Source organism: Brevibacillus sp. FSL K6-6036 (assembly GCF_037964015.1).
Classification (GTDB): Bacteria; Bacillota; Bacilli; order Brevibacillales; family Brevibacillaceae; genus Brevibacillus; species Brevibacillus borstelensis.
In genome coordinates this window covers 665172-1060000 of record NZ_CP150173.1, presented here as the reverse complement: position 1 = coordinate 1060000, position 394829 = coordinate 665172, and the positions used below count along the sequence as shown (strand labels likewise).

Below are 394829 nucleotides of genomic sequence, written 5' to 3'. Positions count from 1 at the left end.
TTCCACAAGCGCGTATAGAATGGAACGCCCAGCAGCACCTTTTCCGCCGGCACTTCTTCCAAGACTCCCTTCAGTCCGTTTTCGGTCCACGGCAGTGAAGCGACGGAACCGGCCTTCGGACTCGATGCCCAGTGCTCGTCATAGGTCATCACAGCCATGTAGTCTACGACTTCGCCCAAAGCCTTCCGGTCATAAAAGCGAGACCACATGTCACTGGTCGATTTAATCGTGACATCCACAGAGACGACCAGCCCCTGCTGATGAAGGTATGGCGTCAGCTCCCGAACGAATTGGACAAGCTTGTCCTTTTCCTCGATATAGACATTTTCAAAATCGAGATTGATCCCATCCAAATCGTACAGATAAGCGTAGTGAAGGATTTGGGAGATGACCTTGTCACGTTTTTCATAACTGGACAAAACGGACCGCGTCCAATCCGGATTAAATCCGTTGGTTACAAGCCCCCACACCTGATAACCCCGCTTGTGGGCCCACTGGACGTACGCGGGATCAGCCTTGTTAATCAGTGTTCCTTCGGCATCGCTTAGCTCAAACCAGGTCGGGGATACGACATTCACGCCTGGCATGCTGCCGATCTCGGCCGTATTCGGATTTCGCTTGACGACTTGTTCCCAGGTGAGATTGACCTTTTTCCCTTTCGGTGTCCATAAAACAGGCAAGGATTCTGCCGGCTGTTCCAAATTGACCTTTCTTACATCCCCTTGCTCGACGACCTTCTTGGGCAAATAACCGGATATGCCGTCAGCGGACAAGACCTGGTACCACTCCTCTTCTTGTCCCAGCACGTCCACTACGGCTCCTCCCGGCAGTTCTGCCAAATAAGGGGAACGATGCGTCGGCTCTAAACGAAGCCGGACCTTCTCTTCATCCTTTAGTACATGTGCCTGCTGGATTTCGTACTCGTTTTTCTCTACGCGCAGCACCCCGCTTGTCTCATGCCGCGTAAAGGCATACGGATACAGCTTTTCCAGAGGGGCAAGCGGGATGTAGCGGTGGCCGCCAATGATGGAGACTGGCACCTGCAAATCCACCGGCTTCTTGTTCAAATAGGCCACCAATTGGCCGCTCTGCATGCGGAGAACCTTGTCCTTGGTTGTAATGATCAGCATCTTGGTCGGCTCTTCCCAATGAATGTGCGGGTCGAGGCGCTCCTGAATAAATTCAAACGGCAGCAAAATCTGATCGCCTTCCATTGCATACGGCTGCTTAAAAGGCTCGCCCTCGAAGACAATGGGACGTTCGTTTCCTAAATAGGGCAACACCTGTTCATTCGACGGCTTCAGTTCAAAATACCAATACCCAAACCCGGCAGCCAAAACCAGGAGCATCAAAAAAAGGAGCGGAGCCCTGCGCTTTCGTCTCTTGCGTCGTCTCGCTCGTCTATCCAAGGCTACTTCCAGACTCATCGACTACTCCCTCCGCTCAACCGCTTCTTGACTTGACCATATGTATAACATGCATTGACGGCTGTATTCCTCTTATCGTACCTTCTGTTCACTCTATTCACAACCTTCGAGAAACTGGAAATGGCTAAAACCTTCCTTCAAAGATGACGTGGCAATCGCCAAAAGGTTACATGTCTCGCCCTAATTTGCATAAACATCTCAGCGCAACAAAAAAACACCCTCTCTCCAACGAAAGCCTGTTGGAAGCAGAAGGTGTTCTTTGAGCGACACATTCCTCAATGCGTCTTCTTTTGACAATCTTCGCATACCCCGTATACCTCCATCCGGTGTCCGGTTACACGAAATCCAATGGTTTTTGCGGCCGAAGCCTCGGCATCTCGGAGATAAGGGTAGTGGAAATCCCGGATCGAACCGCATTCCGAACAGATCGCGTGGTAGTGATCTTCCTCCACATTGGCGTCAAAGCGGCTGGACGCATCTCCATAGGTAAGCTCGCGCACCAGACCCGCATCCTTAAAGACGCGCAGGTTATTGTAAATAGTCGCCACGCTCATATTGGGGAATTTCCCCTCCAGAGCCTTGTAAATCTCATCAGCTGTCGGATGGGTCATCGTCCCCAACAAATAGGATAGAATGGCATGACGCTGAGGTGTCATCCTTACCCCGGTGTTCTTTAGGATTTCAACAGCTTTTTCTACACGCTGTGACATTGTGCTACACCTCACAGTCTTTCGCACGATGAATGTACATGGTTTGTCAAACCCTTTGATTAGAATTACTTTAAATTAAGTGTACTTCTAATCAAGGAAAACTGTCAATATACATTCACCGGAAATCGGAATCGATGATTCAGACATTCATCAGCCCTGCGATGCTGCCGTTTTTTTCGCCGCCGGCTTCTTTGCCTTTTCCTTCGTGCCTGCTGTTCCCGCCGATTTTGACTTGGACGCCGTTTTTTTGGCGGTGGCAGCTGTTTTCGCCGTCTCTTTTGTCCGCGATGACTTCGCCTTCTTCTCTTCGGCCAGGGCGTACCTGCACATGTCCTTCAAAGGACAGATGCTGCACTGTGGAGTACGAGCGGCACAGATGCGTCGTCCATGCCAGATGAGCCAATGATGGGCATCCGACCACTTTTCCTTGGGGATCCGCTTCATGAGCTGACGCTCCACCTCGTCCACATTGTCGCTTTTGGCCAAGCCGAGGCGATTGGCAACCCGAAACACGTGTGTATCGACTGCGATGGCTGGAACTCCAAAGGCGTTGGACAAAACGACATTGGCGGTCTTTCTGCCTACGCCGGGAAGCGCCTCCAGCTCCGCATGGTTTTGCGGAACCTCCCCGTTGTACTTTTCGTAAAGGATCCGGCAGGTCTCCAGGATGTTTTTACTTTTATTTTTATACAATCCCAGCCCTTTTATATGCTCCTCCATTTCCTCTTGTGTCATGTGGAGAAAATCTTCCGGTTTATTGTGTTTTTGAAACAAGGGCGCAGTAATCTCATTTACCCGTTTATCTGTGCACTGGGCTGACAGGATCGTCGCAATCAACAGCTCAAAAGGCGAGGTATAGTTCAACTCACAGTGAGCATCTGGGTATGTTTGGTAAAGTATTTCCAAAATGTCATCTACGGGTACTTTGCGTTGAGCCAAAGCTTGGACCTCCTCTCTTTCTATTAGTATTATACGCTCTTTTGTCAATCCACCGGGAGAGCGCATCAGCAATGGAGCAAGCTGTCTATCTGGTGTACAATGGAACCTGGGAGTTTTTTACTTTAGGGGGGATATGGATGAAAGTGTTCCTGACGGGCGGTACCGGCTTTGTAGGGAAGGGTATTTTGGCAAAACTGGCAGAAGACGGACATGAGGTCGTTTGCCTGGTTCGTCCCGGTTCGGAGGAAAAATGGCGCAAGCAAAACCAGGCAAGCGAAAATGCTAGAGTCGCCGTCGGTGATCTGTTCGACCCCGACTCACTTTCCCGGGCGATGGCTGGCTGCGACGCCGTTATCCATCTGGTAGGCATTATCCGTGAACAAAAGCAAAAGGGCATTACATTTCCCCGGATTCATGTGGAGGGGACCCGAAATGTTTTGCAAGCCGCCAAGAAAGCAGGCATCCGGCGCTTTGTTCACATGAGTGCGCTTGGAGCGAGAGCCAATGCGACGAGCGGGTACCATCAGAGCAAATACGAAGCAGAACAGCTCGTGAAGGGCAGCGGCATCCCTTACGTCATTTTCCGTCCCTCCGTGATCTTCGGTCCGGGAGATGAATTCGTCAACATGCTGGCCGATCTTGTCCGTATGCCTGTGACCCCCGTGATTGGAGACGGCTCTTATCTCCTGCAGCCCATTGCCAGCCAGACAGTAGCAAATGTATTTGTCCAGGCTCTCTCCCGAGAATCTGCTGTCGGACGAATTTTCGAGACGGGCGGACCGGAACCAGTCTCCTATGGAGCGATTCTCGACGCTATTGGCGAAGCCATCGGCAAGCGCAAAGTACGGAAAGTGCATATTCCGCTGGGATTGATGAAGCCGGTCATTAATCTGATGGAAGGTTTCTCCTTCTTCCCGATCACCAATACCCAACTGACGATGCTGCTGGAAGGAAACGCATGCTCGGATACGGAATCGCTGTACGACATGTTTGACACAGAGAAAATTCCTTTTTTGCAAGGAATCAAAGCGTACTTGCGCTAAAATGTTAGCGGAAAAACAACAGAGATGTTCTAACCCCTTTCCCGCCCGAGAAGACATAAAATACGGCCGGCCACCCCGAACTAAACCGAGGGCAGGCTGGCCATCGTGCTCCTCTCCCCTTTTCAAGATCTCTAACCGCCTTTTGGTTCCTTTCATTACCTGGCCTTTTATACTCCATGAACCTTCCGGGTTTCAAGAATTTGCCCGATATGATGCAAAGCATGTCCCATGAGCGGCTCGATCCGCTGGCGAACGGATACGATGTGTCCCGATGACAGAGAGACCGTTCTGTCCATCGCGTCGGGCAGGTGCTTCAACAGGCCGCCGATATGAGAGCGGATCGCGCAAAACAGCTCGACCTCCGCTTGTATGCTGCGATGGGCATAATCCAATCCGGCCGCCCATACGTCAGGGTCGTAAGCATTCCCGTGAAATACCCTCCCTGGCTCCGCCAGAGCGAACTTCACCATCGCCAGCGAGGTTGCGTCCGAGTCTACCATATGTAAAACGATTTGGCGAATCGACCATTTTCCGGGAGCACGGGACAAGTCAAGCTGCTGATCGTTCAGTCCCTCCAGCGCTTTCTTCAGACGAGTCGGGGCTTCGTCGTAAAAGGCTATGATCTGCCCGTCACTCAGATTCCGCCCGCCCCAGAATGTGATCACATAGCCTTCCGGATCAGTCACACTGAGACGTTCCCAGCCCCATTCCGTTTCTACCCATTCCGCATTGTGCTGCTTTTGAGCCAGTACCCGATCGCGATATTCATAAAATGACGAAGGTGCGGAAAGATAGAAGCTCTGTCCAAGGATTGGCTGGTCAAACACTTCCGTCAAATACAAAGAAAGGTCTTTTTGCTCTGTTCCCGCCAGTAAAATCCGCTCACCGCCAGGGGCAATCAAAAATGTCAGCTGCTGCTCTCCCTCCACCTGCTCAACGTCAAATCCCATCAATCTGCGGTAAAATTCCAACTGTTCAGTAAATTTATTCGTCCGCAAGCACTTGTCCGCTTTCTGAAACATACGAATCCCTCCTTTTCAAAAATGGATTGCCTCGGGAAATGTCTGGTTCCCTTTCATGGCTTTAGAAAAGGGATGCAAGCTGCTCTGGATTAGAGAGCAGCCTCATCGGAATTTGCATCGGAATATACGTTACAAGCATGCTGCGACGTCCATCATTTTTGTATCGGACTAGAGCAGAACGCTGCCCGAAAAGCAAGCCGGAATCGGAACCCCGGCGCAAAAGCTTGGTTCAGAAGTCTGGATCGGGAACCTGGTTCAAAAGCTTCGGTCGAAGCCTACTTCGGAAACCCGGTCGAAAGTATAGTTGAAGTATGGTCAAAAGCATGGTTCGAAAACTGGTTCAGAAGCCCAGACTGGAAGCCCGCATTGAAAGCCTGGACAGGTACACGCCGCCCTTCTCTATTCGTGCAATTGAAGCTCTTCATGCCCTGTCTCGCGATTGACATACCTCGCCACGACAAATAAATAATCGGACAAGCGATTCAAATATTTCACGACAGCGGCGTTTACCTCTTCCTGGTTTGCGACCATTACTGCCTTGCGCTCAGCCCTGCGGACTACGGTGCGGGCTATGTGAAACGCGGCGGCAGCCGGATGCCCGCCCGGCAAAATAAAGTTGGTCAGTTGAGGCAAAGCAGCGTCAAGCTTGTCGATTTCCCCTTCCAAAAAGAGTACATCCTCTTCCTGGATCGGCCATCCCACCTGTTTTCCCACAGGGGTGGCAAGCTCCGCTCCAATGTGAAACAGCTTGGTTTGAATGACGTGAAAAACTTGACGAAGTTCCTTCCATTCGTCCCCGGCAGGCAGGAGAGAAAGTGCAAGGCCAATGCTTGAATTGGCTTCGTCACATGTTCCGTACGCTTCTACGCGATCCGCAAACTTCGGGACGCGAACGCCAAACACCAGTGACGTTTCGCCCTTGTCCCCTGACTTTGTATAAATTTTCACCGTCAGTCCCCCATTCTTCTTATTTCCCCGGAAATCGACACGGGGACATCCCGCTTGCGCTTTATCCATTCGCTCCCTTGAAAGCAGTTCCGTCGCTTGAAAGAAGTTCGCTCGCTTTAAAGCAGTTCGGCGACTACTATCAATTCGCTGCTGGAAGAATCGAACGGCTTTTTGTCAAAGGAGCCGTAACGCTGCGTCACCTTGAACCCATTGAGCCGAAGCAAATGGTGCAGCTCGGCGGGGAAGATGTAGCGCAGCGTAAATCGCCCGACAACTCTTTCGGTCACGACACCGTCCGGTGATGTCCTTTCATAAGTCCGAGTCACCTCGGATAGCTGCTGGAAATGGTCGTAGCGTGTGTAGTCCCACATTGCAACCTCTTCTCCCGTTTCCAATCGGAAAGTGCCGCGGAGCGACATCTTTTCTCTCTCCTCATACAAATGGCTGATTTTGGGCACAAACACATTAAAAACCAGCTTTCCTCCAGGTGCCATGTGCTTTCGGATGCAAGCCAGCGCCTTCATCTGTTCCTGGATATACAGCAGATGCAAAAAGGAGCGAAACGGGATCATAATCAGTGAAAACGTCTTTTGCAGATCAAAGGAGCGCATGTCTCCCTGGATCAGCCGAAGGCGATCCGCTACACCGTGTTTTTCCGCCTTTTCCTGCGCTCGCTTCAGCATCTCGGACGACAAATCCAGCCCGGTGACGGACAAACCCGCTTCTGCCATCGGTATGCTGGTACGGCCAGTCCCGCATGCCAGATCCAGCACCTCGCCACCTGCATGACGAGCCATATCGAGGTAAAACTCCACGTCACCTGCCATGCCGCGCTGTGTCAAGTCGTAGTAGTCGGCCCAGCGGTACATATCACTCATAGCAAAGTCCTCCTACGCTTGCAGCTCTTCGGACTGGATGTAGGCCAGGACCAGTTTTCCGGTATTCTCCAGCGCCTCTTTGTGTGTTCTTTCATGGGAGTGAGAAGCGTCCACGCCCGGACCGATCAGGCCGTGAACGATGTCGTATCCGGCTCTCAGCGCCGCGCTGGCGTCCGAGCCGTAATACGGATAAATATCGACCTGGTAGTTGAGACCCTGCTCCTCGGCCAGGCGCACCAAATGCTTGCGCAAGCCGTAATGGTAAGGGCCGGAGGAATCCTTGGCACAGATGGACACGCAGTATTCATCTGTCGTCTGTCCGTCTCCGATCGCCCCCATGTCGACAGCCAGATATTCGACCACTTGTGCCGGAACGCTGGAATTGCCGCCATAACCGATTTCCTCGTTGTTGCTGATCAGGAAATGCGTCGTATACGGAAGCTCGATGCCGCTTTCTCCGATATGCTTGAGCACCCCGAACAAAATCGCTACGCTCGCCTTGTCGTCGATATGGCGCGATTTGATAAAGCCGCTCTCGGTAACTGTTACACGCGGGTCAAAGGAGACAAAATTGCCTACGCTGATGCCAAGCGCAGCCACGTCTTCCTTTGTTTTTACTTTCTCGTCCAGCCTGACTTCCATGTTGCTTTCGTTGCGCTCCATTTTGCCAGCTTCCCGGCCATACACATGTACAGATGCCTTGGTCGACAAAATGGTGCCGGTAACAAGTCGGCCGCTGTCTGTCTCAATCGTGCAGTGCTCCCCCTCAATGGCATTGAATTCAAAGCCGCCGATCAAAGCGAGCTTCAGCCGGCCATTGCTCTTGATTTCCTTTACCATCGCGCCCAAGGTATCGACGTGAGCCGTCAGCAGACGATGCTTTTCCTTGTTTTTGCCCGGCAGCGTCGCCAGTACCGCTCCTTTGTTGGTTTTTACATAGTTGACGCCCAGTCGATCGAGCTCGTCTGCCACCCAGGACATCACCTTGCCCGTATTTCCCGATGGGCTTGGCGTGTTGGCCAGCTGGCAAAACGTTTCTACCATATATGCAGTGGACAAAGTCATTATTTGTTCCCCCATTGATTTATTGGTTGTCCCCCGTTCTCTCCATTGAGGAACGGATTACGGCCTGTGCAGCTCTTCCCGGATAAACGCGAGCACCTCCTGGACGTGCCCTTTTACCTTAACCTTGGGCCAGACCTTGGCGATGTTTCCTTCCGCATCGATGACAAAGGTCGTCCGCTCGATGCCCATGTACTCGCGCCCGTACATCTTTTTCAAGACCCATACGCCATATGCTTCCGCGATCTGATGGTCAGTGTCGGCAAGCAGCGGAAAAGGAAGTTCGTGCTTGGCGACGAACTTGTCATGGGATTTCACATCGTCGGGGCTAATGCCCAGTACGACCGTATTCAGCTTGGCAAAATCGGGATGATAATCCCGGAAATCGCATGCTTCTGTCGTACATCCCGGCGTCATGTCCTTTGGATAAAAATAGAGCACCACATTTTTTCCGCGAAAATCAGCCAGATAAAGCTCCTGACCGTTGCTCGCCTTGAGGGTAAAATCTGGTGCAGCTTGTCCTGCAGCGACCATTTTTGATCCCGTCCTTCCACTAAAAACTGCTTTTCATTTGGTCTCATTTTACCACAAGCTTACAGCTACTTCATCCGCTTGCACGTTGCGCTTTTGCACAGAAAACGATAATATGGATGGATAGTAATGATAAAGAAATATAAAATTTGCGTAGGTAGCTGGATGGTGAAGAATGGCGATGAAAGAATTTTTTAACGTAACAGACCCGGAAGCCCTCAAATCCCTTGCTATACCAGAACGTGTAAAGATTTTGGAATTGTTTGAGGATCTTGAGCCCCGTACAGCCAAGCAGATTGCAACCGAGCTCGGGGAAAACGCCGCCCGTCTTCACTATCATGTGAAAGAACTTGTGCGCGTAGGCTTGTTGCAGCAGGTAGACACGAGAGTAAAAGGCTCGATCGTGGAAAAGTACTACGAGCCTGTAGCCAAAGTCATTCAGGTGAAGCTGCGGCTGATGATCGAGGAAAACGCACAGCAGCTGAGCGATATCATGTTTACCCCTTTCCGCACGACGGAAAAGGATCTGGTGCGTACGCTCAACCGGTTTGTAGCCAGCGACGTGGATGTGCGCAAGGAGTACAAGGATACGTTCGCTTACAACCTGACTGAATTTTATTTAAGCCAAGAAGAAAGAAATGAATTGGTTGCCGAGATTAGCGACCTTCTCCAAAAGTACAAAGGACTGAAAAATGAAAACGGACGACGGAAGTTTAAGTTCTTTGATGTCTTGTTTCCCGTTACTCCTCCTGACCCGAGTGAAGACGACGAGGACGACGACTTTGAAGACAACGAGGCATGAAAGAACTCATCTTCGCATAAGACTGAACGAACAATCAGAAAACGCAGCAGTATGCTGAAGCTGACCAGTATGCAAAAACAACCATGAAAACCATCCGCTGTGATGGTTTTCTCCATTTTTGACCAAGGAGGCTTACGATGCGCACCATTCTATTCGATTTCGACGGGACCGTAGCCGATACGCTGCCGATGATCTTCAATTCCTTCCGTTCTACCTTTCAGCACTTTCTTCAGCGCCACTACACGGATCAGGAGATCGTCGCGATGTTTGGCCCGCCTGAGATGGGGATTCTGGAAAACATGATTGCCAGCGAGCAATTGGCGGATGCCGTGACCCATTTTTACGACTTCTACGCAGCCGAGCATCAGCGCGTGTCCAATCCGCCGGAAATGATCCGGCTGCTCGACCGCTTGCAGCAAGCCGGCATTTCGATGGGGATTGTCACAGGAAAGGGCAGACGAAGCGCAGATATCTCTCTGAAAGAGTGGGGGCTTGCCCCTTATTTTGATGTGGTGATCGCCGGGGATGAGGTGACAAATCCGAAGCCCGATCCGGAGGGGATTTTGCTTGCGATGGAGCAGCTTGGTGCAACGCCCGAACAGACCATCTACGTCGGCGACAGCAACGCGGATATTATAGCCGGGAAGGCTGCCGGACTGGTGACAGTAGGAGTCACCTGGCTTCCGGTCACGCAAAAAACGGGAGGCTTTCAGCCGGAACCGGATTACGAGTTTACGGATACGGATGCGTTTGCGGAATGGGTATTGGGGCGTCAAAAATAAGACGCCCCCTTTTTCATTTCGTATTTGTTGGTCTAGCTTGGCCGTAAGCGTTCTTTCGTCGGGTTTGATTTTGGCCTGATGGCCTTGCCTTAGTAAGCCCGGGCAAACCAGACCGTGTGCATCGCCTCTTTGCCGCAGCAGATGCATGCGGATTTTTGTGCAGGCGGCTCGAACGGGATGTTGCGGGAGGTGAACTTGGTCTCTTCCTTTACCTTTGCTTCGCAGCCATTGTCGCCGCACCAGCCCGCAAGCACCCAACCCGCGATGCCGTTTTCTTTCTCGGCGGTCTCCGCGTGCTGCTTCAATTCTTCGAGCGTGTTGATCTCCAGATGCGAATGGGCATTGCGGAATTCGACTGCCCGCTGGTACATGTTTTGCTGGATTTCCTCAAGCAGGTTTACGACCGCCTCTACTGCATCCGCAAGCGGAGCCGTGATCTTCTCCCCGGTATCGCGGCGGGCCAGAATGACCTGACCGTTCTCGACATCGCGCGGACCGATTTCCAGACGGATCGGAACGCCGCGCATCTCCCATTCGTTGAATTTCCAGCCGGGAGTCTCCTCGCGCAGGTCAGCCCGGACCCGTACGCCTGCCGCTTTCAACTGATCAAAGAGCGGATCGAATGCTGCCATCACCCTTTCACGCAGCTTTGGCGGTCCAACCGGAATCATCACGACCTGCGTAGGCGCTACACGAGGCGGCAGCGACAGCCCCCGGTCGTCCCCGTGCACCATGATCATCGAGCCGATCAGGCGGGTAGAGGTCCCCCAGGATGTCGTATGCACGTATTTGAATTGATTGTCGCGGTCCAAGTACTTGATCTCGAAGCCCCGCGCAAATTTTTCTCCCAAATAGTGCGAGGTGCCGGCCTGTACGGCCTTGCCGTCCTTCATCATCGCTTCGATGGAGTAGGTGTCGACAGCTCCAGCAAACCTCTCGCTCGGCGTCTTTTGCCCCTTCCAGACCGGGATCGCGAGCAGTTCCTCCACGACCTCGGCGTAAATGTCCAGCATCTGCATCGTTTCCTGACGGGCTTCCTCCTCTGTGGCATGGGCGGTGTGTCCCTCCTGCCACAAAAATTCGGAGGTCCGCAGGAACGGCATCGTCCGCTTTTCCCAGCGGAATACATTTGCCCACTGATTGATGAGTACCGGCAAATCTCTGTAGCTTTGAATCCATTGACTGTACATATGGCCGATCATCGTCTCCGAGGTCGGCCGCAGCGCAAGGCGCTCCTCCAACTGTTCCCCCGCAGCTTCCGTAACCCATGGCAGTTCCGGGTTGAAGCCTTCTACGTGCTCTTTTTCCTTCTGAAAAAAGGATTCGGGAATCAGCATCGGAAAATAGGCATTGCGGTGGCCGGTTTCCTTGAACCGCTTGTCCATCGCCTCCTGGATCCGCTCCCACAGCTCAAATCCGTCCGGCTTGAAAACGATACAGCCGCGCACAGGCGTATAATCCATCAGATCCGCTTTTTTGATCGTGTCGATGTACCAGCGCGAAAAGTCTTCAGACTGCGGCGTGATTTCTTTGACAAATGCTTTTCCTTCTTTCAATGCCCTTCACTCCTTCATGAGCTTCTTTTCAAAAACGCAAAAAACCCCCATCCCAAAAAGGGACGGGGGAAACTCTCCCGCGGTACCACCCTGATTGACCGCTGCTGCCACAAAAGCAACTGCGATCCGCTCTGACCCGTTAACGGAGGGAATCCGGCATGGCTCGTCGCCAGCAGCTCCAGGATGGGGAGCAGGTGCATTCGTGCATCGACCTTTCAGCCAAGGGTCGACTCTCTGTGCCACATTCGCTACCTGCGGGTCCTTTCACAGCCATTTTCGCCTGTTTCTTGGGCAATATGGTAGCAGACCCGCCGGGCAATGTCAATTTCTTGCATAAAGGCTGAGTCTCGGTGCCAGCTTCACGTAGAGCGGATAAGCGACTACGGAGACCATGATTCCTTTTATCAGGTTAAACGGCACGATGCCGTACAGGATCAAAGACCATACGCTCTCAGCCTGGAATTGCGCGACCAGCTGCTCCAGCGACACCTGATACAAAGCCGCATAGGCGGGCAGCAGGAAGTAGGCGTTGGCTACCGCCATGACAGCCGTCATCAGTACAGTACCGATAGCAAGACCGGCCATGAAGCTCATTTTCCCCTGTTTCATCCGCTGCAGCCAAACCGCTGCGACGATGAAGCTCGCACCCGCCACTACGTTGGCCAGCTCGCCGATCAAAAGGCCGTCCGTATTTTTAAACAGCATGTGCAGCGCATTCTTCATCACTTCGACGATAACGCCTGCCATTGGGCCGTAGAGCAAGGCGCCGATCAATCCGGGCAGCGTACTGAAATCGAGCTTCAAAAACGTAGGCATGAGCGGCACCTGAAATTCCAGGTACTGCAAGACAAATGCGACCGCCGCCAGCATGGGAATCGTCACCAGCCGCTGCGTCGCTTGCGATGTGGGAATCGCGGTTCCTTTCATCTGTACCATCTCCTCATTGGTTTCTTCCTTCTTGAGGAATGGCAACAGCATACACCCGGACGTGCCCGCGTTCGGTCCTTGCACAGCAAAAAGCCCTGAGAAACAACATCTCCTCAGGGCTTTGGCACACATGCAAAGACAACGAAACAGACCTGTGCTCTTAAAAAAGGGTACGTAAACAGAAGGGCCGAAAAGCGGCACCCAGCCCGTCGTGCAATACCCATGCACAAGCAAACAAGCACGCACAGCGTACGTACTGTCGTCATCCTTCTCCCATCCAGACTGTACTGTCGGCTCTGGATTTGCACCAGATCCTGCACTCCGGAAGCTTTCGCATCGCGGAGGCTCGCGGGCTTACGCGCTTTTGGCGCGATCACCGCCGGTCGGGAATTTCACCCTGCCCCGAAGGAATGTATGTGATTTTACATGGATATTATACAGTGCCGCACTCGGATTTGACAATGCTGGAAGTGTTCCCTGCTATGGTCGTTGCGAATCTCCTGCGTAGCTCCCATCGCTTTTGGGAAACCTGCCGCAAATTTCGGCTATCATTTGCGGAGCAAACATGAGCAGCCAGGGGAACATAGCGAGGTAGAAAGAAAGCAATTTTTCCCAATACGACAAAAGCATGCAAAAACCCTCCCCCAAGACGGCGGAGGGTCAGGCAGCAAGCCGATTACGACCCTGCTCCGCTGTATTTGCGCACACCCCAGTTCCAGACGACCAGTCCGATGCTGAAAAAGACGATTCCCACGACGGGAGTAAACGCCGCATACGCGTACCACGTTTCCTTGCGGAGAAAATACGCCGCCGGATACACGCCGACAAAGGCAAAGGGCAGCACGTACGTGAGCACAAACCGGATTACCTTGTTGTACACGTCGACCGGGTAACGCCCATACTGCTGAATATTCCAGATCATCGGCGAAATCCCTGTCCGGGAATCGGAGAAAAAGCTGATGGCCGCAATGGCCGTGTAGACCCCGCCATAGATCAGCATGCCGCTGACGACGAGACCGACAAACAGGAACGGGTCGTACCACGTAAAGGACAAATCCAACTGAATGGCCGCATAGCCCATAATGATCAAACCGGTGATGACGCCAAAAATCCGGTCCGGTGCGATCGACTCAAGACAGACCTGTGCGAGATTGTGCAGCGGCCTGGTCAGGACGCGGTCCATCTCTCCGCGAATAATGTACCGCTCGTTGAAATCCCAGAAGCCGAAAAACATCGAGAACAGCGCGTACGGGATGAGGAAAAAGCCGTAAATGAAAATAATCTCGTCGCGCGTCCAGTCATTGAGCAGCGGCACGTGCTGAAAGACGACGACGATAAACACGAGGTTGATCAGCTCATTGATCAGATTGGACACGAGCTCCCCGAAAAAATCAGTCCGGTACGCGAGACGCGTTTTGAAATACTGTCCCAAATAAGTGGCAAAAATGCCCAAGACATGCTTGATTTCACCCATTGCTTCCTATCCTCCCTGCACGACCAGCTTGGTCTGGGCTCTGCGCCACAAGACGAAGATCGGGATGAGAATGACCGCGACCCAAATCGCCTGGAATCCGATCATTTGCCACGCGCGGGACGCCGGTATAGCCCCGGTGAAGATGACGCTGGGATAATAGTTGATCGCCTGAAACGGCAGATATCCCATCAGCGTCTGGGCCCAGCCGGGGAAAAAGCTGATCGGCAGCACCAGGCCGGAAAGAAGGTCGACGACTACCCGCTTGGCCCGCATCATCCCGTCATTGCGGAAGAGGAAAAAGGTAACGAGACCGGTCAACAGATTCAACTGCGTGTTGATGACAAACGCGAACATCAGGCTGAGCAGATACATGCCCCACGCTTCGGGCGTGCTCGGGAATTGAAACGGAATGAACAGGCTGATCAGGAAAATGCCCGGCGCGGCGAAAAACAGCATGCGGAAAATCCCTTCGCCGAATGCCTGCGCCGTCTTGACCGAGAGATAGTTGTAGGGGCGGATCATCTCGATCGCCACTTTTCCCTCCCGGACCTCCTGCGCCATCTCCATGTCGATGTTATTGAAATAAAACGCCCGCGACATCCAGGCGATGGCGACATACGCCGTCATCTGCTCTACCGAAAGACCGCCGAGCTGCTGCTGTCCGCCGTAAATCGCCCCCCAGAGGAAGTAGTACGCCCCGATGTTGATCGCGTAGATGATGATGCCGCTGTAGTAGTTGACGCGATACGCCAGCAAGGTCAGAAAGCGGATGCGGATCAGTTCCAGGTAAAGCTTACCCATGGCTGACTACCTCGCTGTCTGTAGAGTAGATATTGCGGACGATGTCCTCCGTGCTCGCTTCCATAATTTTGACGTCGCTGATGTCAAACGAGGCCATCACGGTGGACAGGACGAACGGCAGCATTTCCTGGCTGCGCGACACTTTTACGCGCAAAGCAAAGTCGTTTTCCCGAATGATCTCACAGGGCAGCTCGCCGAGGACAGTCCGCAGCTCTTCGGCTGACGTCCGCTTTTTGAACTGAAAGGCCACTTCCGTCCCATTTCCCCATTTTTCCTTCAGGTTTTCGAGCAGCCCGTCAAAAATAAGCTTGCCTTTGTCCATGACCAGCACTCTTTTGCACAGCGCTTCGATGTCGGTCACATCATGTGTGGTCAACAGAATCGTCATATGCTCGGTATCGTTTAAATTTCGCAAAAACTCGCGAATCTTTTGCTTTACGAGTACGTCCAGACCGACCGTAGGTTCATCCAGAAACAGCAGGCGAGGCTTGTGGATCAGCGCCGCCGCCACCTCACAGCGCATCCGCTGGCCGAGGCTCAGCTTGCGTACAGGCTGGCTGACGAACGAACCGATGTCGAGCTCCTCGATCAAACGGTCGAGCCAGCGCTGTCCTTCATGCTCTTCGACCTTGTAGACGCTTTTCAGCAGACGGAAGGACTCCAGCGGGGACAGGTCCCACCAAAGCTGCGAGCGCTGGCCAAACACGACGCCGATGGAGCGCACGTAGTCCTCCCGCTGTTTTTGCGGGACAAAGCCGTTGATGACGATCTCCCCGCCGCTCGGGTTCAGGATGCCCGTCAGCATTTTGATCGTGGTCGACTTCCCTGCCCCATTTTCTCCGATCAGGGCGAACATTTCCCCTTCTTCTACGGAAAAGGACAGGTCGTCGACCGCTTTGACCGTCTTGTATTCCCTGCTGAACAGGTCGCGAAACGCGCCTCCCAGACCGGCGCGGGCTTGATGAATGCGAAACTCCTTTTGCAAATGGTTGACTTGAATCATGATTAACCGCCCTTTTGTCGCTTTTGAGTAGGATTCCACTGCTTAGTGTATATGAGCAGGCTGATTTCTGCAAAAATCAATGTGCTGCCAACTGCAACCTTCAATCTAAAGCCTTGGAAGACCATACGGCTCAGTCGCAGGCTCGTTCTCGGGAAGGCAAATGACGACACCGGTTTTGTCATCGGCAGGCTTGAACCGCGGGTAGGCGATGCACTCCGGATCGCTTTTCTCCAACTGGACCAGTTCATCTGTATACGCCTGCAGCCCTTTTTCCAGGATGGGACAGACCGTTTTCTCCCAACCGATGCTCCCTTCTCCGCGCGCGGCCGGCCAGAACAGTCCATCTGTCAGCAGGAGCACTGCCTTCAGGCCGATCCGGTTGATCCTCCCGTACTCCAGAAAGTCTCCGCTGAGCGGCTCGCCGTTCAGCACGCCGTATCCTCCCGGCGTATTTGCCTGATAGCGGTTGTGAACGAGGATGTCGCGAACGCTTTCAATCAGTTCAGCCCTTGTGCTTAAGCCTTGGCGAATGCCTTCTTCCCACTTTTCCATCGCGGCTGCTTCCAGGTGATTTACCTGCAGATGAGTCAGGACGCGGATCGAATCGTCGGCATACACGGCAAAGATCATGCAGTCTCCCGTCTGGGCATAGTGAAGGTGTGTCCCATCGAGCTTCACTACGGCGGCGGCTGCACCCCACAAAGCTTCCTTTTGGCTCAAATCGATTTCTTCGGAGATCATATAATCCCGAAGGCGCTCGTTGGCTGCGAGCAGTACAGACGGCAAGTCGGCGTCTTTTCCGACAGCCGCCAGATGATCGTGAACGATCCGGGCCGCCATTGCCCCTCCACTCTGCCCGGTCCTGGTGACAAACGGCACCAAAGACGAAACACCGTCAATCACGGCAAATATCTGCTGAGCCGTGTTTATCAAAAAACGATCCTCATTATTGCCGCTGTAACCGGGTATGGACAACGCTTCGACGTTCATTCGCCCTCTTCCCTTCCGCTCTTGTTTTTACAATCCGTCCAAGCCGGAACAAGTCGTTATCAAAGGCTGGCTTGGAAGCTGACAGGCTGAATTGTATCACTTTTCCAAATACGGTTCCAGCTGCAGCTCTGCCGATTACGCCAACCTTCAAGTGTGATAAGATGAGGATGGACTTATGGACGAAAAGAGGGAATGAACATGAACCGCGAAAAATCTGCCCGCCTGCATGAACAGGCGATGGACGTCATCCTCGGCGGGGTAAACAGCCCCTCCCGCTCTTTCAAAGCTGTCGGCGGCGGCGCTCCTGTCACGATGGAACGCGCGCAGGGAGCCTATTTTTGGGATGTCGACGGAAACCGCTACATAGATTACCTGGCTGCATACGGTCCGATCATCACGGGCCACGCCCACCCGCATATCACAAAAGCCATCTCGGAAGCGGCTGCAAACGGGACTCTGTACGGGACCCCTACTCCTTGGGAAATCAAATTTGCGACGATGATTCGCGAAGCCATCCCGTCGATGGAACGGATTCGCTTCAACAACTCCGGGACGGAAGCGGTGATGACCTGCATCCGCGTGGCTCGTGCCTATACAGGCAGAGTCAAGGTAATCAAGTTTGCCGGCTGCTATCACGGCCACTCCGATCTCGTGCTGGTCGCTGCGGGTTCCGGTCCATCCACACTGGGCATTCCCGACAGTGCGGGCATCCCGCAAAGCATCGCGAGCGAAGTGATTACCGTACCGTTCAACGACACGGAGGCGTTCAGAGAGGCGATCCGCGTCTGGGGAGCGGAGACGGCATGCGTGCTCGTCGAACCGATCGTCGGCAATTTCGGGATCGTCCCGCCGAAACCGGGCTTTTTGGAAAGCGTAAACGAGATCGCCCACGAGGCAGGTGCGCTCGTGGTTTACGATGAAGTGATCACGGCCTTCCGCTTCTGCTACGGCGGCGCGCAAAACCTGCTCGGCGTTGAGCCGGACTTGACGGCTCTGGGAAAAATCATCGGCGGCGGACTGCCTATCGGCGCTTACGGCGGGCGACGCGAGATCATGGAGCAGGTGGCACCGCTCGGCCCTGCTTACCAGGCCGGGACGATGGCCGGTAATCCTGCCTCGATACGCGCCGGCATCGCCTGCCTGGAGGTACTTAAGCAGCCAGGCGTATACGAGGAATTCGAACGCCTCGGAGCCTTGCTTGAGGCAGGAATTCGGAAATCGGCAGACGCCCACGGCATCAAGGTGCAGGTCAACCGCGTAAAAGGAGCGCTCGCCGTATACTTTACGAACCATCCGGTATATGACTACGATACGGCCCAGGCGGCAGATGGCGAACTGTTTGCCCGCTTCTTCCGGCTCATGCTGGATGAAGGCATCTGCCTGGCACCATCCAAGTACGAAGCGTGGTTTGTCACGACCGCCCATACAGAAGCGGATATTCGGGACACGATCGCGGCTGTGGATCGCTCGTTTGCCAAGCTCTAAGATCGTAGATGTTGCTGTCGCAGCATGCGGTTCAACCCCGTATCATACAACGCAGCGGTGCCAGCGGGAATAGGCTGGTGCCGGAGAGAATAGCCCGATGCTTGCGGGAATAGCCCGGTACTTGCGAAATAGCCCGATCTTGGTTGTATAGCCCGGCACATGATCCGGTCTCCTGCCGGGGAAGATTTTCCTGAACGAAAACCGCAGCTTCCTCCACATACTAAGCGGGACAGCATACCACCGCAGGAGGGATTTTACGTGTCCAAAGGGGAAAAAACCTACCCGCAAGCGCCGGAAAAAACGTTGGACCCCAAAATGAGCTCCAAGATGATGGAAGTCGTCGGCTTTCAAAATCCGCGAAAGACGGAGCACCACAAAACGCAAGACCACGACCGCTAGCATTTCATACCGCAACGCAAAAAGCATGCTCTGCCGCGGAGCATGCTTTTTTCCTTTTGAAAACGCTATATTCCATGAATAAAAATACATTTTTTATCGAGAAAAAACATTTTATTCTAATTAAAACGCTTACATTTACATGATTATCCAAACCCCGATTGTGTACTCCATTCATTCATGTTATTCTTAGCACTACTATTTTGAAGTTTCCGACTATTAGCAAAGGAGGTGGAGGGTCAGTTCGTCTGACCGCAACCATGAGAAACTACCTGCAAAGAGAAGCAATCGAAACGTTTCAAAACTATCACAGGATTGAGCACGATAGCTGCGGAATCATCTGTGTCATCGAAAAAGCGGGAGCCCCTACGCGAGCTAACGTGGATGAAACCATCCGGTCGCTGATTCAAATGGAGCATCGTTCCGGATTTATCGACGGGGAAGGAGACGGCTGCGGCATCCTGACGGACATCCCTCGTGCCCTCTGGTCCACATACCTCCATCAGGCAGGGCTGGACGGCGGTTTTGCCTACGACAAACGATTCGCAGTGGCCCATCTCTTCGTGCCTCAAGCCAGTCATGACCCTGAGGAGGTTCAAAGGCAGGTACGGCAGCTTTTCGCCGAGTATTCCATCGACATTATGCTTGAGCGGGTACAAGAGGTGGACTCTGCCGCTCTCGGGAAAAACGGCAAACGCGACGAACCGCTTTTCTGGCAATTGGCCTTGTCCTCCCAAGAGGAATTGACTGGCTACCCGTATGCCCAGCGGCTGTTTGAATTGCAGATCGCCATCGAGACGGCTCACCATGTTCATGTCGCTTCGCTCAGTCCGTACACTGCTGCGTACAAGGTAATGGGCGCCGCCTCCATCCTGCCCCGCTATTTCCGCGATCTGGCTGATGATCGCTTCGCGTCGTCCGTGACGATCGGACACAATCGCTACTCGACCAACACCCTGTCCAACTTCTTCCGTGTCCAGCCGTTTTCGCTGCTTGGCCACAACGGAGAGATCAACACCATCAGCAAGCTGGAGGAGGAGGCGCTCCTGCTCGGCGTTCCGCTCGTAGACGGTGGAAGCGATTCGCAAAATGTCAACCGGACAGTCGAAACCTTCATCCACCGTTATGAACTCAGCCTGTTTGAAGCGATGGAAATTGTCTTCCCTCCGATCCATCACGAAATGAAAAACCTGCCTGTCCATCTGCAGGACCTGTATGCCTATCTGCGCCAGGCCTGGGGACATTTTGCCCAAGGTCCGGCCGGCATCGTGTCGCGCTACGGAAATGAGTGCCTGTTCAGCGTCGACGCGCTTGGCCTGCGGCCGCTGTGGATGGTGGAAAGCGCAACCTCCTACTACTTCTCCTCGGAGCAGGGAGTCATCCCTGTCCACCAGATGACGGCCGAGCCGAAGTCCCTGGCCCCTGGCGAAAAGGTGGGCGTCCTTCTGCACCCGGATCGGGAAGCGGAAGTCGTGCCTCACCACAGCCTGCAGCAACTGGTCCATGACCGTTTCACGAGCAAGGTCAAAACGGATGGCTGGCGGCAGCATCTCTATTTCGCATATGAGGCAAATGCGCTCGTCTCCGAGCCGGATGCAGAACCCCCTGCCTCGTCGGTGTACAGCGCATTCGGCTGGGACCGGGAGCAAATCCAGTTGGTCGAGCAGATGTCTGCCAACGGCGTCGAGCCGATCCGTTCCCTCGGACATGACGGCCCCCTCGGAGCTCTGTCCAAGGAGCGGCAAAACCTGGCCGATTACCTCAAGGAGAGCGTTGCAGTCGTCACCAATCCGGCGATAGACCGCGACCGGGAAATGGAGCACTTCTCTACCCGCGTCGTCGTCGGCTCGCGCGTCCCGCTCTCGGCAAAGCCGGTTCCCGGATTGCGCCTGGAGCTGCCTTCTCCCGTACTGTTTGAAGGCCAGTCGCTGCAGGCCGCCGCTGCGCAGCAGGGCACCTTCTCCTTGGAGCAGGTCCTCCACTATTTGAATAACCACCCGTCCAGCATTTCGCTGGTGTCCACTTCTTTTTCCAAAGAGGAAGGGCTGGAAGGCGGTCTGAAGCGAATAAAGCAGACGGTTGTGCAAGCTGTGCAGGACGGTGCAGTGCTGGTCGTTCTGGACGATACGGAAACGCATCGCAGCGACAAGTTCTGGATCGATCCGCTGCTGGCGGTGGCAGCCTCTGACCAGGCGCTGAAAGCCGTTTTTCTCGAAGACGGAGACAATTTGCGCCGCCGCGCCTCTCTCGTGCTGCGCTCCGGCTCGATCCGCTCGCTGCACGATCTCGCTCTGGCAGTCGGCTTCGGTGCGGACGCGGTGTCGCCGTATTTGATGTTCGCCACAGCCTTTGCCAAGGATGGGGTGACATCGGCAACAAACTTGTACAGCGCGTTGAACAAAGGGCTGGAAAAAGTAATTTCCACCATCGGCATTCACGAGCTGCGCGGATACGGACGATTGTTTTCTTCTATCGGTCTGCGCCAGGAGCTTGCTTCCGCCCTGTCCATCATCAATTTCTGCGGATCGGCCGAGTCGGGGCTTTCCTTTGCCGACCTGGAAGCGGACAGTATCCAGCGCTCGCGCGATTACGCAAGCGAGACGGCCCGTGAAGCCAAGACCTTCCACATCTTCCCGCGCCTGTGGAAGCTGATCGGACAGGTCGCGGCGGGAGACATTCCCTACGCCGACTACGCGCAAAAGCTGGAGGAAAACGAGCGGGAGAATCCGATCGCTATTCGCCATACAACCGACTTCGCCTTTGACAAGAACGCTCGACAGGAGCAGGGCAGGGTCGAAGCGGAGCAGGTGGATCTCAGCGTAGGCAGCCATTCCCTGCCGTTCCTGATCTCCTCCATGTCCTTTGGTTCACAGAACGAGACGGCATTCCGCGCCTATGCCGAGGCAGCGGAACAACTGAATATGATCAGCATGAACGGGGAAGGCGGCGAGATCAAAGACATGCTCGGCCGCTACCGGAAAACACGCGGAATCCAGGTTGCTTCGGGCCGTTTCGGCATCAATATCGAGCTGGCAAATGCGGCAGACATCCTGGAGATCAAGATCGGCCAAGGCGCCAAGCCAGGCGAAGGGGGACACCTTCCCGGCTCCAAGGTAACAGCCAAAATCGCCGCTGCCCGCAATGCGACGATCGGCTCTGACTTGATCTCTCCGTCCAACAACCATGACATTTACTCCATCGAAGATTTGGCGCAGATGATCACCGAGCTGAAAACAGCCAATCACGAAGCAAAAGTATGCGTGAAAGTGCCAATCGTCCCCAATATCGGCACGATTGCCGTCGGGATCGCCAAAGCAGGTGCAGATTTCATCACGCTTTCCGGTTTTGACGGTGGTACGGGAGCGGCCCGCGTCCACGCCTTGCAGCACGTGGGACTCCCTGCGGAAATCGGCGTCAAAGCCGCTCACAACGCACTGCTGGAGGCGGGATTGCGCCACAAGGTGGAGCTGTGGGCGGACGGCGGCGTGAAAAGCGCCGCTGACGTCGTCAAGCTGATGCTGCTGGGGGCAAACCGCATCGGATTCGGCACACTGGCTATGATCGCAGTCGGCTGCACAACCTGCCGCGGCTGCCACCTCGATACATGCCATGTCGGGATCGCCACGCAGATTGACTCGCTCGAAGAAGCGCATGAAAAAGGTCTGCGCCGCTTTGTTCCCCGCCAGTTTGATATGGCGGTGGAGGGCCTGAAAAACTTCTTTACCCTGTTCGGCGAAGAGGTCCGGCGGATTACAGCCGCACTCGGCTTTAGCCGTACACAGGATCTGGTCGGACGCTCCGATCTATTGGTGCAAAGCCGTCTGCTGGAGAAGATCGACCTTTCGTCTTTGCTTGCGCTCCACCCGCAGTTTGGCACTGCCGAAAGCGTTGACGCGGAACAAGAGGAAAGCCGTGTGCTCGTAGCTGCCGGTGCCCACGCAGGAGAGGCGCAGGGGCGCTATTATCAGGCGGATAGGCCCATCCAGGAAACCTTCAGCAGCGTTCTCTCCGGGCAGCGGGTCCTCGGCAGCCGCTGGTCGGGGGCACGGGTGAAAGACCATCTGGACGGAAGCTATGCCTCCCTGCCGGAGGTGTCGCTTCACTTCACCCACGGCAGCGTTCCGGGCAACGGTCTGGCTGCCTACAATGCGCAGGGCGTCAACATCCGCGTCCAGGGCGGCGCACAGGACGGGGTAGGCAAAACCAGCTTTGGCGGCCGCGTCTCGATCCTTAAGGCAAAGGGATTGAACGGCGCTTACATCAACGGCTCAGTGGGCAAAAGCTTTTGCTACGGGGCACAAAAAGGGCTCTTTATCGTCCAGGGCAACGCCGACTCCCGCGCCTGCATCCGCCTTTCTGGCGCCGACGTGGTCTTTGGCGGCGAAATCACCCAGCCGATCAGCGACCAGCTTGGAGGCATCGGGGCTCGCGCCAACCTGAAAGGCTTTGCCTTTGAATACATGACAAACGGCCGTGCTGTGGTGCTCGGTGATCCAGGGCCGTGGATCTGCGCCGGGATGACCGGAGGCGTCGTCTACGTGCGGCTTCAGCCGGAGCTCGGCTTTGACCGCGACGCATTGGAGCGCCGAATCGCCAAAGGAGCCAAAGTGTTTTTGTATCAGCTCGACGACAAAGGGACGAGCGATGTTCAAGAGCTGCTTTCCGCTTACAAGGAAGAGCTGCTCGCTACCGAGCAATATGAAACAGCCAGCCGCATCCAAAAGCTGATCGAGAATCCGGCGGACAACTTCCTGATGATTTCGCCAAAGAAAGAGCAGGCCGATCCGTCTGTCTCGACCGAGTGACGCTCCGCCATACCCTTTATTCCCAACTCTTCCCCTGCCAGGGAGGAGTTTTTCTTTTTTGCACATATAAACGTCCATTTATATTGTCAAAGATAGTCAGAGATTGTACAATAAAAGGAAAGATGCGATCATGAACTGATCATGTCTTGCATGTTTCAAGGGTCAACAGCAATTTTCCGACAGTCAGGCAGCTAATGGCATTCGCCTCGGCCAGGGAAACACGCTCCCGGGAGAAGCAGGGATGTTTTGCACAGAAAAATGAAACTAGCGCCCGCCATAATCGTAGATGTAGGTAATGGGCACAATAGATGGATGCTTTTATTCATGGAAAAATTCATTATGAGAAAATGAGGAGTGATCACTTCATGCTGTTGTTTCACCCCATGGATTTCCTGATTTTCATTGCCTTTGGTCTTTCGCTGTGGGCCCAGTTCCGCGTGAAGGGGACCTTCAACCGCTTTGCGGATGTGCCCGCATCCTCTGGTCTGACTGGGGCCGAGGCTGCCCGCCGAATGCTGGACGAAAACGGCTTGACCAATGTCCCTGTCGAACACATTCCCGGTACGCTTACCGACCATTACGACCCGATTTCCCGTGTCGTTCGTCTGTCCGATCCGGTATATATGGGCAATTCGATTTCCGCTATCTCGGTCGCCTGCCACGAGGTAGGCCATGCGGTCCAACATAAGGTGTCCTATCCGATGCTGGTTGCCCGCCATCGCATTTTCCCTGTCGTCAACCTGGTATCCGGCGTTGCGCCTCTGCTGCTGTTGGCCGGCTTCTTTTTCAAGGCTGCCAATCTGCTGCTTCTGGGGATTTTGTTCTTCTCCGCAGCAGTAGCCTTCCAGCTGATCACACTGCCGGTGGAATTCAACGCCAGCAGCCGCGCGAAAACGATGATGGTGAAAATGGGCTTCATCCGAAACAACGAAGAAAGCGGCGTAAACAAGGTCCTCGGTGCCGCAGCCCTCACTTATGTGGCGGCAGCTCTGATCTCTGTGCTGGAACTGGTCAAGTACGTCATGATCTTTACCAACACGAGAGAGGAATAACCACTGCTTTGACTTGACGCCTATGACGCGTTAGGCTTTGACCGTTGCGATCATTCACTCAAGGTACAGCTCCCTTTTTCGGGACTGTACCTTTTTCATTCCCGATTTGTTAGGATAGGATTGGAAGGAAGGGAAGCAAAATGGTCATCGGAATTATCGGATTAGGAAACATTGGGCAAATGCTCGTCAAAGGTCTGTCCAAGAGCCGGGTTGTCTCCCCCAGCGATATGATCGTCTTTAACCGCAGCCGGGATAAGGCCGCGGAATTGCAGCGGCTTTATCCGTTTGAGCTCGCCGCTACCGCCCAGGAGACAGCAGACAAGGCAGACATGCTGTTCATTTGTACCAAGCCTCTCGATGTGCTGCCCGTCCTGCGGGAGCTGACTCTCCCTGCAAGGCTGCATCTCGTCTCCGTAGCTGCCGGCGTCAGCCTGCAAGACCTGGAGACGGTACATAGCGCCCCTGTCAGCAAGGTAATCCCGACTGTCACCTCGGAAGAGCTCCGCGGGGTGTCCCTGTTTGCAAGCAACCGCCTGGTGAACGATACGCAGCGAGATAGCCTGCGGCTCCTGCTCGACGCACTCGGCACGGCTGAAGAGGTTTCCGAGGAAAGCATCGAGACCGCGACAATCCTGACAAGCAGCGCTCCCGGGCTGATCGCGGGCATACTGGAAGCCTTCGCACAAGCCGCGGTGAGGACATCCCCTGAGCTTGGGATTGATACCGCACGGCGGATGCTGACAGAAACACTGGCCGGCACCTCTCTGTTGCTGAAAGGCCAGGAGCTTGGATTTGACCAGCTCATTGAGAGAGTCGCTACAAAAGGCGGCATTACCGAGGAAGGTCTCGCTGTTTTGGGGCGGACGCTGCCGCAAGCTTTTGACGACCTTTTTGCAATGACAAGCGAGAAGCACGCCTTGTTAAAACAGAAAGTACAGGCACAAATTATCGATCGCAAAGGAGAACAGTGATGAAAGTCGGATGGATTGGACTTGGCAACATGGGCATTCCGATGGCGAGCAATCTGCTGGCGGCCGGGTATGACGTTTGTGTATGGAACCGGACTCCCGCAAAGGCAGAGCGGCTTGTGAGCCTTGGGGCTGTCATCGCCGAGTCGATGGAGAAATTAGTAGAGAATTGCGACATCATTTTTACGATGGTAAGTGACGACGATGCCGTTCGATCCATTTATACAGGAGCTGGCGGATTGCTGTCTGCCGCTGTCCGGGGCAAGCTGGCTGTGGACATGAGCACCGTTTCGCCGGAGACCTCCCGTTTTCTCGCACAGAAATGCCGGGAAGCCGGTCTGCGTTTTCTCGATGCACCCGTTTCCGGCAGTGTGGGGCCAGCAAAGGAAGGAAAGCTCGTCATCATGGCAGGAGGAGAGCAGCAGGATTTTGAGCAAGCGAAGCCTATGCTGGACAAGCTGGGAAAAACGGCTCTTCACCTCGGACCGAACGGAGCCGGAACCTCGGCCAAGCTGGCGATCAATCTGCTGCTTGGCATTACTGTGCAGGGCGTGGCGGAAACGCTGCTGTTCGCACGTGGAATGGGCATCACTACCGAACAGATGCTGACGATCATCTCCGAGAGCGCTGTCGGAACGCCGCTCATACGCGGGAAGGCCGCTTCCATTTTGGCCGATGACTATCCGGCTGCTTTCGCTTTGAAGCACATGGCCAAAGATTTGCGCCTGGCACGCGAAGCGGGAGTCTCTTCCCCTCTGGCAGAGTCTGTAGCAGCCAGCTACCGGACCGCACTGGAGGAAGGTATGGGGGATCTCGATCTGATGGCGATCCTCCGTTTTCTCGATCCGGAGAAATAAGAAAAGGCCCTTTACAACAAGGGCCAATTAGCAATTGTTCAATCAAGTCAACACGCTGGAGACAAGTAGCAGGAGAACAAGGAGAAAGAATACAGCGATAAAGGAATAGCCAAAGAATCTCAGCCATCTCGGCATGGAGCGCATATCCACTGGCTTTGGCGGTCCCCCTCCTTCTGCTACCTGGGCCTGTTCCAGCAGCGGATTGACAGGCTGATCAGCTATAGGGGGATTGCCTGCAGGCTGACTCTCATGTATTTTGGTCTTTCCCGTCATCCAGACTCACTCCCTTAAAAAAAAGCTGGGGCAAACACCTCAGCTTTTTCTATTTTTCACTCCATTCGGCTTGAGCGGAAAATGCTCCATTTCTTCGCAGCTTTATTCCGACAACAGCCGATGTTCCGAGCAGGACAAAAGCGAGTATATATACGGAGCGGACACCGGCCAAATCGGCAAGTCCCCCCATGATCAGTACGGATAAACCAAACGTAACCGAGTCCAATGTTCCCTTGGCTGACAGTACGAGCGGCAGGGAAGCAGGCGGAGACGCTTCCTGCAGCATCGTTTGCTTGGCTACCTGCTGGAGCTGGTAAAAAGGGCCGAGGGCAAAGGACAAAAGAAGCGCACTCCACGCCCATGTGCCAAGACCGAACAAAAGCGTGATCAGCCCGGAGAACAGCGTGCCTGTCAGAACAGCAGCCAGGAGCCGCGTTCGCATGCGGTCAGCGACAGCCAGCACCACAGCTCCTCCTGCGACCGAGCCCAGCATGTAGGCTGCGTTGATGTATCCCCACCACTCTTCTCCTCTCCCAAGTATCGTGTGAACGTAAGGAAGCAGGATGGCTGCCATCCAGACCGCTCCAGCCAAGCCTTCCAGCACTTCCATCTGGACGAGCAGCCGCAGCGGGCGCTGAGTCCAGAGCAAACGCCAGCCAGTCGTCCAGGACTGAGCTTCGTTATCATGATCATGCCCGCCGTCTTGAAACACTATGCCGGCTTTGACGGTTTTGAAGGCTTTGTCGTCGGCTTTGTCGGTTTTCCCGTCTTGCCCAGGTTTGGCGGCCTTGCGGTTGCTTTGACTCACTGTACATTGCTGGAGATCAGCATCCTCACTCCGTTGGTCCATTCCATCTTGACTTTTCCCGCTTTTTCCAAGCGGCCAAACCGCGACTGTAGCCAGCACATAGGCAAAAAACGTTCCCCACAGCACATGCGCATATCCGAGCATAGCCACCAGCAATCCGCCAGCCGCCCAACCGGCAAACTGCAGCGTCTGGTCAGAGGTCGCCATCAGTCCATTCGCCCTTACCAGGCCGTCGCGCGGCACCAATGACGGAACCATGGCATTTCGCGCAGGGGAAGCCCAGCCGTCCAAAAAGGCGTTGGCAAAGACAAAGCCAAAAACAAGGAGCAATTTTCCCGTACCGAGCTGCTGGTCCGCCGCACTTGCATAACTGAGAAACAATGCGAGCAGGCCGAGCAGTATCGTTTTCAACCCTTGCGAAGCAAGCAAGGCCCCAGCCAGCGTGACCCGCCTGAAGAGCAGCGGCGCGAGCAATCCGCTGAGCGTTTGTGCCGCGACAAAGAGAATCGGGACAGCCCCCGTGTAAAGAGCCGATTGGGTCGAGACGTACACGGCTGATACGACTGCCACCACGTAAAATACATCGCCAAGATTGGCCAAAGACTGCCCGGAAAACAGCAGCCAATACCGTTTTGTGAACATGACAAATAAACCTCCTGTCGGTCTTCCAAACAAATTATGCTTTTGATAGCTTCTGTTTGGGTGAACAAGCCGACAAGAGGTTTACAATGGAGGAATACTCCTTTCACGAACAGTGTTATGTAAATCAATCTTACTTGATCAGGTCCCTTCCTGCAAGACTTCCTTTTTCCGGAAAAAGCTGAAGTATACCCAGCCTGCATTGATGAGCAAAAACGCACTGGTCATCCAGAAAACGCCGTTGATGCTCACGTAGCCCGCCATAAAGCCGCCGATCATCGGCCCCAGCATGCTTCCGATGCTGACAAAGCTGTTATTGTATCCGTAGACCCGGCTGACCATATGAGTCGGGGTGGCACGGCGGAGCAAGGCATTGACCGATGGGAGCAGTCCTCCGAGCGACAAGCCCAAAAGGAAGCGCAGCAGCACCAATTGCCATACGGCGGTGACAAAGCCTTGAGGGATGAACAACAGTCCGGCAACCAGCAAGCAGCCGAGAAGCACTTTTTGCGAGCCGAATCGGTCGCCAAAACGGCCCAAACGAGGAGCTGCCAGCACATTTGCCGTTCCCATCGCGGCTTGGACGATCCCCGCCCAGAGGGCTACGTTGCCCGCACTGCCCAAGAGAATACCGATGTAGACTGGCAGGATGGGGATGATGCTAAAGAGAGCAAACTGAATCATGACCGTCACAAAAAACAGAACAGGGAGCTTCTTGGATGAAAAAATCATGCGAAAATCATCGCGCAGACTGGTCCGCTCCTTTTCTTCCGGCGGAACGAACGTCTCTTTTACCGTAAAGGTGATCACGAGTGTAGCCAGTAAAAGCAGGGAGCCTGTAACGACAAATATCATCCGAAACCCGATACGTGGTTCCAAAAGCCCGCCAAACAGCGGACCCATGATGGACCCTGCTGTAATAAAGGATTGCAGAAGTCCCTGAGCCCAGCCAATCTGCTCCTTCGGCGTTGAAGAAGCGACGAGGGCGGTACTCGCCGGGATAATACCGCCAACCATCCCGTTCAACAGCCTGAGGCCAAGCAGCATCCACAGGGAGTTGGCAAAGCCAGTCGCTGCGATAATGATGGACATGAAATAGCCGGAGCGCAAAATCATGATTTTGCGCCCGTACTTGTCAGCCAGATTGCCCCAGATCGGAGAAACGAGACCAGCCGTCAAAAAGTTGGCGCCAAAAATGACTCCTGCCCAGGCAGTCACTTCATGAGGGTCTTCGACGCCAAAATCCTGTTGGATGTACAACGGCAAAAACGGCATGATCATGCTCATTCCCATCATCACGACAAAAAGAGCCCCGCACAGTACGTATAAGTTGCGTCGCCAAGATTCCATTGGCGCTTCCCCCCTCCTTCTTACAAGGCCGGCTGCTGCTCGCCGGGAGTGCCCAGATCCTGCACGTGCCACAGATTGTGATACACGCCTTTTTGCTCCAGCAGCTCTTCGTGGCGGCCCTGTTCCACAATTCGTCCTTCTTTCATCACGACGATCTTGTCCGCGTGGGTGATCGTCGACAATCTGTGCGCCACAATGATTGTCGTCCGTCCATTAGTCAGGCGGGCGAGCGACTCCTGGATCATATGCTCCGACTCCAGATCGAGCGCCGAAGTCGCTTCATCCAGGATGAGAATGCCCGGGTCCCGCAAAAAGACGCGGGCTATCGCGATCCGCTGCTTTTGCCCCCCGGACAGCTTTACACCACGCTCGCCAAGCTCCGTGTCATAGCCCTCCGGCAGGTCCATGATAAAGTCATGCGCATTGGCAGCCTTGGCCGCTTCGATCACGGCTTCCTCCGTTGCATCCGGATTGCCCATCATGATATTTATGCGTGCCGATTCGCTGAACAAAATATTGTCCTGCAGCACCATGCCGATATGGCTGCGCAGGTTTTGCTGCTTGACGTCCCGAATGTCGACGCCGTCAACGGTAATGCGCCCTTCCGTCACATCCCAGAAGCGGGGCAGCAGGCTGATCAAGGAAGACTTGCCTCCCCCCGACATCCCGACGATGGCTACTGTTTCGCCAGGCCGAATCGTCAGGTTTATCTTTTCCAGCACCAGCGGCCCTTCATCCCGATAGCGAAACGAAACGTCTTCAAAGCGAACCTCCCCGCGAATTCTGCCTGTCTCCGGATTGACGGGGAGCACACCAGCATCGGGTTTGTCCGTAATATCATAGGATTCATCAATAAATTCAAACATCCGGTCCATCGAAGCCACGGCTTGCGTCAATGTCGTCGAGGAGTTCACGAGACGGCGCAGCGGTGTATAGAGACGGTCCAGGTATGCGTAAAAAGCGACCAGCGTCCCGATCGACATCGTGCCGTTGATGACCTGATAGCCCGCATAAGAAATGACGAGCAGCGGGGCGATATCCGTAATCGTGTTGACAACGGCAAACGTATTCGCATTCCAGCGTGTCAGCGCCAGCGCCTTCTTCAGAAAATGATTGTTCTCTTTGGCAAACTGTTTGTTTTCATGCTCTTCGAGAGCAAAGCTCCGAATCATCGACATCCCGTTGATCCGCTCGTGCAGATGGCCTTGCAGATGAGCCAGCGCTGCCGATCTTTCCCGCGTCAACTGACGCAGCCTTTTGTAGAAATACTTGACGGAAAATCCGTACAGCGGGAAAACGAGGATGGACACTACCGTCAACTCCGCGTCCATGTAAATCATCACCCCGAGCGTCATCCCGATGGTGATCAGATCCAGCCACAGATTCATCAAGCCCGTATCGATAAAGCTCTTCGTCGACTCGACGTCGTTTATGACCCGCGAAATGACCTCGCCCGTCTTGTGATTGTTGTAATAGCGCATCGACAGTCGCTGCAGGTGATCAAACAGCTGGTTGCGGATGTCAAACAAAATGCGGCTGGACACCCATTGGGCAAAGTACTGACGATAGTATTCCACAGGGGCGCGGATTACAGTAAAAACGAGAAACGCTCCTGCCATCAGCCAAAACAGATGTGTCAGCTTTTCCGACTGGGGCATCGGACTGGGCAATAGATCATCGATTACATACTTGATGATCAGCGGCAGGAGCAACGGTATGGAAAACTTGATGATGCCGATAAAAATCGTCCCGATAATTTGCTTGGCATACGGCTTTACATACTTCATGTAGCGACGGATACTCAAAGCCCGTTCCTCCTTTTACATGCTCCGTCTAATCGAAAACCTGCCGGATTTTATTTTTGCCATTCATAGAAAACCCGAAAGCAGGCCGCCAAACAAGGAAATCCCTCCCCCGTCAATCGGGAAAGGGATTATTCCTCGTCCTCACGCACCAAAAGGTAGCGCTCATACCAGCGTTGGACAAATCCGTTTTGAAAAGGGCCTCGTCTCAGACGCACCCATTCCAGCACCTCCCGCAATGCGCTTTGTACGCGCTCAACGACTACAGGCGGATAATTCATCTGCTTGCCGTGCAAGAGAAACTCCTCTTCGTCGAGAATCGTGTACGTCATATCGGGAAACACCTTTACGTCCAGATCGTAATCGATGTAGCTCAAGAGATTCCCCTTCAGGCTAAACGGGGAACCGATGTTGCAATAGTAGTAAATCCCATCGTCCCGAATCATGGCGATGGTATTAAACCACTGCCCGCGACCAAACGTGCAGATTGCCGGCTCACGTGTACGCCACTCCCGGCCGTCAGACTCTGTCACTTTTACTCGATCGTTGCCGCCAATCACTACTGCATCACTGGTGTGGATTAGTGTCGTCTTATCCCAGATGCGATGCAGGGAGTGGTCGTGTTTATAGCTTTCAATGCGGATAATGGAGCCCGGAGCTGGCGACATGACCCTCCCCTTTCTTCTCTTCTCTATCTGAATGGGGACAGCCTCCCTTAGGAAGAGAGCTTTTTGGAAAGTGTAACATATTTTTGCATCTCATAGCCAAGTGAATGATAAAAAGGAAGTACTTCAGGATTGCCTTGATTCACCATAATCAGGACGCGATTGACCCCACGCTGTTTGAAGCGCTTCTCGATCGCCTCCACCAGTTTCCGGCCTATACCTGCACCCTGCAAGCGGGGGAGAACTGCCAAACGGTAAAAATAAGCCCGTGTCCCGTCAATGGTACCGACAACCACACCGACCACTTCACCCTCTTTTTCTGCTACCATTACCAGATCGCTGTCCCATGCAAGCTGCTTGGCCAGATCATTCAGCGACTCTGCTTCTTGTTCCTCCAAACCGGTTTCTTGCCAAATGCGAGTAATTGCGGAATAGTCACCGAGCCGAAACGGACGAATCAGCATAAGTTGCCTCCTTCGATGCCTTCTTTTTCTATTGTACACCAAAAAGGACAAGTTTGTCTCCGTATGAAGATGCAAAAGAGGGGTGGAGGCTTGCTTGCCTTCCGATCCCCTCTGGCTTTTTTTGAATTATGTCAGCAGAGAAATGCCTCCATCGACAATCAGGGTTTGTCCCCGAACCATCGATGCTTTGTCGGAAAGAAGGAACATGACCGCATTGGCCAGGTCCTCCGGTTCCACGATCCGTCCCGCAGGCGTGCGCTTTGCAGAATCCGCGAGAAGTTCCTCCCGGTTAGGGAAATGGCGCAGCGCGTCCGTATCAACCGCACCGCCCGACACTGCGTTTACGACAATGTTGTGCGGCGCCAATTCTACTGCGAGATAGCGGGTGAGCGCCTCGACAGCCGCTTTGGATACGCCCACCGAAGTATAGTTGTCCAGAACGCGGATCGAACCCAGGCTGGAAAGGCTGACGATCTTTCCGCCTTCGCCGGTCTTGATCATCAATTTCGCCGCTTCCTGGGCGCAGAACAGAAGCGCTTTGCTGTTGATATCCATCGTCCAGTCCCAGTGGCTCTCCTCCAGCTCCATCAAAGGACGCAGCACCCCGGAGGCTGCATTGTTCACAAATACATCGAGACGGCCAAATTCACGGTCGATTTCCGCAAACAGCTCTTTGATTTTTTCTACATCCCCGACATTGGCTTTGACCAAATGGACGCGAACCCCTTTTGCCTCCAGCTCTGCTGCCGCTTCCCGGGCGGCGGAACGGTTCCGCAAATAGTTCAAGACGAGATCATAGCCCTGTTCGGCGAGCTGCAATGCAATCGCTTTGCCGATCCCGCGCGTTCCCCCTGTCACCAGTGCCACCTTTTTTGTTGTATTCATAAGGTTACCCTCCTGCTACACCAACTATTAATATCAGGTACTAAATATTTCGTACTTATTATACATCTCCGCTTTGGCAATTGCCACCCGTCAAAAGACATAACGACAGAAGCCCGCTCCGTCCGGGATGGAAACGAGTCAGGTCAGCCATACTACGATAAGAACGGTTTGAGCGGAAAGGGGACTGTATTTCTATGTATATTGGCCGAGATTTGTCCGAATTAACGATGACATCGCTGGACGACTGGGAGTTGAATGAATTGCTTTACTACCACCACTCGATGTCGCAGTTGGCTGCCTATCTGAACGCAGAAGGAACCTCCATGCACGCCAAAATCATCAAAGAGCTGGAATCCCGAGGTCCTGTCGGCGGAGACGGCGGAGGCTGGGATCATTCTTCTGCCCCCATTTACGACTAAACGAAGGGAGGTCAGTTTCAGTGAAAACCAGGAACCGACAGCTCGGCGCCATTATTGCGATCGTCGCTTTCAGTCTCGCGGCAATGATCGGCTTGATTTTCATGTTTTGGGTCTAAACCTGGCGCCCGTGCAGCAGCTAAAGCTTTTCGGCTGGCAGCAAGCAGAAAAGGCCGAGGAATCCCCGGCCCTGCATCTTTTTTATGTCTGAAAGCGGGCGACCTGCTCCTGCAGATGAGCCGCCATTTTCTCCAGTTCCACCGCAGACGAGGCGATTTCCTCCATGGATGCGAGCTGTTCCTCCGCTGCTGCAGACACGCTTTGTGTACCCTCTGAGCTGAGTAGAGACAGCTCCGCTATACTGCGAATGGATTCGCTTACCTGACGGGTACGGGCGGACATGCGCTGGGTCGCTTCGGAAACCTCGCCGATTTGTTTTGCTACTTCCCCGACAGATATACGGATTTGGTCAAAGGACTGTCCAGCAATGGAAACCTTCTCGATCCCGGCAGTCACCTCTTCACGGCTTCGCTTCATCACTTCGACGGCTGTTTGCGTCTCTGACTGGATTGACTGGATCAGCATGGCGATTTGCTGGGCGGAATCCGACGACTGTTCCGCCAGTTTGCGGACCTCATCAGCCACGACGGAAAAACCGCGTCCAGACTCGCCTGCCCGTGCCGCCTCAATCGCAGCGTTCAAGGCGAGCAGGTTCGTTTGCTTGGCAATATTGGCGATCAGCTCCACGATGCTGCCGATTGCCTGGGAACGGCCGCCCAAGCTCTGTATCACTTCAGCCAAGTCCTGAATGCTTTGATTGGAGGCTTTCATCTGCAGAACAGCTTCCTGAACCGATTGATCGCCCTCGCTGGCAAGCCGGGCTGTTTGCCGGGCGGCAGAGGACACCTGGCTCGCATAGCTGGCAATTTGGTCGATCCCTTGTGCAAGCTGCTCCGAAGCTTCCGAGCTTTTCTGTGTGTGCTGCACCTGCTGGTCCCCTCCGACGGCCATCTCCTGGATCGTCGTGGCGATCTGCTCCGTTGCCTTGCTCGTCTGGTCTGCACTGGCTGACAGCTCCTCTGCAGACGAAGCCAATTGCTCTACCGAATGTTTGATCGTGGCAAGCAATGTTCGCAACGATTGCGCCATGTGGTTAAAACTGTGGCCAAGCTTGCCGAATTCGTCTTCGGCTTCAACGGTTACCTGCTGGGAAATGTCTCCCTGACCCATGCGTTCTGCTGCTGCAGTCAAGCGCTTGAGTGCGCCAAGCATCCTTCTTAAAATGACAAAGACGAGCACGCTCCCGAGAGCCAGCGCCATTGCCGTAATCCACAGCGTCTTCTGAAAAATCGGGCTGGCTACCCGATCGGCCTCTGCCTGATACATCAGCCCCATCAGCTTCCAGCCAGTTTGACGGTTCGTCACATAAACAGCACCTGCCGACTCCCCAGCGTCGGCAAGATCAAACCGCCCCGTCTCTTCCGCATACAAGGAGTCCATCCACGGCTCCTTGTTTTCCTCCTCTGGCTTGAGTGAAGGATGGACGAGAATGCGGCGGGCTTTGTCATAAATGGCGACGTATCCCGTCTCGCCGATCTTCGCTTGCTTGACAGTCTCCTCCAAAGTACCGAGGTGCAAATCCATCCCGATTACACCCGAGCGGTCTGTCAGAGCCTGTGCAATACCGACGACGATGCTGCCTGATGCCGCATCTACATACGGATCGATGATAATCGGCTCATTCGGATTTGCCATGGCCGCCTGATACCAGGGCCTCGTTCGCGGATCGTATCCATCCGGCAGCTTCGTATCCGATCCCATCAGCATAATGCCGGTCTTTGTCCCGATGTATATCTCGCCCACCTCCTTATGGGTGGAAAGAAAGCTTTTTAATCGTTGCTTCAGAGCGGCAAGCTGGCCGGGTGCCAGTTGACTTTCCCCTGTTGTCTCGGCAAAGAAATGAATCGACTGCTCTTGTGCCGTAAGCATTCGCTCAAGCAGCTCGTCAACCAGCCGCACGTTTTCGTGAGCTGCGCTCAGCAGCTGCTCTGCGAGCTGTTCCTTTGCGCTCTGATACGATAGCAGTCCCAGTACGAGTGTCGGGATCATCAGTATCGCTGCAAATGTCGCTATCAATTTCGTTCTGACCGATGTCTTCCTCTTCCGCAATGGCGAACGCCCCTTTGTCTCTTTTGTCCTCTTCTATCTACCCTTTTCGTTGAAATGAAAAACTGGATAAAAATACTAATCACCTCCATATATTTTGTAAGCATATATAAAAAATTTGATCTGACTGAAATTGCTGAATTTGTTGTCAGAATTTATTTTCTTTTATTTTTTTGGCAAAAAGTCCTTTACAATGAGAAAAATTTGCCATATTCTAAGAGTACGATTTTTATCAACCATTTTAAGGAAGGAGGCAAACAACATGATGATGGTAACTATCGCAGCACTCGATCTAGCATTGGTTTCCAAAACTTCATATGACAGCGCCTCCTGGACGAACGAATCGTAGCATTGTAAGAACTGCGTTTCTTACTCATATCCTATTCGTTGCATACCAGACCGCAGGCGTTGTAGCTTGTGGTCTTTTTGATTCCCGTTTTCTTCGTTACAAAGACCGTAGGCCCTGGCCCGCGGTCTTTTTATATCCATTTTCCCCTTGAGAGGAGGTGATTCGAGATGGTAGTCAACTTTTTGTTCTTCACGATCAAAATCGAGCGTAACAACGCTGCACAGCGCATGGCTGAGTACAACTGTGAACGCTACTTGCAAGAACGCGCAGACGCGCAAGCGATGCAAGCTGCCCAGTACCCTGATTTTGCGATTCGCGGGTAAGACTTTGAAAGGATAATCAAGGAGGGATGTCAGATGAGAAATAAAATTCGCCGTCAGAAAATGAGATTCACAGGAGTCAAATCGATAGAAGGCGGCTGACTGACTATATTCGTCCCTGTAGGAGGGGTAGCACCATGTATATTCCAATGATTTTCTTCAGCATTATCATCGAGAAGCGTGTATTGTCTCCAGAGGAAGTCGAGGCGCGTTACCAGCAGGAGCAATTCATCCGGGAATGGGAAGAGAAGCGCTTGCTTCAGGCGGCCCAGTTCCCTGAATACTGCCGCTGGTAAGCCATAAATAGCGAAAAAAAGCGACCATCAGCGGTCGCTTTTTAGCTTTTCCACAATTTTTTGATGGGCAACAGGGAGCGCGAGGGACGAGATCTCTTCCAGGGTAACAAAACGGGCATCGGAAGGGAGCTCCCCTCCGTCAATCCAGTCGCAAAGCCATACCTCCATGTTCCAATGCAGATGCGAGAACGTATGCTGCACCTCCATCAATGGCTCAAGCACCTCCGCATCCTGGCCAAAACGGCTGCTCAAGCCATCCAGCAGTGTTTGCTGCTTGACTGACGGCGCGTCTGCATCGGTTTCCACCATCGGAAACTGCCACATCCCGGCAAGCAGCCCCTGCTCCGGCCGCCTGTTCATCAATACGCGATCCCCGTGCCGGACAACGGCTACCTGCAGATTGACGGGGCGCGGCGGTTTCGCCTTGCCTTTTACCGGCAGTTCTTCCTGAACGCCTTCGCGACGGGCCAGACAGTAATCAAACACCGGGCACGTCAAGCACTGCGGAGTCCTCGGCACACACACAAGCGCGCCCAGCTCCATTAGCGCCTGATTGAAATCTCCCGCTCTGCCTTCGGGTATGACCTGTCTGACGAGATGCTCGACTTTTATCCGCGTTGCCGGTTTGGCAATGTCATCGGTCATGAGCAGCAGACGCGAAAAAACGCGCATGACATTGCCGTCCACGGCCGGCTCCGGTTTTTCGTAGGCGATACTGAGAATCGCGCCCGCCGTATACGGACCGATTCCTTTCAGTGTCGCGATTTCTTCGGGCTTGTCCGGCACGACGCCGCCGTAGCGGGTCTTGACCTCCCGGGCAGCGCTTTGCAAATTGCGGGCACGCGAGTAATACCCCAGCCCTTCCCATGCCTTCAGCACCTCTTCCTCAGGTGCGTCGGCCAAAGCCTCTACGGTCGGGAACTTTTCCATAAAGTTTTGGTAATACGGTTTTACCGTTTCGACTCTCGTTTGCTGCAGCATGATTTCCGAAACCCAGATCCGGTACGGGTCCCGATTGATTCGCCAGGGGAGATCACGCTTCTGGCCGTCGTACCAGGCCAACAGATCGCGTGAGAATCCAAAAACATGAAATTCCTCGGGTAGTGTATACGTCAATGCTTTTTTTTGCTTTCCTGCCATACTTGTCTGCACAAACTCCTTTTCTCACGCCAATTGGACAGGCTGAAACGCCCATACGTGCAATTTGGCTGCCCCTCCCGCTATACAGGCGCAGAAGTCCTGATCGGCAAGTCGCCATGCTTTTATCGCTTCGTATTGTTCGACACTCTCTACATGAAAGGCTTCGACGTACAATCCGGGCTGGTCATATCCTTCCCAGCAGCGGTATTCACGCGCTCCCTTCTCGCCGATTCTGTCCGGCATTTCTGCCAATAGGCGAAGATACTGGTCGCGCATGGATTCTTCGATTTTGTATTCGATGAAAACGATGAGCACGTTGTCCCTCTCCTTTCCGGTCCCTTTCATCATACCTGCCCATTTCCAAAGGAACAAGGATACTTTTTTTCAGCCGAAAAGGGAATTTTCCCATCTAACACGCTATAATAACTGATAAGAAACCTCAATGGAGGCACTCTCAAGATGCGCTACCGCGTTTGATGCGGCAACATATTTTTGCCCGAACGAAAAGGAGGGAGCATCCGCACCTCATGGATACTGCAACGCACTTTGCAATGGGCTTCGGCTTGGCCGGTCTCGCCCATCTTGATCCTGTCGTGGCTTCGACACCGGGATTGGCAGAGGCGGTCATGATCGGAACCGTCATCGGTTCACAAGCACCTGACTTGGATGGATTCACCCGTATTCGAGGAAGTGCCGCTTACATCCGCCACCACCGTGGAGTCTCTCACTCCATTCCGGCGCTGTCTATCTGGACAGCCGCGGTCTTCGCCCTCGTGCAGGCCATTTCCCCGCAAGTTCATTGGCTGCACCTGCTCGGCTGGATTTTTGTCGCTGTCTGTCTCCACGTATTCGTCGATCTGTTTAACGCCTACGGAACAAAAGGGTTGTATCCGTTTCACAACAAGTGGATCGCCTGGAATGTCATTTTTATTTTCGATCCGTTTATCTTCGCCGCCCATGTGACCGGCCTGATGCTGTGGGGCGCGGGGGCTGATCCGGGACATGTTTTCTTATGGGTGTATCTGTCGCTTATTCCGTATTACTTCTGGCGCTGGCAAGTGAACAAACGAACGACCGAAGCGGTTCGCGCATACATCGGCAAAGCGGGAACCTACACAGTCATTCCTACGCTCTCCTGGAATCAGTGGACGTTTGTCGTCCAGACAAATCAGCATTGGTACGTCGGGGAAGTCCACGGCGGCGAGGTCAGTATCCTGGATGTTTTCACCATCAAGCCGGAGAATGAACTGATTGCCGTCGCCAAGACTGACAAGAAGGTACAGGCGTTTCTTTCCTTTGTGCGTCATGCGCATGTCGAGACCAGAAAGCAGCCGTTTGGCTACGAAGTAAGATGGTTTGATCTGCGTTATCGGGCCAGGTATTCCGGAAAAAGCCATTATATGTTCGTAGCCGTGGTCTATTTGGATAACGATATGAATATCCGCGACTCGTTCGTGGGCTGGATTCACCGCGGGGAAGAGCAGCTTGCCAAAAAGCTCGATCCGGACAAAGAAATTCAAATGGGATAATCGTCAAGCAAAGCGCTTGCTCTCGGGCAGGCGCTTTTTATTTGCCCAATCTGACCCGATGCAAAAAGAATAAATTGACCCTTTCCGAAAGGTCAGAATCCTCCTATCATGGACGTACATCCTACATCGAACGGAGGAGATCCTTTGTTTCCCATCCGCTATTCCAAACGCACAGTTACTGATCAAGACCAAATCGATGCCTTTCTCACGCAAGCCAGGATCGGCCACCTCGGTCTGACTGACGGAGAAGAGCCTTATGTCGTTCCGCTGAATTTTAGCTGGCTAAACGGCAATATCTACTTTCACGGAGCAGATTCCGGCAGAAAAGTCGAGATGATCGCCAAAAACGCCCGCGTCTGTTTTAGCGTTTGCGACGAATACGGAACGATCGCTGATCCGGTGCCGGCTCTCACCGACACAGCCTACATGAGTGCCATGGTTTTCGGCAAGGTGGAGCGGGTCGAGGAGCCGGAAGAAATGCGCGATGCCCTGCAAGCCATGCTGGACAAATACGTTCCCGGCTACTACCCGGAGCCGCTTTCCTTGCAGCATGTAGTGAAGTACCGCTCTTCGATGGGAAGCGTCGCAGCCGTTTTTCGGATCAAACCCGATGCGATCACCGCGAAAGGAAATCCGCTGCCGGAGAAGAATGCCTTTTATCCCGGCCGTACCCGGCAGATGGATGTGTAAACAACACCTCTACATCAAAAAGACACGTCTGATCCCCGCGGGCCGCGACCTGTAAGCTCGGTCGCCGCACACTGCAGGACAGCGTGTCTTTTTTGTCATTCATAAACATCTATCGCGTAGGGCGATTCATCCATTACCGTACCGGCAAGTCAGCAGGGGCGCTCATTCCGGTAGCAATCGCCAACCGGTTCCAGGAGTTGATCGTGTTGATAGCCATCAGCAGGGAGACGGTTTCCTCCTCGCTGAAATGCTTCTGTACGTTCTGGAACACCGCTTCCGGAACGCCCTCTTTTGCGATCAGCGTAACGGCTTCCGTCAGAGCCAGTGCCGCCCGCTCTGCTTCGGTGTACACATCCGCTTCTCTCCAGGCATTGAGCAGATAGAGGCGCTGCTCAGTCTCGCCGTTTTCTCTCGCTTCACGAGTGTGCATGTCAAGGCAGTATGCGCAGCCGTTCAACTGGGACGCCCGCGTTTTCACCAGCTCCAGAAGCTTGTGGTCCAACCCGCTGCTGCGGACGAATTTCTCCATTTGCAGCATTGTTTGGAAAGCCTGGGGATTTGCCTTGCGATATTCCATTCTCGGTTTCATTGCCATCGATCCTCTCTCTTGTGATTTCTCGTTCGTACTTGAAACGAGAAACCCCTCGAGTTTGTGACCGGTTTTTCGAGATTTTTTTATTTCGCCCCAAATTTCCAGATGACATGGCTGAGGCTGCCATAGCGAAAGTTGATATGCTCCCTGGCTGCCGTTCGGTCTTCATCGGCAGCGCCCATCGCATAGAGCAGGGGAACGAAATGCTCGCTTCCGTGCAAAGGAACAGCCTGCCGGGCATACGGAGCAAGCGTATCGTAGCGGAACAAGGACTCCAGATCCCAAGCCTCGATCCTGTCCCGCAGCCATTCTTCAAACGCAACGGCCCACTCGTCTCCCTCCTCCGTATCGGAGCGCATACTCATGTAGGCAAAATTGTGTACCGTTCCTCCGCTGCCGATGATCAAGACACCGTCCTCGCGGAAAGCTTGCAGGGCTTTGCCAATCGCATACTGCTCTTCCGCTGAAAGCTGCGGATTGACCGAGAGCGAGACGACTGGAATATCTGCTTCCGGGTACATCATCCGCAAGACGACCCATGCCCCGTGGTCCAGCCCGCGGACCGGCTCTGCCGTTGCCGGAATGTTATTCTCTGCGAAAATGCGCAATGCCTCGGCAGCCAGAGCGGGATCGCCTTTGGCCGGGTACTGAATTTCATACAGCTCACGAGGAAAGCCGCCAAAATCGTGGATGGTAGCGTTGAGCTTTGTCGTCCCGACAGCCTGAACGCGGCTCTCCCAGTGGGCGGAAAAAATCAGGATGGCCCTCGGACGAGGCAGTTCCTCCCCCAGTTGCTTCAGTGCTTCCGTATATTGATTCCGCTCAATCGCAAGCAGCGGCGCTCCATGAGCGAGGAAAAGCGATGGCATTTTCATGGTGCAAGACACCTTCCTTTTGTACACTTAATTACCTTTAGTAAGTATTATATCTCATTCCTTCCATACTTTCTATCCTTTCCTTTGCAGGCCGCTTTCCGACAGAGACCAAGTGTCAAATCGATCAACTGTCCCGGCATGTTTGATTTGCTTTTCTATTCCACGATGACGATCATCCCTGCGGTCGCCTGTACGGGGTAGGATTCGGCGACAGGCCCGTCGAAAGAAACCTCCACCCTGGTTCCCTCCCGCAAGTCATCCAATGTCGCCGGCACGAGCGAATCCCCTTGCTTTTTCAGCAGCTCCGGCGACTTTCGGAGAGAGACAGAGGCTTTATCATAGGGCGTTTTGCCGCTTTGGGAATCCGCCTCAACCATGATCGCGACAATCCCGGTCGGCTGAGCCGGATCGATACCATTGGGAGTGTCCTTGCTCGATACAGACGCGCTCGGATCTGCTGATTGATCCGGCTGCCCCCCGATCGGTCCGGTGATGACAGCGGTGACGGTTCCTGCGATGTCGATTTGCTTTTCTGCCTGCGGCGACTCGCCTGGCAGCATTTTGCCCGCAGCAACCACTGAACCCACCACCACCAGCAATAGCCCCAGCGCAATCCCTACCTGCTTCAACATTTTATCCACGGTGATCAACCACCCTTTTCGCTTATTTTTTCTATTCCTATGGCTAAGACGATGGCAGTTGACGTTTCGTTGCGAAGGCGAGGAAACAAACAAAAAAGGCATGCCGGTTTGTCCGACATGCCTTTTGTTCGTAAGCAGTAATGCTATCGCGTTGATTTCCGCTTAGCGGGCAGCTTCAAAGCGCTTGCTGACTTCGTCCCAGTTTACAACGTTCCAGAATGCACCGATGTAGTCAGGGCGTTTGTTTTGATACTTCAGGTAGTAAGCATGCTCCCAAACGTCCAGACCGAGGATTGGCGTTTTGCCTTCCATGATCGGGCTGTCTTGGTTTGGAGTGGAGGTGATGGCCAATTTGCCGCCATCTACGATCAGCCATGCCCAACCGGAACCGAAACGGGTAGTTGCCGCTTTCGCGAATTCAGCTTTGAAGTTGTCAAAGCTGCCGAATGCTGCGTTGATCGCATCTGCCAGTGCTCCAGCAGGTGCTCCGCCGCCGTTCGGGCTCAGGATTTGCCAGAACAGAGCGTGGTTCGCATGACCGCCGCCGTTGTTGCGTACAGCAGTGCGGATCGCTTCTGGCAATGCATCCAGGTTGCTGATCAGCTCTTCTACAGATTTCGCTTGCAGGTCAGCGTGGCCTTCCAATGCAGCGTTCAGGTTGTTTACATAAGTAGCATGGTGGCGTCCGTGGTGGATCTCCATGGTTTGCGCGTCGATGTGAGGCTCCAACGCATTGTGTGCGTAAGGCAGTTCAGGAAGTTGATGTGCCATGATAACATTCCTCCTTAATGGTATGTAGTTCAAGCTCGCTTTTTATTATAATGCAAACCGCTCACTTTTACAACAAATCGGTATGCTAAGTATCGTAATCTTCAAAATCCCCCTATATCAGTAAATAGTATCTTGCAATGTACAAAAGCCGTGCTAGACTTGGATTATTCATGAACCCAATTCAACAAGCAAGGTGATCTTCTATGGACTTGGACTTATCAACGATTCTGTTTCTTGCCTTTTTTGGTTTTGTCGCTGCCTTTATCGACAGTACCGTGGGCGGTGGAGGCTTAATTTCGCTCCCTGCACTGCTTGGGCTTGGCATTCCGCCGTATTTGGCTTTGGGAACAAACAAGCTGGCAGGCACCATCTCCTCGGCCACCAGCTCCGTCACCTTTATTCGCATGGGTAAATTTGACAAGAAACTGATGGCGATCCTGTTCCCCGTTTCGCTTGTGGGCGCCTATTTCGGGGCGAAAACAGTACTGTTTGTCCCGCAAGAATTTCTCAAGGTGCTGGTCATCATCATGATGGCCGCAATTTTTGTCTATACCCTGCTGAACAAGCGGTTTGGCGAAAACACCACGTTTAAGGGATACACCAAGTTTACGCTCGGTCTGGGGATTCCGGTCACGTTTTTGATCGGCTTTTACGACGGCTTTTTCGGACCCGGCACCGGATCGTTTTTCGTCTTTCTGATGGTTCTTCTCTTTGGCTATGATTTTGTCATCGCCGCCGGCAATGGGCGCATCCTGAACCTGGCCAGCAACATCGCGGCTCTGCTGGTCTTTATGCTGGAGGGCAAAGTGATTTTCATTACCGGGCTGACCATGGGTGTGGCGATGCTCCTGGGGGCCACGCTGGGTGCCCGTGTTGCGATCAAAACAGGTGTGCGCTACGTTCGTCCCTTGTTTTTGCTGGTGTCCATCACCTTGATTACCAAGATGGTCTATGAGTTGTTCTTTACAAGCTGAAAAATGGATAGGGCAGCCGAGAAATCTCTGGCTGCTCTATCCATTTTTTGTACTGCGTATGCTCCTGTCAGCTCTTTTACGGCTACTCATTTTTCCCCTTGCGCTGCTTTAGGCGCAAGATGATGCCGTCAATCAACAAACCAAGCCCCGCTCCGTAAAAAGGAAAAGCAAAGCGAACTCCTTCACTGATCGGAAGCCCTTTTAAATAAACAACGACGACGCCGACAATGAAGCCGATCATCGTATAACGCAGACGGGTCGGACCCATGTCGACATCCCCTTTGCCAATTACTTGCCAAACTTTTTAGGCATCTTCATGTTTTTCATGTTGCGGCTCATTTGCTTCAGTTGTTTTTGATTCAGGTTAACGCCCATGGAACGAGCCATCGCTTGTAATTGTTTGTCATCCATCTGCATATTTTCCACCTGCTTGCGCAGATAGTACGTGCCGCCGAAAAATCCTCCGGCAAGGCCGATAATCAATGTCACGATCGGGATTACCCAGTTGTACCAAGCCATCAATACATTACCATCCTCTTTTGGGAATTAAATCTCTCCTATTGTACCACAACTGCGTGCTCTGTACATCGCCGCCCGGGGAAAATGAGCGAACTGTCCTTCGGCATGTTCGCACCTTTTCGCATATGCTGAAACAGGAGGTGACTTTATATGACCCCCATTTTGGTGATAGACCCGGGGCATGGCGGGATCGATCCGGGCGGCGGCTCCAATCAGCTCTTTACAGAAAAAGAGAAAAATTTGCAGATTTCCCTTTACCAATACTCGAGATTTCAGACCCTGAACATTCCTGTTGCCATCACCCGAACCGGCGATACCACCCTGACGAGCGATGATCGCGCCACTCTGGTCAGAAACAGCGGTGCCCGCTATTGTATCTCCAACCACGTCAATGCCGGTGGAGGACGGGGTGCGGAGGTTATTTACTCGATTTACTCCTCCCCTACATTTCCCCGTCTGATCCTCGATGACCTGGAAGCAGAAGGGATGCCGGGCCGCCGCATCTTTACCCGTACACTCCCCAACAACCCGAGCAAAGACTACTACTTCATGCACCGGGAGACCGGCAGTGTGGAGACAGTGATTATCGAATACGGCTTCGCCGACAATCCGCTGGATGCGGAAAAATTGGACCGGGATTGGCGAGAGCTCGCAGAGGGCGTGGTCCGTTCCTTTTGCGAATACACCAACCGTCCATACAAGCCGCCAACCCAGACAAATCCAGGAGACGGAGGAGGAGCAAACGTGCCTGAATGGAAGCAAGAAGCGATAGATTGGATGTTTAAAGAAGGCTTGCTTACAAACGAAGATTGGCGCCATGAGCCGGATAAACCGCTGCCTCTGTGGGCGGAAGCGGTCATCCTGAAACGGCTGTACGAAAAATTGCGCACACCTTGAGCAAGGAGGGATTCTGATGGGTTTTGACCTCGGTCTGATCATTGCGCTGGCTTTGGCCGCCGCTGCAAGCATGTCGGATTTTCTCCGCATACCAAAAAAGCTGCGCGGTTGGGTCGCCATGGTGCTCATCCTCGGTCTTTACATGGTCAATCAATGGATCTACAGCACGGGATTCGACTGGCGGATTGCCTTGCTGGAAGGCGGGACGGCTGCTCTGGCCGCTGTCGGCATCCACTCGACTGCCAAAAATACGATGCAGCAGGTCACCTTGCTCCGCAAGCGAAACGGTCAAAGCAGCCCCCCGGCAAAGGAGCAGGGGGAGACAGCCGCCTCACCCGGGTCAACTTCAGCCGATTGGAGAGTGTGACTCATCCAAACTCGGCCAAATAGCGTGTCAACGGCGTTTCTGCCAAGCCTGAGTAGTTTTCACGTGCTGGTACGCTCACAATCTCGTCCTCCGGGAAGCGATAGGCGGTAAGCATCCCTCCAAACACGCATCCCTGGTCGATATTGAGCGTGCCATTCTTTCTTTCCGGCTCGGGACGAGGATCATGTCCCCAGACGATAAGCGGCTCGGCTTTTACCCGTTCGGCTGCCCAATCCCTGCGGATCGGTCTCCCGTCGGCCCCTGTCCCGGCTACATCTCCGTACCGACAATAGCTTTGGATGGAAGGCGATTCTTTTCCGATGTAATCATCGCGTATCCCCGCGTGAACCGCTACGAGGACAAGCCGCCCCTGGTAGTGCACCATCATGTGCGAAGGGGAGGAAAACAGGAGTCTCCTGCTCTGCTCCTTTAATTGGTCGGCCCTCCTGGCCCCGTACTCCCGTTCGAATATTTGAAACTCGTCTGCTACCTTCTCGTCACCGTGCGCCAGCATGACAGGGCGTCCATCCAGCCAGCGGGCAATTTTCCACCCGTGGTTGCTGTCCACCATCTCCGCCAGGCCCGCTGCCACATGCCGGATGAAAAACTGCAGCATCTTGATCGATTGTGGCCCGCGGCTTGTAATGTCTCCGAGAGAAAGGAGCTTCCGGCCTTCAGGATGCCGGTGGGTCCCGTCGTGGCAACGTTCGTACCCCAAGCGCTGCAAGAGCTCTATAAACTCGTCGTAACAAGCATGGACATCGCCGACAATGTCGACACCCTGATCGGCAGCCATCACCCTGGAGCGTGTACGCGGTTTGTGCCTCATAGCCCGTTCTCCTTTCCGCATCATCTACATTCTATGATTGCCAAATTCAAGCAAAAAAACTCACCCAGAGGGTGAGTCCGAATTAGCGGAAAACGGGATAGCTATGGAAATGAGGAGCAGGGCAGCAGCTAGTCCAGATGATGCGTATGTACGTAGATGGCCGCCTGTGTACGGTCCTCGACGCCCAGCTTAGACAGGATGTTGCTGACGTGGGTCTTTACGGTCTTGATGCCGATGATCAGTTCGTCCGCAATCTCCTGGTTGGACTTGCCTTGGCCGATCAGCTTCAATACTTCCAGCTCGCGCGGCGTCAACTGTTCATGCGGCTGCGCTTCTTGTCCATGACGGAAGCGGGCCATGATTTTGCCGGCGACGCGAGACTCCAGGACCGGCTCGCCTGCGGCTGCCGCCCGGATCGCCCGGGCAATTTCGGCTGCACGCGAGGTTTTCAAGAGATAACTGAACGCTCCTGCCTCAATGACGGGATATACCTTTTCATCATCAATGAAGCTGGTCAAGACGATGACTTTGCTAGCGGGGCAGGTTTCACGTACCCGCCTGGTCGCTTCCACGCCGCCGATCCCCTCCATCACGAGGTCCATCAAAACCACGTCCGGCTGCAGCTCGACAGCCAGCTTCACTCCTTCTTCACCGCTGGATGCTTCGGCTACTACTTCAATGTCGTCTTCAGTAGACAGATAAGCAGCCAACCCCATTCGCACCATTTCATGATCGTCCACGAGCAATACGCGTATCATGTCAGCTCTCTCCCTTCCATTTCCGCTTGCAGCATGATCGGGATGCGCACCTCGATCTGCGTCCCTTTTCCGACTGCCGAGTAAATATCCAGCGAGCCGCCGAGCTCTGCCACCCGCTCCCGCATGCTTCTCAATCCGTACGAAGTCAGCTTCTCTCCCTCCGGATCAAAGCCGACGCCATCGTCTACGATGCGCAGCCTGACTTGCCCCTTCAGCGTAAACAGCTTGACCGCGATGTGGTTGGCACGGGCATGCCGGAGCGTGTTGGAGAGTGATTCCTGCAAAATGCGGAACAGATGGTCCTCGATTCCGCTCGGCAGGTTGTCCACTTCTTCGATCTCCCAGCTAATTTCCATCGCATTTTTGCGGGTCAGCTCTTCCAGCAGATCTTCAATGGCTTCCTTCAGTGCCTTGTTCTGCAAAGTCGCCGGGCGGAGGTGCAGCAGGAGCGCCCTCATCTCCGCCTGCGCAGCCGCGGCCATTTCTTCCACCAGCTCGATCTGCTGGGCAGCTCGCTGCGGATTTTTTTCGATCAGTCTTTTTAAGGCTGCAGTGGTCATCGCGATGGCAAACAACTGCTGGCTGACCGCGTCGTGCAGCTCGCGGGCCAGTCGCTGCCGCTCTTCGGTGACCGCTGTATGCTTCAATTGTTCCGCCAAAGCGGCGTTGTGATTGGACAGCCGTTGCAGGGAAGCGACCTGTTCTTCCCACTGGGCCGCCAGACGGTTCAGCTGCCAGCCCAGTTCACCGATCTCGTCCTCGCCCAGCTCAGGGACGCGCGAAGACAATATGCCGCGCCCCAGGCTGGTGGCTGCCTCCCAAAGCACCTGCAGTCTCTTTTTCAGCAAATTCCCGAAAATGTAGCCTCCGACCAACCCGACGACACTTGCTGTCAGGATCGCGAATGCAAACGAGGCCAGTTGTGTTTTCCAATCCAGCTTCTCCGGCAAATAGAGATGCAGGTAGGTCGCAAGCCATCTCGTGACGTCCGGGTCCCCGGCCACCACGAAATACAGAATCAAACTGCACAAAAAGGAGGCGGTAACCGCTCCTACGGCCAGCAGCAAACCGTAGCGCACGTACTGCCATTGGATACTTGCCAACCGCTGTCGTCGCATTTGTCAGTACCCCCTAGATGTACTTGACTTTAACATCGCCGACGAGCAGCGAAATCTGTACATGGATTTTTTGCGCTTCCTGTTCGTACTGTTCGGAGCGGATCATCACGCTGCGATTGATGCCCCCCTGCCTATGGCCAAACACTTCCAGATCGCCGATGCGCACCTCCGCAGATACGGCTACTGGCATATCTACCGGAACGTAAATAGTGACGTCCCCCACCCAACCGTCGACTATCAGAAACGCTTCATCATCCATCAGCATCGCCCGGGACAGATCTATGACAACATTCCCGACTCCGTGCCAGATATGCAACTGGCTTAGCTCAAAGCGGCCGGATGTCAAGTGAAAATCACCGATCAGCGAACTGCGGGAATCTTTGGGCGACAAAATGCTGCCAGGGCCCGCGGATGAAGCAGTCCATCTGCTTCTTTCCGTTCCAAATGGATTGCGGTATCCCGCTTTCTGTCTCCAATGCCCTGATTGTTTGCCTGTTGCCGTATCTTCCGCTGAAGCAAAATTCGGATCAGCATCGGCTGCTTCGGCAGCCTCCGGTATTGTCGGCCGGATTCCTTTGTCAGCCGAACGCCCACGGATCAGCCGAAATCCAAAGTAAATGAACAAAAGCGGGATTACAAGCTGGAACAGATCATCCATGCCGATATGAAGCCACATGTCCAAAGCAATCATGATGCCGAGCCCGGCCAGCAGGCCTCCCCGAACACGCTTGTGATTTCCCCACATCTGTACGCCGAAATACACGAGAACCATCGGCCACAAATCAAAGAGGCCAAACGTGATTATATGCAAGCTGTCAAGAAAAAGGCCAATTCCTGTCAAAATGATCAAGACACCGACCGTCATTTTTTGTAAGCGGGACAATTTCACAAAGGTCTCCTCTCTTACGCCCCATGTCGGCTAATTTCCTACACTTCCGTCACGGCAAGTATAAATAAACGCAGGCGGAATATTCAACGGCGTAAATGTGGTTTCTACCCGCTGAAAGCGCGTCTGCAGCTCAGCTTTCAGTTGGAGGGAGTATTGAAACGTGATGAACAGGCCACCCGGAGCAAGGGCAGACTGGACTTCATCCAAGATCCCCGTCCGCAATTCCGCGGGAAAGTTGGCAAACGGAAGTCCGGAGATAATGGCATCAGCCTTGCCAATCCCGGCCTTACTCATGTACTCTTGCAGCTTCAGTGCCTCATCCCACATCGTGATGCCGGGAAATCGGCGAGTCAGCATTTCCCGAAACAACGGATCTCTCTCCACCAAAATGTATTTGGTATCGAGCCTTTTTTTCTTTAGAATGCTTTCCGTAAAGGCGCCTGTTCCAGGCCCCAGTTCTATAATCACGTCAGACTGATTCCAGTCCACGCTGCACAGCATCTTTTCGCATAAAAAACGAGAGCTGGGAATGATGCTTCCTACACGTCCTGGCTCCGCAAAAAATCGACGTAAAAAGACCATAAAGTCTGCCAAGGATAGAACCTCCTAGGGGAAAAGCAGCCTGCTTGGACAGGCTGCCTGGTTGCCACTTCCTATTCTACACGAGATGCCTGATTCCTGTCGTTACTCCTGAACTTTCGCAGGCTCGGCATCCTTTTTGCTTTGCAAAGACGCTTTGATTTGGGCCAGCTCCTCATCCAGATCATTCTTTTCAAGGGACTCGAGAGATTGCTCCAAACCAGCGCTGGTCTGGCGCCACTGGCCGCTCAGATTGGCTTCCGCTTCCATCCGCAGCACTTTTTCTTCCATCCGGGAAAAGCCTTTGCCGGCAGATTGATTGCCCATGCCGACAATTGCATGGTTCACTTGCTTTTGCGTTTTCGCTACTTGCGCTCTTGCCATCAGAGTGAATTTTTTCGCTCTCATTTTATAAAATTCTTCTTTCAGCTCGGCCAGCTTCTCGCGCATTTGCTGAGCGGCTTCCGATGCTGTCAGATAAAGGGCTTCGTATTCCTGGGCACGCAGCTCGTATTGCTTCTTGTCGGCCAAAGCCCGGCGCGCGAGCAGGTCTTCTCCTTCGGTCAGCGCCAGCTTCACCTGACGATCGCGTTTTTCCGCAAGCGCCACTGCCTCTTCCCATTGCTGGTGGAATTTCTTCTCCAGGGCCACTTGCTTCGCTACTGCCACTTCCACTTGTCCGATCTCCACTTCCATGTCACGCATGTACTGATTGAGCATAACCACCGGATCTTCCATCGAATCCAAAGCGTCATTCACAGAAGCCACCGTCAAGTCACGCAGTCGTTTAAAAATACCCATTTTTTAGTCCTCCTTATCATATCACAAGAAATTTGATTGTCATGTACCTTGCACTTTTCAGGTTTGTTTCATCACTTGTCATCGATATCAAGGTTGTTGCTTCTTGGCCATTCTGTGCTCCCAGCCGTCCAGAGCATCCTCTTTCAATACCTGCCGTGCCCACTGCCGCTCCCATGCTGTCGGCATGGAATCATGCGTCTTGTCACTGCGGCGGATAAAGCGGTACCCGAGGTAAATCACTCCGATAGCCAGTACGACATTGAACAGTAAATGCAGCTTGCCGATCAACATTAACAGCCCGAACAGAAAGACCAGTATCCCCCAGAAGCGGGAACCGGAGCTGCCAATCACTTTACGGGCTCCGTATAACATGATCAGCCCGGGGATCAGCACACCGAGGAAATCGCCGCCATCGATACCGAGTTGGTCCAATAAGACAAACCCTCCGGTCAGCAGCAATGCGAGTCCAAGGAGCACCTTGCCAGACCGCTCACTCATGAAATGCTTCCCTCCAATCGACTATTTGTTGGTGTGTCAACCTTATGCCTTTATTCTAGACGGGGCGAGTGTTCGACATAACGGGCGAGCGGTTGGTTTTTGCCTCCGTCCCTGGACGGATAAAGTGTCGTCCCCCAATCGGACAAGGATCCCTCTTGATTGGATTCAGCCCTTTTCCGGCGCAGGGCGAGCCGTCATGGAGAAGAAAAGTCCGACACATGGTTTCCATTACATATAGAAGAAAAATGTCGTTTGCACGGTACTGACGAAACGTTACAGCTTATGACAAAATATTGTGACGAAATCGTGAACAAACAAGGGTAGAAAAAGGAAAAGTGGGACAAGTGTTGAATTGTGTGGAGGTGCGTGTAAAAAAATATCGAAAAATAGCCGAGTTCCGCTATGCGGAAACGGGGGACCCACTATCTTTGGGGTGAATGGCTGCGCTCTCGCAGTCTAGGGCATTCCTTTCGACCGAACCCTTCAGCTAACCTCGTAGGCTCAGGAGAGGAGCAGTATCTTTTGCGCAAGACAGTAGTTTCTTTGCTTATTGCCGGATTGCTTGCAATGGGTACCGGTGCGGCGCATGCTCAGGAGGGAACCCCCCTGATGACTGTCGTCAATGATCTGTACGGTGTCCCTTACAAGTCTTCCGGAACCACGAAAAAAGGCTTTGACTGCTCCGGTTTTACACGCTATGTGTTTGATGCGCTAGGTGTAGATTTGCCTCACAATTCTTCTTCTCAGTATCAAGTCGGCCAACCGGTTAGCCGCAAAGATTTGCAGCCCGGCGACCTCGTCTTCTTCAAGACGAATGGAAGAAGCATTTCCCACGTAGGAATCTACATCGGCAATGACACGTTTGTGCACTCGGAATCTGGCAGAGGCGTCGTCAATACCAAATTGAGCGACCCCTACTACTGGAGCAAACGCTATGTAGGAGCCAAGCGAATCGCTGCTCCGGCACTCCAGGCGAAAGCCACCGACACTCCTCCAGCCAAGAAAGCGGTACAAGCGGCTTCCTTGCCTGAAGCACAACCAGAACAACAAGCGAAAGCGCCCGAGGCAGCTCAACCAGAGCAACAGCCTGGGCAGCAGGCAGCAGCTGCAGCTGAGACACCAGTTGAGACACATACAGTGCCACAGCCGGAACAACAGCCGGAAGCGCAGCCTAGCAAGTAAGTGCAAGCACAAAAATGAAAGCCAGGGACGTTAGGTCTCTGGCTTTTTCTGACGAAATTTAGCACCTGGTGTCAATAGGAAGTAACACCCGCTATTCTTCATTATATGTCCTTTTTCCTGCCGGAACACGCTGGTAACGTTTGGTTTCTTTGTCCTTCACCAGTCAAACCGTGTTATGATAGGAGAGAATACAAATATTCAGGAGATTTGAGGTTACTGGGGGAGTACCTGTGAAAGACCATATTTTGCTTGTAGACGACAATCAGGAAATCATAGAGCTTCTTGAAGATATTTTGGAAAACGAAGGGTATGAGGTCACTTCTTCAGAGAGCGGGGAGCATGCCCTTACTTTGTTGAAGCAAGGCTTGAAGCCCAATTTGATTCTTTTGGACATCATGATGCCGAATATGAGCGGCTATGAGCTGTGCTCGCAAATTCGCCGCGAATCGGACCTGCCGATCCTGTTTCTCAGTGCGAAAGGAAAAGCGGTCGACAAAGTCGTCGGTTTTGAAATCGGCGCCGATGACTATATCACGAAGCCATTCGACACGGAAGAGCTGCTCGCCCGCATCCGGGCGCATCTGAGAAGGTACGAGCGGATTCGCAAGCATACCGAAGAGCACAGCGAAAAGGACCCATCCGGCTCCTCCATTACCGTTTTGAAATTTAAAGGACTGGAAATCCACAAGGAAACGTACTCGGTGTATGTAAATGAAGAAAAAATTGACCTTTCCACCAAAGAATTTCAGTTGCTCACCTTTCTGGCCGAAAATGCCGGCATTGTGTTTACCCGCGAACAAATTTACGACCGGGTATGGGGATACGGCTACGGCTCCCTCAATACTGTGACGGTTCATATCAAAAATTTGCGGGAAAAGCTGGAACGGGAGCGGCAGTACATCAAAACGCAGTGGGGGACGGGTTACGTTTTCATCGGGGAGAAGGTGTAGATGAGCATCCGCAACAAGCTGTTCCTCTCGTTCTTCGCACTGATTGCGCTGAACCTGTTCGTTTTCAAGTTTGTCTTCGAGGATATTATTGTCGTTCAACTGAAAACGGATCGCCACAATCAATATCGCTATGAAAAGGAAACGGCTGAAAAGGTTCGCGTCAATCAGCTGCTCAGCGCCAGCAATTTCAAGGACCCGACAGACCGCAGCGAGTTGGAAAAGCAGTTGCCGGAGGATTTGGTATACAAAATGTTAGTTAAGGACGCCAACGGCAACACGATCTTCATCAAGACATCCCAGGCATACAATTTGAAAAATCCGCCGAGGAAAATAAAAAAGGAAAATACCGATCTGAAGGTTGTGGCGGAATACCATTTTCAACACGAACCGCCGAAAAAAGGCGAAACCATCATCTACTTCTACACAGATGACTCCGATATTATGGCAACAAAAGGGGTCAGCATGATGCTCTGGTACATCTACGGGAGCATTGCCCTGGTCGGACTTGTCCTGCTCGGCTTCTTCGTCCGCTGGATTCACCGGCCGGTAAACGAGCTGTCCCGCGTAACGCAGGAAATTCGCGAAGGAAAACGGCTGGTTTCGTTTACGTACCATTCAGAAGACGAATTTGGCCGTCTGTTTCGCTACTTCTCCGACATGGTCGATCAGCTCCGGTTTTCCGAAGAGCGTCAATCCGAGCTGATTTCCGCGATCGCTCACGATTTCCGGACACCGCTGACAACGATCAAAGGATACGCCTCCTACATCGCCTCAGGGCGGGTAACCGATCTGGAACGGATCAAGAAGCAGATGAAAAAGATCGAACAGAAGACGGACGATCTCGACAAGCTGCTCGACGAACTGCAGGACTTTACCCAGCAAAGTACGGAGCTGAAGCTGAACCTGAGCCGCATCCACGTCAAGAGCTTTGCAAAAGGAATCATTGAGGACTACCTGGTCAAGATCAAGGAATCGGGACTAACACTCCAGTGGAAGCTGCGCATCTCCAATGATCTGTACATCGAGGCGGACGAGACCAAGCTCCGCCGCGTACTGGAAAATCTGTTAAACAACGCCATTTACTACAACAAGCCGAACGGATCGATCCTGCTCACCTGCGACCAGCGGGAGGGGCATGTGCTCTTTTCCGTGATCGACAAGGGTGAAGGCATCTCGCAGGAGGATTTGACCAAAATCTTCACCAAGTTTTACCGCGCGGAAAAATCGCGCAATCGCAACAATGGCGGAACCGGCCTGGGCCTGACGATCTGCCAAAGCATCGTCCAGCGTCACGGCGGTTCGATTTCCGTCAGCAGCGAGCTGGGGAGGGGGAGCTCTTTTTCCTTTACGATCCCCTTTTTCCAATCTTAATTTATATAGATTTATTCTCAGTTAATATATCCTTTATAATTGTCTGGTAGATTATCTTGTATAGCATGTTGCTTTCAGTGATAAATAACCCCAGTTCGGTATCTAACACCTTAGCGGAAATTGCAAAAATGGTGGGCAGATGCCTTTTTTTTATGCAAAAAGACACGAACCGTCAATGGTCCGTGTCTTTTTCTGTGCCCTTTCGTTATTGCGACCGCGCCTCCAGCCTCATCATCAGACCGCCTTTCGGGCGAAGGGTGACAAGCGGCTCCGCTTCCACGGGCTTGCCCGGGTCGGCGAGCTGAAAGCGATACTTCTGTGCGAACGTAGCGAGCAGCAGCGCGGCTTCCATCAGGGCAAAGTTGTTCCCGATACAGATGCGCGGACCTCCGCCAAACGGAAAGTAGGCGTATTGCGGGATACGCTTCAGCAAGTCCCCCTCAAACCGTTCCGGGATGAAATCCTCCGGCCTGTCGTAGTACTTCTCGCTTCTGTGCATGACGTACTGGCTCATCATGAGCGTATCTCCGGGCTTGTACGTATGCCCCCCGATCTCCACTTCTTCGGCGACTTCCCGGTTGATCGTCCAAGCCGCCGGGTACAAGCGCAGCGTTTCGCTGATAATCTGGTTTACATACTTCAGATTCGGAATATCCTCTACCGTGGGCAGCCGTCCTCCCAACACCGCGTCCAGCTCGGCCCAGAGCTTTTTTTCCGCCTCAGGGTTGGTCGCCAGCAGATACCAGATCCAGGACATCGTGTTGGCTGTCGTCTCATGGCCTGCGACAAAGATGGTCATGACTTCGTCTCTTACCTGCTCATCCGTCATTCCTTTGCCGTCATCCTCATCTCTTGCCGCCAGCAGCATCGCCAATAGGTCAGTGCGCCCCTGATCTCCTTCACGGCGGCGCTCTTCGATGATGTTGTAAATCGTCTTGTCGAGCAGCTCGGCTGACTCGCGGAACTGCCGGTTGCTTGAGGTCGGAACGGTGAGCGGAATGTCGATGAAGGACGACGCTTTCGTCGAGACGTATTTCAGGCCCACATCGATGGCCCTGGCGATCTGGTCGGCGCCTTCCTTGAGACCTTTGCCAAACATCGTCTCTGTGATAATCGCCAGCGTCACTTTCATCATGTCTTCATGCACATCGCGTACATCTCCTGCTTTCCAGTCATCCATCAAGCTTATCGCCTGCTGGACCATGGACTCGCCGTAGGTCGCGATCCGCTCGCGGTGGAATGCCGGCTGCATCAGCCTGCGCTGGCGTATGTGCTTCTGTCCTTCGCTGGTGAGGATGCCGTCACCGACGACCGCCCGGGCGACCTGCAAGCCTTTTCCTTTGCGAAAATGGGCCTGCTTGCTCACCAGAATTTCCTTGATCATGTCCGGATTGCTGATCAAATACACATGCCGCGAGGGGCCAAAGCGAAAGTGGGCCACATCGCCGTGTTCTTTCGCAGCTTCGCGCAGGAAGCGGAGCGGGTCCCGGCGAAAGGCGAGCAGGTTGCCCGAGATCGGCAGTCCTTTTGGGCCAGGTATGGTGGTTATATTCACGATCATTCCCCCATTCTCAGTCGTGTTTTTCCCAATACTGTTTGTAGTATCCAACCAGTCTGGCCGTTTATACCATGAGTGCCATGTCTGAGAGAAATGACTGTCGATGTTGCTGTCGGAGGAGGTCTCGCAACCACCGAGGACACGGACAATGGACTGAACTGCCGTAAACCATCAAAATGTGGATACAAGGATTCGGGCAATAAAAAAAATCGCCCGAACTCGGCGAGCGATTTGGATTGTTTCAGGATAGCGGTCTGCTGTGTGCCTGAAGCAGATTTGAGGATACGAGCCGCTCGCGCACCTTGATGCCGATCCAGGCAGCCAGGACGGCTTTGACGACACCTACCAGCAGGAATGGTACGGCTCCTCCGGCAAAAGCCTTGTCCCACGGAATGTCCAGAACGTACTTGAGCTGGACCGACCCGAAGATGAGCGTAATAATCATGCCGACAATATTGGCGACCAGAGCCCATGTAAAGGTAAAACGCGTTTTTTCGAGAATGAGACCAGTGGCAAAAGCCGTAAAAATAAAGCCAAAAATGTAACCGCCGGTTTTGTCCACCAATACCTGTGGTCCACCGCTAGCACCTGAGAATACAGGAAGGCCTACTGCACCCAGCAGGACGTAGATGAGAATCGCTACGGTCCCCCACCTGCTCCCCAGAATCGTCGCGGTAAAGCCGACAGCCAGCGTCTGACCCGTAATCGGAATAAGCGGCAGCGGAATCGTAATTTGCGAAAAGACAGCCGTTACAGCGGCAAAGATGGCAGAAAGCACCAGCCATTTCAATCGTTCGTTTCTCATGATAGCCTCCATTTTGTCAACTTAAAAATAAAGTGCGTTAACAAAATGATACTGCCTGTTTTTCTGCTTGTAAACAGTTACTTCACGATCTTTTCGCAAGGACGGCATGCAGTTGTGTGAGCGATGCGATTGTATGATCCACCAAGCCGCGGAGATCCTCGATGTTGCCCTCGTCGATTTTGCGATGAAAGTCGAGTGTGATCTGGTTTTCGTACTGTTTGGGCGGCCAGTGGAGCTGATACTCGTCCAGCTTGGCTTTAATGGTTTGCGTTATGTACGGCCGATTCCCCCAGATATCATTCAGCATCTGCGCCACGGCTTCTGTCTCCCGCTGCACATCGGTGACTGTCATGAAAAAATGGATGCAGATCGTACAGCCGATATGCTCTGTCAAAGGCTGCTCCAGCTGTTCGGCCGCAATATCGGCAAGCGACGTACGCAGCTGCATCTGGGCGAAGACACCCTTTGCCTCCCCGAATTCGTCTGCCAGCCGAAAATCGATCTGAAACTGCCTGTGGAACGTCGCCAGATCCATGGTGTCCGAACGCCCGATAATCGTGATGCTGCCTTCAAAGTCCCTGTCGTACACGGCTCCTTCCAGCACCACTTTGATATTGTCAAAAACAAGCGGGTGAAACATGTCCGCTCCTCCTTTTCCCTTGCACCTCTTTCTCCATAGAGTGCCCCTAAATTCTTTTCATTGCAAGCGAAGTCTCAAGTTCAAGAGCATGCCAGCTTTACGCTCTGTTATAATAAGCTCATTCATCACTGCGATCCCTGAAAAAGAGAATCCGTTGTTGTGAGGAGGTTTTTTCATGAATGCATTCGATACCATGCTGGACCGGTATGCGTCATTGGCGGTAAAAGTCGGCGTAAATGTGCAGCCTGGACAGACTCTGGTGATCACCGCTTCCCTTTCCTCCGCCGATCTGGTGCGAAAAATTGCACGAAAAGCGTACGAAGCAGGGGCAAAAGACGTACATATGGAATGGCGCGATGACGAGCTGACACGGATGAAGTACGATCTCGCACCGGACGAGGCCTTTCATGAGTATCCGCTGTGGAAAGCAAAAGGGATGGAAACGATGGCAGAAGAAGGGGCGGCCTTTCTCAGCATCATCGATTCCGATCCGAATCTGTTGAAGGGCGTTCACCCCGAGCGTCTGGCTGCCGCGAAAAAGTCAGCCGGTCAAGCGTTAAACAAATTCCGCAGCTATACGATGAGCGATCAGGTGAGCTGGTCCGTGATCGCCGCACCGAACCCTGCCTGGGCGGCGATGGTCTTCCCCGACCTTCCCGAGCAGCAGCGAATCGTGGCGCTCTGGCAGGCCATTTTCCGCGCTACCCGCGTCGATCAGGACGATCCGGTTCAGGCCTGGAGAGAACATCAGGAGAATCTGAACCAAAGAGTCGAATATCTCAATGCGAAGCAGTACCACGCCCTGCACTACAAGGCGCCGGGTACCGACCTGACGATCGAACTGCCGACATCTCACATCTGGATCGGCGGAGGCGGCGTAAACGCCAAAGGGGTCCCCTTCATGGCCAATATGCCGACAGAAGAGGTTTTCACCGCTCCGAAGAAGACGGGCGTTTCCGGTGTCGTACGCAGCACGAAGCCGCTCAGCTACAACGGAAATCTGATCGAGAATTTTTCGCTCACCTTTGAAAACGGTCGGATTGTCGATTTCTCTGCGGAAACGGGCTATGAAGTATTGCAGCAGCTGATCGAGATGGACGAAGGCTCCCATTATCTCGGGGAAGTCGCCTTGGTTCCGCATCAGTCTCCGATTTCCCAGTCAAATATGATCTTCTTCTCCACGCTCTTTGACGAAAACGCCTCCAACCACCTCGCGATCGGGAATGCCTACCCCGTCTGCATCGAGGGAGGAACCAGCCTGTCGCCTGAGGAGCTTGACAGGCGAGGCATCAACACCAGCCTGGCTCATGTCGATTTCATGATTGGATCAGATGAAATGGACATCGACGGTATTGCTGCCGACGGTACGAGAGAGCCTCTGTTCCGCGGCGGCAACTGGGCCTTCTAGCATGTTTTTAATCGGAATATTGGTCGTAGTCGCGATCGTGGCAGAAATTTTCCACCGGTTGAATCCGTGGAAAAAGCCGGAGCCGCCCTACGAAGAGCTTATCGAAAAGATCAAGCAGGCTGACTGGTACCAGGAGCTGTGGCAGGATGAAGCGTGCCGCCACGTGCTGGAAACTGATCCTCACGTACTCGCTTATTACTCGGGAACGTATGAAGCAAAACGGCTGCTCGAAAATCGCGGTTTTCAGCTCGGCTTGATCGATTACGTCAAGGAACAGGCAGAAAAAGTCGTTTTGAACAAAAGGTAGCGAAAACGAGAAGACTTGTCTTCCCCAAACCGATTTGAAAAAAAGATGGATAGAGTCGACAGAGACATTTCTCTGCTGCTCTATCCATTTCTTTGCAAGCGCTGAATTCTTTCTATATACATGGCAGTTGCTCCTCATATGCTATCGCGGGGCTGCCTATTTCTTTGTGTGATAATACAGGTATGCATCGTGTGTGGCCTTTTCCTGGCAAGCAAAGCACTCTGTCATATAAGACTCGGCCTGCTCGACCATCGTTTGGCCGCAAGCTGCGCAGCATTTCGATTCGAGATTGCGAAAGAACGTCGTGATTGGCGTCATGACCATAACCCCCCGATTTTGTTCGTTGAGGTTATTGTATTATAACAGCACTTGTTTTATAAAACTTTGTTATAAAACATTATGCTGTATTATCACAGACTTGCTCGCTCTCGCTTCTGTTTGCTCCTGTTTTCTCTGTATTAGCACTTTTTTGACTATTCCTTACTGTATTACAACAATTGTTTGTACCATAATTTCAGGCATCCCGGGCCTAGATCAGCAGATTAAACAGATACGGATCATGGGTAATTTCCACATAGCGGATGCCGTGCTTTTTCATCCGATCGATCAAGGGCTCGTAATCCTCCTGAGACTTCAGTTCGATCCCGACCAGTGCAGGGCCGTTGTCCTTGTTGTTCTTTTTTGTGTACTCAAACCGGGTGATATCGTCATGCGGCCCCAGTACCCCGTCGATGAACTCGCGCAAGGCTCCGGCACGCTGCGGGAAGTTGATGATGAAGTAGTGCTTCAGCCCCTCATACAACAGCGAGCGTTCCTTGATCTCCTGCATCCGGTCGATATCGTTGTTGCCGCCGCTGATGATGCAGACGACGTTTTTCCCTGCGATTTGCTCCCGGTACAGATCAAGAGCCGCAATCGGCAGGGCTCCGGCTGGTTCCACGACGATGGCATTTTCATTGTACATCTCCAAAATAGACGTGCAGACCTTCCCCTCCGGAACAAGCACGATGTCGTCCAGCACTTCCTTGCATATTTCCCGCGTAAGCTGTCCCACCTGCTTGACCGCCGCTCCATCCACGAACTTGTCGATTTCGTCAAGCGTAACCACATCATCGTGGGCCAGCGCTTCTGTCATGGAAGCCGCTCCCGCAGGCTCCACGCCGATGATCCGCGAGGACGGGCTGATTCCTTTTACATACGTTCCCACACCTGCGGCAAGCCCTCCGCCGCCGATGCTCATGAAGACATAATCGACAGGCTCGTCCATGTCGTTCATGATCTCTGCCCCTACCGTCCCCTGTCCGGCCACTACGTACGGATCGTCAAACGGGTGGACGAAGGTCATGTTTTCCTGCAGACAAAATGTCATGGCTTCCGCAAACGAGTCGTCAAACGTGTCTCCGCCCAAGACAACATCCACGTAGTCTCCGCCAAACAGCTTGACCTGTGTTACCTTCTGCCTGGGCGTCGTGGCCGGCATGAAAATCGTGCCGCGAATCTGCAATAGCTGGCAGGAATAGGCCACACCCTGCGCGTGGTTGCCTGCGCTGGCGCAAACGACACCCCTTTGGCGTTCTTCGTCGGACAAATTGCGGATGAGATTGTACGCCCCTCTGATTTTGAAGGAACGGACTACCTGCAAATCCTCTCGTTTCAGATACACATGACAGCCGTACCGTTCCGACAGCCGCTTGTTTAGCTGCAGCGGCGTTTTTGCGATCACATCCTTCAGTACGTGATTGGCAACGATGATATCTTCCATACTTACTGTTTTCATGGTCTTGCTCCTCTCCTGGTGCACACCCTGTTTCTTTTTCGAAAAGAAGAAAGCCCCCGCCGTCGGCCAGCTGTGCAAAAATTGCGCACGACTGGCTGAGGCGAGGGCATCGCGGTACCACTCAGCTTCTCTGTTTCCTTGCGAAAAACAGACTTTGAGAGTCTCCGGTGAAATCTAGAGACTCCGCCGGATAACGGTGGCGGCTTCCGTTGTCCTTTACTCGGATCGCATCCGCGAAACTTTCAAGAACACAGCTCCAAGGTGATTTTCACAGCAAGCTGACGTCCATCCTTTCAGCACAGGGGGATGGCTCTCTGCGCGTCGCCTTTGCTCCTACTCTTCCTTTTCTACGCTTCTTTTCGTCCTTACGTAATATTTTAAATTAGTTAAAAATTATAGATTTTTGTCTGCTCTTTGTCAATAGGATGTGCTTATTTCAAGGGAACAGGTCTATCATGAGTCCGAGCAAAAGGGAGCCACTCAAAAGGGCTCAACTTAAAAGGCTCAACTTAGAGGTCGCAACCAGCTTTTTATAAAAAGCGGAGAATGCTTGCCGCATCCTCCGCCTTCTTGTGCGCTCAGTTGCTTCCGGGGTTTCCCCTCGGTTTGCTTACACTGCCTTGCTATTTGCTTACACTGCTTTGCATCTTGCCTACACCGCTTCGCAATTTGCTTATGCGGCTTCACAATTTGCTTATACGGCTTCGTAAATCGTTTCGTAGCGCTTGCCGATTTCTTCGTCGGTCAGGCCTGCTTCACGCAGACGATTGATCAGAGCGGTCGCCCAGATTTCGCAGCGCTGTGCCATTTTGGCGTACTTCTTGGCTTCCTTGGTCTTGCGCTTGGAACGGTCTTCCCCGTTGGACTTCAGGTTGTCTAGGATGAACAGCATATGCATGGTGTCGTCCTCGCCCAGGCCGGTCCAGTTGTCGTTCAGGAACGCTGTCACCTTTTTATAGTAACCGTCAAACTCTTCAAAGGAAATTTCCGTGTCCATATTTAAGTATTCCTTCATTTTGTCAAACAGCTCTTGCATCCTCCGTCACAACTCCCTCAATTTTCTCTGCCCTATTATAGCAAAAAGAGAGAGCGCACGAAAGCTGGCATTACTTGTCAAGCTGGATGGGAACTTCCCAATTGAGGTCGCGGTACTGACGCTCCTGAATGCCGTAGGTGATGGTCAGCTCCTTCGGCTGCTTCTCGAGGCCGCTTATGAATAGAGCACTCTTGATTTGCACGCGTCCGTCTTTATCGCGGGTATACTCTCCGTCGCCGTTGTCCATGCTCATACGGTATACGTTGCCTTTGTCGTCTGTTGCCTTCCAATCGGTAATATATACGATGTCATTCGGCAGGGTTGCTTCAAACTCGATGATTCCGCCTTTGCCACGAGACTCGTGCCTTCCGAACCTCTCCTTTTCTTCCGTCGTCTTCAGGTGGAATTTGCTGAATGTAAAGGTGCTTCCGCTGTTTTTAACCGTCACCGGCTGTTTGCTTAATTCATCGAGAGAAATCTTGGCCTCAAAGGACGCCGGTTCATTCAGATAAATCGAGTGAAGCTTGAAGGTCAGCTTTTCATGGCCTGTAAACGGTGCAAAACCGTCCCACCACACCCTTCCTTGTCCTTCGCCTTTTCCTTTGCCTTTGCTGGTGTTGCGCACCTCATTTTTTCTAATGCCGTTCAAGGTTTCGAACATGGTATCATCCCGACCTGCGATCAGATTCCCCTTTTCGTCAAGAATTTCATAGGCCAGACCGTAATCAGTCAAGTAGTACTGCATCAGTTCTCCAGGAGTTAACCGCATTTCCTTCCTGGGCCCCTCAGGCGCATCATTCCAGCCTTTCTCCTCGATCAGCTTCCTATACTCCTTGTTTTTCTGTTCGTTCCAAGCCGTCTCTAGGGTAAGCAGACTGGCGCTGGGAACGGTCATGATGTTATCCAGCTTGATGACGACCCCCTGCGGCGAAGTATACTCCTGATTGATCACTACCGTTTTCGCCACTTCTTTAGCCTTTTTCATATCGATGGGAATATCGAGCTTCCACGAGCCTTCGGTGTCCATGATTTTATTGAACTCAACGCCGACCGTAAGCTCGTCTGGCACTTTCTCTACTGAGTCAAATATGTCATACAAATCCTGTCTGACAAGCATGTAATCCCCGTATTTCCCACGTGCCCAGCCATCTCCCTCGGGATTCAGGTCGTTGCCGGCCTTGTCTGTAAGCGTAAAGCTCTCTTCGTAATTGCCCGCCTTGAAATCCAGCTTCTTTCCATCCTTATCGACAATCTCAAAGATCAGGGCAATGCGCGTCGGATCGGCGAGCACTTCCTTGACGGTCACGGTGTAGCCTTTATCCGTTACCTGCTTGTTGATTTGCTGGGCGTAGCCCTCGACCGCTGCTTGTTTCAAGCCCCCGTCCACATCTTTAACAGTATTGAACAAACTGTTTACGTAATTGGCAAACGTCGGCGAAACCATCGTTCCGAATGTAACGGCAGCCGTAAGACCGGCTACGGCAATCGCTGTCTTCTTCATAATATCCATGCTCCTTTTTTTCCACGTTTTTCTTTTGTTCCTGCTTTTCTCTTGCCTGGCAATATCCTCCATGACCAGCTCTGTAAAACGAGGAGAGAGCAGCTCCTCTGCCAGCAGTTCTTCCGCTTCTGGCGTACCCTCCATGATGTGAGCCAATTCTTCCTGACAAGGGATGCATTGATCGACATGCTGCTCCAGCCTGGCTGATTCCAGCGGGGAGAGCTTCCCGTCGAAATACGGCTTCAACTGGTCAGATTTGTGACATTTCATACAAGGAAGTCCCCCCTTTCTCCAAGCTCTCCCGCAGCTTCTTCTTCGCCCGGTGAATCCGCATCTGGACAGTCGTCATCGGAAGCGCCAGCGCCTCGCTGATCTCCTTGTAGCTGAGCTGGTCGATGTAGCGCAGCACGAACACTGACCGGTATTCCTCTTCCAAGTCCATAATCCGGCGGAGAAGCACCTGTTTCTGCTCTTTTTGCAAGAAAGCTTCCTCCGGCGTCTCCATTTCGATCAGTTCCACTTCTTCGCCAGTGGTTTTAACGGTGCGCTTCCGCCGTCTGAGTTCATCCAGACAGTGGTTGGCAGCAACACGGTAGAGCCACGCTGAAAAATTGCGGTCCTGTTGAAACTTGCCTAGTTGGAAATACGCCTTCGTAAAAACCTCCTGGGCCAAATCCTGGGCATCCTGCTTCTGTCCAATCATCCGGTACAGGTAGGCAAATATTTTTCCTTTATACTTGTCGACAAGTCGTGCATAGGCTTGCTGGTTTCCCCCTAGCACCAGACGAACGAGCTCGTTATCGTCCTGCATGTTTTTCTTTTCCTCCTATGCAAAAGGCTTGCTGCGCAGCGATTGCCTTTTTGCCAAAACAGGTCTGCAAATTTTCCCTAACGGAAATGCCGCTGTTCCAGACGCCATTGTCCCGCTGGCTTCCGATAACAAATTGGCTGATCCCTTTTTGCATCCAGGTTATCGTCGCCGCTCCTCAGGCATGCGGCTGATACTGGCAGACTGTTTGGCTGTGTTCATGAAGTATAACGAACGTTTTCATCCTTTTCTTTCAAATCTTAGGGAAATTTTTAGGGAGGCTCTTGAACGAGTATGCTTTCTGATGTTTTAACGTTAGGGGGGAGTAGGAGGATTACAGCAGGTGGAGGCAGTTCGCGTGCCGGTGCGGAAAGACAATAACAAAAAAAGAGGGACATCACGCCCTCTTTTTCGTCGAAATTTGATATTCACGCGGGAGGGGAGAAATTTTACAACTCCCCCCGCAATTTCGCTGCCCTATTCTTGCAAAAAGAGAGCGAAAGCTTGCCTTACTTGTCAAGCTGGATGGGTACTTCCCAGTTGACGTCGCGGTACTGGTGTTCCTGAATTCCGTAGCTGATCGTCAACTCCTTCGGCTGCTTTTCCAAGCCGTCTATGAACAGAGCGCTTTTAAACTGCACGCGTCCGTCTTTGCCGCGGATGTACTCACCGTCGCTGTGGTCCATGCTCACACTGTATACGTTGCCTGCCTCGTCTTTTGCTTTCCAATCGGTGATGTAGACGATGTCCTTTGGCAGGGTTGCCTCAAACTCGATGATCCCGCCTTTCCCCTCCGACTTGTACCCTCCGATCTTTTCCTCTTCTTCCGTTGTCTTCAGGTGGAATTTGCTAAAGGTAAAGGTGCTTCCGCTGTTTTCAACCGTCACCGGCTGCTTGTTCAATTCATCGAGGGCAATCTTGGCCTCGAAGGAAGCCGGTTCATTCAGATAGATCGAATGGAGCTTGAAGGTCAGCTTTTCATAGCCTGTAAACGGTGTAAATCCGTGCCACCACTCCATTGTTTGGCTATCGCCCTCTCCTCTTCCTGAACTTATGCTGTGTACGCTATTTTTTTCAATACCGTTCAAAGTCTTGAAAAACGTATCATCCCGACCGGCGATCCGATTTCCCTTTTCGTCGAGAATTTCATACGCCAGATTATAGCTAGTCAAAAAGTCTTGCATAATCTCTCCAGGGGTTAACCGCATTTCCTTCCTTGGCTCCTCTGGCGCATCATTCCAGCCTTTCTCCTCGATCAGCTTCCAATACTCCTTGTTTCTCTGCTCGTTCCAATGCGTCTCCAGGCTGAGCAGACTGGCGCTGGGCACGGTCATGATGTTGTCCAGCCTGATGACGACTCCCTGCGGGGATGTGTACTCCTGATTGATCTCTATCGTTTTTGCCACTTCTTTTGCCTTCTTCATATCAATAGGGATATCCAGCTTCCATGATCCTTCGGTGCCCCGGATTTTATTGAACGCAAATCCAACCGTAAGCTCGTCAGGTACCTTCTCTGCACTGTCGAATACGTCACGCAGGTTTTTGCTAATAAGCATGTAATCCCCGTATTTTCCCCATCTCCAGCCATCTCCCTCGGGATTCAGGTCTTTCCCGGCATTGTCCGTAAGCGTAAATTCCCCACCGTATTCGCCTGCCTTAAAGTCAAGCTTCTTTCCATCTTTATCGACCATTTCAAAGATCAAAGCGATACGCGTCGGATCGGCGAGCACTTCCTTGACAGTTACAGTGATGCCTTTGTCTGTCACTTTCTTGCCTACTTCCTGTACGTAGCCTTCGGCCGCCGCATTTTTCATGCCGCCGTCCGCTTGATTTACGGTATTGAACAAACTGTTTACGTAATTGGCAAACGTCGGTGAAACCATCGTTCCGAATGTAACGGCAGCCGCAAGACCGGCTACGGTAATCGCTGTCTTCTTCATAATATCCATGCTCCTTTTCTTCCAATTGATTGGTTTATTCAAGGCAACCTGCATTCGTTCATCCTGCGCCTGAAAGGGAAATGGAAGATGCGCAAGCTTGTTTGCCACTTCCTCCGTGAACGCATCCGGCAACGGCGGGATGTCCCCCAAAACCCGGATCTCTCGCAGTTCTCCTCCGATCTTTTCCAACTCGCTTTGGCAGTAGCTGCATTCTTCAACATGACGTTCTACCAGCAGGCTCTCCGAGTGAGGCAGGTCGTCGCTCAGATATGCCTTCAGTTGATTAGACTTCACGCACCTCAACAGGACCACCACCTTTCACGGGAATCATATACTGTCGCAATTTTTTATGTGCCCGAAAAATCCGCATCTGCACCGTCGTTACCGGAATGGACAGGACTTCTGCAATTTCCTTGTAGCTTAGCTGCTCTACATAACGAAGGAGCAAAATGACCCGATGATCGTCCTCCAGTGCCAGCAGTTTCTCGTGCAGCACTTCATGTTGCTCTTTGGCCAGCAAAATTCGTTCAGGTGTATTCTCATGAACCAGTTCGCTTTCTTCCGCTGTTGTCGCAGGCAGGCGCTTTCGCTTTCGCAGCTCATCCAGACAATGATTGGCGGCAATCCGAAACAGCCAGGCAGAAAAGCGGAAGTCCGGCCGATAATCGCCAATTTTGCAATACGCCTTGATAAATACCTCCTGCGTCAAGTCCTGAGCATCCTGCGAGTGGCCGATCATTCTGTACAGAAATGCGTAGATTTTCCCTTTATAGCGCTCGACAATCTCTGTGTACGCCTGTTTGTTTCCCCTTCGAAGCTGTTCGATCAGCTCCCATTCCTCCTGCATGTGGTATCCTCCCATCCAAAAAGGTGACTGCGCAGTTTTTAGCCTTTTTGTCTGTTCATCAGCTATAACGGATAAACCGGAATTATCTTTCTCCCTATTTCCATCATTTTTTTCTGCAATGGATCAAATGAGTACGAAACAGCTTCCTCCCTCCCGAGGAAAAAGCCATTCTTGCCCTGCCTGCTTGCCAAGCTTGGGTCAGAGGGCTGAGACAAGGTATAATAGAATCATCACAAAGTAAGGAGAGCTGCACCCCATGAAGTCACCTGGCAAGCATCAGAATAACACTCGTCCCAGAAATGATAAACAACCGGACGCAAAACTCGCGGTCGGCCAGCAGATGACCCTGACGATCAAAAGTCTGGGTATCAACGGAGAAGGCATCGGCTATTTCAAGCGAAAAATTGTGTTCGTAGAAAAGGCGCTGCCAGGTGAGGTAGTCCATGCAGAGGTAACCGAGGTAAAGGAAAAATACGCAGTCGCCAAGCTGCTGCGTGTCGTAGAAAAATCGCCGGCTCGCGTCGAACCGCCCTGTCCCGTGTATGAACAGTGCGGCGGATGCAGCCTCCAGCATATGGACTATCAGGCACAGCTCGCCTCCAAACAGGAGCTGGTCATCGAATCGCTGCGAAAGTACGCCCGTCTGGAAAATCCCCCGGTAGCCCCGACAATCGGTATGGACAACCCTTGGGGCTACCGCAACAAGGCACAGTTTCAGGTCGGCAGACAGGACGGAAAGCTGGTGGCCGGACTGTATCAGACCGGGTCTCATCAGCTTGTGGACCTGGAGACCTGCCAGGTGCAGCACGAAGCTACTACGACCATTGTTCGCACGGCAAAAAAGGTCATCGAGGAACTGGGAATCCCCGTCTACGATGAACGGAAGCGGACGGGCGTGATCCGGACGGTGGTGGCACGTGTGGCGTTTGCCACCGGTGAAACGCAGCTGACGCTTGTGACGGCCACACCTGACATTCCGCGAGTCAAGGAGCTCATCCTCGAGCTGCGGACGCGCCTGCCTGAGCTGGTCAGCATCGTGCAGAACGTCAATCCGAAAAAGACTTCGGTCATCTTTGGCGATACGACCCGCGAGCTGTGGGGGCGGCCGTCCATCGCCGAAAAGCTGGGCGAGCTTTCGTTTGACCTGTCGGCCCGGGCCTTTTTTCAGCTGAATCCGGAGCAGACCCGCAAGCTGTACGACGAAGTAAAAAAAGCCGCCGGACTGACCGGCAGCGAGCTTTTGCTGGATTTATACTGCGGGACGGGAACGATCTCGCTTTGGCTGGCCCCGTATGCACGTGAGGTTCGGGGTATTGAGCTGATCCCCGAGGCGGTGGAGGATGCCCGGACAAACGCCGAGCGCAACCGGGCCCAGAACGTACAGTTTCATGTAGGCCGCGCCGAGGTGCTGATGCCCAAGTGGGCCAAGCAAGGGATAAAGCCGGACGTCGTCGTGGTGGACCCGCCTCGAACGGGGCTGGACGACGCTTTGATCCGTTCGCTGCTGGAGGTACAGCCGAAGAAGCTTGTTTATGTATCCTGCAATCCGTCTACACTGGCGAAGGATATTGCCAAGCTGTTGGCCGAGTATGAGCTGGTGCAGGTGCAGCCGGTGGATATGTTTCCGCATACGGCGCATGTGGAGTGTACAGTGTTACTTAAATTAAAAGGGGCTTCCGATTAAGCCCCCTGCAATAGTTCGCCCATTTCCTGAGGGTGGGCGATGTTGTAGTGAATCTTGATAGTGCCATCTTGATGGACTTCTATCTTTTCAATTAGTTGATGGAGCAATTGTTTTAGAACTTGCTTAGCATCAATGTCAAGCTGTGCAAACAACGCAATTTTCTTCTGAAAGGCACGGAACTGCTCTTCCGTGTCTTTTTGAGTTTCGAGAACATTCCTACGCCACGAAAAGGTGCATCAACTTGTGGGTAAAAGACAAAGTCCTGATGGCAAATCCCCAAGTGTTGTCTTCAGCTGACAAAATTTATATTTCCTCTAAAATGTGTATGATTCTCCGTCATTGGGCACTAAAACATTAGAAGAAATTCCTTTTTCGGTCGTAAAGCTTCTCAATTCTTCCCTTGATAATGTCCAATGATTTACTGCTTCCATATGGACAGAAATAATTTTTGCGTTAGGGGCGGCATTATAAACATTATAGATGTCCTCTTTCCCCATAACTAAAGAACCACCTTGAAGGAATTGATTATCTCCTCCATTTACAACAATGATTTCCGGTTTGTGTCTTTCGATTGCTTCCTGAACACCTTCATACCAAACTGTATCTCCAGCAATATACAATGTTTTCTCGCTTGGGTGCTTAAAGACAACACCGCACACATGTCCAGCAAGTTGTAATATTTCTCCTCTTCCGTGTTCGCCTTTTGTTTTAACTAATTGAATATCTCCAAAAGCTGAATTTTCTTGTAGCACTCCTACATTTTGGAAACCAGCGTTTCCGACTTCTGTTGCGTCTTCTTCATTTTGTACAAACATTTTAATATCCTTTGGTAAGACCTCTTTAGCCGTGTCGTCCCAATGGTCTAAATGCAGATGAGTGACAACCACAGCATCTAAGTTGCTTATAATATTGTCAACCGAGGTTGGTAAGCCAACCAAAGGATTGTTTTGATCTTGTCGTAACGAATTAGGGAAAGGTGGGTAAATACCTTTTTCCCCCAAAAAAGGGTCGATTAAAAACTTCTTCCCTGCATACTGGACAACAAGTGTCGCATTTCGAATCAGTTGTATTTTCATGTGCAATGGACTCCTTTTTTGATTCGGGTATAGTTTGCTCAACGGTGACTATCAAATACATGTTCCCTTTCTCAACTTTAAATAAGGGTTACTGTATAATAAAATGATAAATGATATCTTGAATGTAATCGATGCTTCGATGAAACACTTTTTCAATATATCCGTTCACGGTGAAAGGATTAATATATGCAACTTGATCAAACTGATTATCAGATCCTTCGGTTACTAACCGAAAATTCAAGGATTCAATGGAAAGACTTAGGTGGACAAATTCATATGACTGGACAAGCAGTAGGCAATCGTATCAAAAAACTTGAGGAAAGCGGTGTAATTACAGCCTACTCCCTCATAATCGATGAAATGAAACTAGGGCTTGTTTTTACAGCATTTGTAATTATTCATATGAAAACAGCAAATCATGATTCGTTTATTCGTTTTATAACCGATCAAAATGAGGTAGTGGAAGCACACCGAATCTCTGGTGAAGGCTGTTACCATTTAACGATAAAAGTTTCATCCCAAGATCAACTGAACCTTTTTCTTAATAAACTTCTCGATTATGGGAACTACAGTTTGAATCTGTCCATACAAAAAATCAAACAAAGCAGTACGTTGTCCGCCGCACTAAATAAATAACAAGCGCTTTGTTATTACTACAAACTCAGAGCAAACACTATTCCTTCGGACACAGACACATTTGTTGTCACTGTCTACTTGACACATGTGGAGGCGGTATCTCTGTTGGTGAAAAAAGAAAATGGGAGATGGATCGGCGGGAAAATGCAGAGGGGGAACCAGCGTCAAAATATCAAAGGAGGCAAAATATGATGAAAATCATTGTCACCAGCATATTCGTAGACGACCAAGACAAGGCACTCGAGTTTTATACTGAAAAGCTGGGCTTTGTAAAAAAGCATGACGTTCCCGCAGGAGAATTTAGATGGATAACGCTTGTTTCTGCCGAAAAACAAGACGGTACCGAGCTTGTACTCGAACCGAACAACCACCCTGCCGCCAAAGAGTATCAACAGAGGTTATTAGCCGATGGCATTCCAGCAACGATGTTTGGCGTTGCCGATATTCAAAAAGAGTACGAACGATTAATCGCCAAAGGCGTAACGTTTACAATGGAACCGACAAAAATGGGCGAAGTCACAATAGCTGTCTTCGACGATACATGCGGCAACCTGATTCAAATCTTGCAGCAGTAACTCCATGACGAAGTGACCTAGTTCTTAACAACTTTACGGGTAAGTTTGGTGAAGTGTTTTTTGCAACCGAAAGCAGTATGCAGAACCACTCTCAATAAAGCTGATGGCTCGGTGAACATTCATCATAAATTCACCCCTACCCTCTTCTTTCGGCTTCATTTACAGTGACCGACACTCAAGCCATGTAGAGGCATCTGTGAGGCTTGCCTGATTTGAGAGCTGAAAAATAGGAAAGCACTTCAGCCGTGTACGCTCTCGTGCTTTCCTATCAAACGTAAATATTATGAGGGGAAGTAGCCCTTTTTAAATATTTCGTACCATTCATTCAATTCATCGCCTTCTAATACACCCAATCTCTCCAGGATATGCCTTGAAAACTCCAATGCACCGCTCCCATTCGCAGTGATGAGATTCTCGTCACGGACAGACTGCGCATCTACATAATGCTGATCCCCTCTGTAGTTCGGAGCTCCTTGCTTCAAATAAGGCAACGTATTGCCTGTATGTTTATGATTATCCAAATATCCGTGGTTTCCCAAGAAAGTGGTCGCATCGCAGATCGCCGCGACAGGAATATCCTTGCTCACACAATAGTCAACGATTACTTTTGCTTGCTGATTCTTTGCTTCTCTCCATCCCGTTCCACCAGGGATGATCAACATTGCGATATCGAGATTCGGATTGAATTCGCCTACGCTGTAATCAGGAAGGACTGTTAATCCCCCCATCGAAACCTTGGGCTCCCGATCAATCGCGATCGTCTTTACACGATATCCTGTTTCTGGCTTGTTCAGCTCTGAACTGACGTAGCTTGCCTCCCAATCAGCAAAACCATCCGTTATAAAAATCAACACTTCCTTCAAAGTGATTCCCTCCTTGGTAAAGTTTTGTGCAACTTAATAGTAAACCAGCTTCACTGACAAGCATGGTCAGGCAAGATAAGTTTTCTTTGAGCCGATATCATTCCTCTTTTCTAACACGATACTCCCTGTAACCTCCATACATGTGGAGTGCTGTAGTTGTCACTTTTCAGCCGCTACAGCCCCCCGGTTTTGCTCCCCCCACTGCTTCATCTGGAGAATGATCGGCGTCAACGTTTGACCTAAGTCGGTTAAGGAATATTCCACCTTGGGAGGCACCTGCTGATAGACCTCCCGGTGAATGATGCCATCCTCTTCAAGCTCGCGAAGCTGCAGCGTAAGCATCCGCTGGGTGATATTCGGGCAGATTCGCCGAAACTCATTGAATCGTTTGGGCCCGTCAATCAAATGATATAACAGGATTCCTTTCCACTTGCCCCCAATGACGCTCAATGTAAATTCAACGGGACATCCTTGGCTGGAAGGACCTAATCCGATAGACATCTTCCCCATCCTGCTTCCTCCCTGGTATAAAAATTGATACTACCTATCAAAAATGTGCGTACTTACGTAGACCCAATATAACTCTTATAATCGACTGTGAAAAGATGGATATTCAACAGAAATGGAGTGGATGATCGCATGAATAAAGAACAGATTTTGGAGGCGTATCGCTTCCGGCACGCCTGCAAAGAGTTCGATCCCGGACGGAAAATTTCCGAGGAAGATTTCGCTTTTGTACTGGAAACAGGACGCTTGTCTCCGAGCTCTTTCGGTTTTGAGCCCTGGAAATTCGTCGTGCTGCAAAACCAAGACATACGTGAAAAGCTGCTGCCGGTCACCTGGGGAGCACAGCGGTCGCTTCCAACAGCGAGCCATTTTGTCATTATCCTGGGACGGACGAAGGAGGATCTGCTGGCGGATTCACCATACATCCAGCATATCATGAAGGACGTGCAGCAGCTGCCTCCGGAAGTTGTTCAGCGCAAAGGGGAGATTTATCACAATTTCCTGGAGCATGACTTCCATCTCCTCGATAATGAAAGGGCTATGTTCGAGTGGGCCTCCAGACAGTGCTACATCGCTCTCGGCAATATGATGACAGCCGCCGCTCAGATCGGCATCGACTCCTGCCCGATTGAAGGCTTCGATAAGGATAAGGTCGAGCAGGTTCTGCGTGAAATCGGCGTCATGGAAGACGGCCATTTTGGAATCGCATGCATGGTGGCTTTCGGCTACCGTGTCCAGGAACCACGCGAAAAAACACGCAGGCCCATCGAAGAAGTTGCGCAATGGGTACGCTAAACAGGGAATTGCACAAAATAAAAACGACCTTGGTCTATCATGGTCGTTTTTATTTTGGATTTCCGTAATCTCCTGTGAGCTGTTCGGTGAAAATAATGCCATGGGAACAGATTTTCTTTGCAACAAATGCAACAGATCAGCCGAAGCAGCCACGCACTTTATTTTCTGTGACAGCAAGTAACCATCTTATACAACACCGATTTATCCAGATTAGGGAAATCTGGCACGTTCTGCCGTTGACAAATATTTATGCCTGCACTATTATTTGATGCGTCAACTATTGACATGGTCAACGATTGGCTGCACGTGTTCACGGGGGAGGTGTTTTGTTGACGGATTCAAAAGAAACTTCCATTATTGATAAACTTCAAAATCTCTACCTCCTGCTAAGCGCCCAATTTGGAAATTGCACAGGTGTCAGCCCGTCCCGGTTTCGGCTGCTTCAACAGCTCTACCATGCCGATGAAATCAGCCAGGCTGCTCTGCAAAAGGAATTGCAGATCGACAGTGCGGCAATTACCCGGCATCTGAAGCAACTGGAAGCCGACGGCATTGTCGCTCGCCGGATGAACCCGAGCGACAACCGGGTCACTTTGGTCCGCCTCACGGATCATGGGCGGGAGGAAATCGTCCTTTACCGAAAGGAAATGGAGCGTTTCCTGGCGCAAATGCTCCAGGATTTCAGCATGGAAGAACAGCAGCAGCTTTCCCGGATGCTTGCGCGCATGCAATCCAACATACGAAACTACACAGAAGGGGAATGACAGATGAACACTTCAGTACTCAATAACGATTTTCAAGAAATCGTCACCGGACGCCGTTCCATTAAAAGATACGATCCCACCGTCAAAATCAGCCGCGAAGAAATGACGGAAATTCTCAGGAAAGCCAACATGGCTCCTTCCTCTGTCAATTTGCAGCCTTGGCGTTTCCTGGTGATTGACAGCCCTGAAGGGAAGGCGAAGCTTGCTCCCCTCGCCCGGTTCAACCAGACCCAGGTAGAAACATCATCTGCCGTGATTGCCGTCTTTGGAGATCTCGACAGCTTTGCCTATGCCGAGGAGATTTACGGAAAAGCCGTGGAGCTTGGCTACATGCCGGCTGATGTCAAAGAAAGACTGATGGAATCCATCACCCAGTATTACGCCAACATGACTCCCGAGGTCAATCTGCAGACCGTCCTGATTGACTGCGGCCTGGTATCCATGCAGCTGATGCTGGTCGCCCGTGCCCACGGATATGACACGAACCCGATCGGCGGATACGAAAAAGACAAGATTGCCGAAGCTTTCGGGCTCGATCCGAAGCGCTACTTCCCCGTCATGCTGATCTCCATCGGGAAAGCGGCCGATAGCGGTCACCCGTCCTACCGTTTGCCGGTGGACAAGGTCGCAACCTGGAAGTAACGAATAAACGACACGCTGAGAGGATGAACGCTCCATGATCATCATTCACGCCACCATGCAAGTAAATCCGGAGAAGACCGAGACATTTTTGCAGGAAATCCAGCCGCTGATCGAAGCCTCCCGAGCGGAAGCTGGAAACATCTCGTACAACCTTTATCAATCCGCGGAAAAAGAGAATACCTTCTTGATGGCCGAAGTCTGGAAGAGCCCTGACGCGGTCGCTTCCCACAATCAAAGCGATCACTTCAAAGCCTTCACAGCCAAAGCCCAGGAATTTCTCTCAGCCCCGTTGCAAGTCGACCTGTATCAGGGAGAGCCGTTACAGACTTCCCGCTAATCAGTTGAAAAGGTCCAGCCCGCTTGATGGCAAGCGAGTTGGACCTTTTTTCTAATTTACAAAGTGTTACAGTGCCTACGTTGGGGGATTTTTCTCCCTTCATCTCCATCCGCAAATCCACAGCTTTTGCCGCCGCAATCTCTTCATCCGTCAGGGTCGTCGGTACGCCATGTTGTCTCAGAAGATCGTAAGGGTCGCCCGTTCCCTCACCTCGCAGCACAGCCTTCAGACTATCCTCGGCCTTCTCACCACTGCTCTTCATCACAGCCTGCGACGTTTCCTGCCTGGTAGAATACGCTTTGTTTAGTCCTATCGATCCGCCGGTCACCAGCAGCGCCCCGATGGCCGCAGCAATCACGGCTTTGCGGTAATTCACCTTTTCCCCGCGCGCCCGGTCATCCATCACGCTAACCGCAAAGCCTTCGCCAGCCCCCGCCGTTTTGCTCCGCAGGACCGTCGTTGCCAAGCTCCGCGGAGATCGCACTGCCGATTTGCCGGAAGCCCTGGCTGATTTGCGTGCCTGCTTTTCGCGTGAACCCTGCGATTGCCCGGACGGGTGCCGTGTTTTTCACGGTCTGGACCGAGATAAAATAAGAAAAGTTAATATAACAAAACCAGGTCAATTATAGTGGTATCTGACCATAATCGACCTGGTTGATGTAACGATGTTAAGTTAAAAAGAGCGTGCCTTTTATTCCTAGTTGCACATTCAAAATTACACAAATTTCCTAAAGGTATAATAACAGAATGTTTTATTCGGTACAGCAAAGCACCAACTCATATTTTCAAGTACACATTTGTCTTTATTTATAGTTCATAAAAATTGATTTCTATTAGGTTTTCCTTCCTGATAAATTTTTCCCAACGAGCAAATATAAAGATAGTAAAATTGGAACTTAAGAATTTATTCAACTCATTCTTGGTGGATTATAACCCTCGAAGGCTATTTTTCGAGCTATGTTACGGGTTTCTTCATCAACTAAAAAACTATAGTAAAGACCATTTTTTTCAATAACGAAATATTTCCCAAACAACTTATCTTCTTGAACCAAAATTACAAGGTTTTTACACCATGGGTAATTTTCATTAAGGCTAAGAGGTTTGGAATACATACTTCTTCGATCCCATATATGCACTCTTTTATACTCCAATTTTAACCAATTAACAATATTAAGCAGGACACCTCTTAGCATATCACTGCCTATCTTCTCTTCTGCTGTTTCTAATAATGAGGATTTTTCACCATTTTTTAGGTAAAATAGCATACTCCGAACAAATTCATCCAATTTTTATCACCTACTCGTACGGATTATATGGTTTATTTTTATAATTAAGATATATGTGCATTAGCATGTCTTCAATTTTCTCAAACTCAACTTTCCCACCTGTTGCTTTCTGGAACTGACGTTCATAAAACCATGCACGTTTTTCCCATTGCCATTCTGTCTTCGTTCCTTCAAACCCATACATATTTCTGAAATCAAGAGCATGCGTTCCCTCATGTACTGTTTCACTTAACAAGCTACCCGAACTTTTCCGAAGATATATCTTATCACCTACTGCCAATGCCAATTCTTCCCCAAAATACCTGTCAAATAGCTCATCTCCAAGTATGCTAACTTTAATGTCTCCATTTTTAATAGCCTGAGCAATTTTAGTAGACTGAGTGGTGGTCCCCTCAAGCGCTTTAATGATATTATTCTTGTTTATATTGTCTCCCGTAGGAGCTTTCGCTCCAATCTTGGCAAGATCAACTTGCCGCTCGACCCGCAGCATCCCCTCCAAACTATCCTCGGCCTGCTCAGCACTGCTCTTCACCATAGCCTGCGCGGTTTCCTGCCCGGTAGAATACGCTTTGTTTAGTCCAATCGATCCGCCGGTCACCAGCAGCGCCCCGATGGCCGCGGCAATCGTCGCCTTGCGGTAATCTACCTTTTTCCCGCGCGCCCGGTCATCCATCACGCTGACGGCAAAGCCTTCGCCAGCCCCCGCCGTTTTGCTCCGCAGGACTGTCGTTGCCAAACTGCGGGAGATCGCACTGCCGATTTGCCGGAAGCTCTGGCTGATTTGCGTGCCTGCTTTTCGAGTGAACCCTGCGACAGCCCGGACAGGTGCCGTCTTTTTCACAGTCTGGACGATGGACTGCATTTTGCTGCCCGTCGTCTTCGCCACGGTACGCAAGCCGCTTCCCACGTTGCTTGCCAGCTTCCCGATGCCTTTCCCCGTATTTCGTCCGAGGCTGGCCACTGCCCGGTACACACTGCTGTTTTTCACAGCATTTCCTGCGCTGCTGACAGCACTTCTTACATTCTTCGCTACAGACGCTGCGCTCTGGGCCAGGCGCGTTTGCCCGATGCGTGCTGCAACAGCTCTCAGAGCGCCGCCTGCTTGCTTCGCTGTGCTTGCCAGAGCGCTGCGAAGAGCATTCCCCGCCTTGCCTGCCGCGCTCGTTGCCGACCGTACCGCATTTGCTGCTTGTGTTCCCAAGCGGGCTGCGGCACGGCCAACCGAGGTTTGCCGCACCCATCTGGCTGCCGCCCCTGCCGCTTGCGCTCCTTTGCCAACGGCGGTCCGGACAGCGCTGGTAGCCCGGCTCGTCAAAGCGGATGCTTTGCCAAGGGCATTTGCCACCGGTTTGAGGCGAGCGACTGCCGTAGCCGCCTTTCCAATTAAAGCGCCAGCACCAAAGCCCGCTGCCGACAGTACGCCGCCAAGCGCCATTTCCCGCAGCAGCTCATCGCCGCGCATGCCAAAGGCGTACCCGATCACACCGGATATCCCTTCGCCGACCAGGATCGAGACGCCAAACGGCAGCAGCGGCGGAAAGAACACGCCGCCCACGGTGAGGGCGACACCTGCTGTCGTGACCAACACGACCTCCCAGTGGTCCGCAACCCATTTTCCTGCATCGACGACCGCGTCTACGACGGTAGTTACGACGTCCTTCACAGTATCTACGACGGTGTCAATAGCGTCCCTCACTGTTTCCTTTACGCTGTCCACGGTGGACTCCCAAAGCTCCAAGCCTTTGTCGAGCGCTTCGGAGGCTCCGCCGATCAGCCAATCCCAAAAGCCTGGCTTGCCCTCTTTTGCTTTCAACTCATTGCCTTTCCCATCGGAGTCGCCGCTTTTTGGGTCATGATCGCTGGCTGTGGGGTCAAAAGGAGTGCGGGTGTTTTCATGGGTCGGAGTACCGTGCTCTGGGTCTCCCCCTTTCCCCAGGTTGTCTCCGTCTCCACCTAGGTCGTCTCCGCCTTTGCCTAGGTCGTCTCCGCCTCGGCCTAGATCGTCTCCACCCTTGCCCAGGTCGTCTCCACCCTTGCCTAGGTTGTTTCCGCCTTTGCCCAAGTTGTCCCCATCCCCGTGCAAATGGCCCGGTATCCGCCCGTCCCACATACTTTCCGCATATGTCGCGTACATGATCCTGAATCTCATCAGTTCGTCGGGAGGTGCCCCAGCTCTTGCTGTTCCGCCCGAAATCGCATCATTTCGCTCATCTGCTCGCAGCATGTTTGGCTTTGGCTTGTCTGCTGCATACGTGGCCAGCGGCAGGCAAAGAATCATTGCCAGAATCAATAACAAATAGTGCTTCCGAATCACCAGTGCCCCTCCTTTTCCCTGCCGGACATACCTCTTCCGCAATCGTCTCTTTTTCATATGGTAGTATTTGGATGGAGAGGCTACATCCAGCAAAAGTACGAAAAACTTGTAGGCACTATGGATTAGGGGGGACAACGGCTCCCTGCAAATTATCATATGTTTCCGCTCAACCCTCCTTGGTCATCTCCAGACAGCAAAAACGATAGTTCTCTCGCAAACCTATAGTTAATACCTATCGAATTAATAAAAGTTTAATATTTTATCTATACCACTCGCAGGGGTAGAATAAGTGGAAAAATCTGATTGGTCACGGAGGACTCCACATGGACACAAATACTGCTCGAAATCGTGCGGAATTGTCGGGAAAGCTGACCAATGTTTTAGATTCGCGGTCATTGGCAACATCCCACAGAAGGCTTGCACAAATCCTGACGGAAGGAATGACCGTTCTTGATGTTGGCTGCGGTACTGGAGCCATTACACGCGGAATCGCCGAAGCGGTAGGTCCGAGTGGACGTGTTGTCGGAATCGACAGCAATCCGGCCCTCATCGAAAAAGCCCGGAAAGCTCATGGCGATACCCCGGGGTTGACTTTTGAAACAGGTGACATTTACACGCTTGCCTGTGAGCAGGAATTTGATATTGTTGCCTCGGCTCGCGTTTTGATCTGGCTGTCTGATCCGCTAGAGGCTTTGAAATCAATGGTATCGGCTGCAAAAATAGGTGGAAGGATTGTGGCTGCCGATTATAATCATGAAAAAATACAATGGGAGCCGCAGCCGCCCGCGAGTATGCTCGCCTTTTACTCGGCATATTTGAAATGGCGTTCCGATGCAGGAATGGACAACGGAATTGCCGACCGCCTTTCAGATTTGTTCCAAGCAAGCGGCCTCAAAGAAATCACGATAACGCCCCAGCATGAAGTCATGAAGCGATCGGACCCGGATTTCCAAAATAGAATTGGCATTTGGGCGGATACCGCTTCAAGCAGAGGCGTCCAGATGGAAAGAGACGGATATATAACGGAAAAGGAATATGTAGCAGCGGAAAGCGAATACCGGGAATGGATAATCCGGGATGCCCAAGCTTTAACGATGTATATGTTGGCTGTTGAGGGAGTAAGGGATAAATAAGCTTCCGCGTTGAAGAAGGATTTTGATGCTGCCTTTCGAGATGTGGCTAAACACGTCGCAGAAGGTTCCCTCTGTGGCGTTGTTTTGTGGTAAAGATCGTTCATGAAACGAAGCCAGTCTCAAACTTTTTTCGTGTTTGGACTGGCTTTTTGTTTGGAAGGATGGAGCAGTCGACGGTGGATTGTCCACTAACCATCATGTTTGAGACTCACTTGAATGATTGCGCAAACGGGCAAATTCATTTAGCAAGACATCCATTCAAATTGAACAAAGTTCATGTTTCAAATCTTATAACTGATGCCTTTGCGATCAAGAAGTTCGGTTTGCCCCCGTTCCACCATGTATTCAATGCCGATCTCCTGCATGATCAGTACCGCGTCCAACAGCTTTCTCCCGCGTTCAGTAAGAAAGTACTCTACATGCAACGGATACCCTTCCGTTTTGATTTTATCGACGATCCCACAAGATTTGAGTTCTCTTAAATGCTGTAACAACATCTTTTGGGTTATCTGGTCGATTTCTCGCTCCAGTTGAGCCAAAGACATATTCCCGTCTTTCAATTGATAGATGATCATTGTTTTCCATTTCCCTTTTATAATGTCGTGAACAATTTCCAAAGGGCAGGTGCATACCTCTCGAATGATCATGGAACTCACCTCTGTGTAATCATATCAGACGCAAAAGATCCTTTCCCATACCCACAAAAAAGTGGGTAATTCACCATTCCATTTACTGAAATTACAATGCTGTTTAGAAACAACTTTAACCTGCGGAAGGGAGCCATGTACCATGAATACAGCGTTGGTATTGGTAGACATTCAAAATGATTATTTCAAAGGAGGGAGAAATGAATTATTCCAACCCGATAAAGCGGTAACTCACGCAGAAGAAGCATTGTCGCTGTTCCGCGAAAAGAATCTGCCTATTGTCCATATTCAGTGCATTCTTCTGGAGAAAGAGGCTGCCTTTTTTCTGCCCGATACCGACGGGATAAACATTCATGAACGCGTAAAGCCCCAATCTGACGAAAAAGTGATTGTGAAACATACGCCAGACAGCTTTTTTCAAACTGAATTGCAAAAACATCTTGAGTCGATGAAAGTAACGCGGTTAGTCATTTGCGGCATGATGAGCCACATATGTATTGACTCGACTGTGAGAACCGCGCATCGTTTGGGCTATGAAGTGATATTGCTCAGTGAAGCGTGTGCCACCAAGGATTTGGTATGGAACGATACAGTGATTCCTGCAAAAACCGTTCATGATACTTTTATGGCATCATTGCAGGATACCTTTGCCCGGGTAATTGACACTAGCAGCCTTTATGACATGGTTTAAGTTTTTCCATTATAATCATTCTGCCGCAAATTTGGCAGTCGGCATTCTGACAGCTTTCTTCCTTCTCACTCCGAAAAAAAGAAAATGGTAAAGCACAGCTGACAAAGCCCGCTCGGAACATACACAAAGAACGGCCAACTGTAAAAAGCTGCGAAGCTGGCCGTTCTTTTTTATGGATTCCCTATGCGCTTTTTTCAATTAACCTGCACAATGTTAACTGTGGTGACTTTCCGCGTATACCTGGAAGACCACGCCGAACTTGTCCGTGACGATCCCGTAGGCTGGACTGAAATGCGTTTCTTGCAGAGGCATGTTGACTTGACCGCCCTGCTGCAAGGCTTCATACAGTTGCTTTGCTTCCTCCGGGCTGTTGGTTGTAATGCAGATCGTCACTTGATTTCCAACGTTGTGCGGCTGACCCGGGAACGTATCGGAGAACATCAACTCGGATTCGCCAACTTTGATTGTTGCGTGCGCTACCCGGTCCTTTGCCTCTGCCGGCATCGGGAACTCCGGATTTTCCGGCATTTCACCGAAGGTCTGGCTGAAAAGCAACTGCGCTCCCAAAGCAGTTTGATAGAATTGAATCGCTTCCTTTGCATTTCCGTCCATCATCAAATAGGGGATCAGTCGTTTTGCCATCATCAAACAACTCCTCGTTATCCGAATTTTCCTTCTTTTATCTACTACTATATCCGAAGCTCCTTCATTTTAAACGCTCTTATCTTCTTACGTAGCAAAAAGATATTTACAGTCCGATAGTCGCTCGGCCGTATAGTGCAGGCAACTGGAAGCTATAGGGAAAAACATCTTTGCTAGTCTATCTGTTCGAACGTTCGACGAAAACCCCCCGACTTTCCTGCCTTAAAAAACAGGGGGACGAGCCCCCTGCGTCCATGCCTGTTAGCCACTATTCAAAGGAACGTTCCAGCTCGTCGATAAGCGATCCGATGTAAGCGACAGCTTTACGGATCGGCTCCGGGTTCGACATGTCCACACCGGCATGCCGCAACAGTTCCAGCGGCTTCATCGTTCCGCCTGCACGCAGGACGTCCAGCCATCTTTCCACGGCCGGCTGGCCTTCTTCCCGGATCATCTGGGCGACAGTCGTAGACGCTGTCAATCCGGCAGAGTACGTGTACGGATAAAGGCCCTTGTAGTAATGCGGCTGGCGCATCCAGGTCAAGCGGGCGCCTTCGTCCAAGTCGACAGCATCCCCCCAGAAATCGGAGAGAACCGATCCTTTTATTTCGGAAAGCGAAGCCGCCGTAAGTGCTCCACCCTTTTCTGCCAGGCGGTAGACGCGACGCTGATACTCCCCTTCGAGGGCGTGGGTAACAAAGTTGTGGTAGTACGTCGCGAGCAGTTGGAGCACAATCCAGCGGCGCATTTGGCTTTCATTCGTACCTGCCAGCATATGCTGTCCCAAGAGAAGCTCATTCAGTGTAGACGGCGCTTCGATAAAATAGAGCGACGGCCGGGTATTCATGATTCTTTGGCTCTTGTTCGCCAAGAAGAAATGACCCGCATGCCCCAGCTCATGCGCCAGCGTGAACGTATTGCGCATCGTGTTTTGCCAGGTTATGAGGATGTATGGATGGGCTCCGTACGGGCTCGAACAGAAGGCCCCCGTCGATTTGCCGATGTTATCAGAGCGGTCCACCCATCGCTCCGTCAATCCCCGTTCCATGATCTGAAGGTACTCCGGCCCCATTACCTGCAAAGCATCCAGGATCATTTTGCTCGCTTCCTCGTAGGAGACCGAGGGATGATAATGCGGGTCCAGCGGCGCTTTCAAGTCGCAGAAGCGCACGGTCTCGAGGCCGAGCACTCTTTTCTTGAGTCGGGCGTATCGGCGCATATGTGGAGCAAGCTCGCTGACAATGATATCGAGCTGATTGTTGTACATCTCCAGCGAAACCTTTTGCGGCTCCAGCAGCATTTCCGTGACCGATTCGTACCCTCTGAGACGGGAGAGGGCCACTTGTTTTTTCACTTCCGTCGCGTAGACGGCGGCAAATGTATTTTTGTACTGCTGCAGCGTATGGACAAAGGAGTCGTACGCTTTTTTGCGCAGCTCGGCGTCGGGCGAGAATTCATAACGGGTTTCAAACAAGGCAAACGATACGGGCAATTCATTCCCTTTCTCGTCTTCTACCGGGGAAAACTGCATATCCGTCAGTTTGCTCATGCTGAAGATGTGATACGGCGCTTCCAGAACTTCTCCGAGTGCAGCGAGGGCTTCTTCCGTTTCCGGGGAAAGCCTGTGCCTTTTCTGCTCCAGAAGCTCATGCAGGCTTCGGCGGAAAGGCTCAAGCCCTGCTTCTTGCTGGATGTAGGCTTCCACTGTTCCATCCGGCAGCCGAAGGATTTCGGAATCGATAAAAGACAAGGCGGCGCTTACCATTGTCCGAACTGCGGAAAGCTTGGACGAGTTCGCCTGATTGACAGGGTCTGTTCCATCCGCTGATTGCCGCAGGCTGGCAAAAGTCCAGGCCTTGATCAGCTTCATCGAAATCTGTTCCTGGGCTTGCAAGCATGCGAGCAAGACACTTGCCCCTTCTTTCAGCTTCCCTTTGTACGCTGCCATTTCCGCTGCGGCTTTTTCGATTTCTGCCAGCTCAGCCTCCCAGGCTTCGTCAGACGCGAATAAATCCCGGAGATCCCAAGTCAATTCGACAGGCACTTCGGAGCGGGTCGGACGCGTTTCTACCGTTTTTTCCATGTGAAATGTCTCCTTCCGTCAATTTAAACTGCCCATGCAAAAGCGTTAGATATTTTCCCTGATCCTGTCCAAAACAGCCTCCCAATGTTCTTTCATCGCTTCTCTGACCTTCTCGTCAGCGAGGTGCTCCTGATGAAAGCTGATTGTCGTCTTGTTTGCCTCCTTCGCTATTAGGCGAACCTGAACAGTAGAAGGCCGCTGCCACCCTTCTTTCTGCCAAGTAAGGCGGAGCTGCTGGAGCGGTTTGACAATCCGGAATTCACCTGTCCCTTCGTCAGAATAATATTTCTGCCCCGGCTGCAGCATGACACTGATGCCCGCTCCCAGCCAAGATTCCAGCCCTTCTGCCGAGGTGAGAAGCTCCCACGCTTTCTCCTGCGAGACGGGTAGCGTTCTCCTTACGCCAATTTGGAACCCCACCGATTTTGTCTTCCCGACGATTTTCTGGTTCATTTCGCCTTCTCCCGTCTTTTTTCGAATTTTCCCCCAATCATCTCCTCTTTCATTTCCATACAAGGCGTATCCTATCCTGTTTTCTTCCTGCATTTCGCACGATCATTTTCGATTGAACCTATGTTTGAGAGAAAAAGTGGGGTGGCTTACAAAAATGTAAGATTAACGCGGTGTTTTGTAAGAAAGTTCGATTTCACAAGCAAAGCTCCATCTGTAAATTATTAGGTAGGAAAACTGCTGAGCACGCGTTTTCCTAAAAGTTGCGTATTAAGCATGAGTTTAGGAGGAATCTAGTCATGTCCTTTGCGGAATTACATATCGAAGTGTTTCGATGGATCAATGATTTGGGGAAGCATTACGCCGCGCTGGATCCGATCGCCGTCTTTTTTGCGGAATATATGATGTACGTTTTGGCAGCGGGAATGCTCGTGTATTGGTTCACGAGATCGAATCAAAACCGCATGATGGTTATTCAGGCGGTCGCAGCCTTTGTTTTGGCTGAAATCCTCGGAAAGTTGGCAGGGCAGTTTTACTTCCATAACCAGCCGTTTGCTGTATTGTCGGACGTCCATACGCTGATTGAACACGACATCGACAATTCCTTTCCGAGCGACCATACGATCTTGTTTTTCTCCATTTGCATATCCTTCCTGCTCGTTCGCAAAAAGGAAGGATGGCTCTGGCTTGCAGTCGCTATCTGCGTGTCCCTCTCCCGGATTATGGTAGGCGTCCACTATCCGATTGACGTCGCAACAGGTGCGCTTTTCGGCTGGCTGGCCGCTCTGGTCAGCTATTGGGCTGTACCGAAGCTCACTTTTATCAAGCAATTGCTTTCGTTTTATGAAAAAGTGGAAGGCCGCATTCTGCCCGCAAAAAAGAAGTCGACGAACTTTTAGAAGCAGATGGGCATTTATGATTGGGCTCCAAAAGCGGGTTGCGTTATTGCAGTGCATCACATAGCATCGCAGCAGCTACTGGCTGCGATGCGCCATAGCCCGGGAGTGATTGAGGAAGGAATGCGGATCGGGGAAAAAACGGTTACGGGCCCTAATTGAATCGTATGTGTCACTGGTCGGTTCTAAACGTTTTTTCATGCTGAATCAGCCATTCCTTTCTCCATATTCCCCCCGCATATCCGGTCAGCTTTCTGTCCGAGCCAATCACGCGATGGCAGGGCACAACGATGCTGATCGTATTTTTGCTATTGGCATGTCCCACTGCCCGAATCGCCTTCTCATTTCCGATGTCGGCTGCAATGTCTTTATACGCAACCGTTTGGGCATAGGGAATTCTGGTCAAAGCCTCCCACACTGTTTTTTGGAAGCCAGTCCCGTCGAGCGTATAGGGAAACGTAAACTCCCGGCGTTTTCCTTGAAAATACTCCTCCATCTGCCGACAGCAGTCCTTCAACACCTGAGGGGTATCATCGCTGGCTGCATACCGCGGCTCGCCTCCCTCACGAAACATGATGGAAAGCACACTGTCATCCGAACTGATCAGCTCCAGCACACCAATCGGCGAATCGTAATCCAGTTTATACAGCTTGCTCATACAGAGACCTCCACAGATAAAAGGTAGCGTATGCTTGCCACCCTTCCCAATTTGCTCCCAAGTCCATGATTTCATCGACAGTAGGCTTGCGCTGCAACCCGAGCCGGGACTTCAATGCGTTTTGCAGTCCGACGTCCGCTACGGGAAAGGCTGCAGGATCAGCAAAGCATTTCATCATGACATAGTCCGCCGTCCACAACCCCACTCCGCGAATGCCCAGCAGCGTTTTCTGCACATGCTGGCGATCATTCATGTGCCGCAAGCTTTCTTTTGTTACTTGTCCCGTCGCCATCGCTTTCGCGACCTCAATGATGTATTCCGCCTTCCTGGTCGTAAATTGCAGGCTTCGCAGCTCATTGATGTCAATAGCTGCGATCTTGTCAAAGGCAGGATACAACCAAAAGACTGTCCCCTCGTAAACAAGCTTTTCTCCAAACTGCTCAACAAATCGCTTTTTCAACGTGTAGGCAAACGGCAGATTGATCTGCTGACCGATAATCGCCCACGAGAGCGCTTCAAATAAATCGGGGATGCGAATGATCCGCAATCCGTAATAGTTTTGGACAAGCTGATGCAATACCTTGTCCTGACGGGCCATTTCATAAAAGCCGCTCAAATTTTGCTCCAAATCAAACCATTCCCATACGTACGCCGCCACTTTTTCACGCACCTGCTCGGACGGGGTTCCCAAGGGAAAATCAACGCGAATCGTCTGACCCGCACACCCGATTTTCAAGAGAACAAGCTCTTGATCGACTTTCACCAGCTTGTACAAATACCCGTCTTTGATCTGATGCAGGACCTCCAGCTCTGATCTGCCCAAAAAAACGAGGCATTCGCCGAAATGGAACTCCCTGGGCGGAAAGAGTTCAATGGAAGATCCATGAAAGGTCCAATTCATAATCGTTCCCCCTCGCGAAGACGTTGACTATGCAAAGACATAAAAGTACGTGCTAACTCCCGAGCCTGCGATACTCGCTCGGAGAACACTGTTTGACATGGCGAAATGCCTTGTAGAAGTTGGACGGACTTTGAAAACCGACTTCGTAGCAAACTTCGAGGTTCGTAAGCCTTGTGTTGGCAAGGAGGTGTGCCGCTTTATCTACTCTGATTTTCTCCAAGTAGCTGCGGGGAGTTTCCGCCGTGACCTGTTTAAACAGTCTTTCCAAATAGTGCGGACTGACGCCGACGTGCCTGGCTATATCCTGCAAAATAAGCTTTTGCTTATAATGCTCCACGAAAAACGCCTTCACCGCGGTTACCAACTCGATCTGCGGAGAATGCTCGACATCGGGCTGGCATCTTTTGCACGAGCGAAAGCCTGCCTTTTCTACAGCATCGATGTTTTGGTAGAAGACGACGTTTTCTTTTTTCGGCTTCCTCGATCGACAGGATGGACGGCAATATATTTTCGTCGTTTTGACTGCGGTTTGACACTCCCCATGCCTAAAGGCAGGGGATTCTTGGGTAGTCACTCCTAACGGAGTGAAATTCACCAAGCTATCCCTGTGTGTCCCACAGTTCAGTTAGCTATGCCAACAGTCGAAGTCCTTCTTGCTCAATATTGATGGCTGCGTTTTCGTCACGATCATGCTTCGTACCACATTTCGGGCAAGTCCATTCTCGCAAGTTCAGGTTTTTCACGTCTTTGTTGCGGTATCCGCAATTTGGAGTGGAGCAAAGTTGGCTGGAAGGGTATTGCTTCCCGACGATGGAGATCGTTCTACCATACCATTCCGCCTTATACTCCAGCATCGTGCGAAACATAGACCATGAAGCATCCGCAATGGATTTTGCCAGCTTGTGGTTTTTGACCATATTTTCCACTTGCAAGTCTTCCAAACAGATCACTTGGTTTTCGTTAATCAGCTTGGTTGACAGCTTATGTAGGAAGTCATTGCGGGTATTTGCAATCTTCTCATGCAAACGAGCTACTTTGATGCGTGCTTTATTACGGTTTTTACCGCCTTTTTGTCTACGTGATTGAATTCGTTGCCACTTCGCCAGTTGTTTTTCATACTTACGATAGTACTTGGGATTTGCTACCTTCTCACCAGTAGACAGAATGGCGAAATCCTTGATACCAAGATCAACTCCTACAGTCTGTTCTATTTGCGGATGTGGTTGAATATCAGTCTCGCACAATACCGACACAAAATATTTTCCCGAAGGATTTCGTCTGATCGTAGCCGATCGGATACGTCCCTCGACTTCTCTTGATTTTGCAAACTCAACCCATCCAAGTTTAGGGAGTTTGATGCGATTTCCTTCCACTTTGATATTCATTTTGCATGTGTAGGATTGTTTCGGGTTCTTCTTGCTTTTGAATTTGGGATAGCCTTTTTTCTCTTTGAAAAACTTTTTGTAAGAAGAATCCAAATCTTTCAATGTGGATTGCAGGGCAGTCGAATCCACTTCCTTTAGCCATTCGATCTCTTTTTTTAGTTGTGTTAGCATGGCAGGGCATTCGTGGTAGTTGAGCGTTTTCTTTTCCTGTTCGTAAACATTTTTCCGTTTTGCAAGGAAGTGATTGAATACAAAGCGAGTACAGCCGATTGTTTTATTGATGAGCATCACTTGTTTTTTGTTTGGATATAGACGAAATTTGTACGCTCTGTGCATATTCAATCACTCCTTTCCTTTTGAGACTCAATGTATTTCTTGATCACATCCAGTTGAACAGTTCCAACGGTGGCAACAAAGTAGGAGTTTGTCCATAGCGAAGGGAGCCTGCTTTTGAGATGTTTAAATTCCATTCGCAACACTCTGGATGTATAGCCCTTCAAATGTTTTACGACTCGGTGAATTCCGAATTTTGGGTCACACTTGATGAGTAAATGAACGTGGTCAGGCATGATCTCCATTTCAACAATTTCGGTACGTAGCTCCATCGCCTTTTCAAGAAACAGCTCTTTTAATCGAATGTCTACAGGCTCTATCAAAACCTTTTTACGATACTTTGGACAAAAGACAACGTGATATTTACAGTCAAATATGATATTGCGGTTGCTTTCCACTGATCTACTCAAAACCATCACCTATGATTAATGATACCACATCTCGTTAGATATGTGGTACACATCTAACAACGATGCAAAAAAGAACTATTTGTTGTTTGCTCTTAGCATCCCCTAACGAGGATATAGAGCAAAGTTCCTTATATCCCCATAGCTAAAGCAAGGGGTTTTACGGCACGAATGATAAAATAACCCGTCATATGAGCGATCACAGGCCAAAATAATTTCCCACTTCTCGTCAAATGTGAGATTCACATGATTCGTCATCGTTCAGCTCCTGCCTTTTTGGGAAGTTTCATGCGACGTGGCACCCCGGCCTCAGCTCTTATGCAATGCCTCTCAAGGATGCAGCAGATATGAACAACTTTACCAAGGAAGATCATCACATTCATCCTTTTTCTTGCTCTTATGATCGAGCTTTCCTAGGGATTCCCGTTGCAGAAAGAGCTTGCGCTTGAAAAACGACATCAGTGTCGTTTATAATCACAAAAACGACACTAGTGTATATTTTGTTTGCACAAGCGTTTTTTCCCTTTTTACAAACATGATCCCCTACGAAAGGAGGAGTGCTTATGGCTCCAAGAGTAAGCGAGGACTATAAAAATCGAAAAAGACTGGAACTGCTCCGTGCCGCCAAGCAAGTCTTCATGAAAAAGGGCTACACCCGGACAACGATGCAAGACATCATGGATGAAGCCGGAGTTTCGCGAGGAGCCTTGTACGCCTACTTCGACAACATCGAGCATGTCTACCGCGAGCTGCTGCGGCACGAGGATGAACAGGAACTGCACTTCTTCGATCCGGACGATACGTCCACAGCCTGGCAGCAACTGACCAGCTGGATACAAAAACAGCAAAAAGAGATCGAAGCCATCGAACGCTCACTGCTGCTGGCCAATTCGGAGTTTTTTTTATCCATCCACAGCCAACCGGAAAATGAAAGCCGCCGCTATTTGACGGACCGCTACCAGCGTATGGCCGAAGCGATCGTCGATTTTGTCCAAAAGGGGACAGCCCGGATGGAGCTTCAGCCCCGCCTGCCTGCCGAATCGATTGCTCTGTATTTGATCTCGTTCATCGATGGCTTGATGCTGGACACTTTTCAGTTGGGCCCGGAAAAGACGCGGGTGAGCGCTCAAATCGATGTGCTTTTGTTTTCGCTGAAGGAAATGCTTTGCCCGGTCGAAGAAACAGCAAGCCCTTCATAAAACAGAGGAAAGGAAGAAAGCCTGATGCTATTTGAATCCGCAAGAGTTCGCCTGCGAAAAATGACCCCCGATGATGCAGCCGTCTATCATACATGGAGAAACGACCTTGCTGTCATGCAATCAACCAGTCCGACTCTCGATCTGTTTACATTCGAGGAGACAGCCTCGTTTGTAAACCAGGTGATCTTGGGGTCGCCTTCCGGAAAGAGCTATATCATCGTCGACAAGGAATCGGGAAAACCGGTCGGGATTACGTCGCTGATCAACCTGGATTACAAAAACCGCAACGCGGAATGCATCATCGATATTGGAGAAAAGGAATGTTGGGGCAAAGGCTATGGAAGGGAAGCCTTGCAGCTCCTCCTCGACTACGCCTTTTTGGAATTGAATTTGCACCGGGTATCCTTGCGTGTTTTTTCCTTTAACGAAAAAGCGATCAGACTGTACGAAAGGCTTGGTTTCAAGGACGAGGGCCGCTCACGTCAGAGTCTCTATCGAGATGGTCGCTGGCATGACATTTGCCATATGGGGATTCTTCAGGAGGAATACGTGACGAGCAAGCGATCCGTCCCGGGCAGTTGAAGGCTCCCTCTTTGTGCGTTCGGTTCGTAAGCTCGACTGTCAAGCTACAGTCATTTTCTGCTTGACAAGACACTCTCTGCTGCTGCAGCCTCATTTTATTGAGCAAGACGTTACTGACTACGGCCGCCCTTTTATGAAAGCAGCATCATTTGCGCCGAGAAGCTTTACCTGTTATCATACAATTTAGAAAACGCGAAAGGAGAGTGCCGCTGATGAAAAAAAGATCGCTTCTGTCGTTGTCCAAAGGCATCGGGTACTCGACTGCCGTTTTCTTTTCTGCAGCTAACCAAGGGAGAGGTCTGTCCAAAATTGGATATCCATGCGACTCGTCATCCTTTGATTAGCATTTTCTCAAAAGAAAACGCCACGGGTCGCTTTGGTCAAGACCCCATTTAGTGGACAGTAAGAAAAAACCCGACCGTTAGACCGACAGCTGACGTCTGAATTCAACAGGCGTCAGCCTTTTTAATTTTCGTTGTGGTCGACTTTGGTTGTAGAATTGAATATATTCCTCAATTCGCCTTTGTGCCTCATCCACACTTCGGATATCATAAGGGTAGAGCCCTTCCGTTTTGAGATGCGAGAAGAAGCTCTCCATCGAGGCATTATCATAACAGTTGCCTCTCCGAGACATGCTGATTTGGGCGCCAACCTTCGGCAACATGTCGTGGTAAGCGTAGGACGTGTACTGGAATCCCTGATCGCTGTGAACGATCAGTCCAGTCACGTCTTTCGTCTTTTTAAAGGCTTTCTCAAAGGTCCGTAGGACCAACTGATTGTCGTTGCGAACTCCAATGTGGTAAGCCACAATCTCATTATTAAACAAATCCTTAATAGCAGACAGGTAGAGCCACGTATCCGCGACACGATACTGTGTGACATCGGTTACCCATTTTCGATTAGGTGCATCCGCTTTGAAATTCCGCTGCATCACATTCTCAGCGACTCGTCCACCTTCGGTTGAAGCATAGTGACCTCGATATTTGCGGCGTATTCGAGAACGGAGCTTCATTTCTTGCATCAGACGTAGTACCTTCTTATGGTTGACCCATACCCCGTGATCTCGTAAGAGAAACAGCTGGGTTTGTCGATACCCATATTTACCATCATACTTCTTATAAACTACTTTGATGAGGTCTTTCACGGGCTTGTCCCGGTCCGCTTGTTGCCGTTTCAAGTATGCATAGTATCCACTTCTTGAGACTCCAAACAGCTTGCAAAGTTCACTAGTCGTATACTCACCAGCTACTTGCTTGATCGCCTCATACTTATGGGCTGCACCTCCCGCATCCAGATTTTCAAACACTTTTTTAGCATCGAGTTCTCTCGTTTTAGCTTTTTAACATATCGATCTTGATCAACATATTCTTCACGTCTACCTCGTTGATCCATCAACCCAAATTCGCCTAACTGTTTATATTTTTTCATCCATACTTTAAGCCGGTGGCGGTCCGGAATCCCCAGATGCTCCATGATTCGACGGTATGTCCATCCTTCTTCGATATGCAGTCGTATGGCTTCCACCTTTAATTCGTGAGAATAACTTCTAAACGTTTGCCCCTTTTTCACCATAAAAAATGCACCCCTTAAATTTCATCGGATTTACCAGGGGTTTAATCCAATGTCCATTCTAAGGGGTGCACTTCACTTCCCTGTGGTTTTCATCGTTTTGCTGTCCGGCATCACAGGGAGTACCTGTGGTGTTTTTTATTTCTTTGAAAAAGGGAGGCCGACCAAATGAAACGAAAAGGCAATCTGATTTTTGTACGACCGTTTGAAGCCGAAGATGCAGAAGCTCTGCTCGATCTGGAACTGCGGAATCGGGACTTTTTTCAAACCTACACAGCTCTGCGCGAACCGGAGTTTTACACGTTGGCAGGACAGCTTGACCGGATAAACAAAAACAATGAAAGGATGGCTCTCGATCAGTATTACTCCTTCGGCATTTTTTTGCTAAAATCAGGAGAATTGATCGGAAGCGTATTTCTGTCAGAGGTTGTACGCGGCCCTTTGCAAAGCTGCTGGATCGGCTATTATCTCGACCAGCAGTACAATGGGAAAGGGTATACGACAGAGGCCGTCCGTCTCGTAGTATCGTATGCTTTCGACGAGCTGAAGCTGCACCGGATTGAGGCCGGCGTCATGCCGCACAACCTCAGATCGATGAAGGTTTTGGAAAAGGCAGGATTCCACAAGGAGGGCATCGCCAAGGAAAACGTGAAGATAAACGGCAAATGGGAGGATCATCAGATCCTTGCGATTGTGAATAAGGATGACAGCAACTGAAGAAGCGCATAGCCGCTAATAGAAAGACAAGAGACATTACCGTGATTGCCTTCCAAAGCAACCCATACAAATAGCAGGACGTGAACCCTTGGTCGATACTAATGACCACCGGGCCGCGTCCCTTTTCTTTTTATACCATCAGTCCTAAGTAAGTAGAACCAATGAAAGGTACTAGGTTACGAAATTTTATGGTTAAAAAAACCACTTCTTTACAGTTATTTTGCCAAATAATGAAGGTTTTAGTATTATTTTAACGAACCATGTAATTTGAACTAGTTTTTTTATGATCAATAATTCCCTCTGCACTACAGGGATGTATTCAGGAGGAAGGAAATGGGTAATACGAAGTACATTTCAACAACCGCTCTTTCAAAATTAATAAACATTCCCACCAGTGAGCTTTTTTCTCTATTAATGAAAATGGGCTGGATTGAAAGAAAAAATGATACTTGGTGTTTGACGGAAAAAGGAAAAATGAAAGATGGACAATTGAGATCGGACTCTATACGAGGAACCTGGATTGTATGGCCAGAAAACATTCATGAAGACAAGGATTTTCTAGAGTCATTTCATAAACCGGAGACAAAATTTATAAACGCCACTGCATTGAGTCAAATTTTTAACATCTCCAAGTTTCGTATTAATCCGATTCTGTCGGAACTAGGATGGGTAGAAAGAGACAGGAAAGGATGGATATTAACGAATTTAGGCAAAAGCATTGGCGGAAAGCAGTTGGAGTACGAAAAAACCGGAATCCCCTATGTAACCTGGCCGGAGAGCATCCTAAAAAACAAGCGTCTTGTTGAAACCTTTCAGCAATTGATTGGTGAACCTATGGAAGAAAAAGACGAGGTGCAGGAACAAAACGATGTAAGTTTTCGGGAAAAATTTGAAGCGAAGCATCGAACCGCTGATGGCCATTTTGTGCGTTCGAAAGCGGAGATGATCATCGATAATTGGTTGTATATGTCGGAAATCGTCCATGCCTACGAACGAAAATTGCCGATCGAAGAGGATGTGTATTGTGATTTCTACCTCCCCATAGGAAAGGTTTATATCGAATATTGGGGGATGGAAAATGACCCAAAATACCTCGACAGAAAAAAAGCAAAGTTGGACATCTATCAAAAATATGGGTTTCATCTTATCGAACTGACGGATGCAGATATTCAAAATCTAGATGACGTTTTTCCAAAAAAATTACTGAAATTTGGTATACAAGCTTATTAATTTCCCGGGATAACAAACGTTGCTCCCATTGAAGCCTTGATTTTTTAGCAGCTTTCCATTGACGCAATGAAAGTTTGGAGGCACAAACATGGCGTTTACTTATACGCTTCTGATAATTCTGCTGATCATCGCCTTTATTTTGAAGCATCCGTCGGTAAAAGGATTTGTCGGAGAAAAAACTGTGCAACTTCTCCTAAAAAAACTCGATCCAAATGAATATTATCTCGTTAATGATCTACTCATTCCTGGTACAAAAGGAAAAACAACACAAATCGACCACGTTGTCATTTCAGCTTACGGTATTTTTGTGATTGAAACAAAAAACTATAAAGGTTGGATCACCGGTACGGAGAATTCCCAATATTGGACACAAACCATTTATAAAAAGAAAGCACGACTATTCAATCCAATCTGGCAAAACAAAGGACATGTGGAAGCACTTAAAGCTCTCTTATCGGAGTTTGAAAACATCCGTTACATCCCCATCGTAGTATTTAGCGGCAGAGCTACTCTGAAAGTGAGTGTTTCTTCAACAGTCATTTATACTAGTCAACTCGTTAAAAATATCCTTTCGTACAAAGATCCCGTCCTTTCGAAAGCAGATCGAGAAGCCATTGTTCGGAAGCTCGCCGTATATAATTTGCAGGATAAGGATGCGAGAACAAAACACGCCAAAACATTGCAAAAAGAAAATGAAATCCGTAATCAACGTATAAAAAATAATCTGTGTCCCTCTTGTGGCGGAGAATTAGTTGAACGGAATGGAAAATACGGAAAATTTATTGGATGTTCAAACTATCCAAGTTGCAAATTCACCCTCAAAAATCGTGCCTGACGACAGATGATTAACTTGTTCAGTAGCACCGGAAAGGCTGACATCTTATGTTGAAATGGTCAAAAAAAGAATTAACGAATATTGAAAACCTGATACGGGGGATACTCGTTATTTCCTCGGCATCAATTTGCTTTGCCTATAATCTTGGCTACCTATTTTTCTTCGGTTCTATTGGCGTTAGTCTCGTCTTGTCTGTAATCATTGGAAGTTGGTTAGCTAGGGTAAACAATCAAGGAAAAGCAAAGCAAAAAAAGAATGGGGCAAAGAAAGAACTAACCAAGAGAAATCACAAAACTGAAAAACAATCTCGTAAGCCACTTTCGGATCAAGAGTTGTTAACCGCAGATATTGATTCCCTTTCCGGACCGGACTTTGAAAGATTAATGGAAGCTTATTACCGAGACAAGGGGTATCAAGTAGAAAGGGTTGGAGGTTCAGGGGATAACGAGGTTGATTTGATTCTCCAAGATAAGAAAGGCTACAAGATCGCCGTACAGTGCAAACGCTGGAAAAAGAACGTAGGAAATGACATAGTGCTGCGATTAAAGGCTGGCAAGCAGGTGTACGGTTGCTATGACGCTTGGATTGTCACAACAAGCCATTTTACCAAGACAGCAATAGAAATCGCAGGTCCCCTAAATATTACATTAATTAATGGGGCTCAAGTCCATGATATGATTCGACGTTGGAGAAAGGAAAAAGCAAAAAATATGAGCTGACGTTCGTCACCCTTTCCTTATTGTGGAAAGGGCTTTTTTTTCACTTATACTAAGAACGTACATTCCCACCAAGCTGCTCTACTCATCGCAGATCACAGGAGGAACTTTTCATGCAGCCATATGATTTGCCATTGGACCAATTGCAGACATACCGTCCGGCGCTTACGCGAAAAGACGATTTTGCAGACTTTTGGGAAGCCACCAAAGCGCTTCTGGATCAGGAACCGCTCACCTATGAACTTGCGCCGCTGACACATCCCGCAGACGGTGTTCGCTTGTATCGGCTCAGCTACCGTGGATTTGGAGGTGCAAGGATTCAGGGGTATTTCGCCGTTCCGGACAAGGCGGGCGCACATCCGGGGCTGATTCTCTATCACGGCTATGACTGGTGCTTCGACGGCGGCATCCATGACGTGGTCAATTGGGCGTTGCACGGCTATGCTGCGTTCGGCATGCTCGTCAGGGGGCAGCACAGCAGCGAAGACAACAGCTGGCATTTTTCGTGATCATTTGAAAAAGTAACGTTTGTCTGCACGGGCCATTTTCACAATCCAGCCAAGCGGCAGGAGGTATTGGCTTTCCATGCAAAACGAGCAGATCGAGAATCCCAGCGTGTTCGCGGCTGTCCCGCAATAGAAGAGGCGAAAACCTGCTAATGAATACTCCAGGTTTCCGCCTCTTTATCCTTTATCCTTCTTCGTCCGCAACCAATTCCTTGGCAAGCGCCACCATCTGCTTCTGCACATTTTCGTCAAACTGATTCCCGTTCACCAAATAACCGATTTGATACATGACCCCGTTGTGGTAGAAATCGATTTCATTTGCCATGGTTTTCACCATTTGGACAGAGCGCTTCTGCTCATCCCAGTCATAGTAGGAGTACACGTAGCCGCCTCCTGTTTGCAGGATGTGATGGTACAGGCGTATATTGTCGTCGCCAATGGTCTCCACTTCAATCCTGTTTCCCATATCATCCGTCCCTGACTTGCGCCCGACGAACCCCACAAAAGGATCGGAAGCTGTTTCCGTCATGCGGACGATAACGAACTCGTTGCCATATCTGCCGTATTCGTCCTTGTCTTTTAAATAGGAGAACTGCACCTGATGCAAATGTCCGCTTTCTTGTCCACTTTGAAAGCTGACGAGATAAGCGTTTTGTTTTCCCATCGGAAAAGGAAGCTTGCCCGGGTCGATGAGCTTTGCATTTTGCTTCAGCTTTTCAGGCAGATACGGAAACACCTGATTGAATTCAACCGGCCGGTAGTACATTGCCTCCGTGTCGCCTCCGTATACATGGTAATGCTCGCTTTGCGCCAGATTGCCCTTTCCCGCTTTGGGCAGCGAGCTGTCCGATTCACACCCGGTAAGGCCAACTGCTAGATACATGCACAGGAATAGCCAAAAAATTTTCTTCACGTCTACTGCTCCCTTTCCTCCCGCTCTTGCAGCGTTTCCACTACCGCTCCCTTGCCCGCGGATTTGTCGATGATGCCTGCGACCCATGCATATTTGGCGTACTTTTTGATGACCTCTTTGGCCCGGAAATGCGGATCCAGCTTTTCCTGAAAAAAGAGCCGTCCCGTATCCAGGCATAGCTTGATGGCCGGATAGCGCACGAGCAAGCTTTCCAAAAAATCGGCCTCGTACACATACCGATTGAGCGCGTCGAACTCAAGCACCGGGACGAAGCCGTACTGTACGCTTTTCTCCGTGAGCCACTGAAACAGCTCCTCGCTTTTCGCCGCTGTCTCTTCAAAGCTGCAGGCACTTTCATACATGTATTCCGCCGAATCGTAAAATCGCCATTTTTCCCAATCTACCCTGTCGTCCAAGATAACCGGTTTGGGGTAATGAAACAGCACATATTCTGGCTGGACCGAAGCGGATAAATACGCCAGCTCGTTCTCGATATAGGCGTACGCGTTGGCTCGAATTTCATCATCAGAAGACAGGAAAAGCGCGTCTCTCAGCGGGGAGAAGCCGGAGCGAAACGGAAAGTGCACCCCGATCCGAAAGCCCCTGCGCTTTGACTCCCCGACCAGTTTGGCGATATCCTCCGGTGCGGAAAACAGACACGCTTCGATTCCGTAAAAGCCGTCCCGGAAATCACGCTTGTATTTTTTCTCGTCAAAACCTGCGTATTGGCCAATCAAAAAACGGTTCATCACGGTCACCTCATCGCGAGAGATAAGCAGCCTTCCCCTTCATCCCTCTTCTGTGCACACGTATGGATCGAACGGCTTGCCTATCACTTTGGGTGTTGATCACACTACCGTTATTCATCCCTCTCCCGTATTCGACAAGTTCCGACCTTTCCCTTTTTTTCCATAAAAGAAAGCCCCTGCACTTGTTCGTTTGAACAAATGACAGAGGCTTCAGCCTTCCTTGTTGCATCAATCGCTTTTATACTCGCAGCGCCGCCAGATCGAACTTCGGTACGAGTCCTTCCTCGGCAGCGCGGCCCAACAGCGCCGTCACCGCGGCATAGCCGTCTTCTCCCAAATTTGCCGTGAAGCTGTTCACATACAGATTGATGTGAGCTTTGGCTACCTCAGGGTCCATTTCTTGTGCGTGGCTCATCACGTAGTCTTGAGATGCCTCGGGATGCGCCCAGGCGTACTCGACAGACGCCCGCGTCCACTCCGCCAGCTTGTCCAGGTCGAGCGAACGGCGGGCAATGATCGCACCGAGCGGAATCGGCAGGCCGGTGTCCGACTCCCACCAGCTTCCCATATCAGCAAGCATTGTCAGCCCATACGTCTGATACGTAAAGCGGGCCTCGTGAATCACCAGTCCCGCATCGATCAATCCATCGCGGACGGCGGGCATGATTTCGTGAAACGGCATGACCACGATTTCGCCCACGCCTCCGGGTACATTCTGGGCTGCCCACAAGCGGAACAGCAGATACGCCGTGGAGCGTTCGCTAGGGACAGCCACGCGTTTGCCCGACAGCACGGACGGATCGTTCGTTCCAGCGAGACTGCCTTTCGTCAAAACAAGCGGGCCACAGCCCCGGCCAAGCGCCCCGCCGCATGGCAGAAGAGCATAGTCATCGAGCAGCCACGGAAGAGCCGCATAGGAAACCTTCAGCACTTCCGGCCCCTGTCCGCTTGCCGCAAGTCCGTTGGTAATGTCAATGTCTGCATACATCACATCCAGCTTTGGAGCGCCGGGAACCAGTCCGTGCACCCAGGCGTGAAAAACAAATGTGTCATTAGGGCAAGGAGAAAACGCAATCTTCATCATAGTACCTCCCGAATTACTTTGCATGCGGCTTCGAGCGCCTCAAAGGCCTCTTTCATACGCCATGCCGCCTTGTTTCGCGGACCGACCGCATTGGAGATTGAACGGATTTCCAGGACAGGCAGGCCGCTGTCCTTTGCAGCTATTGCGACGCCGTATCCCTCCATCGCTTCGGCGGCTGCTTCCGGGACTCTGGCCTTCAGCTCAGAGGCGGTAGCCGCTGTGCCCGTTACCGTCGACAACGTCAAGATCGGACCGTGACAGACGGGAAGTCCCGCTGCCCGCAAGGCCTCGGTCAGGCGGGATGCGAGCTTATCTTCGACCTGCACGCGGGCGGAGCCGAAGCCGAGCTCGTCCACGCTGCAAAAGCCATCCGGCGTCTCGGCTCCGAGATCGGCCGCGATAATCTCGGCAGCCACGACCAGAGAGCCTACCTCCGCCTGGCCGACAAATCCGCCGGCGATTCCTGCGCAGATGACCAGGCTGTAACCGGACTCTGCTGTTGCCAGTCTTCTGGCCGTCCTGGCAGCAGCCGCTACGGAACCGACGCCCCCTACCAGGACGTCAAACCGGCTGTCGCCGCCCAGTCCGCGCAAGACCGCTTCTTTTTCAGGCTGAACAGAGACAACCACGAGAATTCTCCCCGCTCCTGCCTCTCGATCGGGTGATGCCCAAGAGTTTTCCGTGTTCTTATCAACATTCATCTGTGTAGCTCCTTCGGGTTGATCCACAGGATCGATAATCGTTCGATATAAAACTCCCATCCTTTACGTTATCTTTATCTCCCTCTTGTGTAAAGGGATCGAGTGCATGGAAATAAGGCCTATTCCTGCCACTGTCTTCTGATGCGAATCCGGGCTTCCGCCGATATGGAAAAAATGGAAGCAGCCTTGCAATTCCATCCGCTTCCAGCTATACTATGAATAACTTTACTGAAATTAAGGGGATGTCTTGATGTCCGCGTTGGTTCTTAACTAATCAAATTTGATAGGGTGTTTTCCTGCTTTCCTTGCAAAAAACCCACATTTTTCGTGGTCTATTTGTGCTGGGAACATGAGGGGATACCCAATTAGTTAAGAACCGGCCATCCCATTCAATATCTTTGTTGACTGCAGACGACCGTGCTCTTATGCGCGGTTTTGTTTGTTTACACGCATGTCCCGGAGGAGCGTTTATTTGTCGTACCCTGCTCCCTGGAATCCGTGTATCGTCAACACATGCCCAAACAGGCAGAAGATGGACGCTGTGTTCATTTTCTGCCTGTTTGTTTTTTGAAAAATAACGATGAAAAGAGTGATCCGATTGAAAAATTATATAGAACTCGCAAGCAAACGCATAACCCTGCAGGAAGGTGTACAGGCGATCGAACAGCTCCTGCTGGAGTCTTTTGTCAATCCCGGCATCTCTACGAAAGAATTGGCTCGCAAGCTCCTGCTGCCTGTTCCCGTGACGGCTGCAATCAAAAAGGAGCTGATCAAATTGGGCGCGCTTCGCCAGGATCGCGGAGTTTGCTGCACCGAAGAAGGGGCAGAATACGTTCGGCAAAAGTGGGGCTTCGACGGTTTGGACATGGATTTGTACCGCAAGCTGCTGGAGGACTGCGATTGGAAGGCCGAGCTCGCCGACATCCTGTCTCGTCTCTACGAATGGTTCCCTGCTCGTCCGCAGGTAAATGTAGAGATTGACCAGTCCAAATGCACGCCGGAGACCAGCTTGAGGCGGGCGATTCTTTGCCTGAAACATCATGCGCTCATCGGCAGCAGGATTCTGTGCGTCGGCGATGATGATCTGGTGAGCGTATCTCTCGGACTGCTGCTCAAGCGTTTGTTCCCGGAAGCGGTCCAGCACAAGGCATGGATCACCGTCGTCGACATCGATGATCGGTTCCTTGCGTTCATCGCGGACATCGCTTGGCGCGAAGGCCTGCCGATCAGCGGTCACCGTGCAGACCTCCGCAAGCCTCTGTCCCAGAAGCAGCTCGGCACATTTGACTGTTTTTTCACCGACCCGCCCTATACGCTGCCAGGCATGAGCCTTTTCGTTTCACGGGGAATCAGTTTGCTCAAGCAAAAGACAGGACTGCCTATCTTCCTGTCCTTCGCCCATAAATCGCCTGGCTTTATGCTCGATATGCAGCGCGAGTTTATCCGGATGGGGCTGATGGTCAGCGAGATCATTCCGCATTTCAATGAATACGAGGGGGCGGAGATGATCGGGAACAGAGGCCAGATGATCGTACTGAAAACGACTGAGCAGACAACTCCCAAAATAAAAGGAGGCTTCGACGATGCGCTGTATACCGGCGAGGTGAAAAGGACGATGCGGACATACCGCTGCAGGGAATGCAATGGAAGCGTGCAGGTCGGCTTTCAGCAGCGCTTTTCTACGATTGAAATGCTAAAAATGCGCGGCTGCCCGCGCTGCCAGCATCATACGTTTGATCTCGTAAACAAGAAAAGCGTTTGACGGATTGCCTGACGAAAGATAAGAAAAGATAGCTCCACCTCTTCCAAGCATGTCTTTGCCGAAGGGGAAAGCTATCTTTTCTCGTTTTTTAGCCCGACTGCGCGGCGTTTTACGCTTACGCTCGCACAGCCGGGCGTTTTCTTTCTAGATGATCAGCTTTCTTTCTGTTCATCAGCGTTCCTTCTGCTTCTGTTCAGATGCCGCCGGGATTTCTCCCTTCTCGATGACGACAGCATGCCGGTTTCACTTTCTCCCGGAAAGCAGCAAGAACAAAGGGATTCTCATCCGCCGCTCATACGTCTCCTGATGAAGAAAGTTTTCCCTGAGCGGCCGGGATTCCCTTAGCTGTTCTACAGTAAAGCCGGCCTTCTGCAGCCCGAGGAAGTAGTCTTCGATCGTACGATGGTACTTGGAAACTGTTCCACCCATCCAGTGCTGCTGCCTCGGTCCGTTGACAAAATACTGATCGACCAGCCAATTCGTCCGTTGCCCTGCTGTCTGCAGCGTAGACGTAATGACGGGGTGTTCGACAGAAAAAAGAAGTCTCCCGCCCGGCTTCAAGGCTTGATGGATACGGCAATAAAGCGAATCGAGATCTTCGATGTAGTGAAGCACCAATCTGGAGAGCACAAGATCAAAGCGGCCTGCAGGAAATGGCCAATCCTCGATGGTGGAATGGACCACCTTTGCGGGATAGCCATGCAAATTTCCTGCTGCCGCTTCGACCATGTTGTGTGATCCTTCCACCCCCAGATAGTCCGCACATCCCTCTTCCAGCAGTTCGATGCCGAACCGGGCGTCGCCACAGCCAAGATCCAAAACCGACAAGCCGCTCACGTCACCCATCATTTCCCGTATCAGCGGTTTTTCCAAAGTATCGTTGGCATTCTCCTGTCCTTCGCGCCGCGCCATATAGTTTTGAAAAATGCAATCGTCGTCAAAAAAATCAGATCCTCGAAAGCCCACGGCAAGCCCCTCCCTTGTCCGCTCCGGTTTTTACCAACCGTGCATATGCCGGGTTGATTCCCAGTCTCTTCTACTTCCACAGCAGACGCCATCTCCCCTTTTCAAGCACCGCGAGACAGCGGCCGCTGGTCAGGAGATGTTTTTTCGGCAGGCTCCATGACTGCGTATGCAGACGCGAATGATTGTACATACACTATCAAGAGTTTTTTTGAAAGGAGGGCCGGTTTCATGAGCCAAATCACCGATGGCCATCCCGCTCCAGACGGTTTCTACCGAACGATGGGGGAATGGGTAGCCTACCATCTGGCGAGAGGCCGATCCATGGACGGGCTGTTTCAGGAATATTACGCCGACCATGAGAGCGACTTCGCGCTGCCCATTGGCCTGGATGAGCCTGCTCCCTGGGAATTTAGAGAAAAACCGTTTACCAGCCACCCCAGCCCCTTTGTAGGGATCATCCCGGACGGACGGCTCTGGGGGACAAAAGGGGCGGTGGTTACGCCGGAAAACAAGCTGGTGTGGGATGTGTCGGTCGAGCATTCGTCAGAGCCTCCGGAGCAGCATTCTGTTTTTCGCCAATCCTCTCTGCCTGCCCCGCAGCATTATGATGAGACCTGGGCAGTACTTACCTACACCGCCAGCGACAGCTATTTTCACTGGATGCTGGACGTGCTGCCCCGGCTTGATTTGATCCGGAAAAGCGGCCTGTCGATCGACAGGTACGTCTTTAACTATATGTCCATCCCGATCCTTCCCTTTCAGGATGAGACGCTGAACATGCTCGGCATTCCAGCCGGAAAAAGGTTCCAACCGCAAGCGGACAGCCATTGTCAGGTAAAGCAAGCAGTCATCCCGTCGCTGATCGGCTATACGTCCCATTATCCCAAATGGGCTGTCGATTTCTTGCGCAAGGAACTGCTGCCCTCTTCCATTGGACAGACAGCGCCGAGCAAGGAAGCGAGCGAGTCTTTCCGTCCAGGTCCATCGGGGGCCCTGAACCACAAGCGTATTTACGTCAGTCGGGCAGATGCATTTCACCGGCGCGTATCCAATGAACAGCAGATTGTCAGCCTGCTTGGGTCTCACGGTTTTGTCACCATTACTCCGAGCGAATACAGCGTGTCCGAACAAATACGTCTGTTTGCCTCCGCCGATGTCATCATTTCCCCTCACGGAGCCAATCTGACCAATATCGTCTTTTGCAAACCGGGGACACTCGTGATCGAGCTGTTTTCACCCGGATATGTGAATCCGATCTACTGGGCATTGAGCAATCACGCACAGCTACGCTATGCCTACCTGATCGGCAGCGGCAGACGATCTCCAGAATCGGTGCACGAGCTGCGGGGGAAGGAAGACTTGACGATCCCGCCGGATTCGCTGCAAAAGCTTTTGAGTTTGCTGGGCGTTGTATGACAGAACAATAAAGCGGGTCTGTAACAAATATGCAAGGAAATTTGAATAAACCGAAAAGGCAGCAAATTTCCGCTGAAGAGTCAAAAAGAAAGCAGGTGATACGTGTGAAAATCCTGTTTGCCACCTATGGCCAAATTCCGCAAGCTGGCAAGCTCCCATCGCCTTTTTCCTTGCTGCAAAAAGAGCTGGAGCAGCGCGGGCATCAAGTCGATGTCCTGGGCCACCATCCTGACATGCAGCGCGTCTATTTGATCTCCCAGACAAGATCGGGTCCATGGACGCTGAATTTGCAAGGCCAATCCGTCCCAAAAGCGCCAATCAAAGAGCGGGTGTACGATGAAGTATTTCGTTACTATCAAAAATATCTGCCCCATGTCCATCCATGGATTCGCTGGAGAGAAATCGAACGGTACACCTTTGAGCTGATCCTGTCCCTCTTTGATCTGGGGAAGTACGATCTGATCCATACCCATGACGCGCTGGCGACAAGGGCTGTTTGGCGGGTAAAGCCTTCTCATGTCCCGCTATTGTATCAGTGCGGCGGACTGCTTCGGCACGATCCGGCGGTGGCGGCGGAAGTCACATCCCCGGACAGTCTGAAAGCGCGGTATGTCGCCTGCGAGGAGTACATGGCTGCCACTTCCTGCGATCAGGCCATCGTTCCCAGCGCATGGCTGAAAAAAGTATGGCAGGAGGAGTTTTTTATACCGGACGGGCATTCAGCCGTGATCCATCGAGGAATGGAATTTACCCCTTTTCTTCAATGGCTCCAATATGAACCGTATCCTCCCGTCGAAAAAAAGAAAGGTGTGCAGATCATTGCCTGCCCGCCCGGACTGGATTTTCAAAGCGGATCTGCTACGCTGCTGGACGCTCTGGCAAGGCTCAAGCAGCAGCGGGACGATTTTTTGTGCTGGATGGTTGGAGACGGTCCGTGGAGAGGGGAGCTTGAAGCGTATTGCAGGGAAAAAGACCTGACTCGGCATGTGCTGCTTCTCGGCGAACGGACAGACTGGCCATCTCTCTTGGCGAAAACGGATATTGTCGTGTGGCCCGCACCTGCTGTCGACTTCCCTCTTCCGCTTATGGAGGCACAGGTCGCTGGAACAGCGATCGTAGCTTGTGACAGCAGCGTGATCCAGGAAATGGTTCGACACGGCGAAACGGGCTTGCTGTTTGAAGCCGGCAACAGTCTGGAGCTTTCAGAGAGGCTTCTGCAGCTCTTGGACACCCCGGAGCTGGCAAGTCATCTGCGAAACAGCTCCAAGACTTACGGGATGAACGAATGGTCGTCTGCCAAGTGGGCCGAGCAGGTCGAGCAGCTCTACCTCCAGATGAAGAGGAAACACCGGGTCGCTGCGCCTGCGGGGGAGAAGAAAAAAAGCCGGGATTCAGTTGCGCAGCTCTTCGCCTTCCGCCTCCGCCACCGCTTGGATGAGGGCGGATGGAATGAGTTTGCACACCGTCTCCCGGCTTCCTATCTCGTTCCTGATTTTGACTTTTTGCGCGTCTTGACCGAAACCAATCAGTTTGACGAGTGACTGGCGCCTTTGTCGGAAGCGCCTTGCCTTCTCATCTGTTCACAGCAGGTGTTGTTTTGGCCGGGGCTGTCGTGCTAGCCGGAGTTGTCGTACCGGCCGCTTTTGGCATGCTGGCCGCAGCACTTCTCGCAATCACGGCGTGGGCATGGGGCTCCAGGTCAAACCAGAAGATCAGGTCTCCCTGGTCCTTCTTTTGCGGAGGCTTTTTCCCGTTTACGTACACCTCCGCACCTCTTACAGCCATCGAAAGCCCGGATATTTTCGCGGGTCCGTCATTGTAAACCCGCACCGTACCGTTTGCATCGTACTCCATCCGCACCTGCTCCAGCGCCAGCCAGTACTTCATCAAATCCCGCACGGTAGTGAGATAGAGCTTTTGCTGATCGCGGAGAGAAGCCATCTTTTTCAGCAATTGATCAAAGCTTGGCTGGATGACCAGCGCTCCTTTTTGATCCCGTTTCAAAATTTTCCCCGCGGCCTTGCCTTGCGGGATTCTGGCGATATAGGCATGGCTGATAAAAACACCGCGATCATTGATTAATTGAAGTAAATTTTGTTCATTGTACCTATACATCGTATTTTCGGGAACGATCGCTGCCGCCCATGAGTAAAACGGGCCTGTCACTGTCGGATGGGCCCAATACAGGGGCGTTCTTCTGCTGTCTCCATTTCTCGTTTGCAACAGGTCAAATGCCTGGTTGACGTTGGTCACGTCCTCCGAGCTGTAGTGCCAGAAATACCGGGTGTCGTACTTTTGCCACAAATCGGCGATATAATAGGGAGTTTTGATGTCCAAGCCTTGAAAGCCAAAGCTGTATTTTACGTAGCCATGATCAATCCAGGTCACGCTATGAAACTCATTTTTCATAAAAGCCAGGATGTTCTCCGCCACATCCCGGTACAGGTGCAAATCGAACGGATAAGCCGTGTGCAGCCCGATTTCTATTCCGCGCTTGTGCAAATCCTTCAAGAACTGCAGGAATTCCTGGTTCTCATGGAGCGCTACATTCATCGGCTGCTGCAGACGGTAATACGGGTTCGAATAAAAGACGCTTTTGGTCACAGGTATCTTGTATTTGACAAAACCACCCACTGCTTTATCCGGGCTCGCAATCTTCTCCGAGCCGTAGTAAGCCGCCCTGTTGCTTGCCAGCGACTGTTCATCCGCATGCTCCGTCCAGACGTGCGTCGCGAGAAACCCATGAGGCTGGTTCATCAGCCGAGGCATCAGTGACGGTTGAAAACCGACTATGAGCGAAAATGTATTGATCCGCTGTTCCTGTGGCTTGTATTCGGAGGCGTGTCTCACCTTCCCGACCTGCTTGCCTACGGTCTCCTCTACGTATCGGTGATCTCCCATATGATCCAGATTGACGACCAGCTGATTTTGGACCGTGTTCAACTCCAGCGACGATACGTGCGGGGTGTGGTACAGAAAAGCCGACTGCTTTCCTTGCCCGAACCGGACGCCTTCCCGGTCCAGCCAGTATTGCTTTTGAAAAGAATGCGTATCTACCTTCCTGTTTTTCCGATAGACCTCTGACACCTTTGGCGCGAAGCTGAGTGTCAGCGCCTCGCGAAAAACCTTGATTTGACGCTTGTATGTAGTCTTCACTTCCACATCGACGACCGGGCTGTTTTGGCGCAGCAGGTAATTCGTTTCTACCTGGGCAGCCGGAGTATCTCCGATCACCTTGACGAGCAGGCCGTCGGGCTTTTGCTCGGTCAGCACCGCTGTCTTCTGATACTGGCGGACAATCGTATGCTCCCGCCGAATAAACATATTGGTATCTATCGGTTTTGACACCGGCGGCGAAAAGGCGAGTTCATTTCCCTGTACGCTTGTTACCTTGGCCTGATGAACGAGCGGCGCATTCAGCCTGCCCGCGAACGATTCCGAGCGAATTTGTATCATGCTTCCCACCGGAATGGCTGGCGGCGCGTCCAGTTTGATTTTGCTGGTCCCGGCGGGAAGCTGCGGAACGAGCAGATTGTAAATGTCCCCGTACTCAGCCACATACTGGACTGAACGAAGAATCTCCTTGCCTCCAGCGTCCGTAATCCTGAGTTGTCCCTTTGCGTCCCACGCAGCTTTGTAATACGGATTTTGAAAAGATGTCTGCCCCTCGCTGGAATGTGTCGTGAATGGACTGAACGCAAACAAAAGCACACATACCAGCCATGCTGTCATTACCTTCCGAATCATTGTTGTACCCTTTCTCCTTTTCTATGGTCTTGCTCCGCTCCATCCTCTCGTCGTTTGGCTAAAATGGCAAACCGGATTTCGAAGCCAAGGTAAGCTTATGCCGCGGGTTCTGTCCACTTTCTCTTTTAAAGCAGATGTTTCCACTAATTTTTGGAAGTTTCTTGCAGAACTTACGAAAATGTCCCTATAATACCAAAAGAATGATAACGTATATCGGGGGTACCTTGTGAAATTTACATTAAAAAAAGCCGCTCTGGAAGAAAAATCAATTATAAGCAATTTGCTTGAGCTGTACAATCACGACTTTAGTGAATATATGGACTTGGATGTGGACGAACAGGGACGATACGGATATCCTTATTTGGACAACTATTGGACGGAACCGGATCGCTTTCCGTTTCTCATCCAGGCCGAGGGCAAATGGGCCGGGTTTGTGCTTGTGAGAAAAATCGCAGACGAGAATCACTTGGGCAGCAGTTATTTTTCCATTGCAGAATTTTTCATTATGCGGAAATATCGCAGGTCCGGGATTGGCAAAGCCATTGCTCACCAGGTATTTCGCATGTTCCCTGGCCACTGGGAGGTTGTTCAGTTGGCTTCCAACGTGCCTGCCCAACTATTCTGGAGGAAAACAATAAGTGAGTATACCAATGGCGACTTTCAGGAATGGGAAGAGCCCGGAAAAGTGTATCAATCCTTCGTTTCACTGGAAAAAGCGGATTGCTCGTAAACGGTTTCACCTGTCAGCCATGCAACAGGTATCGGGTCCGCAATCTGTAGAAAGGGGGCCTGAACGATGAAACTGGACAGACTTCTTGCCATCACGATGATCCTCATCCAGAGGAGGCGTATACCTGCCAAAGAGCTTGCCGACATGTTTGAGGTATCTGTCCGAACGATTTACCGGGATATCGAAGCGATCAATCAGGCAGGCATCCCGATTGTCAGCTATCAGGGAGCCAATGGCGGCATCGGCATTATGGAAAACTACCGGCTCAACCAGCACATTTTGACCCAGGAGGAGCTGGCCTCAGTCACGATGGCTCTGAAAAGCGTTGCCTCGACCTACCGGGATGCACGGGCTGAGGTAGTACTCGGGAAGATTCGCGGCATAGTGGAAAGCACACAGTCCGAGGCGTTCAAGATGATGTCCGAGCAGATCTATATCGATTACAGCCCATGGGGAGGAGATGCTCCGCAAAAAGAAAAGATCACGCGGATCAAGCACGCAATCCAGACATCCAGCCTGCTCTCCTTTACCTATCACAACGTCTCCGGGACGATTTCCGAGCGAATCGTGGAGCCGCACACTCTCGTTTTAAAAGGACGCCAATGGTACCTTTACGCTTACTGTACAAACAAGTGCGAATTCCGTCTATTCAGGCTGTCACGGCTGAAGGAGCCCGTTCTGCTGGAAGACGCCTTTCAACGCAGACCGATCAATCTGGAGGAGCTGCCATGGGACAATGAATGGAGAAAACCGGGGCAAACCGTCCAGCTCGTCCTCCGGTTCGTTCCCCAGATCCGTTCCATCGTGGAAGAAATGTTTGGCGTCGATCACATCCGTATCGACGAACAAGGGTATTGCTGGGTCTCTGAAGCTTATCCCCTCGACGACTGGCTGTACGGGTTTGTCCTCAGCTTTGGTCCCAGGGTAGAAGTCGTAGAGCCGCTCTTTTTTCGGGAAAACATTCAGAAGCTGGCTCACGAGATCGGGAGCGTCTATTCGGGCAGTTCGTCACCGACATGTTCTTCCATCTCGGCAGAACAAAAAGCTGGAGGAAAAAAACGCGACGAAACATGACAGACAGTTGTCAGGTTTGCTTCATTATCATGGAGACATCCCCAATAAAAGGAGGCAGTTGTTCAATGACGAAAACCTTTTGCCAAAGCTGCAGTATGCCCATGGTGGATGCCCACATCCTCGGAACCGAAAAAGACGGCTCCAAAAACAGCGAGTATTGCCTCTACTGCTACGAAGAAGGAGCCTTCAAGCAGCCTGACATCACGATGGAGCAAATGATCGAGATTTGTGTTCCCTTTTTAAAGGAAGAAGGCATGGAAGAAAATGCGGCCCGCGCGATGCTGCAAAAACATCTTCCCGAGCTTGCCAGGTGGAAAACAGTCAGCTAATCCGGGTTTGGTAAAGCCAAGCTTGCAGGCAGGATATCCTCTTCTCAGGCGGAGGGTATACTGCCTGCAACAGTTTGAACATTCCGAACTTTACATGCAGCTAAAATGTTGCCTACAATAAATGGTATAATAAAGCGAAGAGAAAATCTGGACATCCGGGAGGAGTTGCCTTTGGAAGGTGTGCAAGGAAAGTCATCGCATCATCAAAAACTGTCTGTTGCCAAACTTATCAAGCGAATACTCTTTATCCTGATCGGATCCGCCTTATTTTCTGTTGGGCTGGAAATTTTTTTGGTCCCCAATCATATTATTGATGGCGGAATAGTCGGTATCTCCATTATTATCGCGCATCTGTCGGGACTGCCGTTGGGGATGTTTTTATTTCTGTTGAACCTGCCTTTTCTCGTAATTGGCTACAAACAGATCGGAAAAACCTTTGCGATTTCCACACTGCTCGGAGTCAGCACGATGTCGATTGTGAGCTCCCTGCTTCACGATGTGAAAGGAGTCACCGAAGATCCCCTGTTGGCTGCTGTCTTTGGCGGAATCATCCTGGGCATTGGTGTGGGGCTGGTGATTCGTTACGGCGGGTCTTTGGACGGAACAGAGATTGTGGCTATCTTGATCAACAAAAAGACTCCGTTCTCTGTCGGTGAAATTGTGATGTTTTTTAACCTGTTCATCCTGGGTAGCGCAGGACTCGTATTTGGCGTCGATCGCGCCATGTACTCCCTGATGGCTTATTACATCGCATTTAAAATGATCGACTTGACAATCGAAGGATTTCAAGGGTCGAAATCAGTCTGGATCATCAGCGACAACCACAAAGATATCGGTGACGCCATCGTCGCCCGCCTGGGCCGCAGCGTTACCTATTTGAAGGGCGAAGGCGGTTATTCCGGGGATGATAAAAATGTGGTGTTCTGCATTATTACCCGTCTGGAAGAAGCCAAGCTCAAGTTGATCGTTGAAGAAGTCGATCCATCGGCATTTTTGGCAGTTGGCAATATTCACGATGTACGGGGCGGACAGTTTAAAAAACGTGACATTCACTAAATGGCATAGTGTGAATGCAAAAAACGCGGAGGCAGTTCAAAGCTGCTTTCGCGTTTTTTCGTTTTATGCAAGCCTTGCAATTACATTGCTCCCCTTTTCAAGAGCTTGTGGAGTCAGCTTTAGTGTCCACGTTGGGTGCCCTGATCCCCCATATACTTCAGGGTAGTTGAACAGTTCTTCATCCAGAATGACCGGCAAACCGTGCCCGATGAGCGGAATACTGCCTGGCTCGTACCCGGTCAATCCCTTTACCTCATCCATCCGGGTCATTCTTATGCTTTGGTAGCCAAGTTGAGCGGCGAGGGACTGGAAACTTATGCGCCCACGCTTGCCCGACAAAATCAGGGCGACATGTGAATCATCAGCTATTGCGATCAATACCGGTGCAGTCTGCCCCATGTCAATGCCGAAAAGAGCTGCTCCCTCCTTGGCCGAACGAACCGGACGCTCGTGTTCAATCAGCTCATACTCCAATCCCAGCTCTTCGAGGATCGCTTTCACACGTTCCATCTTACACCTCACTATGGGAAATATTGTATACTTTCTGTATAGATGAAAATTGGAGGTCCTGCCATGATTATTCGTTCTCCCCGCCCGGAAGAAACACCTGCACTCAGCGACCTGGCATTTCGCTCAAAAGGATATTGGGGCTACGATGACGATTTTATGGAGGCATGTCGGCAGGAGTTGACGATTACCCCTGCGTTTCTTCAGACCTCCCATGTGTTTCTGGCCGAGGAGGCTGGAAACATTCTGGGATTTTACCGTTTATCCGTAGACGAAACCGGGGCAGAGCTTAGCGATCTGTTCGTAGACCCTGCTGCCATCGGCAAGCGGGTCGGAAAAGCGTTGTGGAACCACTTGATGGATACCGCCCGCTCCCTCAGCATTGACCATTTTCTCATCCACAGCGATCCGTACGCAGAAGGTTTTTATGAAAAGATGGGAGCTGTTCGGATTGGCGACATCCCTTCCACTGTTTTTCCGGACCGTCGACTCCCCTTGATGAAAAAACAAGTCGCCCCCTGACGCCTGCTGCTTTCGCCACATGAGACACGGCAACCAACATGCCCGTGTCTTTTTTGTTCCTACCAGTTTTGAAAGGCGCTTTTGAAATTCCACTCTGCTTTTGTCCTCTTTTCAGGCACCCGCTCAAGCAAAAATAATCTGCGGACATATAGTGTTACTGTTGAAAGGGGGGAGGAGAATGGGGCTCTTTAACGGATCTGACGACTTTACTCTCATCCTGGTACTGTTCATCTTGCTGGTCATCGTAGGCTGCGATTGTGATTGATGATGACCTTTGGAGCAGAAAGTGTGTGCAAAGGGAGAATGAACAGGCTTTCTCTCTTTGCATTTTTTCATTTGCGAATCGAGGTGAAAAGAAGATTTGGCTAGACGAACAAACCAAAAAAGCGACTCATTTTCACCGGAATTTATGGATTGGCTAAAGGGAAAGAAGGTTTCAAGGAGAAGGCTGCAAAGAAATCCCGAACTGTTCGATCAGTATTATCAAGAGTGGTCGAAAACGCAGCGGAAAAATAGGCCGCGAAGACGGTCGCTGTTTCAGCTTCCGAACCTAAACATTGATCTTGGAACCATTCTCAATGGCATGCAAATGGCAACCGAGGTCATGAGAACATTCCAAGGGACAAAACTGCTCAATCATTCGTCCAGAAGCGATGATTAGGCGGGAAAATACGGAGCAGCCATTACCGGCTCATGGAAAACAGGCCATGGCGATGGAAGCTCTGCATCGCTTCACTTTTCGGAACGCAGGTCTCATGGGATCTGCGTCCTTTACGTTTACTGGGCAACTACGGTCACTGCTTGCTTTTTTCACAACACGCTGCAATTTTTCCACACCGCCCTCCCTGTCATCCTTCCACGGCTGCTGACACCGAGCGTTAAGGAAATGGTAAGGCAGACATTCGGTGCTGATAAGGTTGCTCCTTTACACTGACGGTGAAAGGAGAGTGGAAACCATGTGGGCTATCTGCATTCACGAATTTATCCGACTGTTTCGAAGCGTCAAATCCCTGATCACCATCGCTTTTATTGCCGGCGTATCGTACTGGGTGTCCGATCTGGTCAACCAGGCCGCCGGATTCATCTCCCAGCATGAGCTGACAGAGGGCCATGCGCTCGGCGTTTTTGCCTTGGTCATGCTGTTTGGCCCTTTGTTTGTCTTTGGATTATCGCATGACATGATCAACCGGGAAGTATCCAGTTGGACCGTCCGTTTTTTAGTCACCCGCACTTCCCGCTTCCGCATTGTGCTGGGCAAATGTTTCGGCGTTCTGCTTTTCTGGCTGTGCTGCATGCTGGTCACCTTTGGAACAGTCTTGGCCTCTGTCCATACTTTTGATGTGAAGACCTTCCTGGAGTGCATGTCCATGCTGGTGTACAGCGTTTCGTTGTGCCTGTTGCTTTCTGTGCTGATCGCCCGTCCCAGCTACACCATGTTCGGGGGGATCATTCTCGGTTTATTCCTCCCGATTCTCGGCATCTGGACGCTTGCCTCCAGCCAGCCTGCCGCCAAGTGGATCGGCTATTTGCTGCCTTATGCGTATTTGGAAAAAGGCGAAGCGTACATCGGCGTGATCTGGCTCTATGCGCTTCTCTTTCTCGCCGCCTCTGCCTTGCTGTTTCAAAGGAGGGATTTTTAAATGCCGCTTATAGAGACTGTCCAGTTAACCAAGCGATTCGGGGAACGAACGATTGTCAATTCCGTGTCGCTCACCGTACAGCAAAATGAAATTTTCGGCTTTCTAGGAAAAAACGGAGCCGGAAAATCAACCTTTATCAACATGCTAACCGGTATTATCCGCCCCTCTTCGGGGAGCATTCGCCTGTTTGACGGAGACGGGAACACCGAGGAGTGGAAACGCAGGATCGGTGTACTGCCGGATTACTCCACCTTTTATGATTCACTGACGGCCAGAGATCATCTGTTGTACCTGAGCCGTGTGAAAGGAATACGCGTCACGAAGAAGGAGTGCGACCGCATCCTGGAAGAAGTGGGATTGGCCGAGCACGCCGGGAAGAGGGCCAAGGCGTTTTCCTTCGGTATGAAAAAGAAGCTCGGCATTGCGCAAGCTCTCGTAGGTGACCCGGAGCTGCTATTTTTGGACGAGCCTACCTCCGGAGTGGATGTGGAGTCCTCGCTTCAGATCCAGCAGTTGCTGCTGCGTTTGCGAAAAGAAGGACGGACGATCTTCATGACCTCGCACAATCTGCATGAGGTCGAAAAAATCTGCACCCGCATCGCGATCATGAAAGCCGGTACGATTGCTGCAGCGGGCAGTCTTTCCGAGCTGCAGGCCAAGCATCGCAGCTGGCGTACTGTCACTGTGCGCCATGCAGCGTTGGCCGACAAGCCGCATGAACTGGTTTCGTTTGTGGAAGGACTGGGCAAACACCTCGAATGGCGGGAGGAGGCTCTTTCCCTTGAGGTCGATGACAAACGAAAGGTGGCCGCGCTGATTCGCGCTTTCGTCCATGCGGGAGTCGATATTTACCACGTCTGCGGGGACGAGCCTTCGCTCGAGCGGATCTTCCTGGAGGAGTAGCTTCTTGGATGGAGTAGCTTCCTAGAGGAGTAGCCAGGGGGCACTGCCCCCTTTTTCGTGACATTTCAGGTGAGGATGTCCGCCAACTGTTCCAACCGCTCCACGACAGCGAGCGGCACGTGGCCGGTAGCCGGCTGAAGCTTGCCCGGATTGATCCAGACTGCGTCCATCCCTGCCTCAATCGCTCCGGCGACGTCAGCTTCCCAGTTGTCTCCGACAAACAGCGTCTCTTCCGGTTTGGCGTCGAAAAGCCGCAATGCCGCTGAAAAAATCCGCCAATCCGGTTTGTGATAGCCGACGACTTCGGAGATGACGATCGTTTCTTTCGGAAAGAGCCTGGACAGGCCGAGCCGCTCCAGCTTGGTATAGGCCATATCCTCCGGTCCGTTTGTCACGATGCCGAGCCGGCAACGTTCGGCAAGCTTGCTCAAGCATTCCTCCACAACCGGAACTGGCGCGATCACCTCAAAGCAAGCCGACATAAACATATTCTGAAAATCATCCATCTCCTCCGGCTTCGCAGCACGTCCAAAGTCGGCAGTGGCCTTCTCCATCCGTTGGTGGCGATACTCCCGCAGCGAAATCCGGTTCTCTGTGAAATCCGGCCACAGCTCGTCGCTGTATGTTTTCAGCTTGCAGTAAAAGTCGTCTTCATTCAGACCCGCAGTCAAAGGATGGCGGCGGATGGTCAGGCGCATCCCCGCCTCCCAGCTCTGCGAATAGTCAAACAGCGTATCGTCGAGGTCAAACAGGATCAGCTTGTATTCTTTTTTGCTCACAGAAATACGGCCCCCTTGCTTCCAGGTTTGCTTCTTTCATTCTACCATTTCGCCCGCACCGGATCGCCGTTTCCTTTTTCCTCCCAGAAAGCTTCTATCTCTCCTGCTCACCCTCCGCAGCCTTTGCCAATTCGCCCAGCCAATCTTCCGGCAACGCTACCGAGCGGCGCGTCTTCGCATCGATCATCACCATCGTCACATCGGCATCGGCTGCAAGCTCCCCCTTCTCCTTGTACAGCTCGTGCCGGATGACATAGCTTTTCTCGCCGATCCCCAGCACCCGCGTCCGCACCTGCACCTGCTCAAGCATGCGAAGCTCCCTGCGGTAGTTGATATTGATGTTCACCACTACCGGCATCAGTCCTCTTCGCTGCAGCTCGTCTAGTGTAAACCCCCTTTGGCAAATCCAGTCAAAGCGGGCCCACTCCATATATTCCAAGTACTTGGCGTTGTTTACGTGCCCGATAAAATCAATATCGGTAGAACGGACAACCAGATCAAACAAGTGCTCCTGCATACTCATCGCTCCCTTCTTTTCCCCTAGTATACTGAAACAAAACAACTGAGTGAACATTCACTCGGAATGTATTTCGGAATATTCCGAAGGATGCGGCTGTATTTTGTTTCAGTCTTCACTATAATAGAGCTAACACAAACGCTTACAGTACGGACACGGAAGGGAAGATGCCGATGTTTGAACAAATGCTGCTGCCTGCACTGCAGATGGCGCGCTCCCGCTACCAGGATGCTCTCGCCAATCTCACCGAGGGCGAGCTGGTCTGGAAGCTGGCTGACGGCTCCAATTCTGTCGGGTTCCTGATCCGGCACATCGCAGAAGTCGAGTATCGTTTTTGCCTGATGTTTTTTGGCCGCCCGCTGCCAAATACGGTAACCTTGGACACGATTGGACCGGTAAAGGATGAGGGTCAATTTACCGACCTTTCCGCTCTGCTTGCATTCCGCGAACAGTCGTATGCATACTTGCTGGAATCACTTCGTCAACTGCCCAGCGAAGCCTGGGACCACCCTGTGGAAGCTCCGATCGGAACATTATCCCCCCGGCAAGCGTTGGGCCGGCTGATCTACCATACAGGGTATCACGCTGGCCAGATCGGGCTGATCCGCAAATACGGAGGCAAACGGTGAGTCTTTTGCTTCAAGGAAAACATGTATGGCTTCGGGAGATGACCCCGGATGACCTGGGTGCTGTGCTGGAAGTGTACAACAGTCACCCCGCCTACAATCTTTGGCGAAACGGAACTGCCGCGCTTAGCCTGGCAGAGCTTGAGCAGGAGTACAAGGCGATGCTGGATATTCCTTCCGGCCATTGGATGATCGTAAAGACTGTAGAGACTGCTCAGACCGCAGAAACTGCACAGACCGCTCACGCCGCCAAGCCGGAACCGAAGATTATCGGGGTTGTTCACTTCTCCACAGCTCATCCTTCCCCGGGAAAAGGGTGGATTGGCCTGTTTCTCATTCACCGGGATTGCCAAGGCCAAGGCTTTGGTCGCGAGGCTTGCTCGCTTTTGGAGCAATACTGTGCAGAGCAAGGGTGCTCACAGCTCCATCTCGGCGTAATTGCCGAGGACGAGCAGACTCTCCGTTTTTGGGGAAAGCTCGGCTTTGAACAGTATCGCCAGGTCACGGCTCCCGTCGGACGCTTGACCCAGCCTGTCCTGCTCCTGGCCAAGCAAATTGCGGATTGACCGCGTTCCCCAGCACAGCTTTGTCCTTTAAAGGAGGTGAAACCATGCTCGCACGTCCGCGTTTTGAATGTGATGTACCCGTCGTTCTCCTCACCTAGTCGGAGAGGGAATGTGTGAAATCGTCCCCCCGGCTACGGAAAAGAAACAGTACCATTTTTCCGGGAGGGGCACGTTGATATGAATGCGATGTGGAAACAGCAGTTGTTTGGAGCACTTTGCCTGACTTTGGCAGCAGCCATTTGGGGCGGCGTCTATGTGGTAAGCAAGGTAGTGCTGGAAGAAATTCCGCCATTTACGCTCTTGATTATCCGTTTTGCCATTGCTTCCGTCGTGTTGGGGGTATTTGTAGTGGCACGGCGCGAGTTCATCGCCAAACAGGATTTTCCCATGATTATGGCGATCGCGTTTGTCGGAGTGACAATTTCGATTGGCGCGCAGTTTTTGGGGACCAAGCTTTCGACGGCGCACATGGGAGCGCTGATTACCGCCGCTTCCCCGGCCTTCATCGCGCTGTTTGCCGTCTGGCTGCTCAAGGAGCGCATCCACAAGCTGCAGCTCGCAGGCATCCTGCTGGCTACGATCGGCGTCCTGATTGTGATCGGCATTCCCGACGAGGCGGATGCCCAGTCTTCCCTGCTCGGCAACCTCATTCTTCTGGTCGCCGCGGTGAGCTGGGGGCTGTATACGGTCATGAGCAAAAAGGCGACTTTGCGCTACTCCTCTTTGGCGGTAACGACGTATGTCGCTCTGTTTGGTCTCATCTTTACCTGTCCGGTCATGGTGTGGGAGTTGTCCGTCACAGCGGTATCCTGGGATTTCAGCTGGAAAATCTGGGCCGGTGTCCTGTACATCGGGATTATCTCTACAGCAGGCGCCTTTTACCTGTGGAATAAAGGCTTTGAACTGCTCCAGGCGGGCAGCGGAGCCGGATTTTTCTTCGTTCAGCCGATCGTCGGCGCTGCACTGGGCTGGCTTCTTCTTGGGGAGCATCTCGGCATTGGATTTTTCGCCGGCGCAATCTTTATCTTTTTGGGCGTCGCGCTTTCCAATCTCCAACAATCTGCTGCCAAGCAAAAAGCAGGCACACCCGATTAGGGTGTGCCGTTTGTTTTTTCCTAGTAGATGGTTCTCTGTTTCGCACTTCCCTGGCGAAGGCTTCCCCAAAGGTAGCCAAGCATTCCTCCGACGATTGCGGGCAGAAGCCAACCGATCCCCTCCGCGTAAAGCGGCAGGTGTTTATACAGCGCAGTTATCGCGTCCATCGGAACGCCGAGCTGCTTCAGTCCATCCGTCAGGCTGACAGCTGCAGTAGTGACGATTGCCCCGATGTAAACCGAAGAATATCCTCTGAATACCCGGTGCAAAAAGGACAGCAGCATCAGCACGATTGCCAGCGGATAGATGGCAACAAGCACTGGTACGGACAAGGCAATAAGCTGGGTCAACCCTACATTGGCTACGGCTGTGCTGAACACGCACAAGACCGCGACCATTGTTTTGTAAGATACAACCGGAAAGCGATCCGAGAAAAATCGGCTGCAGGCAGTCACCAGACCGACCGATGTCGTGATGCAGGCGAGTGTAACAGCCAGGCCAAGCAGCAAAGATCCCATCGAGCCAAACAAGTGTTGGACGACAGCAGTCAGGATTTGCCCTCCGTTGTCCGAGGCACCCAATGTCTTGCTGGTAGCGCCAAGGTAGCCGAGCGCCAGATAAACCAGGGCCAGGCCGGTTGCCGCAATAATGCCGGCTTTGATCGTAGACAGAGACAATTTCGCGCGGTCAGTGATGCCAAGTTCCTTGATCGCAGTCGTGACGACGATCCCGAAGACCATTGCAGCCAGCGCATCAAGGGTCAAATACCCTTCCAAAAAGCCTTTGAAAAACGGTGTCGATTGATATGCTTCGGCAGGTGCTCCCACATCGCCGATCGGATGTGTCACTCCCTGGAAAAACATGACCGCAATAATCAGCAGAAGCGCCGGTGTCAGAATTTTCCCGATGCGATCCACCAATTTCGACGGATGCAGGGAAAGCCAGTAGGTCAGGGCAAAGAAGACCACGGTGCAGATAAACAGCGGTACCCAACTGCCTTTCACCGACTCGGGCAAAAACGGCAATACCCCCATTTCAAACGTAACCGTCCCTGTGCGGGGAAGCGCCAGAAACGGGCCGATCGCCAAGTAAACGACAACCGTAAACAGTACGCCAAATACCGGATGAACGCGGCCAGCCAGTGCGGACAGACTCCCTCCGCCGAGGCTGACAGCCACCACGCCCATCAGCGGCAGCCCCACTCCGGTTATGATAAAACCGAGCATGGCAATCCAGACATTTGTCCCGGCGGATTGCCCCAATGCCGGTGGAAAAATCATATTCCCCGCTCCGAAGAACAAGGCAAATAGCATGAGTCCTATCGATATGGTTTCTTTTTTGGATAATTCTTTCATATTTTCCTCTCCAATTGCCTTTCTTGTTTTTAAATTTTGCGAAAGTTTTTTATAATGTAACTGAACACAGATTATAGTACGTATTAAGATCTTTTTCAAATATATTTTTTTCCAACACACGGACAAACGCTGTCATATCAACAAAAAAGCCTGCATCCGATCAAGCGGCTGCAAGCTTTGCTTCACTGACCGATTTGATGATTACCAGGCTTCTTTCCGCTTCAGAGCCCCGACTGTTTCCCATACGTACAAGGAGACATAGCTGCGCCAGGGTGCCCAGCTCTCCCCGATCCTTCTCATTTCAGCTTCATCCGGTCTTGCCTCCAACTGGTAAACAAGCTGCATCCCGTTTTTCAGTCCGATATCTGCTACAGGAAGCAGATCGGGCCGCCCCATGCCGAACATCATCATGCACTCGACAGTCCACTTGCCAATCCCCCTAAGCGGGGTAAGCGTGGCCATAATTTCCTGCTCGTCCATTTTCCACAGTCCCTCCAGGTCTACACGGCCATTCACGACCGCTCGTGCCAGATCGATGATGTATTCCGCTTTTCTCTGGCTAAACTGCAGGGGGCGCAGTGCCTCCGGCTCCATGACTGCAATCCGGTCAGCGGCGGGAAAGGCATAGTGGAGAGTGCCCTCTGCATCCTGGACGCTTTCACCCGCAAGCTCCAAGAGCCTCTCGGTCAATGTCGCTGCAAAAGCGAGGTTGATCTGCTGCCCGATAATCGTCTTGACCATCGATTGAAACAGGTCGTCATCCAGTACAAAACGCAGTCCGCGAAACCGTTCTGCGAGCGGAGCCAGTTTGGCATCTGCCTGCATAAGCGCGTAGAGTGGAGCCAGATCCACATCTGCACTGAACATATGCCGGATGTGTTTCTCCAGCCCCGCTGCCTCGGCGGCACTCAATGCCGCGCTTGTCTCCCAGGAAAGGCTCGGATGGTCCAGCTCGCCTGTGAAACGGATGCTGGCCAAAATGGGACGGTTGTTTACACGAAATACCCGCTGAAGCGATTTTTGCTCGAAGACTACCTTTATTTGCGGGTCGGGATGGGTCTCAAGCCGCCTTAAAAGCCGCTCAAACGAATAGGGGGCCTTTAGTTGAATGATTTGGCTGCTCACGGGTAGATTACACCTCTCTTTTCAATCCATTGGAAAAATGAAACAGGAGCAACTGGGCATACTATGACAGGCATTTGCCGGACTACTGCCAGAAGGAGAGATTTTGCATGCGCCTTGCCTCTCATGAAGCAGCCGAATTAAACGAACTGCTGATGAGCTGCACCAACTCGATCCAAAGCATGGCCTTGTTCATCAACCAGGCTCAGGACCCGGAGCTGCGCTCGATGATTCAGCGCCATTACTCGGTTCATGTACAAGACTACAACATGAAGGTAGAATTTGTCACACAGCAGATGGGCTCCCGCGATCAATTGAATGTCCCGGCGATTACAGGACAAGCCTTCACACCTGCTCCCGGCCATCAATATCAGCCGATACAGCCCCAAGTAAAGCTTGCTCAACTGGATGACCGCGCGATTGCCACCTCGTATCTGCTGACGTTGAAGCGGGCAGGACGGGAATACGCCTGGTCAGCCTTTGAGACGACGACTCCGCAGCTGCGCATTTTCCTCGAGGATGCATTCCGGATGTGTTCCCATCAATCGTTTGAAGTGTGGCAGTACATGGTCAAAAAAGGCTGGTACGCCGTCACGATGGCACCTCCGCAGGCTGTCTCGACACTCGGGCTGGTGTACCAGCAGGTTCCGTATCATCAGCCGATGGAAGCCTATCAGCAACAGCCATAAACGGCAAAAAACGCACCCTTTGTCCCCTTTTTTGGAGACGGGTGCGTTTTTGCAAAGCAACGATAGCTGTCCGATTACTTCGTGAACATCCCTTTCAAGACAAAAGCAACGTTAGCCGGGCGTTCTGCCAGACGGCGCATGAAATAGCCGTACCAGTCGCTGCCGTATGGCACGTATACACGCATCTTGTAGCCTTCGCGCGCCAGATCGATCTGCGATTGCACACGGATGCCGTACAGCATCTGGAATTCAAATTGCGTGCGCGGAATGTTGTATTCCTTTTCCAGCTTTTTCACGTAGTCGATGATCGCGTCATCGTGAGTGGCTACAGCAGCATAGCAGCCATTCAGCAGGTGCTGCTTGATGATTTTTTTGTAGTTCTCATCCACATCGGCTTTGTTCGGGAACGCTACCTCAGGCGATTCCTTGTACGCCCCTTTTACGAGACGCAGGTTGACCTTTTTCTCTTTTACACCCTCGATGTCAGCAGCGGAATCGTACAGGTACGCCTGAATGACAGTTCCGACGTTGTCGTAATCCTGCAAAAGCTCGTGCAGGATTTCCAGGGTAATATTTTTATGGGCATAGTCCTCCATATCGATCCGGACAAAAATATTTCCGTGGTTCTTGGCATAATCGAGAATGCGGCGCATGTTGGTCATGCACAGCTCGCGGCTGATATCCAGACCGAGACTCGTCATTTTCAGAGAAAGGTTGCAATCGACACCGGACTTGTGAATCGCTTCCAATGTTTTGATGCAGTAGTCAGCCGACTCATTTGCCTCTTCCGTGCTGAATACGAACTCGCCCAAATGGTCCAGCGTGCAGACAAGCCCTTTCTGATTCAATTCGCGGACCTTCTTGATCGCCTCGTCAATCGTTTCACCCGAAACAAAACGGTTGGCTCCGAACCGCAACCCCCATTTTTTCGCAGCAGCATTCAACGCTTTGTTCTTGGAAAGGAACAGGAAAAAGTCCTTCATAAGTTGTTCCATCGTAAATCTGTCTCCTCCTCAACAATACATCTGCGAGATTTTATTAGCATAAACCGTGCCAACACCACAAATTCGAAAAAAAAACAACAATTTCTTTCCTGGTTGTTCACCATTTTTACACATATGTACAGAATGTGTTTATTGTTGTACACTTTTGCTTAGACAAGATCCGACATAAACGTACATGAGAAAATTGAAACCGTTTTCCTATCTCTTAGTGTGGATTGGAAGTGAGGATTTGAAACCGCTGTTTTCATTGGATGCCCCTATTTCCAGCCTGGCAAAGCCCATCGACCCTGCTCTGGTCAGTATACGCGAGGGAATCACGCCGGGTGTAGGTTTGCTGCGGATAAACGATCAGGAGTCGGCCGTGCTCCTCTTGCCGGAAGCGATGTCTATGGCTGATGCCGGAAAAAGACTGTTGGCTGAAGCCGACGACAGCGCCTTTGCGCCCGACATTGTCATCCTCAACAGCGAGGGCCATGTGAGCGGATTTGTGGAAGCCAGGCGCTTGCTTGGAGCCTTCGTCTCCATCGCCGGCAATCAGGCGATCCTGCTCAAAACCTTGCTCGATACGATGAGTGAAGCGATCACGATCGTGGATACCGATAACATCGTCCAGTATTGGAACCCCGCCGCCGAAAAAATTTATGATATCGACCGGAGCCAGGTGGTCGGCACCCGTCTGGACGTGCATTTTGCCAGCGAATCGATCCGTCTGCTGGATGCCCTGCAGCAAGGGGAGACCGTCTATCGCCTCTACCACGTTCCGAGGCCAGACCGCCATGTGCTGATCAATGCCGCTCCCATCCGCCGGGAAAACGAAATCATCGGCGCCATTTCGATCGAGCAGGACATTACCGAACTGGTCCGCTTAAATGAGGAGCTGGCCCATACGACTGCCCACCTGCACAACCTGCAGCAGGAGATGAGCCGTTTTCATCCTGCCGACGATCCGTTTTTTCCGATCAAAGGTCACTCCGCCTCTATCCAGACTGCGATACAGGCTGCCCGCAAAGTGGCGCAGACGGATGCAACGGTCCTGATAAACGGCGAAAGCGGTGTAGGGAAAGAACTGTTCGCCCAGGCGATTCACCAGGCCAGCCGCAGAAGAGACAAACCGTTTATTGCGATCAACTGCGGCGCGATCCCTGCAGCGCTGTTCGAAAGCGAGCTGTTCGGCTATCAGGGCGGCGCTTTTACAGGCGCGGAAAAGAAAGGAAAGCCCGGGAAGCTGGAGCTGGCCCATGGAGGGACGCTGTTCCTCGACGAAATTGGAGAGTTGCCGCTCGAGCTTCAGGTGAAGCTGCTGCGCGCCCTGCAGGAGCGTCAATTTTATCGCGTCGGCGGTACGGAACCGATCACGGTCAATACCCGTATCGTCGCCGCTACCAACCGGAAGCTGGAAAAAATGGTCGCAGACGGGCTTTTCCGCGAAGACCTTTACTACCGGTTAAACGTCTTTACACTGGAAATCCCATCCCTGCGCGAGCGGCGCGAGGACATTCCCGAGCTGGTGCAGATCTTTCTGCACGAGTATGCAATTGCTCACGAACATCCGGTGCCACGGGTCTCCCCCGAAGTGATGCAAGCCTTGTACGACTACAACTGGCCGGGAAATATCCGGCAGCTGCGCAATGTGATCGAGCGGCTGTCCATCCTGCAAGAAAACGGTTTGATCCTATACGATCAGCTCCCCTCCTCGATCAGGATGCAGCAGCTCGAACAGCCTGTCATTCCGCAGCCGAGGTTCTCTTCCGCAGACAATCATCCCATCGCTTCTGCGTCGTATGCTGCATCGCGCCCCGGCTTCGAGCATGGCGGGAGTGAAAAGGAGCGGATTCTGGCTGCATTGGAACGAACCTACGGGAACAAAAAAGCGGCCGCGGTTCTTTTGGGATTTTCCCGGGGAACGCTGTACAACAAAATGAAAAAATACGGAATTGACGAGGGATTCTGAAGTGGAGACGCTCCAATTTTACGATGAAGCTTATGAAGTGTGCCTAAATAGCGAGAGAATTGCCCTTTTGCCAAAGGAGTACGCGCTTTTGCGCTTTCTCTTTACCCGGCGCAATCAGGTCTTCCGCCGCAGCGATCTGCTCGATCTGGTATGGGGACAAGACGAGATGCCGACGGACCGGACAGTGGATGATCACGTTTATCGTCTGCGCAAAAAACTGCATGGGTGGCGGCATCTGTTGACCATCGAGACGGTGCGGGGGATGGGCTACCGGCTCACCTGGAAAGAGCCGAAAGGGCAAAATCTGCTCGAGAACAATCCTGAATTCGCGGGACATGTCAGGCACATGCTGGAGATGTATCACGGTCTCGGGATGGGGGCTGCGATGCAAACGCTGTCGGCAAACAAGGACGTGCTCGGGTTTGAGCTGGACCCGTTCTACGCTGTTTATTTGCGTTTTGTCTCAGGGGATTTCCGGTGGTTTTTGACCACATCGGACCTCCCCTTCAACGAGAAGCTGTTCTATTTGGCCCATCTCTACTTCATTGCAGAGGAAGACTCCGCAAAAGTATTGGACCTCTACAAGCGGATCGTTGACGGCAAGCAGCAGTTGCCAGGCTTGTGGGAAGAAGAGCTTCAGATCAACATGATCTCGCTCCTCGTTGAGGCCAAGCAATGGCAGCAAGCTGCCGACCAGATTCAAAAGGTTGAGAAGATTGTCGCCAGAATTCAGTCGCCTAGCTATACGTTGACCTTTCTGTTTCAGCACATCTGCTATCTGCTGGATCGGCAGGATGTAGCCGGGGCAGAGGAAGCCTTTACGCAAGCAAACGCTTTGCTCGCTGCAAAACCGATGCAGCGCGAGCAGGGAATGCTGGTCATTTTAGAAGGCATGTGGCAATATCTGCAGGGTCTTCCTGAACAGGGGCGGCTGTCTTTGGATAAAGGCATCGAGATTTTGCAGCGGACCCGCTTTATTCCCCACTACCTTTTTGCTGTCCGCAAAATTGACCGCTTCTTTCAAGCCTTCCCAGTCGACAGCGTCTGGCAGCAGAAGTACAAAAAAGAGTGGGCCCGGGTAAGCGAAGAGTACCAATTTCCACTTCTGCGGCGTCAATTAGTCGATGTCTTTGCCCGCCATCTCTGATATTGCTCTGACAATTCCCCCTTATTCTAACGTCAAGGAAAAGGGGGAATTGTTCATGATGCTTTTGAAAAACCGCGTATTTGCCAAAATGTTTGCCGCTTACGGGCTTTCTACGCTGGGCGATTGGTTCGATTTCATCGCCCTGTCCATGCTGCTCGGCTACGTCTGGAAAGCCGAACCGATGACACTCGCCTTGCTGCCTCTGGCGTACGCGCTGCCCAGCGTTTTTTTGAGCCAGTTCGCCGGGATTGCCGCAGATCGTTTCGGCAAGCTGAAGGTGATGATCATCACGGACTTGATTCGATTTGGTTTGACTCTTCTGTTGATCCTCGCGCCCAACCCCTGGTGGCTGCTCGGCATCGTGCTGATCCGCTCGACGGCTGAAATCTTTTATGCTCCAGCCCATCAGGCGCTTACCCGTCATGTCGTTTCTGAAGACCAGTTGCTCCAGGCGGCTTCGCTGAACGGGAGCGTGTTTCAGTCGGGAAAGCTGATCGGTCCGCTTTTGGGCGGGATCGCTGCCGCCTTTGTCTCGCCTGCTGTCTGCCTTCTGATCAACGCGCTCAGCTTTTTGGGCTCTGCTGCCTGCTTGCTTGGGATCGGGAGCATACGCGAGTCTGCGCAGGGGGAAACCAACACCGCAGAGACCCCGGAACATACAAGCTGGATCGCGACCTGGCTGGAGGGCTGGCGCATTCTTTTGCACAACCGTACGCTATTTTTTAGTACGCTCTTTTTTCTCCTCTCGCTCACGGCCATCCAGCTCGTTGACGCGCAGTTTGTCGTCATCCTGCGTGAAAAGGCACCGGGTCAGCCCGAGCTTTTGGGCTATATGATCAGTGCGATTGGAGTAGGAGCTTTGTTTGCCGTGATGTGGCTTTCCCGCTTAAAAGAGATTGTTTCGTACGGCTGGGTCCTCGGCGGAGGCGTGCTTTTGATCGGCGTCATGGTAACGTGGGCCGGCTTGTACCAGCCGGGAAGCGGGGTCTCGTGGCTCTTGCTCGCGGCTTTCCTCGGAGGGATTGGAACAGGTCTTGCCTCCGTCGGCTCCAATTACCTTCGGCAGAAAGAGACGCCAAAGGAAGCGATCGGCCGTGTCACCGGCATTCTCGACTCGCTCAGCAGCTCTATTTTTATCGTCGCGCCGCTGCTCGGCGGGGCCCTCATTCAAACATGGGGCGTAAGCCTGAGCTTTCAGTGGACGGGTATACTCATCGGAGGCATCGGCGCATCTGGCATCCTCCTGCAGAAAGTCATTTGGAAAAGAAAATCGGTGCAAAACGAAAGCCTGCAAGGCTGGGGCTGAGAAAGAGCCGGAATTAAAAAAATTGGTCCACCAGGAACCAATTCTGAAGTCTGCTTATTTTATTCCGGAAGGAAATGGCGTCGCTCTTCCAGTTGTCTCTGCAGGATATACTTGCGCAAAGCATGGAAGTAACGCGCTTGAATACGGACGATTTTACAGCCGTAAAAGTAAAAGCCCCCTTCCATTCTCTCGTGTATCACCTGCAGCTCGGCCAGGACCACGCCGTCTTCCCGATGGCGGCCGTACAGTTCTGTGGAAAAGGTGATCGTTTGTTCACGCGGGATTGGCCGGTCCACACGCAGGGCCAGTCCCCCCAGACTCAGGTTGATCAAGGCCACCCTCTGTGTATGGAGAGAAAATCTATGCTGTCCGGGGTCCGCTTTATACCTGATCCATCCACTCATATCGACGTCGAACCTGGGATACCGACGCCTTTGTTCGCGAAATTCGATCACAGTCGGGGAATGGAAAAGAAACAGGCGATTTTTCTCTTTCGCCACAACGACCGCCTCAAAATTACTGATTGTCTCGTAATTATCGGTCATTAAACATGGCAGCTGATCGCCCACCACTACCTCTGTAATCTCAGGGAAGACGGCTTCGATCAAATCACCTTCTTCATAGATGACACTGCCTTCGAACAATTGCTTTCCTTTTTTTATTTGTAAGAAGCTGTCCATCCGAGTCTCCACCACTTCACGTAAAGATTTGCTGCTTTCTTCCATGCTAACGGAATTCAATCATTTTCAAGGAAAATAAGGTATAATGGGAACATTGACAGATAGGAGGTTACGACCGATGAATCGATATCAATGGGTTACCTTAACGCTGGCTCTGGGCGTAGCAGCCTGCTTCATCGGGGTTGGTGTCGCTATCGGTGAACGCAGCCCGCTGGGTGTCATCGGAGGAATCCTCGGTGCCTGCGCCCTGATGGGGTATGGCTTTTCGTACAAGCGGAAGCACTTGCGTTAAAACCGAGACCCTACCGCCTGACGAGCAGACTATTCACGTAGAACAATACTGAAGGCAACCCCCTGGCCTGTTTCAACAGTTCTCTGGCAATGGTGTATATGCGCGGCTGGTTCCGGTTTACCTTGCGATCAACCAGGTAAAAGGCGACCAGTCCGTCTACGATCATACGGTGAAAATCCGGATTGGGCAAGCGGTCTACGCTTGCCTTTGCTTGCTTGATAAAATGCCGCAGCCGCTCGGTAGCTTCCCGCTCGGAAGTGTAGTAGCTGACAAAATTCAAATCTCCGCCGAGCCGATCCTCTTCCATATCAATCAAGTAATCAAGCAAAATATGTAAGCCGCTGATCCAGGGAAAGTACGCCCCGTTTATCGCAAGAATTTGCTCATCCGGGACATCCTCGTCCGTCGCCAAGCAGAACAGCGCAAAGATGTTGATCGTCGATCCCGTTACCGCAGCGAATTCCTGCCAGTACAGCTCGGAATTCTCTTCCTTGTGCTCATCCCACCAGGCGAGCAGCCGCGCTTCCCGCTGATCGTGAGCAATGTGCTTGTACACTTGCAAATCGCTGTATAGACGAGACAATCTCAGAACATGCGGCTTGATTTTCTCATAGCCGGACAGTTGTGCCGTATACCGCTGACAAGCCAAAACCAGCTCCGCGAGAAAACCGCTATCGTCCTTTTCGTCCCGGTATCGATAATAGTCCTGCAGCGGCGCTCCCGGCGTCAGCGCATCCTGCATGGATACGTGAAGCTGCCTAAAGTCCACGGGATCCAGCGACGTACTCCGGTCGCACAGGTTGTCCAGATAGTCGCTGATCGTCTGGTAGGCCACGATTAGCGGTACAATCACTTCGATGTGAGGTACTACCTGTGCCGCGTAAACACATCCTCCCTGACAGTGAAACTTCTTGCTTTCCATGCTAGCCATCGCCTGTTTGCGCAATTCCGGGTCCTCTATTTTTTGGGCCCGTCCATACCAAGCGCCAAACTCCCGCTCCAAAACCGGCTGCACATGGCGATACATCCGATACAGCAATTGCCACGGATGTCGTAGCTCCCTCACGCAATTCCCTCCTAACCGACAACGCTATTCCGCCGTGTCACATGCCATTGCAGCCTAATCGGCACGCGCCGGCTCTCTTTCTATTAATAGTGCTATCTTACCATAAATACCGCCATGATCAAAAAGATTGGACGCTTACGCCGCCTCGTTCTTCTATTGTTATCCCAACAAGCGCTTTGCTTCCAGATAAAGCACCAGCATAAACTTTTTTGTGTTGATTTTCGTCGACGACGGGCCGGGCTCGATCTGGTTTTCCAGCTCCCTCATCCGCTTGCGCACTTCGGTAAAATCAAAAAAAGTGGAGGCGTAGGTCTCGAATTTCGGATTCGCGTAGTCAGTCAGTCCAAGTGAGGCCAGATGGGAAAGCGCCTGGTAAATCGCCCGGCGTACCCGTTGCTCCGCCGCTTTTACTTCCTTTTGCAGTTCATAGCCGCTCGCCTGATCGCCCAGCTTTTTTTGCGCGACAGCCAAAAAGATTTCTTTTAATGCAGGGAATTTGTAAACGCCTGTTTGCATACCTTCTTGACGATGGAGATAATCGAGCATTTCCAGCAGGTCCTTGCTTCCGCTCTCTCCGATCATGCCCAGCTCGGTCAGCAAAAACTTGCCAGGTGTCTGGATTGTCTTCTCGGTAAACGGCTGTTCTCGCGGCTCTCTTGCCGCACCGCCCTGGAGCACGCTGAGCGAGCGTTGAATCCCTTCAATGGAACGCTGCAGCAAGATCCTCTCCTGCACTTTTTGCAAGACGCTCAAAACCTCCAGACGGTTGATCGGCTTTGTAATGTAGTATTCGATTCCAAGCGAATACGCCTCCGCGATCATTTCCTTCGACTCGATCTGGGAGATCATGACGATCCTCCCCTCGAAGCCGATCAACTGCCGGATCGTTTCAATCCCGTCGCGGTTCGGCATCAGAAGATCGATCAAGAGAATGTCGACCTGTTTCAATCGCAAAAAATCTCCGTCAATTTGCGAGCCGTCTTCTGCTTCTCCCGCTATTATTCCCAGATCGGCATCTTCGATAATGTGAGCGAGCATCGAACGCACCGCCTGATCGTCATCCGTGATGAAGTAACGCATGCTATCAACCTTTCTGGACCAGATTTGCAACCGGCAAACGGATCGTAAAAACCGTTGTGTACCCGTCCGTTCCTTCCAACAGCTCCACCTGTCCCCGCAAGTTATCCGCGACTTCCTTGACATAGCAAAGGCCGATTCCCGTAGAAGGATTTCCTGACACGTCGTATTTGGTCGTAAAACCGGGCACGAAGAGAAGCTCCCGATTCTTCGGAGTAATGCCGGGACCATCATCCTTTACTGTAAAAAGAAGAAACTGGCCTTCTTCCAGCGTCACAGTGATGGCGATCGCACCGCGCTCGCGGATCGCTTCCACTGCGTTTGCTGCCAGATTGTTTAAAAGGGACAATGTCGTAAATATATGGCAGGCGAGGAAAGGAACATCCACCCGATAGGTCAGCCTGATATCCTTTCCGAGCAGCCTGGCGTACTTTTCGTTTGCCCGCACAATCACTTTCAGCAGTTCGCCCAGAGGCATGTAATCCCGGTCGTTTTCGTCCGAGATGAGCTTGGAGAGGCCTGCATAGATCCGCTGGTTGTCCTTTTTCACTTCGTGCACCTGTCCGGCAATCCGGAGCGCCTGCTTGGCGTAGCCCTTTCCCTGTCCGTCCGTTTCCTTTAGTCCCCGATAGAGCTCATAGCAGTCTCTGGTGATCTCCTCCACATCCTGGAGCGTCTTTTTGAGATGAATGGACTCCTCGTACAGGCTGGAAACGAGCATGAGCATGTGCTCATTTCGAGTGCGCTGCTGCTCCTCCATCCACTTGGCCTGCCGAAGCTGAATCATATTGAAGAAGCTCAGCACGAAAAAGCTGCGGATCAGAGCGATTACGGCGACAGAGCTGATCACTTCCCACTGAAAAACGGCATCCCACTGCGGAGAGCGGAAAGCCAGCTCGACCAAATTGGCGGCGATTTCGGCAACAGTAGCGAGCAAACCGACTGCTAACGGAACATGATGAAGCTGATTGACGCGAAACAGCGCAAAAATAACCGAAAAAGTGACGTAAAAGAAAAAAGCAGGAAGATGCATCTGGAACGATGCGAGCAAGTCAAAAGGCTCATCGGCGATCCAATCGAGTCCCAGCCGAAACAGGATGACCATGCATCCCGTAAGCGGCCCACTTATATAGGAAGGGATTTTCCTCAGCCATAGCAAAAAAAAGAAAAAGGCCGTCGTTCCAAAGCTGATCCGAAAGTCATCCTGAAACGGGTGAAACTTCAGTTCTCCGGCAATAGGGACGGCTATCAGCATCAGCAGCAAAATGTATACGCTTTCTCTCATAATCGTTCGCTTTCTTTTGTCGAATGGTTTCGACATTTATTTTACTATATTTTCGTATAGTTTTTTGTAGTTTTTTATAGGTATGCGCTTACACTGCTTGATGGTAGTACCTTTGTCTTCGCATAAATATTGTATTCTTGCGAAAAAGAGGTACTATAGGAAATGAACAGATATTTTAAATAAGGGGGAATTTTCATGAAAAAACGCAGTCTCCTTCTTTCTCTGACACTGCTTCTGACCATGTCTTTGGTCACAGCCTGTGGCGGCGGTGGCGGAAACAGCGCCCAAGGCGGCAATGGTGGAAGCACCGGCGGAAGCGGTGGCGGAAGCAACGATCCTTCCCAGTTGATCATCGCAACCGGCGGAACCGGCGGAACTTACTATCCTCTGGGCGGCGGTATGGCTGACCTGATCGGCAAAAATGCCGGCGTAACCGCTACGGCGCAAGCAACTGGAGCTTCGGCTGAAAACATCCGCCTCATTCGCGACAAGAAAGCTGATATCGCTTTCACACAAAGTGACATCGCCGATTACGCCAGCAAAGGCGAAAATATGTTCCAGCAAGATGGCAAAATCGATGCATTCCAGGCGATGGGTGCTCTCTATAACGAGACGATCCAAATTGTTGTTTCCAGCGACAGCAACATCGCAAGTGTAGCTGACCTGAAAGGCAAACGCGTATCTGTAGGCGCACCTGGAAGCGGTACCGAGATGAACGCACAGCAAATTTTGGAAGCATATGACCTGAAGTTTGACGATCTGCAACTGCAGCGCCTCTCCTTCGCTGATTCTGCGAAAGCAATCCAGGACGGCAAACTGGATGCGGCATTCCAAACTGCTGGAACTCCAACCGCTGCGATTACCGAATTGGCTGCGACCAAGGGCGTAAAAATCATCCCGATTGACGCAGACAAGATCGATGCGCTGATCGCAAAATATCCGTTCTATGTAAAAACAACAATTCCGGCCAACACGTATCAAACGGTTCCGGAAGAGATCAACACTGTTTCTGTCAAAGCCATGCTCGTTATTCGCGCTGACCTGAGCGAAGATCTGGTGTACAAAGCGACCAAAGCGATCTTCGAAAACACTGACAAGCTCGGCCATGCCAAGGCAAAAGAAATCACCATTGAAGAAGGACTTGCCGGCGTGAGCTTGCCTGTACACCCTGGCGCGAAGAAGTTCTTTGAAGAAAAAGGCGTAAAGTAATTACCCTATGTTTCTGCAAAAACAAGTAGGAACCGGGAAAGGGCGGACGTCGTTCCGCCTTTTCTCCTTACTGTGTCTCATCGCTGTGCTTTCCCTGGTTGTCATCCCCTTCTTCCCGTCTCTGGTCATCCGCGACACGGAGACAAACCGGCCGATCTGGAGCGGCCGCATCGAAGAAAATGGCACATTTTCCATACGTTGGACTCATTCCATTCACCGCACGCCCGTGGTAGAGACCTACCTCATCCGAGACGGGCACATCCTTTTATCCGAAATGTCTTTTCAGGATTACGGCATTGGCATGGAAAGCGAACTTGCTCCCGGAGAAAAGCTGATCAGCCAAGACGGCCAGTTTCGCGTTGTCAATATGAATCGCGCCTTCCCTGCCTTGCACCTGTTCATCGGTCAGGTGAGGGCTAATCATACACTGCTTTTCGCTGGAAGGGAAATACCGCTCGCAAGCGTCGACAGGCCGGGAGCGGCCGTTACCATTCAGGTGGAGAAGCGTTCCATTTTGAATGAGATTGGAGGGTACTAGATTGAGCACACAAAATATGAGTCAGCAAGAGATGGACCAGCTAATTGCTCAGTACGACAAGGAATCGGCCGTACGGAATTACATCGGCCCGATGAAATGGATTACCTTTTGTCTGTTGGTTTTGTTTACGGTTTATCAGCTAGTCAGTACGATCTTTTATGCCCTGCCCCCGCAAATCCACCGTCCGATTCACTTGGCCTTCGGTCTGGGTTTGATCTTCTTGTTGTATCCGCTCAGCACGAAAAGAAATAACCATAAGATTGGCATTTTCGGAATACTGCTGGCAGTCATCGCCTTTGTCCTCCCTCTCTATTGGGTATACGATTACGAGGGACTGGTCGTACGTACGGGGAACTTTACCACGCTCGATCTGGTAATCGGCGGTATCGCCATCGTACTCGTACTGGAAGCGGCTCGCCGCGTTGTCGGACTTCCGATCGCCATCATCGCCTCTCTGTTTTTGCTGTACACATACTTCGGTCCGTATATGCCCGGTTTCCTTGAACACCGTGGAAACGATGTCGACCGGATCATCGGCCACTCGTTCTTTACGCTGGAAGGGATTCTGGGCACACCGCTTGGCGTATCATCTACGTTCATTTTTCTGTTCATCCTGTTTGGGGCTTTTCTTGAAAAGACTGGCGTAGGGCAATACTTCAACGATCTCGCCCTCGTCGTCGCTGGGCGCCGCATTGGCGGACCGGCAAAAGTGGCGGTCTTCTCCAGCGCTCTGCAAGGAACGATCAGCGGCAGCTCGGTCGCAAACGTAGTAACTTCGGGGTCCTTTACGATTCCCATGATGAAACGCCTCGGCTACCGCAGTGAATTCGCCGGTGCCGTCGAAGCCGCTTCATCTACTGGCGGACAGATCATGCCGCCAATCATGGGGGCGGCAGCCTTTCTGATGTCCGAGTTTTTGAACAAGCCTTACTTCGAAATTGCCAAAGCAGCTGCACTTCCAGCCATTCTCTACTTCACCGGAGTTTGGATCATGACCCACCTGGAAGCAAAACGCCTCGGCTTGCGCGGGCTGAAAAAAGAGGAATTGCCCGATAAAAAAGAAGTATTGAAACGGATTTACCTGCTTTTGCCGATTTTTGTGATCATCTTTACCTTGATGAGCGGTGTTTCACCTGAGATGTCCGCCATTATCGGGATTGCTTCTACGGTTGTCGTAGGCGCCTTCCGCAAAGAGACACGCATGTCTATTTCCGATATTCTGGAAGCCTTCGCTTCCGGCGCCCGGACGGCGTTGGGGGTAGTTGCCGCTACCGCTTGTGCGGGAATCATCGTAGGTACAGTCACCCTTACCGGTATCGGTCTCAAACTGGCAAACGGTCTGATTGATATGGCAGGCGGCATTCTCTTCCTGACCCTGTTCTTCACGATGATCGCTTCGCTGATTCTTGGTATGGGTACGCCAACGACAGCCAACTACATCATTACGTCGACGATCGCAGCACCTGCCTTGATCCAGATGGGTGTTCCCGATCTCGCCGCTCACATGTTTACGTTCTACTTCGGTATCGTTGCGGACATTACGCCGCCTGTCGCCTTAGCGGCCTTCGCCGCCGCCGGCTTAGCCAAATCAAAGCCGATGCAGACCGGGGTACAATCGACAAAGCTGGCGATCGCCGCCTTTATGGCTCCGTACATTTTCGTCGTCTCACCGCAATTGCTGTTGATTGATACCACCTTTATGGAATCGCTCTGGGTAATGATTACTTCTGTACTCGGCATGATTGGTGTCGGTGCCGGAATTATCGGTTTCTGGATGTCCAAATTGAATCCGTTGGAGCGCATCCTGGCAGCAGCCGGCGGCATTCTCGCTGTTATTCCTGGATTGACCACGGACATTGCCGGTCTCGCTCTTCTGGCAGCAGTCTTCGCTTATTCCATTTACAAAGGGCGTAAAGAAAAGCAGGTTACTGCATCTGCCTAAAAAGCGAATAAACCAACTGCATGTTTACGAAAAGCGGGCTCCTCTTTTAGAAAGGGGGCCCGTTTTTCGTATCAAGTTGAGCATAAATGATCAGGTCTGGCAAAGCTTGATCATCAGCAGCCGTTTTTTATCACCCCGGCATTCTCTCAGGGCTTCATTCTCTACGGCCTTCACTTTCTCATGCCTTGAAAAACGCCTTCATCATCGGCGGGGTTACCACCGTTGTTACTAACACAACGATCACGATGACCGGAAACAACTGCTCCGCCAATAGCCCGCTTTCCAGTCCGATTGCGGCAATGATCAATGCCACCTCGCCTCTGGAGACCATCGCCGAGCCTATGCCAAATGAGCTTCTCCAGTCAAATCCGGCAAAAAAGGCGCCGACAGCCGAGCCAAGCAGCTTTGTCAATATCGCCAAAAGGCTGAGCGCTGCAATGACCCCTATGTAGCTGCCAAGTCCTTCGAAGTCGACCGCGATCCCGATAGAGGTAAAGAAAACAGGCACGAATACCGAGTAACCAATCGTTTCCACCTTTTCGAACACTTCATGCTTGAAATCGGTCAGGCTGATCGCCACTCCCGCGATATAAGCTCCAATAATATCTGCAACACCTGCGTATTCGGCCATTGCGGCATAGAGAAAACAGATGATCAAGCCTGCAGAAATCACCGATTCTGTCACGCGGAGAGGGGCAAATCGTCTTAACAGCCAAGGAACGGCGATCCACCCCAACAAAATGGCGACCACAAAAAAACCTGCCTTTTTGGCAATCAGCATGCCCAGGTTCACTTCGCCTCCGGCCGCACTCATGAGAAACGCCAGGATGATAATCACCAGAACGTCATCGATTACAGCGGCACCCAGAATGGTCATGCCTTCCCTGGACTTTAATTTGTCCATCTCTTTAAGGGCTTGCACGGAAATGCTCACACTTGTCGCTGAGAGCAGCAGTCCGAGAAAGATCGCTTCAAAGGTCGACATATCCAGAAACAGTCCGGTTGCATACCCCAGCGAGAGGGGGACGATGATGCCGATAACGCCCACATAGGCGGATGCCTTGCCAGTCCGCTTGAACTCTTCGATATCCGTCTCTAGCCCAGCGAGGAACATAAGCAAAATAACGCCGATTTCGCTGAGCTCATCGATAATTTCCGTGCTTGTGATGATGCCCAAAACCGCAGGGCCGAGGATAATCCCGATCAGAAGCTTTCCGAGAACCGATGGCTGTCCGATTCTGGCAGCGAGATCACCGGCTATTTTCGATGCGAGCAAAATAATCGCCAGCTGAAAGATAATCATGCGTACGACCACCACTCCTCCATGCCTAGCTTTTGAAATCGGGACCATTATTATGTCCAGATTCAGCTATCGAGACTTGGAAAATACAGCAATAGGCAACGCCGCGATTCCAAAAGAAAAACGGGCTCCTTTTTTAGAAAGGGGGCCCGTATCGTGTGAGATATGTTTTTCAAGAATGAGGCGGTGTGGGGATGTCCACCAGTCTCGTCCATCCATTTGCCTGCTCTACTCTCCGCTCTTTCATCAATTTTCCCAGCGCTCGTTTGAAGGCGGATTTGCTCATGCCAAACTTCTCCTTGATGACATCGGCAGGCGTATCATCTGTGTACGGCATAGCGCCATCCCGATTGCTCAAATACTGAAGCAGCTTGTCGGCATCTTCTCCGTACTGCACTTCTTTGCGAACGCGCATCGATCCGTTGATCCGTCCGTCTTCGCGAACGTAGCTGACTCGGCAGCGGATGGACTGGCCCAAGCGGAGGGGTTCTGTCATTTCGTCCCTGTGAATGAACATGACGTGCTCTTCCTCGGTGAATAAAAACGCCCCGGCCGCAATTACTTTGTAGACTGTTCCCTCGACCCACTGATTGTGCATCTCGCTCGTCGCAGGTACCGAGATTTTGGTGATTTCTTCCTCTGTGACCGGCTTGGCCAAGAGGCGCCCCAGCTTGTCCTGCTTCAACGAGACCAACAGCCTGTCGCCGATCCGCGGCCACTCCGCCTTCAGCTTGGGCAGATCATCTGTGAACAGGAGCAAGTGCTTTTCGATGCCGTTGTCCAAAAATACGCCCATCCGCGGCATAATATCCACTACTTCCAGCCAGCCGTATTCATTCAAGCCTACATAGGGCATGTCCATGGTGGCCGCCAGCCGATTCTCGTGGTCATGATACAGAAAAACCTCTGCTGTGTCGCCTATGGAGAGCCTTCCTTCCGCTTCTCTGCGGTGGAGGAACACTTCATCTTCTCCGGCTCGCAGAAAGTAACCCGGCTCGATCTCCCTTTCCACGGTCATGGTCAAGAGCATCCCTGCCTGCAATCCGGCGGGAGGCGTGTAGGCCTTCTTTTTTGCCGCTGAGCTGATCAGCCTGCCGCTCAAATCGCGCAGCGGCCGTTTATTTCGTTGACTCCGCTGGTCTGGACGATTCCTTTGATTCCTTGGGTTTCGTTGGTTCATTTTCGTTTATCCTCGCTTCCGTGCATGTGCACCCTAACTATACCTATTTTCCTTTGGTAAATTCCACAACTTTTTACAACAGACAAGCACGATCCAGTGAAAAGAGGCAAGTCTCCCTTTTTCCCACATACATATGGTGTACAAGGGGGCAGTATTTTGTCCTTTTCCCCCTAACAACAATGTACATGTAAAGGATGGGAGCGAACAGACGATGTTGGTTTTGCTTGAGCATATTTTTCTCGGAATCGTACAGGGCTTAACCGAATTTTTGCCGATTTCCAGTACAGGCCACCTGGTTTTGTTCCGGATGCTGTTTGATATGCAGGAAGCCGGGCTGCTGTTTGATACCATGCTTCACTTTGGCACCCTCATCGCGGTGGTGATCGTCTTTTGGTCCGAGGTTCGACACGTTTTATTGAATCCGACCGGCAAGCTGGCACGATTGCTGTTCGTCGGAACGATTCCTACGGCCGCCATCGGTCTTCTTTTTGAGGACTTCTTTGAAGAAATATCACGGACTGGTTTGACGATCGGCTGGGAGTTCCTCGCTACTGGAGCGATCCTGTGGGCGGTAGAATCCATGCGCAGAGGAACCCGCACCTTTGAACAAATCACCTACGCCGACGCCCTGATAATCGGAACGCTGCAGGGTGCCGCCATTTTGCCTGCCATCTCCCGTTCCGGACTGACTATCGCAGGATCACTGATGCGCGGGATTGCCCGTGCGGATGCGGCCCGTTTTTCGTTTCTCCTGTCGCTCCCGGCTATTTTGGGGGCATCGGGTTTGCAAACGGTGAAGCTGATAAAAACTCCACTGGAAACAATCGATCTCATACCGATGATTGTAGGAACGGGATTTGCTGCAATTGCCGGCTATGTAGCCATTCGCTGGATGCTGAAAATTATCAGCAACGGTTCGATGAAGGGCTTCGCCGTCTACGTATGGATACTGGGAGCCGTCATCCTTGCCATGCAATTCATGGGACATTGATCGGACAGACAGGTGGCCGTGTAACAGGGTCCGACCTGTCTGTCCGACCGCCATGCAGCGCCGCCACACAGCCTTGCAACGGATCGAAACCGCATCAAGCGGCCTGAAAAACGGCATCAAAACGGCCTCGAAACGGCATGAAAAAAGCCGGCCCTAAGCCGACCGACTCCTTCATTTGCTTTCTTCCCTGTCGTCATAACGGCTGGCGACCAGTTTGGCTACAAGCAGGACAATCCCGTAAAACGCCGTGGCTAACAGCGAGGTAGCGAGCCAGGTCGCCGTTCCCAGAAACAGATACAGCAGTGCGTGAGCGGCAAAGATGCCGATCAACCAGACGAACACATTCATTCGGTTTATAAAGGACGCCAGGCTGTGCAAACTACGACACCTCCAACAAGAGCATCTCTTGTTGTTATTGCCGTTCCCGACTGAAGTTATCCCCGCCCATAATCACTTTCCTCATTTCCCCCAACCACCGAAAAGCCCGCCCGCTCGAGGATGTTTGCCAGCACGTCCAGCGGAGTGTGCGCCACCTGGGCGTAAAGTGCCTGGGTATGCAGGTGAGTGGCATTCGGAAAATCCTCCTGCAACTGGGAGCGCAATTTCTTGCCGCTGTCATCCTCGTCCGTAAAGATGTAGATCTCTTCTTCCTCTTCCAATTGCTCTTCCAGATGGGCGGCTTTTTCGGCGCTGTATGACCCGTACGTACAGACGATCAGGACCGGCTCCGCCAATACTTTTCGGAGCCTTTCCCTGTCTGTTTTTCCCTCGACGATAATAGCCCGTTCGTGATCCATCCCGGAGGCCTCCTTTCCCGGTTGTTCCACAAGTTATTTTATAGACTTAGTATACCTTACTTGTGTAAAGCGGGAGCGATATTGCGGCAAAAAGTGGCTGAGTAACGAGGTGATCGGGATGGAAACGTAACAGTGAGATGAACCCCGGAAAGGAATGAGTGCCACATGGCAAAGTGGAAAAGCGCGAAAAACCTGAACCAAAAAGGCTTGGCAGTCACGGGCTTGACGAGCAGCACAGTAGCTGACGACACGCATACAGAAGACAATCAGGGCCATTCCAAAGCGCATAATCAAGCGGATCGTACAAACGACAATCGTCCCATGTAGCAGGGACTGCTGGCTGAAGGAGCCTGACGGAACCTGAATAAACCGATCATAAGCAAAGAAGCCTGCTATCAAACAGGCTCCTTTGCTTTTTCATAAATTACCGCCGTATAGACGCGGCTTCACCCACCTATGCCCAGCAAGCGAACCGTGAATAAAAAGCGATGAGCAGCGTCTGCGGATATTCCTTTACTTTATCTAGGCTGCCTGCTATTCTGATCTGGTAAAAATATTTTGTCTGAATATTCGCAGGACGGAGAGATGGGTGTGGAATCGTCAGCATTGTGGAAAAACCGTTCGTTTCTGCTGCTGTGGCTGGCTCAGCTGACTGCCAATATCGGCGACCAGTGCTACAGCTTTGCCTTGCTGTGGTATCTCCTGCAAGCCACCCAATCAGGGACAGCGCTGAGTCTGCTGGCCATCCCTGAAATGACAGCGGGCTTGTTGTTCTATTTAATCGGAGGCGTACTGGCGGACAGATACAATCCTCGTTCGCTCATGGTCGGAGCTGACCTGGCCCGCATCAGTGTCGCTGTCCTCGTTGGAATCATGACAGCACTCGGCGTCAAGCAGTTCGCTTTTTTCCTGGCCGCCCAATTTTTGATCGGTGTTTTCTCCAGCCTGTTCCACCCAGCTCGTACGGTCGCATTGAAGGCAATCGTCCCTATTGAACAGTTAAGCCGTTCCAACGCCATCCTGGATACCACCTTCCGGACCGTGCGTATCGCCGCGCCAATGACGATCGGTGTAATTGCAGCGTGGGTGCCCTTGTCCACCCTGTTTTTTATCAATGCGTTTGCTTATCTGCTGTCAGCATGCTTCCTCTATGCCCTGGGGAAAATCCCGCGAAGCGGTCAGGAAACGGTGACGAGCCGTTTATCTGCGGGGCAGTACATTCGCGACATCGGATATGGCTTAAAAGAGCTTCAAACCAATCGCTTGTTGTTCGTTATCCTGCTATTCAGCAATATGGGCTTCCTCGTCTGGCAGGTGTGCTGGAACGTAGGGTTTCCTTTTCTCGCAAACGAGATGGGGCAAGGCGACAGCAGTATGCTCGCAGTCCTGATCGGCTTCTACGGGATAGGAAATCTGCTCGGCAGTCTCTTTATGGCCCGCCTCCAGTATCAGCGCCACCTGCTGGTCATCATCGCCGGTTGGCTTGTTCAGGCGGTCGGATTTCTTCTGCTGACGCAGGGGCTCGCCCTCCATTGGCTCGCTTTTTTGGCAGCCGCCATCGCGGGCGTTGGCGGACCTTTGATCGGAATCCCCACCGTTACCGCCATCCAAACAAAGGCGGCCGATTCCAACACCGGCAAAATCTATGCGCTGAATATGCTGATGTTCACCGGATTTTCCATGCTCTCCAGCAGCATGGGGGCCCTGTGGCTCGGAACATGGCCCGTCAAAGAGCTATTTTTCGCAAGCGGATTGTTCCTGGCCATTATGTGTGCGCTCGGATTGGCACTCGAGCGGAAGGCCAGACAGGACAAACACCAGTCATTCTCGGCATGAGCCGGGGGCTGGTGTTTTCTTTTTGCAGTTTTCAGAAAAGACGGATTGCATTCTTTTTTCTTATGTCATATAATCTGACACAAATATAAAATGTCAGATAAACTGACATAAAAGGAGTGGAAAGGATGGAACCGACATTCGCTTCTCTTGCCTCTGCGATTGATGCTACATGGGTCATGGTCGCAGCCATACTGGTTATCTTGATGCAAGCCGGCTTCGCCCTTTTGGAGGCAGGCTCGACCCGGATGAAAAATGCCGGCCACGTAGCAGGAAAAACCGTGCTCACCTTCGGACTTTGCACGCTTGCGTTTTGGGCCCTCGGTTTTGGACTTACCTTCGGAAACGGCAATGAATTTATCGGGCTTGGCGGATTTTTCTTCGATCCCTCCGGCGAAAACGCTGCTGATTCCTTCAGCAATGCCTTTGCCGCCGACATTCCCATCTCCCTCTTTTTTCTGTTCCAGCTCGCTTTCGCAGCCGTGTCGCTGGCCATCGCCTGGGGCGGCTTTGCCGAGCGGGCAAAGCTCTCCATTTACGTCATTTTCAGTTTTTTGTTTACCATTGTCATTTATCCGGTCATCGGCCACTGGGTATGGGGCGGCGGCTGGCTGGCAGAACTCGGCATGCAGGACTTTGCCGGGTCTACCGTTGTTCATCTCCAGGGTGCCGTTGCGGCTCTGGCGGCCACCATCCTGCTGAAACCGCGGATCGGCAAATACAACCGAGACGGCAGCTCCAACCCGATCCCCGGACACAACCAGGTGTACACCGTACTTGGCGTGATTCTCCTCTGGATCGGCTGGTTTGGATTCAACGCCGGCTCGACACTGGGCAGCACCTCGGGCTTTTTTGCGTATGTCGCATTGACGACCAATCTCGGGGCTGCCGCCGGGGCTGTTGCCGCCATGGCGATCGCCTGGTCCGTCACGGGCAAGGCGGATATTCCGACCATGCTGAACGGCGTCATCGCCGCACTCGTAGCGATTACTGCTTCCTGCGCATTTGTGGAGCCTTGGGCCGCCGTAGTCATCGGTTCTGTGTCAGGTATTCTGACATACTTTACTGCAATCTGGTTTGACAGAAAAGGAATTGACGATCCGGTTTACGCCTTTTCCGTCCATGGCGTGGCGGGTATCTGGGGGACATTGTCCACTGGATTCTTTGCCACTCCCGAATTAGTCGAACAGGCAGGCGTAGGCGCTCCCGGCCTGTTTTACGGCGGCGGTTGGCACCAGCTCGGCGTTCAGGCGCTTGGTCTGGTCGGGTCCCTCTTGTACGTCTTTATCGTTTCGTATGTCATTCTGGCAGCCTTAAAAGCGACTATCGGCCTGCGAGTAACCGAGGAAGAAGAGGTGATCGGTCTTGACCTTAGCGAACACGGGGGATACGGATATCCCGAGCTGCTTCCCGCAGAACATATCTCCTCCTTCAAACGAAACGGCTCTCATTCTCTCACCCGATGATGTCCACCGGATCAGCGAAGCCTCTACTTTTCGCGAGCTTGCCCTCCTGTGCGGGGAGCTGCTGGAAACGTCGCGGCTGGAGGGCATCCGGAGAGCTGCCGAGCTGGCTCCGTTTGCCGTACTCGTCAATCTCATCCACGAGCGTCTGATCCGGCAGGGTGTTCTCCTCGCCGTCCGACAGCTGGCAAAAATGGGCGTAGGTACCCCGCCCGTCCCCTTTGCCTATCTGCAATTCGGCAGCGGCGGCCGGTGTGAACAGGCAGTCGCAAGCGATCAGGACAATGGACTCGTTTATCAATTGCCGCATGGCTTATCGACAAAAGAACGGGAAAATATCGAAGGCTATTTTCATCTTCTGGGAGCCGTCATTGTACAGGGGCTGGAGCAGGTAGGCTATCCCCCCTGCCACGGGAATGTCACATGTGTCTCCGCCCGCTGGCGCGGAAGTACGGAGCAATGGATGGAGCGCCTGGAGCACTGGGCCTCTCACCCTACCTGGGAACATTCCCGCTATCTCCTTCTTTTCAGCGATGCGCGCGTCATTTGGGGGGAGCCTTCCGCCTTCGCCACCGTTGCCGGTTATTACCGGACCCTGCTTACCAACAATCCTCTTCTGATCGAAAGGCTGGTGAGCAATACGCTGTACCATCGCATCCCGCTCACCTGGCTTGGACGGCTGGCGCCTGATCAGAGCGGGCGGTATCAGGGGGCCGTCAATGTAAAGGAGGGCGTCTACCTGCCTTTCGTCAATTGCGTCCGCCATTTCTCCCTCGCCCATGGAATTTACGTCACCTCAACGCTGGAAAGACTGCTTGCGCTGCGTACGCGCAGGATTTGGCCAGAAGCGTTTTGCCGGGATGTCGAACAGCACTTCCGCTTGTTGATGGGACTTCGGCTGATCACCCCCTTGCATTGGAGAGACGGGCAATACGGCAGCAACAGCTATGTCAAATTGGGGGAGCTGTCCCAGGACACTTTGGCGATGCTGCGCCGGGCGATGAAGCTGGCCTTGAAGCTGCACGGGAAGACGAAGAATCTGCTCGATGTCTATCGTCAATAGGGGGGCACCTGCATGGCAAAATGGAATGGCCTCGGCCGCTTGTGGCACCTGAGCGGCCGAACCTGGGGAAAGGGAGTTGCTTCCTGGTGGGAAAACAGCGGAGATCTGGGGGCACATGCCTTTCTGCGTTTTTTGGAAAGAGAACAAGAGCACGCTCGCAAATGTATTGATCTGCCGCTTGCCAATCTGGAGGTCGTCGTGGTGGATCTGGAGACGACTGGCTATGATCCTGACCGCGGTGATGCGATCTTGTCTATCGGCGCCGTTGCCATGCGAGGTGACCGGCTTGTACTGGGCGATTCTTTTTACAGTCTGATCGACCCTTGCCGTCCTATCCCGCCGCACGTCTCCTCGCTTACCGGCATTCGCGAGGAGATGGTGCGTTCGGCACCCGATTTGGCTACCGTGCTGACTCGCTTCTTCCAATTCGTCGGCGACCGGCCGCTGGTCGCCCATCACTCTCGCCACGAACGCAATTTTTTGCGGGCGGCGCTCTGGAAGACGAGCAGGCGGAAGTTTACCCATCGCTTGCTGGACACGATGCTGCTCATCCGGCTGTCGGGCGAGGTGATTGGCAACGGATCGCTGGACGCTTTATGCGCCAGACACAATATTGTTATCTCCCGGCGGCATCATGCTTACTGCGATGCGTTCGCTGCAGCCTCGCTCTGGGGAATCTACTTGTCGCTAGCCCGCCAAAACGGATATACGGATTTGCGGCAGGTCTATGAAGCATTGCGCTAAAAAGAGGGACCGCTCTCGTCTCACACCCAGACACGAGAGAAGGTCCCTCTGCTTTTCAACGTCTTAAAACATACACTTGTTACTCGGCAGACTGAGCGTCAATGACCCGGGCTCCCGTCATCTCGACGAGAGCTTGAAAAGAGACCGGCAGCAGCGATTCCGCAATCCCGGCAGCCGTATAGACGACCGGAAACCGCTCCAGAGAGGAGTCGACGAACACCGGCACCTCTGTTTGCAATGCAAACGGGCAGACCGCCCCCACCTGAAAACCGGTTATCTCTGCTACTTCATCAGGCGAAGCCATCTTCGGCTGACCGCCTTCCAGACACTTTTTTACCCGCTTGGGGTGAATTCTCACGTCGCCTGCCGCCACAAACAATCCGTAGCGGTCACTGCAGCGGAACAGGATGGATTTGGCAATCTGGCCTGCCTCCACACCCAATGCCTGGGCTGCTTCCTCCGTTGTGTTCAGCTTCTCCTGAAAGATCAGAGGTTCGATAGCGGGATCATATTGTTTTACAAAACGGGACACGCGTTCCAATGGATTAGACATAAAATACAACATCCCCTTCGGTCACTTGCCCCGGTCGAACGACAGACGCATACACCCCGAAATGATTGTCATGCCGTTTTACGCAAGTTTTTAATACAGCCGGATTCATCTGGAGCGTATCCGGATCGATGTTGACATAATGGCAGCGCTCACAGTGCTTGTTTACCTGCAGGACAACATCGTTGATCTGCAAGTGCTTGCCGATCCATTCGTCCTCGGCAAACGGACGGTCTTCGTCCAATGCGACTACCAGATTGGCCCGGAACCGTCTCGGATCGATACTTTCCCAGCCGATCAGTCTGGCGATTTCCCTCAGGGAAGCGTCCGTCACCAGCAGGATATGGTCTTCCCAGTTCTTCCCGCCTTCTTGCGGCGTGCTCATCAACGGCGTGATCTGGCGATTGGCAGTACGCGCGACATCAGCGAACAGCGCTTCCTCCCAGCCGTACTCCGCCCCATTCGGCGTTTGAATCCGCACCTCGGGATAGGCTTCTTCACCAGACTCGCCCAGCAGACGTGCTGAATACCCGAGCAATCCGGGGATGATATCCGCACTCAAGTATTTTCCGTTGCGGGATTCGTCCAGAAAAGCATATCCTCTGTCACCGTACAAGCCGAATCTGTCCACCAGGCTGGTCTGAAGCTGCTCGCCTTTCATCGCCTTGACAGGATGACGGAAAATGTTCGTTACTGCCCCGACTCTCTTCATCCCCATACTCCTCCCCACAAGCGTTCTTTTTTATCCGGTGATAAACGATTTTCTCACCCGACTCCAGAAGGTGAGCTTCTTATACCTGGCAAACTTCACTTTCTCTCCCCCTACCCGACAAGTAATCGAGCGGACGTCTTTCCATACCCCTTGCTCCCTGTCCAGCCCAATCATGATCTCCGGGTTCATGACAATCAATTCTACTTCGTGATGATTGGGCAGGACGAGCGAGCTGTTTACCGTCCGATAAGCCTGATTGTTGATAGAAGCAATCTCCGATAACTGAATAGCCTCGATAGAAGGATGCACCAGCGCCCCGTTGACTGCTTTGTTGTAGGCGGTACTGCCTGACGGAGACGAGACGATCAGGCCGTCTCCGCGAAAGGTCTCAAACTCATCCCCGTTTATGTACACACAGGCAACCAACGTAGAGAGCGAGGCATTGCGGATCACCAATTCGTTCAGCGCCCATTTGTCATAGGTGATGCCCTGTTTGGTATGAATCCGGCATTGAACCGTCGGATATTCGACGATAACCGGCTCCGTACGCTGTGTCAGCACCTGTACGAATTCGTCCAGCTCATCGGGGTGCCAATCCGCGTAAAAGCCCAAATGACCGGTATGAATGCCGACATAGGCCGGTTCAAAGCCGTATTGGTGGACAGCCTCCAGAAGCGTTCCGTCACCCCCGATGGACAACACCATATCCGGTTTTTCTTCGGGACTTTCGACGAAACGAAATGGACAGTCCGGCTGCAGCAATTTTTCCCGCAATTGACGGCAAACTTCCCTTGTATAATCATCTTTCCGCAGTACGGTAGCTATTTTCATGGTGCAAACCCTCGCTTTACATAGAACAAAAAGCCTCTTCAAAAAGGCCCTTTGGATATCCTCATCTTGATTTGTCGTTACTAGCCTACGCTCGCTATCACTATATCACAGCTGATGCCGGGATGCATGTTCTTTCCAGCTTTACCATCGGTCTGTCGTGTATTGCTGTCGGCAAAATTCCTGAAGCCGCCGTTTTGTCGCCGGCGTCAGCTCCTCGGGAAGCCCATCCCACGTAAAAAAGCGCATTTCCTCTACCTCGGGGTCACTCGTGTCGCGTTCGTGCAAACGGTATTCCCCGACATGAAAAAGGGCAATGTAATCCCGTTTTCCTTCTCTTTCGCTGTAATACAAATGGCATAGCGACAGCGACTCTGCTTCTGCGCGGCACTCTTCCCACAGCTCGCGTCTCGCCGCATCGGCAAATGATTCCCCTCGCTCGACACCTCCCCCTGGCAAGTACCATCCCTGGACATAGGTGTGGCGAACCAGCAGTACACCCTTGTCCCTGTCTGTCACGATGATGCGCACTCCCAGTGTCAGAGGCTTTCTGAGACGCCAGTACCATCTAAGCAGCGAATGATACCATGCCACGGTCCTCCACACTCCCTGTCTTTGAAAACTTGCTTTCATCTGTCACCATTTTACATTACCTTTCTTCTCCCTGCTATGCGGACAGAAGCAACAAAAAACGTCGGGCCCTTGGAGAAATCGTCACATCGAACAAGAAAACGGGCCAATCGTGTCGATGGCCCGCCGCATGTCTGCGATTCACGCAAATCTTCTTTCCAATTCCCTTACCATGGCTTCCGCTTTTCGCATCCAGTGCTCATCGACTGCGGCATCCTTGTCTACCGGCTCCTGAAATTGATTCATGGCCGCAGACGCAACGGCAGAGTAGTAGCCGATGTCCGATTCAATCCCCTCTCGGTAGACGTGCTTCAGGACAAACGGCGTTCCGAGCTCCAGCCAGGCGTCTTCGCTGTCCAGCTCGCCCTCCTGCACCTGAACGGGAATCCGCAGAAAGACCATGCCCGCTTCGTCCAGCTTTTTATCCAAATAACCCGCATTGTAATCCCAGTTTGCCAAGGTAAAGCCGTCCGGCTCCAGAGCTTCCCGAAAAAAACCATACGTCCCTCTCGTTCCCGGCAAACTGCTTTGAATGGTTTGCATCCAATCCCTGCCTTTCCGACATTTTGCCGTTAGTGTGTGACAAATGGGGGAGAAGTAGTCATTGAAGGACGTTTGGAAAACCTGGCTTTGCCAGGCTTTATGGCGAAGCCTCAGTTGGACCAAAAAAAGCCTCAAGGCGGCTTTGCCTGGAGGCTTTTTGCACTTGGATGCTCACACCTGTACACTCGCCTAGATCAGCGCGATGGACAGCAGAGAGAACAGCGTCAAAGGAATGACTCTTTTCCGGCAGCGGCGACGTGGAATCGGTGCCACGCAGGATGATTCCAACGTTTTTACGACGGGCGGACATGGTACGGGTGGCGGCGGTGGCGGCGGAGCTGGTGCGATCGGTCTGTACGGCGGAAATGGCGGATACGGAGGAAATGGGTACGGAGGGTACGGTGGATATGGCGGGAAAGGACTGACACCCGGGCGGACATCCTCGGCCGGACTGACCCTTTGATCTTTCGGTTTTTCCGTTTCCGCCGGACTTACCCGTGTCGGTCTTTCTAATGGCGCCACCAAGGGAACGCACGGTATGCAATAAGGCTGTACAGGCGGCTGTATGAAAGACTGTACAAAGGACTGTACAAAAGGGAATGGTCTTGTGACACTTTCCGGAGAAACCGCTGTGTAGGGGCTGACCTCAGAATAAGGCATCATTCCGGGATACGGACGGGCGTTCGGTCCCGTCGCGAATGGACTGACTGCTGTATACGGACTTACGCCAGGATAAGGACGACTGTTGGGCCCTGTTTCATACGGGCTTACCGCCGTATACGGGCTAACCCCTGGATACGGTCGGGCGTTGGGCCCCGTTGCATATGGACTGACTGCTGTATATGGACTAACCCCCGGATGCGGTCGGGAATTGGGTCCCGTTGCATATGGACTGACTGCTGTATACGGGCTGACTCCGGGATACGGACGGGCGTTCGGCCCTCCGCTCGCAAATGGGCTGACCGCTGTAAAGGGCGGACGCATATTGGGATCGGCCGGGTCGTACGGGGAACTGTAGGACACTTGCTCTACATCCAACTCATAGCCATCCCAGTCTACTTCCTCCGCCTCGTCGTCATCCACCTCTTCTTCGACTTCCAGATAGACGTGGTCGTTGTCCCAGTCTACGATCTCTCCTTCGTATATCTGTCCATCCAGCGCTTCGATCCGAACCTTTTGCCGGGCATGCTCCTGGCAAACGTTTTGGACCGTATGGCGGATATCCTTGATCATGCTGACAGCGGCAGTGTCAACATGAAACAATTGCTTCTTAGACTCCTCCATCTATTTGACTCCTCCCCTCTGGTGTTTCTTTATTACCATATACGCCAGCCTATGGGGAGGTGTCTATTTTCCAGAGGGGACCAGCCCATTTTCCGATCAGGCCGTACCCATGAGCCTTATCTGTTTGTTGTCGACCCGAGGAACCGGGATGGCAAAAAGGGTTGCAGCGCATCTTCGCGTCCGCTCTCCACATAATCCGCCATCACCTTTGCTGTGACCGGAGAAAGCAAAATGCCGTTCCGAAAGTGGCCGCCCGCAATGGAAACGCCCTGCCATCCCGGTACGGGTCCAAGCAGCGGCATGCTGTCTGCTGTAGCGGGACGCAAGCCTGCCCACGCCTGCTGGAAGGCTGCTGAATGCAGAGCGGGCACATACGGCATCACACCGTCCAATACTTTCGCAAGACCGCTCAGCGTGACATGCCGCTGAAAGCCCGCTTCATCCTCGGTCGCTCCAAGGACGATCTTCCCATCCAGCTTGGGCGTGATGTACCCGGATGTGCCGAAGATGACGGTACGCAAAGGGATTCCGCTGGACGATACCGATGCCACCTGCCCGCGTACCGGTCTGACGGGCACAGCAAAATCGAGCCATTCGGCCATAATCCCGGCCCATGCGCCAGATGCGATCACGGTATGCCCGGCTCGCAGAGGCCCCGTGGTCGTTTCTACACCGACGATCCTGCCCCCTTCTTTTGCCATTCCGGTTACAACAGAGCCGGAAAGAAGCGTCGCTCCCATTTTTTTGCAAGCGGCTACCAGAGCATTCAGCAGCATGCGGTTGTTGATGTGCCCTTCTTCAGGCGAGTAGATCCCCGCGATCGCCTGCTCGGTCAAGAGCGGCTCGACTCTCCGCATCTCTTCCCCTGTCATCCACTCAACCGCATAGCCCGATGCCTTTTGCCACTTGTATTTTTCCAGCAACGCGCCCGACTCCGGCTCGGTAAGAGCTACTGTCAGCAGTCCGGATTTGCACGCCTGCACGTCAATGCCTGTCCTCGCTTCCAGCTCCTCTGCCCATTTCGGATAGAGCTCCAGCGACTTCATGCCCAGCTCCAGCATCGGCCCTGGCTGCGAAAATTCCTTCAGCGGCGCCAGCATTCCCGCTGCTGCCGATGAAGCCTGGCCTCCCCATTCTCCTTGCTCCACTACAGTCACGGCCATTCCTCTACAGGACAATTCATAGGCGAGACTGAGTCCGATGATGCCTCCGCCAACAAGTAAACAGTCGGTCATGCTGCTTCCTCTCCTTATCAAATGGAAAAGCCCACCCTCTCCGGCAGGAAAAGGTGGGCACAACACGCATCCAACGCATCAACGGGCGAAAAAATATCCGCCTGTAACCACTTCCCTGCGCCAGCATGATCTGGATCAGGTGCAAAGGGTCGACGGTCATCGCTTCCGTCCTCTCAGCCCAGCAAGATGGACTCCCCCAGTTACTTTTCATTCTATCAGTTGTCTTCTTCAGTATAGTCCTCTGGCCGCAAATCTGACAAGGGCTGAACTTAATCTTCGTCCTTCACGTCGTAGCTCTCCGGGATCGGCTCATGCTTCTGTTCATCCTCAAACTCCCGGAGCTTTCGGATCTGTTCCAGATGATGCTGAAACTGCTCCTTGTTGATCAGATACTCTTCCCCGTTGTGAACGGCACGGATTCGCCCTTCGCGGATTTTTTCCAGAATGAACGTCTCCGGCAATTCCAGATACTCGGATGTTTCGGCTACAGTCAGGTAGGTTTTAGTCGTCTCCACGAATTCTCGCTTCCAATTCTTCTTTCATTTTTTCAAAGCCGGGCCGCCCGAGCAATGCAAACATGTTGGCTTTGTAGGCCTCTACCCCGGGCTGGTCAAACGGATTGACCCCCAAGAGGTAGCCGCTGATCGCACAGGCTTTTTCAAAAAAATACACCAGCTCACCAAAATGATACGCTGTCAGCCGGGGAATTTCCACTACGAGATTCGGAACACCCCCATCTACGTGGGCCAGCATCGCTCCCTGCAGCACCTTTTGGCGGACGAAATCCATCCCTTTTCCAGAGAGATACTGCAAGCCGTCCAGATTGGCCGGGTCGTCTCCGATGGTGACGTCAACGTCAGATTTATGCACGGTCAAGACGGTTTCAAACAAGTGCCGTGTTCCGCTTTGCAGATATTGGCCGATGGAGTGGAGATCGGTTGAATACTCTGCGGATACAGGAAAAATCCCCTTGTTGTCCTTCCCTTCCGACTCGGCAAAGAGCTGCTTCCACCATTCCGCGAAAAAACGGAACCGGGGTTCGTAGCCGACCAGCACTTCAATCAGCTTGCCCCTTCGATACAGAATATTGCGGACAGCGGCATATTGGTAGCAAGGATTGTCTGCCAGCACCGGCGACAAAAACCGCTCTCTGGCATCTGCCGCTCCTTGCATCAGCTCATCCATATCGATTCCGCCGACAGCGATCGGCAAAAGACCGACGGGAGTAAGAATCGAAAAGCGTCCGCCCACATCCTCGGGAATGACAAAGGTCTCATACCCCTCGCTCTCGGCAAGCTGGCGGAGCGCTCCCTTCGCTCTGTCTGTCGTAGCGTAAATCCGGCTGCGGGCTTTTGGTCGTCCGTACTTTTTCTCCATCCAGCTGCGAAACAGGCGAAAAGCGATAGCCGGTTCCATTGTCGTTCCCGATTTGGAAATGACATTCAAAGAGACTTCTTTTCCCTCCAGCAGCTCCAGAAGATGAGCGAGGTAGACCGGACTGATGTTGTTGCCGACAAAATAAATCTCCGGTACCCGTCGTTTGCCCGCAGGCAGAAGATTGGTGAAGTGATGCCCGAGCATCTCCAGCGCTGCCTTGGCTCCAAGATACGACCCGCCAATGCCGATGACCAAGAGCACATCCGAATTCTCCTGGATTCTCGTCGCTGCCTGGACGATACGTTCCCGTTCACTTTTCTCGCATTTGATCGGCAAGTCCAGCCAGCCGCGAAGCTCGCTCCCTGCTCCCGTCCCCTGATGGAGCTGTATGTGCGAGCGCAATACTTCAGGAGCTAGCTGGTCTAAATCTGTCTGCTCGAAAAATTTGCACGCATGGGAGTAGTCAAAACGAAGCGTCTGGTTCATAGCTCCCTCCCTTGGAAATCCTGCTATGCTCCCTACATCTTATCGCTTCGGCCGGGCAAGGGTTCGACAAAGACAGCGCCCCATTTTTCCTTCACTTCTCCCTGCTCCCATGGTTTTGTGAAATTGTGAACATTCCATGAACAAAAAGGTTACCTTGTTACTTTTTTACTTGCCCCCCGTAAAACAGTTTCGTAAAGAAGGTATACATTATTTGGCAAGGGGATTAGAAGACATGAAAAAACGATGGTGGATGATCGGGTCCGTCGCCGCCGTACTGGTGATCGGAACCGTTAGCGTAAATCTTTTGAGTCCCGGTCAGGCGATGGGCATGCCTGTCCAGATCGGGACAGTAGCCACATCTGCGCTGGAAAGCCGCATCCTGACCTCCGGCAGTGTAGTCGTGGAGGATAAATACAGGGTGTACGCAAATGTGAACGGGACGCTGCGTGAATTCTCCGTCAAAGAAGGCGATCTCGTTAAAAAAGGGCAGGTTATCGGGAAGATTGACACCTCTGACGTAGAGAGCCGACTCCTGGAGCTGGACGCACAGATTGAACTGGCACGAGCGAATCTGTCCAAAGCGCAAGCAGGAAATGAACCGGAAGAGCTGGCACAGGAAAAAGAACGGGTCGCCCAAGCCCAGCGCGAGCACGATGCCGCTCAAAAGGAATACGATCGGCTGCAGCAGCTGTTCGCATCCGGGGCCACTACGCAGCAAGAGGTGGACAAGGCAAAAAGCCAGCTCGATTCTACGCTCTCGTCACTGAACGTCTCCAAGCAGCAGCTGGCATTGAAGCAAAAGGGACCGCGCAAAGAGGAGCTCGCTTCTCTGCAAGCGCAAATCAACAAGCTTCAGGTGGAGAAGGCGCAACTGGAGAAGGAGCGCACCCAAAGCGTGTTGGTCGCTCCCGAAAACGGCACCGTCATCAGCCTGGCTGCAGACAACGGCCAGTACGTAAACAAAGGAACGGAGATCTTTACACTCGCGAACCTGAACAACCTGCTCATCCAGGCCGATATCAGCGAGTCCGACGTAAGCAAAATAAAGCTCGGTCAATCGGCAGTCATCGAGGGCAGCTCTCTTGGAAAGCAGAAGCTGAATGCCAAAGTGGTGCGAATCTCCCCGATTGCCGTAACCACGCAAAACAGCTCCGGGCAAGGTGAAAAAACACGCGTCAAAGTCACTCTCCAGCCTGATGGCGACGTCTCGGCTCTCAAGCCCGGGTTTCACGTCGACATCAATATCCTGACGGAGAAAATCGACAATGCCATGCAGGTGCCGATCGAAGCGATTCAACAGGAGGCGGACGGCAGCACATTTGTTTGGGTAGCCGACAATGGCACGGCCAAGAAGGTAAACGTTGAGGTCGGCATGGAAAATGAGCTTTCCTCCCAGATCAAGTCGGGACTAACCGGCAATGAGCAAATCATCCTGAGTCCTCTGGATGCGATCCAGGAGAATGCGCCGGTCACCCCGTCCCCCATGGCAGGAATGTAACTACTTTGCAAAAAAGGAGGTCGGCCCATGCTTTACGTGGAAGGCCTGACGAAAACATATAGGACGGGCGATTCGGAACTGCCCATATTGCGAGGGGTAAACCTCTCCGTGGAAAAAGGGGAATTTGTCGCCATCATGGGACCGTCCGGCTCCGGAAAATCAACCTTCATGAACATGCTCGGATGTCTCGACCGGCCGGATTCGGGAACCTACGTGCTGGACGGCATCGAGGTCAGCAAGCAGAACGACCAGCAGCTTGCTCTCGTCCGCAACCAGAAAATCGGCTTTGTGTTTCAATCGTTCAATCTGCTGCCTCGCTCCACTTCCTTGCATAATGTCGAACTGCCGATGATGTACGCGGGCATCAGCCGCTCCGAACGAAGAAAGCGGGCGATGGAAGCATTGAAGCGAGTCGGGTTGGGCGAGCGGATGAACCACAGGCCGACACAGCTCTCCGGCGGACAGAAGCAGCGGGTGGCAATTGCCCGTGCACTCGTAAACCGGCCAGCCATTTTGCTTGCAGACGAACCTACGGGAAATCTGGACAGCCGCTCCGGTACGGAGATCATGGCCATGTTTCAGGAGCTGCATGAGCAGGGTGTAACGATCATTCTCGTTACGCACGAGCTGGATATCGCCCAGCATGCAGAGCGCATCGTCACCTTCAAGGACGGTGTCATTATGAAGGACGAGCGCGTGGAAGAGCGCCTGACCGCCGTCCCGTCCGATGAGGTGATTCTGACATGAATTTTTGGGAAGCACTGCGCACCGCCATCGATGGCATCTGGGCCAACAAAATGCGCTCCGGACTGACCATGCTCGGCATCATTATCGGGATCACATCCGTCATCGCCGTTAACACGCTTGGCGAAGGCGGACAGAGGGCCATCACCAGCGAGATGGAGAAATTCGGGCAAAACAGCTTTAATATCTATACCGATTATGAGAGCAAGGAAGAGCACTCCAATGACGACCTGACGGTGGAAGACGCCGAAACCTTGAGCCGTATCAGTCCCTACATCGAGCGGCTCGTCCCGTACAATCAATCCAACTCGATCGTGAAGGGTCCGAAAAAGGAAGAGCGGGTGAATGTTTATTCGACAACCGCTCACTACCTGGAGATTCAACCAACGGTAAAAATAAGCAAGGGACGCTTCTTCAGTGAAGCTGACGACAAGGAGCTGCGAGCCGTCATCGTGCTTGAGGATGAATTGGCAAAGAAGCTGTTCGGACAAATGAACCCGCTTGGCCAGCGGGTACGGATGGGAGACAACTCGCTTGTCGTAATCGGCACCTACAAGGAAGAAAAGTTCCGCTTTGACATGAGTCAAACGTACGGCGCCTATATCCCGATCCGCTACGACCTGAGTTTTCAAGAGGAGCCTTTTGTCAGCACGCTGATCGGAAAGGCAAAAGACAAGGAGTCGGTCGAAGCCGCGATGAAGCAGGCTACCCAATATTTGTCCCGCAAGCATCAAAAGGAGAATCATTACCGCTCCTTTAGCATGCAGGAGCAGGTCAATCAGTTCAATCAACTGACCGGAACGCTGACGATTATTTTCAGCGTCATCGCCGGCATTTCCCTGGTCGTAGGGGGAGTCGGCGTCATGAACATCATGCTCGTCTCCGTTACAGAACGAACGCGGGAAATCGGCATTCGCAAAGCACTGGGGGCCCGCCGCCGGGATATCCTGATGCAGTTTTTGATCGAATCGCTGATCGTCTGTCTGATCGGCGGCCTGATCGGGGTACTGCTCGGGCTCGGAGCCGCAGCGCTGGTTTCTTACTTCGCCCAGCTCCCGCCGCTGTTGTCCTGGAACAGCATCTTCATCGCATTTGGCTTTTCCAGCGCCATCGGGATCTTTTTCGGATTGTACCCCGCAAACAAAGCGGCCAAGCTTGATCCGATCGAGGCGCTGCGCTACGAGTAAACTTTAACTTTACTTGCAAACATGAAAAGCAGCTGATCAATCACCTCACGATTGAGCAGCTGCTTTTTTACGTCTGCCAACCTGTATCATCGTTCAACCGGCACAAAGACTGGATCGGCCATCAAAGCTTTCTCATGACAAGGTCGGGGTATCCGCCACGAGCTTCAGGACAAAGAACAGCGTAATGCCGAAGCTGGCTACCGCCCACCACAACACTTTTCCACCGGGTCTGCCCGCTTTGTAGATGCGAAGCAACCGCCAGGTACCCACCGTCACACAGATGACACTGACAAAGAGCAGGATGGTCCCCACGGTCATTCCCCCTTTCCCCTTCTACTAGCTATATGGGAAAAGAGGAGTAAAAATCCCTGTTTATGTTTTCTTCTTCCCCAGACGGGAGAGGATTGCTCTGCCCCGCTCCTTGACGGCATCGTCCTTGACGTGAAGCTCCCGGCGCTTCAGCATGCCGTTTTTTGACGTGTCGGGCCGGCCTTCACGCTGATTTTTTTCCTCGGTCATCAGCTGTACTTGCCTCCGCCTTTTTTCTCATACTCTTCCAGGAGCTCGCCAAAGCTTTTGTTTCGCTCCCGCTCCTCTTGCTCACGCCGCTTCCGTTCGGCGGCTGCCTGCTCCGCTTTTTCCAGTTCTTCCTTCATCTGGCGCTCCAACTGCTTCAATTTTCCAAGCGCGTCGTCACTCAACATTTCCTTTACGTTCACACCGTTTTTTTCAGGGGTTTCCGCCTTGGCGAATTTCGGCGCCTGGCGTTCTTGCTTGCGCTGTTTCTTTGCCATACATACGTGCTCCTTTCACAATGCTATGATCGAATCTGCCCGATTGGGCCATACTAAGCCCATGTGACAATAGAGGAGGGCAGACAATGGTACGAAACAAAGCTAAGGATTTCGGGAAAACTGCCGAGATTCGCGGTCCCAAAGCCCAGTCGGAGGCCGTTCGTTCTGATGGCTCCATCAATAGTGAACCACAAGAGAGACTAAAAGAAAACCGGTAACTCCACCAAGGAGGGCACCTGCATGGCTGATCATACTTCCAAAGAGGTAAAAGACGTGTCCCTTGACGGCACGCTCCCCCATCAAATCAGCTCCCCCGACTACAAGGACTCTTCCCGCACCATGCAAAAGCCATTTGTAAACGAGCACGGTGTGGTCATCGGGGACAGCTACTACAACTCCGAGGATTCTCCGCTCAACCAGTGGAGCACAGACACGGACCCATCCGTCATGGCTGGGGACGGCTGGGTCCATCCGACCAACGACATCGGGTGGAACACGACGGAGAACAGGGAGCTGCTTGAGGACGTTCCGCCCAATAGGGCCCGATTCATGCACCCGACACTGGATGTAAGCAAAGGAAAAGATTAGGAATTCGTTTGAAGCTGTCCAAACGTGGACCAAAGAAAACGCCGCCACCACCAGCGGCGTTTTTCCCTTTTTCCAGGCGGAAATTGGCGGAACCGCGTTTTCTAATGGTAAACTAGACGGATAGACAGATGTTTGAGAGGAGTCGCGTCATGAGTATTCACCTGCAAATTCAACCGGCATTCGCCCTCGCCTATCAGCAATACGCCGACTTTCGTCCCGGAGACACGCTTCGGCTGTACGTACGCACCGGAGGCCCGGGAACAGGAGGCCTGTTTTTCGCGATTGAAAAGGACGAGGTCGAGCCAGGCGACGCTGTTTTCGAAGTAGAAGGGATGCGGTTCGTCATTCGCCCGAACGATTTTTGGTATTTTGACGGCGGCGAGCTGCGCTACGACAGAAGATACGGGGAGTACGGCTTCTCCTTTGTCAACCCTCGTCTGCTGGACGAATAGGAAACTTTCCGCTGCTCTGTACGTATGAAAAGGATGATCGGCACTTTGCTTATCCTCCTTTTTGCACATGCACGTTTTTCCCGGAGGGCAGCTTTGAAAACCGTACAGGAGGAAATGGCATGAATAAAACCAGGTCGGCGCTGCTGGCCATCGGCGCTTTTCTCTTGACCAACCTCAAGTGGGTATTGGGTTTGTTGAAATTCTCCAAATTTGGAACCACGCTTTTGTCGATGGCTCTCAGCCTCGGCGCTTATGCGATGTTTTACGGCTGGAAGTTTGCCGCTGCGCTGGTCTACCTCATCTTTGTCCATGAGATGGGCCATGTGATTGCCGCGAGACAAAAAGGAATTGCTACCTCACCGGCCGTCTTTATTCCGTTTGCCGGTGCCTTTATTGCGATGAAGGATCATCCGCGGGACGCGAGCACCGAAGCGTATCTGGCCTACGGCGGGCCGTTGGCAGGCATGCTAGCCTTTCTTCCCGCTCTGCCGCTGTACTGGTGGACACAGGATCCGTTTTGGGCATTGGTGATTTATTTGGGGGCGCTGTTGAACCTGTTCAACCTGCTTCCGGTCTCCCCGCTGGACGGCGGACGCATCGTCTCCGTCTTGTCGACAAAAATCTGGCTGATCGGACTGATCGGACTGGGAGCCATGCTGTTTGCAAGACCGGGACCGATCATGGTCTTTATCTTTATCCTCGGCCTGGTTACCTGGTGGAACCGCGCCCGGGAAGGGTATAAAAAACAGGTGCTGGCATACGAAAAAGAGAAGCTCCACACCCTGCTGGAGACGATGGCCGGCTGGCCGCAGCTTGAATCGACATGGGAAACGCGGGAAAGCCTGAACGCCAAACATCTGGAGGCTGCTAAAAAGAAAGCACCGGAAGGCTTTGCCATTCCCTTTTTGCAGGACGAAAAACGGTTTGCCAAGGATCGGGTACGCCTGGACAAATTGTTCGCGGAACAAACCTGGGAGCTGTTCCGCAAATGGGAACGGGAACCGATGGAATTCTACGACTACGAACGGACGCAGCCTGTTCCCTCCCGCCTGCTGACCGAGGCCGAAAAACAGGCCCGGGAACGGATTGCCCAGATCGATGAGCTCCTGCACCGTCTGACGACCTATTACGAGGCGCCCGCTTCTACCAAGTGGAAGGTACTGGCCGCCTATCTCGGATTGGCAGCCGTTCTGTCGGTCTTTTTCGTTTACGCGCAGCAGCTGCTTCAAATTCGATGAGGCTAAAGAACTCTGTTTTGACCTCTCTGGCCACCCCAGCGCTCAAAAACGTGTGAGCCGGACACCCTACTGCCGTTTTTCGGTCGGAATGGGGGTGAATTGCTCACAATGGACGGAAATCGCCTTTGAGCAAAAAGGGAAAAGGCTGTACCATAGTAGTATACATTCAAAATAATTCCAGAGAGGATGACTTCTTGCTTGGACAGTATTCCGATAGTGCTTAACCTGCTGCTTGTATTGTTTCTGGTTGTGTTGAATGGCTTTTTCGTAGCCGCCGAATTCGCACTCGTCAAAGTACGGCAGACACGCTTGACTCAGCTCGTAAACGAGGGGAACAAGCGAGCCGCTTTTGCCCAGAAGGTTACACAAAAGTTGGACGCGTACTTGTCTGCCTGTCAGGTAGGGATTACGCTCGCATCGCTTGGTCTCGGATGGGTGGGTGAACCCGCGATCGCTCACATGATCGTGGAGCCGCTGCTCGGTTCGTACCAGCTGCCTTCCTACCTTGTGTCGACGATTTCCTTCGGCGTGGCGTTTGCGATCATCACCTTCCTGCACATCGTGCTCGGTGAGCTCGCTCCGAAATCACTCGCTATTCAAAAAGCAGAAACAACTTCGCTGTGGGTTGCTGCACCATTGATGCTTTTCTATAAATTGCTTTACCCGGCTATTTGGGTGCTGAACGGAACCGCCAACAGACTGCTCAAATGGGTAGGCCTGGAACCGGTATCCGAACATGAAGCGGCCCATACGGAAGAAGAGATTCGCTTGCTGGTCAACCAGAGCCACCAAAGCGGCCATATCGATCAGACAGAATTGTCGCTCGTGGAGCACGTATTTGATTTTTCGGAAACCCTCGCACGGGAGATCATGATCCCCCGGATCGATATGGTGTGTCTATATACGACGAATACGTTTGAAGAAAACCTGGAGATTATCAGCACGGAGCGTCACACCCGCTTCCCTGTGGCCGCAGAGGACAAGGACAATCTGATCGGTTTCGTGCATGCGACCGACTTTTACTTGTCTGCCCTGCAGGATGAAACCGCTCGTCTGGAGGATATGCTTCGTCCCTTGCTGACTGTTCCCGAATCGATGGAAATCAGCCATGTGCTCCGTCTGATGCAGAAAAAACGTTCGCAGATGGCGATCGTCATCGATGAATACGGTGGCACTGCCGGCCTGTTGACGATGGAGGACATTTTGGAGGAAATCGTCGGCGACATTCAAGACGAATTCGATACCGACGAACGCCCTGAGCTTGAGAAGCTGGAAAACGGCCTGTCTGTCGCAGGCAAAATGCTCCTGAGCGAACTCAATGACCACTTGCCGTTTGAGCTCGTTTCCGAAGACGTCGATACTGTCGGAGGATGGCTCTACAGCCAGTTGGAAGAGGATATCGCCGTCGGAGCGTCCGTCGAGCTTGAGGATCACGTGTTCACAGTCGCTCAAATGGATAACCACCGCGTCACCCGGATCACGATCAAACAACTGGTCCGCCCGCAGGCCGAAAAACAGGAAGAACCGGAAATGAGCGCTGTGTAACAGCGACCACGATATGGTTCAATCGCGTTACCATATAAAATAAGTGCCAATCATTCAACATTGCTGAAAAAGCCGACGCCCTCCTCTGGGGCTGTCGGCTTTTTCTCTGTCTTTCCGTATATTCTGTCTCTCTTTTTCCGGGACCACGCAATGACCGTGCACCCGCGATGGATTCATGCCTTTCAGCCAACAAAAAACGAGGGGAGCTCCTTCGTCCTCAGCCGAAAGTCGGTTCGTCAAAGTTGATTCTCCGCGTCGCTACAATCCGTACGCCTTCCGCTGATTTCAATACGCTCGGTCCCTCCGGAAACACTTCGTCCAGCAGGGTCTCCGCCTCCTGGGCGTACTGCTCGCGAGCGACTTCGGCGATCTCTACTGTTTTCTTGCGCTTCCATGTCACATCCGTCTCGTCTGGACCAAACGGGTGTCCTGTCAATGTCAATCGCATGGTTTTACCTCTTTTGCGTGGATGGTTGTTGGCTAGCATACAATTCCACCCCCCTCTCCAGAAATACATTGAATGTATCAAGAAGTGGCTTATTCACTGTCGTAAACTGTTCGAGAAAGTGATCGTACTCGGACTCGGCTATCTGCGTGTGTGTTACGAGATGGAACGTGATCACATATGTTTTCGCAATGGGGATGGAGATGATGTACTCGTATTCGCCAAGCAGACCAAACTGTCCCTTGCAGCCCATCACTGACTCATTGGACAAAAATGCGGCTACCATCCAGTTCTGGTTCTGCGGGAAGAGTTCATTGTGATCCAGGCGAAAGCGGTGGTCTTCATCGACGTCCCGGGCATGACCGATCTGAACAAGCTCACGGTCGACCAGAGAAAACAGCGTGGCTGCCGAAGGACTGAACGTCTCCGGGATGTGACAGGAGCCGAGCATTTTATCCAGAATCCGGTTGACATGATTTCTCGTCTCCACGGTATGCTTGCTGTACTTAATCAGTGAATACAAAAAGTGCAATTGTGCCTCTAGTCTCTCTTTTCTTTCAATAATATCACGAATCTCTTGCCTGCGTCCCCATTTTTTGATAATCCGGGCCAGCTCGCCCGTGAAAACGCCCAGCGCGGCAGAAAGATTCCCGTCATCCCGGTCGGCCTCGTAGTCTCCTGCCTGGATGCCGAACAGATCGGTGGGAATGCGGAACATCGTTCCCCCGCGAGGCTTTACAAAAAAGGCCCGGTTCGGTCCCAGCTTGCCCATGGACAGCCCGAGCTCAAACAATACATTATCGCGAGCCGTTGTCCACTCCTCTCCGCGCAGACGAACCTGATCGTCGGGGGAAAAGACAAACACGGCAAAATCGGTTGATTCCAAATGTTCCAGCAGACTGGCAAGCGCCGTTTGATTCAGGGCAAATACGCCCTGTGACCAGAGTGTAACCTGTGCAACGTATGAGAGATTGGCCTGGATCGCTTGCGCCAGAGGTAACCCCTCGACCGAGGAGCCGACAAATACCCGCGGTTTTGCACTAGGGCTCATGGTTTTGTACCCCCATCATTTGATTCCATGTCCGTACGCCTATGTTTGCCGTCTCTCTATGTATATTAGCAGACCATCCAGATTCATCCAACAAATTTTCCGGTCCGAGCATATTTTGTTGGCGGAGACAAAACAGACGTTTCAACTTGCTGATTTGGAGGATAACTCCTGTTGGGAGCTGTGCGTGCCGGACGGCGGCCTCGATCACCCCTTTCGTTTTTGTTGAAATGAAAAGAAGCGCATGATATGATACATGTAATTTACTGATATGGAGTTGAAAAGAATGTAATTTTTCTTGCTTATGAAATGAAAACAATAAAGCGAATCATGTTTCGCATGTTTTATTTCGTATGTGCAAGAAAGTTACGATATCTTTTCACTCAAATCATATATCCTCATCCGACTCCGAAGCGGGTTGGATTTGCTGTATGTTTTTTGAGCTGCAAGAAGGTAACTTTCTTGCGGCTTTTCTATTTTCCATACAGGGGGATATGTCCATGTCATTGATCAAAGTGGCAAACCTGACGTTTGCCCATGACGGCAGCTTCGATCACATATTTGAAAACGTAAGCTTCCAGATCGATACCGATTGGAAATTGGGATTTACGGGAAGAAACGGCAGAGGCAAGACGACCTTTCTCAACTTGCTGCTCGGAAAATATGAATACAGCGGAACCATTTCCGCCGCTGTCAGCTTTGAATACTTTCCTTTCCACGTCGACAACAAGGAACATCATACGCTCGATGTCATCAACGAGATGATTCCCGACTATCAGAACTGGCAGCTCATGCGCGAGCTTTCACTTTTGCAGGTTTCAGAGGATGTATTGTACCGGCCCTTTGCCACATTGTCCAACGGGGAACAGACGAAGGTGCTATTGGCTGCTCTGTTTCTCAAGGAAAACAGCTTTTTGCTGATTGATGAACCAACCAACCATCTGGACATGGCTGCAAGAAAACTGGTCAGCGACTATTTGGGTACAAAGAGCGGTTTTATTCTGGTGTCCCACGACCGGGCATTTCTCGATAACTGCGTGGATCACATCCTTTCCATCAACAAGACTAACATCGATATTCAAAAAGGCAACTTCTCCGATTGGTGGGAAAATAAAAAGAGACAGGATCACTTTGAGCTTGCAGAAAACGAAAAGCTGAAAAAAGACATCAAGCGCTTGTCCGACGCCGCCAGACGAACGAGCATCTGGTCCCATGAAGTGGAAAAGACGAAAAACGGCACTAGGAATTCCGGTTCAAAGGTGGATAAAGGGTATATCGGCCACAAGGCAGCCAAAATGATGAAACGCTCAAAAGCAATTGAGCAGAGGCAGCAAGCTGCGATCGAGGAAAGGAGCAGGCTCCTGAAAAATATCGAGACCGCAGACAGCTTGAAAATAACGCAGCTGCCCTATCATAAAAACCAGCTTGCCGAGCTCAAAGACGTTTCGATATACTATGGCAAAAAGCTGGTGTGCAGCGATGTCAGCTTTACGATTGAGCAAGGGGAGCGAATTGCCCTGTCAGGCAAGAACGGCTCCGGCAAAACAAGCATTCTCAAACTGCTTTGCGGCGAGAACATCGACTATACGGGGACGTTCAACAAGGGAAGCCAGTTGAAAATCTCCTATGTTTCCCAGGATACCTCGCATTTGCAGGGCAATTTAAAGGACTATGCCCGAATGAACGGGATAGACGAAAGCTTGTTTAAATCCCTGCTGCGAAAGCTTGATTTTTCCCGGGATCAATTTGAAAAGGATATGGCAGCCTTCAGCGGCGGCCAAAAGAAGAAAGTGCTGATCGCCAAAAGCCTTTCCGAGAACGTCCATTTGCACATTTGGGATGAGCCGCTTAATTTTATCGACGTCATCTCCCGCATGCAAATCGAGGAGCTGCTGCTTGAATACGCGCCTACCATTCTGTTTGTGGAGCACGACAGTGAATTTTGCAAAACAATAGCGACGAAGACGATTGAACTTTGACCAAATAGACGGCTTGTCTTCAAAAAACAGGCGGCGGAAACGAGCATCGCTCAGCTTCCAGCCGCCTGCGGCATTTTTCTTTCAAACGTTGATACTAGAATAGCAAAAATCCGAGGCTGATGATGGCTCCTGTGACGAAGAGCATCATCAGACAATAACCCATAATATCCCTTGCCCCGAGTCCTGCCAGAGCGAGGACGGGCAGCGCCCAGAACGGCTGGATCAGGTTGGTCCATGCATCGCCCCAGGCGATGGCCATGGCTACCTTGGCATGCGATACGCCCAGCTCCGTCGCTACGGGCATCATGATCGGCCCTTGTACAGCCCACTGGCCGCCGCCCGAAGGAATAAACACGTTCAGTAGACCGGCGCTCCAGAAGGTAAAGAGCGGGAACGTGGTCGGAGTCGAAATGCTGATGAACCATTGGGAAATGCTTGCAGCCAGTCCCGAAGCGGTCATCATCCCGATAATGCCGGCGTAAAACGGAAACTGCACGACAATCCCGGTCGTGGTCTTGATCGCCTCTCCCATCGCATCGAGGAATTTGCGCGGCGTCCCGTGCAGGAAAATTCCCAGGAACAAAAAGGCGAGGCTGACGATGTCGAGATTGAGCTTGAAGCCCTTTTCCACAAAATAAGAGATCAGATACACAAAGCCGATGGCCGAAATCAGATAGGAAATGATGCGGCTGTTCTCCATCTTTACTGCCGGGCTGTTTTCATCCGCTGCCGGAGCGGCAGTGGCAGCCGTTTCCTCACGCCCCAGGTCTGCGCCCTTGAAGACGATTCTGTCCTTCTCGGCTGGCAGCATCAGTCGGTTGACCAGCGGCAAAATCACCATGATCGCGATTACAATGGTCAGGTTCATCGCGGAAAACATCGTTTCGGACGTAGGAATGACGCCGATCACATCCTGAAGGCTGTGCTTTTCCGTCGCTACCGTGAGCGGAACCGAGCCGGCAAGGCCGCCATGCCAGACGACAAATCCGCCGTATGCGCTGGCTACCAGCAGGCGGTAGTCGACTTTCTCCACACGCTTGGCGATCTCGCGGGCCAACAGAGCGCTGACGACAAGTCCGAAGCCCCAGTTGATCCAGTTGGCGATACAGGAAACCAGCGTGACGAGAACAATCGCCCGTCCCGGAGTCTGGGCCATGGAAGCGACTGCCCGCAGGCCCTTTTTGCAAATGTCTGTCTCGGCCAGTGTATGTCCGGTGACCAGAATCAGCACCATCTGCATGGTGAAGCTGAGCAGTCCCCAGAAGCCGTCTCCCCAGAAGCTGACCATTTCCAGAGGCGATTTCCCGTTGACGACAATACCTGCCACAAAAACGAGAAAAGTAAGAATGACCGCGAATAAAAAGGCGTCAGGCAAATAACGCTGCACCATCCGGACGGAGGCGTTGGTCAACGCTTGAAACACAAGGCATTCTCCTCTCCAAAAAAGATTGATGACTTCTTTGTCAGGAGAATGCAACTGGCGTGCCAGTCTTTTCAGAGAGCCAACCCCACGCCATGTATGCGCTTTCATAAAGCATCTGACAACGAACTGGCTACTTTTTGCGCACTTCGCCTCCATTTTGCACACCGTCTGTCCCGTTCAATCCGTACATCTCCAGCTTGTACAACAGCGCCCGTCTGGAAATCCCCAGCCGTTTCGCCGTTTGCAGCTTGTTTCCCCCCTCCTTTTGCAGCGCTCTGACAATCGCCTCCCGCTCTACCTCCTGGATAATTTCCCGCATCGTCCGATCCTCCCAACGGAGCATGCTCCCCATCCTGCCCGTCTCTGCCGTTTCTGTTTCCTGCAAAGGACCCTCGACGTGCTCAGGCAAAATAGCGGAGCCGCCCGCGATGACCAATGCCCGCTCAATCGTATTCTCCAATTGGCGGACATTGCCCGGCCAATGATAGGACAGCAGCGACTCCATCGCAGCCTTTGACAGATAGCACGGCCCCTTGCCCATCTCCCGCCCGTATTTGGCTAAAAAGTGCTCAGCAAGCAGCGGTATATCTTCTTTTCGCTCCCGCAGCGGAGGCATGTGGATCGGAACGACATTCAGCCGGTAGTACAAATCCTCACGAAACAGCCCCTGGCGGATACGCTCCTGCAAATCGCGATTGGTCGCAGCAATAATTCTCACATCTACGGATACCGGCTCTATGCCGCCCAGCCTGACGAAGGTGCGCTCCTGGAGCACTCTGAGCAGTTTTACCTGCAGGCTTGGACTGAGCTCGCCGACCTCATCCAGAAACAGCGTCCCTCCATCCGCCAGCTCGACCATGCCCGGCTTCTGCCCCGTCGCTCCTGTAAAAGCGCCGCGCTCGTACCCAAACAGCTCGCTCTCCAGCAAATTTTCCGGAATCGCGCCGCAATTGACGGCGATCAGCGGCTTTCCTGCCCGGGGACTGTTGCTGTGAATCGCTCGGGCAATCAGCTCTTTTCCTGTGCCGCTCTCGCCCTGGATCAGGACCGTCGACTTTGTCATACTCACCCGTCCGACCAGTTTGTATACCTCTTGCATGGCCGGGCTGAGACCGACCAGACCGGGGCCCTCCCACGGCTCGTCGAGAGATGCCTCGCTCAGCCGGTTGGCCTGGTCGCTTTCCCGCTGGCGGAGCGCCTGTGCCACTACTTGTTTGACCCGTCCAAGATCGAACGGCTTTTGCACGTAGTCGAATGCGCCCAGCTTGATCGCTTCCATCACGTCCTTGGCCGAGCCGTAGGCCGTCATCATCACTACGCTGGGACAAGCGTCTTCCATCTGCTGCATGTCTCTGAGCCGCCGCAAAGTCTCCATTCCGTCCTGCTCCGGCATGCGCAAATCGAGCAGCATGACTTCAGGGCGGAAGTCTTTCAAAAGCTCCAGCGCTTCTCTTCCGCTGGATGCTTCTTTCGTCTCATATCCCACCTTCCGAAGCGCCGTGGTCAGCGCTTTTCGGACATTGATTTCGTCATCGACCAGCAGCACTCGTTTTTTCATCGCTATGCCTCCTCCTTTTTGGCGGGCAGCACCACAGTGAACTGCACGCCCATGTCCACATTGCGGGCGAAAATTTGCCCGCCGTACGCCTGCACGATCCGTTGCGATATGGCAAGGCCGAGCCCGGTTCCCGACTTTTTGGTCGTAAAAAACGGCTCAAACACGGTCAACAGATGCTCTTCCGCGATAGGCGGTCCTTCGTTGGTGATCTGAATGCAAACATGTCCATCCACTGCCTCTGTCTCCACCAGCAGCAGTCCCCCGTCCCTCAATGCTTGCAGGGCATTGATCAAAATATTGAGAAATACCTGCTTGAGCAGCTCGGGTGAAGCCAGAACAGTTGCAGGCGCATCCCGATACACCTTTTGCAAGAAGACTCCTTGGCTGACGGCGCGGCGCTCGATGAGCAGCAGCGTCTGATCGAGCACCTCTCCGACACGCGAGGGCACATGATGCTCTTCATTGGGCCGGGAAAAGAGCAGCAGCTCATCGGCAAACCGATTCAGCCGTTCCACCTCGTCGACGATGATCCCCGTGTATTCCCGACTGTCATGCCCGGCAGGCAGCTCCTCCTCGATGATTTGCGCAAAAGCCTTGATCGAGGTGAGCGGGTTGCGGACTTCATGGGCAATGCTGGCCGCCAGCTCCCCGATCACCGCCAGCCTTTTGGCCTGAGCCAGACTCGACTCCATCCGTTTCCATTCGGTTCGGTCATCCATCACAATGATCGCGCCAAGCACCTGCTCCATCGGACTCTTCCAGATAAACGTGCCGATTTTTACGAACAGTCTGGCTCTGCCCGCGCCCCGAGGGCTCCATTCCGCATCCCGTGTCGTTTTTCCCTCGCCAAGCGCATCGGACAGCGCTTTCAAAATCTCCTCTTCTCCGCGAAACACATCCTCGTAGTCCCGGCCCATCGCCTGTTCCAGACTGACCCCTGTAATGCGGGTCGCCGCTTCATTCCATGCCGTGACGCGGCCGCGGTGGTCCAGTGCGATGACACCGCTCTCCATGCTGTGAATGATCGTTTCTGTATGGCTGCGGCTCGCCTGCAGGTCGCCTGCCATTTTGTTGATCGCCTCGAATATCTCGCCCGGTTCGCCCTTCGCCGGTTTCATCCGAAAGGAAAGGTCGAGACTGAGCCGCCGCAAGCCTTCTTTGATTTCCTGCAAAATGATCTCGCCTCTGTGTATCATCAGTCCGCTGGCTACGGCTGCAATCACACAGCCAATCCCTACGATGGAGTAGATGCCTTGGCGCATTCCGGCGAGCTGTATATCAATGCTTTGCATCAGTTCATTTGCCCATGCGTAGCCGATCACCTCTCCGTTCCGTTCGATCGGATACATCGCATTCATAATTTCGCCGCGCACCTGCGGACCGACGACAACATCGGCTGACCGCCGGCTCATCACCTGTCTTCCCGGATGATCCGGCGCGATGGGCATGCCCACATGCTGGCCCATTTCCCGGCTGGGGCCGTATGTAATGATCGCGTCCAGCCGCCTCGCATAATAGCCGACACCGATGCCCGGATGAGCGGTTGCGATCTGATCGGTTAGCTGCTCAAGCTTCCGGTTCAGCGCTGCGATCTGCTGCTCGCGCGAGGCGTTCTGCAGCCCCTCTTCACGCAATACGTTTTCAAAATCTTGCGACAGGGCAAAATCAAGCTGCTCTGTGATCGCCAGCAGCTTTTTCTCCTTCTCCTGCAAGAGCGCCTGCTCCGCCGCTTTCAACAGCACAACTCCTGTCACGATGATGGGCAGAACGGTAACGGCGATGACGGACACGATAAAGCGGATGCGGTACACATATGACTTCACAATAACCTTCCCGTCCCTCTCTTTTTGTCCCTCTCTATGGTATTCTATCATACAGAAGTTTCGAGAACGTTTTGCAAGGAAAGGAGCAACAGCCATGACACATGTCCTATTTGTTTGCCTGGGCAACATCTGCCGCTCTCCGATGGCCGAAGCCGTTTTTCGCCATATGGTCGCGTCGGAAGGGATGAGCGGCCAGATCTCCATCGACTCGGCGGGTATCGGGGGCTGGCACGCCGGTGAGCCACCCCACAGCGGTACGCGCAAGGTTCTGTCCGGGAAAGGAATCGCCCACGAAAGCTTGAAAGCTCGTCAGATCACCCAAGACGACTTTTCCACCTTTGACTACATCGTCTGCATGGATGAAGAAAATCTGGCCGCTCTAAAGCGGATGGCCCCTCCAGGAGTGCATGTCCACCGCTTGATGGACTTTGCCGCACATTTGCCGGAGAGAGACGTCGAGGACCCGTATTATACCGGACGGTTTGAGTATGTATATCAGCTAGTGGAAGCTGGATGCCGGGGGTTATTGGAGGAAATCAAAAAGAGCGAAACCCCGGCTAAGTGAGAGATTTCACTTGGCATAGGTATCGCTTCTTGTCTATAATCATGTGGTAAATCCTGTAGCTTCAAGGCTGTTTTTCGGGAGTGGAGTGTTACAGATGAAAAGAGTCTTTTTGGAAGCTGCTTTTTTTCTGCCGCTGCCTCTCCTCGTGTGGTCTTACGGCAGGCCTGTCCTCGGGGACTACAGTGCGATTCTCTTGTCAGGGCTGCAGGCTTTTGCTATGGCCTTTACGTGCTGTTCAAAGACCGGCGCTTCACGTTTACGGGTGTCTTTTTGCTCGCGACACTGCTTATCCCCCGTTTCCTCGACCTACTTTCCGATTCCCCTGAATGGCTGCTGCGGAACAATATATACACCGATGCAGCACTCGGCCTGTTCTTTTTTCTGTCGATTGCAGTAAAAAGAACCCGCCGCTATGCTCTTTTCTGTTGATGTCGCTGCTTCCATGGGCTATCCCGTTCAGAGCAGCCTGCGGTTATTTCGACACCCGGAGGCATATCGCTGGTTTTTGTTGCTTACCTTCCTTATGGGACTACGGGTCTTTGTCAAAGCCGGGATCCGGGCGCTGCTCATCAGCCGGTTCGGCATCGAGGGCTACGGCGTGTACCTATCGGCGCTATCCCTCGGAAGCTGGCTGACCTACGGCATCATCTTGGCCGCTTACGGATACATTTTCCGCAAGCATATCTATCCATTGGCTGAACGGCTGGAGAAGGAGGACTACTTCCATTCGATCGGTCCCCATCCATAAACGGAACCGCTCCCTTTTCCATCCATTGTAAAGCGCACGAAAAACAAGTATAATGAATGAATCTTACAGGAACGGAGGGTTACGTGTGTTAGACCATTATTCCCGCTTGCGAACTTTGCGCCACTAAACATTCATAGTGCTCAAAGGCTCTGCCTGTGTGCAGGGTAATCGGGATTGGTCTGCCCATTTTTACGTAACCTATTGCAACAAAGACAACAGCGTAAAGGCTCCGTCAGTCTATCCGTTGTGGTCGCAGCTTTTCTACCAATAACATTGAATAGATGAACACCGCCAGGCTTTGGTTATGATCGTCCGTTTGTGTCCCTGCCGCTTTCTGCACGTTATCATGCAAAAGGCTGGTACTCGGGAGCAGTGATTGCCATTGCAATTGTACCCTGTCTGTCGCCGGTTTTGTTCATTTTATTCAATCTCGGCCAATCTTTCAGCCGCAAGGGGCGTTTTTCGCTTTGCGTAAAAAAGCGACTTCTGCGGGCAGCTATCCACGCTTTCCGATTATCCCAAACACAGGCAGCAGCAGCCTGTGTTTTTTCGTTTTGGCGCAGTTCTCGGGCAGCCAAGAGAGCAAGTTTTACTCCAGACAAGAGCAAAATAAAAGGAGGACTCGCCCTTATGAACCCCATTCAACCAACAAATCATGAAACAGTTGTCGCTGATATGCTGCGTATCGCCAAAAACAACGGTCTTCGGATTGATCCGAGTCGCGTAGAGATCAATGAGTCCGGCATGGACTTTCAAGTCGCATTCGTAACCGATGAAGACGGCAAGCCTTGGGTTTTACGCAAGCCAAGACGGCCCGACGTAATGGACAGAGCGGATAATGAATACAAGGTTCTGCAGCTACTCCAACGTCATCTGGCTGTTGCCGTTCCGAACTGGCGTGTATACACGTCTGAGCTGATCGCCTATCCGTTGCTGGAGGGAACTCCCGCTGCAACGGTAGATCCGGTGTCCAATGGATACGCTTGGAAAATGGAGCACGACCCGCTGCCCGCCGCTTTTGTCAGCTCTCTGGCCCAGGCACTCGCCACCCTGCATGGGGTTGACCATGATCTGGCGGCTTCTGCCGGTATCCGCGTGAAGAGTCCAGCCGAAGCACGAGAGACCTTCGCTAAAAATATGGATGACATCAAGCGCAAGATCGGAGTGTCTGATACGCTGTGGGACAGGTGGCAAAGATGGATAGCTGACGATAGCTACTGGCCTCAGCATTCCGCGCTGGTTCATGGCGACCTGCACCCGCCGCACATTCTGATAAACGAGGGTAATCAGGTGACGGGACTTCTGGATTGGACAGAAGCAGAAGTAACGAACCCCGGAACGGATTTCACCATTTATTACGCGCTGTTTGGAGAAAGCGGACTTGATGTCTTGTTGAACCAGTACCAGGCTTTTGGCGGCCGAGTGTGGCCCCGCATGCGCGAGCATATCGCCGAGCAATGGGCCGCCTATCCGGTACTGATCGGCATGTTCGCCTTGCACACGGGCAAAGAAGAACACATGGAGATGGCTCAGGGAGCGCTTGGTCTGCTCGAACAAAAACAAGAGTAACCTCACTCGAGAGAGAAGCTCTTTCCAGATTGGTACTGAAGACAAAGAGGATTATAAACAAAGAGACAAAGACCGTTCCCTGCGATCTTTGTCTCTTTCTCTTTTGTGTCAACCTCTTTTGTACCAAAATCTTTTGTGCCAAGGCAGAATCTCTTCAGCCAAACCCCTGGCCCTTTGCTTATATCGCCACGGTTTCGCTTCCGGCAAATACGCTCAGCCAGCTGCTCGTTCTCCCGACCAGCCGCTGGTAGGCGTCTTGCGCCGAAAAAGTATGATCCCCCCGTACGATAATCTCCGTCTCGCAGTGTCCGCTCTTGCGGAGACGAAATTCGCGTTCATAGTGAAAGAGAGAGTCCAGCGGGATGACTTCGTCCCTGTTTCCGTGAAGCAGCAGGACATCACCGTCAAATTGACCCGCTTGCTGCAACGGGTCGTAGGCATGGAGCGACTGGAAGAATGTCTCCTGCAAGGAGTACCCCCGGTGATCGGTCCGGCCGTATTGCACAGCCTCCTCGTACCCTTGCTCGCCCACAATCCGCACAATATCCTCAAACGGACGCGGGACAGGGGCCCAGAGGATCAAGCCGTCGATGTTCTGCTCCAATGAAGCCGTAATGACAGAAACGGCTCCGCCCAAACTGTGTCCCAGCAGAATAACTCTGCGGGCAGCACGGCCCTGCTCACGGCAGCGTACATAAGCAAGCACCTCACGAGTCTGTCTGACCAAAAGCTCCAGTCCTCCGGCACCGTAATCTCCTTCGCTTTCCCCGCATCCGCCGTAGTCAAATCGGACCACTGTCAGACCAGACACTGCCAGATCGCGGGCCGCTTTGACGAAGAGCCGGTCCACCCCAATCCGGTTGCCCACAAATCCGTGACATATCAACAATGTTGTATCAGCAAGGCTGTCGTCTTTCCGTACCAGCTCAGGCTCATGAATAGTGGCAGCCAGCTCATATTGGTCAAAAGGAATCCGAACCGACCGTTCTACATATCTCACCTGAACTCCCCCTCTTTATTAAAAGTATTCCGATTAATTTACTTTGTTATACATCTGTATTATTCCTTTTTCCTCTTTGATTGTCAAGGCTTCCTGCCTGGTCAGCCAAGCCCTTCAAGAAAAAAGAACAGCGGCGAAAAACCGCTGTCCTTTAGCCAGTTGGTCTTTTGTTTTCATCTACTCGGTCGCCGGCGGAGGGCTGCTCTTTGGCGGCGATGCCAGATCACGCAGGATCGCCACCTCAACACGCCTGTTTTTCGCTCTTCCCTCCGGTGTCGCATTGGATGCCACCGGATGGTACTCGCCCATCCCCGTCGCGCTGAACTTGGACGGGTCCAAATTGCTGTTTTCGAGCAGGACCTTCAAAAAGTTGACGGAGCGCTTCACGCTGAGATCCCAGTTGGACGGAAATTCGGCACGATGGATCGGAACGTTGTCCGTATGGCCGGTAACCGTCACCTTTTTCGGATGCGGCACCAGCATGGAAGCCATCTCTGCGGCCAATTTGCGGGCCTCCGGCTTGAGGTCTGCTTTTCCGGAATCGAACAGGGCATTGTCCAAAATCGTAATCAGCAGGCCTTCGTCCGTCAGCTGAGTCTGCAGCTTGTCTCCCAGATTGTTTGCCTTGATGTAGTCTTCCATGCGCTGCTGAAGCTTCTTCAGATCCTCCGTCTCTTTGCGGATGGCCTCTTCCATCTTCTTTTCTTCCTCGGTCTTTTCCTTGTCGTCCGTCTCCTTGCCCATATGCAAGGTCTGCTGGGGCAGCGACGGGTCGAGCGGCACGGGGCTCGGCTGGTTAAACACGCCGATCCCGCCATTCAGCGCCACATCAAAGGAACGAACCATTTGGTCGAATTTTTTCGCGTCCATCTTGCTGGAGGCAAACAATACGATAAACAGGGCCAGCAGCAAGGTCAGCAGGTCCGCGTAAGGAATCAGCCAGGATTCATCCATGTGCTCTTCATGATTGCCGTGACGTTTGGAATGCTTAGCCATTTACTGCGGCCTCCTCCTCCTTCTTCTCCTCCTTCACTGCTGCACGTTCCTGCAAAGGAATGTAGACAAGGAGCTTCTGCTCGATAGCCGCAGGGGAAACACCCGCTTGAATGGAAAGGAGTCCTTCCACCATAATTTTTTTGATCTCGATCTCGCGCTTGGATTTGCGCTTCAGCTTGGTCGCGAACGGGTGCCACAAAACGTACCCGGTGAAAATCCCCAGCAGCGTCGCCACGAATGCCGCCGCAATCGACACGCCGAGAGCATCGATATCGCTCAGGTTCCCCAGGGCGGCGATCAAGCCGACTACCGCACCCAATACCCCGAGCGTCGGCGCGTAGCTTCCCGCCTGGCTGAAGATCAGTGCGCCGGACTGGTGCCGCTCTTCGATGGCGTAAATCTCTTCATTCAAGACGTCCCGGACAAACTCCGGCTCTCCGCCGTCGATGATCATTTTCATGCCGTTTTTCAGAAACGGGTCCTCGATCTCGTCCGAGGTGTTTTCCAGCGCCAGCAGGCCTTCGCGGCGAGCGATGGAAGCCCAGTTCATAAACTGGTCGATCAGCTCCCGCTTGGACGGCAGCTTCTGTTCGGTGAACAAAATTTTGAAGAGTGCAGGAATCCGTTTGATTTCCGAAAGGGGAAACGCGTTCATCAGAGCCGCAACCGTACCGACGATAATAATCATGAAGGCTGCCGGATTCAGCAAGGCACTCGGACTCGCGTGTTTCAAGATCATCCCGACGACAACTGCAATAATCCCTAATACAATACCGAGCAAGGTCGATTTTTCCATTGTGACACTCCCTAACTACCGTGTTCGAAAAATATCTCTATATATGGTTTCGGTAATTCTGCCGTCGGTTGTGAGAGAAAGTTGCGGAAAATCGGGACAGTTTTGTGAAAAACCTCATCCAAACCATCTGATCAGGCAAATCATCACGAGCAGTCCGACGATAAAAGAAAAGGTAGCGGAGCGCTCATGGCCGTCTCCGTGGCTTTCGGGAATCAGTTCCTTGTACACGATAAACAGCATCGCTCCGGCCGCAAACGCCAGTCCGTAAGACACCAATCCCTCTACGAAGGACGTCAGGTAATACCCGGCAAACGAAGACACAATCTCGACTGATCCCGTCAGAGTCGCGAGCAAAAAGGCTTTAAAGCGGCTGACCCGCTGATTGATCAAAAACAAGGCTACGAGGAAGCCCTCCGGCGCATTCTGGACGCCGATGGCAAAGGCGATCAGGCCGCCCAAGCCGCTCTGTTCGGATGAATAACTGACGCCGACGGAGAGTCCCTCCGGAATGTTATGCAGCGTAATGGCCGACAAAATGAGCAATGACTGCGAGTCCATCGAGATATTCGCCCGCGTGTGTTCGAGATCGATGTGCGGAATGACGCTCTCAAGCAGCGTCAAGAGGATGGTTCCCGTCAACACCCCGAGACAGACGACGATCAAGCGTTCATTTGCCAATGCCTGCGGGATCAGGCTGAACGTAGAAGCAGCCATCATGATTCCGGCTGTAAACGCCAATAAAATATCCCGCCAGCGATGGGTAACCTGTTTAAAGAAAAGAATGGGAAGAGCGCCTGCTCCCGTTGCCAATGCAGATAATAAACTGCCCACTACCAGTTGTTCCATGAATATACCCCCAGGGCCGAGTACGATGATTCCAACATCATATCACGGATGCACAAGTCCGTGGAAAAACTTGCGAATATGCCAAAGTCCTGCACTGCCATCCCTGTACTTATACGACGAAATCCCGATTTTATACATGTCGGGGACCTATCAGTGAACAAAACTAAAAACAGTGCCGTCATCAGACAGCACTGTTTATGATCGTAGTGGCAATGCTTAGTGGCCGAGCGCGAGAATCTGCTCGACGCGCTGGGTTTCATTGAGGTGCGGACATGTATAGCAGCATCGCCCGCCCTCCAGCCGGTATTGGAAGCAGCATTGGTGCCGGATCTGGATCGGCTCTCCCTTGCCCGACGGATGGGGAATCATCGTATAGGAAGTGTCGAGGGGCTGGCCTTTTTTCAGGCCAAACACGGACGGATCGGCTGCTTTGGTCAGGTAGTGATAGTCGTCGGCAATCTGCCTCTTGAGCTCTGCAGACTCCGCCGCATCCTGCCAGCGCTTGTAGTAAAAATGCACAAGGTACGAAGCGTGGGCCCACAGAACATGGGCTTTAACAGAAGTAGCTGCACAAAGCGCCGCAATCAATGGCTGGATCGTACCCGCAAACAGTTCGCGGACGACCTGCTCCCGCCACTGTGCGCGGCTTCCGTCTTCCGGTCTGCTGACGGATTGATCAAGCAGGACAAATCGCGGAATGCTCCAGCTTTTTTCTCCTGTTAACACAACATTGGCAAGAGAAAGCTGCAAGCCCACCGAATCATGGGACATGGCATGCAGAGCGCCGGTCATCAGAGCGAGGAACCGTTTAAAGAAGAGGGATGCCGTCACAACGCTGCCGGGAGATCCGATCTGTTCTCCTACCTGCCGCAGAAACATCATGCTTGTCTCTTTTCGAAGCAGACCTTCGGCTGAAAAGACAAGCGGAGCATTGATCTCATCGGCAAACGAGATGCGGTATTTCTGCTCAAGTACGGCTGTATTCCAATCGGTTCCCATCGGTTCCATCCTTCCACTGTGTTGATTCATGCCGTTATCAATGATTTTCATTATCAGTTACAACTTATTATATGCCTCCGTCTTCTCGGTTACAAGTGTTTGCGAAAAAAACTTGAAGTTCTTGCCGATTGTACCTGTCTGCAAGAGCTCCGCCTTCTGTTGTTTTTTGAAACAAGCTGTTATCATCCGGATTTACATGAAAAAGGCCGTAGAGACTTACCGCCCTACAGCCCTACAGCCTTACACCAAACTATTCACCAAACTATTCGCGTTCTATGCAGCAATCTGCATCCATCCAGCTCTTCAACCAACGACTGGCGCTATATTTTAAATGCGGAGACAGTATCCTGCAGCTCCTCCGCCAGCTTGGACAGCGATGTCGCCGAAGCGGCTATCTCCTCCATGGAAGCCAGTTGCTCTTCCGTAGCGGCCGAGACATTTTGCGTGCCGTCTGCCGTGACGTCGGATCCTTCGGCGATCAAGCTGATCACTTCGACTACCTGATCGGTATGGGCTGACACCTGCTGAACTGCGGCGGAGACATCCTGGATCTGCTCGGTGACGTCCTGGATCGAGTACTGGATTTGTCCGAAGGTTTCTCCTGCCTGATGAACGGCCGCGATGCCGGACTGCACTTCCCGATTCCCCGCCTGCATGGAATCGACTGCCCGCACGGTCTCCTCCTGAATCGTATTGATCAACTTGGCAATCTGTGCGGCCGACTGGGAAGACTGCTCGGCGAGCTTGCGGACCTCGTCCGCTACGACGGCAAAGCCTCTTCCGTGCTCACCGGCCCGGGCCGCCTCAATCGCCGCATTCAATGCCAATAGATTGGTCTGTTCTGCAATTCCCGTAATCACTTCGATAATGTGGCCGATCTCTTGGGAATGTTTGCCCAGTCCTTCTACAGCCCCCGCTAGATTGCGTATGGAATCGTGAATGGCGCTCATTTGCTGTACCGCGGCTTGAATAGCCTGATTTCCTTCGCCTGCCAGCTCCGCCACCTGAACAGCTGTAGAAGACGCACTCTGCGCATTGGCCGCGATATGCTGGATGCTGGCTGTCATTTCACGAACCACTCTGGAGCCTTCATCGACGCTCCTGACCTGCCTGTCCGTTCCTGCTGCTACCTCCTGAACGGTCACGGCAATTTGTTCTGTCGCCTTGCTCGTTTGTTCCGCGCTTGCCGTCAACTCCTCGGCAGATGCCGCCACCTGCTCTGATGACGTGCTCACCTGACGGATCAAGGTTTGCAAGCTGGCTGTCATTTCATTAAAGGACTGCGTCAGGCTGGCAAACTCGTCCCGATTCTTGATGATCAACGGTTCCACGCGCAAATTTCCAGACGCCACCTCTTTTACGTTTGCCACCAGCTTAACGAGCGGATTGCGGATATTTCTGGTCAAACCAACCGCCAGAAGAATCCCGCCAGCGAGCGAGATGACAAGCAGGAGCAGTGTATCCCGCATGCCGTCCCGATAAAGCTGATAGCTTTCCGCGACCGCTTGATTGGCCCCCTCGCTGTTTCGTTTCTTTAATTCATCCACGTATTGCTGCCGTTCCTTGAACAGCATGTCGGCTTGCAGGCGTAGCTCTTCCAACCGCTTCAAATCCTCCGGCGTAGCCACGGTGGACACGTCTATTTCCTTCCCGGACTCGACAATGCGATTATTGAACGTCTTATAAACCTCAAGGGTTCTTTGCAGGTTCCCAAAAATTTCAGCATCTTCACTGGTTTGAACCGTCTTTTCGTAATCCTTGGTTTTTTCCTCCACATAGAGAAACTGCTCTTCGATTTGTTTGACGATTTTCTCTTTGTCGGCCGCATTTACTGTGGCATACAGGCTTTGATCGTAGGCGTAGATCGTCTGGAGTGCGGCATTTATTTCCAGCACCGCCTGCAGACCGGGCATCCAGCCGTTGGTAAACTCCGAAACCTTCGCGTTCAGCTTGTGCATTTTGTATACGGCCAAAAAACCGGAAAGGATCATGATGACTAGCAAGATCGAAAAAGCCCCGCTTAATTTTTTCCCTATGGTCATTTTCATGCAACCACCCGCTTCGTTCGGTTAAATTTTTTGGTTTAGCTTGCTATGTATTTCCCGATTTTTTTACAAATGAAACCAGAGGGAGAAAACTTTCTGAAAGTACCAACAATGCCGCCTCGACCTCGCGATGCATCTGTAGGATAATAGTTTGAAAAACAGTATGAGTCAGCACTGTGGGAAGAGGAGGAAGCCACTGTGAAACACTATGATGTCATTATTGTCGGGGCCGGTTCCATGGGAATGGCAGCCGGCTACTACCTGGCCAGGCAAGGGGTCCATACCTTGCTGATCGACGCCGGCGACCCGCCGCACCAGATGGGAAGCCACCACGGCGACACGCGCATCATCCGTCATGCATACGGAGAAGGCGAGCTGTATGTGCCATTGACGATTCGGGCCATGGAGCTGTGGAAGGAGCTGGAGGAGGCATCAGGAAAGCGCCTGTTTGTACAGACAGGCGTACTAAGCGGCGGTCCTCGCGACTCTCGCTTCGTGCAAAATGTGCAAAAGAGTGCAGAGCGCTATTCGCTTCCGCTGGAGGTTCTCAGCGCGAAAGAGGCAGCTAAGCGTTGGCCGGGGATACACATGCCGGACGATTTCACCGGGTGCTACGAGCCTACCTCCGGTGTCCTTTACAGCGAAGACTGTATCCGGGCCTATCGACAGCAAGCGCTTCTCCACGGTGCAGAGCTTCTGGTCAACGAACGGGTAAAAGAAATTTCTGCGGCGCCGGATGGTGCGGTGGTCGCAACCGAACATGGCACCTACGCCTGCGACAGGCTGCTGATCAGCGCCGGAGCATGGAACCCGGATGTACTGACTTCTCTCGGCCTTTCCCTGCCACTGACGCCTACGCGAAAAACGGTCTCCTGGTTTGAAGCAGACGAGAGCCTGTACCGTTCCGACCGGTTTCCCGCATTTATTTTTGATTTGCCGGACTCGATCTTTTACGGCTTCCCCAGCTTTGACGGGGCTGGTGTCAAAATCGGGCGCCATGACGGCGGCCAACCGGTGCACCCCGATCAACTCGACCGCACGTTTGGGACGTATCCTTCCGACGAAGCGGATACCCGCTCGTTTCTGGAAAGATTCATGCCGCAGGCAGCCGGGCCGTTGCGTCAAGGCAAGGTATGCTTGTACACCTTTACTCCGGACGAGGATTTCATCATCGACAAGCATCCAGAGTACCCGCACATCGTCATTGCCGCCGGTTTTTCCGGACATGGCTTCAAGTTTGCAAGCGCGGTCGGAGAGGCTGCCAGTCAGCTGTTGACCAGCGGAACTGCGGTCCATGACCTGTCCCGTTTTGCCATCGGCCGCTGGTAGGCGCCCCATAACAACAACAGGCCGGGAAGAGTAGAAACCTCTACCGGCCTGCTTTCATAACGGCTTTCATAACGGCTTTCATCACAGCTCCCATACTGCCGACCCGATCTCCGCCCTGATTTTCCCGGCTTCTGTCTCCGTGCTTCCAGACATGAAGCGGATTCCCCCGGTATCCTCAAAAGCAGCCAGGTATGCAAAACCAGGCCGCGTCGCCTGGCTCAGCAGTTGGGCGCGTCTCGTCGCTCCGGGTCTGCGCTTGCCGTTCAGATGATGGAGGATCCCCTCCGCGGTTTCGACACCGATCCCATGCCCAAAATATCTGCCATTGCCCAAGTCGACGGCATTTTCCCCCTGCCACTCCGGCTCATCCAGCCGGTACTCGGGATTTTCAAAGTAGAGAATATCCCCTGGCAAAAAGGTGCGCGTTTGCTCTGTAGTCAGCCGAAGATCCTGATCATACCTCCAGTCATAAAGCAAAATGCCTCTGAACAATTGGTCAAAATCTGCCCTGCGAATCGTCTGCAAAACTGCGTGATACAAAATAATGACCATTGCGGTCGCGCATTCAAACGCATAGGCATGGCCGTTTCGGAAAATGTCTTCGATAGCGATGGACGGAGGCACCTCGGGCCGGAGCATGCACCCTCCGTAATCCGTCCGCACCCAAAACCTTTCGTTGCATCTCGTCTCCTCAAAGGTGGCAAAAGCCAGGCCGCTCCGGAACAGCTGCAGGGAGGAAACGACAATTTGATTGCGCAGTCTGAGCTCGTAGCGGAGCAATTCGGCATTTGGATAGTCAAACACTTCCCCCGCCCGAGCCATTCTGTCGACAGTCTCGCGCTGGACGCTGTTCAAACGCCATTCGCTGGCCAATGCCGCCGGGTCGACTGGCATTCCTGCGATACTGATCACGCCTGATATTCCCCCTTCCTGACGCATTGCTACACTGTATGCAGGCTGGGCGGGATTATCACTGTTCTGTGAACAGCGGTTGGTGTCTTTCGCGTTTATGACTGCCGATTGATCCACTTTCCCATGAAAAATACGTCATCGCGGGTGAAGCCTAGCTTTTGATAGAACGCTCCGACTCGCACGTTATCTTGCGCCACCAATAAATTCATCTTATCGCAGCCGACTGCCCTCATCCGCTCCTCCAGCTCGTTCATAAGCAGGCGTCCGATTTGTTTGCCCTGGGATTCTGGATCGACGGCCAGGTGGTAGACCCATCCCCGGCGACCGTCGAAAGCGCCCATGACGGCACCGATTAACTGGTCTTGCTCGGTGGCTACCAGGAACAGCTCCGGGTCCCGCTGCAGTTTTTTTTCGATCGCTTCCCGGCTGTCGGAGGGCGACGGGGTCAGCCCTGCACGCATCCATAGCTCTACTACCGCCTCATAGTCTGTCATCTGGAAAGAACGAATGTCCATCGTCTCATCACCTTGGTGGAAGATTTGAAATATTGAATGATTATACTACAAATTTTGGCGGCTTATCGGCCAAGGTTTGGAATAGAAGGGACTTTAGACTTTATTCCGCTCAATTGGTTAATCGTAGATGCGGCATAATAAGGCTCGGGTGATCACAATGGTACGGTTTATGAAGGGAAGCTTGACGGAGATGAGATCATCATCGGTTCTTTTGTGGCAACCACCTCATTCCATACAACCTTGTACAGAATGGAAGACGGACATCTGCTTTTTACTGACCTGAATAAACAACTTCATGGGGCAGATAGTGTTCGCGTAACCGATGACCTTTTCTTTGAAGTGCGTCAAGAGACAGACTCGAGTCCTGACATGTACAAATACAGGAATAAGAAGCTGATTCCTATTTTTTAGCGTGATTTTCTGAGCTATGGGAACTTGATTCTGAAGAGGCAGAAGTCACGGAAAGAGAAATCTAATCCGGTAAACTGGAAGATCGAGATAATGACTGCTCCCCAGCTTTTGAATTTCTCCCCCCATATTGTCGAACATATTGAACAATGTAGTTATCAAGTTCTTGACTTAATTCAATTACAGAATGATGGGAGATGCCTTTTTCCTTTGCAAGGTTGCATAATTGCATTCGTAACTGTTCTATTTGGAATATTAGTTTATTCTGTTCCAATTTCAATTCCCCCAAAATTGGAGTCTTCTCATAGGTTCTAGGACATACCTAGTTTTTTATTATAAATTCTGTCGCAAAATTTATTTAACAATCGGATAATTATAGACGTTTTACAAAATTCAACAAAATTCGTCTAATTGATAAAAAAATACCCCATCTCCTAATCGAGAGGGGTATCCATTTTTTATAGGGAAACACTATGCTTACATTATTAATTTCAGGGCACCGATCTTCTCAAAGTAATAGATGCTTTGCATATAGGCTTCCATCCCTTCATCAATAAGTCCATTCGTCATGAAATAATTACCTTTTAGCTTGTAAAATCTCCCTAACTCAGAATATTGATAGGGGTCGTTATCGAAAATCTGAATTTTTTTCTCCTCTTCCTCAAGAAAACTTTTAATCGAATTAAGGTCACTCACTTTGCACAGTGCATCAAATAACTCGGTGAGTCTAAATATCCGGTTAACTTCTGTGGTCTCAACCAGACATTCCCTTAACAAGGGAATAGCTTCCTCATATTTGCCTGTTCTTGAATAAACAGTCCCGCGAAAAAATTTAATCCGTTCAATGATAAATCGGTAATCTAGCTTTTCAAATAAATCAAGGTGTTGTTCTAAAGCCCTATAATCTCCCAGGAACATATATGAATTGCAGATTGCCAAGGCTACTCGCTCTTTTAGCTCATTGTGTGTAAGATCTGCGGCGTGTCCCATCTTTCCGAACTCAATACATTTTTCATACTTTTTCATAGCATGAGCATGAAAAGCCATTTTGTAATAAATGGTTACCTTTTCCTCATTACTCAAAAAATCAACATAGTGCAAGATTTCTTCTCCGGTGTTATAGGTCTCTTCTAATCGATTGAAATCATCTCTTTCTATCAGGTATTTGTTCAATAGTCCTTTTGCCAGAAACCGCTGCATTCCACGTTCTCTGGCATACTTTATAATTACGTGGTATAGCGGCAGCTGAAATCTTAGATCTGATGAAGAGGAAACAAAGTTGTACAGTCGTTCCATTAAGGAATAGCTTTCCTCATAAGGTGTCTCAAGAATCCGCTGAGCAACTCTTGCGGCCAGTGGAACATTGAACAACCGAATTGCCTCATTAAGCAGTCCAAATAGCACCTCAGGACGTTTATCGATTTCAATATAGAGTTCAACAATCTTATCAGTCGGAATATTCAATACCTTAGCTAAGGGCATTGTTATTTTTAATCCCGGACGCCTGGTACTTCCGTTTTCAATCTTTGCAATGACTCCTTTGCGAACACCCGTCAATCTAGCTAGTTGTGAAATACTTAAGTTAGACTGTTTTCTATATTTTTTTAGGACATCTCCGATGGTTGCAAATTCAAGTGTATGTACACTTTCCTTCACGACTGCCACCTTCCAATAAACTGTTCCCATTTCTCTAACAGTCAGTTTTCACCCAAATATTAACATTGGTGCATTTGTTTTGTAAATTGAAGGTTTCTTTTATTACCCAAGTTCAGTAAAGCAGAAGTATAGAAATGAAAACTATCATTCCAATCCTAAAAAATAAAAAGATAGAGCAGCAAGAACTTTCCCCTTGCCTCTCTATCCTTAACTACTCTTATCTTTTTCCATCCCTCACAACAACCACGACTGCACTACCGGAAAAAACACATAAGCCCAAACAACCGTGATCATCGCCCCGGCGATGACCGCCAGCGTAGCGCTGCTTCCCTCGACATCACCGCGCTCGAACGCTTTTGCCATGCCGAGCGCATGGGCGCCCATCCCGTACATCAGCCCGACGGCGAGCGGATGCTGGAGCCGCATGCGCTTGATGATTTTCGGTCCGAGAAAGACACCCGCAAAGCTGGTCAGCATGACAAATGCTGCGGTCAGCTCAGGCTCTCCGCCCAACGCCTTCGATAGATTGACCGCTACCGGCATGGTAATTGAGCGAGGAATGACGCTGACGGCCGCTTCACTCCCCAATCCGAGGAAGAAGGTGCTCACCACCCCGGCCAATACAGCCGACAGAGAGCCGAGCGCCAGGCTGCCGACGATCATCCGCCAATTTGCCGCAAGTATCGGCCAGTTCCGATAGAGCGGGATGGCGAAGGCGACCGTCACCACGTCGAGCATGTCTGCAAAGAACGACGTCGCTTCTTTGTATCTTGCAAAGGGGAGATCGAACAGCAAAACGAGCAAGACGATTCCCAGCGGTGCCAGGATGGCCGGAGAAAAGAGCAGACCCGCCTTTTTGGCGCTGATGCGCTTGGCTCCCCAATACAAGGCGAGGGTAACAGCAACGCTACAGGTTTTCCACAGAATCACGCTGCTCGCTCACCCCGCTCCATCGGAACAGCCGCTGGGCCAGAACTCCTGTGGAGATCATCACCAAGGCCGTTCCGCTGACGACCACGGCCAAAACGAGAAGCCCTTTTACACCCAGCATCCACGGGTATTGGACAATGCCCGCAATCGAGGGGATAAAGAACAGAATCATTTCGGACAGCAGCAAAGCCGCTCCCGCTTCCACCCATTTCAGGCGGATCAGGCCCGATTGCAGGGCCGCGAACAGCAGGCCAAGGCCGATCAGGCTGCCAGGTATATGCAGCTGGAAAAACGCTGCTGCCGCTTTTCCCAGCCAGGCAAACACAAATAAAATCAATATCTGCGGCAATGCCGTCAGCCATTTTTTCATCGAGACCACCCCCGGTGCCAGCTAACTGATAGCACCATTGTAAGGGGCCCTCTTGCTATTCGTACAATATATAAACATCATCAAATCTATGCAAAAAAGTTATACATAGGCGTGCTCGCGGACAAATCCGATAAACGCCCGGGCGGCGTGGGACAAATAACGATCTTTGCGGCAGATCAGCGCATACGTCCAATCGATGGGCGGCCAGGAAAGGGCGACGACGTGAAGGCGGCCTTTGTTCAGGCGCTCGGCCACGGACCGCGGTACGAGGGATATGCCCATCTGCGCGGCGACCATCTCCCCGACAAAATCCCACAGCGAGCTCATGTAGGCGACCTTCGGCTCAAAGCCGGCCCGCAAGCACGCTTGCCGGACCACGTCATGCATCGCGTACTCCTCTGTAAACAAGACGAATGACTCGTCTTCGAGCTCCTTCAGATCGACGCTCTCTCTCCCGTACAGCCAGTGCTCCTGGTGCACGATGGCGACCATCTCCTCGGACCGCAGCGGGATTGCCTCGAAGCGTCCCTCGTCCACGGGCAGCACGGTCAAGCCGATGTCGATATGGCCTTGCTCGACCTGTACTTCCAATGGCCTCGCGCTGTACTCCCTCATTTCAAGCTCGATATGCGGGTAGCGCTTTTTGAAGCCGGCAATAGCCGCCGGCAGCAGAAACGCACCTACCGTCGGCAGCAAGCCAAGCTTGACGAATCCCCGCTCCACCTGGCGCAGCTCTTCGATGGAAGCCGTCAAGTCGCCCATGATCTGCAGGACTCGCTGGGCGTACTCAAAGACGAGCTGTCCGGCATCGGTCAATTCGATTTTCCGCTCGGTCCGGTCGAGCAGGATAACATCCAGTTCCGTCTCCAGGCTCTTGAGCATTTTGCTGATGGACGGCTGCGAGACATGGAGCACCTCTGCCGCCCGGGTAAAGCTTTTCTGCTTCGCCACCTCGGCGAAGTACTGAAGCTGCTTGATGTCCATGACAATAGCTCCGATCAGGAGATGGTGAACACTTCATGCTTGCCGGACAGCTCGACAAAGAGGTTCATGCCCGCGATCTGTCCCGCTTTCAGCTTGTCCGCCACCCCGTAATGCTCCACGCAGGTCTTGCATCCGTACACGGGGACTCCCTGCTCCTCCAGCTCCTTTAAATGAAGATGGGCGAGCGATTGCTCTGTCAGGTTGAAGACGCCGCGGTTCATGCAGAAGATGGCGGCCGGTTTTTGCTCTGCCTGTTTGACGTGTACGAGAAAGGTCTCCATCACGATTTCTCCGAGCTCGGGCTCTCCTTTTCCGAATTGGTCGGAAGCGAGCAGGATGACCTTGTTATGCATGGTTTGTTCCTCCTTTTGCAGGTATCGTTGTTACCAGCTTACCATACATGAGCGGTGGATCAGAAATGCTTTGGCTGGTTTTGACCAGTTGATGAAAACGAACATGACAAATTTAACATGTTTGTAAAAAAGACCGCTCCGAAATAGAAAATTTCTACTCGCGGAACAGTCTCTCATTTTACGGATAGATAGTCGCATCACATGCAATTCTTAAAAAAGTTGCAGCAAGTTGACTATAACAATAAAAATTTCAATTTGGTAGTTATCGTTTCAATATGGTAGTAAGGTTTCAATATTCACTACCTTACCTATTCCCTCTCAACTTACAAATCCTCGTTAGCCAACTCATACATTGCCCGCGCATACATCGCGGCGGACTTGAAGAGATCGTCCAGCCCGATAAACTCATCCGGCTGGTGGGCAAGCGACACTTTGCCCGGGAACAGCGGTCCGAAAGCGACGCCGTTCGGAATGTGGGCGGCATATGTGCCTCCCCCGGTGGAGAGCAGCTTGGGCTCTTCGCCCGTGGCGTAACGATAGACGCGCTGCAGCACCTGGATGACCGGATGCAAGCGGTCTACGTGGTGCGGCTTTTTGATGATCGGCGGCTCAACGATGAAGCCGTACTTGCCGACGCTCTTTTCGATCTGCGGCAGGATGCGGCTGTCATCGTCGCAGACGGGGAAGCGGAGGTTGATATGGAAGAAAGACTCGCCCTCCGGCTCGTACTGGATGATCCCCGAGTTGATCGTCAGCGGACCGGTAATCTCGTCCTCGCTGGCGATTCCCAGCGCCCGGCCCCGCCAATCCTCGAACAGATAGGCATCCGTGCAGGCCAAAAAGCGCTGCGCATCCTCCTGGAACGAATAGTCCTTGAGAAAATGAATCAGCAGAAGGCCCGCGTTGATCCCTTGGTCAGGCTCCATCCCGTGGGCTGATTTGCCCTCCAAATGAAAGCTCGCTTCTCCGTCTTCCAGCAGCACCTGTCCGGGGCGGCCGCAAGCAGCCAGATAGGAGCGAAACTCCTCTGCCAGCGCCTCCAGCCTCTCCTCTGGACCTGCTACCCTGGCCCGGGCCGCTTCCGGCACCATATTGGGAACGCCGCCTGCAAAAAACGATGCCAGGAAAAGCCCGGATCGGTCGTTTTCATTTGCCGAGGCGCTTGCCCCTATTTGCCGCAATACCACTCTCGTGTTGATCTGCCCTTTCTCCGCATGGACGATCGGGAAGTCCGCATCGGGCGCAAAGCCGGTCAGCGGCTTCTTCTCCATCACCTTGTAGTGCTCGATGCAGCGGCACTGATTTTCTTCATTGGTCCCGAAAATGAGGCGGATGTTCCGCTTGAGGGCAAGCCCGGACTCCTTGACGATTTTCAACGCGTAAAAAGCAGCCAGCGTCGGTCCCTTGTCGTCGATAGCGCCGCGCGCATACAGCTTTCCGTCGCGGATGGACGGCTCATACGGCGGGCTTGTCCATTCTCCGGTCGCCGGTACGACATCCAGATGGCAGAGGACGGCGATATAGTCGTCATCTGGCGCTCCCGGGCCGTACTCGGCGTAGCCGTAGTAGCCCGCCTCATTTTTTACGCGAAAGCCCTCACGGCTGGACAGCTCGAGCATATAGCTCAGCGCCCGCGCCACCTCGGCCCCCATCGGCTGATCCGGTCCTGCCGTCGACAGGTCGTACGTGCTCGGGATGCGCAAAAGGCCGCCCAAATCCTCCAGCAGCTCCTCTTTTCGCCGTTGTACCTCATCCATCCAGTCCATGCTCTTCACCCTTTTCCGTCTCGTTCCCTTTATCTGTCAGGTCAAGCTTCGTTCTCTCCAGCCGACCGTGTCATCCATTTTCGGCGCCCGCTCATCCAAAAGCCAGCAAGCCGCCTGATGCGTATCCGAGCAGCGCATGTGCTCCGGCTGATACGACAGGCAGATCTCCAGCGCGTACGGACAGCGCGAGGCGAATCCGCAGCCCTTCGGCGGGTCCAAGAGGTCCGGCGGCGTACCCGGAATCGCCATCAACTGCTCCTCTTGCATGTGCAGCTTGGGCATGGAGGCCAAGAGTCCCATCGTATACGGGTGCTTTGGCTGGTAAAAGATTTCGTCCACCGTGCCGACCTCGACGATTTTTCCCGCGTACATCACCGCCACGCGCGAGGCCATGTTGGCGACGACCCCCAGATCATGGGTAATCAGGATGATGGCCGTCCCCGTCTTTTCCTGCAAATCTCTCATCAGGTCGAGAATTTGCGCCTGGATGGTAACGTCGAGTGCGGTCGTCGGCTCGTCCGCGATCAGAATTTTCGGGTTGCAGGCCAGCGCCATGGCGATCACCACACGCTGCCGCATGCCCCCGGACATCTGGTGGGGATACTGCTTGTACCGCGTCTCCGGCTGCGGGATGCCGACCAGCGCCAGCAGCTCGACCGACCTTTTTGCCGCCTCTGCCTTGCTTACCTTTTGGTGCTTCAAAATGACTTCGTCGATCTGCTTCCCGACGGTCATCGTCGGATTGAGCGAGGTCATCGGGTCCTGGAAAATCATCGAGATTTCCGCGCCGCGAATGTCCTGCATCTCCTTTTCCGACAGCTTGGCCACATCCCTGCCCTCGAACAGGATTTCTCCGTTCTTGATCCGTGCCATCGGGCTGGGCAAAAGACGCATCAGGCTTTTGGAGGTGACGGACTTGCCTGAGCCGGATTCGCCCACGATGGCGAGCGTCTCTCCCTTGTCAAGCTCCAGGCTGACGCCGCGCACCGCCTTCACTTCCCCGACATACGTCGAGAAGGACACTTCCAAATCCCTGACTTCCAGTAGTTTGTTCATGTCGCTTCGCTCCTCGTCATGATGCTATTTGCGCATTCTCGGGTCAAGCGCGTCCCGCAAACCGTCGCCCAGGATGTTAAAGGTAACCATGATGGCGATGATCACGATAGCCGGATACAGGAGCAAATGGTACTGCGTATTGATCGCCTGATATCCGTCGTGAATCAGCACGCCCAGTGAAGCCATCGGCTCTTGCAGGCCAAGGCCGATAAAGCTCAAAAACGCCTCGGTAAAGATCGCCGACGGAATCGTAAACATCGTATTGATCACGATAATCCCGATCGTGTTGGGAATCAAATGCTTCAAAATAATTTGCGTATTGGATGCTCCCAGGGAGCGAGCCGCGAGCACATATTCCTGCTCCTTCAGCTTGAGGATTTGCGCACGCACCAGACGGGCCATGTTTACCCATCCGGTAATGACCATCGCCAGCATGATCGTCATGATCCCCGGCTCCATCACCATCATCAGCAAAATGATGATGATCAGGCTCGGAATCCCGATGATGATCTCGACGATCCGCTGCATGACATTGTCCACTCTGCCGCCGACCAGGGCGGAGATGGCTCCGTACGCGACACCGATCACCAGATCAAGCACCGCTGCCAGCACAGCGATCAACAGCGAAATGCGGGTGCCTTCCCAGATGCGGGCCCATTGATCGCGGCCGAACTTGTCCGTCCCCAGCCAGTGATCGGCGTTCGGCGCCTTGTACACTGCACTGTAGTCGGTATCGTAATACGTATAGGACGTCATCCACGGCCCGATGATGGCCAGCACCCCCAAAAGGATCAGGATGATCAGACTGACGATGGCCGCCCGGTTTTTCCGCAGCCTCCGAAAGCTGTCCTGAAAGGCTGTGAGAGGGGGCCGTGAAATTTTTTCCGGTTCTTTCGCGCTGACGCTGGCGGGTCGAAATAAATGGTCCAGACTCGCTTTTTCTTGCTGCTGCATGTTCTCACTCCCCTCCCGAAGCCAGACGGATTCGCGGATCGATCACGCTGTACAACATATCGACGATCAGCATGATGAACACGTAAAACGCGCTATAGAAAATGGTGATACCCATGATCGTGGAATAGTCGTTCATTTTGATTGAATCCACAAACAGGCTTCCGATGCCGGGTACCCCAAAAATGTTTTCGATAACTAGTGATCCGGTCAACAGATTGACGACGATCGGACCTAAAATGGTGACGACAGGAATCAGCGAGTTGCGAACGGCGTGCCGCATGACTACTGCCATATTGGTCAATCCCTTCGCCTTTGCCGTCGTAATGTAGTCCTGCTGCAGTACCTCCAGCATTTCATTGCGGGCAAATCTGGCAATGATCGCGACTACGCCCACGGAGAGTGCGACGGACGGCAGGATCGAGTTTTCGTAGCTGTCCCAGAAAGCGACAGGCAACAGCCCCCACTTGAGACCGACGTAGTATTGCAAGAGTGCTGCCAGAACGAAGTTGGGGACCGAGACCCCCAGCACGGCGATAAACATCGTGAAGTAATCCCAGGCGGAATTATGCCGGTAGGCTGCGATAATTCCCAAGATCAGGCCGATCGACAAACCGAGTACGACCGCCTGCAGACCGATCAGGGCGGATGGCCCGATCCGGTTTGCGATAATGTCTTTGACGGGCATGTTTTTATAGGTAAAAGAAGTACCAAAATCGCCTTGAACGACGTTCGCCAGGTAGCGCACATATTGAACGTACACCGGCTGATCCAAACCGTAGCTGGCGTACAAGAGCTGCCGCTCCTCTACGGGCAGTCTGTTCAGTTTTTCCTCGTCAAACGGCGTACCGGGAAGCTGTTTCATCAGAAAAAATGTAGCCGTCGTGATGACAAACAGGGTGATGAGGAGATACACCAGCCGCATGCCGATATATCGTTTCATGCGTACACCTCCTGTAGCAGAAAGATAAGGAAGAAGAGAAGGGGCTTCTCTTCTTCCCGCAAGTCAAGCTGTTATTCCACAGTTGCGTACTTGTATTCCACCGGGGAACCGTACGGATGGAAAATCAGGTTTTTCACGTGCGGCTTTTGCAGGAAGGAGTTTCCTCTGTAGAACAGCGGAGAAACTACCGCGTCTTCGGCCAGGAGGATTTTTTCTGCTTCCAGCAGCATGTTGATCCGTTTTGTTTCATCGACTTCTTTTTTCGCGGATGCGATCAGCTCATCGTACTTCGGATTTTCGTAGTTGCCGCGGTAAGGCGTATGGTTCGCCCACAGGTCGAGGTACGTCATCGCATCGTCGTAGTCCGCTCCCCATCCGGTTACGCCGAACTGGTAGTTGCCTTCGTCCATTTGCTGGTTGCGTGCTTTTACGGTTTTCGTTTCAACCGTTACGTCAATCCCGAGGTTTTTCTTGTATTCGCTTTGCAGGAAGGTACCCAGGTCCTTGGAAAGGGAATCATCCGGTACCAGAAGCTTCAATTGCGGCGCTTTGCCCAATTCCTTCACGCCTTGCTCCCAGTACTCTTTCGCTTTCGCCGCATCGGCCTTAATCAGATCGCCCTGCAGGTCGCGGAACGATTTGTGGTCGACACCGCTCATCTGGACCGGAATCATGCCGGTTGCCGCTTTGGAGCCGTTGTTTAAGATCACTTGCTCCAAAATGGTCGCATCATAGGCAAGCTGCAGAGCCTTGCGGATGTTCAGGTTAGACGTGCCTTCCCCTTTGGTGTTGAACTGGATGTAGTTGGTACGGAACTCGATGTCTGTCGTATACTCAGGGTCGTTTTTGAAGGTGTCAACGTCTGCAGAAGAGAGCATTACGCGGTCGAGCTCGCCTGCCTTGTAAGCGTTAAGCGCTGTGCTTTGCTCCTTGATGACCTTCAGGTTGATTTTTTCCACTTTTACATTGGCATTGTCCCAGTAGTTTTCGTTTTTCACGAGCGTCGCTCCGGAAGCCGGGTCAAACGAGGTCAGCTTGTACGGACCTGCATACAGCATGTTTTCCGGTTTCAGTGCGTAATCCGCGCCCTTCTCTGTTACAAACTTCTCGTTGAGCGGGAAGTACAGGATGAAGGTAGTCAGACGCAGGAAGTACGGTGTCGGCTGGTTCAGCGTAACCACCAGTGTCTTGTCGTCTTTCGCATCGATTGCGACAGCATCCGCGCTGCCTTTTCCGGATGCGTATTCAGCGCCGCCCTTTATGTAGTCGGACAGGATGAAAGCATAGCCGCCTTTGGAGGTTTGCGGGTTCATCGCTCCGAGCCAGGCGAATTTGAAGTCGGCTGCGGTGATCGGATCGCCGTTGCTCCACTTGATCCCGTCACGCAGGGTAAATGTATAGGTCAAGCCGTCTGGAGAGACTTCCACGCCTTTTGCCAATGCAGGCTGCGGCTCGTGCTTCTCATCGAGGCGGTACAGACCTTCACTGACGTTGTTCAGCACGGAGAACGAAATGTTGTCCGAGGTAGAGAACTGGTTCAGGTCTTTAATCTCGTTTTCAAAGGAAAGGTTGATAACGCTTTCTTTTTTCGCTTGCTGACCGTCTGCCGCAGGTGCTGTTCCTCCGGGAGCACTGCTCGATCCCTTATCGCCGCTGAAGTTGCATCCCGTGGCGACGAGGCTGACCAGCATCAGTAGACATAGCAAGGATGTGGACCACTTCTTCTTCATTGATCTGTCCCCCTATTTTTGGTGTCAGAAGTATATTTGCATAAAGACGGCGCTTTCACTTTCATGACGAAGCGCTGTCTCATACACGAGTAACAGCATCGCACGGCTCTTTTCTCAAGCGGAGAAAGCCAGACGATCAGCAGGAGAGAAACAGGCCGACTGCCTCATGTAGCCAACTGCCTTAGGGAACCGACTGCCCTAGGCAAAATCGGCTCCGGCCAGCGGGGCGAAGTGCTGCAGCGCCAGAGCGCCCGCGCCGATCACGATGGCTTCTGCCTTCAGCTCCGAAGCGATGATGCGGAAGGTTCCCTTGAACGGCTCCCAGATCACTTGCTCGCAGTGCTCGTGAACCAAATCCACGATTTCGGTGTAGTTCTCGATCAAGTCTCCGCTGAGAATCACCGTATCCGGGTTGTACATGCAGACGATATTGTTGATCGTAATCCCGATGTACAGGGCTGTGCGAGAGACGATCTCCTTGGCCCAGCGCTCGTCGGCACGCGCCGCTTCGAACACTTGGCCGATGTCAGTGATCTCCTTGACGCGCCGCGCTTCGGTGATGAGGGCGTTTTCGTCTACATAGGTCTGCAGGCAGCCGCGCTTGCCGCATTCACACAAATTGCCGTTGGGGTCCAGGGTCGTATGCCCAAGCTCCCCGGCACTGTTCGATCCTCCTCGGAAGATCTCCCCGTCGATAATCAGTGCCGAACCGATACCGGTACCGATCCCGATCAAGGTCGTCTTCGTCGACCCCTTGGCCGAACCGTACAAGTATTCAGAAAGGATTTTCACTTTCAGGTCGTTGTCGATCACCGTCTTGATCCCGAGGATTTGTTCCACCAGAGCTGCAAACGGCACGTTTTTCCAACCGAGCGTACTGGAAAACTGGACAATCCCTTTTTCGTAATCGATCACGCCAGGGACACCGATTCCGATGCCTACGACTTTCTCGGGTGAAATCTTGCATTTCTTGATCAGGCCGGAAATCTCTCGGCCAATCAATGCTGCCGTTTCCTCAGGCGAGGACTCCAATGCCGTGTGAGCGACGCGGTGATGCTCTACCACCGTTTCGCTGAAATCCATCATCCCGAATTTGATGCGCTTTTTTTCGATTTCGACTCCCACGGTATAAACGGCGTCCGCTATGATGTCCAGCTGGACCGCCTTGCGTCCGACACCCGAGGATGTCAAATCCGTCTCCTGCACCAAGCCCTCCTCGCACAGCTCGCTCACAAAGCGGCCGACGGAGGTGGCGCTCATTTTGGTGATCTTGGCCAGTTCGGCCCGGGAAATCGGACGCTGCTTTTTAATGATGTCCAGGATCATCTGCTTGTTGTGCTGCTTGATGACGTCCTGGTCCTGCTTTACGATTTTTTTCATCACGGACATGCTCCTCTTCCACATATTCGCGTTTCAAGGTTTATTTATCCAACAGTGTTATAAATTGTGTGATAAAAGATGGATAATACTCCGATCAAACACGAGGAGCAGACGATTTTTGCTTTATTTCGGTCGGATAGCTTTTTTAATTTCTCCATTGGTGTTAATAATGAGTTTATCTGGCATCCTGTATGAAGTCAACTGTTATTTCCAAATGGTGCGACGCTTTTTATTTTTTTGAAAATGCCTCTCACGCCATCCCTCCCCATACTTGATTTTGAGCCGACCGACCGCGTCTTTTCCTCTCTTGACCGCAGAAAAAACCACCCGGCAAATGCGGATGGTTGGCAAGCCTTATTTGATCGAATTCCAATCGTAGGGCGTTTCCTGATACACATAGTAGTTGAGCCAATTGGAAAACAGCAGGTTGGAATGAGCGCGCCACCTGACCACTGGCGGTAGGCTCGGGTCATCCCCCGGGAAATAGTTTCTGGGAATGGCAATCTCGAGGCCTTTGCTCACATCACGTTCATACTCTTCCCGCAGCGTGCACGGATCGTACTCGGAATGTCCGGTGACGAAAATTTGCCTGCCGTCTTTCGTCGCAACGATGTACACACCCGCCTCCTCCGATTCGGACAATATCTCCAGCTCCGGCACTTTCTCGATGTCCTCCCGCCGATTCTCCGTGTGACGGGAGTGCGGAATGTAGAATACGTTGTCAAACCCGCGGAACAGCTTCACATTCTGCTTGTTCAAGGTGTGCGGAAAAACGCCGAACAGCTTCTCGGGAAGCGGATGCTTCGGAACGCCGAAATGATGGTACAGCCCTGCCTGTGCGCCCCAGCAAATATGCAGTGTCGACGTCACGTTGGCCATCTTCCAGTCGAGAATTTGCTGCAGCTCCTCCCAGTAGTTCACCTCGCAAAAATCCATCTGCTCCACGGGCGCTCCGGTAATAACCATTCCGTCAAACTTCTCGTGCCTGATTTCCTCAAAGGTCTTGTAGAAGGTGGCCAGATGCTCTTCCGGCGTGTTCTTGGAGGTATGGCTGGACGGGTGCAGCAAAACGACCTCCACTTGCAGCGGGGTATTCCCCAAAAGGCGGAGCAGTTGGGTCTCCGTAGTCTGTTTCACTGGCATCAGGTTGAGAATGACGATGCGCAGCGGGCGAATGTCTTGGGTAAACGCCCTGCTCTCCTTCATCACAAAGATGTTTTCATTCTCCAATATCTCTGTCGCCGGCAACTCATCAGGCAATTTGATTGGCATGTTTCTCCCCCTTTCAGTCCGTCACAACGCTGTCGCCAGACAATAATCCGACTAATTCGCCATGACTACTTAAGATTCCTGCTTCACTTTTCCCTGCATTCAAAATGTTCTGTCTCTACTATAGCAGGAAAACGGACCACAGGGGGTACTGCCTTAGGCAGGCATTCGCTTTGGCTTGCATTTTTTCCGCGTACGTCCCTATCGCTTTCATTTCTCCGCCGTCCGCTTTTCATCAGACTCAGACATCCGCAGCCGTCAGTGCACAGATACTCGCTTCCCGCCTGGCTCTTTTTCCGGTGCGGCTGCCCGTCTGAGAAACAGCGAGCAAGCCCAAGCGACGGCAATCAGCGCGAATGCCAGCAGGAACGCGCTTTTCATCCCGGCAAGCATAGCCAGGATTTTTCCCGTAGCATCATTTTGCGCGCCTGACGGACTTTCCAGAAACCGCTTGGAGCCATTCGTCATGACCGTTACGAGAAGCGCTGTCCCGACCGCACCCGATACCTGCTGGAGCGTGCCGATAATCGCTGTGCCGTGGGGGTATAGCGGCGGCGGCAGTTCATTTAGGGCATTGGTCATCACGGGCATCATCAGCATGGAGATGCCCAGCATGAGCAGCGTGTTCAACAGCATGATCATCCCGTAAGAGGTAGACAGCGTAATGATGGCAAATTGCCAGAGCGTATTTCCGATCAGCGCCAAGCCGATGACCGCCAGCCACCTCGCGCCGAATTTATCAAACAACCGTCCGGTGATCGGAGACATGATCCCCATCACCACTCCGCCGGGCAGCATGACCAGACCCGCTTCCAGCGGACTGTATCCCAGCGCGTTTTGCAGAAAAATCGGCAGCAGCATCATCGCCGAGAACATCGCCATCATGACGATCATCATGATCAGCGTCGAGATGCGGAATACCTTGTATCCAAACGCCCTCAGATCCAGCAGCGGCTGCGGAATGACGAGCTGTCTCCATACGAACAGCCCCAAAGAAACGGCCCCGGTGACGATCGGAATGAGGACGCCATTGCCCGTCCATCCCCCGTGACTTTCGCCAGCGCTGCTAAAACCGTACACAATCCCTCCGAATCCGAAGGTCGAGAGAAGAAGAGAGATGACGTCAATTTTGGGATTCGTCGTCTCTGTCACATTCTTGAGCTTGGCATAGGCAAAGCCAATTACAAACAAAGCGATAGGCAGCACACCGTAAAAAAGCACCCTCCAACTGAAATGCTCGACGATGATGCCGGACAGCGTAGGTCCGATCGCAGGGGCAAAGGTGATTACAATCCCGATGGTCCCCATCGCTGAGCCTCTTTTTTCAATAGAGACGATGGCAAATACTACATTGGTCAGCAAAGGAAACAACAGTCCAGTCCCGGCAGCCTGCAGCACCCTGCCGGTTACCAGCAAGGCGAACCCTGGCGAGATCGCCGCGATGAATGTTCCCACTGTGAACAAGCCCATCGCCGACAGGAACAGGCTCCTTGTCGTGAACCGCTGGAGCAAATAGGCGGTAATCGGTATGAGGACTCCGATCACGAGCAAGTACCCGGTCGTCAGCCATTGCGCTTTGCTTGGTGAAATGCCGATGTCGGCCATGATTTTGGACAAGGCAACGTTGAGCAGGGTCTCGTTCAAGATGGCTACGAACACGCCCAGAATCATGACCATGACCACGACAAAATTGCCTCTGCTCCCGAAAGTCCCTCCTGTATGCTGCACTTCGCGTTTTTCCACAATCGCTCTCCTCTCCTTGGCAAATGCGCCCTGTTTCATGGACTCTCTTGAACCGTTGCCGCCCTCCCGCTTCGTTTTTAGAACCTTATTCTAGCCTGAAATGCCTGCACAGATTTCTTACCGATTGCTATGTTGCTGACGGCGGTATGCATGCCCGAAAGCTCTGAAAATACGCTCCACCGAAAGCATGCGGGAAAGAGTCCTGCCAAATGAGGCCAGCGTGGCTCCAATCTGGAAATCACCCTTTTTTTTGCGTATGATAGAGGGTAATGATCTTTTGCTAGAAGGGAGACAAAATGGCCCCCCGCTCAAAATGGTTGATATATAAATGGATTCTCGCGATAATCATCGCTTGCTTGTGCATGTTCCCGGCGACCCCCTCGCCAGCCGATACATTTGCTTCCGATGCAACGGCCAAGTACACGTCCGTAAAAAGCGAAGCCGTCCAGATTGTCAGCTACCGGCCTCATTTTACGGTCAAGTTTTTGAAGCAAAAGCTGCAAGGCTCCCTGTTCATGGACCAGTTGCGGAATTTGCAGCAAACGTACGCCGCCCCGCTCGTGACATTCCTGTTTGTGATCCAGACGCTGCTAAAATGGACCTTGCTAATGCCGATCCGATACGGGTCGATCTTCGTGGGCAGCTCCCCTTTTGGAACGCATTACATTCCAGAGAGGGGAAAAGCGGAACATGAAACATACAAAACAAGATGCCGAAATGATTCGGAGAACCGTAAAAGATTTGAAAATATTTGTCATCTTCATCGGGTTCGTGGTGGCAGGTTTGCTGGCCGCCAAATATTACTTGGGCTAACATGCAAATCCTCCCCTTGTTTTTGGGGGAGGATTCATTCATTGTCACGACGAGCCTATCATCAGAGCAAAAAGGAGTCTGTTCCGTGGAAAAATCACTTTATTTCGTCGTTAGCTGGGCGGACGCCAAGCAGTATTCGGACGCACTGAAAAAGCTTGGTATCGAACATATCATTGAAACGCCTGAAGAGATTCCTTCTCTCGTGCCGGGAGAGCTGGCTTTTGTATTTCCGAGCTTGCCCGTGCGCGTTTACGCCAAAGTCAGGACGCTTTTTTCACATAACGGCAAAAGATATTAATGCTGTGCCTGCCATGTAGAGCGTATTCGTCCTCCTGTTTGCGTCCCTCACACGCCATTCCTCCGCAATCAAAACCAGATTGTCAAACATCCCAAGCCGGTCCCGGCAATGTCTCCCATGATCGCAAATTTGGAACAGAAATCATTTTCCTCCCCCTCTATAATCAAGCCGGGAGGGAAAGAAATGAAGCCATTGCAAACAAGAGATCCATTTCACGTATACATCTATACGTGTTTCCTGTCACAGCTATTTTTCACCTTTGTATTTACGGTGAATCTGCTCTATCAAGTACAAGTCGTGAAGCTCGATCCGTTTCAGCTCGTTCTCGTTGGAACGGTATTGGAACTATCCGTTTTTCTTTTTGAGATTCCAACGGGAGTTGTTTCAGATTTAAAAAGCCGGAAGCTTTCTATCATCATTGGCTATGCGTTGATCGGCATTGGCTTTCTGGTAGAGGGGCTCTTTCCGCATTTTATACCCGTGCTGTTGAGCCAAGTCCTTTGGGGGCTCGGCTATACATGTACAAGCGGCTCGCAACAAGCCTGGATTGCCGATGAAATAGGGGAGGATCGCGCTTCACTTGCCTTTATGAAAGGGGCTAAAGCGAACAGGCTTGGGGAAATCATCGCGATCCCTTTTAGTATGGCCACAGGTTTTTTTATGGTTAATCTGCCGATCGTTATCGGCGGGAGTTGTATGATTGGGCTTGCTGTATTTTTGAGTTTTGCCATGAGAGAAGAAAATTTCAAACCTGCGACTCGCGAGGAACGAATATCGAGTTGGCAGAGCATCAAGGGGAATATGAATACGATCATTCATTTTACGAAAACAAGCGCGATCATCCGCATCCTATTTCTCATTGCCTTGTTTGTCGGATTTTATAGTGAAGGATTCGACCGGCTGTGGATATCCCAGTTTTTGAGCGTATCCCATTTATCGGACGTAATGGATGGTAGTTTCGTGGCGGTAGTTGGCAGCATTCAGCTCATCATCGTGCTCATTTCCTACGTGATCCTTCACTTTGTAAGTCGAAGCCCGATCCATCAGCATCTGCGCCTGATTTATGTATCGCTGTTTATCGGGAGCAGCGTGATTATCGCCTCATTGCTCGGTTTTGCGTTCTCTTCGCTTGGCGCTGTTTTAATCGCATTCTACGTCATCATCCAGGTGACGCGATCTGTGATGCATCCTTTGGAGGACATCTGGTTAAATAAAATCATTCCCGACTCGTCCACGCGTGCGACCTTCTTTTCCGTCAAAGGGCAAGTCGACGCCATCGGGCAAATCAGCGGCGGACCCGTAATCGGCTATATCGCTTCGAGCTTTACCATCAGGACGGCTATTGTGGCAAGCGCCATTCTGTTGACCCCTGTTCTAGTTTTCTACCATAAGCTCTTGAAAAAACGGAAAGGGTGAATCGATCACCCTCTTTCTTTTTCGATAATGGGAATATGGATTTCCATATAGATTTTTTCGTAATCCCAGTAATGGCAGTGTTCATCGTAGTATTCGAAATCAAAGCCGGCTTCATCTATTTCGTAAGACGATTGCGGCAGCCAATCTTCAAGGATGTATTGCCACGTTCCTTTAATGGAGGGGACGAACTGTGCGGGTTCCACGAGCGGCGTCCGAAAGATTGCGTACGTGGTTTCCGGGATGAGAAAGGCCGTCAGTTCCTTTGGAAGAGGGCGATCGTTATCGTAGTGTACGGCAAATAAATACGTAAATCGGTCCTTGTCCTGCTCGTTGCTTATATTGATGCAGTACTCGCCATGCTTTTCAGGGGATAATAATTGATAGAGAAACCGTTCTATCGAGCCATCGGTTAACCCTCGTTGCTGCCAAAATGCCGGGGCGTCCCTCGTATAACGGACATTTTCAAAAGCGCCTTCGAACGCTTTACCCGCTACATAAAACGCGCTCCGCTTCGCGATCTTCGGCTGCATAATGATTCCGCCTGTATTTTTTTCATGGAGGCTTAAGAGATTTAATTTTTGCGGCAGCGATAGCGGACAATGCAGCTTGTATAAGCTTGGAGGGCTGCCAAAGCATTTCTTGAATGCCTTCGTAAAGCCGGAATGGGTCTCGAAGCCATAATCCATCGCGATTTGAATGATCTTTTCGCCGTTCGCCAATTCATACATCGCGTATTGCAGCTTTCTTTTGACAACGTAGTCCATGATCGTGAAACCGGTATGCTTGTGAAAAATCCGATAAAAATGGTAGGGCGAATATCCAGCCATCGCCGCCAGCTTTTCCGGATCGATTTCATCTTTAATATGATCTTCGATATAATCGATTGCTTTTTGAAGCAAGAGTAATTGGTGGATACAAGCACCCCCTTGTAGACATACGATGGGCCCTATTCAGATACCGGGCAATCCGTTCATTGTCTAGAGTATCAACAGCATCGGCAGACGTCCGCGTCCAGGCCGGCTTTCAAAGCGAACTAAAATAAAAATAACAGATAAGCGGCTTGATCGCATCAGGCTGCTTATCTGTCGTAGAACATGTTTCTCTGGCGCAAAAGCAAACTGCTTTTCCTATTTTTTAAACGTCACGATTTCACTCGTATCTCCAAACCGGAGAACAGGCTGGCTCGGCTCCGTCTCGGCGATGATCTTCCCGTGCCGAATCGAGTAACGGACGGTAGCCTGGCGGCGAATCGCATCGTATTCGTCCTGTGCGTTGAGAATGATCAGATTGCCCGGCTTTCCTTCCTCGATGCCGTACTCCGCTTCGATATGCAGCGTCTTCGCGCTGTTGACGGTAATCAGATCAATCGAGTCGACGATTTGCTCGTAGCCCATCAGCTGGCAGGCGTGAATGCCCATGAACAGCACCTGCAGCATATTCCCGGTACCGAGCGGATACCACGGATCGAAAATGTCGTCATGGCCGAAGCAGACGTTGATGCCCTCCTGCACCATCTCTTTCACGCGCGTGATGCCGCGGCGTTTTGGATAGCTGTCAAACCGCCCCTGCAGGTGGATGTTGACCAGCGGGTTGGCCACGAAGTTGATGCCGGACAGCTTGAGCAGACGGAACAGCTTCGACGCATAGGCATCATTGTACGAATGCATGGCCGTCGTATGCGAAGCCGTCACCTTTTCCCCGATCCCCAGACGGAGTGCCTCGGCGGCTACCACCTCGACGAAGCGGGACTGCTCATCGTCGATTTCGTCGCAGTGAATGTCTACGAGACGGTCGTATTTCTCAGCCAGGCCAAAAGCGAGCCGCATGGATTCGACGCCGTATTCGCGGGTAAATTCGTAATGCGGGATTCCTCCGACAACGTCAGCGCCGAGACGAAGCGACTCTTCCAGCAGCTCCGCTCCGTTGGCGTAGGAAAGAATGCCTTCCTGCGGGAAAGCGACGAGCTGGAGATTGACGTACGGAGCCATCTCCTCCTTAACCTCCAGCATGGCGTGCAGCGCGGTCAGGCTGGGGTCTGTGACGTCCACATGCGTGCGAACATGCTGAATCCCCTGCGCCACCTGCCATTTGAGCGCTGTCTTGGCCCGCTGCTTGACGTCTTCCTTGGTCAGCGTCTGCTTGCGCTCCGACCAGCGCTGGATGCCTTCAAACAGCGTTCCGCTCACATTCCAGCTAGGCTCTCCCGCTGTCAAAGTGGTATCCAGATGGATGTGCGGCTCGATGAATGGCGGCAGGACAAGCGCCCCACCCGCATCCAGCACTTCTCCTTCGAAACCTGTGATCTCCGTAGCGATTTTGACGATCTTGCCGTCACGGATGGCGATTTGCCACAGCCCTTCGCGTCCGCGAAGCTTTGCGTTGGTAATAAGCACAATCTTTCACCTCTTCATGTTTGTCGCTTGCTTCTGTGTCTGCTTTATTTTACCTGTTTTCCGTAAGATTCGCCGAACGGTTCGCCCCCATGACTCTCATAACGACGACATAGATCAGCGCCGAGCCGATGATTGCATTGAGCGGCGGAATCCCCGGCACGAATGTCGCGAGCAGGACACCGGCTACCCAGGCAATGATCGCAACTACATTGACGCTGGCGAATTTTGCTGTCTCAAAATGCTTGTACTTCTCCCGGTTGACAAAGAAGTAATCCGCCAGAATAATGGCCCCGATCGGCGGCAGCGTGGAGCCGAGGAAGGTCAGGAAGTCGACGAAGTTGTTGTAGAGCCACCAAGCCAAGGCGGTCCCGACCACGCCGTTGAAAATGACCACTTTTTTGATTTTCACTTTGGTAATGTTGGACAGGCCAAGGCCTGAAGCGTAGAGCGCATTGTCGTTGGTCGTCCAGATATTCAAACCGAGAATGATAATGGCCGGCAGAATCATTCCCTGCAAGAACATCACTTCAGAAACATCGGACTGTCCCGTCGCGATGGCCCCGATCGCCCCGAAGAAGAACATCAGCGAGTTGCCGATGAAAAAGGCGATCACAGTCGCGATCACGCTGTTTCGCTTGGAGTTGGCAAAGCGGGTAAAGTCCGGCGTCAGCGTCCCGCCGCTGATGAAGGACCCGACGCAGATCGTCAGGGCTGTCGCCATGGAAATCGCTTGCGCCGGTTGATATTGCAAAAGTCCCTGCAGTCCCCCCACAGAGTTCGCTGCATCAGTAACCGAAATCATGCCCAGTACGGCAATGGACGGACACGCGATAAAGCTCAGTATGGCCAATGCCTTGATGCCGAAATAGACAGTAGCCGTCATCACAATACCGAACACCACGATCAGCAAAAGCGTATCGATCCCCGTCACCTTGTTGACTGGCAAAGCAAACATCGCTACCCCTACGCCGAACCAGCCGATCTGCGTCGCCGCCAGCATGAACGAAGCGAGGTACGAGCCCTTTTCCCCGAAGGCAAAGCGGGCCAAAAGATGCGTGGACAGGCCCGTATCAGCGGCCATATACGCCAATGCCCCGGTGTAGATGCCAAGAATCAGATTTCCTGCAAGTACGGCCAGTACGAACTGGGTAAAGGTAAGCCCCGTCCCGAGCTGACCGCCCGACCACATGCTGGCCGAGAAAAACGTAAAGCCGAGCATCACGACGAGAATGTGCCAAAAACTGCTGCGCTGCGATTTCGGAACCGCTTCGAGTGAATATTCCTTATCGACGGATGAAGTGCTCATCTGTACCACCCCTGTTGTTATTTTGTAGACCGGCACCCAACCAAAAAGAGGCCTCCTGCCGTATTTCCTGACAAGAGGCCTCTTTCACCCACAACGACAGAAAGGGACACAAAGATTCCCAGCCTGCCATCAGCGGATTTCCGACTTACCTTGTCAGCCTCACGGGACTGATTTAAAGGTACCGTATCTAGTTCATTGGAATTATCTGCGATTCTTGTCCATCTGTCAATGAAAACCTGCCGACGAGACCCCGCTAGTTTTTTCACAAGTGTATGCGGACCCTTTCATCGCTATGACAAGAACTTATTTTCCTTTGTCGATATAGCGCTGCATCAGGCTCGCTCTGGTCAGCCAGACCTGGTCGCTCAGATGAATCCGGTAATGCTCGGGATTCATCATCCGCAAGTACTCCGGCCAGAACATCTGCAGCTGCTCCTTGTGATGACGGCGGATTTCTGCCAGATCAGGCAATTGATACACACGCTTGCCTTCCACAAAGACAGGGACGAGCAGCGGCTCGGCCACGTAGTTTTCCACCAGCTTGCTCAAGTACGTGTGGCTCGGGTGAAACAGCTTGATCGGCGCCTGCTCCTGGATGTCCGTCTCTGACGGATAACAGAGATAGTCCGCGATCGCTTTTCCGGTGCTTCTGTCGATCAGCCGGTAAATGTCTTTCGCTCCCGGAGTCGTCACTTTCTCCGGGTTGGCCGATATTTTGATCGTCGGGATGTACTCGCCGTCGTCACCTTCTCGGGCGACCAGCTTGTACACACCGCCCAAGGTAGGCTGATCTGCTGCCGTAATCAGCTGCGTCCCCACTCCCCAGGAGTCGACCCTCGCCCCCTGCACCTTCAGGCTCAAGATCGTATGCTCGTCCAGATCATTGGACGCGACGATTTTCACGTCGGAAAGCCCTGCCTGATCGAGCATCTCCCGCGTTTTGATTGAAAGAAAGGCAATATCGCCGCTGTCGAGACGAACAGCCCGCAGCCGTTTGCCCTGCCGCTGCATCTCCAGGCCGATATTGATCGCATGCGGCACCCCGCTCCCCAGCGTATCGTACGTGTCCACCAGCAATGTCACTTGGTCAGGCAGAGCGGCTGCATAACGGCGGAACGCCTCCTCCTCGTTTTCGTGCGACTGGACCCAGGAATGGGCATGCGTCCCTGCCGTCGGGATGCCAAACAGCTTTCCTGCCAGCATGTTTGACGTAGAGTCAAACCCGGCGAGATAGACAGCCCTCGTTCCCCAGAGCGCAGCGTCCGCTTCCTGGGCGCGCCGGATGCCGAATTCCATCAGCAAATCGTCTTTGGCTACCTGACGGATCCGCGACGCCTTTGTGGCAATGAGCGTTTGGTAGTTCATAAAATTAAGCAGCGCTGTCTCCATGAGCTGCGCTTCAAAAATTCTGCTTTCCACGCGAACCAACGGCTCGTTTGGAAACACCAGCGAACCTTCCTTGACAGAATGGAGCGTCCCCGTGAAGCGAAAATTGCGGAGCTCCTCGAGAAAGCCGGGATCGTAATTTTCCTCCTGCTCGCGCAAATAATCCAGATCGCTTTCTTCAAAGCGAAGATCCTCCACGTATTTGACGATCCGCTCCAAGCCCGCAAATACGGCGTAACCGTTTCCAAACGGAAGCTTCCGAAAAAACGCCTCGAAAACCGCTTTGCGATTGTGGGTGCCATTGATCCAATGCGCATACATCATGTTTATTTGATACTTGTCTGTATGTAAAGCCAATCCTGGTGAAAGCAAGCTGCTTCGCCTCCTGTTGTTGCAGCGCCTGTGCGGAAAACCGGCGGACACCGCGGCGCTGGACGCCCTCCTCGAATCTGGCGTATACGAAAAACGCATGAATACTTCTCTCTATTTTAGCCTTTGTCGATGACAAGGTATAGCTTTGAAATGCAAAAGAAGGCCTGCCGGACGACAATGCGCCATCGCATCCGTTCGCCAGCAGGCTTTCGCTTTGATCTAGTTTTGATCCGTCAGCACGATTGGTCCGTCGCTCGTGATCGCAATCGTATGCTCGTACTGGGCTGACAGCTTGCCATCCAGCGTCCGGGCTGTCCAACCGTCCGCGTCAATCTTCATCCGATGGGTTCCTGCATTCAGCATCGGCTCGATGGTTAGCACCATTCCCTCTTTCAGCCGGAATCCTTTGCCTGGCACTCCGACGTGATTGTAGTTGGGCTCCTCATGCAGCTCCCGGCCTACTCCATGCGCCAGCAGATCACGCACGACAGAATACCCGTTTTCCTCGGCATGACTCTGAACCGCGTGCATCACGTCTCCGATCCGGTTTCCCGGCACAGCTTGCGCGATCCCTTTGTACAGGCATTCCTTGGTCACCCGCATCAATCTTTTCGCTTCGTCGGAAACCTCGCCCACCGCATAGCACCAGCAAGAATCTCCTACCCAGCCGTTGTACGTGGCGACGATGTCGATTTTGACGATATCCCCGTTTTTAAGCGGCTTTCTGCTCGGGAAGCCGTGTGCAATGACGTCGTTGACCGATGCGCAGATCGCTGCCGGGAATCCGTTGTAACCGTCCGTGTACGTCCCTCCACCTTGCTGCCTGATCAGCTTTTCGACAAAATCGTTGATCTCCTGCGTAGTGACGCCCGGCTTGATTCTTTTGGCGATTTCCTTGTGGCATGTCGCCACGATCCGGCCTGCCGGTCTCATCTGCTCGATCTCTTCGCGAGACTTCAAGTAAATCACGCCCGGCTCCTCCCTTTGCTCTCTCCGCTCTCTGAGAGGCGGCGCTCACTTACGCTCTTTCGGATCATCAGCAGCACTCCCTCCGGTGAAAAGTCTGCATCCTTGTGGTACATGGAGATGCCGAAGCATCCGACCAGGGTGCCGATGATAAAATTGGCGATTCGGCCGGGATCGGTCCCCGTCGCGAGCGCTTCCGACTGAACCTGCATCTGCGTGATACACTCCAGCAGAGGCTGATACAGGGTATCGTCGAATCTCTGTTTGGCTGTGCGGCGAAGCTGCTCTTCCATTCCCACGAAGTTTTCCGCGGCCCATTTGTAGACGATAAACGCTGCGGGTGCCTCCAGCCACAGCCGCAAAAGCCCGGCACAGAACTCATCCAGCAGTTCCGCCGACTTTTCTTGCCGAGAAAAGAAAGCGCTTATCAAAGCTTCCGACAGTTCAAAGCCTCTATCCAGCAAATCACTGACGAGACTGTTCTTGTTGCTGTAATAATGGTAGACAGTGCCATAACCGAGTCCCGCTTTTTTGGCGACGTCGCGAATATCAAAGAGAAGGCCTTTCTCAAAATAGATCTGTCCTGCAGCCTCCATGATCTGTTGAATGCGCTTTTCCCGCAACTCTTCACATTGTTCCTTTGTTCGCGGAGACATGGATATCCTCCTTATTTTTAGACCTACAAGTATGTCGATAATAAAATACCACTTTTTGGACTGAGCTGCAAGCGATTTGGCCAGCCATAGTGCGCCCTTTTGAAAAAACGCAATAAAAATCCCCCTGGATTCATGAAAACCGCGTGAGTTTTCGATGAATAGCAGGGGGAAGGAAGTTCTTTTATTTACGACGCCGCAACATCCTTCGCAGCGGCAGCCTCTTTTTGTCCCTCGAGATACTCCGTTGGACCGATAATACCTTTTTCACGATCCTGTTTCTCCAGCTCCAGCGCTTTTGGCACGGACAGCCAGTAGGCCAGACCGATAGCGATCACGCCGGCACCGAATTTCCCGATAATCAGAGGCAGGATGATCGTAGGCTGGAAGTTGGCGGAGAACGACAGGTGGTCGCCCAGCAAGAACGCCGCACATACCCCAAACGCGATATTGATCACCTTGTCTTTTGGCGGCATGGAGCGAACGAGTCGGAACATCGCCAGGATGTTGGCGATCGTCGCGAGCAAACCGGCGCTTCCCGTCGGGCTCAGGCCCATCCGGTTGCCCATCGCCTGCAGAGGCTTCGCCGCGTATTTCCGCAGCATGTACACCATCGGGAAAGCACCCGCCAGCATGATACCGATATAACCGGCCGTTTCCAGGGCGCGGAACTGATCGGTCGGATCGGCAATGATCGGATCGAAGCCCCAGGAGCCAAATACCTTGGAAAAGACGCCTGTGAAGTATTCCACGATCGAGAATACGAGGACGAGCTTGATGCCTGCATCCATCGTCTTCCCGAAAATCATGAATGCCTTGATCATCAGGTCGGGCAGGAAGCGCAGACCGAGCGCAATGGCGACCACAAACACCAGGATCGGCGACAGATTGATCAGAATTTTTCCGTATCCGATGGCAAAGGCGTAGGTGGATTCCGCATCAGTCGAGATTGTTTCGCGCACCTTGGTATTCGTCATTACGAGGATAGCACTGGTGATAAAGGCGCCGATAGGAACCGTCAAAATCCCGGACATCACGCCAAGCGCCATGTATTTGTGATCCCGTTTGTCGAGCATCGCCAGGCCCATCGGAATGGAAAACACGATGGTAGCTCCCGCCATGAATCCGACGATCATCGCCATGATCCAGCCCTCATAGGAGCTTTTCAGCACGTTGGCCAACTGGTAGCCGCCCATATCGCTGGCCAAAATAGCGGTGGCCGCAAGCGCCGGATCGGCTCCGATCTTGTTGAAAATCGGCCCGCAGACCTTGTCGATAAACCAGGAAATATACGGAATTGAGGCCATGATACCTGCTGCCGGTACGAAGATATAACCGGTGGAATGAAGACCTTCCATAAATTCTTTGCCGAGCCCTTCATCACTGTTGCGGATCGCTGCGATTGCGCCGATCACCGCACAAATCATGATAAAGTAAATGACGTAACTGCCGATTTGGTCCATGTATCAACCCCACCTTTTCTCGCGCGTTCTATCGTCTGTCAGGCATAAAACGATCCTAAACCAGCGTGACACCCCATTTGCCTGCGGGCTTCCCCGGCTGTCGGGGGCTTCCGTCGGCAAGCCGCACGGACTTGGACAGCGGCTGCTTGCTTTCTCCCTCATGGTTCTCCTCCTTCGCAAAGGCATGGAAAAAATTAACAATAAAGGCGCCTAGTAATCTGGTAGCAGATTACCCAAGCGCCTTTGCTTTTTCGTATACACTTGTGAATTGTGAACAAGCGGGACAAAACTGGAACCGCTTACAATCAGGCAAAAAAATAAAAGCGGTACGCATAATTTATACTTCTTCATATACTCTGAAAATTCATCAGTAAAGCTCCATTGCTTTACTCCCATCGTAACCCAATTATATGGGCGGTAAGTCACGATGTCAACACTCGTTTTTTGCCTGACTCACAAACCTCGCCCCCACCATGCCGCCTCGAAAATGATGGGAAAAGCACCCCTGCCAGCTTTTGAAGTGCACCCCTTAGAATGGACATTGGATTAAACCCCTGGTAAATCCGATGAAATTTAAGGGGTGCATTTTTTATGGTGAAAAAGGGGCAAACGTTTAGAAGTTATTCTCACGAATTAAAGGTGGAAGCCATACGACTGCATATCGAAGAAGGATGGACATACCGTCGAATCATGGAGCATCTGGGGATTCCGGACCGCCACCGGCTTAAAGTATGGATGAAAAAATATAAACAGTTAGGCGAATTTGGGTTGATGGATCAACGAGGTAGACGTGAAGAATATGTTGATCAAGATCGATATGTTAAAAAGCTAAAACGAGAGAACTCGATGCTAAAAAAGTGTTTGAAAATCTGGATGCGGGAGGTGCAGCCCATAAGTATGAGGCGATCAAGCAAGTAGCTGGTGAGTATACGACTAGTGAACTTTGCAAGCTGTTTGGAGTCTCAAGAAGTGGATACTATGCATACTTGAAACGGCAACAAGCGGACCGGGACAAGCCCGTGAAAGACCTCATCAAAGTAGTTTATAAGAAGTATGATGGTAAATATGGGTATCGACAAACCCAGCTGTTTCTCTTACGAGATCACGGGGTATGGGTCAACCATAAGAAGGTACTACGTCTGATGCAAGAAATGAAGCTCCGTTCTCGAATACGCCGCAAATATCGAGGTCACTATGCTTCAACCGAAGGTGGACGAGTCGCTGAGAATGTGATGCAGCGGAATTTCAAAGCGGATGCACCTAATCGAAAATGGGTAACCGATGTCACACAGTATCGTGTCGCGGATACGTGGCTCTACCTGTCTGCTATTAAGGATTTGTTTAATAATGAGATTGTGGCTTACCACATTGGAGTTCGCAACGACAATCAGTTGGTCCTACGGACCTTTGAGAAAGCCTTTAAAAAGACGAAAGACGTGACTGGACTGATCGTTCACAGCGATCAGGGATTCCAGTACACGTCCTACGCTTACCACGACATGTTGCCGAAGGTTGGCGCCCAAATCAGCATGTCTCGGAGAGGCAACTGTTATGATAATGCCTCGATGGAGAGCTTCTTCTCGCATCTCAAAACGGAAGGGCTCTACCCTTATGATATCCGAAGTGTGGATGAGGCACAAAGGCGAATTGAGGAATATATTCAATTCTACAACCAAAGTCGACCACAACGAAAATTAAAAAGGCTGACGCCTGTTGAATTCAGACGTCAGCTGTCGGTCTAACGGTCGGGTTTTTTCTTACTGTCCACTAAATGGGGTCTTGACCACTTTGTAACAGGGGTGCTTTTCCTGCCGAGAACGAACTAGTCCGCCTTCTTCAGCAGGTCGATGATTTTCGCTTGTCTGTCCCGCAATACATCAGGCGTCCACTTTGCATGCTGCTCGATAAATACCTTGTTGGCGTGGAAAGCGTCGATCCTCTTTTGCAAATACAGCTTCTTCTTGTCCTCGAAATCGTGATTGCCAAGCGCGCTGTTTTTCTTCTGGCTGATGAGTACGAGATTGGCCAGGCGATTGGTCCAATATTCTCTCTCTTCATCCGTGAAATCCCGTTTCCACTGACTCGAATCAGCCGGGTTTTGCGGCAGCACGTGCTCCACTGTTATGTAGCTGTGTCCGGAGAGATGCACGGTGTTGTCACTCAAAAGGTATTCGAGCTTCAGCAGCAGATGACGGGCGAACTGCTTTTTGTACACATGTCCTTCAATGTTCCGGACAAATTCATCCTCATCAATCTCGAAGAGCTCTTTTTTCTTGAACAACTCTTCCACCTGATTCGCAGGGGTGCTGTCAATGGCCTTCAAAATGCTGTTCATTGCTTCCAGACGCAGCGTCGGTGTGATTCCGCACACCCAGTCGCCCGTAAATTTATGCTCCAGCTTTTTCAGGAATCGTTCCAGATCGGCGGCACCGAATTTGGAATAGTAGTGCATGAGCGGCGGTATCCAATCCTCCGAGCGAAGGCCGATCCGCATGACAGTGATGAGGTTCTTGTAGCCATTGCTCAGGTTTGAGCCTTGCAGCTCGATGATCTCTTCGTAAATCGCATTGTATCGCTCAATCAGTTCAAACGTGTCTTTCCCCATCCTCAGGCTTGGCTGCTTCGGCGCTTTTGGGTGATAAATGTGGTCGTGGAACTCTTCCAGCAGATTCGCGCGCGCTTTTTCCTGCACCAGAATCGTCCGGATGAACTGGAGAAAGCGGTCAAAATTTTCTCCGTGCTTTCCTTCGATCTCTTCCCAGACCTTGGCGTATTTGTTTACTTCCTTTTCCGATGCGAGAGCCCCGATGTTTTGCGATTTGAGAATGTCCGCGTTGGTCAGGGGAATGCCCCGGTTGTTCAGGATTGTAAACATCCGAAACGCATCTTCCGTATTGTCCGTGGAGACGTAGATAAACAACGCCTTGTTAAAAATGAAGCGTACGAACTGGGGCAAGTCCCCCGCCGCAATTTTGTCCTGCAGTTCGGCACGAAGCACGAGCGTGGCATTCGCCATGTTTTCCAAAGAGACGTTTTCGCTCTCCCGCAAGGCCTGCAGCTCTTCTTCCTTCGCTGTTCCGCCGTGGGCGATCAGATGCGATTGAATGAAGTCTTCTACCTTGTCGCGGATTTTGTATGTAATTCTCATCCTGGCCGGAACGTTCTCCAGCAGGTTCTCTTCCTGATAAATCTTCTTTTGCAGCGTCTGCTTGAATTGATCACTCCCGATCAAATCGCGCAGTACGGCCATCATGATAAAGAAAGTGGTCAGCCGCTGCTGCCCGTCCAGCACCTCGTACTCCGGATAGGAACTCGCCTTGATCCGCTTCAGTACGAGCGACCCCAGGAAGTAATCATTGTCCGGTTTGTTTTCAAACGCAAACACGAGGTCATCGACCAGTTCGGTCAGATTGTCTGTTTGCCATACGTAAGACCGTTGGTACTCGGGAATGACAAACCAAAAATCCTCTGAAAAGATTTTCTGCAGAATCTCTTTATTTGCATCAATCGTCCCTGCCGTCATTTCTGCCGCTCCCTTTTCTATTATTTTCACATACTGCCAGTAGTACTATATTCCTATCATATACGAGCGGACAGCTTTGCTCCAGGTGCAATTCGGCAGGATGCCAAGAAGGGGGCCGCCATTTGCAGCTAAGCTTGAGACCGCGCTTCCCCGAGCAGCTTCTCGACCGCGGGCACTGTGAAGCAAGCCAGGTTTTCCGGCAGCTCGTCCAGTGCAAACCAGCCGATCGCCCCGATGGCTCCGCCCTCTTCCCTGTTCCGCGCCTCTCCTGATACGATGCGGGTCACATAGATAGCGGAAATCCAATGCTCGCCTCGCTCCGGTCGAATCGTTTCCGCCATGCAGAGCAGCCTCTCTACCTGCACGTCCAAATCTACTTCCTCTCTGATTTCCCGCACCACTGTCTGCTCCAACGGTTCGTAGGGATCTACCTTCCCTCCCGGAATGCTCCAGGTCCCTTTTTCCGGTTCGCGGTTTCTGTAGACGAGCAAAAGCCTGTTGTCTGAATCGAGGATGACGGCGCCGACGCCGATCCGGGGTGCTTGTTGGGTCATATCCAATCTCCTGTCCATTTTTTCGAGAACGACTACAGCGGTTCGTTCACTGTCCTTATCAGCCTTATGTATCTTAACTATCTTATCTATACGATATTGTACACTTCACACACGAGCTTTGTCTTTCTTGGGAATCCTCACGTTTATATGAACAAAAATCCTCCAACCATATTTTGGGCAAAAGCTGCTTGACAAAAAATATAACCATCGGTTACATTATAACCATCGGTTAGTAACCGTTGGTTATGAATTTTGTCTTTCTCTTATGAAATGGACTTCGAAAGGGATTGTGATCATATGACAAACAAACAGGAGCAGCGTTCGGAGGAGACCAAGCGATCGATACTGACAGCGGCGGGCAGGCTTTTCGCGGAGCGGGGCTACGACGCGGTGACCATGCGGGAAATCGCCAAAGCGGCGGGATGCTCACATACGACGATCTATATTTACTTCAAGGATAAAGAAGCACTGCTCCACCACCTCGCTATGGAGCCTCTGCAAGCCTTGTTTGCGGAAATGGAGGCGGGCGTGCAAAATCACTTGCTTTCAGCAGACGAAAGACTTTTGGCTGTCAGTACCAGCTTCGTTCGTTTTTGTTTGCTGAATCGAAGCATGTATCCGCTTTTTTTCATGGCGAAGTCCTCCCGCGTGGACGAAAAAGAGCCTTCGCTTGAACTCCAGCATTTGCGAAACCAATTGTTTGGACTGCTGAAAGACGCCGTGATCGCTTGCCTTCCGCCCCACCTTACAGAAGAGCAGTCATGGGCCTATGCCCGCGTCTATTTTTTCACGCTGCACGGCGTGATCGGCACGTATTCCCAGTCGGACGAAACGTTTGACATGCTGATGGAAAGACTCGCTCCCACCTTTGAGCTGGCTCTGCGGGTCGCTCTGGCTGGCTGCAAGCAAATTGCACATGAGGAGGCTGCTGCGAAATGAAAGTGGAGAGAATCTCGGAGCACATCTGGAGCATCCGTTCCTGGATGCTGATTCCCGTACACGTATGGGCCGTAGCGGATGAAGAAGGGGTAACGCTGGTGGATGCGGGGATGCCGTTTATGGCAAAAGGGATTGAAAACGTCGTGGATCAGTTGGGGGCGGGACCTCTCCGGCGAATTCTCCTGACTCACGGTCATTCCGACCATACCGGTTCCGTCAAGGCACTCGTGGAGCGCCGATCCATTCCTGTCTACGCTCACCGTACGGAGATTCCGTACATGGAAGGCCAGCTTCCGTATCCGCGCCGCAAGAAAGCGGAGAAAAATGTAACCCCCGGCCTCGCGCAAGCGCTCGGCGAGAACGAGCATGGACAGTTAATGACCGTAGCCGGTCTGCGGCCGTATCTCACCCCGGGGCATTCGCCCGGACACGTCGTCTACTTTCACGAAGAAGACCAGGTGCTGTTGGCTGGCGATTTGTTTACCTCGAAGAAAGGAAAGCTTCACAGACCAATGCCGATGTTCACGGCTGATATGGGCGAGGCCATTCAAAGCAGCGCGATCGTCAGGGAATTGGCCCCTCGCCGTCTGGAAGTATGCCACGGTGGGCCCGTCATGAATGCAGTTGAACAATTGGATGCGTATATGGAGAAGACGGCGCGGGCCTACTCGGTTGATTTGCGGACTTCTTAAAAAGGGGGAGTGTGAAAAACACTCCTCCTTTTGCTGTCTGGTTGTTCAGGTCTTTCAGACAAGAAGCAGGACTGGGCTCCTCTATCTGCACGCACTCTCGTCGCGTCTAGTCGCGTCTACCCTAGCTGTTTGAGCAGCCAGTCTCTCCGATCGGCCTCGGCCTCCCCGCAGCCTGTGAAAAGATGGTCGCTCTCATACCATTTGACCTCTCGGGGAGTGCTGGCGGCAGCGATATACTGATCCGCCTGCTCCTTGTCGATAAATTCATCATTGTGCACAAATTGAAACAAGACAGAAGCTGGTGCCGCATTCTTTATGTAATGGACCGCATCCAGCGCTTCCAGCTCGGCAAAAACCTGCTCAAACCGCTCCTTGGGCAAAATTTGCCGGACCAGATCGGCTACCGGGTGCCCGCTCGTCCTGTGCCAGACTGTGGACCGGGAGTAGCCAGCCATGAGAACAAAGGCCTTGACCCGCTTTTCCACACCTGCAAAGACACCGCCCCAGGTCGCTCCATAGCTGTGGCCGACATAGCCGATCCGATCCGCATCGACGATGTCCAGGCTGGTCAAAAGGTCTACCGCTCGCTGCAAATCGACCACGGTTTGGATATACAACTCTTTTTTTACCATCATCTCGACGAGCTGCACAGCTCTTTCCGCCTGAGACAGCTCCGAGGAAAGCTCCTGCCGTAAAAACGGAGCGTCAATCAACAAAGAAACGATCCCTTGGGCCGCAAGTCTTTCCGCTTCCGGCAAAAACGAAGAGCGGTTCCCTTGTCCCGGATGCAGAAACAGTACAGCCGGGAGCGGTGTTTGCCCTCTTCCGTCCGGTGTCACCAAATATGCAGGAACCTTCCCTCCGTGGGGGCTGTCGTAGGAAATATCCCGTACGCTGTACCCTTCTTTTTCCGCAACAGAATGTTCTTCCCAACTGAGCGGCAATGTTTTGTCATAGAAAAACATCATTCTTTCCTCCCTTTACTCAATGAAAGCCCCGGGGCATTTTCGGCGCAGCTCCGTCAAAAACGCATCCCGGTCCTTCGGCGAAATCAGGACTATGCTGCCGTTCCCGTATGAGATTTCCAGCCGTTTCAGGGACAAAGCCGGACTTGAAGCGGGATTGGAGGTTTTTCGCACTGTTATTATGCTGTCCAGCGGAACTGCTCGGCGAAACGGGCCATAGCGGATGAGCAGCTCCTTGTCCCCGATGACGTAGTACGTGGAGGAGAACAGCCACAGGATAAAGCAGGGAACGGCAAAATGAACGATGAAGAGCACTGCTCTTTCACCCGTGCTCATCAAGCCTCCTGCAAACATGGTCCGCAGTCCCTCTAAAATGACTAACAGCATCGTTCCCACGATCAGTACAGCCAGCCACATATCTACCTTGGAAGGAAATTTCACGTTTTTGCTTTGCCTCCGTTTTTTCATGATGAGGACGATGAGCCTCGCAAGCGCAGTCTTCCACTTATTGTAACATATCGCTCATCCGTTTTTTACCTGATGGCCCATCTCCTGGGTTTGCTGGACTTGACCCTTTGACGTATAGTAATTGATAAGACAGAGTTGTAGATATATTCCGAAAAGAGGTGGAGAGAGCCCTGCTGCGTCTGGTCAGGGATCTCGCAACAAATGAAACTGGTATGCGTGAATTGTAGCCGGGAAGTGGCTTTGGATGCGTTCGATTATCAGTGCGGATGCGGCGGTTTGTTCGACATCGTCCACGATATGAAAGACTTGGATGCCGACCGACTGAAGCGCGTTTTTGACGAACGCCTTTCAGAACGCATGACCCCTTACGCAAGCGGAGTATGGCGCTACAAGGAGCTGATTTTCCCCGAGCTTCCCGAAGAGTTTATCACGACGAAATACGAGGGAAATACCGGGCTGTATTCCTCCGAGCTGCTGCAAGCCTATACAGGGATTCGCAAAATTTGGCTGAAGGCCCAGAGCGAGAATCCAAGCGGCTCCTTTAAAGACAACGGCATGACCGTGGCTGTCTCGCACGGGCGCTCGCTCGGCTATAAGCGCTTTACTTGCACTTCGACAGGCAACACGTCTTCCTCTCTGGCGATGTACGCCGCGCTTGCGCAGGGCTCATCCTACGTGTTTGTTCCGAACAAGAACATCTCGCTGAACAAAGTGCTGCAGACACTGGCCTATGGGGCAAAGGTGATCAGCTTTAGCGGCACCTACGACGACGGCATCCGCTTTTATGAACAGTACAGCAAGGAGCTGGAGCTGTACATTTGCAACTCGATCAACCCGTTCCGCATCGAGGGGCAAAAGAGCATCATTTACGAAATCTCGCAATATCTGAAGTGGAGCCTGCCCGACTGGGTCGTTATCCCCGGCGGTGCGCTGAGCAATGTAACGGCACTCGGCAAAGGGCTGCACGATCTGAAAACGCTCGGCTTGATCGACAAGGTGCCAAGAGTAGCCCTGATCCAGGCTGAGGGGGCAAGCCCGTTCCACAAGATGGCGGCTGCCGGAAAGCAGGAGCTGACTCCCGAGCCAAGCCCGTATACACGCGCTTCCGCCCTCAACATCGGAAATCCGCCAAGCTGGAAAAAAGCGCTCCGCACGCTGGAGCAAACAAACGGCGTGACCTGCTCCGTGACCGACGCGGAAATCCTCGACGCCAAAGCGAAGGTAGACCAGAGCGGAATCGGCTGTGAGCCGGCCTCTGCTGCGACTGTAGCCGGACTGCGCAAGCTGGTCGCACAGCAAATCATCGACAAGGACGAGACAGCAGTATGCATCCTGACCGGCAACATGCTCAAGGATACCGATGCTCTGCACGAATATCATCTCGGCGAAGCCTCGGCGGGCAACTACCGGAACGGCATCTTGTCGGCTGACCTTGCCCTGGAGGACATTCAGCGCCTTCTGTGATTGTCAGCTTGCGATTTACCCTTTGTTGATTGACCCCCGGGTATCGGCTCTCAGGTATTGGCTCACATTTTCCGGGCAATATTGCTCCCGGCTGGCGATCCTTCTTACAAACAGGCAACAAAAAACAGGCGTGCGCGAAATTGCATGCCTGTTTTTCTTTACCTGCGGGCAATGCAGACAAGTACATCTTGAGCTGTAACGCAGCCACGAAGAGTGGTACGCCGACCACTTCGCCGCCTATTTTAGCGGCATGCTCATCGTGACGCTTCTCTCCGTGAAGCCCAGCTTCCGATAAAGCCCGACAGCGTGGTTTTCCACAAAAACGCTCAAGCGAACCTCCGGCAACCCCGCCTCTTTCAACTGCTCGATCGCCCGCTCCATCAACTGCTTGGAGATTCCCCTTCCCCGGTACTCCTCGATCACATACAGCTCGTAGATAAATCCGAACGGAATGTCGGTGAACTGATCCCTGCTCGTCCCGAGCAAAACCCAGCCCATCAGCCGATCTTCCTCTGTCGCGATGAGGTAGTAGCCTCCTTTGGCCAGCAGCGGCTCAACCAGCTGTCTGACCTTCTCTTCTGTCGGTCTCGCTCTCCCGATGGTTCCATCGAACAGCGCTTGCACAGATAACTCCAGAATCGCTGCAAGCTCGTTCCCGGTTGGCTTTCGAATGTCCATTACTCTTCTTTCCTTCCTTTTTGCTTCAGCAAAACTAAGTTAAAAACAATAGATAAACAGCCATAATGCCGCCATCGGCCAGAATATGGCTGACGATCCCTCCTGCCACAGCATCGCTTCTCGCCCGCATGTATCCCCAGATCAAGCCCGCCACAAATACCGGAACGACCATAAACACGTTATACGGCCAGGCAAACAAAGGAATGACGGACAGGAAGTGATACAAGGTGTAAAACGATGCCGTAAAGAAAATCGCTGTATGCTGTTTGTATGTATTTGCTAATCTATGAAATATGTACCCTCTCCAGTACAGCTCTTCCAGAAAGGGATTCACCGATAAAAGAATCAAAATGAGCCATATGAGATGATCGCCTGAAAAATTCCACTCGATCAGCAGGCTTTGCAGCTTCTCCCAATGGAAAACATGCGAGTGAAAGAAATAACCTCCCAAAAGAATAGCCAAAAAAAAGAAGATTCCCGTACTCATTCCACTATACATATTTTTCCGTCTAAACACGAGCCCGCAGTCTCTCATCGCTTGCGAAAGCTTCTTTTCCTTCCTCAGCAGCATGTCCACGAGAGGAACCAGCAGGAGCCAGCTATAGAAAAGGACAAACGTAACCGGCACGCTCCCCACTCCCTGCAGTCCAATCAAGATCATGACAGCAGGTCCGCACAACAGCAGCAACAGCTTCATCCCAGCACCACCCATTTCCGCATCAGATGTATCTTCACAAATTTTATCTCCTCAAACAAAAATAAAGCAGTACCAAATTCTTGTGGTACCAGCGCAACCGGTGGAATCAACTTCCGACACTCGACAAACAATAGACGATTTAGTAAAATGTTTATATTAATACAAACGAAAAATAGGATGTGTTTATTTAATGACTGTTTCCGAACGCTTTTGGAATGCGTCACTGGATGAGCTGAAGCGCGGATATGTTCAAGAGGAGGATCGCTTTGTTTGCCTGCTCTGCGGAAAGGCTTTTGAGAAGGGAATTATTTATCCGGAAGATGGTGTCTTGTATGAAACAGAAAGATACGTGCGCCATCATATTGGGAAAACGCATCAATCGGTGTTTGACTACCTGATCAAGCTCGATAAAAAGCTGACCGGTCTGACCGAGCACCAAAACAGCCTGCTTCACCTGTTTTACCAGGGTAAAAGCGACGCCGAGGTGCAAAAGGAGCTGGGCATCGGCAGCGCCTCCACAATCCGCAACCACCGTTTTGTCCTGAAGGAGAAAGAGCGGCAGGCCAAGGTATTCCTCGCATTGATGGAGCTGCTGAAGGAAAAGGACAAGCACGCTCCCGCTTTTATCGACGTTCACCAGACCGCCACCATGGTGGATAATCGGTACAACGTAACCGCGGAAGAAAGCCAGGCCATTTTGAAAAAATACTTTCCCGAAGGCACGGACGGACCTCTCAAGACGTTCAGACTGAGGGAAAAGCAGCGGGCAGTCGTTCTCCGGCAAATCGCCACCAGATTTGAGGAGGATCGCACCTACACCGAGAAGGAAGTCAATGAAATTTTGAAGGTTGTCTATGACGATTATGTAACCGTCCGACGTTATTTGGTTGATTACGGTTTTTTGGACCGCAAAGCAGATGGCAGCCAGTATTGGCTGAAGAAATGACGATCTCCCTGTGCACGTTGTGGCGCTGCATGGCAGTAGTCGACAGAAAGAAAGGAAGGTATTTCCCATGAACCGCAAAGAGGAATTGAAGCAGCAATTTAAAGAAATCAAGACGGAAGCAGGCGTTTATCAGATCAAGAACATTAAAAACAACAAAATTTTGATCGAGAGCACGAAAAACTTAAAAACGATAAACGGCAAAAAGTTTCAACTGAAGGCGGGCAGCCATTTTAACAAACAGCTCCAGAAGGATTGGAATGAGTACGGCGAGGACGCCTTTGTCTTTGAAGTGCTGGAAGTGTTGAAAAAGAAAGAAACGGGCTATTTTGATGAAGCCGACGAGTTGAAAAAGCTGGAGCAGAAATGGCTGGAAGAGCTTCAGCCGTACGGTGAGCGCGGCTACAATTGATGGGGCTTTACGTGGAGAGATGGGCATGATGGCTTGATTATCATGCCCATCTCCATGTAAAGTCGGCACCATAGTTGAATGATGCGGTTCGTGCGTTCCACTTGCAATGTCCAAAATCGGCGGCTTGGGATACTTTATCAAAACTTCCTCTTGAACTCTTTCACTACCCATTTTTCTTGTTCTTTTGCTAAAATAATTTGTCCGTAGCTTATTCTTTCCATGCCAACATCATTGATCGATAGCTGACTCTTTTGTTGTTTTGTATAAAGCATTGCTCCTACTATAAAACTGTGGTCGCTGCCTTCACCATTATCCGAAATACTCAAGACGATTTGATTGTCTTTCACAACCTCACCGTTTTTTCGCAGCCATTCTTTTGCTAGATTCACTTGTTCAGCATTCTTTTTATCGGCAAGCTTGACTGCTGGCAACACGTCGTGGATTTCAGCGAATATGGAATCCACTTCATCAATATGTCTCAGGATTACTCTTTGCGTTATTTCATCACTTACATCGTCGGAAACTGCGGCTTTGACTGAAGCAGGAGTGGCAACAGCAGTATTTGTCCTTTGATCCACATAAAAAGCAGCAACAACAAGTACAAACAAGATTAATACCCCGTACACTTTTTTCACAGTCTCATCTCTCCTTGTGGTTGCCGTATTTGGTATCCATCCAAAACAAGAAACCTCCTAACGGAAACGCAACAACATATATTGAAGGGAAGCGAGAGAAGAACGGCAGTCAAACAGTCAAAAGTCGACTACTAGCGGATCGAACCACCGCCCTGGCCCCTCAATCCGTTCACTCCACTTTCTTTACAACCTGCGTAAAGAAGCGCTCCACATAGCTTGCATCTGCCAAAGGATCTCGTACGATTTGGTTCCACTTTTCCTTCTCCTGCAGATCGGCAAAGGAAACTCCGTACCATTTTTCAACGGCCGCTCGGGAAAGGGCATAGGCCTCAGGAAAAAGCTGAAAGGTCTTGGGAATGTCGGAAAGCGGAAGATGGTAGTTCAAGTTGCCCAGATTGCCCGCGTCCCCCATATATTTATGTTTATAGGGCAGGACATTTTCAAAATCATGGGTCAGGGGGTTCCGCTGCTCCATTCTGTACTGCTCTTCCTTTGCTTCTGCTTCAGGCTTCAGGTAGCCTTCCACCATTGTCAGCGAAATGGCCCCTACGAGGAAAAGCATCACAATCCATATGTTTTTGCTTTTCATTTCACTCTTTCACCTCGCATTTCTCCGCCAGATTGGCTGCCTTCCAAAACATCAGAGGCACGATCATCAGGAGGATGGGAGGCGCGTAATCCGCGACGAGAAGCCCAAACTGATACGGCCCGTCGATACTGATCGGGCGGCCAAACCAGAGGTGGCTGCCAAATTTGATCGCCGTCGTATACAGGATCATGATTGCTGCATACAGCCCCCATACAATCCATGCCGCTTTCTTCGTTTTTTCCAATCTGGCAACGTTCATGACAGCGACATTTGATGCGAAATCAGGGGTGCAATATCGATTCCCTCTTGTTGATGGAGAACAAACTCCTTGTCGCCAACGATCATCGTTGCTGTGCCTGACAGGACAAAGAAAAATTGGCGGGACTTTTCATGATAATGCTTCACTTCGGAAGTATTTGCCGGCATCCGTTCGTGGATAACGCTTAGATCCTGGCCTTTCACCAAATGCCAGCCATCGCAATTGTCGCCCCAAATATAGTGTTCGGCACTGTGTTTGCTTATTTTCATTTAAGCAGCTCCCCCTCATCCGCTTTTCTTGTTAACGTGATTTAACAACGTACCCTTTCTTATATAGAAAAATGCTTCTTGGCGCAGCGGTACGATTCGCTGTTTGCGGCCAAGAAGCATTTATTCTGCATTTTTCCGTATGACCGGCCTGGATTACGGCATCCTAGCCCGAATGGTTATTGATTCTCTGCCGAATAGTATTGCTTCAGGCTGGAGCGGATTCCGACGGTATCCTTCATCAGCGTTTTTGCACTGAAGAAAATGCTGCCCTGCACTTGCGGGAAGGCTTTGTTGAACTGGAGCTGCTGGATGATGGCGTTGCTCGACGCCCAATCTGTCGTGTTGGTGCCGACCTTGTACGCGCCTTGTCCGATGTAGAGCTTGACCGGCGTACCGTTCGTCTCCATAGACCACCATTGAACCAGCTTGTCATAGGCTGCCGGCTTGTAGCCGATGCTCCAATAGAGCTGCGGAGCCACGTAATCAAGCCAGCCGCTGCGAATCCATGTACGGACGTCGGCATACAGGTTGTCGTAGGAGCTTTGACCGTTTGTATCCGAGCCGGTTGGATCATCTTTTGCATTGCGCCAAATACCAAACGGACTGATTCCGAACTCCACCTGCGGCTTCACGCTTTTGATCGACGCATACAGGTCTCTGACAAAAGCGTTGACGTTATCGCGGCGCCAATCTCCTTTGGTGGCAAAGCGCCCCTGGTTGTAGGCGGCAAAGGTGGCGGCGTCCTTGAAATCTTCTTTTCCGTACGGATAGAAATAATCGTCCAGATGCACGCCGTCAATATTATAGTTGTTTACGACCTCCATAATGGTGTCGATGATATGCTGCCGAACCTCCGGCATGCCCGGGTTGTAAATCAGCAAGTTGTTGTGAGCGACGACCCAGTTCGGATGGAGCCTGGCTGGATGCTGCGGCGCAAGGGTTTCCTTTGCTACCGTAGTGCTGGCCCGAAACGGGTTGAACCAGGCGTGGAACTTCATGCCGCGCTTGTGCGTTTCTTCGATCATGAACGCGAGCGGATCGTAGCCGGGGTCTTTCCCCTGTGTGCCAGTCAGCCACTTGGACCATGGAACGAGCTTGGACGGGTAGATCGCGTCTGACTCCGGTCTTACCTGGACGATAATGGCGTTCATACCGGTCGCCTTCAGCTCGTCCAGCATGCGGATGTACTCCGCTTTTTGCTGCTCTACAGGGAGGCCGGCTTTTGACGGCCAATCGATGTTGAACACCGTGCTTACCCATGCTGCACGCATTTCTTGCTGCTGACCTACTGCGTTGATTGGTGCGGTGTTTGTTCCGTTCGCCGAAGCGCCAGAACCAGCATTGATCGCAGGAGCCGGAGCTACTACAGAACCATTGCTCACGATGTCAGGCGGTGCTGCAGACAGACCCAGCTGTACATTGCCCGCTGCAGACGCGGCGATGGAAGCGCCTGCCGCCGTTTGCGGCTGAGCTGCTGCAACGACTGGCGTAAGCCCTAACAGCAGTACGAACAAACCCATGAGAAAGCCTTGTTTCTTCAATTTCTAATCCTCCTAACAGCCAAAAAAATTCCCCGATATGTACTATACGAGCTTGTCTGTTTTATCTATCAATCTAGTAGACGCACCAAGGAAGATTTTGTTGCTTGAAATGGCTGAAAAAAATGGATAGAAAACGCGAAGGGTGTCAACATGGAACCAAACATGCTACTTATTTCCCAATTTTCATCAGATTCAGGAAAAAATTGATGATTTTCGCTGGAAGAAACCCGTATACTTCATGGTAATGCGGGCTGCAGGCTCCTATCATGAACTTCCGATTTTTTTTCGCAAGTCGTCACAAAGAGGTGATTTCCTTGATCGAAATGCAGCGAAAAACAAACCGCCTGTTTACCAATGAACTTCCGAAATGGGCCCTCATCGTACATAAGGTGATGATTTCCCTTCTCTTTCTTATTGCCGTCCCCCTCTGCGTACTCAGCCTGATCGCCTTGTTTACCGAGGACGACCTGTCTATTTTTCTGTTCTTGGGCATTATCGGCGGGGGGGTTTTCTGGTTCGGGCGTTTTTGCTACAAAAATTTGCTTCAATATACGCAGCAGCGGTTGATCGTGGAGCTGCGGGAGGACGGGTACTTTACGTCTTTTTCCAACCAAAAAACGAACGAGAAGCAGACCATCTTTCTCCCGTTTGCCGGAATGGAGTACGTTTTGCTGGGGATGGATTATCAGTATGCGGTAAAGGCAACCCCCCGCTCTACTGGCCCCGGCGGCAAAGTTGTTTTTTACCGGGTCGTCAAACTCATGATAAGCGGCATCAGTTCAGATAGGAAGCATGAAGTGGTCAGCTTTCCCATCGGTGATCAGCCTACGCTTGACGAATGGGTGAACGTGTTTCAAGCCAATCAAGTCCCGGTCCTTGTTACAGATAAAGCATTGAGCGCTGTTCCTTATACAAAAGAAGGGATCGATGCGGTACCGAAAGCTCCATACCAGGGTACCCTCCCGTTTCGGATCGGCTCGGAAGCAAAAGAGCTCGACAACGTGTTCCTGACAGAAGAGCAGCAGAAACAGCAGGCGGAGAAAAAGAAAAAAAACCGGAAGAGAATGCGCGGCTTTCTCATCGGCTTGGGGATTTTGCAAATGTTGATGGTCCGTTATTGGTTTATCGATTGGCGCGTTGTAGACGAATCTGTCTTTAGCGATAAAGCGGATGATACCCTGGTCTTGTTTCTCACTTTGATCGGATTGCTTGTGATCAGGTTCTTCACGCAGTCGAGCCGGTGGTTCGACCCGTTAGTTGACATGCTGGTGCTCTTTGGCGGTTTGACTGTCGGCCTTCTCTGGACTCTCGTCAGTGTGTCAGTGCCGGATGGTTTTTCGTTCGCTGTCTACTCGCATTGGCTTTTGAACTGCTTTCTCTACTCGCCGTTTGCCATTTTCATGATCGTTCGGCAGCTCTTGCGCGATCGAAAAGAAAAAAAGCAGCAGCGCGAGCAAGCTGTGTAATGCACAAAGGAAAAAAAGGCCTGTTTGACGTGATCATGCAAGGTATGCCTGCACAAGCAAAGAAAGCTTGCAGAATCACAAAATGCCTTCGGAATTACAGAATAATGCCTGCAGAATCACAGAATACTCGCCTCTTTTATGGGCAGCCGGTAGCTTTTTACCAAGGTCGGACCGCTTTGAATATCCTTTTCGGGAGCGCGCTCAAAACCGAGGCGTTCATACAGGCTGATGGCAGATGCCATGATGTCTGTCGTGTGCAGATGCAGAGCGGATGCACCCAGCTTGCGCGAACGCCTGACGCTCTCCTTGATCAATTCAGTGGCTACCCCTTTTCCTCTCGCTTTTGGCAGAACCGATAAATAGCGAATAATCGGGGTGTCGATCTGCAGCTCCGGCAAGCCATATGCCTCTTTGGCTGACATGTACAACTGCACGGCGCCAACGATCTCTCCATCGTATTCGGCTACGATGCGCGCGAGCGGACGGTCATCTGCCGCCGACTCGCGCAGCTCTTCCCGATACTCCTCCCATCTTCCTTCCGGCAACAGGTGCTCATACTCTTCATACGCTTCCACCAAGAGCTTCTGAATTGCTTCCCGGTCCCCGGGAGCGGCGACGCGAACACGAATTTGACTTGAACCGCCCATCTGTCACACCCACCCTTCCTCTTTTCGTCCATGCTTTGCCTGAGACCCGCGAAAAAGGAGTCTTCCCTTGGAAGCTGTCGCAATTATAACCATAAATTCGTATAGGTTATACAGGAATTATGATTGTAACTATACATGCGCCATTTTTCGGCGTCAATGCGCATTCTAATAAAGTTTTTCCATCATAAAATAGAAAGAATTTATAACGAGGCTGACTCAAGCAAATACTTGGGGGAGAGAGTCTCACACTATTTTTCCTGCCAGGAGGTTTACGTAATGGGGGGCCTGCACGTTTATTTGCGCGATCGTGCCGAGCGAACGCCTGATGCGGAGGCAGTCGTTTCCGGCGACAAACGTTTTACTTATCAAGCTTTTTTTGAGCGTGTAAACCAGCTTTCGATGTATTTGCAATCGATTGGAGTGCAAAAAGGAGACCGTGTCGGAATCCTGTGCAAAAACAATCACCCCTTCCCGACGATTCTGTTCGCCGTCTTGCAGGCAGGAGCGGTGGCGATGCCGATCAACTGGCGACTTACCGCCTACGAAATGGAAGGAATCATTCAGACAGGAGCTCCCAAGGTTTTATTTTACGACGAGGAATTTGCCCATTCTCTGTCTCATGTCAAAGGAATGATCGAGTTTGCGATCGCTGTCGAGGCAGGCGGCGAGCTGACCGATGCTTTCGCTTCTATTTTTGAAAATTCTCCTCCTCCCGAGCCCCCTGCCGTTCCCGTTTCGGATGAAGATCTCGCTTTGATTCTGTTCACCTCGGGAACGACCGGGATTTCCAAGGGCTGCATGATTTCCCACGGATGCTACGACGCTTATTTGCGGTGCATTGATCCCGATCTGCGTTCCGGCTTCCGCTTTCTGGCCGTTCATCCGCTCTTTCACATGAGCAGTACGTCCATGATCCTGTTCAACGTCTACCTGGGAAATACGATGGTGTTTCTCGACGACGACGCTCCGGTTTCGATCCTGAAGACAATCGAAAAGGAAAAGATCAATGCGATGTTTGCCTTTCCTTCCGTATACACCTATCTGCTGGAGGAGATCAGGCAAAATACGTGGGACCTCTCCTCTCTTGTCCACGTGGCATCGGGAGGCACGCGTGTTCCTGCCTCCCTCATCCGGAGCTATGCCGAACTGGGGATCCCGATGGGGCAAGGATACGGAAGCACGGAGGCATCCTTCGTCAGTCACTGGAATTTGCAAATGGGGCTGGATACGGCAGAATCCGTGGGCAAGCTCTTTCCCGGCGTCCAGCTGAAGATCGTCCATCCCGACACAGGCGAAGAGCTGCCGCCGGGACAAACAGGAGAACTGATGGTGAAAAGCCCCTATATTTTCAAGGGCTATCTCAACAATCCGGAAGCTACACAAAAGGTTTTAATCGACGGCTGGGTACGTATGGGCGATGCCGGCAGACTCGACGAAAACGGGTTTTTGTACATCTCCGGACGGTACAAGGAGATGATTCTCTACGGGGGAGACAATGTATACCCGGCTGAAATCGAAGAAGTGATTCACCAGATCGAGGGCGTGATGGAAGTGGCCGTCATCGGAGTCCCGCATGAGACGATGGGCGAGGCGCCCCGGGCGTACGTAATCAAAAGCGGAAACAGTCCGCTGACGGAGTCGGACATCGTTCGCGCTTGCAAGGAAAAGCTGGCGGAATACAAAATCCCCGAGGTGGTGTTTGTCGCTGACCTCCCTAAAAACGGATTGGGAAAAGTCATGAAGCATGTGTTGCGGGAGCAAGCCCTGTCCGAAATGCCAGTACGTTCCACCTGACGAAAAAACCGTCCCAGACTTTAGAGTGGGACGGTTTTTCACTATGGCAAGCAAACCATATTGGACGTGTGCCTCTCCCGGCCCGCATTGCAGCGCTCCATGGCGGCAGTCGGGCCAAATGGAGCGGTCTCTTCCGGCCTTGCCTGTATATTAATCAGGTATCGGAAAATGGACATAAAACGTACTGCCTTCTTTGCTTGTCTCCACATCAATTCGCGCCTGATGCCGGTTTGCGATGCTGTAGCAAACAGCCAGCCCCAAGCCGGTGCCTTCCGCCTTTGTCGTAAAGAACGGAGTCCAGATTTTGTCCAAAAGGTCTTTCGTGATTCCAGGTCCTTGATCCGCGACTTCCAAAACAGCTTCTCTGCCCTGCACATATGTCTTGATGGTCAAGGTGCCGCCACGCTCCATCGCTTCGAGCCCGTTCAATGCCAGATTGAGGAAAAGCTGGCGAATTTCTTTGCCATCCAAATAAAGCTCGGGACAATCCTCCAGCATCGTCTGCATGTTTTTTCCGCTCAGAGCCGCTTCCGCCTGAACGAGCGGCAGCAGCGGTTCAATCGTATGGAACAAATGCTGCTTTTTCAGATCGCTTGTCTTGTTTTTGGCGAGAGTAAGAAATTCGGTAATGATCGTATTGGCACGATCCAGCTCGGTAATCATAATATCGACGTATTGGAGCGACCCTTTCTCCTGATTTCCTTTTTCCAACTGCAAAAATCCCCGGACAGTCGTCATCGGATTGCGGATCTCGTGGGCAATCCCGGCTGCCATCTCGCCGATCAGATGCAAGCGATCCAGGCGAGCGATCTCTTTTTCCAAATAGACTCTCTCGGTAATATCGGTGACCACGCTAAGGATGCACCGTTCACCCTGAATTTTGATCGTCTCGGTAGACAACAATCCTTCCCGGATGTCACCCGTTCTTGTCATGTACGTAATTTTTTCGTTTCGGATCGCGTCCTCCAGATCGATGGCCCGCTCCCGTTTGCGCAAGTCCCCCGCCAAAACGAGCCGGTCTTCAGAGACATTCTTTACTTCCTGATAATCATAGCCGGTGTAAGCCAGCCAGCTCTTGTTGACATCGATATATCTGCGGTCCTCGCATGACCGGATCGCGATCAGACAGGGGCTCGACTGGAAAATCTTCTGAAACAGCTCCTGCGAGAGCACCAGTTCCTGTGTCCGTTCGCTCACCAGTGCCTCCAGGTGCTGGTAATGCTGTTTCCGCTCAATCTCCAGCTGCTTTCTCTCCGTAATATCCCGAATCGAACAAACGTAGACGTGCTTCTGCTGAATCGTCGCCTTCCTGATCTGCACATCAACCGGAAAGACACTTTTATCCTTCCTGCCGGCAACAGTTTCCACGATATTGTCTACCGGAATCTCATCGGCCCCTCCGAGAGCGGATAGCAAAAGGCCGATCGGCTTTCCGACAACCTCCTCCACCCGATAGCCAAACATGCTCTCGATGATCGGGTTTGCAGATAAAACAATCCTCTCCTGATCAAAGGTAAGAATGGTGTCGGCAGACGTTTCGACGATCGTCCGGGAAAGCGCTTCGCTTTTTTGCAGCTCCAGCATGGTGTGCTGGTGGCTCTTGTTCGCTTCCTGCAGCTCCAGCGTGCGAATGCGGAGCATTTCCCGCTGGTACTCGATCTGCTTCTGCTTCCGGTACAATTGGATAAATCCTTCTACCTTCATGCGCAAAGTGTCCGGGTGAAACGGCTTGAAAATGTAGTCAATCGCTCCTGCTTCGTATCCTTGGACGACGTGCTCGGTCGCCTTGCTGATCGCCGTGATGAACAAGATGGGAATATGCCTCGACAGCTCCCGCTGCTTGATCAGCTTCGCTGTCTCAAAGCCGTTTATCCCCGGCATCTGCACATCGAGAAGGATGCAGGCAAAGTCCTCCTTCAGTACCCAGCGAAGCGCCTCTTCTCCGGACTGGACAGAGATGAGATGATACCTGGGAGAATCAAGCACGGCCTCCAGCGACAGCAAGTTCTCTCTCCGATCATCCACGAGCAGGATATTCACCTTGTCTTCCGGCTCCCCCGCTCCCTCACTTTGCTTGACAAGCATGCTTGCAAAAGGGTCATGGCAATTTGCGATAAAGCTTTTCCGTTCCGAAAACTTCCTCGTAGCAGTTCGCATGGGTTGTAAATACAACTCCTTCCTTATCCCCAAGACCGAGAAAACCATTGGCGCAAAGGCTTTCATAAAATAACTTGTGAACGTGGTTCTGAAGAGTCTCATTGAAATAGATCATGACATTGCGGCAAATAATGACGTGGAACTCATTGAAGGAACGGTCCGTAACCAAATTGTGCTGGGCAAATACCATGTTATCCATCAAAAAGGGCTTAAACTGGACGGAACCATTGATCACGTTGTAGTATTCGGAAAAAGCCCGCTTCCCCCCGGCACGCATATAGTTTTTTGTGTACTGCTGCATTTTTTGTATCGGAAAGATGCCTTTTTTCGCTTTTTGCAGCACCTTTTCATTGATGTCGGTTCCATACAGCCTCGTTTTCGGCAACAGTCCTTCTTCATGCAGCAGAATGGCCATCGAAAAAACCTCTTGTCCGGTAGAGCAGCCAGCATGCCATATTCGAATAAACGGAAGTCTCCGCAGCTCAGGCACAATTTTTTGCCGAAATGCGAGAAAAAAGAGCGGATCGCGAAACATCTCCGTGACGTTAATCGAAAAGTCCGATAACAGCTTATCCATCATCTTCGGGTCATGCAGCACCTTTTCTTGCAGGGCTGAGATCGTGGGGACTTGTTCGATCCGTATCCGGTGCCAAATCCGGCGCCGGATCGATGAGTAGTTGTAATTTCGGAAATCGTATCCATACTGACGGTATATTCCCTCCAGCAGCAGGTTGATCTCGATCTTCTCCAATTCTTCAAATTCGTCTGGTTTCAGATCCGGATGACTTTCGCCAAGAATGGATACTCACTCCTTTCCTTCCATTGGACTGTACAGCCATACTCGCATAAGCGAGATCAGCTGTTCCATTTCAACTGGCTTGCTGATGTAGTCGGAAGCCCCTGCTTCGATGCATCTTTCCCTGTCGTGCTTCATCGCCTTGGCTGTCAGGGCGATGATCGGGAGCTTCTCCATCGAAGGCATTCTGCGGATCGCTTCGATAGCTTCATACCCGTCCATTTCCGGCATCATGATATCCATCAGCACGATGTCGACGTCGGGATTGTCCTCCAGAGCCTGGATGCCTTCCCTTCCATTTTCCGCATAGATGACCGTCATTTTGCGCTCTTCCAAAGCGGCGGTCAACGCAAATATATTTCGCATGTCATCGTCGACCACCAGTGCCTTTTTCCCGATCAGCCCTTCGCCATCAACACTGACAGGCGGCTGATCCTCCGCCGCGGTCATCCCCGCCGCGACTGGCGGCAGGGAATAGGGGTCGGAGCCGGTACTGATTTGCTCCTCAATCGGCAGATACAGGGTAAACGTGCTTCCCATCCCTTCGACGCTCTCCACCTGGATGAAGCCGCCCAACAGCTTGGCCATCTCCCGGCTGATCGAAAGTCCCAACCCCGTCCCTCCATACTTGCGGCTGGTGGTACCGTCAGCTTGTTGAAACGCTTCAAAAATAATTTCCTGTTTTTCCGCAGGTATGCCGATTCCCGTGTCTTGTACCGCGATGGAGACGTACGCAATGTCGTCGATTTCCTCCCGCGATAGCTTGAGGCGAATCTCGCCTTGAGACGTAAATTTAAACGCATTGGACAGCAGGTTGGTGATGATTTGCTGCAGGCGCTGCTCATCGGCCCATAGTTTGTCTGGCACATCGTCAGCAATCTCTACGGAAAACCCGAGTCCTTTTTGAATGGCGAGCGGCCGAAAACCGCGTTCGGCATAAATGGCAATCGACTTGATCGACACCTCGCCTCTGTTGATCTCCATTTTTCCCGATTCGACCTTGGTCAGGTCCAGAATTTCGTTGATCAAGGTAAGCAGGTTTTTCCCTGAGGTAAAAATGGTGGTGGCATATTCCACCTGCTTGTCTGTCAAGTTTTTCTCCTTGTTCTCGGACAGGATTTGCGACAGGATCAGCAGGCTGTTTAAAGGCGTTCGCAGCTCATGGGACATGTTGGCGAGGAATTCGGACTTGTACCGTGATGCCTTTTGTACCTGCTCGGCCTGCTTCTCCAGCTCTTCCTTCACCTTCTCCAGCTCTCTGGCTTTCAACTCGGAATTTTTGTACTGTTCCTCCAGCTTTTCGTTGATGCTGCGCAGCTCTTCCTGCTGCAGCTGCAGCTCCTCGGACTGGCTTTGCAACTCTTCTGTCAACGTCTGTGACTCCTTCAGCAGCTTGCGGACCTGCATGTGAACAAAAATACTGTTGATGGCGGTTCCCATCGTACCGGCGACTTCCTCCAGCAGATTTCTTTGCAGCTCCGTAAACGGGAGAAACGAAGCGAGCTCGAGAACAGCCAGCACTTGTCCTTCGTGTGAGACCGGCACCAGGATGAGCGAACTGGGGGCCGAGCTGCCCAGTCCGGATGAAATCTTCACGTAATGCTCCGGCAGCTTGGAGATCTGGATGACCTTATTCTCCACTGCGCACTGCCCTACCAGCCCTTCGCCTTCCTCAAAAGCAAGGCTCCCGATTTCTTGTGAATCCCTCGCGAAAGTGCCCGCCTTTACAAAACGCCAATGATCGGACTGTCCTTCCCTGATGTAAAATACGCCGTAACTCGCTCCGACCAAGGGGGTAAGCTTCCGAATCAACAGCTCCGCCAGCTTATTGATGTCGTGCACGCCTTGATAGGTGGCTGTGATATCGGCGAGCTGTGTCTTCAGCCAGCTGTGCTCCTGCATGGCCAACGTGAATTCTTTTTCCTGCTCGGCATGCTCTTCCAGCGTCTGGGCCATTTCATTAAAAGCTCTGGCTATGTCTCCGATCTCATCCCGACTCGTGACGGGAATGCGCGGGAACTTGTCCGTTGACCTGTACCCGACTGACGAAATAATGGAAGTGATTCCCGTCAGATTTTTGCTGATCCCTCGTATGACCCAGGCCGTTACAGCGCTCCCCGACAGCAGTCCGAAGATCATCAGGTAAAAGGATAGCTTTTTGATAAACTCGTACTGTTCCATGGAGCGGTCGTAAGCGTCGTCCAGGAGCGATTCCTGCAGGGCCTTTACGTTGTCGATCATATGGAATAGCTCGTCCTTCTGACCTTTCATATCAGCGTTGATCAGGGCGATCGCCTCTGTTTTCTGTCCGGCTTCTGCCAGTTCGCTGATCCTTCTGGACAATTGCGTATAGATTTGATATTCGGATGCAATTTGGCTCAGCAATACCTTTGTACGGTCATGTTCCGTTTTTTGCGTGAGGACATCGAATGCGGCGGACGCTTTGCTAATCGATTCTTCCAAAGCCCGCTTGTCTTTATTAATGCTCTGCGGCGTTTCATCGATGACGATCCCGGCTACCAGTCTGCTCATGTTGTTGACATGATTTTGCATATTATTGGCCGCTTTCAGCTTCATGTACCTGTCATCGACTATCTCATTGATGTTTTGAGTCAGGTGTGTCAGCGCATTGGAAATGGTGCCCAAAAGCACCAGCATGAGCACTAGCAAGAAGCCAAAGCCAATCAGCAGCTTCGTTTTATATTTCATGGAAGGTTCCTCTCTTCCTCGAAATGTGTAAAGGTTTTGACAATTTTCTATTCTTCTCTATCACATTAGTGAATCCTTCCAGTCCTTTCAATTCTTCTCGTTTTTTTGTTTCGCAATCCGAAATTGTGCATAAAAAAAGCCAGTTGGTTTCCCAACTGACCTTGTCAAACTTTATTTTGTTCCTTATACGCCCATTTTTCTGCGCTGATTGCTGATTTTCTTTGTTTGCTGGCTCTTCATCATTTGATTGCCCGCCGCTTGATGCTTCTGTTGGCCTTTCGCACCTTGCTGCGCTTGCTTCTTCTGCTCCAGCATGCGCTTTGCGGCTTCGGCCAGACTTACCTTTTTCACTTCTTCTCCTGCTCCGGCAACGCTCGATTTGTCGTTTTGCTCCATCTACTTTTCACCTCAAGGTTCTTGTGCCATATGTCTGAAATTTTACCATCTCCGGGGTAAAAGTTCCAGCCATGTTGCCCTGAGATTGAGCGGATTTTACAATAGCCGCTACTTTAATGACCGGTGCAGGAACGATTTTGTCCGCTCGTGTTTGGCATTGTGGAACAGCTCGTCCGGCGAGCCCGATTCGACGATCTCGCCGTTGTCCATGAAGACGATTTTGTCCGCCACCTCTTTGGCAAAGCCCATTTCGTGCGTGACCACGACCATCGTCATATGTTCCTCGGCCAACTGCTTGATCACCTGCAGCACCTCGCCTGTCAGCTCGGGATCGAGGGCGGAAGTCGGCTCATCAAACAACATGATGGCCGGATTCATCATCAGCGCCCGGGCGATCGCCACCCGCTGCTTTTGGCCGCCTGACAGCTTGGCCGGATACGCCTCTTTCTTGTCGGTCAGGCCTACCTTCCGCAGGAGCTCATCCCTTTTGCGGCGACTCTCTTCTGCCGGCTCTCCCCTCACAAGCCGGGGAGCCAGCTCAAGATTCTCCTGTACCGTCAGATGGGGAAAGAGGTGAAAGTGCTGAAATACCATCCCCATTTTCGATGTGATGCGCTTGATCCCCTGAGGATTTGCATAAACGCCGTCCTTTACGAGGTACTCGCCTTCCACAGCGATGCTCCCGCCGTTCACCTGCTCCAGGTTCACAAGGCTTCTGAGCATGGTGCTCTTGCCCGAGCCGGACGGACCGATCACAGCGACGACCTCGCCTTTGCCGACCTCAAAGGTAACATCCTTCAGCACATCCAGCGTACCGAATGATTTTTTCAAATTGGTTACTTCGATGATCCCCATTCGTCTCCAGTCCCTTACTCAAATTTGAACCGTCGCTCCAGCGATTTGAAAAACAGTGTCAATACGAAAGCCATGAGCAAATAGATAATGCCGGCTATGAAAAAGGGAGCGATGGTAAAGTCGCGGTTGACGGCGGTCTGCGCGAAATAGAGCAGCTCGGGCACAGCCACGGCATACAAAAGCGCCGTATCCTTGACCAGCGTAATCGACTCGTTGGCGATCGCCGGCAGTGCGACGCGAACCATCTGCGGAACAATAATCTTGGTAGTGGTTTGCCATCTGTTCAAGCCGAGCACCTGGGCAGCCTCATACTGCCCCTTGTCAATCGCCAGCAGCCCGCCTCTGAAAATCTCGGCAAAATAGGCCGCGTAGTTCAGGATGAAGCCGAGACAAGCGGCGACGAAGCGATCCATGACGAGGTAGTCGCCGATGACGGGAATGATCGGCAGCCCGAAGCAGATGAACAGCAGTTGCAACAGCAGCGGCGTTCCTCTGACCACGTATATATACGTGTGGGCAAACCAGGCAAGCGGCTTGCTCTTGCTGTTTGCCATGAGCGTCAGTACAAAGCCGAGCGGCAAAGACGCGATGATCGCGATGAAGAACAGCAAAACCGTCATCTGTGCCCCTTCCAGCATCGGCACCGTAATATTGATTAGATAATCGATGTTCATCTTTGATTGGCTCCTTGCGATACGCAGCCCGCCTTCTTTTTCCCTTCAAGAAACATGACTGCGCGAAATCTTCCGTTCGTACAAATGGCAAAACCGGATTTGAAAAACAATCCGGTTTCCCTATTATTTTAAAACCTTGTCCTCGCCAAACCACTTCTCGGAAATCTTTGCCGCCGTACCGTCCTGGTTCATGGCATCGAGCGCTTTTTGAAGCTGCTCCAGCAGCTGTTCGTTTCCTTTTTTCACGCCGACTCCGTACTCTTCAGGCGCCAGGCTTTCATCCAGCAGTTTGAAGGTGTCTTTTTCCTTGGCCATGTAATAGCGCGCCACCACTTCGTCGATGACGACCGCATCGACGCGGCCGATCTTCAAATCGCTCAGCGCCAGTACATTGTCTTTGAATTCCGTGACGCTGTTCAGCTTGTCCTTAATCGCGCTTGCATTCAGCGCATCGGCGGCAGAAGACTGGGCCTGCAGGCCGACCTTTTTCCCTGTCAGGTCGTCCAGCTTGCTGATATCGGATTTCGCCAGAACCGCTACCACCTGCGCATTTTTCAGATAAGGCTTGGTGAACAGCACCTTTTGTTTTCGCTCGTCCGTAATTGTATATCCATTCCAGATCAGATCAATGCGTCCGCTGTTCAACTCTGATTCCTTCGCATTCCAATCAATCGGCTGGAAGGTCGCCTTGTAGCCCATCTTTTCTGCTGCCGCCCGCGCGTAATCAATATCAAAGCCGACAATCTCGTTTTTCTCATCGCGGAAACCCATCGGCGCAAACTTGTCGTCAATCCCGATCACCAACGTCTTGTCGTCCCCATTGGCGGAATTGGCGCCGGAACATCCGGTGATCAGCGAGAGGATGATCCCGCATGCCAGCCACAGTGCTCCTATTTTCTTCATCTTGTATACCCCCTGAATAATGGACCGTGTTTAGTAGTTATAAACATTTTTAAGTGCTTCACGTTTAAGAGTGTATACTTTATTACGGTAAATTGCTAATTCGATAATATACTAAAATATCTTCTTTTTGCTGTTTTAGTTCTATCATTCTCGTGATTTCTTCCGTTTTCTTTTGTTTTCACCTTTATTGAACTCCTTAAAGGAAAAACTCCCCCATTGATTTACAAGGGAGGAGATGCATTTGCTATTTGTGATTGTGGTTCGACTATCGCCATGCAGCACCGGCCGACAGCTTCTTGCCGGAAAAAAGCAAACAGGCCCGTTACCCGGAAACCTCCTTGGCAAAAGCCAAAGCGCTGCTTGAGGAAGCGGAGCGAGCACGGATCATCGACCGAATCGAGCAGCTGATCCGGGATGAAAACTGGCTCCTGTACGGCTTTCACAAGCAGAAAGAAGCACGCTATCACCCTGCACTGAAAGGATTGTCCATTGAGTCGTTCAGCTGGGTAGACTTTTCGAAATTGTGGATCAAGCGTTGAGGGAGTTGTGGCTTTGCATAGGATAAAAGAACTTTATAAAATTTTACAAATTATGAGAAATGTGCTATTTTCATAAATGGGAAAAATCAGGAAATCAAAAGGTATAATCGGAAGGTGAAAGTATCATGGGGGACAGTGTAGGCGTACTTCACTATACGACCATCGGTGATATGATAAAGAGATACCGTGAACGGGAACAACTGACTATCACACAACTTGCCAATCTATCCGGAGTTCACAAAGGTGTAATTTCAAAAATAGAATTGGGCGACACGAAACGCCCTGAACTCAGAACGATCAAACCCATTGCAAATGTTCTGGGAATCCCCTTTCCGGAAATAGTCGAGCAATACATCGAAGTAGAGCGGCGGGTCGATGTGCTACGTGAGCTTTTATTGGAGGTCATTCGTTTTTCGAACCAGACATTGATTTCAAAGGTGGCTCTGAAACTCCTCGAATCGCCTCTAGAAGATACTAATACTGCAATTGAGCAACTGTACGATCTAGCTGATACCCTTACCGATACTGACTCGAAATTAGCGCTGTTTAAATTGATTGTGAGATACTCTCGCGAACGAGGAATCCCTCTATTTATTGCAAAGGGATTGCTGCAAACCTATATGATCGAGCGCCTTGATCTGAAGCGCATGGACGAATCCTATAAAGATGGAGAAGAGATATTACATTATATTGAGTTTCTTTCCAAAGAACAAAAAATTAATTATTACTTCAGAATGGCGCTCCAAGCCTTTGCAATCAAAAAATACAAGCAATGTATCAAATTATGCGAATCGGGTCTTGCACTGGAAACGAATGATACTGAGCTCAAAGCTAGAGCTTATCTGGCTATGATCAACTCCTACTACTTCCTGGATCAATTTGATGCCGTAGAAAAACATCTGGATGTATTTGAAAAATTTGAGTACGACTTTGTTAGCGACTCGACCAAGATCAATCGTGCCGCTACCAAGGTAAGAAAGAAAGAGTATGACGAAGCGATCCCAATGTTGAAAACGTACTTGTGGGAGCTGGCACAAGAAAACAGAATCCATATGGCGAACGAGTTGCTTGATATTTATTTAGAGACCGGAAACTTGGATAAAATCACCGAGTTAATAAAAAAAGAGAAGGACCTACTGCCAAGAAAAGTAGAGACACCCTACAAGCATTTGTCACTAGGGATATATTACCAGAGAAAAGGCTCCTACCAGGTACAAACCGGATTGATTCCCGAAGGAATGGAAAGCTTCATCAAAAGCCTACGAGCATACGGAGAGATTCATGCGCTTGAGGAGATCATGAAATGCATAAATGACATCTTCTCCTTTTTCTCGAAAAATTCCATATCTATTGACATTCAATATGTCACGGAACTAAGCAATGTGTATAATAGTATTACAGGTAAAATTAGGAAGTAGGGAGGAAAGTGAAATGAAAAAAGCACTGATGACTATGTTCTTATCTCTAGCCCTGATGGTAACGGTAGGCTCGTTCACCGCGGGGAAAATTGTCGTTTCCCCTCCTGCCAATTCTGCACCGATTGTTAAAAATGTAGCAGACCCAGGTTATTAATGCGAAACAGTTTTTAGACGAAACGATTGTCGAATGTTCCGTAGAATGTAGGTAAAACTCCCTCGGTGTACCAATAACTGAGGGAGTTTTACTTTATTTTTATATATAGGGTAGAAACCGGGAAAGTAGACGAGAATTGTTGTCCCTCTTCCTGCTAATGTAGTACCGATTGTTGGGCGGCACCTAGGTTATTCATTCAACTATCTTTTTACGGAACGCTTGTCAATGCGTTCCTTTTTGATTTACTCCCTTGTAGATTCTCGTCGAATATTGTAAACAATCACCCATCTCCAATTTTTGTAAATAAATGTGCGACGGCTTGTATACTGGCAAAGAAGATGCATTTATTTCTGTAAAGGGGATGATCCTATGACCGCTCGATGTATCAATGAAAAAATGAAAGAGACATTCCTCATTTCGCCACGCAGAAAAGAAACGTCTCATTTTGTTGCAAGTTTAACCAAATTAGCGAGATGAAAACAGGCAAAACCTCCAAATCTAAAACTGTAAAGAGTGACGATATGGATACAACAGATGAAGTAAAGATTAGTAAAATCATTGAGGACTTAAAAAAACAACTGCTTCATTTGGTCAAAAACAAGGGACTTCAGGATGAAGCCGTCATTGAACTGAGTCAGAAGTTGGACAAATACATCGTGCTGGCTCAACGCAACATGAAAAAGTACAGCCGTCGCTGAAAACTCCCAACCTGCTCCATCACCGGATTGAAAACAGACTGGGAGTTTTTCATCCATTCTTCTGATTAACTTATGAGTTTATATTCCATTGGCCGGGATGTTTTTTCCGTAAAAAATCTCATCCATCTCGATTGTCAAACGATTGGTTATTTCCTCCTGTTGCCGCTCGCTCAACTGCTCCTTTGTCCGTCCGAACAGGTAGTTGTTCAGGTCAAAATTTTTCAGCTTGCATTTTGTATGAAAAATATTCTCCTGGTACACGTTGACGTCGATCATGTGGTACAAGCTTTTTACTTCATCCGGTATGTAATTTTGGATCGAGCTGATGTCGTGATCAATAAACAGCTTGTGGCCGCAAATATCTCTCGTAAAGCCTCTTACGCGGTAATCAATCGTCATGATGTCCGTATCAAACGAGTGGATCAGATAGTTGAGCGCCTTCAACGGCGAGATTTCCCCACAGGTAGATACGTCAATATCGGCGCGAAATGTGCTGATCCCCTCATCCGGGTGGTACTCCGGGTACGTATGAACGGTAATATGGCTCTTGTCCAGCGACATGACGACAGATTCAGGGAGGGGGCCCGGCGATTCCTCGAATGACTCCTCAGGGACTTCTACGACAGGGCCTTCCGATACAAGAAAAGTCACACTCGCTCCCTGGGGAACATAATCCTGTTTTGCGATATTCAAAACGTGGGCCCCGATAATCTCTGCTACGTTGTTCAAAATCGTCGTTAGCCGGTCGGCATTGTACTGCTCATCGATATACGCCAGATAGGCTTCGCGCTCTTCTTTCGTTTCTGTATAGCAAATATCGTACATGTTGAAGCTCAACGACTTGGTGAGATTGTTGAAGCCATGCAAAGTAACGCGCTGCTCAGGTGTCAGATTCATGTTTTTGCTCCTTTGACTGATCTGATGGCTGCGGTTGATATTCCGTCCAGATTGTGGCCATTGCTGTCTGCCGAAAAAACACATTATTTGGTAGGATACCCCGCCTTACCATGAAAATACCACGATCAGCATGTATGGAGAAAAACCGTACCGGTCTGGTGTCTTTAATGCCTGCTTTATCGGAATCTCCTGCGCCTGACAAGAAACGCCGTAAATGTCATCAGGGAAGGGACAGCCAAAGCAAAGCACAGTGTCGCCAGAACGAGAAACACATTTGACAACAGTGTAATCCCCTGCGCTTCGACAATCTGACGGTAGATCAGGTGGAAAACGATACTGAAAATGACGAAAACCGCAGCGAGCATCCTCCAGACACCGATTACCCGATTGTACTTTTCATACATCGTGTTTTTATCCGAGTAAATCGGCACTGTTCCGGGAGGCGCTGAAAAGATATGAAGTTTCCCTTGCGTGCAAACGTGGGACCAGCCGCCCGCTTCGAACAGCTCAAAGTACTCGTTCTGTTCTGACGGCTTGAGTTCATGGACGTCCAGGCTGTATTGCAGTTTTTGCGCTTCACCCTTCCGGAGCCTGTACCCCAAGAAGGCAAATGATTCAAGCAGCCACCCCTGCTCAGCCATTTCGCCAAGCTTTTTCATTTCCTTTTCCTCGGCAAATGCGAGGCCCATCGAACTCATGTAGCGCGTTTTGCCTGTCCTATTCATGATTGATCCCCTCCGTCGCTGATTTCCATGCTGCTTTCCCGTGATCCACCATCCTGGAACGCCGGTTGATCTCGCCTTCGATGATGGTCCTTCCCTTTTCTGTGGCAGTGTAGGTTTTTCGCCGTTCGTCCTCGCCTTCGCCGAGAACGATGTAGCCTGCTTCCTGCATTTTTTTTATCAGCGTATACAGGGTCGCCGGTCCGATCGTAACCTCTCCCTCTGTCAGCTCCTCCACGTATTTCATAATGCCGTAACCATGCCTGGGAGTGAGCAGGGACAACAGGATATAGTAAGCAGAGTCGGTAAGCTGCTCTGTGGCAAACGTATTATTCCGGGACAAGAAAGCACCTCCTATCGTATATCCATTTTCAATGCATCCATTCAGGATATATCCATTAACGATATAGTAAACCACCGTTTTTTCTTTGTCAATGGACGCCTTGCCAAAAAAAGAAGACACCGGCTCCCGCTCCGGTGTCTGGTCCATACCGTATTCATGAAATATCCGCTTTGGCCGGTTATTTAAACCAGCCCTTCTCCTTGAAATGCATAATCGCTTCGATCCGGTTGCTGACCCCCAGCTTATCCAGGATGACGGAGATGTAATTGCGGACCGTCCCTGTTGTCAGGTACAACTGGCTCGCGATTTGCTTCGTATTTTTGCCGTCGGCGATCAGCAGCAGGACTTCCTTTTCACGCTCGGTCAACGGATTTTCCTGACCGTACGCCTCATCCATCAGCTCCGGCGCGTAGATGCGTCTGCCCGCCATGATGCTGCGGATCGAGCTGGCCAGCTCCTCGCTGGGACTGTCTTTCAGCAGATAGCCGTCCGCTCCCGCTTTTAATGCACGCTCAAAATATCCGGCTCTGGCAAACGTGGTGAGGATCATGACCTTGCAGCCGGATGTCTTCAGCTCCTCCGCCGCATCCAGCCCGCTCTTCACCGGCATCTCAATATCCATGATGCAAATATCCGGCTGATGCTGATGGACGAGCTTCACAGCGTCCTCGCCATTGCTGGCTCTGCCAACGACCTTCATATCCTCTTCCAAATCGAGCAGGGACGCAAGAGCACCCAACAGCATCCGCTGGTCCTCGGCAATGACGATCCGAATCATATCCCCGCCTCCTTTTCCGGTTGTTTGAAGACGTTTGGCACACGCAGGACGATCGTCGTCCCGCCGTCTGAAACAATTTCCATGCTCCCGTTTACGAATTCGAGCCGCTCCCGCATGCCCCGCAGACCGTTTCCGCGGTAGCAAGCCGACTCGTCGGCGATGCCGATCCCGTCGTCCTTCACTTTGACCACAAGATCGGTCCGCGATGGCTCGATTACGACCGAACAGGCTGACGCACTGCTGTGCTTTACCACATTCGTCGCTGCCTCCTTTATGCACATCGAGAGCACCGTCTCGGTCATCAGGGAGGTTTTCGTCAAGTTGGGGTCGCCCTCTAGCTGAAAATCAATTTGGGCCGCTTCGAGAATCTGCTTGATGCGAAACATCTCTTCCTCAAGCCGCGTACCGCGCATCTGGGTTACCATTTCCCTGACTTCCTTCAATGCGATCCGCGCCGTCTGGCGAACTTCATTGATTTCAACTTTCGCCCGGTCCGGGTCCTTGCTGATCAGCTTGCCCGCCAGATCGCATTTCAACCCGATCAAAGAGAGCTTCTGTCCAAGCGTATCGTGCAGATCGCGTGCGATCCTCTGGCGTTCCTCCAGCTTGACCAGCTCCGATATCCGCTTATTGGCGTCCTCCAGCTGTCCCTCCAGCTTTTCCCGCTTGTTCCGGTTGTAGGTGGTGACGGGAAGGAGGATCACGGCGATCATGCTGACAAGCACAAACGGCAACTGGTTGATCATCTGCGCGTTTTTCATGATAAACCCGAGATTGATCGTGACCACGGTACTGACGAGATGAATCGAGTACAGCGTATAAAAACCGACCTTGTTCTGAATATTCCCGATAAAAAACGCCAGGAACAGCGAGAAATATACATAGCCAAACAGCAGCGTCATCGTGATGGAAATGATGATTTGCACACTCGTCCAGAAGTAGATCAGCCATCCCTTGGAGAGAAACGAAAACACGTAGCAGACAAAGAACACGAGAATCATCACAATTCCGCTCACAACCTCAAGTGTAGAGGAGGAGCGGAAGATGAAATAGAACGGAAGGATATAAAAGACGACCCACACATAAGGGCTAAGACCGGTGTTTTTGTGAAGAATTTGATACCACTTCTGCATGATCGCCCACCTTTTCCACTACACTGTCTACATTAAGTGTATATGAAGAGAAAGGTTTTCGCAGGTTTATTTTCCTTCCAGACTGGGACTTCTTCTTGGCAACGGCTCTGGAGCAGATCCTGTTTTATCCAGCAAGTCCTTGATCTCCTTAAAGCTGACAAACGCCTTGTTGCGCTCATCCCACAGCCGGAACTGAAGCGATTTCAAGCTGGTGGCAAGTGTAATCGTTGTGGCCTTTTGCAGCGGAGGCGTGGCATTATGCGCCTTCTCCAGATTGTAGTTCGGAACTTTCGGACTTAAATGATGGACGTGGTGAAACCCGATGTTTCCCGTGATCCATTGCAATGGCTTGGGCAGCTTGTAATAGGAGCTCCCCTCCACGGCCGCTTTCACGTAGCTCCACTCTTCCTCGTTTTCAAAGTAGGAATCCTCGAATTGATGCTGCACGTAAAACAGCCAGATGCCGAGCAGGCCGGAGATGAAGAAGATCGGGCCTTGGATGAGCAGAAACGCTTGCCAGCCCACCGCCCAAATCATCAGTGCATACAGCGCGATGATGGCAACATTGGTCAAATACGTGTTCATCCGTTCCTTGGCTCTCGCTCCTTTGCGGTTAAAACGGTACTGGAGCACGAAGACGTAGATCGGACCGAGCCCAAACATGACAAACGGATTGCGGTAGATCCGATAAGCGATCCGGAGCCACAGCGGGGACGATAGGTATTCTTCGACGGTGAGAATCCAGATGTCGCCGACACCCCGTTTGTCGAGGTTGCTGCTCGTCGCATGGTGGATCGAATGACTATGCTTCCACTGCTCATACGGACAGAGCGTGATCACACCTGTAATGGTGCCAAGTATATCGTTCGCCAGGCGATTCTTGAAGAACGACTGGTGACAACAGTCATGAAAGATAATGAACGTCCGAATTACAAATCCGGCAGCGATAATCAAAAGAGGAAGCGTCAGCCAATACGAAACGGCCAGGCTTTGATACGCTGCGAACCATAACAACAAAAAAGGAACCAGGGTGTTGAAAAGCTGTCTGATACTCGACTTCGTATCGTTCTTCTCATAGGGGGCGACATTCTTTTTCAGAGTAGCTATGTTGGATTCGTGCATTGCGTATTGCCTCCTCGATTTGACGCTTAGAAAACGTTCAGGAACGTAGGGCGCAAATTTTTCTTACTTTCATTATAGAAAGCGCATCCTGTTCACTGTAGTCATAAACGTCAACTTGAGGATATGACATTTGTCATGGTTTTTCAGATTTTATTTCCTGTTGTGGAATTAATTGCTGGTTTGCGGTTTTGAGCAGAGCCGTTCCTTTTTATTTTTGAGCGAGAAAGCATGCATGACGAAGAGACGCTTGTCTATTTCAGCCTTGTCTGTTCAATGGAGAAGGTATCTGCGCCATGGCTGACGGCGAAAGTCTGCAAAGCGTTCAATACCTGTTTTTTCAGTGGTCCGGTGAATTTTACATGAGGTTCGATTTGCAGCAATTGAACCGTCAAATGGCGGCTTTTTTTATCCAGCCGGGGGTCCATGCGGCCGATCAGCCTGTCCCCCGCCAGTATCGGCATCGCGTAATAACCGTACTTTCGCTTTGCGGCCGGCGTATAAATTTCCCAGCGGTACTCAAATGCAAACAGGTCTTCCAACCGCTTGCGGCTCCATAACAAATTGTCCAACGGCGGCAGGAAGTAAACGGAAATGTCTTTGTCGTCATCGGCAATCCCGTCCTGCTCTGCTTCGATGTGAGAACAGAGGCGGCCGCTGTCAGAAGCGAGGATAAAATACGGCTTGGCAAGTCCCTCCACCTCTACTCGCACCACTTCACCCGCTTGAATTCGCCGATCAATCGCCTCCCGCCGTTCTCCCGCACTCAGCCGCTGCCAGCCCAGCCGCGGATCGCTCGGTTCGAATACCCGGTACGCCCGGAAATACTTGTCCAGGAGCGCGCTTAGGGCCTCTCCTTTTTCCATCTTCCGGCCCTGAAGCTCGCCAGGAACGATCCGGCTGGACAGATTAAACAGGCGCTGGTTCCCTTCTCTTCCCACGACCGCTATATGCGCCGCATCCAAAAGCAGATTCAGGACATGGGACGTCGCCTTTGTTTTGGCGCTCACATTGTCCCAATAGCCATGAACTCGCAGATCGGATTCAAATGCTTTGGACGGCAGCGGGCCTTCCTCGCCCAGCTTTTGCAGGACGCCGTCCGCAATCGCTTTGAACTGGTCGAGCTGAGGCTGCACGCGCTCGCGCAGCCGCTGGCGAGTCGGTTCAAAGATCGGGTAATCCTCCATCGGAATGATGCAGGCGGCATTCGCCAGGTATTCGAAAAAAGCTCCGGCCCGAAGCAGCTCATCCAGAACCTCTGGCCGGTAGCCGGGAATCCGCGCTGCCAAGACCAGATGTTGATTAGGGCGGACGGCATTCACCGGATCGATCTGTACACATTCGAGACGCCAGATTGTGTCCCGTACGCGGTCTTGCAGGACTTGTGGCGAGTCAATGGGGGTGCCCTTTTCCGTTTCCGGGCTGCCGAGCAGCATTTGCGTCTCCAGCAGAAAACGCCGGAGCGCTCGTTTGGTTGATTTGATCGTTTTCATTAAAGGAACCTCCGAGGCTGGTCATTTCGTTATCCTAGCTCTTTTACCTTCGGGTTTGACAGCTTCTTTTTCTCCGCCACTTCATCCAAAAATTGCGTAAAGGTTGAATGGCCACTGTAAGTTAAAAATAACCATTCCAAAGCTCGGGTCATGGCTATATAAAGCAGTGATACCTCTCGTTCTTCTATTTCTTCCAGCGGGAATGGCATATTTTCGACTGACACGATAAAAACCGCTCGGAAATCGAGACCTTTTGCACTATCTATGGTAGATATTTTCACTTTGTTTTCTTCACGCGAGAAATTTCTTTTCGTTTCGGCGTTTTCTGTAACCCATGTGTACGGCAGCCCGTGTTGTTCCAGACTGTTTTTGATCTCATCAATATAGGAGACTCGATGGGTATTTTTCACTCGGTATAATATGGCAATTTCACTATACGGTATATTTTTCTCTCGTGTTAGAAAGTTAATGGACTTGGAAACAAAGTTCATCTCTTCTTGAATGTTTTGAAATCGTTGAATGAACGGTTCTGGACCTTTCCTTTTGGTTGACTGCGGAGGAATGATCTCCACACCTTCTGTCGTCCCGCTTTTTACTTTGTTCTGCAGATGGGAGTGTGCCTGAAAAAAGTTCCAAGCAAATTGCACGATTTGAGCCGTATTTCGATAATTAATCGTCAGTATTTTTGACCGCCCACGAAAATCAAGGCCAACATCTTGAGCCAAACTCGTTTTTCTCCTGAAAATAGATTGGGCGCGATCCTCTACCAGCAACAAAGACTGCGTGGTCGGGTTCAAACATTGGCACAACAATTTCAGCCAATCAGGCTCAAAATCTTGCCCCTCGTCGATTAATATTGCGTCGTACATCGGAAGGACCGCTTCTTTACGCTGCGCCTTTTCCAAAAGGATGGGAATATCAGTGTCGCTCATCTTCAGATGCTGGGTGAGCCATTCATGAAAATTGTAAACCTCTATATTGGCAGCGGAAGGAGTTCCTGGGGCATTCATCATCTCATACAGATCTTCCGGTTCATTCAGCATTTTTTCAATCATTTGCTTTAAACTTTTTGACAATGTAATCCCGTAGCAGAGAACGAGAATTCGCCAATCAGGATGTGCTTTCGCAAGCAGCCTGGCTCGACTAGCCAGTACAAGTGTCTTGCCGCTGCCAGCGACCCCGCGGATTAAACGATGCTTATCTCCCAACTGCTTTGCTAGGTTCTCTTGATGCAAATCCATTGTTTTGATATTGTGCAGAGATAAAAGAAGTTGGTCCTGATGGCGAACCGGTGATGTAAACTCGGCACCAATTCGAACCTCGGGAAACAGGTGGAAACGAATTGCCTGAATGTCTTCATTGGTCAATATATATCTCTTCGTGTTGCGAACAGTGAACATCCCGCGTATTTTCTCCAATAGTATTTCAGGAGAAAATCCGTCCTCATCAGGGTCAACCTCGTCTTGGCAAAGAACAAACTGTGGTTCAATCACATGATAAAGATTATGCTTCAAAAAATACTCCTGTTTTAAGCGGGTAAAAACCGTACCATAGCCGTAGGAAAATTTTAAATATGAGCTGTTGTCCTGTAGCAAATTCCGATCTTTTTTCAAGTGATCAGTAAGCAAACGGGCATTGTCCCTCGCTTGCTTTAAGGGACTTTTCGTTGTGACCATCCCACCGCCCTCTTTGTGCAGTATCCAGTCATCGTTATTTATTTGATAGATGGTGTTGCTCTTGTAATCTTTCACTTCTAAAACTACAAGACCAAGGTCAGGCCCTATTATGACAAAATCCGGCCTTCTTCCCCGTATCTCCGGTTCGTAGTAAACGATATAATCACTTGGTAAATGGTTTTTCAGGCACTCAAATAACATTCTCTCTCCAGCCGTCGCTCCCCTTGGGATTGTTTCCGGTACCATATAAGCCACGATCTGTCTCTCCTAGTACATTATTCCTAATTTCATTTTATTATAGTATAAGTGACAGCAAAGAAGCAGACGAAAATACAGATGAGCCGGAACGGGCCACTGGCTAGTCGCAGAAAAAAACAAAAAACACGAGCCCGCCCAAACCAGCGCAAACTCGTGTCCATTCCGCTTCGCCGCAGCAGGCAAAGCGCTTACTCTTTCACCACAAAATCAATACCGCCCAGTCCGTCCCAGTGTGCGGATACGACGTCACCTGCAAACAGCTGATGTGCGCCTGTAATGCCGCCGGATAAAATGACCTGCCCCGCCCGGAGCTTCTCCCCTTTTCTTGCCAGCATATTGGCCAGCATCGCGACAGAGTGGGCCGGGTGCCCAAGTACAGCGGCTCCCGCCCCCAAGTCCTTCATCTGTCCATTAATCGAGAGAGTCACTCCGACGAGGTCCAGCTCCAGTTCGTCCGGCCTTTTCAGGCGGGAGCCAAAAAAGACCCGGGATGACGACGTGTTGTCAGCGATGACATCGGGAAGCGTGAACTCGAAGTTTTTGTACCGGCTGTCGATGATCTCCAGCGCCGGCAGCACATACTCCGTCGCGGCCAGCACCTGCGCTCCGGTGACGCCCGGTCCCGCGATGTCTTTGCCCAGAACAAACGCGATTTCCGCCTCCACCTTTGGATGAATCAGCTCGCCCAATGGGAGAATGCCGTTGTCGATCGCCATATAATCGAAAATGACGCCGCAGATCGGCTCATGCACGTTCATCTGCTTCATTTTGGCCTGGCTGGTCAGGCCCATTTTCAGCGCCAGTACACTGTGTCCCTGCTCGTTCTTGAGCTTGATCAGCTCTTCCTGAATCAGGTAGCCGTCCTCAACGGACAGCTCGGGATACTCTGCCGTCAATTTCACGATCTCCTGCTTGCCAAGCTCGGCGTCGACCAGCTTTTGCGCGAGCGCTCTGCATACTTGTTCCGCGAGCATGCCGCTTCCCTCCTATCTGCTTTCAACCGCTGCCTGTCGCTTCGCGATCTCGGCGGCGACATCGATGATCATATCTTCCTGCCCGCCGACAGCCTTTCGCGCTCCAAGCTCGATCAAAATGTCGCGGGAATCGATCCCGAAGCGCTTTGCCGCCCGTTCCGCATGCAGGCGGAAGCTGGAGTAGACGCCGGCATAGCCGAGCACGAGCGAGTTTCTCGTAATCTCCTGGGGCACCTGGATCAGAGGCGCCACGATGTCTTCCGCCAGGTCCATCATTTTGTACAGATCGATTCCGGTATGGATGCCCATCCGCTCCATCACGGCAACGAACACCTCTGTCTGCGTGTTGCCTGCCCCGGCCCCGAGGCAGCGGACACTGCCGTCGATGCGGGTAGCGCCTTCCTTGATCGCGGCCAGCGTATTGGCCATCGCCAGAGACAGGTTGTTGTGCGCGTGAAAGCCGACCGGGACTTCCAGGCTTTCCTTGAGCGCCCGGACTCGCTCCGCGACCTGGTCGGGGAGCAGCGCTCCTGCGGAATCGACGATATAGACGACATCTGCTCCGTAGCTTTCCATCAATTTTGCCTGTTCCGCCAGCTTGGCGGGCGGGGCCATATGGGCCATCATCAGAAAGCCGACCGTTAAAAGCCCCAGCTCCTTGGAACGGGCGATGTGCTGTGCCGAAATGTCCGCTTCGGTGGAATGGGTGGCAATCCGTGCCATGCCTACACCAAGCTTCGCGGCGGCATTCAAATCCTTGATCGTGCCGATCCCCGGCAGCAGCAAAACGCCGATGGTCGCCTGCTTGCAGACGGAGACGGCCGCTTCGATCAATTCCATCTCATTTGTACGCGACAAGCCGTATTGCAGAGAAGAACCGGCCAGCCCGTCTCCGTGAGAGACCTCGATAAAGGGCACGTTTGCTTCGTCGAGCGCACGAGCCACACGGACGACCTGCTCGACGGTAAACTGGTGGTTGATCGCGTGACTTCCGTCGCGAAGCGCTACTTCGGTGACGAGAATCTCCCGTTTATCAGTCATTTCTCTTCCCTCCCTTTCAGACAGACGCCGCCCCGACGTGAGGCTTGGCGAATTCCTCCGCCACTTTGACCGCAGTCGCAGTCATGATGTCCAGATTCCCTGCGTATTTGGGCAGGTAATCTCCCGCGCCTTCCAGCTCCAGTACCACCGTTACGCGGTTGCCGTCAAACAGCGGCTCTGTACGGAGGCGATAGCCGGGCACGTATGACTGAATAAAGGCAACGGTCTGCTCGATGGAAGCGGTTATTGCCTGTTCGTCCACCTCGCCCTCCACCAGCGCGTACACCGTGTCCCGCATCATGATCGGCGGCTCGGCCGGATTGAGAATGATGATCGCCTTGCCCTGCTTGGCCCCGCCAATCACTTCCAGACCGCGGGCGGTCGTTTCGGTAAATTCGTCGATATTGGCACGGGTGCCCGGACCTGCGCTTTTGCTGGAGATGGCTGCGACGATCTCCGCATAGCTGACAGGGCAAACCCGGTGGATCGCATGGACGATCGGGATCGTGGCCTGCCCGCCGCAGGTGATCAGATTGATATTGCATTCATGCAGATGTTCTCCCAGATTGACGCTTGGAACGACATACGGGCCGACTGCTGCCGGAGTCAGGTCGATGGCAAGCTTTCCGGCCTCCTTGAGCGCCTTGGCGTGACGGATATGCGCTTTCGCCGAAGTCGCGTCAAAAACGATGTCCGCAAGCTCCGGGGCATTGTCCAAAAACTGCTTCAGCCCTCCGTCAAACACCTCGTACCCCGCTTTTTTCGCGCGCAACAGTCCGTCTGAGTCGGGATCGATCCCGATCATCGCCGTAACCTCCAAATATTTGGAACGCTCCAGCTTCATCAGCAAATCCGTGCCGATGTTCCCCGATCCAAGGATCGCAACCTTTTTCCTGGACATGGCTCTCCCTCCCTTGACACTTAGCTTGTAAACCGGACACCGACTTCCCCCAGATGGGCAATCCTGGCGCGGAACGAATCGCCCGGCTCCGCCGCGATGGCCGCAGACAAAGCACCGGATAGAATCACTTCCCCCGCTTTGAGCGGAATATCGAATTCGGCCAGTTTGTTGGCGAGCCAGGCGACGCATACAGCCGGATTGCCCAATGCCGCCGCGCCCACACCCGTATTCATAACCTCGCCGTTTTTGTACAGCACCATGCCGGCCATGACGAGGTCGATCTGGTCTGGCTTCACCGGACGCCCGCCCAATACGTAGAAGCCGGAGGACGCATTGTCCGCAACGGTGTCCTCCAGCTTGATCTTCCAGTCGGCGATGCGGCTGTCCACGACTTCGAGTGCTGGGACCACATATTCGGTCGCCAGCATGACATCGAGAGCCGTCACGCGCGGGCCTTTCAAGTCGCGCTTCAGAAAGAAGGCGATTTCCGCCTCTACCTTCGGCTGCAGCACTTTTTTGCAGGAGATGTGACCGTGATTTTCCACAGCCATGCTGTCAAGCAGATGGCCGTAGTCCGGCTGGTCTACCCCGAGCAGGGTTTGCATCGCCAGCGAGGTTAGACCGATTTTTTTACCCGTAATCACATCGCCCGCATTCACTTTCCGCCCGACGGTCAAAAGCTGCACGCGATACGCGTCTTCGACCGAAATCTCCGGCTCTATTTTCGTAATCGGCTCGACAGCCAGGCCGCTTCTCTCCGCCTCCGCCAGATGGTCGGCGAGCCGCTTGATTTTTTCCTCGTCCATTGCCGTATCCCTCCCGCACGTTGTTTCCGACCGCTATCTTTTCATCGTGATCGTCTTGGCTTCCGTATAAAATTCGAAGCTGTGCCGTCCGCCTTCCCGGCCGATTCCGCTCGCTTTTGCTCCACCAAAAGGCGTTCGCAAATCGCGCACATACCAGCAGTTGATCCACAGCAGCCCGGACTGCACCTGATCCGCCACGCGGTGAGCGCGTCTGAGGTCGTTCGTCCAGACGACGCCGGCCAGCCCGTAGATGGAGTCATTGGCGATCTGGGTGGCTTCTTCTTCTGTTTCAAACGGAATGATGACGATGACCGGACCGAAAATCTCCTCTTGGGCTACCCTCATTTTGTTGTCCACATCGTAGAGCACGGTCGGCTCGTAAAAATTGCCGTCCCCCAGACTGGTGATGCGCTTGCCGCCAAAAGCGAGCTTGGCTCCCTCTGACAGTCCGATCCGGACGTATTCATCCACCGTGGCCAGGTGGCTGCGGGAGACAAGCGCCCCCATGTCGGTATCCGGGTCGAGCGGATTGCCAACCTTGATTTTTTTCACCGCCTGCACAAATTTGTCCAGGAATTGATCGTAGATGCTCTTTTGGACCAAGAGGCGCGATCCGGCCAGGCAAATTTCGCCCTGGTTGCGGAAAATCGCCTCGATCGACCCTTTCACCGCCTCATCCAGATCTGCGTCCGCAAAGACGATGTTGGCTGATTTGCCGCCCAATTCGAGCGAAACGGGAATGAGCTGGCTAGCAGCGTTCCGCATTACGGTTTTGCCTGTCGTGGTCTCCCCGACGAACGATATCCGGCGGACATGCGGGTGTGTGGTCATCGCGGTGCCGACTGTTCCGCCCGGCCCCGTCAGGATGTTCAAAACGCCCGGCGGCAAGCCTGCCTCGTTGGCGATTTCGCCCATCATGACCGCGCTCAGCGGCGTATAGGAGGCGGGCTTGACGATGACCGTATTGCCCGCCGCCAGTGCAGCCGACGCTTTCCACGTCATCTGCATGAACGGCAGATTCCACGGAATGATCAGGCTGGTCACGCCTGCGGGAGCGTATTTGGCGTAGGACATGAAGCCGTTCATTTCGTAATGTTCATGTACGAGATACTTGGCCATTTCGGCGAAAAAGCGCAAATTCCAGGCGGCTCTGGGGATGTCAAAGCCGCGGCTCTCCTTGATCGGCTTGCCGACGTCAAGCGTCTCCACCAGCGCCAATTCCTCCACCCGCTCCATGACGAGATCGGACATTTTGCAGAGAATCTTCGCTCTTTCTTCGACGGGCATCCTGCTCCAGACGCCGCTTTCAAACGTGCGCTGGGCTACCTCGATCGCCTTTCTCACATCCTCTTCGCCCGCATTTGCCACCGAGGCCAGCTTGAGATTGGTCGCGGGATCGAGCGTGTCAAATGTCTCCCCGGAGATCGCGTCCACGTATGCTCCGTCGATAAACAGCTTTGCGTCCTTCAACTTTCGCTGATTTGCCTGTGTAGTCTGACTCATGTGAAAGCCTCCTACTCTTCGATTTCCAGAATCATTTCGACTTCCACCGCATTATTGTGCGGAAGCTGGGCCATCCCGACGGCGGAACGCCCGTGCCTCCCCTTCTCCCCGAAAATCTGCACCAGCAGATCGGACGCTCCGTTCATGACCTTGGGCTGATCCGTAAAATCGGGGGCGCTGTTGACAAACCCGAGGATTTTCACCACCCGCTTTACGCGGCTCAGCTCGCCGATCTCCGCCTTGACGACAGCCAGCAGGTTGAGCATGCATTGCCTGGCTGCCAGGTAGCCTGTTTCCACCGACACATCATCGCCGAGCTTGCCGCGGTATTCATCTGTCCCTTGTCCGGCGGTAAACAACAGGCTGCCTGCGCGGACACAGCCTACGTAGTTTCCTGCTGCCTGCCGTGGGGCCGGAAGCGATAGCCCCAATTCCTGCAATCTTTGTTCCGGTGTAGCCGCATGTGTAGTCATCTCCCTCTCACCTGCCCTCGCTCATATTCAGGAAGCGCAGCGCGTTTTCGCCCAGCATCGCCCGCTTCTGCTCCTCGGTGAGCGAAAGCGCATTGTCTATGACCTCGCCCGGAGGAATTTCCCGCAGCAAGAACGGGTAGTCCGACCCCATTAAAATGCGGTCGGCGCCAAAGCGGTCCACCATGTATTGAATGTTCAGCGGATCGTAGTTCAGCGAATCGAAATAAAAGCTCTTGGCGTAGTGGCTTGGCGGCTGCTCGGTCAGCCTCAGATGCGGCCATACCTTCCAGCCCTGGTCCAGGCGGGGAAGAATGTAAGGAAATGACCCTCCGCCGTGGGCAAAGCAAATCTTCAGCCGAGGGAATTTTTCCATCACGCCGCCGAGAATCAGGCTGGCAGCAGCCAAGGCCGTCTCGCTCGGCATCCCCACCGTATACATCAGGTTGTGCCGCGGCATCCGCTCTCGGCCGAGTGTCTCCCACGGGTGGATAAACAGCGGCACCTCCCACTTCTCGCACATTTCAAAGAAGGGAATCAGAGACGGATCGTCCAGGTTGTTGCCATTCACATTCGTACCGATCTCGATCCCCTTGAGGCCGAGCTCATGCATGCAGCGGTCCATTTCACGAATCGCAATCTCCGCATTTTGCAGGGGCACGGTCCCAAGCCCGAGAAAGCGCTCGGGATGCTGCCTGACCGTGTCCGCGATAAAATCGTTTTGGATGCGGGCCATCAGCTCCGCTTCTTCAGCAGGGGCCCAGTAGGAGAACGTGACCGGAATCGGCGAGATGACCTGCATGTCGACCTTTTCCCGCTCCATGTCAGAAATCCGCTTGGCAGGGTCCCACACCTGATCGGTCACTTCCCGGAACACTTTGCCCGCGACCATGATGTTGGCGCCGCACGCGCAGGTCCGCTGCAGGACGGGCCAGCGCTCGCCTTGAAATTTCTCAGCCAGATTGGGGAGGTCTTCCGGAATGATGTGCGTGTGGAAGTCTACTCGCATTTCCACTCACTCGCTTCCGGAGGCATGACGTGCCCGCAATTTTTGCATGTCCGCAGCTCCAGATTGCTGTTGAAGCCGTGAATCGCTTCTTTCACCTGAACCTCGATATTGGTCAGCTGCACGGTGGCGCGATGCATTTCGCTGTCGCACTCGTCGCAGAACCAGACGAAGTCCTCCAGCTCTCCTTCCGCCCGGTTTCGCTCGATGACCAGCCCGATCGTATCGGCTACCCGGTGCGGCGAATGCGGAACGTTGGGAGGAAGCAGGAACATCTCTCCCTCCTTGACCGTAATTACTTCGCGTTTTCCCTCGTAGTTGATGATCTCCACATAGCAGTCGCCCTTGATCTGATAGAAAATCTCCTCCGAGGGGTCCACGTGGAAGTCGCGCCGTTTGTTGGGGCCGCCGAGCAGCATGACCATCAGCTCGGCGTCTTTCCAGATCACCTTGTTGTTGACCGGCGGCTTGAGCTGGTCTTTGTTCTCCTCAATGAACTTCGCCAAATTTATCGGTGCCAGGATGCTCATGCAAATCACTCCCGTTCGCTTTTGATGGTTGCTTTTCAGCGGATTACCGCTGCGCTGACAGATCGGCCGCGCCCTTCAGCGCTTTTTGCAGCAGTACGACTTCTTTTGCCAGATGGCTGATGCGGCTCAGAACATCCTCGTCCACAATCTCGTTTTGCTGATTGAAATGGTCCGGGTGGGCGTAGACGAAGCCCGGGGCCACATAGGCCCGGAAATATCCTGCGATAGGCTTCAGTTGGTTCTCCACCACCAGGTAATGCTGGTACGTCCCGCCATTGGCGACAAATCCCATCACCTTGTTGCGCAGCGCCTGCGGCGGAATGTGGTCAAACAAGTTTTTCAGGGCGCCGGTCAGCGACCCTTGGAAAATCGGCGTTCCAATGATGTAGCAATCAGCCGACGTTACGAGATCAATTACCTTTTTCGTGTCATCGGGATAGGTGGACGGATCTCGCCCATCACACAGCGACATTTTGAAGTCCCTCAGGTCCAGCAGCTCTGTCTCAAGCTCAGGGGCTTCCTTTTTCACTTCTTCCAAGACTTTATGCACGAGGATGCTCGTCTTTGCTCCGATAATGGTTCCGGATATACCCAGCACTTTCACCGGAAACCCTCCCTTCAGGCAGATTCTTTCGGTAGACTTACACTACGTTTGCGGCTTTTGCGGCTTTTGCGGTTTTTGCCGCTTTTACCGCTTTTACCGCTTTCGCCGCTTTCGCCGCTTTCGCCGCTTTTACCGCTTTCGCCGCTTAGTCAGCTCCGCTTGCCCGCTTGACCGGAAGCACCGACTCCGCTGTCTTTTTCCCCTCAAACACACTGAGAGCGTCATCCACAAGGGAAAAAGAACGTTCGCGTTTGTAGTTGTTGTAGAAAATCGCCCTTTTTCGGATCGGGTCGCCCGTGTAATAGCGCTCGTACTGGAGCAGCCGCTGCCCGAACGCTTCGCCGCACAAATCCCAGGCCAGCTTGAACAGTCGGACGCGCTCCGATCCGGAGATGCCCGCCCGTCCGGCGTAGTACTTCTCCATGTCCTCGGCCAGTTCCGGGTGAACCATATCGGCATCCGTCGGAGACATGAGCAATCCGCCTGCGCCGATGATTTGCAGCACTTCGATCGCCCGCGGGTACATTTTCGGGAGCAGTCCGCGAATCGTCTCGAGCGGCACCCAGCCTGGCATCATTTCACCCGAAGGCAGCACATCGCACTCCCGCTCGGCAGTCCGCAGCAGCGCCCGGATGCACTCGACGGACTGAATCAGCTCTCCCAGGTCATTTTGGACGTTCAGATACACGTCTACCCCGATGGAGTCAGCCAGGCGGACCGCCACCTCCGTGGCAAACTGCAGCTTGATCAGCCCTCTCACTCCGGTCTGGTGCGCCGGCTGCTGGGCGATTCCCGTTTTTGGATAGAGCCCGTTCGCCGCTTCCACGTTGTTGTACAAAAAGACGCGATCCCATGGAACCAGCACATCGTGGAAGACGAGCACCGCATCGCTTTCCTCGAACCGCGACGCCAGCGGATGGTCGTAGACGGAGCGCTTTCCGTCCTGCATCGGCTCGCGGCACAGGATGCGCAGTCCCGGCGTATCGATCGGGATGGCAAACGCAAGCGCGTAACGCTCGTCGCCAGGCTTGAAGCCGGGGAACGAATAGATGATCACTTCATCCGTGATCGGCGCCAGCGTGGCCAGCATTTTCGCCCCTCTGACGATCAGCCCTTCCGGAGTCTCTCTGACCGCTCCCAAATGCGTAAACATGTCCTGCTGTTCATGCGAGGTCTTGCTCCGGTCATTTTGCGGGTTGATGATCGCATGTGTAAGGAACAGGTCATTGTCGCGAATGTACCGGTAGTAGCTCTTTACATTTTCCGCCCATTGTGGGTTGTACTTTTCCAGAAACGAAGCATTGCTGTACAAGGAAGTCAGAACGATATTGAGAAAATCCGGCGTTCTCCCCATCAGGCCGAACGTTGCCTTGGCGTACGCCTCATACAGATTTCTCCTTGCTTCCAGATCCTCCGCGCTTTTTACCGGGAGGAAGGCGTTGTTTACTCTCTCACCGGTTTCCTCGCAAATGTGCGTGATCTTGTCCTGATACTCCGGGTCATGCTGCATGTCGTACAGCTTGGCGATTTCGAGTATAGGCTGCTTGAAAACCGCCTCATCGTACACACTTGTCACTCTGCGCCCCTGCAGCCAAATCTCCGGCTGCCGGGATTGCAAACCTTTGATGTATTCAGCACCTGAACGAATTCCCATAAACAATCCTCCCCTGGCAATGTTGTTTTTTCACCTTGAAACGGATTATAATATCCAATTTTTTCGAAAATTGTAGCGCATTTAACGTTTTTCACCGTTTTTTGGCGAGCAGATGAAAATCTTGGCATCAGCCTGACAAAGGGGGGGTTATTGGGACAAGCCCAATATTTTCGGCACGAACAGGACGGCATCTTCCCAATAGGTGATCACAAACAAAATGGCAATCGCCATCACCAAAAACGGCATTGTCGCTTTTACAAGCCGCTCAAATTTGACCTCCGCAATGGAGGAGACGATAAAGAGTCCCGTACCCACCGGCGGTGTCAACAGACCGATCGTCAGGTTGATGCAGATGATCACGCCAAAATGGATCGGATCGATCTGAAATGCAGTGACGAGCGGCATCAGCACCGGCACCAAAATAATCAGCGCGGCAATGCCGTCCAGGATCATCCCGAGCAAGAGCAGCAGCAGATTGACCAGCAGCAGAAACACAAACGGACTGTCGGACACGGAAAGCATCGTACCCGCGATCAATTGAGGGATTTGCTCAAAAGCGATCATCCAGCCAAAAATGTTGGCCATCGCGATCAAAAAGGTGACCGTAGCCGTGCTGATGACGGTATTGATCAAAATTTGCGGCAGCTTTTTTACGTGCAGCTCCTTGTACAAAAACGTGCCGACAAGGAATGCGACGACACAGGCAATCGCCGCCGATTCAGTCGCCGTGAACGCCCCGCTCAAAATCCCGAAGATGATGATAAAGGGCACCAGCAGCGCTGGCAAAACTTGAACCGTACTTCTCAGCATCTCTTTTCCCGACGCGCGTTTGCTCTTCGGAAAATTGTTCTTATACCCCAAATAGGCGATCAGAGCCGTGAAGCCGATCCCGTAAATAATGCCGGGAACAATCCCCGCCATAAACAGCCCGCCAATCGAGGTCCCTGACAGCGTCCCGTAAATAATAAAGATCATGCTCGGCGGGATAATCGGCGCGACGATGGACGACGCCAGCGTCAAGGCCGAGGAGAATTCCCGGTCATAGCCCTCCTTTTCCATTTCCGGAACCATCACCTTGCTCATCATCGCAGCCTGCGCATTGGCCGATCCGAGAATCGAAGCCAGAAACATGTTCGACACCACCGTCACATAAGCCAGCCCGCCGCGAACATGCCCCACGAACACCTTGGCGAACTGGACCAGCCTGGTCGTGATGCCGCCTCCGTTCATCAGCTCCCCGGCAAGCATAAACAGCGGGATCGCCAGCAAGCCGAAATTCTCCAGACCGGAGTAAAGCCGCATCGGCGTAGATGTGAGCAGCGTGGTGTTCCCCATGAGTAAGAAATAGACGATCGTGATCATGCCCAGGACAAGGGAAATCGGGATGCCCATCAATAAAAAGAGCAGAAACAGCAGGATTACCAATGTGGTCAACGGACTTCCTCCTCTCGGATCAGATCGATCAGATTGGACAACAGATGGATGGCGGAAAACGTCAAGCCGACCGGCACCGCGCTGAACGGAATCCACATCGGGAGGAGGATGGCTGTCGACTTTTGAAAAGCAACGCCTGGCGACAGCACCCATGTATAGCTGTAATAGAGCATCACCGCGAGAAATACGAGCATCAGGATATGCCCGGCAATGCCTGCCATTTTCTTTACCTTCGCCGTCGCGTACTCAAGGACAATGGTAACAGCGGCCTGAGACTTGTACTTCAGTCCCAGGCTGCCGCCGATAAAACTGCTCCAGATCAATAAAAAGATCGACACCTCCCCCGCCCATGACAGGGGGGCATTCAGCACGTAGCGAAACACGACTGCGAGTGCAACAATGACAGCCATCGCAAACATGAGGACAATGGCTAAATACTTTTCCACCGTAGAAATGAGGTCGCTCAATGCTTTCATGGTCTGTTCCCCTTTGGCTGCCTATTTGCGGAATGTATCGATAAACTCTTGGATGAGCGGGTTGGTCGGTCCGTATTTTTGGTCAAACTCCTTCATGATGGGACCAAACAGAGCCGGATCGATCTCATAGATTTTCATTCCTTTGTCACTGAGCGTTTTTTTGAACTCTTCTTCCTGCCCCGCTCTGGTCGTTGCGGAAAAATCAGCCGCCGCGGCAATGGCGTCGCGAACAATCTGCTTGTCCTCATCCGGCATCTTGTCGAACGTCCCTTTGCTGACCATCGCGACCGCAGGCCACACCATATGATTGGTCACAGCCCCGTACTTCACGACTTCGTAGTATTTGTTGGTGATGGTCGCATCGAGGTCCATATCCATTCCGTCGATCACGCCGGTTTGAACGGCCGAATACACCTCGGGCAGCGGCAGTCCTTCCGTCGATGCGCCTGCAAACTTGTAAAAATCCTGCAGCGGAGGGCTCGGGGTGACCCGCAGCTTCAGTCCCGCCATGTCTTCCGGCTTCAGTACCTCTTTGTCTTTAAACAGCATCACGCGCTGCCCGGCGAATAAATAATCAAGGCCCACCAATCCCTGCTGCTCCAGTGTCGCGAGAATTTTTTTGGCTACGTCCGTATGCCTGGCTTCATTTGCCGCCTTCAGATCAGGAAATGCATAAGGCGTAAACCAGGCAGAAAATGAAGGAGACCTGGAGCTGAGATAGGCCGCTGTAATCAAGCCGAAATCGACCGAACCGGCACCGATTTGCTGAACCATGTCAGCTTCCGTTCCCAACTGGCTGGACGGATATATCTCCAGCTTCATCCGGCCTCCGGAACGCTTGTCCAACTCTTCTTTAAACTTTTCCGCCGCCAAATGCCATGTGTGTGTAGGCGGCGTAATATGGGCCAGCTTGAAGTTGTAGCTCGGCTTGGAGTCGCCGCCTGCTGCCGCAGGCTGATTGGAAGTACCGCTTGGCGCCGCATTTCCGCCGCAGCCTGCAGTCATGACAATCATCAGACAAGCCGTCAAAAGGGATGCCCCCCATTTTTTTACCTTTTTCATTGACTACCCCTCCATTTTTTCATGTACGAACCCATTCATGAATCATTGAACAAGCTGCTTTCGTCTAACCTGCCGGATCGTTTCGCCGGATAGTTCCCTTACCCCCTATTCAATATCGGAATGTTTCGATAATTTTGTGCCCGCTTTCCGTTTCAGGCAAAAAGGACGGTGCTATGATTTTACTAAATGGGAAGCTGGAGTATTGTAAAGCGCTTAACGTTTCAACCACATTTTTTGACAAAAAACGGCTTGATATCGCATCTGAATGTAAACCATTTAACATGATTTCTGTTTTTTTGTTTTGTCCATGCTCCATAGATTGAAAATACTATTTTTCTTCATCTATAATATTCGTGGAAGGTTCTGAAAATTTAGAATTGGTGTGGCAAAACGATACGGAAAACGTTTTTGGTGAAGGGGTTTGAAGGCAATGAGCCTGTTGGAAAATGTCGTCCGCGTTTCTTCTCTCATGCATAAAATGGTCTTATGCTTTGAAGAAGACTTTACGCTGGGAGTAACGGATCGGGAAAAATTTTTAACCTATATTCCTGGAAAAACCCTGCAGTTTGGCTTGTCTCCTCACGCTCCGATCAAGGAGGGCAGTCTTGCCAAGCACATCCTGGAGCAAGGGATGCCCGTCAGCAAAGTCATGGATTCCTCCGTATACGGGATTGCCTATCTGGCCGGCGGACTTCCCATCAAGGAAAATGGAATCATTGCCGGTGTCCTTGTCTTTGGAGTCGGCCTGGATCGACAAAATACGCTGACACAGATCGCCGGGCATTTGTCGTCGATCGTCGAAGAGGTTTCTGCACAATCCATCGAAATGCAGAAAGGCTCTGAAGTCTTATCCTTGCACAGCGAAAAACTGCATACCGTCACGACCGGGATGCTGGAGCAGTTGAAAACGACTTTTACCGTATTGAAATCGATCTCGCAGATTGCCAAGCAGTCCGAAATTCTCAGCCTGAATGCCTCGATTGAGGCCGCACGGGCTGGCGAACACGGCAGAGGCTTCAACATCGTCGCCGGAGAAATGCGCCGTTTGGCAACGATGTCCGGAGATTTTGCCAAAGAGATTTCTCAGAACCTCTCTTCACTCCAAGCAGAAATGGCCTCGATCTCGGAAATGGTCCTGGACTCGAAGAATCTGACCCAGGGACAGACAGAAGGCATAAGAGAGCTGGCTTCGGCCATACAGGAAGTAAACCAGGAAGCCACCCTGCTCCAGCAGATGTCAAAAATTCACTCAAGCTCCCCGACCGGGTAGTCGAAACCGCCAACCGAGCCCGTTTTTCGAGCATCCACAATTCCAATTGTAAGGAGTGTTCGATATGGTATCTCCGTTTGAAACCGATGTGAAATGGGAATCGTTCCTGAAGTACGGGACCCGGCAATTTTGTAAAGGAAAAACGATCATATACAAGCAAGGCACGATGGGAGAAGGTTTTTACTACCTCCATAAAGGTCTCGTAAAAATCATTTCCACAACGGCAAAAGGGAATGACCGTCTGTTAAACATCGTCGTTCCCGGCCAGATCATGGGCGTCCAATCCATGGATCGTCATACGCACTTCACCACAGCCGTTGCCGTAAAGAACTCGGTCGTCTACCACTTCTCCTGTGCCCAATTTCAAGAAATGCTCAAGGCTCAACCTGAATTGCTCTCGCTGTTCACACAAACTGTCAGCCAGAAACTGCGTATTCTCCTTTTTGCCATCAACATGAAAGCGCTTACTTCGGAAGAACAGATCGCCTCCCTTCTTTTGAATCTTTGCGATGATTTTAAGAACTACGAGGTTCCGCTCACCCAGCAAGACCTGGCCGACTGTGCCGGTCTGACGCGGATCACCGTCTACAAGATTCTGAAGCAGTGGAAAGAAAGCGGAATTATCGAGATCAAAAACCGGACCTTTGTCATCCAGAAACCGGAATTGCTCCGCTATCCGTATCGATACACCCAGACGGCGTTGACTGTCTAGCTTCCGCTGTCCAAGGCAGATCACGAGAAAAGGAGATCGCCATGACCAATCTGCGCTACAAATGGGCCCCGTTTTTGATGTATGGCCAAAAGCTGGAGTATAAAAAGAACGCCACCGTCTATCGCCAGGGCGAACAGGGAAACGGTTTTTACTACCTGGATCGCGGCGGTTTAAAAATCATCCTCTTATCCGCGAACGGACACGAGCGCACCATCGACTACGTGCCAACCGGCGGATTGTCTGGCGAGCACGGGGCCTTTAAAGGGCCCTACGTGACTTCCGCCATCACCACCTCCCCTTCCGTTTTGTACTTCTTCTCCGATGAAGCGCTGTCCAATATATGCAAAGATCACCCCCAGGCCGCCGTCCTTTTTACCAATTCGCAAATATACAAGGTTCGGCTGCTGGCTGAAATCATCGCATTCCAGGACTGTCCGGTCGAACAGCAGATGGCCCATTATTTGATCAGACTATACACCGTTCATGAAAATGAAAACGTCCCGATCGATCAAACGTCATTTGCCCGCTACATCGACACCTCCCGCATTACCGTAAACAAGATTTTGCAAAAATGGCGGCAGCAAGGGCTGATCGAGCTTTCCAACCGCGGTGCGATTCGCATTGCAGATGTCGAAAAGATCAGGGAAATTGCTTATAAAACCGGGGAGTTGGAGGGAATGAGCCTTTGGCAGTAGGCCGCTTCCCTCCATAAAAAAACCCCCGGGAAATCGGGGGATTTTCGCTTATGCTTCTTTCGGCAGGACAATTCCTTTGTAAAGCTGTACCGTAATCCAATAGTAAAATGTGTAGATGACCAGGAAAATGCTGATCGGTACCCAAATGCCCACATACGGTTCTTCCAGGATAAACGAGAACATGTTCATCCCTACGAGAACGTGAACCAGACCGATCAGGGCAGGAAACACGAAGACGACGAACAGCTCCTTGTAAATCGAACCGACAAGCCATTCCTGGCGAACTCCGATTTTGCGAAGCATGCTGTAGCGGTCTTTGTCCCGGGTAGCCCCGGACAGGATTTTAAACATCAGGCAGCTAGCCATCATCGCCAAAAAGGCAATTCCGAGGAAGAAGCCCATGAACATCGTCCCGCTCGTAAAGGCATAGAGGCTGGCATATGTGGTGTATTTCGAATAAAGCTGGGGACCCTCGGCTCCAGTCTCATCAGCATACAACCGGGTTTGCCGCTCATCGATTTCTTTCAGCTCCTGCTTGTACTTTAAAAAGTCATCCACCTTGGCGAGCACGACCGAGCGCTCTTCTCCCTGGATACCGCTATACTTCGTTTGATCGACGATGCGGACTGCCTTGCCGTTGATCATCTCGTAGCTGTTGATAAATTCGCCCGTGACCGCTTCCTGCCAGTCAGGGGGCATCGACTCGATGTCCGGCCCCAGGTTTTCCTCAGGATGATCATACACGCTGTACACCTTGGACGGGAGAGACGTTGACACGCGCTTGACCCGGTTGTCCGGATCGTAGTCCTCCAATCCGATCGTGTTGATTAGCGGCGGATCCGCCAGCAAATCGTCCTTCAGGTAGTAAATCCCCGCATCATCCACCTTGTATCGGTACGTGTTTTGTTCCTCGACCGTCATTGCTTTCAAGGCTTCATAGTCTGCAGGCACAGGCTTGTGAATAATGACGTCATAGACTTTTCCCATTTCCGCCATCAGGCTCACGTTTTTCTGAAAAGCCATGCCCCCAGCCATTGCCCCAACGCCGAGCGCGATCAGCATCGCTACCGTTCCGAGCACCTTTGTCAGGTTGTTTACGCGAAAGCGAAGCTGCGCGAATGTGAAAGCATTTAGTTTACGCTCATTCCACACCCGATTCTTTTTCAACGCATTTACAAACACCGGCAGCAGGGTGATGAAAATCAAATAGGTTCCAATGGTGGTAGCTGATGCCGCGATGAAGAGTCCGATTTCCCTGAGCTCTTCCATATGGACAAGCGCATAATAACCTGCTGCGAGTCCGGCAAGGCCGATCAGTGCAAGCAGAACCGTAGCGAAGCCCTTTCGCTGTACCCTGTCATTTTGCTGTTCGGCCCGGATGAGGTCCAGCTCTGTCGTACGGGCCAGCTTGATTGCATTGACCGATGACGTCAGCAGAAAGAGCACCAAAAAGAACCCGCACGTCATCATGATCGAAGGGAGATAGAAGGGCTGGTAGCCTTCAAGCGAGATATCGAGCTGCTTCATCAGCAGGCTCCCTACCCCGCTCGCCAGCCCTGCTCCCGCGATGGTGCCGATGACCAGGGAAATGATCCCGAGCACAAGCGTTTCCAAAAACAGGATTTGGCTGATCTTCCTCTTCTTCGCGCCCAATATCATATACATCCCGAGTTCTTTGCGTCTGAGCGACAGCAAGAACGAGTTGGCGTAAAAGATATAGAAGAAGGTAATGAACGCCAGCAAAACAGAGCCTACATTAAAAACGAGCTGGATCGAACTGATCACCGAATTTTGTTTCGTAAAGTCACCATTCAGCGCCAGCGTCTGGAACATGTAAAAGATCGTAATCGAGATGACCAGACCGATCAGGAGAACCAGATAGTCCTTCATCATTTTTCGCATACTTGAAAGCGAAAGCTTCAACAGCATGTGCATTCCCTCCTAGCGCACATCATGCGATGCACCCAGCTCGGCAAGTACATCCAGGATTTGCTTGAAGAATTGCTGACGGTCTTGTGTCCGGTGAATTTCCGTATACAATTTTCCGTCCTGAATAAAGAGAATGCGCCTGCAATAGCTTGCACTGAAAGCGTCGTGCGTGACCATCATGATCGACACGCCGTGGTTCTCGTTCAGATCGGTCATCGTCTCCAGCAAGCTTTTCGCGTTTTTGGAGTCAAGCGAACCGGTCGGCTCATCAGCCAGCAGAATGGCCGGATCATGCACCAGCGCACGTGCGGCCGCAGCCCGCTGCTTCTGCCCGCCGGAAATCTGGACCGGGTACTTCTGCAATATCTCCTGAATCCCCAGCGTTTGCGCCACCTTGTGCACCTTGGGGGCAATCTCGCTCGAAGAGACGCCTTGCAGCGACAGGGGCAGGGCGATATTTTCATACACCGTCAAGTTTTCCAGCAGGTTGAAGTCCTGAAAAATGAAGCCTAGCTTTTGCGAACGGAAGTCCGCAAGCTGATTCTGTTTCATCTGGGTGATGTCCGTTCCGGCGATCTGAATGAATCCGTCCGTGGGGCGATCCAGTGTGGAAATGACATTCAGCAGCGTCGTTTTTCCGGAGCCGGAAGGACCCATGATTCCGACAAATTCGCCTTCCTGGATAGTCAGCGATACTCCTTTCAACGCATGCGACTGACTTTCTCCTCGATTTCCGTATATTTTTTGAACGTCTCTGACTTCAAGTACAGATGCTTTCACATTTATTCCTCCCAAGCTTATTCCCGAAACTCAAATGGCAGTCGGTTTGCTTCTCGTTGTATTAACTGTAACCAGTTTCCAGACAAGTAGCTATTGATCTACCTTACATTTTGCTTTCGGTTTTGTAAGGAAAACTTTGTTCGAGCTTGGGTGGAGAGATGAAAAAGGAGAAAACCGCTTAAAGTACGGTGGGACACCTGCTCGAGGGTTGTACTGGCCGGCTGCATTCCAAAAGCGGAACCGCGTCCAAAAGCAGCCGGTTCCCGGTGCTTTTCAAAGGTTGGACTCTTAAAAGAGTGTTCCGCTTTTTCCATTTCGCCTAGGTAGGTGTCCCAAAGACTTTCGCGTTTTTCTCCTTTTTCATCTCTATCGCTTTTCGTGTTTTTCTTGCTTTGTTTTAAAGATTATTTCTTTTGTTTTGGGTTTTTTAGCATCCTTGGCTTTGATATCTTTGGCATTTTTGGCTTTGGCATCTTTGGCGCCTTCGCCCTCGGAATCTTCGGCATCTTCTTCTTTGGCACCTTCGGCCATCGGCTTGGGTCAACATACCGGAGCATCGAGTGAAAGAGCTCCCCCCACTGTTGCTCATTTAGAGAAGACACCGCTTGATTCCGCTCCAGTCTCAACGCTTTTACCACATGCTTGATTTGGGAAGGGGTAAAAATTCCCTGTAAGGCCGCAAAGACAGGCGCTTGCGGCTGCTGGAGGATATAAGTGGCCAACGCCATAAACCTTGCATGAGCTTGCAGTGGAACCAATGGACTTTGCTTTCTGAAGATCGTTACTATTGCTGACTCGACCTTTGGGGGCGGTGAGAAATGGTCTGGCGATACTGTCCGGACGAGCCTGAGATCAAACCACATCCGCCATTTCAGGATTCGTGGATTCGTAATCCGCACACTGGTAAACCGTTTGGCCGCCCCTTTTTCCATGATGAGCACGGCTCTCTGCAACGGAACAGCAGGGTCGTCCAGAAGCTTCCCGAGTATCGGCGTGGTGATGGAGAATGGAATATTGGCCACGACACTGAACGGACTTTTGGGAAGGTTGAACTGTAAAAAATCTTGCCTGTTCATCCGAATATTCGCTACTCCTTGCATCTTATCGAGCAGCTTCTCGGCAAAAACCGGATCGTTCTCCACAGCGATGACTCTTGCCGCTCTTTTTGCCAACGGGAATGTTATCGCCCCTTTGCCGGCGCCGATGTCTATTACCGTATCATTCGGCGTTATCTTCGCCATGTCGATCATGTCTTTGCTCAATTGTTTATTAATCAACAAATGTTGTGCAGAGAAGTTTGAGGAGATCCGGGATTTTCCCCTGGATGTCCGTCTATTTTTGGGCATAAAAAGCACCTCATTCATTCGTAGTAGGGAATGAAAAAGGCACAGCACAAATAAACCTGGACCATTTCTAAAAAAATGGACAGGTTATACATGTTCTGTACCTTACATTACCTTGTACGCATGAATGCGATGCAACACATAAAATCGGGTCCTCCCTAATGGGAATTCATAAAGGATGTACATCTATCGGTTAGCAACATCGTTCTACATGAGTGCAGTTTTTTCGGGGCGCACTCAAGTTATAGAGTAACTTACGGGAAAGAACAAGTCTATTCTTTCCTTTGAATTCCCGATTTATTTTCTATGCTGCTTCCGCGGGCCAGCAATCTTGCATATCACTGTGCAAAAAAGGGTGCGTGTAGAAATCTTCAGGGTTTCACTGATCCGCTGCTGCTGTTGGCTCCTGATCGGACCGCCCGTTTTGGTGAAGCGGCAAAAAGCTCAAGTATGTCAGGCTTGAGCTTTTTGTCATGCTGTTTGGAGCTTGTTGTTCAGACTTTTCCCGGCCGCTTACACATGGGCCCTTCGATTTCTGATCTCTTCCCTCGCACGGTCATTCATTCGGGCCGGACTCCATCTTGGCTCAAAAACGAGGTTGACATGAACGTTCCCTACCCCTGGAATGCTTTTGGCTTTGGCTTCCACATTGCTGACGATCATATCGCGAAGCGGGCATTCGGGAATGGTCAACGTCATAGTGACAGTCACATTGTTTTCCTCATCGACCGCAATGTCGTATACCAGGCCCAGATCGACAATGTTCACACCTACTTCCGGATCGATCACTTCTTCGAGCTCTGCCCAGAGCTTTTCTGTTACATCCATCATTCCATCCCCCTTCATGAGGATAGGTTTTCCTTTGTCGCCCTGTTTATTGCATTGGCCGCGCGATTCCATATCCATATGCTTCAAGCCGTAGCATTCCCGCAAATAAAAAGAGGCTGCCCCGCCAGCAGTACAACTACTTGCGAGACAGCCCCAAGCAGGCTTATGGTTTATTGATGTCCGTTTGAATGTGCGTAATTCCGTTACATGTTGCGCATGGAACGGGTTCTTCTGTAGAGCCACGCTCCAAGAACAATGAGGCCGGCTCCCGCCAACTGAAGCGGGAGGTGGCTCTCTTCTCCAGTCTTCGGCAGGACCTTTTTGGCTGCCTTGTCCGGATGGATGCCGCCAGTTGGAACATCTCCATCTACCTCATACAGCATTTCCTCTTCATTGCCGTCTTTATCTTTGACAATAATCGAGAACGAATCTTTTTGTTTTTTACCGCCGTTAGGCGTGTATACCCATTTGCCGCTCGGATCGACTGTGACAGTACCATGCTTAGGCTGTTTGCCGATGGTTGCCGTTCCGCCTTCTGGCACTTTCACCGAGCCGACAGGCTTGTCTACTTTCTCAACGGGCTTCGTTGGACTCGTAGGCACGCTCGGGCTTGGGGTAGTTGGCTCCGGATCTACCGGTGTCACCGGCGCTGGATCTACAGGTTTTTCCGGTGTTGGTTCTACCGGAGTTGGCGTGACAGGCACTTCCGGCATGGAAGGCTCGCCAGGCTTGGACGGCTTGGACGGAACGCCCGGTATTTCTGGTTTCTCTTCAGGCTCGTCCCGATCCGGTCTGTCCGGCTTGTCCTTGCCTGGTTTCTCAGGCTTTTCCGGTTTCTCCGGGTCTACCGGCGGATTCGGCGGATCAACCGGTGGGTTTGGCGGGTCTACCGGTGGATTCGGTGGATCTACCGGAGGATTTGGCGGGTCTACTGGTGGATTGGGTGGGTCTACCGGTGGCGTTCCACCGCCGCCTCCGCCAGAGTAGCGGACGTTCCCGATCGTTACGGTTGTAATCTCATTCTTTTTAATCTCGAATTCAGTTAGTCTGTCTTTGATGACATAACCGCTGGGTGCTCGTGTTTCCTCGAAATAATAAAGGCCAGGTCTGAGATCTGGAACGTGCAATTCACCGTTTTTGTCCGTGGACAGTCCGCTCAGGATCGGCTTCTTGTTCTCGTCCAACACTCTGAACTGCGCACCTTCCAGCTTGACGTCTGGTCGATTGGAATCGACTTTGGTCAGTGTTGCAGAACCCGGGATCAGCTTGTTCGTAAAGATTTTCTGTACGACTTCGCCTTCATTTACGATCTCGAACTCCAATGTTTCCTGACTGACCAGATAATCAGTTGGAGCTGTAATTTCGACAAATTGATACTTTCCTGCCTTCAGGTCTGGTATCACCAGTTTGCCATTTTCATCTGTTGAAAGGTTCGACTGCAGCGTTTTGCCGTCTGCATCGCGGAGCTCAAATACCGCTCCTGCCAGCGTAATGTTATGGTCAAACTCGTCTACCTTCACGAGTTCTACTGAACCGCGATTCGCAACATTCTTCATCGTCCATGGAATCACGGCAGTCTGATTTGGCCGAATCGTGAAAGGAATCGGTGTTTCATCCAGCTTGTACCCTTTCGGCGCACTTGTTTCGATTAACTGATAATCTCCAGGCTCCAATTTCGCGAGATAGAGCTCTCCGTTTGCGTCAGTTACAAGCGAAGTGTGGTCAGCAACGTCTTCAAACTTATCGCCGTTTTTCCGCTGGAGTTTGAAGACAGCGCCTTCGAGCTTCTTCTCGCCATCCTCCGAATCGACTTTCGTCAATTTAAAGCTCCAGTCGCCTTTTTGGTTTGTAACCGAAATTTCTTTGTCTTCTTTGAAAGCAATCAATTTGCCGCTTGCGTACGCTTCATCGACGAGATACCCAGATGGGGCCGATTTTTCTTTGAGTACATACTCTTTAAAGCTGTATTTTTTCTTTGTTACTGCTACTCCCTGTTCATCGGTTACAAGCGTTTCAAGCAGCATTTTGCCTGTCTTGTCATACAGTTCGAATGTGGCTCCTGCCAATAATTCACCTGATGCGGCATCCGTTTTCACGATTTTGATGAATGCTTTCCCAGCAGGGAACGCCCCTCCGCCAGCTCCTGACAAGCTGACTTTGATTCCACCTTGTCCACTGCCATCGTCAGCCAGGGACGTTCTTCCGGCAAAAGCGGCGCTGTTCTTGATGTATTCTCCATTTTCCGCGATGATGAACGACTTGTATTCCAAAATATAGGCGCTCTCAATCGGCTTTTTGAAGATCAATTCAAAGCTATGCTCCCCATCCGCTGGCGTAAGAACTTTCAGTTCGTAGTCCGCGGGATCGGCTGGTTCGCCTTTGCTCACTACCCCGTTGGCATCCACCACCGTCTGATAGAGCTGGAAGGATTCCGGAAGGAGCACTTGATTGTCAGACAGCTTGTCCGTTACTTTCGCACCGGCATCGATCCAGGACTGATTTCGATTCAGGTAAATGGTCCAGAACGCATTTTCTGCATCTGCCCCTGTTCCCTGCTTGCCTTGTTTAAGGATATACTCCCCACCATGCTTTGGCTTCACCGAAGCGGATTGGGCAAACAACGCCGGCCCGCCGCCATCGCTCATGGTTGCATCGTTCATGTATTCTGCCAAGACCTCATGGCCTTTCAGGCTCGTCTGGTACGTGATGCGATATGCAGAGTCGATGGGATCTTTAAACGTCAGTGCAAAGCCTTCGTGACCTTCACTGTTCTTCAGCCCGCCTTCAAACGAATACGCACTGCTCGGCAGCTCTTCTTTAACCTCTACCTGGTCGGCTCCACCCTGGAGGTTCAAACGATTCACCTTCAGGGATTCCTTGACAAATGTTTGCTCTCCCTGATAGAAATCCTTGATCACCGCCTGGTTAATCTCTTGCAGATTGTAGTTTACATCGATGATCCAGGTGATGGTTTTCGTTTTAGGGTTATACGTCCCCGTTTTATTCCCGTTGTTCTTGGTGTAACGGTCCGAGGAAACCGTTGCCGAATCTTCCCTCTCGTATGACACTCCGTTTTCAAGCCATGTCAGCTTTCCATGGTTGGTAATGTCATGGGCATTGAAGTAGTTCGGGTCAAACTTTGTCTTGTACTCGATGTCCACTTTCGTGCTGATCGGATGATTGAACTTGATCGTAAACCCTTCGCGATAATTGTTGATGGGCTCGATCGTGTAATCTGTCCCCTCTGTCAATCCGGAAATTTTCAGGCTATCTTTGTCAAGCTCAATCCCTTGGCCCTTGTAGTGGTCGGTGATGACAACTTCGTCCATTTGATAGTTGTCATAGTTCAGATACATCTTCCAGAGAATGGTCTTGGTGCTGTAGTTGATGTCCTCGTTTTTGGCGTCCTTCCAAAAGATGACCTGGTACATCCCTTTCGTTGCCTGTTTAGTCGTGCCATCGTACATCTCTGCCTTGTTCGTCACATTGACACTCTTGCGAACACGGTCCTTCGCTTTTGTGTCGTAAATGATTTCATAGGCAGACTGAACGCCGTTCGGAAAGTCCAGTTTAAAGCCGTTTGGAAGTGTATCGTCTATGATGTATTCATTAGAAGCCACTTGGTTTCCCCGGGTCGCCTTACCGTTTTCGTCGATGGTAACCTCGTAGACTTTCAGTGTGTCCTTGAGGAATTCCTGAGTCTGCTCAGTTTCAAAGGTATCGACAATCCAGGCACTTCCCGGTGCAATCACTTGCTCATTGTAATTGTACTCAATGGACCAAGTGAGGGTTTGTGTAGAAGACTTGTAATCAAGAGACTTTTTCGCGAGCGGTTCGCTGAATGCCACACTGACGGATGCTGAATCGTCCTTTGCGTACGAACCGCCCGTAACCGACACATTGTTGGTGTATGTCGTATTTTTGGCCTCAAGGATATTTGTTTTGTACTTGACGCGATACGCTTTATCGATATCTCCAAAGACCAGCTGGAACTGATTGCCGGAGACTGTTGGCTGTATCGTCACAGCACTTCCCTGCCTTACACTTCCGTCCAGCATGACCTCCAGCTCATATACCTCGACAGAAGAAGAAACGAGTTCAAGTCCGGCAGGTATGCTATCCTGGAAGGTCGCGCCTGTAATCTTTTGCTCGCCCTTGTTAAAATCGACAACCCAGTCGATCTCGCTTGGGTTCATTTTCTTGGCTGTTCCTTGCTTGTCCATTTCTTCCCGGATATTGGCTTTGAAATGAACGTTGATCGTTTCTCCGAACGGAAATTCGATCTGCTGCTTCGTTCCCCCGGAAAATTTGCTTTCGTCAAAGGTTCGCCAAACCTCAAACGTACCGACGAATTCGTCATTCTCCACATCTTCGCTAAAAGTGAAGGTAACGGTGCCTTCCGGTGTTACTTCAAATGTCCCTACGTCCCCCGTGAGAGGTCCATCCAAAAGTCGGTCTACCTTAAATTTGTCCGGCAGATCGAAGGTAAAAGTGTCGCCACCCTTATAGGTGTGCCCCTCCGGAAGATGCCAGTCGAAGATGATCTTTACCATTGATCCCTGATCAGGACGAATCTCGGTAATGTTATTACCTTCCTCATCCTTCATCACCACTTTTGTTATGATGTTCTCTGGTGATTTTTCGGGCTCTACAGGTGGTGCTGGGGGCGGTGGTGGCGGTGGCGGGTCTGGCACCGGATTCGTTCCGGTTCCTGGATTTTCCGTGCCTGGCTGCGGATTCTCCGTGCCTGGCTGCGGATTCTCCGTACCTGGCTGCGGATTCTCCGTGCCCGGCTGCGGATTCTCCGTGCCCGGCACTGGATTCTCCGCACCCGGCTCTGGATTCTCCGCACCCGGCTCCGGATTCTCCCCACCCGGCACTGGATTCTCCGCACCCGGCTCTGGATTCTCCGCACCCGGCTCTGGATTCTCCCCACCCGGCTCTGGATTCTCCCCACCCGGCTCTGGATTCTCCGCACCTGGCTCTGGATTCTCCGCGCCTGGTTCTTGATCCGTTCCCGGCTCGGACACCTCGCCACTTGTTGGGGCACCTTCTTCACTGGTGATTCCTGCGTTCATCGGTACTTCATTGGCACTGACAAACGCGGATGGCAAGAAGAGATTCACCAGCAAAGCGAATACTAAGTAAACAGATAAAAGCTTCTTTCGCTGCCACATCTTAACTACGTTCACCTCGCATGTTTAAATTGGCAAGGTCGTACGACTCTAGCAGCGATTACCCATATGAAGTTTTGATAATGCTGCCAGTCCCCTTTTCGCCGGGGAAGAAGAATATGACACCTTGCACAATCCTGAGAGCATGTTTTTTTCGTTGCTTCCTCCTCTCCATTGTTCTTTATTTGTAAGTGTCTAAAGCTGTTCTTTCTTGGTGGCGACTTACATCAAAATTTGTATGGTTTTGGCTGTTAAGCCACAAAACACACTATAAAAGATCACTCTGAATTTATTCTGAATAGGAGAAAACGAAAAGCCGCCCGCCTCTTTTATGAGAGGGAGCGGCTTCTGAGCAGTTCCTGCATCGTGTCCTAATACTGCTTTTCTATGACATATTCACTTTTATTCTTGATCATGGCCGGCTTTTTCGTTCCCTTTACCATAATCGAATCATATGTTGTATCGACCGTAATCCATTCGTTCGTCTCTTTCAAGTAAATCTCATTCCAGGCATGGTATTGCGGGATGTCGTTTTTCCGTCCCATCACCAGCTTGGCAGGAATCCCCTGGCTGCGCAGCATGGCGGCAAACAGCGATGCGTAATCGTAACAGATGCCTTGCCCTGCAGTCAATGTCGCATCTACCGAAGGGATGTATTCACTCGTAACTTGATTGGCTTTTGGGTAATCGTACTGGACGTTTTGGATCACATAATTGTAGATAGCTTGTACCTTTTCCTTGTCGGTCTTCAAGCCCTTGGTCAGCTCTCTGGCTTTTGCGGTCGCATTCGTCTTGTCGTTCCAGTAGATCATCTGGATCGGTTGCAGGAAAACGGCCTGCGGGCTTGATGCCGTCAGGTTCACTTCCTTGCTTTCTATCGAACGGTATTTATTGTTCGCAACGTGTTGCAGGAGTGTAATCGTATATTTGCCATCTCCTAGCTGTAGTGGGAAACGGTTGTTGTCTTTTACGCTATAATAGAAGTTCTGGTTGTCTTTCGTGATTTTTACTTTTTCATTGACTGGCTGTGCCGAATGATGGTGTTGAACTTTGACGATTCCATTATTGAGCTCGCTTACATCAATAAAGGAAGGAGCGGAGCTCGCCCACGCAGTCGCTGGAGCCGCCAGCAAACACATGCCTACCACTGTCATCGAAAGTCGTCGAAAAAACACAAAAAAACTCCCCTTTCGGTAGCTGGCTGCCATCTTGCATACACAAGGAAGGCCCTATAGCTTTGCGTCTCTAATTTTCATTAGATTTGCCATTATCGTTTGAAAGTTTTAAAATCAAATATACTAAAAAAATAATAGCATAACTTTACTAGAAAAGGGAGCCTCATCCTATCTTTTCTTGAAAAATATCAATCACTCTGTCATTTTTCCCCTAATAATCAGTCGGTGTGTCGGATTGTGCATCGGATGGCAGGTGATGAGCGTAATCTCCTTATCTTTTCCGTTCCCTTCCAAAACCCACACCTCTTCGGGCTTTACATACAATTTTTCTGTAACGGTATAGGAAAATTTGCTCTTGCCGTTGTCAACCTCGATCTTGTCTCCTGCAGCCATCTCATCCAATCGATTGAAATTTCGACCGTATGTAAAGTTTCTGTGTCCAGCGATGGCATAATTGCCGACTTCCCCGGCCCTCCCGGTGTTTTCGATGCTCGCAACCGTCGTTTTCATATTGTTATCTGATGCACCGTGCAAAATGGGCAGCATTAGACCAATCTTTTCAATCGTCAAAATACCTTCCATATTCTTATAGCTGCCAAAGTCCGGTGCCGGCTTTTTCCCGTTCTCCTTCTCGGTCGCAGCATCGGCACTTTCTATCGCTGTCTCGCTATCTTCTGTTGAGGAAGGAATTGCCGGTGCAGGATTTGATCCAGCGGCCTCTTCCCCATTGGAAATATTCTGCAAACTGTTTTGCCATTCCTCGACAAGCTTTTGCTGCCGGTAGTCCTGATACTCTTCAGCCAGTGTTGGATAGCTCAGCACAACGATTCCGGCCACGATCAGAAGCATTGATAACAGTCTCATTTTCATGGTTTGCCCGTCCCTGTCCGTTTTAGGTTTGATCCCCTTTTTTCCATTGTTCATACCACTCCGTCAGTTCCTTGCTGGGAGCAACATCGAATTCCTCTCTCAGCTTGGTCGAGATCAGCTTGAACTGCTTGCTCACCTCGCCTTGGTGGTTCAACATGGCGTATATCTTCATTAAATAGAAGTAGCCCTCTTCCATTACTGGAAACTTTTCACGTATCTTTTGATAAATCAAAATCGCCTCGGTATATTGTTCAACCGATACGTAATATTCAGCAATTTGCTTGACATGGTTCAACCAGAGCAACCGCAAGCGCTCCTGCTCGTACTCTGCCCACAAATACGGATGCTCCTCCAGAAAATCGCCTGTGTACTTGGCCATGATAGACAAGTGCTGTTCCAATGTCTCTTCTGTAACTTTGGGAGCATCTCGCACCAAGGCTTCCCATTCCTCAACATCCAGCTTCACATCTCCCCACACCAGTCGATACCCTTCATCCTTGTATTTAATCTCCAAATCGAAGCCAATGCTCTTAATCATTTTCCGAATCTGATAAATGGCCGTATGCAGCTGTGTCCTCGACCGGACTGAATCGTAATCAGGCCAGAGCAAATCTATCAAAACCTGCTTGCTCACTGTCTTATCCCGATAGTGTACCAGATACGCAAACAGCTCCTGCCCCTTCAGTGTTTTCCAGGGAAGATATTGTTCGTTGCCTTGTTGATCGAGATAATGCAAGCTTTGCAAGCAGCAGAGTGTCATATGTTTTTGGCTGCTGTAGCTGACCGAGGTCTTCCCGGCGGATTCTGCCACCCGTTGCAGGGTCACAGCCAATCTGCCCTGATGGACAGGCTTCAACAAATAGTCGAGTGCGTTCATTTCAAAGGCTTTCACGGCATACTCTTGAAAGGCGGTAACGAAAACAATGTGAAGTTGCGGCTGAATGTTCAACAAGTGCTCAGCCAATTCAAATCCATCCATATCGATCATCTGAATATCCAGGAACGCTACATCCAGTTTTTCTTGCTTCGCGGCCTCCAATGCGGCATGCGGATCTTGAAAAGACCCCATCAAGTGAATGGGAGTGTTCGCGTTCTGTTCCTTCAGGAGCTTTTCCATTCTTCTCAATGCAAGCCTCTCATCGTCTACGATAATCGCTTTCAAGCATATCTCTCCTATTTTGCTTCAGCTGTAACTATTTTTGGGACAACAGCCGCTAACAACTCTCCCATATTATTGTAGCAATAGGTCAATGAGATGTCCAAGCTGTATAAACCATTTTGGCGGTTGCTGGCTAAGGGGGATAAATGCTGCCGATCAAAACCAAGACACAAAAAAGCTACCGACCATGCAACAAGTCAGTAGCTTTTCCCGTCATTCGTCCCATTCAACGTAAATGCCTGAGATATCGCCGATATGTAAATCATGAATGATAACCCTGATAACCGGCTTCCCTTCGCTGGTCAACACATAGCCTCCCCAATCTTTGCCGCCATCCGCCTTGTACCCGGCGATATCGATTCCAAATATGCTTGCAATCAGCGGCTTAGTCACTGAGATCGCTTCTTCTTTCGAGTTTATTTTATATCGGTCCGTTACGTGGTCAACCTTGTATATTCGGGAGGATTTCGCACCGATCCGGACAGTATACCGCTCATTTTCATTCTTGAGTGTCCACACTTCTTCTACTTTACCCGAACGTTTATTGGCATGCGAAAATGAGAAGCTCTGCTTGCCCGTTAGGAGCATGAGCGCTTTTTGGGCCTGATACACATACTTTTTATCCACATCATCCAGCTTGTAATCCAGGGAGTAATTGGTCACTCTGTTTGTATTCACATCGACGCTGACGTATTGTTGATTTTCTAAATAAAATGACAGGTCTGTTCCTTCATCGCTTTTAAAGAAACGGGCTTGTTGAAAAACGACTTGTTGATTGGCCTCTTTGAATGCCTTTTGGGCGGTATCGACATATTTTTGATAACTCGTCGGCAACTCATTGACCGCACACTCTACCAAGATGGTACGAACTTTTGTCGTATTCGGGTAAAATGTCACAATGGCCTCTCGATCCGCTTTCCGGATAATATCGTAATCTCCATCTTTCTCAAACTCATCAAAGAGAATTTCCTTGTTGATTCCTGCCGATTTAATTGCCTTTTGGGCAGCCTCAACATAGGCCGGGTCGATAGAAGCATGACTCGCCGATGTTTCTACCGGAGTAGAGAATGGTTTCATCCAGATAACGAAAAACACCGCTGCGCATGCGACAAGCCCGTTCGCCACCCATACGTATTTTGCTCGCTTTTGCTGCTTGCTGATCTTTCTTCGCTCTTCGCGAATGTTCTCCAACATCACTTGTTTTCGCTCCCAAGAAAGTTTTTGATCAGGAAAACTCCTTAAATCCTCCCAGATTCTCTGTTCATCTCGTGACGGCATTTTTCATCGCCTCCATAACAGAAACTTGCCTGCTGCTCTGAACAGCTTTCATCGCCCGATGCATAGTGAGATTCACTTTGGCTTCGCTCCATCCCAATATCTCCGCAGTCTCCTTGCTGGACAATCCCTTGATCCCGCGCAATATCAACACATCTCTGTAAGAGGGTTTCAACTGATTGATGATGTCGTAGAGCATGCGCTTGTTCTCGCTCAACTCTAAAGACTCTTCGGGTGTCTTGTCCCGGGAAATAAGATGCTGCAGGAATGTTTCCGGCAGCAAGCTGATCAGTTTTTTTCTGCGCCTCTCATCAATGGCCGCATTTCTGGCAATGGCAAACAGCCATGTTTTCGGGTTTGCAATCTCTGTTTGCTGAGGTGATTTCAGGGCGCGAATAAAGGTCTCTTGTACAAGATCGTCTATATCCGTGCGTCCGGTATAGTAAACGAGAAAGCGATAAATATCGCTGCTGTATGCCAGAAACCATTGCTCGATACGTGCGCCGACATTATCATCCAACTGGGTTCCACCTCCTTGTCACTGTATAGACGGAGGGCCTTCCGACTATCTTTCACTTTTATCGTAAATTTTTTTGGCTTTTCCTATTGCTGAGTTTTTCTTAGCTTCTTTTCAACAGCTTCCTGTTTATATGGCAATAGCAATGACACTGACAGACGATAAAGCTATTGCAACAAAAAAGACACCTGCCCGAATCATAAGCCCCCCAATCGCAAGACCTGTGTTCAACAATTGGAGACCTGTTCATTCGAGTGGTATCTTCTGGATTTTGGTATACGATAAGATCGATGTGAACCGCGTCTATAGATATTTTATCCGTAGAATGCACTGCTGGGTGTACGGGACCGTACGCTTGCCTTCAATTCGGCCAACCCGACTTTTTGGACCTCGTACCGAATGTCCGCTCCTTCCTCTCGCTCTACCGCTGCCGAAACCATATACCCTTCCAAAGGTGCACATGTATAATAGGAAAACGGCTGCTCGTCGACTCTGCCCCGGGCAAGCGGCACGGAAAAAGACAGAGGCGGCAGCGAGAAGCCTTTCCCAAGCGCCTTCATCACTGCTTCCTTTCTCGTCCAAACCTGATAAAATGCCTCTCGCTTCATGGAAGGTGTCTCTTGCTGCTCGACGTAGGCTATTTCCTCTGGCACGAAAACAGTCCGCATTACTTCAAAACAGCAATCCTTTTTGACCGCTTCGACGTCGATCCCCGTCTTCTCGATCTCGGAAAAGGCGCATACCAGCATTCTACCTGAATGGGACAAATTAAAAAACAACGGTCGCTTGATGCTACCCGCCACGTGGCGGCTGTCCAGGAACAACTTCCCGTACTCATTTTTGATAAACCTGACTTCTTCCGGGAGGACTCCCCTTTTTTGTCCGATCATGCTCTTGAGCAGCATCCGTCCAAGCAAAAACTCTACTTTTTTGAAATCGACGAGATATCTCTCATACACCGTTCTTTCTTCTTGGTCCAGTACTTCCAAACAGCTCTTCAGATGTGCAGGCTGCATTTCTTCATCGACATGAAGCCAATAGATTTCAACCCTCTTTTCCATTGGTTCCCGACTTCCTTCACGATAGTTTGCATGTAGAAACGTTCTTTATCTGAAACGGCTTTGCCTCCTTAACCCGGCAATTATCCGCATCCATGAAAAAAAGGGGGAGGCCCCCCTTCTTTCTGCGATCATTTTGACAATTGTGCGCCCTTTTGCTTTTCAATAAAGGCCACAATGCTGTTAATCGTTTTAAACGTGTCTGTATTGACAGCACCAATGTCCAGATCATATTCCTTTTTGATCAGATTGATGAACATCAGAACATCCATGGAATCAAGGCCATAGGGCGAGTCGGGACCAAACAATGGCTGATCATCCTTCACTTCTTCCAAAGAAACGTTCAATTTATATGTTTCCAAAAATTTTTCTCTTACCGTTTGTTTAATCATAACCCATTCTCCTTTACTCGTTTTTTGTATATTGCAAACATAGTGAACCCCATAAAAATCCGGCGCCAATGGCGGATATCACCAGATAATCCCCTGGTTTAATGGCTTTTTCCTCCAAAGATTTATGCAGAGCGGAAAAAATGGAAGCAGCCCCCGTATTTCCATAGTCCTGAATGGTTACGGTCGTTTTCTCCATCGGCACGTCCAATGCCGCCATCGTTTTCTTGATGATATTCAGGTTGGCTTGATGCAGAATAAAGTGATCAATATCCGATACTTGCAATCCGGCCTTATGCACGGCATTTTTAATCGAAAGGGGCAAGTTTCGGGTGGCCGTCTTCCAGACCTCTCTGCCGTTCATCCTGATAAAATGGCTGGTTTTGAGGTCTGCTCCCTCTGGCATCCGTGCAGTACCTCCGCCGTGCAGGGTGACTGCCAGATTTAAATAGGAATCTAGATCCCATGCCAGCAATCCGCTGCCTTCACCTGTTTTTTGAAGGAGGATCGCTCCGGCAGCGTCCCCAAAAAACGTCTTGGTAATCCGGTCCGTCGGATCGATGTATCGCGACAGGACTTCTGCCCCGATAACCAGCACATTGTTGATGAACTGATTCTGCAAAAGATGGGAAGCAAAGAGGATGGAGTAAATGCCTCCTGCACAAGCTCCCTGCGTTAAATCAAAGGGAATCGCGTTTTTTGCACCTATTTTTTCCTTGACGATCAGCGCGGTAGAAGGAATCTGTTGATCCGGAGTCGTGGTACACAGGACAATCGCATCGATATCCTCACTAGTAATGCCTGCATCACTTATCGCATCTAAGCTGGCATGGACGCACATATCAGATGTGGCCATATCGCTTTGCAAGTACCTGCGCTCGCGAATCCCGGTTTTATCCTGAATCCATTCGTCAGTCGTGTCCAAGGTTCGCGTGAGCATTTCGTTTGTCACAATGTCTTCTGGTACGTAAAAGCCTGATCCTTGAATGCTAAAGGAAGTAGCCAGCCCACTTTGGTTGACAGTGGATGGCTTCGTTAACGTTCCCGTCTTCATTCACACCAGCTCCTTTGCGGGAAAATCCCCATGTAGTCTTTTTATGGGATCGGGTACGTCATCAAGCGACACAATCGCTTCGATCACGACGATTTGATTTTTCTCATACGCTTCCAGAGCTTGCACAACAACATGTGTGATCTCTTCGCTTTTTTGCAGCGGTATCACTGTCAAATGTGGATGAAGAGTGTCGATCATCTGCAAGGTCTGGTTTAAAAATCGGGGGTTCCCCTGTCTTCCCGTATTGATATGCTGGAATTCAAGCCACCCGTACCCGCCGTTTTTCAACACGACATAGATGAGTGGAATCTGGTACGTTAACGCTGTTGGCAGATCGCTTCGGAACAGGTTGAATGCGCCATCTCCTACGAATGCAACGACAGTCTGCCGCGGCTTGGCCTTGGCTACCCCGATGGCGGCAGATGCCCCAAAGCCCAGGCTTGTCTGTTCACTCGGGACAAAAGCATTTTGCTCTTTGCCAAGCCCGAGATACGGAAAGAAATAAGACCACATGTCCTGCAACCCGTTTTCATGCACATAGATGCTGTTGGAAGGAAGGCGGGCTTGCAGTTCATCGAGAATATCCGCGATTCTCAACCGGGAGGAATCTCGCTGCCTTTCCGCCTTTTCCAAAAACATGTCTCGCTTGCAGCCCTCTATCTCCGCTCGCCATTGGCGATTAGCCGGCTGCTCCCGAACTTGCGCGAGGAGCTCATTTGCGACTGCTTCCACATCACCAACCATGTACATGCTGCTGTAGTCCAGATGAAAATGCTCTTCGTTTAGATTCACTTGAATGCTGTCTATGGCCTGGAGCTTCTCCTCCCAGCCAAACAGAGCCGTTTCCTCCAGCTTGCTGCCCATGGCAATCACCAGATCCGCCTCGTGCAATAGCGTTTTGACACGCCGGTGCAGATACAGCCCCGCCAGCCCGCAAAAGAGCGGATGTTCTTCATCAAAACTGCCTCTGCCTGAAGCAGTGACAAGAACCAGAGCTCCCAATCGTTCGGCGAGTGCTTCCAGGACGCCGCGGGTTTTGATCCGTTTGCATCCTCCGCCCAGCAATAACACCGGCTTTTTGGCAAGCATGATCTTTTCGCAAGCCCGCTTGATGCCAGATGGTTCTGGCAACGGCCTTAAGACAGAAAGAGGAAAAAAGTTCAGCTTTGCCTCATCAAGCAGCTGGCTGCCAATATCTTCGGGAATCTCGACGTATACCGGACCGGGTGTTCCTTGTTCAGCCATAAATATCGCTTTTCGCAAGACCCATCCGATCGCGTCTTTGTTCTCCAAGCGATAACTCCATTTCACCAGTGGGGAAACGAACGCCATTTGGTCTGCTTCTTGAAATGCTTTTTGGTTTCCATAGGAGCGCGTTGGAGTGCCTGATGAAATGATCAACAGCGGGCAGCTTTGGGAGTTTGCCTCCAACAAGCCTGTGATCGCGTTGGAAACGGCAGGGCCTTTTCCCACGATGCAAACGCCCGTTTTTTGCGAGGCTAATGCGTAGCCTGTCGCCATAAACACGGCGTTGCGCTGATCCTTGGCAACCAAAAATTCAATCCCGCAATCCTCGATGGCATTCATCATGTAAAGCTCGTCATTGGGAAGCCCAAACACCAATTCCACTCCATACGCTCGCAGTCCCTGCGCTATTGCGTCGTATACACTGATTTGGTTCATTGGTCACCTCGTTGCCAATATTCATGCAAGATTTGCGAAATCAAAATGGGTTTAATGATCAATTCCCCCTGGTAGTACACAAAGTTGGCCATGGGACCGTAGCCTCCGAAGGGAGCGTTGCCATTTTCAATATCAAACAGTGTTTCATTGACGGAAACGGTATGTTTTTTCCGAAGAAGCTCAATGATCGGGCTGTCTGATCGGCCGTAGAAGGTAGCCCCCAATGCTCTTTCCACAAAATACTCCTGGGTTACGATCCGTTTTACATCCTCTTCCTCGCTATAGATGACTACATTAAATACCGGCGAAAAAAACTCGAGGATTTTCAATTTCTCTGCAATTGTGCTTACGAGAACTGTCGGCTGAATGATCCTATCCCGGTAATCGATCCTCCCCCCGTACACAATATTTTCGCTGTATTGGGTCAGATGCTGACCTACCATTTCCAGCGTTCCGGTATAGTGTATGGGACCGTATGCCGCGTCCTTGTCCACATTGCTGCCGTATTTGAGCGCGTCCAGCTTCTCTGTCAATAAAGACAGAAACGAATCCTTTATGGTTTCCGGAACATAAATGACATCCGGTCCCATGCAGTCTTGTCCTGTGTTGTACAAACGGGCTTGGATGAGATCGTGAACCGCTTTTTCCAATTCAGCCGTTTCGGATATGATAAAAGGATTGATTCCCTGACCAAAAAAGATAAACATTTGCGTTTTGGCCAATTGGAATTTGATGCTTTCCGCATTTTGATACGTACCGGTAAACACGACGACATCTGCATGCAAGACGGACGCTTTCATATATTCTCTGTGGGAGAGTTCCAATAGTTTCAATGGCAACTGGTGTATGTTTTGCAGCAAATGATGAAGTTTCCTTACTTGGGGAAGCACCGAAGCAGAACTCCGAAATTCAATACTCTCGGTATACAGCGAGGGAATCAGCAAATACAAAACGTAAGAATACAGAATAACATTTGAAGGCATAAATACGGACATTCGATTGATGAGGGGAGGCCGATTGTTGTGCACCTCGTTGAAGGCATTTTTCAAAGCCCCCAATGATGCTTGAATCTCCAGTTCCGCCGTCTGGTACGTCGAGATTTCCGTCAGGATCTCTCTGATCATTTCCGGATTGGACTCGATGAAATGAATGCAGCGGATGATCGCTTCTCTGCGCTGGCCAAGCGGGATAGACAGCTCCAGGTCTACTGTTGTACCATGCACTTCCCTTCCTCCTCTCTAGCGTTCTTCCATTGAATTGCCTGATTTTGCAATGCCACAAAATCAACCTTTCCGTTTGGACGATAGGGAAAAGCGGGCAAAAACATGATTTTGTCCGGTTTTAAAATAGATCCGAGTGCCTCATTGATCGCATTCTCGATCTGCTGCGTAAATGGTTGCCGGGTTTCAACGAAAAGGATCATGTATGCGCCCTTTTTCTCATCCTGAAGAGATACAACTCTCGCCCGCAGCTTCAGTTCATTCTCCAGCCTGGTCTCGATATGCGCCGGGTAGATGACATAGCCTTTGCGGACAATTTCATTTCCCTTTCTCCCCAAAACATGCAGATTTCCGCGTTCATCCAGGTATCCCAAATCGTTGGTTTTGAACCAACCATCGGCCAACACTTCTTCCGTCTTTTCAGACAAATGAAGATACTCTTTCATGACGCCTGGACTATTGACATAGATTTCGCCTGTTTCCCCTGATGGAAGCTCATTTCCCCTGTTGTCCACTACTTTGATCTTCACGCTGGGCAGCGGTTTTCCGCAGCCATCCCGATAATCTCCCGTGTTTAGAGCGACATTGCCGACTTCGGACAAACCATATCCGTCCAGCAACGGCTGTTTTATCAAGTCGTAAAAGCTTACAGCCAATTCCTCGGATAGCGGCGCCCCGCCCACACACCACATGCGAACCGCGGAATCCCTTACTTTTGCACACAGCTTTTCCCGCTTTTTGCACATTTGGGTCAGCATATAATAGGTCGAAGGAATGCCGTCTACAACGGTAACTCCTCTTTCCGTTACTGCTTTCAGAACGGTGCGGATGTTTTTGTAATTGCATAAAATCAAGTCGCATCCCGCAAACCACCAGATGAAAACGATCGACAATCCGTAAAAATGCGTAAACGGGATAAGGGGCAGCAGCACGTCCTCGCTTTTGTATTTCATGACTTCCATGCTTTCCTCCAGGTTGGAAAGAAAAGAATGGCCGGACTTTACAATCCCCTTTGGCTTGCCGGTCGAACCGGACGTATAAAGGATGAGGGCATCTTCTCTTGTTGACCAAGTCGAAAATGACAGTTCGCTGGCTGGATTCCCTCCCCCGTCTCTCACGATTTCCGAAAGCAGAAACGTCCTGATCGGATCCGATAGCAGCAAAGGACGGTCGGAAATGCATATTCGACTCTCTGAATCCAGGGCAATTTCATTGATTTCCCGCGCATCTGCCATACAATCAACCAAAGCAATGGAGCAGCCTATTTCAACCAGGGCGAAAAAGGCGACTAAAAATTCATAGGAGTTCTCGGCTGTGACGATTACCCTGTCCTCATCAGTGATATGACTGCCTCTCAATTGGGCGACACAGCTTTGTACATCCCCCAAAAACCTTTCCTTTGAGCAGCTTGTCTCATCCGACTTTATAATATGAGCCATGGATTGCACCTCATGAAATTCCCACCTGATGCATGACGGTGTCAGGCGATATTCCAATCGTTTCAAATTCGTATTTCAACAACTGTGTAAACAAATTCCGTGGACCAACCACATACGCGGTCTCGATATGCTCTTGCTTCATGGATTTGCTGACGAGATCCCACCTGACGGGATGGTCGTAGCCATCCAGAAGCATTTGCTTCAGCTCTTCGGATTGTTTGTAAATATGTCCGTCAACATCGGAAATAATAGGGACTTGCAGCGGCTTGAAGACAACCTGGCTATAGAATTTGTCCCGCAGCTGGTGCTTGAGCTCCGTCAGCAATCGGCTGTGAATGGGCTGTTTCATCGTATGTAACGAAAAGCACTTGCTTCTTTGATTGATGACTTCCTTTAGAGATTGGACAACGCTTTTCTCGCCACATAAGCAAACGACTTTTTCCAGATGCCCGACCAACTCCAGCTCCATTCCCTTTGCTTGGAAGTCGTTTATTAACTCCTCCGTCTCCTCAAGGGACAAATTGAAAATAAAATGAGTGTGATACTCCGCATCCATTTGCTGGAAGTAGGTTTTTGAATGTTTTGCGCTTTCGTGTGTCAGCCACAAACATTCCCCAAAGGTCAAGCCGCCTGACTGAACGGCAACGGACATGCCGCCAAAACTTGCTCCAATCGAATAATCCGGGTGCAAACCGTATCGTTCGTAAAAATAATCGAGCAAAGCAATCGAGTTCGCCAAAAAGGCGGATTCAATCACTTCGTGCTGGTCTTCTGTCGCCTCTCGAAACGCCTCGGCCAAGGAGTACCCGATGATGTCGCTTGCTTCTTGGAAACGCTTTTTCGCAAACGGGTTTGTTTCAATAAAATCCTTCACTTCTTCATAGCTTGAAGGAGCTAGACCGGGCAATACCAATCCAATCATGTACGGGCCTCCTTACTTCTGCTTTGCTGTCAGGGCTGCTTCAACATCATGACTGTCCAGCAGCTTCTGAACGGCAAATGGTATATCCGTGAATCCCAAAGATTTGTGAATAAAGTTTCCGGGACCGAGCATGATTACTTTTTCCACACCCTTACTCCACAATTGCTGCAGGCATTTATACCAGCAGACACTGTTGGTATATTGCTCTGTCAGTTCGGTTGCCAGGCCGGCAGCATCGGAAATTTCCTCGGCATTCACATTGCTGATCAAGGGAACGTCGGGAGAGCGGAAGGTAATATGCGGCAGCACCTCTTTTTCCATACGCATCCTGACGTTTTGAAGAAGTGAGCAATGTCCAGGCGGGCCATACGGAATCGTGACACCCAGACCACCGTAAGGACTTATTTTTTGGTGAAGCAGCTCCAAGCTCTCCTGATCACCGTTCACGATCATTTGCGTGGCGTTTACCGTCACACAGGGCTCGACAAATCTGCCCATCGCTGTAAGCTCTTGGATCGATTGCTCCAGAATAGCGATATCAATGTTGTAGAAGAAGTAGACGCCGTATCGCTTGTCAGGAAACTCCTCTTCCTCCATTTCACACATCCTTTTCAGCATGCGAAGCGTTTCCGGGAAGGGCAATCCCCCTGCGCAATGAATAGCCGTTACTTGACCCAGGCTTGGACCGAGGAAGTACGCCGGCTGCCCGATCTCCTCCCGCAGCAATTCAAACAGAGCCGTGCTGATTGTGACGATGCTGGGCCTGGCAATCACGCCGAAATTCGTCATCGCTTCACTCTCAAAAAAGAATTTGGCGGCAAGATCGACTCCCATAATTTCGCTTGCCTCTTCAAACTTGGCCCTTACGCTGGGAAAGCTCTCGTAAAGGTCCAAAAAGCTCCCCTGCTTCAATTTCACCAAAGGCGGAAAGATCAGTGCCGTTTTCATTGTTTCTCACGCTCCTTCTTTACATAAAGCCTCCATCGACGACTAGCGTTTGCCCAGTTATATAGCTGGCCTTGTCCGATGCTAGAAAGGAAACCGCCTCTGCTACTTCTTTGGCAGTTCCCAGCCTTCCCATGGCAATGCGCTTCCTGAAATTGTTCATCTGGTCTTCAGGAATGCGATCCACCATGCCTGTATCTTCCGTATAGCCGGGAGCAACCGCATTCACTCTCACGTTGTACGGGGCGTACTCTTTCCCCAATGAACGCGTCAGCCCGACAACCCCTGCTTTACTCGCGCTATACGCGCTTAAACGATCCACCCCGATCAAGCCAGCGACCGATGCGATGTTGACGATTGCTCCTTTTTGTTCCAGCAGCATGTGAAAAGAAACGGCGTGGATGCAATTGATGGTCCCCATGACATTGATCTGGACGATTTCCTCCCATTTTTCGAGAGGATTGCTCGGAATCAGCGCCCCTCCGTAGCTGACTCCCGCGTTGTTTACAAGAACGTCTATTCTTCCAAATTGCCCAATGATTTCTTTCACGGCATCCTGTACTTGCTGTCTGTCAATTACGTCGAGTTTGACGAATGAAACTGCCTCATTGCCGGTTTTCGCCTTAATCTCTTCAACTGCTTGGGCAGCTTCCTCCAATGAACTCCTGTATCCCAAGATGACCTGATCTCCGGACTCGGCGAAATGCTCTGCAATCGCCTTGCCAAGACTCTTCGAAGCGCCGGTTACAAGCACGACATTTTTTTTAGCTTCCAACCTTCTCACCTTGCCTCAACAAATTTGGCAAACACACTTCCTTCCAATACCCTTGAAGATACTCGTACAGCTCCTCCCGGATTTGCTGCTTTTCGCTTTTCGGAATCATATCTTCTGGTTGCGGCTCACCGTAACTGTAGTATTCCTCGCGCAAAATGGATGAAATAACCGCGTCATGGTATTCTCCATCCAAAAAGAAGTAATCGCGCAGGATCCCTTCAATCACCACTTTGTTCTTGATCAAAAAGCGGATGGATCTCATGTTGAATAAACCGTTAATGAATTGAATCTTATGCGCATTTTTAAAGTGGAACAGGTAGTCCATGAGCAATACCGAAGCTTCCGCACCGTAGCCCATGTCCCATAATTCCGGATCTCCTATCACGCCGCCTAGCATGTAGCTCCCCTCGTATCTCAGCGTTTGCCAAGATACGAACCCGATTTTTTTCCCGTCGTGGGTTACCACTGTGGCGTAGCGTGTATTTCCGTTTGCGATATCTCTTCTGACCTCTTCCTCAGTCACAAAGTCTTGCCCCCCTCTTGCCAACGCACTGACTTTGGATGGGCAAACCCATTGAGAGAAGAGCTTGTAATCTTCTTCTTCGAGAGCTTGCAATCTAACGAAATTACCCCTCATCGATTCTTCTCCTCCGCTTTAGAGTCGTATCTTCATCATAAACAAGCAACCCGGAGAGTGCCCCCGTAATTCCCGCAAAGTATGAACAGCTCTGCCATTTTTCATGACAGAGCTGTTCATCGTCGGCACCGCTACTTTGCGAAACCTGTTAAAGTATTCGTTTATTCAATATTTGTCTAAACAAATTGGCTTTTGTCATTTTCACAGCTAACCCTACCCTGCTTTTTACCCCTAATTTTTGCATGCATGCAGCAATATGGTACTCCACCGTTCTTTTGCTGAGATAGAGCGTGTCTGCTATTTGCTGATTGGTTCTGTCATTCGCCAATTCCTCAGCCACACGAAGTTCCATTTCTGTCAACGTTTCCGGCAAATGGAGATCCATCTCGATATCATCTTCGATCCCTTCTCTTCCCCAGCTAGAAAAGAGAGATTCCATGAACTCACTGGAAAAATAGCAGCTTCCTCTTTCCACAGCATTGATCGCGATCATTAGTTCACTGGGGCAGTCCTTCATCAAGATGGCTTGTGCGCCTTGTATATATTTTACGTAGTGCTTATATTTATTGCTCAGCAGGATAATCGTCCGAGTGTGCTTATTTTTTAAATGGAACGAGAGATTATCCTTCGTGAGACTCAAAATGACCAAATCGAATTTTTCCAAAAAAACGGGATCCGAGAGCAAATATTCATTGTTCAAAAAATGGCAGTCATATCTATTTTCGGACAGTAAATTTGAATAAAATGGCTGTTTTCCTTCTCTCTCATCTACGATTAAGATGTTTCGGACACCCATTCTTTATTCACCTCTACTTGATTGTAGCTAGTAATCTGATGTCGGTTCCGCAAACAGGTGTTTGCTGAAACAACGGGAATAATTGAAGCGAATTTACTAGTATTTTTTTCCTACCCATCTTATTCCTCCCATTTTTGAAAAATTATACTTCAAATATACGGGAGAATTCTGTTAAAATGTATATGCAAACATGCAATATTTGGTAAAAGAGGATATACAAGGGAGACTGGTCATGAAAACGCTTGGGGATAAAATTCAGTATTTTCGAGAGAAACGAGGCTATTCCAGAAAGTATGTCGCCGAAGACATTTGTGACGAGTCCACTCTGTTTCGGATTGAAAAGGGGAGCCATATACCACGTTTGGACATTTTGCAGAGCATATGCCGGAAACTAAAGATTCCCGTGGATTATCTGCTTTCTTATGAAAACGAGACGCTCATTCATTTTGTTGCAAAGATTCATCGGTTGTGCCGGGAAAGTCTATATTTTCATGATTACACCACTCTCCAGTACCTCGTCGAGGAAGCTACCGCTTTTATCAAAAAGAACCAAAACTTTCGAGACAGCAGCTTCCTGAGATTTATCGAATGGCAAAAGGGCATTCTGTATTACCGGATTGACCGCCATCCGCGAAAAGCGGAGCAAACCTTTCGAAAGTTGATTTCCAACAACAAAATCGTCAATGAGCTGGATATCAATATTGCCAACACGCTCGCGCTGTTACTGATCGAAATGGATCAAAAAGCGGAGGCATACCAACTGTTAACAAGCAGCATGCATGTATTGGAGAACCTCCCATTTGTTGAGGACAAAACCCTTTTCCCCAGATTGGGCTACAACTTGGCCTACATGCACTACCACCAAAACCGATTTGATCTCTGCCTGGAGCTGGGCTATCGATTGCTCAACTACTTATATTCTCATCACTTGCATTATTCGGCAGGAGAAATCTATCATATGCTGGGCATTGTTTATGGCCATACGGGCAACCTTGAACATGCCAGAGAATATCTGGAGCATGCTGTTTCCATCTTCAAATATGAGCTTCGCGAGCGATTGTACGCCCGAGCAGGAAGAAGTCTTGCAGAAATCCATTTCCAGCTTGGAGAAAAAGAAGAAGGCCGCATCATTTTGCAAAAAACCCAGAAAATATGCAAGCGTCTTGCGGATCGAAACCACTTGGATGAAGGGGAACAAAAAATAGAGCATACCGAGAATCAGTATGCTATGACGGGCCTTTCTTCATCATCTCTTCTACTAATTGAACCGCTCTATTAATATCATCACTCGTTATATGCCTGTGAACAACTGCTCTAATCCTCCCATAGCCCATCTCTGAAAAAATCACGCCATGAGACTTGGCCATCTGCAAAAATGAATTCCATGTATAACGAGGATCTGTTACGCGAAAGATGACGATATTTGTTTGCACTTCTTGGGCATTCAATTCGATTCCGTTTATCTTTGCCAATCCATCGGCCAATTGTTTCGCATGCCTGTGGTCCTGATCCAACCTCGTAATCATTGTTTGCAAAGCTACAATACCAGGCGCTGCGGCGATTCCCGCTTGCCTCATTCCTCCGCCCAACATCTTTCTTACTTTTCTCGCTTTGTTTATATGGGACTGAGTTCCCGCTACAATCGAACCAATTGGGGCAGACAATCCTTTTGATAAACAAAATTGAACCGAATCGGCATATTGTGTGATTTCCCTGACATCCACATCAAGGGCAACTGCCGCATTAAAAATGCGGGCACCATCCATGTGGACAGGAACATTGCGTTCTGTTGCAAATTCCTTTACCTCTTGCAAATAAGCGATCGGCAAAACTTTTCCACCACAGCGATTGTGGGTATTTTCCAGACAAATTAAAGCAGGCAAAGCAAACTGAGGGTCCTCTTCATCAACGGGGAACGCTCTTTCAAGATCCTCCAGCAACAAGCGTCCATCCGCTTGAGTCGGTATGGGCTCATAAACAATCCCGCCGCATACGGAAGCGCCGCCTGCTTCATAAATGTAGATGTCTGATTCATTGCCTACCAAAACCTTTGATCCACGAGGGCAATGGGCCATGATCGATGATAGATTCGCCATTGTGCCGCTGGGCATAAAGCAAGCAGCTTCCATCCCCAGCATGCTGGCGGCTAATCGCTCCAATTCATTTACGGTTTGATCCTGTCCGTACACGTCATCTCCCAGCATGGCATGTTGAATGGCATCCATCATTTCCTGCGTCGGCAAGGTAACTGTGTCACTCAGAAAGTTTAGCAACAGACACACGCTCCTTCATCTTTAGTTCGACTTTTTCAATTAGGTTCAGCAGCTGATGAAGCTTGCTTGCGTCTGCTTCCACTGCGATTATGTAACCCAAGCGTCCGTATGCATTTACGATTCTATCCACCAGCTTTCCCGGCTCTGCCCTGCATACGACTTCCTTCACACCTGGCATTTGCTGAAGCTGTTCGATACCGGTCACTTCCTCAATTTCGCCTGTTTCTTGCGGGATCAGAAAGCGAATCCCTGCATATTGAATAGGCGGACGGCCAAGCTCGGGGGACAAGCCAACCGCTGCTTTGAGCTGATCCTTCAACACGTCCATACCGGTCGCATGCCGGATCAGTTCCGGAATCATCCCCCCGGCCAATCGTCCATTGCACTCAACCAGGAAAACCTTTTGATTGACGATTTTTATTTCCAGATGACACGGGCCAAAACGCCAATCCAGCTTTTCCAGCAGGGACAGCACACCCGTTTCCACGATTGTTTTGATCTGGTCGGTAGACAAGGATGGGAAAATATGGCCTGTTTCTATGAAGTAAGGCTCTCCCCCAATGCTTTTATCTGTAATTCCGATGATCGAATGTCGGCCTTCATAAGAGAAAACTTCGACACTGTACTCAGGTCCTTCCACGTATTCTTCGATCAAAGCAACCCCAGCCGCCGGTTGCCTACGGACATTCTCTTTCACAGCCAATATGTCCGTCACCCGCTGATACAGCTCTTCGTAGGAGAGACACTTTACCACCTGATTGGAGCCACTGTCATCCACTGGCTTCACGATGCACGGGAATTGTATCTGCTGCTTGATCTCCTCTAGTTTCTGCACGTTGTCGACTGTAAAAAACCAGGGCTGATAAAGCTCGGGAGTGTCCCTCAGCAATGCGCGAACAGCAGCTTTGCTCCTGCACGTTTTCACCGTATCGGGAGAATTGCCACGCCAACCGAATCGCTTAGCCAGAAGCGCAACGGTATAAATATAATATTCGCTTGTCGTCGTAATTCCTGCGATATCCTCCAGGGTAAAACGGAGCTGAATTGTATCAGCCAGCTTTTCCGTATCGTTTGTATCGCAGATGACGATTTCGCAGCTTTGGTCAGACAAGCCCTCATAGCGGCTCGGCTTATTGGTCAACAGCACGGGATCATATCCCAATTCCTTTGTTTTGTCCAAAGCAAGCATGCCTGTGCCAGTCGTATTTGACTCAATAAACAGCAGTTTTCTCTTCATGCCGAAATTTCCCCTTGTTAAAGTGAAAGTAGGTCCAATCGGAGACATCCTTTAATTCTTCCATGCGATTGGGTGAAAGACGCAGGTTGTCCTTATTCAGATGATGGACATTGAAAAAATCATCGTTGTAAATCGAGTGAATATATCGGTCCCCCCTGTCCGGGAAGATGCACGCGATCACTGAATGTTCGGATACCTGGCTGCTGAGCCACCTTGATACGGCGTACACGCTGCCTGAGCTGTTCCCCGCAAAGATTTTTTCCTGTTTGGCGAGCTCACGTGTCCATGTGAAGGCTTCTTCATCGTTTAACCAGTGAACTTCGTCGATTACGGAAAAATCAACATTGGGTGAGCGCAAACTGTTGCCTAGGCCGCTTTGCAAACGCTTCGGATTGTCTGTTTGGTAGAAGATAACGCTGCCTACGGCATCTACAGCTATGACCGTCAAGTCTGGATTTCTTTCCCGCAACGCTTTGGCAGTCCCGCATAAGGAGCCTCCACTTCCAACCGATCCGACAAGATAATCGACGCGTCCCAGCTCTTTAACCAGGTCATCGGCCAGTTGTTGATAGGCCAGCGGATTTTGCGGATTTTCGTACTGTTTTGGCCAATAGGCATTTGGATATTTGTCCAGCAAACCTTGCAAGTAGTTCAGCCTTGCTTTTTGCCAGCCGCCATCCTGCTCCATTTTCTCTACAATATGGACCTGCGCTCCCAATGCTCTGAGTTTTGCCAACGTTAGTTCATCGATGCGCGGGTCGGTGACAATGTGGACTTCATGTCCCAAATAAGTGCCGATCATGGTTATGCCCAAAGCCAGCGTTCCTGACGAGCTTTCCACAATCGGTGCATTTTCTTGCAGCTGCCCGGTTCTCTTGGCATCCATAATCATTTCTTTCGCTACCCTGTCTTTCATGCCGTAGGGATTAAGCAGCTCTAGTTTCGCATAGACAGGGGCTTTGCTGTTCTCGTCCAACCGCAGCCGAATTAACGGCGTTGTTCCAATCAGTTCGATCAGACTCTTGTCCATTACACCAGAACCTTCTTTCTTTCGATAGTGGACATGGAATGGAATATTTCTGTCGGGCAGCCAAGCTGTTTCAACAAAGACAGTCCTTCTTTTACTTTTTCAGAATACGCACTGTCGTTTTCAGAAAGGAGGATCCCGATAAATGTTCCGCTATGAGCCGTTACAATCCCCGTTCCTTCAATTGAACGGCATATTCTTTTCACCTCGGCAAACATCTTTTTCGGATGCAGCTTCTGGTTTAATTCCGCGCTTCTGGTAGCGACCTCGCCAATTGCCTCTGCATCTTGAGCACGTATGGCAGCTGTTATCTTCTCAAGCAGCATGCCATATTCTTGCTTCTCTTCATCAGTGAATGGTTTGGGCTTGCAATTGAAATCGACTGTATTTACTTCTCCTCCCTCATCCAAAGCAATCACAGTCAACGGTGGGCATTCTCCTATCCATTCTCTCAGTTTCACTTCTTTGTGATAATAAGAGACGATGCCCGGGTACATGATGCCGTCGGATGGTTCGATATCGCGAAGGATCTCCTCGATCACCTCGGTAGGAACGTTTATGTCATAGCAGGATTCAATTGCTTTCACAGTCGCCATCATATCTGCTGTAGAACTCGCCAATCCCTTTCCTTGTTGAAGCTGGCTTTCCAGATACAATGTGCCTTTGATGGGCAAGTGGTAATAATCAAGAATTCTCTGGCCAAAATACAGAGATTTCCTCTTCCAGGAAGGATGTACACACAGATCTTCGTCCTGAGCGGAATAGACAAACTGGCATGTCGAGTACCTGTCAACAGGAAACGTTACCAAAAAGTCCTGACCGCTTGGCAAAACGCCTTGCAACAACTCACCAAATGTGCCATGAGCTTCCCCTTTGCCTACTTTCAGTCTCATCGGCTATACTCCTTACCTTCAGACATCATCCATCTATCCAATTCTTCCAATCTCCGTTTGACCTCGGTGGAAATCCCATTGAATACCTGCTTGCATTGGGCTGCCTCCTGCATTTGCAAGGCAATCATGTCTTTTACGGCATCCGGATTTGTGGACCCTGTTGATCGCTTCATGGTTAAGGCAGAATGGACCGCAAAGAGCGCTTGCAACTCTTGCTGTGTAATTTGGTTTTCAAAGCCGTACTCATGACAAATCTCTTGCAAGGTCTCAACCGAAACATGCTGAGGGGAGTGTCCGGCTTGGATCGACTGTGTGATAAATCGTCCTGCTATCACCTGCGCTTGGCGATACGGTATCCCGCTTTTTTCAGTGATTCGATTTGCCAGTGAAAAACCTCCGTAGTAATCCTTTGTGCAGCATTGCTGCATCTTTTCTTTCTGAAAAGAAATGTTTTCAAACACCAGCATCAGTAAATCAAACAATACGTGCGTCTCATTGAAAAGGGAGAGGAGATTTTTGCTTGATTCTTTGGAAACTTCGACCAGATTGCTATAGGCCGTATTTCGTTGTCCCAGCAAAAAATCCACATGGTAGGTGATGAGATGGCTCGTTTTTCCTCTCGCTCTTTCCAAGATAGGAAAATTGCGTTTTTGTGGCATCGATGATGAAATGCCAGCGAGTTCATCAGGAAAATCAATAAATTGGTACTCGCTGCTCCCCCAGTTCATCAGGTCAGTCAAGAAGCGGCTCATATTGTTCGCAAAGAAAGTCAGGCAGCTTCCAATGTCCAATAACCAGTCCCGCGAAGCAACCCCGCTCAAGGCGTGACCTATGTATGATGAAAATCCCAAAGCATTTGCCAATTGCAGGTTGTCCACTGGATACTCCTGACCAGACATAGCCCCGGAACCGAGTGGGCAGTACCTGTTCATTGATTCTAATGCGCCCAGCATCCTCTTTTCTGTTTCAAGAAGGTGTTTGCTGACTGCCGTAAGATAAAAGGCAACACTAATAATTTGAGCTGACTGAAAATGTGTGTACCCGGGCATGATTACGGAATCATATGTCTTGGCTTTGTCCAGGATGACATCCCGCAGTATTTCAACTCTTTCAATCAGATGCATCCATTGCTCCCGGGCAAACATCAGTTGGGCACATGCCTGAAAATCGTTACGGCTTCGATCAATATGCCATTTCACCACGGGTTGTTCCAACTGTTTCTCTATCGCTCTTTCCAACGTCAAGGCGATGTCCGTTAGATTTTCTTTCGAGTTTTGCAACAAAGCATCTCGCTCAATCCTGTCTATTGCTTGCAAGAGGGAACGGACCTCATCCTTTGAGAGAATGTTCGCTTTCTCGTAAGACTGCAAGAGAGCCTTTTCTATGTGGATATAATGCTCTGTGTAGTTTTCCAGTTCATATTCAAACTGCGGGTAAAGAACAGCTGCTGTATACGTGTCATGCGGTGCTTTTTTCACGCGCCCGGTCACCTGTGTTTTCATGAGCTTATCCCCGTTTCAAAGTTTCTGAGATTTTCTGTCCGAGATACTCGACTTGAGGAGACGACATGAGATTATTGTGATGCCCCATTATCGGGTAGGTGTACACTTTCCCTGTTGTTCTTCCCCTCCATTTATCAACATCCACCAGCTCATGGAGTTTTCTGGGATCGACTTCCTGACAAGTGAAGGCATGTAAATCTGTTTTAATCGGAGCAGAAAATGTATAGTGATCGCTTGCCATGTTATTTGCTGCCATTACCGTAATAATTCGAAATACGTCTTCCAATTCAGCCGTTCGAGGCAATAGCTTTTTTTGTTTGGCAGCTTCCAAAATAATCTGGCATTTTTCCAATTTCGGTTTGCTGCTAAACTGCTCGATTTCTATGGACAAGCTGTCTGCCCACACGCTTAACGGATCCAAGCGGTGCTTTTTTTTCGCTACTTGATCAAACGGGTAGGCATCCAGCAATCCCAGGAACGACACCTTTTCCCCTTTTGATTCAAAAATTCTCGCCATCTCAACCGCGATTGTTCCTCCAAAAGACCACCCTGCCAACTGATAAGGGCCCTTCGGTTGAATCTTTTGTACCTCATGGACATACAGCTTTGCCATCTCCCGTATATCTTGCAGAGGTTCAACATTTTTTTCATACCCTAGTGATTGAATGCCGTAAATGTTGATATCCCGAGCTATATTTCTTGCAAGAGGAACGTAGCAGATTGCTCCCCCTCCCCCTGGATGAACAAGAAACAGTGGGGGATCACCGGAACGGCCTTCTTTTAATTTGAGAATCAGTCCGCTGCCAGCTTGAGATTGATCACTCTGTATAAACTCGCTTAACGTTTCGATTGTTCGATAAAGAAATAATTGAGAAGGGGACAGCTGAATGTTCATTCTTTTTCTCGTTAGACCCACGATCTCGATGACCTTGATGCTATGCCCACCCAAATCAAAAAAGTCTTCGTTTATTCCAATGTCGTCGATAGCCAGAACTTCCCTCCAAATATCAGCTAATTGTTGCTCAATCTGATTGCGAGGCGGTATTTTCTCGCCACTTGCCAAGTCGCTGACGTCAAATGACAACCGCTTTTTATCCAGCTTTCCATTAATGGAAACCGGCAATTCCGTGAGCCACCTGATTACATGCGGAACCATATAATAAGGCAGCTTTTTGGCCAGGCGTTTTTTCAATTCATTCGCAGAAATCTCCACGCCGGGCTCCTTCACGGCAAAAGCAAAGATCTTTTTATCCCCTTTTACCTCTTCAACAAGAACAGCGGCCTCTTCAATCTCAGGCTGTTGCTGCAATACATGACGAATTTCATCTAGCTCGATACGGAAACCCCGAACCTTAACCTGCGTGTCCTTCCTTGAAATGAAGAGGTAATCTCCTGTATCCAGCTGTTTAACCAAATCTCCCGTGCGATAATATCGACGTGTCACACCTGCCACGTCTAATAGGGGGAAGGCCTCAGCCGTCAACTCTGGATTGTTCTCATACCCCTTGGCAACACTATGCCCGCCAATAAACAACTCCCCGACGACACCTTGTGGGACTGCCTGCAAGTTTTCATCCAACACAACGAGATGATAATTCGGGAAGGGGATGCCGATTGGAGCGGTAGGGTATTGTTGCTCAGGATGACATCTCCAATAGGTTGCGGCCACACACGCTTCTGTTGGTCCATATAAATTGACGAATGCAACCTCCCCTTTCATATTTTCATAAAATTTCCGAACAAGCTGATTAGGCAATGCTTCGCCCCCGGTAAATATATACTTGAGGGTTTTATTTTGCCTGAAGGAAGGAAGATCCAACAGCTTTTCTATCAAGCTATGGAACAAATGTGTTACCGTAATTGCTTCATGCGCTATCACATCTGCTAAATAATCAATGTCAAATTGCTTGTCGGGATGAGTAATTACCAATGTTCCCCCACTTACCAGCGAGCAAAAAATCTCACTCATGGATGGATCGAAGCTGGAGCTGATGTTTTGCAGAAACATCTCGCCTTCCCCGATCTGGAACTCCTGAATAAATCCTTGAACGTGGTTGATTAAGGCCGCATGCGTAACGCTGACACCCTTGGGTTTGCCTGTTGTTCCCGAAGTATAGATGACGTAGGCAACTGCCTCTTCCGGCGGCAGAGAAAGTTCCACTGCATCTTTGGCAGTCTGATTGTTAAAAACCACATCGGGTTCCAGGATTGTTTTCTCTTTCCATTCATTGAATGAAAGATCGTCTGTAATAATTACGGCCGCTTTGGAATCCTCTACCATCATTTCAACCCGTTCAACCGGCAAGGAAGGATCAATCGGCATATACACGCAGCCGCTTTTCAAAACACCCAATATACAAGCAATTTGGTCGGGGGAGCGTTTCAACCGGATTCCCACGATGCTCCCCGGCTGAATATCGCGTCGAATCAGCTCATGGGCTATTTGGTTCGACTTTTTATACAATTCCTCGTACGTAAACGAATGATCATGTCCCTTTACTGCAATCTTGCTTGCGTGTTTGAGGGCTTGTTTATCTACTAGATGGTGTATGAGATCTGTTCCCATTTCGGCAAGAATGACGTTATTTTCAATAACATGGTTTTTCTCTTCCTCTGTCAAAATGTTCAATTTGCAAATGGGCTTGTCAGGATTTTTCAAGATTTCTCGGATCAACGTAATATAGTGTTGAGCGAAACGCTCCATTGTTTTTCGATTGAACAAATCCGTGCTGTATTCGATCTCACCCGACATCGTTTGTTTGCTGCATGACATGTACAGCACGAGATCAAATTTCGAAGTATTTGTGCTGATTTTTTCATATTCCATCGTAAACGGAACTTCTACTTCCTTTTTCTGATAGTCTTGGAGAGTGAACAGCGCTTGAAAAATGGGATGGTAGCTGCTGTCCCGATCAGGTTTTAACTCCTGAACTAATTTTTCAAAGGGAACCTCGCTATTTTCATAGGTCTGCAGAAATGATTTGATCGTGGTTTTCAAGATATTCAAAAAGCTGCTATACGGTCTGATAAACGTCCGCACCGGTAGTGTATTTACAAAAAAACCGATTAAATCTTGAATCATCTGATTAGGCCGATTGGTGATCGGTGTCCCGATCACAATATCTTTTTGTCCCGTATACCGGTAAAGCAACACATTAAACGTGGCAAGAAAGAATGTATAATGGGTAGCTTGATGGGTCCGGCAAAAAGTCGTTATGGGCTCAATTACATCCAATGGCAAGTCAAATTTGACAATGTCTCCTGCGTAAGTTATTTCTTTAGGCCTCGGCCGATCCGTTGGAAGCTCCAGCAAGGAGGGGATATTATCCAAATGCTGTTGCCAAAAATTCAACTTTTTTTGCAGCGTTTCTCCCTCGAACATTTCCTTTTGCCAGTTTGCGTAGTCTGCGTACTGGAGGGGAAGTTCCCCGCATTCAGCTTCTCGGCCTTGTTCAACCATCGTATAGATGGTAACAATTTCCTTCTGCAATACTTCCAAGGACCAAGCATCAAAAATAATGTGGTGAATATTCACTAGCAAATAATATTGGTCAGCGCTTAGCTGGACAAGCTGGAATTTGATTAACGGACCTTTTTCCAAATCAAATGGCTCAAGAGCAAATTCCTTGAGATGCTCCGTCAAAGGCTTCTCTTCTTCCAGCTCCTCTTTTGTCTTCACGTCTAATCGAAAAGAAGGGAAGTGAAGGGAAACCTTTTGTTTCAGTTCCCCTTCGACTTCTAAAAAAGTAGTGCGAAGAACTTCATGTCGTTCTATTATTTTTTGAATCGTTTTCTCTAATACGGCTGGCTGTAGATCTCCTGTTATTTTCAGGAGAATCGGTATATGGTAGGTAGGACTATTTGGAAGCATTTGTTCAAAAAACCAAATTCGGTTTTGACCATAGGAAGACGGAAGCAGATAGACTTCATTTTCTACGGATAGCGAACCCATGTTATCCCTGCCTTCATTCATAATGAAGTTTATAACTTTTGCTTAATCCGTGTGACTTTTCGAATAGATAGATCCTTTTTCTTTCTCTCTGGCATGAGGGCAGCTAAGCCTCTGATCGTGGGATATTCGAAGACATCCATTAAGCTGATCTCATAACCGAGGCTGTCTATGCGTGATATCATTTTTACAATGAGCAGAGAATGCCCCCCGCATTCAAAGAAATTGCTGTTGGGCCCTACGGATGACACAGGCAACAACTTTGTCCAAATTTTTCCCAGCTCCATTTCCAAAGGAGTTTGGAAAACGTCATCTGATTCTGCCTCTTCAAAAACTTCAAGAGCCGCCAGTTTTTTTCGATCGATTTTGCCTATGGAGGTTACAGGCACCTCATCAATCTGGATAAATCGGTTCGGAATCATAACCAGTGGCAATTCATTGCGCAAAACTTTCCGCAGCTGATCCGGATAGAGCTTGTGGCCGTCCTCCATTACGATATAGGCATTCAACTGGATCTCATCTGCTTGTTTTGCATCTAAAATGATGCACTGTTTCGTGTATGGCTGTCTCAGAATAGCTGCGACAATCTCGTTTTTATCAATACGGACGCCCCTTATTTTGATTTGATCGTCTGCTCGACCTATGATTTCCAAGCTTCCATCCGGTCGATAGCGTCCCATGTCACCGCTGCGATACAAGTAAATATCATCTTCTGGATCAAAAAAGTTGGGGATAAACGCCTCTAGTTCCTTATTCAAATATCCTTTCGTCCGATAAGGAGTGCGAACCATTATCTCTCCAGGTTCCCCAATCCCGCATAGCTGTTTTTCCTGATTGACAATCAGCAATTGCGTGTCTGGCATTGGATTGCCTAGCGGCTGGACCTCTTCGGCAAGCTCCTTTGGAACTACATAGAAGCACTTGATCAGAGTCGTCTCTGTCTGGCCATAGAAATTATTCATTTGGGCATCCGTGATTTCACGCCAAGCATGAACGAGACTGGCAAGCAAAGGTTCTCCTGAAAAAAATACATGTCGCAATGACGGCAATGACTTTGTCTTTGCTGATTGCTTGAGCCAATGGCCCGCGAGCGATGGGACCGTATGGAGCATCGTAATCTCTTTTTTCGCCAGCCAATCGAGCATATCTGTTTCTTGCTTCGAAGGAATGAAGAGAGACGCTCCACTTGTCAATGGCAAAAAGACATCTCGCAGGTACGCATCAAATGTAATGTGAATGAGCTGCGCGTTGCGATCCTTAGTCGTGACACCGAATTCTTGCCGCTGCCAGTTCAAGAAGTGAGAGATACTGTTGTGCGTACCCAGGATTCCTTTCGGCTCTCCCGTTGTTCCTGATGTAAAGAAAATATAGGCATCCGGACAAGTATATGCTGGAGGCAGATCAGTGCCCGTCTCCGCTTCTTCTTTTAGCAGGTCGCTCACTTCAAATGATTGGACTCCACTTGCTGCCAGTGCGTCTTTGTATGTTTGGCCCAGTGTCTCGCTCGTTACGATCACGCGTGCGTTTGCAATCTGTAGCATGGACTCGAATCTTTTTTCCGGTACTTGCGTGTCCATGTTCATAAAAATGGCATCTGCCAAATGTACGCCCATCATCGAGATAATCATTTCATAGCTTCTATCTCCATATAGAGCTACTACATCTCCGGAATGTACATTTCGGCGGCGCAAACCTTTTGCAATCCGCAGGGAATCTTGGAACAATTCCCGATAGGTATACGATTTTTCGTTATCTTCTACGGCAACCTGATGGGGAGCCTGCTCACTCCAGTACTTCACTTGTTCAATAATACGTGGATAATCGATCTGTTGAAGTCTCGCCGTTGGGTCAGGCAAAATGCGTTTGGCTTGTTCAGTGACCAATGAGTAGGATTGGATGGATTGATCTGCCAGTTTCATCGCCTGCTGCAACAAGTGGATATACTGATTCAGAAACTCAGCCATCCGCTCTTTTTCAAACAATTGATTTTGATAGGCGAGCGTTAGATGGAATCCGTCTGCGGCTTCCTCAATATAGAGCGTCATGAAGAACTTCGATTCAATTTCATCCACTTCGATCTCTTCCACGACCACATTATCGGCTGCGTATGTCTTAGGTTCATCGAAGCTGCGATAGTTAATGGACACATCAAATAACGGATTGCGGTTAAGGTTCCGCTTCGGATTCACTTCTTCCACAATTTTTTCAAAAGGAATATCCTGATTGGCAAACGCCTCCAGCACCGTCTGTTTTGCCTGATCCAACACATCTCTGTATGTCGCATTTGCATCAAGTTCCATCCGCAATGGCAATGTATTCAAATAGAGACCTACGGACTTCTCCAATTCTGAGGTATTCCGATTGACTACGGGAGTGCCGATGATCAAATCGGTTTGCTGGGACAGTCTGGACAGCAGTACGCCGAATACGGATAGCAGCGTCATAAAAGGTGTGACTCTCTGTTCCTGACTGAAAGCTTTTATGTCGCTTGATACTTGCATGGACAAAGATTTTCTCAGCGTTTCATTTCCCGTCTTGCCCTCCCTTTGCCGGCTTCTGCTAATGGGAAGCTGAAGCAAGGGAATCTCTCCGTCAAACTTTTTCTTCCAATAGGAAAGCTGCTCCTGATATTCCGCCTGATTGATAAAATCGTTGTGTCTTAACAGGTAGTCCACATATTGCACAGGCTTTTCCTCTAAAAATGTCCGTTCACCCGCATACAGCTTCAGAAGCTCTTCTTTCACAACCTTTAGAGACCAGCCATCACTGATAATATGATGGAAGGTAAGCACCAGGACATCCGCCGACTTCCCTTTCACCAGAGTGCCTCTGACCAAGGGTGCCGCAGCAAGATCAAACGGACTGGACATTTCTCGTCGCACGATCTGTTGCAATTCCCGATCTCCCCACTCTTCCACCTGCAAAGATATTGTGGCGTGGGGCAAGATGCGTTGGATTGGCTCGCCGTTTTTATTGAGAAAAGCGGTGCGCAATGATTCATGCCTGTCAATCAGTTGGTTCAGGCAATCCTGCAATCTCTCTGAATCGACAGATCCATGGAATTTTAAAACGAGCGGCATATTATGTTTTGTGTCTTGGTAGAGCTGGTCTAAAAACCAAATCCGCTTTTGGGCATCCGAAAGAGGGAACGGTTGATTGCGATCAGCCAATTCCATAACCGGGCTGCTCGCATCACTGTTCTTGCGCTTTTCCAAAACGCCAGCCAATGTTTCAATCGTTGGATTTTCGAACAGGTCTTTCACGTAAAGCCTTGACTCAAACTTTTTATTTACTTCCGAGATAATCTGAACCGCTAATAAGGAATGTCCGCCTAACTCGAAGAAGTTATCTTGGACTCCTATTTTTTGTACGCCCAATTTCTCAAGCCAAATGGACAAAATAGCTTGTTCCTTGTCGTTCTTGGGGGCAACGTAAGCGCCAACAGCAGCAAGATTTTGCTCGGATGGTTTTGGCAGTTGGTGCCGATCGATTTTCCCATTCGCGTTTAACGGGAACGCCTGCAGTTGAACGTAATAGCTGGGAACCATATAATCAGGCAGCACCTTTTTCAGCTCATGCTTTAATACGCCGGGTTGAATGTCGCCTTCTGCGGACGTATAGTAGGCAGCCAAATATTGAATGTCAGACTCGGTTTTATGGACGATGACGACAGCTTCGGAAACCCCCGCGATAGCCCTCAGCGTGGTTTCGATCTCACCGAGTTCGACACGCATTCCTCTTAGCTTGATTTGATTGTCCTGGCGGCCGAGGAACATAATGTTTCCATCTGGTTTCAAGTACCCTCTATCACCGGTTCGGTACATGAACTCCCCCGGATAAAACGGATCGGGAATAAAGGACTGAGCCGTTCTTTCCGGATTGTTGATATACCCTCTGGCCAGGCCGATGCCAGCAATGTATAAATCACCAGGGACGCCAGGCGGAACCGGTTCTAAAAACTTGTCCAGTACATAAATGCGGTTATTGTCGATCGGACGTCCGACGGAAACAATTTCAGAGCTGTTCTCCACATCCGGCTCGCAATCAAAACATGTGGAATCAATCGAGACCTCCGTAGCTCCCCATGTGTTAAACAGCTTGCCTGGCATCTTTTCATAGAACGAGCGGACCACGTCGGCATGCAATGCTTCCCCGCTGGATACGACAATGCGCAGGTTCGTCAACTGCTGTCTTTGAACCGGTGTGATTTGCTCCAGCACCATTTTCAGCATGCTCGGAACAAACTGAAGCAAGGAAACGTTGTGCTTGATTGCATATTCGATAATACTGACCGGGTCCCGGTGCGCTCCTTTGGGCAGAAACGCGATCTTCGCTCCGACTGTCAACGGCCAGAAAATCTCGACGGCGGAATCATCAAACGTCAGGATTGTTTTCTGCAATGCGACTTCGTGTGCCTGTAGACGATGCTTGTTCTGCATCCAGTTCATCCGGTTAACCCAGCCTTTATGCGTGTTGCTGACGCCTTTGGGTTTTCCCGTTGAGCCTGATGTGTAATAGATCGAAACGAGATGGTCAGGGGTGACTTGAACATCCGGTTTCGTGACTGGATATCCTTCCAAAAGGCTCTCCTGCATCAGATAGGAAAGCAGCTCGATATCTTTTGTTTCCTGCAGCCTTGTCCCTGGCTGCGTTATGCAAATCGAAGCCCCCGCATCCCGCAAAATGGCGTAAGCCCGTTCCCAAGGGACTTCCGTATCAATCGGCAGAAAAGCACCGCCCGCTTTCAGGATTCCCATCATGGACACGACCAGTTCCAAAGACCGTTCCATGCATAAGCCTACCGGCGTGTCGGGAGCTACGCCCTTTTCACGGAGCAAGTGAGCCAGTTGATTCGCCTTCTCATCAAGCTCCCTGTAGGTCAGGCACTCCCCTTCATACTCGGCGGCGATGTTGTCCGGCGTTTTCATCGCCTGGGCTTCAAACCATTCATGCAAGGCAACATCCGGAAATTCGCATGCTGTCTCATTTAACGTGTGAATCATGAACGCCTTTTCTCTCTCGCTCAGCACGGGAAGCTGTTCAACAGCAGTAAATGGCTGTGCCAATACTCGCTCACATAGCTGCAGGAAATGCGAACTAAATCGTTTGATCGTCTCTTCCTCAAACAGGTCTGTCCGATATTCCCATTTTCCGATATATTCTTCGCCACTCCGTTCCATGAACAGCGTCAGATCAAACTTGGCGGTGTCGTTATGGAGCGAAATCGGTTCGCTGACCGCCAGTTGATTTCCCTGCGCCGGGTCAAACGCGAAATCCTGGAAGGTGAACATATATTGAAACAGAGGCTGCTGGTTGACTGAACGATGCGGTTGAAGCTCCTCCACCACTTTGTCAAAAGGAACGTCTCCATGGGAGAACGCTTTTACCGCCGTATCGCTTACTTGCTGGACAAGTTCAACAAAGCTGGTGCCTTCGCGAATTTCATTTCGAATCACCAATGTGTTTACAAAAAATCCGAGCAACCCTTCCAGTTTGGCGTGATTTCGCCCTGCAGCCGTTGTCCCAATCGCAATGTCCTTTTCCTGTGACAAGCGATAAATCAACAATTTAAAGAGCGAAAGCATCGCCATGAAAAGGGTCGTATTGTTCTGTTTGCAAAACGCTTTCAGTTGCTCTAACACCTGGTTCGGAATCTGGAACGTGCTGACGGCCCCATTATGACCATCCGGATGCGTCTTCTTCTGATTCGCCATCAACTTGATAGAAGGAGCCTCGGTGCCCAGTTGTGTTTTCCAAAAGTCCATCTGCTCCCGGTAAACCGGGGAATCAATAAAAGCATTCTGCCAGGTCACGTAGTCACTATATTGGACCTGCCCTTCCATAGCTTCCTGTACTTCACAGTCTGTGCCGCCTACTATTTCGTTGTATTTCTTGAGAAGGTCTGATTGGAAAACATAGTTCGACCAGCCATCCCAGACGATATGATGAACATTGTAATAAAAGAGATGCTGGTTATCAGACAGCTTATACAGCTTAAACCGATACAGCGGGTCGGATGTCAGTTCGAATGGAATCTTCGCGTCTTCTTCCATCGCTTGCAGCGCTGTTTGTTTCGCTAACTCATACGGCTGATCAGATAAAGAGATCCGTTCCAAATTGCTTTTCTTCGAATCATCAATCACTTGGAAAGGACGACCGTCCTCTTCGATAAAGTTGACCCTTAATACTTCATGCCGCGCAAGCAAATGCTCCAGACTGGCAAGAAAAGCATCGTACTGCAAGGGTCCTGTTATTTCGAAATAGGTAGGCAAGTTGTACAAGGAGCTGGTTCCCTGCCATTCATTAATAAACCAGAGCCGCTTTTGCGCAAACGACAACTCTCTTTTCTTCTCGTCGTTCTTCGCCGGCAGCAAAGTCTGCTCTTCCGAGATAAAAGATTGTGAATCGATAAATGCACTCAATTGACGAATGGTAGGATGCTGAAAAACATCTTTCAACGTAAGATGGATTGGCAGCCGCTGCTTTAAGCGAGTCACAAAACGGGCAGCAAAAAGCGAGTTGCCCCCCACATGGAGAAACGGTGTATCAATACCTACATCGTCTAAAAACAGAAGCTCTTTCCAAAATGAAGCCACTATTTTTTCGGTCTCCGTTTGTGGTTGACGCTCTGCAGGAACAATCCTGTTTTTCTGGGGAGCAGGCAGACTTTTTCGATCAACCTTTCCATTGGACGATAAGGGGAACCCATCCAAGCGGACAAAAAATGAAGGAATCATATAATCAGGCAGCTGCTCCTCCATTTGTTTACGAACGCTATTTTCTTCCCATTTCTCGTCGTCCAGGACGGTCACATAAGCAACAAGGAAGGTGTGGTCGCCTTCGCGAACGGCAGTAACGACACACTGCTTGATATTGGGCAAGCGCTCCATGGCTGCTTCAATTTCACCCAGTTCAATCCGGTATCCGCGTATTTTTACTTGGAAATCGATCCTGCCGATATATTCGATGGCACCGTCTTCGCGGTATCTGCACAAATCGCCCGTTTTGTACAGACGCTCGCCTTCGTGGAAGGGATCAGCAATAAATTTTTCCTCGGTCAGCTCCGGTTTGTTATGGTAGCCTCTTGCAAGTCCGATTCCGCCAATATGCAGTTCGCCTGCGACCCCTGGCTCCGTTATCAGGTTTTCCCCATCGATAATATGCAAGCGAATATTGCTGATCGGAAACCCGATGGGCACTGCCTTTTCACGTTTATCGCCTGTGCACTTCCAGTAGGTGACATCGATAGCCGCTTCTGTGGGACCGTATAAGTTGTACAGCTCAACCTTGTCAAATTTTGAGAAAAAGGCGAGTTCCATCGACTTCGTCAGTGCTTCCCCGCTGCAAATAATCCGCTTGAGAGACGGGAGCGGCGTTTCTGTTTGATACGTATCGAGAAAAATTTGCAGCATGGACGGTACGAAGTGCATGGTCGTAATGTTCATCGCTTGAACGGTTTGGATCAGATATTCGGGATCTTTATGCGCTTCTGGTCTGGCCATGACAAGGGTTGCCCCGGCAAGCAACGGCCAAAAAAATTCCCAGACTGACACATCGAAGCTGAACGGCGTTTTTTGCAGGATGCGATCAGAACTGTTTAATTGAAACTCTTTTTGCATCCACTGCAGACGGTTGTTTAAAGCCCGGTGTGTATTCATGACCCCTTTGGGATTTCCAGTGGAGCCCGACGTATAAATCATGTAGATGAGGTTGTCGCCTGTCATTGGTATGTCAAGATTACGGGAGGGCTGCTTGCTCCATTCCTCCCCTTTGTCGACAACAACAAGCTTTGCATCTCCCAATTGCTGATCCGCAAAGATCATTTCTCTGCTCTGCGTCGTAACAATGATGGGGGCCTTCGCATCCGTCAACATATATTCCAAACGTTTTTTCGGATAGTTCGGGTCAATGGGAACGTAGGCGCCTCCGGCCTTTAGCACTCCCAGCAATACAATGACCATCTCCAGAGAGCGGTCCATGCAAACAGCGACAGGCTCTTCAATTTGCAGCCCGCATTGTACCAGGTAATGAGCAAACTGATTGGCTTTTTCATTCAACTGCTGATAACTGAGCTCACTTGCTTCATAAATGACTGCTGTCTGATTGGGTGTCATCGCCGCCTGCTGTTCGATCAAATGATGAATGCATGCGTCCATGTTGGAAAACTGCTCTAGCTTCATGCGATTTTCTTGTATATGAATCACGCTCATAGCTCTCCCTCCCACAACTTACCCTTGCCATTCCTTAACAACGATACAAGCATTGTACCCGCCAAAACCAAACGAGTTGTTCAAAACGGCCCGTACTCGATGCGCCTGCGCCTCATTTGGCACATAGTTGAGATCGAATCCTTCATCGGGCTCGTGGAGGTTAATCGTTGGCGGCACGATTTGATGCTGCAGAGTCAGGATGCAGGCAATCAGCTCGACTGCACTGGCCCCTGCCAGCAAATGCCCTGTCATCGACTTTATGGAGCTGACGGGAATGGACCTGGCCTTTTCACCAAACAGCTTCTTTATCGCCAGCGTTTCGATTTGGTCGTTCAATCGCGTACTGGAACCGTGGGCATTGATGTAGTCGATGTCAGCAGGTGCAAGATTGGCATCCGCAATTGCATTTTTCATCGCCATAATCGCGCTTTTCGCTTCCGGATCAGGTGCCGTGACGTGATAGGCATCTGTAGTGGAGCCGTATCCGGCTACTTCCGCGAGGATCGTGGCTCCTCTTTTCTTGGCAGACTCCTCCGACTCCAGCACAACAATTCCCGATCCCGCACCAATCACGAAGCCGTCCCGGTCCTTGTCAAAAGGGCGGCTGGCCGCTTGCGGATTGTCGTTCCGAGTGGATAAAGCCTTTATTTTACAAAAAGAGGCCAAGTCAATAGGCGTGAATTGGCCTTCCGTTCCGCCGGCAATCATAACATCCGCTTCTCCGTATTGAATCGCTCGGCAGCCTTCGCCAATACAGTTGTTTCCTGTTGCACATGCGGAACCCCAGGCCCCGCTTTTGCCTTTTGCCCCTACCATGATCGAAACTTCGCTTGTCGGGGCATCCACCAGCGAGGCAAATGCCAAGTAAGAGCTGACTTTTCGATACCCGTGCTGAAGCAGGTCCTGATAGTTTTCCAGTATGAGCCTCGTTCCACCCATGCCTGTTCCGACAATCACTCCCACGCGGTAGGGGTCTAGTTGACGCATGTCCAATTTTGCCTGGGAGATAGCTTGCCTGGCAGCCACGATCGCATACTGTGTAAAAGTTTCCATCCGGTTTTTTTCTTTTGGGGTAAACCATTCATCGAGGTCAAGGCCTTTTACTTCTGCACCGATAGTCGTCGGAAACCCTTCGGCATCAAAAGCTTGAATGTAGTCAACCCCGCTCACGCCCCGTACAACGTTTTCCCAAAAAGTTTTGACACCTACTCCTATTGGCGTAACGACACCCATCCCGGTAACAACTACACGTTTTTTCATGATGAGTCCCCTTTATTCCAACAATTTACACCTATCATACAAAGGGAGGTTTTCTCAGACATCCGTAAATCCCGCAACAATTCACAACCCAACGATTGCAAGGGAAGTAATTCATTCATCCCATAGCTGGGAGCATACAAAGTATCTAAATCCCTATTTTTACATTATTTTCTTGATAAAAGCACCATGTGGTGTATACTCTCAGTATATAAATCGTGAGCAACAGCCAATGATTACTGCAAAAAGCCCGGCCACATACAATTCAGTAGGGAATGGCGAAAGGATTGCTCCATTCCTTGAAAAAAGGAACAGTGCCTTCCTGGCAAGTTCATCTATGTTCAGGGAAAAAAGGATGGGAGGGATTGTTTACCTGGTTATATCAGCATGTTGAATAAACACAGCATGTACTCGCACACTTTTTTTAAAAGGAGGCAGCAAATGGATTATATTTTAACGCATAAATGGGCTTTCCTTATTGTCGCGGAAGTCATCTTTTGGGTTTCCATCATCACGTTCTTGATCGCCAGATATTGGTTCGGCAAAAAAACTCTCAGCTTTGTTTTTTTTCTGCTGTTTATCGTCAATGACCTATGGATCGCTTCTTTAGGTTTTTTTGACTACTTGCATACAGGGCAGTTTTCCAGTTATCAAATCGTTGTGCTGGTTGTTTTTGTATATGCCATCACGTATGGAAAAAGCGACTTCAAAAAGCTTGATTACTATATCCAAATCTATGTTGCCAAGTGGAAGGGACTGCCTGCTCCCAATATCGAACCGCCGAAGAAGCTGGTGGGAAGGGAACACGCCCAAAAAGAACGGAAACATTTTTACATTCACTTCTCTGTCTATGCAATAGCCCACCTGGTTTTCTATTTTTTGTTCGGGCTGTCCTCACGGTTCTACGAAATAACAAGTATGGGCGATTTTTTCCGTGAATTTTTCTCAGCCAAGGAAGGCCTCCTGCCTTTTGCCAATCCGACAGTCAATAACCTCAGCAGGATTTGGACCTTGATTTTTGTCATCGACAGCATATTCGCTCTGTCGTATACCGTATTTCCGAAAAGCGAGAAGTCTCGTGGCCTGTTATGAACACACATTCCATACTCCAAACAGAAACAACCGCCAAGAAATGTCCTCTATGCTTCTTGGCGGTCGCTTTTTTTCATGCAACTATCTCAAGAAGCAAGAGTTTCCACTCTATTTCAAGAACACTCCAGTGGCCAGAAGTCTAACGGTTTTTTAAAGAATTTTTTAAAAGTTTTTATATTTTCAAATAAATTGTTGTTCTTACCGGAATTGCAATGTAATATATATACATATTTGTGATGTTGTTACAAAATAAAAAGGAGTGTTTTCTATTCATGTCAAAGAAAAAGAAGTTGTTGCCACTGGCAGTCAGCGCCTTGTTGGTAGGTGTACTCACCACTCACTCTTTTCTTTTGCCATCGCATGCATCTGCACAAACACCTAATCCTGATTCTCAGATCGGACAAGACCTCGACCAAGAGGATGATCGTGTCGGAGATTCTGATACCGCAGAAGATAGTCTCGGAGATTCCATTACTGAAGAAGACAGCCTGGAAGATTCCGTTACCGAAGAAGATGGCGTCGGAGATTCCGTTACCGAAGAAGATGGCGTCGGAGATTCCGTTACCGAAGAAGATGGCGTCGGAGATTCCGTTACCGAGGACGGCAGCCTCGACGATTCTGTTACCGAAGAGGGCAATCTCGAAGATTCTGTTATCGAAGAGGATAACGAGTCTTCCGTTCGTTCCAAGTATGATCACACCAAATTTTTAACACTTTTTGACAAAGATAAAATCATTAAAAACTTCCGATCCATGAATAAAATTTTTCCCAGCCACAAGATCAAAAACGATAAGAAGAACACCTTTACGTTCAAAAAGAAGCTCCGCGATTTGCCCAATTTCACCTATACCTACAACAAGCAGCAGCACAAATTTGAAGATCTGCTGAAGCGAACGGTAACAACCGGCCTGCTTGTCATCAAAGACGATAAAATCGTTACCGAGCGATATTACCACGGAAATAGCCAGAAAACATTGAATACATCCTGGTCCATGTCCAAGTCGTTTACCTCTGCGCTGGTCGGCATCGCCATTGACGAAGGCTACATAAACAGCGTCGATGATCCCATCACGGATTATCTTCCGGAGCTGAAGGATTCCGGTTATGACGGCGTATCGATCAAGGATATTCTCAACATGGCTTCCGGCGTCAAATATCCGGTCTATGAAGAGCCTTTTATCACCGAATGGTACAATCGACTATTTGTGGAGAAGGAATCCTTCAATGAGATGATGACGACCCTGCCTTCGGACGCATCCCCCGGCACCTTTACCTACAAAGGGTCCGATACGCAAGTGCTTGGCATGCTCATCAAGAAAACAACAGGCAAGCAGCCATCCAAATATCTGGAGGAAAAAATCTGGAAGCCGCTCGGCATGGAACACTCCGCATACTGGAACACCGACCTGCACGGCGATGACATGACGTTTGCCTATCTGAATGCCTCCCTGCGGGATTACGCCAAGTTTGGCCGGCTGTACTTGAATAACGGCAACTGGAACGGAAAACAGATCATCTCCGAGGATTGGGTAAAAGAAACGTATATCGGCAGTGAAGGTTTCCCATTCTACAAGTATCAATGGTGGATTCCGCCAAGCCCCGACCCGGACAATAAGGAAATTTTGGCCAACGGCATTTATGGACAAAATATTTACGTCAACCAGAATGAAAATATGATTATCGTGAAGACTAGCGTGAATTCTTCCGAAGAGGATTTGGGAGAAGAGATTACGGTCTTCCGGGAGATTGTTGAATTGTTCAAAGACGAGTAGGATTATCTTTTCGTATAACAGTTCAAGCATTTTGAGACAAACAATCTGAACGTTGGATTTATGCCGCTTCGCTACTCGCAAGATGTGCAATGTGAAGGAAATACGATGGCAGGAAAAAAGGATTCAGCCTCTTCTCGTTTGAAGAGGCTGATTTGTTTGTCAGCATATTATGGGAGGGTGAAATTGCCGGCTGCCAAGAAAAAGATCATGAAAGATTGGTAGATATTTGGTATCGGGCTGTAGTTCCACCCACACTTTCCTGACAGAAGAAGATATTCAGTTTTACAAAAACATCGTTCAAAACGAAGCAATGAAAGAACTTGAGGTCTGGGTGGCAGTAAACGAGCTTCAAGAACCAACCGGATTTATTGGACTGAATGGGCCGAAATTCGAGATGCTGTTCGTCGACCCTGATCAGCACGGGAAGGGAATTGGTACGCGCCCTTTTTTCCCCGCTTTCCGTTTTTTTGTGTCAAATACATATCAAACCCTTTTGTTTTATTCATTTTTATACTCATTTTTTAGAATGCTGTAGATCTCCAGGTCAACTACGCCCTTCCCCGACCATACGGTTGCTTGTCGCAGTGTGCCTTCTTTGACAAACCCATTCTTTATCAATACCTTCTTTGAAATTTCGTTTGGAGGCATGACTTCGGCCTGTATTCGGTTTACGTTCACTTCATGAAACAGAAATCGTACCAATGCTTTCACAGCCTCTGTAGCAATCCCTTTCCCCCAGTGCGCTTCCGCCAAAAAGTACCCGATCGTCACCATATTCACCTTCTGGTTAAAATCGAATGCTTCGATGATGCCAACCAGTTTGTCGCTTTCAACATGAGTGAATATGCCCCATTTTACTCGGGACTTTTTATTGAAGTCCCTCTCAAAATGCCCGATCATCGACTTCACCGTCTCTTTATTGTGCTTCGGGATGATTCCGCAATATTCAAACACCTTGTCATTGCTGTAAATCTCAAATACATCCTCCAGATGATTGGCATCAATCTTTTTCAGGATGAAACGGTCGGATTTTATGATCGGAAACTCATCGAAAACGGCATTCGTATCCATACGTGATCCTTCCCTTTCGGCGTCGTTGGTATCGTGCTACAAGTATTGTAACAGCAGGCTTTTCGCAATTGCCTAAGATCATCCCGAGAATTACGGTGAAATGGCTGATTGGGATAATGTTACTTTCGCTCACTCTCCACTTTTACCCTTTTCCTTTTTGCTGCAACACGCTATATTCCACGCAAGTAATCGTCAATCTTCATAAGCCGGCGAGGTGTGACAGTGGTAAGCTAGGAGAGAAGCTTGCTCGAACTGCCTGTTTATCCTCAACTTTTTAATTCAGGGGGCAACTGAAATGCGTGAACTTGCATTTATGAAGGATTATAAAACCAACGAGGCACTTCGAAGGAGTTTATCCGAACTTGCTGCCAGCACTTTTGGCATCCAATTTGAAACGTGGTATCAAAAAGGGTTTTGGAATGAACGGTACATACCCTTTTCATTTGTTGAGGGAGAAACCGTTGTCGCAAATGTTTCTGTTAACCTGCTTTCGCTCATTATGGATGGCGAGAAGAAAAAAGCGATACAAATCGGAACGGTCATGACTCATCCGGAATATCGAAAACAGGGACTGTCTGCAAGGTTGATGAACAAGGTTTTAGAGGAATATGAAAATCAGTATGATTTCATGTACCTTTTTGCGAACAAAACGGTTCTCGATTTTTATCCCCGGTTTGGATTCAAACCGGCAGAAGAGCATCTCTTTTCGATGGATTTTACGCCAAGTCCGAGCCCTAGTGCGGATACAGGCATTCGAAAGCTTACTGTAAATGATGAAGCTGATCTTCGTTTCATTTACAGGCTTGCTTCAGAAAGGCTGCCTGTTTCTCAGCGTTTTGGAACGGATGGCGCTCAAGGAATCTTCATGTTTTATTGCCTGAACGTATTTGGCGACGATCTGTATTACTTGGAAAACGAGGACGTTCTTGCGATCTATAAAAAGGAAAACAATCACCTCGATCTTTTCGATGTCATTAGCACGAAGGAAGTCAACATTCACGATATTTTGACCAAGATTGCAGGCAGCGATACGGAAAAAGTAACGTTCCATTTCACTCCTGACTATGAGGGGATCGAAGTAAAAAGCGAGATCTATGATGGCGGTTTATTTGTAAGAGCAAATGAGGGGAACATCTACCCCCCATACGTTAAACATCCGATCACATCCATTGCTTGATGTCAAAACTGCCCGCTTTTGGTCGGGCAGTTTTTTTGAAGCATAATTTCTTTCGAGGGACTTTCGGCTGCCTTTCAGACCAGCAGTTCCCCCGCTTTCTCCCCTGCTGTAGTGTAAACCTCTCAGTTGTTCCATTTGTCGACCCGATCATTCAGCAATACACTCTGGCGGGAGGGCTCCGTGTACTAGAATTGTAGCTTCTCCATAGCTTCGTCTAGTATTTGTTCTTTCACATTCCTGGACAGCTCATATGTGTCATGCTTCAAAGCGTAAGGGTTTACTTCTACCTTTTTTCCTGCCTCTGCCTCTTTTTGAACGAAGAGAGCTAATGAATCCACTGGATTCGATGATTCTTTCAGCAGTTGAGTCTTCAAGGTCTCCAGCAAGTGATGGTGGCTCATATCCTGGAACTGCAACAGCCCGTCTGTACACCTGCATTGCGATTCGTAATCTCCATAATGATTGACAACCTCCCAATCAGACCATTTCTCTTGAAGTTGTTGGGAGATGTTTGGGATTACATTTGCATGCCAAAATTCCAATCTTCTCCGTTCCATATCAATATGGAAGCCTCCGATCGGAAAATCATGGGACCATTCACTTAAAGATATACGTGGATACCCATAGGCTTTATCTATTCGATTTACCAAATCAGGTCCATATGGCAAATAATTATCGATCCCTCCCCATAATGGAAACAGTAGCATTTCGTTTGGAGAAAACTTTACGCTTGCCACTGTATCAACCCAGTCTTTCTCCTCCGGAGGAGCTAAGCTCGTATGAGCGCAATCGTTTTTACGATCCGTTAGCACTTTTTCCTTTGGGTAACCTACGTAGGCTGCCAGGTCTACAATACCTTCGTAAGCCCATTTGATTTCCCACCCCTCCCAAATGTATCCCATAAGTTTTACATAGAGATCTCTTAGCGGAATGTTGTAGCGTATATCTTCGCCCCCATAGAACATTACCTTTTTTTTATCTGCAACAAGAATGGCTCCGCCTTCAGCCCAAGCATCATTCAACCATCCAGACTCATCTACCTTCGTCTGCATTTCGATAAATTTGATAGCGTATTGTTCTCCCCAAAATATATTTTTTGGCAAGGTGTTTGCACACCAGTGGCTGTAATACAACTCGTATGAATGATTTCTCACAATGATCAGATTCGCTCGGTGTCCCATTGTACTCCTCCGTTCAATCGGCTTGACTTGGACTATTATTCCATTTTAAAGACAAAAACCCTTCCAATGGTTGGAAGGGGCTCGCACCGGTAGAACTTGTTATGAATCATTCCTGATGAGCAGTGAGCACATTATTACATTGAATACTTCTGTAGTGTCTCTATCAAGTCTTCTGCCGATTTTCTGTTCGTATTTATCCGAAAAATTTTTCGTTGGTTCCTATCGTTAATCCCTTCTTCTACTGTAAAGAACAACTCATAACCTAATTCCGCAGCAACCTGGATTACTGTTTCGTTGTAGGCTCCATATGGATAAGCCAGGAGACGGGAGTGTTCACCTAATTCTTCGAACAGTCTCTTTTCAGCCAATTCAAGATCGGCTTTTATCCGCATTTTATACTCTTCCTGCGATTCAATGCGTTTTTCACTTTCCAAGTAGATTCTATTGGCTAACATGGGCTTACTGTTTCCGTCCTGAGTTGTTTTCATTTTACGATGATGATCATAGGTATGGCTGTAAAAACTCATACCATTCGCTTTCATCTCCTGTATTTGGTTCCACGTGAGATGCGGAATTGCCGCCGGGTCGAAAACGTCTGTCGATTTCATAACCAGAAAATTGGCAGCAGAAATACCTCGCTTTTTCAGCTCAGGATAAGCATAGGTATAAAAACTTTCATATCCGTCATCAAATGTCAAAACAACAGCATTTGGAGGTATCTTTTCACCTGTACGAATAAATTTTACGAAGGTTTCCATGCTGATAATGTTATATTGTTTTTGGATAAGAGTGTCTAAATGCTGTGCAAATGTAGATGGAGACAGCGTAGCATCATTTTCAACAAAATCAAGATGGTGATACGTCAGTACGATAGCTTTGTCCTGATAATAGACAGGTTGTTTTGAATAGCTGACAATCAGGAAATATATTCCAAACGCGAGTAAGACCAGACAAAAACGATACATAGTATTCCCCTCTACCTTTATTGTGTTTATCTATTAGATCCAGCCCGGTAATTTTTGTGACACAATAAGGCGGGGTTTACTCTTGACTCCATGACATTCTTGAATAGTTGCAAACGAACATACTATTCTTAAAGTGAACATATGATGAACGGTGACAACAAGGCACATAAAAACGGTATAAAGCAAAATGCTTCATACCGTTTTTTCGGATCTGTCAAGAATTTCGTGTAAACTAAGCCAACCTCAATATATGAAAAGGTTTCCTCCCCCTAATAGGTTTCATCCCCCTAATTAGGACATCTTTTTCGGAGCCAATAGGGTCAAGGGCGTAAGGCGAAGCGAACCCTTGACGTGTTGGTGTAGAAAAAGACAATTCCTTCGGGGATGAAGCCTTTCTTTTCTTTGTTATCGGATGTGTGGTCGTACGCGATCCTCAAAGAAAACAGATAGCTGCATGAGAATATGGCCCCAATTGTGGACTCGTCCCGTCCATTTACGTAGGACATCCATGGTTATGAGGTATAACATTTTGAGAAGAGCATCGTCTGTGGGAAAGACGGCTTTTCCCTTCATGACTATACGAGAAGCTATTGTTCTTATGAACACACGAAAAAAGAACAATTCCTGAGTCTGTAAAATATTTTGTGTAAACTCTCAACCTCTAAACTACAATTAGGAGTAGAAAGGTTGGGAGATTTTTATGATGTCAAAAGAGCAGATCAAGCAGTGGATCAAAGAGAAAAACATGAAGTCAGTGGACGACGTACAGTCAGCGTTAAAGGATCTATTCGCAGACACAATCCAAGAAATGCTGGAAGCTGAAATCGAGTCCTCTCTTGGATACGCCAAGCATGACATGAAAAACAAGCGGACAACCAACAGTCGCAATGGGTATAGCAAGAAAACCGTCCGTTCTGAGTACGGGGATGTCGACATCCAAGTCCCTCGAGATCGAGAGGGTGATTTTGAACCAAACATTGTAAAGAAACATCAATCCAATGTTACAGGGATCGAAGATCAAATTCTTGCTCTCTATGCCAAAGGCGTATCCACACGCGATATCCAAGACCATCTGCAGCAGCTCTATGGCATCGAAGTCTCACCAACGCTCATATCAAATGTAACGAATAAGATTGTACCGATGATCAAAGAGTGGCAAAATCGCCCCTTGCAAGCGGTTTATGCTGTTGTTTTCCTTGACGCCATTCACTTTAAGGTAAAACAGGACGGAGCTATCGTCAATAAAGCCGCCTATATGGTCATTGGTATTGACCTTGACGGTCATAAAGATGTGCTTGGGATCTGGATTGGGGAGAATGAATCGGCAAAATTCTGGCTGCATGTCCTCAACGAACTGAAAAATCGTGGAGTCCAGGATATTCTCATTACAAGCGTCGATAATCTTCGTGGCTTTACAGAAGCCATCTCTGCATGTTATCCGAAGACGGAGATTCAGAAATGTGTTATCCATCAAATCCGAAATTCCATCAAGTATGTTTCCTATAAGGATCTCAAAAAGATCACGTCCGAGCTAAAACCTATCTACAAGGCTCCAACGGAGCAAGCCGCGTTGGAAGAACTCGATCAGTTTGAACAAACCTGGGGCAGTAGATATCCCTTGATGGTTCGTTCCTGGCGGAATAACTGGGACGAGATTGCCACTTTCTTTAAATATCCTCCAGAGATTCGAAAGCTGATTTATACAACTAACGTGATCGAGAGTTATCATCGACAGCTTCGAAAGGTGACAAAAGGAAAAGCCATGTTTCCCACAGATGATGCCCTTTTGAAGATGTTATATCTCGTAACCATGGATGTTCTACGAAAGTGGACGGGACGAGTTCAGAACTGGGGCCAGATTCTCTTACAGCTATCCGTTTTCTTTGAAGATCGGGTACAGCCGTACATCCGTTAACAAATGAAAGGCTTCATCCCCGAAGGGATTATCTTTCTCTCCACCAACGCGTCAAGGGTTCGCTTCGCCTCACGCCCTTGACTCTATTGGCTCCGAAAAAGATGTCCCAATTAGGGGGATGAAACCTGTTCATATATTGGTTGATTGAGTTTACACAAAAATCTTGACAGACCCTTGACAGACCCCAATTCCTTTTTACTTGGTTGTCCTTATGATTTCTATAACACCTGCAGGATAAGTCCAACCCATTTGGAAATCGGTTAAGCTCGGTAAATTATCGAGCCTTTGTCCACATTATTATTCAAGGATATTATTTACTTATGCTAATACGTACTCTTGAGGAAGTTCTTTACAACTTGTCAGGTTTCTTTTTTGTTGCAATTTCCTTAGAATAACATTCAATTTTGCAGCTTGTGGACTTCCATCTAATTTTTTACATAGCCCGTTCATATTCATAAGCAAAAAATCCAATCTCCTAGATTGATATCCTAATTTTAACTTTTCATAAAATTGATTTATGAAATCATCGTGTTTATATTTTTCAGAGATTTGGATATAGTAATGGTCATCCCTAAAGAATACATTTTTTATATGTTCTAAATCAGGATTTAAAGTATCAATGTATCCTTCTTTAATCAAAAGACTACCTTTTGATCTGTTACAGTCATAACATGCTAATACTAAATTTTCTATTCTTCCGGCAATTTCTTTTGAATCAAATGATGACTCACATATGTAATGATCTACTTCAAATAGAGTCGAGCTTATATTATCTATTGAGTTTCCACAATAGCTACATTTATAATTATAAATCTCCATAAACTTCACTTTATAACATTTATCGTTTTCTTTGACTTTATTATAGATAATTCTTACTGTTGGATGATTTTTGCGTATTTCATCATTCAATGCTTTCTTTTTAGAATCCAAGTCTTGTAATATACTGCAGTACTCAGTATTTCTATAGTCATTTCCCATCTATATCCCTCTTCAGTTCCCTAAATGCAGAAATTATATCATCTATATCTTTAGTTGTTAACTCATCATATTGAGAGGTTCCATCTAACGAACTCATTATTTTTTCAATAAGAACCTTATCAATACCCTCGTTTTCTTTGAGTTTATTAGCTATATTTCGGTAAATAATGATATTTTGAATCGCATCATCCAGTACTTTTTTCAATATCATAGCATAATATTGTTGAGGAGTCTCTTTCACGTCTCTTCTATATTTTTGAATTGTTCCATAATCTTCTCCAAGATCATTCTGGGTTATAACTAAAACTTCAATAAAAGGAAACATTTTTTTGAGAATCATTTTAAATTCTTCACCAGAAAACTTTCCAGTAACGGCACTATCGTTTTCGAAGAGTTTTGAGTCAATTAAAATTATATTTGCCCCTTTAATCAAAGGATTATTTATAAGACTATCATATCCCTCTTCACTTTTAAAACAAACTTCATCATATTCTATTATAAACTGATCATGATCGTACTCTTTATTTAGATATTTAGAAATGTTTATGTCTGGCTCATCATCTACATAAACTATATTTATCTTATCCATTGAAATTACCTCCAAGTGTAAATAGAATACTAAAGCCTCCAGTTCCTTTGATTTCTGATATTTGCCCCCCAGACATCACAACTGTATTATTGACTATCCACATTCCTAATCCATGACCTTGTTTTCTAGAGGTTTCATGAACTTCAAGTATCTTCATAGGATTATCGATATATTTCTGATCCAATCCTTTGCCGTCATCTTTATATAGAAATTCTAACCCCCCATTACTAGAAACAACATGAATATATATTGATAAATGATTTCTATCTTCATTATGCTGGATACTATTTAAAATTAAATTATCAAAAATAACTTTTAAAACGTCTTCTGGCAAAACATAATGAATTGTTGAGGATAAATCTAATTCTATCTTGACCCATGCGTAGTCCCGTTCCCAAACCAACTTTACATCATTTAACAATTCAAGTATGTTGTGTTCTTCTGCAAAAAATTTACTTTTTTCTACTTCTTCCAACATAGTGTCCATAAAAGAAACTAACTTTGAATTTACCCTTTTATTTTTGTCTAGTAATTCTGGAATATTTGAATAAGCATACTTAGTTCGTTCTTTATCATTAACAAAATCCCATATTCCAAATTCTTTCATAGCTTCAATAATACTATCACAATTCTGTGCAATACTGTTTCTATCATTATGCATTTCATGAGCAATTGCGGTAGCTTTCAACCCGGAAGTTGCCAAAACGTTTAATATTCTAATGTCATACTTATATCGCTCTTCAGTACTATGAATTTCTTTTTTGTAATCCGAATTCTCTTTCTTATACTCTTTTATTTCTGCAATAAACTTATCAACTTCCTCTTTTGACAAGTTTTTCATTTCATTTGGATTTTTGAGTACCTTATCCACTACTTTTTTATCTTTCTTAACATTTCGATTTTTTACATCTATTTTTCGAATAATTGATTGGCGATATCTCTCAAATTCAGCAATACCCTTGTCTAAGATTTTAAGAAAAATTTGATAGTATATATTTTCATCGAGACCTTGTCTATTAGATAAATCCTTTAACATCTCGTTAGTCTTTTTGTCAATTTCTACTTTCCCAGCTAATTGGTTTTCTCTCACTCGCCATGAACCTGTCGGGTGAGTGGCTGCGGCAGGTGATAATCTAGATCTTTTTCCTAAACCGAGCCAATCCTTAGTTCCGTCATATGAAGTAATACTAAATGAATTTCTATAAAGAATTATCCCACTTTCATACCTTTCAGGAAGGATACTATATTTATATAAAAACTTCTCAACATCTTTCGTTGCAGATTCTTTAAGGCTAAAGTAAAATTCAGCCGAAAAGTCGCCGAGGTTTCTTAAGACTTGTTCTAATTCAAATTTTGACAGTAATATTTCTTTATCATTTAATAATTCATTAAAACAATTTACAGTATTTTCGTAGTTACACAAATCAATATTGCCACAATATTTCTTTGCCTCATTCTTGAATTCATCTGAATGAACACTACATACTAAAGAGCATTTTTCGGACAAAAACTTTATACTTATTTTACTTGTGCAATTATAACCTAGTTTAGGCTCGACAAAGTATTTCTGAACCGACTTTGTAATATTTTCAAAAGTTATATTAATCTCCATAAGGTTATCATTATATGTCCTAGATAAATACTTAATTAATTTCTCTATACGTACTTTGTTCCATTTTTCTCGTAGCCCATTAATAATTATCTTTGTTCCGCACTCATCCAAAGGATCCTTTTCTTGCAACGTGCTCCGATTCCAATTGGTAATCCATAACACAGACTTATCGTCAGGATTATTTGTTTGAGAGTAGAGTGTTATATTTGATCCGAGGCGTGACAAAGCAAATCTTCCGATCCCCTTTGATCCAGCAAGAACCCTTTTTTTCTTATTTTTATCTATGATCTCATAGTTCTTATTACTTTTTCCAATATGCATCCAATGTTGTTTAATATCTTTGTAATTCATACCTATTCCATTATCTTTAATAATAAGCTCATTATCCTTAAATATGATATCTAACTTCGTAGCTTGTGCATCGAATGCATTCTTAACTAATTCAAGAATGGCAGATTCTTCATTTGTAAAGTTTTGAACACCTAGCAACTCGGCAATCGTACTATCTTCGATCACATATTTAAGTTCTTCCACACAACATCCTCCTCTTAATTGATTCCAAATCAATATTCTTATAGAGGCTTATTCAAAATCCATTTTAATATCAAATTAAACGATAAAAAGTTTTACTTAAAACTCATAATTGTTAATATCAGCAGCAGTAATTCGAAGGGAGCTGCCACTTGCATTAACTCCAATTTCCTGAACATATTCGTAAAATGCTTTACTTTCCAAAATTTCTTTTGCTTTAGCTAAAGATACGTTTTTTTTAGCTACTATATAGATCCCCGAATAGGGAATGCTTTCTTTTGATAACTCATATACTTTTACTTCTTTTGTCACTACAGTAGAAAGTAGAAGCTTAGGTTGATTCAAATGTGACAACGCTTGAGTACGACCATATTCAAACCACTCGATGCTCTTATCTGATTTTCGTTTACTTAACTCTTTTGCAAAAGATTTAAGATACTTAGTGGCTTCCGGGAATTTTTTCTCGAATTCATCTCTTCTATATCTTACTAAAATATCTTCGTGATACCTATATGGAAATAGAATCAGTACTGATTTATTGAAGTTTAAAGATTTAGGACTTACTCCTTCTCTTACTAAATTACGCTCTATTTTAAAGTTATCAACAACAATATACTCTCCTTCTTCTTTAAACTTCGATAAAATATATGCTTTATTGTACAACGTTGCAATACTGGAAGCTGCTGAGAAATAGTCCCCGAATCTTCTTTTGGATTTACTGTCTGGCTTGCAGTCAGAAAATTTCCATTTCCCAACTAGTTTAATCTTTGGTATCGTAAGTATTGTACCGTTTGCTACATCGTGATATTCAATAATTTCGGTAGTTACACCTTTATCACAAACCAATATGGCCGAGGAAATAAGAGCTTCTTCAAATAATTTTTGAGTAGTAAAATCTATGATTTTTACAACGCTCGGTAAAATCATATCTCTTAACTTTTGCCCAAAGACATTTTTAAAAATACTACTTGGAATCAAATATGCTAACTTACCAGAGGAGTTTAAACAAGAAAGGCTTGCCTCAATAAAAGCATAGCAATAATCAAATTTGCCATGTGTACAAGAAATAAAATGTTCTTTTAAATAACTTCTAGTTTCATCATCCAAGTCTCGATAAGTGATATACGGAGGATTTCCAATTACATAATCAAACTCATTTTTTTTATATTGTTTTAAAAAATCGATATTTAAAATGTTCCATTTTACATTATTAATGCCATAAGATGTAGCTATTTCGTCAAGATTGCTTAAGCACCTAGCAAAGTGTACAACGTCAATCTCTATACCATACACATCACGCTCTAAACCTTTTTTAATTTCATCAATACTCTTCTTGTTGCATAGTGAATCCTCAATATATCTTCTAACTATTTCCTTCAGAATGTTTCCATCACCACATGCATTTTCAAGCACTTTTTTCCCATACAGATCTTTTTTGTACCCTACAGCATTTAAGAGATCTTTTACATTTTGAGCAGGAGTAAAAACCTGACACTTTTTTATCATTATTTTTTACTCCTGCCTTTCTTAAGTTTTTTAAAAAAATCTAATATCATGCCAACACCTCTACCTAAAGCTGATATATTTTTAAACTTATAACAAAGATGATATTTTATCATATATTGTTATCTTTTCTTATTTTGTTATTTTAGTGACTCTACGGAACAATTATATTTTCAAATAGTCCTAACGGTAAATATAAAAAAATCAAAGACTCATTTGAGAATAAGGAGTTAAAAAAGTTTTATTATATTAAATTGAATACCCCCATACAACTAAATCATCTTTATATCTTGGTAAGGAAAATTGTTATAATCATACTTTTTCACTACCATAAAACGAAAGCGGAAGGACTATGTCCTTCCGCTCCGTCTTGTCCTAACATTTCTAACTGTAAACATTATATCTGAATGACTCGAAAATGCAACAATCTGTCACTTTGATATGCAGTCTATTTCCGATCTTATGATAGTCATTGTAGTGATAACATTTTGTAGGCCCTCCTATCTTCTAATTTCTCATCTTTTCCCTCCAAATCTTCTGAGTTTGCCGTTAAAACCGAGTAAACTCATGCGAAAGAATATAGAAAAAATAAGAGAAAACACCAGTTTGGTTTTCGTAAAAGAAGGGGCTGAAGAGCGAATAAGAGCAAAAAAAAAGCTGAGCGTAAATCAGGGAAAATACCTGAAGTTCGGTCAGCTTACCAGTAAAATTTTATGCTCAGTGGTAGACTTTGTAGGAAAGGAAGTTCTAATTTTATTTTCTGCACAAATGGAAATGTATCCGGCAATCTCCAGTCACGACTTGAATGATAATGAAAAGCAGGTCTTCATTACGTCCTGTCGTCAAAACCTATATAAATTAGAGAACAAACCGACTCCACATGTGTGGAAGCAACAGTACGTTTAAACTTGGTTGCTCAAGATGATCTTTCGTCAAGATGTGTTGAGTAGTACAATAGTCCTCGTTTGAAATACTGAAGTTTCTCATCATTTGTGGTCTCCAGCAAATTAGTCAAAACGATTTCCATTGCTTCCTTGTAACGTTCCGTATTGTACAGAACCATCGCGTACAAAACCTGGATCGCCCGGTTATGCGGAAACTCTTTCACACCTCGTCGCAGTACCTCCTCCGCTTGCTGGTAGTTTCCCAAATAGCGGCAGGTGCTGCCCAGACCGAGCAAGCATCTCTCCAGGTCCGGTCCCGAGAGGCCCAATTCAAGGGCACGTATATAGTACGGCACGGCCTGTGCCCCCAACCCGGAGTTGTCATGCGCCACTCCGGTCTGAAAGAGTATCTCCGCGTCATCGGGGTATGCTGCCGCCAACTCTAAAAGAAGTGTTCTGGCTTCCTGCAGAATCACCTGGTCTTGCTTGGCCCGCCCTTCTTCCCGCAGGCGAATGGCTTCTGCTAAACGATCTCTTGTCATCGTTTACCTCCTGTTCTGCTCAGCCCATAATGTCTCTTTTCTATAGTGGGGAATATATATTTTTTAGTTTACAGCAATATCCCTCCGCACTAACAGCGAGCAACACTCCACATGACTAGAGTACGCAATAAGGACACAAGAGACGTACTACCAACTAAAAGAACATTACTTTTCAGGGTACTGAAATTTTCAGCTTGTTAAAAGTCGAAAAGACCCGCCGTAGCAGGTCTTTTCTGTGTGAATGTTTAGTAAAACAAATTTCATTTCTTACGTATGATTTGCTGTATATTACGATACCACATTTAAGTGATACTGTCAACAATTTGGGGAAAGACCTTCCGTAGTCGGTCTTTCCTGTATGCAACAATTGTATCTGTATGATTTGCAGATACGTAATGTAGTTTTTCAAAAAACACTACACATTATTATATTCGGGTACTCATTAAAGTTGCTTTATTAGTTTTAAATAGTTACTTGTGCACTTTCTCCATTAGTAACGAAAGCCTTAAGTGCCATAAGTTTACTTAATTTCTCATCTAATATTTTTAACTGCTCATCAGTTAACCTTTTTTTACCTTCTGGGATACCGTGAATACGTTTTATCCTTCTAATATGGATAAACTGCATTTTTGCAAATGCAAGATGGCTTTTATCATAACCACCTGGCAGCGCTAAACCTTCAAAGAAAATTTCTAAGTCTGGATCGTTTAATCTTTGAGGCTGACTTGTTAACGGCAAAATATGGAACATAAATCCTTTTTGCCCAAGCACTATAGCGTAGTGTCCGTCTATAATCTTGTAATTTCCATCAAGGTCAGAAAGTTCATCGCCTAAATTGACACCAAATTTGACATGAACTATATCTCCTTTTGTAATATTTTTGGGGTGATCTTTGTGTTTTACTTTCTGCAATTCCCTTGTTAATTGATCTCTATCTTGTTGAGTCAAATTTTTTCTATTCAGCTTTCTTCTTATTGTCTGCTCCTTTTGATGAGCTTTATTTGTTCGTAGTTTTTCAATACACCAAGTAAGGTATGACTCTGCATAGTTCTCATCAGTCTCTTGAAGTTCATTCCATAGCTGGACTGATAGGGCTTGAATATCCTTTTTATTAGGACTATCCTTTAACAACACGATGATCCCCTCTCTATTATGACAGTTTCTACAAAATTTTACCACATAACGATTGGTTATAGGTCGAATTGTGACGTTAGTACTAAAAAATTGCGTATTGGTGCGGATTTTAATACATGAAAAATGCCTAGAAACCGCACCACGCACCGATTTCTAGGCATTATAGAGAAAGTGAAGCTAGGACAAATTCAAGAAACTGAGATCAAGCGGGGGTAGCTCTTTATCTGAAAAGAAGGGAGTTATCCCTACTTTTTTCAAATCATCCATCCTTCTCGTCAATGTTGACGATGTGTAATTCTTTCTGACAAACTCCTGTCCGTACAGATCATTCAACAAAATGAACCCCATCAATTGCTCAGCTTTTACTATTCCATAGGCATCAATAAGCTGTTTTGCCTGTTCAAATTTATTGGAGGTTTGGAATGCTTTGTCTACTCCTATCCTTTGTAAATAGGTTGCTAGTATCTGTTTAGCTACCTGCTCACGGAATAGCTCCCCCGCCCACCTATTCTCACTGTATTGCTTGAGTTGCTTGCTATTCCTGATATTACACTCAAACCGTAACATTCCTCTAGCAGATTCAATCGCCTCTGAAGTGTCCTTCCTTGCTAATAACTCCCGTTCCTTATCGTAAAAGCTCATTCTTATACTTTTGTTCATCCATTCCACGGTTTCCCTATCCCCGTAAACTCTAGTCGTATACTTGGGGATGTGTATTTGTCCCAATACATCAATGTACTCCCTGACCGCCCCGCCCACTTGGAAATTCCAGCATACGTCCATGCGTGTCACTGTCCAATACACCGAGTCATGGCGGGGGTAAAGATAAAATTCATTCCAGAGTTGATTGTTCAGCTTACGGAAGAATATCGGTATGTCACTATCCTTAATCATCCGTACGTTGTTCCCGAATAAATACTTGGGAATGGAGACTTCAACACCCAGACGCCGAGTATCAACATTGTACTTTATGTAGAGCAAGGAGCCTTTCTTTTTATACTCACGCACTTCTCCCAGCATCCCAGTATCATCAAGATGCTCATAAGTATAGGTGTGAGTCCATGGCAGGGAATCTATTTTGTTGTAATCAATATGATAGTCTCCATACATTCTGACTGTATCAATCATGGCTAATCAGTTGATTTCTTCAAATCTGAAGTAGTTGTTGATGGTGTTACAGCATCTTTTTTCTCCCCGCCAATAGAACCGTTTTTCCGTTTCTCTATATTCCAACAAGATTGGATGGCAGATTCCATCAATTCTTGAATGCTCCCCGTGTCACTAAATACTCTCGTTACTTGACTCAACACTTTTCCTCCTCCATTGCACATCAAAGATGGTCGAATTTTTCCTGTCGGTATCACAACGCCCCCGCATCTGATGTCTTGGCAATACTAAATCCTAGGTACTGGGGGAGGTGCTAGTAAGGAAAAACAAAAAATACTCTCGATTGCTCTATACGACTTCCAGATCGAGGAGTTAAGCGCTATAATCCCTTAACAGTTGGTAGTGCGTCTCGTATAGATCAAAGCAGGAGGAGATTTATATGAGATGTGCGGTTTATGCTCGAGTAAGTACGGGCTTGGATAGTCAAAAAGACAGCTTGGAAAATCAAGTATCGTTCTTTGAAAACTTCATAAGAGAAAAAGGGTGGGAACTCGTTCGCATTTATGCCGACGAGGGCAAAAGCGGAACAAGCACTGTGAAGCGGAAAGAACTGCAAAAGCTTATGAAGGATGCTGAGCAGGGAGGGTTTGACGTTGTCCTGATTAAATCAATCTCTCGTTGGGCTAGAGATACCGTTGACTCTCTAACCCTTGTCAGGAAACTTAAAAGCCATGGAGTAACCGTAATCTCAGCAAAAGATGGATACAATTCATCCGAAGATGACGGGGAGTTAAGGCTAACTATCTTCTCTATGCTGGCACAAAGCCAGAGTGAAGATATTTCATCTAATGTTAGCTTTGGAATAGCTGAGAAGTCACGAAAAGGTGTATTTCATGGCACCCCGCCATATGGGTACGACAAGATTAGGGGAAAGCTCGTTCCTAACCCAATACACGCTCCTACTGTGAAGCTTATATTTCGTCTGTATCTCGAAGAAGGATGGGGAATGCAAAAGATCGCAAACTATCTAAACGCTCTCAACATTCCCACCCCTCGCTCCGTACTGGGTGCTAAAAATGCAGGAGACAAATGGCATGATACATCAGTAAAGATCATTCTGAAGAATCCGAATTACACGGGAGACCTTGTTCAAGGGCGGTCAAAGGTGGACTTCAAAGACAAGGTATACAATCAACAGAGAGGCTACAAGAAGCGGATAGTGCTTGGGGAAGATCAATGGATAATTGTTCCTAATGCCCATGAAGCTCTTGTGACCAAGGAAGAATTTGAAGCCGTCCAAGAGAAGATTAACAAGAAAGCGGAGAAAGTCTTTAGAGGTCGTGGCACCAAATCCCTATTTGCTCGCCTTGCTTTCTGTCCAGATTGTGGTGCAGGGTTAAACTACATGCATGACAGAAAAGGCTATATCTGTGCAACGTACAAGAAGAACGGAAGCAAGAAGTGCTCGAAGCATTACATCAAGCATGAACTTCTAAAGGAGCGAGTCCTCATGGATATTCGCGAACTAGCGTCCAACTCCCTTAATATGAAGTCACTTGTACAGCTTGCATTAAAAAGGGCAGGGAATAAAATGGCTAGCGCAACTGATGAGTTACAGCGAATTTTACGCGAGCTTGAATCTTTAAGGCGGGAGAAGAACGAGCTATTGCGACTCCTCACCCGCCAAGTTATCGACCAAGCTACATATGAAGATCAATTCCAGTTCATTGATAAAGACTATAAATCACTACTCCAAAGAAAAATGGAACTGGAAGACCTGCTCTCCAAGGAAAAAGACACCGAGACGAGTCTCAGTGCCTTTCAGAGGGAAATACAGCAATTTGCTCAGTTGGAGATTCCTGATGAAGAAACTCTCCGACAGTTGCTCCACAAGCTCATAGACAAGGTATTCGTCTATGAGGATGGGCGCATTGAAATTCATTACAACTTCAGAAATCCGATGTTAAAAGGGGCTTAACTCGAAGCTCCCTTTAACGTCATCAATATTACACACTCCACATGCCCCGTATGCGGGAACATATCCACCGGCTGCACTTCCTTCACCTCATACAACTCCGCCAGCACCTTCAAATCCCTCGCCAGCGTCGACGGATTGCAGGAGACATACACTACACGCTCCGGCTTCATCTCCAGGATCGTCGTCAGCAGCGCCTCGTCACAGCCCTTGCGCGGCGGGTCGACCACGATCACATCCGGGCGGATGCCCTGCTCCTTCCAGGCCGGGATGACAGCCTCGGCTGGTCCGGTCTCAAACGTCACATTTTCAATCCCGTTCAGCTCGGCATTGCGATTCGCGTCGGCAATCGCCTCTGGCACGATCTCCACCCCGTACACATGGCGGGATTTCTGCGCCAGAAAGAGCGATATCGTCCCGATCCCGCAGTAGGCGTCGATCACGGTCTCTGTTCCCGTAGCCCCGGCGTACTCCAGCGTCTTGTTGTACAAAACCTCGGTCTGCACCGGATTCACCTGATAAAACGAGCGGGCAGAGATAGCGAACTTGATCGGTCCGATATAGTCGTAGATGACGTCGCTTCCCCACAGCGTAACCGTCTTGTCCCCGAAAATGACATTGGTCCTGGCCGGGTTGATGTTTTGCACGATGCTTTTCACATCGGAAAGCTGCTCACGGATGGACGCGACCAGCTTTTCCTTTTGCGGGATAAATTCCTCCGTCGTCACCAGGACGACCATGACCTCGCCTGTGCGAGCGCCGACCTTGACGACCACGTGTCGCAAAAGTCCGGTATGGTTCACTTCGTCGTATGGCTTGATCTGCAGCCTTGCTGCGAGCTTCTTGACGGCCGCTACCGCTTCGTCGTTGGCGGGATGCTGGATCATGCACTCGTCCATATCGATGATCTCATGGGAGCGCTCTGCGTAAAAGCCGCCGACCAAAGCCCCGTTCTGCTCGCCGATCGGGACCTGTGCCTTGTTGCGGTATCTCCACGGATCGCTCATCCCCAGTGTCGGATGAACCGTCACAGCACCCTCCCCTTCTACGGAGAAGCCGCCGATACGGCGCAGGTTGTCCTTGACGATCTGCTGCTTGTGGACGAGCTGCTCCTCGTAGGCGAGATGCTGCAGCGAGCACCCCCCGCAGCGGTCGTACACCGGACAGGGCGGGAGAGCCCGGTTCGGACTCTTCTCCACCACTTCCAGCAGCTCGGCAAAACCGAAATTCTTTTTGACGTGATTGACCTGGACGCGAGCCCGTTCTCCCGCCAGTGCTCCCGGCACAAACAAGGTGTACCCTTCCACCCGTCCGACACCGGCTCCTTCGTGGCTCAATCCGGTAATGTCCACGTCTACGATTTGCCCCAATTGCACGGGCAATCCCACTAGCTGCTTGGGTTGCTTTGGCCGCGCTGGCTGTTTTGCCTGATTTCGTTGCTCTGCAGGATTGTGCTGGTTCCTCTGGTTTTGCTGCTTCGCATCGCTTTGCTGTTTCGGCTGCTTTAGTCTCCCCTGCTCTATTTGCCTTGGCTGCTTCGGCTGTTTCGCCTTGGCTGCCGCCTGTTTTCCACGCTGATCCTTTGCTGTCTTAGCCACAAATCTTTTCTCCTTTTAGAAAACGGAAGCGGCGCCATTTCGCTGCATGACGCCCCGTCATTTTTGCACGTTTGACCCACATGCCTGTTACTGCTTCATTATTGCTAGTTCACTGTTCATTTTTCTCTGTTCACTATTCACTTTTCCTTGTTCACTGTTCATATTCTCTTCTTCCCTGACATTTCCGCTACGGCACAAACAACTCCAAATGCCCCGGCAGCGCCTTGATCTCGCAAGGAAGCTGTCCTCCGAGCTCGCCGTCCATGTTGAGCTGCACCGTTTGTCCTCCCGGCGTGGTCGCTTTCAGGTAGTCGGTCTGAAAATACAGGATGGACGGGTCTTTCAGGTGTTCCCCTCGCATAGCCTGCGTCGCCAGACGGATAAACTCGGCGATGTTCGTTTTCTTCACGACGATGAGGTCGAGCTTGCCGTCGCTGAGATTGGCGTTTGGCGCCAGGCGGTCGAAGCCGCCGAACGAATGGCTGTTGGCGATCAAAAAGACCATGATCTCTTCGTCGATGAGGACTTCATTTTTCGTCTCCAGCCGCACGTGAATCGGGTGCAGAAAAGGCAGTTTTTCCAGCCCTTTGACGTAATAGGCGAGCTGGCCCATGACGGTTTTCAGCTTGCTCGGCACTTCATACGTCAGGTTGGTCAATGATCCCCCGCCGGCAATATTGATAAAATAACGGTTATTGATCCGTCCGATGTCGACTTTTTTCTTTTTTCCAGAAGCGATGATGCGGCATGCTCTGCCAACAGAGCGGGGGATGCCGAGGGCTCGGGCGAGATCGTTGCTGGTGCCGCACGGGATGATCCCGAGGGCAGGGCGAGTCTTTTTCTCGGCCATGCCGTTGACGACCTCGTAAATGGTACCGTCTCCGCCTGCAGCGATGATGACGTCAAAACCGCGGGAAACGGCACGAGCAGCTTCCTCGGTGGCATCGCCTTCTCCTTTTGTCGCGTGGCACGACGTCTCATATCCAGCCGATTCCAGCAGATCCAGTATCTCCGGAAGACGGCGGCGAATGATTTCCCGCCCGGAGCTGGGATTGTATATCAATCTGGCTCGTTTCAACGCATTCCCTTCTTCCTGTCACGCTCTTGGTATTCTCTCTACTCATCATATCCTGTATAGCCATTTTTGGGAATCGCTATGCTGCTGGCGGCATGATAAGATAGGAAAAGATAACCTTCGGGTATGAATGGAGGAGCTTGATGTGAATACGGTCATCGTAGGCGTCGACATCGGTGGCACTGCAATCAAAATGGCTTTGCTGAACATGGACGGGATTATGCTGGTCAAAACACAGGAGCCTACGCCGGTAGCAGAAGGCGAAGACGGAATCGTCCAAAAAGTAGCCGATATGATGGATCATTTGCTGCAAGGCCAAGGGTTGCATAGAGAGCACGTGGCAGGAATTGGCGTCGGGGTGCCTGGCACTGTAGACGGAAAAAACGGAATCGTCCGGGAAGCGGTCAACCTGAACTGGCGCAGCCCTGTTCGACTGCGCGACAAATTGGCCGCCTGTACAGGACTGCTGGTAGCTGTAGAGAACGATGCCAACACCGCCACTTTGGGCGAAATGTGGCAAGGCTCCGGCCAAGGCGCTCAAGACCTGGTGATGATTACGCTCGGAACAGGTGTGGGCGGCGGCGTCATTTGCAATGGCCAGATCGTCGAAGGCATCAACGGCATTGCCGGAGAGATCGGCCACATCTCGATGGCACCGGAGGGCGGTCCGCTCTGCAACTGCGGAAAAACGGGCTGTCTGGAGACCTACACGTCAGCTACTGCTTTCATACGCGCTGGACGAGAAGCGGCTGAAAACGGAACAAGCCCTTATCTGGCCGAGCTGCTTTCCCGCAACGGAGAGGTCAAGGCTAAAGATGTTCTGGATGCCGCCAGGGCAGGAGACAAAGGGGCGCTTGCCATCGTTGACCGGGCGGGACTTTATCTCGGGCTGGCATTGTCCCATTTGGCGATTCTGCTGAACCCGGCCAAGCTGATTATTGGCGGAGGGGTTGCGGCTGCGGGCGACTTTCTCTTTGCCCGCGTTCGCGAGTCGTTCTGCCGCTTTGTGCCGTTCCCATATGTCGTGGAGGCGACGGAGATTCTTCCCGCGACCTTGGGCAATGACGCCGGTGTGATTGGCGCGGCTTGGCTGATCCGCTCCCGTACGTAACTGTTCCCGGGAACGAAAAAAGGACGCTTCGAGGGCTTCTGTTCTCCCGGCGTCCTTTGCATATATAGGAAGCTAGTCCTTCCCTTTACGACTGTCTTCTTTCTTGCCTCCGTCGTTGTTTGGCCCGCGATACTTGGCACTTAACAATGAATAATGAACAATGAATGATGAATAGAAAAAAAGGAGAGTTCTCCCATGCCGATCCGTTCAAAAGCAAAAACAAAAACGCCAAAATTGCCGCTGACCGAGGCAGAACGAACCCAACTGCGCCGCGCCAAGCTGCTGCTGACAGAGATCGGTTCACAGCATCCCGAGCACTTGTCGGCTCAGCTCGGCACTTCTTTTGAACGAGCAAGGGAGCTGATCGCTCTCGCCGCCTTCCAGTCCGTTCCCTCCATTGGCCCGAAACTGGCCGAGGATTTGGTGCTGCTCGGCTACTACAGCCTAAGCGAACTGCGCGGTCTAAAAGGCGCCGACCTCATCGACGCCTTGGAGGGCAAATACGGATGCCAGATCGATCCGTGCGTCGAGGACCAGCTCCGCTGTGTCATCCACCATGCGGAAAATCCGGGAAGCGATAAACAGTGGTGGGATTTTACCGGGGAGCGAAAGGCCTATCGGGAGCAGCACGGCTATCCGCCGAACCGTCCCCAGTCCCGGTAGACGCGGACAAACGGACCTGGCCCGCCCCTGGCTTTGGCAAAGACCGAAAAACTGAACTAGTCAGCTTCTAGCCTCGGCAAACACCTATATACCGAACTGGTCCGCACCTACCCGGCAAACACAGATAAACGGACCATACCACGCCTTAAAGAGTTAGGAAAATCCATTAACCAAAATTCGTATCCCGCCTTTTCTCCAGCTAACCAATATCCCCCAGCCAATCACGTAATCTGTTTTGCATCTGCTTCCTCCGTCTGCTGGCCTGCCTGCCTGTTTTGGCTGCGCACGATCAGAACGGCTCCGAGGAGAACCGCAAACCCGCCCAGCATCTGAAACCACCCCAGTCTCTCCCCGAACAGCAGTGCCGAAAAACCGATTGTCACCACGGGCTCAAGCGTGCTGAGCACGGACGCCCGCGTAGAGCCGATGAGCTGAATTCCGCGAAACAGGCAGCCCATCGCGAGGATCGTGGAAAAGAGAACGATGCCCCCCAATGCGAGCCACCCCTGACCGCTGAAATCCAATGCCGGCTCCCCGTCCTTGAGCGCCAGCCCAAAGGTAGAGATGGCCGCAAACAACGACACATAGGCGCTCGTTACATATGGAGAAAGACCTGTCACGACGCGGTTGCCGACGATGAAGTAGACGGAGTACAGTACTGCCGCAGCCAGAGCCAGTCCGACTCCGAGCGGCTGAATGCCGTCAAATGAAAGGCCGAGAACCAGAACAAGTCCCGCAAGCGATAAAGCCATGGCACCGATCGTCTGCTTTCGCAGCGCTTCTTTATTGACGAAATAGTTCAAGACCGCCACATAGACGGGAAAGGTGTACAAAAGCAGGGCCGCCATAGAGGCCGGAATGTACTGCACTGACGAGAAAAAACTCAGTGACTGCAGCGTGTACAAGACTCCTCCCAGGCAAAACAGGGCCAATCCCTGCTGCCTGCTAATCCTGAGCGGCTCCCGCTTTACCGCCATCCAGACAAAAAACAGCAGCGCCGCCAGCAAAAAGCGCAGGAACAACAGGGTAGACACCGACGCCCCTGCCTCGTAGGCGTAGATCGCAAAGATGGACATGACGCCAAATCCTGCTGCGGACGCAAATACGTAGAGCACTCCTGCATAGAGCGCGTTCATTTTCTGTCACCAGCTTTCTGCGTATTGATCCAGCTTGTGAAAAATATCCGAGCGATGTCGCCCGTCATTTGGCCTTTCTGAGCGTTTCACCTCTCCCGGCCTACGCTGGGGCACTGCATAGCGGCGTAGGCCGAACAGCCTGCCTATCCTTTAATCACTGCACCCTCGCGGCGGAAGAGGCGGGCGGACAAGGCCAGAATGCCAGCCACATACAACAGCGAGGTCCCTAATCCGACGATCACGTGCCAAGGGTCAATCGCTCCGTAAAAGACCTCTTTGCACAACGCAACACCGCTGAAAACGGGAAGTACGTAATACCACTCGGGGATGTCCACGGGATTGAGCGGCATCATCATGTAGGAGGGGATCATGGCCAGAACGACCACACCAGTCATATAGGTCTGTCCTTCTTTAAACGATTTGGCTATCGTGCTCAAAGTCAGCTCCAGACCGGCAAACATCGCCGCCAGCAAGAGAATGGTTCCCGCCAAAACCACGAGCGAGCCAGGCTCCAAAAAGCTGAAGGAAAACGCCGCTTCCGCTTTGGTCAGCGGGCCCATCCGAAACACAAACGAGAGGGAAAGCAGCGATGCTGTCGCGCTGATACAGCTCATGACCATGACCGCGAGAAGCTTCGCTGTCAGCAGTTGATTCGCCGCGATGGGAGCAGTCAACAGCGCCTCGAGTGTCCCGCGTTCCTTTTCTCCCGCCACCAGGTCTGTAGCAGCAGCGATTCCGCCAGAGGCCAGCGACAGCACCAGCATCAAGGGGATGATCCCGGCCAGCATGCCGCCCGCCTGACGGTCCTTGGACGCCGTATTGTCATATACGGTCTCGATCGGCTTGATCGCCTGCTCGGACAAGCCCGCCTGGCGCAACCGCTTGGCCACAATCTCGGAGCTGTATTTTTTTACCGCTTCTTCAATGATGGAACGGGCGTACACTGATTTTTGGTTGGTGGAATCGTAAGCGACCGCCAGCTTTACGGGCTTCCCCGCTTTTACCTGCTGATCGAAGCCGTCCGGGATGGAGATGATGGCCCGCAGCTTGCCCTGCTGCAAGTCCGCTTCCGGATTCGGCGAGTTCAACAGTTTCACACCAGGAGTCTGTTTCAGGTAGTCGACAAGCACAGACTGACCGCTGATCGAAATCGGTACGTAGGAGCGTGCTTCCTTTTCAACGTTGTTGTAAGACGTGCCCAATAAAAAAAAGACAAAAGGAATAACTACCATGGGTATGACAAATGTGCCAATCAAGGTTTTGCGGTCGCGAAGAAGATCGGTCAGCTCTTTGCGGAAAACGGTCCAGACGATGTTCGTTCCCACTACCGCCCCCCTCCTTCTACCATGGTCATGAAGATATCGTCCAGATCATTCATCTTCACCTGGTCACGGAGGGCGTCAATCGTCCCCGCATAGCTCAGCCTGCCCTTATGCATAATGGCGATCCGATTGCACAGCCTCTCGATTTCCCCCATGTTGTGACTGGAAAACAGAATGGTCTTGCCCTCCTCCTGCAAATGGGCCACCATCCGGCGAAACATGTTGGCGGCAGTCACATCAAGGCCGGTCGTCGGCTCATCCAGCAAAATGACATCCGGATCGTGCACCAGCGTGCGGGCAATGGCTACCTTTTGCCTCATCCCGCGTGAAAAGCCGCCCACCCGGCGATCCATAAACTCGCTCATATGCAGCATTTCGCCCAGCTGTTCGACCCGCTTTTCGAGGGCATCGTCGGCCAAGCCGTACAGCTTGCCAAAATAAGCAATGTTTTCCCGAGCCGTAAGCCTGCTGTAAAGGCCCACATCTCCGCCAAACAATATCCCGATGCGGCGGCGTACCTCCACCGGCTCGCTCAGAACTGAGTAACCGCGAATCCGGATATCACCTGACGTCGGTCGGAGGATGGTAGCCATCATCCTCATCGTCGTCGTTTTGCCCGCTCCGTTTTCTCCGAGCAGCCCGTACACTTCTCCCTTTTCCACGAAAAAGGAGACGTCATCGACCGCTGTCAGGTGTCCAAACCGCTTGCTTACCCGGTCTACTTCGATCACCTGTATTCCTCCCGCCCTTTTTGGTCAAGGTTCAAAAAGAAAGATCTCGCTCCCGAAAGAGGAGATCCTGCTCTTATAGTCTACCCATATCCAAACAAAATCAGAATCTTGCAAACACTTTCATTTCTCCTCCCTAAGCGAGGGAGAGAACCGGGTATTTCTCCTTCCATTTGCTTAGCGAGAAGCCGGAGAACAGCTTCAAAAACGCTTCTGTATCATTGATGTAATGGCGGTTTTCCCTGGCCTCGCCGTGGTGCTCCAGATAGAGGATGGCCACCAGTCGGTTGACCGGCACCCCTTCGGCTTCCTGGTCGTAGATGCCTTTTTCCGCCAACACTTTTTCAAAATAACGCACATACGTGACTGTTATGCTTTTTTGCTGGCCGTCTTTTTCATAGCTGGCCATCGAACGCTCAAAGGTATCGGCAGGCGATCCGCCCTTGCTCGGCGGCACGCTTTCTCCCGCCACAGACAGGATTTTCATGCTTTAGAAACCTCCTCCACGCAATCTACTTTCCATTATAGGGGAGCACTTCCATTCTTACAAACGAAACAATCTCACCCGTACAGTCTCTTGGCCGGGTCTGTTTCGTCGCCGTTCAGGCGCTTTTGAAAGGTCTTGCGCCAGTTTTCGGACAGCTCCGCCACTGCCAGGATTCGTTCGGCCGCTTCCCGGTTATTCTTGTCCCGATGCATGATATGGTTTGCCTCCGCCACGGTGATGCCCGCCGGATGGCGTTCGATCAACGTGATCTCGCTGGCCGGAGATACGTTTCCTTCTTGCAGTACACGAAAATAAAAGCCGGTATATCCCGTCTCCTGGACCCACAAGGCCAGCTGTGGCAAATCGTAGCGCTTTGCCAGCTTGTGACAGGGCTGTCGCGGCTGGGTTACTTGCACAATCGCTTCGCCAAGCTGGTAGGTATCTCCGATGCACACGTTCGTTTCCAGCATGCCTGCAACCGTCAAATTTTCTCCGAAAGCGGCGTATGGCAGCTTGCGGTTCAAGCGTTCCTCCCAGTATGCATAATGCTCATGAGCGTATACACAGACCGCCTTTTCCGGTCCGCCGTGGTGGACGAGATCAGCCTGTCCGTCTCCCGTCAGGTTTACAGCCGAGAGGAAGAGTGTCTCCGCTGCCGGCTGTTTAAACATTCCCGTCAAAACCTCTTTGCCTTGGTAAAAAAAGCGCTCCGGCTTTCCTACATTGAGCGAAACAAGCTTGATTGGACCATGACTCATCGAGCCATACCTCCCTGTTTCATCCTGTGATGAATTCCTATACAATCATGTCAGAACTGAAAGTTTCTGTAAATGACAAAACACGCACGATTTTGTTCATTATTTTTGATAGAACGCAGTCATTTTGTCAGAAACTCTTCTTTCGAGGAGTCTATGTCGTAGGTCAACTTACTTGCGAGGTGTTTGTTTTGCAAAAGGAGCTTTTCCAATCCGAAATGATTGAGGCGCGGGAGGAACAGGAAGATTCGGCTTTGGTCGAAAAAGCCCGCAATGGGGACAGGGAAGCCTTCGGTGAGCTTGTCAGAAGGCATCGGGCCAAGGTGTACGGGTATGCCCGCTCGTTTACAAAGGAGCCGTTTTTGGCGGAGGACATCGTCCAGGATGCGCTCATCCGGGCGTTCCTCCATCTCGGCACACTGGTCGACAGCCGCCGGTTTTTGCCCTGGCTGCACCGGATCGTCCGCAATCAGGCATACACCCGTCTGAAGGCGGCGCCTCAAGCCAAGGAGCAGGTATTTTCTTCCTGGCATTCACCTGCTGAGGAGGAGGGAGAAACGGACTGGCAAAGCCTCGACAGCATCCTTTACCGGTTGGGCCGGCAGCATGCCCAGTCGCTCCGCGAGCAAACGGCTGCTCCAGAGGAGACCTTGATGCGTCGGGAGCTGCTGGAGACGATCATGCACATGCTCCGGTGCTTGAATCCAAAGGAGCGGCGAATCTTCGAGTCCCATTTCTTCGACCATCTCTCCCCACAGGAGATTGCCGGAGTATTTGGCATGTCGCAGGCCAATGTCTACCAGATTCTGTCCCGCTCACGGAAAAAGCTCTTGCGGGAAAAAATTCGTCTCGCTGTTGACCAATACGTACTCAATCGAAAGGATGAGGGACTCATGAATAAGGTCACGTTGAAAAAGCCCGAAGCATTCTCGCAGCGCGTATGGACGACTGCTGCAGCAGCGATGTATGGACTGACGGAATACACGGAAAAACGCCTTTCCCTGCCCATGGTGATGGGACTTACCGGGCACGCTTTTCGGATCAATGTCGTTCCCGGCGAGATTCACATTGCCGGACCAACCATGTTCGACTTTGACAATGTGCTGTCGGAAGGAATGCGGAATCTCGGCTTTGAGGTAAAAGTCGTTCAACAGCATACGCAAATGGCCCCCGGTCCTAATGCCAATCAGGCGGACCCATCCTTGTTGACGGCGGCGGCGCGTGAAAAAAGAAAGCTTCCCGAGGTATTGCCTGTAGCTCTTTCGCTCATCCACGACGCCATCGACCGGGGACATGCCGTGCTTTCCTGGGATTTGTTCATACCCGAATTCGGCCTGATCTACGGCTATGACACCGAGACCCGCCAATTTCAGGCGGGAGACAACTGCGGGCATGATAAGCCCATTGCCTACGACCATCTCGGACGCGGTCTGGTTGAAGAACTGTTTGTGCTGGCCATCGACAAGCAGCTGGACATCGACCAAAAGACGATGCTGGCAAACGCACTCAGAACGATCCTGCATCACTATCGTCAAGAGACGAGCGGGCCTGCCTGCGCTCACGGATTGGCCGCCTACGATGCTTGGCGGGAAGCGTACCTGCAAAAAGGCATCGAGCCAAACGGCAACGCCTACACGACCGCTGTGGTCGGAGACGCTCGCCGTCACGCTTCGCTCTTCTGGAAGGAAATCGCGGAAACCTGGACCGACGCCCAGTTTGACAAGATTCGCCCGCTAGTAAAGGACGCCGGTGAGCTTTACACCCAAATCGCGGATGAATACGCCACTCTTGCCCATAGGTTCCCGTTTCCAACCGGAGGCAACCCCAATGATCCCGATGAGTCCCGGGAAGCCGTACAGGTGCTGGATAGGATCAAAAAGCTGGAGGAACAGGCTGTCGCTGTGCTAGAGCAAATGCAAGAGAAGCTTTCGGTGTAAGGCGAACGCCAGATAGCCACGCAGCAAGTCATACGCATATGCAAAAAAATTTGCACAGCAGATCAAATACGAAATGGCTTTAGCCGCAAGTCAAAAGCTTTGGCCGTTGGCCCAAATGAAAGAAGGCCCGCATTGCCGTATCTTTGGCAAAGCGGGCTTTCGTGTTGCGATTTTTTGCTTCTGCTACATATTTTTCAGTGCTTCTACAAGCAGCTTGTTCACCATGGGCGGGTTGGCTTTTCCGCGGGTTTGCTTCATCACCTGTCCGACGAAGAAAGCGACTGCTTTGTCGTTTCCTGCCTTGTAGTCGGCCACGGCTTGCGGGTTGTTGTTCACCACTTCTTGTACGATGGCGAGCAGAGCGCCCTCGTCGCTGATCTGGACGAGCCCCTTTTCCTCGACGATTTGCTTTGGCTCTTTGCCTGTCTCGACCATTTCCTTGAAAACGGTTTTGGCAATCTTGGAGGAGATCGTGCCGTTTTCGATCAGCTTGATCATTTCGCCCAAGCCGTGCGGTGTGATTTTTACATCAGCCAACGTCAGGTTGCCAGCATTCAAATAACCGAGCAGCTCGACCATCAGCCAGTTGGCTGCCGCTTTAGGATCAGCCCCTGTCTTGACGGTTTCGTCGAAGAAGTCGGCCGTATCCTTGGACATCGTAATCACGCCGGCATCGCTTTGCGGCAAGCCGTACTCGTTGACATAGCGGGCCTGGCGGGCGTCAGGAAGCTCGGGAATCGTAGCCCGGACCGCCTCGATCCACTCCTCGGAGATTTGCATCCGCACCAGATCCGGGTCCGGAAAATAGCGGTAGTCGTGCGCTTCTTCCTTGGACCGCATGCTTATCGTTTTTTTGTTGGCCTCGTCCCAGCGGCGTGTCTCCTGCACGATTTTTCCGCCGGAGGTCACCACCTCTTTTTGCCGCTCGACTTCATATTCCAATGCCACCTGTACGTTGCGGAACGAGTTCATGTTCTTCAGCTCGGTTTTGGTACCGAACTCCGCTTGGCCTGCCGGACGGATCGATACGTTGGCATCGCAGCGCAGCGAGCCTTGCTCCATTCGGACATCGGATACCTCGGTGTACTGGATGATCGCTTTCAGCTTTTCCAGGTACGCGCGAGCCTCTTCAGGCGAGCGGAGGTCCGGCTCGGAAACGATCTCGATCAGCGGCACGCCCACACGGTTGAAATCGACCAGGGATTCGCCGCCGAAATCGCTGTGCGTCAGCTTGCCCGCATCTTCCTCAAGATGGAGGCGGGTAATGCCGATCCGCTTTGTCACCCCGTTGACCTCAATATCAATCCAGCCGTTATAGCCGATCGGCTGGTCGTACTGCGAGATCTGGTACGCTTTTGGCGAGTCCGGATAAAAGTAGTTTTTCCGGTCAAATTTTGTCTCTCTGGAGATTTCGCAGTTGAGCGCAAGCGCCGCCTTCATCGCGAACTCCACCGCCTGCCTGTTGGTCACAGGCAAAACGCCCGGATGTCCGAGGCAGATCGGGCATACATGTGTATTTGGCGGCGCGCCGAACTCGGTCGGGCAGCCGCAAAAGATTTTGCTATTCGTCGAAAGCTCGGCGTGAACCTCAAGGCCGATGACGGTTTCAAACTGGCTCATGACTCTTACCCCCTCACCCATTCCGGCTTGCGCTGGTAAAATCCAGCCGTTTGCTCATAGGCATGAGCGACGCGCAATACCGTGGATTCGTCAAACGCCTTCCCGACGATCTGCATGCCGATCGGCATTCCGTTTTGCGCAAATCCGCACGGAACGCTGATGGCTGGCAAGCCCGCCAGGTTGACCGGAACGGTGCAAATATCCTCCAGGTACATCTTCACCGGATCGTCGACGTTTTGGCCGATCTTGAAAGCCGTGGTCGGCGTGGTCGGATGCAAAATGACGTCGTAATGGGCAAAGACATCGTTGAAATCCTGGATGATCAGCGTACGTACCTGCTGTGCCTTTTTGTAGTACGCATCGTAGTAGCCGGACGACAGCGCGTACGTGCCGAGCATGATGCGGCGTTTTACTTCCGGTCCGAAGCCTTGGCTGCGGGATTCCTTGTACATTTCAATCAGGTTCTCGGCGTTGTCCGCACGTACGCCGTAGCGCACCCCGTCAAAACGGGCCAGGTTGGAGGATGCCTCCGAGGACGAGAGCAGGTAGTAAGCCGGTACCGCGTATTCCGTATGTGGCATCGACACCTCGCTCCAGGTGGCGCCCATGCTCTCCAGCTGCTTCAAAGCGGCCAGCACGGCATCGCGCACCTCGCTGTCGATTCCTTCGCCGATCAGCTCTTTCGGAACGCCGATCCGCAGCCCTTTGACATCGCCGGTCAAAGCAGACAGGTAGTCGGGAACGTCTACCTTGGCGGACGTGGAGTCGTACTCGTCGTGTCCGGCAATCGCCTGCAATACGTAAGCGGAATCCTCCACGTTTTTCGTGATCGGACCGATCTGGTCAAGCGACGAGGCAAACGCCACCAGACCAAAACGGGAGACGCGGCCGTATGTCGGCTTCAATCCGACGACTCCGCAAAAAGCTGCCGGCTGGCGGATCGAGCCACCCGTGTCGGAGCCGAGCGTAAAGAAGAAGTGGCGGGAAGCCATCGCAGCTGCAGAGCCGCCGCTGGAGCCACCTGGCACGTATTCGGTATTCCACGGGTTTTTGGTCGGGTAAAACCCGGAGTTTTCATTGGAGCCGCCCATGGCAAACTCGTCCATGTTCAGCTTGGCGACGATCAGCGCATCGGCGTCCTTCAGCTTCTTGGAGACGGTCGCATCGTAGATCGGATCGTAATTGCTCAAAAATTTGCTGGCGCAGGTCGTACGCAGACCGCGGGTTACGATGTTGTCTTTCAAACCGACAGGCAAACCGTACAGCAGCCCCATCTCTTCGCCTGATCCTGCCAGACGCTCGTCCAATGCCTTTGCTTGGGAAAGAGCGCCTTCCTCGTCCACATGCAGGACCGATTTGATTTCGCCGTCGTGCTCCTTGATGCTGGCGATGGACGCTTGCACCAGTTCAGCAACGGACAGCTCCTTTGAGCGCAGTGCGCTATGTATTTCCGACAATCGCTTGTCAAACAGCGACACGTGGGTGTCCTCCCTTCAGGTGATAACCGTTTCGTCTATTCAAACACAGCCGGTACTTTAAACTGGCCTTCCTCATGCTCTGGGGCGTTTTTCAACGCTTCTTCATTGGAAATGCTTGGACGATTGACATCTTCGCGCATGACGTTTTTCACGTCTGTTGCATGACTGGTCGGGACGACGTTTGACGTGTCCAGCTCATTCAGCTTGGCTGCGAATTGCAGAATCGAGTTCAAATCCTTGGTATACCGCTCCGCTTCTTCTTCTGTAAGGTTCAGGCGGGCGAGATTGGCTACGTGCTCTACTTCCTTGCGGCTGATCGCACTCATGGTTCCACCTCCGAATCTATCACATAATTTTGATCTTACTTGAAAAGAGCGGGTGCAGTCAATTTTCGGGGGGATTTCTTCCTTTGGTGATATGTGGGTCGGGCTTCTCGTGTGAAGCTGGTTCAGTTTTACGTTTCACGTGACCGGTTCTTTGGGCGATGTTGTCGGGCTTCTGTTTTGACGTTGGTCGGGCTGTAGTGCAGGAGATGAAACAGGGAGAAAACGCTCAAGGTTCGGTGGGACACTGCGGGGGCTGGACTGGCCGGCTTCATTCCAAAAGCGGAGCCGCGTCCAAAAGCAGATCTTTCAGGAGGCGTCTCAGAGTTGGACGCTGAAAACGTGTTCCGCTTTTTCCATTACGCCTGGGGAGTGTCCCAAAGACCTTCGCTGTTTTTCTCCCTGTTTCATCTCTACACTGGTTGGTTTTATTCGATCTCGATGAAAGAAAGCATAGTCAAAGCGGATACAATCTCTAAAAAGCCTTTAGTAGCCGAACAACGTTACATTAAGATTTGCGTGCCGATACTCCTTGTTAAGGATCACCGGCCTGGCCAGTAGCCGAAGATATTAAAATTTTTGACACGTGACAGCAGGATAGTTGAGGCTCGTACGGAATGTAAAGGAAAACAGTTTGCTTACAACCCGTTTGCCGCTTCGCAGTACGCTGATATTCAATCAGACAACGCAAGCAAAGCTGCCTGCGGATCGTTCAGTGTCCCTGCCTTCTTACGGGCTGATTTTCAGAATAGCAATCGAAAAGAAATCTCGTTTGCGGCTTTCGGTTATAGTAGGTGTAGGCAGATTGTTCTTCATCTATTACGGAAGGCATTATTACACTTTCCATATAAAGGAGGCTTTTTTCATGGCAAATGTGAATCCGGCAACGATAACAGTAGAAGCGGTCGTTCATTCCCCCGTGGAATTGGTGTGGGAGTATTGGACAGACCCGAAGCATATCACGCAATGGAATTCGGCTTCGGATGACTGGCACACGCCATATGCCGAGAATGATCTAAAGGCCGGCGGCAAGTTTGTTTCGAGAATGGAAGCGAAAGACGGCAGTATTGGATTTGATTTCAGCGGGGTATACGACGAAGTGAGCGTAAACGAGCGTATAGCCTATACGATGCCCGACGGCAGAAAAGTGCAGATCTCTTTTGTTCGCCAAGGTAACGACACGCTAATCATCGAATCGTTCGATGCGGAAGAAACCCACACAATCGAGATGCAGCAAGCCGGCTGGCAAGCGATTTTAGACAATTTCAAAAAGTATGCAGAGTCGGTCAAAAAGTAAATAGAGACGTTTTAGTCATAGAAGCGCGCATGCCATCATTGGCATGCGCTTTGCATTGCATATTTTGTAGAACCAAAAAGGCCTTTGCAAACGCAAATTGCTTGCTTGGGCCCTCTGGTTGTCGGTTAACGTTTACGCCTGGTTATTCGCTTGGTTTCAGTTGTGCCAGCTTTTGACCCATGAGAACCGGGCTGCCGATTTTTACGTCGTCGGCCCATTCCAGTTGTCTGGATTCAAACAACAGGATGACGGTGGAGCCGAATTCGAACCAGCCGAGCTCGTCTCCCTTTTGGTAGTGTGGGGTTCCGGGGATGTCCTCGCTGGTTTTGCAGCCGCGTTTGACGTTGGTCGTCGCTTTGTTGTACATGACCTTGACGCTGCCGACAAAAAGGGCGCCGACCTTGACGACGGCTACTCGCCCCAGCTCGCTTGTTTGGACGTGAGTGACGAGGCGCTCGTTGCGGGCGAACAGCTTGTCGACGTGCTCAATGCCGAGCTGATTGACCGGGTAGAGTCGGCCCGGCACGTACGTGTAACGGATGAGGTCTCCTTCCACCGGCATGTGAATCCGATGGTAATCGCGCGGGCTTAAATAAATGGTAATAAACTTGCCGCCGTAAAAGCGCTTGGCCGCCTCCGGCGTATCTCCGAGCAGATCAGCCAGACTGTACTGTTTTCCTTTTGCCTGGATCAAGGTACCTTCGTGAATATCTCCCATCTGTGAAACCGTACCGTCGACGGGACTGGCTACTACGTCGTCGCCAGGAGCAATCGTCCGGACTCCGGGCTTCAGCCTGCGCGCAAAAAATTCTTTTAACGATCTGTATTCACGTATCGGCTTTTCAACGATCGAGGGGTCGATATTGTAATGTCGTATATAGTGGCGGATCGCCAACCGGCTGAAACGCGAAGCGGTAATTTTGCCCATGGTCCGCGACATGACGTTCTGCGGCAGCCGATGAATGAGTCCGGGAAGGATTTTCTTGTTCATAAGCATCCCCTTGTTCTTTCCGTTCAAAATCTATCCATACTGTACCATCTCGAGGTACCGCCAGTAAAGCCCACTCCGACTATGGCCTCATCATTTTCTTGTCCTTCATTTGCTATACTAAGATGGAAATACAGCATGACTTACAGGAGAGACAATCATGACAAAGCGCGATATTGAGAACCTCATCCATCAATACGGCGATGTATTATCCTGCTTTTTTCAATATATGTCCGATATGGTTTTTCTTATGTCGGTAGAAGAGGGAACCCGTTTTCGCTACGTCCTGATGAACCCTCCTGCCATGCAGGCCGCCCGGCTGACAGAAGAAGCCTACGGCAGGCTGATCGAAGAAGTGTATTCCGACGAAAAAGCAGCCAATTTGAACAGCATGTATCGGGAGGCAGTGGCAAGCGGCAAACCGACACATTATACGACTTACGACGAAATCATTGGCGAGTCCGTTCTCACCCCGATCTATAACAGTGAGGGTGTCTGTACCCATGTGTTTGCTGTGACCCGGGATATTACAGAGCGCAAGCAGTTGGAGACCCAGCTTGAATTCATGGCGTACCATGATGTTTTGACTGGCCTTCCCAATCGCCGCCTTTTGCTGGATCGGATGCAGCAGGCGATGTCTCAGGCGACCCGAAAAGGCAATCAGCTCGCCGTCCTCTACCTGGACTGCGACTACTTTAAAGAAATCAACGATACCTGGGGACATGACGTGGGAGATGAGTTTCTTCGCGTACTCGCCAAACGGCTCACCTCGTGTGTACGGGATGTGGATACTGTTGCCAGGCTGGGCGGGGATGAATTCGTCCTTTTGCTCACCTCTTTGGATACGGCCGAGGAGGCAGCCAAAGTGGCCAGCCGCGTACTGGAGGCGTTGAAAAAGCCTTTTCTGATTCAGCAGCATCGTTTTCACTTGACGATGAGCATCGGCATTGCCCTTTTTCCAAATGACGGCCCAGATTCCTCCCAGCTCCTCCGCCACGCAGACAAAGCCCTTTACCGAGCCAAGGAAGCCGGACGCAACCAATTTTGTTTTTACTCTGCTCCTACGGAATAATCCAGAAGAACAACAGCAGCGAAAGCGCAGAAAAGATAAAGCTCACCACATACAGGACGACAACCGTTTGTTTGGCGGACAAGCCAAGCGACATCAAACGATGGTGCACATGCCGACGGTCGGCCTGGTACATCGGCGACCCTGCCAATGCTCGGCTGATCATCACTTGGACGGTATCAACGACCGGCAGTCCCAATGCGAGGACCGTCACGACCAGTGTGATCAGAGTCGCTCCCTTCATCGCACCCTCCAGAGAAATCAGAGCCAGGGCATATCCGAGAAACATCGAGCCCATATCCCCCATGAACATTTGTGCAGGAAAAAAGTTGAATCGCAAAAAGGCAAGCGCGGCACCTGCCAGAACGACGGCAATCAAAGCTGTAAGGCCCTGTCCTTTAACATATGCGAGAAAAAACAGCGTGATCGCGGAAAAGACCGTCGCTCCGGAAGCCAGACCGTCAACGCCATCCAGGAAGTTGACCATGTTGATCAAGCCCGTAATCCAGATCACTGTTGCCAGACAGGAGAGCCAGACGGGAAACAGATAATAGTCACCCGTGTCACCGCCCAGCCACGGAAAGGATATGCCGCGAAAACGGATATCGCAGACGAAAGCCAGCAAACCTACCAATACCTGTACCAACAGCTTGGGCAGAGCAGGGAATTCCTTTCTACGCGCCTTATACGCGTCATCGGCCCAGCCGACAGCCATCAGGAGCAAGCTGCCAATGATCAAAACTGCCACCAATTTTTGCAGTCCTGCAAAAAAAATGGTCACCACTGCGACTCCGACGAACATCGCCAGTCCCCCGGACAACGGCATTGGCCGGGTATGACCTTTCCGTCCCTGGGGAATATCGAGCAGCTTTGTCTTCCATGCTATGGCTCTGGCTGCAGGCATCAGCAGCCAAACCAGAAAAAACACCGCTACCCCCGGGACCAAATAAGATAGCATGCCTTTCACCCACCTAGACCATTTTTGCTTAGTGTGAACAAAAACGGGATGAAATAGCGATGCAAATCGCGATTGGGTCACAGGCTCAACATAAAAAAGCTGCCCGTAAAACAGGCAGCTTTTTGTAAAGCAGAACGAACTACAGTTTTTCGGAAACAAGCTTTGCTTGCGTGAACAGCAGCAGGTAATCCGGGCCGCCAGCTTTGGAATCCGTACCGGACATGTTGAAACCGCCGAACGGATGCACGCCCACCAGTGCGCCTGTACATTTGCGGTTGAAGTACAGGTTCCCTACGTGGAATTCGCTGCGTGCCTTCTCCAGATGTGCACGGTTGCGGCTGAACACGGAGCCGGTCAGGCCGTATTCGGTGTTGTTGCCGATTTCCAGCGCATGATCAAAGTCTTTTGCTTTGCAGAAGGCCACGACTGGTCCGAAGATCTCTTCTTGCATGATGCGGGCTTGCGGCTCTACATCAGCAAATACGGTCGGCATGATATAGTAGCCGTTTTCTGGCCCTTTCTCTCCGCCTGCCATCAGCTTGCCTTCTTTTTTCCCGATCTCGATGTACTCGAGAATTTTGTTGTACGCCTTTTCATCCACAACCGGACCGGTGTAGAAATCAGGGTTTACCACATCGCCGACAGTCAGCTGCTTGGTCAGCTCAACCACCCGGTTCAGGACCTTGTCGTACACGTCCTGGTGAACGATGGCACGGGAGCAAGCAGAGCATTTTTGGCCGGAGAAACCGAATGCGGAAGCAACGATTGCTTGAGCAGCCGCTTCCAGATCGCAGTCATTGTCTACGATGATGGAGTCTTTTCCGCCCATTTCCGCTACGAGACGCTTCATCCATTTTTGACCCGGACGGTGTTTCGCAGCCAGTTCATTGATGCGCAGACCGACGTCACGGGAGCCTGTGAAGCTGATAAAGCGGGTTTGCGTATGTTCAACCAAATAGTCGCCGATTTCGCCGCCGGAGCCTGGTACGAAGTTGACAACCCCTGCAGGTACGCCTGCGTCTTCCAGGATTTCCATGAATTTCGCAGCAATTACCGGAGTGGTGGACGCCGGCTTCAGCACGACAGTATTTCCCGCTACCAGAGCTGCAGTCGTCATCCCTACCATGATCGCGAGCGGGAAGTTCCAAGGCGGAATGACAATCCCTACGCCAAGCGGTACGTAATACAGCTCGTTGTCTTCATCCGGGATGCGGGTCAGCGGATGGCGCTCGGCGAGCTTATCCATTTGACGGCCGTAGTACTCCATAAAGTCGATTGCTTCAGCCGTGTCGGCATCTGCTTCCGCCCAGCTTTTGCCTGCCTCTTTTACCAGCCAAGCAGAGAATTCATGCTTGCGGCGACGAAGGATGGCAGCCGCTTTGTACAGATAGCGGGAACGCGCTTGCGGCGGTACAGCCTTCCAGGTTTCAAATGTCTGAGCGGCAGTCTGGATTGCTTTTTCAGCCAGGGCTTGGTCAGCCTGGGATACTACGCCGATTACTTGCTCTTTATTGGAAGGGTTGATGGAGCGGGATTTCTTTTCGGTTTTGATGCGCTCTCCGCCGATGATGATGTCGTATTCACGGCCCAGCTCGCTCTCTACCTTTGCGAGCGCCTCTTGAAATGCCTTTTTATTTTCCGGCAAGCTAAAATTGGTAAACGGTTCATTTTTGAATTCGACTTGCATCTGGAAAACCTCCTTATCATTCTTCCATTCTTGTCATCCAAATTTATATGCAAGGATCATACCAATTTGGCTGGATTCTTTTCGCCGTGTTAGTGTTTGCATTTTTCTCGAAAAACAACAGGGTTTCTTATGTATCGGGTTATGAACATTCGTGTCCAAATCACTGAACACTTCTAAACAAATGTGTTCATATCATCTGTCATTCTACGCGAAAAAACGCCCTCTCCGTTCCGAATGAAAAGGAAAGGGCGTTTTTGCTCTTTGTTATTTTCTGTAAATATGCATGTATGGTTCCCCGCTGGTTGGCCGAACATACAAGGCCAGCGGCTGATTAATCGTCTGAACATACAGATTGACGTGGACGTTCTTGTCAAAGGTCTGTTCAATTGCGGAAGCTGCAAATTGCGTAAATTGCAGGACTTGCGTCCGGGAATCGTACTCAGCCGTAGCCGTAATCGTCAACTCGGTGAGTCTGCCGCCCATAAAACGGCCGATTCCGGTCATTCCGATATACTCTTTGAAGTAAGACTGCGTTTGACGCTTCAGCTTGTCGTACTGCAGGGCTTGCTGGGGATATGCTTTTTCGGCGTCGCTGCTCGGGAACAGGTAGAATTCTTCGTCAATGGGCTGCCATTTTCCGATTGAAGACTCACCTGCATTCACCGTACCGGACATGATGAACTTGCCCGGAATCAGCGTGGAATTTGGCTCTGGCACCTGGAACAAAGCGATTACAATCGGGACTTCTGTAGAGTTGGCTCGAACACTCTGTACGATTTTTGACGCCAACTGCTGTCCCTTTGCCCGCAGTTCGTCCGTCGTATAGGTTTTCTCCTGCCCCGTCGCATCCTGGTAAACCGGGGACAGGGAGAGTCCGAGTACCATTCCGGCCAGTTGCTGCTTGTCCTTGCTCAGATAATCGTGCTCAAGCACGTGAACAAGGCTGCTGGTTTTCCCCTTGCCGTTGGGACCCCCGGCCTTTTCTTGCGCGATCCAGTCCCTTACCTGATCTTTTGTGATGAACTGGCCTTCCTGGAACAAATAATCGGACGTAGGGAAGGTATCGCGCGCAATCTCCATCAGTCCGAGCTCCAGGTGGCTGAAGTCGATCCGATAAATCGTGCTGGCCAGTATTCCGCGCGTTTGGTTTGGTTGGTAGGGCGGAATGCTGCCGTAATAATCCTCCGAAACTTCCACAACAGGGGAAAGCGAAGGGCTTGCGGGCTGCGATTCCTCTTGACCTTTTCCTCCTGGCAGAAGCGAGCAGCCTGCAGCCGTCATGGCCAAAATCAACGTCAGCGGCAACATGTACATCCATCGTTTTGCTTTCATCCATCCAAACTCCTTACACAACGAAAGAGGCCGAAGCCTCTTGATGTTTTATCAATTCCATTTCTTCCATTTGCCGTTCGACAATGTATAGACAAAGGCCGACTCACCGATCCCGACCCACCTGTAATCACCGGCGCCGGGAGAGATCACGATCAGCGTCTCAGGAGACTTGGCATCCAGCTGCTGCCAGCTGCCATCTATTTTTTCCATAATCCCCTGATCTGTTGCGACAGCGAGGATTCCGCTCGTTCTGTCCACCGTGAGCGAATATACCTGCTGGGCATTCGGGACGACTTCTGTTTTCCACTGCCCATCTTCATGATAGAGAAGGTTGAATTGGGCAGCCACATACAGGCGGTTTTCCATCGGATCGTAATCCATCGCATACACTTCCTGATCAAGCGGCAGCCATAGGCTCCACTCGTTGCCCCCGTTCGACGACTGGTAAATCCCCTCACCCGTTACAAATGCGAACAGGCGGATCTGATCGCCTTCCCGAATGCCTGCAAAGCTGCGGATTTCGGCAGGCTCAGGCAAGCCTTTCCCCAATTTGGCCCACTTCTTCCCGCCGTCAGTCGAGCGCAGCACACCGTTGTTTCCAGCGGCAAAAATGTGCTGGGGATTATTCGGATCGACAAACCAGCCTGTCACGTCCTTCTGCTCAAGCTCGGGAGACAATAGTCCCCAGACTCCTCCGCCTGCCGAATGATAAAGTCCGGCATGTGTTCCTACCCAGATGTGCTGGGCATCCGGAGTCATGGATAAGTTGTGTACGACCTCGCCCTTTTGCAGAACATCCTGATAGGTCAAATCTCCGGGCAGAGCCGCGGCAGTTACGGGCGGCTGTATCGGCTTGCTCCGCCCGCTTTCGCCGCAACCTGCCAAAAGTGCCCCTGCCATCAAGATCATTCCCCATCGCAGCAAGCCTTTCATGCCGACTACACCCCTTCCCGTTCTCTCCCACTAGCCAGGTCTTATCCTTGACTCTCCAGCAATTCTCTAAAGCCTGCTTCATCCATGACAGACACTCCCAGCTTTTCCGCTTTCTCCAGCTTGGAGCCTGCCTTTTCACCGGCGATGACCAGGTCCGTTTTCTTGCTCACGCTGCCCGTCACCTTTCCGCCCAAACGGGCAATCGCTTCTTCGGCTTCCTGCCGCGTCATCGTCGCAAGCGTACCAGTCAATACGACAGTCTTGCCGGAAAGCGGCAAATCCGCTCCAGCCTCGACACGAATGCCTTTGTAGCTCATATTGACACCGGCAGCCTTCAGCCGCTCGATTACCGCCTGGGCCTGCGGCTGGCGGAAGTAGCCTACGATGCTGGACGCCATTTTCGGTCCGATCTCATCAATCACGGTCAAATCTTCTTCGTTTGCGGCCATGATGCCGTCCATCTCGCCAAAGTGCTCGGCAAGTACGCGCGCCGCCTTGGCACCCACGAGGCGAATGCCCAGTCCGAAGAGCAGCCGCTCCAGGGAATTTTCCTTGCTGGTCTCGATGGCGGTAAGCAGGTTGTCAACCGACTTTTCCCCCATCCGCTCCAGCCCGAGCAAAACGTCGCGCTGCTGGTGCAGATAGTACAGGTCGGCTACGCTGCGGATGATGTCCTTTTCAAAAAGGGAAGCGACGACCTTTTCTCCCAAGCCCTCGATGTTCATCGCCTGACGGGAGACAAAATGAATGATGCCTTCGCGGATTTGCGCCGGACACATCGGATTGATGCAGCGGAGCGCCACCTCTTCTTCCAGGCGCACCAGCTCGCTGCCGCACTCAGGGCAGTGCGTGGGCATTGCAAAAGGCGTCTCGCTTCCGTCGCGTCTCTCTGGCAGGACAGCGATAATTTCCGGGATGATGTCGCCTGCTTTTTTGACCATGACATGGTCGCCGATCAACAGTCCCTTTTCCCGGATGATGTCCTCGTTGTGCAGCGAGGCCCGCTTTACCGTGGTGCCAGCCAGACTGACCGGCTCCAAAATCGCGGTAGGAGTAACCGTGCCAGTGCGTCCGACAGATACTTCGATCCCTTTCAATACGGTAATCGCTTCCTCTGCCGGGAATTTGTACGCCACCGCCCAGCGCGGGCTTTTCGCCGTAAAGCCAAGCTCCTGCTGCTGAACGTAGCTGTCTACTTTAATGACCATACCGTCGATATCGTATGCGAGCTGCGGTCGTTTTTCCACCCAGCTGTTCACAAAATCAATCACGTCATCAATGTTGTCAAATGTGCGCCGTTCTTTATTTACTTTGAAGCCGAGCGACTCCAACAGATCCAGCCCTTCGCTGTGGGACTCGACATCGACTCCCTGCAAATCGCCGATGGCATAGATGAAGGTGTCCAACTGGCGGGAAGCCGCAATCCTCGGATCGAGCTGACGAAGCGATCCGGCTGCGGAGTTGCGCGGGTTGGCAAACAGGGCTTCTCCGCGTTCCTCCCGTTCCTTGTTCAGCTTCTCAAAGGCTGCACGCGGCATAAACGCTTCACCGCGCACCTCGATAGTCACTGGGCGGGTCAGCCGGAGCGGAATCGAACGGATCGTCCGCAGATTTTGCGTAATATCCTCGCCTGTCGTCCCATCGCCGCGAGTCGCTCCCTTGACAAATACTCCGTCCTCATAGTGCAAGGAAATCGCCAAGCCGTCAATCTTTAATTCGCAGACATAGCGGACGTTTTGATTGCCTACCGCCTGGCGCACACGGCGGTCGAAATCGCGCAAATCCTCCTCGCCAAAGGCATTGCCCAGGCTGAGCATCGGCGTTTTGTGAACCACTTTTTCAAAAGCGGCCAGCGGTGCGCTGCCCACCCGCTGCGTCGGAGAATCGGGCGTGACCATGTCGGGAAAAAGGTCTTCCAAGCCTTGCAGTTCCCTTACCAGATTATCGTATTCCTGGTCGGTAATTTCCGGGCGGTCTTCTGTATGATACAGACGGTTGTGATGCTCAATTTGTTTCCGCAATTCAAGAATTCGTGCTTCCGCCGTCAATCGATCCATTTCGTTCATCCTTTGCTATTCCGTATCAAGCCCGAGCGCTTCCCGGGCAAATCGCTTTCGTGATTCAGCTTGCTTGCAAAAGATTCTGTACCGTATAGAATACTATCCCCGCTCGATCGGAGCAAATTTTGCCAGCAGCTTTTTGATTCCGGTCGGACTCGGGAAAGCGATATCCAGCTCCGTATCGTCTCCGCTTCCTTTCACCTTGACGACCGTACCGGTGCCCCACTTGCCGTGCTTTACCTTGTCGCCTACCTTCCAATCGATGCCGGAGCCGCCGCCATGGCCTTGCAATTTGGTCGGAGCGGCCATGGCCGGACGGGAAAAGGCAGAGGTGCCTGTAGTGCCGGTGCGTTGTCCAAAAGCGGACTTTGTCCCCGCATCCGCCTGACCCGCTCCATAGCGGCCAAACCCGTCTCGCTGGCCGTAACCGCGCTGTCCAAAGGAGCCTCCCTGCATCCCGCCTGATTCTTGAACAGGGCTTCCTTCCAACAGCTCGGCAGGAATCTCCTTGAAAAAGCGCGAGGGCGCATTCACATTGGTACGGCCAAACAAGGTCCGCATCCGCGCCGATGTCAAATACAGCCGCTCCTCGGCCCGGGTAATCCCTACATAGGCGAGGCGTCTTTCTTCCTCCATCTCCGCGTCGTCGAACAGCGAACGGCTATGAGGGAATACGCCTTCCTCCATTCCCGCCAGAAAGACGACCGGAAACTCCAGACCCTTGGCGCTGTGCAGCGTCATCAGGACGACCTGGCCTTCAGCGGATACCTCCTCCTCGGTCTGGCCGTCATCCGACAAAGTGTCAATGTCGGCTACCAAAGCGAGGTCGGTCAGGAAGGCAAGCAGGCTCTTGTCCTCGTTCTTCCGCTCAAACTCCTGGGTAACGGACAAAAGCTCCTCGATGTTCTCCAGCCGCGCCGCGGACTCCAGCGTTTTTTCTTCCTTCAGCATCTCGCGGTATCCGGTGCGCTTCAGCACTTCCTCCACCAGCTCGGTCACGGACAGGTAGTCGGTCATCTGCATCAGGTTGGTGATCAGGTCATTAAATGAAAGGATCGCATTGGTCGTGCGTGCCGGCAATCCCATATAGCCCGCCTCCTGGATCGCGCCGTACAGGGATTGACCGTGGGCATTCGCGTAAGCCTGCAGCTTTTCCACTGTCGTATCGCCGATATTTCGCTTCGGCACGTTGATAATCCGCGTCAGGCTGATGTCGTCATCCGGATTGGAGATCACCCGCAAATAAGCCAAAATGTCTTTAATCTCTTTGCGGTCGTAGAACTTCGTGCCGCCAACGATCGTGTAAGGGATATTCGATTTGATGAACACTTCCTCGACCACGCGGGACTGGGCGTTGGTCCGGTACAGGACGGCGAATTTGTCGTACCGCTTGTAAATGGGCATCTGCTTGCGGATCGTATCTACGATGAAATACGCTTCGTCGTGCTCGGAATCCCCCTGGAAGCAAGTGATTTTTTCCCCTGCCTCGTTTTCCGTCCAGAGCTTTTTCTCCTTGCGCATGACGTTGTTTGCGATCACCTGGTTGGCCGCCTGCAAAATCGTTTTGGTCGAGCGGTAGTTTTGCTCCAGTTTGATCAATTTCGCTTCCGGATAATCCTTTTCAAAGTTCAAAATGATGGATATATCCGCCCCGCGCCACTTGTAAATGCTCTGGTCGGCATCCCCGACGCAGCAGACGTTGCGGAATTTGTCCGCGAGCATGGAGATGAGCATGTACTGGGCCCGGTTCGTATCCTGATACTCATCGACATGGATGTAGCGGAATTTCTTTTGGTAGTATTCGAGAACCTCCGGCACTTCCTTAAACAGCCGGACAGTTGTCATGATGAGGTCGTCAAAGTCCAGGGACTGGTTGTTTTTCAGTTTCTTTTGGTACAGCTCGTATACCTTCGCGACGACCATCGAGTAGGCATCTCCGGCAAGATTCGAGTAACGGATTGGATCTGTCAGCTCGTTTTTGGCCCCGCTGATCGCCGCCAGGAGGCCGCGCGGCTCGTACTGCTTCGGATCTATGTTCAATTCTTTCAGACATTGCTTGATAACGGACAGTTGATCGCCGGCGTCGAGTATCGAGAAGCTCCGGTTTATGCCCAGACGGTCAATATCTTTTCGCAGGATGCGGACGCAGAGCGAGTGGAATGTAGAAATCCAGGTGTCCTCCGCTTCGCGGCCGATGATGGCGGCCACGCGGTTTTGCATCTCCCTGGCCGCCTTGTTGGTAAAGGTAATCGCCAGAATGCTCCAGGGGGCCACGCGCTTTTCCTGGATCAGATAGGCAATCCGTTGGGTCAGCACCTTGGTCTTGCCGCTGCCTGCACCTGCGAGTATAAGAACCGGCCCTTCTGTTGTGAGGACCGCTTCCCGCTGCTGCGGATTTAGTCCGGCGATAATTCGGTCAACTGTAGACATATGTATAACTTCCACCTTTCCTGCCTCTCAAAACGCTCCCGAACGAAAGCATATGTTCCTATTTTCTCACAGATCGAGGGAGAGTTCCAGTCAAACCAGAGGAGGGATTGCTGGCAAACAGAGTAAACATTTGAAGTCTTACCCTGCAGGCTCGCGGCCGGGCAAAAGCGGCTCATACATCATATACGCGCGGTTTTCCGCAATAAACTCGTCTCCAATCAGTTCGCCCTCCAGGTCATACACGCGCCGGTACAGAAGGTTGCGGCGTTCGTAGCCGCCCCAGAGCCCTGGAGTGATCGCGTGTTTCTTTTCATATACTTCGTATCGCCGCGTCGGCGGGTACTCGCCCAGCCACTCTCCGACGAGGCAGCCACCCCCAAGCGAAAGACGCAACTGAAAGGCCTGGTTCGTCTGATTGGCAATTTGAAGATCGAGGTAGTTGTAAAAACACGTCGCTCCGCTGCCAAATGGCTGCGTGCGGCTCGCGTCAGGAAAGACGTCGTAGCTGTGCCGGTGGCGCTCTGTCACAGTAAGCGGTGTAAACAGCGTCATCCAGTAGATCAGGTTGGACAGCTGGCACAAGCCTCCCCCCACACCAGCCAGCACCTGCCCATGCGACAGCAGCATCCCTTCCAGATACCCTTTGCGCCGCGTCGGCTTTCCGATCAGCTTCCAGTACGAGAACGTCTCTCCCGGACGGACGACGATTCCATCCAATCGCTCCGACGCAATGCGGAGGTTCGTTACTTTGTTGTGCTGTATCCACATCTCGACGTTTTGCAGTTGCCTTAGCAAAGGGGTCTGATGATGTTTATGCAGGCAAGGAAGTCTCTCCGGTTTTCTCAGTCTGGCATACTTTTTTCGGCCAAAGAGCCATTCTCTATAACGTTTGATGCGGTAATAGCAGATACCCGCTGCCAATCTCCAGCGGCTGCGCTTGATCGGTCTCATGGAGCCCCCTCCTTTTTTGTTGATGAACAGGTTCAAAAGACCTGCATCCCCCCTATCTTCCGTCATGCCAGCAGCATGAGAGTTTAGGCTATAAGGATGATTTTTCCAAACCGTGTAGATTTGAGGGAAGACTTCGTGTAAACTGGAACTCAGCAGAATATTTTGAATATTGTGATGGAGAACAGGAGATTCACAGTATTCCATTCAGCTTACACGCTGGGGGGAATCTGTGATTTTTTGTTTTTGGGGCCCCGAAAACACCATCGCATATTCCAGCCTGCAGACCATGCTCCCTCTTTTCTTTGTCATCGCCTGTGGGAGCCAAAAAACGTCGAGGAGGAGATTTACATGATTCGCTTGGGAAAAACGTTGATGGCCGCAGTACTTGTTGCCGGATTGCTCCAGCCGCTGGCAGCTATGGCAGCACCCAATGAACATGCCCACCGCGTAGACACCGTCGCCCACCGTGGCGCTTCCGGCTATGCACCCGAGAACACCATGGCGGCGTTTCGCAAGGCAGTGAAAATGAAGGCTGACTACATCGAAATCGACGTGCAAGTGACAAAGGACGGGCAAATGGTCGTCATACACGACAATACCGTGGACCGCACTACCGACGGCACCGGAAAAGTGAAGGATTTGACCTTTGAAGAAATCCGCGAGCTGGATGCTGGCAGTTACTTCGATCCGGAATTTGCGGGCGAACAAATCCCCACTTTTGAAGAGGTGCTCGATGAATTCCGCGGCAAAACCGGCATCTTGATCGAATTAAAATCTCCTGAGCTGTATCCGGGCGTAGAAGAGATGGTAGCGGATGCCTTGCGCGAGCGAAACATGGACAAGCCCGCAAATAACAAGATCATCGTGCAATCGTTTAACTTCGACTCGATGAAAACATTCCACGAGCTTTTGCCGGACATTCCTGTCGGCGTTTTGACCAACAAGCCAGAGCAGTTGACCGATGAGATGCTCGACGAATTTGCCACTTATGTAGATTATGTGAATCCCAGCCTGAAAATGTTTTCCCCGGAATTGCTGGAACGGGTGCGCGAACGCGGAATGAAAATGTCGGTCTGGACCGTGCGGAAGCCGGAAGAAGCGGAACCGCTGCTGGACGCCGGCGTTGACGGCATTATCACGGATTACCCGGATTACGTGCCGCGCAACAAGCACAAGTAAAACCTGTTCAAAAGATCGTTCATTTGTCTGAACGCGCCTGTTTGTCACGGAAGGCAGATTGAACCGAGCGCGTCAGCCGATTATAGTTGGCGGCCTTCGTCCTTGTACACATGGACGCAAGGCCGTTTTTTGCATGGGAGCGAAACATGTACGCTTCCAATTTCAAACACATGCTCCCCAACAAAACAGGAGAGACCCGTTTCTGAGTCTCTCCTGCTGAACACACTATGCCTGTTTCCAACTACAGCCCTTCCGCCTACCTTTTCACAGCGCGAACGGTAGACAAAGCCGCCTGCAAGTCTTCGTAAATCACATTGCCCACGACAATCGTATCAGCCAAGGCCGCCATTTCCGCTGCCTGCTCCGCCGTCCGGATGCCGCCGCCGTAAAACAGATGCGCTTCCCCGGCGCCGCTTTTGCATGCCCGGACTACAGCCGGATCTCCATAGGCCCCGCTGTACTCCAGATAGACAATTGGCAGGCGGCAAATTTTTGCGGCTGTCTGCGCATACGCCTTGGCTTCCGCAGCGCCTTCTATCGGGCGGGCTTTTGTCAGTCTGGCAACACCCGAATCAGGGTTGGCTACCAGATAGCCTTCGGCAATGATCTCGTCCCAATGTATGTACTGGCCGAAAGCCTTGAGGCCGCTGACGTGCGGGGCAAACAGCCAATCTGCATCCCCCGCGTTGATCACCAGCGGAATAAAATACGAATCGAAGCCGGGTACAACCGCATCCAGCGAAGAGATTTCCAGGACTGCTGGTACCGCATAACGCCGAATCCGAGACATCAGCTCAAGCGTGTTGTCATATGTCACGCCATAGGTGCCGCCGACAATAATGGCATCCGTACCGGATTCGCATAAAGCCTCCAGCTCATCGTCTCCGATGGTTTTATCCGGGTCCAGTTTAAAGGTATGGCGCCAACTGCGATAATCAATCAACGGTGCTGCCTCCTGCCTATTTTCCGATCCGCTCAAGCGCCAGCTGATAACCGTCGTTGCCGTAGTTCAAGCAGCGCTTGACGCGTGAGATGGTCGCCGTGCTCGCTCCCGTCTCCGCTTCGATCTGATTGTAGGTGTAGCCCTTGCGCAGCATGCGTGCCACTTCCAGACGCTGTGCGAGCGACTGCATTTCATTGATGGTGCAGAGATCATCAAAAAACTGATAGCACTCTTCCATCGTCTCCAAGGAAAGAACGGCCTCAAACAGCTGCTCGATCCCTTTTCCTTTTAGTTTTTCCAATTGCATCAGGATCACCCCGTCATAGGGAAGTTTTTTCACTGTAAAATTTTTAAGCGTTAAAGCTTACAAGATTATCTTAGAAGAAACAGGGCCACCCTGCAAGCCCCTATTCTCCGAAACCTATTCAAACTTGAGGTAGCTCGTCATCGCCGGGGCATTCGGCACGATCGAAACCCATGTATTGCCGCGCAAAAGCGGCACTTCCTTGGTCATGGAAGCGTCCTCGTAAGCCCGGATGACGCCGCCAGCCCGCTTCCATTTGATTTTTTTCGCCTTGCCCTGCTGGAACAGATATCCATCTCCCGGACCGACGACGTCCACCTGACGGCGGCCTTCACTATCCAGCACGCGATGCTTTGCGGCAATGACCAGCAGATTGGTCGTCGAGAGCTGCTCGTCTGTCGTCAGATCAAGATGCGGTTTGCCCTCTGTAAGCCGCATGTACTTTTTCTTTTCTGCATCGTAAACAAAGCCTGCTTTGTTGAGCGAATGAAAGACGAGATCGACCTTTGTCGCCGGCTCCCCTTCCGTGATCTCGGCATCTTCCGGCAAAAACGGAAAGTACGGCAGCTCGCCTGTCATGCGAATGCCTTTGTCCAGCATCGCCTGCTCAATCAGCTCCGGTTTGGTATACAGATTATGCGGGGCGTGGCGAAACTTCTCCCGCCAAAAATAGCGGCCGTTGGGAATTTCGTCGAGGTGGCTGTAATCGGAACGAGCCAGCGTGTTGAGCGCATCCGGACTGCCGCCGGCATGAACCAGCATGGCATCGATCCCAACTCCAAGCTGAATAAAATAGGGACGGATGCTGCGGACCGGTCCGATCACTTCCGGCCTTTGACTGTGGAAAACGGCGAGAAGGCGGGTCATTTCCCCTTCTGCCAGCACTTCGTATACCAGATCCGCCTTGTTAATCCCTGATTGCGGGCGGGCCTGCGGTGCATTGTTGATCATGACCATAATCGGCCGCTGGTCCAGCCTTGTCTGGCTGCCCAGGCCGGTAAACGGCGCAGTGTAAGGAAGCTTTGGCGGTTCCGCCGAGGGCGGCTGCACAATCGGAGCGGGCGGCTGCTCGGGCTGCGGCGTCGTGTCAGCCGGTTTGTTCGAACACGCTGCAAGCAGCGCCAGAGAAAGCAACATGAGAGTTCGTGTGATGCGTCTTTGCATGAAAGCGCTCCTTTCCGGTTTTCTCTCGCACCCTCTTTTTTTCTCTGAAAGGAAAACAGAATCCTGCTTCCACACGTTTTCCACGATTCTCATACGCCGCTCCCACACATCCGGCCCGCGACTGTGCTACAATTTATGCAAACTCAGATGAAAAGCGAGGAAGAAGCCATGCAAACTCCCTACCTCGTCTATCTGGTAGATGACGAAACCAGCCTCTTGGAGCTATTGCAATCGTATCTGCAAAACGCCGGTTTTCAGGTTCGCGCGTTTCAAAGCGGCGCCGAGGTTCTCCCCGTCCTGGAAGAACCGGAGCAGCCCCATATATGGATTCTCGACATCATGCTCCCTGACATCGATGGCTATGAGCTGCTGCGCCTGATCCGGGGCAAATCCGACGTGCCCATCGTCTTTATTTCCGCCCGTGATCAGGACATGGACAAAATCATCGGGCTTGAGCTGGGCAGCGACGATTATCTCGCCAAGCCGTTTCTGCCGCGTGAACTCGTCATTCGCGTGCAAAAGCTGCTGCAGCGCACCTATGAAAAAGGAGGGGCCGCAGTCCCTGCTCCCATTCAGGCTTCCTACGAGGACTGGGTGACGATCGGGCCGTACCAGATCTCCGAAAAGGGACGGCAGGTAAAAGAAAACGGGAACCAGATCGAGCTGACAACTAAAGAATTTGAGCTGATCGTCTACCTCCTCCACAATCAGGGCCTGGCGCTCAATCGCGAGCAAATCCTGACAGCAATCTGGGGAGAGGACTACATCGGTTCCGATCGGGCTGTGGACGATCTGGTCAAGCGCATCCGCAAGAAAATGCCCAAGTTTCCGCTGGAGACTGTCTATGGCTTCGGCTACCGGATGACCCGCACATGAGCAAATTCCGACTGAAAAACCTGCCGCTCTCCCGGCAAATCCTCATCCTGTTCATGCTCTTGACCAGCGTGCTGGGGATCGGAGTCGGGATTGTTTTTCCTTTTGCCGTCAAGCAGTACCTGGTCAACAATACGTATTCGCTTCTGGAGCAGGAGTTTTACACCCTGTCCGACCACATCTCCTTTAACGAGCACAACGAGCTGTTACCGGTACCGGCAGCCGCCCCTTACTTTTTGCAGGTGCTGCTGTCTCGTTATGAATACTCGTTTGACATGATCGTCTTTTCGACCGACGGCGTAGAGCTGGGCAGCCGCATTACGGAGAGGGAACGGTTTTCCTATAACGACGCGGCCGCACTCTACAAGAAAGCGGCCTCCTATCCCGGCAACAAGCTCCAGCACGGGACCCTGGAGCGCGGGGGAGAAGACTATCTGTTCGTCAGCAGGCTGATGGACTACCACGGCTTTCCCTACTATATGGTGCTGTTCTCCAAAGAACGCGAGCTGAATCAAATCAACTCGCTGCTGACCAGGCAGTTTCTCATGATCTTTGTCGTGCTGCTCCTGATCAGCTGGCTGCTGGCCGTCTGGTTCAGCCGCTACCTGAGCAAACCGCTCCGATCGCTGGACGAATCCTGCCAGAAAATCGCCCGGCGACAGTTTGATACGCCGCTCACGCTGGATCGCGGGGACGAGATCGGCCAATTGGCGCGCTCCTTTGAAACGATGAAGGATCAGTTGAAGGAACACGACGAATCTCAGCGCCATTTTGTGCAAAATATTTCCCACGAGCTGAAAACACCGATCATGGCGATACAAGGCTATACGCAGGGCTTGCTGGAGGGAGTCTTCCAGGGCCCGCAGGCGGAAAAAGGATTGCAAACGATCATGCAGGAAAGCAAGCGACTGGAAAAGGTCGTGGGACAGCTCTTGTACTTGACCAAAATCGAATCCGTCTCGCAAATGATGCAGATGGGCAGAGTCGATGTGACGGAGATGTTTAAATTGCTGGAGCAGCGGCTCTCCGTGCTGAACCCGGACATTTCCTGGCAGCTTGATCTGCCGCCCGCCCTCATCCTCGAAGGCGATGGCGAGCAGTTGAGCACTGCCTTTGTCAATATCCTGGAAAACCAGCTGCGCTACGCAAAAAGCCAGTTGGTCGTGACCGGCCGGCAAGCGGACGACAGGGTCGTCATCACCATCGCAAATGACGGTCCGCCGATCGAAGAAGCTCTGCTCCCGCAACTGTTCCAGCGGTTCCGCAAGGGGAAATCGGGCAAGCACGGACTCGGTCTGGCCATCGCCCGCGCTGTCTTTGAAGCCCACAAAGGCAGCATCGCTGTCCGCAATGAAGCGGAAGGCCCCTGCTTTACGATCACGCTGCCCGTAAAGAGATAGCAAACCAGCAGAAAAGCTCCGGACCTCCCGGAGCTTTTTGGCCTTTCATTTATTTTAGGTCTTACATTTATGTAACCGGGGGCGGCCGAGTTGTTTTTGCATGGAATAATTCTATTTTATCGTTTTGTATTTTTTTATTATTTCAACTAGAAAGAATATTCGTTGACGCGGCCACTATCAGTTGATATGTTTATAAAAAATATATATTATTCACAAATTACTTGGGGGTCTCATTGTGAAAAAGAAAACGATGCTCTTACTCTCCGCTCTACTGACCAGTTCGCTCGTTGCCGGATGTGGTACGGGCGGCGGCGGGAATACCGCTTCGTCACCTTCCACCGCTCCATCTTCTGCTCCATCAGCTCCGTCTTCCGAAGGAGGGGCCGGAGGCGGAAGCTCGAACGTGATCAAGATTGCCACCCAAAGTCCGCTGTCCGGAGCCCAGTCGCTCGAAGGCGACGGCATCAAGCTCGGGGCGCAAATGGCCGTGCAAGAGCGTGCCGAAGCGTTTAAAAAGCTTGGTTTTGAGATCCAGCTCTTCCCTCAGGACGACCAGGCAGACCCGAAAATCGGCGTATCCAACGCGGAAATGCTGATTTCCGACCCGGACGTGTACGCGGTGGTCGGCCACTACAATACAGGCGTCGCCATCCCGTCCTCTGTCAAGTATGAAGAAGGCAAGCTCGCAATGATCTCCCCTGCAAATACCGGGGTCGAGCTGACGGAAGCGAACAGAAAGAGCGTAAACCGGCTCGTCGCTCGCAACGACCAGATCGCTCCTGCCGCAGCCAAATACGCAAAAGAGAAGTTGGGAGCCGCAACGGTCTACCTCGCTCACGACAAAACGGCCTATGGCCAAGGCTTGACCGACGAGGTCCGCAAAGCATTCAAGGACCTGGGTGTAACCGAAGTCGGCTACGAAGGGGTCACCGCAGGCGAAAAGGATTACAGCGCAATCGTCAACCAATTGGTGGCGAAAAAGCCCGATCTTGTCTTCTACGGCGGCATGTACGCGGAGATGGGCATCATCGCCAAGCAAGCCCGCGAAAAGGGCTTCACCGGCAAATTCATGGGCGGCGAGGGATTGGAGTCGGCGGATATGTATAAAATCGCCGGACCCGCTGCGGAAGGGATCGTTTATGCGACTGTCGTAAGCGACATCCGTTCGCAGGAGCAAGGCAAGCAATGGGTAGAAAAATTCAAGGCAGCCTTCAACAAAGAGCCAGGCGCGTTCTCTCCTTTTGCTTATGACGCTACACTGGTCGCCTTGAACGGAATGGAAAAGGCGATTCAAGAAAACGGGGGCAAAAAGCCTACCCGCGAGCAGGTCATGAATGCAATCCGCGCCACGAACGAGTTCAGCGGTCTGTTTACAAAGGTCACCTTTGACGAAAAAGGCGACAACAAGCACTCCCAGGTTTACATCTATCAATACGGAAAAGAAAAAGCCGAATTTTTGGGCGAAGCAGGAAATTAAGGGGACACATGAAAAAGCACCTGTCTTGAAAAAAAAGACATGGTGCTTTTCTTTTTTTATGGAACGAAACGGCCCTCTGCCGCCAAAACTAAACCCCTCATCCTTGTCGCCAGGATGAGGGGTTCGTCTGTCATCATCTTTCAGCCAATCTTACCAGAAGCGCCGACCGGACTGTTATCAGCATCTTTCGATCAATCTCGCCAAGAGAGCCGACCGGACTGGGATCTGGTCGATCTCGATGAACTCGTCCGGGGAATGGGCATAGCCCCCTTTGGCCCCCAGCCCGTCAAGCGTTGGGACACCGCAGGCGGCAGCAAAGTTGCCGTCGCTGACACCGCCCGTACCGGACTCCTCCAGCTCGATCCCGATTTCTTGCTCGGCAATGCTTTTTGCCAAAGCGAACAGCCTGCCGATCTCGTCTGTCCTCTCCATCGGCGGTCGTCGCATGCCTCCGGTCACGGTCAGGCGGGTACCGGGAAGACTCGGCTGCAAGGAGTGGAAAAGCTGTTCCATCTGCCTTGCCGCCTCCAGCGTCATCACCCGTACATCCACCTCTGCCTCGGCAAAGTCCGCCACGACATTCGAGCCGATTCCTCCTTTGACAAGCCCGACATTCACCGTCGTGCCCACCTCGTAATCGGTAAAGGTATGCAAGTATTGAATGATCCGGGACATCTCCTCGATAGCCGATACCCCTTTGGCGTGATCGACACCGGCATGCGAGGAGACCCCGTGCACGCGAAGCTGGAAGTGGGCGCTCCCCTTCCGCCATGTTTTGAGAGCGCCATGCGGTTCTGTTGGCGGCTCCAGAACAAAGCTGGCTACCGCCCCTTCCGCCTCCCGTTCTACCAACCGTCGCGAGGTCGGACTGCCGATTTCTTCGTCGCTGTTCAGAAGGAGAACGACCTGCTTGTCAGCGGGGAATTGCCCCAGCTCCTGCAGGGCCCGCAAAGCGTAGAACGCCTGCAGTACGCCTGCCTTCATGTCGTACACGCCGGGGCCGTACGCTCTGCCATTTTTTATCGCAAATGGCCTGCGGTCCGCCTCTCCCTCCGGCCAAACGGTATCGTAATGTCCAATGACGAGCACCCGCTTCTCGCCGTTTCCGAGCACACAGCGCAGCTGATCTCCATACTGTTCATTGGCGATACGCTCCGCTTGCCCGCCTGTCAGCTCGACAAACCTTTTGCCAAACCAGTCTGCCATCCGGTCCCCCAGCGCTTTGCTGCGCGAAGGCGAATCCATATTGACACACTGCCTGAGATCCTCGATCAATTGCTGTTGATACTGTTGCAATAATAAGTGAATGTCCATTGTGCCTCTTCCTTAGTGGGATTGAGAATTGAGTCCAAACAGCCGTTCCAGTCCGTACACCTTTTCCAGGATGACGATAAACAAAAGACTGAGCAGGATGACCACTGAAGAGATGGACGCAACCAAAGGATCGAGCGTCTCCTGCATGTAGGTGAAAATAGCCAGCGGCAGCGTTGTCGTTTCAGGCGCCACTAAGAACAGGGATACCGTCACGTTGTCAAAAGAGGTCAAAAAGGAAAAAATCATCCCTGACACAATAGCCGGACGCAGCAGAGGCAGGGTAATGTCCCAGAACACCCGCAGCGGACGCGCTCCCAGCATGTAGCCCGCCTTCTCCAGCGTATAGTCAAACGTGCTTAATCCGGTCAACACGAGACGAACGACATACGGAATGGAAATCAGTATGTGCGCAAGCAGCAGCCCGGTAAACGTACCGGCTATCCCGATACGCGTAAAGAACAGCAGCGCGGCAATCCCGATAATGAGCGATGGAACGGTCAAAGGAGACAGCAGCAGGCCGTTGATGATTCCTTTTCCGCGAAACTTGTATCTGTGCAGGGCCATCGCTGCCAGCGTGCCGATCAGGGTTGCCAGCACAGCGGTGATGGCCGCGAGCTTGATGCTGAACCAGAACGATTCGATAAATTCCGGCCGTTCGAGAATCATCGTGTACCACTGCCAGGAAAAGCCTTCGGGAGGAAAAGAGAGATATCCCGCCGCGGTAAATGAACTCGGTATGATAACCAGAAACGGCAGGTTTACCAGGATGAGTACAAAAAAGGTGATAAGGCCAAGCGGTTTCAGTTTTGTCATGACGAAAACACCTCTTTGTATCGCTTGGTCTCAATCAGCCTGGTGTAGAGAGTCACAAGCAAAATCGTACTGCCCAAAAGCAGAAATGCCAGCGCCGCTCCCAGCGGCCAGTTCAGCGTAGCCATTATCTGTTCATAAGCAATTACCGGCATGACTTTCACCGACGTTCCCCCCATCAGTGCAGGTGTGACGAATGCGCTCATGGACAGGCTGAAAACGAGTGTCGTCCCGGCGACAAGCCCCGGCAGACTGAGCGGCAGTGTCACGGTAAAAAAGGTCCGCACCCGGGATGCCCCGAGGATCGAGGCGGCCTTGGACAAGGACGGATCAATCGCATACAGGCTGGTCGCAATCGCCAGTACCATATAGGCGATAAAGGAGTCCGTCAGACCGATTACGACGCCTAGCTCGTTGTACAGCAACCGGAGCGGCTCTTTGATCAGTCCGAGCGCAAGCAAAACCTCGTTGATCCAGCCCTTTTCCCCGAGCACGACCACCCAGCCGAAATTGCGGATGACGACACTGATCAGGTGGGGAGCGAGGATCAGCATGGTCACGATGCCCCGCATCTTTCCCGTCGCCTGAGCCATAAACATCGCCACCGGAAAGCCGAGGACCAGCGAACAGAGTACGGTCCAAAGGCTGACCCGTGTCGTCCTCCACATGATCTCCGCATAATACGGGTCCTTTGCAAACAACAAGTAGTTTTCCACGCTGAAGGCTTGCTCGTCATTTTGAAAGCTGAGCAGCAGCATGAGCAGCATCGGGAGAAGAAAGACGCCGAGCAGAACGACCATGCTCGGTGCCGTCAAAAGAAGAATCGACAGCCTTTTGTTCATCGTCATCCCCTCTCCGCCGGCATGACCAGCACATCTTCCGCATCCCAGCTGCAAGAGACAGCCTTGCCGGGGACGAGCTCCACGCCTTTATCGACCGTTTGCAGCTTGACAGATATGCTGTGCCCGTTTGCCTGCACCTCGCATTCCGTATAGGAACCGAGGAACGAGCTGAGCTTCAACTGACCGTTGACCCGATTTCTTCCTTCCGGCGCCGTATCGGCAGACAGTCTGATTTTTTCCGGACGGATAAAAACGGTTGCTTTTTGCCCGGGGAGAAGCATCAGGTTTGCAGACTTCGCCTCTACGAGAAGACCGCCGATTGTCTGGATGATCAAGGAGTCTCCTTCATGCCCGGCGACCTCCCCCTCGAGACGGTTGGTCTTGCCAATAAACGTATGGACAAATTCGGAAGCAGGCCGGTTGTAAATATCCTTCGGTGTGCCGATCTGCTCGATGAAGCCGTGGTTCATCACGACGATCCGGTCTGACAGGGAGAGCGCCTCTTCCTGATCATGTGTCACAAAAATGGTCGTAACGCCGATTTCCTGGTGCAGCCGTTTCAACTCATCGCGCAGCTCTTCTCTCAGCTTCGCGTCGAGATTGCTGAGCGGCTCGTCCAGCAAGAGCAGGGACGGCTCGATGACCAGCGCACGGGCGATGGCGATGCGCTGCCGCTGCCCTCCGGACAATTGCTTCGGGTAGCGGTCTGCGACATGCGGCAGCTTGACCAGATCAAGCACGCGTCCCACCCGCTCCTGGATCTGCGATTTGCTGATTTTTCGCAGCTTCAGCCCGTAGGCGATATTCTCCGCTACGGTCATGTGCGGAAAGAGCGAGTAGGTCTGGAACACCATTCCCAGCTCACGCTTGTAGGGAGGGACACCGTTCATCCGCTGTCCCTTGATCAGCAGATCGCCGCCATCCGGGTCAAGGAAACCGGCGATCATATTCAGCGTGGTCGTTTTGCCGCAACCCGACGGCCCTAAAAACGAGACGAACTCTCCCTGCTCCACTTGCAGGTTGAAGTCCTGAACCACGATATTGTTCTGAAACTTCTTCATGAGGCTGCGCAGTTCGACATCAATCACCTTGCTCAAACAGACACCTACTTTCCTGTAATGGGTGCGATTTCTTTATTGAAGCGGTCCAGCCAACTGGCCGTTTCCTTCCCGATGACATCGTAGTCGAAGTTTACGACCTTGCTGCGGTCAAACTCCAATTGCTTCGCCACATCCTCCGGAAGCTTCACAGCAGTGGCAGGATTGTAGTACAGCTCCGTCGCGTACATGGTCTGTACCTCGTCACTCAGCAAAAAGTCGATAAATGCCTTTGCCGCATTCGGATGCTTGGCCCCTTTTACCAATGTCGCTACGTTCGGAACGATGTTTCCGCCCTCTTGCGGGAAGACGAATTCCAGCGGAAGTCCGGCGTCTTTTTGGGTCAGGCTGCGAGCCATCGTCCAGGTAGTGTACGCCGCGCTCTTGTTTTGCAGGTTTTGCTGCAGCTGGGCCGCGCTCTTCGCAAAGGTAGGCATATATCCCGCAATCGTTTTCATTTTTTCAAAGCCGGGCTCGATGTTTTTCTCGGAGCCTCCGTTTGCATAGGCCATCATGATCATCGCGGAGCGGCCGAAGTTGCTTGCTACATCAGTCATCGTAATATAGCCTTTTACTTCCGGCTTGGCGAGGTCATTCCAGGAAGCCGGTACCGGCAGATTTTTTTCTTTGACCAATTCGCTGTTGTAGGAAATGCCCATCGGGGTAAAGTTGACGGTTACGCCGCTGTTTTCCGCGATCTTCAAGTCATCCGGGACATTTTTCATATTCGGAATGTCCGCTTCGGAGATCGCTTCCCAAAGCCCCTCCTGGCGGCCTTTTTCCTGCTCGCCGCCCTCGATGACGGTCATGTCAATTTGAGGCGAGTTTTTCTGCGCCTTCACCTTGGCGACAATTTCCGTGGAAACGCCGGATACGTACGTCAGCTTGACATTCGGATATTTCTCGTTGAACTTTTTGAAGATCACGTCTTTCATCAGCTTTTCGACAGTGGCCCCGTTGCCCGCGATGACCAGCGTGTCCTCCAATTGAGCCTCGGCTTGTCCGGCACTCTTGTTGTCTGCCGGTTGGCCCTGTGGCGCAGATGATTGCGGTGCAGAAGTGGACGAACCACAGCCTGCGAGTAGTGAACCTGTCAATGCAAGAACAGAGAGCAGCGATAATGTCTTTTTCTTCACTTGTCTTCATCCCCCGTATCTCCAATTGTTGTTCACGAATAGAGAACGATGTTTGCTATTCAAGAACATTGGTGTTATACTACCATAAGTATACTGACAATTCAAGATAGTCTGAGTAGAGGGAGGATTCTCCCCTTTCCTTTTGAAAGCTTTTCGATTATGCTTGACTACTATCAATGCCTGTTACGGAGGAATGACCTATGGATCAGGTTTTGTCTTCAGTACGAAATGGCTGCAAGCTATTGAAAATGTTCCTGGACGGTCCCCCGGAGATGGGAGTGACAGAGCTCAGCAAAAGGCTGCAGCTTTCCAAGGGGGCTGTGCACAAGCTGCTCACCACATTGGAGTCGGAGGGATTTATCCGGAAAAACGAAAAAACCAAGCAGTACACGCTTGGCTATACATTGCTGGAATTAGGGGACAAAGTGATCAAAAACCATGACATCGTCGCATTTTCAACGCCGTATATTCAACGGTTGCTGGCCCGCACCCAGGAGCTCGTTGTCCTTTGCATACAGGATGGAAAAGACGCCATCTATGTGAGCAAAGCGGATTCGCCCCATCCGATCCGGTTTACGCTCGAGACCTACCGGCGCTTTCCCATGTATTCGACTTCCGCCTCCCGCGTGCTTTTGGCATACCGGACGCCAGAATTTCAGGATGAAATTTTGCGGGAGGAGATCAAGGGCTACACGCCGCATTCTTTTACCTCCGTCGAAGAAATCAAACAAAATTTGCAGGACATCCGGGAGCGCGGCTATGAATTCAGCTCTAACCGGCGAAACGTCGGAGTAACCGGCATGGCCGCGCCGATCTTCGATTCGACTGGCGAGGTGGTTGCCTCGATCAGCGTAATTGGACCTTCAGATCGCGTGCTTCCTCAGCAAGATGTGATTCGCAATGAGTTGCTTACAACCGTACAGGAGATGTCTGCCGAGTTGGGATACAGGTATCAACTGACAAGACCAGTCTTATGATTGGTCTTCTTTTTTTTAGGAAAACTAGGAAAAGTACACGTTTCATAACCTTTCCCATAGTTTTACGTTTACGTCAACGTTAATGTCTGTTAAGATAGGAGATGTCATTTTTTATTTGTGATAGGAGGAACCTTTCATGTATCAAATCGAGGAGGTCGCCAAAAAAACCAATCTCACCAAACGGGCCCTCCGCTACTATGAAGAATTGGGCCTGGTCAGTCCGTCCGGCCGAACGGAAAGCGGGTACCGCCTGTACACGGACGAAGACGTCACCCATATTCTGCACGTCAAAAACACCCGTGATCTCCTCGGCGCTTCCCTGCAGGAAATCAAGGAAATCATGGATCTTGGCAAACGCTACGAGCTTTTGAAGCAGGACTACTTTTCCGATAAGCATGCGAATAACCAGCATGTGGGCGAAAAGCTGCGCTTGCTGACAGAGCTGGAGGTAACGCTGAGAGCACAGCGGGACGTTCTGCAGGAAAAGCTGAACAAGCTGACGGAGATGCTGCAGGGATACGATGAAAAGCTGACTCGCATTACGAATAAGAAGCGGGAATTGGAAAAAGAGATCAAGGAGTGAACATCAGTGAGCAGTCATGGAGCTTCTTTCCAAACCTTGTTTAAACAGCCCAAATCGGCCTGGGCTGTCGCTTTTGCTTGTATCGTCGCCTTTATGGGCATCGGTCTGGTCGACCCGATCCTGCCGGCGATTGCCGAAAAGCTGAACGCCACCCCCAGCCAGGTATCCCTGCTGTTTACCAGCTACATGGTGATGACCGGGATTACGATGCTCGTAACCGGGTGGGTATCCAGCCGGATCGGTCCAAAGCCTACGCTGTTGTTCGGTCTTTTGGCGATTATCGTCTTTGCCTTTATGGGCGGAATGTCGAATTCCGTTACGGAAATCGTTTGGTACCGCGCCGGGTGGGGATTGGGAAATGCCTTTTTCATTTCCACCGCACTCGCCGTTATCGTCAGTGTAGCCAGCGGCGGTACGGCCGGAGCGATCGTTCTGTACGAAGCGGCGATCGGACTGGGCATGTCCGTCGGGCCGCTGCTCGGAGGATTGCTTGGCGGCATTAGCTGGCGGGGACCGTTCTTTGGCGTTTCCGTACTGATGGCCATCGCTTTTCTCGCAGTTTTTGTCCTGTTGAACGAAGTGCCCGCTCCAAAACGGCGCAGCTCGATTTCCGATCCGTTGCGGGCCCTGACCCACCGGGGACTGTTTACCCTGGCCGCCACTGCCCTTTTGTACAATTACGGATTTTTTACGCTGCTGGCCTTCTCTCCCTTTGTTCTGCACATGGATGAACACAGCCTCGGCTTCGTCTTTTTCTTCTGGGGCGTAATGCTCGCGATTACCTCGGTGATCATAGCGCCGCTGCTGCAAAGGAAATACGGATCGATCCCGACGCTGAACATGATGCTGTTCTTGCTGGCCATCGTCCTTGCTGTTATGGGATTCGGCGTAGAATCGCAAACGACTCTGGTCGTCGCCATCGTCATCGCCGGCGCCATACTCGGCATCATCAATACGGTTTTGACTACCGCGGTGATGGATGTAGCCCCGGTCGAACGGGCAGTCGCTTCCTCAGCGTACAGCTTCGTCCGCTTTTCCGGCGGAGCACTCGCACCGTGGCTGGCAGGGAAGCTGGCCGAATGGTATTCGCCGCATGTGCCTTTCTATGCGGGGGCGGTTGCGGTGATTGTCAGCATTCTGGTGCTCGCCGTGGGGAAAAAGGTTTTGGCGCATGTCAATTGATCCCTTTTGCTGAGGATTTGCGAGTGTTGCTTACGCCCATGAAATAAGATATTAACCGGGCAGCTGCATTTGAACAAACACTGGGGCATTTTTCTCACTTCCACTCCGAAAGCTGCTGCGGTGAAGAGAAGCCTGTTTCCATTCTCTGCTCCGGTCTACGTCCCACAAGGATGCGGAAACTGTCCGCTCCGCAATGATCCCGAGGGAATCGCAAAACGGCGCGCAGCTACGCAGTGGATTCATGGGTTGCGATTCTGTTTCCCCGGGACCACTGCTCCGCTGGGCTGGACTTCGCTAGTCGCTTCGACTGGAAACAGGCTTCTCTTGCGAACCAGTGGTGACTCATCGAGCTTTAAAAAGCATGCAGGATATTTCAAGGTTGTCCAAGGTTCATGGCAGCCTCTCCCAAACCGTTCGGGCTCATGTCCGAACGGTTTTTTGATGGAAACCAGCAGCTGTTGAGATGAAAAAGGAGAAAACCGCGAAGGTCTTTGGGACACCTCCCAGGCTCCATTCCAAAAGCAAAACACGCCTTTAGCGTCCAACTCTGAGATGCTTCCTTGAGCAGGCTGCTTTTGGACGCGGTTTTGCTTTTGGAATGGAGCCGGACAGTCAATCCCCCTCGCAGTGTCCCACCGAACCTGGAGCGGTTTTCTCCTTTTTCATCTCCTCCCCCAAAGCCTGTCCAACCGCCAAAAAAAAGCTGCTGCGGTGAAGAGAAGCCTGTTTCCATTCTCTGCTCCGGTCTACGTCCCACAAGGATGCGGAAACTGTCCGCTCCGCAATGATCCCGAGGGAATCGCAAAACGGCGCGCAGCTACGCAGTGGATTCATGGGTTGCGATTCTGTTTCCTCGGGATCACTGCTCCGCTGGGCTGGACTTCGCTAGTCGCTTCGACTGGAAACAGGCTTCTCTGTCGAGCGGAATTGCTTCTTCCAGCTTTAAAAAGCATGTGGGATATTTCAAGGCTGGCCAAGGTTCATGGCAGCCTCTCTCAAAACCGTTCGGGCCGAACGGTTTTTTGATTTAAACCAGCAGCTGTTGAGATGAAAAAGGAGAAAAACGCGAAGGTCTTTGGGACACCTCCCAGGCTCCATTCCAAAAGCAAAACACGCCTTTAGCGTCCAACTCTGAGATGCTTCCTTGAGCAGGCTGCTTTTGGACGCGGTTTTGCTTTTGGAATGGAGCCGGACAGTCAATCCCCCTCGCAGTGTCCCACCGAACCTGGAGCGGTTTTCTCCTTTTTCATCTCCTCCCCTAAAGCCTGTCCAACAACACAAAAACCAAAAAAAGTGGCTGCGAAAGAAAGAAGCCTATTCCCTGAAAAACGAAAAACCCCGCTAGCACGCAGGGCTTTCCAAACAATCTGAATCATAGGGAAACACTCAAGCTCCCAAGCCGTCTCTGCCGCTTGGCTCGCTAAACCAGAATCGTCCCGTTCTCCACAACCAACCGATTGTCAATCCACATAGTTGGCTTCAGAATCATCCCGTCAGTATGGAAAGGCGCATCGACATTCCCACCGATGTTCAAGCTTTTGCCAATCCCGACATGGAAGGCCCCGAGAATCCGCTCGTCCTCGATCAGCTTTCCGCTCAGTACAGCCTTGTCATTGGTACCGATACCGATCTCGGCAATGTTGTAAACATTCGGGTTGTTGAAGGAACGCAAGAGAGCCTCGAATTCCACCGCTGTGTTGCCGCCCTCAATTTCCGTGATCATGCCGTCGGCCACTTTCAGCACGACCGGCTTGTCGACAATGCCGAACGGCGCCAGGCTGCCGTCAAACACCATGGTTCCGTTGGTGGCTCCTTCAAGCGGCGCAGTCGCAGTCGTTCCGGCCGGGGCGAAATTCCATTGGCCTGCTTCCTCGCAGATGCCGTCTACCGCCATCGTGGAGCGTCCTTTGATCGGGAAGGTGATGTCCGTCCCGTTGGGGCAGGTCACGCGAACGGTCTCGGCGGATTCGAGCATAGCGACGAATTGGCTGGTCAATTCGCTCATTTTTTCGTAATCGGCGTTGACTGCTCCCGTCATCATCCGTTCATCCAGACCGCTGCAGACGAGCACGCGTGTCCCTTGCTTGCGCGCCTGGCGAATGGCCTCGACGTGCGTAATCGAGACAACGGGCAGCACCACGGCCGCATCGGCGCTTTTCAGACTCTCTGCTACGATTCCCATCGGTTCCTCGTTTTGCGTAGAGACAACCGGATAGATCACCTTGCCCGTTTTCGCTCCCAATAGCGCTCCCGCTGTGGTGAATGCGTCGACGAGCTGCTCGTTTTGCTTGTCATCCGCGACAATGACGACCTCTTCGCCCGGCTTCACCTTCAGCCCGTTTTTCATCACATTGAAAGCAGATTGAATGATGAATTTATTCATTGCTGCCCCTCCTTCTGCAAAAGGTCCAGAATCAACTGCACCGTTTTGTCAATCTCTTCTTCGGTGTTGAAATAATGGAGCGATACGCGGGCCATTTTATTGATGCCGTACTGCTGCAGCATCGTGTTGGCCATAAAGGTGCCGGATTCGATGATGATGCCGTTCTCTTCCAGATACTGTGTAATCCGGTCGGGCGACAAGCCCTTTACGTTGAACGGGATCAGCGCCAGTCTGTCTTCCAGCCGCTCGGGTCCGTAGATGACCATGCCCGGAATCTTTTCCATTTGTCCCACCGCGTACGCCGTCAGCTTGCGAACCCGCTCGTAAATCGCTTCGACGCCGATCGCTGAAGCGTATTCCAGAGCCGCTCCCAGACCGAGAATGGAAGGAACGATCGGGCAGCCGGCTTCGACCCGCTTGGCGATGGGCAGGAAGCTGTACTCGTTGGTGTCAAAATCCCAGCTCGTTCCGCCCCATCCGATCAAGGCGGGCGTGATGGACTCGATCCATTCGCTTCTGATAAAGAGAATCCCTGAGCCTTCCGGGCCGCGCAGTCCTTTGCGGCCACATGCGGCGAGGAAATCGCATTTCACCTTTTTCACATCGATGGGGACCATCCCCAGGCTTTGCGAGGCGTTTACGAGCGTCAGCACGCCGTGCCTCTTGGCCATTTCGCAGATCGCTTCGATCGGCTGGAGGGCGCCTGAAGCATTGGGCAGGTGAGAAACAGAAATCAATTTCGTCCGGGGAGTGATCAGCTCTTCCAGGGCGGCTGGGGAGATAACCCCGCTTCTGTCCGTCTTGAGAACCTTCAGCTTGATCTTGCCCTCGCGCTCCAGCCGCAGCCACGGTACAAAATTGCTGTGGAATTCCAGATCGGCGATGATCACTTCATCTCCTTCCGACCAAGTCAGGCCGCTGGCGACGAAATTGATCGCTTCCGTTCCGTTTTTGACAAAGGCAATTTCATTGGCCCCCGCTCCGATGTAGCGGGCAGCCGCCTCCCGGATGGCATCCACCCGGGCATAGGTCTCCCTGCGAAAAGAGGGCAGATAGGGGCCCAGCTCTGTTGTTTTGCGCAAATAGTCGGTCATGGCTTCAATCACTTGGCGTGGAGGTGCAGATGCTGCCGCAGTGTCCAGGTATGCATAGCGTTCATGCAGAGGCGTATCCTGTCTGATCTGTTGGATATTCATGATTCCACTCCCTCTTTATTGGGCGTTTACAGTGTGATCAGTTCCTTGGAGGAGGTCATGAGATTGAGATAACCGTCCTTGGTGACGATGATGTTGTCTTCGATCCGTACGCCGCCTTTGTCAGGCAAGTAGATTCCCGGTTCGACCGTAAACGCCATGCCCGGCTCAAGCACGAGCTGGTTGTTCTGCATCATGTACGGCGCCTCATGCGCTCCCAGTCCGATTCCGTGGCCGGTACGATGAGTAAAGTAGGTGCCGAAGCCCTTGCTCTTGATAATGCTCCGCGCCTTGTCGTCTACCTCGTGAGCGGTAATGCCCGGCTTGATAATGTCAATGGCAGCCTGCTGTGCTTCCCGGACCGTCTCGTAGATCAGCTTCAGTTCGTCCGAGATCTCTCCTACGGCGACCGTGCGTGTAATATCCGCCACATATCCTCCGTAGATGGCGCCGAAATCAAGAACGACCAGCTCGCCGGTTTCGATCTTCTTGGAGGCGGCGCGTCCGTGCGGCAGTGCTCCGCGATAACCGGAGGCGACGATGGTTCCGAACGGCGTGCCCTCGGAGCCGCGTTTGCGCATTTCGTATTCCAGCCGCGCAGCGATCTCCAGCTCGATTGCCCCAGGCTTGATGTACGGCAGTGTCGCTTCCAGACTTTCTTCCACGATTGCTACCGCTTTTCGCAAATACTCGATTTCCGCTTCGTCCTTGCACATGCGGAAGGAGTCGAACAGCTTGCTGACATCCTGAGTGTCCGTGCTGCCCAGTTGCTCTACCGCTTTCAGCTCGGCAACCCGCATCGTACCGAACTCGACGCCGACCTTGCCCAGCTTGCCCTTGGCATCGACCAGCTCCTGCAGCGCCTTGGCGGAGCCTTGTTCATCGGTGTACCAGAAAATATCTCCTTTTACCGTGGACTGGACCTTGCTCAGCTCCACCTGCGGAGTCACGAACAGCCATTTTCCCTCCGCCGTCACAATGGCGAGTGTAAGCCGCTCGCTCTGCTTCAGCTGCAGGCCGGTAAAGTAGTAGAGGTTGGGACCGGGAACCAGTACGGCTGCGTCCACCCCTGCTTCCCGAATCTTTCCTGCCAGAGCTTGCTGTCTTTTATCGAACATCTTTCCTCATCCTCCTGTTCGTTGTTGCAGGGACTTGCCGCCCCCGCCTACAGTTTTTTCAGTTTAAATACGGAGCTAAAGAAGCTGTACAGCGCATCTCCGGCGATAAACCCTGCCGCGAGAATGCTCATGGTCGTCTCAGCCTGCTTGCCTCTCACCTTCAGCACGACAGCGCGGATGACGATGCCCGCCAGCACGGCCCAGCCTGCCGGCACGTTGAGCAGCAGCAATCCGGTCGCGAACAGGACGCCCATCTGACGCTTGGAACCGCCGACGATTTGCAGGATCGCGCCAGGAATCGCCCACAGGAACAATTGACGGGCAATGTCGCCGGAGACGCCTGCCTCAATCGTCGCCGCATATACCTTGTCGACCGGCGGCACAAGGTTTTGGGCAAAGTAGCCTTTGTATGCGATCAGTACAGCGATCGCCGCTACGCCAAATGCGATCATCCCGGCGATAAATTGCTGTTTGCGTCCATCCAGCTCATACGCCATATCCTCTCCGTTGCCGCGAAGAATGTAGCCTGTCTTCAGGTCGTAGCCCATGTCGGCAAATGCCGGACCCGTAGCGGCGCTAAAGCCGACCAGAAGGCCCAAAGCAAGCGGCGGGAAGCCGATCAAAATCCCGATGATCAAGGTGATCAGCGCGACTGCGAAAGCCGGAAACCAGCCGGAGTGCATGGCGGCAATGCCGACGATGACTTCATGGACAAATGCGGCAAAGGCAGCAAACAAGAGAAACAAAAGAAGCATGCCAAAGGACATTTTTGTAATCACGCCGCCGATGATCGCGATGATGAGGGCGATCACCAGATAAGCGATAAATCCAAATCCGAGCGCTCGCGAGGTATCTTTCTCTGTACGCGTATACGGCTCTTCTTTTTCCACTGCAGAAGCTGCGTCTGTTTTCTTTTTCTTTAAAATGATCGTCGTTACTTGAATCAGTGCAACAACACCGGCACCAATCATAAAGCCGTGGGGAATGTAGAGTTTGTTTACGTCTACGCCGAACAGCGGAACGGAGTAGCCGCGAAGCAGAAGACCGACCCCAAACATGAGCAGAGCCCAGATGTTTCCGATGAAGGCTACGCCAAACGCTGACATCGGGATGCCCATTGCCGAACCGGCGATTCCCCCGAGGGCGCCCAGCCCGAGCCAGCCAGCGCGCTTGCCTCCCTGATCGCCTGCTTTGATCGATTCAGCCGTGGCAATGCCCGGAGGCCATGCTCCGCTGGCGGGAAATACTTTGGAGTCAAAGAGGCGATACAAAATGGCGGCGTCTACAAACATCGCCAGGACCGCGCCGATCAGCATCGGGATGATCAGCTCGTGATGGCCCATCATAAACGGGATGCCGATCGGAATCATCAGGCTGTTCCCGGCCCCGAAAGTCGCCGAGGAGATCGCCGTCTGGATCAGGTTTTGTCGATGGACAGAGCGGTATTTGCGAAAGAGAGTTACCGGGATGCGAGAGATAACCATGGCGATCAGTGCCCCGATAATGGCCGTGTTCGCTGATATGCCGAGTGTCACGATCAGCTGCATGCCGATAATGGCCCCGATTACGGACAAACCGATGGTAAGGAGAAGCGTAAACGGTTCCAGAGCTCTTGGATGCTTTTTGTTTTCCGGCTGCTTTTCCATATTTTTTACCCCCAAAATTGATTAAGTGTTGTACGGAACCATTTTTATCTGGGTTGATGCAGCTGCTTACAAGTAACGGAAAGAGTAATCATTCAGCAGTTGTTGAATCTCGTCTCGTGCTTTCATCAGATGGTCCAATAACTCGGGCACTTTTTCTTCAGCCAGCCGGTGATCCGGGCCGGCGATTCCCAGGGAGCCGAGGATTTTGCCATTTTTGTCAAACAGAGGCATATGCAGCCCCGCAACCCCTTCGTTGTACTCCCCTGCCGAATAGGCCCAGCCGTTTTTGCGAATCATCTGCAACTGTTGCCGCAAGACTTCGGGATTTACGATCGTCCTGGATGTAAGCGGATTTAATCCTCTGGAGATAATCTCTTCCCGCTTGTCTTCGGGGAGATGCGCCATCATAACCCGGCCAATCGAACCGGCGTACAGCGGAAATCTTCTGCCCACGGTTACGGAATACTTCAAAACATGAGAGCTTTCCACGATTTCTACATAGACCCCTTCGAGGCCATCCAGCCAGCTCAGGAAGACGGATTCCCCCGTCTGTTCTGAAAGCCCTTTCATAACCGGAACCAAAACATCCCCGGGCTGAATGCGTGCCTTGACTTTCTGGGCGATCTGCAAAAACTCCAGTCCCAGCTCGTACTTCTTGTTCTCCGGATTTTGCCTCAGGTAGCCAAACTGTTCAAAGGTCGCCAAAATGCGGTGGACAATCGTATGGCTCATGTCGAGCTCTTTTGCGATTTCCCTGACTCCCCAGGCTGGTTTTTCCTCAGAAAAGCATCTGAGCAGTTCCAAAGATTTTTCCAACGTTTTCAGAGACAACGACTTCATACCCCCTTCGCACACTGTACCGATAATCGAACCATTGTACCTTTTTATAAATTTATTATATTGAATGACTTTGCCGATTTCAATCATTATTCTCAACATTCAGGCTGGAAACGATCCCCTTTTGCAAAAGGCAACGAAAAAAGCAGGAATCGCAAAGGTTTTTCCTCTGCAACACCTGCTTATGCTACTTTCCCTCTACAATCCCAAAAAAAGCCGCCAGCCAATCAGCACCGCTACTCCCGCGAGCAGCGCCCAGACGATGTGTTTCCTCCACAATCCCACCGCCAAGGCAATGACTCCGGCTGCCAGATACTCGGGACTCCACTGCCCGTCTCTCAGATGAAACAGGATCGGCGGTACCGTCAGCGAGCTGAACACCCCGACCGGCACCATCGCGAGCCCTCTTTTCAACCAATCGGGTACAGACCAGCGGGTACTGATCAGCAGCATCGGGAAACGTGTCAAATACGTAACGAGAGCCATCAACAAAATATACAGAATGACGTTATCCATCCCGCTTCACCGCCCCTATAGCTACAGCCGTCAGCGTACCCGCGATCACCGCAGCCACCCCTCCTCCCAGCCAGTAAGCCAGACAAGCCACCAATGAAGCGGATACAGCTACCTTCACGTGAAAGGATGAGATCAAGTTAACGGCAAGAAACCCTAAAAACGTCGCGATAAAGGCAAAGTCGAGACCAAACGCCTCGGTCTCTGTAAATACTGTCCCGAACCAGGCACCAGCAAGGGTACTGGCATTCCAGATGACGTAATCCGCGATGCTCGCTCCGGCAAAATACGGAAGGCTCGGCTTGTTTCCCGCTGTCAGGTACGTAATTTTCAAGGCATAGGTCTCGTCATTTAATGTACTTGCCATCAAGGAAAGCTTCCACGGAGGGGTTTCGCGAAAATAGGGACCGAGAGACAAACCGTATAACAGATGCCTTGCATTTAATAGTGCGGTTGAAACCAAAATCGGCCACCCTACGATTCCCTGAGAGATCAGGCCTACTGCCGCAAACTGGGACGAGCCCGCATTCACGAGCAACGAAAAAAGCATGGCCTCTGTAATTCCCAGCCCTGCTTGTCTGGCCAAGATCCCGAATACCAACCCGTCAATGATACCTGCAGACGCAACGGGCAGGATTTGTTTCATCCCTTGTACGAACAAATTTCTCGATGAATGCAAGCAGTCCACCCTCCTGACACACCCACTCTATTATTGTCTGTACACTCTGTCAATTACTGTGCAAAGGCGCTTCTGCTTGTTCCTGTACCTGTATGCCGATCGGGTTCGGGTCGGATGGATCTCGGCTTCGTACCGAATCGTCCACAAGTACGGAATCGTCCATGAGTACGAGTAGCTCATTTGTCACCTTCGTCCGGGATACCGGGCAGACTCAATCAGCGTAAGTGCGTCAATCTCTTTCATGGCTGGTCAAATACGGCTTCCACACTTCTTCAAGCAGGCATATCCCCTGCTCGATAGCTTCGGCGGACATGCCGCCAAAGCCAAATTGAAAGGCAGGCAAGCTGTCCTTTGGCTGATGCAGCCATTTTCGGGTCGTAGGATAGACGCGGATTCCCACTGATAACGCGTGCTGCGCCAGCTCCTCTGCCGAGAGGTCTGATACTGCTTCCACCGTCACGGATAATCCGGCATTCTGTCCGGTCACATGAATCCGCTCCCCGAAATACGTATGCAAGCTTTTGAGCATGGCCTCATGTTTTTTGCTGTATAAAGTCCGCATTTTGCGTATATGCCGCTCCCATTCCCCGCTTTTCATGAAGAGAGCCAGCGTCTCCTGATGGATGCGGGATGCGGTTTGATCGTATTCATACAGCTGACTTCCGTAGATCTGCAGCAGCGCCGGGGGCAAAACCATATAGCTCATGCGAATCGACGGCAACAGTGATTTGGAAAACGTGCCGAGATAAATGACTCGTTCATGCGTGTCCAGTCCCTGAAGCGAGGGAATCGGTTTCGTCTGATAGCGAAATTCTCCGTCGTAATCGTCCTCAATGATGTACGCGCCCGATCTGGCCGCCCACTGCAGCAGTCTGATTCGCCTTGCGTAAGGCATAACGGCACCGGTAGGCTCCTGATGGGAGGGCGTGATGTAAATCAGCGTCGCTCCGCTTGCCTCCAGCACCTCTACATCGATGCCGTCTTCGTCCAATGGAATCGGGGCTATTTTATATCCGAGATGCTGGAAAACAGTCCGCACCCCGTCGTATCCCGGCTCCTCCATTGCGACCACGCGTTCCTCCAGGGTGAGCAAAAAGCAAAGCACCTGGACCAGCACCTGCGTTCCTGCCCCGATGACAATCTGATCTGGCGTGCAAGCAACCCCGCGGGCCCGCTGCAAATAACGGGCAATCTCCTCCCGCAAGGCGCGCTCCCCTTGGCGGTTCCCGTAATTGAGAATATTCCTGTTTTCCGGCCGCATGCACTGATTGCTGTACTTGCGCCACAATCCGTACGGAAAATGCTCGGCATCGACCCGGGCCTGATGAAAGTCGTAGAGAATATTCGGGTTCTTCCCCGCTGGCAGACCGGCCGTATCACTTTTGGCGATCGCTTTTTCGGGAAGTGGAGTCGTGCCTGTACCAGGTAACGTATGTGCAGCCGCATGCTTGGCCCCGGCTGTATGCCCGACTCCAGCCGTATATCCGGCTCCGGCTGTATCCTCAGCCCCAACTCTATATCCGACTCCTGCTGGCTCCGCTTCGGCTGCTTGTCCGGCCGTATTCCCAATCTCGTTCATAGCGCCGTTCGCGGCCGCTTTTCCTCCGTGCTTCCCGGATGGAACGGCTACCTCGTCCTCTTCCCACTCCACCACGTAAAAACCGCTTCTTTCCCTGCTCTCGATGTATCCTTCCGCCAGCAACTGATGGTAGGCCGTTTCTACCGTTGTTTTGCTCAGTTGAAGATTGCGGCTGATCGATCGAACCGAGGGCAGCCGGGTTCCCGGCAATATCCGTCTAGTCTGGATTTCCTCGCGAAAGTATGCGTAGAGCTGCAGGTAGAGCTTTCCTGATCCGGCCTTCGTCCAATTCGGGTGAATCTCCATCAATAACCTCCAGGCTGACCCGCTTTCTATTTTGGAATCTGACCATTCGTAGAAGGTCAGCTACTTCTTATGATGATAGTAGCAAAAACATAAAGATATGGGGAGAGCGCATTCTTGTTGCACATTCGTTTTCCTCCAAAAGCCGTCGGTCAGTATGCCGGAAGCGACTCCCTTTAGAAAAAACAAGACCCGACGGAAGTCCATACACTCCATCGGGTTTTCTTCGTTTCCATCAAGCAAGATACGCTTCCCGCACCTGAGGATTGGTCAGCAGATTTTGCGCTTCATCCTGCAGAATGATTTCGCCTGTCTGAATGACGTAGCCGCGATTCGCTACAGAAAGGGCCTGGTTGGCGTTTTGCTCAACCAACAGGATCGTCATGCCTTCGCGGTTCAGCTCTGTCACGATGTCAAAAATTTGTTCCACCAGAATCGGGGCAAGACCCATAGACGGTTCATCCAGCATCAGGATTTTCGGCTTCATCATCAGACCGCGAGCAATCGCGAGCATCTGCTGCTCACCGCCGGACATCGTTCCGCCCTTTTGATCGATCCGTTCCTTCAAACGGGGAAAATAGCGAAATGCACGCTCGATGCCTTCTTCAATGATCTGTTTGTCCTTTACGGAAAATGCACCCATCTCCAGGTTTTCCCGAACCGTCAGCTTGGGAAAAATCCGCCGTCCCTCCGGCACATGGGCGATCCCCATCGCTGCGACATCGTGCGTCCTCATCTGCGTAATGTCCTTGCCGTCAAACACGATCCGGCCTTCCCGGGCACGGGTCTGTCCGCAGATCGTTTTCAGGGTGGTCGACTTCCCGGCGCCATTGGAGCCGATCAGCGTCACGACCTCCCCCTCGTTTACTTCAATACTTAATCCTTTCAACGCGTGGATACCGCCGTAATAGGTGTGAACGTTTTGCAATTCAAGCAACGGCATTGTTTCTCCTCCCCCTCTTACGACACTTCCGTCGCGCTTTTGCCCAGGTAAGCCTCGATGACGTTCGGATTGTTTCGAATCTGTTCCGGCGTACCCTCGGCAATCTTGCGTCCGTAGTCCAGGACGTGAATATACTCGCTCAATCCCATGACGAGCTTCATATCGTGCTCGATCAAAATAATCGTCAGGCCCAGCTCATGCTTCAGCTTGCGGATAAATTCAGTCATTTCTACCGTCTCGCGCGGGTTCATCCCGGCTGCCGGCTCGTCGAGCAAAATGATTTGCGGATTGGTCGCAAGCGCCCGGGCGATCTCCAGACGGCGCTGCAGTCCGTACGGCAGGCTGCCTGCCGCTTCGTTCGCCACATGGGCAATGCCGACGTATTCCATCAGCTGGTAGGCTTCAACCTTGGCCCGCTCTTCTTCCTCGCGAACGCGTTTTGTATTGAACATAATGCCCAGGATCCCTGCCGACAGGCGGCTGTGCGTGCCCACCATGACGTTCTCCAGGGCTGTCATCTCCTTGAACAGGCGAATATTTTGAAAGGTCCGCGTAATCCCGCGCTCCGCGATTTGATCGGGGCGCAGCCCCTTGATGCTTTTTCCGTTCAGCAAAACATCTCCCTCGTCCGGCTCGTAAAAACCCGTCACCATATTGAAGAAGGTCGTCTTGCCCGCACCGTTAGGGCCAATGACGGCGGTAATCGTTCCTTGTTCGATTTTTACGGTCACATCCTGATTGGCAACCAGACCGCCGAAACGCTTGGTCAACCCATTGGCTTCCAATAATGCCATCGTGCTCCCTCCTTCTTCGCTACGACTGTTTCCCCTGGGTAAGCTTGCTCAAGATGCCAAGCTTGCCTCCAGCGTATTTGCTTCCTTTGATGGCCTCCAGATCGTTCTTCTTGCGCCTGGCCGGGATCAACCCGTTTGGCCTGTAAAGCGCCACCAGGATCAGCATAATCCCGAAAATCAAACGCTGGAATTTGGACGGGTCAAGCTGGTTGGGCAGATTGATGACTCCCGATTGCTGCAGCGAATGCAGGAAGTTGGAGAACTCTTTCAAGAGCTGTACCTGAAGCACTGTGACAAAGGCGGCCCCGAGAATAACCCCAGGGATGCTGCCGCTGCCCCCGAGAATGACCATCACGAGAATCCCGATCGACTCCATCAGGGTAAAGGACGTCGGATCGATAAACGTCTGTTTGGCAGCAAAGATGACTCCCACGACACCGGCAAAAGAGGCGCCTGTCGCAAACGCAGCCAGCTTGGTGTTCAACAGGGAAATACCCATCGACTGCGCGGCCAGCTCGTCCTCCCGCACCGCCACCCACGCGCGGCCCAGACGGGAGTGCTCAAAGCGGATGTTGGCGATAACGATGAAAATGATCACGAACAGGACGATAAAGTAGAAGTAAAACGGCGTCCCCATCTTGACCCCGAACAGCTCCGGAGACGGAATCGGCGTAATCCCTTGGGGACCGTTCGTAATATTGATCGGCTTATCCAGGTTGTTAAAAATAATCCGAATAATTTCACCAAAGCCCAGTGTAACGATGGCGAGGTAATCGCCTTTTACCCGCAGTACCGGCAAACCGAGCAAAATCCCGAATATAGCCGCCACGATCAGGCCGACGATGAGAAATGGCCAGAACCAGTCTCCTGACAACGGAAACAATCCGCCAGGAATAAACTCGTTTGCCTGAGAGGTGGAGAAAATTGCATACGCGTAAGCACCCGCTGCAAAAAAGGCGACATACCCCAGGTCAAGCAGACCGGCAAAACCGACTACGATGTTGAGGCCGAGCGCCATCGCCACATAGATGCCCACCTGCGAAGCCACTTCCATATAGTAGCGGTTGTCCCCCGCCACCAGCGGAATGATCAGAAGCAAAACGGCGGCACCCAGGATCAGGCGAACCCGCTTGTCCGTGTTTGTATAGTAGATCAGAATAATCGAGAACAAAATTCCCAGAAACGCGATGACGGACTTTTCCATGAAGTGCAGGGCTGCTGCAGAGACAGCGATCCAGATCAGTGTAACGACCAGCGGGATTCCTTTCATCGACTTCCATCCGATGTTTGCCATGATTCTCACCTACACTTTCTCTTTCACTGCTTCGCCAAACAGACCTTCCGGCTTGAACAGAAGCACGAGAATTAAAATACTGAACGCAAATACATCCTTGTATTCGGCACCGAAGGCTCCGTTGGTCAACGGTCCCATATACGCGCCGGACAGTGATTCCAGAAGGCCCAGCAGCACGCCGCCCACCATCGCTCCGCGGAGGTTTCCGATACCCCCGAGAACCGCAGCGGTAAAGGCTTTCAGGCCGAGGATAAAGCCGATGTATGGGTCAATCGTACCGTAGTTTTGCGAAAACAGAACACCCGTTGCTCCGCCAAGGCTCGAACCGATCAGGAAGGTAAGCATGATGACTTTGTCCACGTTGATTGTCATCAGCGATGCCGTCGACTGATCCTGCGCGACCGCCCGCATTGCGATGCCCCACTTCGTCTTGTTGATGAACAGCGTCAAAGCAATCATCATGACAATGGCAAGAACGATAACGATAAAGCCTTTTGTCGGAATCGAAGCGATCCCGAGAGAAATGCTGCCCGAGAAAAGTGCGGGAGTATTCAGATAAAATTCGTTGCGGGCAATCGCCTCGGTAAAGCGAACCAGGTCTTGCAGCAAAAAGGAAACGCCAATCGCCGAAATCAGAGGAACCAGACGCGGCGCACCCCGAAGCGGCCTGTAAGCGACCCGTTCTATGAGCACACCGAGTCCCCCTGTCAGCGCCATCGCGATGACGAGCGTCAGGAAGAAAGCCACGTACGGGTTCATTCCTTCAAGAGCGCCCAAGGAGTCGGAGATCAACAAAACCTCTGTCCCTACGAAGGCACCCACCATGAAAATTTCCCCGTGGGCAAAGTTGATAAATTCCAGAATACCGTAAACCATGGTGTAGCCGAGAGCGACGACGGCGTACATGAATCCCAGTGTCAACCCGTCAACCAACACCTGAGGCAAAATGTTGAGCAGCATGCTTCCCATCCCTCATTCCTTCGTAAACTTGTGGTGAATTTCAATTTTTTGCATGCGACAACGCCAATAAAGAGGGACCGCACGGAATGTGCCGCCCCTTTTGCTGAATGAGGCTCGTCAGATGCGTCTATGATGCTGTTTCCTCGCGCCCTATGAACCAATACAGTCCGAAAGCGAATCTTGTCCATTTGCGCAACAGTCGCCTTTCTTTTCGCCTATTACGAATGGCCTGCTTCTATCCGCAAAATAGTGTGATTTGACTGAAAAATCAGCTACCACTATCATATCAAAAGATTCAGTAAGCTCGCTACCTGGAATTACCGGTATCTCCCTTCATGCCAATTGAATCCCCCTTTTATTTCTCTTTATGTTTTCTTCATCATCAATCAAGCTGTCTGATCTGCCAGTTTGAACCTATGTAAACACCGGATCAATCAGCCTATATCATTGACGCAGCTTGATTCTTTTTCATTTTAAAAGAAATTAGAAAATTTACAAGAGAAAAAATTATTTTTTTACGCTACATATAATTCCAATACATAATCGTAAAAAGCAAGCGAGGAAAGAATATATCAATGCTATGTCACATTAAAGAATGTAAGTATTTTCCATTACAAGAACTCAGAAGGAACGAGGATCTTCCCCGACTTTACCTCCACGATTCCTTCTGCTGTTATCCGCACATACGGCAGATGAGTAGCCGTAAAGAACAGCAGGGAATAGAGCGGGTCCAGATGCTCGTGGCCTTTTTCCCGGATCAATCCCGTAAACCTCTCAGCCATGTCAATCACTTCCTCCATCGGTGCGGGGGAGAACTTGCCTCCCAGCGGAAGCGGGCATTCCAAGACTGCCTTTCCTTTTTCGTACATGGCTACCCCGCCGTCCATTTCCATGACCCTCTGCAGCGCCTGCGCCATAGACTGGGCACAACGTCCTATCACCAGCCAATCGCTCGATGCCGTATAGGTGCTGGCCAGCCCCTTTAGATCCCTGCCATATCCCCTGACGACTGCCCGGGTCAAACGTTTTTGCACAGGGTTAATCAGACAGAGCAGCGCGAGCTCCGGGTCGTTTTCCAGCGAAACATATCCCTGCGTATCCACGGGCAAGCTCGCTTGCTCCATTTTGGTGATGACTGCGTTCAGCATGCAAATGACAGGGACCGGCACTCCTTTGTCCTTCATGCGGAACCATTCTGTTTTCACCTGCATTTCCTTCATTTCCCGGGAGACGGACGGAAAATCGTAGTCTGTCCATACTGGCTGGACCGTCGGGACGAGCAGCTTTCCATCTTTCCCCGAGAGCTGTCCGTTTGCGATGACCGCTTCCGGCGTCGGCTCCCCGGGTTGCGTCAGAAGCAGAATATCGGCCAGCCGTCCGGGAGCTATGCCGCCCACTTCGCTGTCGATCCCGTAGTAGACGGCCGGATTGAGCGAGGCCATCACATACGCTTCGACTGGCGGCATGCCTGCTTCAATCGCCAGGCGGATCGTATAATCCATCAAGCCATGACGGTACATCGGCGGCGTGCTGCCGTCTGAGGTCAGCATCATCCGGGATGACCAGGGAATCCCTGCTTCCAGCAACCCTTGCACCAAAGTCGGCAGGTCGGGGCGAATCGATGAATGGCGGAGGGTCGCGTACATCCCCACTCGCAGCCGCTCCAGCACATCCTCGGCCGTAATGCTTTCATGGCAGGCAGTAATGCCCAGAGCCGCTGCCGCATTCAGCGTTTGCACAGAGGCGCCGGGGTGATGCCCCTCCATTCGCTTGCCCACATCCAGTGCTCGCTTGATGCCGTACAGCAAGGTTTCATCCTCGGCCAATACGCCTTGCCAGTCGGTCAACTCTCCGCCCTGAATGACACGGGGGTGCTCCAGCATCCGGTCGATGCCTTCTCTGTCGAACGGCGGCGATGCCATTGTGCGTCTCATCTGGGGATCAAGCCTTGCCCAGAAAAATTGCTTTACGGGATGCTCCGCCAGTTTTTCCATGATGTCAGCCACTTGCGCAAAAGGCAGCGTCATAAGCATCAAAGAGTCCGATATCAACGTCGTCGTCCCGCGCGCCAAAGCAAAATCCGCCATCGTGAACGGATTGTACCATTGAAAGGGATGCGCATGAGGTTCAATGTATCCGGGAACAGCGCACTTGCCATCGGCCTCCACAATCGTCGTCCCCTCGCAAGTCACCGGCTCTTTTTCCCCGACATACGCAATCCTCTCGCCGGAAACGGCTATGTGGACCTCCCGCCATTCCTTTGTATAGACATGCAATACTTTTGCTCCCCTGATCCACATATCTGCCGGCTCTTCCCTTCTTGCCACCCGCAGAAGCTTTCGATGAGCAGCCTCATCTATCGAACGAACTCGCATGAATATCCCTCCTGTTTCCCTTTAAAAACGATTTCAGTCATTTCTGAAAATCATTCTGATGCCCTTCTTGTTACCTTAAAGCTTCGCCATCTTAGAAACATTTTCCTTGGCTGTTTTCCCAAGACCCGCACACACTAACCGGTAGATACAAGTTGGACAGGAGGAATCCACATGCGAAGGAACGTCGGAACTGTAGATGCCATGATTCGCATCACTGCCGGACTTGTTGGACTTGCATACGGGGTCGGCAAAATGAGCCGTCGCCCCTATCGTACCCCCTGGCTGCTCATGACCATGTCGGCCATGAAGGTAGCGGAGGGTGCGACCCGATTTTGTCCGATGCTGTATGCGATGAATACCGATACAGTTACCAAAAAGGGAATGAACAAGATTGTCGGAAAAATGACCGAAGCCGGCGTCCGCGCAGCCATGCGGCAAATGACGGGGTCAAAGGGAGGCGGCAAGCAAGGCGAGAATGCGGCCATGACCTCCGAGATGTCTCAAGCGATGGCAGCCGGGATGTCGCCTGAGAAAGGGGCAGCCACTGCCACAAGGGAGCTGTCCCAGGAGGATAAACAACTGGAAGCAGCCCTGCGAGAACACGTCACCTATCCGACAGCCGATCAGTTCATGGAAGACGAAGACAGCGATCTGGAGAAAAAACCTTCGGAACGGTACAGTCGGGACGAGCATCTGTACCCTACCTATTCATAAGAGGAGGACTGCTTTATGACGATTGTCGGCCCTCCCCTGTACGAATGGTTTTCCCACAATGTGTTTGTCATCGCCATCATCATAGCCTGCGTGGCGGCGATGGGATACTTTTTTTACAACACGCGCAAAAACAAAGGGAGATACCGCCAATAACAGGCGTATCTCCTTTTGTTAATTTTGGTTTACAAGAAAATATGTTATACATATAATTGTTATGACAATCATTTTGGATAGGAGCTGTCCCTCATGGTTTCTACGCCTCACTATCAATCAATCGGATTTCTTCTCGGTATCACTTATCGGCGGGTGAGCCATCTTGTCACCATCCGCCTCAAGGAGCTGGATATTACACCGGAACAGCTGGCTGTGTTGCTCAGGCTGTGCGAGCAGGACGGCATCAACCAGAAGGAGATCGCCATCCGCACAGCCAAGGATCAACCGACGACTGCCCGGATACTCGATGTTCTTTTGCGGAAGGAATTGATCGAGAAAAAGGTGAGTCCTGCTGATCGGCGCGCTTTTTTAATCTATCTGACCGAAAAAGGAAAATCGTTTGTCGAGCAGGCCATACCTCTGGAGAAACAAGCGATTGATGAAATGCTTGCAGGCATAGACCCGGAACGGCTTGAGCTGTTGAAGGACACTCTTTTGACCATTCAAAACAATGTCAACCAAGTCATCATGGAGTAGGAGTGGAATAGGTGGAAGAGAAACCAGAGACAAATGAAAAGCTATGGACGGGCAAGTTTGTCCTCCTGACACTTTGCAACCTGCTGTTGTTTTTGAATTTGCAAATGATGACGCCATCATTCCCGGCGTATGTAAAGGAACAATTCGGCGCGAGTGATTTCACGGTGAGCCTGGTGATTAGCCTGTTTGCCTTTGCGGCTGTGGTCGCCCGGATTTTTACAGGCAAGGTTTTGCAACCGAAAAACAGCAAAACGATTTTGCTGCTCGGACTGTCTATCGTTATTCTTGCGACAGCCGGTTACGTTTGGGCAGGGACAATCGCCTTTCTGCTTGTCATGCGTATTGTATTCGGCGTCGGATTCGGGATGACGAGCACGACCTTTCCTACTCTTGCGTCCAATGTCATCCCGCCCAAACGGATGGGGGAAGGCATGGGGTACTTTGGCCTCTCGTCCAGTCTGGCGATGTCGATTGCGCCCGTGATCGGACTTTGGATATTGGGACAATTCGGGTTTGTCGCCCTTTCCGCTTCGGCTGTTGTGCTCGTAATCGCCATCATCCCTATGCTGCGGATCATACAGCCGGCGGCACCGGTCCATGCCATGCGTGAAAACAAAGAGGGGCAGGCGAATCAAACCGGCACGCCACAGATTCCGAGTAGCAAGCAACAGATCAGCAAGCAGCCATTTCCAACCGGCAGCGGTACCAGTGGAGCTTCCGGCCGGGGCATTTGGCTTCCAGCCTTTTTAAATCTTTTGCTCTCCATCACGTACGGAGGCCTGATCAGCTTTTTGGCGCTGTTCGGAAAAGAGGTTCATATCGACAACGTCGGCTGGTTTTTTCTTTGCAACGCCTTTGCCATGGTATTGATCCGGCCTGTCTCAGGGAAAATATTTGACAAAAAGGGGCACTGGGCCGTTCTTCCTCCCGGAGCCCTGCTGGCCGTGATCGGGCTTGTACTGGTCTCCCAAGCATCCTCTGTCCCGACGCTGCTGACAGCCGCCTTATTTTACGGTCTCGGCTACGGAATTATTCAGCCGTCGATTCAGGCCTGGATGATCAAGCAGGTCTCTCCGGCAAAGCGCGGGATGGCCAACGGGCTTTTTCTCAATTCGATTGATTTGGGAATTGCGCTGGGGGCCATGCTGCTGGGAGCCGTCGCTTCGGCATCCAGCTATGGAGTGATGTACCGCCTGTCTGCAGGGTGCATGGTGCTGTTTCTCGTCGTTTATTTACTGTCTCAGCTTTTGGAGAGACGGGCAAAGGCAGCGGCTTCCCGGGAGGAGATTGGGGTTTAATAGCGTTGGTTGGGTCGGGAAAGCGTGTTCCCCTTTTTCCATTCCGCCTGGGTTGTGTCCCAAAGACCTTTCGCGTTTTCTCCATTTTCATCTCTACGGCTTTTGGCTTTTGCCGGACTATCACAAAACAAGACAAGCCTTCAATCCGCTTCTCGGGATTGGAGGCTTGTTTGCTTTTGCACAAGCTTTTTGGAAGCAGGTCAAGCCCATTCGAACAGACCCGTTCTCGCTTCTCGTACGCCCTTACCTTACCGGTTTCCCAGCGCCTTGGCAGCGATGTCGGTGCGGTAGTGGGCGCCTTCGAAGGAGATGGAACGTACCGCCTCGTAGGCAGACGCTCTCGCTTCCTCCAGGTCTTTGCCGATGCTGGTCACGCCGAGTACGCGGCCGCCGCTCGTGACTGTGCCCTCTGGCGTTTGCTTGGTGCCGGCATGAAAGACGGCTACGCCTTCTGCTTGCTGCTCCAGTCCGGTGATGAGCGAGCCCTTCGGGTACTCACCGGGGTAGCCGGGAGCAGCCATGACGACGCAGACCGCACTCTCCTGCTTCCACTCAACATCCAGGGAAGCCAGTTCGCCGTTGACCGTCGCCGTGCAAATATCCACCAGATCGGTCTTGAGGAGCGGCAGAATGACCTGCGTCTCCGGATCGCCGAAGCGGGCGTTGAATTCCACAACCTTCGGCCCCTCCGAAGTGATCATCAAGCCGGTGTACAGCACGCCGCGAAACGGAATGCCGTCCCGCACCATGCCGGATGCCATCGGCTGGACGATTTTTGCCACGATTTCATCTACCAGCTTGGCTGACATGTGCGGTACCGGCGCATAGGTGCCCATTCCCCCGGTATTCGGTCCTTGATCGTTGTCAAACACCCGCTTGTGGTCCTGGGAGGTGATCATCGGCTTGACCGTCTCTCCATCGACAAAGGAGAGGAGGGACAGTTCTTCTCCGCGCATGCACTCTTCGATGACCACACGGGCTCCTGCCTGGCCGAATGCGTTCTCTTCCATGATGCTGTACAACGCCCGCTCCGCTTTTTCCAGCGTCTCCGCCACCACGACCCCTTTGCCTGCGGCAAGTCCATCCGCTTTTACCACAATCGGCGCTCCCTGCTGACGCACATAAGCAAGTGCAGACTCATAGTCGATAAAGGATTCATACTTCGCTGTCGGTATGTTGTAACGCTTCATCAGATATTTGGCAAACGATTTGCTTCCCTCGATTTTCGCAGCTTGGGCAGTCGGTCCGTAGATCGGCAGGCTGCGCTCCAGGAAAAAGTCGACAATGCCTCCCAGCAGCGGGTCCTCCGGGCCTACAATCGTCAAATCGATGCCTTCGTCCTTGGCAAACTGTGCCAGTGCGGCAAAATCATGAACGGGAATCGGCACGTTCTTCGCCAGCAGGGCTGTTCCTCCATTGCCGGGGGCACAGAAAATCTTATTCACCTTGGAGCTTTGCGCCAGCTTCCAGACAATGGCGTGTTCACGGCCGCCGCTGCCGATTACCAGTACGTTCATCGTATTCCCTCCTGTATTCTCTCTCTTCTAATGCTTAAAGTGTCGCACACCAGTAAAGACCATGGCAATCCCAAAACGGTTGCAGGCATCAATCGATTCTTGGTCCCGTACAGAGCCGCCTGGTTGGATAATCGCCGTAATTCCCGCTTTTGCCGCTGCTTCGACGGTATCGGGCATCGGGAAAAAAGCATCGGAAGCCATTACGGAACCGCGGGCTTTTTCACCAGCCTGCTCGATGGCAATCTTGGCAGAACCGACTCGATTCATTTGACCGGCTCCTACCCCGATGGTCATGTTATCTGCGGCCAGTACGATCGCGTTGGATTTGACGTGCTTGACCACCTTCCAGGCGAATTTCAACTGCGCCAGCTCCTCGGCTGTAGGCTCTCTGTCGGTAGCGACGCGAATCTCCTCATCGGCGAGCTGCTTGAGATCGTAATCCTGAACCAGCGCTCCGCCCGCTACCGGCGCTACCCGGAGAACAGCTGCGGCATCTTTTTGGACAGGCGCCAGATCCGGCAGGCGCAAGAGGCGCAGGTTTTTCTTTTCAGTCAGGACATTCAATGCCTCCTCGGTAAAATCGGGAGCGAGGATAATTTCCAAAAAGGTTTCTTTCATCAACAGGGCCGTCTCTTTATCGATCGGCCGGTTGGCAGCGACGATCCCGCCGAAAATCGAAACCGGGTCGGCTTCAAACGCTTTTTGATACGCCTCGCGGACATCGCCGCCAATGCCGACACCGCACGGATTGGAGTGCTTGATCGCGACGACTGCCGGCTCTGTAAATTCACGGACGATAGCGAGAGCCGCATCCGCATCATTAATATTATTGTAGGAAAGCTCTTTTCCATGTAATTGCTCAGCGCCAGCGACAGAAGTCAGCCCCGCAAGCGGTTCCTGATAGAAAGCTGCACGCTGATGCGGATTTTCGCCGTAGCGCAAATCCTGCACCTTTTCATACGTCACGGTCAGGCTTTCCGGAAATGCTTCTCCCACCTGATTGTTCAGGTAGCGCGCGATCAGGGCATCATACGCGGCCGTATGCCCGAATACCTTGGCAGCCAATAGACGGCGTGTTTCCCGTGTAGTATCGCCCGCTGCTTCAATTTCTCCGGCCACTTTCTCGTAATCCGCTGCGTCCACAACCACTGTGACGAATTGGTGGTTTTTGGCGGCAGAGCGAAGCATCGTCGGACCGCCGATATCAATATTTTCAATTGCCTCGGCATAAGTAACGCCGGGTTTCGCAATCGTTTCTTTAAATGGATACAAATTGACTACGACCAGATCAATCGTGTCGATGTTCAGTTCTTTCAACTGCTGAAGATGCGACTCGTTGTCGCGAACAGCCAAGAGACCTCCATGAATATTCGGGTGCAGCGTCTTGACGCGTCCGTCCATGATTTCTGGAAAACCGGTCACATCTGAAATGCCAATGACGGGGATGCCCGCTTCCTTGAGCAGAGAAGCTGTCCCGCCGGTAGAAATGATCTCGACCCCAGCGGCAGCCAAGCGGCGCGCAAAAGGTACCAACCCAGTTTTGTCCGAAACGCTGATCAGTGCTTTTTTCACACTCACGAATAGAACCTCCTGACTTTTTTCAAAAAGGTTGCAAAAACACGAACATTACATATACATTAAAACATAATTGTACGTTTTTATCAAGATTGTTCGGACAAAACAAAACGCAGCCTTCGGTGCCGGGGCACAGTCGGCTGCGTATCTTTTTTGTTCTCGTTATCGATACAGCGTTTATCCTGTCATGTCCGCTTCTTTTTGCGGCTTTGCATCTTTTTGATCCGTTCCGCCAAAGAGAGGTTTTTCACTTTTCCGCTGCCCTTCGGGGACGATTTTTTCTTTTCTCCCGATTCCTTCTTCTGACTGGTCGTCATGAGCTCCCCGATTGTATCCGCGGAAAGGGATTTGCCGTCTTTTACCTGCTGCCTGACTTTGTCTTTCGTTTCGTCCGAAAGATCAAGTCCCATATCCGACAGCTCACTCAAGACGGATTCAATATTTCCGTTCCCGTTTTTAGGGAGTTTCTCCGCAAGCTTCATAATGTCGGTCAGCGTCCACTCCCGACCCGTTCGTTTACTCAGCTTCCCCAACAGATCGGCTACGAAGTCCCCGTTCATTTGGCCCCTCCTTATTTCCACCTTCCCTTTACTGTATGTCGGGGCATGCGAAAAGTTTTTGTTGACGAGCGTCTATACGCTCGGTTTTTTTGGGGGACAGCTTATAGGTCCAACCGTTCTGAGAGGATCGCCGTTTTTTATTCACAGCACTTTGCGACCGGCTGCGCACTCGCGTACTTTTCAAGCCCGGCCAACGCCATGTTCCATGCCTGCTCAAACCAGCCGCGTGCAGCGTCCCATTCTTCTGTGCTGCCCCATCCGTTATGCACAAGCTGCACGTTGGTTCCTTCTCCGTCCGGAATGAAGGATACGACGACATGGGTGAGCGGACGCGCTTCGTTCATCAGTGAGGCAAACTGCCTTGTCCCCTTCCATTCAAAGACCAGCAGTTTGTTCTCCTCGATGGCCAGCACCTTGCAGCCGATAGTGCTGTCGTTTTCGCGATCGTCCGGTGCCCAGAACAGCTCGTATTTGCCTCCCGCCACAGGCTCCACCTCCGCCGCATTGGTCAGCCAGCTGGCCAGATGCTCGCTCCCGGTAAAGAATTGAAAGGCTTGCGCAGGGCCGCAAGATAGCTTTACGCTTTTATGTATGACCTTATCCATGTTATTCCTCTCCTTCCAGGTACTTTGTTTGATTATACCGGAAAGACTGAACATTCCGCTTCTTCTTGTTTGCTCTTTTGAGCGAGATCGCGAAAAGTTTTTTGAAGAGTGTCTGAGTGTTTTGCCAAAATCGAAACGTAGTCATTGATACATAGATGAAACGAACGTTGAAAGGGGCCCGGCGTGGATCGAAATGAACATCAGCGAAGAGAACCTTGCAAGCGAACTAAAGAACCGCAATCCGATTGCTTTGGAATACGCAATGAACGTATACGGAAAAAACGTCTACACCCTCGTGTACCGGATCATCGGCGGCATCGGGAGCCGGGAAGACATCGAAGAGTGTGTAAGCGACGCTTTTATCACCGCGTGGAAAAAAATTGCCGAATTCGATGAAAGCCGGGGAACATGGAAAACGTGGCTGCTGATTCTCGCCAAATACAAAGCGCTGGATTATCGCCGCAAGCTTCAGGAGCGGGGCAATGGAGCGCCATTGGCTGCAGAACCGACTTCCCGTACAGACCTGGAGACCGTTGTCCTCTCCCGCGAGCGTTCCGCACAAATTGTCGCTCTGATTCGCTCCTTTCCCGAACCGGACAGACGCATTTTTATCAAACGGTATTTTTACTACGAGACTTTGGAGAACATCGCGGCTGAGACGGGGTTGACCAAAAAGGCGGTCGAGAATCGGCTGTTTCGCTCCCGGCAAGCCCTCAGGCAGCAGATGCACCTTTTGGAACAGGAGGATACGTATGAAGGGAAGAGATGAACAAGCCGTATTTGACCTGATTGATCAAATAAGCGAAGAAGACTGGCGTGACTTCAAGGACTTCCGTGATTTCCCGGACTTCCGAGAATCCCCGGACTTCCGAGAATCCCCGGACTTCCGAGAATCCCCGGACTTCCTCGATTTCCCGGACTTTTACGATTTGCATGAACCCCCTTCCCATGCGGCTCTTCCTCTGGACAACGCTGCGTTGGACCGGATCAAAACGAGAACATGGCATGAGCTGGGCATTCATCCGCATGCCCAAAGCTCCGACTCTGTCCAAAAGAAGCCCGCAACGCCCCGAAGACGCTATCATAAAAGGGCTTTCGCTGCAGCCATCCTGCTTGTTTTGCTGGGAGCCCCTATCGGTTTATC

377 protein-coding genes, 4 pseudogenes, 4 riboswitches and 1 other annotated feature (2 of these 386 cut by a window edge) are annotated in these 394829 nt (G+C 51.1%); of the genes and pseudogenes, 125 read left to right on the top strand and 256 right to left on the bottom strand.

Annotation, left to right across the window (positions count from 1 at the left end):
- From NST37_RS05480 to nth, 3 genes are all read right to left on the bottom strand, one after another.
- On the bottom strand, window positions 1-1427 hold the 5' portion of the coding sequence (locus NST37_RS05480) for a glycosyl hydrolase family 18 protein (protein WP_003391640.1). It extends 313 nt beyond the left edge of the window; 1427 of the gene's 1740 nt are visible here — the first part of the coding sequence; its start codon is at window positions 1425-1427; its stop codon lies off the left edge, out of view.
- A gap of 275 nt (window positions 1428-1702) precedes the next feature.
- On the bottom strand, window positions 1703-2137 hold the full coding sequence (gene perR / locus NST37_RS05475) for a peroxide-responsive transcriptional repressor PerR (protein WP_003391638.1): 435 nt from the start codon (window positions 2135-2137) through the stop codon (window positions 1703-1705).
- A 150-nt stretch (window positions 2138-2287) separates the two neighbouring features.
- Window positions 2288-3076, bottom strand: a complete 789-nt coding sequence (gene nth / locus NST37_RS05470) for an endonuclease III (protein ID WP_031933175.1) — start codon at window positions 3074-3076, stop codon at window positions 2288-2290.
- A gap of 137 nt (window positions 3077-3213) precedes the next feature.
- Here nth and NST37_RS05465 point away from each other — a divergent pair, with 137 nt between their 5' ends.
- Complete coding sequence (locus tag NST37_RS05465) at window positions 3214-4119, top strand: complex I NDUFA9 subunit family protein (protein ID WP_122958750.1); 906 nt, start codon at window positions 3214-3216, stop codon at window positions 4117-4119.
- 167 nt (window positions 4120-4286) lie between these two features.
- Here the strand turns inward: NST37_RS05465 and NST37_RS05460 are convergent, their stop codons facing one another.
- The 5 genes from NST37_RS05460 to bcp form a co-directional block, all read right to left on the bottom strand.
- Window positions 4287-5141, bottom strand: a complete 855-nt coding sequence (locus NST37_RS05460; RefSeq protein WP_003391631.1) for a DinB family protein — start codon at window positions 5139-5141, stop codon at window positions 4287-4289.
- Between the two features lie 399 nt (window positions 5142-5540).
- Window positions 5541-6089, bottom strand: a complete 549-nt coding sequence (locus NST37_RS05455) for a cob(I)yrinic acid a,c-diamide adenosyltransferase (protein WP_024984685.1) — start codon at window positions 6087-6089, stop codon at window positions 5541-5543.
- A gap of 116 nt (window positions 6090-6205) precedes the next feature.
- The gene (locus NST37_RS05450; RefSeq protein WP_339186389.1) at window positions 6206-6967 is read right to left on the bottom strand and encodes a class I SAM-dependent methyltransferase; all 762 of its coding nucleotides are present in this window, start codon (window positions 6965-6967) and stop codon (window positions 6206-6208) included.
- Between the two features lie 12 nt (window positions 6968-6979).
- A complete protein-coding gene (locus tag NST37_RS05445) occupies window positions 6980-8032 on the bottom strand; it encodes a M42 family metallopeptidase (RefSeq protein WP_003391626.1) in 1053 nt (350 codons plus the stop codon).
- 57 nt (window positions 8033-8089) lie between these two features.
- Window positions 8090-8563 (bottom strand): thioredoxin-dependent thiol peroxidase, encoded by a 474-nt coding sequence (bcp, locus tag NST37_RS05440; RefSeq protein ID WP_339186387.1) that lies wholly within the window; start codon window positions 8561-8563, stop codon window positions 8090-8092.
- A 178-nt stretch (window positions 8564-8741) separates the two neighbouring features.
- Between bcp and NST37_RS05435 the strand changes: the two genes are divergently transcribed.
- Together NST37_RS05435 and NST37_RS05430 are read left to right on the top strand one after the other, a co-directional pair.
- Window positions 8742-9362 (top strand): helix-turn-helix domain-containing protein, encoded by a 621-nt coding sequence (locus tag NST37_RS05435; RefSeq protein ID WP_024984688.1) that lies wholly within the window; start codon window positions 8742-8744, stop codon window positions 9360-9362.
- Between the two features lie 137 nt (window positions 9363-9499).
- Window positions 9500-10144 (top strand): HAD-IA family hydrolase, encoded by a 645-nt coding sequence (locus NST37_RS05430; protein ID WP_003391620.1) that lies wholly within the window; start codon window positions 9500-9502, stop codon window positions 10142-10144.
- 89 nt (window positions 10145-10233) lie between these two features.
- On the opposite strand, the gene proS is transcribed toward NST37_RS05430, so the two are convergent.
- The 6 genes from proS to NST37_RS05400 all read right to left on the bottom strand — a co-directional run bounded on the left by proS (window position 10234) and on the right by NST37_RS05400 (window position 16895).
- A complete protein-coding gene (gene proS, locus NST37_RS05425) occupies window positions 10234-11700 on the bottom strand; it encodes a proline--tRNA ligase (RefSeq protein ID WP_003391618.1) in 1467 nt (488 codons plus the stop codon).
- Window positions 11701-12021: 321 nt separating this feature from the next.
- The gene (locus NST37_RS05420) at window positions 12022-12627 is read right to left on the bottom strand and encodes an ECF transporter S component (protein WP_024984690.1); all 606 of its coding nucleotides are present in this window, start codon (window positions 12625-12627) and stop codon (window positions 12022-12024) included.
- 261 nt (window positions 12628-12888) lie between these two features.
- Window positions 12889-13041: riboswitch (FMN riboswitch) on the bottom strand.
- 262 nt (window positions 13042-13303) lie between these two features.
- Window positions 13304-14101, bottom strand: a complete 798-nt coding sequence (locus NST37_RS05415; RefSeq protein ID WP_003391613.1) for an ABC-2 family transporter protein — start codon at window positions 14099-14101, stop codon at window positions 13304-13306.
- Between the two features lie 6 nt (window positions 14102-14107).
- The gene (locus NST37_RS05410) at window positions 14108-14902 is read right to left on the bottom strand and encodes an ABC-2 family transporter protein (protein ID WP_024984691.1); all 795 of its coding nucleotides are present in this window, start codon (window positions 14900-14902) and stop codon (window positions 14108-14110) included.
- Window positions 14895-15905 (bottom strand): ATP-binding cassette domain-containing protein, encoded by a 1011-nt coding sequence (locus NST37_RS05405; protein WP_003391607.1) that lies wholly within the window; start codon window positions 15903-15905, stop codon window positions 14895-14897. Before NST37_RS05405 ends, NST37_RS05410 begins: the two co-directional genes overlap by 8 nt.
- 105 nt (window positions 15906-16010) lie before the next feature.
- Window positions 16011-16895 carry a PP2C family serine/threonine-protein phosphatase gene (locus tag NST37_RS05400; protein WP_024984692.1) on the bottom strand — a complete coding sequence of 295 codons (885 nt, stop codon included), beginning with the start codon at window positions 16893-16895 and terminating at the stop codon, window positions 16011-16013.
- 198 nt (window positions 16896-17093) lie between these two features.
- Between NST37_RS05400 and NST37_RS05395 the strand changes: the two genes are divergently transcribed.
- The 6 genes from NST37_RS05395 (at window position 17094) to NST37_RS05370 (ending at window position 26458) form a co-directional block, all read left to right on the top strand.
- Complete coding sequence (locus tag NST37_RS05395) at window positions 17094-18380, top strand: glutamate-1-semialdehyde 2,1-aminomutase (RefSeq protein WP_339186385.1); 1287 nt, start codon at window positions 17094-17096, stop codon at window positions 18378-18380.
- Window positions 18381-18638: 258 nt separating this feature from the next.
- Window positions 18639-18779 carry a hypothetical protein gene (locus NST37_RS05390; protein ID WP_170208403.1) on the top strand — a complete coding sequence of 47 codons (141 nt, stop codon included), beginning with the start codon at window positions 18639-18641 and terminating at the stop codon, window positions 18777-18779.
- Window positions 18780-19036: 257 nt separating this feature from the next.
- Window positions 19037-23581 carry a glutamate synthase-related protein gene (locus NST37_RS05385; RefSeq protein ID WP_122958748.1) on the top strand — a complete coding sequence of 1515 codons (4545 nt, stop codon included), beginning with the start codon at window positions 19037-19039 and terminating at the stop codon, window positions 23579-23581.
- A gap of 368 nt (window positions 23582-23949) precedes the next feature.
- Window positions 23950-24633, top strand: a complete 684-nt coding sequence (locus NST37_RS05380) for a zinc metallopeptidase (protein WP_024984694.1) — start codon at window positions 23950-23952, stop codon at window positions 24631-24633.
- 140 nt (window positions 24634-24773) lie between these two features.
- On the top strand, window positions 24774-25604 hold the full coding sequence (locus tag NST37_RS05375) for a pyrroline-5-carboxylate reductase dimerization domain-containing protein (RefSeq protein ID WP_122958749.1): 831 nt from the start codon (window positions 24774-24776) through the stop codon (window positions 25602-25604).
- Window positions 25604-26458, top strand: a complete 855-nt coding sequence (locus NST37_RS05370; protein ID WP_339186384.1) for an NAD(P)-dependent oxidoreductase — start codon at window positions 25604-25606, stop codon at window positions 26456-26458. The genes NST37_RS05375 and NST37_RS05370 overlap by 1 nt, the downstream gene beginning before the upstream one ends.
- A 42-nt stretch (window positions 26459-26500) precedes the next feature.
- Here the strand turns inward: NST37_RS05370 and NST37_RS05365 are convergent, their stop codons facing one another.
- The 7 genes from NST37_RS05365 to fabL all read right to left on the bottom strand — a co-directional run bounded on the left by NST37_RS05365 (window position 26501) and on the right by fabL (window position 33344).
- Window positions 26501-26731 carry a hypothetical protein gene (locus NST37_RS05365; RefSeq protein WP_339186383.1) on the bottom strand — a complete coding sequence of 77 codons (231 nt, stop codon included), beginning with the start codon at window positions 26729-26731 and terminating at the stop codon, window positions 26501-26503.
- 49 nt (window positions 26732-26780) lie between these two features.
- Window positions 26781-28181: an MFS transporter gene (locus tag NST37_RS05360; RefSeq protein WP_339186382.1), complete on the bottom strand. Its 1401-nt coding sequence runs from the start codon at window positions 28179-28181 to the stop codon at window positions 26781-26783.
- A gap of 138 nt (window positions 28182-28319) precedes the next feature.
- Window positions 28320-29528 (bottom strand): MFS transporter, encoded by a 1209-nt coding sequence (locus NST37_RS05355; protein ID WP_003391587.1) that lies wholly within the window; start codon window positions 29526-29528, stop codon window positions 28320-28322.
- Window positions 29529-29548: 20 nt separating this feature from the next.
- Window positions 29549-31333, bottom strand: a complete 1785-nt coding sequence (locus NST37_RS05350; RefSeq protein ID WP_003391586.1) for an ABC transporter ATP-binding protein — start codon at window positions 31331-31333, stop codon at window positions 29549-29551.
- A gap of 128 nt (window positions 31334-31461) precedes the next feature.
- Window positions 31462-31998, bottom strand: coding sequence for a DUF402 domain-containing protein (locus NST37_RS05345; protein WP_003391584.1), 537 nt, complete (start codon window positions 31996-31998; stop codon window positions 31462-31464).
- A 47-nt stretch (window positions 31999-32045) separates the two neighbouring features.
- On the bottom strand, window positions 32046-32459 hold the full coding sequence (locus tag NST37_RS05340) for a GNAT family N-acetyltransferase (RefSeq protein WP_003391582.1): 414 nt from the start codon (window positions 32457-32459) through the stop codon (window positions 32046-32048).
- A gap of 126 nt (window positions 32460-32585) precedes the next feature.
- Entirely contained in the window at window positions 32586-33344 is a 759-nt protein-coding gene (gene fabL, locus NST37_RS05335) for an enoyl-[acyl-carrier-protein] reductase FabL (RefSeq protein ID WP_024984700.1), read from the bottom strand.
- Window positions 33345-33538: 194 nt separating this feature from the next.
- Here fabL and NST37_RS05330 point away from each other — a divergent pair, with 194 nt between their 5' ends.
- Window positions 33539-33763, top strand: coding sequence for a hypothetical protein (locus NST37_RS05330; RefSeq protein ID WP_003391578.1), 225 nt, complete (start codon window positions 33539-33541; stop codon window positions 33761-33763).
- A 198-nt stretch (window positions 33764-33961) separates the two neighbouring features.
- Here the strand turns inward: NST37_RS05330 and NST37_RS05325 are convergent, their stop codons facing one another.
- Window positions 33962-35929 (bottom strand): methyl-accepting chemotaxis protein, encoded by a 1968-nt coding sequence (locus tag NST37_RS05325; RefSeq protein ID WP_251247236.1) that lies wholly within the window; start codon window positions 35927-35929, stop codon window positions 33962-33964.
- A 513-nt stretch (window positions 35930-36442) separates the two neighbouring features.
- Here NST37_RS05325 and NST37_RS05320 point away from each other — a divergent pair.
- Both NST37_RS05320 and NST37_RS05315 read left to right on the top strand, forming a co-directional pair.
- The gene (locus tag NST37_RS05320) at window positions 36443-36598 is read left to right on the top strand and encodes a hypothetical protein (RefSeq protein ID WP_170208397.1); all 156 of its coding nucleotides are present in this window, start codon (window positions 36443-36445) and stop codon (window positions 36596-36598) included.
- Window positions 36599-36732: 134 nt separating this feature from the next.
- Window positions 36733-36891 carry a YrzI family small protein gene (locus tag NST37_RS05315; protein ID WP_003391572.1) on the top strand — a complete coding sequence of 53 codons (159 nt, stop codon included), beginning with the start codon at window positions 36733-36735 and terminating at the stop codon, window positions 36889-36891.
- A 27-nt stretch (window positions 36892-36918) separates the two neighbouring features.
- Here the strand turns inward: NST37_RS05315 and mutY are convergent, their stop codons facing one another.
- Window positions 36919-38031: an A/G-specific adenine glycosylase gene (gene mutY, locus NST37_RS05310; RefSeq protein WP_024984701.1), complete on the bottom strand. Its 1113-nt coding sequence runs from the start codon at window positions 38029-38031 to the stop codon at window positions 36919-36921.
- Window positions 38032-38055: 24 nt separating this feature from the next.
- Complete coding sequence (locus tag NST37_RS05305; RefSeq protein WP_024984702.1) at window positions 38056-38346, bottom strand: MFS transporter; 291 nt, start codon at window positions 38344-38346, stop codon at window positions 38056-38058.
- A gap of 212 nt (window positions 38347-38558) precedes the next feature.
- Between NST37_RS05305 and NST37_RS05300 the strand changes: the two genes are divergently transcribed.
- Together NST37_RS05300 and NST37_RS05295 are read left to right on the top strand one after the other, a co-directional pair.
- Window positions 38559-39560 (top strand): metal-dependent hydrolase, encoded by a 1002-nt coding sequence (locus NST37_RS05300; RefSeq protein ID WP_003391566.1) that lies wholly within the window; start codon window positions 38559-38561, stop codon window positions 39558-39560.
- Window positions 39561-39704: 144 nt separating this feature from the next.
- Window positions 39705-40250, top strand: a complete 546-nt coding sequence (locus tag NST37_RS05295; RefSeq protein WP_003391564.1) for a pyridoxamine 5'-phosphate oxidase family protein — start codon at window positions 39705-39707, stop codon at window positions 40248-40250.
- A 133-nt stretch (window positions 40251-40383) separates the two neighbouring features.
- Here the strand turns inward: NST37_RS05295 and NST37_RS05290 are convergent, their stop codons facing one another.
- The 4 genes from NST37_RS05290 to NST37_RS05275 form a co-directional block, all read right to left on the bottom strand.
- A complete protein-coding gene (locus tag NST37_RS05290; RefSeq protein ID WP_024984703.1) occupies window positions 40384-40839 on the bottom strand; it encodes a carboxymuconolactone decarboxylase family protein in 456 nt (151 codons plus the stop codon).
- 86 nt (window positions 40840-40925) lie between these two features.
- The gene (locus NST37_RS05285; protein ID WP_327927534.1) at window positions 40926-41717 is read right to left on the bottom strand and encodes a class III extradiol ring-cleavage dioxygenase; all 792 of its coding nucleotides are present in this window, start codon (window positions 41715-41717) and stop codon (window positions 40926-40928) included.
- A gap of 155 nt (window positions 41718-41872) precedes the next feature.
- Window positions 41873-42349, bottom strand: coding sequence for a DUF3221 domain-containing protein (locus NST37_RS05280; RefSeq protein ID WP_227278023.1), 477 nt, complete (start codon window positions 42347-42349; stop codon window positions 41873-41875).
- A 171-nt stretch (window positions 42350-42520) separates the two neighbouring features.
- A complete protein-coding gene (locus NST37_RS05275) occupies window positions 42521-43129 on the bottom strand; it encodes a superoxide dismutase (protein ID WP_003391556.1) in 609 nt (202 codons plus the stop codon).
- 203 nt (window positions 43130-43332) lie between these two features.
- Between NST37_RS05275 and NST37_RS05270 the strand changes: the two genes are divergently transcribed.
- Window positions 43333-44103, top strand: coding sequence for a TSUP family transporter (locus NST37_RS05270; RefSeq protein WP_003391553.1), 771 nt, complete (start codon window positions 43333-43335; stop codon window positions 44101-44103).
- A gap of 82 nt (window positions 44104-44185) precedes the next feature.
- Here the strand turns inward: NST37_RS05270 and NST37_RS05265 are convergent, their stop codons facing one another.
- Window positions 44186-44371, bottom strand: a complete 186-nt coding sequence (locus NST37_RS05265) for a hypothetical protein (RefSeq protein ID WP_003391551.1) — start codon at window positions 44369-44371, stop codon at window positions 44186-44188.
- 20 nt (window positions 44372-44391) lie between these two features.
- Window positions 44392-44622: a YneF family protein gene (locus NST37_RS05260; protein WP_003391547.1), complete on the bottom strand. Its 231-nt coding sequence runs from the start codon at window positions 44620-44622 to the stop codon at window positions 44392-44394.
- Window positions 44623-44772: 150 nt separating this feature from the next.
- Between NST37_RS05260 and NST37_RS05255 the strand changes: the two genes are divergently transcribed.
- Together NST37_RS05255 and NST37_RS05250 are read left to right on the top strand one after the other, a co-directional pair.
- Window positions 44773-45519 carry an N-acetylmuramoyl-L-alanine amidase gene (locus NST37_RS05255; RefSeq protein ID WP_003391546.1) on the top strand — a complete coding sequence of 249 codons (747 nt, stop codon included), beginning with the start codon at window positions 44773-44775 and terminating at the stop codon, window positions 45517-45519.
- Between the two features lie 16 nt (window positions 45520-45535).
- Entirely contained in the window at window positions 45536-45886 is a 351-nt protein-coding gene (locus NST37_RS05250) for a hypothetical protein (protein ID WP_122957793.1), read from the top strand.
- Window position 45887: 1 nt separating this feature from the next.
- Here NST37_RS05250 and NST37_RS05245 read toward each other — a convergent pair whose 3' ends face one another.
- The 7 genes from NST37_RS05245 to NST37_RS05215 all read right to left on the bottom strand — a co-directional run bounded on the left by NST37_RS05245 (window position 45888) and on the right by NST37_RS05215 (window position 51358).
- Complete coding sequence (locus NST37_RS05245; protein WP_003391542.1) at window positions 45888-46715, bottom strand: metallophosphoesterase; 828 nt, start codon at window positions 46713-46715, stop codon at window positions 45888-45890.
- A gap of 128 nt (window positions 46716-46843) precedes the next feature.
- Window positions 46844-47473 carry a response regulator transcription factor gene (locus NST37_RS05240; protein ID WP_003391540.1) on the bottom strand — a complete coding sequence of 210 codons (630 nt, stop codon included), beginning with the start codon at window positions 47471-47473 and terminating at the stop codon, window positions 46844-46846.
- Entirely contained in the window at window positions 47470-48591 is a 1122-nt protein-coding gene (locus tag NST37_RS05235; RefSeq protein WP_003391538.1) for a sensor histidine kinase, read from the bottom strand. Before NST37_RS05235 ends, NST37_RS05240 begins: the two co-directional genes overlap by 4 nt.
- A gap of 13 nt (window positions 48592-48604) precedes the next feature.
- The gene (liaF, locus tag NST37_RS05230) at window positions 48605-49480 is read right to left on the bottom strand and encodes a cell wall-active antibiotics response protein LiaF (RefSeq protein ID WP_024984704.1); all 876 of its coding nucleotides are present in this window, start codon (window positions 49478-49480) and stop codon (window positions 48605-48607) included.
- A gap of 30 nt (window positions 49481-49510) precedes the next feature.
- Complete coding sequence (locus NST37_RS05225) at window positions 49511-50074, bottom strand: rRNA adenine N-6-methyltransferase family protein (protein WP_024984705.1); 564 nt, start codon at window positions 50072-50074, stop codon at window positions 49511-49513.
- Between the two features lie 90 nt (window positions 50075-50164).
- Entirely contained in the window at window positions 50165-50860 is a 696-nt protein-coding gene (locus NST37_RS05220) for a PspA/IM30 family protein (RefSeq protein ID WP_003391530.1), read from the bottom strand.
- Window positions 50861-50947: 87 nt separating this feature from the next.
- Entirely contained in the window at window positions 50948-51358 is a 411-nt protein-coding gene (locus NST37_RS05215; RefSeq protein WP_024984706.1) for a membrane protein, read from the bottom strand.
- A 378-nt stretch (window positions 51359-51736) separates the two neighbouring features.
- Window positions 51737-51875: riboswitch (cyclic di-AMP (ydaO/yuaA leader) on the top strand.
- A 5-nt stretch (window positions 51876-51880) separates the two neighbouring features.
- Here NST37_RS05215 and NST37_RS05210 point away from each other — a divergent pair.
- The 3 genes and pseudogenes from NST37_RS05210 to NST37_RS05200 all read left to right on the top strand — a co-directional run.
- Window positions 51881-52408 (top strand): annotated as a pseudogene (locus NST37_RS05210) (C40 family peptidase); the annotation flags it as partial.
- Window positions 52409-52770: 362 nt separating this feature from the next.
- Window positions 52771-53490 (top strand): response regulator transcription factor, encoded by a 720-nt coding sequence (locus NST37_RS05205; protein ID WP_003391525.1) that lies wholly within the window; start codon window positions 52771-52773, stop codon window positions 53488-53490.
- On the top strand, window positions 53491-54861 hold the full coding sequence (locus NST37_RS05200; RefSeq protein WP_003391524.1) for a HAMP domain-containing sensor histidine kinase: 1371 nt from the start codon (window positions 53491-53493) through the stop codon (window positions 54859-54861).
- A gap of 205 nt (window positions 54862-55066) precedes the next feature.
- On the opposite strand, the gene NST37_RS05195 is transcribed toward NST37_RS05200, so the two are convergent.
- The 3 genes from NST37_RS05195 to NST37_RS05185 all read right to left on the bottom strand — a co-directional run bounded on the left by NST37_RS05195 (window position 55067) and on the right by NST37_RS05185 (window position 57864).
- Complete coding sequence (locus tag NST37_RS05195) at window positions 55067-56422, bottom strand: cytochrome P450 (protein ID WP_003391522.1); 1356 nt, start codon at window positions 56420-56422, stop codon at window positions 55067-55069.
- A 238-nt stretch (window positions 56423-56660) separates the two neighbouring features.
- A complete protein-coding gene (locus NST37_RS05190) occupies window positions 56661-57224 on the bottom strand; it encodes a biotin transporter BioY (RefSeq protein WP_003391520.1) in 564 nt (187 codons plus the stop codon).
- Between the two features lie 82 nt (window positions 57225-57306).
- Entirely contained in the window at window positions 57307-57864 is a 558-nt protein-coding gene (locus NST37_RS05185; RefSeq protein ID WP_003391518.1) for a hypothetical protein, read from the bottom strand.
- Window positions 57865-58039: 175 nt separating this feature from the next.
- On the opposite strand from NST37_RS05185, the gene NST37_RS05180 reads away from it, so the two are divergent.
- Both NST37_RS05180 and NST37_RS05175 read left to right on the top strand, forming a co-directional pair.
- The gene (locus NST37_RS05180) at window positions 58040-59272 is read left to right on the top strand and encodes an aminopeptidase (protein ID WP_003391515.1); all 1233 of its coding nucleotides are present in this window, start codon (window positions 58040-58042) and stop codon (window positions 59270-59272) included.
- A 1-nt stretch (window position 59273) separates the two neighbouring features.
- The gene (locus NST37_RS05175) at window positions 59274-59579 is read left to right on the top strand and encodes a hypothetical protein (protein WP_003391512.1); all 306 of its coding nucleotides are present in this window, start codon (window positions 59274-59276) and stop codon (window positions 59577-59579) included.
- Between the two features lie 156 nt (window positions 59580-59735).
- On the opposite strand, the gene yhfH is transcribed toward NST37_RS05175, so the two are convergent.
- The 7 genes from yhfH to NST37_RS05140 all read right to left on the bottom strand — a co-directional run bounded on the left by yhfH (window position 59736) and on the right by NST37_RS05140 (window position 67488).
- Window positions 59736-59897: a protein YhfH gene (gene yhfH / locus NST37_RS05170; RefSeq protein ID WP_003391510.1), complete on the bottom strand. Its 162-nt coding sequence runs from the start codon at window positions 59895-59897 to the stop codon at window positions 59736-59738.
- Window positions 59898-60108: 211 nt separating this feature from the next.
- Complete coding sequence (gene ilvA / locus NST37_RS05165; protein WP_003391507.1) at window positions 60109-61356, bottom strand: threonine ammonia-lyase IlvA; 1248 nt, start codon at window positions 61354-61356, stop codon at window positions 60109-60111.
- A gap of 93 nt (window positions 61357-61449) precedes the next feature.
- Window positions 61450-61715 (bottom strand) — a binding site (T-box leader).
- A gap of 335 nt (window positions 61716-62050) precedes the next feature.
- Window positions 62051-62392 carry a hypothetical protein gene (locus NST37_RS05160; RefSeq protein ID WP_003391505.1) on the bottom strand — a complete coding sequence of 114 codons (342 nt, stop codon included), beginning with the start codon at window positions 62390-62392 and terminating at the stop codon, window positions 62051-62053.
- 70 nt (window positions 62393-62462) lie between these two features.
- Window positions 62463-64163, bottom strand: coding sequence for a DUF4179 domain-containing protein (locus NST37_RS05155; protein WP_227278281.1), 1701 nt, complete (start codon window positions 64161-64163; stop codon window positions 62463-62465).
- On the bottom strand, window positions 64144-64704 hold the full coding sequence (locus NST37_RS05150; protein ID WP_024984713.1) for a sigma-70 family RNA polymerase sigma factor: 561 nt from the start codon (window positions 64702-64704) through the stop codon (window positions 64144-64146). Before NST37_RS05150 ends, NST37_RS05155 begins: the two co-directional genes overlap by 20 nt.
- Window positions 64705-65210: 506 nt before the next feature.
- Entirely contained in the window at window positions 65211-66935 is a 1725-nt protein-coding gene (locus NST37_RS05145) for a DUF4179 domain-containing protein (RefSeq protein ID WP_279041772.1), read from the bottom strand.
- Window positions 66925-67488, bottom strand: a complete 564-nt coding sequence (locus NST37_RS05140) for a sigma-70 family RNA polymerase sigma factor (RefSeq protein WP_003391496.1) — start codon at window positions 67486-67488, stop codon at window positions 66925-66927. Before NST37_RS05140 ends, NST37_RS05145 begins: the two co-directional genes overlap by 11 nt.
- Window positions 67489-67744: 256 nt before the next feature.
- Between NST37_RS05140 and rlmD (NST37_RS05135) the strand changes: the two genes are divergently transcribed.
- Window positions 67745-69172, top strand: coding sequence for a 23S rRNA (uracil(1939)-C(5))-methyltransferase RlmD (gene rlmD, locus NST37_RS05135; RefSeq protein ID WP_003391494.1), 1428 nt, complete (start codon window positions 67745-67747; stop codon window positions 69170-69172).
- On the opposite strand, the gene NST37_RS05130 is transcribed toward rlmD (NST37_RS05135), so the two are convergent.
- Both NST37_RS05130 and NST37_RS05125 read right to left on the bottom strand, forming a co-directional pair.
- Window positions 69169-69324, bottom strand: coding sequence for a hypothetical protein (locus NST37_RS05130; protein ID WP_157211865.1), 156 nt, complete (start codon window positions 69322-69324; stop codon window positions 69169-69171). The genes rlmD (NST37_RS05135) and NST37_RS05130 overlap by 4 nt on opposite strands.
- A 162-nt stretch (window positions 69325-69486) precedes the next feature.
- Window positions 69487-70248: an MBL fold metallo-hydrolase gene (locus NST37_RS05125; RefSeq protein WP_003391491.1), complete on the bottom strand. Its 762-nt coding sequence runs from the start codon at window positions 70246-70248 to the stop codon at window positions 69487-69489.
- A 186-nt stretch (window positions 70249-70434) separates the two neighbouring features.
- Between NST37_RS05125 and NST37_RS05120 the strand changes: the two genes are divergently transcribed.
- Together NST37_RS05120 and NST37_RS05115 are read left to right on the top strand one after the other, a co-directional pair.
- A complete protein-coding gene (locus NST37_RS05120) occupies window positions 70435-70884 on the top strand; it encodes an Lrp/AsnC family transcriptional regulator (RefSeq protein ID WP_003391490.1) in 450 nt (149 codons plus the stop codon).
- A 191-nt stretch (window positions 70885-71075) separates the two neighbouring features.
- Window positions 71076-71459: a VOC family protein gene (locus tag NST37_RS05115; protein WP_327956940.1), complete on the top strand. Its 384-nt coding sequence runs from the start codon at window positions 71076-71078 to the stop codon at window positions 71457-71459.
- Window positions 71460-71740: 281 nt separating this feature from the next.
- On the opposite strand, the gene NST37_RS05110 is transcribed toward NST37_RS05115, so the two are convergent.
- Together NST37_RS05110 and NST37_RS05105 are read right to left on the bottom strand one after the other, a co-directional pair.
- Window positions 71741-72322, bottom strand: coding sequence for a type 1 glutamine amidotransferase family protein (locus tag NST37_RS05110; protein WP_003391486.1), 582 nt, complete (start codon window positions 72320-72322; stop codon window positions 71741-71743).
- Window positions 72323-72481: 159 nt separating this feature from the next.
- A complete protein-coding gene (locus tag NST37_RS05105) occupies window positions 72482-72823 on the bottom strand; it encodes a helix-turn-helix domain-containing protein (RefSeq protein WP_031933154.1) in 342 nt (113 codons plus the stop codon).
- A 138-nt stretch (window positions 72824-72961) separates the two neighbouring features.
- On the opposite strand from NST37_RS05105, the gene NST37_RS05100 reads away from it, so the two are divergent.
- From NST37_RS05100 to NST37_RS05085, 4 genes are all read left to right on the top strand, one after another.
- Window positions 72962-73624 (top strand): NAD(P)H-dependent oxidoreductase, encoded by a 663-nt coding sequence (locus tag NST37_RS05100; protein ID WP_003391483.1) that lies wholly within the window; start codon window positions 72962-72964, stop codon window positions 73622-73624.
- 329 nt (window positions 73625-73953) lie between these two features.
- Window positions 73954-74388: a MarR family transcriptional regulator gene (locus NST37_RS05095; protein WP_003391478.1), complete on the top strand. Its 435-nt coding sequence runs from the start codon at window positions 73954-73956 to the stop codon at window positions 74386-74388.
- 3 nt (window positions 74389-74391) lie between these two features.
- On the top strand, window positions 74392-75030 hold the full coding sequence (locus NST37_RS05090; protein ID WP_003391476.1) for a nitroreductase family protein: 639 nt from the start codon (window positions 74392-74394) through the stop codon (window positions 75028-75030).
- Window positions 75031-75064: 34 nt separating this feature from the next.
- Window positions 75065-75367, top strand: a complete 303-nt coding sequence (locus NST37_RS05085; protein ID WP_171506085.1) for a putative quinol monooxygenase — start codon at window positions 75065-75067, stop codon at window positions 75365-75367.
- On the opposite strand, the gene NST37_RS05080 is transcribed toward NST37_RS05085, so the two are convergent.
- The 3 genes from NST37_RS05080 to NST37_RS05070 all read right to left on the bottom strand — a co-directional run bounded on the left by NST37_RS05080 (window position 75285) and on the right by NST37_RS05070 (window position 78967).
- Window positions 75285-75833, bottom strand: a complete 549-nt coding sequence (locus NST37_RS05080; protein WP_339186374.1) for a hypothetical protein — start codon at window positions 75831-75833, stop codon at window positions 75285-75287. The two genes, NST37_RS05085 and NST37_RS05080, sit on opposite strands and share 83 nt — an antisense overlap.
- Window positions 75834-76275: 442 nt before the next feature.
- Window positions 76276-76653: a hypothetical protein gene (locus tag NST37_RS05075; RefSeq protein WP_003391469.1), complete on the bottom strand. Its 378-nt coding sequence runs from the start codon at window positions 76651-76653 to the stop codon at window positions 76276-76278.
- 10 nt (window positions 76654-76663) lie between these two features.
- Window positions 76664-78967, bottom strand: coding sequence for a hypothetical protein (locus tag NST37_RS05070; RefSeq protein WP_339186372.1), 2304 nt, complete (start codon window positions 78965-78967; stop codon window positions 76664-76666).
- A gap of 323 nt (window positions 78968-79290) precedes the next feature.
- On the opposite strand from NST37_RS05070, the gene NST37_RS05065 reads away from it, so the two are divergent.
- The gene (locus tag NST37_RS05065; RefSeq protein WP_339167405.1) at window positions 79291-80100 is read left to right on the top strand and encodes a methyltransferase domain-containing protein; all 810 of its coding nucleotides are present in this window, start codon (window positions 79291-79293) and stop codon (window positions 80098-80100) included.
- Window positions 80101-80381: 281 nt separating this feature from the next.
- On the opposite strand, the gene NST37_RS05060 is transcribed toward NST37_RS05065, so the two are convergent.
- Window positions 80382-80747, bottom strand: coding sequence for a helix-turn-helix domain-containing protein (locus NST37_RS05060; RefSeq protein WP_003391188.1), 366 nt, complete (start codon window positions 80745-80747; stop codon window positions 80382-80384).
- A 142-nt stretch (window positions 80748-80889) separates the two neighbouring features.
- Between NST37_RS05060 and NST37_RS05055 the strand changes: the two genes are divergently transcribed.
- Window positions 80890-81438 carry a cysteine hydrolase family protein gene (locus NST37_RS05055; protein WP_003391184.1) on the top strand — a complete coding sequence of 183 codons (549 nt, stop codon included), beginning with the start codon at window positions 80890-80892 and terminating at the stop codon, window positions 81436-81438.
- Between the two features lie 213 nt (window positions 81439-81651).
- Here NST37_RS05055 and NST37_RS05050 read toward each other — a convergent pair whose 3' ends face one another.
- The 3 genes from NST37_RS05050 to NST37_RS05040 all read right to left on the bottom strand — a co-directional run bounded on the left by NST37_RS05050 (window position 81652) and on the right by NST37_RS05040 (window position 84616).
- On the bottom strand, window positions 81652-82080 hold the full coding sequence (locus NST37_RS05050) for a VOC family protein (RefSeq protein ID WP_003391183.1): 429 nt from the start codon (window positions 82078-82080) through the stop codon (window positions 81652-81654).
- 268 nt (window positions 82081-82348) lie between these two features.
- On the bottom strand, window positions 82349-84163 hold the full coding sequence (pepF, locus tag NST37_RS05045; RefSeq protein WP_003391181.1) for an oligoendopeptidase F: 1815 nt from the start codon (window positions 84161-84163) through the stop codon (window positions 82349-82351).
- A 45-nt stretch (window positions 84164-84208) separates the two neighbouring features.
- Window positions 84209-84616 carry an SRPBCC domain-containing protein gene (locus tag NST37_RS05040; protein ID WP_024985433.1) on the bottom strand — a complete coding sequence of 136 codons (408 nt, stop codon included), beginning with the start codon at window positions 84614-84616 and terminating at the stop codon, window positions 84209-84211.
- A 296-nt stretch (window positions 84617-84912) separates the two neighbouring features.
- Between NST37_RS05040 and NST37_RS05035 the strand changes: the two genes are divergently transcribed.
- Window positions 84913-85512 carry an undecaprenyl-diphosphatase gene (locus tag NST37_RS05035; RefSeq protein WP_024985432.1) on the top strand — a complete coding sequence of 200 codons (600 nt, stop codon included), beginning with the start codon at window positions 84913-84915 and terminating at the stop codon, window positions 85510-85512.
- A 169-nt stretch (window positions 85513-85681) separates the two neighbouring features.
- Here NST37_RS05035 and NST37_RS05030 read toward each other — a convergent pair whose 3' ends face one another.
- From NST37_RS05030 to tnpA, 5 genes are read right to left on the bottom strand one after another with little or no spacing between them, the layout of a single operon-like run.
- The gene (locus NST37_RS05030) at window positions 85682-86167 is read right to left on the bottom strand and encodes a methylated-DNA--[protein]-cysteine S-methyltransferase (protein WP_339186371.1); all 486 of its coding nucleotides are present in this window, start codon (window positions 86165-86167) and stop codon (window positions 85682-85684) included.
- Window positions 86151-87068 carry a DNA-3-methyladenine glycosylase gene (locus tag NST37_RS05025; RefSeq protein WP_031933650.1) on the bottom strand — a complete coding sequence of 306 codons (918 nt, stop codon included), beginning with the start codon at window positions 87066-87068 and terminating at the stop codon, window positions 86151-86153. Before NST37_RS05025 ends, NST37_RS05030 begins: the two co-directional genes overlap by 17 nt.
- Before the next feature lie 52 nt (window positions 87069-87120).
- Window positions 87121-87642 (bottom strand): helix-turn-helix domain-containing protein, encoded by a 522-nt coding sequence (locus tag NST37_RS05020; RefSeq protein WP_339186766.1) that lies wholly within the window; start codon window positions 87640-87642, stop codon window positions 87121-87123.
- 55 nt (window positions 87643-87697) lie between these two features.
- Window positions 87698-88789 (bottom strand): IS200/IS605 family element RNA-guided endonuclease TnpB, encoded by a 1092-nt coding sequence (gene tnpB, locus NST37_RS05015; protein ID WP_003391167.1) that lies wholly within the window; start codon window positions 88787-88789, stop codon window positions 87698-87700.
- Window positions 88790-88791: 2 nt separating this feature from the next.
- Entirely contained in the window at window positions 88792-89202 is a 411-nt protein-coding gene (tnpA, locus tag NST37_RS05010; protein ID WP_122957806.1) for an IS200/IS605 family transposase, read from the bottom strand.
- Between the two features lie 554 nt (window positions 89203-89756).
- Between tnpA and NST37_RS05005 the strand changes: the two genes are divergently transcribed.
- Together NST37_RS05005 and NST37_RS05000 are read left to right on the top strand one after the other, a co-directional pair.
- Entirely contained in the window at window positions 89757-90392 is a 636-nt protein-coding gene (locus NST37_RS05005; RefSeq protein ID WP_031932143.1) for a TetR family transcriptional regulator, read from the top strand.
- A 24-nt stretch (window positions 90393-90416) separates the two neighbouring features.
- Window positions 90417-90974: a GNAT family protein gene (locus NST37_RS05000; protein WP_003391160.1), complete on the top strand. Its 558-nt coding sequence runs from the start codon at window positions 90417-90419 to the stop codon at window positions 90972-90974.
- A 421-nt stretch (window positions 90975-91395) separates the two neighbouring features.
- Here the strand turns inward: NST37_RS05000 and NST37_RS04995 are convergent, their stop codons facing one another.
- Together NST37_RS04995 and NST37_RS04990 are read right to left on the bottom strand one after the other, a co-directional pair.
- Window positions 91396-92280, bottom strand: coding sequence for an IS3 family transposase (locus NST37_RS04995; RefSeq protein ID WP_155808033.1), 885 nt, complete (start codon window positions 92278-92280; stop codon window positions 91396-91398).
- On the bottom strand, window positions 92220-92546 hold the full coding sequence (locus NST37_RS04990; protein ID WP_024985204.1) for a helix-turn-helix domain-containing protein: 327 nt from the start codon (window positions 92544-92546) through the stop codon (window positions 92220-92222). Before NST37_RS04990 ends, NST37_RS04995 begins: the two co-directional genes overlap by 61 nt.
- A gap of 165 nt (window positions 92547-92711) precedes the next feature.
- On the opposite strand from NST37_RS04990, the gene NST37_RS04985 reads away from it, so the two are divergent.
- The 5 genes from NST37_RS04985 to NST37_RS04965 all read left to right on the top strand — a co-directional run bounded on the left by NST37_RS04985 (window position 92712) and on the right by NST37_RS04965 (window position 96550).
- Window positions 92712-93260: a GNAT family protein gene (locus NST37_RS04985; RefSeq protein ID WP_031932142.1), complete on the top strand. Its 549-nt coding sequence runs from the start codon at window positions 92712-92714 to the stop codon at window positions 93258-93260.
- 333 nt (window positions 93261-93593) lie between these two features.
- On the top strand, window positions 93594-94490 hold the full coding sequence (locus tag NST37_RS04980; protein ID WP_003391154.1) for a hypothetical protein: 897 nt from the start codon (window positions 93594-93596) through the stop codon (window positions 94488-94490).
- 88 nt (window positions 94491-94578) lie between these two features.
- The gene (locus NST37_RS04975; protein WP_003391152.1) at window positions 94579-95325 is read left to right on the top strand and encodes an NERD domain-containing protein; all 747 of its coding nucleotides are present in this window, start codon (window positions 94579-94581) and stop codon (window positions 95323-95325) included.
- 47 nt (window positions 95326-95372) lie between these two features.
- Window positions 95373-96044, top strand: coding sequence for a restriction endonuclease (locus tag NST37_RS04970; RefSeq protein WP_243015133.1), 672 nt, complete (start codon window positions 95373-95375; stop codon window positions 96042-96044).
- Window positions 96045-96154: 110 nt separating this feature from the next.
- Window positions 96155-96550 (top strand): acetylxylan esterase, encoded by a 396-nt coding sequence (locus tag NST37_RS04965; RefSeq protein ID WP_339186367.1) that lies wholly within the window; start codon window positions 96155-96157, stop codon window positions 96548-96550.
- Window positions 96551-96731: 181 nt separating this feature from the next.
- Here the strand turns inward: NST37_RS04965 and NST37_RS04960 are convergent, their stop codons facing one another.
- The 4 genes from NST37_RS04960 to NST37_RS04945 all read right to left on the bottom strand — a co-directional run bounded on the left by NST37_RS04960 (window position 96732) and on the right by NST37_RS04945 (window position 99994).
- The gene (locus NST37_RS04960; protein ID WP_339186365.1) at window positions 96732-97460 is read right to left on the bottom strand and encodes a hypothetical protein; all 729 of its coding nucleotides are present in this window, start codon (window positions 97458-97460) and stop codon (window positions 96732-96734) included.
- A 2-nt stretch (window positions 97461-97462) separates the two neighbouring features.
- Window positions 97463-98209 (bottom strand): hypothetical protein, encoded by a 747-nt coding sequence (locus NST37_RS04955; protein ID WP_039071417.1) that lies wholly within the window; start codon window positions 98207-98209, stop codon window positions 97463-97465.
- Between the two features lie 238 nt (window positions 98210-98447).
- Window positions 98448-99290, bottom strand: a complete 843-nt coding sequence (locus tag NST37_RS04950; protein ID WP_003391143.1) for a 1,4-dihydroxy-6-naphthoate synthase — start codon at window positions 99288-99290, stop codon at window positions 98448-98450.
- Window positions 99290-99994 carry a futalosine hydrolase gene (locus NST37_RS04945; RefSeq protein WP_003391141.1) on the bottom strand — a complete coding sequence of 235 codons (705 nt, stop codon included), beginning with the start codon at window positions 99992-99994 and terminating at the stop codon, window positions 99290-99292. Before NST37_RS04945 ends, NST37_RS04950 begins: the two co-directional genes overlap by 1 nt.
- Before the next feature lie 598 nt (window positions 99995-100592).
- Between NST37_RS04945 and NST37_RS04940 the strand changes: the two genes are divergently transcribed.
- On the top strand, window positions 100593-101756 hold the full coding sequence (locus NST37_RS04940; RefSeq protein WP_024985426.1) for a bis-aminopropyl spermidine synthase family protein: 1164 nt from the start codon (window positions 100593-100595) through the stop codon (window positions 101754-101756).
- A gap of 243 nt (window positions 101757-101999) precedes the next feature.
- Here the strand turns inward: NST37_RS04940 and NST37_RS04935 are convergent, their stop codons facing one another.
- Window positions 102000-102722 carry a class I SAM-dependent methyltransferase gene (locus NST37_RS04935; protein WP_339186364.1) on the bottom strand — a complete coding sequence of 241 codons (723 nt, stop codon included), beginning with the start codon at window positions 102720-102722 and terminating at the stop codon, window positions 102000-102002.
- A gap of 228 nt (window positions 102723-102950) precedes the next feature.
- On the opposite strand from NST37_RS04935, the gene NST37_RS04930 reads away from it, so the two are divergent.
- Both NST37_RS04930 and NST37_RS04925 read left to right on the top strand, forming a co-directional pair.
- The gene (locus NST37_RS04930; RefSeq protein ID WP_251237659.1) at window positions 102951-104138 is read left to right on the top strand and encodes a glycosyltransferase family 61 protein; all 1188 of its coding nucleotides are present in this window, start codon (window positions 102951-102953) and stop codon (window positions 104136-104138) included.
- 104 nt (window positions 104139-104242) lie between these two features.
- A complete protein-coding gene (locus NST37_RS04925) occupies window positions 104243-105679 on the top strand; it encodes a glycosyltransferase family 4 protein (RefSeq protein ID WP_170208411.1) in 1437 nt (478 codons plus the stop codon).
- A 31-nt stretch (window positions 105680-105710) separates the two neighbouring features.
- Here NST37_RS04925 and NST37_RS04920 read toward each other — a convergent pair whose 3' ends face one another.
- Window positions 105711-107885 carry a hypothetical protein gene (locus tag NST37_RS04920; protein WP_172920620.1) on the bottom strand — a complete coding sequence of 725 codons (2175 nt, stop codon included), beginning with the start codon at window positions 107883-107885 and terminating at the stop codon, window positions 105711-105713.
- 226 nt (window positions 107886-108111) lie between these two features.
- Between NST37_RS04920 and NST37_RS04915 the strand changes: the two genes are divergently transcribed.
- From NST37_RS04915 to NST37_RS04900, 4 genes are all read left to right on the top strand, one after another.
- Entirely contained in the window at window positions 108112-108615 is a 504-nt protein-coding gene (locus NST37_RS04915; RefSeq protein ID WP_003391128.1) for a GNAT family N-acetyltransferase, read from the top strand.
- A gap of 66 nt (window positions 108616-108681) precedes the next feature.
- A complete protein-coding gene (locus tag NST37_RS04910) occupies window positions 108682-109689 on the top strand; it encodes a YafY family protein (RefSeq protein WP_003391126.1) in 1008 nt (335 codons plus the stop codon).
- A gap of 65 nt (window positions 109690-109754) precedes the next feature.
- Window positions 109755-110018, top strand: a complete 264-nt coding sequence (locus NST37_RS04905; protein ID WP_003391123.1) for a zinc ribbon domain-containing protein — start codon at window positions 109755-109757, stop codon at window positions 110016-110018.
- A gap of 171 nt (window positions 110019-110189) precedes the next feature.
- Window positions 110190-111074: a YitT family protein gene (locus NST37_RS04900; RefSeq protein ID WP_003391120.1), complete on the top strand. Its 885-nt coding sequence runs from the start codon at window positions 110190-110192 to the stop codon at window positions 111072-111074.
- A gap of 63 nt (window positions 111075-111137) precedes the next feature.
- On the opposite strand, the gene NST37_RS04895 is transcribed toward NST37_RS04900, so the two are convergent.
- Window positions 111138-111584 (bottom strand): YbaK/EbsC family protein, encoded by a 447-nt coding sequence (locus NST37_RS04895; protein ID WP_003391118.1) that lies wholly within the window; start codon window positions 111582-111584, stop codon window positions 111138-111140.
- Window positions 111585-111647: 63 nt separating this feature from the next.
- On the opposite strand from NST37_RS04895, the gene NST37_RS04890 reads away from it, so the two are divergent.
- The 4 genes from NST37_RS04890 to NST37_RS04875 all read left to right on the top strand — a co-directional run bounded on the left by NST37_RS04890 (window position 111648) and on the right by NST37_RS04875 (window position 114646).
- Window positions 111648-112103: a GNAT family N-acetyltransferase gene (locus NST37_RS04890; protein ID WP_003391117.1), complete on the top strand. Its 456-nt coding sequence runs from the start codon at window positions 111648-111650 to the stop codon at window positions 112101-112103.
- A 178-nt stretch (window positions 112104-112281) separates the two neighbouring features.
- A complete protein-coding gene (locus tag NST37_RS04885; RefSeq protein WP_031932133.1) occupies window positions 112282-112368 on the top strand; it encodes a YjcZ family sporulation protein in 87 nt (28 codons plus the stop codon).
- Between the two features lie 691 nt (window positions 112369-113059).
- Window positions 113060-113743 (top strand): ABC transporter permease subunit, encoded by a 684-nt coding sequence (locus NST37_RS04880; RefSeq protein ID WP_339186361.1) that lies wholly within the window; start codon window positions 113060-113062, stop codon window positions 113741-113743.
- Entirely contained in the window at window positions 113744-114646 is a 903-nt protein-coding gene (locus NST37_RS04875) for an ABC transporter ATP-binding protein (protein WP_339186359.1), read from the top strand. It begins immediately after the preceding gene.
- A gap of 65 nt (window positions 114647-114711) precedes the next feature.
- Here the strand turns inward: NST37_RS04875 and NST37_RS04870 are convergent, their stop codons facing one another.
- Both NST37_RS04870 and NST37_RS04865 read right to left on the bottom strand, forming a co-directional pair.
- On the bottom strand, window positions 114712-115425 hold the full coding sequence (locus NST37_RS04870; RefSeq protein ID WP_003391109.1) for an HAD family hydrolase: 714 nt from the start codon (window positions 115423-115425) through the stop codon (window positions 114712-114714).
- A 94-nt stretch (window positions 115426-115519) separates the two neighbouring features.
- On the bottom strand, window positions 115520-115948 hold the full coding sequence (locus NST37_RS04865) for a thioesterase family protein (RefSeq protein WP_227277786.1): 429 nt from the start codon (window positions 115946-115948) through the stop codon (window positions 115520-115522).
- 167 nt (window positions 115949-116115) lie between these two features.
- Here NST37_RS04865 and NST37_RS04860 point away from each other — a divergent pair, with 167 nt between their 5' ends.
- The 3 genes from NST37_RS04860 (at window position 116116) to NST37_RS04850 (ending at window position 118229) form a co-directional block, all read left to right on the top strand.
- The gene (locus tag NST37_RS04860; protein WP_003391106.1) at window positions 116116-116571 is read left to right on the top strand and encodes a DinB family protein; all 456 of its coding nucleotides are present in this window, start codon (window positions 116116-116118) and stop codon (window positions 116569-116571) included.
- Complete coding sequence (locus NST37_RS04855) at window positions 116568-117134, top strand: GNAT family N-acetyltransferase (RefSeq protein WP_039071421.1); 567 nt, start codon at window positions 116568-116570, stop codon at window positions 117132-117134. The genes NST37_RS04860 and NST37_RS04855 overlap by 4 nt, the downstream gene beginning before the upstream one ends.
- A gap of 177 nt (window positions 117135-117311) precedes the next feature.
- Window positions 117312-118229 (top strand): DMT family transporter, encoded by a 918-nt coding sequence (locus NST37_RS04850; protein ID WP_024985416.1) that lies wholly within the window; start codon window positions 117312-117314, stop codon window positions 118227-118229.
- 20 nt (window positions 118230-118249) lie between these two features.
- Here the strand turns inward: NST37_RS04850 and brnQ are convergent, their stop codons facing one another.
- Window positions 118250-119584, bottom strand: coding sequence for a branched-chain amino acid transport system II carrier protein (gene brnQ / locus NST37_RS04845; RefSeq protein ID WP_003391098.1), 1335 nt, complete (start codon window positions 119582-119584; stop codon window positions 118250-118252).
- 201 nt (window positions 119585-119785) lie between these two features.
- Window positions 119786-120709: a DNA-3-methyladenine glycosylase gene (locus NST37_RS04840; protein WP_031932130.1), complete on the bottom strand. Its 924-nt coding sequence runs from the start codon at window positions 120707-120709 to the stop codon at window positions 119786-119788.
- A 107-nt stretch (window positions 120710-120816) separates the two neighbouring features.
- Here NST37_RS04840 and NST37_RS04835 point away from each other — a divergent pair, with 107 nt between their 5' ends.
- Window positions 120817-121395, top strand: a complete 579-nt coding sequence (locus NST37_RS04835) for a spore coat protein (RefSeq protein ID WP_024985414.1) — start codon at window positions 120817-120819, stop codon at window positions 121393-121395.
- A gap of 74 nt (window positions 121396-121469) precedes the next feature.
- Here NST37_RS04835 and NST37_RS04830 read toward each other — a convergent pair whose 3' ends face one another.
- Window positions 121470-122390, bottom strand: coding sequence for a proline dehydrogenase (locus NST37_RS04830; protein ID WP_003391092.1), 921 nt, complete (start codon window positions 122388-122390; stop codon window positions 121470-121472).
- 238 nt (window positions 122391-122628) lie between these two features.
- On the opposite strand from NST37_RS04830, the gene NST37_RS04825 reads away from it, so the two are divergent.
- Genes NST37_RS04825 through NST37_RS04815 form a run of 3 tightly spaced genes read left to right on the top strand, consistent with a single transcriptional unit; the run spans window position 122629 to window position 126803 of the window.
- Window positions 122629-124350, top strand: a complete 1722-nt coding sequence (locus NST37_RS04825; protein ID WP_039071422.1) for a sigma-54-dependent Fis family transcriptional regulator — start codon at window positions 122629-122631, stop codon at window positions 124348-124350.
- A 1-nt stretch (window position 124351) separates the two neighbouring features.
- A complete protein-coding gene (locus NST37_RS04820) occupies window positions 124352-125497 on the top strand; it encodes a winged helix-turn-helix domain-containing protein (RefSeq protein WP_003391088.1) in 1146 nt (381 codons plus the stop codon).
- 55 nt (window positions 125498-125552) lie between these two features.
- On the top strand, window positions 125553-126803 hold the full coding sequence (locus NST37_RS04815) for an MFS transporter (RefSeq protein ID WP_081787879.1): 1251 nt from the start codon (window positions 125553-125555) through the stop codon (window positions 126801-126803).
- Between the two features lie 59 nt (window positions 126804-126862).
- Here NST37_RS04815 and NST37_RS04810 read toward each other — a convergent pair whose 3' ends face one another.
- The gene (locus NST37_RS04810; protein ID WP_251237655.1) at window positions 126863-127483 is read right to left on the bottom strand and encodes a PilZ domain-containing protein; all 621 of its coding nucleotides are present in this window, start codon (window positions 127481-127483) and stop codon (window positions 126863-126865) included.
- 118 nt (window positions 127484-127601) lie between these two features.
- On the opposite strand from NST37_RS04810, the gene NST37_RS04805 reads away from it, so the two are divergent.
- The gene (locus tag NST37_RS04805; RefSeq protein ID WP_003391083.1) at window positions 127602-127775 is read left to right on the top strand and encodes a YlaF family protein; all 174 of its coding nucleotides are present in this window, start codon (window positions 127602-127604) and stop codon (window positions 127773-127775) included.
- A 10-nt stretch (window positions 127776-127785) separates the two neighbouring features.
- Here the strand turns inward: NST37_RS04805 and NST37_RS04800 are convergent, their stop codons facing one another.
- The 3 genes from NST37_RS04800 to NST37_RS04790 form a co-directional block, all read right to left on the bottom strand.
- Window positions 127786-128841, bottom strand: a complete 1056-nt coding sequence (locus NST37_RS04800) for a tetraprenyl-beta-curcumene synthase family protein (protein WP_251237654.1) — start codon at window positions 128839-128841, stop codon at window positions 127786-127788.
- A gap of 159 nt (window positions 128842-129000) precedes the next feature.
- The gene (locus NST37_RS04795; protein WP_251237653.1) at window positions 129001-129921 is read right to left on the bottom strand and encodes a response regulator; all 921 of its coding nucleotides are present in this window, start codon (window positions 129919-129921) and stop codon (window positions 129001-129003) included.
- 4 nt (window positions 129922-129925) lie between these two features.
- Window positions 129926-131203: a sensor histidine kinase gene (locus tag NST37_RS04790; RefSeq protein ID WP_003391076.1), complete on the bottom strand. Its 1278-nt coding sequence runs from the start codon at window positions 131201-131203 to the stop codon at window positions 129926-129928.
- 195 nt (window positions 131204-131398) lie between these two features.
- On the opposite strand from NST37_RS04790, the gene NST37_RS04785 reads away from it, so the two are divergent.
- Genes NST37_RS04785 through NST37_RS04775 form a run of 3 tightly spaced genes read left to right on the top strand, consistent with a single transcriptional unit; the run spans window position 131399 to window position 134892 of the window.
- Window positions 131399-132412 carry a TAXI family TRAP transporter solute-binding subunit gene (locus NST37_RS04785; protein WP_003391074.1) on the top strand — a complete coding sequence of 338 codons (1014 nt, stop codon included), beginning with the start codon at window positions 131399-131401 and terminating at the stop codon, window positions 132410-132412.
- Window positions 132413-132419: 7 nt separating this feature from the next.
- The gene (locus NST37_RS04780; protein WP_003391073.1) at window positions 132420-132950 is read left to right on the top strand and encodes a DUF1850 domain-containing protein; all 531 of its coding nucleotides are present in this window, start codon (window positions 132420-132422) and stop codon (window positions 132948-132950) included.
- Entirely contained in the window at window positions 132931-134892 is a 1962-nt protein-coding gene (locus NST37_RS04775) for a TRAP transporter permease (RefSeq protein WP_031932127.1), read from the top strand. The genes NST37_RS04780 and NST37_RS04775 overlap by 20 nt, the downstream gene beginning before the upstream one ends.
- 178 nt (window positions 134893-135070) lie before the next feature.
- Here NST37_RS04775 and NST37_RS04770 read toward each other — a convergent pair whose 3' ends face one another.
- Together NST37_RS04770 and NST37_RS04765 are read right to left on the bottom strand one after the other, a co-directional pair.
- Window positions 135071-136195, bottom strand: coding sequence for a cation:proton antiporter (locus NST37_RS04770; protein ID WP_003391068.1), 1125 nt, complete (start codon window positions 136193-136195; stop codon window positions 135071-135073).
- 169 nt (window positions 136196-136364) lie between these two features.
- Window positions 136365-137222 carry a S1-like domain-containing RNA-binding protein gene (locus tag NST37_RS04765; RefSeq protein WP_339186763.1) on the bottom strand — a complete coding sequence of 286 codons (858 nt, stop codon included), beginning with the start codon at window positions 137220-137222 and terminating at the stop codon, window positions 136365-136367.
- A gap of 361 nt (window positions 137223-137583) precedes the next feature.
- Between NST37_RS04765 and NST37_RS04760 the strand changes: the two genes are divergently transcribed.
- Window positions 137584-138363, top strand: coding sequence for an undecaprenyl-diphosphate phosphatase (locus NST37_RS04760; RefSeq protein WP_003391064.1), 780 nt, complete (start codon window positions 137584-137586; stop codon window positions 138361-138363).
- A 171-nt stretch (window positions 138364-138534) separates the two neighbouring features.
- Here the strand turns inward: NST37_RS04760 and NST37_RS04755 are convergent, their stop codons facing one another.
- Together NST37_RS04755 and NST37_RS04750 are read right to left on the bottom strand one after the other, a co-directional pair.
- On the bottom strand, window positions 138535-138741 hold the full coding sequence (locus tag NST37_RS04755) for a hypothetical protein (protein WP_003391063.1): 207 nt from the start codon (window positions 138739-138741) through the stop codon (window positions 138535-138537).
- 56 nt (window positions 138742-138797) lie between these two features.
- Window positions 138798-139160: a toprim domain-containing protein gene (locus tag NST37_RS04750; RefSeq protein ID WP_024985408.1), complete on the bottom strand. Its 363-nt coding sequence runs from the start codon at window positions 139158-139160 to the stop codon at window positions 138798-138800.
- Window positions 139161-139325: 165 nt separating this feature from the next.
- On the opposite strand from NST37_RS04750, the gene NST37_RS04745 reads away from it, so the two are divergent.
- The 5 genes from NST37_RS04745 (at window position 139326) to NST37_RS04725 (ending at window position 144263) form a co-directional block, all read left to right on the top strand.
- Window positions 139326-139487 carry a hypothetical protein gene (locus NST37_RS04745; RefSeq protein ID WP_003391057.1) on the top strand — a complete coding sequence of 54 codons (162 nt, stop codon included), beginning with the start codon at window positions 139326-139328 and terminating at the stop codon, window positions 139485-139487.
- A 264-nt stretch (window positions 139488-139751) separates the two neighbouring features.
- A complete protein-coding gene (locus NST37_RS04740) occupies window positions 139752-140996 on the top strand; it encodes an MFS transporter (protein WP_024985407.1) in 1245 nt (414 codons plus the stop codon).
- A gap of 125 nt (window positions 140997-141121) precedes the next feature.
- Window positions 141122-142459, top strand: a complete 1338-nt coding sequence (locus NST37_RS04735; RefSeq protein ID WP_031932125.1) for an ammonium transporter — start codon at window positions 141122-141124, stop codon at window positions 142457-142459.
- On the top strand, window positions 142359-143519 hold the full coding sequence (locus tag NST37_RS04730; RefSeq protein ID WP_003391050.1) for a DUF294 nucleotidyltransferase-like domain-containing protein: 1161 nt from the start codon (window positions 142359-142361) through the stop codon (window positions 143517-143519). The genes NST37_RS04735 and NST37_RS04730 overlap by 101 nt, the downstream gene beginning before the upstream one ends.
- A gap of 12 nt (window positions 143520-143531) precedes the next feature.
- Window positions 143532-144263, top strand: coding sequence for an exonuclease domain-containing protein (locus tag NST37_RS04725; RefSeq protein WP_024985405.1), 732 nt, complete (start codon window positions 143532-143534; stop codon window positions 144261-144263).
- A gap of 79 nt (window positions 144264-144342) precedes the next feature.
- Here NST37_RS04725 and NST37_RS04720 read toward each other — a convergent pair whose 3' ends face one another.
- From NST37_RS04720 to NST37_RS04680, 9 genes are all read right to left on the bottom strand, one after another.
- Window positions 144343-144816: a YbaK/EbsC family protein gene (locus tag NST37_RS04720; RefSeq protein WP_003391046.1), complete on the bottom strand. Its 474-nt coding sequence runs from the start codon at window positions 144814-144816 to the stop codon at window positions 144343-144345.
- Entirely contained in the window at window positions 144809-145525 is a 717-nt protein-coding gene (locus NST37_RS04715) for an MOSC domain-containing protein (protein ID WP_003391044.1), read from the bottom strand. The genes NST37_RS04720 and NST37_RS04715 overlap by 8 nt, the downstream gene beginning before the upstream one ends.
- Window positions 145526-145555: 30 nt before the next feature.
- Window positions 145556-146356 carry an NAD kinase gene (locus NST37_RS04710; protein ID WP_003391042.1) on the bottom strand — a complete coding sequence of 267 codons (801 nt, stop codon included), beginning with the start codon at window positions 146354-146356 and terminating at the stop codon, window positions 145556-145558.
- A 141-nt stretch (window positions 146357-146497) separates the two neighbouring features.
- Entirely contained in the window at window positions 146498-146947 is a 450-nt protein-coding gene (locus tag NST37_RS04705; RefSeq protein WP_003391040.1) for an NUDIX domain-containing protein, read from the bottom strand.
- Between the two features lie 177 nt (window positions 146948-147124).
- Window positions 147125-147526, bottom strand: a complete 402-nt coding sequence (locus NST37_RS04700; protein ID WP_024985402.1) for a YugN family protein — start codon at window positions 147524-147526, stop codon at window positions 147125-147127.
- 189 nt (window positions 147527-147715) lie between these two features.
- A complete protein-coding gene (locus NST37_RS04695) occupies window positions 147716-148810 on the bottom strand; it encodes a hypothetical protein (RefSeq protein ID WP_024985399.1) in 1095 nt (364 codons plus the stop codon).
- Between the two features lie 116 nt (window positions 148811-148926).
- Window positions 148927-150045, bottom strand: a complete 1119-nt coding sequence (gene thiO, locus NST37_RS04690; RefSeq protein ID WP_031932123.1) for a glycine oxidase ThiO — start codon at window positions 150043-150045, stop codon at window positions 148927-148929.
- A gap of 95 nt (window positions 150046-150140) precedes the next feature.
- A riboswitch (TPP riboswitch) is annotated at window positions 150141-150253 on the bottom strand.
- 61 nt (window positions 150254-150314) lie between these two features.
- Window positions 150315-150560 carry an excisionase family DNA-binding protein gene (locus NST37_RS04685; protein ID WP_003391033.1) on the bottom strand — a complete coding sequence of 82 codons (246 nt, stop codon included), beginning with the start codon at window positions 150558-150560 and terminating at the stop codon, window positions 150315-150317.
- Window positions 150547-151908: a glucose-6-phosphate isomerase gene (locus NST37_RS04680; RefSeq protein WP_003391031.1), complete on the bottom strand. Its 1362-nt coding sequence runs from the start codon at window positions 151906-151908 to the stop codon at window positions 150547-150549. Before NST37_RS04680 ends, NST37_RS04685 begins: the two co-directional genes overlap by 14 nt.
- A gap of 232 nt (window positions 151909-152140) precedes the next feature.
- On the opposite strand from NST37_RS04680, the gene NST37_RS04675 reads away from it, so the two are divergent.
- Genes NST37_RS04675 through NST37_RS04665 form a run of 3 tightly spaced genes read left to right on the top strand, consistent with a single transcriptional unit; the run spans window position 152141 to window position 155337 of the window.
- Complete coding sequence (locus NST37_RS04675) at window positions 152141-153406, top strand: efflux RND transporter periplasmic adaptor subunit (protein WP_031932122.1); 1266 nt, start codon at window positions 152141-152143, stop codon at window positions 153404-153406.
- A gap of 27 nt (window positions 153407-153433) precedes the next feature.
- Window positions 153434-154153 (top strand): ABC transporter ATP-binding protein, encoded by a 720-nt coding sequence (locus NST37_RS04670; RefSeq protein WP_024985396.1) that lies wholly within the window; start codon window positions 153434-153436, stop codon window positions 154151-154153.
- A complete protein-coding gene (locus tag NST37_RS04665; RefSeq protein ID WP_003391025.1) occupies window positions 154150-155337 on the top strand; it encodes an ABC transporter permease in 1188 nt (395 codons plus the stop codon). Before NST37_RS04670 ends, NST37_RS04665 begins: the two co-directional genes overlap by 4 nt.
- 132 nt (window positions 155338-155469) lie before the next feature.
- On the opposite strand, the gene NST37_RS04660 is transcribed toward NST37_RS04665, so the two are convergent.
- From NST37_RS04660 to NST37_RS04650, 3 genes are read right to left on the bottom strand one after another with little or no spacing between them, the layout of a single operon-like run.
- Window positions 155470-155649, bottom strand: coding sequence for a hypothetical protein (locus NST37_RS04660; RefSeq protein ID WP_035990244.1), 180 nt, complete (start codon window positions 155647-155649; stop codon window positions 155470-155472).
- Between the two features lie 60 nt (window positions 155650-155709).
- On the bottom strand, window positions 155710-155856 hold the full coding sequence (locus tag NST37_RS04655) for a hypothetical protein (RefSeq protein ID WP_003391018.1): 147 nt from the start codon (window positions 155854-155856) through the stop codon (window positions 155710-155712).
- Entirely contained in the window at window positions 155856-156131 is a 276-nt protein-coding gene (locus NST37_RS04650) for a YqkE family protein (RefSeq protein WP_003391016.1), read from the bottom strand. Before NST37_RS04650 ends, NST37_RS04655 begins: the two co-directional genes overlap by 1 nt.
- Before the next feature lie 86 nt (window positions 156132-156217).
- Here NST37_RS04650 and sspK point away from each other — a divergent pair, with 86 nt between their 5' ends.
- From sspK to NST37_RS04625, 5 genes are all read left to right on the top strand, one after another.
- Complete coding sequence (gene sspK, locus NST37_RS04645; protein WP_003391014.1) at window positions 156218-156349, top strand: small acid-soluble spore protein K; 132 nt, start codon at window positions 156218-156220, stop codon at window positions 156347-156349.
- A 22-nt stretch (window positions 156350-156371) separates the two neighbouring features.
- Entirely contained in the window at window positions 156372-156719 is a 348-nt protein-coding gene (locus tag NST37_RS04640) for a DUF3905 domain-containing protein (protein WP_003391012.1), read from the top strand.
- Between the two features lie 149 nt (window positions 156720-156868).
- Complete coding sequence (locus NST37_RS04635) at window positions 156869-157171, top strand: iron-sulfur cluster biosynthesis family protein (RefSeq protein WP_003391010.1); 303 nt, start codon at window positions 156869-156871, stop codon at window positions 157169-157171.
- Between the two features lie 119 nt (window positions 157172-157290).
- On the top strand, window positions 157291-158409 hold the full coding sequence (locus tag NST37_RS04630) for a site-2 protease family protein (RefSeq protein ID WP_031932121.1): 1119 nt from the start codon (window positions 157291-157293) through the stop codon (window positions 158407-158409).
- A 198-nt stretch (window positions 158410-158607) separates the two neighbouring features.
- Entirely contained in the window at window positions 158608-159954 is a 1347-nt protein-coding gene (locus NST37_RS04625) for a hemolysin family protein (protein ID WP_024985393.1), read from the top strand.
- A gap of 217 nt (window positions 159955-160171) precedes the next feature.
- Here the strand turns inward: NST37_RS04625 and NST37_RS04620 are convergent, their stop codons facing one another.
- The gene (locus tag NST37_RS04620; protein WP_003391004.1) at window positions 160172-160402 is read right to left on the bottom strand and encodes a hypothetical protein; all 231 of its coding nucleotides are present in this window, start codon (window positions 160400-160402) and stop codon (window positions 160172-160174) included.
- Window positions 160403-160406: 4 nt separating this feature from the next.
- Window positions 160407-161450, bottom strand: coding sequence for a nucleotide-binding protein (locus NST37_RS04615; RefSeq protein ID WP_339186352.1), 1044 nt, complete (start codon window positions 161448-161450; stop codon window positions 160407-160409).
- 497 nt (window positions 161451-161947) lie between these two features.
- Between NST37_RS04615 and NST37_RS04610 the strand changes: the two genes are divergently transcribed.
- Complete coding sequence (locus NST37_RS04610; RefSeq protein WP_003391000.1) at window positions 161948-163426, top strand: Lsa family ABC-F type ribosomal protection protein; 1479 nt, start codon at window positions 161948-161950, stop codon at window positions 163424-163426.
- A 94-nt stretch (window positions 163427-163520) separates the two neighbouring features.
- Here the strand turns inward: NST37_RS04610 and NST37_RS04605 are convergent, their stop codons facing one another.
- The 3 genes from NST37_RS04605 to atoS all read right to left on the bottom strand — a co-directional run bounded on the left by NST37_RS04605 (window position 163521) and on the right by atoS (window position 168230).
- On the bottom strand, window positions 163521-164849 hold the full coding sequence (locus NST37_RS04605) for a short-chain fatty acid transporter (protein ID WP_003390998.1): 1329 nt from the start codon (window positions 164847-164849) through the stop codon (window positions 163521-163523).
- Between the two features lie 130 nt (window positions 164850-164979).
- On the bottom strand, window positions 164980-166407 hold the full coding sequence (locus NST37_RS04600) for a sigma 54-interacting transcriptional regulator (protein ID WP_003390996.1): 1428 nt from the start codon (window positions 166405-166407) through the stop codon (window positions 164980-164982).
- 2 nt (window positions 166408-166409) lie between these two features.
- Window positions 166410-168230 carry a two-component system sensor histidine kinase AtoS gene (gene atoS, locus NST37_RS04595; RefSeq protein WP_024985392.1) on the bottom strand — a complete coding sequence of 607 codons (1821 nt, stop codon included), beginning with the start codon at window positions 168228-168230 and terminating at the stop codon, window positions 166410-166412.
- A 94-nt stretch (window positions 168231-168324) separates the two neighbouring features.
- On the opposite strand from atoS, the gene NST37_RS04590 reads away from it, so the two are divergent.
- The 3 genes from NST37_RS04590 to NST37_RS04580 all read left to right on the top strand — a co-directional run bounded on the left by NST37_RS04590 (window position 168325) and on the right by NST37_RS04580 (window position 171112).
- The gene (locus NST37_RS04590; RefSeq protein ID WP_039069999.1) at window positions 168325-168795 is read left to right on the top strand and encodes a low molecular weight protein-tyrosine-phosphatase; all 471 of its coding nucleotides are present in this window, start codon (window positions 168325-168327) and stop codon (window positions 168793-168795) included.
- Window positions 168796-169207: 412 nt separating this feature from the next.
- Complete coding sequence (locus NST37_RS04585; protein ID WP_339186350.1) at window positions 169208-169543, top strand: hypothetical protein; 336 nt, start codon at window positions 169208-169210, stop codon at window positions 169541-169543.
- Window positions 169544-170173: 630 nt separating this feature from the next.
- On the top strand, window positions 170174-171112 hold the full coding sequence (locus tag NST37_RS04580; protein WP_003390990.1) for a macrolide 2'-phosphotransferase: 939 nt from the start codon (window positions 170174-170176) through the stop codon (window positions 171110-171112).
- Between the two features lie 178 nt (window positions 171113-171290).
- Here the strand turns inward: NST37_RS04580 and NST37_RS04575 are convergent, their stop codons facing one another.
- The 6 genes from NST37_RS04575 to NST37_RS04550 form a co-directional block, all read right to left on the bottom strand.
- Window positions 171291-172112 carry an alpha/beta fold hydrolase gene (locus tag NST37_RS04575; RefSeq protein ID WP_051925403.1) on the bottom strand — a complete coding sequence of 274 codons (822 nt, stop codon included), beginning with the start codon at window positions 172110-172112 and terminating at the stop codon, window positions 171291-171293.
- 177 nt (window positions 172113-172289) lie between these two features.
- Window positions 172290-173108 carry a flagellar motor protein MotB gene (gene motB, locus NST37_RS04570; protein WP_003390984.1) on the bottom strand — a complete coding sequence of 273 codons (819 nt, stop codon included), beginning with the start codon at window positions 173106-173108 and terminating at the stop codon, window positions 172290-172292.
- Window positions 173101-173904 (bottom strand): flagellar motor stator protein MotA, encoded by an 804-nt coding sequence (gene motA, locus NST37_RS04565; RefSeq protein ID WP_003390981.1) that lies wholly within the window; start codon window positions 173902-173904, stop codon window positions 173101-173103. The genes motB and motA overlap by 8 nt, the downstream gene beginning before the upstream one ends.
- Before the next feature lie 114 nt (window positions 173905-174018).
- Window positions 174019-174750: a ZIP family metal transporter gene (locus NST37_RS04560; protein WP_003390979.1), complete on the bottom strand. Its 732-nt coding sequence runs from the start codon at window positions 174748-174750 to the stop codon at window positions 174019-174021.
- Window positions 174751-174966: 216 nt separating this feature from the next.
- Window positions 174967-175749, bottom strand: coding sequence for an IucA/IucC family C-terminal-domain containing protein (locus NST37_RS04555; protein WP_003390977.1), 783 nt, complete (start codon window positions 175747-175749; stop codon window positions 174967-174969).
- Window positions 175750-176069: 320 nt separating this feature from the next.
- The gene (locus tag NST37_RS04550) at window positions 176070-177797 is read right to left on the bottom strand and encodes a methyl-accepting chemotaxis protein (RefSeq protein ID WP_339186348.1); all 1728 of its coding nucleotides are present in this window, start codon (window positions 177795-177797) and stop codon (window positions 176070-176072) included.
- 195 nt (window positions 177798-177992) lie between these two features.
- On the opposite strand from NST37_RS04550, the gene solA reads away from it, so the two are divergent.
- Window positions 177993-179123 (top strand): N-methyl-L-tryptophan oxidase, encoded by a 1131-nt coding sequence (gene solA, locus NST37_RS04545; RefSeq protein ID WP_339186346.1) that lies wholly within the window; start codon window positions 177993-177995, stop codon window positions 179121-179123.
- An 81-nt stretch (window positions 179124-179204) separates the two neighbouring features.
- On the opposite strand, the gene NST37_RS04540 is transcribed toward solA, so the two are convergent.
- The 16 genes from NST37_RS04540 to NST37_RS04465 form a co-directional block, all read right to left on the bottom strand.
- Window positions 179205-180035 carry a protein-glutamine gamma-glutamyltransferase gene (locus NST37_RS04540; protein WP_003390971.1) on the bottom strand — a complete coding sequence of 277 codons (831 nt, stop codon included), beginning with the start codon at window positions 180033-180035 and terminating at the stop codon, window positions 179205-179207.
- A gap of 95 nt (window positions 180036-180130) precedes the next feature.
- Window positions 180131-180550 carry a GNAT family acetyltransferase gene (locus NST37_RS04535; protein ID WP_172920102.1) on the bottom strand — a complete coding sequence of 140 codons (420 nt, stop codon included), beginning with the start codon at window positions 180548-180550 and terminating at the stop codon, window positions 180131-180133.
- A gap of 472 nt (window positions 180551-181022) precedes the next feature.
- Window positions 181023-181232, bottom strand: coding sequence for an aspartyl-phosphate phosphatase Spo0E family protein (locus tag NST37_RS04530; RefSeq protein WP_227277798.1), 210 nt, complete (start codon window positions 181230-181232; stop codon window positions 181023-181025).
- A 203-nt stretch (window positions 181233-181435) separates the two neighbouring features.
- On the bottom strand, window positions 181436-182614 hold the full coding sequence (locus NST37_RS04525; protein WP_339186345.1) for a helix-turn-helix transcriptional regulator: 1179 nt from the start codon (window positions 182612-182614) through the stop codon (window positions 181436-181438).
- Between the two features lie 234 nt (window positions 182615-182848).
- Complete coding sequence (locus tag NST37_RS04520; protein ID WP_039070005.1) at window positions 182849-183544, bottom strand: LrgB family protein; 696 nt, start codon at window positions 183542-183544, stop codon at window positions 182849-182851.
- Complete coding sequence (locus NST37_RS04515) at window positions 183522-183914, bottom strand: CidA/LrgA family protein (protein WP_031932111.1); 393 nt, start codon at window positions 183912-183914, stop codon at window positions 183522-183524. The genes NST37_RS04520 and NST37_RS04515 overlap by 23 nt, the downstream gene beginning before the upstream one ends.
- A gap of 99 nt (window positions 183915-184013) precedes the next feature.
- The gene (locus NST37_RS04510; protein ID WP_024985382.1) at window positions 184014-184898 is read right to left on the bottom strand and encodes a LysR family transcriptional regulator; all 885 of its coding nucleotides are present in this window, start codon (window positions 184896-184898) and stop codon (window positions 184014-184016) included.
- A gap of 14 nt (window positions 184899-184912) precedes the next feature.
- Window positions 184913-185251 carry a DsrE family protein gene (locus tag NST37_RS04505; protein WP_003389248.1) on the bottom strand — a complete coding sequence of 113 codons (339 nt, stop codon included), beginning with the start codon at window positions 185249-185251 and terminating at the stop codon, window positions 184913-184915.
- Window positions 185252-185574: 323 nt separating this feature from the next.
- On the bottom strand, window positions 185575-187017 hold the full coding sequence (pepV, locus tag NST37_RS04500; RefSeq protein WP_031932110.1) for a dipeptidase PepV: 1443 nt from the start codon (window positions 187015-187017) through the stop codon (window positions 185575-185577).
- 36 nt (window positions 187018-187053) lie between these two features.
- Entirely contained in the window at window positions 187054-188073 is a 1020-nt protein-coding gene (locus NST37_RS04495; RefSeq protein ID WP_003389251.1) for an ABC transporter ATP-binding protein, read from the bottom strand.
- Window positions 188074-188097: 24 nt separating this feature from the next.
- On the bottom strand, window positions 188098-189027 hold the full coding sequence (locus NST37_RS04490; protein ID WP_122959019.1) for an ABC transporter permease: 930 nt from the start codon (window positions 189025-189027) through the stop codon (window positions 188098-188100).
- Window positions 189028-189031: 4 nt separating this feature from the next.
- Window positions 189032-189967 carry an ABC transporter permease gene (locus NST37_RS04485; protein ID WP_024985380.1) on the bottom strand — a complete coding sequence of 312 codons (936 nt, stop codon included), beginning with the start codon at window positions 189965-189967 and terminating at the stop codon, window positions 189032-189034.
- Between the two features lie 71 nt (window positions 189968-190038).
- On the bottom strand, window positions 190039-191697 hold the full coding sequence (locus NST37_RS04480) for a peptide ABC transporter substrate-binding protein (protein ID WP_003389255.1): 1659 nt from the start codon (window positions 191695-191697) through the stop codon (window positions 190039-190041).
- Between the two features lie 198 nt (window positions 191698-191895).
- A complete protein-coding gene (locus NST37_RS04475; RefSeq protein WP_035980150.1) occupies window positions 191896-193077 on the bottom strand; it encodes an ROK family transcriptional regulator in 1182 nt (393 codons plus the stop codon).
- A 354-nt stretch (window positions 193078-193431) separates the two neighbouring features.
- Window positions 193432-194349: a homoserine O-succinyltransferase gene (gene metA, locus NST37_RS04470; protein WP_003389257.1), complete on the bottom strand. Its 918-nt coding sequence runs from the start codon at window positions 194347-194349 to the stop codon at window positions 193432-193434.
- 255 nt (window positions 194350-194604) lie between these two features.
- Window positions 194605-196089, bottom strand: a complete 1485-nt coding sequence (locus NST37_RS04465) for an MDR family MFS transporter (protein ID WP_227278213.1) — start codon at window positions 196087-196089, stop codon at window positions 194605-194607.
- Window positions 196090-196779: 690 nt separating this feature from the next.
- Between NST37_RS04465 and NST37_RS04460 the strand changes: the two genes are divergently transcribed.
- From NST37_RS04460 to NST37_RS04450, 3 genes are all read left to right on the top strand, one after another.
- Window positions 196780-196902 (top strand): hypothetical protein, encoded by a 123-nt coding sequence (locus tag NST37_RS04460; protein WP_255320373.1) that lies wholly within the window; start codon window positions 196780-196782, stop codon window positions 196900-196902.
- An 85-nt stretch (window positions 196903-196987) separates the two neighbouring features.
- Window positions 196988-197200, top strand: a complete 213-nt coding sequence (locus NST37_RS04455) for a hypothetical protein (protein ID WP_024985480.1) — start codon at window positions 196988-196990, stop codon at window positions 197198-197200.
- 183 nt (window positions 197201-197383) lie between these two features.
- Window positions 197384-198616 carry an MFS transporter gene (locus NST37_RS04450; protein ID WP_339186344.1) on the top strand — a complete coding sequence of 411 codons (1233 nt, stop codon included), beginning with the start codon at window positions 197384-197386 and terminating at the stop codon, window positions 198614-198616.
- Between the two features lie 5 nt (window positions 198617-198621).
- Here the strand turns inward: NST37_RS04450 and NST37_RS04445 are convergent, their stop codons facing one another.
- The 7 genes from NST37_RS04445 to eutH form a co-directional block, all read right to left on the bottom strand.
- The gene (locus NST37_RS04445) at window positions 198622-199515 is read right to left on the bottom strand and encodes an AraC family transcriptional regulator (RefSeq protein ID WP_003389265.1); all 894 of its coding nucleotides are present in this window, start codon (window positions 199513-199515) and stop codon (window positions 198622-198624) included.
- Between the two features lie 228 nt (window positions 199516-199743).
- Window positions 199744-201009, bottom strand: coding sequence for a cytosine deaminase (locus tag NST37_RS04440; RefSeq protein ID WP_339186343.1), 1266 nt, complete (start codon window positions 201007-201009; stop codon window positions 199744-199746).
- 49 nt (window positions 201010-201058) lie between these two features.
- Window positions 201059-202315, bottom strand: coding sequence for a cytosine permease (gene codB / locus NST37_RS04435; RefSeq protein WP_339186342.1), 1257 nt, complete (start codon window positions 202313-202315; stop codon window positions 201059-201061).
- A 303-nt stretch (window positions 202316-202618) separates the two neighbouring features.
- On the bottom strand, window positions 202619-204073 hold the full coding sequence (locus tag NST37_RS04430) for a nicotinate phosphoribosyltransferase (RefSeq protein WP_003389268.1): 1455 nt from the start codon (window positions 204071-204073) through the stop codon (window positions 202619-202621).
- A 219-nt stretch (window positions 204074-204292) separates the two neighbouring features.
- The gene (gene map / locus NST37_RS04425; protein ID WP_122959021.1) at window positions 204293-205042 is read right to left on the bottom strand and encodes a type I methionyl aminopeptidase; all 750 of its coding nucleotides are present in this window, start codon (window positions 205040-205042) and stop codon (window positions 204293-204295) included.
- The gene (locus tag NST37_RS04420; protein WP_327956589.1) at window positions 205039-205695 is read right to left on the bottom strand and encodes a TetR/AcrR family transcriptional regulator; all 657 of its coding nucleotides are present in this window, start codon (window positions 205693-205695) and stop codon (window positions 205039-205041) included. Before NST37_RS04420 ends, map begins: the two co-directional genes overlap by 4 nt.
- Window positions 205696-205880: 185 nt before the next feature.
- Window positions 205881-207155, bottom strand: coding sequence for an ethanolamine utilization protein EutH (gene eutH, locus NST37_RS04415; RefSeq protein WP_003389271.1), 1275 nt, complete (start codon window positions 207153-207155; stop codon window positions 205881-205883).
- A 591-nt stretch (window positions 207156-207746) separates the two neighbouring features.
- On the opposite strand from eutH, the gene NST37_RS04410 reads away from it, so the two are divergent.
- The gene (locus tag NST37_RS04410) at window positions 207747-208073 is read left to right on the top strand and encodes a helix-turn-helix domain-containing protein (RefSeq protein WP_024985204.1); all 327 of its coding nucleotides are present in this window, start codon (window positions 207747-207749) and stop codon (window positions 208071-208073) included.
- The gene (locus NST37_RS04405) at window positions 208013-208897 is read left to right on the top strand and encodes an IS3 family transposase (RefSeq protein ID WP_155808033.1); all 885 of its coding nucleotides are present in this window, start codon (window positions 208013-208015) and stop codon (window positions 208895-208897) included. The genes NST37_RS04410 and NST37_RS04405 overlap by 61 nt, the downstream gene beginning before the upstream one ends.
- 80 nt (window positions 208898-208977) lie before the next feature.
- Here NST37_RS04405 and NST37_RS04400 read toward each other — a convergent pair whose 3' ends face one another.
- Window positions 208978-210678: a DUF262 domain-containing protein gene (locus tag NST37_RS04400; protein ID WP_003389272.1), complete on the bottom strand. Its 1701-nt coding sequence runs from the start codon at window positions 210676-210678 to the stop codon at window positions 208978-208980.
- A 128-nt stretch (window positions 210679-210806) separates the two neighbouring features.
- Window positions 210807-211232 carry an NUDIX domain-containing protein gene (locus NST37_RS04395; protein ID WP_003389273.1) on the bottom strand — a complete coding sequence of 142 codons (426 nt, stop codon included), beginning with the start codon at window positions 211230-211232 and terminating at the stop codon, window positions 210807-210809.
- Between the two features lie 297 nt (window positions 211233-211529).
- On the opposite strand from NST37_RS04395, the gene NST37_RS04390 reads away from it, so the two are divergent.
- Window positions 211530-212171: a TetR/AcrR family transcriptional regulator gene (locus NST37_RS04390; RefSeq protein ID WP_024985486.1), complete on the top strand. Its 642-nt coding sequence runs from the start codon at window positions 211530-211532 to the stop codon at window positions 212169-212171.
- Complete coding sequence (locus tag NST37_RS04385) at window positions 212168-212863, top strand: MBL fold metallo-hydrolase (protein ID WP_003389276.1); 696 nt, start codon at window positions 212168-212170, stop codon at window positions 212861-212863. Before NST37_RS04390 ends, NST37_RS04385 begins: the two co-directional genes overlap by 4 nt.
- A 116-nt stretch (window positions 212864-212979) precedes the next feature.
- On the opposite strand, the gene NST37_RS04380 is transcribed toward NST37_RS04385, so the two are convergent.
- Together NST37_RS04380 and NST37_RS04375 are read right to left on the bottom strand one after the other, a co-directional pair.
- Complete coding sequence (locus NST37_RS04380) at window positions 212980-213831, bottom strand: dienelactone hydrolase family protein (RefSeq protein ID WP_238986197.1); 852 nt, start codon at window positions 213829-213831, stop codon at window positions 212980-212982.
- Window positions 213832-213843: 12 nt separating this feature from the next.
- Window positions 213844-214269, bottom strand: a complete 426-nt coding sequence (locus tag NST37_RS04375) for a PH domain-containing protein (protein WP_161785202.1) — start codon at window positions 214267-214269, stop codon at window positions 213844-213846.
- Between the two features lie 228 nt (window positions 214270-214497).
- Here NST37_RS04375 and thrC point away from each other — a divergent pair, with 228 nt between their 5' ends.
- Entirely contained in the window at window positions 214498-215760 is a 1263-nt protein-coding gene (thrC, locus tag NST37_RS04370) for a threonine synthase (RefSeq protein ID WP_031932097.1), read from the top strand.
- 237 nt (window positions 215761-215997) lie between these two features.
- On the opposite strand, the gene NST37_RS04365 is transcribed toward thrC, so the two are convergent.
- Together NST37_RS04365 and NST37_RS04360 are read right to left on the bottom strand one after the other, a co-directional pair.
- Window positions 215998-216438, bottom strand: coding sequence for a GNAT family N-acetyltransferase (locus tag NST37_RS04365; protein WP_031932096.1), 441 nt, complete (start codon window positions 216436-216438; stop codon window positions 215998-216000).
- Between the two features lie 34 nt (window positions 216439-216472).
- Window positions 216473-217135: a type II CAAX endopeptidase family protein gene (locus NST37_RS04360; protein WP_171505747.1), complete on the bottom strand. Its 663-nt coding sequence runs from the start codon at window positions 217133-217135 to the stop codon at window positions 216473-216475.
- Between the two features lie 190 nt (window positions 217136-217325).
- Between NST37_RS04360 and NST37_RS04355 the strand changes: the two genes are divergently transcribed.
- Both NST37_RS04355 and NST37_RS04350 read left to right on the top strand, forming a co-directional pair.
- Window positions 217326-218081, top strand: coding sequence for a DUF2087 domain-containing protein (locus NST37_RS04355; RefSeq protein ID WP_327956593.1), 756 nt, complete (start codon window positions 217326-217328; stop codon window positions 218079-218081).
- Window positions 218082-218148: 67 nt separating this feature from the next.
- Complete coding sequence (locus NST37_RS04350; protein WP_003389284.1) at window positions 218149-218490, top strand: GIY-YIG nuclease family protein; 342 nt, start codon at window positions 218149-218151, stop codon at window positions 218488-218490.
- A gap of 137 nt (window positions 218491-218627) precedes the next feature.
- Here the strand turns inward: NST37_RS04350 and NST37_RS04345 are convergent, their stop codons facing one another.
- From NST37_RS04345 to NST37_RS04325, 5 genes and pseudogenes are all read right to left on the bottom strand, one after another.
- Window positions 218628-219125, bottom strand: a complete 498-nt coding sequence (locus NST37_RS04345) for a hypothetical protein (RefSeq protein WP_339186341.1) — start codon at window positions 219123-219125, stop codon at window positions 218628-218630.
- Between the two features lie 169 nt (window positions 219126-219294).
- A complete protein-coding gene (locus tag NST37_RS04340) occupies window positions 219295-219714 on the bottom strand; it encodes a hypothetical protein (protein ID WP_051925399.1) in 420 nt (139 codons plus the stop codon).
- A 1-nt stretch (window position 219715) separates the two neighbouring features.
- On the bottom strand, window positions 219716-219973 hold the full coding sequence (locus NST37_RS04335; protein ID WP_051925397.1) for a hypothetical protein: 258 nt from the start codon (window positions 219971-219973) through the stop codon (window positions 219716-219718).
- 8 nt (window positions 219974-219981) lie between these two features.
- Window positions 219982-220242 (bottom strand): annotated as a pseudogene (locus tag NST37_RS04330) (cupin domain-containing protein); the annotation flags it as partial.
- Between the two features lie 176 nt (window positions 220243-220418).
- Complete coding sequence (locus tag NST37_RS04325) at window positions 220419-221783, bottom strand: family 10 glycosylhydrolase (RefSeq protein WP_339186340.1); 1365 nt, start codon at window positions 221781-221783, stop codon at window positions 220419-220421.
- 266 nt (window positions 221784-222049) lie between these two features.
- On the opposite strand from NST37_RS04325, the gene NST37_RS04320 reads away from it, so the two are divergent.
- Window positions 222050-223249 (top strand): hypothetical protein, encoded by a 1200-nt coding sequence (locus NST37_RS04320; protein ID WP_339186339.1) that lies wholly within the window; start codon window positions 222050-222052, stop codon window positions 223247-223249.
- A gap of 116 nt (window positions 223250-223365) precedes the next feature.
- Here NST37_RS04320 and NST37_RS04315 read toward each other — a convergent pair whose 3' ends face one another.
- Complete coding sequence (locus tag NST37_RS04315) at window positions 223366-223896, bottom strand: GNAT family N-acetyltransferase (RefSeq protein ID WP_003389292.1); 531 nt, start codon at window positions 223894-223896, stop codon at window positions 223366-223368.
- A gap of 276 nt (window positions 223897-224172) precedes the next feature.
- On the opposite strand from NST37_RS04315, the gene NST37_RS04310 reads away from it, so the two are divergent.
- Window positions 224173-225690 (top strand): class I adenylate-forming enzyme family protein, encoded by a 1518-nt coding sequence (locus NST37_RS04310; RefSeq protein WP_024984262.1) that lies wholly within the window; start codon window positions 224173-224175, stop codon window positions 225688-225690.
- 150 nt (window positions 225691-225840) lie between these two features.
- On the opposite strand, the gene NST37_RS04305 is transcribed toward NST37_RS04310, so the two are convergent.
- The 7 genes from NST37_RS04305 to NST37_RS04275 all read right to left on the bottom strand — a co-directional run bounded on the left by NST37_RS04305 (window position 225841) and on the right by NST37_RS04275 (window position 234180).
- On the bottom strand, window positions 225841-227847 hold the full coding sequence (locus NST37_RS04305) for a PAS domain S-box protein (RefSeq protein ID WP_339186337.1): 2007 nt from the start codon (window positions 227845-227847) through the stop codon (window positions 225841-225843).
- The gene (locus NST37_RS04300) at window positions 227789-228646 is read right to left on the bottom strand and encodes a protein-glutamate O-methyltransferase CheR (RefSeq protein WP_051567392.1); all 858 of its coding nucleotides are present in this window, start codon (window positions 228644-228646) and stop codon (window positions 227789-227791) included. The genes NST37_RS04305 and NST37_RS04300 overlap by 59 nt, the downstream gene beginning before the upstream one ends.
- 6 nt (window positions 228647-228652) lie before the next feature.
- Complete coding sequence (locus NST37_RS04295; protein ID WP_003389296.1) at window positions 228653-231352, bottom strand: ATP-binding protein; 2700 nt, start codon at window positions 231350-231352, stop codon at window positions 228653-228655.
- 183 nt (window positions 231353-231535) lie between these two features.
- Window positions 231536-231748 carry a hypothetical protein gene (locus NST37_RS04290; RefSeq protein ID WP_003389297.1) on the bottom strand — a complete coding sequence of 71 codons (213 nt, stop codon included), beginning with the start codon at window positions 231746-231748 and terminating at the stop codon, window positions 231536-231538.
- A 108-nt stretch (window positions 231749-231856) separates the two neighbouring features.
- A complete protein-coding gene (locus NST37_RS04285; protein WP_003389298.1) occupies window positions 231857-232603 on the bottom strand; it encodes an amino acid ABC transporter ATP-binding protein in 747 nt (248 codons plus the stop codon).
- A 14-nt stretch (window positions 232604-232617) separates the two neighbouring features.
- Window positions 232618-233277, bottom strand: a complete 660-nt coding sequence (locus NST37_RS04280) for an amino acid ABC transporter permease (RefSeq protein WP_003389300.1) — start codon at window positions 233275-233277, stop codon at window positions 232618-232620.
- A gap of 123 nt (window positions 233278-233400) precedes the next feature.
- Window positions 233401-234180, bottom strand: a complete 780-nt coding sequence (locus tag NST37_RS04275) for an amino acid ABC transporter substrate-binding protein (RefSeq protein WP_339186335.1) — start codon at window positions 234178-234180, stop codon at window positions 233401-233403.
- 338 nt (window positions 234181-234518) lie between these two features.
- On the opposite strand from NST37_RS04275, the gene NST37_RS04270 reads away from it, so the two are divergent.
- The 4 genes from NST37_RS04270 (at window position 234519) to NST37_RS04255 (ending at window position 236989) form a co-directional block, all read left to right on the top strand.
- Complete coding sequence (locus tag NST37_RS04270) at window positions 234519-234719, top strand: hypothetical protein (RefSeq protein WP_141334151.1); 201 nt, start codon at window positions 234519-234521, stop codon at window positions 234717-234719.
- A 125-nt stretch (window positions 234720-234844) separates the two neighbouring features.
- Complete coding sequence (locus NST37_RS04265) at window positions 234845-236137, top strand: helix-turn-helix transcriptional regulator (protein ID WP_024984258.1); 1293 nt, start codon at window positions 234845-234847, stop codon at window positions 236135-236137.
- A 13-nt stretch (window positions 236138-236150) separates the two neighbouring features.
- The gene (locus tag NST37_RS04260) at window positions 236151-236291 is read left to right on the top strand and encodes a hypothetical protein (RefSeq protein WP_155807985.1); all 141 of its coding nucleotides are present in this window, start codon (window positions 236151-236153) and stop codon (window positions 236289-236291) included.
- Window positions 236292-236812: 521 nt separating this feature from the next.
- Entirely contained in the window at window positions 236813-236989 is a 177-nt protein-coding gene (locus NST37_RS04255; RefSeq protein ID WP_122957607.1) for an aspartyl-phosphate phosphatase Spo0E family protein, read from the top strand.
- Window positions 236990-237067: 78 nt separating this feature from the next.
- On the opposite strand, the gene speD is transcribed toward NST37_RS04255, so the two are convergent.
- The 21 genes from speD to NST37_RS04150 all read right to left on the bottom strand — a co-directional run bounded on the left by speD (window position 237068) and on the right by NST37_RS04150 (window position 257869).
- Window positions 237068-237886 carry an adenosylmethionine decarboxylase gene (speD, locus tag NST37_RS04250; protein WP_024984257.1) on the bottom strand — a complete coding sequence of 273 codons (819 nt, stop codon included), beginning with the start codon at window positions 237884-237886 and terminating at the stop codon, window positions 237068-237070.
- Window positions 237887-238062: 176 nt separating this feature from the next.
- Window positions 238063-238611, bottom strand: a complete 549-nt coding sequence (locus tag NST37_RS04245; RefSeq protein ID WP_122957606.1) for a DUF2812 domain-containing protein — start codon at window positions 238609-238611, stop codon at window positions 238063-238065.
- Window positions 238604-238951, bottom strand: a complete 348-nt coding sequence (locus tag NST37_RS04240; RefSeq protein WP_024984255.1) for a PadR family transcriptional regulator — start codon at window positions 238949-238951, stop codon at window positions 238604-238606. The genes NST37_RS04245 and NST37_RS04240 overlap by 8 nt, the downstream gene beginning before the upstream one ends.
- 178 nt (window positions 238952-239129) lie before the next feature.
- Window positions 239130-239729 (bottom strand): response regulator transcription factor, encoded by a 600-nt coding sequence (locus tag NST37_RS04235; RefSeq protein ID WP_003389308.1) that lies wholly within the window; start codon window positions 239727-239729, stop codon window positions 239130-239132.
- Window positions 239726-240862: a sensor histidine kinase gene (locus NST37_RS04230; protein ID WP_024984254.1), complete on the bottom strand. Its 1137-nt coding sequence runs from the start codon at window positions 240860-240862 to the stop codon at window positions 239726-239728. The genes NST37_RS04235 and NST37_RS04230 overlap by 4 nt, the downstream gene beginning before the upstream one ends.
- 66 nt (window positions 240863-240928) lie before the next feature.
- Complete coding sequence (locus NST37_RS04225) at window positions 240929-241984, bottom strand: fatty acid desaturase (RefSeq protein WP_003389310.1); 1056 nt, start codon at window positions 241982-241984, stop codon at window positions 240929-240931.
- Between the two features lie 251 nt (window positions 241985-242235).
- Window positions 242236-243474 carry a crosslink repair DNA glycosylase YcaQ family protein gene (locus NST37_RS04220; protein ID WP_339186333.1) on the bottom strand — a complete coding sequence of 413 codons (1239 nt, stop codon included), beginning with the start codon at window positions 243472-243474 and terminating at the stop codon, window positions 242236-242238.
- A 29-nt stretch (window positions 243475-243503) separates the two neighbouring features.
- Entirely contained in the window at window positions 243504-245405 is a 1902-nt protein-coding gene (locus NST37_RS04215) for a nuclease-related domain-containing DEAD/DEAH box helicase (protein ID WP_251247371.1), read from the bottom strand.
- 191 nt (window positions 245406-245596) lie between these two features.
- Complete coding sequence (locus tag NST37_RS04210) at window positions 245597-246382, bottom strand: fumarylacetoacetate hydrolase family protein (RefSeq protein ID WP_003389313.1); 786 nt, start codon at window positions 246380-246382, stop codon at window positions 245597-245599.
- Between the two features lie 12 nt (window positions 246383-246394).
- Window positions 246395-247423 carry a 4-hydroxy-2-oxovalerate aldolase gene (gene dmpG, locus NST37_RS04205; protein ID WP_003389314.1) on the bottom strand — a complete coding sequence of 343 codons (1029 nt, stop codon included), beginning with the start codon at window positions 247421-247423 and terminating at the stop codon, window positions 246395-246397.
- A gap of 16 nt (window positions 247424-247439) precedes the next feature.
- Window positions 247440-248324 (bottom strand): acetaldehyde dehydrogenase (acetylating), encoded by an 885-nt coding sequence (locus tag NST37_RS04200; protein WP_003389315.1) that lies wholly within the window; start codon window positions 248322-248324, stop codon window positions 247440-247442.
- A 20-nt stretch (window positions 248325-248344) separates the two neighbouring features.
- A complete protein-coding gene (locus NST37_RS04195) occupies window positions 248345-249130 on the bottom strand; it encodes a fumarylacetoacetate hydrolase family protein (RefSeq protein WP_003389316.1) in 786 nt (261 codons plus the stop codon).
- A gap of 33 nt (window positions 249131-249163) precedes the next feature.
- A complete protein-coding gene (locus NST37_RS04190; RefSeq protein WP_339186330.1) occupies window positions 249164-250633 on the bottom strand; it encodes an aldehyde dehydrogenase in 1470 nt (489 codons plus the stop codon).
- Window positions 250634-250644: 11 nt separating this feature from the next.
- Entirely contained in the window at window positions 250645-251106 is a 462-nt protein-coding gene (locus tag NST37_RS04185) for a RidA family protein (protein WP_003389318.1), read from the bottom strand.
- 7 nt (window positions 251107-251113) lie between these two features.
- Window positions 251114-252112, bottom strand: a complete 999-nt coding sequence (locus NST37_RS04180) for an amidohydrolase family protein (protein WP_327956607.1) — start codon at window positions 252110-252112, stop codon at window positions 251114-251116.
- Window positions 252103-252639, bottom strand: a complete 537-nt coding sequence (locus NST37_RS04175) for a 3-hydroxyanthranilate 3,4-dioxygenase (RefSeq protein ID WP_003389320.1) — start codon at window positions 252637-252639, stop codon at window positions 252103-252105. Before NST37_RS04175 ends, NST37_RS04180 begins: the two co-directional genes overlap by 10 nt.
- 43 nt (window positions 252640-252682) lie before the next feature.
- Entirely contained in the window at window positions 252683-253243 is a 561-nt protein-coding gene (locus tag NST37_RS04170) for an NAD(P)H-dependent oxidoreductase (protein WP_003389321.1), read from the bottom strand.
- A gap of 145 nt (window positions 253244-253388) precedes the next feature.
- The gene (locus tag NST37_RS04165) at window positions 253389-254897 is read right to left on the bottom strand and encodes a 4-hydroxyphenylacetate 3-hydroxylase N-terminal domain-containing protein (RefSeq protein WP_039070020.1); all 1509 of its coding nucleotides are present in this window, start codon (window positions 254895-254897) and stop codon (window positions 253389-253391) included.
- A gap of 147 nt (window positions 254898-255044) precedes the next feature.
- On the bottom strand, window positions 255045-256331 hold the full coding sequence (locus NST37_RS04160) for a TRAP transporter large permease (RefSeq protein WP_003389324.1): 1287 nt from the start codon (window positions 256329-256331) through the stop codon (window positions 255045-255047).
- Window positions 256328-256807 carry a TRAP transporter small permease gene (locus NST37_RS04155; RefSeq protein ID WP_243014512.1) on the bottom strand — a complete coding sequence of 160 codons (480 nt, stop codon included), beginning with the start codon at window positions 256805-256807 and terminating at the stop codon, window positions 256328-256330. The genes NST37_RS04160 and NST37_RS04155 overlap by 4 nt, the downstream gene beginning before the upstream one ends.
- 21 nt (window positions 256808-256828) lie before the next feature.
- Window positions 256829-257869, bottom strand: coding sequence for a TRAP transporter substrate-binding protein (locus tag NST37_RS04150; protein WP_003389326.1), 1041 nt, complete (start codon window positions 257867-257869; stop codon window positions 256829-256831).
- Between the two features lie 430 nt (window positions 257870-258299).
- On the opposite strand from NST37_RS04150, the gene NST37_RS04145 reads away from it, so the two are divergent.
- The 3 genes from NST37_RS04145 (at window position 258300) to NST37_RS04135 (ending at window position 260546) form a co-directional block, all read left to right on the top strand.
- Entirely contained in the window at window positions 258300-259139 is an 840-nt protein-coding gene (locus NST37_RS04145) for a methyl-accepting chemotaxis protein (RefSeq protein ID WP_039070021.1), read from the top strand.
- A gap of 64 nt (window positions 259140-259203) precedes the next feature.
- On the top strand, window positions 259204-259851 hold the full coding sequence (locus NST37_RS04140) for a Crp/Fnr family transcriptional regulator (protein WP_003389328.1): 648 nt from the start codon (window positions 259204-259206) through the stop codon (window positions 259849-259851).
- A 41-nt stretch (window positions 259852-259892) separates the two neighbouring features.
- Entirely contained in the window at window positions 259893-260546 is a 654-nt protein-coding gene (locus NST37_RS04135; RefSeq protein WP_003389329.1) for a Crp/Fnr family transcriptional regulator, read from the top strand.
- A gap of 48 nt (window positions 260547-260594) precedes the next feature.
- On the opposite strand, the gene NST37_RS04130 is transcribed toward NST37_RS04135, so the two are convergent.
- From NST37_RS04130 to NST37_RS04030, 21 genes are all read right to left on the bottom strand, one after another.
- Window positions 260595-262475, bottom strand: coding sequence for an ABC transporter permease (locus NST37_RS04130; RefSeq protein WP_339186326.1), 1881 nt, complete (start codon window positions 262473-262475; stop codon window positions 260595-260597).
- A 12-nt stretch (window positions 262476-262487) separates the two neighbouring features.
- Window positions 262488-263255, bottom strand: coding sequence for an ABC transporter ATP-binding protein (locus tag NST37_RS04125; protein ID WP_003389331.1), 768 nt, complete (start codon window positions 263253-263255; stop codon window positions 262488-262490).
- 404 nt (window positions 263256-263659) lie between these two features.
- Window positions 263660-264601, bottom strand: a complete 942-nt coding sequence (gene erm, locus NST37_RS04120) for a 23S ribosomal RNA methyltransferase Erm (RefSeq protein WP_031932074.1) — start codon at window positions 264599-264601, stop codon at window positions 263660-263662.
- A 510-nt stretch (window positions 264602-265111) separates the two neighbouring features.
- On the bottom strand, window positions 265112-265429 hold the full coding sequence (locus tag NST37_RS04115; protein ID WP_311067788.1) for a metal-sulfur cluster assembly factor: 318 nt from the start codon (window positions 265427-265429) through the stop codon (window positions 265112-265114).
- Window positions 265430-265629: 200 nt separating this feature from the next.
- Window positions 265630-270603, bottom strand: coding sequence for a collagen binding domain-containing protein (locus NST37_RS04110; RefSeq protein WP_339186324.1), 4974 nt, complete (start codon window positions 270601-270603; stop codon window positions 265630-265632).
- 368 nt (window positions 270604-270971) lie between these two features.
- On the bottom strand, window positions 270972-271775 hold the full coding sequence (locus NST37_RS04105) for a transglutaminase-like domain-containing protein (RefSeq protein ID WP_339186322.1): 804 nt from the start codon (window positions 271773-271775) through the stop codon (window positions 270972-270974).
- Window positions 271776-271789: 14 nt separating this feature from the next.
- A riboswitch (cyclic di-GMP riboswitch) is annotated at window positions 271790-271876 on the bottom strand.
- Between the two features lie 91 nt (window positions 271877-271967).
- Window positions 271968-272645 carry a class D sortase gene (locus tag NST37_RS04100; protein WP_031932071.1) on the bottom strand — a complete coding sequence of 226 codons (678 nt, stop codon included), beginning with the start codon at window positions 272643-272645 and terminating at the stop codon, window positions 271968-271970.
- A gap of 22 nt (window positions 272646-272667) precedes the next feature.
- Window positions 272668-273807 (bottom strand): response regulator, encoded by a 1140-nt coding sequence (locus NST37_RS04095; RefSeq protein ID WP_003389338.1) that lies wholly within the window; start codon window positions 273805-273807, stop codon window positions 272668-272670.
- Window positions 273808-274017: 210 nt separating this feature from the next.
- Window positions 274018-274998 (bottom strand): hypothetical protein, encoded by a 981-nt coding sequence (locus tag NST37_RS04090; RefSeq protein ID WP_238986200.1) that lies wholly within the window; start codon window positions 274996-274998, stop codon window positions 274018-274020.
- A 67-nt stretch (window positions 274999-275065) separates the two neighbouring features.
- Window positions 275066-275599 carry an RNA polymerase sigma factor gene (locus tag NST37_RS04085; RefSeq protein WP_003389340.1) on the bottom strand — a complete coding sequence of 178 codons (534 nt, stop codon included), beginning with the start codon at window positions 275597-275599 and terminating at the stop codon, window positions 275066-275068.
- A gap of 311 nt (window positions 275600-275910) precedes the next feature.
- The gene (locus NST37_RS04080) at window positions 275911-276657 is read right to left on the bottom strand and encodes a 4'-phosphopantetheinyl transferase superfamily protein (protein ID WP_024984245.1); all 747 of its coding nucleotides are present in this window, start codon (window positions 276655-276657) and stop codon (window positions 275911-275913) included.
- A 128-nt stretch (window positions 276658-276785) separates the two neighbouring features.
- On the bottom strand, window positions 276786-277046 hold the full coding sequence (locus NST37_RS04075; RefSeq protein WP_003389343.1) for an acyl carrier protein: 261 nt from the start codon (window positions 277044-277046) through the stop codon (window positions 276786-276788).
- Between the two features lie 13 nt (window positions 277047-277059).
- Entirely contained in the window at window positions 277060-278097 is a 1038-nt protein-coding gene (locus tag NST37_RS04070) for a ketoacyl-ACP synthase III (RefSeq protein ID WP_024984244.1), read from the bottom strand.
- A complete protein-coding gene (locus NST37_RS04065; RefSeq protein ID WP_339186321.1) occupies window positions 278098-279780 on the bottom strand; it encodes a thiamine pyrophosphate-binding protein in 1683 nt (560 codons plus the stop codon).
- Window positions 279777-281003, bottom strand: a complete 1227-nt coding sequence (locus NST37_RS04060; RefSeq protein WP_003389346.1) for an aldehyde dehydrogenase family protein — start codon at window positions 281001-281003, stop codon at window positions 279777-279779. Before NST37_RS04060 ends, NST37_RS04065 begins: the two co-directional genes overlap by 4 nt.
- Window positions 280985-282439 carry a class I adenylate-forming enzyme family protein gene (locus NST37_RS04055; protein WP_003389347.1) on the bottom strand — a complete coding sequence of 485 codons (1455 nt, stop codon included), beginning with the start codon at window positions 282437-282439 and terminating at the stop codon, window positions 280985-280987. The genes NST37_RS04060 and NST37_RS04055 overlap by 19 nt, the downstream gene beginning before the upstream one ends.
- 10 nt (window positions 282440-282449) lie before the next feature.
- On the bottom strand, window positions 282450-283361 hold the full coding sequence (locus NST37_RS04050; RefSeq protein WP_024984243.1) for a hypothetical protein: 912 nt from the start codon (window positions 283359-283361) through the stop codon (window positions 282450-282452).
- Window positions 283362-283373: 12 nt separating this feature from the next.
- Window positions 283374-284309 carry an ACP S-malonyltransferase gene (locus NST37_RS04045; protein ID WP_031932066.1) on the bottom strand — a complete coding sequence of 312 codons (936 nt, stop codon included), beginning with the start codon at window positions 284307-284309 and terminating at the stop codon, window positions 283374-283376.
- 19 nt (window positions 284310-284328) lie between these two features.
- Window positions 284329-285090: a 3-oxoacyl-ACP reductase family protein gene (locus NST37_RS04040; RefSeq protein WP_231504325.1), complete on the bottom strand. Its 762-nt coding sequence runs from the start codon at window positions 285088-285090 to the stop codon at window positions 284329-284331.
- Entirely contained in the window at window positions 285071-285718 is a 648-nt protein-coding gene (locus tag NST37_RS04035) for a GNAT family protein (protein WP_024984241.1), read from the bottom strand. Before NST37_RS04035 ends, NST37_RS04040 begins: the two co-directional genes overlap by 20 nt.
- A gap of 148 nt (window positions 285719-285866) precedes the next feature.
- The gene (locus tag NST37_RS04030) at window positions 285867-286514 is read right to left on the bottom strand and encodes a response regulator transcription factor (RefSeq protein WP_003389352.1); all 648 of its coding nucleotides are present in this window, start codon (window positions 286512-286514) and stop codon (window positions 285867-285869) included.
- Window positions 286515-286746: 232 nt separating this feature from the next.
- Between NST37_RS04030 and NST37_RS04025 the strand changes: the two genes are divergently transcribed.
- Complete coding sequence (locus NST37_RS04025; RefSeq protein ID WP_003389353.1) at window positions 286747-287793, top strand: helix-turn-helix transcriptional regulator; 1047 nt, start codon at window positions 286747-286749, stop codon at window positions 287791-287793.
- On the opposite strand, the gene ltaE is transcribed toward NST37_RS04025, so the two are convergent.
- Genes ltaE through fabF form a run of 8 tightly spaced genes read right to left on the bottom strand, consistent with a single transcriptional unit; the run spans window position 287741 to window position 306865 of the window.
- Window positions 287741-288787 carry a low-specificity L-threonine aldolase gene (gene ltaE, locus NST37_RS04020; protein ID WP_003389354.1) on the bottom strand — a complete coding sequence of 349 codons (1047 nt, stop codon included), beginning with the start codon at window positions 288785-288787 and terminating at the stop codon, window positions 287741-287743. The genes NST37_RS04025 and ltaE overlap by 53 nt on opposite strands.
- Window positions 288768-290024, bottom strand: coding sequence for an ATP-grasp domain-containing protein (locus NST37_RS04015; RefSeq protein ID WP_024984239.1), 1257 nt, complete (start codon window positions 290022-290024; stop codon window positions 288768-288770). The genes ltaE and NST37_RS04015 overlap by 20 nt, the downstream gene beginning before the upstream one ends.
- Entirely contained in the window at window positions 289999-291054 is a 1056-nt protein-coding gene (locus NST37_RS04010; RefSeq protein WP_003389356.1) for a cysteine synthase family protein, read from the bottom strand. The genes NST37_RS04015 and NST37_RS04010 overlap by 26 nt, the downstream gene beginning before the upstream one ends.
- Complete coding sequence (locus NST37_RS04005) at window positions 291054-291944, bottom strand: hypothetical protein (protein WP_003389357.1); 891 nt, start codon at window positions 291942-291944, stop codon at window positions 291054-291056. Before NST37_RS04005 ends, NST37_RS04010 begins: the two co-directional genes overlap by 1 nt.
- On the bottom strand, window positions 291941-293446 hold the full coding sequence (locus tag NST37_RS04000) for a lyase family protein (protein ID WP_003389359.1): 1506 nt from the start codon (window positions 293444-293446) through the stop codon (window positions 291941-291943). The genes NST37_RS04005 and NST37_RS04000 overlap by 4 nt, the downstream gene beginning before the upstream one ends.
- A gap of 4 nt (window positions 293447-293450) precedes the next feature.
- Window positions 293451-297398: a non-ribosomal peptide synthetase gene (locus tag NST37_RS03995; protein WP_031932064.1), complete on the bottom strand. Its 3948-nt coding sequence runs from the start codon at window positions 297396-297398 to the stop codon at window positions 293451-293453.
- A 29-nt stretch (window positions 297399-297427) separates the two neighbouring features.
- Window positions 297428-305605 (bottom strand): amino acid adenylation domain-containing protein, encoded by an 8178-nt coding sequence (locus NST37_RS03990; RefSeq protein ID WP_339167318.1) that lies wholly within the window; start codon window positions 305603-305605, stop codon window positions 297428-297430.
- 18 nt (window positions 305606-305623) lie between these two features.
- Window positions 305624-306865, bottom strand: coding sequence for a beta-ketoacyl-ACP synthase II (fabF, locus tag NST37_RS03985; protein WP_024984235.1), 1242 nt, complete (start codon window positions 306863-306865; stop codon window positions 305624-305626).
- A gap of 438 nt (window positions 306866-307303) precedes the next feature.
- Here fabF and NST37_RS03980 point away from each other — a divergent pair, with 438 nt between their 5' ends.
- The 3 genes and pseudogenes from NST37_RS03980 to NST37_RS03970 form a co-directional block, all read left to right on the top strand.
- Entirely contained in the window at window positions 307304-307954 is a 651-nt protein-coding gene (locus NST37_RS03980) for a hypothetical protein (protein WP_003389363.1), read from the top strand.
- A 272-nt stretch (window positions 307955-308226) separates the two neighbouring features.
- Window positions 308227-309726 (top strand): serine hydrolase, encoded by a 1500-nt coding sequence (locus NST37_RS03975; protein WP_339186320.1) that lies wholly within the window; start codon window positions 308227-308229, stop codon window positions 309724-309726.
- A 182-nt stretch (window positions 309727-309908) separates the two neighbouring features.
- Window positions 309909-310168 (top strand): annotated as a pseudogene (locus NST37_RS03970) (GNAT family N-acetyltransferase); the annotation flags it as partial.
- A 56-nt stretch (window positions 310169-310224) separates the two neighbouring features.
- Here the strand turns inward: NST37_RS03970 and NST37_RS03965 are convergent.
- Complete coding sequence (locus tag NST37_RS03965; RefSeq protein ID WP_003389366.1) at window positions 310225-310797, bottom strand: GNAT family protein; 573 nt, start codon at window positions 310795-310797, stop codon at window positions 310225-310227.
- 295 nt (window positions 310798-311092) lie between these two features.
- On the opposite strand from NST37_RS03965, the gene NST37_RS03960 reads away from it, so the two are divergent.
- Window positions 311093-311974, top strand: coding sequence for a GNAT family N-acetyltransferase (locus tag NST37_RS03960; RefSeq protein WP_031932060.1), 882 nt, complete (start codon window positions 311093-311095; stop codon window positions 311972-311974).
- Between the two features lie 185 nt (window positions 311975-312159).
- Here the strand turns inward: NST37_RS03960 and NST37_RS03955 are convergent, their stop codons facing one another.
- The 3 genes and pseudogenes from NST37_RS03955 to NST37_RS03945 all read right to left on the bottom strand — a co-directional run.
- Window positions 312160-313155, bottom strand: coding sequence for a hypothetical protein (locus tag NST37_RS03955; RefSeq protein ID WP_339186318.1), 996 nt, complete (start codon window positions 313153-313155; stop codon window positions 312160-312162).
- 134 nt (window positions 313156-313289) lie between these two features.
- Window positions 313290-314120: a polysaccharide deacetylase family protein gene (locus NST37_RS03950; RefSeq protein ID WP_339186316.1), complete on the bottom strand. Its 831-nt coding sequence runs from the start codon at window positions 314118-314120 to the stop codon at window positions 313290-313292.
- A gap of 405 nt (window positions 314121-314525) precedes the next feature.
- Window positions 314526-314702 (bottom strand): annotated as a pseudogene (locus NST37_RS03945) (IS256 family transposase); the annotation flags it as partial.
- A 118-nt stretch (window positions 314703-314820) separates the two neighbouring features.
- Here NST37_RS03945 and NST37_RS03940 point away from each other — a divergent pair.
- On the top strand, window positions 314821-316035 hold the full coding sequence (locus NST37_RS03940; RefSeq protein WP_251247396.1) for an IS256 family transposase: 1215 nt from the start codon (window positions 314821-314823) through the stop codon (window positions 316033-316035).
- A 318-nt stretch (window positions 316036-316353) separates the two neighbouring features.
- Here the strand turns inward: NST37_RS03940 and NST37_RS03935 are convergent, their stop codons facing one another.
- From NST37_RS03935 to NST37_RS03900, 8 genes are all read right to left on the bottom strand, one after another.
- Window positions 316354-317013, bottom strand: a complete 660-nt coding sequence (locus NST37_RS03935) for an HNH endonuclease (protein ID WP_339186314.1) — start codon at window positions 317011-317013, stop codon at window positions 316354-316356.
- On the bottom strand, window positions 317003-317602 hold the full coding sequence (locus NST37_RS03930) for a hypothetical protein (RefSeq protein ID WP_339186311.1): 600 nt from the start codon (window positions 317600-317602) through the stop codon (window positions 317003-317005). The genes NST37_RS03935 and NST37_RS03930 overlap by 11 nt, the downstream gene beginning before the upstream one ends.
- Window positions 317595-319748 carry an ATP-binding protein gene (locus NST37_RS03925; RefSeq protein ID WP_339186309.1) on the bottom strand — a complete coding sequence of 718 codons (2154 nt, stop codon included), beginning with the start codon at window positions 319746-319748 and terminating at the stop codon, window positions 317595-317597. The genes NST37_RS03930 and NST37_RS03925 overlap by 8 nt, the downstream gene beginning before the upstream one ends.
- 96 nt (window positions 319749-319844) lie before the next feature.
- Window positions 319845-321251, bottom strand: a complete 1407-nt coding sequence (locus NST37_RS03920; protein WP_339186308.1) for an N-6 DNA methylase — start codon at window positions 321249-321251, stop codon at window positions 319845-319847.
- A gap of 913 nt (window positions 321252-322164) precedes the next feature.
- Entirely contained in the window at window positions 322165-322674 is a 510-nt protein-coding gene (locus NST37_RS03915; protein WP_339186306.1) for a tetratricopeptide repeat protein, read from the bottom strand.
- Window positions 322675-323136: 462 nt separating this feature from the next.
- Window positions 323137-323808, bottom strand: a complete 672-nt coding sequence (locus NST37_RS03910; RefSeq protein WP_339186304.1) for a hypothetical protein — start codon at window positions 323806-323808, stop codon at window positions 323137-323139.
- A 177-nt stretch (window positions 323809-323985) separates the two neighbouring features.
- Complete coding sequence (locus tag NST37_RS03905) at window positions 323986-324936, bottom strand: hypothetical protein (protein WP_339186303.1); 951 nt, start codon at window positions 324934-324936, stop codon at window positions 323986-323988.
- Between the two features lie 2 nt (window positions 324937-324938).
- Window positions 324939-325115: a hypothetical protein gene (locus tag NST37_RS03900; RefSeq protein ID WP_339186301.1), complete on the bottom strand. Its 177-nt coding sequence runs from the start codon at window positions 325113-325115 to the stop codon at window positions 324939-324941.
- A gap of 239 nt (window positions 325116-325354) precedes the next feature.
- Between NST37_RS03900 and NST37_RS03895 the strand changes: the two genes are divergently transcribed.
- The gene (locus NST37_RS03895; protein WP_339186299.1) at window positions 325355-326893 is read left to right on the top strand and encodes a recombinase family protein; all 1539 of its coding nucleotides are present in this window, start codon (window positions 325355-325357) and stop codon (window positions 326891-326893) included.
- Here the strand turns inward: NST37_RS03895 and rlmD (NST37_RS03890) are convergent.
- Entirely contained in the window at window positions 326890-328278 is a 1389-nt protein-coding gene (gene rlmD, locus NST37_RS03890) for a 23S rRNA (uracil(1939)-C(5))-methyltransferase RlmD (RefSeq protein ID WP_339186760.1), read from the bottom strand. The two genes, NST37_RS03895 and rlmD (NST37_RS03890), sit on opposite strands and share 4 nt — an antisense overlap.
- Window positions 328279-328675: 397 nt before the next feature.
- On the bottom strand, window positions 328676-329566 hold the full coding sequence (locus NST37_RS03885) for a diacylglycerol kinase (protein ID WP_003389377.1): 891 nt from the start codon (window positions 329564-329566) through the stop codon (window positions 328676-328678).
- A 142-nt stretch (window positions 329567-329708) separates the two neighbouring features.
- On the opposite strand from NST37_RS03885, the gene NST37_RS03880 reads away from it, so the two are divergent.
- Together NST37_RS03880 and NST37_RS03875 are read left to right on the top strand one after the other, a co-directional pair.
- Window positions 329709-330674 carry an ROK family glucokinase gene (locus tag NST37_RS03880; RefSeq protein ID WP_024983571.1) on the top strand — a complete coding sequence of 322 codons (966 nt, stop codon included), beginning with the start codon at window positions 329709-329711 and terminating at the stop codon, window positions 330672-330674.
- Between the two features lie 195 nt (window positions 330675-330869).
- A complete protein-coding gene (locus tag NST37_RS03875) occupies window positions 330870-331337 on the top strand; it encodes a helix-hairpin-helix domain-containing protein (RefSeq protein WP_339186298.1) in 468 nt (155 codons plus the stop codon).
- A 221-nt stretch (window positions 331338-331558) separates the two neighbouring features.
- Here the strand turns inward: NST37_RS03875 and NST37_RS03870 are convergent, their stop codons facing one another.
- The 5 genes from NST37_RS03870 to NST37_RS03850 all read right to left on the bottom strand — a co-directional run bounded on the left by NST37_RS03870 (window position 331559) and on the right by NST37_RS03850 (window position 335768).
- Window positions 331559-332473 (bottom strand): DMT family transporter, encoded by a 915-nt coding sequence (locus tag NST37_RS03870; RefSeq protein ID WP_339186296.1) that lies wholly within the window; start codon window positions 332471-332473, stop codon window positions 331559-331561.
- 143 nt (window positions 332474-332616) lie between these two features.
- A complete protein-coding gene (locus tag NST37_RS03865; RefSeq protein ID WP_003389382.1) occupies window positions 332617-333798 on the bottom strand; it encodes an ABC transporter permease in 1182 nt (393 codons plus the stop codon).
- Entirely contained in the window at window positions 333798-334526 is a 729-nt protein-coding gene (locus tag NST37_RS03860; RefSeq protein WP_003389384.1) for an ATP-binding cassette domain-containing protein, read from the bottom strand. The genes NST37_RS03865 and NST37_RS03860 overlap by 1 nt, the downstream gene beginning before the upstream one ends.
- A 133-nt stretch (window positions 334527-334659) precedes the next feature.
- A complete protein-coding gene (locus tag NST37_RS03855) occupies window positions 334660-335010 on the bottom strand; it encodes a hypothetical protein (protein WP_003389386.1) in 351 nt (116 codons plus the stop codon).
- A 74-nt stretch (window positions 335011-335084) separates the two neighbouring features.
- Window positions 335085-335768 carry an MOSC domain-containing protein gene (locus tag NST37_RS03850; protein ID WP_003389388.1) on the bottom strand — a complete coding sequence of 228 codons (684 nt, stop codon included), beginning with the start codon at window positions 335766-335768 and terminating at the stop codon, window positions 335085-335087.
- Between the two features lie 215 nt (window positions 335769-335983).
- On the opposite strand from NST37_RS03850, the gene NST37_RS03845 reads away from it, so the two are divergent.
- Window positions 335984-337702 carry an RNA polymerase sigma factor gene (locus NST37_RS03845; RefSeq protein WP_339186758.1) on the top strand — a complete coding sequence of 573 codons (1719 nt, stop codon included), beginning with the start codon at window positions 335984-335986 and terminating at the stop codon, window positions 337700-337702.
- 183 nt (window positions 337703-337885) lie between these two features.
- Here NST37_RS03845 and gatB read toward each other — a convergent pair whose 3' ends face one another.
- From gatB to gatC, 3 genes are read right to left on the bottom strand one after another with little or no spacing between them, the layout of a single operon-like run.
- Entirely contained in the window at window positions 337886-339322 is a 1437-nt protein-coding gene (gene gatB, locus NST37_RS03840; protein ID WP_003389391.1) for an Asp-tRNA(Asn)/Glu-tRNA(Gln) amidotransferase subunit GatB, read from the bottom strand.
- A 5-nt stretch (window positions 339323-339327) separates the two neighbouring features.
- Window positions 339328-340800, bottom strand: a complete 1473-nt coding sequence (gatA, locus tag NST37_RS03835) for an Asp-tRNA(Asn)/Glu-tRNA(Gln) amidotransferase subunit GatA (protein WP_024983566.1) — start codon at window positions 340798-340800, stop codon at window positions 339328-339330.
- Between the two features lie 35 nt (window positions 340801-340835).
- Window positions 340836-341126 carry an Asp-tRNA(Asn)/Glu-tRNA(Gln) amidotransferase subunit GatC gene (gene gatC / locus NST37_RS03830; RefSeq protein ID WP_003389393.1) on the bottom strand — a complete coding sequence of 97 codons (291 nt, stop codon included), beginning with the start codon at window positions 341124-341126 and terminating at the stop codon, window positions 340836-340838.
- Between the two features lie 324 nt (window positions 341127-341450).
- On the opposite strand from gatC, the gene NST37_RS03825 reads away from it, so the two are divergent.
- Both NST37_RS03825 and NST37_RS03820 read left to right on the top strand, forming a co-directional pair.
- Window positions 341451-341684: a hypothetical protein gene (locus NST37_RS03825; protein ID WP_327956253.1), complete on the top strand. Its 234-nt coding sequence runs from the start codon at window positions 341451-341453 to the stop codon at window positions 341682-341684.
- Between the two features lie 304 nt (window positions 341685-341988).
- Window positions 341989-342420 carry an SRPBCC family protein gene (locus tag NST37_RS03820; protein ID WP_327925625.1) on the top strand — a complete coding sequence of 144 codons (432 nt, stop codon included), beginning with the start codon at window positions 341989-341991 and terminating at the stop codon, window positions 342418-342420.
- Window positions 342421-342562: 142 nt separating this feature from the next.
- Here NST37_RS03820 and asd read toward each other — a convergent pair whose 3' ends face one another.
- Window positions 342563-343411, bottom strand: coding sequence for an archaetidylserine decarboxylase (asd, locus tag NST37_RS03815; RefSeq protein WP_031932050.1), 849 nt, complete (start codon window positions 343409-343411; stop codon window positions 342563-342565).
- Window positions 343412-343568: 157 nt separating this feature from the next.
- On the opposite strand from asd, the gene NST37_RS03810 reads away from it, so the two are divergent.
- Window positions 343569-344480, top strand: coding sequence for a sensor domain-containing diguanylate cyclase (locus NST37_RS03810; protein WP_003389397.1), 912 nt, complete (start codon window positions 343569-343571; stop codon window positions 344478-344480).
- On the opposite strand, the gene NST37_RS03805 is transcribed toward NST37_RS03810, so the two are convergent.
- The 7 genes from NST37_RS03805 to NST37_RS03775 all read right to left on the bottom strand — a co-directional run bounded on the left by NST37_RS03805 (window position 344470) and on the right by NST37_RS03775 (window position 354828).
- The gene (locus tag NST37_RS03805; protein ID WP_003389398.1) at window positions 344470-345435 is read right to left on the bottom strand and encodes an MraY family glycosyltransferase; all 966 of its coding nucleotides are present in this window, start codon (window positions 345433-345435) and stop codon (window positions 344470-344472) included. The genes NST37_RS03810 and NST37_RS03805 overlap by 11 nt on opposite strands.
- Before the next feature lie 139 nt (window positions 345436-345574).
- Complete coding sequence (gene pruA, locus NST37_RS03800; RefSeq protein ID WP_003389399.1) at window positions 345575-347122, bottom strand: L-glutamate gamma-semialdehyde dehydrogenase; 1548 nt, start codon at window positions 347120-347122, stop codon at window positions 345575-345577.
- A gap of 264 nt (window positions 347123-347386) precedes the next feature.
- Window positions 347387-348454 carry a CamS family sex pheromone protein gene (locus tag NST37_RS03795; protein WP_003389400.1) on the bottom strand — a complete coding sequence of 356 codons (1068 nt, stop codon included), beginning with the start codon at window positions 348452-348454 and terminating at the stop codon, window positions 347387-347389.
- Window positions 348455-348505: 51 nt separating this feature from the next.
- Entirely contained in the window at window positions 348506-349387 is an 882-nt protein-coding gene (locus NST37_RS03790; RefSeq protein WP_003389401.1) for a hypothetical protein, read from the bottom strand.
- Window positions 349388-349428: 41 nt separating this feature from the next.
- A complete protein-coding gene (gene ligA, locus NST37_RS03785; RefSeq protein WP_122957583.1) occupies window positions 349429-351444 on the bottom strand; it encodes an NAD-dependent DNA ligase LigA in 2016 nt (671 codons plus the stop codon).
- A 102-nt stretch (window positions 351445-351546) separates the two neighbouring features.
- Window positions 351547-353877, bottom strand: a complete 2331-nt coding sequence (pcrA, locus tag NST37_RS03780; RefSeq protein WP_024983561.1) for a DNA helicase PcrA — start codon at window positions 353875-353877, stop codon at window positions 351547-351549.
- Window positions 353878-354015: 138 nt separating this feature from the next.
- A complete protein-coding gene (locus tag NST37_RS03775) occupies window positions 354016-354828 on the bottom strand; it encodes a VanW family protein (protein WP_339186292.1) in 813 nt (270 codons plus the stop codon).
- A 348-nt stretch (window positions 354829-355176) separates the two neighbouring features.
- Here NST37_RS03775 and NST37_RS03770 point away from each other — a divergent pair, with 348 nt between their 5' ends.
- The gene (locus NST37_RS03770; protein ID WP_031932047.1) at window positions 355177-356007 is read left to right on the top strand and encodes a glycerophosphodiester phosphodiesterase; all 831 of its coding nucleotides are present in this window, start codon (window positions 355177-355179) and stop codon (window positions 356005-356007) included.
- A 256-nt stretch (window positions 356008-356263) separates the two neighbouring features.
- On the opposite strand, the gene NST37_RS03765 is transcribed toward NST37_RS03770, so the two are convergent.
- The 3 genes from NST37_RS03765 to NST37_RS03755 form a co-directional block, all read right to left on the bottom strand.
- Window positions 356264-356950 carry a heptaprenylglyceryl phosphate synthase gene (locus NST37_RS03765; RefSeq protein WP_003389408.1) on the bottom strand — a complete coding sequence of 229 codons (687 nt, stop codon included), beginning with the start codon at window positions 356948-356950 and terminating at the stop codon, window positions 356264-356266.
- Between the two features lie 16 nt (window positions 356951-356966).
- A complete protein-coding gene (locus NST37_RS03760; RefSeq protein ID WP_003389409.1) occupies window positions 356967-357257 on the bottom strand; it encodes a YerC/YecD family TrpR-related protein in 291 nt (96 codons plus the stop codon).
- Window positions 357258-357371: 114 nt separating this feature from the next.
- Window positions 357372-358418 (bottom strand): DUF3048 domain-containing protein, encoded by a 1047-nt coding sequence (locus NST37_RS03755; RefSeq protein WP_031932046.1) that lies wholly within the window; start codon window positions 358416-358418, stop codon window positions 357372-357374.
- Between the two features lie 168 nt (window positions 358419-358586).
- On the opposite strand from NST37_RS03755, the gene NST37_RS03750 reads away from it, so the two are divergent.
- From NST37_RS03750 to NST37_RS03740, 3 genes are all read left to right on the top strand, one after another.
- On the top strand, window positions 358587-359294 hold the full coding sequence (locus tag NST37_RS03750; protein WP_003389411.1) for a response regulator transcription factor: 708 nt from the start codon (window positions 358587-358589) through the stop codon (window positions 359292-359294).
- A complete protein-coding gene (locus tag NST37_RS03745) occupies window positions 359291-360691 on the top strand; it encodes a HAMP domain-containing sensor histidine kinase (protein WP_339186289.1) in 1401 nt (466 codons plus the stop codon). The genes NST37_RS03750 and NST37_RS03745 overlap by 4 nt, the downstream gene beginning before the upstream one ends.
- A gap of 235 nt (window positions 360692-360926) precedes the next feature.
- A complete protein-coding gene (locus NST37_RS03740; RefSeq protein WP_339186288.1) occupies window positions 360927-362168 on the top strand; it encodes a branched-chain amino acid ABC transporter substrate-binding protein in 1242 nt (413 codons plus the stop codon).
- A 177-nt stretch (window positions 362169-362345) separates the two neighbouring features.
- Here NST37_RS03740 and NST37_RS03735 read toward each other — a convergent pair whose 3' ends face one another.
- From NST37_RS03735 to NST37_RS03715, 5 genes are read right to left on the bottom strand one after another with little or no spacing between them, the layout of a single operon-like run.
- Window positions 362346-363482 carry a M20 family metallopeptidase gene (locus tag NST37_RS03735; RefSeq protein WP_024983556.1) on the bottom strand — a complete coding sequence of 379 codons (1137 nt, stop codon included), beginning with the start codon at window positions 363480-363482 and terminating at the stop codon, window positions 362346-362348.
- Window positions 363483-363494: 12 nt separating this feature from the next.
- Complete coding sequence (locus NST37_RS03730) at window positions 363495-364295, bottom strand: ABC transporter permease (RefSeq protein WP_327956024.1); 801 nt, start codon at window positions 364293-364295, stop codon at window positions 363495-363497.
- Window positions 364292-365134 carry an ABC transporter permease gene (locus NST37_RS03725; protein WP_339186284.1) on the bottom strand — a complete coding sequence of 281 codons (843 nt, stop codon included), beginning with the start codon at window positions 365132-365134 and terminating at the stop codon, window positions 364292-364294. Before NST37_RS03725 ends, NST37_RS03730 begins: the two co-directional genes overlap by 4 nt.
- A gap of 2 nt (window positions 365135-365136) precedes the next feature.
- Window positions 365137-366231: an ABC transporter ATP-binding protein gene (locus NST37_RS03720; RefSeq protein WP_024983554.1), complete on the bottom strand. Its 1095-nt coding sequence runs from the start codon at window positions 366229-366231 to the stop codon at window positions 365137-365139.
- Window positions 366232-366239: 8 nt separating this feature from the next.
- The gene (locus NST37_RS03715; RefSeq protein ID WP_003389420.1) at window positions 366240-367367 is read right to left on the bottom strand and encodes an ABC transporter substrate-binding protein; all 1128 of its coding nucleotides are present in this window, start codon (window positions 367365-367367) and stop codon (window positions 366240-366242) included.
- Window positions 367368-367567: 200 nt separating this feature from the next.
- On the opposite strand from NST37_RS03715, the gene NST37_RS03710 reads away from it, so the two are divergent.
- The 3 genes from NST37_RS03710 to NST37_RS03700 all read left to right on the top strand — a co-directional run bounded on the left by NST37_RS03710 (window position 367568) and on the right by NST37_RS03700 (window position 370109).
- The gene (locus NST37_RS03710) at window positions 367568-368344 is read left to right on the top strand and encodes an IclR family transcriptional regulator (RefSeq protein WP_003389421.1); all 777 of its coding nucleotides are present in this window, start codon (window positions 367568-367570) and stop codon (window positions 368342-368344) included.
- Between the two features lie 136 nt (window positions 368345-368480).
- Window positions 368481-368927 carry a MerR family transcriptional regulator gene (locus NST37_RS03705; RefSeq protein ID WP_339186282.1) on the top strand — a complete coding sequence of 149 codons (447 nt, stop codon included), beginning with the start codon at window positions 368481-368483 and terminating at the stop codon, window positions 368925-368927.
- A 6-nt stretch (window positions 368928-368933) separates the two neighbouring features.
- Entirely contained in the window at window positions 368934-370109 is a 1176-nt protein-coding gene (locus NST37_RS03700; RefSeq protein WP_031932040.1) for an MFS transporter, read from the top strand.
- A gap of 612 nt (window positions 370110-370721) precedes the next feature.
- On the opposite strand, the gene NST37_RS03695 is transcribed toward NST37_RS03700, so the two are convergent.
- The 14 genes from NST37_RS03695 to NST37_RS03630 form a co-directional block, all read right to left on the bottom strand.
- Window positions 370722-370943 (bottom strand): hypothetical protein, encoded by a 222-nt coding sequence (locus NST37_RS03695; protein WP_339186279.1) that lies wholly within the window; start codon window positions 370941-370943, stop codon window positions 370722-370724.
- Between the two features lie 586 nt (window positions 370944-371529).
- Window positions 371530-372492 (bottom strand): hypothetical protein, encoded by a 963-nt coding sequence (locus tag NST37_RS03690; RefSeq protein WP_003389425.1) that lies wholly within the window; start codon window positions 372490-372492, stop codon window positions 371530-371532.
- Window positions 372489-373688, bottom strand: coding sequence for an aminotransferase class V-fold PLP-dependent enzyme (locus tag NST37_RS03685; protein WP_024983552.1), 1200 nt, complete (start codon window positions 373686-373688; stop codon window positions 372489-372491). Before NST37_RS03685 ends, NST37_RS03690 begins: the two co-directional genes overlap by 4 nt.
- Before the next feature lie 26 nt (window positions 373689-373714).
- Window positions 373715-374803 carry a Xaa-Pro peptidase family protein gene (locus tag NST37_RS03680; protein WP_024983551.1) on the bottom strand — a complete coding sequence of 363 codons (1089 nt, stop codon included), beginning with the start codon at window positions 374801-374803 and terminating at the stop codon, window positions 373715-373717.
- A 47-nt stretch (window positions 374804-374850) separates the two neighbouring features.
- Window positions 374851-376449: an OPT/YSL family transporter gene (locus NST37_RS03675; protein ID WP_003389429.1), complete on the bottom strand. Its 1599-nt coding sequence runs from the start codon at window positions 376447-376449 to the stop codon at window positions 374851-374853.
- 66 nt (window positions 376450-376515) lie between these two features.
- Window positions 376516-377289 (bottom strand): IclR family transcriptional regulator, encoded by a 774-nt coding sequence (locus NST37_RS03670; protein ID WP_253725605.1) that lies wholly within the window; start codon window positions 377287-377289, stop codon window positions 376516-376518.
- Window positions 377290-377484: 195 nt separating this feature from the next.
- The gene (locus NST37_RS03665) at window positions 377485-377802 is read right to left on the bottom strand and encodes an AzlD domain-containing protein (protein ID WP_122957573.1); all 318 of its coding nucleotides are present in this window, start codon (window positions 377800-377802) and stop codon (window positions 377485-377487) included.
- Entirely contained in the window at window positions 377795-378478 is a 684-nt protein-coding gene (locus tag NST37_RS03660) for an AzlC family ABC transporter permease (RefSeq protein WP_339186275.1), read from the bottom strand. The genes NST37_RS03665 and NST37_RS03660 overlap by 8 nt, the downstream gene beginning before the upstream one ends.
- 229 nt (window positions 378479-378707) lie before the next feature.
- Window positions 378708-380363 (bottom strand): PLP-dependent aminotransferase family protein, encoded by a 1656-nt coding sequence (locus NST37_RS03655; protein ID WP_339186273.1) that lies wholly within the window; start codon window positions 380361-380363, stop codon window positions 378708-378710.
- Window positions 380364-380595: 232 nt separating this feature from the next.
- A complete protein-coding gene (locus tag NST37_RS03650) occupies window positions 380596-381303 on the bottom strand; it encodes an ABC transporter ATP-binding protein (RefSeq protein WP_024983547.1) in 708 nt (235 codons plus the stop codon).
- Window positions 381304-381320: 17 nt separating this feature from the next.
- Window positions 381321-382097 carry an ABC transporter ATP-binding protein gene (locus NST37_RS03645; RefSeq protein ID WP_003389436.1) on the bottom strand — a complete coding sequence of 259 codons (777 nt, stop codon included), beginning with the start codon at window positions 382095-382097 and terminating at the stop codon, window positions 381321-381323.
- A 19-nt stretch (window positions 382098-382116) separates the two neighbouring features.
- A complete protein-coding gene (locus tag NST37_RS03640) occupies window positions 382117-383391 on the bottom strand; it encodes a branched-chain amino acid ABC transporter permease (RefSeq protein WP_024983546.1) in 1275 nt (424 codons plus the stop codon).
- 9 nt (window positions 383392-383400) lie between these two features.
- Window positions 383401-384351 (bottom strand): branched-chain amino acid ABC transporter permease, encoded by a 951-nt coding sequence (locus NST37_RS03635; RefSeq protein WP_024983545.1) that lies wholly within the window; start codon window positions 384349-384351, stop codon window positions 383401-383403.
- A gap of 611 nt (window positions 384352-384962) precedes the next feature.
- Complete coding sequence (locus NST37_RS03630) at window positions 384963-386726, bottom strand: adenine deaminase C-terminal domain-containing protein (RefSeq protein ID WP_031932034.1); 1764 nt, start codon at window positions 386724-386726, stop codon at window positions 384963-384965.
- Between the two features lie 171 nt (window positions 386727-386897).
- Here NST37_RS03630 and NST37_RS03625 point away from each other — a divergent pair, with 171 nt between their 5' ends.
- The 4 genes from NST37_RS03625 (at window position 386898) to NST37_RS03610 (ending at window position 389428) form a co-directional block, all read left to right on the top strand.
- Window positions 386898-387440, top strand: a complete 543-nt coding sequence (locus NST37_RS03625; protein ID WP_081924285.1) for a DUF2892 domain-containing protein — start codon at window positions 386898-386900, stop codon at window positions 387438-387440.
- Between the two features lie 15 nt (window positions 387441-387455).
- The gene (locus NST37_RS03620) at window positions 387456-387593 is read left to right on the top strand and encodes an EYxxD motif small membrane protein (RefSeq protein WP_003389442.1); all 138 of its coding nucleotides are present in this window, start codon (window positions 387456-387458) and stop codon (window positions 387591-387593) included.
- A gap of 93 nt (window positions 387594-387686) precedes the next feature.
- Window positions 387687-388130: a MarR family transcriptional regulator gene (locus NST37_RS03615; protein WP_003389443.1), complete on the top strand. Its 444-nt coding sequence runs from the start codon at window positions 387687-387689 to the stop codon at window positions 388128-388130.
- Between the two features lie 11 nt (window positions 388131-388141).
- A complete protein-coding gene (locus tag NST37_RS03610; protein WP_031932032.1) occupies window positions 388142-389428 on the top strand; it encodes an MFS transporter in 1287 nt (428 codons plus the stop codon).
- Window positions 389429-389676: 248 nt separating this feature from the next.
- Here the strand turns inward: NST37_RS03610 and purD are convergent, their stop codons facing one another.
- From purD to NST37_RS03590, 4 genes are all read right to left on the bottom strand, one after another.
- Window positions 389677-390945, bottom strand: coding sequence for a phosphoribosylamine--glycine ligase (gene purD, locus NST37_RS03605; RefSeq protein WP_339186270.1), 1269 nt, complete (start codon window positions 390943-390945; stop codon window positions 389677-389679).
- A 27-nt stretch (window positions 390946-390972) separates the two neighbouring features.
- Window positions 390973-392523: a bifunctional phosphoribosylaminoimidazolecarboxamide formyltransferase/IMP cyclohydrolase gene (gene purH / locus NST37_RS03600; RefSeq protein ID WP_339186268.1), complete on the bottom strand. Its 1551-nt coding sequence runs from the start codon at window positions 392521-392523 to the stop codon at window positions 390973-390975.
- 182 nt (window positions 392524-392705) lie between these two features.
- On the bottom strand, window positions 392706-393080 hold the full coding sequence (locus NST37_RS03595; RefSeq protein WP_024983539.1) for a hypothetical protein: 375 nt from the start codon (window positions 393078-393080) through the stop codon (window positions 392706-392708).
- Window positions 393081-393217: 137 nt separating this feature from the next.
- Window positions 393218-393685: an SRPBCC domain-containing protein gene (locus NST37_RS03590; RefSeq protein ID WP_003389449.1), complete on the bottom strand. Its 468-nt coding sequence runs from the start codon at window positions 393683-393685 to the stop codon at window positions 393218-393220.
- A gap of 193 nt (window positions 393686-393878) precedes the next feature.
- On the opposite strand from NST37_RS03590, the gene NST37_RS03585 reads away from it, so the two are divergent.
- Window positions 393879-394454 carry a sigma-70 family RNA polymerase sigma factor gene (locus NST37_RS03585; protein WP_003389450.1) on the top strand — a complete coding sequence of 192 codons (576 nt, stop codon included), beginning with the start codon at window positions 393879-393881 and terminating at the stop codon, window positions 394452-394454.
- Window positions 394438-394829 carry the 5' end (the start) of a hypothetical protein gene (locus NST37_RS03580; RefSeq protein ID WP_339186266.1) on the top strand. It continues 1090 nt past the right edge of the window, so only the first 392 of its 1482 coding nucleotides appear in the window; the start codon lies at window positions 394438-394440; its stop codon lies off the right edge, out of view. Before NST37_RS03585 ends, NST37_RS03580 begins: the two co-directional genes overlap by 17 nt.

What these genes read in the sequence shown, in the direction of transcription:
- perR (WP_003391638.1), bottom strand. Translation starts at nt 2,137, where the DNA reads ATGTCACAGCGTGTAGAAAAAGCTGTTGAAATCCTAAAGAACACCGGG.
- NST37_RS05465 (WP_122958750.1), top strand. Translation starts at nt 3,214, where the DNA reads ATGAAAGTGTTCCTGACGGGCGGTACCGGCTTTGTAGGGAAGGGTATT.
- NST37_RS05460 (WP_003391631.1), bottom strand. Translation starts at nt 5,141, where the DNA reads ATGTTTCAGAAAGCGGACAAGTGCTTGCGGACGAATAAATTTACTGAA.
- NST37_RS05450 (WP_339186389.1), bottom strand. Translation starts at nt 6,967, where the DNA reads ATGAGTGATATGTACCGCTGGGCCGACTACTACGACTTGACACAGCGC.
- NST37_RS05445 (WP_003391626.1), bottom strand. Translation starts at nt 8,032, where the DNA reads ATGACTTTGTCCACTGCATATATGGTAGAAACGTTTTGCCAGCTGGCC.
- bcp (WP_339186387.1), bottom strand. Translation starts at nt 8,563, where the DNA reads ATGGTCGCTGCAGGACAAGCTGCACCAGATTTTACCCTCAAGGCGAGC.
- NST37_RS05435 (WP_024984688.1), top strand. Translation starts at nt 8,742, where the DNA reads ATGAAAGAATTTTTTAACGTAACAGACCCGGAAGCCCTCAAATCCCTT.
- NST37_RS05430 (WP_003391620.1), top strand. Translation starts at nt 9,500, where the DNA reads ATGCGCACCATTCTATTCGATTTCGACGGGACCGTAGCCGATACGCTG.
- NST37_RS05420 (WP_024984690.1), bottom strand. Translation starts at nt 12,627, where the DNA reads ATGAAAGGAACCGCGATTCCCACATCGCAAGCGACGCAGCGGCTGGTG.
- NST37_RS05415 (WP_003391613.1), bottom strand. Translation starts at nt 14,101, where the DNA reads ATGGGTGAAATCAAGCATGTCTTGGGCATTTTTGCCACTTATTTGGGA.
- NST37_RS05410 (WP_024984691.1), bottom strand. Translation starts at nt 14,902, where the DNA reads ATGGGTAAGCTTTACCTGGAACTGATCCGCATCCGCTTTCTGACCTTG.
- NST37_RS05405 (WP_003391607.1), bottom strand. Translation starts at nt 15,905, where the DNA reads ATGATTCAAGTCAACCATTTGCAAAAGGAGTTTCGCATTCATCAAGCC.
- NST37_RS05400 (WP_024984692.1), bottom strand. Translation starts at nt 16,895, where the DNA reads ATGAACGTCGAAGCGTTGTCCATACCCGGTTACAGCGGCAATAATGAG.
- NST37_RS05395 (WP_339186385.1), top strand. Translation starts at nt 17,094, where the DNA reads ATGAACCGCGAAAAATCTGCCCGCCTGCATGAACAGGCGATGGACGTC.
- NST37_RS05385 (WP_122958748.1), top strand. Translation starts at nt 19,037, where the DNA reads ATGAGAAACTACCTGCAAAGAGAAGCAATCGAAACGTTTCAAAACTAT.
- NST37_RS05375 (WP_122958749.1), top strand. Translation starts at nt 24,774, where the DNA reads ATGGTCATCGGAATTATCGGATTAGGAAACATTGGGCAAATGCTCGTC.
- NST37_RS05370 (WP_339186384.1), top strand. Translation starts at nt 25,604, where the DNA reads ATGAAAGTCGGATGGATTGGACTTGGCAACATGGGCATTCCGATGGCG.
- NST37_RS05365 (WP_339186383.1), bottom strand. Translation starts at nt 26,731, where the DNA reads ATGACGGGAAAGACCAAAATACATGAGAGTCAGCCTGCAGGCAATCCC.
- NST37_RS05360 (WP_339186382.1), bottom strand. Translation starts at nt 28,181, where the DNA reads ATGTTCACAAAACGGTATTGGCTGCTGTTTTCCGGGCAGTCTTTGGCC.
- NST37_RS05355 (WP_003391587.1), bottom strand. Translation starts at nt 29,528, where the DNA reads ATGGAATCTTGGCGACGCAACTTATACGTACTGTGCGGGGCTCTTTTT.
- NST37_RS05345 (WP_003391584.1), bottom strand. Translation starts at nt 31,998, where the DNA reads ATGTCGCCAGCTCCGGGCTCCATTATCCGCATTGAAAGCTATAAACAC.
- NST37_RS05340 (WP_003391582.1), bottom strand. Translation starts at nt 32,459, where the DNA reads ATGCTGATTCGTCCGTTTCGGCTCGGTGACTATTCCGCAATTACTCGC.
- fabL (WP_024984700.1), bottom strand. Translation starts at nt 33,344, where the DNA reads ATGAATACAACAAAAAAGGTGGCACTGGTGACAGGGGGAACGCGCGGG.
- NST37_RS05330 (WP_003391578.1), top strand. Translation starts at nt 33,539, where the DNA reads ATGTATATTGGCCGAGATTTGTCCGAATTAACGATGACATCGCTGGAC.
- NST37_RS05320 (WP_170208397.1), top strand. Translation starts at nt 36,443, where the DNA reads ATGGTAGTCAACTTTTTGTTCTTCACGATCAAAATCGAGCGTAACAAC.
- NST37_RS05315 (WP_003391572.1), top strand. Translation starts at nt 36,733, where the DNA reads ATGTATATTCCAATGATTTTCTTCAGCATTATCATCGAGAAGCGTGTA.
- mutY (WP_024984701.1), bottom strand. Translation starts at nt 38,031, where the DNA reads ATGGCAGGAAAGCAAAAAAAAGCATTGACGTATACACTACCCGAGGAA.
- NST37_RS05300 (WP_003391566.1), top strand. Translation starts at nt 38,559, where the DNA reads ATGGATACTGCAACGCACTTTGCAATGGGCTTCGGCTTGGCCGGTCTC.
- NST37_RS05290 (WP_024984703.1), bottom strand. Translation starts at nt 40,839, where the DNA reads ATGAAACCGAGAATGGAATATCGCAAGGCAAATCCCCAGGCTTTCCAA.
- NST37_RS05285 (WP_327927534.1), bottom strand. Translation starts at nt 41,717, where the DNA reads ATGAAAATGCCATCGCTTTTCCTCGCTCATGGAGCGCCGCTGCTTGCG.
- NST37_RS05280 (WP_227278023.1), bottom strand. Translation starts at nt 42,349, where the DNA reads ATGTTGAAGCAGGTAGGGATTGCGCTGGGGCTATTGCTGGTGGTGGTG.
- NST37_RS05275 (WP_003391556.1), bottom strand. Translation starts at nt 43,129, where the DNA reads ATGGCACATCAACTTCCTGAACTGCCTTACGCACACAATGCGTTGGAG.
- NST37_RS05270 (WP_003391553.1), top strand. Translation starts at nt 43,333, where the DNA reads ATGGACTTGGACTTATCAACGATTCTGTTTCTTGCCTTTTTTGGTTTT.
- NST37_RS05265 (WP_003391551.1), bottom strand. Translation starts at nt 44,371, where the DNA reads ATGGGTCCGACCCGTCTGCGTTATACGATGATCGGCTTCATTGTCGGC.
- NST37_RS05260 (WP_003391547.1), bottom strand. Translation starts at nt 44,622, where the DNA reads ATGGCTTGGTACAACTGGGTAATCCCGATCGTGACATTGATTATCGGC.
- NST37_RS05255 (WP_003391546.1), top strand. Translation starts at nt 44,773, where the DNA reads ATGACCCCCATTTTGGTGATAGACCCGGGGCATGGCGGGATCGATCCG.
- NST37_RS05250 (WP_122957793.1), top strand. Translation starts at nt 45,536, where the DNA reads ATGGGTTTTGACCTCGGTCTGATCATTGCGCTGGCTTTGGCCGCCGCT.
- NST37_RS05245 (WP_003391542.1), bottom strand. Translation starts at nt 46,715, where the DNA reads ATGAGGCACAAACCGCGTACACGCTCCAGGGTGATGGCTGCCGATCAG.
- NST37_RS05240 (WP_003391540.1), bottom strand. Translation starts at nt 47,473, where the DNA reads ATGATACGCGTATTGCTCGTGGACGATCATGAAATGGTGCGAATGGGG.
- NST37_RS05235 (WP_003391538.1), bottom strand. Translation starts at nt 48,591, where the DNA reads ATGCGACGACAGCGGTTGGCAAGTATCCAATGGCAGTACGTGCGCTAC.
- NST37_RS05220 (WP_003391530.1), bottom strand. Translation starts at nt 50,860, where the DNA reads ATGGGTATTTTTAAACGACTGCGTGACTTGACGGTGGCTTCTGTGAAT.
- NST37_RS05215 (WP_024984706.1), bottom strand. Translation starts at nt 51,358, where the DNA reads ATGAGTGAGCGGTCTGGCAAGGTGCTCCTTGGACTCGCATTGCTGCTG.
- NST37_RS05200 (WP_003391524.1), top strand. Translation starts at nt 53,491, where the DNA reads ATGAGCATCCGCAACAAGCTGTTCCTCTCGTTCTTCGCACTGATTGCG.
- NST37_RS05195 (WP_003391522.1), bottom strand. Translation starts at nt 56,422, where the DNA reads ATGATCGTGAATATAACCACCATACCTGGCCCAAAAGGACTGCCGATC.
- NST37_RS05190 (WP_003391520.1), bottom strand. Translation starts at nt 57,224, where the DNA reads ATGAGAAACGAACGATTGAAATGGCTGGTGCTTTCTGCCATCTTTGCC.
- NST37_RS05185 (WP_003391518.1), bottom strand. Translation starts at nt 57,864, where the DNA reads ATGTTTCACCCGCTTGTTTTTGACAATATCAAAGTGGTGCTGGAAGGA.
- NST37_RS05180 (WP_003391515.1), top strand. Translation starts at nt 58,040, where the DNA reads ATGAATGCATTCGATACCATGCTGGACCGGTATGCGTCATTGGCGGTA.
- NST37_RS05175 (WP_003391512.1), top strand. Translation starts at nt 59,274, where the DNA reads ATGTTTTTAATCGGAATATTGGTCGTAGTCGCGATCGTGGCAGAAATT.
- yhfH (WP_003391510.1), bottom strand. Translation starts at nt 59,897, where the DNA reads ATGACGCCAATCACGACGTTCTTTCGCAATCTCGAATCGAAATGCTGC.
- ilvA (WP_003391507.1), bottom strand. Translation starts at nt 61,356, where the DNA reads ATGAAAACAGTAAGTATGGAAGATATCATCGTTGCCAATCACGTACTG.
- NST37_RS05160 (WP_003391505.1), bottom strand. Translation starts at nt 62,392, where the DNA reads ATGCAAGAGCTGTTTGACAAAATGAAGGAATACTTAAATATGGACACG.
- NST37_RS05155 (WP_227278281.1), bottom strand. Translation starts at nt 64,163, where the DNA reads ATGAAATGTCACAAATCTGACCAGTTGAAGCCGTATTTCGACGGGAAG.
- NST37_RS05150 (WP_024984713.1), bottom strand. Translation starts at nt 64,704, where the DNA reads ATGCAGGACGATAACGAGCTCGTTCGTCTGGTGCTAGGGGGAAACCAG.
- NST37_RS05140 (WP_003391496.1), bottom strand. Translation starts at nt 67,488, where the DNA reads ATGCAGGAGGAATGGGAGCTGATCGAACAGCTTCGAAGGGGAAACAAA.
- rlmD (WP_003391494.1), top strand. Translation starts at nt 67,745, where the DNA reads ATGAAGTCACCTGGCAAGCATCAGAATAACACTCGTCCCAGAAATGAT.
- NST37_RS05125 (WP_003391491.1), bottom strand. Translation starts at nt 70,248, where the DNA reads ATGAAAATACAACTGATTCGAAATGCGACACTTGTTGTCCAGTATGCA.
- NST37_RS05120 (WP_003391490.1), top strand. Translation starts at nt 70,435, where the DNA reads ATGCAACTTGATCAAACTGATTATCAGATCCTTCGGTTACTAACCGAA.
- NST37_RS05115 (WP_327956940.1), top strand. Translation starts at nt 71,076, where the DNA reads ATGAAAATCATTGTCACCAGCATATTCGTAGACGACCAAGACAAGGCA.
- NST37_RS05105 (WP_031933154.1), bottom strand. Translation starts at nt 72,823, where the DNA reads ATGTCTATCGGATTAGGTCCTTCCAGCCAAGGATGTCCCGTTGAATTT.
- NST37_RS05100 (WP_003391483.1), top strand. Translation starts at nt 72,962, where the DNA reads ATGAATAAAGAACAGATTTTGGAGGCGTATCGCTTCCGGCACGCCTGC.
- NST37_RS05090 (WP_003391476.1), top strand. Translation starts at nt 74,392, where the DNA reads ATGAACACTTCAGTACTCAATAACGATTTTCAAGAAATCGTCACCGGA.
- NST37_RS05085 (WP_171506085.1), top strand. Translation starts at nt 75,065, where the DNA reads ATGATCATCATTCACGCCACCATGCAAGTAAATCCGGAGAAGACCGAG.
- NST37_RS05065 (WP_339167405.1), top strand. Translation starts at nt 79,291, where the DNA reads ATGGACACAAATACTGCTCGAAATCGTGCGGAATTGTCGGGAAAGCTG.
- NST37_RS05060 (WP_003391188.1), bottom strand. Translation starts at nt 80,747, where the DNA reads ATGATCATTCGAGAGGTATGCACCTGCCCTTTGGAAATTGTTCACGAC.
- NST37_RS05055 (WP_003391184.1), top strand. Translation starts at nt 80,890, where the DNA reads ATGAATACAGCGTTGGTATTGGTAGACATTCAAAATGATTATTTCAAA.
- NST37_RS05050 (WP_003391183.1), bottom strand. Translation starts at nt 82,080, where the DNA reads ATGGCAAAACGACTGATCCCCTATTTGATGATGGACGGAAATGCAAAG.
- pepF (WP_003391181.1), bottom strand. Translation starts at nt 84,163, where the DNA reads ATGGAAAAAACGGTAGAAACGCGTCCGACCCGCTCCGAAGTGCCTGTC.
- NST37_RS05040 (WP_024985433.1), bottom strand. Translation starts at nt 84,616, where the DNA reads ATGAACCAGAAAATCGTCGGGAAGACAAAATCGGTGGGGTTCCAAATT.
- NST37_RS05035 (WP_024985432.1), top strand. Translation starts at nt 84,913, where the DNA reads ATGTCCTTTGCGGAATTACATATCGAAGTGTTTCGATGGATCAATGAT.
- NST37_RS05030 (WP_339186371.1), bottom strand. Translation starts at nt 86,167, where the DNA reads ATGAGCAAGCTGTATAAACTGGATTACGATTCGCCGATTGGTGTGCTG.
- NST37_RS05025 (WP_031933650.1), bottom strand. Translation starts at nt 87,068, where the DNA reads ATGAATTGGACCTTTCATGGATCTTCCATTGAACTCTTTCCGCCCAGG.
- tnpB (WP_003391167.1), bottom strand. Translation starts at nt 88,789, where the DNA reads ATGCACAGAGCGTACAAATTTCGTCTATATCCAAACAAAAAACAAGTG.
- tnpA (WP_122957806.1), bottom strand. Translation starts at nt 89,202, where the DNA reads ATGGTTTTGAGTAGATCAGTGGAAAGCAACCGCAATATCATATTTGAC.
- NST37_RS05005 (WP_031932143.1), top strand. Translation starts at nt 89,757, where the DNA reads ATGGCTCCAAGAGTAAGCGAGGACTATAAAAATCGAAAAAGACTGGAA.
- NST37_RS05000 (WP_003391160.1), top strand. Translation starts at nt 90,417, where the DNA reads ATGCTATTTGAATCCGCAAGAGTTCGCCTGCGAAAAATGACCCCCGAT.
- NST37_RS04990 (WP_024985204.1), bottom strand. Translation starts at nt 92,546, where the DNA reads ATGGTGAAAAAGGGGCAAACGTTTAGAAGTTATTCTCACGAATTAAAG.
- NST37_RS04985 (WP_031932142.1), top strand. Translation starts at nt 92,712, where the DNA reads ATGAAACGAAAAGGCAATCTGATTTTTGTACGACCGTTTGAAGCCGAA.
- NST37_RS04980 (WP_003391154.1), top strand. Translation starts at nt 93,594, where the DNA reads ATGGGTAATACGAAGTACATTTCAACAACCGCTCTTTCAAAATTAATA.
- NST37_RS04975 (WP_003391152.1), top strand. Translation starts at nt 94,579, where the DNA reads ATGGCGTTTACTTATACGCTTCTGATAATTCTGCTGATCATCGCCTTT.
- NST37_RS04970 (WP_243015133.1), top strand. Translation starts at nt 95,373, where the DNA reads ATGTTGAAATGGTCAAAAAAAGAATTAACGAATATTGAAAACCTGATA.
- NST37_RS04965 (WP_339186367.1), top strand. Translation starts at nt 96,155, where the DNA reads ATGCAGCCATATGATTTGCCATTGGACCAATTGCAGACATACCGTCCG.
- NST37_RS04955 (WP_039071417.1), bottom strand. Translation starts at nt 98,209, where the DNA reads ATGAACCGTTTTTTGATTGGCCAATACGCAGGTTTTGACGAGAAAAAA.
- NST37_RS04950 (WP_003391143.1), bottom strand. Translation starts at nt 99,290, where the DNA reads ATGAAGATTGCGTTTTCTCCTTGCCCTAATGACACATTTGTTTTTCAC.
- NST37_RS04945 (WP_003391141.1), bottom strand. Translation starts at nt 99,994, where the DNA reads ATGAATGTTGATAAGAACACGGAAAACTCTTGGGCATCACCCGATCGA.
- NST37_RS04930 (WP_251237659.1), top strand. Translation starts at nt 102,951, where the DNA reads ATGAGCCAAATCACCGATGGCCATCCCGCTCCAGACGGTTTCTACCGA.
- NST37_RS04920 (WP_172920620.1), bottom strand. Translation starts at nt 107,885, where the DNA reads ATGATTCGGAAGGTAATGACAGCATGGCTGGTATGTGTGCTTTTGTTT.
- NST37_RS04910 (WP_003391126.1), top strand. Translation starts at nt 108,682, where the DNA reads ATGAAACTGGACAGACTTCTTGCCATCACGATGATCCTCATCCAGAGG.
- NST37_RS04905 (WP_003391123.1), top strand. Translation starts at nt 109,755, where the DNA reads ATGACGAAAACCTTTTGCCAAAGCTGCAGTATGCCCATGGTGGATGCC.
- NST37_RS04895 (WP_003391118.1), bottom strand. Translation starts at nt 111,584, where the DNA reads ATGGAACGTGTGAAAGCGATCCTCGAAGAGCTGGGATTGGAGTATGAG.
- NST37_RS04890 (WP_003391117.1), top strand. Translation starts at nt 111,648, where the DNA reads ATGATTATTCGTTCTCCCCGCCCGGAAGAAACACCTGCACTCAGCGAC.
- NST37_RS04885 (WP_031932133.1), top strand. Translation starts at nt 112,282, where the DNA reads ATGGGGCTCTTTAACGGATCTGACGACTTTACTCTCATCCTGGTACTG.
- NST37_RS04880 (WP_339186361.1), top strand. Translation starts at nt 113,060, where the DNA reads ATGTGGGCTATCTGCATTCACGAATTTATCCGACTGTTTCGAAGCGTC.
- NST37_RS04875 (WP_339186359.1), top strand. Translation starts at nt 113,744, where the DNA reads ATGCCGCTTATAGAGACTGTCCAGTTAACCAAGCGATTCGGGGAACGA.
- NST37_RS04865 (WP_227277786.1), bottom strand. Translation starts at nt 115,948, where the DNA reads ATGAGTATGCAGGAGCACTTGTTTGATCTGGTTGTCCGTTCTACCGAT.
- NST37_RS04860 (WP_003391106.1), top strand. Translation starts at nt 116,116, where the DNA reads ATGTTTGAACAAATGCTGCTGCCTGCACTGCAGATGGCGCGCTCCCGC.
- NST37_RS04850 (WP_024985416.1), top strand. Translation starts at nt 117,312, where the DNA reads ATGAATGCGATGTGGAAACAGCAGTTGTTTGGAGCACTTTGCCTGACT.
- brnQ (WP_003391098.1), bottom strand. Translation starts at nt 119,584, where the DNA reads ATGAAAGAATTATCCAAAAAAGAAACCATATCGATAGGACTCATGCTA.
- NST37_RS04835 (WP_024985414.1), top strand. Translation starts at nt 120,817, where the DNA reads ATGCGCCTTGCCTCTCATGAAGCAGCCGAATTAAACGAACTGCTGATG.
- NST37_RS04830 (WP_003391092.1), bottom strand. Translation starts at nt 122,390, where the DNA reads ATGGAACAACTTATGAAGGACTTTTTCCTGTTCCTTTCCAAGAACAAA.
- NST37_RS04815 (WP_081787879.1), top strand. Translation starts at nt 125,553, where the DNA reads ATGATGCTTTTGAAAAACCGCGTATTTGCCAAAATGTTTGCCGCTTAC.
- NST37_RS04810 (WP_251237655.1), bottom strand. Translation starts at nt 127,483, where the DNA reads ATGGACAGCTTCTTACAAATAAAAAAAGGAAAGCAATTGTTCGAAGGC.
- NST37_RS04805 (WP_003391083.1), top strand. Translation starts at nt 127,602, where the DNA reads ATGAATCGATATCAATGGGTTACCTTAACGCTGGCTCTGGGCGTAGCA.
- NST37_RS04795 (WP_251237653.1), bottom strand. Translation starts at nt 129,921, where the DNA reads ATGCGTTACTTCATCACGGATGACGATCAGGCGGTGCGTTCGATGCTC.
- NST37_RS04790 (WP_003391076.1), bottom strand. Translation starts at nt 131,203, where the DNA reads ATGAGAGAAAGCGTATACATTTTGCTGCTGATGCTGATAGCCGTCCCT.
- NST37_RS04785 (WP_003391074.1), top strand. Translation starts at nt 131,399, where the DNA reads ATGAAAAAACGCAGTCTCCTTCTTTCTCTGACACTGCTTCTGACCATG.
- NST37_RS04780 (WP_003391073.1), top strand. Translation starts at nt 132,420, where the DNA reads ATGTTTCTGCAAAAACAAGTAGGAACCGGGAAAGGGCGGACGTCGTTC.
- NST37_RS04775 (WP_031932127.1), top strand. Translation starts at nt 132,931, where the DNA reads ATGAGATTGGAGGGTACTAGATTGAGCACACAAAATATGAGTCAGCAA.
- NST37_RS04770 (WP_003391068.1), bottom strand. Translation starts at nt 136,195, where the DNA reads ATGATTATCTTTCAGCTGGCGATTATTTTGCTCGCATCGAAAATAGCC.
- NST37_RS04765 (WP_339186763.1), bottom strand. Translation starts at nt 137,222, where the DNA reads ATGCTCTTGACCATGACCGTGGAAAGGGAGATCGAGCCGGGTTACTTT.
- NST37_RS04760 (WP_003391064.1), top strand. Translation starts at nt 137,584, where the DNA reads ATGTTGGTTTTGCTTGAGCATATTTTTCTCGGAATCGTACAGGGCTTA.
- NST37_RS04750 (WP_024985408.1), bottom strand. Translation starts at nt 139,160, where the DNA reads ATGGATCACGAACGGGCTATTATCGTCGAGGGAAAAACAGACAGGGAA.
- NST37_RS04745 (WP_003391057.1), top strand. Translation starts at nt 139,326, where the DNA reads ATGGCAAAGTGGAAAAGCGCGAAAAACCTGAACCAAAAAGGCTTGGCA.
- NST37_RS04735 (WP_031932125.1), top strand. Translation starts at nt 141,122, where the DNA reads ATGGAACCGACATTCGCTTCTCTTGCCTCTGCGATTGATGCTACATGG.
- NST37_RS04725 (WP_024985405.1), top strand. Translation starts at nt 143,532, where the DNA reads ATGGCAAAATGGAATGGCCTCGGCCGCTTGTGGCACCTGAGCGGCCGA.
- NST37_RS04720 (WP_003391046.1), bottom strand. Translation starts at nt 144,816, where the DNA reads ATGTCTAATCCATTGGAACGCGTGTCCCGTTTTGTAAAACAATATGAT.
- NST37_RS04715 (WP_003391044.1), bottom strand. Translation starts at nt 145,525, where the DNA reads ATGAAGAGAGTCGGGGCAGTAACGAACATTTTCCGTCATCCTGTCAAG.
- NST37_RS04710 (WP_003391042.1), bottom strand. Translation starts at nt 146,356, where the DNA reads ATGAAAATAGCTACCGTACTGCGGAAAGATGATTATACAAGGGAAGTT.
- NST37_RS04700 (WP_024985402.1), bottom strand. Translation starts at nt 147,526, where the DNA reads ATGCAAACCATTCAAAGCAGTTTGCCGGGAACGAGAGGGACGTATGGT.
- NST37_RS04695 (WP_024985399.1), bottom strand. Translation starts at nt 148,810, where the DNA reads ATGGAGGAGTCTAAGAAGCAATTGTTTCATGTTGACACTGCCGCTGTC.
- thiO (WP_031932123.1), bottom strand. Translation starts at nt 150,045, where the DNA reads ATGACCGACTGTTTACTTGTTGGCGGAGGCATCATCGGACTCAGTCTC.
- NST37_RS04680 (WP_003391031.1), bottom strand. Translation starts at nt 151,908, where the DNA reads ATGAACCAGACGCTTCGTTTTGACTACTCCCATGCGTGCAAATTTTTC.
- NST37_RS04675 (WP_031932122.1), top strand. Translation starts at nt 152,141, where the DNA reads ATGAAAAAACGATGGTGGATGATCGGGTCCGTCGCCGCCGTACTGGTG.
- NST37_RS04670 (WP_024985396.1), top strand. Translation starts at nt 153,434, where the DNA reads ATGCTTTACGTGGAAGGCCTGACGAAAACATATAGGACGGGCGATTCG.
- NST37_RS04665 (WP_003391025.1), top strand. Translation starts at nt 154,150, where the DNA reads ATGAATTTTTGGGAAGCACTGCGCACCGCCATCGATGGCATCTGGGCC.
- NST37_RS04655 (WP_003391018.1), bottom strand. Translation starts at nt 155,856, where the DNA reads ATGACCGAGGAAAAAAATCAGCGTGAAGGCCGGCCCGACACGTCAAAA.
- NST37_RS04650 (WP_003391016.1), bottom strand. Translation starts at nt 156,131, where the DNA reads ATGGCAAAGAAACAGCGCAAGCAAGAACGCCAGGCGCCGAAATTCGCC.
- sspK (WP_003391014.1), top strand. Translation starts at nt 156,218, where the DNA reads ATGGTACGAAACAAAGCTAAGGATTTCGGGAAAACTGCCGAGATTCGC.
- NST37_RS04640 (WP_003391012.1), top strand. Translation starts at nt 156,372, where the DNA reads ATGGCTGATCATACTTCCAAAGAGGTAAAAGACGTGTCCCTTGACGGC.
- NST37_RS04635 (WP_003391010.1), top strand. Translation starts at nt 156,869, where the DNA reads ATGAGTATTCACCTGCAAATTCAACCGGCATTCGCCCTCGCCTATCAG.
- NST37_RS04630 (WP_031932121.1), top strand. Translation starts at nt 157,291, where the DNA reads ATGAATAAAACCAGGTCGGCGCTGCTGGCCATCGGCGCTTTTCTCTTG.
- NST37_RS04620 (WP_003391004.1), bottom strand. Translation starts at nt 160,402, where the DNA reads ATGCGATTGACATTGACAGGACACCCGTTTGGTCCAGACGAGACGGAT.
- NST37_RS04615 (WP_339186352.1), bottom strand. Translation starts at nt 161,450, where the DNA reads ATGAGCCCTAGTGCAAAACCGCGGGTATTTGTCGGCTCCTCGGTCGAG.
- NST37_RS04610 (WP_003391000.1), top strand. Translation starts at nt 161,948, where the DNA reads ATGTCATTGATCAAAGTGGCAAACCTGACGTTTGCCCATGACGGCAGC.
- NST37_RS04600 (WP_003390996.1), bottom strand. Translation starts at nt 166,407, where the DNA reads ATGAAAAAACGAGTGCTGCTGGTCGATGACGAAATCAATGTCCGAAAA.
- NST37_RS04590 (WP_039069999.1), top strand. Translation starts at nt 168,325, where the DNA reads ATGACACATGTCCTATTTGTTTGCCTGGGCAACATCTGCCGCTCTCCG.
- NST37_RS04585 (WP_339186350.1), top strand. Translation starts at nt 169,208, where the DNA reads ATGCTCTTTTCTGTTGATGTCGCTGCTTCCATGGGCTATCCCGTTCAG.
- NST37_RS04580 (WP_003390990.1), top strand. Translation starts at nt 170,174, where the DNA reads ATGAACCCCATTCAACCAACAAATCATGAAACAGTTGTCGCTGATATG.
- motB (WP_003390984.1), bottom strand. Translation starts at nt 173,108, where the DNA reads ATGGCTAAGCATTCCAAACGTCACGGCAATCATGAAGAGCACATGGAT.
- motA (WP_003390981.1), bottom strand. Translation starts at nt 173,904, where the DNA reads ATGGAAAAATCGACCTTGCTCGGTATTGTATTAGGGATTATTGCAGTT.
- NST37_RS04560 (WP_003390979.1), bottom strand. Translation starts at nt 174,750, where the DNA reads ATGGAACAACTGGTAGTGGGCAGTTTATTATCTGCATTGGCAACGGGA.
- NST37_RS04555 (WP_003390977.1), bottom strand. Translation starts at nt 175,749, where the DNA reads ATGGGAACCGATTGGAATACAGCCGTACTTGAGCAGAAATACCGCATC.
- NST37_RS04550 (WP_339186348.1), bottom strand. Translation starts at nt 177,797, where the DNA reads ATGAAAATGACCATAGGGAAAAAATTAAGCGGGGCTTTTTCGATCTTG.
- NST37_RS04535 (WP_172920102.1), bottom strand. Translation starts at nt 180,550, where the DNA reads ATGGACATTCGTTCTTTCCAGATGACAGACTATGAGGCGGTAGTAGAG.
- NST37_RS04515 (WP_031932111.1), bottom strand. Translation starts at nt 183,914, where the DNA reads ATGAAAAAATGGCTGACGGCATTGCCGCAGATATTGATTTTATTTGTG.
- NST37_RS04510 (WP_024985382.1), bottom strand. Translation starts at nt 184,898, where the DNA reads ATGGACATCAAGCAGCTTCAGTACTTCGCCGAGGTGGCGAAGCAGAAA.
- NST37_RS04505 (WP_003389248.1), bottom strand. Translation starts at nt 185,251, where the DNA reads ATGCATAACAAGGTCATCCTGCTCGCTTCCGACCAATTCGGAAAAGGA.
- pepV (WP_031932110.1), bottom strand. Translation starts at nt 187,017, where the DNA reads ATGGACTGGATGGATGAGGTACAACGGCGAAAAGAGGAGCTGCTGGAG.
- NST37_RS04495 (WP_003389251.1), bottom strand. Translation starts at nt 188,073, where the DNA reads ATGAACAAACTACTGGAAGTCAGGGATTTGGAAGTGTCCTTCTCGACG.
- NST37_RS04490 (WP_122959019.1), bottom strand. Translation starts at nt 189,027, where the DNA reads ATGCAGCAGCAAGAAAAAGCGAGTCTGGACCATTTATTTCGACCCGCC.
- NST37_RS04485 (WP_024985380.1), bottom strand. Translation starts at nt 189,967, where the DNA reads ATGAAACGATATATCGGCATGCGGCTGGTGTATCTCCTCATCACCCTG.
- NST37_RS04480 (WP_003389255.1), bottom strand. Translation starts at nt 191,697, where the DNA reads ATGAAGAAGAAGTGGTCCACATCCTTGCTATGTCTACTGATGCTGGTC.
- NST37_RS04475 (WP_035980150.1), bottom strand. Translation starts at nt 193,077, where the DNA reads ATGAAAAAAATCGTAAAGCAGGACCAGGACGTCATCAAGCAGCACAAC.
- metA (WP_003389257.1), bottom strand. Translation starts at nt 194,349, where the DNA reads ATGCCAATCAAATTGCCTGATGAGTTGCCGGCGACAGAGATATTGGAG.
- NST37_RS04460 (WP_255320373.1), top strand. Translation starts at nt 196,780, where the DNA reads ATGAAACATACAAAACAAGATGCCGAAATGATTCGGAGAACCGTAAAA.
- NST37_RS04450 (WP_339186344.1), top strand. Translation starts at nt 197,384, where the DNA reads ATGAAGCCATTGCAAACAAGAGATCCATTTCACGTATACATCTATACG.
- codB (WP_339186342.1), bottom strand. Translation starts at nt 202,315, where the DNA reads ATGAGCACTTCATCCGTCGATAAGGAATATTCACTCGAAGCGGTTCCG.
- NST37_RS04420 (WP_327956589.1), bottom strand. Translation starts at nt 205,695, where the DNA reads ATGTCTCCGCGAACAAAGGAACAATGTGAAGAGTTGCGGGAAAAGCGC.
- eutH (WP_003389271.1), bottom strand. Translation starts at nt 207,155, where the DNA reads ATGGACCAAATCGGCAGTTACGTCATTTACTTTATCATGATTTGTGCG.
- NST37_RS04410 (WP_024985204.1), top strand. Translation starts at nt 207,747, where the DNA reads ATGGTGAAAAAGGGGCAAACGTTTAGAAGTTATTCTCACGAATTAAAG.
- NST37_RS04400 (WP_003389272.1), bottom strand. Translation starts at nt 210,678, where the DNA reads ATGACGGCAGGGACGATTGATGCAAATAAAGAGATTCTGCAGAAAATC.
- NST37_RS04395 (WP_003389273.1), bottom strand. Translation starts at nt 211,232, where the DNA reads ATGACCCAACAAGCACCCCGGATCGGCGTCGGCGCCGTCATCCTCGAT.
- NST37_RS04390 (WP_024985486.1), top strand. Translation starts at nt 211,530, where the DNA reads ATGACAAACAAACAGGAGCAGCGTTCGGAGGAGACCAAGCGATCGATA.
- NST37_RS04385 (WP_003389276.1), top strand. Translation starts at nt 212,168, where the DNA reads ATGAAAGTGGAGAGAATCTCGGAGCACATCTGGAGCATCCGTTCCTGG.
- NST37_RS04380 (WP_238986197.1), bottom strand. Translation starts at nt 213,831, where the DNA reads ATGATGTTTTTCTATGACAAAACATTGCCGCTCAGTTGGGAAGAACAT.
- thrC (WP_031932097.1), top strand. Translation starts at nt 214,498, where the DNA reads ATGAAACTGGTATGCGTGAATTGTAGCCGGGAAGTGGCTTTGGATGCG.
- NST37_RS04365 (WP_031932096.1), bottom strand. Translation starts at nt 216,438, where the DNA reads ATGGACATTCGAAAGCCAACCGGGAACGAGCTTGCAGCGATTCTGGAG.
- NST37_RS04360 (WP_171505747.1), bottom strand. Translation starts at nt 217,135, where the DNA reads ATGAAGCTGTTGCTGCTGTTGTGCGGACCTGCTGTCATGATCTTGATT.
- NST37_RS04355 (WP_327956593.1), top strand. Translation starts at nt 217,326, where the DNA reads ATGACTGTTTCCGAACGCTTTTGGAATGCGTCACTGGATGAGCTGAAG.
- NST37_RS04350 (WP_003389284.1), top strand. Translation starts at nt 218,149, where the DNA reads ATGAACCGCAAAGAGGAATTGAAGCAGCAATTTAAAGAAATCAAGACG.
- NST37_RS04340 (WP_051925399.1), bottom strand. Translation starts at nt 219,714, where the DNA reads ATGAAAAGCAAAAACATATGGATTGTGATGCTTTTCCTCGTAGGGGCC.
- NST37_RS04335 (WP_051925397.1), bottom strand. Translation starts at nt 219,973, where the DNA reads ATGAACGTTGCCAGATTGGAAAAAACGAAGAAAGCGGCATGGATTGTA.
- NST37_RS04320 (WP_339186339.1), top strand. Translation starts at nt 222,050, where the DNA reads ATGAACTTCCGATTTTTTTTCGCAAGTCGTCACAAAGAGGTGATTTCC.
- NST37_RS04315 (WP_003389292.1), bottom strand. Translation starts at nt 223,896, where the DNA reads ATGGGCGGTTCAAGTCAAATTCGTGTTCGCGTCGCCGCTCCCGGGGAC.
- NST37_RS04310 (WP_024984262.1), top strand. Translation starts at nt 224,173, where the DNA reads ATGGGGGGCCTGCACGTTTATTTGCGCGATCGTGCCGAGCGAACGCCT.
- NST37_RS04305 (WP_339186337.1), bottom strand. Translation starts at nt 227,847, where the DNA reads ATGCGAACTGCTACGAGGAAGTTTTCGGAACGGAAAAGCTTTATCGCA.
- NST37_RS04295 (WP_003389296.1), bottom strand. Translation starts at nt 231,352, where the DNA reads ATGAAATATAAAACGAAGCTGCTGATTGGCTTTGGCTTCTTGCTAGTG.
- NST37_RS04290 (WP_003389297.1), bottom strand. Translation starts at nt 231,748, where the DNA reads ATGGAGCAAAACGACAAATCGAGCGTTGCCGGAGCAGGAGAAGAAGTG.
- NST37_RS04285 (WP_003389298.1), bottom strand. Translation starts at nt 232,603, where the DNA reads ATGGGGATCATCGAAGTAACCAATTTGAAAAAATCATTCGGTACGCTG.
- NST37_RS04280 (WP_003389300.1), bottom strand. Translation starts at nt 233,277, where the DNA reads ATGAACATCGATTATCTAATCAATATTACGGTGCCGATGCTGGAAGGG.
- NST37_RS04275 (WP_339186335.1), bottom strand. Translation starts at nt 234,180, where the DNA reads ATGAAGAAAATAGGAGCACTGTGGCTGGCATGCGGGATCATCCTCTCG.
- NST37_RS04265 (WP_024984258.1), top strand. Translation starts at nt 234,845, where the DNA reads ATGGGGGACAGTGTAGGCGTACTTCACTATACGACCATCGGTGATATG.
- NST37_RS04260 (WP_155807985.1), top strand. Translation starts at nt 236,151, where the DNA reads ATGAAAAAAGCACTGATGACTATGTTCTTATCTCTAGCCCTGATGGTA.
- NST37_RS04255 (WP_122957607.1), top strand. Translation starts at nt 236,813, where the DNA reads ATGGATACAACAGATGAAGTAAAGATTAGTAAAATCATTGAGGACTTA.
- speD (WP_024984257.1), bottom strand. Translation starts at nt 237,886, where the DNA reads ATGAATCTGACACCTGAGCAGCGCGTTACTTTGCATGGCTTCAACAAT.
- NST37_RS04245 (WP_122957606.1), bottom strand. Translation starts at nt 238,611, where the DNA reads ATGAATAGGACAGGCAAAACGCGCTACATGAGTTCGATGGGCCTCGCA.
- NST37_RS04235 (WP_003389308.1), bottom strand. Translation starts at nt 239,729, where the DNA reads ATGATTCGGATCGTCATTGCCGAGGACCAGCGGATGCTGTTGGGTGCT.
- NST37_RS04230 (WP_024984254.1), bottom strand. Translation starts at nt 240,862, where the DNA reads ATGCAGAAGTGGTATCAAATTCTTCACAAAAACACCGGTCTTAGCCCT.
- NST37_RS04225 (WP_003389310.1), bottom strand. Translation starts at nt 241,984, where the DNA reads ATGCACGAATCCAACATAGCTACTCTGAAAAAGAATGTCGCCCCCTAT.
- NST37_RS04220 (WP_339186333.1), bottom strand. Translation starts at nt 243,474, where the DNA reads ATGAAAACGATCAAATCAACCAAACGAGCGCTCCGGCGTTTTCTGCTG.
- NST37_RS04210 (WP_003389313.1), bottom strand. Translation starts at nt 246,382, where the DNA reads ATGCTCGCGGAACAAGTATGCAGAGCGCTCGCGCAAAAGCTGGTCGAC.
- dmpG (WP_003389314.1), bottom strand. Translation starts at nt 247,423, where the DNA reads ATGACTGATAAACGGGAGATTCTCGTCACCGAAGTAGCGCTTCGCGAC.
- NST37_RS04200 (WP_003389315.1), bottom strand. Translation starts at nt 248,324, where the DNA reads ATGTCCAGGAAAAAGGTTGCGATCCTTGGATCGGGGAACATCGGCACG.
- NST37_RS04195 (WP_003389316.1), bottom strand. Translation starts at nt 249,130, where the DNA reads ATGGACGAGGAAAAAATCAAGCGGCTCGCCGACCATCTGGCGGAGGCG.
- NST37_RS04190 (WP_339186330.1), bottom strand. Translation starts at nt 250,633, where the DNA reads ATGAGTCAGACTACACAGGCAAATCAGCGAAAGTTGAAGGACGCAAAG.
- NST37_RS04185 (WP_003389318.1), bottom strand. Translation starts at nt 251,106, where the DNA reads ATGACTACACATGCGGCTACACCGGAACAAAGATTGCAGGAATTGGGG.
- NST37_RS04180 (WP_327956607.1), bottom strand. Translation starts at nt 252,112, where the DNA reads ATGCGAGTAGACTTCCACACGCACATCATTCCGGAAGACCTCCCCAAT.
- NST37_RS04175 (WP_003389320.1), bottom strand. Translation starts at nt 252,639, where the DNA reads ATGAGCATCCTGGCACCGATAAATTTGGCGAAGTTCATTGAGGAGAAC.
- NST37_RS04165 (WP_039070020.1), bottom strand. Translation starts at nt 254,897, where the DNA reads ATGGGAATTCGTTCAGGTGCTGAATACATCAAAGGTTTGCAATCCCGG.
- NST37_RS04155 (WP_243014512.1), bottom strand. Translation starts at nt 256,807, where the DNA reads ATGAAAGCATTGAGCGACCTCATTTCTACGGTGGAAAAGTATTTAGCC.
- NST37_RS04150 (WP_003389326.1), bottom strand. Translation starts at nt 257,869, where the DNA reads ATGAAAAAGGTAAAAAAATGGGGGGCATCCCTTTTGACGGCTTGTCTG.
- NST37_RS04145 (WP_039070021.1), top strand. Translation starts at nt 258,300, where the DNA reads ATGAGCCTGTTGGAAAATGTCGTCCGCGTTTCTTCTCTCATGCATAAA.
- NST37_RS04140 (WP_003389328.1), top strand. Translation starts at nt 259,204, where the DNA reads ATGGTATCTCCGTTTGAAACCGATGTGAAATGGGAATCGTTCCTGAAG.
- NST37_RS04135 (WP_003389329.1), top strand. Translation starts at nt 259,893, where the DNA reads ATGACCAATCTGCGCTACAAATGGGCCCCGTTTTTGATGTATGGCCAA.
- NST37_RS04130 (WP_339186326.1), bottom strand. Translation starts at nt 262,475, where the DNA reads ATGCTGTTGAAGCTTTCGCTTTCAAGTATGCGAAAAATGATGAAGGAC.
- erm (WP_031932074.1), bottom strand. Translation starts at nt 264,601, where the DNA reads ATGCCCAAAAATAGACGGACATCCAGGGGAAAATCCCGGATCTCCTCA.
- NST37_RS04115 (WP_311067788.1), bottom strand. Translation starts at nt 265,429, where the DNA reads ATGATGGATGTAACAGAAAAGCTCTGGGCAGAGCTCGAAGAAGTGATC.
- NST37_RS04110 (WP_339186324.1), bottom strand. Translation starts at nt 270,603, where the DNA reads ATGTGGCAGCGAAAGAAGCTTTTATCTGTTTACTTAGTATTCGCTTTG.
- NST37_RS04100 (WP_031932071.1), bottom strand. Translation starts at nt 272,645, where the DNA reads ATGAAAATGAGACTGTTATCAATGCTTCTGATCGTGGCCGGAATCGTT.
- NST37_RS04090 (WP_238986200.1), bottom strand. Translation starts at nt 274,998, where the DNA reads ATGTTGGAGAACATTCGCGAAGAGCGAAGAAAGATCAGCAAGCAGCAA.
- NST37_RS04080 (WP_024984245.1), bottom strand. Translation starts at nt 276,657, where the DNA reads ATGGAAAAGAGGGTTGAAATCTATTGGCTTCATGTCGATGAAGAAATG.
- NST37_RS04075 (WP_003389343.1), bottom strand. Translation starts at nt 277,046, where the DNA reads ATGATTAAACAAACGGTAAGAGAAAAATTTTTGGAAACATATAAATTG.
- NST37_RS04070 (WP_024984244.1), bottom strand. Translation starts at nt 278,097, where the DNA reads ATGAAGACGGGAACGTTAACGAAGCCATCCACTGTCAACCAAAGTGGG.
- NST37_RS04065 (WP_339186321.1), bottom strand. Translation starts at nt 279,780, where the DNA reads ATGAACCAAATCAGTGTATACGACGCAATAGCGCAGGGACTGCGAGCG.
- NST37_RS04055 (WP_003389347.1), bottom strand. Translation starts at nt 282,439, where the DNA reads ATGGCTCATATTATAAAGTCGGATGAGACAAGCTGCTCAAAGGAAAGG.
- NST37_RS04050 (WP_024984243.1), bottom strand. Translation starts at nt 283,361, where the DNA reads ATGATTGGATTGGTATTGCCCGGTCTAGCTCCTTCAAGCTATGAAGAA.
- NST37_RS04045 (WP_031932066.1), bottom strand. Translation starts at nt 284,309, where the DNA reads ATGAAAACGGCACTGATCTTTCCGCCTTTGGTGAAATTGAAGCAGGGG.
- NST37_RS04035 (WP_024984241.1), bottom strand. Translation starts at nt 285,718, where the DNA reads ATGAGGGGTAATTTCGTTAGATTGCAAGCTCTCGAAGAAGAAGATTAC.
- NST37_RS04030 (WP_003389352.1), bottom strand. Translation starts at nt 286,514, where the DNA reads ATGGGTGTCCGAAACATCTTAATCGTAGATGAGAGAGAAGGAAAACAG.
- NST37_RS04025 (WP_003389353.1), top strand. Translation starts at nt 286,747, where the DNA reads ATGAAAACGCTTGGGGATAAAATTCAGTATTTTCGAGAGAAACGAGGC.
- NST37_RS04015 (WP_024984239.1), bottom strand. Translation starts at nt 290,024, where the DNA reads ATGAAGAGAAAACTGCTGTTTATTGAGTCAAATACGACTGGCACAGGC.
- NST37_RS04010 (WP_003389356.1), bottom strand. Translation starts at nt 291,054, where the DNA reads ATGGACAAGAGTCTGATCGAACTGATTGGAACAACGCCGTTAATTCGG.
- NST37_RS04005 (WP_003389357.1), bottom strand. Translation starts at nt 291,944, where the DNA reads ATGAGACTGAAAGTAGGCAAAGGGGAAGCTCATGGCACATTTGGTGAG.
- NST37_RS04000 (WP_003389359.1), bottom strand. Translation starts at nt 293,446, where the DNA reads ATGAAAACACAGGTGACCGGGCGCGTGAAAAAAGCACCGCATGACACG.
- NST37_RS03995 (WP_031932064.1), bottom strand. Translation starts at nt 297,398, where the DNA reads ATGGGTTCGCTATCCGTAGAAAATGAAGTCTATCTGCTTCCGTCTTCC.
- NST37_RS03990 (WP_339167318.1), bottom strand. Translation starts at nt 305,605, where the DNA reads ATGAGCGTGATTCATATACAAGAAAATCGCATGAAGCTAGAGCAGTTT.
- fabF (WP_024984235.1), bottom strand. Translation starts at nt 306,865, where the DNA reads ATGAAAAAACGTGTAGTTGTTACCGGGATGGGTGTCGTTACGCCAATA.
- NST37_RS03980 (WP_003389363.1), top strand. Translation starts at nt 307,304, where the DNA reads ATGGATTATATTTTAACGCATAAATGGGCTTTCCTTATTGTCGCGGAA.
- NST37_RS03975 (WP_339186320.1), top strand. Translation starts at nt 308,227, where the DNA reads ATGTCAAAGAAAAAGAAGTTGTTGCCACTGGCAGTCAGCGCCTTGTTG.
- NST37_RS03965 (WP_003389366.1), bottom strand. Translation starts at nt 310,797, where the DNA reads ATGGATACGAATGCCGTTTTCGATGAGTTTCCGATCATAAAATCCGAC.
- NST37_RS03960 (WP_031932060.1), top strand. Translation starts at nt 311,093, where the DNA reads ATGCGTGAACTTGCATTTATGAAGGATTATAAAACCAACGAGGCACTT.
- NST37_RS03955 (WP_339186318.1), bottom strand. Translation starts at nt 313,155, where the DNA reads ATGGGACACCGAGCGAATCTGATCATTGTGAGAAATCATTCATACGAG.
- NST37_RS03950 (WP_339186316.1), bottom strand. Translation starts at nt 314,120, where the DNA reads ATGTATCGTTTTTGTCTGGTCTTACTCGCGTTTGGAATATATTTCCTG.
- NST37_RS03940 (WP_251247396.1), top strand. Translation starts at nt 314,821, where the DNA reads ATGATGTCAAAAGAGCAGATCAAGCAGTGGATCAAAGAGAAAAACATG.
- NST37_RS03935 (WP_339186314.1), bottom strand. Translation starts at nt 317,013, where the DNA reads ATGGGAAATGACTATAGAAATACTGAGTACTGCAGTATATTACAAGAC.
- NST37_RS03930 (WP_339186311.1), bottom strand. Translation starts at nt 317,602, where the DNA reads ATGGATAAGATAAATATAGTTTATGTAGATGATGAGCCAGACATAAAC.
- NST37_RS03920 (WP_339186308.1), bottom strand. Translation starts at nt 321,251, where the DNA reads ATGATAAAAAAGTGTCAGGTTTTTACTCCTGCTCAAAATGTAAAAGAT.
- NST37_RS03915 (WP_339186306.1), bottom strand. Translation starts at nt 322,674, where the DNA reads ATGACAAGAGATCGTTTAGCAGAAGCCATTCGCCTGCGGGAAGAAGGG.
- NST37_RS03905 (WP_339186303.1), bottom strand. Translation starts at nt 324,936, where the DNA reads ATGATTGATACAGTCAGAATGTATGGAGACTATCATATTGATTACAAC.
- NST37_RS03895 (WP_339186299.1), top strand. Translation starts at nt 325,355, where the DNA reads ATGAGATGTGCGGTTTATGCTCGAGTAAGTACGGGCTTGGATAGTCAA.
- NST37_RS03875 (WP_339186298.1), top strand. Translation starts at nt 330,870, where the DNA reads ATGCCGATCCGTTCAAAAGCAAAAACAAAAACGCCAAAATTGCCGCTG.
- NST37_RS03870 (WP_339186296.1), bottom strand. Translation starts at nt 332,473, where the DNA reads ATGAACGCGCTCTATGCAGGAGTGCTCTACGTATTTGCGTCCGCAGCA.
- NST37_RS03855 (WP_003389386.1), bottom strand. Translation starts at nt 335,010, where the DNA reads ATGAAAATCCTGTCTGTGGCGGGAGAAAGCGTGCCGCCGAGCAAGGGC.
- NST37_RS03850 (WP_003389388.1), bottom strand. Translation starts at nt 335,768, where the DNA reads ATGAGTCATGGTCCAATCAAGCTTGTTTCGCTCAATGTAGGAAAGCCG.
- NST37_RS03845 (WP_339186758.1), top strand. Translation starts at nt 335,984, where the DNA reads ATGATTGAGGCGCGGGAGGAACAGGAAGATTCGGCTTTGGTCGAAAAA.
- gatB (WP_003389391.1), bottom strand. Translation starts at nt 339,322, where the DNA reads ATGAGCCAGTTTGAAACCGTCATCGGCCTTGAGGTTCACGCCGAGCTT.
- gatC (WP_003389393.1), bottom strand. Translation starts at nt 341,126, where the DNA reads ATGAGTGCGATCAGCCGCAAGGAAGTAGAGCACGTAGCCAATCTCGCC.
- NST37_RS03820 (WP_327925625.1), top strand. Translation starts at nt 341,989, where the DNA reads ATGGCAAATGTGAATCCGGCAACGATAACAGTAGAAGCGGTCGTTCAT.
- asd (WP_031932050.1), bottom strand. Translation starts at nt 343,411, where the DNA reads ATGAACAAGAAAATCCTTCCCGGACTCATTCATCGGCTGCCGCAGAAC.
- NST37_RS03810 (WP_003389397.1), top strand. Translation starts at nt 343,569, where the DNA reads ATGACAAAGCGCGATATTGAGAACCTCATCCATCAATACGGCGATGTA.
- NST37_RS03805 (WP_003389398.1), bottom strand. Translation starts at nt 345,435, where the DNA reads ATGCTATCTTATTTGGTCCCGGGGGTAGCGGTGTTTTTTCTGGTTTGG.
- pruA (WP_003389399.1), bottom strand. Translation starts at nt 347,122, where the DNA reads ATGCAAGTCGAATTCAAAAATGAACCGTTTACCAATTTTAGCTTGCCG.
- NST37_RS03795 (WP_003389400.1), bottom strand. Translation starts at nt 348,454, where the DNA reads ATGAAAGCAAAACGATGGATGTACATGTTGCCGCTGACGTTGATTTTG.
- NST37_RS03790 (WP_003389401.1), bottom strand. Translation starts at nt 349,387, where the DNA reads ATGAAAGGCTTGCTGCGATGGGGAATGATCTTGATGGCAGGGGCACTT.
- ligA (WP_122957583.1), bottom strand. Translation starts at nt 351,444, where the DNA reads ATGGATCGATTGACGGCGGAAGCACGAATTCTTGAATTGCGGAAACAA.
- pcrA (WP_024983561.1), bottom strand. Translation starts at nt 353,877, where the DNA reads ATGTCTACAGTTGACCGAATTATCGCCGGACTAAATCCGCAGCAGCGG.
- NST37_RS03775 (WP_339186292.1), bottom strand. Translation starts at nt 354,828, where the DNA reads ATGAGACCGATCAAGCGCAGCCGCTGGAGATTGGCAGCGGGTATCTGC.
- NST37_RS03770 (WP_031932047.1), top strand. Translation starts at nt 355,177, where the DNA reads ATGATTCGCTTGGGAAAAACGTTGATGGCCGCAGTACTTGTTGCCGGA.
- NST37_RS03760 (WP_003389409.1), bottom strand. Translation starts at nt 357,257, where the DNA reads ATGCAATTGGAAAAACTAAAAGGAAAAGGGATCGAGCAGCTGTTTGAG.
- NST37_RS03755 (WP_031932046.1), bottom strand. Translation starts at nt 358,418, where the DNA reads ATGCAAAGACGCATCACACGAACTCTCATGTTGCTTTCTCTGGCGCTG.
- NST37_RS03750 (WP_003389411.1), top strand. Translation starts at nt 358,587, where the DNA reads ATGCAAACTCCCTACCTCGTCTATCTGGTAGATGACGAAACCAGCCTC.
- NST37_RS03745 (WP_339186289.1), top strand. Translation starts at nt 359,291, where the DNA reads ATGAGCAAATTCCGACTGAAAAACCTGCCGCTCTCCCGGCAAATCCTC.
- NST37_RS03735 (WP_024983556.1), bottom strand. Translation starts at nt 363,482, where the DNA reads ATGGACATTCACTTATTATTGCAACAGTATCAACAGCAATTGATCGAG.
- NST37_RS03730 (WP_327956024.1), bottom strand. Translation starts at nt 364,295, where the DNA reads ATGACAAAACTGAAACCGCTTGGCCTTATCACCTTTTTTGTACTCATC.
- NST37_RS03725 (WP_339186284.1), bottom strand. Translation starts at nt 365,134, where the DNA reads ATGAACAAAAGGCTGTCGATTCTTCTTTTGACGGCACCGAGCATGGTC.
- NST37_RS03710 (WP_003389421.1), top strand. Translation starts at nt 367,568, where the DNA reads ATGGATCAGGTTTTGTCTTCAGTACGAAATGGCTGCAAGCTATTGAAA.
- NST37_RS03705 (WP_339186282.1), top strand. Translation starts at nt 368,481, where the DNA reads ATGTATCAAATCGAGGAGGTCGCCAAAAAAACCAATCTCACCAAACGG.
- NST37_RS03695 (WP_339186279.1), bottom strand. Translation starts at nt 370,943, where the DNA reads ATGAATCCACTGCGTAGCTGCGCGCCGTTTTGCGATTCCCTCGGGATC.
- NST37_RS03690 (WP_003389425.1), bottom strand. Translation starts at nt 372,492, where the DNA reads ATGAATAAATTCATCATTCAATCTGCTTTCAATGTGATGAAAAACGGG.
- NST37_RS03685 (WP_024983552.1), bottom strand. Translation starts at nt 373,688, where the DNA reads ATGAATATCCAACAGATCAGACAGGATACGCCTCTGCATGAACGCTAT.
- NST37_RS03680 (WP_024983551.1), bottom strand. Translation starts at nt 374,803, where the DNA reads ATGTTCGATAAAAGACAGCAAGCTCTGGCAGGAAAGATTCGGGAAGCA.
- NST37_RS03675 (WP_003389429.1), bottom strand. Translation starts at nt 376,449, where the DNA reads ATGGAAAAGCAGCCGGAAAACAAAAAGCATCCAAGAGCTCTGGAACCG.
- NST37_RS03670 (WP_253725605.1), bottom strand. Translation starts at nt 377,289, where the DNA reads ATGAAGTCGTTGTCTCTGAAAACGTTGGAAAAATCTTTGGAACTGCTC.
- NST37_RS03665 (WP_122957573.1), bottom strand. Translation starts at nt 377,802, where the DNA reads ATGGATAACGTCATTCTGTATATTTTGTTGATGGCTCTCGTTACGTAT.
- NST37_RS03655 (WP_339186273.1), bottom strand. Translation starts at nt 380,363, where the DNA reads ATGGAGATTCACCCGAATTGGACGAAGGCCGGATCAGGAAAGCTCTAC.
- NST37_RS03650 (WP_024983547.1), bottom strand. Translation starts at nt 381,303, where the DNA reads ATGCCGTTGCTTGAATTGCAAAACGTTCACACCTATTACGGCGGTATC.
- NST37_RS03645 (WP_003389436.1), bottom strand. Translation starts at nt 382,097, where the DNA reads ATGGCATTATTGGAAGCCAATGGGTTGACCAAGCGTTTCGGCGGTCTG.
- NST37_RS03640 (WP_024983546.1), bottom strand. Translation starts at nt 383,391, where the DNA reads ATGGCAAACATCGGATGGAAGTCGATGAAAGGAATCCCGCTGGTCGTT.
- NST37_RS03635 (WP_024983545.1), bottom strand. Translation starts at nt 384,351, where the DNA reads ATGCTGCTCAACATTTTGCCTCAGGTGTTGGTTGACGGGTTGACACTG.
- NST37_RS03630 (WP_031932034.1), bottom strand. Translation starts at nt 386,726, where the DNA reads ATGCGAGTTCGTTCGATAGATGAGGCTGCTCATCGAAAGCTTCTGCGG.
- NST37_RS03625 (WP_081924285.1), top strand. Translation starts at nt 386,898, where the DNA reads ATGCGAAGGAACGTCGGAACTGTAGATGCCATGATTCGCATCACTGCC.
- NST37_RS03620 (WP_003389442.1), top strand. Translation starts at nt 387,456, where the DNA reads ATGACGATTGTCGGCCCTCCCCTGTACGAATGGTTTTCCCACAATGTG.
- NST37_RS03615 (WP_003389443.1), top strand. Translation starts at nt 387,687, where the DNA reads ATGGTTTCTACGCCTCACTATCAATCAATCGGATTTCTTCTCGGTATC.
- purD (WP_339186270.1), bottom strand. Translation starts at nt 390,945, where the DNA reads ATGAACGTACTGGTAATCGGCAGCGGCGGCCGTGAACACGCCATTGTC.
- NST37_RS03595 (WP_024983539.1), bottom strand. Translation starts at nt 393,080, where the DNA reads ATGAACGGGGACTTCGTAGCCGATCTGTTGGGGAAGCTGAGTAAACGA.
- NST37_RS03590 (WP_003389449.1), bottom strand. Translation starts at nt 393,685, where the DNA reads ATGGATAAGGTCATACATAAAAGCGTAAAGCTATCTTGCGGCCCTGCG.
- NST37_RS03585 (WP_003389450.1), top strand. Translation starts at nt 393,879, where the DNA reads ATGAACATCAGCGAAGAGAACCTTGCAAGCGAACTAAAGAACCGCAAT.